Here is a 461,373-nt window from a genome sequence, read left to right on the forward strand (position 1 = left end):
CGAGACCGAGATCGGCGACATGGCCGCGGGCCCTCTCCACACCGTCACGCAGGTGCGCGGGCTGGACCCGGGAGGAGCCGAGGATGGTGCCGCCGCGGGCCAGGATGCCGCCCACCGCGTCCAGGTCGAGCTTGCGGTAGTCGCACTCCAGCAGGCCCTTCCACCCGTCGTGGAAGCCGATGACCTCGTCGCCGTGGTCCACCACCGCGCGGTGCACGACGGAACGGATGACGGCGTTGAGGCCGGGGCAGTCGCCGCCGGAGGTGAGTACGCCAATGCGCATGGCCCGAGAACCTTTGCAACGTTAAGTCGACGACCGGACCACGTCGTCCGGTTGGATCCCCGCCACCCTACCGGCGCAGGGTGGCGGGACCGAACCGTGCGTCCGCCTGCTGGACTCCGCTCAACCGAGCGGAAAACCCCTCATCAGGCGGGCTGTGTCGCCGAGGCGATCCGCTCCGCGCGCAGCGCCTCGTACCAGCGGTCGTCCGTGGGCGGCAGCGCGTTCACGTCGAGGGCCAGTTTCAGCAGGTGGTCGGCGATCTGCGGGTTACGGGCCATCACCGGGCCGTGCATGTACGTCCCGAAGACCGTGTCGTTGTACGCGCCCTCCGTGCCGTCCCCGGTGCCGTTGCCCCGGCCCAGCCGGACCCGGGCGAACGGCCGTGCCGTCGGGCCGAGATGGGTGACGCCCTGGTGGTTCTCGAACCCGGTCAGCGGCTCCAGGCCGAGGTGCGGGTCGATGTCCGCCAGTACGTCGCCGACGCACCGGGCGCCCTCGCCGCGGGTGGACACCACGTCGAGCAGACCGAGGCCCTGCTCGCGCTCACCGAGGTCGTTGATGAACTCGTGGCCCAGGATCTGGTAGCCCGCGCAGACCGAGAAGATGATCGCGCCGTTGGAGGCGGCCCGGCTCAGCCCGCCGTCGCGGCGCAGCCGCTCCGCCGCGAGGCGCTGGGGGCGGTCCTCACCGCCGCCGATCAGATAGATGTCGCCGGACGTAGGCACCGGCTGGTCGCTGCGCACGTCGACGCGCTGCACGTCCAGACCGCGCTGCCGGGCCCGCCGCTCCACGACCAGGGCGTTGCCCTGATCGCCGTAGGTGCTGAGCAGGTCGGGGTAGACCCAGACCAGACGCAGACCGTTGTTGCTCATGCTTCGTCCTCTCCGGAGGTGGCCGGGGCCGGGGTCAGTTGCCGACACGACGGCGCAGATCCTGGAAGGCGGTGTAGTTGGCGATGACCTCGATGCGGCCGGGCGGGGCGTACTGCACGGCCTCGTCGAGCGTCTCGCAGACCCGGAAGTCCAGACCGGCCACTTCGAGGCGGACCGCGAGGTCCAGCTTGCGGTCGCCCAGCACGAAGATCGGGTGACCGGCCAGCTGGGTGTAGTCCACGTCCCAGAGCCAGGAGGTGTCCGTGCCGTCCGCGCCGCGGGCGTTGACGGAGAGGATCACCGGCGTCGGCGGCGGGTCGATCAGCGAGAACGTCTCCAGCCAGCCGGCCGGGTTCTTCGCCAGCAGCAGGCGCAGCTCACGGTTGTGGAAGGTGACGACGTCGTACCGTCCGGCGACAGCCTGCACCTGGTACATGCGCTCCAGCGCGACCTGCGGCGGCACGCCGAAGACGGCGGCGACGGCGGCCGAACTGGTGGCGTTCGCCTTGTTCGCGCGGCCGGGCAGCTGGAGGTGGATCGGCCAGGCCGAACCGTGCGGGTCCAGGACGTAGTCGCCGTTGAGCGCCCAGCTCGGGGCGGGGCGGCGGAAGCCGCACTGCCCGCAGAACCAGTCGTCGCCGGGGCGCTGCATCACACCGCCGCAGGACGGGCAGGACCAGGCGTCGTCCTTCCACGCCTGACCGGCCGCCACCCACACCACGTTGGGCGAGGAGGAGGCCGCCCAGACGACCAGCGGGTCGTCCGCGTTGGCGATGATCACGGCCTTCGAGCCGGAGAGTCCCTCGCGCCAGTGCTCGGCCATCATCCGGGTCTCGGCCGCGCGGTCCAGCTGGTCGCGGGAGAGGTTGAGCAGCGCGATCGCCTTGGGGGTGGTGTCGCGCGCGACACCGGCGAGATACTTCTCGTCGACCTCGATCACGCCGAACTTCGCGTCCGAGCCACCGGCCAGCGCCGAGGTGATGCCCGCGGGCATGTTCGCGCCGAGCGCGTTCGACACGACGGGCCCGGCGGCCCCCAGTGCCTCGGCGATCAGCCGGGTGGTCGTCGTCTTGCCGTTCGTCGCCGACACGAGGATCACGTCCAGGTGCTGCGCCAGCCGCCCCAGCAGGTCGGGGTCGAGTTTGAGCGCCACCCGGCCGCCGATCACCGATCCGCTGCCCCGCCCCGCGGCGCGTGACACCGCCGCCGCGGCCTTGCCCGCCGTCACGGCCAGCTTGGCCCGCGGCGACAACGGCTCCGTGTTGCCTGCCATCGTCCTAGATCCTCCTTGCATCGGTCCGCGCCCAGCCTATCGATGTCCGGTGCGGCGACCGCACCGCGGCACCACGGGAACTCCCGGGCCGCGGCGGAACGTACGCTTACCGCCATGCGAAACCGCCCGATCCCCGGCAGTTCCGGACTCATCCGTGAGATGAGTCTGCTCGGCGACCCGTTGCTCCACCGTGCCTGTGAGGACGTCACGGATTTTGGCCCGTCGCTCGCGAAGCTGGTCGAGGACATGTTCGCCACGATGTACGCCGCGCAGGGTGTCGGGCTCGCCGCCAACCAGATCGGCGTCCCGCTCAAAGTGTTCGTCTACGACTGCCCGGACGACGACGACGTCCGTCATCTGGGACACGTCGTCAACCCCGAACTGGTCGAGGCGGACGGACTTACCGTACGCGGACCGGAGGGCTGTCTGTCACTTCCGGGTCTGGAAGCGGGCACGGAACGCTTCGACCACGCGGTGATCGAGGGCCTGACGATGACGGGTGAGCCGGTGCGGATCGCGGGGACGGGGTGGTTCGCCCGGTGCCTCCAGCACGAGTGCGACCACCTGGAGGGCATGGTCTACACCGACCGGCTGACCGGGCTGCGGCGGTCCCGGGCGCTGCGGGCCGCGCGCCGGGCGCACTGGGCCCGCAAGGACACCGTTTAGAACCCCGGGCCGCCCTTGACGTCGCGGTCGCCCGCCTCCGTCAGCCGGCCCCACAGCAGGTCGGCAAGGCTGCTCACCAGCCGCTCGCGGGAGCAGGGCCGGTCGGCGAGCCACCAGTCGCCCGCCGCGTGCATCATGCCGACGATGCCATGGCCCCATATACGCGCCATCTGTTCACCGTCCGGCCCGAGGTCGACGCGTTCCACGATCACCTGGCCCAGCTCCTCGCCGAGGCGGCGCAGCAGCGGGGCGGAGTGGCGGCCGACGTCGAAGCCCTGCTCGGTGGAGAGGGAGGCCTCCGCGGAGGTGGCGGATTCGGCTGCTCCGTCGGCGGGATGCATCAGGAAGCGGTAGACCTGAGGGCGGGCCTCGATCGCCGCGAGATAGGTGTCGAGCGTGGCCTCGACCCGCGCGCGGCGCTCGGCGGGGGCGTCCAGGGCCGCGCGCAGGGCGCTGAGGAGGGCGTCGGTGTGGCGTTTGGCCAGCGCCCGGTAGAGGCCGCCCTTGTCCCCGAAGTGGCGGTAGAGGATCGGCTTGGTGATCCCGGCCTCGGCGGCGATCGCGTTCATCGACGCCTGCGGGCCGTCCCTGAGCACCACCCGGTCCGCTGCTTCGAGCAGTTCGCGGCGGCGGATCTCGGCCGCGGTCCGCGCTCGCTCGGCGCCGCGTGTGCTCTCCATGTCGTCTCTCCCACCCCTGGCCATGCAACTTCTTCACGTCTGCTTCTTCGCGCCTGCGCAACGTAACACCCCGCCCGGTGCCCCTGTCGATCAGCTCCGGGGCGGTTGACAGCGGCTACTGTCCGGTAACAGACTGCGGTTACCGCAAGTAACGCATGCTTTTCACGGCAGTGCATGGAGGGGAACATGGCCGAGTTCACGCTTGACCTCAACGACGACCAGAAGCAGGTCCGTGACTGGCTCCACGGCTTCGCGGCGGATGTGATCCGCCCCGCGGCCTCGGAGTGGGACGAGCGTGAGGAAACGCCCTGGCCCGTCATCCAGGAAGCGGCCAAGGTCGGCATCTACTCCCTCGACTTCTACGCCCAGCAGTTCTTCGACCCTACGGGTCTCGGCATCCCCATGGCCATGGAAGAGCTCTTCTGGGGCGACGCGGGTATCGCCCTGTCGATCGTCGGTACGGGCCTGGCGGCCGTCGGCGTCCTCGCCAACGGCACCGAGGAGCAGATCGGCACCTGGATCCCGCAGATGTACGGCGACGCGAACGACGTGAAGGTCGCCGCCTTCTGCTCCTCCGAGCCCGACGCCGGATCCGACGTCGCCGCCATGCGGACGCGCGCCGTCTACGACGAGGCCAAGGACGAGTGGGTCCTCGACGGGACCAAGACCTGGGCGACCAACGGCGGCATAGCCAACGTCCATGTGGTGGTCGCCGTCGTCGACGCCGGCCTCGGCTCCAAGGGCCACGCCTCCTTCATCGTGCCGCCGGACACCCCCGGCCTCTCCCAGGGCCAGAAGTTCAAGAAGCACGGCATCCGGGCCTCCCACACCGCCGAGGTGGTCCTGGAGGGCGTCCGCGTCCCCGGCCACTGCCTGCTCGGCGGCAAGGAGAAGCTCGACGAGCGCCTCGCCCGCGCCCGGGAGCGCGCCAAGTCCGGCGGCGAGCGCGTCAAGAACGCGGCGATGGCCACCTTCGAGGCGTCCCGCCCGGCCGTCGGCGCCATGGCCGTGGGCACCGCCCGCGCCGCGTACGAGGTCGCCCTCGACTACGCGAAGACCCGCAGCCAGTTCGGCCGCCCGATCATCGACAACCAGGGCATCGCCTTCCAGCTCGCCGACATGCGTACCCAGATCGACGCGGCCCGGCTGCTGGTCTGGCGCGCCTCCTGGATGGCGACCACCGGGAAGCCGTTCACCTCGGCGGAGGGCTCCATGTCCAAGCTCTACGCCAGCGAGACCGCCAAGAAGGTCACCGCGCAGGCCATCCAGATCCTCGGCGGCAACGGCTTCACCCGCGAGTACCCGGTCGAGCGCATGCACCGCGACGCGGCCATCTACACCATCTTCGAGGGCACCAGCGAGATCCAGCGCCTGGTGATCGCCCGGACCCTGTCGGGCATGCCGATCCGCTGACGGACGGACGGAAGGGGCCGCCCGGGCACACGTCCCGGACGGCCCCTTCCCCTGTTCAGGAGGGCAGCTGCGCCTCGATCGCCGCCACGACCTCCGTCGACTCCGGCTCGCTGCGCGGCCGGATCCGGGCCACCGGCTCACCGGCCGGCGAGATCACGAACTTCTCGAAGTTCCACTGGACGTCCCCGGCCTCCCCGTCCGCGTCCGCCAGCTTCGTCAGCTCCGCGTACAGCGGGTGCCGGTCCGCCCCGTTGACGTCGAGCTTCTCCAGGAGGGGGAAGGTGACGCCGTACGTCGTCGAGCAGAAGGTCTGGATCTCCTCCGCGTTCCCCGGCTCCTGCCCGGCGAACTGGTTGCAGGGCACACCGAGCACGGTGAGACCCCGGTCCCCGTACGCCTGCTGCAGCCGCTCCAGGCCCTCGTACTGCGGGGTGAGCCCGCACTTGGACGCCACGTTCACCAGCAGGACGGCCCGGCCGCTCCAGGCGCCCAGGGTGGTCGGCTCGCCGGTGAGGGTGTGCAGCGGAATGTCGTGCAGCGTCATGAAACTCTCCCTGATCATCGCGTGCGTGGTGCCCATTGTGCCGCCCGCCGCTCACGGGGCGGCGAGCTCCTTGTAGTAGAAGGTGGTCGGCTTGAGGCTGCCCGCCGGGTCGGCCGCGTATCCCGGCACCGTGCCGACCTCCGTCCAGCCCGCCTTGCAGTAGACCTGCTCGGCCAGGCTGCCGCTCTCGGTGTCCAGGATCAGCAGCGAGATGCCCTCGACATCGGCGTACGCCTCGACGGCCGCCAGCAGCGCCCGGCCGAGGCCCTGGCCGCGGGCGGCGGGGCGGACCATCAGCTTGGCGACCTCCGCGCGGTGGCGGGCGTTCGGCAGCGGAGCCCGGACCATGGCGATCGTGCCGGCGACCCGGCAGCCCTCCCGGGCGATCCAGATGGACACCTGTCCGGACTCCACGGCCGCCGCGCGCTCCCGCCACCAGACGGCGGCCGCCTCCCGGTCCAGCGGGGCCAGGAACCCCACCGAGGAACCCTCCTCGACGGTCTCCACCAGCAGCTCGGCCATCTCATCGGCGTACGTGACCAGCTCGGGGCCGCTCACGTGGACGATCTCGGTCATGGGTACGGGGTCCTTTCCAGCGCAACGGTCGGGAGGGGTACGGAGTCGGGGCAGGACGATCCGCGGGGCGCGGCGCGCCGGACGCCGACGTGATCCGGCTCCTCCGCCGTATCTCTCCTGTCCGGATGGTGTCCCTGATATGCGGGAGACGATATGCCGGAGACGGCTAGGCCGCCTCCGGCCGTGCCCGGTCCACCGGTGCGGGTGTCAGCCGCAGGGTGACCACGTACGCCACCACCACCGCCACGATCACCAGGGGCATCACGGTGAGCCCTTCCCTGCCCAGCAGGAGTGTCGCCAGGAGCACCGACGTCATCGGCAGCCGCAGCATCGCCACACACATCGCCCCGATGCCCATCGCGAACCCCGCGGTGAGGTGCAGCCCCGGCAGGTGGGAGAGCGCCACGCCGGCCACCGCCCCCACGAACATCGCCGGGAAGACGGGACCGCCCCGGAAGCAGCTCAGCGAGGCGCAGTAGGCGAGCGTCTTGCAGACGATGAGCAGCACCAGCGCGCCCACCGAGTACTCCGCGCTCGTCGACAGCAGATGGCCCAGCTCGTGTTCGCCCGAGTACAGCACCTCGGAACCGTCCTTGCCCGACGTCTCGGCGTACACCAGCGCCAGAGCGCCGATGACCAGCCCCATCGCCGCCGTGGCCACCACCGTCCGCCGCTCCACGCGTTCCTGCAGCGCCAGCGACAGCCTGCGGATGCCCGCACCGGCGAAGGCCGCCGCGACACCGAGGACCAGCGCCCACCCGAACTCGGCGATACCGGGGTCCGCCGCCGGGGGAACCTCGCCCAGCGTCAGGGAGTACGTGCCAAGACCGGTCCAGGAGCCCAGACCGGTGAAGATCAGGGCACCGACCCCCGCGGAGAGCAGCCCGGGAACCAGGACCACGCCCAGCATCGGCCCGGCCAGCCCCGCCACCTCCATCAGCAGGAACGCGCCCAGCAGCGGTGACCCCAGCAGGGCGCTCACCGCGGCGAAGCTCCCCGAAGCCCCGACCAGGGTCCGCGCCTCCGGTGCCAGGTCCCGCTTGACGCGGCCCGCCGCCCAGACAGCCAGCCCGCCGCCCAGCGCGATCAGGGGCGCCTCCGGCCCGAGCACGGCTCCCACGCCCAGCGAGACGAGCGCCGCGAGAGCGATACCGGGCAGCTCCGCCGCGCCCGGAGCCCCGGTGGACACCAGCCCCTCCGCCGGCCGGTGCCCGCCCCCGCCCGGCAGATGACGGACGGTGAGTCCGACCAGGAGGCCGGCCGCGCCGAGCAGGGGGACGGGCCACCACGACGGGGTCCCCTCGAAGCCCAGCGCCTTCGGCAGCTCCGTGTACGTCAGCGACTGGAGCTCCGAGACCAGGGCCAGGAAGCCGAACGCGATCGCGGAGACGGGCACCCCGAGCGCGGCCGCCATCACCAGCAGCCCCACGTAGCGCCGGGTACGGACGGGCGCGTACGGGTCCGCCGGTCCAGTGACGGGTGTGCCCGCGGGCTTGGCCGGCATGATCTCGACTCCTCGGCATGACGTCCGTGCGGAACGGGCGGTCCGTGGGGAAGGGACCGCGCCCCACGGGTTCACGCCGGGATATCACGCACCGGCCGACCGACAGCCGCCCGGCGGCCCGGGACACGCCTTCCCGCGCCGAAGGTCAGCCGCCCGGCCCCGGAGGGCCGTCCAGGAGGTCGCCGGTGCGCCCCGGCCGGGTCAACCGGTCACCGCACCCTCCGCGGGCAGCCGGCCGGAGCGCACCGCGTCGACCAGCGCCCGGTGGTCGAGCTCGTTCCGGTCCGCGTACGCCTCCGCGAACGTGGCGATCGCCCGGTCGAAGGTGTCCTTCCTCCCCAGGTAGGCCGCGATGGCGATCCGGTCCCCGGACCGGGCGTGGGCGCGGGCCAGCGTGGCACCGCACACCTCGCCGAACGTGCGCATCCCCTTCGGCACCATCGACTCCGGTTCGACGATGCCCTTCCAGTCGCGCAGCTGGCGGACGTAGAAGTCCCGGCGCCGGCCGTCGATGCCGTCCACCTGCTCCCAGCCGAGGAAGATGTCGCTGGAGGCCTGCATCAGGCGCTGGCCCGCGACCACCCGCTCGCCCTGGTTCCCGTACCGGCTCGCCCCGGTGTGCTCGGCCAGCACCGACGGGCCAGCCTCCTTGGCCTGGAGCAGGAGCGGGTCCCCGCCGTCCCGGCCGAGCAGCAGGATGATCCAGCACCGGGTGCCGACGCTGCCCACCCCGACGACCTTCCGGGCCACGTCGACCAACGTGAAATCCTCCAGCAGAGTGCGCCGGTCGGACGCCAGGCTGCCGCTGTAGCTCGTGACCATCCCGCGGAACCGCCGGTGCACCGCGTCGCGCTCCACGCCGGGCATCAGATCGGTGAGCGGGACGACCATCGGCGGGTCCGGGGCGATCCTGAGCCGCCCGTCGACCACCTCGGCGAGCTTGCCGAAAGCCTGCAGGCTGTCCCGCGAACGGGCCTTGCGCAGCGCCCGGTCCAGGTTCCTGCGGCCGCGCCCGGGCAACCGCTCCGCCGCCACCGTACGCAGCCCCTCGGCATCGGTCTTCGCATACCACACGTCCAGATTGCGCATCCCGGCGAACCGGGCCATCGACTCCCGGTACGACCGGACCGAGGCCCGCACGATGCCGGCCCGCTCCCGGTCCGTGAAGCCGTTCGCCCGCGCCGCGATGACGAGACTGGCCGCCAGCCGTTTGACGTCCCACTCCCAGGGGCCCGGCAGCGTCTCGTCGAAGTCGTTGATGTCGAAGACCAGGTTCCGCTCCGGCGAGGCCAGCAGCCTGAAGTTCATCAGGTGGGCGTCGCCGCACAGCTGGGCCCGGATCCCGGAGTCCGGTGTGCCGGCCAGGTCGGCCGCCATCACCGCGGCCGCGCCCCGGTAGAAGCGGAACGGGGACTCGGTCATCCTGCCGTAGCGGATCGGGACCAGCTCGGGAACCCGGTCCGCGGACTGCGCGTCGAGGAGGGCCAGCGGGTCGGGTCGCCCCGGCGGGGGAGTGAACCCGGCGTGGCTCGAACGGGGAGCCGCGCGGCGGGCCGCCCTGCCGAGGGCCGCCCGCTCGGCCGGTGTCGCACGAGGTGAGACGCGTAGGGACGTTACAGCTTCCTGGTCCATGGGATACCCCTTCCGGAGTTCGTCGGGCCACTCAGGCGGGCCGGCGAAGACGGTCGCGCCGGAGGCCGACCCGCTGCCAGATCGCCCGCTGGGCCTTGAGCGTGGCCGCGCCCACCACGATCAGCACCAGGATGTTCACAAGCAGCTGGATGACCGAACCCCGCACATCGCTCCAGCTGGTGAACGCGGTGGAGACCGCGATGTCTGCGGCGGCCGGGATCGTCGTCACGGAGATGAACACACCGAGCAGGGCGCTCGTCCTGGCCTCGGTGAGCGACACGATCCCGACGATCCCGGCCAGGGTGGCGACGGCGACCGAGAAGAAGTTCGGCGTGTTGATGAGGTTGGAGACGGGGCGCAGCCCCCGGTCGAAGGCCTCCGACTGCAGCCCGAAGCCACGGATGAGGAGCGCGAAGAGAAACGTGACCACCACGGTGAGGAGGAAGCCGGTGCCCAGGGCGGCCAGACCGCTCCGCACCATGGCCCGGTGGCCCCGGTCGATCCCCAGCGCGACACTCACGATGGCGCCGTACTCCGGCCCCACCACCATCGCCGCCACGATCAGGATCTGCGAGTTCGTGACGATGCCGACCGAACCGATCATCCCGGCGACGACCAGGTACAGATAGAAGCTCGGCGGATACCGCCCCTCGGACCTGATACGTGCCTCGACCTGCTCCCAGACCGGTGCCCGGCTCAGCGGGCCGAGCTCCCGCCGTCCCCCTTCGGTGGCCCTGCCGGAGAAGGCCATGTCGACCGGTTCGATGACGAGGGAGCCCCGCTGGTCGAGCTGGACGCCGCGCAGGCGGTGCAGTACGTCGTTGGCCGCCCCGGTCAGCACGTCGCAGGCGATGGAATCCCCGTCCGGATTGCGGGCCGCGTCCCGCTGCACGATCAGGTTGAGCACGCACGGATCGTCCGCGAGCAGGCCGACCACCTCGTCGGTCAGCCCGGGCGGGCTCACCGCGCGGATGTGGATCATGTCCATACCGCCACCTCCGCGGTTCCCGGCTCCGTGGGGCGGAGCTCCCCGGCCGACTGCACGGGGGCTCATTCCAGTAACGCGGCCCCGGCCCCGTTCGGCAAACCGGGCACCCGGCCCCGGACCCGTCGGCACGGACGCGCACCGCGCACCCGGGGCGGGAGTGCCGGATAGTGAGGGGCACGGGGGCCCGACCGGGAGGAAAGGCTCATGGACCGGTATCCGCCGATCGCCGACCACGGACTCGTGGGCGACCTGCAGACGGCCGCCCTGATCTCCTCACGGGGAGTCGTCGACTGGTTCGCCGCCCCCAGATTCGACTCGCCCAGCATCTTCGCCGCCCTGCTCGACCACGAGCGCGGCGGCTTCTTCCGGCTGTCGCCCGACGGCGGCGCCCACACCTGCAAGCAGCTCTACTACCCCGACACCGCGGTCGTCGTCACCCGGTTCATGGCCCCCGACGGCGTCGGCGAGGTCCTCGACTGGATGACCCCGGTACGCTCCGGCGGGCCGACCGACCGGCACACGCTGGTCCGCGCCGTGCGCTCGGTGCGCGGCACCGTGCGCTTCGGCCTGGAGTGCCGGCCCCGGTTCGACTACGGCCGGGCCGCCCACGAGCTGGCGCTGGGCTTGACGGGGCACGGAGCGGTCTTCCGGGCGCCGGGCATCACGGCCCATCTCCAGACGGCCTTCCCCCTGACCCGGGACGGCCAGGACGCCGTCGGCGGCGTCACCCTGAACGCGGGGGAGACCGCGGGGGCCGTCCTCACGCTCTGCGGCCCCGACGGCCCCGAGCCGCCGCGCCCCACCGTCGAGGGGATCACCGACCAGCTCTGGGACGTCGTCGACTTCTGGCAGGGGTGGGTACGCGGCTCCCGCTACCACGGCCGCTGGCTCGACATGGTCAACCGCTCCGCGATCACCTTGAAGCTCCTCACCTACGAGCCCAGCGGCGCACCCGTCGCCGCGGCGACCATGGGACTGCCCGAACAGCTGGGCGGTGAACGCAACTGGGACTACCGGTACACCTGGGTGAGGGACGGCTCCCTGTCGGTACGGGCCCTGCTGGACCTCGGCTTCGTCGACGAGGCGACCGCCTTCACCCACTGGCTCGGCGACCGCCTCCGGGACCGGCAGGACAGCGGCGGCGAGGCCCTGCGGATCATGTACCGGGTCGACGGCCGGCCACTGGACGCGGAGGAGGTCCTGGGGCACCTGGAGGGGTACCGGGGCTCCCACCCGGTGCGGCTCGGCAACGCCGCCGCCGACCAGCTCCAGCTCGACATCTACGGCGAAGCGCTCTACGCGCTGTCCGAGGGCCGCGAGGTCGGCATCCAGGCCGGCTACCAGGGATGGAAGATCCTCTCCCGCACCCTGGACTGGCTCGCGGAGTCCTGGGACCGCCCCGACGAGGGAATCTGGGAGACCCGCGGCGGGCGCAAGGACTTCACCTACAGCCGGGTCATGTGCTGGGCCGCCTTCGACCGGGGGCTCAAGCTCGCCGGACAGTTCAGCAGGCCCGCCGACACGGCCCGGTGGACCCGGGCGCGGGACGCCGTACTGGAACAGGTGGTGGAGCGCGGCTGGAGCGAGACCCGGCAGGCCTACGTCCAGAACTACGAGAACGACGTGCTCGACGCGTCCCTGCTGCTGATGCCGAGGGTGGGATTCCTCGCCCCGCGCGATCCCGGCTGGCTGTCCACCCTCGACGCCATGGACCGCACCCTCGTCTCGGACAGCCTCGTCTACCGCTACGACCCGGCCGCCTCCCCCGACGGGCTGCGCGGCTCGGAGGGGACCTTCAGCCTCTGCACCTTCCTGTACGTCGACGCGCTCGTCCGGGCCGGGCGTCTGCGGCAGGCGCGCTACACCTTCGAGAAGATGCTCACCTACGCCAACCACGTCGGCCTGTTCGCCGAGGAGATCGGCCCCAGTGGCGAACAACTGGGCAACTTCCCCCAGGCGTTCACCCATCTCTCGCTCATCATGGCGGCCCGCACCCTGGACGAGGCGCTCGACCGGGAGCGCGACCGCCGGTGAGACCCGCCACCCCCGCGCGCGGCCACCGAGCCGTACGGGGAAGATCGGGGTGTGGACCACACCGATGCCTTCCCCGAACCGCTGCCCGGGGCCGACGGAGCCGCCGCACGGGGCCCGGCGGCCGACGACGGGACGCCCCCGGGGCGCCGCCTCGTCCGCTGCCGCCTCTGCGGCCGCCCCCTCACCGGCGCCGACTCCCGCCGCACCGGCCTGGGACCGTCCTGCGACGCCAAGCTGCACCCCGCGCCGCCGGACATCCGCACCCGCCGCCACGAGGTCGAGCAGGACCCGCTGCCCGGCATCTGAGCCGGGCCCCTACTTCTCCAGCCGCCGGAACAGCCCCTCCTGCACCACCGACACCAGCAGCTGCCCCGAACGGTCGTAGATCCGGCCGCGCGCCAGTCCGCGCCCGCCCGTCGCGATCGGCGACTCCTGGTCGTACAGGAACCACTCGTCCGCCCGGAACGGCCGGTGGAACCACATGGCGTGATCCAGGGACGCCATGTCGAAGCCGCGCGGACCCCACAGCGGCTCCACCGGGATGCGTACCGCGTCCAGCAGCGTCATGTCGCTCGCGTACGTCAGCGCGCAGGTGTGCACCAGCGGGTCGTCGCCCAGCGGGCCCACCGCGCGCATCCACACCGCGCTGCGCGGATCGGCGTCCTTGATCTCCTCCTGCGTCCAGCGCAGCCGGTCCGCGTACCGGATGTCGAAGGGCTGGCGCCGTGCCATCCGCTCCAGCGCCTCCGGCAGCGCGCCCAGGTGCTCGCGCACCTCGTCCGCGACCGTCGGCAGCTCCTCCGGGTCCGGGACGATCCGGGCCGGCGGCAGCTGGTGCTCGAAGCCCGCCTCCTCGGGGCGGTGGAAGGACGCCGTCAGGTTGAAGATCGTCCGGCCCTCCTGGACGGCGGTCACCCGGCGGGTGGTGAAGGACCGCCCGTCCCGCACCCGCTCCACCTGGTAGACGATCGGCACCCCGGGACGCCCCGGCCGCAGGAAGTAGGCGTGCAGCGAGTGCACCGGCCGCTCCCCGTCGGTGGTGCGGCCCGCCGCCACCAGCGCCTGGCCCGCGACCTGCCCGCCGAAGACCCGTTGCAGGGACTCCTCCGGGCTGCGGCCGCGGAAGATGTTGACCTCGATCCGCTCCAGGTCGAGAAGGTCGACCAGGCGCTCGGCCGGATTCGTCATGCCGTACCTCTCCGCTTCCGCGTCCACTCGCTCAACAGGGGACTTCTCACAGCTGGCCGACCTCGGTGACCCGGACGACCGCCCGGCCCTCCTCGTCGGACGCCGCCAGGTCCACCTCGGCCTTGATGCCCCAGTCGTGGTCGCCCGCCGGGTCGGCGAACGCCTGCCAGACCCGCCACAGACCGTGCGCCGGGTCCTCCTCGATCTTCAGCAGCTTCGGGCCGCGCGCGTCCGGTCCGGTGCCGAGATCCTCGTGCGCGTCCCAGTACCCGTCCATCGCCTCGCCCCAAGCGTCCTCGTCCCACCCGGAGTCGCCGTCCAGCCCGCCCAGGTCGCGCACCCGGTCCAGCGCCGCCAGCTCCACCCGCCGGAACATCGCGTTGCGCACCAGCACCCGGAAGGCGCGGGTGTTGGCCGTGACCGGCTTGACCTCGTCCGCCCGCTCCTGGGCCTGCTCGGCGGTCTCCACCTCGGGGTTGGCCAGCTGCTCCCACTCGTCCAGCAGACTGGAGTCGACCTGGCGGACCATCTCGCCGAGCCAGGAGATCAGGTCCTGCAGGTCCTCGGACTTCAGGTCGTCCGGGATCGTGTGCTCCAGCGCCTTGTACGCGCTCGCCAGATACCGCAGCACGATGCCCTCGGTCCGGGCCAGCTCGTAGTGCGAGGTGAACTCCGTGAAGGTCATGGCCCGTTCGAACATGTCCCGGATCACCGACTTCGGCGACACCGGGTGGTCGTTCACCCACGGGTGGCTCGTGCGGTACACGTCGTAGGCGTGCCACAGCAGCTCGCTCAGCGGCTTGGGGTACGTGACCTCCTGGAGCCGCTCCATCCGCTCCTCGTACTCGACCCCGTCCGCCTTCATCTGGCCCACGGCCTCGCCGCGCGCCTTGTTCTGCTGGGCGGCGAGGATCTGCCGGGGATCGTCCAGCGTCGACTCGACGACCGAGACCATGTCCAGCGCGTACGACGGGGATTCGGCGTCCAGCAGGTCGAACGCGGCCAGCGCGAACGTGGACAGCGGCTGGTTCAGCGCGAAGTCCTGCTGGAGGTCGACCGTCAGCCGCACGATCCGCCCCTCGGCGTCCGGCGTCTCCAGCTGCTCCACCACCCCGCCGTCCAGCAGCGAGCGGTAGATGGCGATGGCCCGGCGGATGTGCCGCAGCTGCGCCCGGCGCGGCTCGTGGTTGTCCTCCAGCAGATGCCGCATCGCCTCGAACGCGTTGCCGGGGCGGGCGATCACCGCGAGCAGCATGGTGTGCGTGACCCGGAAGCGCGAGTTCAGCGGCTCGGGCTCGGAGGTGATCAGCTTGTCGAAGGTGGTCTCCGACCAGGCGACGAACCCCTCGGGGGCCTTCTTGCGGACCACCTTGCGCTTCTTCTTAGGGTCGTCGCCCGCCTTCTTGACGGCCTTCTCGTTCTCGATGACATGCTCGGGGGCCTGCGCCACGACGAACCCGGCCGTGTCGAACCCGGCCCGCCCGGCGCGCCCCGCGATCTGGTGGAACTCCCGCGCGCGCAGGGTCCGCACCCGGGTGCCGTCGTACTTGGTGAGCGCCGTGAACAGCACCGTACGGATGGGTACGTTGACGCCGACGCCGAGCGTGTCCGTACCGCAGATCACCTTCAGCAGACCCGCCTGGGCCAGCTTCTCCACCAGGCGGCGGTACTTGGGCAGCATCCCCGCGTGGTGCACCCCGATGCCGTGGCGCACGTACCGGGAGAGGTTCTGGCCGAACTTGGTGGTGAAGCGGAAGCCGCCGATCATGTCGGCGATCTTCTCCTTCTCCTCCTTCGTGCACATGTTGATGCTCATCAGCGACTGCGCCCGCTCGACGGCCGCCGCCTGCGTGAAGTGCACGATGTAGACGGGCGACTGCCGGGTGTCCAGCAGCTCGGTCAGCGTCTCGGTGATCGGCGTGAAGCGGTACTCGTAGCTCAGCGGCACCGGGCGGGTCGCCGAGCGCACCACGGAGGTGGGGCGGCCGGTGCGCCGGGTCAGGTCCTTCTCGAACATCGCGACGTCGCCGAGCGTCGCCGACATCAGGACGAACTGGGCCTGCGGCAGCTCCAGCAGCGGGATCTGCCAGGCCCAGCCCCGGTCCGGCTCGGCGTAGAAGTGGAACTCGTCCATCACGACCTGGCCGATGTCGGCGTACTTCCCGTCGCGCAGCGCGATGGAGGCCAGCACCTCGGCCGTACAGCAGATCACCGGGGCGTCCGCGTTGACCGAGGCGTCACCGGTGAGCATGCCGACGTTCTCGGTACCGAAGAGCTTGCACAGGTCGAAGAACTTCTCCGAGACCAGCGCCTTGATCGGCGCGGTGTAGAAGGTGACCTTGTCCTGGGCCAGCGCGGTGAAGTGCGCGGCCGCCGCCACCAGGCTCTTCCCGGAGCCGGTCGGGGTGGAAAGGATCACGTTCGCCCCGGAGACCACCTCGATCAGCGCCTCCTCCTGAGCCGGGTAAAGGGTGATGCCCTGGGTCTCGGTCCATGACGAGAAGGCCTCGAAAAGGGCGTCCGGGTCGGGGGTCTTAGGCAGCTGGTCGATGAGGGTCACACCCCCCATCTTGCCTGTCTTCCGCCCGGATGAGGGAACCGGCGGACCGCACGAAGATCACGGGCGATACGCTGCGCTCTCAATCAGCCCGCGCCGCACCGGCGATGGGCGCACCACGCTCTGGGGGCGGAAGAGACCATGATGGGACCGGCACACTCTCTGTCAGGGGCAGCGGCCTGGCTGGGGGTGGGTGCGGCGGCCGCCGCCGCAGGCCACACGATGCCCTGGCCCGTCCTGGTCGTCGGGGCGCTGATCTGCGCGGGAGCCGCGCTCGCCCCCGACCTCGACCACAAGTCCGCCACCATCTCGCGCGCCTTCGGCCCGCTCTCCAAAGGGCTCTGCGAGATAGCCGACAAGCTCTCCTACGCCGTCTACAAGGCCACCAAGAGCAAGGCCGACCCCCGCCGCACTGGCGGCCACCGCACCCTCACCCACACCTGGTTCTTCGCCGTCCTGATGGGTGCCGGCTGCTCCTTCGCCGCGATCACCGGCGGGCGCTGGGCGGTCCTCGCGATCCTCTTCGTCCACCTGGTGCTCGCCGTCGAGGGCCTGCTCTGGCGGGCCGCCCGGGTCTCCAGCGACGTCCTCGTCTGGCTGCTCGGCGCCACCAGCGCCTGGATCCTCGCGGGCGTCCTGGACCAGCCCGGCAACGGTGCGGGCTGGCTCTTCGAGGCCCCCGGCCAGGAGTACATGTGGCTCGGCCTGCCCATCGTGCTCGGTGCCCTGGTCCACGACATCGGGGACGCGCTGACCGTCTCGGGGTGCCCGATCCTGTGGCCGCTCCCGATCGCCGGCAAGCGCTGGTACCCGCTCGGCCCTCCGAAGTTCATGCGGTTCCGGGCAGGCAGCTGGGTGGAGCTCAAGGTGCTGATGCCCGCGTTCATGGTGCTCGGGGGAGTGGGCGGGGCCGCCGCGCTCAACTACATATGACGGACGCGCCGTCTTCCCGACGCGCCTGCCGCCCGGGCCCGTAGCACCATGGCCGCATGCTGCTCGCCGAGCTCGCCCAGGTCTCCCTGGAGGTCGCCGCCACCTCCGCCCGGTCCAAGAAGGTGGCGCTCCTCGCCGCGCTCTTCCGGGACGCCGGACCCGATGACGTCCCTGTCGTCATCCCGTACCTCGCCGGACGGCTGCCCCAGGGCCGCATCGGCGTCGGCTGGCGGAGCCTGGGCGATCCCGTGGAGCCCGCCTCCGAGCCCACGCTCACCGTCACCGGCGTCGACGCCGAGCTGACCGCGCTGGCGGCGGTCTCCGGCAGCGGCTCCCAGGCCCTGCGCCGCGAGCGGCTGCGCGCCCTGTTCGCCGCCGCCACCGCAGACGAGCAGCACTTCCTGCGGGCCCTGCTCACCGGGGAGGTCCGCCAGGGCGCCCTGGACGCAGTCGCCGCCGACGCGCTGGCCCGGGCCGCCGAGGCCCCGCCCGCCGACGTCCGCCGGGCCGTGATGCTCGCCGGATCGCTCCAGGAAGTGGCCCGGAGTCTCCTCGCGGAAGGACCCGGTGCGCTCGCCGCCTTCCGCCTCACCGTCGGGCGGCCGGTGCAACCGATGCTGGCCCACACCGCCGCCTCGGTCACCGAGGCCGTCGACAAGCTGGGCCCCTGCGCCGTGGAGGAGAAGCTCGACGGCATCCGGGTCCAGGTGCACCGGGACGGTGACCGGGTCCGCGCCTTCACCCGGACCCTCGACGACATCACCGACCGGCTGCCCGAAGTGGTCGCCGCCGTGGCCGCACTGGAGACCGGGCGCTTCATCCTGGACGGCGAGGTGATCGCGCTCGGCGACGACGGCAGGCCGCGCCCGTTCCAGGAGACCGCCGCCCGGGTGGGCTCGCGGCGTGACGTGGCCGCCGCGGCCGCCGGCGTACCGATCGTCCCCGTCTTCTTCGACGCCCTCTCGGCCGACGGCGAGGACCTGCTCGACCTCCCCTACGCCGAGCGCCACGCCGCCCTGGCCCGGCTGGTCCCCGAGCACCTGCGGGTCCGGCGCGCCCTGGTGCCCGACGCGGGGGACGCCGAGGCCCGCCGGGCCGCCGAGGCGTTCCTCGCCGAGACCCTGGAACGCGGTCACGAAGGTGTGGTGGTCAAGGACCTGGCCGCCGCCTACAGCGCGGGCCGCCGGGGCGCCTCCTGGCTCAAGGTCAAGCCGGTGCACACCCTGGACCTGGTGGTGCTGGCCGCCGAATGGGGGAGCGGCCGGCGCACCGGCAAGCTCTCCAACCTCCACCTCGGCGCGCGACGCCCCGACGGTACGTTCGCGATGCTCGGCAAGACCTTCAAGGGGCTCACCGACGCACTGCTGGAGTGGCAGACCGAGAAGCTGCGGGAGCTGGCGACCGGCGAGGACGGACACATCGTGACCGTACGCCCGGAACTCGTCGTGGAGATCGCCTACGACGGACTCCAGCGCTCCACCCGCTACCCGGCGGGCGTCACCCTCCGCTTCGCCCGGGTCCTGCGCTACCGCGAGGACAAGACCGCCCAGGAGGCGGACACGGTGGAGACGGTCCTCTCACGACAGCGCTGAGCGCGCCCCCTGACGAACGGGGGCGCGCTCAGCCGGTGCTCAGTGCTTGATGACCGACGACTCCATGTGCTCCTTGATCTGCTCGGGCGTCAGATAGGCGTCCGTGTACTCGAAGTCCCGCAGCGTCGCCGGTTTGCGCGACTGGAACCCGGTCCGTACGAAGTCGTCACCGGCGACCGCGTTGAGCATCCAGTTCGTCATGACCCGGGTCTTGGCCACATTCGTCCGCAGCGCCGACCAGTGGTAGCCACGCGCCACGGCCTGCGCGGGCAGCCCGTGCAGCTCGATGCCCAGCGGCTTGGACACGGCGTCCTTGCCGCCGAGGTCCACGACGAGCCCCAGATCCTTGTGGACGTAGTCCTTGAGAGGCTGATGGCGCAGCGAGGCGATCAGGTTGTCCGCCATCACCTTGCCCTGGCGCATCGCGTGCTGTGCGGTCGGCGGGCAGACCGCCCCGTCACCCTTCGCCAGGTCGGGCACCGCCGCCGCGTCACCGAGGGAGAACACCCCGTCCGCGCCCGGCAGTTTCAGCTGCGGTGTCACGGCGAGGCGGCCGCGTACGGTCTCCGCGCCGAGCGTGGCGATCAGCGGGCTGGCGGCCACCCCCGCGGTCCAGATCAGCGTCCGGCAGGGCAGCACCCGACCGTCGGTGAACGTCACTTCCTCCGCAGCGGCCCTGGCGATGGAGACCCCGAGCGACACCTCGATGTTCCGCCTGCGGAGCACCTCCAGGGCGGCCCGCCCCAGCTTGTCGCCCAGCTCCGGCATCAGCTTGGGCGCGATGTCGATCAGGTGCCACTTGATCAGCTTCGGGTCCAGCCGGGGATAGTGCTTGACGGCGCTGGTGGTGAGGCGCTGGAGGCAGGCGGCCGTCTCCGTGCCCGCGTAACCGCCGCCGACCACCACGAACTGGAGCCGCGAGGCCCGCTCGGCCTCGTCGTGACTGGCGTCTGCCAGATCGAGCTGGGCGATGACGTGGTCGCGTACGTACGCCGCCTCCGCCAGCGTCTTCATCCCGCGGGCGTGGTCCAGCAGCCCGGGGATGTCGAACGTCCGGGTCACACTGCCGGCGGCCAGCACGATGTAGTCGTACGGCTCGTTCACGATCTCGTCCGTGATCTTCCGGATGACGCAGACCTTCGCCTTCGGGTCCACGCCGATCGCTCCGCCGGGGATGATCCGGGTGCGGTGGCGGCGGCTGCGGCGCAGGGAGACCGCGACCGACTGGGGGGTGAGCACACCGGAGGCCACCTGGGGCAGCAGCGGCAGGTACAGCTGGTAGGAGAACGGTGTGACGAGCGCGATCTCGGCCTCGCCCGGAGCGAGCCTGCGCTCCAGCCGTCGTACACATTCGACACCTGCGAAGCCGGCGCCGACGACGAGAATCCTGGGTGGTGCCACGGTCTGCGTCCCTTCTCGGGCTTGCGTGGTTCTGCGCTCGCCTGCCCCGTATACCGGCCGATGCACTCCTCATCCTCACCGGATGCGGCCCGGTCCGCCTCCCGGCTGCGGTGAACGGGCCCCAGGAGAGGTTCGCGCGCCCCCTGATACGGCCGCGCGAACCTAGTATGTGAACCCGGGCGCAAGAAGGGCGCGGAGCGGACGGAAGAGGGACGGGGAATGCGACGGCTCGGAGAGCTCGAAGCCGAGATCATGGACTGCCTGTGGAAGTGGGACAGGCCCGCGACGGTCCGGGAGATCGTCGACGACATCAACCTCCGCCGCCCGGCCGCCTACACGACGGTGATGACCGTGGCCACGATCCTCCACGACAAGGGCTGGCTGACCCGGCGGAAGCAGGGGCAGGCGTGGCTCTACACACCGGTGCGCAGCCGTGAGGCGTATTCCGCGGCCCTCATGGAGGACGCCCTGGGGGCGAGCCGGGACCGCTCTGCCGCCTTCGTCCACTTCGTCGAACGGATGAGTGACGAGGAGGTCGCCGCGTTGCGCGAGGCGCTGCGCGCCACGGGACGCGGCGGCGAGCTGTGAACGCGGCCCCCGCCTTCCTCGGCTACGCGGCCGCCGTCGGCGTGCTGGCCCCACACGTGCTGCTCCGCAGCGACTGGCCCCGGCGCGCGCCCCTGCTGGCTGTCGCCGTGTGGTTCGCCCTCGCGGTGTCCTTCTCGGTCTGCGTCCAGCTGGCCGTCGCGCACCTCGCCACCCCGGGGGCGCACCTCCACGGAGTCCTCTACTCCTGCCGGGCGGCCCTGGGGCTCGGCCCGTCCACCGGCGGTGCACAGCCCTCCTGGGGGCTCATCGCGCTTGTCGTGCTGGTCGCCGCCCACATGGCCGGCTTCGCCCTCCACACCGTACGGGCGTACACGGCCCGCGCCCGGCACCGCGACGTCCTGGACAAGGTGGGCCGCCCCTCGGCGCGGTTGCGGGCCACCGTGGTGGAGCACGCCCGGCCCGCCGCCTACTGCCTCCCGGGCCGCCGCCCGAGGATCGTCCTCAGCAGCGGCGCCGTCGACGCCCTCACCCGTGCCGAGCTCGGCGCCGTCGTCGAACACGAACGGGCCCACATCCACGGCCGCCACCACCTCGTCCTCGCGGTGGCCCACGCCTTCGCCTGGATCTTCCCCGGGGTGCCCCTGGCCCGGTATCTGCGGGAGCAGATCCCCTTGCTGCTGGAGATGGCCGCCGACGACCGCGCGCTGCGCCGCAGCCCGCAGAACGCGCTGGCCACAGCGATGTTCACGCTGGCCTCCGGCCGGGCGCCGCGCGGGGCGCTCGCGGTCGGCGGCGAGACGGTGCTGATCCGCCTGAAGCGCGTTCTGGTGCCACCCCGCAGCGCGCATCCCGCCCTGCGCTGCACGGTCGGCACCGGCGCGCTCATGGCTCCGCTGCTGCCCGTCCTGCTGACGTGCCACGCCGGACTCGGGTGACAGTCGCCTCCGTCAGATCCGTACGCCCCACATGAAGGGCATCCCGCTGCGGGCGATCGACTCGTAGCGCACCTGGGCCCCCGGCTTCGGCGAATGGAGGATCTGGCCGTTGCCGGCGTAGAAGCCGACATGGCTCAGGTCCGTGCGCATGATGATGAGGTCGCCCGGCTTGAGCGCGCTCAAGGAGTTGATCCGGGTCCCGGCGTTTGCCTGGGCCTGGGAGGTGCGCGGCAGGTTCACCCCCGCCTGGCGGAACGCCCAGGAGGTCAGACCGGAGCAGTCGAACGACCCCGGGCCGGTGGCCCCCCACACGTACGGCAGGCCGACCCTGGTCTTCGCCGCCTGGAAGGCCGCGGCGGTGATGCCCGAAGCGCTGGCCTCGTTGCCGAGCTCGACCCGCTCGCTGGAGCGGTTGGCGCGCTCCTCCTTGGCGGCGATATCGGCCCGCTCCTTGGCCGTCAGCGTGTTGAGGAGCCGCTGCGCCTGTGCCAGCTTGCCCTGGATCTCCTTCTTCCGGTTCCCCAGTTCCTTCCGGGTGTCCTGGAGGTCCGCCAGCTTCGCGCCGGCCTGCGTGCGCTGCTGCCGCAGGGCGCGCTGCTCCGAGAGGAATCGCTGGAGCGCCTCCGACTGACGTGAGCCGAGCCGGTCGAGCACCGACGCCTCGTTCAGAAAGGCGTCGGGGTCGGAGGAGAGCATCAGTTGGACCGAGGGGTCGAGGCCGCCGCTGCGGTACTGGGCGGTGGCCGCGGAACCGAGCGCGCGGCGCAGCTCGTTGAGGTCGTCCTGTTTGCGGGCCACGGCCTCCTGGAGGTTGTCGGCCTCCCGTCGGAGCTTCTCCGCCGTCTCCTTGGCCCCGTTGTACTTCTCGGTGGCCTGGGTCGCGTCCTCGTACAGGCGGTCTATCTGTGCCTGCACGCCCTTCTTGTTCGGATCGGGCAGGGGATCGGCCGACGCCGACGGGGCGGACAGCGCGACGCTCACCGCTGCGGTCGCCGTGAGCACGGCGTAACCGTGGCTGGGCTGCTTGGGACGACGGTGGGACGCCACTGAGGCGGGCTCCTTCTTCCTCGTCCGCCGGCGGGACGGCCGGGCGGAGGCTGAGCCACGCATACTAATCAACTTAGTGGCTGGGTTCCAAGCGCCTCCCGGTCGCACGGAGTTCTCCCGCCCGCATGCGAGGATGCTGCGGTGACCACACCGTCCTCCCCGCCCGTGGCCGACGCCCCGCCCAGCGACCAGGGCCTGAGCCAACGCTCCGCGGCGGTCCTCGTGTTCGGATCCTCGGCCGCGGTCCTGGTCGTCGAGATCGTCGCCCTGCGCCTGCTGGCCCCGTACCTCGGTCTCACCCTGGAAACCAGCACCCTGGTGATCGGCATCGCCCTCACCGCGATCGCGCTGGGCTCCTGGCTGGGCGGGCGCGTCGCCGACCAGGTCGATCCGCACCGGCTCATCGCCCCCGCGCTCGGGGTGTCGGGCGTCGTCGTCGCGCTCACCCCGCTCCTGCTCCGCACCACCGCCGAGTGGGCCTCGCCGCTGCTCCTGCTGGTCGCGGCGGGGACCCTCCTCGTGCCCGGCGCGCTGCTCTCCGCGGTGACCCCGTTCGTGACGAAGCTGCGGCTCACCAGCCTCGCCGAGACCGGGACGGTCGTGGGGCGGCTCTCCGGCGTGGGCACCTTCGGCGCCATCGTCGGCACCGTCCTCACCGGCTTCGTCCTCGTCTCCCGGCTGCCCGTCAGCTCCATCCTGATCGGCCTGGGAGCCCTGCTGGTGATCGGCTCCGTACTGGCCGGGTGGCGGGCGCGCCGCTGGAGCCGGGCCTCGGCCATGGCGCTGGCCACCGTCGTCGCGGGCTCCCTCGCCACCGCGTTCGCTCCAGGCGGCTGCGACGCGGAGACCCGGTACCACTGCGCCCGGATCGTCGCGGACCCCGACCGGGCCACCGGCCGCACCCTGGTCCTGGACGGCCTGCGCCACTCGTATGTCGACGTCGACGACCCGACGTACCTCCGGTTCGGATACGTGCGCGCCATCGCGGCGGTGGTCGACACCACCTTCCCCGCGGGCGAGCCGCTCGCCGCCCACCACGTCGGAGGCGGCGGGCTCACCTTCCCCCGCTACCTCGCCGCCGCACGCCCCGGGACCCGCAGCCTCGTCTCCGAGATCGACGGCGGGGTCGTCCGCATCGACCGCGAACAGCTCGACCTGGGGGCGTCCACCGGCATCGACGTACGCGTGGAGGACGGCAGGCTGGGCCTGAAGCGGCTGGAAGCCGACAGCCGCGACCTCGTCGTCGGCGACGCCTTCGGGGGCGTCAGCGTGCCCTGGCACCTCACGACATCGGAGGCGCTGAGGGACGTGCACCGGGCGCTCAAGGACGACGGCCTGTACGCCGCCAACCTCATCGACCACGGCCGCCTGGCCTTCGCCCGCGCCGAAGTCGCCACGCTCGCCAAGGTTTTCGAGCACGTCACCGTCATGGGCGCCCCCGTGGACATCGGCCTGGACCCGGCCGCGACCCCCGTGGGCGGCAACCTGGTGGTGCTCGCCTCCGACCGGCCGTTCGACGCGCCCGCGATCCAGAAGGCCCTGGACACCCGGGAGACCGGCTGGAGGATCGCCACCGGCGACACCGTCACCGCCTGGACCGGTGACGCCCCGGTCCTCACCGACGACCACGCACCGGTGGACCAGCTCCTCCAGCCGCACCGCACGCGAACCGTACGGTGACGCTCGGGGGTCTCCAAGGGCCTCACCGTGCCAGGACCGGGGGTCTCACCCGTGCCAGGACCGCCACAGCGCCGCGTACGCGCCGTCCGCCGCCACCAGCTCGTCGTGGCTGCCCAGTTCGCTGATCCGGCCTTCCTCCACGACCGCGATGACGTCCGCGTCGTGCGCGGTGTGCAGCCGGTGCGCGATCGCCACCACCGTACGGCCCTCCAGCACCCGGGCCAGTGAACGCTCCAGATGACGGGCCGCCCGCGGGTCCAGCAGCGAGGTCGCCTCGTCCAGGACCAGCGTGTGCGGGTCGGCCAGCACCAGCCGGGCCAGCGCGATCTGCTGCGCCTGCGCCGGGGTCAGCGCGAACCCGCCCGAACCGACCTCGGTGTCCAGCCCCTTGTCCAGGCCCTTCGCCCAGCCGTCCGCGTCGACCGCGGCCAGCGAGGCCCACAGCTCGGCGTCCTGCGCCCCGTTCCGGGCCAGCAGCAGGTTGTCCCGCAGCGAACCCACGAAGACGTGGTGCTCCTGGTTGACCAGGGCCACATGCTCGCGGACCCGCTCCGCCGTCATCTGCGACAGCTCGGCCCCGCCGAGGGTCACCTCGCCGGTGCGCGGGGCGTAGATCCCGGCCAGCAGCCGTCCCAGCGTCGACTTGCCCGCACCCGAAGGCCCGACCAGGGCCAGCCGGGTCCCCGGAGCCACGTCCAGCGACACCTGGTGCAGGACGTCCACGCCCTCCCGGTACCCGAAGCGCACGTCGTCCGCCCGCACGTCCCGGCCGTCCGGCCCGATCTCCGTATTCCCGGCGTCCGGCTCGATCTCCCGTACCCCGACCAGCCGCGCCAGGGACACCTGGGCCACCTGGAGCTCGTCGTACCAGCGCAGGATGAGGCCGATCGGGTCGACCATCATCTGGGCCAGCAGCGCCCCCGTGGTCAGCTGCCCGACCGTCAGCCACCCCTCCAGCACGAACCAGCCGCCGAGCAGCAGGACCGCGCCGAGGATCGTCACGTACGTCGCGTTGAAGACCGGGAACAGCACCGAGCGCAGGAACAGCGTGTACCGCTCCCAGGCCGTCCACTCCGTGATCCGGCGGTCCGACAGCGCCACCCGGCGGGCACCGAGCCGGTGCGCCTCCACGGTCCGCCCGGCGTCCACGGTCTCGGCGAGCATCGCGGCGACGGCCGCGTAACCGGCGGCCTCCGAGCGGTACGCCGAGGGCGCGCGCCGGAAGTACCAGCGGCAGCCCACGATCAGCACCGGCAGCGCGATCGCGACGGCCAGCGCCAGCGGGGGTGCGGTCACGGTGAGCGCGCCGAGCAGCAGCCCCGCCCAGACGACGCCGATGGCCAGCTGCGGCACGGCCTCCCGCATCGCGTTGGCCAGCCGGTCGATGTCCGTGGTGATCCGGGAGAGCAGATCGCCCGTCCCGGCCCGCTCCAGGACCCCGGGCGGCAGACCCACCGCCCGGACGAGGAAGTCCTCGCGCAGGTCGGCGAGCATCTCCTCACCCAGCATGGCCCCGCGCAGTCGCATGGACCGGGTGAACACCGTCTGGATCACCAGCGCCAGGGCGAAGACCGCCGCCGTGCGCTCCAGATGCAGGTCGGTGACCCCCTCGGACAGGTCCTCGACCAGCCCGCCCAGCAGATACGGTCCGGCGATCGACGCGACGACCGCCACCGTGTTGGCGGCGATCAGGAGGGCGAAGGCCTTGCGGTGGCGCCGCAGCAGATCCCGTACGTAACTCCGTACGGTCGTGGGGGTGCCCACGGGCAGGGTGGTGGCCGACTCCGGGGCGGCCGGGTCGTACGCCGGTGGTGCGACGCCGATCATGCCCTCTCCTCGATTTCCTGGATGCTGTTCATGGCGGGGACCGCCCCGATGTCCTGGCGGGCTTCGGCCGCCGCCTCGTCGTCGGTCTCGCGGGTGACGACGGCCCGGTAGCGCGGTTCGGTGCGCAGCAGGTCGCGGTGGGTGCCCACGGCGACCACGCTGCCCTCGTGGACGAGGACGACCCGGTCGGCGACGTCCAGCAGCAGCGGCGAGGAGGCGAACGCGACCGTCGTACGGCCCCGGCGCAGCCCCGCGATCCCGGTGGCGACGCGCGCCTCGGTGTGCGAGTCGACGGCTGAGGTCGGCTCGTCCAGCACCAGTGCCTCCGGGTCGGTGATGAGCGACCGGGCCAGCGCGAGGCGCTGGCGCTGACCGCCGGAGAGCGACCTGCCCCGCTCGGTGATCCGGGTCCGCATCGGGTCCCGGTCGCTGTCGGGGGATGCCTGGGCCAGTGCGGCGAGCACATCGCCGCACTGCGCGGCCTCCAGCGCAGCCTCGGCGGTGACCAGGCCCGAGGACGGCACGTCCAGCAGCTCCTGGAGGGTGCCGGAGAGCAGCACCGGGTCCTTGTCCTGGACCAGGACCACGGTCCGCGCGGTGTCCAGCGGTAGTTCGTCCAGCGCGACGGCACCGAGCAGGACGGACGGTGCCTTCTTCTCCTCCTCGCTCTCCTGGTCGCCGGTTTCGGCGTGGCCGCCCAGCCGTTCGGCCAGCCGTCCCGCCTCGTCCGGGTCGCCGCAGACGACGGCGGTGAACTGCCCCTGGGGGGCCATCAGCCCGGTGGCGGGGTCGTACAGGTCGCCCGACGGAACGCCCGCTTCCGTGGCCGTCCGGTCGCTGCGGCGCAGCGACAGCACCCGTACGGCGCGCTGCGCGGACGGCCGAGAGAAGGAGTAGGCCATCGCGATCTCCTCGAAGTGACGGAGAGGGAACAGCATCAGGGTGACCGCGCTGTAGACGGTGACCAGCTGGCCCACGTCGATACGGCCGTCCCGCGCCAGCGTCGCCCCGTACCAGACCAGGGAGATCAGCAGGATGCCCGGCAGCAGCACCTGCACCGCCGAGATCAGCGCCCACATCCTCGCGGAGCGCACGGCGGCCTTGCGGACCTCCTGGGATGCGCGGCGGTAGCGGCCGAGGAACAGCTCCTCGCCGCCGATGCCGCGCAGCACCCGCAGTCCGGCCACGGTGTCCGAGGCCAGCTCGGTCGCCTTGCCCGCCTTCTCGCGCTGCTCGTCGGCGCGCCGGGTGGCGCGGGGGAGCAGCGGCAGCACGGCGAGGGCCAGCACCGGCATGGCGACGGCCACCAGCACGCCCAGGGCCGGGAGGTAGATGACGAGCCCCACGCAGACCACGACGAGCGCGATGGCGGCGGCCATGAAGCGCGAGAGCGCCTCGACGAACCAGCCGATCTTCTCCACGTCGCCCGTCGAGACGGCTACGACCTCACCGGCGGCGACCCGCCGGGTCAGGGCGGCGCCCAGCTCGGCGGTCTTGCGCGCCAGGAGCTGCTGCACCCGGGCGGCGGCGGTGATCCAGTTGGTGACCGCGGTCCGGTGGAGCATGGTGTCGCCCACCGCGATGAGGATGCCGAGGGCCAGTATCAGACCGCCGGCCAGCGCCAGGCGTGCGCCGGAGCGCTCGATGACGGCCTGGACGGCGACACCCACGGTGACCGGGAGTCCGGCGATGCCCAGCTGGTGGAGCAGTCCCCAGCCAAGGGCCTTGAGCTGTCCGCCGAGCTGATTGCGCCCGAGCCAGTACAGGAAGCGTGGGCCCGACCGTACATCGGGGTCGCCGGGATCCGTATACGGAAGATCGCGAATCTGCATGACGTCCCAGGGCTCGGTATGCGCGAGGTCCGTGCGGACCTCGGAGATACGGGGTGACCAAACCGTGCAAGGTTCGCTTCCCGCCCCCCTTCGGGGCAACCGGTTTTACGGCCGTTCCGCCCCCTGCGGGGTCCCGTGCCGAGCCGCCCGGGACCCCGCCGCCGTCATGCGGCCGGCTTCTCCGAGTCCATGCCGGACCTGGCCGTCTTCCAGGCGCCCCGGGTGAAGTCGGGTATGGGCAGCGGGGCGCCCTTGGCCTTGATGGAGAGGTGGCTGAGCGGCACCGGGGCCGTCCAGGTGGCCGCGTCGTACACGTCGAAGTCCGGGACGAGCCCGAGCCGCATGCACTGCATCAGCCGGAACACCATGATGTAGTCCATCCCGCCGTGGCCGCCCGGCGGGTTGGCGTGCTCCTTCCATAGCCAGTGGTCCCACTCGGCGTACTTCTTGAAGTCGTCCCACTGGTGGTTCGTGTTCGTGGGCTCCAGGTAGATCCGCTCCGGATAGTCCTCGAAGACCCCCCGGGTCCCGCCGAGACTGTTGATCCGGGAGTACGGGTGCGGCGACGACACATCGTGCTCCAGCCGGATCACCCGGCCCTTGGCGGTCTGCACGAGGCTGATCGTCCGGTCGGCGCCGATGTACGACTCCTTCCAGCTGGGGTCGCCCGGGGGCATGTGCTCCTTGCGGTACGCGGCGAGGCCGAGGGCGGGGGTGCCGATGCTGGTGATGGAGACGGCACGGTCACCCCGGTTGACGTCCATGTAGTTGGCGACCGGGCCGAACCCGTGGTTGGGGTAGAGGTCGCCGCGCAGCCGGGTGTGCCACAGCCGCCGCCACGGACCCTCGTAGTAGTCCGGGTCGAACATCAGCTCGCGCAGATCGTGGTTGTACGCCCCCGCGCCGTGCAGCAGGTCCCCGAAGAGACCCGCGTGCGCCATCCGGAGCACCCGCATCTCGTTCTTGCCGTAACAACAGTTCTCCAGCTGCATGCAGTGGCGCCGGGTGCGCTCGGAGAGGTCGACGAGCTGCCAGAGCTCCTCCAGCCGCATCGCGATCGGACACTCCACGCCGACGTGCTTCCCGTTCAGCATCGCCGCCTTCGCCATCGGGAAGTGCAGCTCCCAGGGGGTGGCCACATAGACGAAGTCGATGTCCCCGCGCCGGCAGAGGTTGACGTAGTCGTCCTCGCCCTTGGCGTAGACGGCGGGGGCGGGCTGCCCGGCGGCCGTCACCTTGGCGGCCGCCTTCTCCGTCTTGTCCCGGACCGGGTCGCAGACCGCCACGACCCGGACGCCGGGGACCGCGAGGAAGAGGTCGATCATGCTGTCGCCCCCGTTGCCGAGGCCCACGATGCCGACCCGGACCGTCGAGCGCCGCTCGAAGGGGACGTCGGTCATCGTGCGGCCCTGGCGGGCGGGGGCGGCGGCCGTGGCCGCCACGGTGTCCGGGGTGGCGTTCCCGGCGGCCGAAGCGGTGCCGGGGGCCAGCGCGCCGAGGCCGAGTCCGGCGCCGGCCACGCCGGCCGTGGTCCACAGCACCGAACGGCGGCTGGGGTCCTGCCGGCCGGCGTCGTCGCCGGTGTTCTGCGGGGGGATGTCCTGCGGGGGCTGTCCGGGCCGGGCGTCGTCGTCGTTCATCGAGCCTCCAGGTGGGGTGTGGGGGTTCTGACGGTGCGCGAGCGCGTCCGGTCCCGTATGTGCGTGAGCGACCGGGGACCGGGCCTCGGTAAGGACCCTGGACGGTGAGGCTGATGGTGCGCAAGGGAGCCAATTGGACTCTCGTCCTCAAACCATGGACTTTTGTTCAGGGCGTGCGAACGCCCCAACTGGTTCAACCAGTTGGGGCGTCTGACCTGCGCCGGAAGGGACCTTCGGGCGCTCAGCGGCCGGGCGGCCGGGTGGCGCGCTCCAGCTCGATCAGGGCCGAGCGGTAGGGCTGTCCGGTGGCCCGCTCCATGCCGATCTCGCACATGCGGTTGGCCGACAGATAGGCGTCGAAGTGACGGGAGTTGACCTCGGCCGCCTCCTTCGCCGTGGCCGCGTCGGTCAACTCCTTGTGCAGCATGCCCCGGTCGCCCGCGAAGGCACAGCACCCCGCTCCGTCCGGCACGGTCACCTCCTCGGCGCAGGCCTCGGCGACGACACGCAACTGCTCGACATCGCCCAGGTGTTCCATCGAGCACGTCGGATGGACGACCGCCGAGCCGGCCCTCTCGAACACCGTCAGCTCCGGCAGCAGCTCCCCGGCCGCCCACACCAGCGAGTCCACCACCGTCAGCTCCCGGTGCAGCTCCCGGTTGTCCTCGCTGAGGTAGGGCACCACCTCCTCGGCGATGCCGAGCGTGCAGGAGGACGCGTCCACGACCAGCGGCAGCGTCCCGCCCGCGGTCCAGCCCCAGACCGCCTCCACGATGCGGTTCGCCATCACCCTGTTGCCCTCGTCGTACCCCTTGGAGTGCCAGATCGTCGCGCAGCACGTCCCCGCCACGTCCCCGGGGATCCACACCGGCTTTCCGGCCCGCTCGGACACGGCAACCACGGCCTCGGCCAGGGAGAGGCCACGACTGCCCTCGGGTCCCGCCTCCGGTCCGGCGAAGATCCGGTTGACGCAGGCCGGGTAGTAGATCGCGCTCGCCCCCACCCGCGTGGTGCGGGGCAGCTGCCGGGCGGCGGAACCGGGGAGCTGGGGCAGCCATTCCGGTACGAGATCGGGGCGTACGGCCCTGCGGGCGAGCCGCGTCACGGATGCGAGGAGCCGGTCGCCGCCCCGCTTCCCGATGGCGTCCCCCGCCGCCACCGTGAGCCGCGCCGAGGCCTCCACCACGCGGAAGTTCTCCGCGGTGAGCGCGGCGATCCGCTCCTCGCGCGGGGTGTGCCTGAGGTGCCGGAAGCCCTTCATCATCGCCCCGGTGTCGATGCCGACCGGGCAGGCGAGCTTGCAGGTGGAGTCCCCGGCGCAGGTGTCCACCGCGTCGTACCCGTAGGCGTCGAGGAGTCCGGCCTCCACCGGGGAGCCGTCCGCCTGGCGCATCATCTCGCGGCGCAGCACGATCCGCTGGCGCGGAGTGGTCGTCAGATCCTCGCTGGGGCAGGTGGGTTCGCAGAAGCCGCACTCGATGCACGGGTCGGCGACCGCCTCCACCTTCGGAATGGTCTTCAGCCCCCGCAGATGGGCTCGCGGATCACGGTCGAGAACGATGCGCGGTGCGAGCACCCCCTCGGGGTCGATGACCTGCTTCGTCCGCCACATCAGCTCCGTCGCCCGCGGACCCCACTCGCGTTCCAGGAACGGCGCGATGTTGCGGCCGGTGGCGTGCTCCGCCTTCAGCGACCCGTCGAAACGGTCCACGACGAGGGTGCAGAACTCCTGCATGAACGCGTCGTACCGCTCGACATCGGCGGGGAGCGCGGCGTCGAAGGCGAGCAGGAAGTGCAGATTGCCGTGGGCCGCGTGACCGGCCACGGCGGCGTCGAAGCCGTGGCGCGACTGGAGCTCCAGCAGCGCCTCGCAGGCGTCGGCCAGCCGGTCCGGCGGGACCGCGAAGTCCTCCGTGATCAGCGTCGTACCCGAGGGGCGGGAGCCGCCGACCGCCGTCACGAACGCCTTGCGCGCCTTCCAGTACCCGGCGATGGTCCCCGCGTCCCGGGTGAACGCGTTGGTGACGGACGCGGCCGGAACCACCAGGTCGAGCCCCCGCATCACCTCGGCGGCGGCCTCCTCGAACGCCTCCTGCCCCGCCTCGTCCGGGGCGCGGAACTCGACCAGCAGCGCGGCCGTCCCACGGGGCAGGGCGGCCCAGTCGGCCGGAACGCCCTTCACGCTGACCGAGGCGCGCAGGGTGTTGCCGTCCATCACCTCCACCGCGATGGCCCCCGCCTCGTTGAACCGGGGGACGGCGGCCGCGGCGGCGGTCAGGGAGGGGAAGAAGAGCAGGGCGCTGGTGACCCGCCGGTCCAGGGGCAGGGTGTCGAGGACGACCTCGGAGATGAAGCCGAACGTGCCCTCGGAGCCGACCATGAGACCGCGCAGGATCTGCACCGGTGTCGCACCGTCGAGGAAGGCGTCGAGGCGGTAGCCGTTGGTGTTCTTGATCGCGTACTTGGCGCGGATACGGGCCGTCAGCTCCTCGTCCGCCTCGATCTCCGCCTTGAGCGCCAGCAGCCCCGCGCACAGCTTCGGCTCCGCCCGGGCCAGCTCCTCGTCGGCGACGGGACCGGCGGTGTCGACGACGGTGCCGCTCGGCAGGACGAACGTCAGCGAGGCGAGCGTCCGGTAGGAGTTGCGGGTGGTGCCGGCCGTCATGCCCGAGGCGTTGTTGGCGACGACCCCGCCGACCGTGCAGGCGATGGCGCTCGCCGGGTCGGGGCCCAGCAGCCTGCCGTACCGGGCGAGCGTCGTGTTGGCCCGCAGGACGGTGGTGCCCGGTCGGATCCGGGCCCGCGCCCCGTCGTCCAGCACCTCGATCCCGGTCCAGTGACGGCGTACGTCGACCAGGATGTCCTCGCCCTGCGCCTGGCCGTTGAGGCTGGTGCCCGCGGCCCGGAAGACGACCTCGCGGCCCTTGCCGTGGGCGTACGACAGGATCGCGGAGATGTCGTCGAGGTCCTCGGGGACCAGCACGACCCGGGGGAGGAAGCGGTAGGGGCTGGCGTCGGAGGCGTACCGCACGAGGTCGGAGACCTTCCAGAGCACCTTGTCCGCGCCGAGCAGGGCGGTCAGCTCGGCGCGGAGGGGCTCCGGGGTGCCGGTCGCGCTCCGGTCGGTGACCCGGTCGGGGGCGGGTTCGCGGGCCGTACCGGGGCGGAGGACTTCCGGCTCGGGCTCCAGCAGCGGCATCTCGGCGTCCCCTCGGCGGTCGGTGCGGTCGGTGCGGTCGGCGCGGTCGGTACAGCCGGTTCGGTCGGCGCGGTCCGGCCGTCGGTGGCCCGCGGCCGGTCTCAGCAGCGGCGCTCCGGCATTCCGTCGACCAGAGCGGAGAGCAGTCCGCCGAGCACCTCGCGCTGGCCGGCGGTCAATGGAGCCAGGATCTCCTCCGCGGCCGCCCGGCGCGCGTTGCGCAGGGAGCGCAGCGTGGCGCGTCCCTCGTCGGTGATCTCGATGCGCACGACTCGGCGGCTGTCCGGATCCGGGGCGCGGCGGACCCGTCCGCTCGCCTCCAGGGCGTCGACCAGCGTCGTCACGGCGCGCGGGACCACGTCCAGGCGCTGGGCGAGATCCGCCATCCGGGGGGCCGCGTCGTAACTCGCGACGGTCCGCAGCAGCCGGAACTGGGCCGGGGTGATGCCGATCGGCTCCAGCTGGCGGCTCTGGATGCGGTGCAGCCTGCGCGTCAGACGCAGCAGCTGCTCGGCGAGCATGCCGTCGGCGTCACGGTCACGGTCGGAGGCGCCGGCGGCACCCACAGCGTCCACGGCATCCACAGCGTTCACGGCATGTGCAGCATCCACGGGGTCGGCATCTGGGGAATCGGAGACATCCATACGGGAACAATATCAGGACCTCGTTCATTGTGAGCATAGGTAACAATGAGCTAAGCTCTGAACATCGGATACGTCCGACTGTTCCTCACGCCCCACGAAGGAGCCCATGAAACCCGACGAACCCATGTGGACGCCCCCACCCGACGCGGCCTCGGACCGGCCGCCCGGCGAGGTGCGCCGCATCCTCCGCCTCTTCCACCCCTATCGCGGCCGGCTCGCCGTGGTCGGACTGCTGGTCGGCGCCTCCTCCCTGGTGTCGGTCGCCTCCCCGTTCCTGCTGCGCGAGATCCTGGACACCGCCATCCCCCAGGGGCGCACGGGACTGCTGACGCTGCTGGCGCTCGGCATGATCCTCACCGCCGTGATGAACAGCGTCTTCGGCGTCCTGCAGACCCTGATCTCCACGACCGTCGGCCAGCGCGTCATGCACGACCTGCGCACCGCCGTGTACACCCAGCTCCAGCGGATGCCGCTCGCCTTCTTCACCCGGACCCGCACGGGCGAGGTCCAGTCCCGCATCGCCAACGACATCGGCGGTATGCAGGCGACGGTCACCTCGACCGCGACCTCGCTCGTCTCCAACCTCACCGCCGTCATCGCCACCGTCGTCGCCATGCTCGCGCTCGACTGGCGCCTCACCGTCGTCTCGCTGCTCCTGCTGCCGGTGTTCGTCGCGATCAGCCGCCGCGTCGGCCGGGAGCGGAAGAGGATCACCACCCAGCGGCAGAAGCAGATGGCCGCCATGGCCGCCACGGTGACCGAATCCCTCTCGGTCAGCGGCATCCTCCTCGGCCGCACGATGGGCCGATCCGACTCCCTCACCAAGGGATTCACCGAGGAGTCCGAGCGCCTGGTCGACCTGGAAGTGCGCTCCAACATGGCGGGCCGCTGGCGGATGTCCACCATCGGCATCGTCATGGCCGCCATGCCCGCCGTCATCTACTGGGTGGCCGGCCTGACCTTCCAGCCGGGCGGCACCGCCGTCTCCATCGGTACGCTGGTCGCCTTCGTCACGCTCCAGCAGGGGCTCTTCCGCCCCACGGTGAGCCTGCTCTCCACCGGCGTGCAGATGCAGACCTCCCTCGCCCTCTTCCAGCGGATCTTCGAGTACCTCGACCTCACGGTGGACATCACCGAGCCGGAGAAGCCCGTCCGGCTGGAGAAGATCCGCGGTGAGATCGCCTTCGAGAACGTCGACTTCGCCTACGACGACAAGAGCGGCCCCACGCTCAGCTCCGTCGACGTGACCGTTCCCGCGGGCAGCACCCTGGCGGTCGTCGGCCCCACCGGCTCGGGCAAGTCCACGCTCAGCTATCTCGTGCCCCGGCTCTACGACGTCACCGGCGGCCGGGTCACGCTCGACGGAGTCGACGTCCGCGACCTGGACTTCGACACGCTGGCCAGAGCGGTCGGCGTGGTCTCCCAGGAGACCTACCTCTTCCACGCCTCCGTCGCCGACAACCTCCGCTTCGCCAAGCCGGAAGCCACCGGCGAGGAGATCGAGGCGGCGGCCCGCGCCGCGCAGATCCACGACCACATCGCCTCCCTGCCCGACGGCTACGACACCCTCGTCGGCGAGCGCGGCTACCGCTTCTCGGGCGGCGAGAAGCAGCGCCTCGCCATCGCCCGCACCATCCTCCGCGACCCGCCGGTCCTGATCCTCGACGAGGCGACGAGCGCGCTCGACACCCGTACGGAACACGCCGTGCAGGAAGCGATCGACGCGCTCTCCGCCGGCCGCACCACCCTCACCATCGCGCACCGCCTCTCCACCGTCCGCGACGCGGACCAGATCGTCGTCCTGGACGGCGGCCGGATAGCCGAGCGCGGTACGCACGACGAGCTGCTGGACCAGGACGGCCGGTACGCCGCCCTGATCCGCCGTGACTCCCACCGGGCCCCGGTCCGGGCCTCCTGACCGCTCTCCGTGCGGCCGGACCCCGACGTCACCGGCGCACCGTCCGTACGGCATGATCCCCGCGCATGAGAGTTCTCCTCGGGGTCGAACTCCCCGGCTGCCGGATCGTGGACACCGACACCTGGCTGAACGACCACGGCGATGTGCTGTCGCTGCACTTCTTCGACCTGCCGCCGGACCTGCCGGCCGCCCTGGACGACGGCCCGGCCCTGCGCCACGGCCTGACCCACTTCACGGCACGAGCAGGCGGCGGGCTCATCGAGGCATCGGTCAAGCGGCTGGGCGAGCTGCCCGCTCTGCGTCAGATACTCAAACTGCCGCTGCCGGGGCAGCCCAGCGGCCAGGCGTTCATCGGCAGCTTCACCGTGCCGCGCGCCGCCTGCAGCACCGTGGTGAAGATCCAGGCGGCCGAGCGCGGCATGACGGGCCTGCGGGAGGCCGTGGTGCTGGCCAAGCTCGGCCCCGGGAGCTACTTCCGGCCGCATCCGTACGCCCCCGAGGTCCAGGGCGGGCTGCCCTTCCACGCCGCGGACCACGCCCAGTGGGACGCGGAATTCCCGGACCACCCGCTCACCCGGGTCCGCCGGACACTCGGCGCGCTCGCGGAGGCGGTGACGGTCGATCCCGGCTTCACCGCGCTGCCGCCGTTCGCCGGACCGGGCGGGGCAAGGGGCTGAAGCCGTAACGCAGGGCTGTGTACGGCGCCCCGGCTCCGTACACGCAGCGGCGCCGCCGCTTCCGTGGGACGGGAAGCGACGGCGCCGGGCGGAGTGATGGTCAGACGAGCCAACCCACGAAGTGGACGATGCCGGCCAGCAGGTTGGTCAGGAAGTTCATCGGGTCTGTCTCCTCGTGCGTGGTGCATGTGTGGGACGTGCGCGGTAGCGGTCTGCAGCCCGTCGACTGCGCTCTGCAATCATCACGCCCGGCGGGGGAGACGGGAAACGATTCCTCGTACGATCACGCGTTCAAGCGAACACCCGATCCCTTGTTCGTGTGTTCTGATCGTGCGGTACGGCGTTCGTGTCGCCGGAGCCGACGTCCCAGCCGGGCTACCGGCCCGGGGCCGCACCCCGGGTTAACGTGCCCGCATGGTGAACGAGTCCCCGGACGCCCGTCCCCGTCGCAGACTCCGCCCGACCCGTCGCGGAAAGATCGTTCTGGTCGTCGCCGCGCTGCTCGTCGTGTCGGCCGCCGTACTGATCCCGCTGTCCCTGATCGGGCCGGACGAGCAGAAGAAGGAGCGCCCGCAGAGCACGCTGGTGATCCCGGAAGGCTGGCGCGCCTCACAGGTGTACGCCGCGGTCGACCGGGCGCTCGGCCTGAAGTCCGGCTCCACGCGCAAGACCGTGACGACGGTGGATCTGGACCTGCCCGACCAGGCCGAGGGCAACCCCGAGGGGTACCTCTTCCCGGCCACGTATCCGATCGACTCCGCGACCAGGCCTGCCGGCCTGCTGCGCTACATGGCGGACACCGCCCGCAAACGGTTCGGGGCCGACCGCATCACCGCCGGAGCCCAGCGCAACAACGTCACCGTCTACGAGACGGCCACCATCGCCAGCATCGTCCAGGCCGAGGCCGACACCGCCTCCGACATGGGCAAGGTCGCCCGGGTCGTCTACAACCGGCTGCTCAAGGACATGCCGCTGCAGATGGACTCCACCATCAACTACGCGCTGAAGCGCTCGACCCTGGACACCACCACCGCCGACACCCAGCTGGACAGCCCGTACAACAGTTACGTACGCAAGGGTCTGCCGCCGACGCCCATCGGGAACCCGGGGGAGGAGGCCCTGCGCGCCGCCATCAGCCCCACGCCGGGCCCGTGGCTGTACTTCGTCACGGTCGCGCCCGGGGACACCCGGTTTACCGACAGCTACGACGAACAGCTGAAGAATGTGGAGGAGTTCAACCGCAACCGCCGATCGGCCGCCGCGGGCTGACGACGGCAACCGTCACACGGCCGCCCCGGCTTTCTCCTCCGCGCCCCGCCCGACGCCGGTCACGTCCTGCCGCCGGACGCCGGTCCCCTCCAGCAGCCGCAGCACCGACCGCACGGCGGTGCGCCCCGCCCGGTTGGCGCCGATGGTGCTGGCGGACGGCCCGTACCCGACGAGATGGACGCGCCCGTCCCGTACGGCACGGGTGTTCTCCGCCCGGATGCCGCCGCCCGGCTCGCGCAGTTTCAGCGGTGCCAGGTGGTCCACCGCGGGCCGGAAGCCGGTCGCCCAGAGGATCACGTCCGCCTCGACGCTCCGGCCGTCGTCCCAGGCCACCCCGGTCGGGGTGATCCGGTCGAACATCGGCAGCCGGTCGAGCACGCCCTGCTCACGGGCGCGCCGCACGGCGTCGGTGACCGGCAGCCCGGTCACGCTCACCACGCTCTGCGGCGGCAGCCCACGGCGGACCCGCTCCTCCACCGTCGCCACGGCCGCCCGCCCCCACTCCTCGGTGAACGGCTCGTCGCGGAAGACGGGTTCGCGCCGGGTCACCCAGAAGGTCTCGGCGGCGTACTCGGCGATCTCCATCAGGTGCTGCGTACCGGAGGCGCCGCCCCCGACCACGATGACGCGCCGCCCCGCGAACTCCTCGGGCCCCGGGTAGTCCGCCGTGTGCAGCTGCCGCCCCCGGAAAGTCTCCTGGCCCGGGTAGCGCGGCCAGAACGGCCGGTCCCAGGTGCCGGTCGCGTTGATCAGCGCCCGGGGGGCGTACGTACCCTCGGACGTCTCCACGAGCAGCCGCCCGCCGCTCCCCTCGCGTACGGCGCTGACCTCGACGGGCCGGTGCACGCGCAGGTCGAAGCGCTCCTCGTACGCCGTGAAGTATTCGCCGATCACCTCGGACGAGGGCCGGTCGGGATCCGCGCCGGTCAGCTCCATGCCCGGCAGTGCGTGCATCCCGTGGACCTTGCCGTACGTCAGCGAGGGCCAGCGGAACTGCCACGCCCCGCCCGGCCGGGGCGCGTGGTCCAGCACCACGAAATCGCGGTCCGGCTCCAGTCCGACGCGGCGCAGGTGGTGGGCGGCCGACAGCCCCGCCTGCCCGGCGCCGATCACGACCACGTCCAGCTCGCGCACCCCAGTAATGTTCACGTTTCTACTAACTCGCGTGGCGCCCGGGATCTTCCCGGACACGGCCCCTGCCGGCACAGCGCGGGGGCGCCCCGCCGCACCGGCCCGGGCGCCCCGCGCCGCACCACCGCGAGGCCCCGGGCACCCCGCACCTCACCGCACCGGTAGAGGCCCCGAGCGCCCCGCGAGCACCCCCGCGAGACTCAGCGCTCTCCGGCCGGCAGCAACGGCGCCCCGCCGGGAGCCGCGGCCGCCCGGTTCTCGGCGCCGGGCGCCCCCAGCCGCGGGGAGGCCGGTACGGTCGACAGCAGACCGCGCCGCGCCAGCTCGGGCGTCACGCCCTCACCGAACCAGTACGCCTCCTCCAGGTGCGGATAGCCCGAGAGCACGAAGTGCTCCACACCCAGAGCGTGGTACTCCTCGATCCGATCGGCGACCTCCGCATGGCTGCCCACCAGCGCGGTCCCGGCCCCGCCGCGCACCAGACCGACGCCCGCCCAGAGGTTCGGCGCGATCTCCAGCTTGTCCCGCGAACCGCCGTGCAGCGCCAGCATCCGCTGCTGCCCGACCGACTCGCTCCGCCCCAGCGCCTGCTGCGCCGCCGCGATCGTGTCCGCGTCGAGGTCCCCCAGCAGCCGGTCGGCGGTGGCCCACGCCTCGGCTGAGGAATCGCGCGAGATCGTGTGCAGCCGGATACCGAACCGGACCGTACGCCCCTGCTCCTCCGCGAGCCCGCGAATCCAGTCGATCTTCTCCTTCACCGCCGCCGGCGGCTCCCCCCAGGTCAGATAGACATCGGCGTGCGCGGCCGCCACCGGGCCGGCGGCCGCCGACGACCCGCCGAAGAAGATCTCCGGCAGCGGGTCCGGCGGCAGCGCGGTCAGCCCTCCCTCCACCTGGTAGTGCTCGCCGTCGAAGTCGTATGGCTGCCCGCTCCATGCACCCCGTACCACCGACAGGAACTCCGCTGTGCGCGCGTAACGCCTGTCGTGGTCCAAGTGGTCCCCGAACCGCCGCTGTTCGGTCGAGTCGCCCCCGGTCACCACGTTGAGCAGCAGCCGCCCCCGGGTGATCCGCTGGTAGGTCGCGGCCATCTGGGCGGCGAGCACGGGCGAGATGACCCCCGGCCGGAAGGCGACCAGGAACTTCAGCCGCTCGGTGTGCTGGGCGAGCGCCACCGTGGTCAGCCAGGCGTCCTCGCACCACGTTCCGGTGGGCGTCAACACCGCCTCGAAGCCGAGCTGTTCGGCCGCCTTGGCGATCTGCGCCAGATACTCGATGTCGGGGGCGCGCACCCTGCTCACCGGGGTGATCCGATCGCGCTTGACCCCGCCGTCGGTGTACGCGTGCCGGTCCACGAGCGTCCGGCCGTCACCTCCGGTGGGCAGGAACCAGTGCAGATGTACGTTCACGACGAGGCCTTTCCGTACGAGCGGGGTGCGGTGGAGGAGGCGGGGAGGTTCCGGTTGAAGCGGGTTTCGACGTACTCCTCGAAGTCGAACCGCCTTGGAATCAGCCTGAGTTCGGCGAAGGTGTCGGCGATCTCCCGCTCGGAGGCGATGGCGGCCGCGTCGATCGCCACGGGGACGCGGGTGCCGTAGGTGGGCTTCACGGCGTCCAGCGCCACCTCGTAGGGGAGCCCGGTCTCCTTCGCCCACACCTTCGCCCACTCGTCCGGGTGCTCGAAGACCCAGTTCTGCGCCCGTTCCAGCCGGACGAGCAGATCACCGATGGCCTGCGACTTCTGCTTGTCCTTGAGCGAGGCAGGTGAAGCCACCTGGAAACCCAGGCCGTTGACCACGCCTTCGCCGGTCGTCAGCACCCGGGCGTTCCCCGCCCGCAGGATCTGCGAGGTGTGCGGGTCCCAGATCGCCCAGGCGTCGACCTTGCCCCGGCTGAAGGCGGCCAACGCGTCGGCGGGCTGGAGGTAGTTGAGCTTCACGTCCTTGATGGAGAGGCCGGCCTCCCTGAGCGAGGCGACCAGCTGGAAGTGGGCCGAACTGCCCTGCGCCACAGCGATGGACCTGCCCTTGAGCTGCTCGGGCTTCTTGAGCGGCGAGTCCTTCGGGACGACGATGGCCTCACCCGCCGACGATCCGTGGCCGGCCCCCACGACGACGATGTTCGAGTCCGACCCGGCGGCGAGGACCGGCGGAGTGTTGCCCACCCCGCCGATGTCCACGGCCCCGGCGCTCACGGCCTCCAGCAGCGGTGGACCGGAGGTGAAGGTGGACCATTTGACGCGGTAGTCCAAGTCGTCGAGCTCTCCGGAGGCCCGCAGGATGGCTTCGTAGCCACCCTTCTGGTCGCCGACGTCGAGCGTGACGCTGCCCTTGCCGTCGGTGCTGCCTCCCGATCCCGTGGACGAAGCGCCGCCACCGCAGGCGGCGAGGAGCAGAGCGAGGAGGAGGAGCGGGGCGGGCAGGGTGCGGCGTTTCATGGTTGTTCTCCGTGGATGGTGGGGGAAAGGGGGAGGGCCGACGGGTCATACGTCCGGGTGCGCGGCGACAGCCACTTCCTGCGGCCGGCCGGTACCGGCGTCCGGGCCGCCGTCCTCGACGCCCAGCTCGCTCAGCAGCCGCGAACGGAGTTCGGCGAAACCGGGGGCGCCGACCCCGCGCGGGCGGTCCAGGCCGACGGCTGTGTCGTACGCGATCCCGCCGTCCCGCATCACCAGCACCCGGTCCGCCAGCAACAGGGACTCGTCCACGTCATGGGTGACCAGCAGAACCGTGCAGCCGCGCCGCTGCCAGAGCTCCGCCACCAGCTGCTGCGCCTTGATCCGGGTCAGGGCGTCCAGCGCACCGAACGGCTCGTCGAGCAGGAGCAGGTCGGGCTCCCGTACCAACGCGCGAGCCAGAGAGGCGCTTTGGGCTTCCCCGCCGGAGAGCGTCTTGGGCCAGGCGCCCGCCCGGTCGGTCAGCCCCACCTCCGCCAACGCCTTCTCGGCCAGGGCCCGTTCGGGCTTCCCCGGCAGCCCCAGCAGGACATTGCGCCAGATCCGTTTCCAGGGCATCAGGCGCGGTGCCTGGAAGGCCACGCCACGCCGTCGGGGCACCAGGACCGTGCCCGCTATCTCGCGGTCGAGCCCGGCGAGCACCCGCAGCAGGGTCGACTTGCCGCATCCGCTGCGCCCCAGAAGCGCGGTGAACTGCCCTGCCTTGAGGGTCAGATCGAGGCCGTCGATCACGGCACGGCCGTCGAAGGAGCGGGTGAGCCCTTCGACCCGTACGGCGGCTTCGGGGTCCGCCGTGGGGGAGGGGGCCGGGGTGGTCACTGGCCGGTGAAGGTCGGTCGCCATTGCAGCAGCAGCCTTTCGAGGGTCCGGACGATGACGTCGGCGGTGAGGCCGAGGAAGCAGTACATGACGAGGCAGACGACGATCACGTCGGTCCGGAAGAGCTCCCGGGCCTGGTTCATCAGGAACCCGATCCCGGCATCGGCGTTGATGGACTCGCCGAAGACGAGCGCCAGCCAGGCGGTGGCGAGGGAGTAGCGCAGCCCGGTCATGGCCCCGGGCAACGCCCCCGGCAGCACCACATGGCGTACGAGACCCCACCGGTTGAGCCCCAACGACTCACCGGCCTCGATGAGTTGGGCGTCCACGCCTCGAATCCCCGCATACACATTGAGATGGAGATGGAAGGCGACCCCGAGTGCGATGAGCGCCACCTTCGGCGCCTCGCCGATCCCGAGCCAGATGATGAACAGCGGGATCAGCCCCACCCAGGGGACGGTGCGCAGCATCTGCACGGTCGCGTCGACCGGGTCCTCGCCGAGCCGCGAGAGCCCCGAGACCAGCGCGAGCGCCGTCCCGATGACCCCACCGAGCACCAGCCCCACGGCCACCCGCTGGAGCGACACTCCCATGGCGGCCGGCAGCGTCCCGTCGGCGATCAGACCGGCCCCCGCACGGGCGATGGTCGCCGGCGATGCGAGGACATCCGGGTGCAGGACCTCCGTGGCGCTGAACACCTGCCAGAGCGCGAGCAGCAGCAACGGCCCCACGGTGCGCCGCAGCCAACGGGGCACGGACCGCAGCCGCGCCCGGCGTACGGGCGCCGGGACGATCGGCTCCAGACCGGGTGGCGTACGGCTGCCGGGGGCGGGTTCCTTCTCCGGTGCGGCCGGCAGATCGGGCGGTGCGTGGCTGATGGTCATGGGGGCTCCACGGGAGGTCGTACGGAGGGGGGAGACGGGGAGGGCGACCGGGAACGGTGACACGGCTCGGCGCCCCGCCAGGACCCGGGAGTGCCGGAATGCCCAGGACCCCGGAGGCCGTGGAGGCCCAGGCGATCCGCAGGCGTCAGGAGGCGTCGGAAGTCCGGCAGGAGGCGTCGGAAGTCCGGCAGGAGCGGACCGCGCGCCCACCCGGCGGCAGGGCGGAGCGGCCCGCACGAGTACGCGAGGGGGCAGGCACAGCCGATGGGGTGGAGCAGGCGCGAAAGTCGGTGAGAGGCGAAACCCGGTCAGAAGCGGCGCGAAAGGCGCTGAGAGAACGTCAGCAGCCGCGACAACACGCGGCGGATGCCACCCGCAGCAGGTCGATGTGACCGCGCGAGGTGAGCAGAGCTGATCGGAACATGGCGATGAACGTAGTCATCCGGCCAGGAAGCGGTCAATGGGGTCTCGGAGCGTGGATGTGTCATCTCGCCTCCTGGAAGAGAAGATGGAGGCATGTCCGATTCCTTCACCACCACTGTCCTGAACATCACCACGGGTGCGGCAGAGAGCGTCACGGACCTGACGCAGGACTGCGAGGATTTCCTCACCCGCGCGGCGTCCGGCCGCGACGGCCTGCTGAACATCTTCGTCCCCCACGCCACCGCGGGCATCGCCGTCCTGGAGACGGGCGCGGGCAGCGACGACGACCTCCTGGCCGCCCTCCACCACCTGCTCCCGGCGGACGACCGCTGGCAGCACCGCCACGGCAGCCCGGGCCACGGCCGCGACCACGTACTCCCCGCCCTCGTCCCGCCCCACGCCACCCTGCCGGTGATCGGGGGAGCGCTGGAGCTGGGGACGTGGCAGTCGGTGTGCCTGGTGGACACGAACAGGGACAACCCGGAGCGTCAAGTGCGGCTGAGCTTCCTGGGCTAGCGGGTCGCCAGGCTCAGGCCGAGCCAGTCAAGCCGAGCCGGTCAGGTCGAGCCGGGCCTCGTTCCGGCGGGTCCGCCCACGACCGTGAGCAGGTCCACGACGAAGATCAGCGTCGAGCCCGAAGGGATCAGCGGAGAGGGTGACTGCTTGCCGTAACCGAGGCGCGGGGGAACGATGATCTCGCGTCGGCCGCCGGTCTTCATCCCCCTCACTCCCCGGTCCCAGCCCTTGATGACCTTGCCACCGCCCACGGCGAACTTGAACGGCCGTCCCTGCTCCCAGGAGGAGTCGAACTCCCTTCCGGATGCGAACGTGACCCCTACGTAGTGAACCTGGACGACCCTGCCGGGCTGCGCTTCGGGTCCGTCCCCGACCACCAGGTCCCGGACCGTCAGCTCGGTGGGTGCGTCACCCTCCGGAACCTCGATCCCGGGCTTCGTCAGTTCGCTCATCATGGTCCCGTCGCTCGCCACCGGCATCCCTCGCACGGGCCGGCCGGACACATGGACCTTCCATGCGGCAGGCGATCACGCTACCGGCAAGGCCAGTACTCCGAGGTGTCTGCCCTGCGCCGCGGACGTCCTCGGCCCTGCACGATCGCGAGAAGTCCGGTGACGGCCGGCCTGGTCCGGCGAGTCCTCGCGCCTCAGGCGGAGAGCACGGCGGCGAGCATCCGCCGTACGAAAGGGGTCAGTTCGGCCATATCGGGTGCCGGGCGGCTCGCGGCCGGGGCGCCGGCGAGGCGGTCGTACAGCAGGCCGTCGGTCCAGGCGACGAGCAGGTCTGCCGCCTGCTCCGGATGGGGCGCGCCGAGCGACGCCAGCAAGGTGGTGGCCCTGGAGCGTGCCGAGAGGCCCGCGGTCTCCAGGTCGGCGCGCAGCTCAGGGCGGCGGGTCGCCTCCAGGCTGAGCTCGAAGCGGGCCAGCTGGCGGTCCCGCGCCACGGTCAGCCAGTGGTGCAGCAGTGCGGCCAGTGCCTCCGCGGCGGAGTCCGGGTCCGGGGTGCCGTGCTCCGCTTGCCACCGGTCGACGTCGGCGACCGACAGTGCGGCCAGGCGGAGGTAGCAGGCGCTGATCAGGGCGCTCCGCGTGCGGAAGTAGTACGACGTGCTGCCGGCCGGCAGCCCCGCGGCGGTGTCGACCGCGCGATGGGTCAGGCCGCGCAGGCCGGCGGAGGCCACGGTGCTGATGGCGGCGTCGGCGATCAGGTCTCGGCGATCGGGGAGGGGCACCCCGGCACTCTACAGGTGTAGAGTGCGGCGTGTTGCCTCCTCTACAGGTGTAGAGGGGGTGTGGGTGTGTGTGAGGGAGGCGGTCTGTATGGGTGTTCGTCATGCTGTCGTGGCCGGGGGCGGTATCGGGGGTCTGGCCGCTGCGGTGGCCCTGAACCGTCGCGGATGGCGCGTGACCGTGTGCGAACGGGCTCCCGTCCTCACCGGTATCGGCGCCGGGATCGTGCTCGCCCCCAACGCCCTGCGCGCCCTGGACTCGATCGGCCTGGGCCCCGAGGTGTGGGCGGGTGATGCCCTGGCCGGGGCGGTCGGGCTGCGTACCCCCGACGGCAGGTGGCTGAGCCGGGCCGACACCGGTGCCGCGTCCTCCCGGGACGGGCTTCCCGCGCGCGCCGTGCACCGCGGCTTCCTGATCGACGCCCTCGCCGCCGCCCTGCCGCCCGGCGTCGTACAGCTCGGCGTATCGGTGACCGGGGTGGAGCACGCCGGGGGTGCCGTGGTCGCGCGTACGTCGGCGGGCGACCTGCGTGCCGACGTCGTCGTGGCGGCCGACGGCATGCGCAGCGTGCTCCGTGGACAGCTCTTCCCCCGACACCCCGGCCTGCGACACGCCGGTGAGGCCGGATGGCGGGCGGTGCTGCCCGGCATCGGACCGGCCGCCCGGTCGGCGGCCGAGACCTGGGGCCGGGGGGAGCGGTTCGGGATCGTCCCCCTCGTCGACGGCCGGATCTACGTCTACGCCACCGCCGCCACCGGCCCCGGTACGAAGCCGGCCGACCACCATGCGGAACTGACCCGGCGCTTCGGCACGTGGCACGATCCGATACCCGCGCTGCTGGACCGGCTCGACCCGCGGAACCCCGAACCCGTCGACGTACTCCACCACGACTTTCACGAACTGGCCTCGCCCCTGCCCCGATTCCACTCCGGCCGGGTGGCACTGCTCGGTGACGCCGCCCACGCGATGACGCCCAACATGGGCCAGGGCGGCTGCCAGGCCATCGAGGACGCGGTCGTCGTGGCGCACGCCCTCGCGAGCGACGCCGACGTACCGGCTGCGCTGGCCGCCTACACGGAGAGCAGGCACCGGCGCACCACCCTTATCAGCCGCCGCTCCCGGCGCATCGGTGATCTCGCCCGGCTCTCCCACCCCCTCGCCGTGTCCGCCCGTAACCTTGCCGTACGGGCCACGCCGTCGTCGGTCACATCGAGGGCTCTTGACACGGTCCTCGGCTGGCAGCCCCCGTCCGGACCGGCCTCGACCGTCCGTGCATGAGCGGGGGAGAGGCAATGCCCCATGGCGTGGCCTCCGGTGGTGCCGCGATACTGCGGCCAACCGTTCTGTCGAAAGGGCCCACGTGAAGCACCAGTTCCCCGCAAACACCCGGCTCGGTCTGGGCGGCGTGACGCTCCTGCTCGTCCTCACGGGCTCCGCCCTGCCTGCCGCGGCGTCCCCCGCCGGCACCGCCCCCGGCACCGCGCAGCCCACCGTCGAGGAGCAGCGCCTGGACCGGGCCGCCCCGCAGGAGATCCTGCGGCGCAGCGGATTCGACGCCCTCGCCCCGCGCTTCGCCCACGCCCTGGAAGGCTCCCGCAGTTACGCGCAGGCGGAGCGGGCGGTGACCCGCCACGCCTCGGCCCTGTGGCAGCTCGCCGTGGACCGCGCCCAGGGCCGCGGGACCGCCACGGGCGACCTGAGCCGGGGCGACGACCGTCCGCTGTACTGGGCCCGGCTCGCGCTCAGCCGCGAACTGCGCGCATGGACACCCCGGTTCGGGCTGGACGACCGGCGGCGCAAGGCCCTGCACACCGCTCTGGAGACCTCCTCGCGCGGCCAGGAGGACATCCGCTACCCGGGCCGTCAGGTGAAGCGGGTCCTCGTCACCGGCTTCGATCCGTTCACCCTGGACAGGGACGTCCGGATCGGCAACCCCTCGGGCGCGAGCGCGCTCGCCCTCGACGGCACCCTGGTGCAGACCGCCCAGGGGCCGGCCCGGATTGAGGCTGTCGTCTTCCCGGTGCGGTGGACGGACTTCGCCGAGGGGGTCGTCGAGCGGGCCCTCGCCCGGCAGCTGCCGCACCTGGACATGTTCACCACCATCAGCCAGGGCCGGCAGGGCCGTTTCGACGTGGAGCGCACCAACGGTGCCTGGCGCGGCGGCTTCCCCGACAACGAGAACCTCGCCCGCACCGGGACCGTCCCCGTCACCGACCCCGCGTCGCAGCCGCAGTGGACCTCCACCACTCTCCCGTACCGTCAGCTCACCGAAGCGGACACGGGCCGCTTCCCGGTGTACGACAACACCTCGGTCACCGAGATACCGGCGGGCGCCACCCAGCCGGTGACCAGGCCGGGAGGCCCCACTCCCGGTTCGACCGCGCGGGCCGGGGGCGGCGGCGACTACCTCTCCAACGAGATCGCCTACCGGGCCACCCTGCTCCGCGACCGGATGGGGCTGACGAAGCTGCCGGGCGGTCATCTGCACACCCCGGTCCTGCAGTTCGGCGCGGGCAACGACAACCCGGCGACGGGCGAGGTCACCGACCCGGCCTTCGAGCGCAACCGCTCGGACATCGTGCGCCAGGTTCGGGCACTGGTGCAGACGGCGGTGAGTGCGGCCCGTTGAGCGCACCCGGGCGCCGCTCGGGGCAGCGCTTGAGCGCCGCTTGGGCAGTGCCTGAGGGTCGCTCGGACAGTGCTTGAGCACCGTGTGAGCGCCGCGAACGGATCGGGGCCGCATACTTGGGGACATTCCCCTCGAAGACCTTCCCCCGCCCACCGGGTGGGGCCGACCCCAAGGTGCGCCGACATGACCGGGAAACAGGACCGCTGGGCAGAACTGACCGGCGGACAGGCCGGGGAGCAGTACGCCCGGCGTTTCGCGCGGCTTGCCGAATCGGGGCACGACATCCATGGCGAGGCCGCGTTCTGCGCCGCGCTGGTGGAACCCCCCGCCCGGGTGCTCGACGCAGGCTGTGGCACCGGACGGATCGCGATCCGGCTCGCCGAGCTCGGGTACCGCTGCACCGGTGTGGACATCGACGCCTCGATGCTCGCCGTCGCCCGCCGCGAGGCACCCGCACAGGAGTGGCTCCTGGGGGATCTGGCCCGTACGGACGCCCTCGGCCTGGAACCGGAATTCGACGTGGTGCTGGCCGCCGGAAACGTCATCCCCCTCCTGGCCGCAGGGACCGAGGCGGCCGTCATCGGGCAGTTGTCCGCCGTGCTGCGGTCCGGAGGCCTGCTGGTCACGGGGATGGGACTGGACGCGGCGCACCTGCCGCTGCCCGAAGCACCCTTCGGCCTCGCGGACTTCGACCGATGGTGCGAACAGGCCGGACTCGCCTTGCGGCAGCGCTACGCCACCTGGAGCGGCGATCCCTACGTCCCGGGCTGCGGTTACGCCGTCAGCGTGCACGCCCGTCCGGATCATCCGGATCACCTGGATCGTCCGGATCCGGGCAGCCACTGAGCTCCGGTCCGGGCCGACCGTTCGCATCGGACTCCGGACCGGACTTCGCCCGCCGTCCGCGTGAGGTACGCGACGGCGCCCCGTGCGCTACCGCGTGATCGCTCCCGGGCGGGGTAGCGAAAGCGTATGACCACTGACAAAACAGCTACCGCTCCCGACGGGTACGTGCAGCCGGAGCTCGACGTCCGGGCCCTGACCGAGGTGCTCGACGGCGAGTACGCCGAGATCCGGGACCTCGTCCGCACCAACCTGGTGACGTACGCCTCCGTTCTTGAGGAGGCCGACAGGCTCGGCACCGACGCGTACCGCGAGCGGGTGCGCGAACTCGTGGTCGAGATGGCGGCGACGGGGCAGACCGGCATGGGCTTCCCGAAGCGGTACGGCGGGGGCGGCGATGTCGGGGCCTCGATCGCCGCCTTCGAGACGCTCGCCTTCGGTGATCTGTCGGTGCTGGTGAAGGTCGGCGTGCAGTTCGGACTCTTCGGTGGCGCCATTCTGCATCTGGGCACCGAACGCCACCACGACGCCTATCTGCCGGACCTGATCACCGGGAAGCTGATGGGCTGCTTCGCGATGACCGAGACCGGGCACGGCTCCAACGTGCAGGCGCTCGGTACCGTCGCGCGGTACGACGTCGCCGCCCAGGAGTTCGTCATCACCACCGAGGGCGACCAGGCGCGCAAGGACTACATCGGCAACGCGGCCCGCCACGGCGAGCTGGCCGTCGTCTTCGCGCAGCTGGAGGTGGGCGGGAAGTCCGAGGGCGTGCACGCGTTCGTCGTACCGATCCGGGTCGGCGGTGAAGCGGCCCCCGGCGTCCGGATCGAGGACGACGGCCGCAAGATGGGCCTCAACGGCGTGGACAACGGGCGCCTCCGCTTCGACGGCGTGCGGGTTCCGCGCGAGGCGCTGCTCAACCGGTTCGCCGACGTCACCCCGGAAGGCCTCTACGAGAGCACGATCGACAGCCCCGACCGCCGCTTCTTCACCATGCTCGGCACCCTGGTCCAGGGCCGGGTCAGCGTCGGTGGCGCCGGGATCAACGCCGCCAAGGTCGCCCTCGCCGTCGCCACGAAGTACGCCCTGCGCCGCCGCCAGTTCGCGGCAGGCTCCCAGGAGGAGGAGCAACTGCTCCTCGACTACGGTCTGCATCAGCGTCGTCTGCTGCCGCTCGTCGCGCGTACGTACGCGCTGCACTTCGCGCAGGACGTCGTGCGCACGCAACTCCACGACGTCTTCTCCGGCGTCGAGGACGACCCGCAGGCGCGGCGCCGGCTGGAGTCCAGGGCCGCCGGAACCAAGGCACTCGGCACCTGGCACGCCACCCGGACGGTCCAGGAGTGCCGTGAGGCGTGCGGCGGCGCCGGCTATCTCGCCGTCAACCGGTTCGCCGCCCTCAAGGCCGACAGCGACATCTTCACCACCTTCGAAGGCGACAACCACGTCCTGCTGCAGCTCGTGGCCAAGGGCCTGCTCACCGACTACGCGAGTGAGTTCGAGGACCTGGACCAGCTCGGCATGGTCCGGTACGTCACCAACCTCGCGGTCGAGACGGTCATCGAGAAGACCTCGGCCCACAAGCTGCTCGAACGGGTACGTGACCTGCTGCCGGGCGGCGACGAGTGGGACCAGGAAGCCGGGCTGCTCGACTCGGAGTACCAGCTCGCCATGGTCCGCTACCGCGAGGAGCACATGCTCGCCGGGGTGGCCCGCAGGCTCAAGGCCGGGATCGACCGGAAGCGCGATGCGGGCGCCGTCTTCTCGGAGGTGCAGGACCACGTCATCGCCGTCGCCCACGCCCACGTCGAGCGGCTGGTGCTGGAGGCGTTCGTCGAGAAGACGCGTACGCTGCCCGAGGGCGGCAACAAGGTCGCGCTGGGCCTGCTGTGCGACCTGTTCGCCCTGTCGACGATCGAGGCGGACCGGGCGTGGTTCATGGAGCACGGCCGGCTGACCGTCCAGCGTTCCAAGGCGATCACCCGTGAGGTGAACGACCTCTGCCGCAAGGTCCGGCCCCTCGCGGGCGGCCTCGTCGACGCGTGGGGCATCCCGTCCGCGATGCTGCGCGCCCCGGACCTGGTGGGCTGACCGGCGAACGACACCCGCCGCCGGGCCCGGTTCGCCGGGTCCGGCGGCGGGTTCAGTCGGTGAACAGCTGGGTCGCCTTGCGGAACAGCTCGTACAACCCGTAGGCGAGCGGGGTGCCCACCCACAGCCAGGTGAAGACGATCAGCGGCCGCCGGTCCTTCACCTCAGGCGGACTCTGACTGCTGGTGTCGTCGGACATCGGGCGCTCCCTTCTCCGGTGTGACGGCGTCCAGGTGGTGGGACGAGTGGACCGGCCGCACCAGCTCATTGGCGGCGAAGCCGATGACGAGCAGTCCCATCATGATGAGGAGCGACGTCCCGTACAGGTCCGCTCCGTGCTTCCCGGCCTCCTCCTGCCGGTCGGCGATCCAGTTCACGATCAGCGGGCCCAGGACACCGGCGGTGGACCAGGCGGTGAGCAGCCGTCCGTGGATCGCCCCGACCTGATAGGTGCCGAACAGGTCCTTGAGGTAGGCGGGGATCGTGGCGAAGCCGCCGCCGTAGAAGGAGAGGATGACCAGCGCGCACAGGACGAACAGGGGCTTGGAGGAGCTGCCCACCAGGGCGATGAGCGCGTACATGAGGACACCTGCGCCGAGGTAGACGCGGTAGATGTTCTTGCGCCCGATCAGGTCGGAGGCGGAGGACCAGCCGATGCGCCCCGCCATGTTGGCCGCCGACAGCAGGGCGACGAAACCGGCGGCGGCCGTGGCCGATACGGGAGTCGAGGTGTCCGCGAAGAAGTCGGTGATCATCGGCGCGGCCTTCTCCAGGATGCCGATGCCTGCGGTCACGTTCGTACAGAGCACGACCCACAGCAGCCAGAACTGCGGGGTGCGCAGAGCCTGGCGTGCCGACACCCGGGGACCCGCCGGCGCCGTGGCGTGACCGTCCGCCCGCTCCTCGGCACGCGGGCGCGGCACCCGCACCAGCAGTACGCCGAGCAGCATGAAGACGGCGTAACTCAGTCCGTGGACGAGGAAGGCCAGCGCGATGCCGGAGGTGTCGCTGCCGAAGGACTCCAGCATCTGGGCCGACCAGGGCGAGGCGATCAGCGCGCCGCCGCCGAAGCCCATGATGGCGATGCCCGTGGCCATGCCGGGACGGTCGGGGAACCACTTGATGAGCGTCGAGACGGGCGAGATGTAGCCGATGCCCAGGCCGATGCCTCCGACGAAGCCGTAACCGAAGACGATCAGCCAGAACTGCCCGGTCGCGGCGCCGAGCGCGGAGAGCAGGAAGCCGGAGGAGAAGCAGACGAGGGCGACCGTCATGGCCCAGCGCGGCCCGCGGCGCTCGACCAGGGTGCCGCCGAAGGCCGCGGAGAGGCCGAGCATGACGATTCCGAGTTGGAAGGGCAGTGCGCTCTGCGTGCCGCTGAGGCCGAGTGCGTCTTCCAGTGGGGGTTTGAACACGGACCAGGCATAGGCCTGGCCGATGGAGAGATGGATCGAGAGCGCGGCGGGCGGAACCAGCCGGCGGCTCCAGCCCACGGGGGCTATGGGGGGACTCATGGGTCCCCAACCGTAGTGAGTGGGAAACCGGTTGAGAAGGCCGGTGATCGATCTTTCACCGGGGGAGGGTTACGCCCGGGAGGTCGTCGCCGCGAGCACCAGGTGCACACAGTGTGCTTCCAGCCGTTCGCGTGGCACGTCGAGCGTGCCGTGCAGCCACCCCGCGAAGAGGCTCGCCAGGCCGCCGACCAGGGCGTGCGCGGCCATCCGGCGGTCGATGTCGTCCCCCGTAACGGAGAGCTGACCGCCGACGAGGTCGGTGAACACCGGCATGAGGCGGTGGCTGTGGGCCCCGAGAACCGGGTCGGCGAAGGGTTCCAGGAGCAGCAGGCGGCCCTTGTGCGGCGCGTCCAGGACCAGGGCGACGAAGGCGGAGACGGCGGCCCGGGCCCGGACTTCCAGCTGTGGATCGCTGAGCGCCACGGCTTCCTCCAGGGCGCTCCTGGCCTCGTCGGCGACCCGTTCGAAGGCGGCGAGGAGCAGGTCGTCGCGTCCGGCGAAGCTCTCGTAGAAGTAGCGGTCCGTCAGACGCGCCTGCCTGCAGACGGAGCGGACCGTGACGGCCGCGCACCCCTCCTCGCCGGCCAGGCGCTCGGCGGTGTCCAGCAGGGTCTGCCGGCGGGCCGCGCGACGATCGGCGAGCTTGGTCCCGCCCCAGCTCCGTTCCGTCAACTCCGGCCCCCCTGTTTCCCGTTGGCCCACCATTCGGTGGCCCGTTTTACGTTCGCGCAATTGACGACAGCTGTCCGCACATTCTAGCTTGATGACAGGTGTCCTCAGATTGCCCTCGATGCAACTGCCCGGACGAGCCACCACGCCACGGTGATGGTGACGAATACGGCCACGGTCACGGACACAGCCACGGAACAGAGCGGCCCCGCAACGGAATCCCTCACCGGAGGTACGCGTGACAGCGTCAGCCAACGGACCGGACCCGACCGGTCCGAGAACCGTCGAACCCCTCGGCCCCGACTCCCTCACCTGGCGCTGGTTCGGCGACTGGAGGGGCCTCCTCCTCGCCCCCTGGGCCGGGTCAATGCAGAACATGCACCCCGAGCTGGGCGCGGGCGTCGCCGAACACTCCCGCTTCTTCGAGGAGCGCTGGGAGCGCCTCTTCCGCTCGCTGTACCCGATCGGGGGAGTCGTCTACGACGGCCCGCTCGCCGCCCGTACGGCCCGCGAAGTGCGCGGTTACCACGCCTCGATCAGCGGGGTCGACGAGCGTGGCCGCCCGTACCACGCGCTCAACCCGGGCACGTTCTACTGGGCGCACGCCACGTTCTTCATGCTGACCGTGCAGGTGGCCGAGCGCTTCGGCGGCGGCCTCACCGAAGCCCAGCGGCGCACGCTCTTCGATGAGCACGTCCGCTGGTACGCGCTGTACGGCCTGTCCATGAAGCCCGTTCCCGGCAGCTGGGAGGAGTTCCAGAGGTACTGGGACCACATGTGCGCCGACGTCCTGGAGGACAACCGGCCGACCCGGGACGTCCTGAACATGCGCAGCATCGCCCGGCCACCCCTCCTGCGGCTGCTGCCGTCGCCGCTGTGGGCCCTCGTCCGCATCCCGGTCGTGCGGCTGACGCTGTGGATCACGGTCGGCCTGTACCCGCAGGCCGTCCGTGAACGCCTCGCGCTCCGCTGGAGGCCCCACGACGAGCGACTGCTGCGCATGCTGGGAGGGCTGGTGCACCACGCCTGGCGGTGTGTTCCCGAGCGGCACCGCTTTCACCCGCGCGCCCGTGCGGGGTGGGACCGCGAGCGGGGCCGACACGGACGGTCGGTTACGGGTCCCGTGGAGACGCCCGCCCGGAACCTGCCGCCGGAGGAGCGGCGCGGGCTTCCGCAGCACTACGCACCGAGGAGCTGACCACTCGGGACCGTCTCCGCGGGCCGCCGGGCCGTCTGCCCTGGTCGGGTCAGGCCCGGCGCAGGACCGTGGCCTCCGCACCCCAGCCGAGCGCGATGGTCCGCTCGACCTCCCAGCCCGACCGGTTCGCCAGGGCCGCGACGGCGTCGGAGTCGCGCAGGGGACTGCCGGTCGCCGCGTACGCGTGGAGCGCAGCCTCGGCCGCGTGCGGGCTGAGGCCGTCGGGGCGGGAGGCCTCGACGAGGACCGCGGTCCGGGTCCAGCCGGCGAGCCGGGTGAGGAGCTGCACGGCCTCCTCGTCGGTGCGGTGGGCGAGGGCCTTCGCGGCGACGGCGACATCGGCGGGGCCGGCCGTCCAGTCGATACGGTCCGGCGCCGGAACGTGTCCACGCAGGACCGTCACCGGTACGGAGTCCTCCGCGACCCGCAGTCGCGGCCGCCGTCCGGCACCGTCGAGGGCGGCGGCCACCGAGGCGCTGCCCGGCCCGGTCAGGAGGCAGGTTCCGACGTCCTCCCAGAGGGGGTCGGCCGTCAGACCGTCCAGCAGGAAGACCAACTGCTCGCACTCCTCGACCAGTTCGCCGTAGCGCTCGGCGTCGTGGGCCACCGTGCCGAGCAAGGTGGTGTCCGAGGCGAGCTGCCAGGGGGACGTACCGTTCCGGAGGGCGGGAGCGAGGTGGGCGAGGGAGAGCAGCAGCTCGGCCTCGTGGCCGGTGTACTCCTCGCGCTCGTGGTCGTCCAGGAGTTCCTCGCCCGCCGGGCCGAGACGCAGCCCGGTCCCGTCGTCGCCGCCGACGACCACGCCATACGTGGCGAGCAGCGGAAGCAGTACGTCGATCCGAAGCCCGGGCACGCCCAGGCGGGCCGCGAGTGCGCCCGGGAGAAGTCCCGGCGCGTCGGCCACCGCGTCGACGACCCCGAGCTGCAACGCGGCCCGTGCGACCAGCCACGGCAGCGGCGAGGGGATCCCGGTGGGGCTCTGTGCGGCGGCCCCGGTGTCGGCCGTGTCCCCCGCCTCCGGGGCGGTGGCCTCCTCGCGGTGCCAGTAACCCGTGATGTTCAGGCGGTCCTTGGGGAGCTTCCGTTCGCGCTGGAGATACCGGCGTACCGGGAGCAGCGCCCGGCTCTCCGCCGCCGCCCAGGTGTATCCCTCGCCCGGCGGCACCGGCAGCGCGCGGACGGCGGTGTCCAGTCGATCCGCGTCACCCGGCTCCGCGACCACCCAGGTGACCGTGTCGCCGTCGCGCAGGGCCAGTTCCTGGCGGGCCGATCCGTCCGAGACGGTCACCAGGACATGAGCGGTGGCGTCGAGCGGACGTTCGTCGAGGAAGCGGCCGATCGCCGGCAGTGCCGTCTCGTCCCCGATGAGGAAGATCCAGTCGAGCCGTTCCGGCAGCCGGAGCGACGACTTGGGCCCGACGAACCACAGCTCGTCGCCCTCCCGGGCCGACGCGGACCAGGCCTCTGCGGGCCCCTCGCCGTGCACCACGAAGTCGAGGTCGATCTCTCCTGCCTGCGGGTCCACCCGCCGGGGCGTGTAGTCGCGGGTCAGCCGGTGCTCGGCAGGTGTCCAATCGATGCCGTGCGGCAACTGGGCGGGGAGCGCCGCGTGGACGTCCCCGTCCGCGGCCAGGATCAGCTTTATGTGGTCGTCGAACCCGGGCGCGGCGAAGGCGGGACGGCCGATCCCGTCGCGGGTGAACGGGGCGAGATCCTCACCGCCGAGGACGACCCGCCGCATCCTCGGGGTCACCTGGTGGACGCGGCGTACGGTGACCCGGCGCAGGACGAGCGGGTGCGTCGTGTAGGCACGCTGGGCTGCCATCAGGAGAACTTCTTCTCGATGATGTCGAGCAGGGCCATCGACTCGTCGTAGTCGCCGCGCAGTACCCAGTACGGCAGGTCATGGGCGTGGTTCGCCTTGAAGGCGGGCAGCGCGCTGTAGACGGGGTTCTTCTGGAGGGTGGCGACGTCGGTCGTGTCGGCGTTGAAGCCCATGACGAACACGGACGGCTGGGTGATCGTCTGGCCCACCTTCTCGGTCGACAGCTCGAACATGTCACCGCCCTGCCCGTACACCTTGAAGCCGCCGTCGGCGAAGACCGGCGCCGGCTCGATCCCGACCTTCTTCAGCTCGGTCGGCAGGCCGACGCTCTCCACCAGCCCGTAGGCGGTGCCGTCGCCGGTGAGGGCGAGGAAGGACACGGGGCCGGGCGGCGGTGTGATCGCCCCCTTCACCTCGGCGATCCGCTTGTCGTAGGCGGCCACGTGCTGCTCGTAGACGGCGGGCTTGCCGAACACGTCGTCGGCGAGGAAGGAGAACTGGCCCCGCCAGTCACCGAGCTTCTTGCCCACGAGCACCGTGGGAGCGATGCCGGAGAGCTCGTCGTACACCTTCTCGGCCTGGAACAGCGGGAAGCCGATGCCGCCGCCGACGATGAGGTCGGGATCGAGGGCGAGGATCGCCTCCAGGTCGAAGCCGTCGACACTCCACGGCAGGAACTTCGTGCCGTCCTCCTCGGCCTCCTTCTCCCAGTACGGGGAGAACTCGCCCTTGCCGTCGGCGTCCTCGGGAATCGTGGCGTGCACCGGAACGTCGAGATCGTAGAGGTACCCGGCGAGGGCGTGGTTCAGCACGACCACCCGCTTGGGCTCGGTCGGCACCTCGACCTTGCCGTAGTCGGTCGTCACGGTACGGGTCTTCGCGGCGGACGCCTTGTCCCCGTCGTCCGACGAGGAGGAGGCCGAGCAGCCGGTGAGGGCCAGCGCGGCGACGAGCGCGCAGGCGAGAAGGCGGGCAGGAGCAGACATGGGACCTCATGTGGCTGGGCACGATCGAAGGTTCGATCCGTTGGTAAGGTGAGGCTAACCTCGCTGGTCCCGCTGCGCCGATCCGAGTGCGACATCGCTGGTGACGGACACGACGCATCGCACACAACGGGAGGCACGCTTGCCGATGACATCCCTCGGCACCGTGGTCGCCGAGAACGCCATCCGCTTTCTCGGCCACGACACGCACGAGCACGATGAGCCGCACCTCGTCTACGTGGTCAGCGGCAACGCCTGCCTGTCCGCCGACGGCGAGGAGTGGCGGCTCGGGCGGCACGAGGCGCTCTGGCTCGCTCCCCGTGTGCCGCACGCGCTGCGGATCGAGCCGGGCGGCATGGCGCTCGGCCCGTTCCTCAACCCATCTGACCAGCCGCGATGTCGTGTGCAGCCGCTCGGAGCCGTACCCGCGATCGTCGAGGTCATGACCACCACACTCGGCGCGGCGCCGACCACGGCGGAGCAGGTCCAGCCGTTCCGCCAGGCGCTGGGGCGGGTGCTGAGGGGCATCTCCCGGCAGTACTTCCCGGTCGTGCTGCCCGCCCATCCCGCGGTGCGCGCACTCGCCCGCGAGGCCCTGCGCACGCCCTCCGTGACGCTGGAGGAGCTCGCCGCCCGGCACCGGATGAGCGCCCGGCAGGTGCAGCGCGTCTTCCTCGACGAGACCGGACTGCCCTTCACACGGTGGCGCAACCGGGCCAGGATGAACGCCGCCGTCGAACACCTCCGCGGCGGGGGTGAGCTGACGGCGGCTGCCAGTGCGGCCGGCTACGCGACCCGGGCGGGACTGCTGCGCGCGCTGAGCCGCGAGTCCGGGGTGCCGGTGAGCGCGCTCACCACGGACGCGGTGGGGGCGCTCGGCGGCCGCTGAGTTCAGGTAGCCCCCAGCTAGTTCACGTACTTCGGTCACGCACGGCACGATCACGCACGGCACTTCGGGCTCTCCGGGTAGCTGGTCGCTCAGGGAGGTTCGATGGCACAGGCGCTCGCGAAGACGACCGCACCCCCACCGACCGCGTCGTCGCGTTCGTCGCGGCGCGGGGCGCACCGGCTCCTCGGCCTGGGCGTCGCCGTCGGCACGCTCCTCGTGGCGGTGCTGCTCAGCGTCGCGATCGGCTCGGCGATGCTCCCGCTCGACGTGGTGTGGCAGGCGCTGACCGCTCCCGACGGCTCCGCCTCGCACGCCACGATCAGCGGCGCCCGCGTGGACCGTACGCTGCTCGGCATCGTGGTCGGGGCGTCCCTGGGCGTGGCGGGAGCACTCATGCAGGCCCTCACCCGCAATCCGCTCGCCGATCCGGGGGTCCTCGGCGTCAATGCCGGTGCGGGGTTCGCCGTCACCCTGGGCGTGGCCGTCTTCGGCGTCACGCGCATCGAGGAATACCTGCCCTTCGCCTTCGTCGGTGCCGTCGCGGGTTCGGCGGTGGTCTACCTCGCCGCGAGCGGCGGACGGGCCGGGCCCTCCCCGCTCCGGCTCACCCTCGTCGGGGTCGCGTTCACGGCGGTGCTGTCCGGCATCTCCCAGACGCTCGCCCTGATCGATACGGAGACCTTCGACCGCATGAGGTTCTGGGGAGCGGGCACCATCACCGACCGCCCGACGGGCACCGCCGGTGACATCGTCCCCTTCGTCCTGGCCGGCCTGCTGGCCGCTGTCTGCTGTGCGCGCCCGCTCAACGCGATCGCCCTCGGCGACGACGCGGGGCGGGCGCTCGGGCTGCGGGTCGGGGCGACCCGGTGCGGTGTGGTGATCGCGGTGGCCCTGCTCTGCGGTGCGGCGACGGCCGCGGCGGGACCGCTGATGTTCGTCGGCCTCATGGTGCCGCACGCCGTGCGGTGGCTCACCGGACCCGACTGGCGCTGGATCCTCGCCTACTCCGCCGTCCTCGCCCCGGCGATCGTGCTCGTCGCCGACGTCCTGGGCCGGCTGATCGTGATCCCCGCCGAGCTGCCGGTCGGCGTCATGATGCCGGCCATCGGCGCGCCCGTACTGATCCTGCTGGTACGCGGGAGCCGGGTGAGGGAGCTGTGAACGGCGTACTCGTCCTCAGGGCAGGGCCGCTGAGCCTGAAGGCGTCGCGCCGCTCGGTCGTCGTCTGCGGACTGCTGGGGGCCACGCTGGTCGCGCTGGCCCTGTGGGCCTTCACCCTCGGCAGCTACCCGCTGAGCCTCGGCGACCTGGCCGCGGTCATGTCGGGCACAGCCGGGAACGGCGTCCGCACCGTCGTCCTGGAGTGGCGGGCGCCGCGCATCGTCGCCGCCGTGGTGTTCGGGGCCGCCCTCGCCGTGGGCGGGGCGATCTTCCAGTCCCTGACCCGCAACCCGCTCGGCAGCCCCGACGTCATCGGCTTCACCACCGGCTCGTACACCGGCGTCGTCCTCACGCTGCTCGCGGGCGCGAGCAGTTACTCGGCCCTCGCGGCGGGCGCGCTCGGCGGCGGGCTCATCACCGCCTTCGCCGTGTATCTGCTGGCGTTCCGGCGGGGTGTGCGGGGCTCCCGGCTCATCGTCGTGGGGATCGCGGTCGGTGCGTTGCTGTCCTCGGTCAACACGTGGTTCCTGGTGAAGGCCGATGTGGACACCGCGCTGAGGGCGGCGGTGTGGGGTGCCGGATCACTCAGCGCCATCGGCTGGCCCGCCGTCATGACGGCCTCCGTCCTGACGGCGGGGGTCGCACTGGCGGCCCCGGTGGCGCAACGCCGGATGCGATGGCTCGAACTGGGCGACGACACGGCGGCGATGCTGGGGGTGCCCGTCGAGCGCACGAAACTGCTGCTGGTCGTTCTCGGCGTGGCCGCGACAGCGGCGGTGACCGCCGCGGCCGGCCCCATCGCCTTCGTCGCGCTGGCGGCCCCGCAGATCGCCCGCCGTCTCACCGGGCGCGGCACCGTCGACCTCACCGGTGCGGCGCTCGTCGGCGCGCTTCTGCTGCTCGGCGCCGACATGGCGGCGCAGCATGCGATTCCCGATGTGTCGCTGCCGACCGGAGCGGTAACGGTGTGCGTCGGCGGGGCATATCTGCTGCTACTGCTGGTGCGGGAGTCCAGGCGGGGGCTCTAGGGGGTGTTTTACGGGAGGTCGCGGGCCCGAGGCGGGCCCCGGCTGCCGTCCCGGGCGGAGGAGCCTGCGGGACGGAGACCTTGGGCCGGGCAGTGGCCCGAGGGGACGGTGCGGGTGTGCACCGACCCCTCGGACGGACTCTGCCGGTCACTGGTGGAGCGGCTGTGACCGGGCGCGGTCAGACCAGATCGAACCGGTCGAGGTCCATGACCTTTGCCCAGGCGGCGACGAAGTCCGTCACGAACTTCTGCCGCGCGTCGTCGCTGGCGTATACCTCGGCCAGGGCACGCAGTTCGGCGTTGGAGCCGAAGACCAGGTCGGCGCGGGTGCCGGTCCACTTGACCTGGCCGCTCGCGTCGCGGGCCTCGAACTCGTCCTGCGCCGACGACGTCGACTTCCAGGTGACCCCCAGGTCGAGCAGGTTCACGAAGAAGTCGTTGGTCAGCGTGCCCGGGCGGTCCGTGAGGACGCCGTGCTTCGAGCCGCCGGAGTTGGCGCCCAGCACGCGCAGACCGCCGACCAGGACGGTCGTCTCAGGGGCGCTCAGCGTCAGCAGGTTGGCCCGGTCCAGGAGCAGGTACTCGGCGGGCAGGCGGGCGGCCTTGCCGACGTAGTTGCGGAAGCCGTCGTACGCGGGCTCCAGAGCGGCGAAGGACTCGACGTCCGTCTGGTCCTGCGTGGCGTCGACCCGGCCCGGGGTGAACGGCACCTCCACCTCGACACCGGCGTCCTTGGCCGCCTGCTCGACGGCCGCGTTGCCCGCGAGGATGATCAGGTCGGCCAGCGAGACCTGCTTGCCGCCCTTGGCGTCGAAGGACTCCTGGATGCCTTCCAGGACGCGCAGGACCCGGGCCAGCTCGTCCGGGTCGTTCGCCTCCCAGCTGCGCTGCGGCTCCAGACGGACCCGGGCGCCGTTGGCGCCGCCGCGCTTGTCGCTGCCGCGGAAGGACGCGGCCGAGGCCCAGGCGGCCGAGACCAGCTGCGCCACCGTCAGGTCCGTGGCGAGCACCTGCTCCTTGAGCGCGGCGATCTCCGCGGCGTCCAGCAGCTCACCGGTCCGCGCGGGCAGCGGGTCCTGCCACAGCAGCACCTCGGAAGGCACCTCGGGGCCCAGGTAGCGCTGGATCGGGCCCATGTCACGGTGCGTCAGCTTGTACCAGGCGCGCGCGAAGGCGTCCGCGAACTCCTCCGGGTTCTCGTGGAAGCGGCGCGAGATCTGCTCGTACGCCGGGTCGAAGCGCAGCGACAGGTCGGTGGTGAGCATCTGCGGCTTGTGCTTCTTCGACGCGTCGTGCGCGTCCGGGATGGTCGCCTCCGCGTCCTTGGCGACCCACTGGTGCGCACCGGCGGGGGACTTGGTCAGCTCGTACTCGAAGGCGAAGAGGTTGTGGAAGAACTCGTTGCCCCACTTGGTCGGGGTGCTGGTCCAGGTCACCTCCAGACCGCTGGTGATGGCGTCCCCGCCCTTGCCCGACCTGTACGAGCTGCGCCAGCCCAGGCCCTGCTCCTCCAGCGGCGCGCCCTCGGGGTCCGCGCCGACGCTCTCGGCCGGGCCCGCGCCGTGGGTCTTGCCGAAGGTGTGGCCACCGGCGATGAGGGCGACGGTCTCCTCGTCGTTCATCGCCATCCGGCGGAAGGTCTCACGGATGTCGCGGGCGGCCGCGACCGGGTCCGGGTTGCCGTTGGGGCCCTCGGGGTTGACGTAGATCAGGCCCATCTGGACCGCGCCGAGCGGGTTCTCCAGCTCACGGTCGCCGGTGTAGCGCTCGTCGTCGAGCCAGGTCGTCTCCGGGCCCCAGTAGACGTCCTCCTCCGACTCCCAGACGTCCTCGCGGCCACCGGCGAAGCCGAAGGTCTTCAGGCCCATGGTCTCCAGGGAGACGTTGCCGGTGAGGATCAGCAGGTCGGCCCAGGACAGTGCCTGGCCGTACTTCTTCTTGACCGGCCACAGCAGCCGGCGGGCCTTGTCCAGGTTGCCGTTGTCCGGCCAGCTGTTCAGCGGGGCGAACCGCTGCTGACCGGCGCCCGCGCCACCGCGGCCGTCGCTGATGCGGTACGTGCCGGCGCTGTGCCAGGCCATCCGGATCATCAGCGGTCCGTAGTTGCCGAAGTCGGCCGGCCACCAGTCCTGCGAGGTGGTGAGCACCTCGGCGATGTCACGCTTCACCGCGGGCAGGTCGAGCGCCTCGAACGCGGCCGCGTAGTCGAACTCCGCACCGAGCGGGTTCGCCACGGCGGGGTTCTTGGCGAGGATCTTCAGGTTGAGGCGGTCCGGCCACCACTGGCGGTTCCCGCCGCCCTGCGTGGGGTGCGGCGCGCGGCCATGGGCCACGGGGCAGCCTGCCGCCTGTGCCTCGGGCACCTCCGGAATGGCCGTCTCGGGCGAATCCGGGGTGACGGGATCGAAGACATGCGACTCGTGGTTCTCGGTCATGAGCAATCCTTCCGGACCCGGCGGGTCGTGGGGCGCTGAACGGGGGAGGAGGATTCGGGCCGTACAGAAGGGGCACGCTGTGATTCACGACCTCGCCGCGGGCCGCTCGGACGCCTCGCGGACCACCGGCCCGCACGGTCCCGGGCGATGCGACGAGGACGGGCCCGGCCGACGGGTGGCGCCGCGCGGGATACCGGCGGTGCTGCGTCACATGTCTCTGCTGCCGTACCGGAGTCTTCCTGTCTCTTGGATGTCGCCGGGATCGATCCTACGATGGACTTCGTCCAAGTCAAGAAGTTGGCTAAAACCATAACCACACTGGGCGCGTCGGCGTCGGTTTCCCCCCGGGCGCCGCGCGTCCCCCGCCGAGCGGAGCAGGTGAAACGAGATGAGCGACCTCCTTGACCGGCTGCGGGGGCGTGGCTGGCGGCTGACCTCGCAGCGGCGTGTCGTCGCGGAGGTCCTCGACGGCGACCACGTACACCTGACGGCGGACGAAGTGCATCTGCGGGCCGCCGCGCGCCTGCCCGAGATCTCCCGCGCGACCGTCTACAACACGCTCGGGGAACTCGTCGCTCTCGGCGAGGTGCTGGAGGTCTCCACCGTGGGCCGGGCCAAGCGCTACGACCCGAACGCGCGCCGCCCCCACCAGCACCTGGTCTGCTCCGGCTGCGGCACGGTCCGCGACGTCCACCCGGCCGGCGACGCCCTCGGCGACCTGCCCGAGACCGAGCGGTTCGGGTTCGCCGTCGGCTCGGTGGAGATCACCTACCGCGGTCTGTGCCCGGCCTGCGCCTGACCGGAGCGGGATCCACGCTTCTGAGCGTTCACCCTCGCATTGCGCAATGCGGGAATGTACTTTGCCCTGCTCGGCCGCCTGCGTCTGAGAATCGGCAGCGGTGTCGTCGGCCTTCCCGGCCCCGTCTCCCGCTCCATCGTCGCCCGGCTCCTGCTCGCCCGGGGCGATGTCGTGCAGCGCGACACCCTGATCGACGAGCTGTGGGGGGAGCGCGAGGCCAGGAACCCCGCCAACGCGCTCCAGGTCCAGATCACCAAACTGCGTGCCGCGCTCGCCGCCCAGGGCGAGGAGGGGCGCCTGGAGTCGCGCCACGACGGGTACCGGCTCGTCCTCGGCCCGCAGGACGAACTCGACGCGGCTCTCTTCGAAGCCGCTGTCCGTGAGGGCGGCGCCGGAGCCTCGCGGACCAGGCGTACGAGCAGGCCGAGCGGCGTCTACGCGACGGGTTGTCGCTGTGGCAGGGCCGGGCCCTGGACGATCTGGACGGGCCTGCCTTCCACGCCGAGCGCGTACGTCTCGAAGAGCTACGGCTGAGCGCCCTGGAGGGCGCGGCCTCCGCCGGCCTGGAGCTCGGACGCACCGCGGATCTGGTGCCCGAGCTGAAGGCGCTGCTGTCCGCCGAGCCCCTGCGCGAGCCGGCCCCGCGCCCAGCTCATACTGGCCCTCCACCGTTGCGGCCGGCACGCCGAGGCCCTCGCGGTCTACGAGGAGGGCCGGCGGCGGCTGAACGCGGAACTGGGCGTCGCGCCCTCACCCGAACTCCGCGACCTGCACGCCGCGGTCCTCCGGCACGAACCGTCCCTGCGGGGACCGGGCCGGCCGCTCCCCGGGGCCGCGGAGACCGATGACCCGACTGCTCGGCTCTCCTCCGCGGCGGACAGCCGGGTCCCGCCACCGCATCAGCCGTCCGGAGCCCCGGCCTCCGCGCCGGCCCCGGTCCCGGCGCCTGCGGCTGCCCCCGTCCCGGCCCCGTACCCCGTGCCGGCCCCGGCCTCCGCGTCGTACCCCGCCCCGGCCCCATACCCCGCCCCGGGACCCGCCGCACCGGGCCCGGCAGCTGCCGTTCCCTGATGGTCCTGACGACCAGCAGGGAACCGCTGAACGTGTCCGGCGAGGCGCTGTACCCGCTGGCCCCTATGTCCGAGGAGGAGGTGGCCGACCTCTTCAGCGCACGGGCCGTCATGATCGAGCCGGCCTTCGCCGTGGACGCGGCGGCCAGGGAACACGTCCGGGCCCTGTGCCGCAGGCTCGACGGGCTGCCGCTCGCCGTGGAACTCGCCGCCGCCCACGTCCGGTTGCTGACGGTGCGCGAGATCACGGCCCGCCTCGACAACCGGTTCGCCCTGCTGACCAGGGGCGACCGTACGGCCCCGGCCCGGCACCGTACGCTGCGCGCCGTACTCGACTGGAGCTACGGGCTCCTCGACTCCTCCGAGCGCCGGGTGCTGACCGAACTGGCCCCGGCGTTGCGTTCTCGTGGCGGTGGCCGAGGACGGCACCGAGGAGACGGCTCTCACCTGGCAGGTGCCGGAGGGCGGTTACGGCCTGCCGGGCTCCCCGAAGGAGAGGCTGCTGGCCGTCGGGTGCCTCGGCATGGCGGCCGAGGACATCGCCGGATACGTGATCCGTACGACCGGCGGCGAGAAACTCCTCGACCTGCCCGCCGCACCCGGCTCCTCCTGAACGGGGGGCGCCCCCCAGAGGGGTCGTCCGGTGCCCCCACTGCACTGCACTGCCCGGCATTGCACCACACCGGACAACCCCGCCCCGCCCCTTTCCCCCGCCTTTCCCCGGGCTGTCCTCGCAGCTCGGGGCAGGCAAGCGGGCGTTAAGCGGAGAGCAAGCGGCGCCCGTGACAGTCGGTCCGTTCGGTTGTCATGGCGTCCGCGCGCTCTGTTCGGGCCGCGGGCCTACCGGGGAAGACACCCGCGGCGTTCGTCGCCCCCGACGAGAAGGCGCGCTACGTGGGGACCAGCGACGACGGACGCTTCACGATCGCCGTTGTCGTCCGGGCGACCAGGGCCATCGCCCATGTCACGGACGGGGCGGCCGACGTGGCATGGCTGAGCGGCACGGCGGGCGGCTCAGCCCTGCTGCTCACCGGCGAGGACGGGGAGGCGGTGTTCCACGGCACCGTCGAGGACGGGTCGCTGACAGGAACGGCCTCTCGCGGAAGCCGGAAGGTGGCCTTCACCCTGCTCGTGGTCGAGGCCCCCGCCGGTCTCTACCGGGCGGCCGGCCAGGTCGGGGCAGGAGCGGGTCACGCTCGGGCTGATCGTGAGGCCGGACAGGAGCCAGACAGGCATCCAGTGGACCGTCGGGACGCCCCGGCCGGCACCCGGCTGGGACCTGGACGGCTCGACGGTGACCTTCGGCGGCACCGAACTACGCGTCGAGGCGGTCGCACCCGACGACGTATGACCGTCCGTCACACGCGGTCCCCGGCGGCTCTCCGGCAGGTCTCCGGCTCTTCGGCTCAGCGCGTCGGTGCCGCGCGGCCGAGGGCGAACCGGGCGGTGCCCGGTCGACCCTCGACCAGGTCGGCGGCGAGTTCGCCGATGGCGGGCCCGAACTTGAAGCCGTGCCCGGAGAAGCCTGCCAGCACGGTGACCGGGCCCTGCCGGTCGATGACGAAGTCCTCGTCGGGCGTCGTGGTGTAGAGGCAGGTGAGGGGGACCGGTTCGGTGCCGGCCACGCCGGGCAGCCACTCCTGGGCGTAGGCGCGGAGGCGGTCGACGGCCGCCGGGTCCGGCGTACGGTCGCGGTGGTCGGGGTCCACGACCGGACCGACGCCGTGCAGACCGATCTTGACGCCGTCCGCGCTGCCCAGCCCGTACAGACCGCCCGGCACGTTCCAGCCGGCCCCCGGGTGGTGGATGAACGACGGCCAGTCCAGCGCGTCCGGTACCGGGAAGTGCGCCGGCTGCTCCTGGGTGACGCGCATCGGCGGCAGGCCGCTCACCACGGCCGGCAGGAAACCGGGCGCCCAGCCGCCCACGGCGACCACCACCGCATCCGCCGTCAGCGCCTCGTCGGCATCCGTGACCACGGTGACCCCGCCCCCGGTACGCCCGGCGTGCCGGATCTCCGTCACGCGCACCCCGTGCCGTACCTCCGCCCCCCGCTGCCCGGCCGCCTTCAGCAGCGCGGACACGGCGTCGTCGGCGTGCACCCGGCCGGCGTCCGGGTGGTACAGCGCGGTCGTGTCGGCCCGGAGCCCCGGCCACCGGTCGGCCACCTCACCGGGGGACAGGCGCTGCGCGGACCGGCCCGCTCCGGCGAGCACGTCGGCCAGCCTGCCCACCGCTCGGGGCAGACCGTGGTCGACGGCCCCGGTGAGCGTCAGCACCGGCTGCCCGCTCTCCTCCTCCAGCCGCCGCCACAGGGGCAGTGCCCGGAGCGCCAGCTCTGTGTACGAGGGCTCCGCGTACGCCAGCCGGAAGATCCGGGAGGTGCCGTACGAGCTGCCGCGGTCGTGGCCCGGACCGAAACGTTCCAGCACGGTGATCCGGTGGCCGCGCACCGAGAGGCTCCAGGCGGCAGCCGCTCCCATCAGCCCGCCGCCGACGACGACAACCCGAAGAACCATGAGCGTGGGTCCTTTCCTATGACGGCCGCTCGTCCTGACGGTCCGTGCGGTGCGGTGCGGTGCGGTGCCGTGCCGGGCGGTGCCGTTCAGCAGGGGCGTGTACGTCCGGTGGCGACGGTCTCCTCGGCCTGGGCCGAGAGCTGGGCCAGCTCGGCGCCGAGGCCGGAGAGCACCTCCGGCTTGAGGCGGTAGTAGGTCCACCGGCCGCAGGGCTCGGTCTCGACCACGCCCGCTTCCCGCAGCACCTTGAGGTGGTTCGACAGGTTCGTCTGCCGGGCGCCGGTCTCCTCCACCAAGTGGGTGGTGCACAGGGACTCGCGTGCGAGCAGGGTGACGATCCGCAGACGCAGGGGATCCGCCAGCGCCCGCAAGATGTCAGCGTTAACTGATGTCAACATGTGCTGATGTTCTCACGCCCGGTGTCGCCGGGTCCACCGAGCCGTGCGGCGGCTCGCGGAGCAGCGCGCGGCTCGCCCGGATCCGCTTCCTGCGGACCCCGCGAGCTGGTTGCACAATGACTGGACCACCGTGAAAATGGGCTCGTGTCACGCCTGGAAGTGGTTACGTCAGAGCCCTGCTGCCCCTCCGTCATGACCGCGTCACTGGACGCGGAGCAGGCTTCCGGCGCGGCCAGGATGTTCAAGGCCTTGGGCGACTCGATCAGGCTCCGCCTGTTCTCGATGATCGCGTCGGCGGCCGACGGTGAGGTCTGTGTCTGCGATCTGACGGGCCCCTTCGACCTCTCCGCCCCGACGATCTCGTACCACCTCAAGATCCTCCGGGAAGCGGGCCTCGTGACGTCCGAGCGCCGGGGCACCTGGGTCTATTACCGCGCCCGGCGGGACGGCCTGGAGATCCTTTCCGGCCTGCTCGCCGCACCGACCGGCTAGGCCCGCGGGGCCTGGTCCATCTATATTGACGCCCATCTATGTGGGGTGGGGTGCTCCGGCTGCAGTATCGATAAACATCGAATCAGTGGTCGATCGTCATGAGCGAGCAGCGGAATCCCGTCGTATCGAGGTGCCTGTCCCGGTGGCGCTGGTGTCCGTCTCGCTCGCCTGGCGCCGGAGGTTCACGGCGTAGGCCCGTCGTCGCGGCTTCCGCCGGTGATCAACGCCCCGGCATGCCGGACGGGCGGTGCCGGCGCCTCTGCGGGAGGGCCGGCACCGCGGCGGGTCAGCCCGGCCAACTGCCCGTGACGCGCCGGGTGGCCTGGGCGCCCGACCGCTCGACCGTGGCCTTGACCACGGCGAAGATCGCACCCTGTACGGCGGCGGCCAGAAGGATCTGCGCCCACGGGCGGTCCTCGTCCAAGGCGTCGGGAGCGTCGCCCTCGCCCTCGATGAGCTTCCACGCCTGCTTGAACGCGGCGCCCGCGATCATGCCGCTGACCGCGCCCAGTGCCATGCCGACCGGCTTGTAGGCGATTCGGGACGCCCTCATCGGTTGCGTCCGCGGCTGCGGCGTATCAGCAGGAAGGCGATCAGCATCGCGCCGCCCGCGATGAGCGGGGTGCGGTTGGCGCGTGCCGCCGTCGCGGCCTGGCCCGCCTTCTCCAGCAGCGGGTCGGGCGTCCTGTCCGCCGCGTACTGCCCTGCCCTGGTCGCACTCTCACGCACCTGCGCGGCTGCCTGCGCCGTCTTCTCCAGCACGGCGTCGGGCGTCTTGTCCTTCACCAGCTCTGCGGCCTGACCCGTCTTCTCCCGGATCTGCCCGGAGGCCGACGCGGCCTTCACGGCGGCCTGCTCCCTCACCGCGGCGGTCTTCTCCGCTGCCTGTGCCTTCACCGCCTCGGCCTTCCCCTTCGCCTGCGCCTTGATGTCGGCCTTGGCCGCCAGCGCCTCGACGGTCTGCCCGAGTTCGTCGCGCGTCCGCTCGACCTGCTCGCGCAGCTCCTCGGGGGTGGGTGTGCCCATCTTGTTCTGCGATTCGTCGTTCATCGGTGTGCCTTCTCCTTCACCTCGGCCAGATCGGCCTTGACGCTGTCGATGGTCCGTTCGGGAGCGGGGGTGCCTGCCTGGGCAATCTGCTTCTTCCCGGCCAGGGCGGCCGCGGCGGCCATCGCCCCCAGCACCCCCGTGACGATGAGGGCCGCCGCCCACAGGGGCAGCGCCAGGGCGAGTGCGGCGATGCAGGTCGCCACCAGTGCCTGGGCCGCCAGGATGCCGATGAGGCCCGCGGCGCCGAAGAGGCCGCCGCCCTTCCCGTAGCGCTTGCCCTTCTGTGTCATCTCCGAACGTGCCAGCTGCATTTCCTCGCGGACCAGCTCCGAGATCTGCTGCGAGGCTCGTGAAACCAGCGCACCGACATGCTCGCTGTCGGCGCCGGCCTGCCGCTCTGCTGTGCTCATGATGAGGTCACCTTGCTCTCCTCGATCGGTCGCGACGGAACGTCCTCATCCGGATGTGTACGCCGCCGTCGTGCTCCGGCTACCCGACAACCGCGTCGTCACCCATCGATCTGTACGAGGCGCTCTGTACGAGGCGAAGTTCGCGAAATAGAACGCGTGTCCCATCGAGGCGTGTACCGCCGAACTCCGGGTAGACGCAGCCTTGTGCAGGCGGAACTCCGCGGCAGTGTCTGGGGCAGGGGAAGGTTCGCAATGTCGATATCCATGGAGACCACGACCGAGGCTCCGAGCAGAGCCGTCGCACCCGTGGCGCTCCCGCAGATCGACGATCCGCAGAAGGTCGCCCCGAAGGACGCCCGCGCGATGGGCGCGCTCTTCTTCGCGCAGTTGCAGGTTCTCGAAGAGGGCACCCACGAGTACCAGTACGCGCGGAACACCCTCATCGAGATGAACCTGTCGCTGGTGCAGTTCGCGGCGAAGCGCTTCCGCAACCGCGGAGACGGCCAGATGGAAGACATCATCCAGGTCGGCACCATCGGCCTGATCAAGGCGATCGACCGCTTCGAGCTGTCGCGCGAGGTCGAGTTCACCTCCTTCGCGATTCCCTACATCGTCGGTGAGATCAAGCGCTTCTTCCGCGACTCCACCTGGTCGGTCCACGTCCCCCGGCGCCTGCAGGAGCTGCGGGTCACCCTGGCCAAGGCCAAGGAGGAGCTCACCTCGACCCTGGGCCGCGACCCCGGCGTCGCGGAGTTCGCGAAGCACCTGGACATCACCGAGGAAGAGGTCATCGAGGGCCTCATCGCCTCGAACGGCTACACCGCGGGCTCCATCGACCTCCCGCTCGGCGGAACCGAGCAGGGCGGCACCGACAGCGGCACCAGTTACGCCGACATCACCGGCGACTGCGACCCCGGTATGGAACTGGTCGAGAACATCCACGCCTTGGCCCCGCTGCTGGAGACCCTGGAGGACCGTGACCGGGAGATCGTCCGGATGCGCTTCGGCCAGGAGATGACCCAGGCCCAGATCGGCGAGCACCTCGGGATCTCCCAGATGCATGTCTCCCGGCTGCTCTCCCGCCTCCTCACCACGCTGAGGGAAGGCATGCTCACCCCGAACTGAGCCGCCCGAACTGAGCCGCCCGAACCGAGCCGGCTGACTGGAGCCGGGCGGTCGGTACCCGGTGTGTCAGCTCCGGGGCTCCTCAGGGACCTTCACCGGCACGCAGGGGAATCCGCTGCTGTCGATGGGGTTCTTCCTGGTCGGTGCGCACAGCTCGAATCCGGTGGGGTCCACGGCGTCGGGCACGCTGAATCCGAACACGCCGATCTGCGTCTCGCCGCGCTGGAGCGGAGACCCCATGACGCTCATGTCGGTCCAGGCGAAGGTCCGCCACTCGCCGTCGGCGACCTGGGCGAGCTGACTGCGGGGGAACGCCTCGACCGTGCAGTCGATCTCCCCCTCCTCCATGTAGGGGCCCTTCGCGCAGGTGCCCGAAGCCGGCTGGAATCGCAGTGTCAGGCCGGTGATCCTGGCGCTCTTCACCCCGCGATCGGGGAGTTCCCCCGTCGCCGCGACGTACACCGCGAGGTAGTGCTTCCCGGCGGCGGCCGATTCGCCGGCCAGCTCAGGTGCCCACATCGTGTCGACGGGCTTCACCCGGACCCCCAACGGCTCACCCATGCCGGTGTGGAGGAGCTCGCCGCCGGGGAAGTCCTCGAACCGCGTGTACGTCGGGGCGGACACGGTGACCGACGGCGTTGCGCCCGGGAGTCCGGCGGGCGCCGGGTTCTCCCCGCCGCCGTCCGAACAACCGGCGAGCAGCATGATCGCGCCCACGGCGGCCAGGGCCGGGAGACGATGCGACATTGAGGTACCTCTCGAGTTCAGGTGACGGGGTGCGGGGTTCAGGGGCGCCGGTAGGGGTGGCAGAGCAGGTCCTTGTAGTTGCCGTCGTCGAGGCAGATACGTACGAGCCCGGCCCCGCCCGGAACATCCGCGGGAACGCTGAAGGTGAAGTTCTTGGCCGTCCCGCACGCCGTGGCCGCGGAGGCGGATCCCTTCGAGCCGAGCTTCACGGTGTCGGCGGCGTTGTACGTGTACCCCCAGGTGAGCCGGCAGTACGCGGGCCCGGCCGTGCTCACCGACTTGTGCGTCCCCGTCACGGTGACCGACCGGTTGTGCCAGGTCATGGTGCCGGTCGTCCAGGTGTTCCCGACGGCGACACGGAAGTCGGTGACAGGAGCGTCGGCGGCACGGGCGTCGGCGGCGGGGGCCAGCAGAGTGCCGGCCGCCAGGGCGACGGTACCGAGGGCGGCGGCGAGGTGCGTACGCATGCGATGTCCAGGTGTGGGCCGGTTGCGGCTTCATATCCTGCGGGCCCGGGCACGCGCGGCCCAGCTGTTAAGCCACGGCTTAAAGCCCGGCCTGAAGCTCGGCTTCACGCCTCCGGCACCGTGCCGGCGGTCCTCAGCAGGGCGAGCCCCAGCGGGGTGATGAGGTGCAGCACCGAACCGCCCCGGCGGCTGGTGGTGATGAGTTCCGCGTTCCGCAGCACCGTCGCGTGCTGACTGGCGGCCGCGGCCGAGACTTCGAGCCTGCGGGCCAGCTCCGTCGTCGTACAGCCGTCCGCCGTCACATGCAGCGCGGCGGCCCGCGTGCGGCCGAGCAGCGACTCCAGGTTCCGGTTCCGGCCGGGGGAGCCGTCCGGCCCGGCACCGGTCAGCGGATCACGGAGGGCGGGCACGGTCAGCCGGGGCGGCTGGGAGATGTCGAGCGGGTCCCACAGAAGACTCACCGCGCGGGGTGAGAAGACCGTGGGCGCGATGATCAGCCCTCTGCCCTGGAGGCGCACCTCCACCGCGCGTGGGTACGCGGCCTCCAGCACCGGCGGCCGCCAGCGGACCAGCGGTGCGCAGAGCGAGCGCAGCAGCAGATCGACCCCTCCCTCCAGGACCAGGTTCGCGTAGCGGGAGGCGAGCGCGACCAGTTCCGAACGCCCCTTGTGCCAGTACGGCTCCACGGCCAGCCGGTGGCAGGCCCGTACAGCCCCGGCGAACTCCCGCAGCGCGTCACGGTCCCCCTCGGCCAGCCGCCCGGCCCACGGCCGCTGTGCCGGAGAGAAGTCGACCCCCTCGAACTCACGGCGCAGCCGGGACACCGGCGTGTGCAACAGGTTGTCCACGGCGTGGTCCAGGGACGGCACATCGCCCGTCAGGGCCAGCAGGTCGAGACCCGGCCCGCGGGCCGGGAGCAAGGACGTCAACGGGCGGGTCTCCACCCCCATCCGGGGTGCGACCGCCGCCCGCCAGTGGCCGAAGCGCGCAGTGTCCCGCCGCTCGCGCAGCAGTTCCAGGCTGTAGTACGTCTCGGCCGCCGCGCCGATCGTCGTCGCCACGCGCGTCCGCGCGAGGTCCTGTGCCGTGAAGTGGATGCGCAGCACCGGTCGGCCCCCCTGCCCCAGCGGTACGGCGCGTCAGCGCGCCCGCTCCAGCATGCCCCAGTCCGGCCCCGCCCGCCGATCTACGAGGCATTGTCAGACACCTTCTAGTGGGACGAGGAGGAGCCGCTGCCACCGCCCACGGCGCCCCCGACAGCCCGGACCAGGAGCCGGGCTTCGTCTGCGAAGCCCCGCGTGATGGGCTCCGGCTGGAAGCCGTGGTCCGAGAGCTGGACGGCAATGCGGTCGAAATAGCCCGAGGCGGCCAGGGCATGGCGGGAGACGTCCACGGCGGAGCCGGCACGCAGTTCCTCCAGGACAGCGCGCGCGTCACCCAGAACATGGCTGACCTGGGAGTGGACTTCGACCCCGATGGATTCGGGCAGAGCGGCACGGGGCAGCCGGCGCAGCAAGCGCTCGCAGGACTGGATGACCCGGTTCAGCAGCTGCACGTCGCGGCTGACTCCAAGGCCGACATCGGAGGCTATCGACCCGGTGGCCGCCCGGGTGTTGTTCCCGACGCGGGTGGGACTGTACGCGGTGAGCTCGACGGGGCCCTGGCTGCCCAGCGCTGGCCGGAAGCAGGGATGGACGTGGAATTCGTCCTCCCCGGGCTGCGGCGGAGCCTTTGGCCCGCCCGCGTACACCACGTCGTTGCCGCGTTTGACCCCCAGGAATCCGATGCCGTAGAGGACGGATATCAGCCCTGTCGGAGTGAGGTTGTCGGCGTAGTCGGGGAATTCCTGGCGCAGCTGCTCGGCGCGGGCGTCGAAGCGGGTCTCCAGCGCTTGGCGCATGACGATGTATCCGGTGTTCTCAAAAATCGGATACAGGGATTCAAGGTAGGGATGGTTGACTCGGTACTCCGTTGCGAGGTCATCGAGTTTCCAGGCGGAGAACTTATCGGTGGCCGCGATGACATCGCCTTGTGCGATGGGGTCGTTGCCCCGCTCGTGGGCCGCGTCACGGCACAGGTTCAGGAACTGGATCGCATCGCGGGGGCGCGGGAGCGACCGTCGGAACACATAGGCGGTTATCGGCTCACCGGAGACCTCGGCGGGAAAGAGCTGCCCCCAGAGCTGCTCGGAGGTGAGGTTTACCTTCAGAGAGGCCCTGGCGCGGGCGAGTGCCATGTCCTCAAGCCCTTGCTGTGTCCAGGATATGCGCAGTTCGTCGCTGCGGAACTTGTCGGCGTCGCTGAAACGCAGCGAGTCGTAGATGTCCGCGCGCACGAAGAGCACGCAGCGCACCGCACCACCGTATTGGCCGGTGACGTGCTTCGCGGCCAGGAGCAGGCCGGTGACGAGGGAGTGGCTGTCCGGGTCGATGGTCCAGCCCTGGTCCACCTTGTCCACGAGGAAGAGCAGGGGCACGTGCTCCGTGGCGCAGCCCAGCTCCTCCAAGGCGAGGGCGACGCCCCGTTCGAGGACGCCGAGCTGCCGGTCGGCGCGAGCCCCTTCCGGTGTGCCGGCCACGTCGACCTCTGCTTCCACTCCGAACGCCTTGAGGGAGAGACTCGCCGATTGCAGCCCCTGTACGCCGCGGCGCAGGCGGTCGTACAGCCGCTCGTCGGCGGCTTCGTCGTTCATCTCCAGGAACTTCCGCAGCGCGCGTACCGACCCCGGTGTGCGCCGCCCGTGTGAAGCACGGGCGTGCGTGACCACATCGTGGGCGGCCTGCACGGCGAAGAGGTAGCGCCAGATGAGGGACTTGGCCGTGTCGTCGGTGATGCCGACGAGTTCGAACCGGCGGATCTCGTTGCTGGCGGCGTCGTCGGGCGTGATCATGGCTGTGGGGCCCGGGTGGCCACCGGCGCTGCCGAGCTGCTGGCAGATCGCGCTCTTGCCCGCCCCTTTCCGGCCGATGATCAACGACTTCCGGCCGGAGAGCGCTTCTCGGTAGGCGTAAGTCTCCTGGAACACTGCAGAGCTCAGCAGTCCGACGGTGATATCGCTCTCCGCGTCATCCTTGCCGAAGGAGAGTCGGCTCACGGCACTGTGGTCTTCCAGCACGCTTCCCCCGTGGTGATGGCTGAGTTCCGCCAGAGTAGTTCCGGAGGAGCATCACTGTCCGGACAATGAGCCGGGTTCGCATGTGGCGAGGAATCTCGGCGGGGGCTCATGGATGAACAGCAGGACTATGTGCGGGCGTTGGAGCACCTGCAAGAGGGGGTGGGAGGCCTCCGCGAGGCGCAGGAGCAGGGCTCGGACGTTCTGCGCCGCATGATCGCGGAGTCACCCGGCCGTGACGCGGTGCTGGCCCACTTGCGGGGTGAACTGGGCGACCAAAAAGCGGTGTTGGAAGAGGTGCGGAAGGAGGTCGCCGCCATGGCCCGGACGGTGACCAGCACACACGACGCCTTCATCGACTTCCTGGAGCGCTACGGCAGGCACCAGATCGTGGCCAACGCCCACGCGGAACGCACCCAGTTGACGGTGATCTGGAAGGCGGACTACGCCGACCGGCAGCGGACCCGCAATCTGGCCCGGGGCTTGGTCCACGAGCTGACAGCGCATGCGGTGAAGGACGGGTCCATGGACACGGCCACCATCGACGCCTGTGTCGGGGAACGCTGGCTGTCGGAGCCGACGTACTGGCTGGCACCGGCCGCGATGGCCGTCGCGGCCCGGTATCGGGGTGACGACCGGAAGGTCTCCCGGGCCACGTCGTACGCGTTCTCGCGCGATCAGGCAAAGTCCAAACTGTTCTTCGCTCTCACCTGGTCCAGAATGGGCCGGCTCGGTGAGGCCGCGTGGTGGATGGACCGCTATCTGGGGTCGCTCCACCGCGACGAGCTCGGACTGGAGTTCACGGTCCTGCTGGACGCGATCGCCAACGCGGAGCTGGGCCACGAAGCCCTGACGTACGCGTCCGAGACCATGGCCCGGTGGTTCCGCGAGGAACCCGCCGCCCTCCGGCCGGGACCTGCTTCCTCGCGCGCGCAACTGAAGCGCTGGCAGCCCTGGCTGCGCGAATTCTCCGCGACCGGGCCGACCGACGGATTCGCCGCTCTGCGAGAGCTGAGCGGTGAGGGCTGGGACGTCATCGAGGAGAGCTGGAAGTCGGCAACGGCCGCCAGCGGTGCCGAGCTCGCCGTATCCCGGATGGCCTCGTCCGCGTCCACGGCCCGCCGCAGGGCCGCCAGCTCCGGTCCGCTCGCCGAGGTGGCGAGGACGACCCGCCAGTCGCGCCCGGCCAGGGTCCGCAACAGTTCGCCCGCCCCCTCGAAGGCGGGGAGCCGGTCGAAGTACGTCCCGTAGAGCACCTTGTGCGCGGAGCTGATGGCGGAGTCCTGGTCACGGTCCCGGCCGGGACCGAGCAGCCGCTCGATCAGATCGCCGGAGCCGAGGCCCACCGCCCGGTGGATGTCCGGCATCGGCACGGTGTGCCCGGCCTGCCGGAACGCCTCCCACCACGTCACCACATGCAGATGATCGGTGTCGGTGAGTGTGCCGTCCACGTCGAAGATCGCCGCGCCTGCTGCCATGTGCCCCTGATTCCTTCGCTGCCGTGCCCCGTGCGTACGGTGACGCGGTTACGTGCGGTCCGGACGGTCAGGCTTCCCGGCCTCCGCCGTCCTCCTCGTCGGCCACGTGCACGGCCGCTTCCTCGGCCGACGCGGCCCCGCCGTCGATGCCGACGTCCTCGGCGAAGACGTCGGTGTTCCGGCCGGTCGCGTCGTCCGCCGCGGTGAGCCGCCCGGCCCGCGCGTCGCCGTCGATCCGCTCCTGCGGCTCGCCCTCGCCCTCCGCGACATCGCCGATGCCGTCACCGTCGGGCGGCTGGACGTCCGCGACCTCCTGGGCGAGCCGCTGGTCGAGGGATTCACCCTCCCGCTCCTCCTCGCCCGTGGTGCCGAACTTGTTCACACCCAGAGGACGTTCGGGAGGGGAGTACCCCTCCTCCATCTGATCGTCCAGATCACGTTCGCCGAGCGTGTTCTCCAGGTCGAGCTCGTCGTTGGGCGGGTCCTGGCCGTCGTCGTTCTGCGGCTGGTACACATCGTCGCCGCGTGCTTCGTCGCTCATGCGTCCTCCTCTGCGTAGGGCTCATCGGCTGCACGGAAGGTCAGCGTCCGAGCGCCTGCCGCAGCTCCGCCTTCTTCATCGAGGAGCGCCCGTCGATGTTCTTCTTCTTCGCCTCCTCGTAGAGCTGGTCCTTCGTCGGACCCTGCGCACCCTTGTGGGAGCGTTCGCCACCGCGCTCGTAAGCGGACTTCCTGTCCTTCGTCGACGTCCTGCTCGCTGTCCTGGATTCGCCGGACCGCGCCCGCTCCTTGTTCACCGTCCGCGCGGCGATCTCCTTGGCACGCTTCTCGGAGGTGCCCCGCTCCTCCTGGCTCTCCTTGATGTGCTCGTACTGGCGTTCACGCTTCGCGCTGGATCCAGCAGGCATGAGGTACTCCTTGTCCGTCTCGATTCCCCGAGGGACTCGATTCCCGAGGGACGCCCACCCGCGTTTCCCTTACGAGCCCCAATAAACAACGCCGGAGGGGAGGGGGCACGCCCGCCCCCCGGTTCCGCGGCCACTGGAGTGACGGACACGGATCTCACGCTTGCATGAATGGCACGCGGCTGGGCACAGTCAAAGGGCAGAGGTCAGGAATCGGCCGGCTCTCATCCGTCCGTGTTCCTCCTGATGAGCCGCGCTGTCACCGGATCATCCCCTGCCCCTCCCTTTGTATTCCTTTGTATTCGGCATTACCCCGGGCATGCGCCGTGCGCCGCTGATGGCGTGCTGTCGTATGTCCCCTGTTCGTCCCAGGAACGCTTTCCGCACCCGTTCGGCCCCCGCGGGTGCCCTTGGTAGTGAGAGAAAGGCAGAGCGCGATGCTGATGGCACACCCCGAGGTACTCGAGGAACTTCTGCGCCGCTACGAAGAACTCCGGGCACAGCACGGCGAAGGCGGCGACGGGGTGGCCCGCGGGCTGGAGGACGTGAGCTACACGCTCTGCGTCTCCACCGGGACCCGTGAGATCGCCGCGGCGCTCGTCGCGGCGCGCGAGCAGCTGCGACGCCCGGCCGGGAGACGGAACACCCCGGTCTCCACCTCGGTGCCTGCCTGAAGGGTGCGTGCTGCTGTGGGCCCGGATCAGGACGCCGGGTAGGGGGCGTCGGCGAGCAGACGGGCCAGGTGGACGGCGTTGGCGGCGAGGGCCTTGGTGGTCGAGGCGACGGCCTCGGGCGTCTCGTCCAGATCCTGGTAGTCGGTGCCCTGCATGGCTTCGCCGACCCAGTACGTGACGGCCCCGGGCGCCAGGGAGAAGCCGACGTCGTCGAGCCCCTGGAAGATGTCGGCGCTCACCTTGTGCGCCCCGTCCTCGTTGCCCACGACGGCCACGGCCGCGACCTTGCCGTAGGTGTGGGGGCGGCCCTCGTCGTCGGTCTCGGACGATTCGGCGTTCAGCCGCTCCAGGACGCGCTGACAGACACTGGAGGGGTGGCCGAGCCAGATGGGCGTGGCGACCAGGAGGATGTCGGCGGCCAGGACCTTCTCCCGGATCGCGGGCCAGGCGTCGCCGTCGCCCATGTCCACTTCGATCCCGGGGCGGACGTCGTGGTCGGCGACCCGGACGACCTCGCCCCGTACGCCGTGGCGTGCGAACTCGGTCATGACCTGTTCGGCGAGGTGGTGGCTGCTGGAGCGGGCGGGCGAGGCGTTCAACGTACAGACGAGGGCGAGTGCGCGCATGACGGGGTGTCTCCTTCGAGCTGGCGGGCGGGGGAGGGTGCCGGTCCGTGGGCACGGCGACACTGGTGCCCCGTGAATCCCCGCCGTACGCACCGGAGGCGCACAATGCCCCGAACGGAAGTGGCCCGGTATTCCCGGTCGCCGGCCTTCCCGTTTGAACCCCCGCACAGGGGTAGACGGCGCAGAACCCTGCTGCCGACGAGAGGAATCCCTGTGTCCCAGGATCAGCGCAAGAACATCTTCATCATCGGAATGGACGAGGCCAACCGGCGCACCCTCGAAGCCGTTCCGGACGCCGACGGCCACCGCCTCCACCCGCTCCTCAGCGTCAAGGAGCTGCAGGAGGACGCCACCACCGTCGACGAACTGCTGACCCGCGCACGCGCTGTGCTCGACGCGCACGACGGCAGCATCGACGCGATCGTCGGTTACTGGGACTTCCCGGTGAGCACCCTCGTCCCCCTCCTGAGCAAGGAGTACGGGACGACCAGCACCAGCCTCGAATCCGTCGTCAAGTGCGAGCACAAGTACTGGAGCCGGCTGGAACAGCGGAAGGTCATCGACGCACATCCCCGCTTCGGCATCGTCGACCTGGACAGCGACGATCCGCAGCCGCCGGAGGGGATGAGCTTCCCCATGTGGCTGAAGCCCGCCCTGGCCTACTCCTCCGAGCTGGCGTTCGGCGTCTCGGACATGGACGAATTCCGTACGGCGGTGGCGGAGATACGCGGGGGCATAGCCCGGGTCGGAAAGCCCTTCGAAGCCATTCTCGATCTGCTGGAACTCCCGCCGGAGATGGCGGGTGTGGGAGGCCAGGTCTGTCTCGCCGAAGAGGCCATGACCGGAATTCAGGTGGCCGTCGAGGGATACGTGCACAACGGTGAGGTCACCGTCTACGGCGTCCTCGACTCGATCAACTACCCCGACTCCTCCTCCTTCCTGCGCCACCAGTACCCGAGCACCCTCCCCGCCCCGGTGATCCAGCAGCTGCACGAGGTCAGCGAACGCACCATGCGGCAGATCGGCATGGAAGCGGCCACCTTCAGCATCGAGTACTTCTACGATCCGAAGACCGCCGATATCAGCCTGCTGGAGATCAACCCGCGGCACTCCCAGTCCCACGCGGAGATGTTCAACTTCGTCGACGGCGTGCCCAACCACCACCGCATGTTCCGGCTCGCCCTCGGCGGCGACCCGGCCCTGCCCGCGGGCGGCGGCCGCTACAAGGTGGCCGCCAAGTGGTACTACCGCTGGTTCGGCGAGGGCCGCGTCCACCAGGTGCCCACCGCCGAGGAGATCGCCGCCATCGAGCGGGACATCCCGGGCGTCCACATCGACATGGTCCCCTCCGAGGGCCAGCGGCTCTCCTCGGTCAAGGGCCAGGACAGCTACAGCTACGAGGTCGCCCACATCTTCACCGGCGGCGACGACGAGGACGACCTGCGCCGCAAGTTCGACGCCTGCGTCGCCGCCCTCGGCCTGAGCTTCGACGAGACGGAACCGGGCGGGCGCGGCCGGAATTCTTCGTGACGTCCCGGGTACCCGCCCCCACCGGACCCGACGTCAGGAAGGACCCTGCCACCCGTATGCGATTCGTCGAGCAACTCCCGTACGAGACCGAGGAAGAGAACCACGTCACCATCACCATGGCGGACGGGGTGCGCCTGTCGGCCAGGATCTGGCGGCCCGTGTCGTCCGACGGGGAACCGGTCCCCGCCGTCGTGGAGTACATCCCGTACCGCAAGAACGACCTCACCTCCACCCGGGACGCCATCCACCACCCGTACATCGCGGGCCACGGCTACGCCTGTGTACGCGTGGACCTGCGCGGCACCGGGGAGTCGGAGGGCGTCCTCCTGGACGAGTACCTGGAGCAGGAGCAGCGCGACGCCGAAGAGGTGCTGGCCTGGGTCGCCGCGCAACCCTGGTGCGACGGGAACACCGGCATGATGGGCATCTCCTGGGGCGCCTTCGCCGCGCTCCAGACGGCGGCGCGCCGGCCCGAGAGCCTGAAGGCCATCGTCATCGCCTCGTTCACCGACAACCGGTACGCGGACGACATGCACTACCTCGGCGGTGCCATGCTCTCCGACAACCTCGCCGAGGCCGGCACCATGTTCGCGTACGCCACCTGCCCGCCCGACCCCGAACTGGTGGGGGAGCGGTGGCGTGACATGTGGCAGGAGCGGCTGGAGGCCGCCCGCCCCTGGGTCCTCGAATGGCTCCGCCACCCGCACCGCGACGCCTACTGGCAGCACGCGTCCCTCAACGAGGACTACTCGCAACTGCAGTGCCCCGTCCTGGCCTCCAGCGGCTGGGCGGACGGCTACTCCAACGCCGTCACCCGGCTCCTGGCCAACGTCGACGTCCCCCGCAAGGGGCTGATCGGCCCCTGGTCCCACAAGCTGCCGCACCTCGGCGAACCCGGACCGGCCATCGGCTACCTCCAGGAAGTCGTCAAGTGGTGGGACCACTGGCTCAAGGGCATCGACAACGGGGTCATGGACGGGCCGATGCTCCGCACCTGGATGCAGGAGAGCGTCCCGCCCTCCACCTCGTACGAGGAGCGCCCCGGCCGCTGGGTCGCCGAACCCTCCTGGCCCTCGCCGCAGATCAAGGAGGTGGTGCACCCGCTGCGGGGCGCCACCATCGTGACGGCGGACGACGAGGAGCCCCTCCCGCGAGGCCGTACGCGTACGGTCCGGTCGCCGCTCTCCGTCGGCCAGTTCGCGGGCAAGTGGGCCTCCTACAACGCGCCGCCCGACCTCCCCTACGACCAGCGCGAGGAGGACGGCGGCTCCCTGGTCTTCGAGACCGAGCCGCTCGCCGAGCGGGTGGAGATCCTCGGCTCACCCTCCGTCGACCTGGAGGTCTCCGCCTCCGCCCCCGTCGCCCAGATCACCGCCAGGATCTCCGACGTGGCACCGGACGGCCGCGCCACCCGGGTCACGTACGGCGTACTGAACCTGACCCACCGGGAGAGCGACGAGCACCCCGAGCCGCTGGAACCCGGCCGCCGCTGCCACGCCCGGATCCCGCTGAACGGGGTCGCGCAGGCGTTCCCGCCCGGTCACCGCATCCGGCTCTCCCTCTCGACCTCGTACTGGCCCCTGGTCTGGCCGGCCCCGGAACCGGTCCTGCTCACCGTCCACGACGACGGCGCCGCCCTGACCCTGCCGGTGCGGCCCACCGAGGAGCCGGACGGCATGCCCCAGGCGTCCTTCGGGGAGCCGGAGGGCTGCCGGCCGCCCCCCGTCACCCGGCTCACCGAGCCCGAGCAGGCCTGGAACGTCTCCAGGAGCCTGGTGGACTACCACTCCGCCCTCGACATCGTGAAGGACCGGGGGCTGCAGCGGTACGAGGACAACGGCATCGAGGTGGGGCTGCGGGCCTGCGAGAGGTACACCTCCGTGGCCGACGACTTCTCCTCCCTGAGCGGCCGTTCGGCATGGACCATGACCTTCGCCAGGCCCGGCGGCTGGGACGTACGGGTCGAGACGAGCACCGTACTCACCTCCAGCGCCGAGGAGTTCACCGTCGACGCGACCCTGGACGGTTACGAGGGCGGCCGCCGGGTCTTCTCCCGCACCTGGAACGAGACCGTCCCCCGGGACCTCGCCTGATCCCTCCCGGCAGCGGCCTCGCAGCCGCCGCCCCTCCCCGGCCGGTCCGCATCGGGCGGCCGGCCGGACACGACAGAAGAAGATGAGGCCGGACGTGTCGATCACCACCGTGGGTGCGGTGTACGGGTGCCTCGGCATCGGAGCCTTCCTCGCCGCGGCCCTGCCCCGGCTGCTCTCCCGCCTGCCGGTCTCCGTACCGATCGTCTTCCTGGCCGCCGGAGTGCTCCTCTACCTGACGCCGCTGCCACTGCCCGAGGTCGACCCGGTCGCCGACCGGGTCTGGGCGCAGCACCTCACCGAGCTCTGTGTGATCACCTCGCTGATGGGTGCGGGCCTCGCCATCAACCGCCCCTTCGGCCTGCGCTCCTGGGCCGCCACCTGGCGGCTGCTCGGGGTGGCGATGCCCCTGACGATCGGGGCGACGGCGCTCGCCGTCTGGTGGCTCCTCGGCTGGCCGGTCTCCGCCGCGCTCCTGGTGGCCGCGGCCCTCGCGCCGACGGACCCCGTCCTCGCCTCCGAGGTGCGGGTGGGGGAGCCGTCCGACGCGAAGGAGGACGAGGACGAGGTCCGCTTCGCGCTGACCAGCGAGGCCGGGCTCAACGACGGGCTCGCCTTCCCCTTCGTCCTCGCGGCGGTCGCTCTCGCGGCGGCCGGGGAGAGCTGGACAGGGGGCTGGCTGACGCACTGGGCCTGGAGCGACGTGCTCGTGCGGATCGGGGTGGGCGTGGCGGCGGGCGTCGCCATCGGGCTCCTGCTGGGGCAGCTGCTCTTCCGGTCCCGGGCCAGGTCGCTGCGGCTCGCCGAACAGGGCGAGGGGTTCGTGGCGCTGGCCGCCATGTTCCTGTCCTACGGGGTCACCGAGGCCCTGCACGGATACGGCTTCCTCGCCGTCTTCGCCACCGCGTGCGCCCTGCGCAGGTCGGAGCGGAGCCACGGCTACAACAAGGTGATGCACGCCTTCGTCGAGCAGATCGAACGCCTGCTGATGGCCCTGCTCCTCTTCGGCGTGGGTGCCTTCGTGGCCTCGGGCGGCCTGGCCTCGCTCACCTGGCGGGGCGCGGCGATAGGCGTACTGCTGCACTTCCTCATACGCCCGGCCACCGGCTGGATCGCCCAGCTGCGCGGCCCCGGCCGCCCGCACGAGCGCGCGGCCACCGCCTTCTTCGGCATCCGGGGCATCGGCTCGCTCTTCTACCTCGCCTACGCCTTGGGGGAGGGCGAATTCGGGGCGTACGCGCTGGAGATGTGGGCGGTCGTCGTCTTCGCCGTCCTGATCTCCGTGGTGGTCCACGGGGTCGCGGCGACGCCTGTGACCAGGTACCTCGACCGGCACTCGGCGAAGGCCGAAACTGAGGCTGAAGCTGAGACCGAGGTCAAGGCCTCCTGAGCTCCGGCCGGCCGGAGCTCAGGAGCCCCAGTGCCCCGGCCTCCGCAGACCGGCCGGGATCGTGGTCGCAGCATCGCCCCGGGCCGCGTTGAGCTGCGGCTGGGTGAGGAAGAGGGCGCCCGTCAGATCGGCACCGCACAGGTTCGCGTCTCGCATGTCCGCGCCGATCAGGTCGGTGTCGCGCAGGTCGGCGCCCGAGAGGTCGGCGGCGATCAGGCAGGCGCCGCGCAGGGTGGCCCCGCGCAGTTCCGCGCCGCGCAGCCGGGCGCCGAAGAGGTCGGCGCCCCGATGGTTCTTCTTCTTGCCGGGGACGGCGGCGCGGGCGAGCTCACCGGCGCGCAGGAGGTGGGCGTTCACCTCCGCGCGGAGGGCCGGTACGTCGGTGGCGAGGAGGGTCTCGGCGCTGCCCCGGGTCAGCGCGTCGATCCTGTCGTAGGCGCGGCGCAGCTCGCCGTGGGCCGCCTTCGCCGCCGGCAGGTCCAGGGCCTCGGCCGTGTACCGCAGCAGCTCGTGCAGCTGCCGCACCACGGGGAACACCTCGTACATCGTGCGGGCGGAACCCGGCTCCTCGCGCCAGCTGCGGCCCCCGAAGGTGACCTGGGAGACCTTCTGGCCCGCCCCGAAGCAGTCGAACACCGTGCAGCCCTGGTAGCCGCTGCCGCGCAGCCGCTCGTGGATCCCGCAGCCGAAGTCCTCCTGGAGGTTGGAGCACGGGGTTCCCGCGGCCTTGTCCGCGGCGAAGTCCGCCGAGCGGGCGAAGGGAAGCGCCACACAGCAGAGGCCGAAACAGTTCCCGCAGTCGGCCTGCAGGTCGGGGTGGCCGGTGAGCGGAAGGTGCTGGGACAAGGCGGTGGCTCTCCTGATACGGCAAGCGGGCAGACGAATAGGCGGGGAGATGCGTGGTGCGCCGCTCATTGTCCCCCGGGTCCGGCGGGGCCCGAGGGCGGGGACGGCCCGGGTGAGCCGTGTCTCACCCGGCCGCTGCGACTTGTCTATGCAACGAGTTGCATAGAAGGATCGCAGTATGGCGCTCGAACACGCGATCCTCGTCTCCCTGCTGGAGAAGCCCGGCTCCGGCTATGAGCTGGCCCGGCGGTTCGAGCGGTCCATCGGCTACTTCTGGACCGCCAGCCACCAGCAGATCTACCGCGTCCTCGGCCGGATGGAAGCCGACGGCCGGCTCGTCGTCCGCGAGGTCGAGCAGCAGGGCCGGCCGGACAAGAAGGAGTACTCCGTCGCCGGCCCGGGCCGTGGTGCCCTCGCCGACTGGCTGCACAAGCCGATCGAGCCCGAGAGCCTGAGGCACGACCTCGCCGTCAAGATCCGGGGCGCCGCCTTCGACGACCCGGCCGCCCTGATCCGCGAGGTCGAGCGCCACCGCCAGGCTCACCACGACCGCCTCGCCCACTACCTCGCCGGAGAGGCGCGCGACTTCACCGGGCCCGAGGCGTCCGTACCCCCGGACGCGGGCCAGGAGCTCCAGCACGTCGTGCTGCGCGGCGGCATCGCGTACGAGCGCATGACGATCGCCTGGCTCGACGACGTACTCGACACCCTCCACCGGCTCGCCCGGCGAGCGCCGGGCCCGGACGCCTGAACGGCGGCCCGGCGCCACCTCCGTACCGCCGCGCCACCTCCGTACCACCGCGTCACTTCCGTACCACCGAAAGAACCCTCAACCCTCCCGGAAGGCGATCTCCATGGCTGAGTCCGCGTCCCTGCTCTTCAACCCGCGCACCTACGACCCCCAGCACTTCGACCCGGAGACCCGCAGGCTGCTGCGCGCCACCGTCGACTGGTTCGAGGAGCGGGGCAAGCGCCGGCTGATCGAGGACTACCGCTCCCGCGCCTGGCTGGGCGACTTCCTCGCCTTCTCCGCCAAGGAGGGCCTCTTCGCCACCTTCCTCACCCCGGCCTCCGCCGCCGGGAACGAGGACCAGCGCTGGGACACCGCCCGGATCGCCGCGCTCAACGAGATCTTCGGGTTCTACGGCCTCGACTACTGGTACGCCTGGCAGGTGACCATCCTCGGCCTCGGCCCGGTCTGGCAGAGCGAGAACGCCGACGCCCGCGCGCGGGCCGCCGAACTCCTCTCCCAGGGCGAGGTGTTCGCCTTCGGCCTCTCCGAGAAGACCCACGGCGCCGACATCTACTCCACCGACATGCTGCTGACGCCGGACAGCGACGGTGCGGGCGGCTTCCTGGCCTCCGGTTCCAAGTACTACATCGGCAACGGCAACGCGGCGGGTCTCGTCTCCGTCTTCGGCCGCCGCACCGACGTCGAGGGCCCCGACGGTTACGTCTTCTTCGCCGCCGACAGCCGCCACGAGGCGTACCACCTGGTGAAGAACGTCGTCGACTCCTCCAAGTACGTCAGCGAGTTCCGCCTGGACGGCTACCCGGTGGCGCCCGCCGACATCCTGCACACGGGCCGCGCCGCCTTCGACGCCGCCCTCAACACCGTCAACGTCGGCAAGTTCAACCTCTGCACCGCCTCGATCGGCATCTGCGAGCACGCGATGTACGAGGCCGTCACCCACGCGAGCAACCGCATCCTCTACGGCCGCCCCGTCACCGCCTTCCCGCACGTGCGCCGCGAGCTGACCGACGCGTACGTCCGGCTCGTCGGGATGAAGCTGTTCAGCGACCGCGCCGTCGACTACTTCCGCTCGGCCGGGCCCGACGACCGCCGCTACCTGCTCTTCAACCCGATGACGAAGATGAAGGTGACCACGGAGGGCGAGAAGGTCATCGACCTCATGTGGGACGTCATCGCCGCCAAGGGCTTCGAGAAGGACAACTACTTCGCCCAGGCCGCCATCGAGATCCGGGGCCTGCCGAAGCTGGAGGGCACGGTCCATGTCAACCTCGCCCTGATCCTTAAGTTCATGCGGAACCACCTGCTCGCCCCTGTCGACTACCCGGCCGTCCCGTCCCGCCTCGACGCGGCCGACGACGACTTCCTGTTCCGCCAGGGACCGGCCCGCGGCCTCGGCGCCGTGCGCTTCCACGACTGGCGCCCCGCCTTCGACGCCTACGCCGAGGTGCCGAACGTCGCCCGCCTCCGCGAGCAGGCCGACGCCCTGTGCACCTTCGTCGAGACCGCCGCCCCCGACGAGGAGCAGAGCCGCGACCTCGACCTCCTCCTCGCCGTCGGCCAGCTCTTCGCCCTGGTCGTCCACGGCCAGCTGATCCTGGAGCAGGCCCGGCTGACCGGCCTGGACCAGGAGCTGCTGGACGAGCTGTTCGCCGTCCTCGTACGCGACTTCTCCGCGCACGCCGTCGAGCTGCACGGCAAGGACTCCGCCACCGAGGCCCAGCAGGAGTGGGCGCTCGGCGCGGTCCGGCGTCCCGTCGTCGACGCGGAGCGTTCGGCGCGGGTCTGGGAGCGCGTGGAGGAGCTGTCGGGGGCGTACGAGATGGCCGAGTGAGCTGACGGCTCGCCTCAGGAAGCCGGCGTCCCTGACTTGCCCCGGCCGGTCAGGGACGCCAGGTCCGAGGCGACCTGTTCCGCCTCGGCGGCTCCGATATCCCGGAAGAGCCGCAGGGCCAGAGCCCACCAGCGCGCGGCCCGCACCCGGTCGCCCGAGGCGAGGGCGGCGGTGCCGAGCCTGCGCAGGCTCGTCGCCTCCTGGTGGGCGCTCCCCGCTGCTCTGCTGTGACTGACCGCCTGACCGTGTGCGCGCTCGGCACGTGCTGCCTCTCCCATGCGCAACCGGAGGATCCCGAGGCTGTTGAACCCCTGGGCGGCCTCCAGGTGCAGCTGCAGACGCACCGCGATCCCTATCGCCTCCTCGGCATGCGCCACCGCCTCGGCGAACCGGCCCAGATCGGTCTCCACGCTCGCCATGGTTCGCAGGGTGATGCACACGTGCCGGTCCGACGCGACGCGCCGGTAGTACGTGAGCGCCTCGCGCTGCTTGGCCAGGGCCTCGGCGAGCGCACCGCGCCTGCGGAGGACCGACGCGATGTTGGCCGACGCGCCGGCCCGGCCGCGTTCGTCGCCGAGGCGGAGGAAGAGGCCATGGGCTCGTACGTAGTGTTCCTCCGCCTCGGCAAGCCGGCCGGCCGCGACCAGTGCCATCCCCAGGTTGGTGCGGGTGAGCGCCTCGGCCTGGGGGTCGGCCAGCCGGAGGGCCGCTCGGAGGGCGGCCTCGTGGGTGGTGATCCAGGCGTCGAGACGCTTGGTGAAGTACAAGTAGCCCCGGACGGCGTGGGCCAGCCGCCAGCGCCGGTCGTCGTAGCCTTCGTTGTCCGACGTGCACAGGGCCATCAGCGTGGGCAGTGCGGAGTCGAGCCACGCCAGGGCCGCGGGCGGGTCCGGCAGTTCCGGCCCGGGCATGCCCGGACGGTCGAGCGGGACGCGGAACCGCAACGGCGCCACCAGGTCGTCCGCCCGGTCCGCGACAGGGAGGTAGTAGTCGTACAGCCGGGTCAGGACCGTGTCCCGTTCCGGGGCGCACAGCTCACCCGCGTATGCGCGCAGCAGGTCATGGGCCGCGAAGAGGCCGGGGCCGGACTCGGTGAGGAGATGCCCCCGCACCAGGGTGAGGAGGGCGGCGGCGGCCTTGTCGCGGGTGGTTCCGGTGGCGGCAGCCATGGCGAACACGTCGATGCGGTGGCCCGGATGGACGCCCAGAACGCGAAAGGCTTGGGCCGCCGGGCCGGACAGCGCGCGATAGGACCAGGAGAACACCGTACGCAGCGCGGAAGCGCCATCGTTCCCGGCATCCAGGAAGTCCAGTCGGGCGTGCGGTCCGGACGACCCGCCGAGGAACGCAGCGGCCTCGGAACCGCTCTCCGCAGCCCTGCCGGCCGCGATGCGCAGGGCGAGCGGCAGCCCATCGCAGTACCGGGCCAGAGCGCGGGTACGGCCCGGGTCGACCTGCGCGCGGTCACCGAGCGCGGCCCCGAGCAGGGCCAGGGCGTCGGCCTCGCCCAGGCGGCGCAGCGGCAGGGAGAGGAGCTGGTGGTGCACTCCCAGACCGGTCAGAGCGGCCCGGCTGGTGATGATCGCCGCGCAGTCCTGGCCGCCGGGGAGCAGTGGTCGGACCTGTTCCACCCGGGACGCGTTGTCGAGGACGACCAGCACTCGGCGCCCCGTGGTCAGGGTGCGGAAGGCGGCGGCCCGTTCGGCGGTCGTCGTGAGCTCGTCGGGGTGGTCCTGGCCGAGAGCCCGAAGGAAGGCGGCCAGGACATCATGGGCGGGCAGTGGTTCGTCCGGGCCGAAACCCTGCAGATCCACGTACAGCTGACCGTCCGGGAATTTCTCCCGCACCCGTCTCGCCCAGTGCACGGCCAGCGCCGTCTTGCCGATGCCCGCCATGCCCGTGACCAGGGCGATGCCACCGGCCGAGAGGGCGGAGTCCAGGGCGTCGAGTTCGTGGGCCCGCCCGACGAGCGGTCCGCCGTCCCGGGGGACCTGCTGCGGAGGAAGCGGAGTCGGGCGGGCGGAGGCGGGCGTGTGCAGGTGGACGCCCCCATGGATGACCCCGGCCTGGACCACCGGGCCGTACCCGACGTCGACCTTGTTGTCGACGCGGGACGGAGGGGGGAGCGGGGGTGGGGTGGGTGGTCTGCGGGGCGCCGGCCCTCCGGTCATGGATGCAGTGTCCCCGGGGCGGAGGGCTAGGGCAACCGGCTGTTGACCTGCAGCCGGATGTCGGCGTAGCCGGCGACGTGATCGAAGGTGACGAGCTGGAAGTTCTTCGGGTGACCGGCCGTCAGCCCCGACACCACCCCCTGCGCGGCGCCGAGGATTTCCTCGTTCGTGTCGTAGAAGGTCGCATCGATGGTCATGAGGGACACGTCCGAGCCGGCGGAGACGACCTCGCCGTAGACGATGTGGTTGCCCGAGGCGTCCTGCTTGGCGACGACCTTGTCGAAGGTGATGGGCTCGGTCCGTTCGCCCGCAGGAGGGCGCTCCGCCGGGGCCGTCGCGCCCTGCGGCGGCCGACTTGGCGCGGCTGCCGTCCCCGGCGGAGAAGGCAGCTCGGCGGAGGGCGGGGTCAGGTCCCCCGCCGAGAGCCAGTCCGTGCCGTTCAGGTTGACCGCACAGCCGACTGCTTCCAGCCGTTTTGCCAATTTCTGCCGACTCTGGGACGAGCCGGTCAGTCGCACCACGTAACGGCCGCCCAGGTCGCTGAGCGGGCGGACCTTGCCGAACTCGACCAGCACCGTCCGGTCGGGAAAACGGCCGAAGGCCAGCCCCGCCTCGAAGAGCACATTGGGACGCGCCTGGCCCTGCGGCGCCAGCTCCGGGTCGTCCGGTCCGTCACCGTGCTCCGGCTTCAGGTACACGACGTCGTCCGGTGTCATCAGCACCAGGATCGCCTGAGCGGCGTTCATCGCGGCGTCGAGCGCGTCGCCGATGTAGGGCGCACCCTGTCCGGTGAGCTCCAGCACCTGCGTCCATTCGATGGGATGGAGGTCGATGGCGCGCAGAAAGGCATACAGCTCGCGCCGAGCCTTGTGGTCCCGCCCATGGAACACGATCAACATCCGGTTCCGCTGCGTCGGAAACTTCGGTGTGCGCACGTCGATGTGCACCACGGGCTCAACGCCCTCCTCGTCGCCCTGACGGGGCAGGCGCGCGAAAGTGTTCTTGGCGAAGGAGAGTTGGTACCTCCGCGGTTCCTTCATGGTCGCGGTCCGCTCCTGCAGCACCGCCAGACCGCGCATCACCTTGACGGAGACCTCGATCACGACCTCGCTCGCCGTGCTCCCCGACGGCCGCTGCACCAGGCAGCCGAGTTGATGTCCCTCGGGACGGAGGCGCTCCTCGCCGTCGCCGGGTTCCAGAACCCAGGTCACCCGGGACGACCCCACCCCCCTGGTGGGCGCCACCCCTCCGTGCAGGCGCTGCCCCGAGCCCATGTCGTGCTTCGCCACGATCCCCGGATCGGCGAAGGTGGCCGTGACACTCACCTGCAGGTAGTGCCCCTGTTTGAGCGGTTCGAGATCGACAGGGAGGACGACGTAGGAGTACTGCCAGGTGTCAGGGTCGACCAGTTGCGCGTACCGGGCCAGCGTGGGGTCATCGGGCCGGAAGACGTCGGCCCTGCCGAAGACGATGTGACTTGCCGACTCCCACCGGCGGTCGGACCCGGCGACCGGGATGCTGAAGTGGAGCTCCTCGACTCCGGCAACGGCCGGTTCGGGGCTGTTGGTCATCCGGCTCTCCTCGACTGCTGGTGCAACGGGCACGCGCAGGGGCAAGAATACGTTCATGACGGACAGATCCCTTCCGCGCAGGCACCCGTGAACGGTGGCGACGCCTACCGGGGCGACATCACCCAGCACCCGTCGTCGAAGCTGATCTTCGCTGCCTGGCAACGGAGTTCGGCCGAGCGCGGGCGCGTACCGGTGGAGTGCCCACCGCCCGGGGCCGTCGCGCTCAGGTGCCGCTACCGCCACCTGACGGACCCCGCCGAGCCGTACGGTGTGCCGGCCCCGGTCACCGCAGAGCTCTGGGACCGGGCGCTCCGCGCCGAGACCGAGCTCGACGACGCGGTGCACACCGGGCGCTTCGACCACGCCGCCGCGCTCTGCCGCGAACTCCTCGAAGGTCCGTACGACGAACTCACCGCCACCAACGCCCTGATCGGCTCGGGCGATGTGCACCGGGCTCGCGGTGAGGTCGAACAAGCCATTGAGCAGTACGACATGGCGCTGCGTCGCGCGGATGCCCGCGGGTACCGTTTCGGGCGGCTGCGCGCGCTGGCCGGACTGGGTCACGTCGCGCTGAACCAGCACTCCGTCGAGCGGGCCCGGGAGATGTACGGGCACGCGGGAGAGCTGGCCCGCAGCATCGGTGATCCGCTCTACGAGGCGAACGCGCTCTTCGGCTCGGCGGAGTGTGCCGAGCGGTCCCGTGACCTGATGGGGGCGATCGAAGCCCACGAACAGGCGCACGCGCTGTACGTCGAGGCCGCCTCCGTGACGGGCCAGGCCCACGCGGCCCAGCGGATCGGCGCGCTGTACCACCGGGCCGGGCACCTCAAGATCGCCCGGACATGGCTGGTGGTGGCCGCGAAGGCCTTCACCCGGTTCGACGACCCCGTCGGTACGGTCAACGTGCTGGAGAGCATGGGGGATCTGCTCCTCCACGTGGACGAGACGGACGAGGCAGAAGTGCGGTACCGCGCAGCGCACGAGATCGCGGAGGCGCACGGTCTCGCCTCGGCCGAGGTGCACGCGGTGCAGAACTTCGGGCGGGTGGCCCGCGCCCGCCGGGACTGGCCCGCGGCGGTGGCGCTCTTCGAGAAGGCCGCGGCCGCCTACCGGGAGGTCGGGGACCTGCTGGGGGTCTGCAACGCCCTCGCGAAGCTCGCGGAGAGCCGGGAGCGGCTGGGCGACGCGGACGGCCGGGAGCAGGCGGTACGGGACCGGGTGGCCGCCGTGTTTGCGATCGAGGAGTACCGGGCGGCCCACCGCGAAGCCGCCGTGCAGGGTGAGTACCGTGAACGCTTCGGTCCGGTGTACTCCGCCGCCCTGCGTGCGGCGGTAGGGGCCGGTATGCCGGAGTCGTTCGTGGTGGTGGCCGACGGACTGGCCGGACGGCGGCTCGCCGGTCTGGCGGCGCACCAGGTCCCGGCCGGGGTCACCGGTCGTCTGACCCTCTTGCAGCACCTGCTGGTCAGCAGCGACGAGCGCTGGCTCGCGCAGCGCCGCCCGCCGGGTGCGGGCGGGATGCGGCTGCCGCCCGACCTGCCCCGGCAGGAGCGCGTCGCCCGGATGATCGGCAGCCTCGCGATCGGGGGAACGGTGCGCGAACCGGCGCGTACGGCGGTCGAGGACCTGCTGGCGGCGGTCTATCTGCCGCCCGCCGACGAAGGGGCGGAGCTGCTGGCCGCCGTCCCGGACCGGTGCCACATGCTCCAGCTGGTGATCGATCCGGACGACCCCCGGCTGCTGCACCGGCTCTGGCGTGACGAGCACGGTGAAAGCCGTCTGGACAGCGTCGAGTTGAGCGAGGCGTGCACCACACTGCTGTCCGTGGTGCGGATCGACGGCGAGGACCGCGGCTCGCTGCGCCCCTGCGACCTGGCCGCCCTCGCCGAACTCCTCCCGGAGCAGCTGAGCCGGGCACTCGCGGCCGGTGCCGTCCCCCGGCTGCTCCTGGTCCCGGCGAGCGACCTCTGGCTGGTCCCCTGGGGTGCCGTCCCCGTCGGTCCGCGGCGCCTGCTCGGTGAGAGCGCCGAGTACGTCGTCTGCCCCTCGCTCCTCATCCAGCGCGTGCTGGCCCGGCGCGGCCCCGCCCGGCCCGTCGACGGTCCCTCGTACCTGTGGCGCAGTCCGGTGATGGAGGGCCTGAACCTCGCAGGGCTGCAGGCGGACGAACGGTGGACCTTCGACATGCCGGCCTCCGCTCCGCAGATCACGGCGGTTCTGGCCGCCGACGCCCACACCGTCGTCGTGCTGTGCCACGGCCGCCCGGCTGTGGGGCCCGGTCACTACCTGGAGCTGGAACCCGGCAGCTGGCTGCTGCCCGCGGACGTCCTCAGCGGTACCCCGCCGCAGCGTCTCTACCTCATCACCTGCTGGGGCGGTGGCGTCCCCGGCCAGGCCATGACCGAACCCGTCACCATCGCGACCCTCGCCCTGGCGACGGGGTCGGTGGAGGTGCTCGCGACCGTGGGGGAGTACGGCGACACCCCGGACGGCAACGAGTTCGCCCAGTGGGTCCTGGAGCGGCTGAGCACCACCTGCACGCCCCTCAGCCGTGCGGTCCATCTGGCGAGCAGGAGGATCGTGGCCCGGGAGGGCGCCTGGGAGTGGCCCCTGCGGGACTGGGCTCCGCTGCTGCCCATGGGCACCTTCCACGGCTGACGGCCGCAGGGCCGCCCCGCCCGGCGGCGGCTATCCGGCCGGTCAGTCCGGGATCGTGAGCCGGCGGGTCACGCGCAGCGCCGACGACAGCAGCTGGGCCCTGACCTCGCTGGTCCGGTACATGCGGTCCGAGCGGAACGAGATGCCGAGCGAGCCGACCCGGTCGCCGCTGTACACCCGCACGGCGACGCATGTCGTGCCGCGCCGGTACTCCTCCCGGTCCATCGAGAGCGGTGCCATCGGCGGCGCGTCCAGCTCCCGGATCAGCTCCTCGCGGTGCGTGATCGTGTGGGACGTGAGGTCGGCCAGAGGGTGGCGGGAGAGGTAGTTGGCGCGGGCCTCCTCGTCCAGCCCGCCCAGCACGCTCTTGCCCAGGGCCGTGGCGTGTCCGGCGTCCTCGAAGCCCACCCAGAGGTCGACCCGGGGCGCTCGCGGGCTGTCGACGATCTGGAGGACCCGGATCTCGCCCTCGTCGTACAGCGTCAGGTAGGCGGCGGCGGAGAGGCCGTCGCGCAGCGAGGTCAGGAGGGGGCGGACGTGCTCCGTCCACGCCCCGATGCTGGGTCCGGTGTCAAGGGACGGGCCCTGGTCGGGCAGCGCGTACGCTCCGTCGTCCAGCTCCCTGAGATAGCCGTCCTCGGCCAGCGCCCGCAGGTGCTCCCCGGCCATGACCGGGGGCAGCTCGGCCTCCCGGGCCAGCTGCTGGGTGGGCGCGCCCGTCGGATGTGCCCCCGCGGCCTCCAGCAACCGGAGGTCCCGCTGGACGGACACGGTTGGCTCGGGGCCGGCCTGGTCACCCATGCCACCAGCATGGACCCGGCGGCGGGTTGCGGCATCTCCTGTGCGGAAACCCGTGGTGGGCGGGGCCCCGGCGGCCGGAGCCGTGGTGCGGGCAGCGCTTGTGCGCCGCCGCCACCACGGCTCCGGAGCCTCAGGTCACCCGCTCACGGTGAACGTCGGGGATGTCCCCGTGAACGGTGTGATCTTCCCCAGCAGGTTCTTCGCGTCCCCGTGGTGCACGATCCGGTAGGTGCCGGGAGCGGTGTCCGCCCCGATGGCCCAGGTGACCGTCGCCTTCGACGTACCGGTCAGACCGTTGATCCGGGTCCAGCGGTACGTCGTCTCCCAGTCACCGTCGTCCAGCACCCGCACCCATGAGCCGCCCTCCAGCCGCTGGACCTCCAGGAAGGTGCCACCCCGGCGCACGTTGTTCTTCGGGTGTCCGGTGGCGAACTCGACGGTCGCCGTGGAGCCGCGTCCGTACGAGGATGCCGGGCCGGTCAGGACCGAACCGAACGACTTGCCCGGCGGCGGGTTGTCGTACACGACGCCCGTCTGGAACGTGAACTGCCGGGCCGACTCGTCCGGCGGTGCCGTGCCCCGGCCGATCGCGGTGCCCTGGCGCAGGGAGGCCGCGACCCGCGCGTACTCCTGCTGGTAGGCGGGGAGTGTGTTCCGGCCGTAGAGCGTGGAGCCGCCCTCGTAGTTCTGCGTCTCGTACTCCTCCGGCGTCGTCACGTACTGGCTGTAGGCGTTGGCGTACCCCTGCAGCAGCACGCGCTCCAGCGGGACCCCGAGCTCCTGGGCCACCGTCCGCCGGACCCGGAGTCCGGCCGTGATCGTGAACTCGCCCGGCCCCGCCACCAGGTACAGCTCCCCGATCTTCATGATCTGCAGCGGGAGGATCTTCGGGGTGACCGGGTGGACGTTGCTCAGCAGGCCCGTGGGGATCAGGCTCGCCTTCGGGTACTGGCAGGTCGCGAGCCAGGACGGGGTGTCGATGCGCAGCGCGTCGATGATGGACGCGACCGGGGTGCGCGTGCCCTCCTCGAAGCCGGGGATCGCCGGACCGTCCTCGACACTGCCCGCGAGCGTGGAGGCGCCCACCACGGCGGGACAGGTGCGCTGCTCCTTCCCGTCCGTCGTGTACTCGCCGCTTACGGTGACGTCCTCCATGTCGACATAGGTGAGGCGGGAGTCGACCCCGCCGGTCACCGGCCGCGCGTCCTGGTAGACCTCGCGGGCTTTGTCGAGCTGGCGCTCACCGATGATGCGGGTGTTCTCGAACTCGTCCTCGGTGGGCCCCGATCCGGGCTTCAGGTTGAGGTTGGGGGACATGTCACCGGCGTTGGTGTTGGGGAACGCGGCGACAAACCCCGGGGTGTTGTCGAGATAGCGCACGCCCTCGTGGTCGTGCTCCCAGGCGTAGGAGGCATAGCCCTTGTTGTCGGGGCTGATGAGGGTGTTCTTGTTGGTGATCGAGGTGTTGTGGGTGGCGAACCAGCTGATCGCGCCCGCGTCCTTCTCGCCCTGCCGGAACCGCAGCACGGTCATCGCCGGGTCGATCCCGTCGGGGAAGGCCGCCCGGTCGGCCGCCGGGTTGCGGTCGAAGGCCTCCCGGGAGCGGTTGACACTGGCGTCGGTGAGGGTGCCGGTGCCCAGGCTGATGGTGCCGGGCTTCAGGTCGTCGTGGGCCTTGGCGACGGAGTCGGCGATGCCGTCGACGATCGCCCGGTAGGTGGCGCTCTGGAAGCCGAGCACGGAGAGGTTGTACGCGACGTGGTGGGAGTAGCCGCCGGGGCCCGAGTGGGTGTGGGTGGCGGAGAGCAGCACGTTCTCGTCGCCGTACAGGCTGCCGTAACGCTCCTTGAGGCGGGCGATGACACCCTGCTGCACGGACTGGAAGATCATCGCGAGGTCGGCGTTGACGTAGACCACGCGCTTCCCGGTCGCCCGGTCCACCACGACGTACGCGCGGGACCGCTGGCGCTGGTGGATGCCGGACGTCTTCTGGTCGAAGCTGGAGTAGCCCATCATCCCGGTCTCGGCGGCCTCCCCGGTGACATCGGCGATGCCGCGTCCGACGAGGTACTCCCCGTCGTCGGCGGCCGGTGAGGCCGATGCGGGGGAGGGGGCGCCGAGCGTGAGGGCTCCCAGCGTCGCGGCGACTGCCAGGGCGGGGAGCCTATGGCGGGAGCGTCGAGGGCGGCGAGGGGTGGGGGGTGGTGGCATCGGACCTCCTGGGGCGGGAGACGTGCGGGACCCCGGGGCCCGGTCGGCGGCTCACCGACATCTGAGGGACCCGGAGCGCTGCCCCGACGGTAGAGGTGTGTGACCTGCGTCGCATAGGTCTCTACCGGCCAGTAAATGAGGAACCCTCACCATGCGCGTCCGGCCTGGTGCGATCTGCCCCTGAAGGTCGGGCATGTGCCCGCGGAGAGGTTCATGTGCCCGCGCGGAGAGACTCACTCATGTGCTTGCGCGGAGAGACTCACGTGGACGGCGCGATGGTCATGCGCGGCTGGAGGTTCAGCGTGCTGGTCGGCGTCGACTTGAAGAGAGCCATGTCCATGAAGTCGTGCGGGACGATGGTGCGGGTGGCGGCCGCCTCCACCAGCGGGTTGATGTGGACGATCTGCGCGCCCCGCCGGTGGGCCTCGGAGAGGGCGGTGAGCATCCGGGGCGCGTTCGAGGCCGCGTTGACCCCGAGGATGAACAGCGCGTCGGCGCTCTCCCAGTCCTTGAGGTCGACCGTCCCCTTTCCCGTACCGAGAGAAGCGGTCAGGGCCCGGCCGCTGGCCTCGTGGCACATGTTGGAGCAGTCCGGCAGATTGTTCGTGCCCAGCTCACGGGCCATGAGCTGGTAGAGGAACGTGGCCTCGTTGCCGAGCCGGCCTGAGGTGTAGAACGCCGCCCGGTGCGGGTTGTCCAGCCCGCGCAGCGCCGCGCCGACCACCTCGAACGCGTCCTTCCAGCTGATCGGCACGTAATGGTCCGACGCGGGGTCGTAGACCATCGGCTCGGTCAGCCGGCCCTGGTTCTCCAGGTCGTAGTCGCTCCACCCGGACAGCTCGGTCACCGAATGGGCGGCGAAGAACTCCCGCCCGACCCGCTTGCGGGTCATCTCCCAGGTGACGTGCTTGATCCCGTTCTCGCAGATGTCCAGGTGCAGACCCTTGAGGTCGTCCGGCCACGCGCACCCGGGGCAGTCGAACCCGCCGTCCTCGTGGTTCATCTTCATGATGGCCCGCGGACCGTCCACCGCGGAGCGCTCGCGCGCCAGGAACCGGGTCACGCTCTCCGCCGCGCCCCAGCCGGCGGCGGGGTGGTGGTAGGGGCGGAACCGTGGCTCGCCCTCGGGGGCGGCGCCGACGGTGTGCTCCGGGGGGTCCTGCTCGTCGTGGCTGGTGCTCAAGGCTCTCGACCCTTCGGCGCGGTGGACCCGGCGGACCCTTCGACCGTGCGGGCAAGGGTGAACAAATCGGACTCCCGGGCAGGCTATGCAGGGGGCTCCCCGTACGCCACTCGGCCTGCGGCGGGGTGCGGAGGGCGGCCCGGGGGAGTGGGATGGCGGTCGTACGGGAGTCGATCCGCCGATCTGAGCTGGTCGTCGTCGCGGCCGCCCTCTGCGGGCTGGTCGGCATCGTGGTGCTGCTCCTGACCAGCGACTCCGACCTCAGCCACGCCGCCGCGGCCATCGCGCTGGGCGGCGTCTTCACCGCCTGGGCCTCGCTCCACCTGATGTACGCCACCCGGTACGCGTACCTGTACTACCCGCCCACCGAGGGCGGCATCGACTTCAACTCCCGGGACAGCCCGAAGTACGTCGACTTCCTGTACTTCAGCTACAACCTCGGCATGACCTACCAGGTCTCCGACACCAACGTCTCCACCACCGAGATCCGTGCGGTCGCCCTGCGGCACTGCCTGCTGTCGTACGTGTTCGGCGCCGCCATCCTCGCCACCACCATCGACCTCGTCACCGGGATCGTCACGGGCTGACCGATGCGCCGCCGCCCGGCCGGGCGTGGTGGTAGGCCTCCCAGAGCGCCGCGTACTCGCCCCCGGCCGCCAGCAGCTCGTCGTGCGTCCCCTGCTCCGCGGCCTCGCCGTCCCGCAGGACCAGGACCCGGTCGGCCTGGCGTGCCTGTTCCAGCCGGTGCGCGACGACCACGGAGGTCCGGCCCGCGGTGACCCGGGCCAGGGCCCCCTGGAGGAGGGCGCGGGTCTGCGGGCCCGATTCGGCGGTGGCCTCGTCCAGGACGACGACCGGCGGGTCGGCGAGCAGGACCCGGGCCAGCGCCAGGTGCTGGACGTACCCGTCGTCGAGCGGGGCGCCACCCGGACCGAGGACGGTGTCGAGCCCGGAGTCCAGGTCCAGCGCCCAGCCGGCCCCGGCCTCGCGCAGGGCGTGCCGGAGCTGCTCGTCGGTGGCGTCGGGCCGGGCGAGCCTCAGGTTGTCGGACAGGGTGCCCCCGAACAGGTGGACCTCCTGGGTCACCAGATACCGGGAGGCCGGGGCGTCGGGGGCCTCGGCGCTGCCGACGGTGACGCTGCCCCGGTCGGGGGTGCCGATGCCCGCGACCAGCCGGGCCAGGGTGGACTTGCCCGAGCCGCTGGCGCCGACGAGCGCGAGGCTGGTGCCGGCGGGGACGTGGAGCGAGACCTCGCGCAGGGCGGGGCGCCCGCCGTCGTACGCGTACGAGACGCCCTTCACGTCGATGTCCGGGCGGCGGCCTGCCTCTTGCCTCTCATCCGGGTGGCCGGCCCCCTGCGCCGGCCCCTCGTGCCGGACGTGGTGGCGGTCCAGGTCGGTGATCCCGACGAGGCGCGACAGCCCCACGGTGGCCCGCTGGATGTCGTCCAGGCTGCCCAGGAGCGCCCCGACCGGGCCGAAGAGGCGGTGGAAGTAGAGGGCGGCGGCGGTGGCGGCGCCCAGGGTGACGGCCCCCGAGCCGAAGAGCACGAAGCCCGTCACGAGGACGGCGGCGAGACCGAGGAACTCCGCCGCGTTGAGCAGCCCCGTGAACCGGTTGCGCAGCCCGACCCCTTCCCGCTGCCGCTCGATGGCCCGGACACTGCGTTCGGCCAGGTCGTCGAGGTGATGGTCCTGGGTGCGGTACGCACGGATGGACTCGGCTCCGCGCACCGCCTCGATGACGGACTGCCCGCGCGCCGACTCCAGCCTGCGGATGTCCCCGTACACAGGGTGCGAGCGGCGGAGGAACTGCCGGGTGGCATAGACGTGGACGGGCAGGCAGACCAGCCCGGCGAGCGCGAGGCGGAGGTCGAGCACGGCGAGGCCGACCAGGCTCAGCACGATGGTGAAGCTCGCGTTCGTCACCTCGGGAAGCACGTCGGAGGCCGCTTCGGAGACCGCCTCCACATCGCGGGTGACCCGGGAGACGACATCGGAACTGCCGCTGCTCTCCAGGGTGTTGACCGGCAGGTGGACGGCGGTCTCGAACACGTCCTCACGCAGCCCCGCCAGTACCTCCTGCACGAGCGCCACCAGCATCCGGCCACCGGCGTAGGCGAGGACGGCCCCGACGGCGGTGGCGGCCACCAGCGCGATCCCGAGGACGAGCACCCGGCCCCGCCCGGCGCCGTCCGCGACGGCGTCCACGATCCCGCCCAGCACGGGCGGAGTGGCGAGCGTGGCCGCCGTACCGCCGAGCAGGGTGAGCAGCGCCGCCCCGAGTCGGCGTCGGTGCGCCCGGAGGCGGCGGAGGATCTCCGAGCGGGTCCGGCGGGCGTCGGCGACGGGGAGGGTGGCGACGGGCGTGTCGGTCTGCTCGGAGGTCACCGGGGGGTTCCGTTCGGGTCGTGGCTTTCGGGGGTGTGCTGCCCGGTCCCGCCGAGTTCGACCACCCGGTCGCAGGCGGAGAGCAGGATCGGGCTCGCGGTGATGAGGAGGATGGTGGACGGCAGGCCCCGAAGGCCCTCGGCGATGCGCTGTTCCGTCACCGGGTCGACGGCGGTGGCCGGTTCGTCCAGGACGACGAGGTCCGCGTCGGTGTGCAACGCCCTTGCCAGCAGCAGCCGTTGGCGCTGACCGCCGGAGAGCCGGCGGCCGTGCTCCCCGACCTCGGCCAGGTCGCCCCCGATCTGTTCGCGTACGTCGTCGAGCATGGCCGCCCCGGTCACGGCGGGGTCCACCGCGCCTCCCCGGGGGACCAGGTTGGTGTGCAGGGTGCCGGAGAAGACGGCGCCGTGGTGGGGCGGGGCGACGACCCGTGCGCGTACCCGGTCGGGGCCCAGGTCGACCGCGTCCACCCCGCCGATCAGGAGTTCGCCGCGGGCGAGAGGGACCCGGTAGCCGAGCCGGTCGCTGAGGTCCCGGGCGTGGCCGGGGTGGTGGGGGACGACACCGACGAGGTCGCCGGGGCGCAGGTCGAGCGGCTCGCCGTGGCCGGGCGGATGCCAGCGGAGCGGGGCCGGGCCGGGTTCGGGAACGGGGCCGCCCGACAGCGGCTCGATCAGGGGCGGTTCGCCGATCAGAGTGCCGAGGCGGCGCGCGGAGGCACGCTTGTGGATCCAGTTCGATGCGAAAGTGCCGACATGGGCGAGAGCGCCCTGGAGGAACTGGGCGAGCCCCAGCACCGTGACGAGCCGGCCGATGGTGATGTGCCCGTCCAGCGCGAGGTAGCCGGAGGCCGTCGCCAGCGCCGCGAGGAACCCCCCCGACAGCAGCTGGCTGAGACCGATGTACGCCAGGACCGACCGCGCGGCGGCCACGGCACCGCGCCGTGAGGTGTCGCTCGCGGTGCGGTAGCGGCGGGCGGCCTCCGCCCGGGCGTTCATCCCGGCGACCACCCTTATCCCGGTGATCAGGTCGGTGGCCACTTCACTGGCCCGCGCCGCCGACCCCTGCTCGGCCAGCCCCCGGGCCTCCAGCGGCATCGAGACGCGCCGCATGACGACCAGCATGAGGACGGTCCCGGCGATGACCCCCAGACCCAGCGGCAGGGAGATCACCAGCAGGGCGACGGACGCCGTCAGGATCGCGGTGAGGGTGGACGCCTGCTGGACGACGCTCCAGGACACCCCCGCGACCCGGTACGTGTCGGACGAGACCAGCGAGAGCGCCTCGCCGGAGCCGGGGCGGCGGCGCAGCGACAGCGGGTCCAGCAGCCGGGTCATCGCGCGCTGCCGGAGCTCGTGCTCGCCGTAGCCGTACACCGTGACCATCGACGACGACGCGCGCTGGTACGACAGCGACAGCACGACGAAGACCCCGCCGAGCGCGGCGAGCCACCAGACCAGGGCGGTCCGGTCCGCCGGGGCCATCGCCCGGTCGATGACCACCCCGATGAGGACGGGCACCAGCGCCTCGCACAGCTGGTGGACCATGAACGCCACGGTGGTGAGGCCGATCCGCAGGCCGCGCCCGTCGCGCAGCAGGGCCACCCGGAACAGCGCCGCGACGGACCCGTCCTCCCGTGTGGTGGATCCGGGGGGAGTCATCGGCTGCCACCTCTGTACTGGCGTGCGAGCAGCCAGGCCAGGTAGGCCCCGCCGACGCACACTGTGACGACACCCACGGGCAGGTCGACCCGCTGGGCGATGAAATCGGCCGCGACCAGGACGGCCGCGCCGGTGAGGGCCGCCGGAGCGATCCGCAGGGTGGTGGAGCTCCGGGTCAGGCGCTGGGCGATCTGGGGTGCGGCGAGGGCGATGAACGCGATCGGCCCGACGGCCGCCGTCACCAGCGCGGTGAGCGCGACCCCGACGACGGTGGCGGTGAGCCGGGCGCGCTGGGCGTTCACCCCGAGCGCCAGGGCGGTGTCGTCGCCCATCTCCAGGTGGACCAGGGGCCGCACGACGCCGACCGAGCAGATCAGCAGGGCGGCGAAGACGACGGCCGTCACCCGCAGCTGCTCGAAGCCGAGCCCGCTGAGGGAGCCGGCGCCCCAGGTGGCCACCAGCATCGCCTGGTGCGGGCTGACGGCGAGGAGCAGCATAGAGGTGATCGAGCTGAGGAACGCGCCGACGGCGATGCCGACGATGATGAGACGGAAGGGGCGTACGCCGCCCCGGTAGGCGAGCACGTACACCAGGAGCGCGGTCGCGGCCCCGCCGATCAGCGAACCCGTGGCGACGATGAGGTAGTTGGCGGTGCCGAGCACGAGCATGACCACGCTGGCGCCCGCGTACGAACCGGAGGCGAAGCCGATCACGTCGGGGGAGCCCAGCGGGTTCTTCGTCAGCGACTGGAAGAGCGCCCCGCTGACCGCGAGCGCCGCTCCGCAGACCACGGCGAACAGCAGCCGGGGCAGCCGCCAGGTGACGACGACGAGCCGGGTACGGGGCTCGGCGTCCGGGTCGAAGAGCGCGGCGAGCACCTGGGCGGGGGTGAGCTGGATGGAGCCGGTGGCGAGGGTGAGGACGCCGAGGGCGGCCACGACGAGGATCAGGACGCCGCAGACGAGGACGGACCGCCGCTCGACGCGCAGCGACGCCCGGCCCCGGCGGAGTGCCCAGGCGGTCCGCCCGGAGCCGGCCGACCGGGTGAGGGTGTGGGCGGTCACAGGGTGCTCACCTTCCGGCGCCGGACCAGCACGACGAGGACGGGCGCGCCGACGAGCGCGGTGACGAGTCCGACCCGCAGCTCCCCCGACGGCAGCACGATGCGGCCGACGATGTCGGCGGCGAGCAGGAAGGCGGGGGCGGCGACGCAGGTGACGGGCAGGATCCAGCGCTGGTCGGGTCCCACGAACCAGCGCACGATGTGGGGCACCATCAGCCCGACGAACGAGATGGGGCCGGCGACGGCGACGGAGGTCCCGGCGAGCAGGGTGACGGCGAGGATCAGGGTCACCCGGGTGACCGCGAGGCGGGTCCCCAGGGACTGGGCGAGGTCGTCGCCGAGGGCGAGCGCGTTGAGGGATCCGGCGCTGAGCAGCCCCAGGACGAGGCCGGTGCCGATGAGCGGCAGCGCGATGGGGAGGATGTCCAGCGAGCGGCCGCCGATGGAGCCGACGCCCCAGAACCGCATGACGTCGAAGGTGGCGGTGGACTTGAGGACCATGGCGGAGGTGAAGCCGCCGCACACGGCGGTGAACGCGACGCCCGCCAGGGTGAGTTTCACCGGGGTGCCGCGGTCCGCGCCGATCGACCCGAGGGTGTAGACGAGCACGGTGAGCCCGAAGGCGCCCGCCAGCGCGAACCAGATGAACTGGCTCGCGGCGGTGAACCCGAGCACGGCGACCGCGAACGTCACCGCGAGGCTCGCGCCCGCGTTGACGCCGAGGATGCCGGGGTCGGCCAGGGGGTTACGGGTGAACGCCTGGATCAGCGCCCCGCTGAGGCCCAGCGCCGTACCGGTGACGAGCCCGATCACGGTACGCGGCACCCGCAGCTCGCGGACCATCAGATGCTCGTCGGAGTTGTCGAAGCGGAACAGCGCCTCCCAGACCGTCCCCGGCGCGATGGGCCGGGCGCCGACCATCACGCTGAGGACGGCGGTCACGAGCAGCAGTGCGAGAGCCGCCAGCAGGATCAGCAGGCGGCGCCTGTGGCGCCGGCGGGCCGGGACCGCGCCGGAGATGAGGTCACCCGGGGGTGATGTGGTGGTGGTGCTGGTCATCGTTGTCCTTGAAGGGCCGTCACCTGGGGGAGCGCCGGGCGAGGGCCTGTCGCCGGACGCCTGGCGGCGGTCCGGCGACAGGCCCGGGGATCAGGAGCCCGCGCCGGTGTTGCCCTTGCCCGCGACGGCGTCGGCGAGCATCGGGACATAGCGTTCGAGGCCCCAGGGGATGGAGAGCACGGTCGGTCCGCTGGTGGCCATGGCCAGCTCCGGATCCTGGACGAAGGCGTACTTCTTGGCGGCGATCGGCTTCCAGCGGGAGAAGAGCGGGTCCTTGAGGGAGTACGTGACCTCGGCGGGGGCGTTCGCCCAGGCCACGACCACGTCGGCCTCGATCGTGTCGAGCTTCTCCAGGCTGACGCCGCCGTACCAGTTGGTGCCCTTCGCGGTGGCCGCGATCGTGCTCATCGACGGGGTGTTCTTGAAGCCGATCTCGGTCAGCAGCCGGACCCGGGCGTCGTAGTCGAGGTAGAGCCCGACCTCCGTCGAGCCGGGGGTGAGGGCGACCGCGTAGGTGAAGGTCTTGTCCTTGAACTCCGGGTGGTCCACGGAGACCGCCGCCAGCTGCCCGCCGACGTCCTCGACCAGGCCCTCGGCCTTCTTCTCCTCGCCCACGGCCTTGCCGATGGTGCGGGTCATCTCCTGCCAGGTCCCGCCGTCCCACGGCTTCTTGAGGTAGGGGAGCGTGGGGGCGATCTCGGCGAGGCGCTTGTAGTCGACGTCCGTGATGCCGGAGTACAGGCCGATGATGAGGTCCGGTTCGAGGGAGAGGATCTGCTCGAAGTCGATCTCACCCGCGTCGCCGTACTTCAGCGTCTCGGGAAGGGGCCCGCCGAGCTTCTCGACCTGGGTGCGGAACCAGGGGGTGTAGCCGTCCTTGTCGCCGCCCCACTGCTCGTCCACGCCGACCGGTACGGTGCCGAGCGCGGCGACCACGTCCAGCGACATCCAGCTGAGCGTGACGATGCGCCTGGGCTTCGCCTTGATGGTCGTGGTGCCGTGGGCGTGCTTGATGTCCACGGGGAAACTGTTCGAGGCACCGCCGGCCTTCGCCTGCGCGGCGGTCTTCCCGGACTCACCGCTGCCGCAGCCTCCCAGGAGGAGTACGGCGCCGACGGCGAGCGCCAGGACGCGGGCCAGCGGGCCCGTTCGGCGTCCGGCCGGAATGGATGGGGACACGGTTCTCCTCGGATCTGGACATCGCGCGGGGGCGCGACTGCGGGGTGCGGGGGCAGGGGGGGCGGCCACGGCGGTGTGCGGTGGATACGGTCACACCGGCACTGTCGAGGTTAGGTAACCCTTGCCTTACTGAACGGTAGAAGGGCGGGGGGCCGATGAGGGTCGCGAACGGGCCAGGGTGCGTCGCGAATCGGCCACGTGGGGAGCGTGGCGTGTGTCAGTGACCGGCGGGCGCGAGGGCCGACTGCTCACGCAGGTACGCGGTGGGGCTGGTGCCGGTCACGCGGCGGAAGGCCGCGGAGAACGCGCTCGTCGTGGAGTAGCCGCAGCGGTGCGCGACCAGATTGACCGGACGGCCCTGCGCGAGCAGGGTGGTGGCCGCGGACATCCGTACCAGCGACCGCCACCGGGTGAACGACATCCCGACGTCCCGCCCGAACGCCCGCGTGATCGTGCGCACGCTCAGCGCGTGCCGCGCAGCCCACTCCTCCAGCGAGAGATCGCTCTCCGGGTCGCGCATGATGTCCTCGGCCATGGCCCGGATCCGCGAGTCCTCGGGGACGGGGACCTCCATCGCCGCGTGCGGGTCCTCCTCCAGCATCTCGATGATGAGCCGCTGGGCCCGCAGCCGGCGGTCGTCGGGCATCGCGTTGGCGTCGAGGTGCAGCAGCATCTCCTGGAGCGCGCGCCCCATCCGCAGCGAGCGCGGGGAGGTCCAGTGCGGCGGGATCGCCGCCCGGGTCACATAGGTGTAGCAGCTCACGCTCCCCGGATCGGGGTGGGAGGCGTGCGGGGTGCCGGGCGGCATCCAGACCCCCTGCCCCGGTACGAGGCGGCGCACAGTGTTCCGGGTGTGCAGCGTTGTCGAGCCGGCATGCGGCCAGACCAGCAGCGCGTCGTCATGGGTGTGCACCCCGCTGGTGGACGACCCGGCGGGCACCGGGCTGTCGAGGACCGCCGTGGTGAGCAGGTAGGGGGTCTCCACCACGGGCCCGCCGGCCGACGGCTCGGACCAGCGGAGCGGGGTCGTCAAGAGCATCTCTCCGCGCCCACGACCGGGGGCCGTCACCGAAACCGACATGCAGGTTAGGCTAGCCTAAGTTCCGCTTCGCCCTCTCGGGGGGTCGTCCCGGGTATCTGCTCCCGCCCCACCGGGCAGGCGTCGGCCTTTTGGTGGGCGAGCGCCGTCGTCGTGGCCACCGCCGCCCGGCGCTCAGCCGCCGACGAACTCCCCGTCCCTGGCGACGATCCGCCCGCCGCGCACGACCATCTACCGCCGGGGCAGGTCGACCACGACCTGCGGCAGGCACTCGCCCCGTACGAGCAGGAAGTCGGCCGCCGAGCCCGGCCTCAGGTCCGCCCGCTCCAGGCCGAGGAGGTGCGCCCCGCCGTCGGCGCCCGCGCGGAAGGCCGCCTCCGGCTCCCCGTCGAGGCGCGCGGCCTGGACCCGGGCCAGCAGATGCGAGCGGTGCAACATGTCCGCGTCGCCGAACGGGTTCCACGAGTCCCGCACACCGTCCGAGCCGAGACCGACGTGCACCCCGTGCTCGCGCAGCCGGTCGATGGGCAGCACCAGGTCCGAGGAGGGCGCCACCGTCGTCAGCGAGATACCCGCTTCCGCCAGCCCGGCCGCCGGCGCGTCGAGTTCGCGCTCCGGCAGCCCCGGGACGCAGAACACATGGCTCACGGTCACCTTGCCCTGGAGGGACAGCGCGCGGGTGCGGGCGATGATCGCCCGCAGGGACTCCAGACCCGCCCCCGCCCGCTCGTGCAGGTGGATGTCGACGCCCACGCCGTGACGGTCGGCGATACTGCTGCCCGATACGTGGCCCGTCCTCCGCTCGGCGCGTTCCCCGAGAGGATACGTCGGGCCCGGGGGAGATCCCGCAGGTCCCGGGCGCGTCAGCGGCGGGCCAGGACGCGTACGCCGTCGGCCGGGGGCAGATAGGGCAGGCCGAAGTAGGCGAAGAGCGCCGGCTCGTCCTCGGCGGGCAGGACGTCGTCCGTCCCGATCGACGGGCCGTCCTTCACCTTGGCCCGGTCGTGGGCGACCTTCACGTAGTCCGGTCCGACGACGGCCTCCGCCAGCGGTACGAAGACCAGCCGGTGGCGGGTCGGCAGGCCCACCGTCACGGTGGCGAACGCCGGCTGGTCCGTCCCCGTGTCGACGTAGACGGACTCCAGGGAGCCGATCCTGCGCCCGTCGGGGTCGACGACGTCACGCGTACGCCACTCACGGATGTCTGCGCTCTCGATCACTGCGGATCTCCTCGGGGTCGGCCACGGCGGGCGCGGCGGTCTCGGCGGGCCGCCGGGCGGCCGCCCCCGGGCGAGGGCGGTCCCGGCTCTTCCCTCACCTGCCCCGCAACCTCCCCCGTCAGCGCGGCCCGCACCGGTGGATTCGCTCAGATGGCCGCATCGCCGGGCGTCCGCCCCTCGGGAAGGAACAGCACGGAGTTGATGTACCGGGTGCGGTGCGGCACGAACGCCCTGCGCAGCAGCCCCTGGTGGACGAGGTGTTCCGTCCTCGCCTGGTGGGCGGGCAGGTCGAACCCGGCCAGCGGGATCCAGCGCCGCCCCGCCAGGAGCCACCCCGCGTACCCCTGGCCGGTGAGCAGGGAGATCGCCGGGCCGACCGGGCCGAGCCGGCTCTCCAGCTCGACGAGCAGCGCCGGACGGTCCCGCCGCAGCAGCTCCGCCGCACCCCGCAGCGCGGCCACCTCGCCGCCGTCGACGTCCATCTTCACGAAGCCGACGCCGTGCAGGCCCAGGCCGTCGATGGTGAGGGACGGCACGTCGACGCTGTGCGCGTGGATGTCACGGCGCTCCAGCGAGGACACCCCGCGGTCGCCCTCGTCGCCCTCCGGGAACCAGAGCTGGACCGTACCCCCGTCGCGGTCCGTCGCCGCCCCCTGCACCACCCGGGCGTTCGGCGGCAGCGTACGGCGCAGATGGTCGGCCAGGTGCGGTACGGGCTCGACGGTGACGACCTCCGCGCAGCGCCGGGCGAGCCGGCGCGACCAGGGCCCGTACCAGCCCCCGATGTCCACGGCGGTGGAACCGGGCGGGCAGAAGTCGGCGAGCCGGCGCAGCTCCGGCTCGAAGCGCGGGTAGAGCGCGACGGCGGCGTAGCCGACGAGGCCGGTGGGCAGCCGGGATGCCACCGCCGCGGCGAACGTGGTCACGCGGTCGGCGCTTTCCGGTGCGCCAGGTATCTCTCGTGGGCGTCGGCGTCGACCTTGCGGCCCGAGGAGGGCAGCAGCTGCGGGATGCCGTCCAGGATCGGGTAACTCAGGCGCAGCCGGGGGTTGTAGAGCGCCTCCTCGTCGGTGAGCAGGGCCAGCGGGCCCTTGTCGAGGGGGCAGGCCAGGATGGCGAGCAGCGGATCGTCGGGGTTCATGAGGACTCCCTCGGTGACGGGGGTGGGACGGGGACGGGGAACGTGGCTGTGGTCAGGACGGGGCCGCCTCCGCGGGAGGGTCGTGGCGGGGCATGGCCAGCAGGACGGTGAGGGCCAGCGCGGTGCCGGCCAGCCGCAGGGTCAGCAGCAGCGGATCGTCGGGGAGGGACTCCCCGAAGGCGAGCGTCCCGAGGACCGCGGTGAACAGACAGGTCACCGTGGTGCACACGGGCACGATGAGGGAGGCCCGGCAGCGCTGCAGCGCCGTCTGGGACATGACGAGACCGGCGACGGCGGTGAAGAGCAGCAGATACGGGTAGGGCGAACCGAACAGAGAACGGGCCGCGTCCCCCAGGTCGGTGCTGGTCAGCCGGCTGGAGGTGCCCTTGATGGCGAGGGAGCTGACGCCGTACAGCAGCCCGACCGCCACCCCGTAGCCGATGCCGCTGGTCGGCACCCGGTGGCGCTTGGCCGCCCGGCTCTCCACCCGTACGTAGAGCCAGACGCCCGCCGCCAGCGCGGGTACGCAGACCAGGAGCACCAGCATCCAGGGGGCGCCGGCGCTCACCACGTCCTCGCCCTCGCGCACCGAGGCGACGACCATCAGCAGCGCCACCAGGACACCGCCCAGTGCGTAGCGTTCGCGCCCGGTCGACTCCTCGCCGAGGACGGCCGACGAGAGCAGGAGCAGCAGCACCAGGCCGGAGACGAAGATGCCCTGCGCCGCCGCGATCGGCAGCGCGCGGTAGACGATCAGCTGGGCCGCGAAACCGGCCGCCAGCGACAGCGCGCCCACGATCCACAGCGGGCTGGTGAGCAGGACGAGGATCACGCGCAGCGGCCTGCCCGCGGAGAGCGCGGGCAGGCCGCCCAGGGCCCGCTTCTCCACCACGAACCCCACGCTGTACAGCAGGTTGGCCACCAGCGCGGCCCCCACACCCCACCACATCGCGCTATCGCCGCCGAGCGTGGGCCAGCAGGATGGAGGCCGCGCCGGGCACCGCACAGGCCGCCCTGTCCAGCAGCCGCAGCGGGCGCGGCACCCCGTGGAAGGGGGCGCCGGTGATCTTCACGTCCTCGAAGCCGGACGCGGCCAGGAAGGAGCGCAGCGCGCGGGCGGTGTACAGCCGCAGATGGCCCACCACCTCGGAGCCGGGGCGGCCGTGGATCCCGCGCAGACTGACCTCCGAGAACACCGGCTGCACCCCGGCCAGCAGCAGCGCCCGGTTGTACCAGGCGGCCAGGTTCGGGGTGGACAGCATGAGGTGGCCGCCGGGCTTCAGGATCCGGCGCAGCTCGTCGAGCGCCTGGTCGGGGTCGACGAGGTGCTCCAGGATCTCGCTGAACAGCACGGCGTCCGCGCACCCGTCGGCGAGCGGCAGCCCGCCGTGCTCCAGCTCACCGCGGACCACCGAACCCATCCGGGGGCGGGCCCGGCGCAGCGCGTCCTGCGACCAGTCGACGCCGATCAGCCGGTGCCCGGCGAGGATCGGCGCGGCGGTGGCGGCGGCCGTCCCGTCGCCGCACCCCACGTCCACGACGACCTGGCCGGCCCGCCCCTGCAGGGCGTCGGCCAGCAGCCGCGCCTGGCGTCGGCTGCGCCCGTCGCCGGACGCCACGGGGACGGCCGGGTTCTCGTAGAAGTCCCGCAGGCCGGGCGGGGGAGAAACGGTGTCGGTCACGGGGCCTCCGAGGATGTCGCGGCCAGATGACGGGTGAACAGGCCGAGCAGCGCCTTGCCGTCCTCGTCGCCCAGCAGGGTCCGCGACCAGCGCAGGGCCAGGTGCAGCCGGCCACCCGTGGACGCGGTGGTGAACGTCAGCCCCCTCGGCATCCGGGCGGGCGCGGAGATCCACAGCGCGGCGGACCTCCCCGCGTCGCCGAAGTCCAAGGGGTACGGGATGCGGCCGATGTTGCTGAGCAGCGTCGTGGAGGTCCACGGCCCCGCCAGCACCCGCAGCCCCCGGGTGAACGCCGCACGTGCGGCGACCGGCACCAGGGGAGTGGTCAACAGGGATGCCGAGCGGCCCAGTTGAGGGCGAGGCTGCGCCTTCAGGGCCCGGGTGCGCTCGGCGGTGAGACGCAGCAGGGCGGCGATGTCCGTACCGGACGCCACCTCCGCCGAGTCGAAGCCGACCTCGACCAGCCGGGTGCCGTTGCCGATCGGCATTTCCGGCCCCCGGGTCCGGTCGTCGACCGGCATGGTGATCCGCAGCGGCCGCCCGGCCGCCCCGTGGAGCCGGTTCCAGTCGGCCACCGTCAGGGCGGTGGCCACCATCAGCTGGTCGTTCACCGTGTAGGGCGCGCCCGACTCCCGCCGCGGCACCGGAAGTTCGGCGAGCAGCTGCCCGTTGCCCGGCACCTTCCCCGGGGTGCCCGCCGCCACCCGGGCGGGCCGGGCGAGGGGAGCGGGCCCCGCGTGCGCGGGGGGCGGCGCGGTCACGGGCCGGGCCGGGGCGGACGGCTGGTCGACGGACCGTCCGCCGTAGATCTCGGCGGCCGTCGCCACCACTCGCAGACAGGCGGGCCCGTCGAGCGCGGTGTGGTGCACGGCGACCACCAGCACACATCCCTCCCGCCCCGGCTCCTCGACCACGGTGATCCGCAGCGGAGGCGAGAGCGCGAGCGGCGGGGCGGTGTCGAGCGACGCCGCCCGCGCCCGGTCGAGCGCCCCGGGCGCGGCGGGCGCGAAGCCGACCGGGTCCCGGTCCGGACCGTCCGTCAGCTCCCACTCGTACCGGCGGGCGAAGGGGGAGCGCGGCCGCTCCCGCATCAGCACACGCGGATGGAGCGCCAGCGACGCGGCGAACGCGGCGCGCAGCCGGTCCTCCTCCAGCCGGCCGGGCAGATGGATCTCGATGTGGATGGTGCTCGGCTCGGAGTCCTGGGCACAGTGCCGGTCCACCTCGTCGACGACGGGGAACGGCACCCGGGGCAGCCGCCCGGCCGCGAACGGCCGGGCGGGATGCGTGGCGGTCATCCGGTGGATCCTCCGCTGCCGGGCGGGGGAGTCGGACCGCCCGGACCGCCCGTGGGCGGGTCGGTGCGCGGCCGCTTGGCATCGGCGGAGAGGGTCCGGCCGGACGGCTGCGCCGCCTGCTGCGGGATCGTCGGGTCCCCGCCCCCATCGCCTTCGCCGGCCGTCGCGGTCACCGGCTCCGTACCCCGGCCCGACCGTCGCCTGCCCCGGCGCGGGGCGGACCCGACCGTGACCAGTGCGGCGAACAGGGCGATCAGCGCGAGGAGTTGGGCCGTCGCCCCGAAGGCGCCCTTGTCCGTGGCGGTGAACTCCCCGGTCGTGACGGCCACGACCACCCCGGCCCCGGCCATCGCCGCGAAGGCGACGGGAGCCAGCAACGACGGGCGGAAGTGGGCGAGTACGGCCAGGACGGGCACCACCAGGGCGACCGGTCCCGCGATGACGATGCCCACCAGGGTCAGCGCCACCGTGCCCAGGATCAGCCCGGGACCCGGCGGTACCGGCTGCTCCTCACCCTCGTACGAACCCTTGTGCGACCCCTCGTGCGAACCGGCCGTCGGGCCGGAGCCCCGGCGGCGTACGACGGCGAGTCCCACCAGGACCAGGAACAGCACCCCAGCCCCGATCAGACCGGCCTGGTAGATCCGCGCGGGCTCGTACTCCAGGGTGACCGTGCCGCCCTCGCCCTCGGGGACCAGCCACGCCTGCTGCCAGCCGTCGATCCGCAGCGGCGTCAGCTCCTTGCCGTTCAGCGTGGCCTTCCAGCCCTTGTTGTGGTTCTCGTGGAGCTGGAGGTACGAGGCATCCCCGGCGCCGACCGTCAGCGTGCGCCGGTCACCGTCGCTCTCCTTGACGTCGACCGTCCGGGCGGTGGCCGCCGGGGCCTTCGTCTCCCCCGTGGAAAGCGTGACATCGGTGATGGCGAGCGGACCGGCGTCACCGGCCTCCACGGTGTGGGTCGAAGCGCCCAGCTCCACCTGGGACTGCTCGGAGCAGAGGGAGACCGCGATGGGCCGACGCTGTGTCAGGTCCCTGATCCGGCCCTCGGCCTTGGTCTCCATCAGCGTGCCGCCGACGGAGAGGACCGGCCCCTGACCGCAGGTCAGGCTGAACTCCTTCTCCGGATCGGGCTGCGGCGATCGGAACTGCTCCAGTGCGGGGATGTAGACCTCGCTCAGCCCGACCGGCAGCTGCAACTGGCCGCCGGCGAACGGGTTGTGCACGGCGAGCGGGGCCTGCCGCGAGATGGTGATGTCCATCCGGTCGGTGGTGATGGGCGAGAAGCGGGCCATGCCGTTCTCGTCCACCGCCGCCACCGCTGTGCCGTCCGGCGAGCTGATCTGGACCTGCTCGGGCCGGGTCGAGATCCCGCCGGCCGCCGCGAACACGATCTCCCCGATCTGGGTCTTCTTCGGCCAGGACAGGTGGAGTACGGGACGGTCGCCCGCGATCCACGCCGTGGTGAGGTCGCCGTCCGTCAGGTTGCGCGCGCTGAGGTTGGTGCCCAGACGCGCCGTGGAGTCGGCGCTCACCAGGATCTTGTCGCGCTCGCCCGTCAGCTCGAACAGCAGCTTGTCGAGGGCTTCGCCCGGCACGGGCACCGCGCTCGCGGCGACCGTGTACCGGCCGGCCTGTCCTGCGGTGAACTGCCGGTGCAGACCGGTCTCCGCGGCCACGGCGGAGAGCCCGCCCGGGTCGCTGCCGCGCTTGAGTGAGTAGACCGTGGAGTCGGCTCCCTCACTCGGTGCGTCGGAGGGCAGCTCCAGCATCCGGGTCACCTGCACCCCGGGGACGGCGATGTCGGTGAACCCCGCGCCGGTGAGACCGGGGCGTCCCTGCTGGGACTTGAGGATCGTCACCTTCAGCCACGCGGCCGGCCCGGCGGGCGCGGCCACCTCCTGCGGGGAGCCGTCGGGGCGGATCGGGCTGTCCTTGTAGCCGCGGTCCGTCTCGACCCGCACCTCGGTCGCCGCCGCCCGGACGCCGCCGCTGGGCAGCGGGGTGAGCTGCAACGAGCCCGGAAGCTCCTGCGAGCCGGAGAAGTCGATCCGTACCCACTCGTCCTCGGGGGAGGCGGCGGAGCCCTCCGCCCAGGCGGTCTCCGGATTGCCGTCGAAGGCGTTGGCCGGGTCGTACTGCGGCAGATGGAAGAGCCAGTTGCCGATGGACGAGGCGCTCACGGACTTCGCGCCCCGCAGCACCGCCGTGGTCTGGTGCTCCTTGCCCTCGGTCGGCAGGATCTGGCGCGGCGCCGCACCCGGGTCCTGCTCCGACTCCGGCGCGTTGCGCTCGTCGGCCGTGTAGGTGTGTGACGTATTGGTGTTGACCAGGCCGAACCGGGTGTCGGCCCGGCGCAGTCCGTCACCGGCCGCGTAGAGCGACGGCTTCCCCACACCCGGGTGGGCGTCGCCCGCCAGCACGGTGGGCCGGCCGTCCAGGGCGCCGCTCGCCGCGAGCGGCAGCAGGGACTCCGGGCCGCCGCTGACGACGGCGGTCGAGGAGACGGGAGCGATGGTCGCCCGCCCGGGACGCTGGGTCCCGGTGGGGGGCTCGTAGATCTCCACCGCGCTCTGGCGCGGATAGAGGCCCTCGATCTGCACCGGTGTGTCGTTGGCTATGCGGCCGCCGGTCATCACCGGGCCGAAGCCGGTGACCCGCTTGTAGCCGGACGCCTCCAGGGTGCGCTTGACCGTGGTGGTGGGGACGTACCCCAGCTGGTCCGGGTCCAGGTCGTTGCGGACCACGACGTAGTGCAGACCCGCCCGGTTGAGGTACTCGCTCAGCCCGGGGACCTGGCCCCCGGACGTCAGCGCCTGCTCGACGGCGTCCATCGCCCGCCGGTTGCCCGGCGTGCCGAAGGGGACGTAGTCGCGCTGGGCGTACGGCGTGTCGGCCAGCACGTCCAGCGGCTGGTCGATGGGGGAGCCCCAGGTGTAGATGCCGTGCGCGGTGGCGGGGACCACGAGGGCCCGGTCGTCGGCCGAGTTGTCCTTCAGCCAGCCCGCGGCCTTCGCCCAGTGGTCCGGGATCTCCTTGAACGAACCGGTCTGCAGGATCGACCCGTTGACGTACGGCCAGGCCAGACCCGGCAGCACGAGTACGGCGGCGATCACCGGAGCCAGCCGGCGCGCCCGGACCGGCACCCGCTCGTCGCGCTGGGCCCGCAGCGAGGCCACGGCGGCGATGTGCGCCACGCCGAGCGCCAGGGCGAGGCCCAGACCGGTCTGGAACTTGTAGATGTTGCGGAACGGCACCAGCCAGCCGTCCAGCCACCCCTGCACGGTCCCGTGGAAGAGACCGCCCAGCGCACCGCCGTACCCGGCGAGCGTGATGAGCGCGACGGACAGCACGGTCAGCACCAGCCAGCGGCGCTCCGGCAGATCGCGCCGGGCCAGCCCGGCCAGACCGAGGGCGGCGGCCAGCGCCGAGCCCAGGATGGTGACGGTCGCCGTGGCGACGGTCCACCCGGCGGGCAGCCAGGCCTCACCGAAGTTCAGATAGCCGACCCAGTTGCCCGCGCCGCGCAGCACCTCGGTCGCCGACATGGTCGTCGTCGTGGTGTACGAGGACTCCACGTACGGCATGAAGTTCTCGCCGAAGGTGCCCAGCAGCAGCAGCGGAACGATCCACCAGGCGGTCGCGAGGATCACGCCCGGGATCCACCAGAGCAGCAGCGCCCGCTTGCGGGGGCCGCCCGGCCGGGACAGCAGATAGAGCCCGACCGGCAGCAGCGAGGCCAGCGTGGACGCCGCGTTCACCCCGCCCATCAGCGGGATCAGCAGCGCGGAACGGGCCGCGGCGATACGCGGCGCGAGGCGCGGGTTCGTCAGCGGCAGCAGCACCCACGGCAGCAGCGCGCCGGGCAGGGCGGCGGCTGAGGTCGAGCCGACGACGATGGTGTACGTCGGCCACAGCGCGTACACGAGCGCGCCGAGCAGCCGGGTGGCCGGGGAGCCCACGCGCAGCCGCTCGGCGAGCCGCAGCGCGCCCCAGAAGGCGGCCGCCACGATCAGCGACAGCCAGAGCCGCTCCGCGAGCCAGGTCGGCACCCGCAGCAGATCGGCCAGGCCGTAGTACGGCAGCATCGGCACGAGGTAGCCGATGTACTGGTCGGAGATCCCGCCGAACCCGGACCTGCTGTGCCACAGCTCGCCCAGGTCGCCGAGGAACCGCCCGGGATCCACGACGACACCGAGCTTGGTGTCGAATGTCATGCGTCCCGGCGACACCGCCAGGAACGCCACGAACACCGTGGCCCAGAACCCCAGCAGCCAGCGCCGCGAACGGGGCGCCGCCGGTTCGTCGACCGGTCTGCCGGGCGGTGGGTCGCCGCCGTCCGGGGACTGGTGGGGTGCGAGGTGGACTGCGCTGGTCATGAACACCGCCGGAGAATGAGGAGGAGGTTCCAGGTGGCGAATTCCCGCAGTCCGGGCACCCGGGTAACAAGTTCGGGCAGGACCGGCCAGTACCGCGACCGCGCGGACACCAGGTCCACGTCGGTGCGGCCCCGCACATGGCGCAGCGTCGGGCCGACGCCGATCCTGAAGAGGTTCTCGCCGAGGCGGTGCTTGGCCGGGTGGCCCGTGCGCCGCTCGTAACGGGCGCGGGCGCGCTCGGCGCCCGCGTAGTGCCAGGGGGCCCACTCGTGGCCGCCCCACGGCGAGTACCAGTTGGTGAACGAGACGTAGATCAGCCCGCCGGGGCGGGTGACGCGCGCCATCTCGCTGAGAAAGGTGTGCGGATCCGCCACGTGCTCCAGCACGTTGGAGGAGAAGGCGACATCGGCCACCCCGTCCGCCAGGGGCAGCAGATAGCCGTCGGCGACGACCGTGTCCCGCGGCCCCTGCGGTTGCCGGTCACCCAGCTCCCCGGGGTCCGGCTCGAAGAGATAGCTCTGCGCGCCGCGCCGCCGGAACTCCCGGGTGAAGTAGCCGTTGCCGCCGCCGATGTCGACGACGACCTTCCCGTTCAGCGGTGCGTACCGCTCGACCTGGTCCGCCGCGTCCCTGGCCAGCAGGGTGTACACGGAGGCCGGGTCCTCCTGTTCGCTCATGAAGGCGCGGAACAGGGTGAGGGAGCGGCGGAAGGACGGGTCTTTCACGGGCGGGCACCCGTCGGCCAGGACCGCGTACCGCTGATCGCCTCGGCGGCCACGGCCTCCAGCTGGGTCACGCTGCTGCTCCACCGGTAGGCGGCGGCCCGCTCGCGCGCGGCCTTGCCCATCGCCTCGCGGCGCTCCTCGTCCAGCGCCAGCGCGCACCAGGCCGCGGCGAAGGACGACTCGCCCCGGGCGAGGATGCCCGTGACACCGTCCTCGACGGAGTCGCGCAGCCCGGGTACGTCGAAGCCGAGGGTCGGCGTCGACCGGGTGCCGGCCTCCGTGACGACCAGCCCCCACCCCTCGACGGCCGCCGGGTGCAGCAGCATCCAGGAGGCGCAGAGCAGCCGGTGCTTCTCCGCCTCGGACACATGCCCGGCGAACTCCACATCGGGACCGGCGAGCTTCTCCAGCTTCTCCCGCTCGGGGCCGTCGCCGACGATCACGAGCCGGCCACCGGTGACCGGCCGCACCCGCTCCCAGAGCTGGAGCAGCAGATCGATGCGCTTGTAGTCGACCAGCCGGCCGAGCGCCAGGAAGAGCGGGGTCGCGGACCGTTCGCTCTGCGGCAGCGGCTCCTGGACGCCGTTGTTCACCAGCCGTATCCGCTCGTCCGGAACGCCCAGCTCACGCAGGGCGCCCGCGGTGGACGGGGAGACGGCGATCATCAGATGGTCCCGGTAGGCCCGGGACAGGGCCCAGTGTTCGAGCTGTCGCCCGGCGCGGGCCACCGGCGCCGGGAAACGCATCTCCCACAGATCGGTGTGGACGTGGTTGACCAGGCACACGGTCGGACCGCGGTGCCACAGGGGCGCCAGGTACGGCATGCCGTTGCAGACCTCGACCAGCAGGTCGCAGCTGCCGACCTGCCGGGTGAAGGCGGAGCGCGCGCCGAGGTAGTGCCCCAGCTGGGAGCCCGCGGAGACGACCCGGTAGGGCCGCTGTGCGGCCTGGCCACCGCACAGGAGGGTGACGTCGTGGCCCCTTTCGGTGAGGCCGAGGGCGAGCTGGTCGACGAGCAGCTCGGAGCCGCCCGCGGCCGGGTTGCCCAGGTCGCGGTGGGCGAGGAAGACGATGCGTCTGGGGGAGGCGGAAACCCTGGGGGAGACCGGGCCCTGACCCTGTGGCGCGGCTGCGTGGAGCAGCGGGGGAGGAACGTGCTGGGGCATCGGCGCTCCAACTCGGCTCGGTGTGCGGGGGACGAAGGGCGGGGGCTTGAAAAGACGGAGAGGGGACGGAGGGGAGGGAAGGGAGGGGAGGGGAGGGGCCGGGCATACGGAAGAGGGTTCGGGAACGGGGCGAGCGGGTTCGCGGATCGGGACGAGCGGGTTCACGTACAGGACGGAGAACGCAGCTGTGGGGCGCGCGCGAACAAGGGATGAGAGACCGGGGGCCGTGCTTTGGTGGGGATAGACAGTTTTCGGCACGGTTACGCCCCCGGCTACTCACCGATGCGACAACTTGCCGGTAACTCAGGTGGGCAAGTTCGTCATCATGTGAGTATTCGAGGCTTCCGGCTCCGTTCTGCGCCCCCGGACGACGAGCACGATGCCCACGGTCGCGAGTACGAGGCCCAGTCCGACCGCTCCGGCCGGCGCGGTCCCGGAGAGCAGCGCCAGCCGGTCGCTGTCCGCCGACGCCAGCTCCACCTGCTTGAGCTGGGTCTCCTTGGTGAACTCGACCCGCTTGCTCTCCAGCAGCGTGACCGCGTCCTTCGAGGAGCCCGGGGCGCGCAGCGTCTTCTTCGGGCCGATCGCCGCGTTCATGATGCGTCCGGTGCGCCGGTCCACGACCAGCTCGATGCCGCTGTTGGAGTACCACTCCTCGGCGAGGATCTGGGGCGTACCGGGCTTGCCCACGAGCACGCCGGGCACCTGCCGCACCCCGGTCCGGGTCGGTTCCACCGTGCCCTTGAACGCGTACCCCTCGTACCCCTGCACCTTCTTCCTGCCGGCGTACTCGAGCCGGACGACGCCGCCTAGGGTGCCGTCCCACCAGCGGTAGGCACGTCTTTCGACGTCGAAGGGGAACTTCAGATACGCCTCGCCGTCGAAGGTCGGGGACTCCTCGCAGCAGTGGACCGGCTCATTGGTGGTCCGGTCGGTCACCCAGCGCTCCAGGGTCCACTGGAGGGCGTCGCGCGGATCGGAGGCGGGCAGGGTCTCGCTGTGATCGACCGACGTGGAGACGTCCCAGATGGCGTTGCCGCTCTTGAGGCTGTCGGCCACGTCCCCGCGCACCTGGCGGGTGATCGTGATCTCCTTGCCCTCGACCGTCTCCACCTTCGAGGTGTCGAAGTAGCTGCCGGTCCCGGTGAAGACCGTGGTCGTATCGATATCTATGGGGGTGCGCTTCGCCTGCGGCTGGACATACCAGACAAGCAGAGGCGCGAGTACGAGCAGAAAGACCCCTGCACCCAGCAAAAATAGTGACAGAGGTGAAGCATTGCGGCGCATCCGGGCACTCCTGGGTCGAATCTCTTCGCGGGAGGTGCACGGGCCCCGGGCCGGTCAGCCCTTGATTGGCGTGAACAGTAGGCAAGCCCTTGACGGCATGTCAATGGACTGTCGACACTGTGTGCCAGCCGGAGGGGCCCGGCCATACGGAGTGGGGATCGACTCCAGCAAGGAGCTGACCCGACCATGCGCAGACTCATCACCGCTGCTGCCACCGCCCTGGTGGCCGCGGCGCTCGCCTTCGGTGCCGCCTTCGGCATCGTGGCCCTGCTCGACGCCACGCCCGAGCAGCCGAACACGCCTTTGATCAGCTACGACACCGCGCCGGCGGGCTCGTGAAGCCTCGCGCCTGGCAGGAGGTGCCCCGGTCGAAGGTGGAGCGGTTCGCCTCCATCGCCCTGGCCGAGGCGCCGGAGATCGCCCAGACGATCCTCACCGAGATCCGGCAGGACTACCCCTACCTCCAACTGGTCGAGGACGAGTCCGGCGAGCCGATGGCTCTCGTCGGGATCCGCCGCGCCATCGAGGGGTTCGTACGCCACCTCGGAGCCGGCGCCGCCGACCCCCGGGTGCCGCCGGAGGTGTTCCAGGAGTTCGGCCGGGGCGAGGGGCTGCACGGCCGCAGCCTCGACTCCCTCCAGGCCGTCTACCGGCTCGGGGTCCGGCTCACCTGGCGCAGGTTCGCCGAGATCGGCCAGCAGGTCGACATCGCCGCCCCCGCCATGTACGAACTGGCCGAATCGGGATTCGAGTATCTGGACGGCCTCGTGGAACAGTCGGTACTGGGCTATGCCGAGGCGGCGGCCCGCCGCGCCAGCGAGCGGCTGCGCCTCCAGCGCCAGCTCATCGACCTCCTGCTGGTCGAGCCCCGCGGTGATTCGGCCAGGACGCTCGCCGAGCGGGCCGCCCGCGTCGGCTGGGAGCTGCCGGAGACCATCGCGGTGGGCGTGCTGATGCGCCCCGCCCGGGAGGCCGTGGCCCCGGCGGTGGGGCAGGGGATCCTGCTGGAGATGGAGAGCGAGCAGCCCCGCATCGTCATCCCCGACCCGGAGACGGCGGGCCGGGCGGACACCCTGCGCCGGGCCACCGCCGGCTGGTCCGGGGCGATCGGCCCGCCGGTGCCGCTGGCCGCCGCGGCGACCTCGCTCCGCTGGGCGGAGACCGCGGTCCAGCTGATCAAGAAGAACCTGCTGCCGCAGGGCGAGGTGCTGTACTGCACCGAGCGCACGGAGGAGCTGGTGCTCCTGCCGTCCCGGGAGCTGATCGACGCGGCCGCCCGCCGCTGCCTCGCCCCGCTGGACGGCCTCGGCCCGACCGCGGCACGGCGGCTGGCCGAGACCCTCCTCGCCTGGATCGAGACGCCCGGCGGCGCGCCCGAGGTGGCCCAGCGGCTGGGCATCCACCCGCAGACGGCGCGCTACCGGCTGCGCCAGATCCGCGAGCTGTGGGGCGACGCGATCGACGACCCCGACCAGCGCTTCGAGATGCTGCTGGTGCTCCGCTCGCAGCGGCTGCGGGGAGCACCGGCGTAGGGGGCGGAGTAGCGGCCCCCTACGCGTTCGGACCCTGGGGCCTGTCGTTCGGATCAGGCCCTAGACGGGGGTGACGTACGCCCCGGCGATCCCGCCGTCCACCAGGAAGTCCGTCGCGTTGACGAACGAGGAGTCGTCGCTGGCCAGGAAGGCCACGGCGGCGGCGATCTCGGTCGGCTCGGCGAACCGGCCCACCGGGATGTGCACCAGCCGCCGTGCGGCCCGCTCCGGGTCCTTGGCGAACAGCTCCTGGAGCAGCGGGGTGTTGACCGGCCCAGGGCAGAGCGCGTTGACGCGGATGCCGTCGCGCGCGAACTGCACCCCCAGCTCGCGCGACATCGCCAGCACCCCGCCCTTGGACGCGGTGTACGAGATCTGCGAGGTCGCCGCACCCATCCGGGCCACGAACGAGGCCGTGTTGATGATGGAGCCCCTGCCCTGGGTGCGCATGTACGGGATGGCGGCCTTGCAGCAGAGGAAGACGGAGGTCAGGTTGACCTCCTGCACCCGGCGCCAGGCATCGAGGCCGGTCTCCAGGATGGAGTCGTCGTCGGGCGGCGAGATCCCCGCGTTGTTGAACGCGATGTCCACCGAACCGTAGGTGTCGAACGCGGCCTTGAAGAGCGCGTCGACCTGCTCGGCGTCGGTGACGTCGGTCCGGACGAAGAGCCCGCCCGCCTCCTCGGCGGCGGCCTTGCCGCTCACCTCGTCCACGTCGGCGCAGACGACATGGGCGCCCTCGGCGGCCAGCCGCCGTACGGTGGCCAGGCCGATGCCGCTGCCGGCTCCGGTGACGACGGCGGTGCGGCCGACCAGGCGGCGGCAGACAGAAGAGGTTTCGGTCATGGTGCTCAGGCCTCCGTGCTGATGAAGATGTTCTTGGTTTCGGTGAAGGCGGCCAGGGCGTCGGGACCGAGCTCACGGCCCAGACCCGACTGCTTGTAGCCGCCGAAGGGGGTCGAATAGCGCACGCTGGAGTGCGAGTTGACGGAGAGGTTGCCCGCGCGCAGCCCCTGGCCGACGCGGAGTGCCCGTCCGACGTCCCGGGACCAGACCGACCCGGCCAGCCCGTAGTCGGTGGCGTTGGCGAGGCGCAGGGCGTCCTCCTCGCCGTCGAACGGCAGCACCACGGCCACCGGCCCGAAGACCTCCTCGACGGCCACCGGAGCGTCGGCCGCGACCCCGGCGAGCACGGTCGGCGGATACCAGAACCCGGGCCCCTCGGGGGCGTTGCCGAGGACGGCCCGTACGCCGTCGGCGTCCCGCACGCCGTCGGTGAAGTCCCGCACCCGGTCCAGCTGGAGGGCCGAGATGAGCGGGCCCATCTGCGTCTTCTCGTCGGCCGGGTCGCCCACCACCACGGCGGCCACGGCCGGGACGAGCAGCTCCAGGAAGCGGTCGTACACGGACCGTTCGACCAGGATCCGGGTCCGGGCGCAGCAGTCCTGGCCCGCGTTGTCGAGGAAGGACATCGGGGTGGCCGCCGCCGCGGCCTCCACATCGGCGTCGGCGAAGACGATGTTCGGGCTCTTGCCGCCGAGTTCGAGGGTGAGGCGCTTCACGCGCTCCGCGCACCGGGTCATGATGTGCTTCCCGGTCCGGGTGGAGCCGGTGAACACGATCTTCGCGACGCCCGGGTGCTCCACCAGGGCGCTTCCGGCCACCGGTCCCTCGCCGGGCAGCACCTGGAACAGCCCCTCGGGAAGGCCTGCCTCCAGGGCGAGTTCGGCCAGCCGCAGAGCGGTCAGCGGGGTCGTCTCGGCGGGCTTGAGGAGGACGGCGTTGCCCGCGGCGAGCGCCGGGGCCAGGCCCCAGGCGGCGATGGGCATCGGGAAGTTCCAGGGCGCGATGACGCCGATGACGCCGAGCGGCTCCAGGACCGTGAAGTCGATGCCGCCCGCCACGGGGATCTGCCGGCCGAGCAGCCGCTCCGCGCCGCCCGCGCTGTAGTCGAGGAGGTCGCGGACGTTGCCCGCCTCCCAGCGGGCGTTGCCGATGGTGTGTCCGGCTTCGCGGACCTCCAACTGGGCCAGTTCCTCGATGTGTTCGTCGACGACGGTGGCGAAGCGGCGCAGCAGCCTGGCCCGGTCGGCGGGTGCGGCGGCGGCCCAGGGGCGCTGTGCGGCGGTGGCGCGGACCACGGCCGCGTCCACATCGGCGGCGGAGGCGGCGGGCACGGTGGCGATGACCTCGGCGGTCGCCGGGTTCAGGACGTCCAGGGTGGGCTGTGACACGTACGGACCTCGATCAAGGGGGCTGGTGGTGGTCAGAGGCGTTCGAAGGAGCGGCGCAGCTCCCAGTCGGTCACTGCGGAGTCGTAGGCGGTGAGTTCGACCTTCGCCATGTTCAGGTAGTGCGCGACGACCTCCTCGCCGAACGCCTCCTTGGCGATGGGGCTGGCCTCCCACAGCTCGGCCGCCTCGCGCAGGGTCGCCGGCACCTGGTCGTACCCGGCGGTGTAGGCGTTGCCCGTACAGGCCTCCGGCAGCGGCAGCCGGTGCTCCACCCCGTACAGGCCGGCGGCGACCAGCCCGGCCACGGCGAGATGCGGATTGACGTCACCGCCCGGCAGCCGGTTCTCGAAGCGCATCGAGCGGCCGTGGCCGACGACCCGCAGGGCGCAGGTGCGGTTGTCGACGCCCCAGGCGACGGCGGTGGGGGCGAAGGATCCCGGCTGGAAGCGTTTGTAGGAGTTGATGTTGGGCGCGTAGAGGAGCGAGAAGTCGCGCAGGGCGGCGAGCTGTCCGGCCAGGAAGTGGCGCATCAGCTCGGACATGCCGTCCGGCCCGTCGCCCGCCATCACGTTCTCACCGTTCTCGTCGGTGAGCGAGAGGTGGATGTGGCAGGAGTTGCCCTCGCGCTGGTCGTACTTGGCCATGAAGGTCAGCGAGACACCTTCCTGGGCCGCGATCTCCTTGGCGCCGGTCTTGTAGACGGCGTGCTGGTCGCAGGTGGTGAGCGCCTCGTCGTAGCGGAAGACGATCTCGTGCTGGCCGGGGTTGCACTCGCCCTTGGCGGACTCGACGGTCAGCCCGGCCTGCTGCATCTCGTTGCGGATGCGGCGCAGCAGGGGCTCGATCCGGCCGGTGCCGAGGATGGAGTAGTCGATGTTGTACTGGTTGGCCGGGGTCAGCCCGCGGTAGTCGCGGTCCCAGGCCTCCTCGTAACTGTCCCGGAAGACGATGAACTCCAGCTCCGTGCCTACCTGCGCGGTGTAGCCGAGCGAGGCGAGCCGGTCGAGCTGGCGGCGCAGGATCTGGCGCGGCGCGGCGACGACCGGGCTGCCGTCGTGCCAGGCGAGGTCGGCGATCAGGAGGGCGGTGCCCTCGTGCCAGGGGACCGGGCGGAGCGTGGCGGGATCGGGGACCATGCCGAAGTCGCCGTAGCCGTTCTCCCACGACGACATCGCATAGCCGTCGACGGTCCGCATCTCGGTGTCCACGGCCAGCAGGTAGTTGCAGCCCTCGGTACCGTGCTCCAGCACCTCGTCCAGGAAGAACCCGGCTGCGAACCGCTTCCCCTGGAGCCGGCCCTGCATATCGGGAAAGGCCAGCACCACGGTGTCTATCGACCCGTCCGCGACGCGTGAGCGGAGCTCGTCGACGGTGAGCGGGGGTGTGCGGTCTGCCACGGGATTCCTCCTTGGGTGAACCGGGAGGCTTAAGGTATGACAGAGAACCATTACTTGGGAAGGGGATTCGCGAGTGGTCACCAGAAGGAGAACCGACGGCACCCGACCGGCGGCGGCGGACGGTGCCCCGGAGGCCGGCGGCGAGGCGGCGGCGGGCGGGGAGGCGGAGACCGGCTCCGGCCCGCTGGCCTCAGTGCTGCGACCCGTCCGCGCGGGCAACGGCTTCGAGGAGACCCTTGAGCAGGTCCTGCAACTGCTCCGCCTCGGTCTCGTCCCGCCCGGCGGCCGGCTGCCCGCCGAACGGGAACTCGCCCAGCACCTGGGCGTCAGCCGGGTGACCCTGCGCGAGGTGCTCAAGGTTCTCCAGGACCAGGGCATGGTGGAGAGCCGGCGCGGCCGCTACGGCGGAACGTTCGTCCTGCCGCGCGCCGGCGCCGCCGACGGCAGCGACGAACTGCGGCGCCGGGTGGCGGCCGTCGACCTGGAGGACACCCTGCGCTTCCGCGAGGTGCTGGAGACCGGGGCCGCCGGACTCTGCGCCGACGGGCTCCCGGCGGAGGGCGAAGGCCGGCTGCGGGCGGCGCTGGAAGCCACACAGGGCGCCCGGCTGGAGGACTACCGCCGCCAGGACACCCTGCTCCACCTCACCCTCGCCGAACTCTCCGGCTCCACCTCGCTCGCCGCCGGGTACGCCTCCGTACGCGCCACCCTCAACGAACTGCTGGACTGCATCCCGCTGCTGGTGCGCAACCTGGAGCACTCCCAGCAGCAGCACGCGGCCGTCGTGGAGGCGGTGCTCGACCGGGACGCGGAGGCGGCGCGCGAGATGATGCGCGAGCACTGCGGCGGTACGGCGGCGCTGCTGCGGGGCTTCCTCGCCTGACGGGCTCCCGGAGGCGAATCCGTAACCACTCCTTAACGCACGCCTCTTGCCATTCCCCCCGACGTTCCACAAAGGTGTGCCGACGAACCTTTGATCGACGCAGTTCCATCGATGAAGTCGACAGACGTCTGGAGCGCCTCATGGCTCAGGGATCCGAAACACCCGCAGGCCCACCCGGTGACACGAACCCGGGGGCGTCCGGCACGGCCGCGTACCTGCATCGCCGGACGCTGCGCCGGGGCAGCGCGGGCTGGCTGCTGCTGACCGGCCTGGGCGTCGCCTACGTCGTCTCCGGCGACTTCTCGGGCTGGAACATCGGCCTCTCCAAGGGCGGCTTCGGCGGCCTCGCGGTGGCCATGGTCCTGATGGGCGTCATGTACGCCTGTCTGGTCTTCGCGCTGGCCGAACTCTCCGCCATCCTGCCGACCGCGGGCGGGGGTTACGGCTTCGCCCGGCGCGCGCTCGGCACCTGGGGCGGCTTCCTCACCGGCACGGCCATCCTCATCGAGTACATCCTGGCCCCCGCCGCCATCGCCCTGTTCATCGGCGACTACGTCGAATCGCTCGGCCTGTTCGGGCTGACCTCCGGCTGGCCGGTCTACCTCGCCTGCTTCGCGATCTTCATCGGTATCCACCTCTGGGGCGTGGGCGAAGCGCTCCGCTTCAGCCTGGTCGTGACCGCCATCGCGGTGGCCGCCCTGCTCATCTTCGCCGTCGGCGCGTTCACCGAGTTCGACGCGGGCCGCCTCAACGACATCCCGGCCGACACCACCGCCTTCGGCTCCTCCTCCTGGCTGCCGTACGGGCTCCTCGGGATCTGGGCGGCGTTCCCCTTCGGCATGTGGTTCTTCCTCGGGGTGGAGGGCGTACCGCTCGCCGCCGAGGAGGCCAAGGACCCGGTCCACTCGATGCCGAAGGCCCTGGCCATCTCGCTCGCCGTGCTCGTCTTCCTGGCCCTCATCACCTTCGTCTCCGCCACCGGGGCCCAGGGCGCCAACGCCATCAAGGAGGCCGGGAACCCGCTCGTTGTCGCCCTCCAGGGCAGCGGCGAGCCGACCGTCCTGAGCCGCTTCGTCAACTACGCGGGCCTCGCAGGTCTTGTGGCCTCCTTCTTCTCCCTCATCTTCGCCGGCTCCCGCCAGCTCTTCGCCCTCTCCCGGGCCGGCTACCTGCCGCGCTTCCTCTCCCTCACCAACCGCCGCAAGTCGCCCTACCTCGGCCTGCTGATCCCCGGCGTCATCGGCTTCGCCCTGGCCGCCTGGAGCGGCAACGGCGGCCGGATGCTGAACGTCGCCGTCTTCGGTGCCACCATCAGCTACGCCCTGATGGCCCTGTCCCACATCGTGCTCCGCCGCCGCGAGCCGGAGCTGCCCCGGCCCTACCGCACCCCCGGCGGCGCGCGCACCTCGTCGGTCGCCTTCGTTCTGGCATGCTCGGCGCTGGTGGCGACCTTCCTGGTGGACCGGGACGCGGCGTTCATCGCGCTCGCGGTGTACGCGGTGGCGCTCGCCTACTTCGCCTTCTACAGCCGCCACCGGCTGGTCGCGGCCGCCCCGGAGGAGGAGTTCGCCGCACTGGCGGTGGCGGAGGCCGAGCTCAAGCGCGACTGAGCCCGCAGCCCGCGGCGATCACCGACATCCCCCGATCCGAAGGAGACCGTTCCATGCCCCGGCCCGTCATCGGCATCAGCACCTACCAGGACCCGGCCCGCTGGGGCGTGTGGGATATGCCCGCGGTGCTCCTGCCCGCCGCCTACCCCCGCCTGGTCCGGGCCGCGGGCGGACTCGCGGTGCTGCTGCCGCCGGACGAGGCCGCGGACGCGGCCCGGGAGACCGTCGCCGCCCTGGACGGTGTGGTGATCGCCGGGGGAGCGGACGTCGAACCGGCGCGTTACGGAGCCGCTCCCGACCCCCGTACGGGGCCTCCGGCCCGTGAACGCGACGCCTGGGAACTCGCCCTGATCGAGGCGGCGATCGAGCTGCACGTCCCCCTGCTGGGCATCTGCCGGGGCATGCAGCTGCTGAACGTGGCCCTCGGCGGCACCCTGCACCAGCACCTGGACGGTCACACCGGAGGCCACGCCGTCTTCGGCGGCCACCCGGTGACCCCCGTGCCCGGTACGGCGTACGCGGCGGCCGTCCCGGAAACGGCCACGGTGCCCGCCTACCACCACCAGGCCGTCGACCGCCTGGGCACCGGCCTGGTCGCCTCGGCCCACGCCCCCGACGGAACGGTGGAGGCGCTGGAGCTCCCCGGCCGCGAGTCCCTGGTGCTCGGGGTCCAGTGGCACCCGGAGATGGGCGAGGACCCCCGCGTGATGACCGCGCTCGTCGACGCGGCCCGTGACCGCTCGCGCGCTCCCGGGGCGGCCGCCGCACCGGCGGAGTGCGTGGCGGGCTGAGAGGTACGGGGGTGGCGCGGGCCCCGCGGCGACATGCGGGGCCGCCGGCGCCGGGCGTCAGCGCCGGGTGTCGGGCAGCCTCGGGGACCCGGCGTCAGGGCTCCCGTGCCCCGGGCCCGAGAAGCCCGGGCTGCTGAAGTCGGGGCCCGCGAAGGCCGGCGGGGTGAAGCGCGCGGTGCGGCCGGATGTCCCGCCCGGGGCCGCCTCCGCGAGCTCCTGGATCAGGAACGGCCGGATCGCCTTGTCCCGCAGGGCGGTGCGCCAGGCCTCCCGGGCGCGGTCCAGGTCGGCCGCACGGTCCACCCCGGGGGGTGAGGCGGGCGCCGACTGGAGTGCGGCGGTGCGGTAGAGGGCGACGATGGTGACCAGTGCGGTGGCCGCCGCGACGGCGAGACTGAACCAGCCGACCCGGACCAGGGTGTCGGCCAGCGCCACCAGGCTGCCGGCCAGGCGCAGCCCGTAGCCCAGCAGGAGAAAGGTGGTCCCGGCGACCGCGGCGAGGATCGGGGTCAGCACCCCCAGGAGCGCCAGCGCTCCGGCGCCCGGCCGCTCCTGGTTCCCCGGCCCGGACAGGGGCGAGGGGCGGCCGTCGAGGGGCCGGCCGTGCAGCTCGCGCCGCAGCGCCGCGTACGCCTGGTACTCCGGCGCGGCGGCCGGGGCCGTGCGCGCCGCCGAGGCCAGGGCCCGGATGCGCAACTGGCCGCCGCCGACGCCGGATCGCTCCAGCAGCCGCTGGATCTCCGTCGAGGCGAGCACCTCGTCGAGCACGCTCGCGTAGTCGGATCTGTCCTCGTCCCCGAGCGGGGAAGGCCTGCCCATACTGTCCCTCGATCGATGTGTCGCTGTGGGGCGCCGCGGGGCGGGGGCCGCGCGATCCCCGTGGGTTCCCGCGGCCTCCGGGCGGCCGGTACGGCGTGACTACAGGTGCTGCGCGACGGCGGGCATCAGGTCCTGGAAGGTACGCCCGTCGGCCGCCGCACCGATGGCGGTCATCTGCCATCCCGAACCGGCCCGCTGGACCTTGGCCATGATCTGCGCGGTGTGCCGCCCGCCGCCGGTCAGCGTGTACCGCGCCAGCTCCTGGCCGTTGCTCTCGTCGACCAGACGGCAGAAGGCGGCCTCGACCTCCTCGAAGGTCTGGCCGGTGAACGAGTTGACCGTGAAGATGATCTGGTCGACGTGGACGGGTACGCGCCGCAGGTCGACGACGATGGATTCGTCGTCGCCGCCCTCGCCCGCCCCGCCGACCCTGTTGTCACCGGTGTGCTGGACCGAACCGTCGTCGCTGGTGAGGTGCTGGAAGAAGACGACGTCCTGGGGCTCCTTGCCCGCGAAGAGCACGGCCGAGGCGTCCAGGTCGATGTCGCGGGCGGTCAGCCGGGCCAGGAAGCCCTTGCGGGGCGCGGACTTCCAGCCCAGCCCCATCCGGACGACGCCGAGTTCGCCGCCGCCGGACTTGGTGAGGCTGACCTGCTGGCCCTTGGAGAGGTTGATCGTCATGATTCCGCCTTCGGTGACTCGGTGAGGTGGGGCCTGCGTCCGGATCGGTGCAGTGAGGTCAGAGACCGACGCCGAAGTCGGCGACGATGCCGCTCAGTCCGGAGGCGTAACCCTGCCCGACCGCACGGAACTTCCACTCGGCGCCGTGCCGGTACAGCTCGCCGAAGACCATCGCCGTCTCGGTGGAGGCGTCCTCGCTGAGGTCGTAACGGGCGATCTCCGCGCCGCCCGCCTGGTTCACCACGCGGATGTAGGCGTTGCGGACCTGGCCGAAGCTCTGGCCGCGGCCCTCCGCCTCATGGATCGAGACGGGGAACACGATCCTGGCGACGGTTCCCGGCACCGCGGAGAGGTCGACCTTGACGATCTCGTCGTCCCCCTCGCCCTCACCCGTGAGGTTGTCGCCGGTGTGCTCGACCGAACCGTCCGGGCTCTTGAGGTTGTTGTAGAAGACGAAGTGGCCGTCGGAGAGGACCTTGCCCGACTCGTCGCAGAGCAGCGCGCTCGCGTCGAGGTCGTAGTCGGTACCGGTCGTCGTACGGACGTCCCAGCCGAGACCGACGAGGATCGCGGTCAGCCCCGGGGCCTCCTTGGTCAGCGAGACATTTCCGCCCTTGGCCAGGCTCACGCCCATGGTGTTCTCCCTTACGTGGTGACGGGTGCGTATGCCGGGACCGCACCGCCACGGGTGACGGTGCGGACACGGTGCGGCTGCACATAAAATCTACAACACTGTAGATTTTCCGGGCCGGGCGGGAAGCGGCCGGAGGTGTCATCGGCGTGCCGTTGGCTGGATACGATTTCCCGGTGCCCGGCGGATGAACAGCCGTGACCGGGCGGCGGAAGGAAAGGGGGGCCGGACGGTGGACACCGAAGGAACCGGTGGCGAACGGGAAACGCCCGCCCGCAGGCGGGGCCAGGGCGAGCTGGAGGCGCAGGTGCTGTCCGTGCTCGGCGAGGCGACCGAACCGGTCACCGCCGCCTGGGTGCTGGAACGGCTCGGCAGCGGCCTGTCGTACAGCACCGTCATCACGATCCTGACCCGGCTGCACGCCAAGCAGGCGGTCACCCGGACCGGGCCCAAGCGCCCCGTCCTGTGGCAGCCCGTGGCGAACGAGGCAGGCCTCGCCGCGCTGCGCATGCGCCGCCTCCTCGACAAGCAGAGCGACCGGGACGCGGTGCTCTCCAGCTTCGTCTCCGTCCTGTCGGCGGACGACGAGGAGCTGCTGCGCTCGCTGCTCGCGGAGAGCGGCCCCGCGAGCGGCCCCGGCGCGGCGCCGACGGACCGGCCGGAGGGCTGACGATGGGCGTCTTCGTTTATCTGCCCCTGGTCCTGCCCCTGACCGCGCTGCCGATCGCGCGCCTGGCCGAGCAGCACCTGCACCCACGGAGAGCCGCACGCCTGCTGACCACCGTCGCCGTGATCCTCGCCTCCTGCAGCCTGGTCTGTCTCGGGCTGCTGGTGGTGGTCGGCACGGCACAGCTGCCCGGCAACCCGCTGCCCGACGGCTGGTCCGACGACGAGGTCCGCGAGGCCGTCCCGCACGACGCCTTCGCGGGCAAGGCGTCCATCCTGGCGCTCGTCGCCGTCACAGCGGCCTGCGGCTTCACCGTCCGGCGCCACTACCGCTTCCGCGCCCGGGCCCACCGCACGCTGGCCGGTCTGCCGGGCGGGGGCGACCTCGCCGTCCTGCCCGACGATGTGCCGTACGCCTACGCCCTGCCCGGCTCGCCGGGCAGGGTCATGGTCTCCACCGCCATGCTCACCGCCCTGGACCCGGCGGAGCGCCGGGCGCTGCTCGCCCACGAACGGGCCCACCTGGAGGGCCGCCACCACCGGCTGCTGCTCGCGACCCGGCTGGCCGGGTGCGTCAACCCGCTGCTGCGGCCCCTGGGGGCGGCCCTGGTCTACTCCACCGAGCGCTGGGCGGACGAGGAGGCGGCCCGGGTCACGGGCGACCGCCGGCTGACGGCCCGGGCGGTCGGCAAGGCGGCGCTCATCTCCCGCCCGGCCCCCGGGGGAGCCGCCGTGGCCGGCTTCGCCGCCGCGGGGCCGGTGCCCCGCCGGGTGGCCGCGCTGCTCGGCCCGGTGCCGCCGGACCGGGGCTGGCCGCCCGCGCTCACCCCGGCCGGTGCCGCCGCGTTCGTCGCCGCCGCCGGTACGACCGTCTCCGCGCTCTCCGCGCTCAACGCCGCCGTCGCGCTCTTCCTCGTCCTGGAGGCGGCGACCACGACGCCCCTGTAGGTCCGGCCCGTTCACGTCTACGTGACTGTAGAGTTCGTGGGCCCGGCGGGGCGTACGGCGGCTCCGTGCCTGCCCGTCACCGGCCCGGGCCACCCGACCGATCCGTTGGCTGGAGCCCCAGCCGGATGAGGAGCTACGCGTTGTCCGCCAGTCCGGGCCCTTCGGGGCCTTCGGAACCTGATCCCCAGGGGCCTCACGGCCCCCACGGTCCGCACAGCCCGCACCGGACGGGTGAGCGATGACCGCCGCTCTGCTCGGCCTGCTGGCCGTGTTCGTCCTGACCGCGGGGACGGGCTACTTCGTGGCCCAGGAGTTCGCCTATGTGTCCGCCGACCGCCTGACGCTCTCCCGGGAGGCCGCCGCCGGTGACAAGCGGGCCGCCCGCGCGGTGACCGTCCTGGAGCGGCTCTCCTTCATGCTCTCGGGCGCCCAGCTCGGCATCACCGTCACCGGCCTGGTCGTCGGCTTCCTCGCCGAGCCGTCCGTCTCCGCCTTCCTGCGGCCGGCGCTGAACGGCACCGGCCTGCCCGACGGAGCGGTGTCGGCCGTCTCCGTGACACTCTCCTTCGTCGTGGCGACCGTCATCCAGATGGTGCTGGGCGAACTCGCACCCAAGAACCTCGCCCTCGCCGTACCCGAACGGATGGCGAAGTCCCTGGCCGCCTCCACCCTCGTCTACCTGCGGGTCGTCGGCCCGGTCGTCCACGTCTTCGACAGCGTGGCGAACCGGCTGCTGCGCCGGATCGGCATCGAACCGGTCGAGGAACTCCACCACGGCGCCACCCTGGAGGAGCTCGGCCATCTGATCGGCGAGTCCCACCAGCAGGGCGAACTGCCCGCCGCCACCGCCGAACTCGTCGACCACGCCCTGGAGTTCTCCGAACGCACCCTGGGCGAGGTGATGGTGGTGCGCGCCGACGTCACCTTCGTACGCCGCGATGCCATGGCCTCCCAGGCCGTCGAGCTCATCGCCCGGCACGGCCACTCCAACTACCCCGTGATCGGTGACCACCCCGACGACCCCGCGGGAGTGCTGGGCGTACGGGAGCTGATGGGACTGCCCGCCGCCGAGGTCGGCCGCACCACCGCCGGTGAACTGGCCCGCCGCCCGCTCCTGCTCCCCGAGATCCTGAAGCTCCCCGCGGCGGTCGCCCAGATGCGGGAGCGGGACGACGAGTTCGCCGTCGTCCTGGACGAGCACGGCGGTCTCGCGGGCATCGTCACCTACGAGGACATCGCCGAGGAGCTGGTCGGGGACATCGCCGACGAGTCCGACACTGTCACCGAACTCGCGGTCGCCGACGGCTCCGGCTGGGTGGTTGACGCGGGGCGCCGCCTGGACGAGATCGAGGAGGCCACCGGCATCGCGCTGCCCGAGGAGGGCGACTACGAGACCCTCGCCGGGCTCATCATCGACCGGCTGGGCCGCTTCCCCACGGTCGGGGACCACCTCACCGTCTCCGGCGTCCGGGTCGAGGTGCGCACGCTCGACAGGCATGTGGCCGAGTACGTCCGTATCGAACAGGAGCCGCAGGCATGAGCTTCCCCATGGCGCTCTTCGTCACCGTCCTGCTGCTGATCGGCAGCGGCTTCTTCGTCGCCGCCGAGTTCGCCCTGGTCGCCTCCAAGCGCCACCGCATGGAACAGGCCGCCGCCGCCGGGCAGCGCGGCGCGAAGGCGGCGCTCGCCGGGATGCGGGAGCTGTCGCTGATGCTCGCGGGCGCCCAGCTCGGCATCACCATCTGCACCCTGGGCCTGGGCTCCCTCTCCAAGCCCGCCATCTCGCACGAGCTGGACCCGCTCCTCGAGCGGCTCGGGCTGCCCGCCGGACTGAGCTACGGCATCGCCTTCGCCCTGGCGATGGTCGTCGTCGTCTTCCTGCACATGGTGGTGGGTGAGATGGCGCCCAAGTCCTGGGCCATCGCCCACCCGGAGCGCTCCGCGATGCTCCTGAGCCCGGCGTTCCGTGCCGTGGTCAACGCCGTACGCCCGCTGATCCGGCTGCTGAACGCGGTCAGCAACACGCTCGTACGGCTCTGCCGGGTGACCCCGCGCGACGAGCTCGCCTCCGTCCACAACCGCGACCAGCTCACCCACCTCATCGAGGAGTCCGAGCGCCTCGGGCTGATCAGCAAGGGCGACTCGGGGCTGGTGACCCGGTCCCTGACCGAGCCGCAGACCCCGGTGGCCGCGTTCCAGGTCCCCGTGGAGCGGATCGCGACCGTACCCGCGGACGCGGACCTCGACCGGATCCTGGCCGTCGCCACCGCCGCCGACCGCACCCGCCTGCTCGTACGGGACGGGGAACACGTCCTCGGATCGGTCCACGCCCGCGACGCGCTGGTCGCCCGCGCCGGAGGCCGGGACGTGTCCGCGCGCGCCCTGGCCCGGCCCGTACCGGAACTGGCACCGCACGAGACGGCCGCCCACGCCGTGGAGCGGCTGCGCGAGCGCCGCGCGACGATCGCCGTCGTACGCGACGAGCAGGGCCGGCTCTCCGGACTGGTCAGCCTCGACGACCTCCTCGCCCGGCTGCTCCACCCGCCGACGGCGCCCTAGGGGGTTTCCCGCTCGGTCGCCTCCCCGCGGATCACGCGGGGAGGCGGCTGGGACGGGTCGCCGCCCTCGTCCTTGAGCGCCTGCTTCTCGCTCTTGAGGATGCGCGCGGCCTTTCCGGCCGACCGCATGAGGTCGGGCAGCCTCTTCACCGCCAGCACCGCCACGATCACCAGGAGAAGGAGGGTGAGTTCGCCGATCCCGAACATGGTTGCTGCTTTCTCCGGGGCGGACTGGACGCGGAGTCATCCGGATCGCTGACGGACCGGCAGAGCTGAATCCGCAGGGCTGAATCCGCAGGGCGGAATCTACAGGGCTGTAGAGCATCCGTTCGCGGGTTCTCGGATCAACCGGCGGGCAGCAGCCGCACGGTGGCGTCCGGGAGACGGCTCCACCAGTGGGCGTAACGGCGGTAGACCTCCGGTTCACGGTCGGCGAGGAACCCCGCCAGCGACCGGGCCTCGACGGCGAGCCGTTCCCAGACCTCGTCGGGCAGCGGATGGAACGCGGTCGCCTCGATGCCCCCGGCGGCCGGGCGCCACACCCCCGCCACGTACCCGTCGACCAGCAGCGTCGGCAGCACATCCCCGTTCGCGCGGATCACGACCTTGCGGTACGCCTCCGGGAGGACCCGGCCGCGGTCCGCGTACGCCAGCAGGACGCTGTCCCACATCGCCATCAGCCGGGGCGGTGCCGGCTCCGCCCCGTCCGGCCGAGGAGCCCCCGGCAGATCGAACAACTCCTCGCCCGCCGCCCCCTCAAGCCGCTCCAGCCCTCCGGCGAGATCCGCCAGCGCCGCCCGCGCCCGGGAGCGCGTGACCATGGCGAACTGGGCCACGTCCGCGACCGAGGCGGGTCCGAACCCCGAGAGGTAGCGCAGCACCAGCGTCCGCAGGGAGGCGGCCGACGCCGCCGGATCCGTCCGTACGGGACCGGTCCGCGGCGCGATGTACGAGGGCCGGTGACCGAACGACCACGGCGGCGAGGTGGGCGCGTGGAGCAGCGGTGTGTACTGCCGCAGCCCCCACCACGCCCCGGCCCGCGGCGGCGCCCCCAGCTGGTCGCCCAGCCAGGCCTCGCACTCGGCGGTGGTCCGGGGCCGGTCCGCGAACTCCAGCAGCCGGGGAACCAGCGCGTCGGCATCCTCCGCCGTCAGCCCGGACACGGTGAAGCGGTCACCCAGCCGGGAGGCGCGGACCACCGGGTGCATGGCCTCCCGGAAGGCCGGGTGGTCGTCGGCGTGCACGGCGTGGAGGGTGAGCCGCATCAAGGTCGCCTTGACCACCCGGTGATCCGTGAACGCCGTGTCGAGTCCGGCCGGGTCGAAGGCGGTGAGCCGGTTCCACAGCGCGACGTACGGCGAGGCGGGCTGCTGGGCCTGGAGCGCGACCACGCGCCGTACCCCCTCGGCGGGGTCCAGCGCCTCCCGCCGCAGCAGCAACTGCCGCGCGAGCGTGGCGCGGTTGAGTTCTCGCGCGGTGATCCTGGTGCCCGTCATCGGTTCGTTCCTCCGGTGGTCGTCCGTCGCCCGATCTCCGCCCGCCGCGCTGCCGTGGGGGCGCGGGCCGACGAAACCGTACGCCGCCGGGCCCGCCGGCCGGACAGCGAGGTCCGCCCCCGGCGGCCACCGCACGGCTACGGTCCGGAGCGCTCCGAAGACATACGGGACCGGGACGACGCGGATCGCGGTGTTGAGGAGATGGTCGATCACATCGCGCGAGGGCTTGTCGGTGAGGTCGGTGAGCAGCCTTGGCCAGAGTGTTCAGGACGAACGGCGAGTTCATGACGTACCGGTTGAGCACAGGCTGGAAGCCGGAACGGCTGAAGACCACGTCGGCGGCCGCGTTGCCCAGCCGGTAGTAGCGGCCCCAGCGGCGGTTCATCTCCACCGGGTAGCCGCGCAGCACCTGTTCGCGCCGGGGGCCCTTTGGGCCAGGGCGAGGGCCGCGGTCTCGGCGGCGACCTCACCGGCCTCCAAGGCCTGGCCGATGCCCTCGCCGTTCCGCGGGCTGACCATGCCGCCGGAGTCGCCGACGAGCAGAAGTCCGCGCGCGTACAGCGGATGGCGGTTGAAGCCCGGCGGCAGAGCGGCGCTGCGGACCGGGCCCTCGGCGTTCTCCTCGCGCAGCCCCCACTCCTCGGGGGTCCGGGCCGGCCACTGGTCCAGGGTGGCCCGCAGGTCCGCCTTCCCGTGGAGCCGGTGGGGGAGCGCCCCGAGCCCGACGTTGACCCGCCCGTCGCCCACCGGGAAGATCCAGCCGTAGCCGGGGAGATACGGGCCTTGGCCGGGGAAGCGCAGGTCGGCCCAGAGCTCCAGATACTCCTCCCGGGAGCGCTCCGGGCTGCGGTAGTAGCGGCGGGCGGCCGTGGCGATCTGCCGGAACCAGGCCTTGGGCTTGACGGGCTACGGCTGAATCGGGTCTTGGGCATCGACGGGCTGCGGCGGAACCGGCTTCGGACCGGGGTGTCTACGATCCCGGGGTGACGACACCTCCGCAGGAGCCGATCGAGGCCGCCCTCGCCCGCGCCGACGCCGGCCTCCTCGCCCGGCACCTCGACGCCCGGACCTGCGCCATGGAACTCCTCGGCCGGCTGGTCCGGCACCCCGATCCCCGCATACGCCATCTCGGCCTCGGTCTTCTCACCGAGCGAACGAGTCCCCCGTTCGCCGCCGGTTCGGAGCAACAGGAGCTGCTGGCCGCCCTGTTGCCCGATACCGCTGGGGCGACGCCGGAGGATTCCCTCACCCTGGCGGAGCTCCACGGGCGGCTGCGCCCCGGGCCGGGCGGCAGCCGCCGACCGCTGCCCGAGTGGCGTGCGGCCGGGTGGCCCGCCCGGGTACGGATCGCCTGGCTGCGCACCGAACTCCTCGCCGACCCCGCCGTCGTCTCCACGGAACCGGCCGGAGAGCCGCTCTACCAGGCCGTCCGCTCCACCGGCATCCTGGACGCACACCGCCCCGAGCGGCTGGTCGCCGAACTCGCCGCCACCGGGGACCCGGTCCTCCAGGACGAGGCGCTGCGCCTGGCCCGCGCCGGCTTGCACGCCGGCCTCCTCGCCCCCGCCTCCGTGCGCGGGCTGCTGATACGGCTGCTCGACGCCCCTGACCCGGGTGTGGTGAGGGCCGCACTGCGCGAACTGGCCGAGCCTTGGGCGGTGGTGGTGCCACTGGATCCGTCGGTCGTGCGTGGGCTGGTGGGGTTGTGGGGCGGGTACGGCCACGATGCGTCCGCCGATGGCCGGGACGCTTCTGCTGCGGGCCGGGGCGCTCCGGCTGTGGGTGGGGACGCTTCCGCTGCGGGCCGGGGCACTTCCGCCGTGTGGCGGGAGGCTTCCGCTGCGGGTCGGGAGGCCCCGCCCGTCGTGGGCCGGGACGCTCCGGCCCTGGGCCAGGACGCTCCCGCCGCGCTCCATGGGGGCGAGGGCGGCCCGCCCGACCGCACGACCCCGGCCGCCGCCCTCACCACCGCCGCCCGGCACGGCCACCGCGGCCTCCTCCTGGACACCGCCGGTGACGAGGCGGCGGACCCGGTCCTGCGCCGCCAGGCCGTGGAGCTCCTCGGCGACCTCGCGGAACGCACCGACATCGGCCGGCTCCTGGAGCTGACCGCCCCCGACCCGCTGCTGTTCGCCGGCCCCGTACTGACCTGCCTGGGCGGCCTGCACCGGCGCGGGCACTTCCCGGCCGCGCCGGACGTCGGGCCGGTGGTCGGCCTGGCCCTGGCCGACCACACGGTTCCGGCCGAGGACATCGCCACCGTGCTCCACACCTGCCGCCGCACGTTCTTCGACGCCCTCCGCGACGCACCCCTCACCGCCCCCGACTGGCCGCGCCGCCTGGACCTCCTGATCGCCCTGGCCGGGCAGGGCGCGGCCGACATCCCGGTGGGCGAGGCCGTGGCCCGGCTGCTGCCGCTCGCTCCGGCCCCGCGCCCGTTCCTCGACGCGATCCGGGTCCTGCGCCACGCGGACGCGGAGGAAGCGGTGCTGGCCCTGCTGCCCACGGCCCCCGTCGAGGCGCTGGCCGCTCTGGAAGCGATCGGCGGGGAGAGTACGGAGGCGGCGCTGGCCCAGGGGCTCGGCGTGGCGGAGTACGGGAGCGACGTGGCCCGGTACGCGCCCTGGGCGGCGGCGGCCGAGGTGGGAGTCGCACCCACGGCGCGTGCTGTGCCTGGCGCGGGGGTCGCGCCCACGGCGTGTGCTGTACCCGGCGCGGGAGTCGCACCCGTACTGCGTGCCGTACGCGGCCGGGCGCTGGAACTCCTCTGGCACCTCACGACCGAGCCCGGCCGGCGCCGGCGCCTCCTCGCCCGGCTCGACCCCACCGACCTGCCGCCCCGTATCGCGGCCGACCTGGGCGCCCCGGACGAGCAGGAACTCGCCGTCCTGCGCTCCTGCCCGGACGAGGCCGATCCCGTGGCGGTGCTCCGCCGGGTCGCGGAACACGCGGGGACGGGGAGCCTGCCCCTGGTCGCCGACCTCCTCCTGCGGGTCGTGCGTGATCTCGCGGTGCCCCGGGAGCCCGACCCCGCCGTGGACCGGCGGCGCAGGTCGCGTGAGGACGGGCAGCGCCCGGACGGGGAACCGGAGCTGCCGGACGGCGTACTGCACGCGATCCAGGCCCTCGGACGCCGGCTCTACGCGCGCCGGCGGATCCGGCCCGTCTGCCTGCTGGACGCCGCGGACGCCTCCGGCGCGGGCCACGCGCTCCTCGCCACGACGCTGCTCGATCTGCTGGACCGGCCCGGAGCGACCGGCGCCGAACAGGCCCTGCTGCTGAAGGCGCTGCTCCGGATCCCCGCCACCGCGCGGACCCGGCCCCGGGTGCACCGCCTGCTCCGCAGCCGCGACCCGCAGGTGCGCAAACACGTCATCGCCCTGCTCGCCCACGACACCTCGGGAAGCGACGCGCGGGCCCTGTCGGCGACGCTGCTCCCGCTCACCGTGTCGCCCGACATCCGGACCGTACGGCAGGCTCTCCTGGCGCTGGGGGCGGCCCGGGCCGACTGGGCGGCCGAGCCGGTCGCCGCCTGTCTCGACCACCCGAACATGAACATCCGGAAGACCGCCGCCGAGACCCTGGTCCACGCGGGCGCCCCCACGGCCGTGCCACGGCTCCTGCGGCGGCTCGGCCGTGACGACAACCCGGGCCTGCGGGACGCACTGAAGCGGGCGCTGCGGGCCGTACTGGGCGAGGCGTACGCGGCCACCCTCCTCGCCGCCGCCGAGGAGAGCCGGGACGGGCGGGCCCGCCGTCTGCTGCTGGCGGGGCTCGACGGCGTACCGTCGGCGCGCTCGGTGCTCGCCCTGCACGCCCAGGGGTCGCCGGTCGCGCCCGCCCTGCTGACGCTCGTCGCCGAGGGCGGTGTCCGCCTCTCCTCCGGCTCGGTCCAGGACCTGGCGGAACCGCTCGCCGGACTCGGCCTCCCGGCGCCCGGGCACACTCCGGCCGAGCGGCCGGGCGCGGTCGACCAGGATGTCGAGGCTCTGCTGCGCGGCGGCTGGGACCCGGCCCTCGCTCTGCGGATCGCCCACCGCCCCGCGCCCCCGGACCCCGCCCCGGCTGCTGAACGTCCTGCGCTGCGGGCCCAGTTGGACCGTTGGCTCGCCCTGGCCGACAGCTCCCGCCCGGCCGGACTCCGCGGCCGGCTGCTGCGGTGCGCGCTGCGGCTGTGCCCGGCCCCGTGGTCGGCCGAGGAGGCGGTGGTCCTCGCCCGCCACGCCGGGGCGGTGGCCGATGCGTTCGAGGAGGCCGTGAGCGGGGGAGGGCCGCAGGAGTTCGCGGTGGAGCTGCTCGACGTCCTGGACGCGGTCGCCCCGGCCCTGTCCGCCGTGCAGCGCTTCACCGTCGTGGCACAGCTCCGCGCGCTCCGGCGGGTGGCCTCCACGCCCGCGCCCGCGACCCTGACGCTGTCCCTGCTCCGGCGGTGCGGGGCGGTGCTGGTCCGCACCGACGTCGACCGGGCGCTCGCCGCCGCCCACCGGGGTCCCGACCCCTGGGAGACGGCACCGGGCGTGCTGCGCGAGGCCTTCGGCGCACCGGAGAAGACGCCCGGCGTACCGGAGAGAAGGCCCGGCGTACCGGAGAGAAGGCCCGGCGTACCGGCTGACGGGAGTGGCGCGCTGCGAGAAGCGCTACGGACGCCCGACGCGCTGGCCGAGTTCCGAAGGCACGGCATCGACAGCACCTTCGAGGCCGCCTCCGGCACACCCCGCTCCCGGCAGCTGCTCCACGCGCTCATCGACGCCTACCCGGCGGCCGGGCCCGACGTACGCGGTCCGCTCCTCGACTGGATGACCGCACTCCAGCCGCTCGGGGCGCCGCCGTGGACCCTCGCCGAAACCCGGGCGGCCTCAACTCTCCATGCCCCTGCTGCGGTTCGTCCCGACGACCCCGACGATCCGGACCAGCCGCGCTCGGCCGCCCGGCAGGCCCGGCTGCTGGCCATGCTGGAGGCCGACGACCCGGACCGCCGGAACTCCGCCGCCCGGGCCCTGGGCGGCGGGCCCGAGCCGGAGGTGGCGCTCGCCCTGGTGCGTGCGTATCTGCGCGGCCGCGTCGACCTGGTCCCCGACGCCGGGATCGACCGCCTCGCCCGTACGCCGACGGGCCTGGGTGCAGTGGAGCTGAGCGCCGAAGGGGTGCTGCCGGAGCGGGCGTTGCGCTGCGCCGGGCGCCTGGACCCCTGGGATTTGCCCCCGCTCTTCCCGATGCTGCTCGACCGGTGGCAGCACGGCCCGCCCGCCGTGCACGAGGCCGCCCGTACGGTGCTGGGCCGGGTGCCCGCCGACGTCCTGGCGCAGCTGCTGGGCCCGCGTATCGAGGCGGGCGGCCACGGCCTCCTGGACCTGCTGGCGGGCCGCCCCCTGCTGCGTACGCCCGAACTGGACCGCGTACGGGGCCGGTTGCGCGCAGAGGGCCGCGATGCCCTGGCCGACCGCCTCGTCCTCGTGGCAGGCCCCCTGCGCGGGCCGGGCGCCGAGGCCGAGGACGCCGCCGCCCTCGACGCCCTGCGGGCCCCAGCCGCGAGCACACCGGCGGCGCGGGCCGGCCGCCCGGCCCTGCCGGAACTGCTCGACCTGGCCCGCAGGGGGACGCCCGAACAGACCCGCCGCGCCCTCGGCCGCCTCGTCGAGGAGTACCCGCCGGTGCCCGGCAGGGAGCCGGACCCGGCGCTGCGCGCGGTGATCGAGGAGCTGCTGCGCCACCCGCGCGCCGGGGTGCGCCTGCACGCCCACCGGGCCTCGCGCGCCCTCTTCGACCGGGCCACCCACGCCCGGTCGACTGCGGTCCTGCTCTCCGACCCGCTCCCGGACGTGGTGCGCATGGCGGCGCGGACACTGGGACGGGCGTCGTGGGAGCCCGCGCTGCCGGAGCTCGTCCGGCTGCTCGGCCACCCGAAGCCGGTCGTCCGCGGTGCCGCGCGAGAAGCGGTCACCGGCTTCGGTACGGCGGCGGTCCCGGCGCTGCGCCGGGCGGCGGCGCACGCCCGCCCCGACCGGCGAGCGCTCTACACGGATCTCCTCGCCGACCTGACGGACTCCGACGCGGACACGGGCCCGTAGACGGCGGACACAGGTCCGTGGACGAACGTGCGTATCGCGTGGACGGACGTGCGGACCGCCGAGGGCGCCCGGCCCCTCAGTCCCCGTCGCCCCGCGCCGCCGCCACGGCGACCTGGTGGAGCGTCCGTCCCGTACGGGCGGACCTGGCGTGGTACGGGTCCGGTGAGCCGGGCCGGTCCCGTACGGCGAGCCGGTCGTTGGCCTTGATCAGCAGCCACGCCTGCTGGCGGCCGCTCTCCGGCTCGTCGCCCACCCGGAAGCGGGTGAGCGCGAACTCGCCGTGCAGTTTGGACCCGTGGAGCCAGAACGTGGCATGGCCGAGGGCCAGCGACGCCGAGAAGGGAACGGCCCCGCCCTCCTGGTCGTGGCCGAGCGGCTCGTAGGTCCCCTGGTCCCAGACGATGACCGTGCCGCTGCCGGACTCGCCCTGCGGGATGACCCCCTCGAACTCGCGGTACTCCAGCGGGTGGTCCTCCGTCTCCACGGCGAGACGCCGGTCGCTCGGGTTCTCCGACGGGCCGCGGGGGACCGCCCAGGACTTGAGTACGCCGTCGACCTCCAGGCGGAAGTCGAAGTGCATGCGCCGCGCGTCATGGATCTGCACGACGAAATGAAGCCGCGGTACTCCGTCGATACGGGGCCGCGGTACGCCGTCGTTCCGCATGGCGTGCTCCCTCCGCCCGCACCGCCCGGTCCCGCCGCGCTGTCCGGTGCAGTTCAGCCGTGCCACCGGGTCGGTATCTCCACTCTGCCGCCGCCCGGAGGGAATCGCACGGTGAGCCCCGTTGGCTTCAGATGCATATGCCGGTGGCACAATCCGTTCGCTCTCCGGTCTGGACCAAGTTATTGACGGCTCCTTCGGCACTCCCTTAAATCAAGAATTGAAATATGCACCCGAGGTGATCGCCCCAACCGTTCACCTCTCGGTGTTGATCTGTCATGCACATGTCCCCCCACGAAGTGATGTGATGACCGTGCACCTCCCGCACCGAGCCGTACGCACCCACGCTGTACGCACCCATTCCAGGCGCCGCCGCACCGCCCTCTACGCGGCCTCCCTGCTCTGCTGCTCCGCCGTCCTCACCGCCCTGCCCGGCGGAGCCTCCGCGGCCCCGGCCCCCGCCCCGGCGGCTGTCGCCTTCGCCGACGAGTTCGACGGGCCGGCCGGCACGGCGGTCGACGGCTCCAAGTGGCAGCTGGAGACCGGCGACAACGTCAACAACCACGAGCGGCAGTACTACACCGGAGGCAACGGCAACGCCGCCCTCGACGGCCAGGGCAACCTCGTGATCACCGCCCGCAAGGAGAACCCCGGCAACTACCAGTGCTGGTACGGCTCCTGCGAGTACACCTCGGCCCGGCTCAACACCTCCGGCAAGTTCGCCGCCGCCTACGGACACGTCGAGGCCCGGGTCAAGGTCCCGCGCGGCCAGGGCATGTGGCCCGCCTTCTGGATGCTGGGCGACGACTTCGGCAACGTCGGCTGGCCGCAGAGCGGCGAGATCGACGTCATGGAGAACGTCGGCTTCGAGCCCGGCACCGTCCACGGCACCCTGCACGGACCGGGCTACTCGGGCGCCGACGGCATCGGCGCCGGCTACACCCTGCCGAACGGCGCCGCGTTCGCCGACGACTTCCACACCTTCGCCGTCGACTGGGCCCCCGACTCCATCACCTGGTCCGTCGACGGCAACGTCTTCCAGCGGCGCACCCCCGCCGATCTGGGCGGCAAGGAGTGGGTGTTCAACAAGCCCTTCTTCCTCATCCTCAATCTCGCCGTCGGCGGCTACTGGCCCGGCGACCCCGACGGCTCCACCGCCTTCCCGGCCCAACTCGTCGTCGACTACGTCCGCGTGACCACCAACGACTGACAGCGGTCCGCACGGACGAGGGCCGCGACCCGCCGGCTGCGGTGGAACAGCAGCCCCGGTGCCTGTGCGCGGGGTCCTCCACGCACAGGCACCGGCCGCGCCCGGACACGTACGGGCACGGTCCCCACCCCCGAACGGATGGAGATCCCATGACCGACACCCCGCCCCCGAGACCCGGCGTCCTCGGGAGGCTCCGCCGCCTCGTCCTGCCGGGCCTGTCCCTCGTCGCCATGGCCGCGTTCCTCAGCCCGAGCGCGCCCGCGACCGCCGTCGAGACCGCCGCGGTCGGGCAGATCACCGGCATCGGCGGCAAGTGCGTCGACGTGGCCGGCGCGTCCTCGGCCAACGGCGCCGCCGTCCAGCTCTACGACTGCAACGGCACGGGCGCCCAGCAGTGGGACGTACGTGCCGACGGAACCGTCCGCGCGCTCGGCAAGTGCCTCGACGTCAAGGACGGGGCCACCGCCGCCGGCACCGTCGTCCAGCTGTGGGACTGCAACGGGAGCGCCGCCCAGCAGTGGGGAATCTCCGCCGCCCGAGACATCGTCTCCGTCGGGGCCGACAAGTGCCTGGACGCCACCGGCAACAGCTCAGCCAACGGCACCCGCCTCCAGATCTGGACCTGCACCGGCGCCGCCAACCAGAAGTGGACCGCCCCCGCGGGCGGAGGCAACCCCGACCCGGGCGGCCCCCCGATGGCCGTCGCGCCCTACCTCTACAACGGCTGGGGCAGCCCGCCCTCCCCGACGACCGTGATGAACGCGACCGGGGTCAAGTGGTTCACCCTCGCCTTCGTCCTGAGCAACGGCTACTGCAACCCGCAGTGGGACGGCGGCCGTCCGCTCACCGGCGGCGTGGACCAGCAGACGATCAACACCGTACGGGCCGCCGGCGGTGACGTGATCCCGTCGTTCGGCGGCTGGAGCGGCAACAAGCTGGAGAGCTCCTGCGGCAGCGCCGGCGAACTCGCCGCCGCCTACCAGAAGGTCATCAACGCGTACGGGCTCAAGGCCATCGACATCGACATCGAGGCCGCCGCCTACGACTCCCCGACGGTCCAGCAGCGCACGGTCGACGCACTGAGGACCATCCGCGCCAACAACCCCGGCATCAAGCTCTACATCACCTTCGGCACCGGCCAGAACGGCCCCGACACCAGCCTCATCAACCGGGCCGCCCAGGCCGGTCTCACCATCGACAGCTGGACGATCATGCCGTTCAACTTCGGCGGCAACGGCCAGAACATGGGCACGCTCAGCGTCCGCGCCGCCGAAGGCCTCAAGACGGCCGTCAAGAACGCCTACGGCTACAGCGACGACCAGGCCTACCGGCACACCGGCATCTCCTCGATGAACGGCACCACCGACGTCGGTGAGACCATCACCGTCGCCGACTTCCGCACGATCCTCGCCTACGCCCAGCAGCGGCACCTGTCCCGGCTGACCTTCTGGTCCGTCAACCGCGACCGCCCCTGCACCGGCGGCGGCGCCGACACCTGCTCCGGTGTCGGCCAGCAGCCGTGGGACTTCACCAGGGTCCTCGCGCAGTACCGGGGCTGAACCCCCGGCCCGCCCCTTCGAGGGGCGGCCCCAGGACGGTGGACGGCGGCAGAGGTGCTCCTGCCGCCGCCCACCCCTTCCGGCCTTTACGACGTGAGAAGCGGAATAGCATGATCCTCATGGAACAGCGCACACTCGGCAGGACCGGCCGTGACGTCTCGGTCTCAGGACAGGGCACCTGGCAGCTCGGAGGCGACTGGGGAGACGTCGAGGAGAGCGACGCCTTCGACGTCCTCGACGCGGCCGTCGACTCCGGCGTCACCTTCTTCGACACCGCGGACGTCTACGGCGACGGCCGCAGCGAACAGCTCATCGGCCGCTACCTCAAGAACCGCCCCGACGCGGACGTCTTCGTCGCCACCAAGATGGGCCGCCGCGCCGATCAGGTACCGGAGAACTACGTCCTGGAAAACTTCCGTACCTGGAACGACCGTTCCCGCGCCAACCTCGGGACCGACACCCTCGACCTCGTACAGCTGCACTGCCCGCCCAGCAGCGTCTACTCCTGCGACGCCGTCTACGACGCCCTGGACACCCTCGTCGAGGAGCAGCGGATCGCCGCCTACGCGGTGAGCGTCGAGACCTGCGCCGAGGCCCTGACCGCCATCGCCCGCCCCGGCGTCGCGAGCGTGCAGATCATCCTCAACCCGTTCCGCCTCAAGCCCCTGGACGAGGTCCTTCCGGCGGCGGCCGCGGCGGGTGTCGGTATCATCGCGCGGGTCCCGCTCGCCTCCGGACTGCTCTCCGGCAAGTACACCAAGGACACGGTCTTCGGCCCCGACGACCACCGCACGTACAACCGCCACGGCGAGGCGTTCGACCAGGGCGAGACGTTCTCCGGCATCGACTACGCGACCGGGATCGCCGCCGCCGCCGAATTCGCCGATCTGGCCCCGGAGGGCGCCACCCCCGCCCAGACAGCGCTGCGCTGGATCCTCCAGCAGCCCGGCGTGACCAGCGTCATCCCCGGCGCACGCTCGGTGGAACAGGCCCGCGCCAACGCGGCGGCCGCCGCCCTGCCGCCGCTGCCGCAGGCCACGCTGGACGCCGTCCGGGAGCTGTACGACCGGTCGATCCGCCCCGAGGTCCACGGCCGCTGGTGACCGGCCGCTGGTGACCGGCGGGCGGGCGGGACTCAGTCGTCCTGCTCGTCGTCCTCCTGCTGCTCCTGCTGCTCCTGCTGGTCCTGCTGGTCCTGCTGGTCCTGGCCCCCGCGCTGCTGTCCCTGCTGCCCGTCGCCCTCGGCGTCCTGCGAGGACGGTACGGCGGAGGGGCCGGGGCCGGGGGTGTCGGCCGAGCTGGAGTCCGGCGAGAACAGGACCATCCCCAGATACACGGCCGCCAGGAACGTCGCCGTACCCGCGATCGCGCTCGCCACCCTCGGACGTCGCCGGATCGCCTCCCGCGTGGAGCGGCGGCGGGCCGGAGCGGACCGTGACGTGGTGGAGCGTCTTCGCCCAGTGGGCTGCGGAAGACGGTACGTCGAGGGGCCCGCCGGGGTGGGCTGCGCCGGGGCGGTCGGCGAGGAGGCGGACGGGGACGCCCGGCGGGACGGGGGCGTCTGGACCGGGAGGGGCTCCGGGCGGCCCCGCCAGGCGTCGGTACGGAACCAGTCGGAGACCTGCTGCGCGGTGGGCCGCTCCTCGGGCTTCTTGGCCAGCAGACCCAGGAGGTAGGAGTCGAAGGCGGCCGAGATGCCCACACCGCGCTGCCGCAGCGGGACCGGCGGGGTGTCGACATGCTGGTACAGCGTGGCGGTCGCCGTGTCGGACTTGAACGGCGGCTGCCCGAGCAGCAGTTGGTAGACGACGCAGCCCAGCGAGTACATGTCGGAAGCGGAGTCGGCGGTACGTCCCAGAGCCCGCTCGGGCGCCAGGTAGAGGCTGGTGCCCACGATGTGCCCGGCCGTCGTCAGCGCGGTCGAGGGGTCGTCCACGAACTGGGCGATCCCGAAGTCACCGATCTTCACCGAACCGTCCGCGTCCAGCATCAGGTTGCCCGGCTTGATGTCCCGGTGGACGATGCCCTGGCGGTGCGCGGCGGCGAGACCGGCCGCGGCCTGGCCCGCGATCCGCGCGACCTGCTCGGGGTCGACCCGCTCCTGGGCGGCCAGCAGATCACCGAGGCTCTGCCCCTCGACCAGCTCCATCACCAGGAAGAACCGGTCCTCCCAGGCCCCGAAGTCGAAGACGGCCACCAGATGCGGGTGGCTCAGCCGGGCGGCGGTCTGGGCCTCCAGCCGGAACCGGGCGGTCGACGAGGCGTCCGCCTGGTCCCCCAGCAGCAGCTTCACGGCGACGGCGCGGCCCAGCACCTCGTCCGCGGCGCGCCACACCTCGCCCATGCCGCCACGGCCGATGGGGGATATCAACCGGTACCGACCAGCTACCAGCACCTGTTCACCTAACTCGAATCGTGGCCCGCTCCGACTGCCGGTCCACCGCGCGGCGGCCTGCCCCGTGAGGAGCCCTGCACGGCGGAGTGAACGACATGATCAGGATATCGGTCCGCAGGGCCGCCGATGTCCCGACGGCCCTCCACCGGAGCGCGGCTGACGGCCCGGCACGTCCGGATCCGGAACGCGGCAGGTTCAGGATCCGGTGCCCGGCCCGGCCCCGCCCAGCAGCCAGCCGTACGCGGCCTCCGCAGTGAAGGCCGACTGCCCCTCCGCGAACAGCAGATCCGCGGCTCCGAACGCCGGGTCGGAGGCGGTCGCGGGCACATACGGGACGGCGATGCACCGCATCCCCGCCGCGTGCGCGGCCGTGGCTCCCGGCGGCGCGTCCTCCAGCACCACGCACCGGGCCGGCGCCGCCCCCATCCGCCGGGCCGTCTCCAGGAACACATCGGGCTCCGGCTTCCCGTGCGCGACCTCCTCCGCCGAGACGTACAGCGGGATGTACGCGTCAAGACCCGTGACCGCGAGCACCGCCCCGATCGCGGCCCTGGAGGAGCCGGAGGCCACGGCCATCGGAACCCCGGCGGCGTGCAGGCGCTCCACGAAGGCCCGCATCTGCCCGAACACCTCGGTGGAGGCCCCGGCGAGCTCCAGGTAGAGCGCGTTCTTCCCGGCGAGCAGCTCGTCCACCGGTGCGTCGATCCCGTACTCGGCACGCAGTGTGGTCAGGGTCTCCCTGGTGCCGATCCCGATGAAGCGGGTGTGGTCCTGCCAGCTGAAGTCCGTCACCCCGTACCGGGCGAGCAGCCGGCGCCCCGCCTCGTAGTAGTTCGGTTCGCTGTCCACCAGCGTCCCGTCGAGGTCGAAGATCACGTGGAGGCCGGGGCGGGGGATCATGGCCTCCAGCATGCCGCAACGGACCCGGCGGGGCGTACGGCCTGCTCAGCTGCCGCTTCCCGCCGCCCGCCCCACGGCCTCGACCAGCGGCAGCACCCGGTGCGCCACCCGCTCGCGCAGCGCCACGTCCGTCCGCGTCCGGACGACGCCAGGCAGCTGGATCAGCCGCTGGATCACGTCCTCCAGATGCCCGTTGTCCCGGGCCACGACCCGGGTCAGCAGATCCCCGCCGCCGGTGGTCGAGAACGCCTCGATGATCTCGGGAACGGCCGCCAGCGCGTCGCCGACCTCCACCAGATGCCCCTGGGTGACCTCCAGGTGGACGAAGGCGAGGACGGGGTGGCCGAGGGCGGCGGGGGAGAGGGCAGGACCGGTACCGGTGATGACCCCGTCCCGCTCCAGCCGGTCGAGCCGGGCCTGCAGGGTGCCGCGGGCCACCCCGAGGATGCGTGCGTACTCCCGCACGCTGGTACGCGGCTGCTCGATCAGCAGGCGCAGGATCCGGGTGTCGAGAGCGTCCACGGCCATGGTCCGACGGCCTCCTTCTCGTCCAGGTGGTCCGTTGGCATCCTCCTGGCCCACGGATCTCGCCGAGAACTATGCCATTGGTCCAGGGGTTTCGCCCTCGTTTGATCCATAGGCCCCCAAGATGCTCTGATGGTCCCGTCGATGGCGCTGCGGATCTCCGCGGCGCCTTTTTCATGCCGAGCGCGCGGGACCCACGGGGGACGCGGAAGGGGAGCAGTGTGCTGAAGAGGGTGTTCGTGGCACCGGACCCGGGGAGGGTGCGGCTGCGGTTCGCGAGCCGGGCCGTCATCGGGATCGGGCTCGCGGTCGCGCTGTGCGGGCTCGTCGGCCACTCGCTCGTCGCGGCCATCACCGGCGGCCTCGCCGCGCTGCTCGCCCTCTTCACGGTCACGGATGCCACGGTGCGGCAGCAGGCGGTCACCACCGCGCTGCTCCCCGTCGCCGGGCTCCCGGTCCTCGCCGTCGCCGCCGTGCTGCACGACCAGCCCGTCGCCCGCGATCTGGTCTTCCTCGCCGTCATGGGCGCGGGCGTCTACGCCCGGCGCTGGGGGCCGCGCGGCCACTCCCTTGGCATCTTCGCGTTCATGACCTTCTTCGCCGCCCAGTTCCTGCACACGGTGCCGGAGCAGCTGCCGGAGCTGTACGCCGCCGTTGTGCTGTCCCTGTGTGCCTCCGCCACCGTCCGCTTCGGCTTCTGGTGCTACGAGCGACGGCTGCCCGCCGTGGCCCAGCCCGCTCCTCCGGAGGGCCGCGGGCTGGCCCGCATCACCACCCGGCAGGCGGTGCAGGCCACCCTGGGCGGCGCCTTCGCACTGGGCCTGGGCCAGGTGCTCTCCGACCAGCGCTGGTACTGGGCGGTCGGCGCCACCTGGTGGGTGTTCGTCAACACCACCTCGCGCGGCGAGACCCTCGTACGCGGCTTCCGCCGGGTCCTGGGCACCGTGATCGGTATCGCCGCAGGCTTCTTCGTCGCCATCCCGCTCGACGGCGCCGGGGCACCGGCCGCCGCCATCGTCGCGGTGTGCGTCTTCGGGATCTTCTACACGGCGGCGGTCTCGTACAGCTGGATGATGTTCTTCGTGACCGTCATGGTCGGCGTGCTCTACGGGGTCCTGGGCGTCCTGGACGCGTCCCTGCTCTGGCTGCGGGTCGCCGAGACGGCCGTCGGCGCGCTCGGCGCGGTGCTCGCCGTGCTGGTGATCCTGCCCGTCACCACCCACGCCATCACCGACGCGTGGATTCGCAAGGCCCTGCGGTGCGTCCACGCCTGCACGGCCGAGGCCGCCGAGCGCCTCGCCGGGTCGCTGAGCGCGGACCCCGGCCCCCGGGTCGCCGAACTCGATGTGCTGCTCGGCCGGGTCCGGCTCTCGCTCGCGCCGCTGGTGCACCCCCTGAGCCCGCTGAAGGCCCGCAAGGCACGGGCCCGGCAGGTGCTCGCCCTGCTGGACGACTGCGTACGCGAAGTGCGCGGCCTGGCCTCCATCGCCGCCGACCCGGCCGCCTCGCACGACGCCCGGCTGTCGGCCGCCTGCTCGCGGGTGGAGGCTGCCGTGGAGGCGCTCCTGAGGCAGGAGAGCCGGGAGGCGAAGGGCGCCGTACGGGTGGGTACGCAGCCCGGCACGGCCATGGACCCCGCACTGGCCCACCTGCACGGCCTGGAGCGTGCGCTGGCCGACCTGGCCGCGCCCCTGCACAGCCCGCCGCGCGCCCCGATCGCCGCCTGAGCGCGGCACCCGCTATCGGCCTGCGCGTCTGCACGGCCGTCTTCACGACCCCGTGCCGTCTTCACCACCCCCTGCGGGTCTCACGACTGCCCTGCGGATTGGTCCAGACCTGAGGGCGGGTCGCCTGCTACCGTCGGCCCGAAGATCACGGCGACGGTGAAATGGGGTAGTGCGATGGGCGGCGGCAGCAGCACCGGGCGGGCATTCATGGGGTCGTTCACCTCGGCGGGCGGCCTGGGCGTCACCATCGCGGAGGTGGACCGGAGCACCGGAGCGCTCACCGTGCTCGGATCCTCCGACGCCGTGCCGGACCCCTCGTTCCTCGCGCTCGGACCGGGCGGAACGGTCCTGTACGCGGTCGGCGAGAGCGCCCCGGGCTCGGCGGCCGCCTTCGACGTCAGCGGCGACGTACCGGCCCTCCTGGGCCCCGTACGGCCGGTCGACGCCGACGGCCCCACCCACCTCGCGCTCGCCGCGAACCACCTGGTCACGGCCAACTACGGATCCGGCAGCGTCACCGTCCTGCCCGTCCTCGCCGACGGCTCGCTCGGCGAGGCCGCCTCGGTCCTCCGCCACGAGGGCAGCGGCCCCGACAGCGAACGCCAGGAGGGGCCGCACGCCCACCAGGTGCTGCCCGACCCCTCGGGCCGCTGGGTGGTCAGCGTGGACCTCGGCACCGACTCGGTACGGGTCGGCGCCCTGGACCCCGCCACCGGCGCCCTGGAGCCGCACGGCGAGAGTGCCCTGCGCCCGGGCACCGGACCGCGCCACCTGGCCTTCCACCCCTCGGGCCGCTACGCCTACGTCCTGAACGAGCTGGTGCCGACCCTCACCGTGTGCCGCTGGGACGCGGAGGCGGGGCTCCTGGAGCCGCTGGGGGAGACGCCGGTGCTGCCCGAGCCCACGTCCGCCGGCGGCGCACGGGCCTACCCGTCCGAGGTGGTCGTCGCGCCCGACGGACGCTTCCTGTGGACCGCCAACCGGGGCCACGACAGCATCTCGGTCCTGACCCTCGACGAGACCGGCGAGAAGGCCGCCCTGGTGGCCACCGTCGGCTGCGGCGGCCGCTGGCCGCGCGACCTCACCCTCGACCCGCGCGGCCAGTGGCTGTACGCGGCCAATGAGCACTCCGGGAACGTCAGCTGGTTCGCCGTGGACGCGGAGACGGGCGTGCCGCAGCACGCGGGCTCCGTCGAGGTCCCGGCGGCCTCCTGCGTGGTCCTCGGCTGACCCGGGGCCCGTACGGGTACCGGCAGCCGGAAAGCCGCGGCCCGGACCGGAGGATCATCGAAGATCCCTCCGGTCCGGGCCGCGGCTTTCCGTGCGTCTGTGCCGCTTCCGCGAACCCGGGTCAGTGCGCCTGGGCGCCCTGCGGGGTCGCAGGCGTGATGCCCAGCGCCGTGGCGTACAGGGACAGCACGAGCTTGCCGATCGCAGGGTAGGCGCCCAGCGGCTCGGCGGTCGCGCACCCCGCCTCCTTGGCGGCGGCGTCGAGCAGGCCGGGGTCGACCTCCGGGCCCACCAGGTACGGCGCCAGCGCGAGCTGTACGGAGCCGGAGCCCTGGAGCTGCCGCGCGATCGAGGCGACCGAACCCTCGACGTCCAGCGCGGCGGCCATCACCGGCACGGCGAGCCGGGCGGCAAGCAGCATGCCGGTGATCCCGGCGGCCTGCACGGCCTCCTCGCCGCCCACCGTGGCCAGCACGATGCCGTCGGCGGCGGTGGCGACGGTGAACAGCCTGGCGCGGTCGGCGCGCGCCAGCCCGGCCTCCGAGAGCCGTACGTGCAGGGCCTCGGCGAGCAGCGGATGCGGACCGAGCACGTCGGTCAGCTCGACCTGCGTGCCGCTGTCCATCACGCCCTGCCGTATCCGCCGGATCAGCGTGCTGTCGGGACCCGCGAGCAGCGGGACCACGACGGCGGCCGGACCGGTGGGCTCGACGGCCTCGCGGCCGGCGGCGACGGCCTGCTCGTAGCGCTGGACGCGCTCGGCGGCGGAGTGGGCGAGAACGGTGGCAAGAGTGGGGTACTCGGCATCGTCACCGTCGAGATAGCCGATCCGGGCATTGAGGCCGGGCAGCTCGGAACGGGCGATGCTGATCACCTCTTCGGCCAGACTGCGCGTGGCCGAGGAGGGGGTACCGGGAACGGCGAGAACGAGCGCGGCAGCGCCCTCAGGCGCGACCACCGGCTCCGGGCGGCGGTGCCGTCCGGACTGGCGAGGTCGCGGCATTCGTACAGGCAGGCCGGAAGCGGGCCCAGTGGGGGTGCTCATGGCGCCGCATGCTACTGGTTTTGGATGCTCCTCTGTTCGGGGAGGGTCCGGTCGCGCGTTAACTATCCGCTTATGTCCGATGAGTGGCGTACAGGCGAAGTGTCCGTGTCTGTCGGCCTGTCCGCCGTCCCGTTCGCCGGTCCCTCCACCGGTACGCCCCCGGGCTCCGGCTCCCCGTTCCGTACCTCCGCCCCCACGTGTCCGGAGGATCCGTCCCCGGTCGGGACGAACAGCATCGTCGCGTGGTGCGGCAGCCGCAGACCGTCCGTGGCCAGGGCGCGCGCGATCCGGAGTGCGCCGGTCAGCGGATCACCCGTACCGGTGGTCACGCGGGCCTGCGGGGCCAGCCGCGCGAGCTCCTCACGCACGGGTCCGAGCAGGGGCTCGCCCATCCGGAACAGCCCACCGGTCAGGGCCACTTCGCAGCCGCCGCCGGCAGCCGCCCCGGCCGCCGGGCAGACGGCCGCCGCCGCTTCGGCGATATGGGTGGCGGCCTCGCGCAGAATGCCGGCCGCGACCTCGTCCGCGCCGGCGCACGCCGCCACCTCGGGGGCGAACGAGGCGAGCACGGCCGGGCGGTCGGAGCGCGGGTAGAGCAGCCCCGGCAGACCCTCGGCGGGACCGAACACGGTGTGCAGCCGGGCCAGCAGCGCGGGGGAGCCACCGCGCCGTCCGTCGTGCGCGCGCATCGCCGCTTCGAGCCCCGCGCGACCGATCCACGCGCCGCCGCCGCTGTCACCCAGAAGATGACCCCAGCCGTCGGCCCGCTGCCACGCCGTGAGGTCCGTACCGAGGGCGATCATGCCCGTGCCGCCCGCGACGACCGCACCGGGCCGCTGTCCCACCGCGCCCGCGTACGCCGTCACCGCATCGGCGGCCAGCGCCAGCCGGCGGACGCCCAGCGCCGCCGCGAGCGCACCGGGCAGCTCCGCCCGCAACCGCCCGCCGAGCGTGGCCATTCCGGCGGCCCCGATCGCCAGCGCGACGACCTGTCCTGGGCAGTGGCCCGCACCACTCTCACCGCCGCCGCCACCGGCCCGCTCCAGCAACCCCGCCGCCGCGGGCAGAAGTTGCTCCAGCAGATGGGCCGCGTCGATCCCCCCGGCCCCCGTCCGCACCGGCTCGGCGCAGACAGCCGTGAACAGCGGCCCGTCCGCGTCGACCCGGCCGAGCGCCACCCGCAGCCCCGACCCGCCGGAGTCGACCCCGAGGGCGTACGCCTCCGGGGTGGCCGCAAGGGGCCGGGCGTCCGTCACGGCAGGCGCCAGTCGACCGGCTGCGCCCCCTGGCGCTCCAGCAGTTCGTTGACCCGGCTGAACGGCCGTGAGCCGAAGAAGCCGCGGTCGGCCGACATGGGGGAGGGGTGCGAGGACTCGATCGCGGGGAAGTCGCCCAGCTGCGGGCGGAGATCGCGGGCGTCGCGCCCCCACAGGACCGACACCAGCGGAGTGCCCCGGGCCACCAGCGCCTTGATGGCCTGCTCGGTCACCTCTTCCCAGCCCTTGCCCCGGTGGGCGGCGGGGCGCCGGGGCGCGGTGGTCAGCGCCCGGTTGAGCAGCAGCACCCCCTGCCGGGTCCACGGCGTGAGATCACCGTTGGACGGCCGGCCCAGGCCCAGGTCCGCGTGGAGCTCCCGGAAGATGTTCTCCAGGCTGCCCGGCAGCGGCCGGACGTCGGGGGCCACGGCGAAGCTCAGCCCGATCGCATGCCCGGGGGTCGGGTACGGATCCTGGCCGACGACGAGGACCCGCACCTCCTCGAACGGCTGCTGGAACGCCCGCAGTACGTTGGCCCCGGAGGGCAGATACGTACGTCCCGCGGCGATCTCCGCGCGGAGGAAGTCGCCCATAGCGGCGATGCGTTCGGCCACGGGTTCGAGGGCATCGGCCCACCCGGGCTCCATGATCTCTTTCAACGGTCTTGCTGCCACGCGCCGCACTCTACTGGTGATACGACCACTCCGATCAACTGCCGTCAGCCGAAGGCCACCGCCCGTACGCAGAGCACGTCCGGCAGGTGCGAGGCGAGCTGCTGCCAGCTGTCGCCGTCGTCCGCGCTGGCGTACAACTCGCCGTTGCGGTTGCCGAAGTAGATCCCGGCGGGGTCCGCGTCGTCCGTGCAGAGCGCGTCGCGCAGCACCGTGCCGTAGTGCGCCCCGCCCGGCAGGCCCACCGTGAGCGGCTCCCAGGTGCGCCCCGCGTCGCTCGTCCGGAAGACCCGGCAGCGGTGCTCCGCCGGAACCCGGTCGGCGTCGGCGTTGATCGGGAAGACGTACGCCGTGTCGCCGCGGTGCGGGTGCGCCACGGCGGCGAACCCGAAGTCGGAGGGCAGGCCCGCGCCGATGTCGCTCCAGCTGTCGCCACCGTTGTCACTGCGGAAGACGCCCCAGTGGTTCTGGAGGTAGAGCCGGTCCGGATCGGCCGCGTCCCGGGCGACCTTGTGGACGCACTGGCCGAACTCCGGGTCCGGATCCGGCAGGAAGACCGCGGAGACGCCCCTGTTCGCCGGTGCCCAGCTCTCCCCGCCGTCCTTGGTCCGGAACACGCCCGCCGTCGAGACCGCGACCGTCACCGCACGGGCGTCCCGACGGTCCGTGAGGATGGTGTGCAGCCCTTCTCCGCCGCCGCCCGGCACCCACTTCGAGCGCGTCGGGTGCTCCCAGAGCGGGCGGACCAGTTCGAAGGACTCGCCCCGGTCCTCGGAGCGGAACAGCGCGGCGGGTTCGGTGCCCGCGTAGACCACGTCCGGCGCCTCGGGGCCGGCCGGCTGCAACTGCCAGACCCGCTCCAGCGAGGCCCCCGTGAACTCGGGGAACTTCACCGCGGGGCGCTGCGGCTCGACCCAGCTCTCGCCCAGGTCGTCGGAGTGGAAGACGGACGGCCCCCAGTGCGCGCTGTCGCCGCCCGCCAGCAGCCGGGGCGTGGCCCCACGGGTGTCGACGGCGACCGAATAGATCGCCTGCGCGTTGAAGTGCGGCCCTTCGATCTTCCAGTTGCCGTCGCGCCTGCGGCCGATGAAGAGACCTTTGCGGGTGCCTACGGTGAGGAGTACTTCGGTCATGGTGGAGACCTCCCGATACGTCGTTGTGCCGGATGTGAGCCAGTCTGCACCCGGCCACTGACAGTGGCTCGCGCACGCGCCCGGCACGTCCGTCCCCCGCTACCGGGAGCGCCCGGACGGCGACGGCTCCCTTGACCCCCTACCGGTGGCGGCCCTAGCGTTCACCTGCCGTAGAAAGCGCTTGCAGTCCCTTGGTGAGCCCCAAGCCCCTGGAGCACCCGTGGTGACCTTCGAAGGACTGCCCGGCGCCGTCGCCGTCTCCCACCTGACCGTCTACGACTGGCCCGCCGCCGACGGACTGCGCGGCGGCACCCCGCATCTGCACCTCACCTGCTCCGAGGGGTACGTCGTGGCCAGCGGCGCCGGCTCCGTACAGACCCTCACCGCCACCGGGTTCCGGCAGACGCCCCTGGCGCCCGGGGCGCTCGTCTGGTTCACCCCGGGCACCATCCACCGGCTGGTGAACGAGGACGGGCTGCGCGTCGTCGTGCTCATGCAGAACAGCGGGCTGCCGGAGGCCGGCGACGCCGTCCTCACACTGCCGCCCGCCCTCCTCACCGGCCCGGACGTCTACGGCACTGCCGTCGCGCTGCCGCCGGACGGCACGGAGGCCGAGCGGGAACGCGCCGCCCGCACCCGGCGGGACCTGGCCGTGGAGGGGTTCCTCGCCCTGCGCGAGGCGGCGGACGCGGGCGATCCGGCGCCCCTCGCCGCGTTCCACCGCGCCGCCGCCGCACTCGTCCGGCCCCGCGTCCAGGAGTGGCGCACCCGCTGGGAGCGGGGTGCCGCCATGGCCGCCGCCGCGACCGCCGCCCAGCTCGACGCGCTGGGGCGCGGCGAGTGGGACCATCTGGAGGGGGCCCGGGTGCACGGGCAACGGCCGGTGGTGCGGGGGCGGTTCGGGATGTGCGGCCGCCTGGACTTCACCCGGTGTGAGAGGTCTCCGAGGAGCCCGGAGCCCGCACGGCAGGGGCGGATTCACGCGGGCACGTCAGCAGCCGGGTGGTGGAGCCGTCGTCCTCCTGGATGTCCCTGACGTGGGCGAAGCCGATCCGGCCCAGCACGGCCAGTGAGGCGGCGTTCTCGGCGGCCACGGTCGCGTGCAGCTCCGTCAGCCCGAGGGTGCCGAACCCGTGCCCGACCAGGGCGAGCGCCAGCTCCGTACCGAGGCCACGGCCCCAGGCCCCGGGGGCGAGTGCGTAGATGATCTCGTGGCCGCCGGACGCCTCGGTCGGCTTGATCTCGGCATGCCCCACGAGCCCGCCGTCGACCTTGACCGCCCAGACCTCGAAGCGGTTCCCGGCGTAGACCCTGGTGAAGATCCGGCCGAAGAGAGCCCGGTCCTCGGCCTCCGTGGAAGGCCCGTCACCCATCCACCGGGAGACCGAGACGTCCTGGAACAGGGCGACGAACTCCTCCTCGTCGGCGGGCGTGTAGGGGGTGAGCAGGAGGCGGTCGGTGCGCAGAGATGGATTCACAGGGGGCGAAGTTACGGACGCCCCGCCGCCCGCACAACCGGATTCCGCTGGTCAGCGGGGTCCGGTACGGCTGAGATGCTGGAGCGGCACACACCACGGGACCCGGGCACGAGGAGCAGACGATGGGCAGCGGGATCACGGACGCCGACGGCCACGACGTGCCGGTGGCGGTGACTCCGGGGGAGGCCGGGCCCGACCCCCGGGTCTCGGTGACGCTGTCGCCCCCGGCCGGCGAGCTTCGCTGGTCGTGCACCCCGGCCGCGGCCCGGGAGCTGGCCGCCGCGCTGGTCCGGGCGGCCGAGGAGACGGAGAACGCGCCCGCCGAGGGGCCCGTCACGGTCCCGGCGGGCGAACTGCGCCGCGGTGATGTGCGGGACGGCGACAAGGCCATGACCGTGGACGGCGTACGGACCGACGGATCCACGGCCCATGTCACCTGGAAGTCCGGGGCGGGCCGCACCTGGACCCAGAGCTACGGCGTCAACACCGCGATCACCCTCCGGCGCAGGCTGCCCGGCAACCGCTGAACCCTCCGGCCGCAGGTCCGCCCGGTGTCGTGCCGCCGGGAGCGGCAACTCCGGTCCCCGGCCCGGCTTCCCCCTCGATAGGCTGGCCGCGATGTTCACCAAACAGGGCCCCACCCTCCGCGAACTGGCCGTCCAGGCGCTCTCGTCGACCCAGCGCGGCTACGACCTCCTGGCCCCGAAGTTCGACCACACGCCCTACCGGACCCCGGACCGCGTGATCGACAGCGTCACCCGGGCGCTGGAGCCGCTGGGCCCCTTCGGCACCGGCCTCGATGTCTGCTGCGGGACCGGCGCGGGCGTGGGTGTGCTGCGCCAGGTGTGCCGGGAGCGGGTCGCCGGCGTCGACTTCAGCGCGGGCATGCTCGCCGAGGCCCGTGCGGCGCTGCCGCCCATGGACGGCGGACCGGCGGTCGACTGGGTGCGGGCCGACGCCCTGGCGCTCCCGTTCGCCCCGTCCTTCGATCTGGCCCTGAGTATCGGTGCGTTCGGCCATTTCCTGCCCGCGGACCGCTTCGGGCTCTTCGTCGAGGTGCACGGGTCGCTCCGGCCGGGCGGCCGCTTCGTCTTCCCGATCGGGGCCCCGCCGCCCGTGGGGTCGCGCGCCTACTGGTCGTTCCTCGGCTTCGACGGGGCGATGCGGGTGCGCAACGCCCTGTGGCGCCCGAAGTTCATCATGTACTACCGCACGTTCGGGCTCTCCGACGTGCTCGACGACCTCACCGACGCGGGATTCAGCGTGCGGCTGATGGCCCTGACCGACCTGGGCCGGCGCCCCGACGGCTCCCCGCGCGCCCGGCTGGTGGTGGCGACCCGGGAGTGACGCAGGGAGTCTCAGCCGCCCGGCCCGGGGTGAGGCAGGGGCTCTCACCCCTCCTCGCCCCGCGCCGCCGCCAGCAGCCCCGGCCAGTCGGGGATCTTCACCGGCCCCCGCCCCAGCGAACGCCCCAGCGCCGCCTCCGCGCGCTCGATCGACAGCCAGCCGTCCCACTCCACCGGCCGCAGCCCCCACGCCCGCAGCACGGACAGCGGGTCGTCGGCGGCCGGCCGCCGGGCGAGCAGGGGCGCGTCCTCGATCAGCGAGGCGACGGTCTCCTTCGCGCAGGACCGGTTCGAACCGATCACCCCGGTCGGGCCCCGCTTGATCCACCCCGCCACGTACTCCCCGGGCGAGGGCACCCCGTCCCGCAGGACCCGCCCCGCCGCGTGCGGCACCGTCCCGCGCACCGGGTCGAAGGGCAGGCCGGGCAGCTCCACTCCCCGGTAGCCGACGGCCCGCAGCACGAGCTGGGCCTCCACGTCCTCGTACACACCGGTGTCCTGTACGCCCCCGGCGCCGTCCGGGGCCGTACGGGCGAACCGCACCCCGGCGACCCGGCCGCCGCGCTCCAGCAGCTCGACCGGCCGCAGGAAGAACCGCAGCCGGATCCGGCGTACGGCGTCGGAGACCGCGGGCCGCCCGTGCAGCGGCACCGCGGGCTCTCCCTCCGCCGACCAGCCGCGCAGCACCTCCAGGTTCCGCCGCACCACCGCGGGCAGTGGCAGCCCCTCCTGGGCCGCGTACGCCGGGTCCATGGCCAGCTCCGCCGGGTCGACGACGATCCGGGCCCCGGGCAGCGCCCCCAGCTCCCGCAGCTCCTTGGTGGTGAACCGTGCCTGGGAGGGCCCGCGGCGGCCCGCGATGTGCACCTCGCGCACCCGGCTCCCGGCGAGCGCCCCGAGCGCGGCCCTGGGCACATCGGTGGCGCGCAGCTCGTCCGCGCCGCGCGCCAGGATCCGGGCCACGTCGACCGCCACGTTGCCGACCCCGATCACCACGGCCGAGCGGGCCTGAAGGGCGAAGCCGTCGGGCGCGACGTCCGGATGCGCGCTGTACCAGGAGACGAACCGGGTGGCGGAGTAGCTCCCCGGCAGATCCTCGCCCGGCACCGCCAGCGGGCGGTCGGCCGCGGCCCCGACGCAGTAGACGACCGCGTGGTACAGCTCCGCCAGACGGGCCGGGGACACACCGCCCGCCCCGCCGATCTGCACATGGCCGACGAAGGTGACCCGCTCGTCCTCCAGGACCGCCCGCAGGCTGTTCTGGAGCGACTTGATCTTCTCGTGGTCGGGGGCGACCCCGTACCGCACCAGGCCGTACGGGGTGGGCAGCCGGTCCAGGACGTGGACGCGGACATCGGGCACGAGCGACTGGTTCAGCAGGGCCTGGGCGGTGTAGACCCCGCTGGGGCCGGAACCGACGACGGCGACACGGAGCACGGCGCACCTCTTCCTGGAGGGTGCTTCCAGCATCGCACCGACGCCCGGTCCACGGGGGCCGGCGGATCGCGCCGCTCGCTGCGTGCGGTCCACCGGATCGCGGGGTGCCCGGCGGTCACGCCACCGGGGCGCGGGGACGGCGCTGCGCTCACGCCATCAGCGCGCGCATCCGGTTGATCTCCACCGTCTGCTGGGCGACGACATCGCTCGCCATCTCCTCGACGAACACGTCGTTCCCCTCGGAGAGCGCCTCCGTGGCCATGGTGATCGCCCCCTGGTGGTGGGTGATCATCAGCTCCAGGAAGAGCTCGTCGAAGGCCTTGCCCTTCGCCGCGCGCAACTCCTTCAGCTGGGCTTCGGTCGCCATGCCGGGCATTCCCGCGTGGTCGTGGGGCTGTTTACGGTCCTCGCCACCGTTCTTTTTCAGCCATCCTTCCATCGCGCCGATCTCAGGCTTCTGGCCTGCGGATATGCGCTCGGCGAGCCTTTTGACGGTCGTGGCCGAGGCCCGGTCGGGGGCGAGTTCGGTCATCACGAGGGCCTGGGAGTGGTGCTGGATCATCATCTGCGCATAACGGAAGTCGGCGGAGTTCGCGGTGCCCCTGCTCGCTTCCTTCGCGGCCTCCTCGGCGGTGAGCTTCCGGGCGGGCTCGCCCGGTCTGCCGGGGGCCACCACCTTGGGACCTGCGTCCTTGCCGGCGGCCGGTTTCGCCTCGCCGTCGCCGTCGCAGCCGCCCAGGGCGAGTACAGCGGCGACCACCGCTGCCGTGAGGGCGGTTGCGCGCAGACGGGCGGACGGACGGTGGATCAACACGGCGACCTCCTGTGCCGAATGGGTGTGTTGCAGACCGTTCCTAGCACGCTTCCGCGGGGGCAAAGATCAAAAACTTCATTACGTCTCTGTTGCCATCTGTTGATGTGTACATGGGAGGGACGATACTGCCGGGGTCCGTGAACCGTTCGAACCCCGAACGGATACAAGGGAGGACGCAGTGATCTCGTTGCACACCACCCGCGTGCGGCGCAGACGTCTGGGCGTGGCAGCAGCCGCGGCCGGACTCTTCGCCGCGCTGCTGACGGCCGCACCCGCAGCCGCGACGCCCGACCCGGGCGATGCACCCGCCGAACGCGGCTCCGTGACCACCAGTCAGCAGGCCGAGGCCCGCGCCGCGATCCGCGGCGGTGACATACCCGGCGTGGACGAGATCGTCCACAGCTCCAACATCAAGCACCTGACGAACGTCCCGAAGGGCGCCCTGCAGGGCCTCAACACGGACCTCGCGTTCCAGGGCGAGTACGCCTACGTCGGCAACTACGACGGCTTCGTCATCTACGACATCAGCAACCCGAAGAAGCCGAAGACGGTCTCCGAGGTCCTGTGCCCCGGCTCGCAGAACGACATCTCGGTCTCCGGGAACCTGCTGTTCCTGTCCACCGACTCCTCGCGCAGTGACGACTCCTGCTCCAGCACCACCCAGCCCGCCACGGAGAAGTCCTCCTGGGAGGGCATGAAGATCTTCGACATCAGCAACAAGCGCAACCCCCGGTACATCGCGGCTGTCGAGACCGCCTGCGGCTCGCACACCCACACCCTCGTGCCGGACGGCAAGAAGAACATCTACATCTACGTCTCCTCGTACTCGCCGAACGAGACGTTCCCCGACTGCCGGCCGCCGCACGACGGCATCTCCATCATCAAGGTTCCGGTCAAGAAGCCGCAGAAGGCCCGGATCGTGAGCTTCCCGGTGCTCTTCCCGGACGGCGGCAACCCGGGAGCGCCCGAGAACCCGGGCGTCTCCAAGACGACGGGCTGCCACGACATCACGGTCCTGCCCTCCAAGGACCTGGCCGCCGGTGCCTGCATGGGTGACGGTCTGCTGTTCTCCATCAAGGACCCGGCAAGCCCGAAGATCATCGACCGGGTCCAGGACAACGTGAACTTCGCGTTCTGGCACTCGGCCACCTTCAACCAGGGTGCGAACAAGGTCGTCTTCACCGATGAGCTCGGCGGCGGCGGCGCGGCCACCTGCAACGAGCAGATCGGGCCGAAGCGGGGTGCCGACGGCATCTACGACATCGTGGGCAAGGGCGACAAGCGCAAGCTGGTCTTCCGCAGCTACTTCAAGATCGACCGCCACCAGGCCGACGTCGAGGTCTGCGTCGCCCACAACGGCTCGATCATCCCGGTGAAGGGCAAGGACCTGATGGTCCAGGCCTGGTACCAGGGCGGCATCTCCGTCTGGGACTTCACCAACTCGGCCAAGCCCAAGGAGATCGCCTTCTTCGAGCGCGGCCCGGTCACGCTCGGTCAGGTCACCACGGCCGGCCCCTGGTCGGCGTACTACTACAACGGCTACATCTACTCCAGCGACATCGCCAAGGGCTTCGACGTGCTGAAGCTGAACGACCGGCGTACCGACCCGGCGGACCGGGTCGAGCTGGACGGGCTCAACGTGCAGACGCAGCCGGACTACTTCGACCGCTGATCCGTCGGCAGGAGAGGTCTTCCGTCCGTACCCGCACTCCGGGGCCGGCGTCCGCCGGGCGGTTCTTCCCGCCCGGCGGACGCCGGCCCCCGCGCGTGCGTCACAGAATATTCATTGACCGATGAGCCGGCCCGGGACATGCTGTATCCCTGTGTCGGCGGGCCCCGCAACTCCGGTCCCCGACGCGGCCTATGGTCCTGCCTTCTTCAGGCGCGGCCGAGGGGCGCGCCTGGATCCGGCGACGCGGGGGATCGCCGGAGTCAGGTGTGTGTCCCGGGTCACCGGCCCGGACGAGGGCTCAGACGGCGGTACGGGCGTTGCCGCCGGTCGCGGCGGCCCACTCCACCAGCAGGCGCTGGTACTCGGCCTCGTCCTGCGGGGACAGGTAGTCGCCCGAGCGCTGCCACAGGCCGCGGATGGCCGCGTTGACTTCTGTGGCGGAGCGCGTGGAAACGGACGACGACGACATCGGGGACATGGATACAAGGCTACGGCCCCGATCCGATGATCCGACCCCTTGCGGAACGGGATATCCCTCACACGGCGGGGGTTCGGGACGGGATTTCGCTCACATCGCGGGTCCAGGACGGGATCTGGCTCACACCTCGGGCTCCGGCGCCCGGCGGGACGGGCTCCCGGGGTAACCGGCGACGGTGAACGCCACCACAGCCACCCCCAGCAACACCCCGCCCACCACATCGGTCAGCCAGTGCACCCCCAGGTACACCCGGGTCGCCGCCACCCCGATCGCGGAGACGACCGCCACGGCCACCGCCGCGGCCCACAGCGCCGGGCCCGCCCCGTACAGCCGCAGCAGCCACAGGAGCAGCCCGCAGCTCACCGCGGCCGTCATGGCGTGCCCGGAGGGGAAGGCCGAGAAGTGGGCCGTGTCGACCGGGTCCGGCCAGCGGGGGCGCTCCCGGTCCACGGCGGCCTTCACCCCTTGCGAGAGGAGGGAGCCGAGCAGGCTGGCGGCGGCCACCCACAGGGCGAGCAGCCGTGCGCCGCGCCACCACAGGGCGATCACGGCCGCCGCGATCAGTGCCCGCATCGTCCAGGGGTCCCAGAACCAGTCCGTCAGCACCCGGTTGACCCGGACCAGCTCGGGATCGGCCACCGCGTGCCGGTGCAGGCTCTCCGCGACCGTACGGTCCAGGGTCACCAGAGGGGACCACTCCGCCGCGACCAGGGCGTGCAGCACCACGAACAGGGCGATGCCCACGGTTCCTGCGGCCAGGGCGGCGGATGGGCGGGGGGAGCGGGCCGGCCGGGTGGTCTGGGGGGAGGGCATGGGGTGATCCTCGCGGACGCAACTGCCCTGTGGCCAACCCGGAGCGCGGAATTCCGGGCCGTGTGGCCGAGCCCGGGTGTGAAGTCCCGGACCGCGGGGGGCTAACCCAGAGCGCGGAGTCCCGGGACGAAAGCCACCACGAGCGGGACGACCGGCACCAGTGCGGCCGCCGCCGTCAGGCGCAGCCGGCGGCCCGCCGTCAGGCGGTCGACCGGAGCCAGCAACCGGTTGACGCGCAGCGGGACTTGGGCGTCCGGGGCGGGGCAGGGGCCGAAGACCCCGCGGTCCTCGTTGAGCCCGACCAGGGCGAGCGCGGTCGTCAGCCGGCCGAAGCGGCGCGAGGCCACGTCGTCGGCGGCCAGCTCGACCAGCCGGTGCATCTCGTCGCGGAACGCGGCGAACACCGGGATCTGCGGGAAGCCGACGGCCAGTGCGGAGGAGCAGTGCAGCAGCCAGTCGTGCCGGGCCCGGGCATGGCCCTGTTCATGGGCGAGCACCGCGTCCAGCTGACGGCCCTTCAGCCGGCCGAGAGCGGCGGTGGTGATGACCAGCTGCGGAGCCGTCCCGGGCAGCCACCAGGCGTCCGGACGTTCGCCCTCCAGCACCACGAGGCGGTCGGCGCCGGGCTCCTCGCCCGGCATCAGGGGAGAGCGGACCAGCAGTTCCGCCCGGCGCTGCCTGCGGCGCCGCCGCGCACGCCCGATCTCCCGCAGGAGCATCGCGCCGCTCCACAGCCCGCCCAGCGCCAGCAGCACCGCGATGACCGCCGACCAGGGGCCGTAAGCGGCCAGGGCGTACGCCTCGACCACGGCATGCGGGGCGGGTGCGAAGACATGACCGCGCACCGCCTGCCAGGCGGCGGCCGCACTGAACGTCATGGAGAGCGCGAACGACACGAGCACCCCGGCCACCACGCACTGCCACACCCACAGCGCCACGACCGGCTCCCGCTCCGGCCACCGGGCCCGGGCCATCAGGCGCGGGGTCACCAGGGCGGTCAGTGCACCGAGCAGCAGCAGCGCGAGGGAGACCAGCATGGCGTCAGCCTATGAGGGGCGGGCGATCCGCGGGTATGGCTGCGCCCGGCAAGTGACGTAGACCACGGTTTGGAAGGCCCCTGTCTCGCGATCTGTCTCACAGAGTGAGAAGCATGGCGAACATGGCGATACCCATCGTGAGCCGGCACGCCATCGTCAGCTCGGTCCCGCCGCCCCCGACACCGCCCCCGCCGCTGCGTGCGAGCCCTTCCGTACCGCCACCCGCGAAGCTCGCGATCCCTGTCCCCTCCGGTATGAGATGTCCGGCGGAGCGCAGCACGTAGAGCGCGTAGTAGGCGAGCAGCACCCCCGTGAGCAGCGGAACGCCCCCGGCGCCTCCCGCCGCCGCCCCGTGCCCGGCATGCCCGCCCGCACCCGCCGCCCCCGGAGCCATCGTCACGGCCATGTAGACCATCGCCAGCGAACCGACCAGGTGGTGCAGATGGTGGGAGCCGTGCCGGGCCGCCCAGAGCGCCCGCAGCGCGGCGGCGCCGAACACGGCTCCGTACACCGCCCAGGTCCCCTCCGGTGGAGTCAGCACCGCGGCCGGCACGGCCATCGCCGCCATGCCGAACCCCATCAGCGCCTCGCCGCGCGCGGTTCTGCGCTCCTGCGGGGTGCCGGTGCGGGTGCGCAGTAGGCAGTAGGCGCCGCTCACCGCGCACAACGCCATCAGCAGCCAGCCGGCCAGGGCCCCTCCGTGCACGGCGAACCTCCCCCTCGGACGTACGGCGATGTACGGCACCCCCTGGTCGATGCCCAGGCCCGGGCCGCCGAACCCGGCGCGCAGGGGCGTGAAGGGGGTGCGCCGGGGCCCGGAAGGGGCGCTCCGGGTCGCGTTACTCTCGACCCGAACGCGTGCACGGCACGCAGAGAGCAGCAGAGAACGGAGCGTTCCCCATGGACACCGCCACGCCCCCCGGCTCGGCCAGCCTGACCTTCCGCGACGCGACCGATGCGGACGCACCGGCGCTGGTGGCGCTCATCGAGTCCGCCTACCGCGGCGACTCCAGCCGCACCGGCTGGACCACGGAGGCCGACCTCCTGGAGGGGCAGCGGACCGACGAGCAGGGCGTGCGCCAGGTGATCAACGCTCCGGCGGGCCGGCTGCTGGCGGTCGAGCGGGAGGGCGAACTGATCGCCTGCTGCCAGCTCGAACACCGAGGCGAAGCGGCGTACTTCGGGATGTTCGCGGTCCGCCCCGGCGCCCAGGGCGGCGGCCTCGGCAAGGTGATCATCGCCGAGGCCGAGCGCACGGCCCGCGAGAGCTGGGGCGTCACCGAGATGCAGATGACGGTGATCTCGGCGCGCGAGGAGCTGATCGCCTGGTACGAGCGGCGCGGCTACCGGCGTACCGGGCAGCTCACGCCGTTCCCGTACGGCGACGAGCGCTTCGGCATCCCGCAACGCGACGATCTGGCCTTCGAGCTGCTGGTCAAGAACATCGGGGACCGCCAGAGCGTTTCCTAGGGGCGCGCAACGGTGGAGCCGGCCCGGGGCCCGGGCGGGCGCCCGCCCCCGGGCGCGGGCCCGCGGGCCTCAGGCGGTGAAGCGGCCCGTGCGGCGGATCTCGGGGAAGTCCGTGGTCGCGCCGTCCAGGTTCAGCGCCCGGGCGAGGCGCAGATGGTCCTGGGTGTTCACCACCCAGCCGATCACCTTGATGCTCTCCGCGTGCGCCAGCTCCACCACCTCCAGCGTGAGCCGGCGGATGTTCAGCGCGAGCGTCGCCGCGCCCGCCGCCTTCGCCCGCTCCACGATGTCCCCGCTCCAGCGGCTGGCGATGAGGACCGTACGTACCCCCGGCACCAGCCGGGCGATCTCGGTGACGGCCTCGTCGTGGAACGAGGAGACCTCCACCCGCCCCACCAGATCGCGGGCCAGCAGCACCTCCGCCAGTGCCCGGGCCGCCGCCACGTCCTTGATCTCGGCCTGGAGCGGGGCGTCCACCGCGTCCAGGACCTCCTCGAAGACCGGCACCCGCTCACCCTTCCCGGCATCGAGCTCACGCAGCTCCGCCAGGGTCTTGCCCGCGATCGGCCCGGTGCCGTCGGTCGTACGGTCCACGGCCGCGTCGTGCATCACGGCGAGCGCACCGTCCTTGCTGAGGTGCAGATCCAGCTCGATGGCGTCCATCCCCGCCTCCTGCGCGCGGACGAAGGAGCGCAGGGTGTTCTCGGGCTCGACGCCCATCACTCCGCGATGACCCAGGGTGAGAAATGACAAGGCGACCTCGTTTCCGTCGGCGGCGGCCCGCCAACTGCTCCTGCCCGCACGGAGTTACGGCATGACGGCACCGGTGAGGGTAGCGGCCGGGGCCGTCGATGTCTGCCGCCGTGCGGGCCCGGTCGGCCGGTCGGAGCAATGACGGACGGAACTGTGCGCCTACCCGGCATACGACAGGAAAAACAGCGGTGACCATAGGGGGTCGGCAGGATAATTTTCAGGACTTCACTTGTGTGAAGTAACCCCGCGCGGCTACGGTGACTGCACGCGAGGTTCTCCCGTGGAGGAAGTGTTATGACGGAAATTCTTGTGCACGGTGCCACCGACGGCGCGATAGCTACTGCCCCGCGGGTGGTCGAGCACCCGGCCTGGCCCGCGCTCAGGGATGCCGTCGAGGAGATCCGCCCCTGGCAGTCCAAGGACGGCTCCATCGACTTCGAGACCGAGGGCGCCCCGTCCCCCGCGGCCGTCGAGCGTGTCGTCGAGCGGGTGATCGGCGCGGTGAAGGAGCTCTCCCCGCTGCTGCCCCACGACGCCGCCTACCACCGTGCGCTCGTCACCGACCTGCGCCGCTGGGCCGCCGACGGCTTCCGCGTGCCGGACTTCCTCGACTCGCTGCTCGCCTTCCAGCCCGCGCGGAACCGCGTCGACGGCCTCCAGCACCTGGTCGTCTTCGCGATGTACACGCAGAACGGCAACCCGGACCGCAACCTCGAAGCGGTCGTGCTGAAGATGGTCTGGCCCGAGTGGCTGGCCGACCTCGAAGCGAACCGCTACGACAACCCGCTCTTCTGCGGGATCACCTTCGAGGACTTCACCGCCGGTTACGACACCAACTCCGCGGTCCTCTTCCCGGAGACCATCGCCGTGCGCGAGGCCCCCGAGCGCTTCACCTGGGGCGGCATCTTCTGCGACCGCGAGGCCGCCCGCTTCCGCCGTGTCACTGAGGCCTCCGTCGAGCTGCTCGGCCTGGAGCTTCCCGAGGACATCCGCGAGATGATCGGCGACCAGACCCGCTGCGAGCAGGCCTTCGTCCTGTGGGACATGGTCCACGACCGCACCCACAGCCACGGCGACCTGCCGTTCGACCCGTTCATGATCAAGCAGCGCCAGCCGTTCTGGATGTACGGCCTGGAGGAGCTGCGCTGCGACCTCACCGCCTTCAAGGAGGCCGTGAAGCTGGAGGCCGAGGGCAACGCGCACGGCCGTGACGTCCAGTACGCGGTCCTCTTCGACCGGATGTTCCGCTTCCCGGTCACCGGCGAGCGCGTCCGCAACTACGACGGCCTCGGCGGACAGCTGCTCTTCGCCTACCTCCACAAGCACGACGTCGTCCGCTGGACCGACAACACGCTGAAGATTGACTGGGAGCTGGCCCCGCAGGTCACCAACCAGCTCTGCGCCGAGATCGAGAAGCTCTACCGCGACGGCATCGACCGTCCCAAGCTGGTCCACTGGTTCGCCGCATACGACCTGGTCGCCGAGTACCTCGCCCCGCACCCGGGATCCACCTGGGCCAAGGGTCCTGACGCCCTCGACCTCACTCAGCCCCCTCGCAAGCTCGTCGACGACGTGCTTCCGGACGAGTTTCCCCTGAGCATGTTCTATGAGGCGCTCGCCAAGAAGCTGAAGCACGTGATTGCCTCCACCAAGGGAATTACCGCCGCGAGCGCCGAGCAGGCAGCCGCGTGAACGCATCTCCCGAGGAGGCGGTGGCCATGAACGGAATCGGCAAGGGCGAGGGGACGGGCGTGCTCGAAGGTGCTGTGATCGCGGTCGCCGGAGCGGCGGGGCCCGCGGGCCGCGCGACGCTGCTGCGGCTCGCGGAGGCCGGCGCGACCGTCGTCGGCTGCGACGCCAACCCCAAGGGGCTCGCCGAGGCGGTGGACGCCGCCCGCTACGCCCACGGCGGCGCGACCGTCACCGGGGAGACCGTCGACCTGTTCGACCTCGACGCCGCCCGGGACTGGGCCAAGCGGACCGAGGCCGAGTTCGGCCGGATCGACGGCCTGGTCCACCTCGTCGGCGGCTGGCGCGGCAGCCCCAGCTTCCAGGAGACCAGCCTCGCGGACTGGGACACCCTGGAGAAGCTGCTGATCCGCACCGTCCAGTCCACCTCGCTCGCCTTCCAGGAACCCCTTCAGCGCAGCGACAGGGGCCGCTACCTGCTGATCAGCGCCGCCGGCGCCGGCAAGCCCACCGCGGGCAACGCCGCCTACTCCGCCTCCAAGGCCGCGGCCGAGGCCTGGACCCTCGCGCTCGGGGACGCCTTCCGCAAGGCGGGGGGCGAGGACGGCCCCGCGGCGGCGGCTGCGATCCTGGTGGTCAAGGCACTGGTGAACGACGCCATGCGCGCCGAGCGCCCGAATGCGAAGTTCGCGGGCTTCACCGACGTCACGGAGCTGGCCGAGGCCATCGTCGGCGTCTGGGACAAGCCCGCCCCCGAAGTGAACGGAAAGCGCCTGTGGCTGACCCCGCAAACGTGAGGACCGACGCGCGACGTCACCACGACCCGCAGGTGCGCGGCTTCGCCAGCGACAACTACGCGGGCGCGCACCCCGAGGTCCTCGCTGCCATCGCCCTCGCCAACGGCGGCCACCAGGTCGCCTACGGCGAGGACGACTACACCGGCCACCTCCAGCGCGTCATGCACAGCCACTTCGGCCCCACCGCCGAGGCCTTCCCGGTCTTCAACGGCACCGGAGCCAACGTGGTCGCCCTCCAGGCGCTCACCGACCGCTGGGGCGCGGTCATCTGCGCCGAGTCCGCGCACATCAACGTGGACGAGGGCGGGGCGCCCGAGCGGATGGGCGGCCTCAAGCTCCTCACCGTACCCACGCCGGACGGCAAGCTCACCCCCGAGCTCATCGACCGGCAGGCGTACGGCTGGGACGACGAGCACCGGGCCATGCCGCAGGTCGTCTCGATCACCCAGAACACCGAGCTCGGCACCGTCTACACCCCCGACGAGATCCGCGCCATCTGCGACCACGCCCACGAGCGCGGCATGAAGGTGCACCTCGACGGGGCCCGGATAGCCAACGCGGCCGCATCCCTGGACGTGCCGATGCGGACGTTCACCAACACGGTCGGCGTCGACGTGCTGTCCTTCGGCGGCACGAAGAACGGCGCCCTGTTCGGTGAGGCCGTCGTCGTGCTCAACCCCGACGCGGTCCGGGCGATGAAGCACCTGCGCAAGCTCTCCATGCAGCTCGCCTCCAAGATGCGCTTCGTCTCCGTCCAGCTGGAGGCGCTGCTCGCCAAGGACCTGTGGCTGCGCAACGCCCGGCACGCCAACGCCATGGCCCAGCGGCTCGCCGAGGGCGTCCGGGCGATCGACGGCGTGGAGATCCTCTACCCGGTCCAGGCCAACGCCGTCTTCGCCCGGCTGCCGCACGCGGTCAGCGAGCGGCTGCAGAAGCGCTTCCGCTTCTACTTCTGGGACGAGACCGCCGGTGACGTCCGCTGGATGTGCGCGTTCGACACCCGGGAGGACGACGTCGACGCCTTCCTCCAGGCGCTGAAGGAAGAGATGGCGCGGTAGCGCAGGACCTCTTGCCTTGCATGAGTATGCGGCCGACCGGAAATCAATTGATATCCGGTCGGCCGCTTCATACGCTCCGGGACCATGGAGTTGATCCAGCAGTCCCCGGACATCGCCGCCTATCTGGCCGCCGACGAACCCATCGACCACCAGCACTCCGTGGTGAGGCAGGCGGCGGCCGACCTGGCACACCAGGCCGATGACGCATACACATACGCCCGCACTGCCTTCGAGTACGTACGCGACATCATTCCGCACTCCGCGGACTCGGGCGATCCGTGTGTCACCTGGCGCGCCTCCGACGTCCTCGCCACCCGCAACGGCATCTGCCACGCCAAGGCCGTCGCGCTCACCGCGCTGCTCCGGGCCCACGGCGTCCCGGCCGGGCTCTGCTACCAGCGGCTCACCGACGACGACGGGACGAACCCTGTGGTCCACGGCCTGGTCGCACTCCGGCTCCCGGGCCGCGGCCGCTGGGCGAGGGTGGACCCCCGGGGCAACAGACCGGGCGTCGACGCGCAGTTCTCCCTCGACACCGAGCGGCTGGCCTGGGCGGTACGCGAGGAGCTCGGAGAGGTGGACTATCCGGCCGTCCACACCACGCCGCCCGTGGAGGTCCTCCACGCCCTGCGGGGCGCCCGCGACCGCGCGGACCTCTGGCGGATCCTCCCCACAGAGCTTTGAGTCCCCGACGCCGTGCGTCGGGGACTCAAAGGATGTCCGGTCAGCCGAGCTCGCGGACCTCGGCGGGCGTCGGGGCCGTGCCGCCGAGATGAGCCGGCACCCACCATGTGTCACTCGCGTCCTTCGGGCGCACCGGGTAGGCCCGCTGCGCCGCCTCCAGCAGCTCCTGCACGCGCTCCCGCAGCCGCCGGGTGATCGCACCGGCGTACTGGTCGGCGGGCGCCTCCATGGGCTCGCCGACCCGGATGGTGATCGGGATGTGGCTGCGCCTGAAGTTGCGCGGCCGGCCCTTGGTCCAGATCCGCTGCGTGCCCCACAGCGCCATCGGGATCAGCGGGACCCCGGCCTCCTGGGCGAGGCGCGCGGCACCCGACTTGAAGCTCTTCAGCGTGAACGACTGGGAGATGGTGGCCTCGGGGAAGACGCCGACGATCTCACCGGAGCGCAGCGACTGCAGCGCGTGCGCGTACGCGTCCTCGCCCTGGTTGCGGTCGACCGGGATGTGCTTCATCCCGCGCATCAGCGGACCGGAGACCTTGTGCCTGAAGACCGATTCCTTCGCCATGAAGCGGACGAGCCGCTTCTGCGGCAGGGCGCCCAGGCCGGTGAAGATGAAGTCGAGGTAGCTGATGTGGTTGCTGACCAGCACCGCGCCACCGGTCTTCGGGATGTGCTCCGAACCCTGAGTGTCGATCTTCAGGTCGAGCGCCTTGAACAGGGTGCGAGCGGCGCCGATGACCGGTCGATAGACGAGTTCTGCCATCTGGAGAAGACCCTTCTTCAGCGCCTGGGGAGGGTTCTCCCGGCGGAAGTTACGCAGCCGTAGGTTTTCGGCATTGTGGCGATGGTGCCCCATGCGCGGGCCCGTGGCCAGTCCCGGTGGGCCCGGGCGGCGAGATTCTCGTCACGTGCGAGCCGCCCCCAAGCTGCGGGAATGTCCTGGGCCCGGCCGGTGCTGACTCCTTGCGAAGAGCTCTGATCAGGAGGCGACAGTGGACGGCGGAACACCCGCGCAACGGCTCGACGCGTCCCAACTCGGCGCGGAACTGGGGGAACGGGCGACGCTCGTCCAGTTCTCCAGTGCTTTCTGCCAGCCGTGCCGGGCCACCCGCCGCACGCTCGTGGAGGTGTCCGCCATGGTCGAGGGGGTCGCGCACATCGAGATCGACGCCGAGGCACATCTCACGCTCGTGCGGCAGCTCGGCATCACGAAGACGCCCACCGTGCTCGTGCTCGACGGCGCGGGCGAAGTGGTCCGCCGTGCATCCGGCCAGCCCCGGACCGCCGACGTCGTCGCGGCGCTGGGACGGGCCATATGACGGACCGTGACGCATCTCCCACATTGCGGGACGCACTTGACTGCACCCGCCACGCATCGTCAGTCTGACGCTATGCCGCCAGAACTCCTTCTCTACGGCCGGGTCCATGTGGACCTCGTACGCCACGCGAGTGCGCGCTGTCCGGGTGCCTGAGCAACCACGGCCCCTTACGCCTCTCCCGCAGAAGGACACCTCCATGACGGCCTCGCCCGAACTCGCCCCCTCCCTCACGGCCTCGCCCGAGCTCCTGCGCGCCGTCTTCCGCCGGCACGCCGCAGGCGTCGCGGTGATCACCGCGACCGGCGACCGGCCGGTCGGCTTCACCGCCACCTCGCTCAACTCGGTCGCCGCCGAGCCGCCGCTGATCTCCTTCGGCATCGGGACCTCCTCCTCCAGCTGGCCGGTGCTGGCCGAGGCGGAGCATGTCGGCGTCCACATACTCGGCGAGCACCAGCAGGAGCTGGCCGCCGCCTTCGCCCGCAGCGGCGCCGACCGCTTCGGCCCGTCCACCGAGTGGAGCAGCGGCCCGGAGGGCGTTCCGCTGCTGGCCGGCGTCTCCGCCTGGCTGGTCTGCCGCGTGGTGGCCCGCATCCCGGCCGGCGACCACCGCATCGTGATCGCGGAGGCCGTGGCCGGCGACCCGTCGGGGCCCGGCCGGCCGCTGCTCTACCACCAGGGACGGTTCACGGCTCTGCGAGACTGAGGGCGAGCAGGCCACGCGTGCAGGGACGTTTCCGCCGTAGGCAAGGTCACAGTGCGGAGCGCTTGCTCAGGGGTAACGGACTGGGTGTACTGGCGAGTAATATCGGCCGGGAGCCCGGTCGGCCCGACCGGAAACGGCCCTGTAAGGCGCCTATGCTGCGTGCAACAAGGCAGCCCAGAAATGACGATGCAGTAGGAGAGCCGGCGTGAGCTTGAGGATCGTTGTCTGTGTGAAGTACGTGCCCGACGCGACCGGTGACCGGCATTTCGCCGATGACCTGACGTTGGACCGTGAGGATGTCGACGGTCTGCTGTCGGAGCTGGACGAGTACGCGGTCGAGCAGGCGTTGCAGATCGCGGACGGGGCGGACGATGCGGAGATCACCGTGGTGACGGTGGGTCCGGAGGATGCCAAGGACGCGTTGCGCAAGGCGTTGTCGATGGGTGCGGACAAGGCTGTTCACGTCGAGGACGACGATCTGCACGGTACGGATGTGATCGGTACGTCGCTGGTGCTGGCGAAGGCGGTCGAGAAGACCGGTTATGACCTGGTGATCTGCGGGATGGCCTCCACCGACGGTGTCATGGGCGTCCTGCCGGCCCTCCTCGCGGAGCGTCTGGGTGTGCCGCAGGTGACGCTGCTGTCGGAGGTCGCGGTGAACGACGGTGTGGTGAGCGGTCGTCGTGACGGTGACACGGCGTCCGAGCAGCTGGAGGCCTCCCTTCCGGCGGTGGTGTCGGTGACCGACCAGTCGGGTGAGGCGCGTTACCCGTCGTTCAAGGGGATCATGGCGGCGAAGAAGAAGCCGGTGGAGTCCCTGGACCTGGACGATCTGGGTCTGGACGCGGACGAGGTGGGTCTGGCGGGTGCGTGGACGGCGGTCGACTCGGCGACGGAGCGTCCGGCGCGTACGGCGGGCACGATCGTGAAGGACGAGGGCGAGGGCGGCAAGCAGCTCGCCGAGTTCCTCGCGGGCCAGAAGTTCATCTAGCCCGCTCCTCTTCCCTCCCCATCCTTCTCTCTCGTCCTTTCTCGTCTGGAGTGCGTTGTCATGGCTGAAGTTCTTGTTCTTGTCGATCACGTGGACGGTGCGGTCCGCAAGCCCACGCTGGAGCTGCTGACGCTGGCCCGCCGGATCGGTGACCCTGTCGCGCTCGCGCTGGGCGCGGGTGCGGAGGCGACCGCGGGGGTGCTGGGTGAGCACGGTGCGGTGAAGGTCCTGACCGCCGATGCCCCGGAGTTCGCGGGGTATCTGGTGGTTCCGAAGGTCGATGCGCTGCAGGCCGCGTTCGAGGTGGTGTCGCCGGTGGCGGTGCTGGTGGTGTCCTCGGCCGAGGGCAAGGAGATCGCCGCGCGTCTCGCGCTGCGGGTCGGTTCGGGCATCATCACCGATGCCACCGATCTGGAGGCCGGTGAGCAGGGTCCGGTCGCGACGCAGGCCGCGTTCGCCGCCTCGTACACGACCAAGTCCCGGGTCTCCAAGGGTGTCCCGGTCATCACGGTGAAGCCGAACTCGGCCCCCGTGGAGCCCGTAGCGGCCGCCGGTGCGGTCGAGGCGCTGTCGGTGTCGTTCAGCGCGACCGCGACGGGCACGAAGGTGACCGGGCGGACGCCGCGTGAGTCGACGGGGCGTCCGGAGCTGACCGAGGCCGCGATCGTCGTCTCCGGTGGCCGTGGCGTCAACGGTGCGGAGAACTTCCCGCTGATCGAGGCCCTCGCGGACAGTCTGGGTGCCGCGGTGGGCGCCTCGCGTGCGGCGGTGGACGCGGGCTGGTACCCCCACACCTCCCAGGTCGGCCAGACCGGTAAGTCCGTCTCGCCGCAGCTGTACATCGCCTCGGGTATCTCGGGTGCGATCCAGCACCGGGCCGGTATGCAGACCTCGAAGACGATCGTCGCGATCAACAAGGACGCCGAGGCCCCGATCTTCGACCTCGTCGACTACGGCGTCGTCGGCGACCTCTTCACCGTCGTCCCCCAGCTCACCGAAGACATCAACACCCGCAAGGGCTGAACCCCCAGCAACACCCGTCCTGGGCCGTACGGTGACCACACCGCGCGGCCCAGAGCCGTTCCAGGCCACCATTGACGCAGGTCGAGCGGCCTTATAACTTCACTATACGGATTGTTGATTCCGGGAAGCGGAAACAGCGAGAGTGTGGAGGGTACGGTCATGGGTCAGCAGGAGAAGGTGGCAACGAGCCTCGCCGGTACGGTCAGCGAGGAGATCAGCGCCTCCCTCACGGCGGTCGACGCGGAACTCGCCCGCCGCTACCCGGGAGACCCCGGCACCCGCCAGCCCGTGCACACCGTCTACGTACCCGGCGATGCCTTCGAGCCCGGCACCCTCCGCTCCTGGGGCGACCAGGCGCTGGCCGCCCTCGACGAACACGCCCCCGACGCCTCTTCGTTCGCCGCCGTCCTCGGCATCCCCGAGGAGCTGGCGGGCCCCGTCCACGACCGCGTACGCGCGAAGCTGGAGCGCGAGCCCGTCGAGGACCTGCGCATCGACTTCGAGGACGGCTACGGCCCCCGCCCGGACGCCGAGGAGGACGAGGCCGCGGCCCGCGCCGCCCGGCTGGTCTCACAGGCGTACGCGAACGGCACCGCGGCCCCGTACATGGGCATCCGGATGAAGTGCATGGAGGCCGGCGTACGCGACCGGGGGATCCGCACCACCGACGTCTTCCTCACCGGCCTGATGGCGGCGGGCGGGCTCCCCGACGGGCTCGTGCTGACCCTGCCGAAGGTGACGTACCCCGAGCAGGTCACCGCCTTCGTCCAGCTCCTGGAAGCCTTCGAGAAGGCCCACGGCCTCGACGCCGGGCGCATCGGATTCGAGATCCAGATCGAGACCAGCCAGTCCATCCTCGCCGCCGACGGGACCGCCGCCGTCGCCCGCATGATCGACGCCGCGCAGGGCCGGGCGACCGGGCTGCACTACGGCACCTTCGACTACAGCGCCTGCGTCGGGGTCAGCGCCGCCTACCAGGCCAGCGACCACCCGGCCGCCGACCACGCCAAGGCCGTCATGCAGGTCGCCGCCGCGGGCACCGGCGTACGCGTCTCCGACGGCTCCACCAACGTCCTGCCCGTCGGCCCGACCGCTCAGGTCCACGAGGCCTGGCGGCTCCACTACGGCCTCACCCGCCGCGCTCTGGCCCGCGCGTACTACCAGGGCTGGGACATGCACCCCGGGCACCTGCCGACGCGTTACGCGGCCGTCTACACCTTCTACCGCGAGGGCCTTGAGCCCGCCGCCGCCCGGCTCGCCGCGTACGTCGCCAAGGCCGGCGGTGACGTCATGGACGAGCCCGCCACCGCCAAGGCCCTCAGCGGCTACCTCCTGCGCGGTATCGACTGCGGCGCGCTGGACACCGCCGAGGTCGCCCGGCTGACCGGCCTGACCCGCGCCGACCTCGACGCGTTCTCCTCGCCGCGCCGGGGGGACCTGACGGTCACGGCTCCGTAGGGGCCGTCAGTAGGCGTCGCGCCCCGGCTGCGGTACGGCCAGTCCGGCCGGGGTGTGCAGGCCCGCGACGGGCAGGGTCCGCTGGCCGCCGCGGACCGGCAGCTCGACCACCCGGTCGTTGTTGAAGTCCGCGATGTACAGCGTGCCCGCCGGGCCGAAGGCCAGGCCGTAGGGGGAGTTGAGCCCGGTCACCGGAACGGTCCGCTGCGGTCCGCCGTCCGCCGGCAGCAGCACCACGCGGTCGTTCCCGCTGTCGGAGACGTACAGATCCCCGCGCCGGTCGAAGGCGAGTCCGGTCGGCTGGGAGAGCCCGGTGGCGGGCGCGGTCGTCTGCGGACCGCCGTCGGCGGGGATCCTCACCACGCGGTCGTTGACGAAGTCCGCGACGAAGAGATTGCCCGCGCCGTCCAGCGCCAGACCGTTGGGGTGGAGCAGCCCGGTGGTGGGTACGGTGACCTGCCCGCTCCCGTCGGCGGGGACCTTCACCACGCGGTCGTTGAAGCTGTCGGCGATGTAGAGCGTCCCGGCCGCGTCCAGCGCGAGACCGATCGGGCGGGAGAGGCCGGTGGTGGGGACGACGGTCTGCGGGCCGCCGTCCCCGGGCACCCGGACGACCCGGTTGTTGCCGGTGTCGGCGATGTACAGGTCTCCCGAGGCGTCGAGGACCATCCCGGTCGGACGGGTCAGGCCGTCGGCCGAGACCGTGGCCGGCTCGCCCCCGCCGGGCGGTACGAGCAGCACGTCGTTGTCGGCGTAGTCGGAGACGTACAGGGGCGCGGCGCCGTGCACCGGTGGGTGCCCCTCCGCCGCCCCGTCCGTCGCCGAGGCGAGCGGGGCCGTGCACAGCAGCATCACCGCCGCCAGCGCCGCCGACCGCCACCGCAGACGCCTCCGGCCCGGCCCGCCGGGACCGCGGGGCGGGGTGATGGCTGTTGCCGCATGAATCATGGGTACGCACCTGTTCTGGATGCCCTGCCCGCTGCCGTACCGGCCCGGGGAGGGGAGAGGGACGGCGCATCCCGGTCCGCACGGCACCGGGGGCGGGCGGAACGAGGGACGCCACGGAGGTGACGGCCCGTCGTCCGGGCCGGCCGCCCGGCGAGCCGGAGCGTGCCGTACGGTCCCGGGGCCGTCAGCGGCCGACGTTAGGAACCGCCCCCGCCGATCCGGTGGCACCACGCCCCGAGGGGCCCGGCGGCCACCCCAACGGCCCCGGGGCCTCAGGTGTCCCGGCGGGCGGCAGCGCCCGTACGGGCACGGTAGGCCCGCATCTTGTGCCGGGCGCCGCACACGTCCATGTCGCACCAGAGGCCGTTCGACGACGGCGCCCGGTCGTAGAAGACCCACCGGCACTCCGGCGCCGCGCAGGCCTTGAGCCGGGCAGCGTGACGCCCGGTCAGGCCGTCCCGCAGCAGCGCTTCGAGCACGGTGCGGACGACCCCCGCCACCGGCTCGTCGGTGGCCGGGCGCAGGGCGAGGGTGCCGTCCGGGCGCACCACCGGGGCGCCCGCCACGGAGTGGATCAGCCGGTTGAGAGCGTCGAGCGCCTCGGGCGAGGTCCGCTCGACGAGGAACGCCCGTACGGTCTCCCGGGCCTCCGTGAGCGCCGTCAGCTCGGCAGGGGCGACCGCTTCGGGGTAGCCGCGCGCACGCAGCCACCCGCTCGCCGTCTCCGGCCGGGCGAACTCGTCCTCGCCGTGGAGATGGGTCGCCGTGTTGCAGAACGCCTCGACCGGTTCGAGTTCCGCGGGTGCCGGGTTCCGTCGCATGATCCCCACTTTATCAACGTTACTGGCAAGCGGCTTGCTCTGGTAACGTCGAGAGTCCGGCAGGGTTCTGCACCCGACAACAGGAGGCGTGTCATGAACGGCAATCTGACCAGGACATTCGAGACCCCGGACGGAACGGTCCGCTGGGACGTGCTGGGGGAGGGCGACCCGGTCGTCCTGCTCCACGGCACCCCGTTCTCGTCGCGCATCTGGCGCGAGATCGCACCGGCGCTCGCCCAGGACCACCAGGTCTACGTCTTCGACCTGCTCGGCTTCGGGCAGTCGGAGCAGCGCGAGGGCCAGGATCTCCGTCTGGCCGCACACACACGGGTGTTCACCGGACTCCTGGACCACTGGGGGCTGGAGAGCCCGAGGGTGATCGCCCACGACATCGGCGGGGCCGTGGCGCTGCGGGCGCTGCTGCTGGAAGGTGCCCGGTACGCGAATCTCACCCTGGTCGACTCGGTGGCCTGCGGCGACTGGGGGACCGGCCTGTTCCGGCTCGTACGGGAGAACGCGCACGTCTTCGAGCAGCTCCCCGTCTACGCCCACGAGGCGCTGGCCGAGAGCCACCTTCGCTTCGCGAGCCACTCCGGCTACCGGCCGGACGTCCTGGCCGCCCATCTCGACCCGTGGCGCGGTGAAGAGGGCAGGGCGGCGTACTACCGCCAGTACGGGCAGCTGGAGCAGGCCGCCACCGACGAGTTCCAGCACCTGCTGGGGTCCGTGCCGGTGCCGACCCGGATCATCTGGGGGCGCGAGGACGGGTTCCTGCCCCCGCCCTTCGCCGAGCAGCTGCACGCGCTGATCCCGCACTCCGAGCTGCACTGGGTGGAGGGGGCGGGGCACGCGACCCCTGAGGACGCGCCCGCGCGGCTCCTGGCCCTGCTCACCCGGGAGTTCCGCGCGGGTGCCTGACAGCGGTCAGGCGGGCGGCAGTTCGCCCGAACCGCGCGGGATCAGCGTGGTCGGCAGCTCCACCCGGGCCGGGGCGTGGTCCGCGCCGTCGAGCCGGCGGAAGAGGTGCTCGGCGGCGGTCCTGCCGACGGCCGCCGCGTCCTGCGAGATGACGGTGATGCCGAGCAGATCGGCCAGCTCGATGTCGTCGAACCCGACCAGCGCCACGGGCCGGTCCTGCTCCGCGATCACCCGGACCGCCGTCACCGTCACCCGGTTGTTCCCCGCGAAGAGCGCGGTGACGGGCTCGGGCCCGCCGAGCATCGCCTCGGCGGCCGCCCGGACCCGGCCGGGCTCGGTGGAGCCGAGCGAGACCCAGGAGTCCTCGACGGTGATGCCCGCGTCGGTCATGGCCGCGTGGTAGCCGCGCAGGCGCTCGGTGGCGGTGTGGATACGGGGCTGGTCGCCGATGAACCCGATCCTGCGGTGGCCGTGGGCGATGAGATGGGCCACGCCCTCCCGGGAGCCGCCGAAGCTGTCGGAGAGCACCATGTCCGCGTCGACCCGGCCCGCCGGGCGGTCCACGAAGACCGTGGCGATGCCCGCCTTGATCTCCGGCTCCAGATACCGGTGGTCGTCGCCCGCCGGGATCACGATCAGGCCGTCCACCCGGCGGGCGCACAGGGCCAGCACGAGCTCCTGCTCGCGCTCGGGGTCCTCGGCGCTGGAACCGTTGATGAGCAGGGCCCCGTGCGCGCGGGCCACCTCCTCCACGGCGCGGCTCAGCGGACCGTAGAAGGGGTCGGCCAGATCCTCCAGGACCAGGCCGATGGAGGCCGTACGTCCCTTGCGCAGAACGCGGGCGCTGTCGTTGCGGCGGAAGCCCAGCGCGTCGATCGCCTCCTGCACGCGGCGCTCGGTGTCGGGCGTGACACCGGGCTCGCTGTTCACCACCCGGGAGACCGTCTTGAGGCCCACTCCGGCGCGGGCCGCCACGTCCTTCATGGTCGGCCGGTTGCCGTAACGGGTCTCGGAATGACGGGTGGTCCGGTCCACAGTGCGCTGTCCTGTCGTCGGATACGGGCGAGGGCGGGCGGGGTGACGTTAGGCGATTCGGGCGGCATTCGGGCGGCAAACGGGCACCTCCGGACGGCCCGCGGAGCCTGCTGCGGAGACGAACGGAGGCTGTGGCGTCGAGCATAGGCCCTGGACAACGTTGTCAACGCAATGGAGACTGTGCAGACTATTGACTGAACCCGCAGGTCCCGCCCTTCACTCATCCGGAGAAGCCACACCGATGCATACCGACCTCGTCGCCGCGCTCGACATCGGCGGCACCAAGATCGCCGGCGCGCTGGTCGACGGCGGTGGAACTCTCCTCGTACGGGCGCAGCGGCCGACGCCCGCCCGGGAGGGTGCCGAGGCGGTGATGGGCGCCGTGGACGAGGTGCTCGGCGAGCTGACGGCCTCACCGCTGTGGGAGCGCGCGGGCTCCGCCGGGATCGGCAGCGCGGGGCCGGTCGACGCGGCCGCGGGCACGGTCAGCCCCGTCAACGTCCCCGGCTGGCGCGACTTCCCGCTGGTGGAGCGGGTGCAGAAGACGATCGGCGGGCTGCCCGTCGCCCTCGTCGGCGACGGGGTCGCGATGACGGCGGCCGAGCACTGGCTCGGGGCGGCGCGCGGCTACGACAACGCGCTCTGCCTCGTCGTGTCGACGGGCGTCGGCGGCGGCCTCGTCCTCGGCGGCACCCTGCACCCGGGCCCCTCCGGCAACGCCGGGCACATCGGCCACATCAGCGTCGACCTGGACGGCGACCTGTGCCCGTGCGGAGCGCGCGGCTGCGTCGAGCGCATCGCCAGCGGCCCGAACATCGCGCGCCGGGCCCTGGAGGGCGGCTGGCTCCCCGGCCCGGACGGCGACACCACGGCCGCCGCGGTCGCCGCCGCCGCGCGCGCCGGGGACCCGGTCGCCATCGCCTCGTACGAGCGGGCCGCCCAGGCGCTCGCGGCCGGGATCGCGGCCACCGCCACCCTGGTCGAGATCGACATCGCGGTGATCGGCGGGGGAGTGGCGGGCGCCGGAGACGTGCTCTTCGCGCCACTGCGCAGCAGCCTGCGCGACTACGCCACGCTCTCGTTCGTCCGGGGCCTCACGGTCGCGCCCGCCGTGATGGGCACCGACGCGGGGCTGGTCGGGGCCGCGGCCGCGGCGATCGCACTGCGTTAGCGCAGGCCCGCCGACTGCCTCCGGAGGGTGCCCCGTTCGTCAGGCGGGGCACCCTCCGGAGGCAGTCGGACGGACCGTCAGCGCCCCGCGTCGGCCGGCTGCTGCGGTACGACCACGAGGAAGACGTCCTGGTCCAGATTCATCACGACCTCCGCCGCCAGGCCCTCGCCGCGGCGCGCGGCCGCGAACTCCTCGGCAGCTCTGCTGCCGCGGGGATCTCCTGCCGGAAACCGTTCGAGAATTGTCCGCCGCACGGCGCACCCCCAGTTGTCCTGTGCCGTCGGCCCATGCCGTAGGCCTGGCGATTACCTGCTCAACGAGCTTCGCCCGTCATGGATACGGCTGCCCCCGAACCCGGCTTCGTACCGTCGGGCCCCCAAACCGGTCCGGATCCCCCCACCCCGGTAACGCCGTCGCCACGGCGGGGTTTCCCCGGCAGGGTGTTGCGGGCAAGCCACAGAGGGCTACGGAAGAGGGGGAACCGTGATCGTCTGGATCAACGGTTGCGTCGACGCAAGGCCAGGTCGGCGTCCTACCTGCTTCTATGCGCTCCGCAAACTAGCCGTACTTAGCTTTAGCTAGCCGCAGCTGGCCTTGATTGGGAAGATCTTTCTCCCATCTGTCTCCCATGGGGGGACGGATGGGAGAAGGCTGCGATGGACTTCCAGATCCGGGACCGTTCGGTCAACCGGGGGCGCCGTGAGCTATCGCCGCCGAGGAGGGCTCGGACCCCGCCGGGCTACCCCCAGGGGGCCCCCGCAATCCGGCTCCCGGACCGTCGGCCTGATATCTTGCCCGCCGGGCCGCGCGCCCGCCGGGCAAGCAAGGTGAAGTCCCATGCATGGCCGGGGCCGGTGGTCCGTCAGCGGTCAACCTTCTGCCGGCAGGCGGCGACGCAGTACGCATAATCCGCACGCCCAGCAGACGGCACCTTGGGTGAGGGGCCGGGGGACAACCGCCGGCTTCCGCACGATCCGCACTTCACGATCGAAGCGCAAGGGCAGACGGTTGAGTTCCGTGTGGTGCAGGAGAGGGACCGAAGCGAGCACATTCCGACGGATAAGGAGCTCGCGGACGCCAAGAAGTTCTCGTGGGTCAGGATTCCGCGGTACGACTACATACCCTCGGAGCGACTGCGCGTTGAACTCAGCGGCGGCCCGGTGCATTACGGGTCCGAGTGGGCTGACAGTAGCGAGCGCTCCGTAGAGGAAATAGACACTTCCGTCCTGCGCCTTCCCCGAACTTCTTGCCCAGCTGCGCACCGACAGCCGCGCCGACACCTGGGTGCCGGCCTTCGAGCGGGAATGGGCGGCCGCGCTGGAGGAGTCCCGCTGCACGTTCTCCCTCGCCGGGCTGTACGAGGTCGTCCAGGAATGGCGGGGCCGCCGCGCCGCCCCGGCCGTCGATGGGTTCGTCGCCTGCGGCTACGACGACAGCGACTTCATCGACGCGGCGGTGCTCCGGGGAAGGCGACGGCGCCGGTGACCGCACAGCAGCCGTACGCGGTCCTCTCCTCCGGCTCCGGCCGCGTGGGACGTCCTGGACGCCGCCGCGGCCGACCCGTGGGGTTCTCCGCCAGTGGAACGCCGGGCGAGGACGTCCACCACGCCTCCGTCGGCCAGCTCTCCCTCACCTACTGGATCAACCGGCCACTGCGCCCCTGTCCGTTCTCACCATCTCCTGGCGCGATCCGAAGACGAACACACAACATGCCATCCCGGGATGAAACATCGGACGAAAACGGCCCCTAGCGCCCGGGGCCAGCGCCGGTCACCATACGGGTCAGGAAGCAGCAGGGTCGATGACATGCGGCGGTAGCGGGCGTTGACCCAGGTATGCGAAAAAAGTGATCGAAAGCGTTAGTTGTGGCGTTATCGGTGATGGTGGTCTGTGCGCTGGGGCAGGCGCCGGCACAGGCGAGCGGAACGGTCGAGGACGGGCCGGTCGAGCATCGGCGTGATCGGTGGGGGAGTGCACGTGCGTGAGGTGGGGGTGGTCCTGGACGGCTGGCGGCCACGACGCGCGGGCCCGGATCAGCGATTGACGCGGCGGAGAGTACGTACTAAAGATCCGCGGGTGGCAGCACCTGGCCTCCAAGGAGCAGAGCCGCTACAGGCAGGAGATCGCCACCTGGAAGCTCAGCGCGAACTTCTTCCACCGGCACCGGATCTGTGCTGAGGTCAGCGGCCATGCGGAACGGATGCCCTGTGTCAGGATCAAGCGCTGATCCGGCGGTCACCGGCATAGCGAGGGCCCGCACCATTAGCATCAGAGGTGCGGTCCTTGCCGTGCTGGGCTGCTACAGCCGATCAAAGCGCTGGGTGATCAGCATGGATTTCCTGCTGTTGGTACCTACAACGAGCTGATGTTGTTGTTGCGGCTGTACTGGGCTGTATTGCCCTGCCAGTTCCCTACAGGCCGTACGGCGCCGTCGCGATTGATGTTCACCCACGTGCAGAACCTCCCGCCCGTTCTGTTCCATACCGAGGAGATGTCGTCGTTTATCCCTTGGTCGCGGAGGTCGTCGGAGCCCGTTCGGAAATACCACATCTGGCCCCATCCGTCCTCCTCCGTCCAGACGCAGAACCGGTTGACCGGGCAGTCTTGGTACGCGGTGATGGCCGTCGGAGCGGAGGGGGCCGCTGTCGCTGGTGCCGTGAGTGCTGCGGACATGGTCAGGCCCACCGCAGCGGTGAGAGTGAACAGGGAACGGCGCAGTGACATCGCAGGATCCGCCTTCAGTGGGAAACGCGTGGGCTCCTTCCGGCCCACTAGAGCAGTTGGGACATCGAAGACAACATGCGAGCACAAGCCTTTGCTGTGGGCCACCTCCGCGGCGCGGCCGCCCCGAGCTGCCCGCCGGCCTACGCGAGCCCCTGGCCACCGCGCAATCGCTTCAGCCGCGACCGGTACCCACGTCGGCCGGCTGCCGGCCGAGTGAGCACGGCCCGTTCAACCGAAAGTGCGAGCAGCGCCCCGCTCGTTGTACGGGTGTGCAGGACGAACGGACAGCTGAAGACCTCTACGGGGCCTGGCAGGGGCGCCGCGCGCTGAGGCTACGCATGGAGACCGTCCTCGCCCGGCGTCTGGGGTGCTACCGGGGGCGGTTGCGTCGTCCGACCCGGCGCCGTCCGGTGGGACCAGCCGCTGCGACGGCTGGTGCCGCCTCGTAGGCTGCGGCCATGACCCAGACTCCGACGCCCCGCGACGCCTTCGACCTGCTCATGGCCGGTAACCAGCGCTTCGCCGCCGGTACCCCCGAGCATCCGAACCAGGACGCCACCCGCCGCACCGAGATCGCACCGTCCCAGCAGCCCTTCGCCGTGCTGTTCGGGTGTTCCGACTCCCGGCTGGCCGCCGAGATCATCTTCGACCGCGGCCTAGGAGACCTGTTCGTGGTCCGCACTGCTGGGCACGTCGCCGGTACCGAAGTCCTCGGGTCCATCGAGTTCGGCGTGAGCGTCCTCAACACGCCGCTGGTCGTCGTCCTCGGCCACGACTCGTGCGGCGCGGTCGCCGCGGCCTGCTCCGCCCTGGAACACGGGCAGACACCGGGCGGCTTCGTCCGGGACGTTGTCGAACGGGTGACCCCAAGTGTGCTGGCAGCCCGCGCCGCCGGACGCGAGAGTGCCGACGAGATCCTGGCCGAGCACATCGAGCACACCGTGGACCTGCTGCTGGAACGCTCCCGCGTCCTGGCCGATGCGGTGGCCGCCGGCCGCCTCGCCGTGGTGGGGCTGTCCTACCGCCTGGCCGACGGCAGCGCCCAGCTCATCGCCACCCACGGCCTCGACGCGGCGGTCCCCACCGCATCCTGACCGCCCCGGCCGTGGCCGCTCACCCCTACGCATGGTGGCCGTCCCAGATGGGACGGCACCGGTGCTCGTTATGAGCCCTGCTTCTCGTTGGGCTACGGCGTCGGTTCAACGGGCACGACCGCATCGTCGACAACGGCCTGCGGGACCTCAGCTAGCTGCTTCCCCCCGTCGATCCGGTCGACCACGGGGGCGATCGCGTCGAGCATCCGCTGGGAGAGTTCCGATGGCCGCGCTACAGATCCGCGGCCCGTGGAGCCGCGCCAGCCGAGAGCGTCCTGGTCGGCTTTGCCCCCCTTGCCTGGGTTCATATCTCCTTGAGAGAGTTGCTTGAACAGGTAGTCAAAGTCTCTTTGAACCTGCTGCGCACTGACTGAGCCCTTTTCAACCTGACCGTGGGGCTGTGGTGTTGGTAGGTGCGGGCTGTACGGAACGACGAAGCTCCTGGTAGACGGGTCCTCGACCAAGATCACCCGTGTCCGCCACGAGCTTCGCGTGCTTGCCTACCCGTCGTCGATCGATCTTTCCAGCAGTACCTTGCAGCACCTGGCCGAGCAGCTTGCAGTCCGGCGACGGGAGACCGGTACCCGGTGGCGACGCCTGCCCGCCGGCCGCCAGGCCCTGCTCGCCCTGGTCCACCTGCGGTGCGGCGACACCTACGCCCAGCTTGCCGCCGGCTTCGGAATCGGGATCGCGACCGTCTGCCGGTACATACACGAGGCCATGGAAGTCCTGGCCGCTCGCGCACCGACCCTGGCCCAGGCGATGGTGACGGCCCGGACGAAAGCGTTCGTGATCCTGGACGGCACTCTGCTGCCGATCGACCGGATCGCCGCCGACACCCCCTACTGCTCGGGAGAACACAAGCGGCACGGCATGAACGTCCAGGTCCTCACCGACCCATTCGGCCGACTGCTCCGGGCTTCCCCGGCTCTGCCCGGAGCCACTCACGACCTGACCGCGGCCCGAAGCCATGGCATCGTCGACGCGCTCGCGGCCGCGGGACTGAAGTGCTGGGCGGACAAGGCCTGCCAAGGCGCCGGCCGGCACATTCGAGTCCCCTTCCGGGGCCGCCGGCTCAAGCGCTGGAAGCGACGGCACAACAGCAGTCACGCCAAGATCCGCTGCGTCGGCGAGCAGGCCATGGCCGTGCTGAAAGGTTGGCGCCTCCTGCGGAAGCTCCGCTGCAGCACCAACCGGATCACCGACATCGTGAAGGCAGTCCTCGTCCTCCACCACGCCTCAACATGAGGTTGGAAAAGGCTCGCTTACGCAGCGGCCGACGAGATGTCGTGGGCCTGTGTGCGAGCTTCGTCGACGGCCCGGCAGGGCTCTCCCCGCCGGCATGAGGGTCGACCGTCCCCGTGCGGGTGTGGGCTGGATGGGCCAGTGCGACGCGCGGCCCAGGTGCGCACGTGTTCTCGTCACTCTTGACTCCCGATGGGCGGGAGTCGCACCTCGTAGGAGACATTGATGCGCAAAGCAGTTTTCGTCGCGGCCCTGATCGCGGCGGTGTCCTCCGTCGTACCCGTATCGGCAGGCGCGTGGGCGGCTGGTCCGACGCCCGCACAGGCGGTACAGGGCGGGCCCGGCCCGGGAGACACGTGGGAGCAGAAGGCAGCAGACAACGGGCTCGCGGTGATCGGACTGACCACCGGTCAGCGGCTGGTGGAGTTCCGTACCGGAGCGCCGTCCAAGCCCTGGCACCTGGGCAAGGTCAGCGGGCTCAAGAAGGACACCAAGCTGGTCGGCATCGACTTCCGGGTGCAGAACTCCAAGCTGTACGGCGTCGGTGACAAGGGTGGCATCTATACCCTGAACACCCGCAACGCGAAGGCGGCCAAGGTGTCGCAGCTGACCGTGGCGCTGGCCGGCAAGTTCTTCGGGGTCGACTTCAACCCGGCGGCGAACCGTCTGCGCGTGATCAGCGACACCGGCCAGAACCTGCGCCACAACATCGACGACCCTGCCGCCCCGCGCACCACCACCGTCGACACCCCGCTGACGAACCCGACGATGCCCCCGTCATCGGCCAAGGGCGTGACCGGAGCGGCGTACACGAACAACGACCTCAATGCGGACACCGCGACGGCCCTGTTCGACATCGACACGACGAACGACCGGGTATCGCTCCAGTCGCCCGCCAACTCCGGCACCCTCGCCCCCACCGGGAACCTCGGCGTCAACGCGGGACCGAACGCCGGATTCGACATCTACTTCTCCCACCGGGCCCGCACGAACCAGGGCTTCGCCGCACTGAGCGTCAACGGCGCTTACCGCTTCTACGAGGTCAACGTGCTGACCGGCCAGGCCGAGGGAGTCGGAGCGTTCCCCAAGAACCACCAGGTCACCGATGTCGCGCTGCCCCTGAACCAGAGCTGAGCGCAGAAGGGCGTGGTGGCGGCTCGTGAGGCCGGCACCACGCCCTGACGTCGGTGTTGCGTCGCTGCGCCGTTCACCAGGACAGGTTCCCTGTGGAGACAGGCGCGGGCAGATGCGCAGTGAATCAGGGCTTTGGTCCTTGCCTCTTCCGACTTCCGGCTCCTGCCGAGGGCATCGCGCGCGATTGGGACCTGCAAAGCGGGACACTGCGGTACCGATCTGGGATGAGCTTTCTGCTCACGGCATGCTCTGAGCAGCACGAAACGTAGCAACGGCCTACCGGCACAGCGATCTCCTGCTGCTGTGGTCCGCTGCCGAGTACGTGGCCTACATGCGTCAGGAAGTACGGGCGAGGTTGGCGCCGGAGTCTCGGGTCGCTTCCACTCCGCGCAGGCATCTTCGGTCAGACGAGAACTGAGCGGCCGGTCGGACTTCGTCCGGCACCGCGGCGAAGCTGCACTCGGCCGATTGCCATCAGTTCGCCGCACAGATGTGGAGGTACCCGCGAGGGGCGCGGCGGGGGTACCTCCACCGCGGCGTCTGAGGATCACCGGCGGAGCCCACCGTACACAGGCTCTACCCGTCATCGTGGCCAACGGGCCGTCGTACCGATGCTCGCCAGCGAAGTTCGCTCCGCTGAGTCCCGGATGAAAGTGCGGGCGTACGTAGCGATTCACCGGGAGCCGGCTGGGGGCAGCGTGCCGCCCTTGAGGACCACGCTGAGCACAGCCTGTGCGGCCACCACCTCACCTGTAGGGCTTACAGCTGCCGTGGCACCATGCACCGCTGCTTCGCACAGACGGCGAAGCCCGGCCTCGTGGCGCCTGTCTTGTTCCGTAACCAGCCCGCCTCGTCGCCGGACTGGGTGAAGTGGTCCACCACCTCGTCCAGACCCAGTTCCCGCCCCACACCAGCTCCTTCCGCCACCCTCGTGATCAGCATTCGGGCTGGACGGTAGAGGTGCCGGTGTCGCGCCTCGAAGAGAGCCACGAACGCTGCTTCGTCGCCGTTCTCGTTGCTGTGAGGTTCGTCGTAGCCGGGGATCACTGCGACAGCACTTCGGACACCGTGCCGGCGTACAGGGCCAGTTCCCCGCCCCAATAGGTGAGCCTGTATCGCCATCCGTCTTCGCCGCCAGGGCGGGCCGGGCCGTCCGCAGGCAGCTGACCCCGGCTGGAGCGCGCCGAGGTCGGGACAGTTACCGCTCCCGGACGGCGTAGGTCAAATGCGTCACCCTCGGGGAGGGCTCCGCCCGGACCTGCTCCAGGGCCACGCGGCTTGCGTCCACGCCCTCGAACAGGCGGATTCCGGAGCCGAACAGCACGGGTGACAGCGCGATGGAGAACTCGTCGACCAGGCCGGCGTTCACGTACTCCAGGACCGTCGCGCCGCCGCCCGCGATGCGGACGTCCCGGTCTCCGGCGGCCTCGCGGGCCTGGTCGAGCGCGGTCTCGATGCCGTCGTTGACGAAGTGGAACGTGGTCCCGCCCGGCCGCTCCCAAGGGTCACGCTTCTCGTGCGTCACGACGAAGACCGGCGTGTGGAACGGCGCCTCCTCTGGCCACATCTGCTCGCCGGCGTCGAACATGCGCTTGCCCATCACGCTCGCGCCGGTGCGCTCGAACGTCTCCCGCACGATGTCGTTGTCGCGCCCCTCCTTACCGCCCTCGCCCAGCTTCAGGTTCTCCCGGAAGAACCGCAGCGGGAAGACCCACCGCTGGAGCTCCATCCACTGCTGCCCCATCAATTCCTCGGAGGACTCGGGCGCGATGAACCCGTCCAGCGACATCGACACGCTGAAGAACACCTTCCCGGCCATCAGCCCTCAACTCCCTTCCGAAGGATCTCGGTGACGTACGTAGCCAGGTTGCTCAGGGTCTCCCGTCCGGCCTCGATCGCGTGGTACTTCTCGACTGCCTCGTCGCGCTGCTCCTTGGTGGGGAACACCGTGTGCATCTCGATCCGGGTCGCCGCACCGTCGGGTGCGAACGTCAGGACCGACTCGAAGGCGTCGGGGTCGTCGCGGGTCTCACCGTGGAGCATTGCGATCCGCTCCGGCGGGGCGATCTCGGTCCAGGTGATCCACTCCTGGTAGTCCGTCCCGTCCGGTCCGTGCATCACGAAGTCCCACTCCCCGCCGACGCGGAACTCGAACGCCCGCGTGGTGGTGGTGAATCCCTCCGGTCCCCACCAGTGCGACAGGTGCCGCACCTCGGTGAATGCCTCGAACACCAGCTCCCGTGGGGCGTCGATGATCCGGGAGATGACGGTCTCGCGGTCGGCTGTCGCCGACTGCGCCGGCGTTCCTTGTTCTGTCGCGCTCATCAGCTACTCCGCTTTCCTTGTCTGCTTCAGGTCCTGCACGTAGGCGTCCAGTCGGTCGAAGCTCCCGTTCCAGAACTGCTCGAAACCGCCGGTCCACTCGTGGACGGGCCGCAGCCCGCCGGCGTCAAGGCCGTACAGGCGCTGCTTGCCTGCCTTGCGGTCCCGCACCAGCCCGACCTCCCGGAGCACCCGCAGGTGTTTGGACGCCCCCGGCTGGGTCATCCCCAACTCCTGGGCCAACTCGGTCACCGACCGCTCGCCCGCCCGCAGCAGCACCAGGATCTCTCGGCGCTGCGGCTCGGCGATCGCGTTGAAGACATCCGACGTCGTCGCTGCTCGTGCCATGGGGCGATCGTATGCCGATATCGGCATACGTCAAGCGGCGGAGCTGGGCGGGTCATGTCGGATGACGATCGTGACCCTTGTCAGCGGCTGCGGAAACCGAGCGATGACAGATCCCTGTGATCGGCGCGACCGGCCTGGTCCAGGCGGTAACCGTCACGCTTCGTGTTCGTAGAAATGAGTAGTTCTGAGAGAGCACGGCCCCTCGTCGCCCAGCGAACTGGACCGGCAACCGAGGAGGCGGTTCGAGGTGCCGTCTGCTTCTCTGGTGGAGATGGCGTGGTGGTAGTGAGATTGCCCGGGCAGGGCCCGGTAAACGGCCGGACGGTTCGCACCGAGGCTCCTTCCACCAGCCGATCCGGCAGACAGCAGAGCCGCGGGCCTGAAACTGACGGCCCGCCCTCCCCGCAGGAGGGGACCTCCGTGAAGACCCCCGCATCTCCCGTGCCGTGATAGCCGGTACTGCCGCAGTGGTACTGCCCGTTTCCCTGGGTGTCATGGCGCCCCAGGCGTCTGCCCAGACAGCGAAGCAAGATCCGTACGGTCCTGCCTGTGCGTCTGTCCCCAAGGAGGGCAAGGGCAGTCTCGCCGGGATGGCGAAGGATCCGGTCGCAACCGCCGCGTCCAACAATCCGGAACTGTCGACTCTGGTCACGGCGGTGAAGAAGGCCGGTCTCGTCGACACCCTGAACAACGCGGAGAACATCACCGTCTTCGCGCCGAGCAACGACGCGTTCGCCAGGATCCCGAAGGCGGACCTCGACAAGCTCCTCGCGGACAAGGCGGAACTGACCAAGGTTCTCACCTACCACGTGGTGGGCGAGAAGATCACCCAGCAGCAGCTGGAGAAGGGGTCGTTCAAGACCCTGGTGGGCGGCACCCCGACCACCGCCGGCTCCGGCGAATCGTTCAGGGTCAACGACTCGGCGAAGATCGTCTGCGGGAACGTTCCCACCGCCAACGCGACCGTCAACATCATCGACACCGTCCTCACCCCGAAGTAGACCCCCCGGGGAACGCCGACGCCTGGCGGGCCCGCATCCGCGTGGATGCGGGCCCGCCCGACGTCGGAGCGCATGCCGACGCCACCGCACGCTGCGCCCTCAGCGGGGACTGGGGGCGCGGTGACCAGTCCTCCCGCGAACGGGATACACGTGGGCCGCTTCCGCTCTGAGGGGAGCGACTGTGGCTTCTGCCTCCGACCGCATCGGTGCCTCCATGTCGTGCATTCGGGTGGCATCCCATCGGGCCAGCCCGGCAGGGAGGGCGAAACAGGCACAGTTGGTCTGGACTCTGGGGGGTGACGACATCTGCGAAACTCTGGGTCCGTCTGCCACTGGGGGCGCTGAGCGGCCTGCTCGCCGGGTTCGCGGCCCTCGCGGTCGCCGAGCTGGTCTCCGCCGCGGTCCGCCCGCAGGCCGGGCCCCTCACGGCTGTGGGCGGGGCGGCCATCGACCGAACGCCGACACCGGTCAAGGACTGGGCGATCCGCCACTTCGGCGAGGACGACAAACTGGTCCTGCAGCTCGGCATCCTCGCCACGCTGGCCGCGTTGGCCATCGTGCTGGGAGTGGTGGCACTCCGCTTCCGGCGGGCCGGCGCCGCAGGGGTTCTGATCTTCGGGGTGATCGGCGCGACTGCCGCGCTGACCCGGCCGGACTCGTCGGGCTTCACCGACGCGCTCCCCTCCGTGGTAGGCGCTGTGGTGGCGGCGGCGCTGCTCTACTACCTCATCGGGCGGCTCACCCAACCTCCGCGTGCCGGCAGGGCCACGGCGGACGCGGAACCGGGTCGTGAACCGGCCTGGGACCGGCGTGGGTTCGTCATCGGCGCGTCGGTGGCGGCGGTCGCCTCCCTCGGTGTGGGAGCACTCGGACGCTATCTCACCGGAAACGCGTCCCAGGCGGCGGTCGAGTCACGGAACGCCGTACGGCTGCCCGCCCCCACTTCACCGGCGCCTCCGCTGCCGCCCGGCACCCAGCTGAAGGTTCCGGGCATCAGCCGCTTCACCACGTCGAACAAGGCGTTCTACCGCGTCGACACGGCGCTGGTGGTGCCGAAGGTGGACGCTGACACCTGGCGGCTGCGCATCCACGGCAGGGGCGTCGCCCGCCCGGTCACCCTCACCTTCGAGGACCTGCTGCGGCGTGAACTGATCGAGCGGGACATCACGTTGACCTGCGTGTCCAACGAGGTCGGCGGTCCGTACGTCGGCAATGCACGGTGGCTGGGCGTACGGCTGGCCGACGTCCTGACCGAAGCTGGCGTCAGACCTCCGTCGAAGGGCGGTCCCGCGGATCAGCTCGTGGCGCGCTCCGTGGACGGTATGACGCTGGGCTCCCCGGTGGAAGCCGCCATGGACGGGCGTGACGCGATGCTGGCGGTGGGGATGAACGGGCAGCCGCTGCCCTTCACGCACGGCTTCCCCGTCCGCATACTCATTCCGGGGCTGTACGGGTACGTCTCCGCCTGCAAGTGGATCGAGGACATCGAGCTCACGACGTTCGACGACTACGACCCGTACTGGGTCAAGCGCTCATGGGCACGTCGGGCACCGATCAAGACGCAGTCCCGGATCGATGTTCCCAAGCCGCTGTCCCGGTCCGAGGCCGGAACGGTGATGGTCGCCGGCGTTGCATGGGCCCAGCACCGCGGTATCGACCGTGTGCAGGTCCGGGTGGACGACGGCCCCTGGCGGGACGCCGACCTCGCGACGGAGGCGAACATCGACACCTGGCGCCAGTGGTCCTTCCCGTGGGAGGCGACGCCCGGCAGTCACACACTGACCGTCCGCGCCACCGAACGCGGCGGCCAGGTACAGACGGAGAAACGCACGGGCACGGTCCCCGACGGCGCCAGCGGCTGGCCGTCCGTCGTCGTCACCATCGACTGACCGGCGCGTGCACCTGGGGTCGACCATGCAGCCGATCTGGCGTGCCGTCCCCAGGCTTCCAGCGTGCCGCAGACCTGCTGCCGACCGGGCCCAGGACGCCGCCGGCGTACATGTTGTTGCCGCCGCACCGGCCCATGCCAACATGCCAGCAACGGATGAGAAGGCGTGAAGGCAGGTCCGCGCAGCGCGAGCCCGTTCGCCTTCGGCAAGAGGATGCGCCCCGAACTCTCCGGTTGGTCCCGTGTCATCGGCGAAGAGAAGCTCCGCCAGGCCCACTGACCAGCGAAAATCACGATGAAACCCACCCAGTGGGGGTGAGCTGGTGGCATCGTGCCTTCTGCTGTGCAACGGAGCTGGTGTGACGTTCGGGGCGGGTGCTGCCAGTGGCCTAGCTGGGGATCATCAGCATGTGGTCGTCCGGCACGGGCATCGTGAACATGCCCCGATAGTCATGCGCGGTCACTGGCTGGGGGCGGTGGCTCGGTTCCAGGCGGCGTCGCGCAGCAGAAGTAGGCCGTTGAGACCGACGATGACGGTCGATCCTTCGTGGCCGAGTACGCCGAGCGGTAGTGGCAGGTGGCCGACGAGATCCCAGATGACCAGGCCGGAGATGAACACACGCGCGATGACCAGGTTCTGCACCACCAGCTTGCGGGCCGCGCGGGACAGGGCGATCACGGTGGTGACGGTGGCGAGTTCGTCGCGGACGATGACGGCGTCGGCGGTTTCCAGGGCGAGGTCGGATCCGGCACGGCCCATGGCGATGCCGGTGTGGGCCGCGGCCAGGGCGGGGGCGTCGTTCACGCCGTCGCCGATCACCAGCACTCTGTGCCCGGAGTGCTCGAGTTCGCGTACGGCGGCCACCTTGTCCTGGGGAAGGAGTCCGGCGCGGACGTCGGCGATGCCGGCCTCGGTGGCCAGGAGGTCGGTGACGCGGGGGGTGCCCTCGGTCAGGGTGCCGGTCTTGTCCAGGGCGACGGCGTCGATCTGGCCGAAGCGTTCCATGACGACGGCGGACTTCACCAGGACGCCGTGGCGTCCGGCGTCGGCGATGGCGGACAGCAGCGGCGGCATCGTGGCCAGTACCACCGCGCACGGGGAGGCGACGATCATGAAGGTCATCGCGCGCAGCAGTGACCTGGTCAGATCGGCACCGAACCCCAGGGAATCAGGAAGACCGCGAGGGTGGGCGAAGACCATGCCGAGGCTGTAGCGCCGCTCGACCTTCTCGATGAACAGCTGGGTGGGGCTTTGGTCTGGGAGGCTTCCTCGACCATGGTCACGATCCGCGCGGTCACCGAGTCCGAGGCGTCGCGCTCCACCTTCACCCGTAGAGCTCCGGTGCCGTTCAAGGTGCCGGCGAACACCTCGTCGCCGGTCTCCTTGGCCGCGGGGAGCGGTTCGCCGGTGATGGTGGATTGATCGATCTCGCTCGCCCCGGTGAGGATCGGGCCGTCGGCGCCGAAGCGCTCGCCGGGGCGGATGAGGATGATCTCCCCGACAGTCAGCTCGGCCGTGGCGACCATCTCTTCGCTGCCGTCCTCCGCGAGGCGGGTGGGGGTGGTCGGGGCGAAGTCGAGCAGGCCGCGCACCGCGTCCCGGGTGCGGGCGCTGGCACGCCCACCGCGTCTCAACCAGGGCGAACACCGGGGTGCGGCGCTTGGGCAAGGTCCGCTCGGCTGCGGCCGGTGCCGCCCGCTCGGAGCCCGGAAGCAGGACAGAAGACATGACGGTGGGACCCTTCACGGCAGGAAGCGGAATCACCCTCACCATACAAGAATATATGAACAGATCTTCAGATATAGTCCGTAAGGGGGGCATGGGTCACGGAGCCGACGACAAGAACCTCGCCATCCCGCGGGAACGCCTGGACGCCGCGGGGGCCACCGACGTGGCCTCCATTCTTCAGGCGCTGGCCACGCCCTCGCGGCTGTACATCCTCGCCCGCCTCCAGAAAGGCCCCTGCGCGGTCGGCGAGCGCCAGGGCCGTTCCATCGTCTACGCCCTGTACGGCCACCACGTCGCCGAGCTCCTCGAACAAGCCCTGTTCCATGTCGAACACCTGCGACTCGGCCTGCGCGACACTCCCGCCGAAAGGATCGAGACGCTGGTCCGGTGGGCTGGACGCCCTTCCCGCTGCTGTGCGGTGATCCCTTCGGCCTCCTGCACGCAGCCCCACGGCGGGCGCTCAGCGCGACACCCTCGAAGGCCCTGGACCGTACGATGGATTCCATGAGCTCCGCCGTGCAGCTGTCGAGCCGTGGCCCCGCCCGGCGCGGTTTCGTGCTGCTGGTGCTCGCAGTGCTGGCGGGCGTCCTGGCCATGCACGCTCTCGCCCCAGCCGTCGTGTCCGAGAACGGCCGGGCTGCTCCTGTCGAGCACAGCACGACGGCCGGCCAGGTGGAGGCGGTGCACGCTGCTGTGGACTGCTCGCACGTCGCCGGCGGGTCGGGCCACCTGCATCACGCGAATGCGACGTGCGCCGCCGCTAATGTCGGTGCCCCATACGCCCCGCCCGCCCTTACTGCGGCCCTCGACCCGATGCCGGACCCGTCAGCGGCGCCCCGCCCGGCCCCGGGAACATCCGAGAACGGCCGCGCGCCGCCCGACCTGGCTGAACTGCAACTCCTGCGGATATAGGCCCGCCCGCACGGCACCCCCACGCCCCTGCTTCGCCGGGGGAGCGGTGCCGCGCCCAGGTACGTCCTCGTATCCGTATCCGCGTACGCCCTCGCCGGGCTGCGCATCAAGGAGTCACGCCCTCATGTACAAGCACTGTTCGCTCATCCGTCGTACCGCCGCCGTCATGACCGCCGGAGCCGCCTTGCTCGTCCTCGCCGCTTGCGGATCGAGTGACGACAGCTCCGCCGGCCACTCCACGAAGTCGCCGACCGCTTCGGCATCCGCCGCGCAGGGGCAGCACAACACGGCCGACGTCGCCTTCGCCAAGGGGATGATCCCCCACCACCGCCAGGCCGTGGAGATGGCCGACCTCGCCCCGTCCCGGGCGGAGTCCGCCGAGGTGAAGAAGCTGGCCGGCGAGATCAAGAAGGCCCAGGACCCGGAAATCAAGACGATGTCCGGCTGGCTGACCTCCTGGGGCGAGCAAGTCCCCGCCGAGGACGCCATGGACCACTCGGACCACGGCATGGACGGCATGATGACGGCCGACGAGATGGACCAGCTGGAGAAGGCGTCGGGCAAGGCGTTCGACACCGCGTTCCTGGAAATGATGATCAAGCATCACGAAGGGGCGGTCGAGATGGCCAAGACCGAAAACGCCGAGGGCGCCTTCCCCGAAGCCAAGACGATGGCCGATGCCATCATCACCTCGCAGACCGCGGAGATCACGACGATGAACGGCCTCCTCGGCAAGAACTGACCCACCGGACGTGAACAGGAGGTGGGGCGGCCGACGACGCGCGCCCCACCTCCGCTCAGTTCCTGGCAGGAAGGCTCCGCTCTATACCCCTAGGGGGTATAAGCTCAGAGGTGCGGGGTCAGCGATGGACCGCAGCAGACGGAAGGGATGAGGGTCATGGACCACACCGCACACGACACCACCTCCAACGCTCACGACGAGGCCGCGCACCGGACGGGCACCGGGCACGCGCATGGAGGTGCGTCCTGGGGCATGGCTGCGAAGGCGACGCTGCATTGCCTGACCGGCTGTGCGATCGGTGAGATCCTCGGCATGGTCATCGGCACCGCCCTGCTGTGGGGCAACGTCCAGACGATGGTGCTGGCGATCACTCTGGCGTTCGTCTTCGGCTACTCCTTCACCCTGTTCGCGGTCCGCCGGGCCGGCCTGGACTTCAAGAGCGCCGTCAAGGTGGCCCTCGCCGCCGACACCGTATCGATCGCGGTGATGGAACTCGTCGACAACGGCATCATCGCCCTGACCCCCGGCGCGATGGACGCCCATCTGTCCGACGCCCTGTTCTGGACCGCGCTCTTGGGCGGCTTCGCCGTCGCCTTCGTGATCACGACTCCGGTCAACAAGTGGATGATCGGCCGAGGCAAGGGCCACGCCGTCGTCCACGCCTACCACTGACCGCTTGCGTCGCGAGCGCCCGGATGCTCCGCCACGGGGCCTCCGGGCGCCATGCCGTGTGTGGCCGACTGGATGCGGATCATGGTCTGGTCACGCGTAGTCCAGTGGTGCCTTCGGAGGCGCGATGCGCTCTTGGGGCGAACGCGGCGGTGCACGCGGCGACGGCGGTAGCTCCGAACAGCCAGCCGGCGAGAACATCGGTGGGCCAGTGCACCCCGAGGAACGCGCGAGTGAAGCCGACACCGATGACGGAGACAAGCGCGGCGGCCCAGGCGGCCGTCCGCCACCCGCGGTGGGCGGGGCTGGTGGCGTGGAGCAGGACGAGGAGCAAGCCGCAGGTGATGGTCGCTGCCATGACGTGCCCGGAGGGGAAGGCGAAGTTGTGCGCGGAGTCCACCGGGTCGGGGTGGGACGGCCGGTCGCGGGCGACCGCGGCGCGGATCGCATACTGCATGGCCAGGCCGACCACGGAGGTCAGCGCTGCCCACACCGCAAGACGCCTTGCCCTCCTGATGTACAGGGTCACCACCGTGGCGAGGGCGAGCAGACGCGTGGTGATCGGGTCCCACACCCAATCGGTGAGAATGCGATTGAGGCGCGTGAAGCCGGACTGCTCGACGGCGACCCGATGCAGCCGATGGGACAGTGCCCGGTCCGCGTCCTGGAGAGGCGCCCAGCCCGTCTCCACGAGGGCAAGCAGGACCACGCCGCATGCTCCCAGTGCGCCCGCTGCCCAGTGCCATGCCCTGGTGTTCACGCCGGGCCTCCTTTCCGTACCGCCATCGCGATCGTTCCCGTTCACTTCCCCGCAATGTGCCGGCGAACCGGCTCCCCGTATCGTCTCGCGATATCGGAGTGCGAAACCTGACGTGGCGAGCCGCGGGTGAAGGAGAACAGTGATGGGCGCAGAGACGCACAGAGCGGCCGAGGGTGAGCTGACGAGGCGGCTGGGTGTGTCGGACGCGGTACTGATCGGACTCGGTTCGATGATCGGTGCCGGCATCTTCGCAGCTCTTGCTCCGGCGGCAGATGCTGCCGGATCCGGGCTGCTGGCCGCGCTCGGCATCGCCGCTGCGGTCGCCTACTGCAACGCCACCTCCTCCGCCCGGCTGGCCGCCCGCTACCCGGCTTCCGGCGGTACCTATGTCTACGGCCGTGAGCGCCTCGGCGACTTCTGGGGCTACCTGGCCGGCTGGGGTTTCGTGGTCGGCAAGACCGCCTCCTGCGCCGCGATGGCCCTGACCGTCGGCTCATACGTCTGGCCGGGCCAGGCCCATGCCGTGGCCGTCGCCGCGGTGGTGGCACTGACCGCGGTGAACTACACCGGTATGCAGAAGACCGCCTGGCTCACCCGCGCCATCGTCTCCGTCGTCCTGGCCGTACTCGCGGCCGTCGTGGTCGCTTCTCTGACCGGGGACGGCACCGACGCCTCGCGGCTGGAATGGGGCGCGGACGCCACCTGGAACGGTGTGCTGCAAGCCGCCGGGCTGCTCTTCTTCGCTTTTGCCGGATTCGCGCGCATCGCCACCCTCGGCGAAGAAGTCCGCGACCCGGCACGCACCATCCCGCGCGCCATCCCGCTCGCACTGGGCATCGCCCTGGTCGTCTATGCGGCTGTCGCGATCGCCGTTCTGGCCGTCCTCGGTCCCGGGCGACTCGCCGGCGCGACCGCCCCGTTGGCAGACGCGGTGCGCGCGGCCGGAGTTGCCTGGCTGGCTCCTGCGGTCCGCGTCGGCGCGGTCGTCGCCGCACTCGGCTCACTGCTCGCACTGATCCTCGGTGTCTCCCGCACCCTCCTGGCCATGGCCCGCGACCGCCACCTGCCGCACGCACTGGCCGTCGTTCACCCACGGTTCAAGGTGCCGCACCGCGCCGAAGTGGCCGTCGGCGTCATCGTGGCACTGCTCGTCGCGACGGTGGACCTGCGCGGAGCGATCGGCTTCTCGTCCTTCGGCGTGCTCGCCTACTACGCCATCGCCAACGCCTCAGCATGGACGCTCACCTCCGACGAGGGGCGCCCGCCCAAGGCCATTCCCGTTCTCGGGCTCGCCGGATGTCTGCTGCTCGCCTTCACCTTGCCCGCCGCCTCGGTCGCATGGGGTACTGGGGTCATGGCCTTGGGCGCTGCCGCCTATGGTCTGCGCCGCCTCATCACATAGCCAACCGCATAGCGTCGCCCCGCCCGCCCGCGCGGGAGGCTCGCGTCCGATCAGCCGAAATCGCCGCCCAGGACTTCACGGGCCAGCTCTGCCAGAGCTTTTCGGTCCTCGGCCAGGGCCTGCTTCCCGGCGTCCGTGGCGCGGTAGACCCGCCGGACCCTGCCGTCAACGACCCGCTGCTCGGAAACCAACAGCCCGTCAGCCTCCAGCCTGTGCAGCGTCGGATACAAGGTCCCCGGACTGATCCGGTAGCCGTGCCGCGACAACTCTTCCGTCATCCACGCACCGTGGATTTCCTCCGCCGCAGCGTGATGCAGAATGTGCAGCCGCACCGCGCCCCGCTGGAACTCCCGCACCCCGCTGCCTCCGCACCGACCCGCCAGTGATGAAACCGATATCGGTAACCGATTCTATGTCCCTGCGCACGCGAGACGCCGGGTGGACGTGGAGACCGAGCACCCGCTCATCGAGCGGCCCATCCTGACATGACCTGGCTGGCCTCTCCTGGAGCACGAGCACGGGACGGGTACGGCGTCCATCGTCGATCGTGCCGCAGTACGTGGCGCTCCTTCCAAGCAACCGCGCAAAGGGTATTCGCCACAGGCCAACCGGTGGATTCGTCCCCACGTGGACGAATCCACCGGTTGGCCTACGTTCCTGCTCGCGGGAAGGGCCCCGGCACCGAGGATTGGCCGGATCGGTCGGCGAGTAGAGACTTCGGGGAGACGGTTGGAGGTGCAGCATGAGGTCATGACGATTCAGCCCCGTGCTTTCGGTGCGTCTCACCGTCACCGATATCGTGCGCTCTCGCGCCTTCTATGACGCGGTCCTCGGGCTGGCGGTGGCCTTCGACCTCCCTCCCGATGCCGACGAGGAGACCCGCGAACGGCTCACTTTCCTCTTCGGTGGGGTGATCTACCAGCTCGGGGACTCCCTCTTCGGTCTGCGTCCGGTCGCCTCGGACCGCTTCGACGAGGACCGTTTCGGCCTCGACCACGTCAGCTTCGCCGTGGACAGCCGGGCGGACCCGGAGAGGGCGCTGCGCCACCTCGACCAGCTCGGGGTGCCGCACGAGGGGATCAAGGACATCGGAGCGGGATTCATCCTGGAGTTCCGCGACCCGGACGACATCGCGCTGGAGCTTTTCGCGCCAGGCCGTTGACCCCTGGCCGAAGCTGTGTCACGCGACAGTTGATGCGTCCGTGGCGGGCACGCGATGCGTCGGACACGCCGTAGTGGTCGTTGTCGTTCGGTGTTCATCGGGTGTCTGTGGTTGGGCCGGGCCTGTCTGGTTTCGACGGAGGTAACGATCGAGGCTGAGATCACTTGTCAAGGCGATGAGATGAGGGTTCATGCCGAGAAGTGTCGGGCGCGCCGCGAATGGATCGACACCGCCTCGCTACGTCTATGTGTCGCCGAGTGGGCCAGGGACTCTGGTGACCCATGCGCCGACGTTGCATCGCAGAGTCCTGGAAGCGCGAATCAAGATGGCGGCGGCCGGTGCCGCCGGGCTGACCGGCTCCGTCCGCTCCCGGACAAGCTTTGCCAGGGCTGCGGTTCTCACCGGCTATCTGGAGAGGCGGCGGCAATGGGTAGGAACGTTGGCCCGGCCCAGGCTGTACGTCCGAGGCGCCGCTCAACTCCGGCATGGCGTCCTGAGGGACTACGTCGCCGAGCTGGCCGTCTTCGCTGGTGTCGTGGGCGGGCTGAAGCTGGCCCTGATCGGATCTCCTGATGGACTCCTCGATGAAGTCTGGGAAGCGAAGACGGACCATGGCCTCGACTACTACCTCCTCGAGTACATGAGGCACGACGCGCACACCGCGCGGGTAAGTTCCAAGCAGTGGGTCGGACCGTGGTACGAGGCTGCGGTTGACGACATGCTGAAACCCGGCGTTCTCCCGTCGAATGGTGTCCGCATGGAATTCCTTGCCAAGCCACTGTTTCAGAGCAACGGGGTGCTTGTCGCCACACCGGTTTTCGTCAGTGCCTGACGTTAGCGGATCTCGGAAGTGGAGCAACGCAGGGGCATCGGGCTCGTGCCATCGTGATTCCTGAGGGCCCACGTCAGCACATCTCGATTGTATACATTTCTATCGACACAGCCTGGGTTGAGCGTTCGTCGGCAGCCACTGATCCGGGTTCTGGACCCACTGCGCATTGGCAATTTTTGACAATGATGGCAAACCTCCTCAATCCCAGGATCAGAGCACTGGCCAACGGTTCTCCCGCGGCAGGTCAGTCATTTACGACCGCTCTTCATTGCGCAAGGCCGCATAGACGACGAGGTTGTCCCGGTATTCGCGGCGGCTGCGGTCATAGATGCCCGAGCAGGTGATCAGGTGCAGGGCGGGCGGGCCGCTGGTCGCGTAGACCTGGCTGTCGGGGAAAGTGTCCTTCCCGTACTGGCGTAGCGCCCGGATGGTGAAGGTGATGGTGGACCGGTCATCCTGCACCATGGTGATCTCGTCGCCCGGGTCGAGCGTGGAGAGTCCGTGGAAGGCTCCGGGGCCGGTGGCGGAGTCGACATGGCCTACGACGACCGTGGCGCCGGGGCCGCCGGGGCGGGGGCCGTCGCTCCACCAGCCTATGTTTTCGGGTTCGTCGGGAACGGCGAGTCGGCCGTCCTGCTGGACGCGCAGGCCGATGAGGGGCTGGTCGATTCCGATGGCGGGTATGCGGATGCGGACTGGTGCTGCGGGCGTTCGGTTGTCGGAGGCTGCCGCTCGGTCGGATCCGGGGTGGACCGGCAGGCTGCCTCTGTCTACCCGTTCCGGTGCCGGCCCGGGGCCCGTTCCTAGAGCGAAAATGCCGATGCAAGCTAGCGCTGCCCCGACGGCGACGGCGATCATTGCCGCGGTTCCCCGCCTCCCGGGTATTCGCCACAGGCGCAGGCGGCGGGGGGCGGCGGCGCGGGCCGGTCGCCCGACCCGCCATCGGCGGTTCGGGCGACCGGGGAGGAACGGGCTGTTCATGCCTGGCCGGCGCCGCGTCGTCGGCGCAGGGCCAGCACTCCGGCGCAGGCCAGGAGCGCCCCGCCGCCCAGCGCGGTGACGGGCACGACGGGGAAGCCGTCGCCGGAGGCGAGTCCGCCGAGGCCGGCGCCGACGCCGCCGTCGGGGTGGAGGGAGTCTGCCTGGTTGACGGCCGCGGTGTTGGGGAGGGCGACGTAGGGGAAGGTGTCGCCGGGCTCGCGGTAGGGGGTGTCGACGGCGTCGCCGGCTGCCAGGGCGGGCACGATCTTCCCGGTCTGCGCGGCGCCTTCGAGGGCCTGGAGTTCGATGTCGACGACGTCGTCGTTGAGCCGGCGGCCGTTGGGGAATCCGGCCAGGTCCTTGCCGAGGACGCCGAGGCGGTTGGGCTTGGCGGCGGGCGGGACGGCCATGTTCAGGCGCAGCATTTCCGCGGGGACGACCGCGGCCTTGTCGACGTCCTGGTTGAGGCGCTGCGAGTTGAGGTCCGCCTTGATGGGGCCGCACTCCTTGCAGATCCCGGTGAGGAAGATCTCGACGAGGTCGTTGCGCGGTGTGGCGGGGGCAGGAACCTTGTAGATGTTCTCGATGAGCTTGGGGACGATCGGGTCCTTGACCTTGTCGACGACCGGGGTGATCGTGGCGTCCTTCTCCGGGCTCAGCGCGTTGAAGGCATCCTTGAACTTCAGCGGCACGACGACTTCGTTGATGAGCGGGTTGCCCAGGCGGGAGACCTGCCGCCACTCGTCGGCGTTCCCGTCCTTGGCGGTTGCCTTGCCGTCGTCCGCCGCCTGAGCGGAGGTGTCCTCGCTGCCCTTGCTGCCGGCGCCCGTGACGGCTGCTCCCCGGCGGTCGGTGGTGGACCACACGCCGATCACGGGGTTGCGCTTGGCGTCGCCCTTGAGCGCCAGCGTCGACTTGGGCACCTGGACGGCGAGGGTGTTGATGTTGTAGCCGGCCAGGGTGTTGTGGCCGGTCTCCGAGAGGTCGCCTCCGTACAGGAGGTCGAAGATCCGCAGGTCCAGGAAGAACGGGTCGGACGCCTGGCCGGCGAAGGTCGTGCCGCCCCCCGGCAGCGGGACCACGGCCTCCTTGCGCAGGGAGGCGTAGTCGGGCATCGACGCCTTGCCGACGTTCGAGGGTGCGACCGGGGAGTCCTTGAGGAGCGTCTTGGTGTTCCCGCTGCTGTCGGTGACCTTCAGGCTGTAGGTCTGCCGGAAGTTCAGGGTCTCGTCGTTCACCGACTCGACGACCCCGGTGTTGTAGAGGAACTGGTCGGCGTCGTCGCGGACGTGGTCGGTGAACTCCCACGTGTACGTCGTGTCCGGCTTGCCGTTGCCGTCCGCGTCGATCTTGATGTTGTAGCGGGCGTCCTCGGCGAACGGGTAGAAGTTCGGCCCGCCGTTGGGCTCCTGGAAGGGGAGCCAGTTCGCCACCAGGGTGACGGTGTCGGGCTTGTCCGGGCTGGTGAAGGCGTAGACGTCGGTGTTGTCCGCCCTTGGGTCTCCGGCGATCAGCGGCGCCTCACGGTGACTGGAAGCCGAGCTGGAGGCGGGAGTGAGGCCGGTGACCGCCGCGGCGGTCAGCAGGGCCAGGGCGCCGGTGGCGGCGAGGGTGCGCTCGGCCCGGCGTGAAGCGGGGCGGCGTCGGAGCATGCGGGGAGAATGCATGGGGGTCCGTTTCCGGTGAGAGCCGCTCGCCCTCCGGAAAGTCCAGGCGGGGCGGCTGGGAGCTGAAGCTGCCAATCGCCACATTCGGCCCGCACGAGCTCGCCCTGATCGACAATGACCGCACGGTAAAAGTCCCAAAATGTGACGCTGGGCTGCCCTCAGGTCACCATGCGTGCGTTGCGCCCGCAATGACAGCTGAGCCGAACGGGGCCGCGCCCCTGTCAGGGCCCGATCGGGCCGGATGGAATCGCGGCGTGGCGGAAGCTAGGCGTGCTGCATCTCTCCCGCGGTTGCAAGGGGCAGAGAGCGCAAGGCGTACACGAGGTCGGGCCAGGCGGAGATATGCGCGGCAATGGCAAGGTCGGTGCCTTCGAGAAACGCGAGATGACGAACGGCGTGCGCTACGACGTGGCCGACTTCCAGGTCCGGTGGGGACGGATGGCCTGGCCTGGGGGAGCGGGCAATCTTGTGCGGTTCCGGGAGCGGGGTGCCGGGCTGGTCCGGAGCGGGGTCCGGGTGGACGAGGTAGGTCAGGGTGATGCCGCCCTTGCGGGTGGCACGCCAGCTGGTCGAGTGCACCATATGCGTCTCGTCGTGTTCGCCGAGGAGCGCGAGACCCCTCGCGGCACGGTCCGGGCTCACCCCCCTGCCAAGCGCCGTGATCAGCCGACGATAGGCGAAGCCCTCGCTCGGATCGTGCCGCAGCAGCACCACTTCGACGGCGACAGGCGGCGCATCAGGCGCTTCGTGCGGGGCGAGCGGCATCGTGCACGGCTCCAACGTCGGCGGGCGGGCCCGGAGGGGAAGGGCCCCTCTACCGATCTTATTGCAAAGGCTATGCAAGTGCACAAATCGGCTAAAAGGGTCCGATGGCGGTCTCTACGCCTGCGGACGTGAGCGGGTCTGCTGGCCGTCGGTCTCTTCCTCCCACCGCCATTCGCTCCCCTCCGCGGTGTCGTGCAGCCGGACGCCGCCTGCTGCCACGGCTTCGCGCACCTCGTCCGCCAGGCCGTAGGCGCCGTCCGCACGCAGCCTCCTGCGCAGGCCGAGAAGGGGAACCAGGATCCGCCCGAGGGTGTGTTCCGGTTCGCTCATACCGCGTCCGGCGACCCATGCGAGACGGCGGATCATGCCGTGCAGGACCGTGCGGGCCCACTCTCCGCCCTGGTCCTCCTCCATGTCGGCGCTCCACGCGGCGATCACCGACTCAAGCTCCACCGCCACCTCGGCCATGGTCCCGGCGTCCCGCGCCCCCTGCGCTGAGTCGAATCGCAACTCCGCTGCCGCAACGGCCTCCTGCAGTGTCGCCGCACCGCCACTGCCGGCCGTGGTGGTGCGGTGCGCGGCGTCGACACCGGCATCGTCATCGGCAGGACGGCGAGGCAAGGGGACCACTGCGGGTTCCGTTCCTGTTACCAGATCGCGCAGTTGCTCCAGGGGCAGCGTGGTGCCGCCGGGCACCAGGGCGCTGGCTCCCCGCCGCCGGACCGTCATGACACCCCGCCCCCACACACGTACCAGCGACGTGCTGAGATCGACGATGACAGCCGTGTGCTCATCGATCCCGAGGACGGCGCTCTCGTCGGGGAGTTCGTGCTCCAGGGCGGCGAGGCGGGGTTCGCCCAGGTAGCAGAAGCGGGTGTCGTGCGTGCCGCCCTCGGCGTTGTCGTAGTGCGGGATCACCGCGACCGGCAGGCCGAGCGCCCCGAGCAGATCCAGCCCGGTCAGCCATGCGGGGGGATGCCCGGCCTTGTACACCTCGTAGACGGGCAGCGCCGCGAACCCCGCGGTGCACGCCGCCGCGGAGGCCATCACCGTCACGCCGTAGCCGCGTGCCACCCGTTCGCGCAGGATCTCGCCCAGACGCAGGGTGTGCCAGCGGTTCAGTGCGTACGACGGGCTGCCGGGCCCCGAGAACACCCAGTGCGCCCTGCGCACCAGGTCGCGTACCTTGTCCGCGTCGCCAGTGCCCGGCGCACCGATCGAAGGGCCGTCTGCGCGGGTATCCGGAGCGACCACTGTCGCGAGGCCCACGGAGCGTCGGAAGTATTCGCGGGCACGGTTGGAGATGTCGTCGCGGTTGACCTGAAATCCGTACGGTGTCTCCAGGATCACCGCATCGGCGTCACCGCCCAAGTGGGCAACGAGCTCCCGGTGCAGTGTGACCATGGTCGGGCTGGTCTCGCCGGAGCCCATCAGTACCAGAAGTCCGTTTCCAGCGTTCACGCCCACCCCGCCGCCTCCGCTCAGGGTGAGCGGACCTCCTATGCGTACCCGGGGCGCATCCGCCGTATGCCGCCGTCCGGTTCGCGGACGGTCGGCTATCGCTGCGCGCGAGGAGGCTCCTGGACTCGCCGCAGATGCGTCGTTCGGACTCCTCGCGTCTGTAGGGGAGGGCTTCCTCCCGGTATGTGGCGTCTCCCGCAGGGGGTTTGCGGGAGCTAGCCGTTCCCGGTTGCTGCCCGCAGGGTCAGGCCGAGGCCGACGGCTACGACGAGGAGCGAGGTGATGACGGGGCCGGTCCGTGCCAGCTTCCTGAGCAGGGGGTGGTGGCGGAGGGTCCGGGCCCGGTCGTGGCTCTCGATGCGTTCGCGCAGGCGGACGAGGAGGAGGCCGGCGAGGGTGAGGGTGGCGGCCATGCCGAGTCCGTAGCCGATGACGAGGAGCACGCCGAAGGCCGTACGCCCCAGGGCTACGGCGCCCAGGAGCACGACGAGGGCGGAGGGGCTGGGGACCAGCCCGCCGGCGATACCCATGCCGATGAGGCCGGAGCGGCTTGTACGCCGGGCGTTTCGGGGAGCCGTTGACGTGGCGGACGGGTGGTGCTCGTGGTCCGGCGCGGCGAGTGTCGCGACCGAGGGAGTCGCCTGGAGTTCCCCGGTCGACGCGCTGTCACGTTCGAGGGCCGGGGTGACGGGCTCGTGGTGATGAGAGCTGTCGGCCCCGTGGTCGTGATCATGATGGTGACCGTGGCCGTGCTGGCGGCCATGGTGGTGGCCGACGTCATCGTGGCCGTGGCCGTGATCGTGGCTGTGGCTGTGGCTGTGGTTCGGTCCGTGGTGATGGTGGTTGTGTTGCGGCCTGCCCCGGACGGCTCCCGTGAGGAGCCAGAGGCCGATGCCGGTGACGAGGAGGCCGCTGGCGGCGCCGAGCCACATCAGGACGGTCTCACCGGCGAGATGGGTGGAGAGGGGCAGGGCGAGGCCGAGGACGAGGACGCCGGCGGTGTGGGTGAGGGTGACGGTGGCGCCGACGGTGAGGGCGTCCCGTCGGGTGCCTCGGCGGCCCGCGAGGTAGGCGGCCATGATGGTCTTGCCGTGGCCGGGCATCGCCGCGTGGGACGCCCCGAGGACGAGCGCCAGGAGCAGGGCCAGGAGTCCTACGGGGAGGGTGATCTCGCGGGCGCCGACGAGTGAGTCGAAGGCGCCGGTGACCTTGGCGAGTACCTCGCTGATCACGCCCGCGCCGGGGAGGTCCGCCGCCACCGCCGGGACGGTGGCCGTGGCCTGTCCGGGCTGGCTGCGCAGTGCTGCTGTTCGCTGGTCGAGCGGGGAGGCGAGGGGGTCCTGCGGGTACTGGCGCAGTTCGCGGGTGGTGGAGGTTGCGGGTACGTCGGCCTGGGTGATCCGGACGCCCTGGCCGGTGGCGGTCATCTCGTGCCAGCCGATGCGGGTGGTGTCGTAGGTCGATTCCGCTCGGATGTCGGTGGGCTCGGTGAGTTCGGCCGGGGCGGTCAGGTCGCAGGTGAGGCGGCTGGTCTTGAGGCCCGCTTCCCCGTTCTCGTACACCAGGGTGGCCGAGGACCGCTTCCAGTCCGCTCGCGTACCGCCCACGCTCAGGTGGAGCTGCCGGCTCAGGTCGGAACAGGCTTGCTCGGCGTGGGCGCGCGCCTCTGTGTCGCTGACCCGGCCGTCGTGGTCGGAGTCGACGGCGGGGCGTTCCTGGAGGGCTGAGATCTCTGCGCGGTCGACGACGATCCGGGCGTCGATCCGGTCGGGCCGAAGGACGAGGCCCGTGTGGTGGTTGACGCTGAAGTTGCCCAGGGGGTGGGCAGCAGCTGCGGGGGCTGCCGCCAGGCTCGCGAGGGCGGCGAGGGCGGTGGCGGTCAGGGTGGTGATGGCTCGGCGCAGGGTGTGGTTCATGGTGTCGTGTCGATTCGCTGGAGCAGGTCGCGGGCGGCGTCGGCGTGCAGGGGGTGGAAGGCAGGCTCGCGCAGTGCTTCGGTCAGGTCGCGGCGGGCCTCTTCGGGATCGCCGAGGGCTTGGTGGATGGCGGCACGGTGGTAGCGGAAGAGCGTGCTGCGGGTGCCCAGGGCCAGGGCTTTGTCGGCCTGGGCGAGGGCTTCGGTATCCCGGCCGGCTCGGTGCAGGGCCCAGGCGTACGCGTCGTGTACGGCGACGAAGGGGCGGGTGCGCAGGGTCTGTTCGGCCAGGGTGACGGCACGCTTGGGGTTGCCGTGGTCGGCTTCGAAGAGGATCGCGTCGGTGTCCGCCGGGTCGCCCGAGGCTTCGCGGATGCGGTCCTGGGCGCGCAGGAGGGCGTAACTCTCCTCGGCCCGGTCGCGGTTGCCCAGGGACTGCTCCAGTTCGCCCAGGCCCAGCAGGTGGTGGGGCAGGGGGGCGATCGCGACGGCCGCGCGGTAGTCGGCAAGGGCTTTGGTGGTGTCGCCCAGGGCCAGGTGGGCGCGGGCCCGGGTCTCCAGGAGCGCCGAATCGCCCGGGGCGGCCTTGAGCCCGGTCCGGGTGCGGGACAGGGCTGCCCGGGGGTCGGCGTCCTGGAGGTCCAGGGATGCCAGGACGTTGTGGGCGAAGGCCGTGTCGGCCGGGGTGGCCGCCGCCGTCAGGGATCGCCGCATCAGGGCGCGGGCCCGGTCGGTGTCCCCCTTGAGCTCGAAGGCGTAGGAGGCGCGGGCGAGGGAGGCGGCGTCCGGGCGCAGGTCCACCATCTTCTGCACGGCGGCGTCGGCTTCGTCGTAACGGCCCAACTGGGTGTAGGCGTCGGCGAGGACTCCGTGGGCGGAGGAGCTGTAGGGGCCGCTGATGGTGGCCTTGCGGGCCCATTCCAGCGCGGCGGGGAAGTCGTGGCGGGCCGCGGCCAGAGCGCCCATGGCGGTCTCCGCGTCCGTGTTGTCTTCGCTCTGCACGGAGAGCGAGGACCGCAGCGCTTTCTCGGCCCGGTCGTAGGTGGCCGGGTCGGCGGTGGTCCGCGCCTGCTGGACGTAGGCCATACCCAGGGCGGCCCAGCCCCCCGGATCCTTCGGCAGCCGGGCCACCCGGGCCTGGAGCGCCTCGACCGACCCACGTGGCGTACCAGCTGGCTGCTCCAGGCCCGAAGCGGCAGAATCCGTGGTCTGGTCGGGCGCCAGCATGACCGCACCGGCGGCGAACATCGCCGCCCCCAGGACCAGGGTGACCGCGATGCTCCGCAGCCGCCGGCCGCCTCGGGAGGGGGTGGGCGGTGGCGTGGACGGGGGTACGGTGTGGTCCGGGTGCACGAAAAGGGTCCTCCCCCATGGTTCGGTGGTGCCGGTGCCCGGGCCGGAGCAGCACGCCCCCGGCCCGGACACCTTCGTGGCCTCGATCCGCTTCCTGCTACGGCCGGTTCAGCTGTTCTTGCCGCGGCGGCGGAGGCGGAAGCCGCCGACGCCGAGGAGGAGCGCGCCGGCCCCGGCGAGCGCCGCCGCGTGGGTGGGCTCCATGGCCTGGCTCGCCGCGGTGTTCTCCATCGAGGCCTGCTCGGCGTTGCGGCCGGCCGCGCCGGGGCCGCGGTTCACGTTCTTGGTGTGCGGCAGCGCGACGTACGGGAACGAGGTACCGAACGGGACCTCGTTCGTGTCGACCTTGTCGCCGTCCGCGAGCGCGGGCACGAGAACACCGGTCTGGGCGGCGCCCTCGACGGCCTGGAGCGAGATGTCGATGACGTCGTCGGCGAGGCGGCGCCCGTTCGGGAAGCCGGCCAGGTCGCCCGCCAGGACTCCGAGGCGCTGGGGCCTGGCGGTGGGCGGCACCGCCATGTTGAGGCGCAGCTCCTCCGCCGGGACGATCTTCCTGAGCGGCGCGTCCTTGTTGAGGCGGTGCGCGTTCAGGTCGGCCTTGATCGGACCGCAGGCCTTGCAGATACCGGTCAGGTAGATCTCGGCGAGGTCGTTGCGGGGGGTCTTGGGGGCCGGGACGCCGTAGACCTGCTGGATGAGCTTGGGCAGGATCGGGTCGTACACCTTGTCGACGACGGGCTGGACGGTGCGGTCCTGGCTGGGGTTGAGGGTGTTGAAGGCGTCCTTGAACTTCAGCGGGACGACGACCTCGTTGACCAGCGGGTTCCCCAGGCGGGAAACCTGCTTCCACTGCTTCGTGGCGCCCTTGTCCCGGGAGTCGTTCAGGGTGACGCCGCCGCGCTCGGTGGTCGACCACACGCCGATGACCGGGTTGCGGGAGGCGTTGCCCCTGAGGGCGAGCTGCCTCTTGGGGACCTGGATCGCGATGGTGTTGACGTTGTAGCCGGCCAGGGTGTCCTGTCCCCGCTCGCTCAGGTCGCCGCCGTAGAGGAGGTCGAAGACGCGGAGGTCGGCGAAGAACGGGTCCTCGGCCTGGCCCGCGTACGTCTTGCCGCCGCCCGGCAGACCGAGGGTCGCCTGCTTGCGCAGTGCCGCGTAGTCGGGCATCGACGCCTTGCCGGTGCGGGACGGGGCGGCCGGCACACCCGACAGGAGGGTCCGGCTCTTTCCTCCGGTGGTGACGACGAGGTCGTAGACCTGCCGGAAGTTCAGGTCCGGGTCGTTCAGCGAGGTGACCTGGCCGGTGTTGTAGAGGAACTGGTTCGCGTCGTCGCGGTAGCTGCCGCGGAAGCGCCAGCTGTACGTGACGTCGGCGACCCCGTCACCGTTGTTGTCGACCTTGATGTTGTAGCGCAGGTCGTCGCCGAACGCGTAGAAGTTCGGCCCGCCGTTGGGCTCCTCCATCGGGATCCAGTTCGCCACCATCGTGACGGTGTCGGCCTTGTCGGGGCTGGTGAACGCGTACACGTCGGTGTTGTCCGCCCGCGGATCACCGGCGATCAGGGGCGCCTCGCGGTGGCTGGAGGCCGCGCTGAGACCCGGGGCGAGGGTCATCGCCCCGAGTCCTGCGGCCAGGGTGGTGGCACCGAGCACGAGCAGGGACCGGTCCAGCACGCGCCGCGAGCGGGGCCTGGCCTGAGAATCCTTCACGGTATTCCTTCTGTCTGCTGACCCCCCTGCCTCACTGCAGCCCTGAGGACATGCGGTGGCCAGGGGTGCGGGCTGATGGGGTGGCGTTCGGCACCGCGCCGGAACATCTCGCGCCGACCGTGCCGACGAAAGGAGGCACGCATCAACGGCAGGGCCGGAACCGGCCACACCGTCAAGAGCTGCTCTGCCGTAGACAAGCACGCCGAAACCCCATTCCGGGCCGAACAACGTGGCGTCATCACGCCAGCTGTGCGGACCGATCCTCACGAAAGGGCCGGTGGGACCGGCAAAGCGGCGGGAGAGACGTCGCAAGAAAATGACGACGACACAGGCGCCACACACTGGGCCGAAAGAGTCACAACGCCCTTGCTGCCAATAGCTTGCAACAACAAGCTATTGGCAGCTTCACTCGTCCAGTGCAACGGAGCTGTCGAAGCGCAGCTCCGCGAAGAAACCCGGAAGTCCGCCGAGCTCTCACCCTCCCGTGTCGGCGGCCAGATGCCGAGGCCACCCGCCATCGGCCGACCAGCCATCCCGCCTCCGGCCTCCAATGGGGTGACCCCCTGCACCCTTCGGCCAATCCGCGCGTGCTTCGGTCTCGAACCAGTCGTGACCCGCTGACCGTTCCGGTCGGACACCTCACTTCTCCGGGAGAATCATGCGTACTCGTAAAACCGCCGTCGCCGCAGTGTCCGTAGCCGTGGCCGCAGCCCTGTCCGTCCCGGCACTGGCGTCCGCGGACGGCCGCCACGGGCACGACATGAACCACCGAGGGACCAAGGCGCTCGCCGCCGTCGGGCTGACCGCCGATCAGCGCCTGGTCGAGTTCACCGTCGACCGGCCCGCCGGGACCAGGACCATCGGGAAGGTGTCCGGCCTGCGCGGTGACACCAAGGTCGTCGGCATCGACTTCCGCGTCCAGAACGAGAAGCTCTACGGCGTCGGCGACAAGGGAGGCATCTACACCCTCAACACGGCCAACGCCAGGGCCATGAAGGTCTCCCAGCTCACCGTCGCCCTCGCGGGCAAGCAGTTCGGCGTCGACTTCAACCCCGCCGCCAACCGGCTCCGCGTCATCAGCAACACCGGGCAGAACCTGCGGCACAACATCGACGACAGCGCCGCCCCCCTCGGCACCACCACCGACGGCACACTCACCAACCCCACCACGCCGCCCTCCACCGCGATGGGCGTCACCGGTGCCGCCTACACCAACAACGACCTCAACGCCGCGACCGCGACGACCCTGTTCGACATCGACGCCATGGCCGACCGGGTCTCCCTGCAGTCGCCCGCCAACGCCGGCACGCTCGCCCCGACCGGAAACCTCGGTGTGAACGCGGGGCCGGACGCCGGGTTCGACATCCACACCTCCCCCAAGCACGGCACCAACCACGGCTTCGCCACCCTGAACTCCGGCGGAGCCACGCGCCTCTACCACGTCGACGTCCTCACCGGGGCCGTTCAGGATCTCGGCGCCTTCCCCCTCCAGAAGCAGGTCACCGACCTCGCCCTGCCCATCGACCAAGGCTGAGCCACCAGCAAAATCCGTGTGGTGGTCCGCCGCCCGACCGCCGGGCCACCGCACCGTGCCGCTGAGCCCCGGACCTTGCCCTTGAGCCGGGTATCTTGCGCTTTCGGTCTGCACGCCAGCCCGCTGGGATTTCCCGGCGTAGCGCAACGGGGCCCGGGTAAAGGCAGTCGTCCAGAACACCTTGTCATCGAGGGGCTCGCTGGGCGCCAAGCAGCGGTCCACCGAGACCCTCACGGGCCTCACCCTGATATCGACGCGGTCGACGCGCTGCTCACCGGCGCCGACCCCGGCGGGATCATCAGGGACGAGGCTCACTGGTACCTCGACACGGCTCTGGGGGGCGAAGACGATTTGGAGCTGGCCCTGCCACTCGGGTGGGACCGTGAGGTCGCCCTTCACTGTCGGCTGTGGCGGCGAGCTGGGAGAGAACCCGCTCGTGACGTTCTTCGGTGCGGCCGCGCCCGTTCGCGGGGAAATGACGGCCGCCGTCGAGGCAGAGCTGTCCCGGGAGCTCCGGGCAGCTGAGCGCCGACGCCTCTTCGGCAGGGCTTCGGAGTTCCACCTCCGCCACAACGATGTCTGGACCGACCTGCTCCGCAGCGGCTCACCGTCGCGTAAGCAGGACCTCAAGCGGGCCTCGCACGAGGCCACGCTGAGGACGGTCTGACCGTCCGCTCGCACCGCTCCGCGGGGCCCCGGCACCTTGTGCCGGGGCCCCGCGGCCTTGTGCAGAGGCGAAGCACAGGAGGATCAGGGGGTCCTGACTTCGAAATCCGCACTCTGGACGACCGCTGAGCTTAGTTCAGTGCCTGTTTCTTACCTTCAGGCCCGACATGCCGGTGAAGCTGCAGGAGGCGGCAGATACGCAGCGTGAGCAATGGGGGATGCTTTTGAGGTGTTCTGTCGATGCCGGTCACTGGCCGCCGTCGACACCACGAACGACCGCGTCTCACTCCAGGCACCGCCAGATCGGGCACCTCCGCGCCCACCGGGAACCTCGGGGTGAACGCCGCACCGAACGCCGGATTGGACATCTACTTCTCCCACCGGACCCAGACGAACCACGCCTTCGCCGCACTGAGCGTCAACGGCTCCTTCGGCGTCAACATCTTCCGGCCAGGCAGCCAGCATCGGCTCGTTCCCCAAGAACCACCAAGTCACAGACGTGGCGCTGCCGGTGAACCAGAGCCGAACGTACAGGCAGTCACCGAAGGCGAGCGCCACAGCCTCTGACTCCACAGGGCTTGGAGGGGCTCCTCTGCCAACCTCGTCCTCGGTCCCGCCGCAACCGCACCGTCGACAGCGACGGGGAAAATACCTGAGACGGGACGGCTGCTTCCAATGGGCGGACGGCCGCGAGCGACTCCGCGAGACCCGAAGCGGCGGCCCCCGTACTGCGCAGGTAGGCAAGGGCAGGGCACACGCCGAGGATGCGCACGGCGATGTCTCCACGCAGTCCCGCCCAACCATAGGGAATCAGAGAGCGCAGGGTGCGCCTCCCGGGGCGGGCCCTGCCCGGTTTCGCACCATGGCACACGACCGGAAGCAGTTGGCAACCCCGAGGGGCCGGCAGCAGGGCGGCCGCGAGACGAGGTACGGACGCATCAGGCCAAGTCCGGTGGGACGCCGCACGCAGAACTCAAGTACCACCAGGCGGCGGAAGATCGGGGCGGCAAGATCTTCCACTGCGGGGAGAGCTGCCGCGGGACGCCCAGGAGAGTAACGCCCCGCGGCAGCCGTTCGTCACGGGCCTTCAACCGCGAAGAACGGTGCGGCTCCCCATCCCCAAACGGCTTGCCGCAGCACGTGCGGTGCCTCCTCCAAAGCGCCGCACACCGTGCATTCGCCACCGGGCGCACCCCGGATTGGTCCGAGCCGGAGAAACCCACCGGACGGGCCAAGCCGGCCACCGGAAGCGCCGGCGGAACGACCCGCCGAATCTTTCCGCCCAACGCACCAATCCGAAGACCCGGTTGCCTCGAATAGCAGGCATGACGATCAACGAGACGCCTGTGGCCCGACACGGACCCACCGATGTCACCGCCACGCTCCGGAGACAACCCCGCTGATCACCTTCTCCGCGTCCCACCACCCTTGTCGACGTGGATGAACCTCACCGCACCGGGACCTAACCCCTGCAGCCCTCAGACAGCACTGAGAGCGACTACCCGAATACACAGGAGACTTTTCGTGAACGCCTTCCGCTTCCGCCGCGCCGCCATCGCCGTCACTGCGGCCGTCACCCTGCCCCTCACCCTGGCCGCCTGCGGCGGAGACGACAGCTCCTCGGACTCGGCCGCCGACAAGACCAGCAGCTCGGCTCCCGCGGAGGAGCAGTCGAGCCCGGCGATGGAGGACCCTGCTCCCGCGGACGGCCCCTTCGGCCCGGCCTGTGCCGGCGTCCCGAAGGACGGCGCGGGCAGCTTCGACGGTATGGCCCAGGACCCGGTCGCCACGGCCGCCTCCAACAACCCGGCCCTGTCCACGCTGGTGACCGCGGTCAAGAAGGCCGGCCTCGTCGACACACTGAACAACGCCCAGAACATCACCGTGTTCGCGCCGACCAACGACGCTTTCGCCAAGATCCCGAAGGCCGACCTCGACAAGGTCCTGGCCGACAAGGAGATGCTCACCAACATCCTCACCTACCACGTCGTCGGCGAGAAGCTCACCCCGCAAGCGCTGGAGAGCGGCACCTACGAGACCCTCCAGAAGTCCACTCTCGCCACCAAGGGCTCCGGCGAGGACTACACGGTAAACGACAACTCCAAGGTCGTCTGCGGCAACGTTCCCACCGCCAACGCCACCGTCTACATCGTCGACACCGTTCTGATGCCCAAGGCCTGACCACCGCGTTCCGCCCCTGACGCGCGGTGATGCGGCAACGCTCCCTTCCGCGAGAACAGACTGGTCGAGCGCGTCGCACGCCGCCGCCCGCTGGAGCCGCATGCTCCAGCAACGGGCCCCGAGCCACATCCCCCTCCCTGGCTCGGGGCCCGCGTGCGTTGCGGAAGGACGCCGAGGGGGCGTCGTGCGGGACAAGAACGACACCAGCTGAGTGGCGTTGCTCCGGCGCCCGACCGCCGGCGCTTTCGCCGGAGGCCACGCGGAGGGTCTGCCGGGTGAGCGGCTCCTGTCTGCAGGCGGTGGCGAAGGCCGGGAACATCACCCAGGCCTACGAGCGCTTTGGCCCTTCGTTCCGCTGACGGCACGGATGACAGCTCCGAAGCCCAGTACTGCCAGTGTCCCCACGAGAACGGGGAGGCCAGGACCCGGAAGGACGTACATGACATCGCTGGATCGCCGTCCACCGTGAGACACACCGCGCCGGGTACCCTGACACCGTTCCTGCCGGCCGGCGATCGCCAAAGGGTTCAGCACGGAAGACTCTCCGTCGTGATCGGTTCACCCTTCGCTCTCCAGTGCGTCCATGATCGCGTTAACCGCTTCCGGCACCGTCTGCCCTCGCGGCAAGGACGGCGGGCTCCCGGTGACAGCTCGGTCGGCGAAGCCCGACTCGACGTGGTCGAGCCGCAGATCCAGTACGCGCACACCCTTGCGGCGTTGCTCACGACGTACGCAGGTCAGCCAGAGCGCCAGTGCCGCTTTGGACGCGGTGTAGTCAGCCATGCCGGCCGGGGCCAGGTCGACGACGACTCCGGTGACAGCTGCCACGAGGCCTCCTCGCGGCACCAGAGGCAGTGCGGCGCGCAGAAACGCCATGGGCGCCAGCGCGTTCACGGTGAGGAGGTGCTCGGCAATGGCGTCCCCGACGGCATCTGCCTGTCCGAAGCCGGCGACCCCTACACAGACCACGACGCCGTCAAGGCCGCCCAGCACATCGTGCGCCCATGCAACTGTGCCCGCGCATGAGTCGAGGTCATAGGCGTCGAAGCGCCGGGACGGCACACCGGCGCAGGTGTGGGAGAGCTTTGCCAGAGCGGCCGCATCCCGTCCGGCGATCGCGATATGGGCCCCCTGCTGGTGCAGTTGCTCGGCCAGAGCGCTGCCGATGGCGCCCGTGGCGCCCGGAACGAGGATGCGCGCGCCTGTGATTTTCACTTCTGCCCTCCTGGGTCCGATGCCCCTGGACAGGCCTTCCCGGCGGGGGCCGTCGGCGGATGCAGCGGACTCGATCTGTGGCCCGACTGGCCCTGCTTTGGGCTATCCACCGGCCCCGGCCGTCGACTGGCTTGAGTTGTGTGGGCGCTTACCGGCCAGGTATTTCAATCATTGAGACACTTTGCCGGTGAATCACGTGTACGGAAACGATGCGAACAGCCGTCGCCGATGAGCCGCTCACCCCATGCAAGTCGTGACGGGAGGGCGGGAGTGCATCCGAGCAGGTCTTTCGCGCCGAAGAGAAGGTGACCGCACCCGACGGGCAGGCGCATCGCTCGACACCGCCTGGAATCGGAAAGACAGAGCCGCTGTCCTGCGACTGTGAGGGCCCTATGCCGCGCGTCATCGTCGTCAGCCCGCCGTTCGCCTCGCACGCTGCTCCTCTGGCAGCGCTGGCGACGGCGCTCGGCGCGCTGGACACAGAGGTGTACTTTGCCTGCGCTCCGGAATTCGCCGACCTCGTGCAGGGGGAAAGTCCAACGTTTGTCCCGCTGACGGTTTCGCGCAATAGCAACACCGGCGTGGCGGAGGCAACTCGGCAGCCAGTGAGTGAGGCGGCCCGGCTGCGTGAGTTCCTGGACGCCACACGGGTCGGCGCCGTACCGGCCCTGCTCACCCAGGCGCGGCACCGGCGCGCGGACATGCTCGCCGATCCTGAGGGCGTCCTGCAGTCCCTGCGTGCCCTCGATGACCAGCTGAGCCCCGACTGGTACGTCACGGATCAGCTCAGTTTCGCCGTGACGCTCGCCCTGCATTGCATGGGTGCACCCTATGCAACGTTCTGCCCTGGGCATCCGACGTATGTGCTCGCCAGCCCCGACGCCTACTTCGGCGTGCCCTACGACTGGCCGCGGGCGATGCGACCCGACCAGGCGGACGCCGACCGGCTGCTTGCGGCTGCGCGCGAGAACGATGCCGCGTTCACCAGCAAGTTCGATGCCTTCGCGCGCCGCCATGCACCCTCTGCGCCGTCCCCGGGACGAGCCTTCGCCCTCAGCTCACCTCACGCTGTCGTGTACGCCTATCCAGATCTGCCCTGGCTGCCGGACCAGGCCCGAGGCCCTGCCCGTCTCCATGCCGGCCACATGGTCCCGCCGGCTGTCCCGGCCTTGGACGTCGACTGGTCCCAGCGGCTGGAGCGGTTGCGACGGCATACGGAAAGGATTCTCCTCGTAGCGTTCGGTACGTTTCTGTCTGCTCGCGACGACGTGCTGCGCACCGTTGTCAAAGGCGTGGTCGACGGCTTGCCCGACGCTGGAGTGGTCGTGGCTGCGGGGCAGCGGTCGAAGGCATTGGCGGATCTGGCCGGCGACCGGGCCGTAGTGGCAGCGACGGTGCCCCAGCAAGCTTTGCTGCAGCACGTGGAAGCCATGGTTCACCACGGCGGGGGCAACTCCTTCACCGAGTGCCTGCGGGCGGGAGTTCCTGCTCTGGTCCTGCCCTTCTCCAGCGATCAGTTCGCCGTCGCTCGCGACGCCGAACGCTCGGGCGTCGGCATCGTGGCCGACCCCAACACCCTGAAGTGGACAGATATCCCACGTGCGCTTGACGGCCTGCGGGGGCCGAAGCGTGACGCGGCCCTGAGCGGTTCCGTACGGCTGCGCTCTCGCGGTCCAGTCTGGGCGGCCGAACGGCTGTTGCGCGTCATGGCCGGGAGCGTTCCTGGCCGCTGAGGGCGGTAGCCGCCCCCTCTCCACGCTCTGGTGCATCCGCCTGGCGTGCAGGCGCCGAAGACCTTGTCCGGCTTCACATGCCAACAGGAGGCCCCCGTTGTCCACCGACGCTTCCGCCCCCAGGTTCCGCCCCAGGGACGCGCTCGGGGCACCGGAGTTCGACGAGTTGCTCGCTGCGCGCACCGCGTTCTACGCCGCACACGCGGAAGAACTCGCGTCACAGGCTCCCCACCCAGAAATCGGTCCGCCCTCCGGAGGTCTGCTCGCTCAACTGCTGGCCGCCGAGTACGTGCGACGGCCGGAATCGGGACGTCACGAAGGCTCCATACTCACCTCCCACGACGTGGAAACAGCAGCCCTCCGGAGAGCCTGCCGGCTCGGTGTCCCGGTACCTCCGCGCGTACTCCTCCAGCGGGCCCTGGAGCACCCACACCAAGCAGCTCCGGTGGTGGAGCTGTGGCCACAAGCGGTACGCCGCTACGGCTCCCGGCACGCGCGAGACGTACTGCGCGAGCGCCTTGTCGGCCCTCGCACCCACCCCGTGCACGTCACCGTGCTCCTCGAACTCGCCCTGAGCGGGGAACTCCACCCCTTGACAGCCGAAGAGGCCGCCGCCATGGCCGCCGTATCGCCGACCCGGGGGGCCAGGCACGCTCTGTGGCGGTATCTGCATCTGGTTCCGGGCGGAATCAGTCATCTCCCCGATGTGTCGACAGCATGTGACGAATACGAACGGCTGCTGCTGAGCCCTCCGGCCACGCTCTCCGGGGTGCGTGTGAGACCGGGCGGCCTGCTCATCGCCCAGTCGATGCTGCTCGGAAGCCTGGACAGCCCGGGCCACGGTCAGAGCGGCGGTCTCTCGGTACTGCTCGCCGGTCTGGGCGACCACCTGGCGTCGACGCGCGCGGCAGGCGGGGTCGTCACGGTCGTGACGGCAGGCCACCGCGACCTTGCCGAGGACCCGGCCCTGGTGCGGGAGCGAACCCCCGGGCACTGGGTCGTACGCCTGCCGGTCGACTCGCCGACCGGTCCTCAACAGCGGGAGATGTCCGCACACCGTCCAGGGCTGACCTGGTGGGCGGTACGCCTCCTGCGCCTTCTGCCCCGGTCGGTGGATGTGCTCCATGTGCGGTACGCCGATGACGCCAGCCTGGCGTTGGCCGAGGCAGCAAGAGTCCTCGGCAGCCGCCTGGTGTTCACGGCCACCCCGGACCCGCACCGGCATCTGGCGCGGCGCTACGCGCAGACTCCTTCAGACGGCGCCCAGTCCGCGGAGGAACTGCGTCATGATCTGCACAGGGTGTTCGTCGCGGACAGGCTGGTGCACCGAGCTCACTCGGTCGTGGGCATACCCGGCAGCGGAGGAGCGACAGAACTTCTCACGTTCTTCCCGGAACTGACTTCGTACAACGACGGCACCGGCCCCTCAGCCCTGCCGGAGGGCGTACCTGCCTATCAGCCCGTTCCGCAGGAGGACGAACTGAGGAGTGCGCTCCTGGACGCCCTGTTCGCGGGGGGCGACGACTTCGGATCGCTCGCCCCCGAGGACCGGAACCTGGATCTTCTGCTGTGCGTGGGCCGGCTGCATCCGATGAAGCAGCAGCATCTTCTCGTCGATGCCTGGCTGACTGGCGGCCTCTGGCGCAGTACGACCCTCGTTCTGGTGGGCGGGGCGACCGCGTACCCCACCGTGGCGGAGCAGGACATGCGCCGCCGTCTTCACCGGACGGTCAGCGCATACCCGCCGGCCGCGCGCCGCCTGGCACTTCTGCCCGCGATGCCCAACAACGACGTACGCCGTTTGGAGCACGCCCTCGCCGAGTCGGACGGGCAAAGCGCCTGGTATGTGTGCCCCAGCCTCAAGGAGGAGTTCGGGCTGGCCGTCCTGGAAGCGATGGAAGCGGGCCTTCCCGTGGCCGCCACGCGACGCGGAGGTGTGCCGCACTACTTGCGGGACGGCGTGAACGGTGTCCTTCTGGACACCTCCACCAGACATACCTTGGTGCGCGGTCTGCACAGACTCGCCGCGGCAGCTGAGCCGGAACGGCGCCGCATCGCGCGCGAAGGTCGCCGCACAGCTCTCGAGCGCTTCTCTGTCGCCGATATGGCCGACGCCCTTGCCCAGGTGTACGCCGAGGCACGCCTCCGGCCCCTCTGATCGCGTGCCTGCCACGGGGTGCAGGGCCACCTGCGCGGCAGACCGGGTTGTTCCCATTTCGGCTACCGAGGTGGCACCTCACCATTCGCTCCGGTCCTGCGGAGGGCCCATCTCCGGATGCGCCGGTGCCTGCATGGATTCAGGATAGCCAGAGCCCGATGATCTCTGCGCCGCGTGAGTGCGGTCGGATCAGCCGCCCGCCGGACCTGGTCGTATTTCCCGACCGAGGTGAAACCGGTAAGCACGGCGGGACGGAAGGTTCCGCACAGACTCCCGGACGGGAGTCCCGTTGAAGGGAACATCCATGACCCCTCGGCCCACAGCAGCGGCTCTCGCGTTGGCCACCGCGACAGTGATCGGTTTCGCCGCCGCGGCGCCCGCTCTGGCAGCGCCTTCCGCCGAATCGGATGGCAAGGCCACCGTCTCGGTCTTCCACGCCGTACCGGACCTGAAGGTCGACGTGTACGCCAACGGCAAGGAGCTACTCCCCGACTTCGAGCCCGGCACTCTGACCGACCCGCTCGAACTCGATGCCGGCAGCTACGACATCAAGGTCTTCAAGGACGGTGAGGGCCCCGACGGCACTCCCGCGATCGAGAAGAAGGTTGAGGTGCCCGCGGGAGCGAACGCAACGCTGGTGGCGCATCTGACCGCCGAAGGCAAGCCGGCCCTCAACGCCTTCGTGAATGACCTGTCGAAGGTTCCGGCCGGGAAGGCGCGTCTGACGGTGCGCCATGTCGCTGCCGCGCCGGCCGTCGACGTCCGTGCCGGTGGAACCCCGGTCTTCAAGGGCCTGGAGAATCCCAAGGAGACCAAGGGAGAGGTCGACGCGGGCACGGTGACGGCGGACGTGACGCTGGCCGGCACGGACACGGTCGCCATCGGTCCGGCCGAACTCGACCTCGCCGAGGGCGTCAACACGGTCGTCTACGCCTGGGGTAGCGCAAGCGACAAGAACCTTGCCCTCAAGACGCAGACCTTCAAGGACCTGCACTCCGCTCCGCACGGTGTTCCGGCCGGCGAGACGGGCCAGAACGCCACGAACTCCGCCGGGATCGCCGGCTGGTCCGTGGCGTTCGGTGGACTCGCCGTGGCAGGTGCTGCGATCGGCGGCCGCCGCCTCTTCGTCTCGCACCGCTGACGGTCCGGCACCTGGGGGAGCGGGCGCGTTCCCGGCGCGATCCGGTCCCCCAGATCGTCGTCGTGGGCTCCTCACAGAAAGAAGACATCTGGCGATGAAGCATCGTTCCCCGCGTGGTCGGTGGGTACTGGCCGGTACGGCACTCCTGGTTCTGTCGATGTCGGCAGCTCTCGCCTTGCCCCGGCTGGACCGGAACACGGGACCGGCGGATTTCGGGGAGCTGCCTCGCCCTCAAGCCGTGGCGGTGGACGAGGTGGCCCCCGGCGCCTCGTCCACCGGACCCTCCGCGGGGGCCTCGAAATCGGCGGGGGCACTGCCGCAGCTGCTGGTGATACCCAGGCTGCGGATGAAAGCCCCCATCGACCCGGTCGGCGTCGCACCTGACGGCAAGACGGAAGTACCCGAGGACGCCCGCCGGGTCGGCTGGTACCGCTTCGGCCCCGCCCCGGGCTCCGCGAAGGGCTCCGCGGTGATCGTCGGCCACGTCGATTCCCGGACTCAGGGTCTCGGTGTCCTGGCCGGACTCGACGACGCACGCGCCGACGACCGAATTGACTTGCGCAGCACGGGCGGCGTCACGGCCGTCTACCGGATCGTCTCGCGCCGCACCATCCCGAAGGGCGAACTCGCGGACTCCGGCGTGTTCCGCCGGGACGGCTCACCCGTGCTCACGCTCGTCACCTGCACCGGGCCGTTCCTCAAGGACCGCGGCGGCTACCAGGACAACCTGGTGATCACCGCGGTGCCAGAAGCGAGATGACGATGCCCTGGGGCGGTCCTCACGTACTTACGACTATTCTCTCGGGCATGCCGGAGACGGACGACGACATCGCCAAGGGCTTCGCCCTGGGCGATGAGTCATGTCTGGCAGCGGCGTACCGCAGGTGGGGCTCTCTCGTCTACACGGTGGCGGCCAGAGCGCTGGGCGACGTGGAGGAAGCCAAGGACGTCGCGCAGCAGGTCTTCATCGGTGCCTGGCGGGGCCGCGCCGGCTTCGAACCCGCGAAAGGGACCCTGCCGGCCTGGCTCATGGGCATCACGCGTTACAAGATCGCCGACGCCCTGGAGCAGCGATCCCGTCGAAGACGTGATGTGGAGGCGGTGTCGGCCATCGAGGTGGGGGCGGAGCGGGCCGAGAACTCCGTGCCCACAGCGATTCTCGACCAACTCGTGATCCGCGACTGCCTCGCAGAATTGACAGCGGCGCAGCGGCAGGTCCTGGAGTTGGCCTTCTTCGACGACCTCACCCAGACTCAGATCGCCGAGCGCACGGGTCTCCCGCTGGGAACAGTGAAGACGCACGCGCGGCGTGGGCTCATCGCGCTCAAGCGCAGGTTGGAGGAGGTGGACGGTGCAGCACAGTGACCTGAACGACCTGGCGCTGCTCGCCTTGGGCGATGCGCCGTCGAAGAGCGTCGCGGCGCACGTACACGAGTGTGATCGGTGTGCGCGGGAACTGGCCGACCTGCGGCGGGTGATCGAGGCAGGTCGCGGCTCAGAGCTGGAGGATCTGGTGGAGCCGCCGCCGGAAGTCTGGTCGGCGATATGCGCCGAGCTGGACCTGGACCTCGGTACCGCCGCCGGATCAGAGACGGCCTCGGATCCGGAGCAGGACAGCCCAACGGGCCTGCCAGCAAGTCGGACGGGCACGATCCACCCGCTGCCGTTGAAGGCTTACCCCTCAGCTACTCCTGATGCTGAGAGGAATCAGACCGGAAGAGCGCGCGGACGCCGGACCGTTCTCGCCGTCGCCGCGGCGGCAGCCCTGCTGGGAGCGGCAGCTGGGAGCGGCATCACCTGGTGGACTGCCGACCGGAGTCCACAGCCCGTGGTTGCCGGAACCAGCCGTACTCTCACCGCTTTGGTGCCATCCGCGCTCGGCTCAGCGCGGATCGGTGACTCCTCGGGGCAGCGAAAACTCGATATCAAGGTCGAAGGTCTGCCGAGGACTTCGGGATACTTCGAAGTCTGGCTCATGGACCGAAGCCATACCAAGCTCATCTCCATGGGGATTTTGGGCCCCCAAGGCCACGCCGTATTGCCCGTGCCGGAGAACGTCGACCTCGATGACTACTCCTTTGTCGACGTCTCGGTCCAGGAATACAACGGCAGCCCGGAACATTCGGGCAACAGCATCGTGCGCGGAGAATTCGCAGGCACGTGAGTGGTGTACGCCCAGCAGCCCGGTCACCGATGCCTGTCGCGGCCGCGGTGCCGGGCCGTGCGGTCCCTCATCCTCGTGAGCGCGGTCAGGCCTGACCGGCAGAGGCAGGAGTGGAGAAGCCGACATTGACCTGCTTCCCTCTCTCCTTTGGGCCGGAGCTCGGGTCAGTGTGCCGTGGAGTGGAGGGCCTCGTGGTCGCGTTCGTAGTTCGCGAGGGCCAGACCGAGGGCGAAGAAGGTGGGCGCCCACTCGCCGACGAAGATGCCCCACCGGTCCGCACGTTCGATGCCGGCCGATTCAGCCTTCATCGATCCACACCATGAGGCGACGGACAGGCCGATGGAGGCAAAGGCCGCAGTGTAGGCGTGCTCCGACCTCATGCCCTTCGCGTGCAACATCTTGACGATCATGACTCTCCATGGGGTAGCAGGAACGGTTCTCCCCCCACCGTCACCCACTGGCTCGGCCCGCGCATCTCGGACAGACGACTCAACGCCACCGGCCACTGATGTCGCTGCCTGAAGGGCCTTCCTCGCCTTCCCCGCTCTTCTCGCGATCCGGCGCGTCCCTCCTCGTCTGCACGCTGGCATCAGCGGGCCGTGAGTGCTGGGCCCGCCGCCACCGGAGGACTCGCTTCAGTACAGCCCGGCCCTCCGCGCGATGTCCTCGCCGTGCTGCATCCGGCTGCGTGCGTCGTCGCCCAGGGCCGTGATGACGCCCGCCACGACGGTCTCCAGCACGGCGAGGGTCGGCACGAGGCTGTCGTACGGGGAGGGGGCAGTGACCCGGCTCGGGAGGACGACCTCGGCGTGGGGAGCAACGGGTGAAAGCCAGGTGTCGGTGAACAGGACCAACTTGCCGCCCTTCTCCTGCACGAGCGCGGCGATGGCGGCCTTGTCGCTCTCGTAGCGGCGGTAGTCGAAGACGACCAGCACATCACGGCGGGTCAGAGCGGCGAGGACGGCGGTGCGTTCGACGTCAAGGTCGGGCAGGAACCGTACGTCGTCCCGCAGCTGCATCAGATGCAGGCCGAGGTACTGGGCGAGCAGGTGGGTGAAGCGGCCACCGGCCAGGGTGATGCGGCGTTTTCGGTCCGAGAGGAGTCGTACCGCGTGCTCGAAGTCGTGCGGGGGGAGCTCCGCCAGGGTGGCGGTCACCGCGCCGGTGAAGACCTCGCTGCCGTGCCTGAGGAGCGCCGAATCCGTGCCGGCGCTCTCTGGCGTCACCCGGTGCGTGCCGCCGTCCGGCGTACCCGCGTCGCCGCCTTCGTCCGTTCCGCTCCTGCCGAAGCCGGCCGACTCGTAGAGGGAGAGGGGGGAGGCGTTGCGCGCATCGAGTTCGTCGCGCAGGGCGGCCTGGAAGTCGGGGAAGCCCCGGTAGCCGAGCCGGTTGACGAAGCGGAGCACCGTGGGCGCACTGACGGTGGCCCGCTCGGCGAGCACGGCGACCGTCTCGAACCCGGCCGCAGGATAGCCCGCGAGGAGCACCCGGGCGACCTTGCGCTCGGCAGGGCTCAGCTCGCCCAGCTTCTGCCGGATGTCGTCGGCGAGCGCGCGTGAGGCCATGGTGTCGGGCTCCTTCGGAATGTGCGGGCTGTCGGAGGAGCCTACTGGCGGGACCGGCCGTCACCGGTGGCGGTCCCGCCCTGCGGCGTACTGTCAATCAGCGGGCGGCGATACCGATGCTCAGTCCGGTGAGGGTCTGCGTGGCGGCGCCCTCGCTGCCCCACGCGGTGAACCCGGGCGCTTTGGCGAAGGTGACGGTGAAGCGTGGCCCGCTCTCGTACGTGGTGGCCTCTGCCGTGCGCTGGACGCGGTGGGCGGCCAGGGCGCGAGCGGTGGTCAGGAAGGAGTACGGGACGCCTGCGGGGTTGGCGGCGGAGTGGAAGACGTCGGTGTTGGCCGGTACGGGCGCCGTCGAGCGGGGGGCGACCGGGCGTTTGCCGGGGGCCGGGAGCGTGCGCCGGCGCCGGGGGTCGTAGCGGTCCCCATCGGTGAGGTAGTCGTAGCGCACACCGCTCAGCGACCAGGCGTCCCGGGGCCAGTCCTCGTTCCCTTCGGCTCCTCGGCTGCCGTGCGCCGTCCCGTGCACGTGGGCCCGGCGCAGGTCGAAGACGGCGACCCCGCGCGGTCCCAGCACTCGCAGGCGCTCGCGAGGGCCTCCGGCCTGCTCGACGACCAGCGCGGTGTTCTCCTCCAGCGCGTACACCCGGTCATGCCCGGTGTCGGCGGCCAGCCGCATCACCCGGCCCTCGCGACCGTACGCCCCGGTGTGGGTGTCGATCAGCCCCGACCGGAGGAAGCCGAAACCGCCCTGCGGCTCGTAGCCGAGGACCGTCGCGTCCTCGAAGTAGCCCGGTCTGCTCCCGTCCCGCAGGCCCTCGTACGACTCGCCGCCCGTCACCATGTCGGCTCCCGCGGCGATCTGCGCACCCGCACTGGAGCCGGCCACGACAGCCCCGGCCGCCAGCTTGGCCCGGATGGCCGCCAGTACCTTTGAGTCGGTGTGCGTGGCCCCGTGCAGCAGGGTGGTGAGGTAGCGGGACTGGTCGCCGCCGCCGAAGAAGAAGCCGGTCATCGAATCCACCTGCCGCACGACCTCGTCGGAGTCGGCATTCGCGATGTGGTCGAGGTCGACGGGAATCCACTCGGCGTCGGCCGCGCCGTGCCGCTCGAACAGTGAGGCGTAATACGCCCCGTTGCACGCGGAGTTGTTGCACGCGACCGGATCGTCGGCGTCCGGGTCCTGGCTCTCGGGCACCGATGCCGCGGTGATCACGCCGATGCGGGCCCGCTCGCCGCCGGCCCGCTCGATGATCTCGCCGTAGACCTGCTCGTTGTCCTCCTTGAGGCCGCCGCCGACGAGCACCAGCGAACCGCCGCGCTGCGCCGGGCGGTCACTGTCCGCGAAGGCCGCCGGGGTGGCGGTCAGGGTGAGCACGAGCATGGCCGCACCGCTGACGAACACGGTGCGACGGGAGGGGGACGGAGCGCGCATGGAACCTCCAAGGTGCGGACGAAAGGACGAGCAGGAAGCGGTACAGCGGGGCGGTGGCGTGGAGCCGGCCGGGGTGCGGGGTCAGTAGTGCCGGGCGTCGCCCAGTGCGGCGACCAGACCCGCGAGGAGCGCCACGCGCCCAGGCACGGTTGTCGTGTCGAGCCATTCCTCGGGGCTGTGGTCGGCCCCGCCGACGGGCCCGAGGCCGTCGAGGACCGGGATGCCGACCCCCGCGATGATGTTGGCGTCCCCCACCCCGCCGGTGGCGGCCGCTCCCAGGTCGAGGCCCAACTCGCGGCCCAGAGAGCGTGCGTGGTCCAGCATCCGGTGGGTGGCCGCGGTGTCCTCCATCGGTGGACACAGGTCGAGCTGCTCCACCGCGACGGACGTGCCGGTGACGGCGGGCCGGGCGGCGGCCCGCTCGATGGCGGTCCGGGCCCGGGTGATCCCCGCTGCCGTGGCCGAGCGGACTTCGACCCGCAGCTCTGCCTCGGGGCAGACGATGTTGGTCCGGGTACCGGCCCGGACCACGCCGACGTTGACCGTCACGTCGTCCCAGCGGCCGTTCAGGGCCTGCAGGGCGACGACGAGGTGGGCGGCGGTCAGGGCGGCGTTGGCGCCGCGCTCGGGTTCGATGCCGGAGTGCGCTGCGCGCCCGGTCACGGTGAGCAGGAAGTCGGCGACGCCCTTGCGGGCGATCACCAGGTCCCCGTTCTCGCGTGCGCATTCCAAGGCCAGGGCGTAGTGCGTGTTCCGCGCGGTGCACTCGGTGATCGCGCGGCTGGCGGGGGAGCCGATCTCCTCGTCGGGGACGGCGAGGAAGACGATCTCGTCGTACTCCTCGAAGTCCGTCTCGGCGAGGATTTCCAGCGCGGTGAGTCCGGCGAGCAGCCCGCCCTTGTCGTCGCTGACGCCCGGCCCGTGGGCGAGGGGCCCTCGGCGGGTGAAGGGCCGCGCGGCAGCCGTGCCGTCCGGGAAGACGGTGTCCATGTGCGCGGCGAGCAGGACGCGCCGCCCGCCGTCCTCGGCCGCGAGCCGTCCGCGGAGGCGGCCGATCACGACGTCACCGGCGCGGTGGCCGCCGGTCGGCGGGGGCGTGACGCGCTCGACCGCGTAACCCAGCGAGGTGAGGCGGGCCGAGGTCCAGTCGGCGATCCGGTTGACGCCGGCCGGACTGTAGGAGCCGGAGTCGATGCCGACGAGACCGGCCAGATCGGTCAGGAACCCTTCGAGGCGGGCCTCGGCGTAAGGGAGCAGCCGCTCGGCGCGCAGCCGCTGCCGGGACGGGGCGGTCACAGAACCTTCGACAGGAAGGCGCGGGTGCGTTCCTGCTCCGGGTCGACAAGGACCGAACGGGGGTCGCCTGCTTCGACCACCACGCCGTCGTCCATGAAGACGGCGGTGTCGCCGACCTCGCGGGCGAACCCGATCTCGTGGGTGACGACCACCATGGTCATACCGTCGGCCGCGAGCTGCCGCATGACGTCCAGGACGTCCCCCACCAGCTCGGGGTCGAGCGCGGAGGTCGGCTCGTCGAAGAGCATCAGCTTGGGCTTCATGGCCAGTGCGCGTGCGATGGCGACGCGCTGCTGCTGACCGCCGGAGAGCTGGGCCGGGTAGTGACCGGCCCGGTCGGCCAGACCGACCTGGTCCAGGAGGCGCCGGGCGTCGGCGCGGGCGGTCGTGGTGTTCACGCCGGCGACCCGCACGGGGGCCTCCATGATGTTCTGCTCGGCGGTCAGGTGCGGGAAGAGGTTGAACCGCTGGAAGACCATGCCGATGTCACGGCGGTGGGCGGCGATCTCCTTCTCCCGCAGCTCGTGCAGGCGGCTGCCGTGCCGGCGGTAGCCCACGAGGTCCCCGTCGACCGCCAGCGTCCCGCCGTCGATCTTCTCCAGGTGATTGATGCAGCGCAGGAAGGTGGACTTGCCCGACCCCGAGGGGCCGAGCAGGCAGCACACCTGCCCGCGTTCGACGGTCAGGTCGATGCCCTTGAGGACTTCGAGCTTCCCGAAGTGCTTGCGCACGCCCCGGGCGTGCACCATGGGCGCGCTCAACGCACCTTCTCCTTCTTGTTCTTGCGCAGGACTCCCGGCGCGGCTCCCGTGAGCATCCGCCGCAGGGGCGAGGTGTGGCCGTCGCGCGCGGTGCCCCGGCCGTACCGCCGCTCCAGCCAGGTCTGCGGGATGCTCAGCAGGCTGACCAGGGCCAGGTACCAGAGGGAGGCGACGACGAGCATCGGGATGACCTGGTAGTTCTGCGCGTACACGTCCTGGATGTTGGACATCAGGTCGTGCGCGGCGATGACCGAGACCAGCGCGGTCATCTTGAGCATGTTGATCGTCTCGTTGCCCATCGGCGGGATGATCACCCGCATCGCCTGGGGCAGCACGATCCTGCGCGTGGTCAGGGTGGGCCGCATCCCGAGGGAGTGCGCGGCCTCCGCCTGTCCGGTGTCGACGGACTGGATACCGGCCCGGACAATCTCCGAGGCGTAGGCCGCCTCGTTGAGCCCGAGCGCCAGCAGCGCGGCGACGGCCGGGGTGAGCAGAGTGTTGGTGTCGGCCTGGATGAAAGTGATGTCGGTGAAGGGGATGCCGATGAGCACGCTCTTGTACAGGGCACCGGCATACCCCCAGAAGATGATCTGGACGAGCAGCGGTGTGCCGCGGAACGCCCAGACGAACAGCGACGACAGGCCGTACAGAACAGGGTTGGACGACAGGCGCATCACGGCGATGACGGTGCCGAGCACCAGCCCGAGGGCCATGGCCGCCACGGTCAGCCACAGGGTGGTGACCAGGCCGTCGAAGATCAGGTCGGCGAAGAGGTAGTCGCCGATGATGTCCCAGCGCAGGTTGGCGTTGGTGGCGAGGGAGCCGATGAGGCCGGCGAGCGAGACGAGGGAGACCAGGGCGGCGATCCAGCGGCCGTAGTGCCGTACGGGGACGACGGTCAGGTCCTCGTCGGCGGGCGTTTCGTGGTCGCGGGGGGCGCCGGTGAGAGCTGCGGTGGTCATCTCTAGTCGACCGCCGCGTTCCTGGTGGCTTCCTTCACGGCGATGGACTCGACACCGTACTTCGCGAAGATCTTGGTGGCGGTGCCGTCGTCGATCAGCGACTGGAGCGCCTTCTGGATCGCGTCGGTCAGCTCGGGCAGCTTCTTGGAGACGGCGATGCCGTTGGGAGAGGCGTTGTAGCCACCGCTCGCGGCCGGGTCGTCCACGACCTCGAAGGCCTTGCCGCCGTCGGCGGTCTTGGCGGTCCAGCCGGCCGCCGGCTTGGTCAGCACCTGGGCGACGACCTTGTCAGCGCGCAGGGCGAGCTGCGCGTCGGAGTCCTTGGGGAAGGTCTGGATGCCGATCGCACCGCCGCCCGCCTTCTGACAGGCCTTCTGGTGGGTCTTGAGCAGGTCGAGCTGGTTGGTGGCGGCCTGGACGGCAACCTTCTTGCCGCACAGGTCGTCGAGGGTGGTGATCTTCTCGGGATTGCCCTTGACGACCATGATCCCGGAGCCGGAGACGGAGTAGTCGACGAAGTCGACGACCGCCTGCCGCTCCTTGTTGTCCGTCATCGCCGACATGGCCACATCGAACTTGCCGGCCTGGATGGCGGGCACGATCCCGTCGAACTTCTGCGGGGTGAAGGCGAACGTCACCCCGAGCCTGGCCCCGATCGCCTGACCGAGGTCGTAGTCCAGACCGGTGAGCTCCTTCTCCCCCTCGGTGACAAACATCTCGAACGGTGCATAGGGCACGTCGGTGGCCACCCGCACGGTGCCGGACTTCTTCACCGACTCGGGGAGCGAGGTGTGCAGCTTGGCGTCCCTCTTCACGTTCACTCCGGCGACCTCGACGGCTGCGGGCTGCTTCCCGCCGCCGGCCGCGGCGTCGGTAGTGCCCCCGTCGCCGCAGGCCGCGAGGGCCAGCAGGGCAGTGGCCGCCAGGGCGGCAGCCGTCGTACGGCGGTGCAGGCGGATGTGGTTCACGGTCGTTCCTCCCGAGGGATACCAGTCGGCGCGACTTCCTCGTCCGACTCGATGCAGAAGTTACACACTCAAGATTGTCTTGAACAGATGTAACGAGCGTTACGAATCGATGACGCGCCGGAACACTGCCGGAAACGCGGCGGGAGGACGCTGTGGGCGACGGCGCACATGGCTGCTCACGTCGGTTCCATCGGGCGGCTTTCACGGCTTCCCGCCCCTCCGGGCAATCGGTGGCGCGTTACATCTAGCGCAGTCAGCGCCACTTCTGTACGTTCCATCACCACTGATCCGGAGTCGAATCCCGGCCCCCAGGCCCGGACTCGGCCATCACCCCATTCCCCTCTCCCCAGGAGAACTCCGTGCCGATCCGTCCCGCCACCCCCGGCGCGCTGCGCCTGGCCACCTGTCTGGCCGCGACCCTTGCCCTGCTCGCCCCCGCCCTCATCACCGCCGAACCCGCGCACGCCTCCGCCAAGCGCGTCCGCCTCGGCAGCGCCGCCGACGTCAGCCGCGGCAGTTGGTCCGGCCCCGCCCACACCATGAACGGTTCCGGCGGTGTCGTCCCCGCCACCATGACCAGAGCCATCGACGCGATCCGCGGCGGCACCGGCACCCTCGATGTCGTGGTTATCGCCGCCTCTGCCCCCGGCTCCGGCAGCACGACCCCCGAGTGCGACACCGTCATGGGCCTCGCCGGCGTCAACTCCTGCACGACCTGGACGCTTACCACCCGCGATGACGGCAACAACAGCGCGGCCAACACCGACATCCGCAACGCCGAGTTCGTCTATTTCGCCGGCGGCGACCAGTGCGACTACGCCGACTGGAAGGGCACCACCCTTCAGACCTCCGTGAAGTCGGTCGTCACCAAGGGCGGCGGCTCCGGAGGCGGCAGCGCGGGCCACCACATCAACAGCACCGTCGTCTACGACGCCTGCGGGGGCAGCGTCACCTCCGACGAGGCCCTCTACGACCCCTACGATCCGGCAATCACCTTCACCACCGGTATGTTCGCCTGGCCCAACTACGCGGGCACGATCAATGACTCGCACTTCGTCACCCGTGACCGCATGGGCCGCACCATGGCCTTCGTCGCCCGCGCGATCGAGGACGGCCTCACCACCGGCGGCGCCGCGTGGGGCGTCGGCGTCGACGACGGCGGCTCCCTGTTCATCGACAAGAACGGCAGAGCCACCGCTGCCGGAGCCGACACCTTTGTCGTCCTGGGCGACCACCGCCCCGAGCGAGCCGACCCCGACCGCTACCTCACCTACTACGACTACAAGATCTGGCGGCTGCGCCCCGGCCAGACGTACGACTTCAAGAACCGTCCCACCTGTGGCTATTACCTTCGCAGCATCGTCAGCGGTGTCCCCGACCGCAACCTGTACAGCGGGACGCCGGTCACCAACTGCGGCTGAGAGGCACACCGACCGGGGCGCGGCGGTGTCCACCACCGCCGCGCCTTCACCGCCCTACCGCCGCACGGTCAGCTTCCCCGGCGCAGCTCCAGCATGCGGCTGGAGTCCTCGCCGGGCGGCAGCTCCGCCGGCAGGCCGTGCGCGGCCGGCGCGGCACCGCTGCGTACCGTGGTCGGGCGGGGCTGTGGGCCGGGGGCCCCACCGCTACTACGTGGAGATCCATCCCGAACAGCTGCGGGAATTCCGTCCGCGTGCTCGGTCTCCACGGGCCCGACGCGCACAGACCGCCATGACGCGGCTGTCACCCGGGAGTTCTGGGACAGCCTGCCGCAGGGGGTTCGCCGCCATCTCCACTGTCCGGTCGTCGATGAACTGACACCCATAACGTAGAAGCACACCATCGAGGGTCTGGTCATGGGCGCCCCCTGACGGCCGACCGCACGAGCCGGTCCGCGACGGTCTGCCCGCGCCACAAGCAGGAGCAGTCCGGGCCCCGAGGCCAATTTCGCCTGCGTGCGGGTCGGGTCAGCGCAGTAGTTTCAGCGCCGCTGTTGCCAGTCTTCGGGCGATGAGGTGCTGCTCGCCTGCGGGCAGGATGAGGTGGCTGATGGTCATGCGGACGATGACGTCCGCTGCCGTCTCGAGGGTCTCCGCGTTGTGTTGTGGGTACCGTGTGGCCAGCCAGCTCTGCACCAGGCTCTGTCCGGCGTCGAAGATCGGGTCGGCCCGGGCGGTGAGGTAGGGGAGCAAGCTGTCGGAGCCTTGGCGGGCGGCTGTGACCACGGCCCGGATGAGAGGCTGATCGTCAGCCTCGCTGAGGACGTACAGGATGGCGGATTCGAGGCAGGCGTGGGTGTCCGGCAGCCCGGGGTAGAAGGTGTCGGCTACGCCGGTGAGGAACTGCTGGGTCTCCCGGATCACCAGTGCGCGGCCCAGGCCGGCTCGGTTGCCGAACTCCTTGTACACCGAGGGGCGTGAGACTTCGGCCCGAGCCGCGACGGCGGAGAGGCTGACCTGGTCCCAGCCCGCCTCGCAGGTCAGGTCGCGGGCAGCATCCAGTACGCGCACTCTCATCTGTTTGCGCCAGGCGACGCGCGGGGGGTCGGGTGCCGGTCCACCGGTGGGTGGCTCCGTTCTGCTCTGGTGCTCTGCCGCCGCCATAGCGGCAAGTCTGTCAGGGACGTCCGGTCCGCTGCTGCGGAGCCCCTGAGGTTGGGTGCGCCGGACGTGCAGTGGTGCCGGTCCCTGGGGGCAGGGGGTGGGACCGGCACCACGTCCAGGCGGCCGTAGCAGCTGGAGAGGTCAGGAGCGCTTGCGCCGGACGGCGAAGAGAATGCCACCGCCGATGGCGAGGACAGCCGCAGCGATACCGAGCGGGAGTACGGGGCTGGAGCCGCCGGTCTCTGCGAGCGGTTCGCTTTCGCCGTTCGGTTTCAGGCCTGCGTCGCTGTCGGTGTCAAGGGGGGCTTCCGCGGCCGGCGAGGTACCGGCGTCCGTGCCGGCGGAAGGTTCGCCCGGGGCAGCGCTCTCCTGGCTGGGGGAGGCGGACTCGTTCGTGGCGGGCTCGGATGCGCCTTCCTTCACGTCGTTGCCCTTGGCCGCCTTGACGCTGTAGGCGCCGCGGTCGGGGGCCCCGCCAGCGCGGCGGGCTCCGGTGAAGTCGCTGGCGACGGCGGGGAACGGGGTGCCAGAGCCGATGGCGGGGGAGCCCTTGCTCAGCCGAAAGTCCGCGCCCGCTCCGGTGCCCGGGCTGGTGAGCTTCGGGTCGCCGACGATGTCGTGGGGGCCCTTGACCTCGGGTGCTTTCCCGCCGAAGTAGATGTTGTAGTCGTAGGTGACATCGGTGTTGCGGGACTTGCTGTTGGTGGCCTGGCCGGGGCGGCCGTAGGCGATGTTGTTGAGCAGCCGGACGTCGGTGCTGTCGTGCGCGAAGATGTTGGCGTAGCTCTCCATGCGTGTGCTGCGGCCGTTCTTGTACGCCGTGTTGTTGATGATGTCGACGTGCTGGCTCTTGAAGGAGTGGATGCCGGAGCCGCCGTTGTTGTAGGACAGGTTGTTGGCGACCATGACCCTGCCCTGGTAGTCGGGGCCGTTCTCTCCTGCTTTCGACTTGTCCTTGAGGGTGTCGATGATGATGCCGTTACCGTCCGAGTAGCACTTGCAGCGCTCCCACTTCACCCTTGTCTCGTTGTCGTGGACCCTGTTGTTGGTGACGCGGATCTTGTACTTGCGGGGGTTGCCGCGGTCGATGTCGTGCGCGGCCAGGATGGAGATGCCGCTGGTGGCGTAGACGGTGTACCAGGAGGTCGCGTAGACGTGGTTGCGGTCGATCGTCATGTAGTCCGCGCCGCGCGAGCCTATGCCCAGGCCGGGGCAGTGGCTGACGGTGTTGCCGACGATGTCGATGTGGTGGGGTCTGGCACCCGTGGCCTTGTTCGGCTCCGCCCAGATGCAGTTGGTGTTGTAAGTGGGATCGCCCTTCTTCGCATCGCGCTCCGCTCCGGCCAGGGTCAGAGCGCCGCTGTTGCCTTTGACTTCGAGGTTCTTGATGACGATGTAGGACGCACCGTGGACACTGATGCCGTTCCACGCATTCACAGGGTGGATCACCGGGTTATGGCCGGGGTGGGCGGAGAAGGTGATGGGTGCGCCGGGGCGGCCGGAGCGCTTGACCGTCAGCACGTTCGAACCCTTTGAGCGCTCGGAGTACGTGCCGTTCATGATCGAGACGGTGTCGCCCGGGCCGGCGCTGTCCGCGGCTTTCTGGATGGTGCGGAAGGGGGCCCCGGCCGAGGTTCCCGGGTTGCTGTCGTTGCCGCTCGGGCTGACGAAGTACGTGCGGCCGGCAGCCTGCGCGGTGCCCGCTCCCATGGTGACGAGGCCGAGCGGGGCGGACGAAGCGAGCAGTGCTGCGGTCACGGCGAGGGTGCTCGTGCGTTTCATTGTTGCCTGATCTCCGAGATCGTCCTGGCGGTAGCGGTGGGGTGTCCTGCACCGGCGGAGGCCGTGAGCAGGATGACGGGCGCAGAGGGACGAGTCGTCCATCGGGCGGCGCCGGGTCAAGGCGCCGCGCGTCGCGCTCCGAAGTCCGCTGTGAGGGGGGTGAGTTGCGTGAGCGACAGTCGCAGACCCAAAATCCAAATGCAACCCCGATCTCGGTGTAAATGTTCTGACGAACCGTCAGCTCAAACCCGAGGTGCTGGCTGATTGCGCGGATGTTTCAAAGAAGTTCTGCACAGGGGTTGCGGCACGGCATGCTGGTATACCAGCATGCCGCCATGCCACAGATCGACTATCCAGTGAACAGTGCGGAAGCTTCGGCCCCCCTCTCACTGCCTCCGCTGCGCGAAGCTGTGTCCCGGACCGACCGGGTGCGGGACGCGTTGCGGCAGGCAATCCTCGAAGGCGTGCTCCCGCCGGGAAAGGCGTTGGTCGAGCGGGAACTCGCCGAGATGTACGGGGTGTCCAAGACACCGGTGCGTGAGGCGCTCAAGCAGCTCCGCTCGACGGGCCTGGTGGAGATCAACGCCTACCAGGGGGTGAGCGTCCGGCGGCCCGACAACCGCCTGGTGCAGGAGCTCTACACCGCCCGGTGCGCCGCTGAACCCGAAGCCGTACGCCTGGGCGCACTGCGCCTGGGCGCCGCTCCGCTCACGGCTGCTCGCCAGGCTCTACAGGAAGCGACCGTGCTGGTCGGCTCGGGTGAGACACGAGGCCTGGGCGTTGCGAACCGGCGGTTCCACCGCGAGCTCTACAGCGCCTGCGACAACAGCTTCCTCTGTGGGTTCCTGGACCGGCTGCAGGACCTCACCGCGTTCGTCGCCGGGCTCGGCTGGCGGCTGCGGGCGACGTGGGAGGAGGAAGCCGCCGAGCACGCGGCGATCCTCGCGGCGATGGAGCAGGGTGATGGGCCGCTCGCGGAACAGCTGACCCGGGCACACATCGAGAAGGCCAGGCAGACCATCTCCCGTGCCCTGGGAGACGACTTGGGAGAGGTCCGGTGAACGTCGAACTGTTCGCCCACCCTCTCTCCTTCCGTGAGCAGCCCCAGGCCCAGGCGGACTGGCTGGCCGCCCATGGGGTGGATGGAGTGCGCCTGGCGTTCAGCTACCACAGCGGGCGGTGGCTGCTGACGACCAGCGCCCCGTGCGCGGTGGCCGACTTCGCGTCCGGCCAGTGGTTCCGCGACGAACCCGCCCCCCACGACGCCGGCCGGCTGGAGCTGCCGGTTCTTGGGGACGAGGCGACGATCGCAACAGCGGCGCTGCTGGAGTCCGGCATCGAGGTGACGGCCTGGCTCGTAGGCCTCCACCAGTCCGGGCCCGCCACCGGCCACCCGGAGTCGGCCCTGCGCAACGCTTTCGCGCACCCCTACCGGCACGCCCTGTGCCCCGCAAGGCCCGAGGTCCGCGCTTATGCCATCGACCTCGTCACCCGGACAGCCCGCCGCCCCGGGGTCACCGGACTCGAACTCGAAGCCTTCGGCTACCTGGGATGGCAGCACCAGAGCGCCCACGACAAACTCGGCGCAGCCCTGCGCCCGGTCGACCGCTGGCTGCTGTCCCTCTGCTTCTGCTCCGCCTGCACCCACCACTTCACCGACGCCGGCCTCGACGTACCGGCCATCACCGAAACCATCCGTACCGCGCTGCGCGCACAGCTCGCCGACCCGGCCGAAGCCGGCGACCTCGAAGCCGACGCACGTACCGTCCTGGGCTCCGAGCAGCACGACACCGTCCTTGACGTGCGCTCGCGCATCACCGCCGACCTCGTGCGGGACGCCGTCACCGCAGCCGCAGGACTGCCGGTCTCCGTACGCACCACCGCCAACCCCTACGCCTGCGACGGCAAATCCGCCGCCGGCCTGGACACCCTCGCCGGAGCAACAGGCGCCCTCACGGTCACCGACCTGTCCGGTGACGCACAGGCTTTGCACCGCGAGCTCGCCGCAGCATCCCGGACCGGCGCCCGGGTGAGTGCCGGATGGAACCTGGCCGCAGACCGGACCACCGACGAGCAGCAGCTCGCGGCAGTCGCCGAGGACGCCCGGGCCGCCGGAGCCCGCTCGCTGGCCCTCTACGCCTACGACCTCGCCCCCGCGCAACGCCTCACCTGGCTGCGCAACCTCTCCCACCCCTCAGACCGCCCCGACACGGGCGCCCCTACGCCCCCGCCCTCTATACCGGAGCCGGTGAAATGACCGGATACCTCGTACGCAGACTGCTCCAGCTGATCCCCGTCGTCCTCGTCGTCTCCCTGGTGCTGTTCATGCTCCTGCGGCTGATGCCGGGCGACCCCACCCTCGCCATCCTCGGCCAGGAAGCCACCGAACAGGACCGGGCGGTACTCCGTAAGGACCTGGGCCTGGACGTGCCGGTGTGGCAGCAGTTCACCCAGTGGCTCGGCGACCTCGCCCGCGGCGACCTGGGGACCTCCTGGCTCACCGACGAAGAGGTGGGCATGGTCATCTCCGACCGGTTCGCCGCCACCCTCGAGCTCGGCATCATCGCCCTGGCGTTCGCCGTCCTCATCGGCATACCGGCCGGCATCCTCGCCGCGGTCCGCCGCCGCACCCGGACCGACACCGTGCTGAACTCCGGCGGCCTGCTCGCCCTGTCCACCCCGCACTTCTACCTCGCCGCACTCCTCATCCTCGTCTTCGCCCTGTGGCTGAAGATTCTCCCGCCATCGGGATACGTTCCCTTCACCGAGGACCCCGTCGAGAACCTGCGGCGCATGATCCTCCCCGCCGTCACGATCGGCTCCACCATCGCCGCGGTCACCATGCGCCAGACCCGCGCCGCCCTCCTCGCCGCGTTCAACGAGGACTACATCCGCACCGCCGAGGCCTCAGGTCTCTCCCGCCGCCGCATCGTGGGCGTCTACGCCCTGCGCAACGCCATCGTGCCGGTCGTGACCGTCATCGCGCTCCAGATCGGGGCGCTGATGAGCGCCACCGTCGTCACCGAGACCGTCTTCACCGTCCCCGGCATGGGAACGCTGATCGTCAACGGCATCTTCAGCCGCGATCTGCCCGTCGTCCAGGGCGCGGTGCTGATGGTCGTGGTCCTCGTCCTCCTGGTGAACCTGCTGGCCGACCTGGTCTACGCCTGGCTCGACCCGCGCATCACCTACTGACCCCGGCCACCCACCCAAGCCGGCACCTGACCCGGGTTCCCCGCACCGGTCAGCACCTCCCGCACCGCACCTCCCGCACGCACATCCTGGAGCGCCGATGTCCATCGACCTCGCGCCGAAAGTCTCCCGCCGACCGGTTCTGGACCGGCTGCGCCGCGACCGCCGCGCCCACATCGCCGTACCCCTGCTGTTCCTGCTGCTCCTGGCCGCGGCCGCCGCACCGTTCATGTCGGACGCTGCCAGCGCCACCGACACCGGCCGCCTCCTGACCGGTCCCAGCTCCGAACACCTCCTGGGCACCGACGAGATCGGGCGGGACGTCCTGGCCCGCATCGTCTCCGGCGCCCTCGTCACCGTCGCCGTGGCCACCATCACCGTGGGCGCCGCCCTCATCGCCGGAACCGTCCTCGGTCTCATCGCCGGATACCGCGGCGGCTGGGTCGATTCCCTCGTGATGCGGATCTCCGACGGCCTGCTCGCCTTCCCCCTCCTCGTCCTCGCCCTCACTGTCGTCGCCGCCCTCGGCCCCGGCTTGCGCAACGCCCTCATCGCGATCGCCGTCGTCACCACCCCGCGCTTCGCCCGCGTCGTCCGGGGCGAAGTCCTCTCCCTGCGCACCCGCGAATGGGTCTCCGCCGCCCGCATCGTGGGCGTCACCCGCACCACGATCATGCGGCGCCACCTGCTGCCCCACCTCGCCGGCACCCTGCTCGTGTTCGCCGCCCTCCAGGTATCCACCGCGATCATGGCCGAGGCCGCCCTGAGCTTCCTGGGGCTGAGCGTCCAGCCCCCGCAGCCCAGCTGGGGCGCCATCGTCGCCAGCGGCACCGACCACCTTGCCGCCAGCTGGTCACTCAGCGTCTTCCCCGGGTTGGCGATCCTCCTCACCGTCGCCGCGTTCAACCTGCTCGCCGACGCCCTGCGCGACGCACTGGACGCCCACCGCCCCGACCTCGCACCCGCACGCTGAACACCACCCCCTCCCTCACTTCACCCCGCACCCGTACAGAGGAAGTGCTTCGCCATGCCCAACTCCACCCACCGAATTCCACGCCGCACCGTCCTGGCCGGCGCCGCAGCCACCGCGGCCGTCACCGCCCTCGCCGGATGCGGCGGGTCCTCCGACTCCTCCGGCGGAGCCTCCGGAGGCACGCTCACCGCCGGATTCGACAACGAACCCGTCACCCTCGACCCGGCGATGAGCTCAGCCATCTCCTCCGACCGCAACGTCCTGAACCTGTTCTTCGACACCCTGCTGCGCCAGCGCCGCGACGGAACCTTCGAACCCGCCCTCGCCACCCAGTGGACCGAAAAGGGCACCGAGATCACCTTCGAACTCCGTAAAGGCGTGAAGTTCCACGACGGCACCCCCTTCAACGCCGACGCGGTCGTCCTCAACCTGAAGCGGATCTCCAACCCGGCCACCCGCTCCACCAAGGCCGCCGCCCTGGCCTCCATCCGCGAGGTGAAGGCAACCGGCCCGCAGACGGTCACGATCACCCTGAAGGCTGCCGACCCGCTGCTGCTCACCCAGCTCGCCCACGAACCCGGGATGATCGCCTCACCCGCAGCCCTCGCCAAGGGACCCGAGACGTTCGGCCGCAAGCCCGTCGGCACCGGGCCCTTCACCTTCCGCCAGTGGAGGACCAAGGTCCAGCTGACCGCCGAGCGCAACACCGACTACTGGGCCAAGACCCCGGAAGGCGACGCGCTGCCGCTCCTGGACAAGGTGGTCCTGCGCTTCGTCACCGAAGCCAAGGTCCTGCGCGCCGAACTGTCCACCGGGGGAGTGCACCTGGTGCGCGCCCTGCCCCCGGAGGAGTACAAGCAGCTGGCCGACGACTCACGGATCACCATCAAGGACGAAGGCGTACGCCGCAACTACTACGCCTCGCTCAACGTCACCAAGGGCCCCTTCTCCGACCCCCGGGTACGCGCCGCCTTCGCGATGGCCGTCGAGCGCAGGTCCGTCGGCAAGGCCGCAGCCGGCGGCGACTTCGACATCGCCCCCTCCTTCGCCACCTCCGAGGACTGGTTCTACGACGACTCCCTCGCCCCCCTGCCCTACGACCCGGACAAGGCACGCACCACCCTGGACAAGGCGGGACTGCGCGGCAAAGTGCCCATCACCCTGGTCGCCCGGCGCCGCGCCCCCGACCCGACCGTCGCCGAACTCCTCCAGAGCCAGCTCACCGCAGCGGGATTCGCCCCCAAGGTCGAGATCCTCGAATTCCAGACCCAGCTGGAACGCATGCAGAAGCAGGACTTCGACGCGGCGATCCTCGTCATCGACATCCCCCGCCTGGACCCCTCCCTCTCCTTCGACCCGTACTTCGCCAGTGACGGGCCGAGCAACTGGTCGGGACTCAAGGACACCGCCCTGGACAACCTCCTCGACAAGGGCCTCAGCACCGACGACCGTGCCGTGCGCAAGCAGGCGTACGTCGACGTGCAGCGCCGCATCATCCAGAACAACTACTGGGTCTTCCTGCACCAGGCCAAGTCGCCACTGATCCACAGCAGCAACCTCAATGGCGTCGGCCTCGACGTCGACGGCCAGTGGCGCCTCGAGCGCGCCCGCCTCGGCACCTGAGGAGCACACCATGACCCTCCTCGACATGAGCCAACTCGGCGTCACCTTCCACACCACCCCCGGCGAGCCGCCCGTCCGCGCCGTGGACGACGTAAGCCTGCACCTCGACGCCGGCGAAACCCTCGCCATCGTCGGCGAGTCCGGCTCCGGCAAGACCGTCACCGCCCTCAGCCTCCTCGGCCTCAACCCGGACGCCCCCCTGTGCCAGACCACCGGATCGATCCTGCTGGACGACACCGAACTGCGCACCCTTGACCGGCGCTCCTGGCGGGAGATACGCGGCAACCGGGTCGCCATGGTCTTCCAGGACCCCGGCACCGCCCTCAACCCGCTTCTCACCATCGGCACGCAGATCACCGACGCCGTCCGCGCGCACGAACGCTTGAGCCGCGACCAGGCACGCAAGCGGGCCATCGAAGCGCTGACCCAGGCCCGCATGCCCGAACCCGAAAAGCGCATGACCCAGTACGTCCACGAACTGTCCGGCGGCATGCGGCAACGCGCTGCCATCGCCCTGGCGATCGCCGCCCGCCCGCAACTCCTCATCGCGGACGAGCCCACCACCGCACTCGACGCCGCCGTCCAGGCCGAGATCATGACCATGCTCCGCTCCCTGTGCGACGACCTCGGCATGGGCCTCATCCTCGTCACCCACGACCTCGGCGTCGTCGCCGAACAAGCCGACCGAGTCGCGGTCATGTACGCCGGAAGGATCGTCGAAAGCGGCCCCACCGCCCAGGTCCTGGCCGACCCCCGCATGCCCTACACCCAGGCACTCCTGGCCGCGACCCCCCGCCTGGACGCCCCCGCCCGCACGCGCCTCGCCTCCATCGAAGGACGCCCGCCCCGGCTCAGCGACCGCCCCCCGGGCTGCTCCTTCGCACCCCGCTGCCCGGTCCGCACGGACGGTTGCGAAAGCGTCGTACCACCGCTCCTCACCATCGGCGAGAACCATGCGGCAGCATGCCTGTTCGCCGACGCACCACGCGAACCCATGCCCCTGCCGGCCAGCACCGACACCCCGCTCCAGGACACCGGACAGGACGGCGGCACCCCGCTCGTCGTCTTCGACACCACCGACCTGCGCTACCCGGTCCGCACCGGGGCGCTGCGCCGGATCACCGGCCACGTCGACGCCGTCCGCCAGGTGAGCCTGAACGTCGAGGCGGGACGCACCCTCGCCCTCGTGGGGGAGTCCGGATCGGGCAAGACCAGCCTGACCAAGCTGCTCCTGCGCCTGGAAACCCCCTCCGGGGGGACCGTGCGCTACGACGGCATCGACGTCCAACGCCCCGCCCCGTCAGAGCTGCGCCGGCTCCAGCGGGAGATCCAGGTCGTCTTCCAGAACCCGTACGCCAGTCTCGATCCCCGGATGACGGTCCGCGAGATCCTCGCCGAGCCGATGCGGGTCCACCAACTGGACGCGAGCGAAAGCGAGCTCGTGCGGCTCCTCCAGGACGTCGGCCTCGACGCCTTCGCGCTGGACCGATTCCCTTCCGCCTTCTCCGGCGGGCAGCGCCAGCGCATCGCGATCGCCCGGGCGCTGTCCCTGCAGCCCCGCCTCATCGTCTGCGACGAGGCCGTCAGCGCCCTGGACGTCTCCGTCCAGGCACAGATCCTCAACCTGCTCGCCGACCTCCAGGCAGAGCACGGCATGGCCTACCTCTTCATCACCCACGACCTGGCTGTCGTCAGGTCGGTCGCCCATCGCATCGCCGTCATGCGCGATGGCGAGATCGTCGAGGAAGGCCCCGCGGACCGGATCTACGAGACGCCCTCCCACCCCTACACCCGCGAACTCCTCTCGATGGCCCCCGGGCAAACCGTGCCCCGGCCCGCCGGGGCGAAGAGCGCCGTCGGCACCACCAAGGAACGGAGCACCACATGGCCAAGGTGACCCAGGTCCGCCTGACCTCGATCAACACACCCCGGCACAACAGCATCACCTGCGGGCACATCCTGGTCGAACTCCTCACCGACGACGAGGCGCTCACCGGCATCGGGGAAATGTCCGACCTCCAGCACCTCCCGCGCTACCACCTCGACGTACCCGACCTGGAAGCCACGCTCAACGAGATCCTCGTGGGACTCGACGCCCTCCAGATCACCGAGATGGAACGCCGCCTGGAAGCCAACTTCCCGCAGGCCGGCTACATCTACGACAAGAGCCGCGCCATCAAGTGCGGAGTCGACATCGCCTTCTGGGACCTGGCCGCGAAACAGCTCGGTGTCCGGGTGTGCGACCTGCTCGGCGGCGCCGTCCGCGAGTCCGTGCCCATCGCGTACCCGATATTCCGCCAGCAGCACGAGGCGGACGTCGAGCGCAACCTCGCCATGGTCGAACAGCGGCTGCAGGAAGGATTCACCTTCTTCCGCGTCTACGTCGGGCGCCGCCTCGACCTGGACGAACTGTTCCTGCGCACCGCACGCGAACGCTTCGGCGACCGCATCACCATCAAGTCCCTCGACTTCTCCAACCTCCTCGACGCCAAGGCCGCCTGCGCCTTCGCCGAGAAGGTCGCCGACGTCGGCTACGAACTCATCGAATCACCCGCCCCGCACCACGACATCCGCGGCCTGGTGCAGGCCCGCGACCGGCTCGCCGTGCCCATCAGCGAGCACGTCTACAGCTTCCGGTGGGCCCTGGACCTCGTCGCCGCCGACGCCGTCGACGTGTTCAACGTCAGCGTCATCGCCATCGGCGGGATCACCCCCGCCCGCCGGATCTTCGCGATCGCCGACGCCGCCGGCAAGGCATGCCTGGTCGGCACCACGCAGGAACTGTCCATCGGAACGGCCGCCGCCGCCCACATCGCGATGGCCATGCCGGCCGTCACCTTCCCCAGCGACCCCGTCGGCCCACTCCTGTACACCCGGGACGTCGTCACCGACCCCGTCCGCTACACCGGCGGTCTCCTGTCCGTCCCCCAGGGCCCCGGCCTGGGCATGGCCCTCGACCCGCACCTGGTGTCGGTGTCGGCCGGACCGCTGACCTGGGCGTCCACCAGCGCCGCCGCCGTCGTCGACCGGCAGGTGGCCGCCACGTGAGCCCCACACCACAGCCGGACGGCGACGCCCGCGCACCAGGACGCTTCACCGGCAAGGTCGCCCTGGTCACCGGAGGCGCACGCAACATCGGACTCGCGATCGCGCTGCGCCTGGCCCAGGAAGGCGCAGCGGTCGCGATCAACGGCCCCGATCCGGACGAAGCGGAGTCCGCGGCGGCAGCCTTCCGCGACAAGGGGTTCTCCGCAGTGGCCTGCCCGGGAGACGTCTCCGACGCCGACCAGGTCGACGCCTGCCTCAACCGCACCGTCGACGTCCTGGGCGGACTCGACCTTTTGGTCAACAACGCCGCCGCCCCCATGCTCGGCCGCGGGCCGCTCCTGGACCTCGATGTCGCCGACTGGGACCGCAGCTTCGCCGTCAACGCACGCGGACTGTTCCTGTGCACGGTGGCAGCCGCCCGGGTGATGCCTGCCGGCTCCTCGATCGTGAACATCTCCTCCCTCGGCGCGATGCGCGCCCACCGGGCCGCCGTCGCCTACGACGCCAGCAAGGGTGCCGTCGACGCGGCGACCCGGGCGATGGCCCTGGAACTCGCACCCCGGGGGATCCGCGTCAACGCGGTCGCCCCAGGGCCGGTCATCAACGACCGGTTCGCCCTCCTTGACGCGGCCCAGCAGCAGACCCGCGCACAGCCGGTGCCCTTGGGGCGCGTCGGGGACGGATCCGATGTCGCCGGAGCCGTCGCGTTCCTCGCCTCCCCGGACGCGTCCTTCATCACCGGCCAGGTCCTCAACGTCGACGGCGGCCTCAGCGCCCAGCTCAGGCCGCCAGGCACCGACCCCAGCCTCGACAACCCAACTCCCTAGCCCCCTCGCCACTCATCTGGCACTTGCCATCCGCTCTGACGCACCGAAGGAAACACCAGACATGACCCAGACCCCCCGGCCGCCCCTCGACCCCGACGATCTGGCCGCCCTGGGCGAGGCCAGCACCGCCACCATCACCACCCAGCTCTTCAAGCACGGCCTGCGCAACACCTTCCTCGCGGGCCTGACCTGCGTCACCCCCGACGCCAGGAGCATGGTCGGCGAAGCATTCACCCTCCGCTACATCCCGGCCCGCGAAGACATCGACACCCTCGAGGTCTACGACGACTACGACCACCCCCAGCGCCTGGCGGTCGAGCAGGCCGGTCCCGGCCAGGTCCTCGTCGTGGACTGCCGAGGCCAGGGTCGAGCCGCCGCCGCAGGCAACATCCTGCTGACCCGGATGGCGGTCAACGGAGCCGCCGGAGTGGTCACCGACGGCACCCTGCGCGACATCGAGGAGATCAGCCGCCTGCCTCTGCCGGTCTTCGCCACCGGCGCGGCCGCCATGACCAACCTCGCCCAGCACCACGCAGTCGACCTGCAAGTACCCATCGGCTGTGCCGGCGTCGCCGTCTACCCCGGCGACGTCATGGTCGGCGACGCCGACGGCGTCGTCTGCGTACCCCGCCATCTCGTCCCGGTCATCGCCAAGGCGGCCCGCGAACAGGAACGACAGGAAGCCTTCATCGTCGCCCGCGTCGCCGCCGGCGCCCCCCTGCGCGGCACCTACCCCCCCGACGAGGCGACCCGCCGCGCCTACGACGAATCCCGCGGCGCACTCCCGGTGGCCGACTGACCCACCCGGCCGGCTCCTGACTGTGTGCCGACGGCCCCGATTCTCCGGAGCGCCGCCCCCGGCGCTCCGGGAGCACCGAGATCACCACCCCTTTCCCGATCGATTCGCCCTCCCCCGCAGAAGGCAGAAATCATGATCAAGACCGCCAAGACCAGTCCCGCGCGTCCCCACCGGAACAGGACGGTTTCCCTCGTCCTCACCAGCGCGCTGGCCGGTTCCCTCCTCTCCGTGGCCGCAGCAGGACCCGCCGCCGCAGCTGACCTCTCCAGCACCTTCGACACCGTCAACCCCGGCTCGCCCGCCCCCGGCTGGATCACCGGCGGAGACGTCACGGTGCAGAACATTTCCGGAACCGTCGACCGGAGCCTTCGCCTGCGCGACACCTCCACCACCGCCGCCACCACCGCGCGGGCGACCTTCGGGACCACGTCCTCGACCGTCATCGCCGGCTTCCGGCTGCGCGCCACCCAGTCCACCGCGACGATCGGCGTCCACCTCGACAGCACCGGCGGCCACAGCGTCACCCTCGCCCTGAGCCCCACCGGCCGCCTCTACACCTACGACGGCACGACCCGCGTGGACCTCGGCGCCTACGTCCCCAACCGCTGGTACGACATCCGTCTCGTCGCCCGCCCCGGCACCGCCACCGCCGACATCCACATCGACGGCGAACGCCGCGCCACCGGAATGGACTTCCGCACCTCCACCACCGCCCTGAACAGCCTTCAGGCCGGCATATCCGTCGCCGACACCGGCACCGCCTACCTCGACGACGTCCGCACCACCCTGGAGTCCTCCCCGGCCGGCTGGCCGCAGCTGGGGACGGTCGCCCCCCGCTCAGCCGCCCAGGTGGGCACATCGAAACTGCTCGTCGGCGCGGAGACCCTCGACCGCGACTACACGAACTACCAGGCCTACGCCCCCTACCTGGGAAGGCTCGGAGCGACCGGCGTCCGCCTGCAGGGCGGCTGGGCCAAGACCGAGAAGACCAAGGGCGTCTACGACTGGAGGTGGCTCGACACCATCGTCGACGACGCCACGAGCCGCGGCGTCAAGCCTTGGCTCCAGCTCTCCTACGGCAACGGCATCTACCCCGGCGGGGGAGGCTCCGGCCTGGGCGGTCAGATCCCGACGTCCACCGAGGCCCTCACGGCCTGGGACGCATGGGTGACCGCCATGGTCAAGCGCTACGAGAACCGGGTCACCGAGTGGGAGATCTGGAACGAGCCCAACCTCGCGGGCGTCCCGGCCGCCACATACGCCGACTTCTACGCCCGCACCGCAGCCCGCGTCCGCGCCGAACAGCCCAACTCCGTCATCTTCGGACCGGGTGAAGCGGGCATCGACGTCCCCTACACCAAGGACTTCCTCGTCCGCCTGTCCGCGCAAGGCAAGGCCGACCTGCTCGACGGCATCAGCTACCACCCCTACAACCCCAACCCCGACGACGTGTGGACCTACCAGCAGGTCGACAAAATCCGGGCACTGATCGATCAGTACGCCCCCGGTGCCGTCCTGCGGCAGGGCGAAAACGGAGCACCCAGCACACCGGGCAGCTTCGGCGCCCTCGGCGACCTGGACTGGACCGAACTCAGCCAGACCAAGTGGTTCCTGCGCCGCCTCATCCACGACCTCGGCCAGGACATCAGCACCAGCGCCTTCAGCATCGCCGACCTCCACTACCCCTCGAAGATCAACACCAAGGGCCTGCTCCAGACGAACACCGACAAGACGATCCGCTACGCCAAGCCCTCCTACTACTCCGTCCAGACCCTCGCCTCCGTCATCGACAGCACGGTGAAGGCCCTGCCCGACTACACCTTCACCACCGACTCCGCCACCACCCTGACCGTGCAGGGCTTCGCCAAGCGCGACACCGGCCGGCAGATCGTCGGCGTCTGGAACGGCACCGCCACCCCCGGCGAAAGCACCCACCGCACCCCGACCCGCCTGACCCTGCCAGGCGGCAGCTTCACCGACCCGGTCTACGTCGACGTACGGACGGGCGCGGTCTTCGACATCCCCGCCGCCGACTGGTCCGTGACAGGCAGTACCCACACCTTCCGCAACCTGCCGGTGTACGACTCGCCCATCCTCATCGCCGACCGCTCCACCATCAGGCTCTGACACCGCCCGGGCCCCGCCGCCGCTCAGGGGCGGCGGGGCCCGGCCTCTAGGAGATCACCATGCAAGCCACCGTACGGGCGGCCCTGCGGTCGGTCGTCGGGCCCGGCCACTACCGGGAGACAGATGGCGAGCTCATCCCCTACAGCCGGGACGCCACCCCGCTCTTCCACGCTCGCCCCGACGCTGTCGTCTTCCCCGCTGACACCGCCGAGGTCGCCGCCGTCCTGGACATCGCCACCCGCCACACCATCCCCGTCATCCCACGCGGCGCCGGCTCCAACCTCTGCGCCGCCACCGTCGCCTCCCAGGGAGGCATCGTCCTCGTCCTCACCCGCCTCAACCAGATCCTCGAAGTCGCTCCCGCCGAACTTCTGGCCCGCGTCCAGCCCGGCGTCACCAGCGCCACCCTCGCCAACGCGGCACAACAGGAAAACCTGCTGTGGGCGCCCGACCCGGGCAGCCGCACCGTAGCCACCATCGGCGGCACCATCGCCACCAACGCAGGTGGCCTGCGCGGCCTCAAGTACGGCGTCACCCGCGACTACGTCCTCGGCCTGGAAGCGGTCCTCCCCAACGGGGAGATCATCCGCACCGGCGGCCGCCTCAACAAGGACGTCGCCGGATACGACCTCACCCGCCTCCTCACCGGCTCCGAAGGCACCCTCGCCGTCATCACCGAAGCCACCCTCGCCCTACGCCCCGCCCCCACGACCTCCGGCACAGGCGTCGCCTACTTCCCCGACCTCGCAGCAGCCGGCAACGCCGTCACCGCGATCATCGCCGCGGGCATCCTGCCCGCCACCCTCGAATTCCTCGACGCCCCCTGCATCCAGGCCGTGGAGAACTTCGCCCACCTCCAGCTCCGCACCGACGCCGGCGCCCTGCTCCTGTTCGGGGACGACGGGGAACCCGACGCCGTTGCCCGAGCACTCGCCCGCATGAGCGACATCTGCACCGCCCACCAAGCACTCGACGTCACCACCGCCGCCGAAGTCGCCCAAGCCGAAGCACTGCTGGCCGCCCGACGCTGCGCCCTGCCCGCCCTGTCCCGCCTGGGTGATCTGACCATCCTGGAAGACGCCACTGTGCCCCGCCCACGCATCGCGGAGATGGTCGAGCGCATCAGCTCGATCGCAGCGCGCCACGACGTCACCATCGCCACCTTCGGCCACGCCGGAGACGGCAACCTGCACCCCACCTGCATCGTGAAGTCCCGGGACGACACCGAGAGCATCGCCCGCGCGGAGCGGGCCTTCGCCGACATCTTCGCCGCCGCGATCGACCTGGGCGGAACCATCACCGGCGAACACGGCGTCGGCGCGGCGAAACTCCCCTACCTCGCCGCCCAGCTCGGGGCCCAGCAACTCGCCCTGCTGCGCCGCCTCAAGACGGCCTTCGACCCCGCCGGCATCCTCAACCCCGGAAAGCTGGGCTCATGACCGACCGCACCAGCAGCGCAACCCCCGGCCCGATCTTCGACCCGGACCTGCTCTCCCGCTGCATCTCCTGCGGATTCTGCCTTCCCGCCTGCCCCACCTACGCCGAAACCGGAGACGAGGCGTCCTCGCCCCGCGGCAGGATCAACCTCATGCGCGCCCTGCAGGACGGCGACCTGCAGCCCGACGACCCCACCCTGAAGGAACAGGCATCGCAGTGCCTGGGCTGCCGCGCCTGCGAACCCGTCTGTCCGGCCGGCGTCGAATACGGCCAGCTCCTGGAACAGTGGCGCGACCACCAGTGGCGCGGCCACCGCCTGCCCCTCCTCGCCCGCCCCCTCATGATCGGCGCGGGCCTGCGCGCCGTCCTGCGCCTCCTGGGAGGGATCCGCGGCACAGCGAAAACCGCGCCCAAGACGCCGCAGACGACGCCCGTCGCAGGGTCACTCATGCTCGGCTGCTTCGAGCGTGTGCTCTTCCCGAGCGTCAGCCGCGCCGTCCTCCGCTTGCTCCCCGGCCTCTCCGTCCCCAAGGACCAGGGCTGTTGCGGTGCCCTGCACGCCCACAACGGCGACACCACCACCGGCGAACAGCTCGCCCGACAGATGGGCCAGGACCTGCCCGGCCTGATCATCACCACCTCCGGCGGCTGCGCCGCCCACCTCACCTCCGTACTCGGCGAAGACCGAGTCCATGAACTTTCCGACCACCTGTCCAGGGCCGACCAGAGCGAGCGTCCAAACGGTGAACTGCGCGTCGAGGGCCGACGAGCCCGCGTCGCTCTCCAGGACTCCTGCCACCTGCGCAACGGCCTCGGGGTATGGACTGCCCCCCGCGACCTGCTCACCCAAGTCGCCGACTACGTCGAACTGCCCTCGGCCGGCACCTGCTGCGGCGCAGCGGGAACCTACTCCCTGTTGCGCCCCAAAGAGTCACGACGCATCCTCGCCGCAAAGATCGACGAGATCGAGGCCGCAGGCGTCGACTACGTCGCCGCGGTCAATCCGGGCTGTCTGCGCCAACTCCGCACCGGCCTGCGTCGCAGACGCTCGCGCACCAAAGCCGTCCACCTCGCCGATCTCCTGGTCATGGCCCGAGACAACACCCCGCCTACCGGCTGAGGCTCTGCCTGCCCGCCACGCGACACACCAGCTCCGCCCCATCTCCGTACAGACAAGAGAGAGAAGACATGCCCTCCCCCTCCCCGCTTGTCTCACCGGCCACCGACGCCGCCCGCGACGCCGCCCCCGTCCTTGCCGCACTCACCCCGTCTGAACGCGGCACCCTCCTGCGTGACCTCTCCGATGTGCTGCGCGAGCACACCAGCCAGCTCGTGACCCTCGCGCAGGAGGAGACCCACCTCGACGAGACCAGACTGCGCGGAGAGGTTCTGCGCACCCGCGTGCAGCTCGACATGTTCGCCGAGATCGCCGAAGAGGGCGCCTACCTCGATGTCATGATCGACCGAGCGGACGCAGAAGCCCTTCCCGCCCCGCGCCCGGATGTACGACGCATGCTCGCTCCTCTCGGGCCCGTCGCTGTCTTCACCGCATCCAACTTCCCCTTCGCCTTCTCCGTCCTGGGCGGCGACACCGCCAGCGCGATCGCGGCCGGCTGCCCCGTCGTGATCAAGGCACATGAGGGTCACCCGCGCCTCACCGACCTGACAGCCGCTCTTGCTGCCGAAACCCTGCCGACGGGGACTCTGAGCGTTGTCCACGGACGCGATGCCGGCCGGGCCTTGGTCACCGACCCCGTCGTCCAGGCCGTCGGCTTCACCGGCTCCACCGCCGGAGGGCGTGCCCTGTTCGATCTCGCCGCCCGACGGCCCGACCCGATCCCGTTCTACGGAGAGCTCGGCTCCCTCAACCCCGTGGTCATCACCCCCGGCGCGCTCGCTGCCCGCGGGGCAGACCTTGCCGGTGAGTACATCGGGTCGGTCACCCGCAGTCAGGGCCAGCTGTGCACCAAGCCGGGCCTGCTCTTCCTGCCCGAAGGCCATGGCCTGGACGACATTCTCCACCAGGCCATCGCAACAGCCCCACGGGCGCCCATGCTGGGACCGTGGATCGCCGACGCCTACAGCGCCACCCTCAACGACCTGGCCGCACACCCCGTCGTGCGCCGCATCGGAGCTGGGCCGACGGGCAGCAATGACACCGGACAGCACGCTCACCACCCTTCAGCGGCACTCCTCACCGTCACCGCCGACGCCCTGCGCAACCACCCTGAACTCCTGCGTGAATGCTTCGGCCCGGCATCCATCGTGGTCACCTACAACTCCACCGAAAACCTCCTCGCCACCCTGCGCAAAGTGCCGGGCAGCCTCACAGCCACAGTGCACGGCCAAGAAGACACCGACGAGGAACTGGCCCGCCACATCTGGTCCACGCTGCGTGCAGGCCGTCTGATCTGGAACGACTGGCCCACCGGAGTGGCCGTCACCCGCGCCATGCACCACGGCGGCCCCTGGCCCGCCACGACCAGCCCCCTTCACACCAGCGTCGGCGGCACAGCCCTCGCCCGTTGGCTGCGCCCGATCGCCTACCAGAACATGCCCGAAGCCTTGTTGCCGCACGCCCTCCAGACCTCCAACCCATGGGGAGTGCCGCAGCGGACAGCCTCGTAGAAACGTGCGCCGCCAGCACGGGCCTGGCCCTGCGGCCCGATGAGCCCGGCAACCGGCGGACGTTGCGCTGGCGGAGCGGACCGCGTCGGTCGGTGGCCGCCGTACCTCGACGGTGGGCAAAGCGCAGCCTGCTCTGCCGGGCATCAGGACGGGCTGCGTGGAACATTGGGTTTCATGGCTGAGTCCACTTCTTGCGCCTGGCAGGCACGGGACGCGCCTGCCAGGCGCGGGCACTCTTTCGTGGCTCGGATCCGCGTCGTCACCCAGCCTCGCGGCCGGAGGGTGAAGCCGGGGGGCCGGTAGTTGCGCGGGGCAGGGTGAGGACCATCGTGAGGCCTCCGCCCGGAGTGTCTTCAGCAGTGAGGGTGGCCCCGATCGCCTCGGTGAATCCCCGCGCGACCGCCAGGCCGAGTCCCACTCCGGCGCCTCGTGGGGCGTCTCCGAGTCGTTGGAACGGTTCGAAGATGTGCCCCTTGGCCACGTCGGGAACGCCAGGCCCGCGATCGACGACGCGGAGTTCGACCCGGTCGGGCGCGCTGCTGGCGGAGACCAGGACGGGTCGGCCTTCCGGGCTGTACTTGACGGCGTTCTCGACGATGTTGGCGACGATGCGTTCCAGCAGGCCTCGGTCGACGGCCACCATGGGCAGGGTTTCCGGGATGTCCAGCTCCACGCTGTCCTCGGGGACGCCGCCCAGTGCCATGGGGACGACTTCGTCCAGATCAGTCTCCCGGATCAGAGGTACGACGGTGCCCGTGTTGAGGCGGGACATGTCCAGGAGGTTGCCGATCAGTGCGGCGAGCCGGTCGGCCCCCTCTTCGATGCCTTCGAGGAGGGCCTCGCGGTCGGACTCCGACCAGGTGACGTCGTGCGAACGCAGGGAGGTGACCGAGGCCTTGATCCCTGCCAGGGGCGTGCGGAGGTCATGGCTGACCGCGGCGAGGAGAGCCGTGCGGAAGCGGTCGCTCTCGGCGAGCTTGCGGGCCTCCTCGGCCTGGCCGACCAGGCGTTGCCGGTCCAGGGCGACGGCTGCCTGGGCCGCGAAGGCGCCCAGGACCCGCCGGTCCTCGGCGGGCAGGGCCCGGCCGCTCAGAACCAGGGCCAGGTTCTCCCCCACGGGGATGTCGACGTCAGCGTCCTCCGGGCGGTCGACCGGACGCGAGCCGACAGCCGCCGTACACGTCCATGGCTCGACCTCGCTGGTCCGCTCCAACAGGGCGACGGAGTCCATGGTGAAGGTTTCCCGTAGCCGCCCCAGGAGGGCGTCGAGGGAGTTCTCGCCGCGCAGGATGCTGCCCGCGAGGAAGGAGAGGATCTCCGACTCGGCACGCAGGCGTGCCGCCTGGTGGGTGCGGCGGGCCGCCAGGTCGACGACGGAGGCGACGGATACCGCCACCCCGACGAAGATCACGATGGCGACGATGTTCTTGGGGTCGGAGACGGTGAACCGGTGGAGCGGTGTGGTGAAGAAGTAGTTCAGCAGCAGGGAGCCGAACGCGGCTGAGGCGAGGGCGGGCAGCATCCCGCCCAGCAGGGCCGCCGCAACCGTCGCGGTGAGGAACAGCAGCATGTCGTTGGCGAGCCCGAGGTCGGGGATGACGGTGCTGAGCAGCAGGGTGAGGAGGGCGGGCCCGGCGACGCCGGCGAGCCAGCCCCAGATGATCCGGGCCCGCCCGAGCCGGGCACCGCGGGCGACCGGGAGCCCCCGGCCCTTGGCGACGGCGTCATGGGTGACCATGTGGACGTCGAGGTCGGGGCCGGACTCCCGGGCGACGGTGGCGCTGACGCCGGGGCCGAGCATGTACTGCCAGGTCCTGCGGCGGCTGACCCCCAGCACGATCTGGGTGGCGTTGACCCCCCGGGCGAACTCCAGCAGAGCCGAGGGAACGTCGTCCCCGATCACGTGATGGAAGGTGCCGCCGAGGTCCTCGACCAGGGTCCGCTGGACCGCCAGCTCCTTGGGTGACACCGCTTTCAGCCCGTCGCTCGCGGCGATGTAGACGGCCAGCACCTCACCGCCGGCCCCCTTCTCCGCGAGGCGGGAGGCGCGGCGGATGAGGGTGCGGCCCTCGGGGCCGCCGGTGAGGCCGACGACGATGCGTTCGCGGGCCTGCCAGGTGGTGCGGATGTCGTGCTCGCCCCGGTACTGCTGGAGGTACTCGTCCACCCGGTCGGCGACCCAGAGGAGGGCCAGCTCGCGCAGGGCGGTCAGGTTGCCGGGGCGGAAGTAGTTCGAGAGGGCGGCGTCCAGCTTGTCGGGCTGGTAGATGTTGCCGTGCGCCATCCGGCGGCGCAGCGCCTGGGGCGACATGTCGACCAGCTCGATCTGGTCGGCCCGGCGCACCACCTCGTCCGGGACCGTCTCCCGCTGCCGGACCCCGGTGATCGACTCCACGACGTCGCCCAGCGACTCCAGATGCTGGATGTTGACCGTCGACACGACGTCGATACCGGCCTTGAGCAGCTCCTCGACATCCTGCCAGCGCTTCGCGTTGCGGGAGCCGGGCACATTGGTGTGGGCCAGCTCGTCCACCAGCACCACCGCCGGAGCCCGCTCCAGGACCGCGTCCACGTCCATCTCGGTGAACGCGGTTCCCCGGTACTTCCGCTCCCTGCGTGGCAACAGCTCCAGGCCGTGCAGCATGACCTCGGTACGCGGGCGGCCGTGGTGCTCCACGAACCCGACAACCACGTCGGTGCCCCGCTCGACCCTGCGGTGGGCTTCTGAGAGCATCGCGTACGTCTTGCCGACGCCCGGTGCCGCCCCGAGGTAGATCCGCAGCTTTCCGCGTCCCATGATGATTTCTCGTTCTTCCGTGGTGGATGCGGCATCAGGGTTCGAAGCGGTAGCCCATGCCCGCCTCGGTGATCAGGTACCGCGGGTGGGCGGGGTCGGCTTCGAGCTTGCGCCGCAACTGGGCCATGTAGACCCGCAGGTAGTTGGAGTTCTCCTGATACGTGGGGCCCCACACCTCGCGCAGGAGCGCCCGCTGGGAAACCAGGTGGCCGGGATTACTGACCAGGATTTCGAGCAGATGCCACTCGGTCGGGGTGAGCCGCACGGTGCCGGTGTCGCGTTGCACCTTTTTCGCCACCAGGTCGATGGTGAATCCGTCCGTGGTCACCGTGGTCGGTGCCTCGGCCTCGGCGGCCGCCCGCCGTCGGCGGGTGGCTGCTCGCAGTCGGGCCAGCAGCTCGTCCATGCTGAAGGGCTTGGTGACGTAGTCGTCGGCTCCGGCGTCCAGGGCCCGCACCTTGTCCTCGGACAGGTGACGGGCGGACAGGACCAGGATCGGCACCCGGCTCCATCCCCGGATCGCCTTGATCAGTTCGACGCCGTCCATGTCCGGGAGGCCGAGGTCCAGCAGGATGACGTCCGGCTTGCGGGTCGCGGCGAGCTGGAGAGCCGAACCGGCGTCAGAAGCCTCCTCGACTTCGTACGTGCGCGCCTCCAGGTTGATCTTGAGGGCGCGCACCAGCTGAGCGTCGTCTTCCACCACGAGCACCCGGGGCATGGGCTGTGCACTCCTTCCTTCGTTGTGGGCGAATGGCGAGCCGGTGGGGTGCGGAGCTTCCGTACCCCACCGGCTCCCGGTTTCTCGGCTGAGCTCCCTCAGCCTTGGGTCAGGTTCCTGAGCGCGCTGTTCAGCTCAAGAACGTTCACCCGGGGCTCGCCCATGAAGCCGAGGAGCCGACCGCTGGTGTGCTCCGCGACCAGATCCTCGACCTCTTTCACGTCGAGGCCGTTCTTCTCGGCGATCCGGTGGACCTGGAGTTCGGCGTACGCGGGTGAGATGTGCGGGTCCAGGCCGGAGCCGGAGGACGTGACGGCGTCGGCCGGCACATCGGCGGGCTTCACCTTGTAGGCGGGGGTGGAGTTGTCCTTCACCACGGCTGCCTTGGCGTCCTTCACCCACTGGATCAGCTCCTCGTTGTCGCCGGAGCGGTTGGTGGCGCCGGAGAGGATCAGTGAGTACTGGGTGTTGACGCTGTTGCTGCCGAGGCCGTTGGAAGGGCGGGGCTGGAACCACTTCAGGTCCGGGGCGGGTGACTCCTCACCCTCCTTCAGCGGCAGGTCGTAGCGCTGGCCGATGAGGGAGGAGCCGACGACCTGCCCGCTCTTGTCCTTGATCTCGGAGCCGTTGGCCTTGTCGTTGAACAGGGCCTGGGCGACGCCGGTGACGGCGAGCGGGTAGATGACCCCGCACACCAGGGTGAGGACGAGCAGGGCCCGCAGTCCGGCCCCGAGCACGCGCGCGGTGCTGCTGACGGTGTTGTTGGTCATGGCGGATCAGCCGATTCCGGGGATGAGGGAGAGGAGTAGGTCGATGAGCTTGATGCCGATGAACGGGGCGACGATGCCGCCGAGTCCGTACAGGCCGAGGTTGCGGCGGAGCATCTTGTCGGCGCTCGCGGGGCGGTAGCGCACGCCCTTGAGGGCGAGCGGTACCAGCGCGATGATGATCAGTGCGTTGAAGATGACGGCGGAGAGGATCGCGGACTCGGGCGAGGCGAGGCCCATGATGTTCAGTTTGTCCAGCGACGGGTAGGCCACGGCGAACATGGCCGGGATGATCGCGAAGTACTTCGCGACGTCGTTGGCGATGGAGAAGGTGGTCAAAGCTCCCCGGGTGATGAGGAGTTGTTTGCCGATCTCGACGATCTCGATGAGCTTCGTGGGGTTGGAGTCGAGGTCCACCATGTTCCCGGCCTCCTTGGCGGCCGAGGTGCCGGTGTTCATCGCGACGCCGACGTCGGCCTGGGCCAGGGCGGGTGCGTCGTTGGTGCCGTCGCCGGTCATCGCGACGAGCTTGCCGCCGGCCTGCTCCCGCTTGATGAGGGCCATCTTGTCCTCGGGCGTGGCCTCGGCCAGGAAGTCGTCGACCCCCGCCTCCTCGGCGATCGCCTTCGCGGTCAGCGGGTTGTCACCGGTGATCATGACCGTCCGGATGCCCATGCGGCGCAGCTCGTCGAACCGCTCCCGCATGCCCTCCTTCACCACGTCCTTGAGATGGATCACCCCGAGGACCCGGGCGCCGTGAGCGTCCTCCACAGCCACCAGCAGCGGCGTGCCACCAGCCTGGGAAATCCGGTCCGTGAGCGCCTGCGCGTCCTCGGAGACACTGCCGTTCCGCTCCTTCACCCAGGCCACGACGGAACCGGTCGCGCCCTTGCGGACCCTGCGCCCGTCCAGATCGACACCCGACATCCGGGTCTGCGCGGTGAACGCGACCCATGCGGCACCGTTCAGCTCGCCCTGGTCCCGCTCCCGCAGACCGTACTTCTCCTTGGCCAGCACGACGATCGACCGGCCCTCGGGAGTCTCGTCGGCGAGTGAGGAGAGCTGGGCGGCGTCGGCGAGTTCGGATTCCTTCACGCCCTTGACCGCCAGGAATTCGGCTGCCTGCCGGTTGCCCAGTGTGATGGTGCCGGTCTTGTCGAGGAGCAGAGTGGAGACATCGCCCGCGGCTTCGACCGCGCGCCCGGACATGGCCAGGACGTTGCGCTGGACCAGGCGGTCCATGCCCGCGATACCGATCGCGGACAGCAGCGCCCCGATCGTGGTGGGGATCAGGCACACCAGCAGCGCGGCGAGCACGATCAGCGAGGTCTGGTCGTCGGCGCCCGCGTAGATCGCGAACGGCTTCAGGGTGACGACGGCCAGCAGGAAGACGATCGTGAGGGAGGCCAGCAGGATGTTCAGGGCGATCTCGTTGGGTGTCTTCTGCCGGGACGCGCCCTCCACCAGGTTGATCATGCGGTCGATGAAGGTCTCGCCCGGCTTCGTGGTGATCTTGATGACGACGCGGTCGGACAGCACCTTCGTACCGCCGGTCACCGCGCTGCGGTCGCCGCCGGACTCACGGATGACCGGAGCGGACTCGCCGGTGATCGCGGATTCGTCGACGGAGGCGACGCCCTCGACCACGTCACCGTCGCCGGGGATGACGTCTCCGGCCTCGCAGACCACCAGGTCCCCGATGCGCAGGTCCGTCCCCGCGACCCGTTCCTCGTCTCCGCCGACGACTCGGCGGGCGACGGTGCCGGTCTTGGCCTTGCGGAGGGTGTCGGCCTGGGCCTTGCCCCGGCCTTCCGCGACGGCCTCGGCGAGGTTGGCGAAGATGGTGGTCAGCCAGAGCCAGGCGGTGATCGCCCAGCCGAACCAGTCGGTCGGGTCGGTGAGCGCGAGTACGGTGGTGACGACGGAGCCGACCAGGACGACGAACATCACCGGTGACTTGATCATCACGCGTGGGTCGAGCTTGCGCAGCGCGTCCGGGAACGACTTCAGGAGCTGCTTCGGGTCGAACAGTCCGCTGCCGACACGGTTGGCGGCCCCGTGGCCGCCGGTCGGCGGGATGTCTCCGTGGGGAGCGCGGGTGGGTGTGGCGGTGCTCATGAGGCGAGCCCTTCGGCGAGCGGGCCCAGCGCGAGGGCGGGGAAGTAGGTGAGTCCGGTGATGATGAGGATCGTGCCGACGAGCAGCCCCGTGTAGAGCGGCTTGTCGGTGCGCAGCGTGCCCGCGGTCTCGGGCACCGGCTTCTGCTCGGCGAGCGAGCCGGCCAGGGCCAGGACGAACACCATCGGCAGGAATCGGCCGAGCAGCATCGCGATGCCGATGGTGGTGTTGAACCACTGGGTGTCGGCGTTGAGCCCGGCGAAGGCGGAGCCGTTGTTGTTGGCGCCGGAGGTGTAGGCGTACAGGATCTCGGAGAAGCCGTGCGCGCCCGAGTTGGTCATCGAGTCGCCCGGCGTGGGCAGGGCCATCGCCACGGCGGTGAAGCCGAGCACGAGCGCCGGGGTGATGAGGATGTAGCAGGCGGCGAACTTGATCTGCCGGGTGCCGATCTTCTTGCCGAGGTATTCGGGCGTGCGACCGACCATGAGTCCGGCGATGAACACGGCGATGATGGCCATGATCAGCATGCCGTAGAGGCCGGAGCCGACCCCGCCGGGGGCGATCTCGCCCAGCTGCATGCCGAGCATCGTGATGCCGCCGCCGAAACCGGTGTACGAGGAGTGGAAGGAGTTCACCGCGCCGGTCGAGGTCAGCGTCGTGGCGACCGCGAAGATCGACGAGCCGGCGATCCCGAAGCGGGTCTCCTTGCCCTCCATGGCGCCGCCCGCGATCTCGAAGGCGGGCCCGCGGTGGGCGAACTCGGTCCACATCATCAGCGCCGTGAAGCCGATCCAGATGACGGCCATCGCGCCGAGGATCGCGTACCCCTGCTTCAGCGAGCCGACCAGCCGGCCGAAGGTCCGCGTCAGCGCGAACGGGATCAGCAGGATGAGGAAGACCTCGAACAGGTTGGACAGCGGGTTGGGGTTCTCGAAAGGATGGGCCGAGTTGGCGTTGAAATAGCCGCCGCCATTGGTGCCCAGCTCCTTGATGGCCTCCTGCGAGGCGACCGCCCCGCCGTTCCACTCCTGCGTGCCGCCCATGAACTGGCCGACCTGGTGAATGCCGGAGAAGTTCTGGATGGCGCCGCAGGCGACCAGGACGATCGCGCCGATCACGGAGACCGGGATCAGGATGCGGACGGTGCCGCGTACCAGGTCGGCCCAGAAGTTGCCGAGTTCACCGGTACGGGACCGGGCGAAGCCCCGTACGAGCGCCACGGCCACCGCCATGCCGACCGCGGCGGACAGGAAGTTCTGCACCGCCAGTCCGCCGGTCTGGACGACGTGGCCCATGGCCTGTTCGCCGTAGTAGGACTGCCAGTTGGTGTTGGCGACGAAGGACGCGGCGGTGTTGAACGCCTGGTCCGGGTCGATGGAGGAGAAACCGAGCGAACCGGGCAGCGAACCCTGCACCCGTTGCATCAGGTACAGGAAGAGGACGCTCACCGCTGAGAAGGCGAGCACTCCGCGCAGATAGGCGGGCCAGCGCATTTCGGCAGCCGGATCGGCGCCGATGACCTTGTATATCCACTTCTCCGGCTTGTAGTGCTTCTCGGAGGAGTAGACCCTGGCCATGTAATCGCCCAGCGGACGGTACGCGAGCGCGAGGGCGACGATCAGAGCTATGAGCTGGAGCAGACCAGCGATCTGGGAACTCATGTCCGTGCTCAGAACCTCTCCGGGTAAAGGAGGGCCAGAACGAGATACCCCAGCAGGGAAACGGCCACAATGAGGCCGACGATGTTCTCGGCGGTCACAGCTTGGTCACCCCCCGGGCGATGAGAGCCACCAGCGCGAATACCGCGATCGTGGTGACGACGAAGGCCAGATCGGCCATCGCGAGCTCCTGATTGACGTGAGGAATGGAATCGGCCGTCTGGCCGATACGAGCAAACCTCGGTTTCGGCCCGGCGATAAGCCACCTTGACGAGGTTCATACGAGCACCGGCTCACCCTTGACGCCAATCTGACGCGCACGGCCGGCAGCGATGACACTGCGTTGCCGCATGCACGGAAAGCGGTGACAGTGACGCGGTGAGCTGCGGGTTACGTTGTGCCGATCACCGGGGAGCATCCCTGGAGGGGCCTTGACGGATTCCTGACGAAGCCCTGACGTAGCCTGACGCCATTCCCGTCCAGCCGTCGGATGGGAGCCCGTTCCTTATCGCCGCGAAGCAACTTGAACCGCCCCGTGTTCGATAGAGACTTGATTCCGTGAAAGGATTGAGTCATGGCGCGCCCTTCCTCCTATCCCCCTGAGCTGCGCAAACGAGCGGTCCGTATGGTCGCCGAGATCCGTGGTGACTATCCGAACGAGTCGGCCGCATTGAGAGCGGTCGCCCAGAAGCTCGGGATCGGTTCGGCCGAGACCCTGCGGAACTGGGTGAAGCGGGACGAGGTCGACTCCGGGAAGCGTCCGGGGACGACCACGGAGGAGTCCGCGCAGATCAAGGCGATGAAGAAGGAGATCGCCGAGCTGAAGCGGGCGAACGACATCTTGAAGGCTGCGGCAAGTTTCTTCGCGGCCGAGCTCGACCGGCCACACACACGCTCGTAGCCTTCATCGACGAGCACCGGGCCCGCTTCGGCGGTGTCGAGCCGATCTGCCGCGTGCTCACCGAGCACGACTGCAAGATCGCCCCCTCCACCTACTACGCGGCGAAGAAGCGCGCCGCCGAACCCTCGGCCAGGCGGGTGCGCGATGCTGCCCTCAAGGAGTTGATCACCGAGGTCCACGAGGCCAACTTCCGCGTCTACGGCGCCAGGAAGGTATGGCGCGAGCTGCACCGCCAGGGCCACCCCGTGGCCCGGTGCACCGTCGAACGCCTGATGCGGGAACTCGGCATCACCGGCGCCGTCCGCGGGAAAAAGATCATCACCACGATCCCGGACAGCGCCGTCGAGCGGGCACCGGACCTACTGGACCGCAACTTCGTCGCGGCCGCCCCCAACCGCTGCTGGGTCGCCGACTTCACCCACGTCAAGACCTGGTCGGCAGTCGTCTACGTCGCCTTCGTCGTCGACACGTTCTCCCGCCGGATCGTCGGCTGGTCCGCCGCCACGTCGAAGGAGACCAGACTCGTCCTGGACGCCCTGGACATGGCCCTGTGGCAGCGCGACCGCGACGAACAGCCCCATCAGCGGGGCGAGTTGATACATCATTCCGATGCCGGGTCGCAATATACGAGTTTCCGGCTCGCCGAGCACCTGGACGCCGCCGGCATCGCGGCCTCGATCGGCTCCGTCGGTGACGCCTACGACAATGCCCTCATGGAGTCTGCGATCGGCCTGTTCAAGACTGAGCTGATCAAACCGGGGCGGCCCTGGAGGACGCTCTCCCAGGTCGAGCTGGCCACCGCGGAATGGGTCGACTGGTACTGCCACCGCCGCCTCCACGGTGAAATAGGGCACATCCCACCCGTCGAATACGAGACCAACTACTACCTCACGACCACGAAAACCCAGGTCACAACCACAATCTGAAGTCTCTACCGAACCCGGGGCGGTTCAACTCTCTGCGCGGACGGGATGTTCGCCGGTGGTGAAAGGGTCCGGCGGCCGTGAACCGGGCCGGTGAAATATTCTCTGGGCCCGGGGCAGTTATGCCTCTGTGCTCGGGACTCGACGCGTGAACTCCACCTCCGCGAACCGGTGCCCTGTTTCCCCGCCGTCAAGCGCCGATATCGCGCCGCCGGAGGTCCTCCTGGGTCTCGCGCCGTATCAGCAGGCGCGCCGTGCCCCTGTGCACCGCGACGACCGGTGGCCGGCCGACGAGGTTGTAGGCGGAGGCCATGGACACCTGGTAGGCACCCGCCACGGGCACCGCCAGCAGGTCGCCGGGGCGGAGGTCATCCGGCAGCGGAACATCGTTCGCTAGGACGTCGCCGGCCTCGCAGTGCCGTCCCACCACCGTGGCGGTGACCGGTACGCCGGTGGCCGGGCGGCCGATCAGGCGCGGTGCGTAGCGGGCCCCGTACAGGGCGGGCCGGGGGTTGTCGCTCATGCCGCCGTCGACGGCCACGAAGAGCTTCGGGCCCGTTCGCTTGACGGCGAGCACGCGGTACAGCGCCACCCCGGCCGGGGCCGCGATCGCCCGTCCGGGTTCGATGAGGAGCCTCGGCACGGGCAGCCCCGCGGCCCCGCAGCTCGCGGTGAGTTCCGCGGTGAGGCGGCGCGCGAGGGCCGTCAGGTCGAGCGCGGGCTCACCCGGCCGGTAGGCGACCCCGTGCCCGCCGCCCAGGTCGAGTTCAGCGAACGTGACACCGTGGCTGTCCTTGATGCGGGCCATGAGCCCGACCATGCGCCGGACGGCCACCAGGTACGGCTTGATGTCGGTGATCTGGGAGCCGATGTGGCAGTGCAGACCGGTCAGTTCGAGCTGCGACTGGCCGAGCACCCTGGCGATGGCGTGCTGGGCGGACCCGTCGGTGAGGGAGAGGCCGAACTTCTGGTCGTCCGTGCCGGTGCGGATCTTCTCGTGGCCGCCCGCCGCTACCCCGGGCACCACCCGCACCATGACCTTCTGCCGCCCGGCGGGGCCGGTCAGCGCGGCGATCCGGGCGATCTCCGACGGGCTGTCGACGACGATCCGCCCGACCCCGAGGCGCAGTGCCAGCTCGATGTCGCGCGGTGACTTCGCGTTGCCGTGCAGCACCATGCGCTCCGGCGGGAACCCGGCGGCGTGGGCGAGTTCGAGCTAACCGGCGGAGCAGACGTCCAGCCCCAGCCCCTCCTCCTCGACCCACCGTGTCATCGCCCGGGACAGGAACGCCTTGGCCGCGTACACCACTTCGGCCTCGGGGAAGGCGGCCCGGTAGGTCCGGCAGCGGGCCCGCACCTCGTCCTCGTCCAGGATGTAGGCGGGCGTGCCGTACCGGTCGGCCAGTTCCGCGAGCGAGACCCCTCCGACGCTCAGGTGGCCGTGCGGGAGGCGGGCGGTGGAGGCGGGCCAGACGTGCAGGTCGTCCGGACCGGCCGTCGGCGCGGCGAGTACGGGAGCGGTCATGACGGCTTCTCCTCGGGGAGCGGTGGGTATCGGGGCGCGGGTCACCGGACGCGGACGGGCTCACCGGCCGCACGGGCCGTTCCCGCGGTGACGGCCCGAGCCGAGAGGGCGGGATCGACGACGAGCCGGTCGACCCCCAGCGGCTCGGCGAGCGAGCGCAGAGCGGACTCGGCGAGCCGGATCGAGGCCTGACCGGCCCCCAGGGTCGCGGTCAGCAGGTCGCGCCGGGTGAACCCGACGGCGGTGCGCTCGCCCAGCGGCGTACGGAACATCCGCAGGACGGGCCCCGTGGCTTCCGGCCGGACGGGCACGTGGAGCAGCCCGGCCGGGGCCTGTTCGTCGGGGTCGGGATCGTCGTCGTACGAGAAGAGGCACATGGGGATTCCTCCGGAGGAGTCGCGGTCCGCCGTGGTCCGGCGCCCGTGACGTCGAAGCTAAGCCCGCCCCGGAAGGGGTACCCCCGCGCCTGACGCATCTTTGACGTGCACCGACCGGTTCATACGGATCGCTGACGCCTACGGCCCCCGACTCGCCCTTCAATGGAACTCCGGAACAGGACGAGGCAGGAGGCCGGACCGTGCGGCAGAGAATCGTGGTCGGCGTGAGCGGCTCCCCCGGGAGCCTGACGGCCCTGCACCGGGCCACCGCCGAGGCGCAGGAACGCAACGCCGAGCTGTGTGCCGTACTGGCCTGGCAACTGCCCGGCGGCGGCCTGGGCGGCAGGGCCACCTACGGCGCCGTCGTGCTCCGCGAGTGCCGGGACGCCGCCGTCGAGGAGCTGCGCACGATTCTCGGCAACGCGTTCGCCGTCAGGAAGCCGGGCGTCACGCTGTCCGGCCTCACCGTGCGCGGCGAGCCGGGGGCCGTTCTCGTCGGGGCGGCCCGGTCGGCCGACGACCTGCTGGTCGTGGGTGTGGGCCCACGCGGCAGATGGCTGCCCGGCATGCGGCCGTCGGTGACCCGATACTGCCTGGCACATGCGACGTGTCCCGTTCTCGCGGTCCCCCCGAACCCACTCGAAGCCGAACTCGCCGCCATGCGCGGCAAGACCTGGCCCTTGCCACGCATGGCAAGAGAGCAGGAGCGATAAGACAGGTTCTGCCGGCGTCGGGTGGTGCTTGGCTCCGCGATCGCACTCACCGCCGCCTCGCCGTCGATGAACACCGCCGCCGCGGTGCAGCAGGGAGGCCTCTGCACCTGCTGGTTCAGGCTGCGGAGTGGCTGCCGGGCGTGTGGTGTTGCTGCCCGTGGGCGGTGTCGAGCTGTGTGTGGAGTCCTGCGAGTCCTTGGGCCAGGGCGTGGCGTTCTGTGGGGGGCATGCTGTCGATGGCCTGGTGGAGCATGGCGTCGCGTTGCTCGCGAATGCGTTGCAGGTGCCGTTTGCCGGTGGGGGTGAGCCGGAGGGTGATCTCACGGCCGTTGTCGGGGCTGGGCAGGCGTTCGAGGAAGCCGATGGCTTGCAGGCGGTCGCACATGCGGGTCACGGTCGGGGCTGCGGAGGCGAGGCGTTGGCACACGGCCCGCATCCGTATTCCGTCCTCGCGGTCGACGACGTACATCAGGCGCAGCTGGGAGGTGGAGCCGGGCGCCGTCATGCCCGCGGTGGAGTTTCTGGCGTTGTCCCACATCACGTCGAGGAGTTCGGTGATGAAGCTCGCGGAGTGGGTCGCCTCATGCCTGATTACGCTGGGGGCTGCGTCTGGTGCGGTCATGGTCGCCCGTCGGTGTGTGCTTCTGCCCGGTGAACAGCCGGGCAGTGGCTCAGGTGGTGCCGTCCGGTCCGGTGGGGCGGGCCGCCACATGCTCTCCCCGGTCACCGAGGACCTCACCGCGTCGGCGGGGGTGGTGCCGTGAGGTGGTCAAGGGTACCGGTGAGGCGCAGGAGCCGGTCCAGCTTCGCGGGGCGGTCGTCCAGGTGCAGCCGCACCCCTGCGGCGGTGGTGCGGCGGCCGATCATCAGCAGGGTGGACAGGCCCATGGAATCGACGGTGCCGAGGTCCGTGAAGTGCAGATGCAGGTCGGTCATCGCGGGCCGGGCAGAGAGCCGGGCGGTGACCTCGTCCAGGAGGAGGCCGGCGCTGACGTGGTCGAGGTCGCCGTGGACCTCTATACGGACGCTGTCCTGGGTGTCGACCGTGGTGAGCTGCAGGTGGTGGGGGTGCGTGGTCATGCGGTGTTCCCGGCGGCGGTGAAGGGGGCGGTGGTGAGGGTGTGCGTTCCGGCCTGGAGGATGCGGACTGCCCGGGGGAAGTCCTTGAGCTCACGGGCCAGGAGATCCAGGGCCGGGGGCAGGCTGCGGGCGGGGACGCCCCGGACCTCGAGGATCTGCGCGGTCCAGGTGAGGAACCGGACGAAGAGATCCTCGTCGTCGAGGTAGAGCGCGGTGGCGAGGAAGTCCACGATGTGCGCCAGGTCTTCCGCGGTGCGCTCACGCTGGAGTTCGCTGTAGGAGCGCATCGCGGGGAAAGCGTCCTCCAGCGCGGTGAGAACGCTCCGTACGAGAGAGGCACCATTGCGAGCGACCAGGGTGTATTCCTGGTCGGCCAGGTGCGGCAGGTCATCGAACTGCTGGTGGTTGGGCTCCGGCCGCGGCAGCCGCCCCCGGGCGAGGTGGTCGGCGGCGGCACGGGCGTCGGGGGCCCAGGCGTCGGCGCCCAGCAGCTTCGCGTACCGACCGTTGGGGCCGAAGGCGGCGCCGCCGACGAGGACGGGGACGCCGATGGCCTGGCAGGCGGTGATCGCTGCGTGCGCGGTGGGCAGCCGCGTGGCGATCGAGCTGGAGAGTGCGACCGCGTCGGCCCGGGTGTTGTGCAGGTGGGAGATCAGGTGCGGGGTGGGGACCTGGGCGCCGAGGTGGTCGACCTGCCAGCCTCGCAGCTTGAGGACTTCGGCCAGCAGGCGGGCGGGCAGCCCGTGCCACTCCCCTTCGGCACAGGCCACCGTGATGCGGCCCCGGGTGGCGGTGGTGCGGGCGGCAGGGTGCACGCTCACCGCGGCGGCGGCCCGTTCGTTGATGGCGGTCGCCGCGTGCTCCTGGGCGACGCTGATCCGGTTGGCCGCCCATTCCTCACCTACCTTGCCCTGCACTCTGGCGATCACATCCAGCAGGACGGTTTCCGGGCTGGCACCGTGATCGAGGGCGCCCAGCACGAGTTCGGTGGCCGCGTACTCGTCCGCGGCCGAGACGGCGCTCCACAGCAGCTCCGCCAGCTCATCCGCGTGTTGGGCGTGGGGGAGGCGGGGCGGTGTGCTGGTGCTCATGTGGTGAACCTGCCCCGGGTGTGCCCGTTCACCGCGCTCAGGTGATGGGTGCGGGGCGCGGAGATCACGACGACGGCCATGTCGTCGTGAGGGCGGTTGCCGAGCCATTGCGCGGCCAGCATCTGCACGTGTTTCACGATCCCCTCGGCCGGCATGCCTGCGCAGCCGGATAGGGCACGCTTGAGGCGCTCGTCTCCGAACAGGGCGTCGCCCATGGGCCCGCCCTTGGCCTCGGTGATGCCGTCGGTGTAGAGGACGCAGGACTCCCCGGGGGCCAGGGACGCCGTGACAGTGACGGTGGAAATGTTCGGGATGGCCCCGATCAGGGTGCCGTGGGTGCTCGCTACCTCGACGGTGCCGTCCGCACGGATGATCAGCGGGCTGGGGTGGCCGCCGCTGGTGAGCTTGAGGTCCACTGTGTTGCCGAGGCGTTGGGCGGAGGCCAGGACCATGGTCGCGAACCTGGTGTGGTGGGAGCTGAGCAGTGCGGTGTTCAGCAGTCTGAGCATGCGCTGGTGGTCATCGGCCAGGGGGAGCAGGGCGTGCAGTGTGTTGCGGATCTTGCCCGTCAGCACGGCGGCTTCCAGGCCCTTGCCGCAGACGTCTCCGAGCGAGACCAGGGACGCTTCACCTTCGACGGTCGCGGGGTGCACGTCGTAGAAGTCACCGCCGATGCGCTCGTGGTCCGCGGAGGGCCGGTAGCCGCCGGCGAAATCCACCCCGGAGATCTGGTGCAGAACCGGGGGCAGAAGTTCGCGCATCAGGACGTCGGTGATGGCGGTCTGCTCGGCGTAGAGGCGGGCGGCGGACATCGCCGCGCCGGCACGGGCGGCGAACAGCCGGGCGAAGATTTCCTCCTCGGCGCTGAATGAGGCCGTCTCCGCTTTCCTCAGCAGGACCAGGGCCCCGGCCGGCATGCCGTGCCCGGGCAGCGGAGTGATCACGATCGAGCCGACCGGCCCGAACCCCTCGGGCACCATCCACGCGGGAGCAACTGCCGGGTCGATCCACCGGGAGGGCACCGGCGGGAACCCGCGCAGCGCCTCCCCCAGCCCCGGCACGTCGTCGGGGTCCACGCTCATATCCTCCAGGACAGGGGTACCGCCGCGCAGGCAGGTCACCACCGGCAGTCGACTGCTGCGGCTGGGCGCGATGGCCAGTGCCGCATCGGCGAGGCTTTCGGCCGCCATCTGCGCGGTCACATCCATGCAGCGCCCCAGATTGAGGGAGGAGAGCAGAACGTTGGACGCCTTAGCGAGGAACGCGGTCCGCTCCCGCTCCATGCGCAAGGCTTCCCGGGCGAGCTGGTGGTCGGTGTCATCCACCAGCCACCACGCCACCGACCCGTCGCCCCGTACAGTCGGGTGCACCTCGAAACGGCGCCCGCCGAACACACCACGCAACGGCCCCTCGGTGTCCGGGACGGCATACGGGCCAGGGGAGGTGAGCGTGTGATGCGCCGCACAGAGCCAGGCCGGAGCCACGTCCACCAACGCTGCCCCCGGGGCCGCATCGGGCAGAAGAAGACGAGCCGAGCCATTGCACCGCACCACAGCGCCCTGGGCGTCAGCGACCAGCACCGGATAGGGAGCGCGGCCCCACAGAAGGTCCGGACTCCCCGTGTCTACGACGGTTTGCGCTTGAGTGGCTACCAAATGTCGAGGATCCGCTGAGCGAATCCCTCACCCCATCAACTAGACGATTGCCTGAAGGCAACAATCTCTCACGGGGCCCGACCTGGCAACCAACCCCCCTCCCCGAGCGGATTTCTCGGGGAGAAGGTTGCAGGTTCTTCACCTGAGAACCACATACCCCGTGTCTGAAGGGCTAACGGTCGCCACTCGTGGAACGGCCGTGCCAGTCCAGGCACATCACGAGGGAGTCGTCGGCCGCCGGGCCGGAGCCGCGGTGGCCCAACAGCTCCTGCAGCATCACCCTGGGCACCTGCGGGGCGGGCAGCAGCCGGGTGCTGTTGATGGACGCGGCCAGCGCGCGGAGGCTGTACTTCTCACCGCCCGGGGACAGGGCGTCGTAGACCCCGTCGCTGATGAACAGCAGACGGTCTCCGGGTTCGACCCGGAAGTGCTGCGGAACGTACGCGGTGTCCTCGAACATCCCCAGAGGCATCTGCGCCTCCAGCTCGATCGGCTCGACGACCCCCTTGCGCACCCGCCACACCCGCGGTGAACCGGCATCGATGATCTCCACGTCCCCGGTCGGAAGGTGGAAACGGAACAGCAGCGTCGACAGGTACTGGTCACCCCCGTGCTGCCCGTACACAGCCTGATCGGCCAGATACGCCTGATCGCTCAGGCTCAGGCCGGCACGGCGGGCGTTGCGCAACGCGTTGACCGCGAGGTTCGTCAACAACGCGGCATCGATACCTTCGCCCATACCGTTGCTGACGGTCACATACAGGTCATCGGCAGAGGCCGACCAGTCGAAGCAGTCCCCGAAAATGGCGTAGGCGGGTTCCAGCTGGGCGCCCAGGCTGTACTCCGGCCGGGCGCACGAGCGCCCCGGCAGCAACTGCCACTGCATCTCTGCGGCCAAGGTCAGACGTTCAGCCCGGCGTGCCTGCAGGAAGAGGTCGGTGTCCCGCTCCGCGACGACCACCTCGTGCGCCAGAGCATCGGCGCACTCCTGCAGATCCTCCAGCATGGCCGCGTCCAGTTCCTCGTCCCCGCTCGCGCGCAGGGTGACGCTGAGGATGCCCAGCCGGTCGCCCCGGACGCTCACCGGCAGATGCACCATCACCTCGGACGCCGCGTGGTCGTACACACACTGCGCTTCCTGGGCACCGAACGCACGCCCCGGAGCACTGTCGTGCACCGGCACAGGAGAAGAGGTATGCGGCAGCACCCCGACGGTCTGCAGCCTCGTCATGGCGTAGTCGGCCAGCAGCAGCTCCACCGTCAGGGCATGGTGGCGGTGCTCGATCATGGAGCGCATCACGTCGAAGATCTCATGCGGCGCGGCCTCGCGCAGGGAGCGCTCGACCGCGCTGGGTCTGTCCACCGGTACCGGACCTGCTTTCTTGTCGCTGGAACGGGCGTGAAAGCCCACACGGGAGTGTCACACGCACCAGCCCCGACCTCGCCCTCCTTCAGGAGTGCCCAGCTGGAATCGCCCACCGCCAGGGTGATGAGGTCTGGTGGGGAGGCAGTCGAGGAGGCCCGCCAGGAAAGCGAAGTTGCGCCCCTCTCCTCTCGTAAGGGGCACTGCTTCGGAAGGTGCGCTGCACCGTTGCGGGTCGGCCAAGGTGCAAAGTCGCGGACCTTCTGGTCGTTCACCTGTCGTGTCCGGCTGCCTGTGACCGCCCGCACCGCGACCGGCGCGGGTACGGCGGCCCGGCAACGCCGCTCAGTCGTGCCTGCTCCGACCCGCAGTGATCCCCATCCTGATCCGTCATGGAGCTGCTCGTGTTCGTGCAGGTCGAAGTGGGTGATCCGCCCCTCGTGTCCCGCCTCCCGTAGTCCCTGGCTGGGCGCTGCGGACCAGGGCGGGCTCCTCCCTCTCCGGGCTGAGGCTGCCACCAGGCTGAGGCACGGGAGCAGAACCTCAGACCGTGAGCAGCGGCGCTTTTCCCATGTACATCGAGTCCGGTGACGTGGGCAGTCGGGAGCAGGCGTTAAGAAGACGACATTAATCATCTCGCCGAGTGCTGGGGGAGAGGGGCGGCGGGAGGCTTCTGGTGTGGCTGTTTCCTGGGATCTTGATCGTCGTGCGCGGCGGATCGTGTGTGTGCTGGCCGCGGTCGGCGTGTGCCTGATCGCGGTGGGAGGAGTTGTGGGATCCCTATGGGTGGTAGGGGTTGGTGTGTGGCTGTTCATCGCCGCGGTCATGACCGATCTGGTCCGGCGTCCGTAGCGTTCTGTCATGCAACAGCGCAGGTAGAGAGGTGTGTTGACGATGGGGGTCAAGGCGATGTCCGCTCAGGTGCTGTCTCTCTGAGCGCGGCAGGCCGATCCCGAGCGACGAGCCTGGCCGGGTGCCGCAGGCAAAGAGTTCCCACCGTATGCATGGCCCTGTCGACTGCTCTTTCTCTCTGAGGGTGAAGCGTCGCCACGCGGCCTCTCGGCGGCTCCGCCGGGGCGCGGCCGGTGTGTCGGACGCTGCTGCTGGGAAGTCGCATACTCGGTGATCGCGCCACCGTATGTGCGGTGGCGGTTGGGCCTGCGGGCGGGAGCGAGGAAAGTCGATGGGGGACATGAAGGACGCGAGTGGCCTGGCTGTGCCTGAGGTGGTGGACAGTCCCGCGCTGCGGCCCCTGCCGACCGGGCGCCTGGCGCAGTGGATGCTGCGCCACCAGGTGCAGCCCGTGGGGCCGGCGGCTGGGGAGGGGCACAGCGAGCCGCACGCCTGGTGGAAGGTGATGTGCCTGACCGGGGTCGACTATTTCTCGAGCCTTGCCTACGTGCCGGCCATCGCCGCGCTCGCCGCAGGTGCCATGTCGCCCCTGGCGACCTTGCTGATCGTGGCGCTGACGCTGCTGGGGATGCTGCCGATGTACCGGCGGGTGGCAAAGGAAAGCCCGCACGGCGCCGGGTCGGTAGCGATGCTGGAGGATCTGCTGCCGTTCTGGCGGGGCAAACTGTTCGTCCTGATCCTGCTCGGTTTCGTGGCCACCTCGTGGATCATCACGATCACCCTGTCGACCGCAGATGCCTCCGTCCACGTGGTGGAGAACCCGTTCTTCCCCGAAGCCCTGCACGGCCACGAAGTCGCCCTCACCGTGGCACTGCTCCTGGTCCTCGGAGGGGTGTTCCTGCTCGGCTTCAGCGAAGCCGTCAGCGTCGCCATCCCTCTGGTCGCCATCTTCCTGGTGCTGAACGCGGTCGTCATCACCGTCGGCCTGGTCCACGTATTCACCACGCCCGGAGCCTTCTCGGCATGGACGGACGCACTCGTCGAGGGTGGAGCCGGTTTCGGTGACCTGATGGGTCCGGCACTGCTGGCTTTCCCCCTGCTGGTACTGGGCCTGTCCGGCTTCGAGACCGGGGTGAGCATGATGCCGCTGGTCTCCGCCGACGGCACCGATCCCGAACAGCGGCTGCGCTCACGCATCCGCAACACTCGCTTGCTGCTGACCACTGCGGCGCTCATCATGAGCGTCTACCTGCTGGCCTCCAGCTTTGTCACCACCGTCCTCATCCCCCATGAGCAGTTCGAGCCGGGCGGCGCGGCCAACGGCCGCGCGCTGGCCTGGCTCGCGCACGAGCACGTCGGGGAGGCGTTCGGCACCGTCTACGACATCAGCACCATCCTGATCCTGTGGTTCGCCGGAGCCTCGGCCATGGCCGGGCTGATCAACATCGTTCCCCGCTACCTTCCCGGCTACGGCATGGCCCCCGAATGGGGACGCGCGGTGCGCCCCGTGGTCCTCGTGTACACCGCGCTGTGCGTCCTCATCACCATTGCCTTCGACGCCGACGTCGACGCCCAGGCCGGCGCGTACGCCACCGGCATCCTGGCGATGATGGTCTCCGGCGCCTTCGCCGTCACCGTCTCCGTGGCCCGCACCGGCCGCCGGACGGTCGCCTGCGGATTCGCACTCCTGACCCTGGTCCTGCTCTACGCCCTGATCTACAACATCGTCGACAAGCCGGACGGCATCACCATCTCCGGCTTCTTCATCGCCGGCATCATCGCCGTCTCGCTGATCTCGCGCGTCTCGCGCACCACCGAGCTGCGCGCCGACCGTCTCGTCTTCGACGACGCCGCCCGCCGCTTCATCACCGACACCCTGGCCCACGACGACGCCATAAACATCATCGCCAACCGCCGCCAGGCCGGCGACGGTGCCGAGTACCGCGACAAGGAACGCGAGCAGCGCGGCACCAACCCGGTCCCGGGCCGGGCCGACGTGCTGTTCCTGGAGATCGACGTGGTCGACCCCTCGGACTTCAGCGAGGTCCTCATCGTCCACGGCGTCGAGGTCGACGGACACCGGATCCTGCGCGCCCAGGCCCCAGCCGCCCCCAACGCCATCGCAGCGATCCTCCTCGCCCTGCGCGACACCACCGGAGTCAAGCCCCACTGCTACTTCGCCTGGGCAGAAGGAAGCCCTCTGAAGCACATGTTCCGCTACTTCCTCCTCGGCCGCGGCGACACCGCCCCCGTCACCCGCGAGATCATCCGCAAACACGAACCCGCCCCCCATCTCCGTCCCGGTATCCACGTCGGCGACTGACCACCGGGCCATCTGACGCAGTGCTTCCTCAGCGCCATGACAGCGAATTCGGACCAGTTGCCATCGAAGCCGTTCGGCCGGCCGGCCCGGTAGGTTGCACCCCGATACGAACGAGTGGAGTGAGGAATCACGTGGCGGAGCAGGGCGCGGAGAGGGTAGGGGATCTGCCGTCGGCAACGGTGGACTGTGCCCTGTACGAGGACGGGCATCGTGCCCCGGGGCAGGTAAGCCTGGGCACGATCATGCAGCGGATAGATCCGGCGGCCGGCCGGTTCGCGTGGATCGGCCTGTACGAGCCCACCGCGGAACAGTTGCACGAGGTCGCCGAGGCCTTCGGTCTTCACCCGCTCGCCGTCGAGGACGCGGTCAACGCGCACCAGCGGCCCAAGCTGGAACGCTACGGCGACATGCTGTTCCTGGTGCTGAAGACGATCGTGTACGTCGACCACGAAGAGGTCACCGATACCAGCGAGATCGTCGACACCGGTGAGATCATGGTCTTCGCCGGGCCCGGCTACGCCATTACCGTCCGCCACGGCAGCGCCCCACCGCTCGACGACCTGCGCCGTCGGCTCCAGCAAGATCCGGAGCAGCTGGGCTGCGGCCCCGCGGCCGTCCTGCACGCGGTCGCGGACATGGTCGTCGACCGCTACGTGGATGTCGCCGACGCCTTCGCCGGCGACATAGACACCCTGGAAGCCGAGGTCTTCTCCCCCGACCTCCCGGTCGACGCCGGGCGCATCTACCAGCTCAAGCGGGAGCTCCTGGAGTTCAAGCGAGCCGTCATGCCGCTCACCAGCGCCCTGCAGCGCCTCAGCGCAGGGACCATCCCGGAGATCCCGCCCCAGGTGGCCACGTACTTCCGGGACGTGGCCGACCACCACGAGCGGGTCAGCGAGCAGATCCTGTCCTTCGACGACCTCGTCACCGGCATACTCACCGCCAGCATCGCCCAGCTCAGCGTCCAGCAGAACGCCGACATGCGCCGCATCAGCGCCTGGGCCGCCCTCATCGCCGTCCCCACCCTGATCGTCGGCGTATACGGCATGAACTTCGACTACATGCCCGAACTCAAGTCCCCGTACGGCTACCCGGCCGTCTGGCTACTCATCATCACCATGTGCACCGTGATCTACCGCGCACTACGCCGCAACAAGTGGCTCTAGACCCTCAAGCCAGGTTCGTCCGGCTTCGATGGCAGCGGTCCAACTTTGCGGTTGCCAAACACTCAGTACGTGGCGAACCGGCTGTCGTCCGTCAGCCGTTCCGCCATGGGCAGTGTCAGTGTTCCGGAGCAGGCGGGCGGTCAGTTTTCGAGCTCATGGCGGACGCGGCGCGACGGGCTGAAGGTGTAGAGGTCGAGGCAGGCAGTCGGTTCGCCGGACCATCGCGACTTGGGCCAGCTGGGTGCGCAGGTCGGCGAGCTGGGCTTCGTGGTCCAGGCGCGGCACCTTGGCCGGGGGTGCAGCAGCAGCCGCGGCAGACGGTGACGGTGGGCCGGGCCCGCCCCCGGCGTGGGGGCGGCATTCCTGGTGCGGCGGCTCACCGGATGTCCTTTGCTGCGCGGTTCCAGGCGGCGTCGCGCAGCAGTCGCAGCCCGTTGAGGCCGACGATGACGGTGGAGCCCTCGTGGCCGAGAACGCCGAGCGGCAGTGGCAAGTGGCCCGCCAGGTCCCAGATGACCAGGCCGGAGATGAACACTGCGGCGATGACCAGGTTCTGCACCACCAGGCGGCGGGCGGCCCGAGACAGGTTCACGACCGCGGGGATGGTGGAGAGTTCGTCGCGGACGATGACGGCGTCGGCCGTTTCCAGGGCGAGGTCGGAGCCGGCGCGGCCCATGGCGATGCCGGTGTGGGCGGCGGCCAAGGCGGGGGCGTCGTTGACGCCGTCGCCGATGACGAGCACCTTGCGGCCCTGGGCTTCCAGGCGGCGTACGGCTTCGACCTTGTCCTGGGGCAGCAAGCCGGCGTGGACCTCATCTGCGGGGATGCCGACCTCGGCGGCCAGGCGGGCGGCGGCGCGCTCGTTGTCGCCCGTTACCAGCATCGGGGCGCTGCCGGTCAGAGTGGTTAGGGCGGCCACGGTTGCGGCGGCGTCGGGGCGCAGCCGGTCGGCGATGCCCAGCACACCGACCGGGGTGCCGTCGCGCAGGACCAGGACGGCCGTGCGGCCGCCGTCCTCCAGGTCGGCCGCGACCGCGGCGGCACGGACCGAGGCGCTGTCCTCCTTGCCGTCGAGGAGGCGGGCGGGTGCGCCGATCGCAATCGTGCGGCCGTCGACGGTGGCGGTGACACCGACGCCGGGAGTGGAGGTGAAGTCCCGCATGCCGGTGATGGCCAGGCCGCGGGCACGGGCGGCGTCAACGACGGCGCGGGCCAGGGGGTGCTCGCTGAGGTGCTCGGCAGCGGACGCGAGCGCCAACAGGGCGTCCCCCTCCAGCCCGGAGCCGTCCAGGGGACGGATGTCGGTTACCCGAGGGGCGCCCTCGGTGAGGGTGCCGGTCTTGTCGAGCGCGACCGCGTCGACCTGCCCGAGACGTTCCATGACCACGGCGGACTTCACCAGGACGCCGTGGCGTCCGGCGTTGGCGATGGCCGACAGCAGCGGTGGCATGGTTGCCAGGACCACCGCGCACGGCGAGGCCACGATCATGAAGGTCATCGCCCGCAGCAGCGAACCGGTCAAATCCGCGCCGAACGCGAGAGGGATCAGGAAGACGGCGAGAGCCGCGACGACCATGCCGAGGCTGTAGCGCTGCTCGACCTTCTCGATGAACAGCTGGGTGGGTGCCTTGGTCTCGGAAGCCTCTTCGACCATGGCCACGATCCGGGCGATCACCGAGTCGGAGGCGTCCCGCTCGACTTTGACCCGCAACGCGCCGGTGCCGTTCAGCGTCCCGGCGAAAACTTCGTCCCCGGCCTCCTTCGCCACCGGCAGCGGCTCGCCGGTGATGGTGGCCTGGTCGGCCTCGCTGGCCCCCTCCAGCACCCGGCCGTCCGCACCGAACCGCTCCCCGGGCCGGACCAGGATCATGTCGCCGACCACCAGGTCCTCGGTCGCGACGCTTTCCTCGCTGGCGTCATCAGCCAGGCGGGTCGCGGTGGTGGGGGCAAGGTCGAGCAGCCCGCGGACCGCGTCCTGGGTGCGGGCGGTGGCCAGCGCCTCCAGGGCTCCGGAGGTCGCAAAGATGACGATCAGCAGAGCACCGTCCATCACCTGTCCGATCGACGCTGCACCGAGCGCGGCCACGATCATCAGCAGGTCCACGTCCAGCGTCTTGTGCCGCAGCGCCGTCAGACCGGCCCAGGCCGGCTCCCACCCGCCGGTGAGGTAGGCGGCGGTGTACAGCGGACCCCACGCCCAGGCGGGAGCGTCGGTCAGCTGGAGCGGCAGCGCGATCAGGAACAGCACCAGGGCTGCGGCGGCCCAGCGGGCCTCGGCCAGGGCGAACATCCGGGTACGCCGCTTCGGCGCCGTGCGGTAGGCGGGCCGAGCTGCCCGTTCAGGCCGCTGGAGCATGTCAGAGGGCATGACGAAGGAACCCTTCGGTGCGGAGGACGGCAACACATCCACCGTACAGGAATATCTGAAGAGGTCTTCAGGTGTTATCGGTAGGATGGGCGGCATGGGTCACGGAGCCGACGACACGAACCACGCCACATCCCGCGAGCGCCTGGACGCGGCGGGGGCCACCGACGTCGCCGCCACGCTCCAGGCGCTGGCCACCCCCTCGCGGCTGTACATCCTGGCCCGTCTCCAGGAAGGGCCCTGCGCGGTCGGCGATCTCGCCGAGGCCGTGGGCATGGAAGCCTCCGCCTGCTCCCACCAGCTCCGCCTGCTGCGCAATCTCGGGCTCGTCACCGGCGAGCGCCGGGGCCGCTCCATCGTCTACGCCCTCCACGACCACCACGTCGCCGAACTCCTGGAACAGGCCCTCTTCCACGTCGAGCACCTACGCCTCGGCCTGCGCGACGCCCCCGCCACCGAAACAGCGCCGGCACCGGTCCGCCGGTAGGGCTCACGGCCTGCTCCCGCACGGTCCACGCGAACGCGCCCGGAGCCGCCCTGGCGGGCGCACTCCGGGCACGGCCCGGGGAGAGGAGTGCTGGAGGTCAGTGGTAGGCGTGGACGACGGCGTGACCCTTACCGCGGCCGATCATCCACTTGTTGACCGGCGTGGTGATCACGAAGGCCACGGCGAAGCCGCCCAGCAGCGCCGTCCAGAACAGAGCGTTCGACAAGCGGGCGCCCATCGGCTCGGGCGTCAGGGCGATGATGCCGTTGTCGACGAATTCCATCACCGCGATCGAGACGGTGTCGGCGGCCGGCGCCACCTTGATCACTCGACCGTGGATCGTGGACGACGATTTCTGGGTGCTGATCGAGCCGTTACTGCGGCCGTGGCCTGAGCGGTCGCCGGGGCCGCGGCCGCTGTCTTACCGGCTCTGTCTTCGGGGAATCCTGTTCGTCCTCTACAACGACATAGCTTGGCAACTGCTGTCGTTGGAGCTGGGGTTCGGCTCGGGGCAGACCTGCTGGCGGCGGCTGGACCGGTGGCAGCAGGAAGGGGTTTTCGACCGGCTGCACCGGGTCCTCCTCGCCGAGCTGAACGCGGCCGGCGAGCTCGACTGGTCACGGGCATCCGCGGACGGTTCCCACGTCCGAGCCAAAAGGGGACCCGGCACCGGCCCGTCGCCGGGCGACCGGCGGAAGACGGGCAGTAAACATCACCTGATCTGCGACGGACGTGGCACCCCGCTCCAGGTCAGCACCACCGCGGCCAACGTCAACGACGTCACCCAGGCTCTCGCCCTGGTCGACGGCACCCCGCCCGTCGCTGGCCGCCCGTCGCAGGCCGCCCCGGCCGCCCCCGCCGCCGACCTGAATCCCTGCTCGGTGACAAGGGCTACGACTCCAACGCCCACCGCGACGCACTGCGGAACCGACGAATCCTGCCCGTCATCTCGCGCAAGGGATCACCGAACATCAAGGGCATCGGCAAGCTCCGCTACGTCGTCGAGCAGACCTTCGCCCTGCTCCATCAGTTCAAGCGGCTCGCCGTGCGCTGGGAACGCCGCACCAAACTCCACGACGCCTTCGTCTCCCTCGCCTGCAGCCTGATCTGCTTCAGACGCCTCAAGAAGACACGATCATGATCGTGTTACGAGCTCTTAGGCCGACCTTCCGGCCAATCCCGGAAGGTGAATTCTCGCCTATCCTTAACGGCCATCGCCATGGCCGTTGTGGCCCATACCCTTAGACGGCCCTCGGCATACCCAGAGGGGCTATAGGATTGCCCGACAGTCTCAATTGAGGCTGAGGGCAGATTTTTCGACATGATGCCACGCAGTGTCAGTGCGCATCACAAGGCTTGGCTGCGGGCGGGCTCCGCCAAGCAGGGCCGGGTGTCGAAAGTGACTTCGGGGGTCAATTGTGTCAGATGGGTTTGAGCTGTGGCTGCGGAGAACCGGCTTCTGGTGGCTCATATGTTTTGGTGCAGCAATGTCCTTCCTCGACCACGAGGGGTGGATGCGGTTCGCCGCTCTGACAGTCGCGCTTGTGGCTCTCGGCGGGGGGCTTCTCAGCACGTGGTGGCTGATCCGCAGCCCGGAACCGTCTGCTGCAGCCCTTGACCGGCTTGACGGTGGAGACGAGGAGCCGGACCCGGTCGGAGGCTCTGCTTCTCAAGCGAACACAGATCAAGAGGCGAAGCGCAAGCAGGCGTAGCCGCCCACTACAGATCGCCTTTATGCAGGCCTGGTCCTGCATGAAGTGGGACCGGCCCGCGCAACTGAACGCTACAAGGCAACCCCGACCTTCAGTGAAATCCTCTCGCTCACTCTCTGGCGCTCTCTTCGCCGCGGCGGTGTCCGATTCGCAGGGCTCGTCCGGGATCAGGCTAGCTGACCCACGCTCAAACTGATCACGGTCAACGACAGGGTGCCAGCCCCGCAACCGAACGCGCCGAAGCGTGTCCGGCGTGACTGCCGACCACAGCCTCCTCGGGTGGCTCCCGCCGGCCTGAGCAAGGTATTGGCTGCGCTTCTACAGGAGAGCCCCGGCGGTCGCGAGGACTGCCGGGGCTGCTGCGGGCCGGTCGTACTCCATCCCAGGACCAAGCCTGTAAGGCACCGGGCCTGTCCCACACACTCCATGTCGGTGCGGTCTGCGGACGAGCGTATGTGCAGGGTGCGCCTCAGCGCAGGCGTCCGAGATGGATGACGCTGACGCGGACCTGTTGGTCGCTGATCTCGTACATCACCCGGTAGCGGCCAACGTGGATCCGCAGGACGTCGGTGCTGCCGAACGCGCCCTCAGGACGCGGTTCGTCAGCGAGGCGGTCGATGGCGGTGAAAACCTGCCGGACTCCGGTGGGGTCGTCCTTGGCGAACTGCTCCGCCTGGGCGAGCGCCTCGGGTTCCCAGATGACCTCGTAGCTCACACTTTCTCTCCGCCGAAGACACGGCGGTAAGCGTCGTCGTGGGGAACGCCGGCGCTCTCACCCCGGGCCTGGCGCTCACGGTAGGCAGACAGCGCGCGGAGCTCCTGGAGCTCCAGGGCGTCGGCGGGGCTGACCAGTATCGCGACCGTCTGGCCGTGATCGGTGATGGCGGCCGGCTCCCGGGTGGCGCTGACCTCTCGCGCGATAGCGCCTAGGCGGGCGCGGGCTTCCACGATCGAGTACGTCGTCTCCGTCATGCACACCACCTTACAGAAGTGTGCACATTCAGGAGTGCACGGCTCAAGCGCCTCAACGGCCTGTGATTATGCGTTCGGTGATGTGGGGTGTCGTGTCGGTGACCGGTCGCGTCATGGGCGCGACCGGAAACGTGGTGGGGCAGGGCCCAGTGCAGTTGACTGCCAATCACGGCGAGAGGGGCGGCTGGACGTCGCCCTGGACGATCTGTGCTGCGGCAGATCGTGGCAGGTAGATCCCTTGGGTGCGCGGTATAGATCTGACGTGCTCGAAGTGCTGGTGACCTGCGCCAGCGCAGCGGGCTTCCGGGCCGAGCTGGAAGTCGCGGCGCCCACCTGGGAGTGGTGGGCGGAGGTGTGGTGGTCTTCGACGCGGACGGACCCGGTTGATGGCGTTGGGGGCGCCGCTGTCCCCCATCACCGTGGAGGACTTCGCGAGCCCGAAGGGGTTCGGCTCCCTCACAGGCGAGCGGCTGCCAAGGCGGTATGCGCGGGCTCTGGACGCTTTCCGCCACGGCCCCGGGGCAGCCAAGGTCGGCTTCCTCGTCTCAGAACCCTTCCCTGGGCTGCCCCCGAAGTTGGGTATGGCAGGCACGGTCCATTTCGGCGGAACCCAGGCCGAAATGTTTCGCCAGGAAACACTGACCGCCTGGGGCGTGCGCACCGACGAGCCGTTCGTCCTGCTTGTCGACCCGGCGGTCGCAGACCCCAACCGGGCCTGGGGCGGCATGAGACCCGTCTGGGCATACGCGCATGTCCCCAATGGCGACTCCACCGACCCGGAATGGCGACTCCACCGACCCGTGGGACCGCGTCCGGGACCGAACAAAGCGGTTCGCGCCCGGGTTTCGCTCGACCGTGCTAGCCCAACGCAGTGTCTCAGCGAGTGGTACGGAAAACTACAATCCGAATTATGTCGGCGGTGATATCGAGGCGGGGGCCATGATGATGTGGCAGAACATTCTGAGCCCACCGCACGCTTCGACCCCTATCGCCCCCTGCCCTGGATCTATTCTTCCTCGACTTCGACCCAGCTGGGACCCAGCGGGCATGGAATGTTCGGGTATCTGGCGGCGCTTTCGGTATTGCGCCGGGAGTTCGCGATCGAGAAGTTTCCGCCGCTCGGGCCAACGAATGCGAACATGTTTACCAAGTACGGATGAAGGAGATTCAGAAAAGATGGAGACGACTCTGGGAGAAAAGCTTTACTCCTGTCGCTGGACGACGAGGGGGCCCTGACCTGGTCGGCGTCGATGGGGGAGGGGCGGGCGAGGAGGCGACGCGTGATCGACGCGTCGTCTGCCCCTCGCGGCTTGGTCTAGACCATCGAGTGGAGGCTGGTGGCGTGTCAAGGGACGTGTGTCGAGTACCGGCCGACGAGATAGCGTTGGCGCGCCACTTTGCAGCGGGGTGGCGGACCGGGGCGCGGACGCGGTTCGCGGTCGGCGGCGGCCGTGAGCCGGTGGCGCGGCCGAGCTCTCTTCGCGGACCTGGCGACGGGTCGGCTCTCCCTTCACCCCTGCTGAGCAGCCCGGTCGCTTTGGCGCCTTCCTCGGTGTGCGGTGAGGTGCGCGGGCGCGGTCCGGCGCTGCGGGCTCTTCTCGCCCTTCCCGCCCGGCGGGCGCCGCCGGGCGGGAAGGACGGGCCGGCCCACAAGCACCCGGATTCGCGCATTGGTGGCGCAGTTATGGCTGAAGGTCCGGCACGCCGACACCGTGGACACGCTCATCGTCGGCGACCTCGGACCACGGCGCCGGCCCCACCGGCTCGCACTCGCAGTAGGCGACGAAGTCGGACCCATCCGGCTATCTGGCCGGCTCGACCCCGTACTTGCCGGCAGGCGCCAACGCGCTCCCCGCGGCCGAGGCCGTCGGGGAGCGGCGTGCCGAAGGAGAGACGTGCACCCGGGTCGACAGTGACCTGACCGTCGAGGTTCTGGCAGGCGGCGACAGGCCCGGGACGCTCACCGTCACCCGCACGCCATAGCAGCTGGTCGGGAGCACCCTGAAGGTATGGCCGCGCCCATCATCATCCACTGCCCCGCCGCACCGACCGCAAGACCGGCAAGGTCACCATCGCCACCGTCTGTGCGGTCACCAGCCGGCATGAGCTGCCCGGTGTGGAGGGTACGTACAGCGAGGTGACGATCGCGATGGAGGGGCGGATCGTTGGGTATCTCCAGGAGGTGCGGGAGAAGGAAGTGGTGGGAGCCGGGGTAGGGACGCAGTGTTTTCCCATCCGTCTCCCAGACGATCCCGCGAAATCCACTCCGCCGCTGTCCAGCGGCCTTCCCACCCTGGAGTACTAGTGATTGTTGTTTGGATCAACGGTGCGTTCGGCGCGGGCAAGACCAGCGTCGCGGGCGAACTGATCGATCTGATCCCGAACAGCACCTTGTACGACCCGGAACTCACCGGGGCGGGGCTGCGCGGTCTGCTGCCCCAGAAGAAGCTGGCCGAGGTGGGCGACTTCCAGGACCTGAAGATCTGGCGGCGGCTCGTGGTGGATACGGCGGCCGCGCTGCTCGCCGAGGTGCCCGGGGTGCTGGTGGTGCCGATGACCCTGCTGAGACAGGAGTACCGCGACGAGATATTCGGCGGGCTCGCCTCCAGGCGCATCCCGGTCCGTCATGTGCTCCTCTCACCCGAGGAAACGATCCTGCGCAACCGCATAGCGGGCCGGGCGGAACACCCCGGCGACCCGGAGCAGAGCGAGCGGGTCAACCGATGGGCGTACGACCACATCGGCCCCTACCGGGACGCGCTCGGCTGGATCACCGAGGACGCCCATGTCGTCGACAACGGAGCCCTCACACCGCGCGAGACCGCCGAGCGGATCGCCGAGGCCGTCGCCACCGGCGCCGCAGGGGCCTGCGAGATCGTCCAGAGCCCCGAGCCGACCGCCGCGACCGTCGCGGCCGGCGTGCTGCTCTTCGACGAACAGGACCGGGTGCTCCTCGTCGACCCCACCTACAAGCCCGGCTGGGAGTTCCCCGGCGGGGTCGTGGAGGAGGGCGAGGCCCCGGCCCAGGCGGGGATACGGGAGGTGGCCGAGGAGATAGGACTCCGGCTCGACCGGGTCCCCACGCTGCTCCTCGTCGACTGGGAGCCGCCCTCCCCGCCCGGCTACGGCGGGCTCCGCTTCCTCTTCGACGGCGGGCTGCTGCCGTCCGGGGACGCCGGCCGGCTGCTGCTGCCGGGCTCCGAACTGCGCGGCTGGCGCTTCGTCACGGAGGAGGAGGCGGCGGCCCTGCTGCCCCCCACCCGCTACGAGCGGCTGCGCTGGGCCCTGCGGGCGCGCGAACGGTCCACGGTGCTCAACCTGGAGGCGGGTGTCCCGGTGGGCTGAGGGACGGCCGCAGCGCGCCGCCCCTCACCCGCCGGTGGCCGCCATCCGCATGGCCTCCGCCGCATCCTCGGTGAGCGGGTCGCCGTGCCCGAAGCAGACCGTACGGGCCTCCAGGGCGGCCAGCCGCCGGAACGTGTCCCGCGCCTGCGCCCGGTCCACGTTGAACACGCCGAGCATCACCTCTTCGACGGACGCCACGCAGTCACCGGTGAACAGCACCCCGTGGCGCGGCAGATGGAGGGCGATGGAGCCCGGCGTGTGGCCGGGGGCATGGACCACCCGGGCGCCGCCGCCGAACGGCAGCACCTCGCCGTCGGCCACCTCGCGGTCGACCCGGGTGGGCGGGGCCTCGGGGACCGTCAGCCCGTGCTCGTACAGCGGCCGTTCCCAGTCGAGCAGGTCCGGCTCCGGTACCGGGAGCTCGCCCCGGATCACCGGCGCGTCCAGCGGGTGGGCGAGGATCTCGGCGCCGTGGCGGTCCGCCAGCTCCTGCGCGGCGCCGTAGTGGTCGCGGTGGCCGTGGGTGAGGACGATGCGGCCGATCCGGGCGGGGTCGAGCCCCAGCCCCCGTACGGCGTCCTCGATCGCGGCCGCCGCTCCGATGTCCCCCGCGTCGATCAGGGTCAGATCGGCCCCGTCGCGCCAGAGATAGGCCTGGCCGATCCGGAAGCGGAACATGTGCAGGTGGCGGGGGAGTACCTCGATCAGATCCATGGGCCGAACGTACGCAGACGACGGCGGCCCCCGGACGGAGCTACGCTTCCGGCGACTTCGCCGAGGGCGTAGCGGGCGGCGCGGGCGGCACGAAGCCCCCGCCGCGCCCTTCCGGGAGCGTGGCGGGGGCTTCGCGGACCCTCAGGCCTTCTTGGACTCGGCGTAGTTGTGCAGGAACAGCGCCTCGGCGACCGACATCCGCTCCAGTTCCTCCGGCGACACGCTCTCGTTCACCGCGTGGATCTGCGCCTCGGGCTCGCTCAGACCGATCAGCAGGATCTCCGCCTGCGGGTAGAGCGACGCCAGGGTGTTGCAGAGCGGGATCGAGCCGCCCATGCCGGAGGACTGCATCTCCTGGCCCGGGTAGGCGTCCCGCATCGCACCCGCCATCGCCGTGTACGCCGGGCTGGAGGTGTCGGCGCGGAACGGCTGGCCCTGGCCCACCTGCTCCACCGAGACCCGCGCGCCCCACGGGGCGTGCGACTCCAGGTGCGCGGTGAGCAGCTTCGTCGCCTCGGCGGCGTCGTGGCCGGGCGGCACCCGCAGGCTGACCTGGGCCCGCGCGCTCGCCTGCACGGACGGGGTAGCGCCGACGACCGGCGGGCAGTCGATGCCGACGACGGTGACGGCGGGGCGCGCCCAGATCCGGTCCGCGACCGTCCCCGTGCCGATCAGCCCCACCCCGTCCAGCACCTTGGCGTCCTGCCGGAACTCCGCCTCCGGGTACTGCAGTCCGTCCCAGTCGGTGTCCCCGGTCAGGCCGTCGACCGTCGTCGTCCCGTGCTCGTCGCGCAGCGAGGCCAGCAGCTGGATCATCGCGGCCAGCGCGTCGGGAGCGGCACCGCCGAACTGCCCCGAGTGCAGGTTCCCTTCCAGGGTGTCGAGCTGCACCCGCAGCATCGTCATCCCGCGCAGCGTCGCGGTGACCGTCGGCAGCCCGGCCCGGAAGTTCCCGGCGTCGCCGATGACGATCGTGTCGGCCGCCAGCAGCTCCGGGTGCGCCTCGGCGTACCGCTCCAGACCGCCGGTGCCCTGCTCCTCGGAACCCTCGGCGATCACCTTCACCGAGACCGGGACGCCGCCGTTCGCCTTGAGGGCGCGCAGCGCGAGCAGGTGCATGATGAAGCCGCCCTTGCAGTCCGCCGCGCCCCGGCCGTACCAGCGCCCGTCGCGGTCGGTCAGCTCGAACGGCGGGGAGAGCCACGCCGACTCGTCCAGCGGCGGCTGCACGTCGTAGTGGGCGTAGAGCAGTACGGTCGGAGCACCGGCCGGACCGGGCAGGAAACCGTAGACCGACTGCGTGCCATCGGGGGTGTCCAGCAGGGCGACATCCGAGAAGTCCTCGGCGCGCAGGGCGTCCGCGACCCAGTTCGCCGCCGCCTCGCACTCGCTCCTCGGGAACACCGCGGGGTCCGCGACCGACTGGAACGCGACCAGCTCGGCGAGCTCCGCCCGCGCACGGGGCATCAGCGAGGCGACGGTCTCGGAAATCGGGCGGGCGGTCATGGGCACGCTCCTCGTGGGTGCGACGTTATGGGTAGGGCACTGTGTGTACGTGCCCGTCCGCGACACCGTGGGTGCGGCGTCGCGTGCAGGACAAAATCATGGCCGATCCTCCCACAGGGGGGCTCGGCCGGGACGCGCCGTAGGATGCCGTGAGCAGCTTGGGGCCACTGGTCGGATCGGGAGCAGAAGCACATCGTGAGCAGCGAGAACGCAGACGCCGGGCGTGAAAGCGAAGAGTCGTCGGTCTGGGACGTCGTCGTCGTCGGCGCCGGACCGGCAGGCGCATCGGCGGCGTACGCGGCAGCCGTGGCGGGCCGACGGGTCCTGCTGCTGGAGAAGGCGGAACTGCCGCGCTACAAGACCTGCGGCGGAGGCATCATCGGGTTCTCCCGGGATTCCCTGCCGCCGGGGTTCGAACTGCCCCTGAAGGACCGTATCCACGCGGTCACCTTCTCCCTCGACGGGAAGTTCTCCCGTACGCGCCGGTCCCGGCGGATGCTCTTCGGGCTCATCAACCGCCCGGAGTTCGACGCCGGGCTGGTCGAGGAGGCGCAGAAGGCCGGGGCCGAACTGCGCACCGGAGCCTCGGTGGTGAGGGTGGAGCAGCACGGGCCCGCCGTCCCGGACCGGCGTACGGTCGCCGTGGTGCTGGCCGGCGGTGAGACGGTGCTGGCGCGGGCGGTCGTCGGGGCGGACGGCAGCGCGGGCCGGATAGGAGCACATGTCGGGGTGAAGCTCGACCAGGTCGACCTCGGCCTGGAGGCGGAGATCCCGGTTCCGGCGACGGTGGCGGAGGACTGGGCGGGCCGGGTGCTCATCGACTGGGGCCCGATGCCCGGGAGTTACGGCTGGGTCTTCCCCAAGGGCGACACGCTGACCGTCGGGGTGATCTCGGCGCGCGGCGACGGCGCGGGCACCAAGCGGTATCTGGAGGACTTCATCGCCCGCCTCGGCCTCGCCGGGTTCGAGCCGTCCGTCTCCTCGGGCCACCTCACCCGCTGCCGCAGCGACGACTCCCCGCTCTCGCGCGGCCGGGTCGTGGTCTGCGGCGACGCGGCGGGGCTCCTTGAGCCGTGGACCCGGGAGGGCATCTCCTTCGCACTGCGCTCCGGCCGGCTCGCGGGCGAATGGGCCGTCAGGATCGCCGAGGCGCACGACGCCGTGGACGCCCGCCGCCAGGCCCTCAACTACGCCTTCGCCATCAAGGCCGGTCTCGGTGTCGAGATGGGCGTGGGCCGCCGCATGCTCAAGTTGTTCGAGCGCCGCCCGGGAGTGCTGCACGCGGTGCTGACCGGCTTCCGCCCGGCCTGGAAGGCGTTCGCCGGGATCACCCGGGGCACGACATCCCTGGCCGAGCTGGTCCGCACGCACCCGCTGGCACAGCGGGCGTTGAGCGCGATGGACCGCTGAAGGGTGGGGTGAGGGGCGCGGGCGGAGGCCCCGCGGCGGTGCTCGTCCACGGCCTCTACCACCGCCCCGAACACTTCGCCCCGGTCGCGGACGGCCTGCGGGCCGAGGGGGTCGAGGTGGTCGTCCCCGAGCTCCACCGGGGCTCCCTGGCCGCCGACACGGCAGCGGTGCAGGCCGCCGTCGACGCGTTGGAGGAGCCTCCGCTCCTGCTCGGCCACTCCTACGGCGGGTCGGTGATCACCGGGGTGCGCGGCGCGCGCCACCTGGTCTTGTGGCGGCCTTCGTCCGGGGACGCCCCGCCGAGAGCGCGGCCGCCCTCGGCGGGGCGTCCCCGCGGCTGCGCGCGGCGATCGAGCCGGCGGCCGGCCCCGAGGGTACGACGCTTCTGCATCCCGGCCGGGCGGCCGAGGTGCTCTACGGCGACTGCCCCGAGCCTCTCGCGGCCCGGGCGGTCGGCCTGTTGCGGGCCCAGGCCCCGGGGTGCGGGCGGGGTGTCCCCGAGCACCACAGCTGGAAGCGGACCCCCTCGGCCTATGTCGTCTGTGCCGGGGACCGGGCGATCGATCCCGCTCTGCAGCGGACGCTGGCCGCCCGCTGCACCGGCGTACGGGAGTGGCGCACCGGCCATTCCCCGTTCGTGTCCCGGCCCGCGCTCTTGGCGGACCTGGTGCGGGAGCTGCTCGCCGAGGTCAGCCCTCGACCGTGATGCGGAAGACCGGGTGGTCCGGGCAGGCGGCCAGGAGTTCGGCGTCCGTGGACTTCGCGGTGACGCCCTGGAAGTACTGGTTGACCTCCCAGCCCCACCGCTCCAGATAGGCGCGCAGGATCCGCGCCTTCTGTGCGTCGTCGGCGATCTCCACGGCGGTGAAGGTGCGGGTTCTGCGCCCCACCCGCAGCTCGCCGCCGCCCGCGACCCGCATGTTGCGCACCCACTGGGAGTGGCCCCGGGCCGAGACGAGGTACTGCGCCCCCTCGTACGTGTGCGGGTTGACGGGGATGCGCTGCATCCGGCCGCTCGTCCGCTCCCGTACCGACATCTCCACGGAGCCGAGGAGGCTGAAGCCGTGCCGGGCGAGCCGACCGACGATCTTGTTGAGTCGGGTGGCCGTGGCGCCGGCCCGGAGGTAGTACGGCTGCTGCGACATGGTGGCCCCCAAGGGTTTGGATGCTCTTCCGGCAGGCGGCGGGGGAGCTGGCCCGCTCGGTAGGGCTGCGGGGGGCCCCGGCCGGCTGAGGCGGGGAGAGGCGGGGAGGGGAGCCGTACTACGTGTCCTCGGGGCCGGTGGAGTCGGAGCGGCCCGGCCTGCCCGGGACCGGAGCGGGCAGCCGGTGGCCCTCCCGTCGCGGAAAGCGCCACAGGACATGGACGACCCGCAGGACGAAGGCCAGTCCGGCGGCCGCGGTGGCGACGCCCATGACCACGTTGTGCGCTGTGCGGCCGAGGTCGAACAGGAGCAGGGCCGGCGCGACGGCCCCCGCGAAGGTGAGGGCGGCCAGCACGGTGCCACTGACCAGCGCGTAGCCGATCTCGACCGTCATCGCGTCCCGCTGCGCCTGCGTCCGTCGCTCCACAGCCGCAGTGTCACCGCTGCGGCGCGCTCCGGGCAAGGGTGCCTGCCGCGCCCGGCCCGCGCCGTTCCGGGGCCCACGGCCGCCCACCCTCACCAGGTGACCGCGGAGTTGTCCGTCCAGAGCCGGGCCACCGAGCGGTCGCCGCGCAGGGTGACGGCGGCGAGCGGCAGGCGGTTCCAGAGCGTGAGGAAGAGACCCTCGGCCGTCCCGCTCAGCTCGCAGTCCACCCGGTCGCCGCCGCCCTCCGTGCCGGGTCCGCCGTCGCCGCCATCCGCGCCGCCCGGGACGGTCATGCGTACGGCCTGCGGCGGTGCGTCGGAGATCCGTACGGTCCACACCGCGTCCGTGTCCACCGCCCGCACCCGCAGCGTACGCGGGGCGGAGGAGCGCACCCGGCTCTTGGGGCGCCCGTGGAAGCCGGTGAGCAGTTCGTCGATGCCGTCCACCGCCCGGTCGGCGTCCACCGTCGTCAGCGGCCCGCCGAGTGCCGACTCCGCGTCCACCCGGTGCACGGTCGTCTCGTTCAGCTGGCGGCGGGACCAGAACGCCAGGGGTGAGGGGGCGGGCATGAAGGTCCAGCAGTCCAGGTCGGCGGGGGCGGCCTCCAGCGACCGGACCAGATGCCGGTGACCGGTCCGGAACCAGTCGAGGAGTTCGTCGCCGTCGAGGTCCGGTTCACCGCCGTCGGGATGGGGCGTGGTGTACCCCTCGGTGACGAACCCGGCCGCCCAGCGGTGCACCATGCCGGTGTGGCGCAGCAGGTGGCGTATCTGCCAGCCGGGGCAGGTCGGTACCGAGGCCCCGGGGCCCGCCTGTTCGGCGGCCGCCGCGAGGAGCCGCCCTTCCTCGGACAGGGACGCGATGTGCTGGGTGATCTCCATGGCCGGATTGTGCCAGGGGCGCGGCGGCCTGCGGCGGTGCGGACCGCCCGGGCCGGTCCGCCGGGCCGGGCCTGTCCGTACCCGCCGGTGGATCCGCCCGCTCAGGCGTGGGTCGCGTTGCGCGCCCCGTACCCCAGGGCGGCGGCCGCGGCCGCCAGCAGGGCCACGGTCGTCAGCGCCACCGGCAGCGAGGACCAGTCGGCCAGGAAGCCGATCGCGGGCGGCCCCAGCAGCATCCCGCCGTAGCCGAGGGTCGAGGCGGCGGCCACTCCGCTAGGTCCGGCCAGTTCGCCGGCCCGGCCCACGGCGACGGGGAAGATGTTGGCCAGCCCCAGGCCGGTGACCGCGAACCCGGCCAGCGCGAGCCAGACGGTCGGCGCCAGTGCGCCGAGCAGCATTCCGGCTGCGGCGACAACGCCGCCGAGGACGAGGGTGCGGGTCTGCCCGAGCCGCTCCAGGAGCAGGGTCCCGGTGAGCCGGCCGATGGTCATCGTCAGGGCGAACAGCGCGTATCCGGCGGCGGCGAGGCCGGGATGGGCGTCCAGGTCCTGCTCCAGGTGGAGCGCGCCCCAGTCGGCGAGCGCGCCTTCCCCGTACGCCGTGCACAGGGCGATCACGCCGAAGAGCAGGACGATCCGGCGGGCCCGCGGGTCGAGCCGCTGCTTGGGCTCCTGCCGAGGTGCGTGCGGGCCGGGGGCCGTTTGGGCCTCGGCCGTTCGGGGCTGAACCGCCGGACGGTGGCGCAGCAGCGCGGGCCCCGCGAACGCTGTGACGAGCAGTCCGATCGCGGCCAGCAGGAACAGGTGCGTCGAGGCGGAGAGCCCGCCCGCGACCAGCCCGCCGAGTCCGGCACCGACCATGCCGCCGAGGCTGAACGCCGCGTGGAAGCTCGGCATCACGGGCCGGCGCAGCTCGGCGACCAGATCGACGGCCGCGCTGTTCATCGCCACGTTCATCCCGCCGTACGCCGCTCCGAAGACCAGCAGGACGAGGCCGAGCGAGAGCGCCGAATGGGTCTGCGCGGGCAGGGCGATGCTCAGCGGGAGCAGGACCCCGCAGACCACGGTCACGGCGTGACTGCCGTAGCGGCGGCAGAGCCGGCCGGTGAGCATCATGGTGATCACCGCACCGGCGGAGACGCCGAGCAGGGCGAGGCCGAGGGTGGAGGCGGAGGCTCCGGTCTGCTGCTTGATGGCCGGGATACGGACCACCCAGCCGGCGAAGAGGAAGCCATCGAGGGCGAAGAAGACGGTCAGCGCGGTACGGAGGCGGGCCGACGAGGGTGGGGCGGTGTCTCCGCCAGATCCCCCCGGTAGGGCCGTCCGCAGTTTGTTTAGTTGCGGCACAAACTCAGCATAGGGGCGGCCGGACGCTGGACGCAAGACGGCTGACGGAGGGGCACGTCACCCCTCCCGGCTGGTTCCCTCGGCGTATGGGACACCTCCGGATCATGGGAGACTCGCCCTCATGAACGGCAAGGCGACCACCACCCGGACGAAGTTGGAGAGGGGCCGCAGCGCGCTCGGGCCCGCACTGGAGCTGGTCCACACCGGGCGCGCCCCCACGCGCGCCGTCCTCACCTCCGAGCTCGGTGTCACCCGGGCCACCGCCGGGGCCGTCGCCGCGGAGCTGGAGGCGCTCGGGCTGATCCGGGTCGACTCCAGCCCCGGTTCCGCGGCCGGTTCGCAGGGCCGCCCCTCGCACCGGCTGGCCGTCCTGGAGACCGGCCCCGTCGTCCTCGCCGCCCAGGTCCACGCCGATGGCTTCCGGGCCGCCCTCGTCGGGCTCGGCGGCCGGATCGTCGCCACGGCGCCGGGCTGCGTCGCGGTGATGGCCGACCCCGCGCAGGTCCTCGGCGAGGTCGTGGCCGCGGGGGCGGAGCTGCTCTGCGCGAGCGGACTGCGCTGCGTCGGCGCCGGACTCGCCGTCCCGTCGGCGGTCGCCGAACCCGAAGGCACCGCGCTCAACCCGCTGCACCTCGCCTGGCCCGCGGGCTCGCCCGTCCGGGACATCTTCGCCGCCTGCGTACGGGACGCGGGTATCACGAGCCCCGCCTTCACCGGCAACGACGTCAACCTCACCGCACTGGCCGAGCACCGGCACGGCGCCGGACGCGGCGCCCAGCACCTCCTCTGCGTCGCCACCGGCCACCGGGGCGTCGGCGGGGCCCTGGTGCTCGACGGCCGCCTGCACAGCGGGAGTTCGGGGCTCGCGCTGGAGGTCGGACACCTCACCGTGAACCCCGAGGGCCGGCCCTGCCACTGCGGCGGCCGCGGCTGCCTCGACGTGGAGACGGACCCGCTCGCCTTCCTCACCACCGCGCGCCGCGACCCGGGCCCCGAGGAGTCGCTCCTCAAGCAGGCCGGTGACCTGCTGCGCACGGAGTACGAGGACGCGGACGTGCGCCACGCCGCCGAGGCGCTGATCGACCGCCTGGGCCTGGGGCTCGCCGGGCTCGTCAACATCCTCAACCCGGACCGGATCATCCTCGGCGGGCTCCACCGCGACCTGCTGGAGGCGGACCCGGAGCGGCTGCGGGCCGTCGTCGCCGACCGCAGCCTGTGGGGGCGCAGCGGCAGCGTGCCGATCCTGCCCTGCACCCTGTCCCACAACGGCCTCGTCGGCGCGGCCGAACTGGCCTGGCAGCCGGTCCTCGACGACCCGCTCGCCGTCCTCGTCTGAGCCCCGGCCCCGCGCCGAGGGCCCGGAGGCCGGACGGAAGGTGCAGGAGGCAGCGGTCCGGGTCCGGGGACGCGGCACGACCTTCACCGCATCCCCGGACCCGGATCTGAACCCGGTACCCTCCGCTCAGCCGACGACGGCGGAGCGGGCAGGGGCGGCCGCGACGGCCTCGGGGCTGATCGAGACGGACCCGAACGGCCCGTCGGTCGTCGACCCGTAGACCGCCAGCGGCGGCAGGGTCGAGGTGTCGCAGACCGCCGGCAAGGTGAACCAGACGGCCTTTCCGGCCGCGCCGCTCGGCCGTACGCCCCAGCTCTCGCTGACCGCGGCGATCAGGGCCAGACCCCGGCCCGAGGTGGCGAAGGAATCCGCCTCGTTCACCGTGGGTACACGGGGGTCGTGGTCGTGGACGGAGACCGTCAACCGGTCGAGCAGCAGCTCGATGTCGACGGTGCATGACTTGTCCGGCTGTGCGTGCCGGTGGACATTGGTCAGCAGTTCGGTGACGCCCAGGGCTGCCTGGTCGATCAGAGGATCGAGATGCCAGTAGCGCAGTTGCGCCGAGATGATTCTGCGGACCTGACCGATCCGCGACGGCAGGGCCTGGAGCTCCACCGTGCAGTGCCTGCTTGGCTCGCTGATCACGGCTGCGACTCCCCGAAGTAGGTCCGGAAGAAGAGATACGAACGGAGGCCGGCGGACGACTGACTGCCGAATCCGCTCTGCTCTTGTCGTGTCTGCTCGTGTCGCGCGACCCGGTCCCGTGGGGCGGATCGCTCTGTCACCGATGGTGCACCTTCAGTGACGTGGATCCAGCGTCGCTCAGCCCGTGCGGCTCCGCAACTCGCCGAGCCGCGTACCGTACCCCCGGACCCGGCCCCGACGGCGCCTCCGGACCCACCCGAGGTGGACCCGGGGGCCCGGCCCCGCGCCGCCTCGGCGCTCAGCCCCGGCGGCCTCCCGCGCTGCGCAGCGCCTCCAGGAAGCGGCGCAGCGGAGCGGCCCCGTCGCGTCTGCGGTTCCGCTGCTCCATCGTCAACCGGTAGCGCACGCCGTTCACCCGGGCGATGGCCGAATCTGCCGCGAAGAACCACCGCTTGCCCGCACTCACCGTGCCCACCGGGGCGCTGTCGATCTCCCGCCCGTTGCTCATCAGCAAGGACAGCCGGCCGTCCTTGACGACCACCTGGCCGGCCCTGGTCAGGGACCGGGTGAACCGCTCGATCCTGACCCCCGACGCACTGAACTCGGCGTCCGCCATTGCGGCTTCGCCCCCCTTCGTCACCACTTCTCCTGTGCAGTGTGCCCGGCCGCGCCCCCGACCGCCAGAGGGCACAGGAACCCGCCGCGCGCTGCTCGCACCGCCCGCCCCAACTGCCCCCGGGGGCCTGCCCAAAGGCAGGGCTATGGACCATCAAAGTCAACGTTTGTGCAGGTGGGGGGAATATCGTGGAGGCAGGAGCACCGGGCGGACGAACAGGAGCACGGCGATGGACACCGATCGGCACGGACGTGACCGCGGGGCGACGGGGACGATCATGGAGACGGTGGACGTCGACCGCAGCGACCCGGAGTACCGGGCCTGGCTGAAGGAGGCCGTACGCAAGGTCCAGGCCGACGCCAACCGGTCGGCCGACACCCACCTCCTGCGCTTCCCGCTGCCCGAGGAGTGGGGCATCGACCTCTACCTCAAGGACGAGTCGACGCACCCCACCGGCAGCCTCAAGCACCGGCTCGCCCGCTCGCTCTTCCTCTACGGGCTCTGCAACGGCTGGATCCGGCCGGGCAAGCCGGTCATCGAGGCGTCCAGCGGCTCGACCGCCGTCTCGGAGGCGTACTTCGCCAAGCTGATCGGGGTGCCGTTCATCGCCGTGATGCCGCGCACCACCAGCCCGGAGAAGTGCCGGCTCATCGAATTCCACGGCGGGCAGTGCCACTTCGTCGACGACTCCCGCAAGATGTACGAGGAGTCCGCGTCCCTCGCCGCCGAGACCGGCGGGCACTACATGGACCAGTTCACCTACGCGGAGCGCGCCACCGACTGGCGTGGCAACAACAACATCGCCGAGTCGATCTACCAGCAGCTGAAGCTGGAGCGGTACCCGGAACCCACCTGGATCGTCGCCACCGCCGGGACCGGCGGCACCTCGGCCACCATCGCCCGCTACGTGCACTACCTCCAGCACGACACCCGCGTCTGCGTGCCCGACCCGGAGAACTCCTGTTTCTTCGACGGCTGGACCCACAACGACCCCTACGCGAGCAGCGACTGCGGCTCCCGGATCGAGGGCATCGGCCGCCCCCGCATGGAGCCGAGCTTCGTGCCCGGGGCCATCGACCGGATGATGAAGGTGCCCGACGCGGCGAGCGTCGCCGCCGTACGCGCCCTGGAGCAGGCCATCGGCCGGAAGGCGGGCGGCTCGACCGGCACCGGCCTGTGGAGCTGTTTCAAGCTCATCGCCGAGATGGTGGAGCAGGGGGAGGGGGGCAGCGTCGTCACGCTGCTGTGCGACCCGGGCGACCGCTACCTGGACAAGTACTACTCCGACTCCTGGCTGGAGGAGCAGGGCCTGGACATCGCTCCCTACAGCGCGGCGATCGGCCACTTCCTCGCCCACGGAACCCTGACCGGCTGAGCCAGGGCCTCCCGGGGATCAGGCCGGGCCTCCCGGGGAGTGCTCAGGCGAGGAGTGCTCAGGCCGCCGACGCGGTCAGGCGTCCGTCGAGCCGGCGCACCGCGTCCCGGAAGGACCGGCCCATCCCGAGGCGGGCCAGCCCCAGCACCGAGCGGAACGGGCCCGTGCCGTCGGCGGCGAAGGTCCACTGCACCCGGGTCCCGGCCCCGTCGGCGGTGAGCCGCCACTCCTCCACCAGGGCCCGCAGGCCGGGGGCGTTGGACTCGTCGACCCGGTAGGCGTACCGCTCGCCCGGCTCGGCGGCCACGATCGTCTCGCGGAAACGGACCCCGCCGCGCAGCCGCACCTCCCTGCCCGCGCCCCCGTCGGTGGGCGTGGCCCGGGTGACGGCGGTGAACCAGGAGGGCCAGGAGGCGACATCCTCCGCGAGCGCCCGGTAGACCGCGTCCGGGGGCGCGGACACCTCGGCGGCGAACACCAGGCGTATCGGAGCGGAGTCGGTGAACTCCAGTCCCACGGTACGGAGTCGGCGTGCCATCGTGTGCACCTCCCGGCGGTCTGCGCATATGGAGCCGCGCACACCATAGCGGCCGGGACGTCAGTTGTCTGTACCACTGCCGGCCACCGGCTCCCGGCCCTCCTGCCGCGCCCGGGCGGCGGTCCTGGCGGCCTCCGCGATATTGCGGGCCATCCCGCCGAACACCACCGCGTGGAAGGGCGACACGCTCCACCAGTAGGCATGGCCGAGCAGCCCCTGCGGGTGGTACAGGGCGCGCTGGCGGTAGAGCGTGCGCCCCTGGTCGTCGGTGCCGACCGACAGCTCCAGCCAGGCGGCGCCCGGCAGCCGCATCTCCGCCCGCAGCCGCAGCAGCTCGCCCGGCACGATCTCCTCCACCCGCCAGAAGTCCAGCGAGTCCCCGACCCGCAGCCGGTGGGCGTCCCGTCGGCCGCGCCGCAGCCCCACCCCGCCGACGATCCGGTCGATCCAGCCGCGCACCGCCCAGGCGAGCGGGAAGGAGTACCAGCCGTTCTCGCCGCCGATGCCCTCGATCACCCGCCACACGTCCGCCCGGTCCACCGGCACGGTCAGCTCCCGCTCGTCCCGGTAGAGGCTGCCGCCCGACCAGTCCGGGTCGGTGGGCAGCGGGTCGCTCGGCGCACCGGGCAGCGAGGCGGACGTCCAGCGCGTCACCACCTGCGCGTCCTTGATCCGCTGGAGGGCGAGGCCCAGGGCCTGGTCGAAGCCGATCGGCCCCTGCGGCGGATCGGGGACGTACCGGACGATGTCGTGCTCCCCGCAGACCACCTCGTGGCGCAGCGACTCCGCGAGCGGCCGGGCGATGGACCGGGGGACCGGGGTGACCAGCCCGATCCAGTGGCTGGAGAGCGTCGGGGTGAGCACCGGGACCGGCACGATCACCCGGCGCGGCAGCCCCGCCACCCGGGCGTAGCCCTGCATCATGTCCCGGTACGTCATGATGTCCGGGCCCCCGATGTCGAAGGTCCGGTTCACCTCGGACGGCAGGATCGCGCTCCCCACCAGATACCGGATCACATCCCGTACGGCGATGGGCTGGATCCGGGTGGAGACCCAGCTCGGGGTGACCATCACCGGCAGCCGCTCGGTCAGATAGCGCAGCATCTCGAACGAGGCGGACCCCGAACCGATCACGATCGCCGCCCGCAGCACCACAGTCGGCACCCCGGAATCCAGCAGGATCCGCCCCACCTCGGCGCGCGAACGCAGATGCGGCGACAGCTCCTTCTCCGCCACCCCGGCCGGGGTCAGCCCGCCCAGGTAGACGATCCGCCGCACTCCGGCCGCGCGAGCCTTCTCGCCGAAGTTCCGGGCGGCCCTGCGGTCGGTCTCCTCGAAGTCCGATCCGGAGCCGAGCGCGTGCACCAGGTAGTACGCCACGTCGATGTCCCGCATCGCCTCGGTCAGCGAGTCGGGGTCGGTGACATCGCCGCGCACCACCTCGACCCGCTCCGCCCAGGGGTAGTCGCGCAGCTTCTGCGGCGTCCGGGCCAGCGCGCGGACCTGGTGACCGGCCTCCAGGAGGGCGGGCACCAGTCTGCCGCCGATGTAGCCGGTGGCACCGGTGACCAGGCAGCGCAGCTCGGCCTCGTCGGAAGAGGCGTCGGAGGAATCGCGTACGTCGGGTTCTTCAGGAAGATCCGTCACCTGTCCGAGTCTCGCACCCGATGGCGTACGAGGCCGGGACGAGGACTCCGTCCGGCGGAGCGCGAGTTGCCTGCGGCTCAGCGCACCGCCGCCAGCGTCCCGCCCTCGCGCAGCCTGGCCGTCAGCTGTACGGAGGCGTCGCGCGGCGCCCGTACCGCGAGCGTCGGGCCGCCCGCCGCGCCCCGCACCTGCCCGGTGGCCTCGATCCGGTCGACGGCCCGGCTGCCCGCCGCCAGGACGTACCACCGGCCGGACGCGGACTTCCAGTGCGTGCCTGCCAGGATGTGCTGCCCGAACCGGCTGCACAGGGCGGTGTCGTTCCGGTCGGCGACCACCGCCGCCGGGGCGGTGGGGGAGGCGGCGGGCTGGAGGAACTGCACCAGCACCCGGCCAGGACCGCGCCAGGTGTCGGCGCGGGTGCAGAGCCACTCGGCCGACGCCTCGCCCTCGGGGAGCTTCTGCTCGGCGAAGGCCCAGTTGTTCACCGCCCGCACCCCCGACCCCGACAGCGCCCGCAGCGAACACGCCGTACGCGCCCAGGCGCGCAGCGCCTCCGTGCCCGTCGCCTCGCGCGGCTGCCGGGCCGGTGCGCCACGGCCCGGCTTCGGCGTGTACGTCAGGTGCGCCGGGGCAAGGTCACCCAGGTCGGTCACCAGGAACGCGTGGTTCTCCACGATCCGCTCGGAGGAGCGCAGCTGGAGCACCGGCCAGGAGTCGCAGGCGCCGCCCGCCGCCGGGCGCCCCACCGGGGCGGTGATCCCGTCCGGACCCACCTCCAGCGGCCGGCCGGGCGTGTCCGGTGCGAGGAGGTCCCGGGTGGTGGTCCCGGAGATCCAGGGGGCGAGCAGGAACCGCGCCTTCCCGCCCGTACGGCTCACGACCACGGCCGCCCCCGTCGTCACGTCCGCGTCGTCGGTCCGGGCGAAGTCCAGCGCCGCCCCGCCGCCCGACAGCGGCTCCGTGTACCGCACCACCCGGACCCCGCCGTCGTGGAACAGCACCACGGCCGCCCCGTCCACCTCGCCCGCGAACAGCAGTCGCGGCGGCTGCGCGGGCGGCACGTCGGCCGTGCCCGGGGTCGTCGACACCCGTACGCCCGCAGGCGGCCCGGACCAGGCCCGCAGCGCCCTCCCCAGCAGCTCGCCGTCGCCCCGCCGGTCACCGCGTACGGGCCAGGCGGTGAAGTCGATGCGTGAGGTGTCCGCCCACTGCTCCGCCGCCGTGCGCAGCAGCGCCGCCGGGTCGAGCACCGGAACCGACACACCGGTTGCCGGACCCTCGTCGGCCACGCCCCGCACCCCCTTCTCGGCGGCGACCACGAGCGTGCCCGCCACCACGCACAGCGCCGCCGCCAAGGCCACCGCCCGCACCCGGTGCCTGCGCCGCAGCAGATCGCTCGGCCGGGTCTGGACCGTGCACGGGTCGAACTCCCCCGACTGCAGGAGCACTTGCGCCCCCGCCCGGTCCGGCCTCCCCAGCCGGGCCGCCCTGCGCACCGCCCCCGCCGGATCGGCCGCCCCCGCCTCGGCCAGCAGCGCCCGCACCCCGGACTCCGAAAGGCCCTCCAGCAACTGCAGGGCGAACGCGGCCCGTACCGCACCCGGAACCGTCGACAGGGCCCGGTCCAGGGCCAGTTCGTCGACACCGCCCGCCCGGGGGAAGAGCCGCAGCCCCCAGACCACCGGCAGCGCCGGACGCAGCGCGGCAGGTGCCGGGAGCCGCCCGGGCCACCAGCGGGGCCTGCGCTCGTGGGCGAGAGCCGTCCGCAGCACCCGCAGCCGCATCCACGCGTACGGGGCGTTCGCCGGGCCCTGTGCCGGCTGTGCCGCTTCCGAGGAGCGCCGGGACTGGGCGGGCACCCGCATCCGGTCCGGGGTCGTCCGGGCCCCGGGCAGGGCCCGCTGCACGGTTCCGTGGGCGGCCAGGACCCGGCGGTGCCGGCCCAGCGAGGGCGGCAGCACGACATAGGCGAGCCGGACCAGGCGCGGGTAGTGCTCCACGAGGGCGGCCTCGGCCTGCTGCACACCCAGAGGCTCACCGGCGCCCGTCGTGGGTGCGGCGGACCGTTGCTGCGGTTGATGGATCGGCATGAATTCGGTGCCTTCCGGAGCCGTGGCGGGGAGTGTCATACCGACAAACGAGTCAATCGTGTGACGGTCACATCACCCGCACCGGATCGGCTTCCCGATCGTTGCCGATCTTCAGCAGTGCCGGTCCTCAGGCATGCCGGTCCTCAGCCGTTCCCCAGGGCGCCCGGCGAGGCGAGCAGCGAGTCGAGCACCCCGCCGAACAGTCGGCGCCCGGCGGAGGCCAGCAGCGGATCACCCCACCGGGGCACCAGCCGCACCCGCAGCTCCTCCACCCACACCACATGGGAACCGGAATGCGTCGGAGTCACGTCGATCGAGGCCCGGCCCAGCACCACGGACCCGCGCTTCTCCAGCAGGCAGATCCCGGCCCGGCCACCGGCGGGCGGCGTCCAGCGGACCACTTCCATCGGGTCGTCGAACGCCAGCGGACCCACCCCCGTACGGGCGGTGAACACCGTGCCGGCCCTGGTCGGCGCCCCGCCCGCCACCGAGATGGCCGTCAACGGGACATGCGCGGCGTGCCGTTCCCAGTCGGTCACCCGGCGCCAGGCCTCGGCTGCGGGGAGAGGGGAGAAGCGCTCGATCCGGAAGACTGCCACCCCTTGATCCTAGGACGTACCGCGCACAGCGCGACCCGAAAGGAATCCGGACGGCCGCGCCCCGGTCAGCCCGCCGGGGCCGTGTCCTCGGGCGACTCGCCCGCCACCACCAGGCCCGGCAGATGCTCGCCGATCTCCTCGCGCGCCCCGGGAGTCAGCCCCGCGTCCGTCACGAAGGTGTCCACCTCGTCCAGCGTGGCGAAGGAACTCAGCCCCACCGTGCCCCACTTGGTGTGGTCGGCCACCACCACGACCCGGCGCGCCGACCGGACGAAGCGGCGATTGGTCTCCGCCTCGGCGAGGTTGGGGGTCGACAGACCTGCCTCGGCCGAGATCCCGTGCACGCCGAGGAAGAGCAGGTCGAAGTGGAGGGAGTCGATGGCCCGGTCCGCGACCGGACCCACCAGCGAGTCCGACGGGGTCCGCACCCCGCCCGTGAGCACCACCGTCGCCGTCCCCGGCCGCGCCGCCCGCCCGGGCGCCGGACGCTGCGCGTCGTGGAACACATCGGCCACCCGGACCGAGTTGGTCACCACCGTCAGATCCGGTACGTCCAGCAGGTGCCGGGCGAGCGCGTAGGTCGTCGTACCGCCGGAGAGGGCGATCGCGCTGCCGGGCTGGGCCATCGCCGCCGCCGTCCGCGCGATGTCCTCCTTGGCGCTCAGCTCCAGCGCCGACTTCACCTCGAAGCCGGGCTCGTGGGTGCTCGCCTCGACCACGGGGACGGCACCGCCGTGGACCTTCTCGATGACCCCCTGCCGGGCCAGCGCGTCCAGGTCCCGACGGATCGTCATGTCGGAGACGTTCAGCCGGCGGGTCAGCTCGTTGACCCGGACCCCACCGCGCCTGCGCACCTCGTCGAGGATCAGGGCACGTCGCTGCTCCGCGAGCAGGTTCTGATTCTCGCTCAACGCCGGTGCCCGGTCCTTCCTTCAGCCGTACGGTCCGCAGCGGCCTGCGACTCGGGCTCATCCTGCCACGCAGGTATGTCCGGCGTACCACCTGGGGAGATTCCGTGAGACCGCTCACGCACGCTCCCCGGGTCCGGGATTCTGGGGCCGGGCCACGGGCCGGAGCCGACGGCTCCCCGCCCCCGCCTCATCCCCGATTCCCCGCTGCCCGACCCCTGTCACGTCTCCGCCGGCCCGTGCGGCCGGCGCGCCCGAGAGAGAGTCTTCCCTTGGCTCCTGCCATCCCGCCCCCGCCGCGACCCCCGCAGAACACCGGGGCGGCGCTGGAACTGCTGGTCCACGGCGTCGGAGGCGCCACCCCGCAGGAGATGCTCGGCGATCCCCGTACCGTCCGGGTCACCGGGGACGCGACCGCCGCCGTGTACCGGCGCACCGAGGACGCCCACGGCGAGAAGCACCCCGAGCGGTACCGGGACGAGCCGGTCGCCGAGGCGTACTGCTGGTCGGGGCTCACCTCCGGTAACGGCTCCCGCGCCCTGTGGCTGCTGCTCCTGCCGTTCATGGTCGTCAACCTCGCCCACTGGATGCGCCCCACCGCCGCAGGCCGCACCCGCGCGGTCCGGCTGTACGGCGTGCTGGTGCGGCTCGTCGCGCTCAGCCTGACCGTGCTGCTCACCGCGGCCGCCTGCGAGGTCGCCCTGGACCTGGTGGCCTGGCAGTGCGCGGGCACCCCCGACTGCTCGGAACGCCGTTCCTGGCTCGGCTTCCTGTCAAGCCATCAGGGCGGCTGGTGGTCGCAGCCCGGACGGCGCCTCGGGCTCGCCGCCGTCGTGCCCGCCGCCCTGGTGGGGCTCCTGTGGTACCTGTCCAACCGAACCTGGAGCGCCTACGAGTCCCAGAGCCCCCTGGACGCCACGGCCGCCGACGCGTGCGACCCCGACGGGACGGAGGAGGTCCACGGGCCCGGCGCGCCGGACATCGCGGACGACCCGGAGTCCGCGCGCCCGGTCCCGCCCGCGCTCAGCAGGCCCGGCTTCTGGTACGGCCGCCGACTGGTGTCCCGGCTCCGCGCCGCCCACACCGCCGCCGGCTTCCTCACCGTCGCCGCGGCCGTCATCGCCGCCGCCTCCCGCCATGACCGGACCGCCGGCAGTTCGGTCCCGCAGGTGTTCGGCGCGGTCATCGAAGTGGCCATCGTGCTCTGCGCCGGGGTGACGGTCTGGGTCGTCTGCCGACGGGGCCGCAGCGAGAGTGTCCGGGACACCCGCGTCGACGGTGCCCTCATCACGTACCTGCCCGGCTCGGCGCTCGTCCTGCTCGCCCTCGCCGTCCTGCACGCGGGGTGGTCCCGCCCGGAGTGGACCTCCACCGGCAGCCTGGCCGGCGAGACCGCCTTCCGGCTCCTCGCCCTGGGGCAGGGCCTCCTCGTCGTGATCATGGCCCTGGTCGCCCGCAGCCTCTACCGGCGCGCCCCCGAACCCCGCACCACGCTGTACGGCCTCGGCGGCCCGTCCGTCGCCATGCTCGCCTGCGCCCTGGGCGGCGTGATGACCGGCGGGGTGGCCCAGCGGGTCGCCGACTGGCTGGACGGCCCCGGCACCCCGGGCATGGGGCGCGGCTCCGTCATCGAGGGCCCGCCCGTCCTGCTCAGCTGGCAGGCCTCCGTCATCCCGGTGCTCCTGCTCCTGCTGCTCGTCCCGGTCGTGTTCCTGGTCGTCCGCACCGCGCGCCGGGCCCGCCGCATGGGTCCGGACATCGAGGCGGAGTACGCGCCCGAGCCGCCCGACCCCGGCCGCACCCGGCGCATCGCCCGTATCCGCGCCACGGCCGCCCTCACCGACTCGGCCCCCTGGATCGTCGGCGTGGTCTCCGCCGCGACCCTGCTCCTCGGCACGGCGGCCGTCGTGGGCTCCTGGACCAGCGGTGAGGTGCCCGGCCTCGCGACGGACGGGGCCGCGGCGCCCGTCGAATCGCTCGCCGAGGCCGCCCAGTCGACCGGCTCCTGGCTGATCGGCTTCGGCTTCATACTGTTCGTCGCGGGCGGCCGCCGCGCCTACCGGGACGCCTCCGCCCGCCGCACCATCGGCATCCTCTGGGACGTGGGCACCTTCTGGCCGCGCGCCGCCCACCCCTTCGCGCCCCCCTGCTACGCCGAGCGCGCCGTCCCCGACCTGGCGTCGCGGATGTCCGCCTGGACGGCGACCACCCGGGGCCGGCTCATCATCTCGGGCCACTCGCAGGGCAGCGTCCTCGCGGCGGCCGCCGTGTGGCAGCTCCCCGACGCCGCCCGCCACCGGGTCGGGCTCCTCACCTACGGCTCCCCGGTCGAGCGGCTGTACGGGCGCTGGTTCCCTTCCTACTTCGGGGCCGTACCACTCCTCGGGCTGCACCGCTCGGTGCACTGCTGGCGCAACCTCTACCGGGCCACCGACCCGATCGGCGGGCCCGTCCGGCTGAGCACCGGCCCCGACGCCGGCGTCGACCGGGGGCCGCTGAAGGACCCGCAGGCGTACGGGCGCACCACCGCGCTCCCACTGCCCGAACCGATCCTCGGCCACTCCGACTACCAGGCCGACCCGGTCTTCGCGAAGGAGCGGGCCGCACTCCTCGAAGAGCTCGGCCCGCGGCTGCCCCGGCAGGGGGAGGGCGGGGAGACGCTCCAGAAGGGTCAGAAGAGCTCGGGGAGATCCTCCGGGTAGAGCAGGGTCAGGTCGTCAGTGCTCGTCTCGGCGAGCTGGGCGACCCGGCCCGCGTGCCGCTCCACCATCGACTCGAAGGTCTGCCGGGCGGTGCGGCCGTTGCCGAAGGCGGGGCCCTTGGGGAGCGCGGTGAAGTACTTCAGCAGCGCCTCCCCGGTCCCGTCCGCGAGGCTGTACTCGTGCTCCTCGGCCTGCTGTTCGACGATCCGCAGCAGCTCCTCGGGGAGGTAGTCGCTGAAGGTGATGGTCCGCGAGAACCGGGAGGCCACACCGGGGTTGACGGTGAGGAACCGCTCCATCTCGTGGGTGTACCCGGCGACGATCACCACCACCGCGTCCCGGTGGTCCTCCATCAGCTTCACCAGCGTGTCGATGGCCTCCCGGCCGAAGTCGCGGCCGGAGTCCTCGGGGGAGAGGGCGTACGCCTCGTCCACGAAGAGCACCCCGCCGCGCGCCCGGTCGAACGCCTCCTGGGTCCGGATCGCCGTCGAGCCGATGTGCTCCCCGACCAGGTCCACCCGGGAGACCTCGACCAGGTGGCCGCGCTCCAGCACCCCGAGCGAGGCCAGGATCTCGCCGTACAGCCGGGCGACCGTGGTCTTGCCCGTCCCGGGGGAGCCGGTGAAGACGAGGTGGCGGCGGACGGAGGCGGCCTTGAGCCCGGCCTCCTGGCGGCGGCGGCCGACCTCGATCATGTCGGTGAGCGCCCGCACCTCGCGCTTGACGCTCTCCAGGCCCACCAGCGCGTCCAGTTCACCGAGGACCGCCGAGGAGTCCCGGGCGGGCTCGGCGGCCGGGGCCACCGGATCGGGTTCCGCGGGCCGCTGGCCGGGCATCGTGTTGAGCAGGCCGGGGGTCGACCGGGTGGCCGTGAGCACGGCGGGGGCCGGAGCCGGCGCCGTACGCAGACCGCTCTCGTCACTCGTGCAGTCCGTGACCGCCGGGCCGTTGGCCACGGAGCCCTCGCCCTGTCCGGTGCCGCCCTCGGGGAACTCGTAACCGCCCCGCGCGCATCGCTCGGTTCGGCAGCGGGTCAGCGCGGTGCGGCACCCCTCCATGATGTGGAAGCCGTACCCCTCGCTGCCCGTCACCCGGCAGCTGTCGAAGGTGCCCCGGCCCTCGGCGGAGACGTAGAACCCGGCCTCGGCGGGGTTGGTGACCGTGCACCGCTCGATGACGGGGTCGGCGCCCTTGGTGACGATGACGCCGGTCTGGGCCGCGTCGATGGTGCAGTTGTTCAGTGTGCCGCCGCTGCCGTGGTCGCGGAACCAGGCGCCGGTGGAGGCCTCCCGGATCCGGCAGTCGTCCAGCTGGGCGGTGGCGCCGTCGCTCACGGAGACGGCGGTGTTGCGGATCTGGGAGAGGTCGCTGTCCACCACGTCGGCGCGGGAGCCGCGGTCGAGGACGAAGAGGGCGTCCGGCACGTCGTGGACCCGGCAGGCGTCCAGTATCACGGTCGCCCCGTCACTGACCCAGACCGCCGGGTAGTCGCCCGTACTGTCGTGGATCTCGCACTGGTTGGCGTCCACGCGGGTGCCCGGGTCCCAGACGGAGAGCCCGTTGCGGCCGAAGCGGCGGACCGTGGAGCGGGTCAGCGTGAGCACCGAACGCGACCGCAGGTCGATCGCGTTCTCCGGGATGTCGTGGATGTCGCAGTCGGCAAGCGTCAGCACCGCGTCGGTGTCCAGCGTGACCCCGTCGCCCGAAGTGCGGTGCACCGTGCAGTCGGTGAGGTGCGCGGTGGCGCGGGCGGTGACCTGGACGCCGCTGCCCTTGATCTCGTACACCTCGCAGCCGATCGCCTCAAGACCGCTGCCCTCGCCGGTGACGGCGATGCCCGCGCCGGAGGCGTGGTGGATGCGGCAGCGGTCGAGGCGGGGGTGGCCGCCGTCGCGGACCGAGACGCCGGACTGGCCGGCCGAGACGATCTCGCACTCCTCGAAGACCCCGCCCGCACCGTCCAGGACGGCGATGCCGACCCCGGCCGGATTGTCGACGGTGCAGCGCCGCACGGTGGGCCGGGCCGCTCCCCGTACCTCGATGCCGGCGGCGGACCGCGTCACGATCCGCAGGTCCGCGAACTCGGGGGTGCCGTCCTCCACCAGCAGGGCCGGGGCGGCGGAGTCCTGCCCTTCGATGTGCAGATCCTGGACGATGGCGGAGGCGCGCACCGTCAGCGGTACGCCGTCGGCCGGCGCGATCCGCACGGAGCCGACCGAGCCCTCGGGGCCGCGCAGGGTCACCGCGCGGTGGAGGACGAGGTTCTCCCGGTAGGTCCCGGGCGCGACGGTGAGGACGTCACCGTCGGCCGCCGCTTCCAGGGCCGCGGAGAGGGAGGCGTACTCGCCCGTGCGGCGGCGCCATCGCGATGTTCCGGTGTGCGTCACCTGGACCGTGCCCTGTGCCATGGAGTTGCTCTGCCCCCACCTCGTGCTGTGCGATGCCTCGGGTCCGTCCGCCCGCCTGTCGAGAAAAGGAGGACGCGGTCGGACCACCGTAGCGCGCGCGAGGGGCGGCAGTTGACGACTCGGGGTGCCGGGGTGATGTTGCCGGTCCCGGGGCGGGCACCGCCGCCGGGGTGCGGGGGACAGGGTGCTCTCCGCCGTTCCGGATGCGGTGTACGGGGGCGTCCGCCCCCGTCGCGTCCGCCCGGTGTCAGCCGCCCGTTCCGGCCCCGCCCCAGTCCGGGCCCGCCGCCGCCCACTCCTGGTCCAGGAGCGCGTACCGCCGTCGCACCAGGCCCGCGACGGCCAGACGCCTGCCCGCCTCCACGGCCCCGGCGGCGAGCAGGAACGCACCGACGCCGCCGAGCACCGCGTGCGTGCGGGCCGCGCCCGGCGCCATCGGCGGCGGTACGGGCAGGCCCGCGCCGTCCGTCCAGATCCGCACCGGCGAACCGGGCTCCCCGGCCCCCGGTGCCGTGGTGACCTCTCCGGTGCGCGGGGTGCCGTCCGGGGCCGACCAGGTCGCCACCACCGGGACGCGCTCCGCGCCGGCGTCCGGGTCACCGGCGAACCGTCGCGTCCCCGGCACTCGCTCCACCACGACCGCGGTGGTGGCTTGGCGCTCCTCGTGCTGGGCCTGTACCGACCGCTGGAGCCGGTCCTCGGCGAGCGCGCCGCCCGCCCACCCGGCTGCCGGTGCCCCCAGCACCAGGAGCAGCAGCGCGCCGAGCGTCACCCATGCCTCGCGGCGGTCGGTGGCGCGCCACAGCGGGACTCCGACTCCCATGTCCCCCCGTTTCCCCCGGTTTCCCCGCGTTCTTGCGTCTTCTCAGTCGAGGATCGTGACGGGGTCCCCGGCCCGGATCACTCCGGTCCCGTCCGGAATCAGATTCTGGCCGAAGAGCAGCTGATTGCCGGTCCGGCGGTGGCGGGCCAGGGTGAGCAGCGGCTCCCTGCCGCGCTCCGCGGTCCGCTGGTCGGTGGTGGTGATCACGCAGCGGCCGCAGGGCTTCACCACGGAGAAGGGCACATCGCCGATGGCGATCCGCCGCCAGCCGTCCTCGGCCCACGCCTCGGTGGAGCCGACCACGACGTTCGGCCGGAAGCGGTCCATCGGCAACGGTCCCTCGTGCGGCCGGTCGCCCGCCGCGATCAGGTCGTTGAGGGCGTCGAGCGAAGCCGTGGTGGTCAGCAGCAGCGGGTAGCCGTCGGCGAAGGAGACCGTGTCCCCGGGGCGCGCGAACGCCGGGTCGACGGGTCTGCGGCGCGCCGGATCGTCGAGATGGACGAGCCGGGTCTCCGAACCGAGGACCTCGCTGAACCAGAGGTGCGCCTCGGCCGCCGCCTCCGCCACCGTCACGGTGTCCCGGTGCAGTTCCACGCCGATCATGCGCTCCGGCCCCGGCACGTCCACCCGCAGCGGCGGATGGCCCGGTGCGGCCAGGGCGACCCCGCCACCGGCCAGCAGCACCGCGGAGATCCGCGCCAGAAACGGCTGCTGACGTTGCGTGATCGCCCTGGCCGCCTTGTCGACCACCATCCAGCGGCGGTCGCCGTCGAGTCCCCATGGCTCGACGCCAACCTCGCCCGATGTGTGGGCTCCCAGCGATTTGACCGGATACACGTGGACGGACCGGAGGACAGGAGAAGCCATGTGCCCATCCTGCCAGCCACCCCTGCACACGTACGCACGATTTTCCGCACGATCGCCGCACACGTGTGTGACCGCGGCCCGGTCCGTACCCCGGCTCATGCCGCTGTACGGAGCCTCCGAGGGACCGGTCAGTACCCCCGGCCCTGGTACGGCCGGTTGTACGGGTCCTCGTACGGCGACGGGGCCGGTGCGGGCCGCGGCGAGGCCGGGCGCATCGACTCGTACCCGGTGCCGGGTGCGGGGCGCTGCGGCTGGGGCTGCTGCGGATAGCCGCGGACCGCCGAGGGCTGCTGCGGGATGTACGGCGCCGGGGCGTTCTGCAGCCCGGCGGGGTGCATCGGCGCGTGCTGCACGGGAGCCTGCTGGTACTGCGGCATCGGCTGCTGCTGCGGGTAGCCGTAGGAGCCGGTGTGGTGCGAGGGGGCCGCGGGGAGGGCCGGCAGCGCCGACGGCAGGGCCGGCAGATAGCTGCTGGACGTGTCGTAGGCGGCGGGGACGCGGATCGGTGCGATCTGCGGGGTGCCCCGCTCCGCGACCAGGGAGTCGTAGATCGGGGTGTCGGGGAACGACGCGGCGTAGTAGCCGCCGCCGAAGGCGGAGCGAGGGGAGGTCATGGCACCTAAGTTAAGCCCACGATGTGCTGGTTGGGGAGCCCGATAAGAGGGTTGTTTTCCGCGATGTGAGTGAACCGCGATCCCCAATGCGAGCGAACTTGGCAAAAAAGGGCGCACCGACGTCCACTGATCGTGTAAAGGCCGAGTTCACGGGGTGTTACCGGCAGATCGCCGGGACGTCTCCGCGCGGGTGCGGGACACCGCGCCGGGGCCGGGGATTAGGTTGTGGGGAAAAGCCTGCGGGCGGCCGGACTCGTGATGGGGGCGAGCATGATCATGCAAAAAGGAACCAACGTTCCGGTGGCTGCGGGCACCGTGCGCGTCGAATTGGGGTGGCGGGCCGCCGCCGGCACCCCCGATGTCGACGGCTCCGCGCTCCTCCTGGTGTCGGGAAAGGTCCGCAGCGACGCCGACTTCGTTTTCTACAACCAGTCGGCCCACGCCTCCGGGGCCGTCCGTCACGAGGGCAAGCGGACGGCGGGTGACGGTGTCACCGACACCCTCACCGTCGACTTCGGGAAGGTCGAGCCGGCGATCGACCGCATCGTCGTCGCGGCCTCGGCGGACGGCGGCACTTTCGGCCGGGTGAGCGGTCTGTACGTACGGATCGTGGACGCGGCCGGCGGCGCCGAGCTGGCCCGCTTCGACTCCACCGACGCCACGGTCGAGACCGCGTTCATCCTCGGTGAGCTGTATCTGCGCCAGGGCGCCTGGAAGTTCCGTGCGGTCGGGCAGGGGTACAGCACCGGGCTGGAGGGCCTGGCGACGGACTTCGGCATCTCCGTCGACGAGCCGCAGTCGGCTCCCGCCCCGGCCCCGGCCGCGGCCGTCCATTCCTCCCCGCCCGCCCCGGTGGCCCCTGTCGCGCCGCCCGCCCCGGTGGCGCCTCGCGCGTCGCCCGCCCCGGCACCCCCGCAACCGGTACGGCTGACCAAGATCACGCTGACGAAGGCCGCGCCGTCCGTCTCCCTCGCCAAGCAGGGCGGCACCTCCGGCTCGCTCCGCGTCAATCTCAACTGGGAAGTGCGCAAGCAGTTCAAGGGCTGGGGTGCGAAACTCGGCCGGGCCGTCGCGATGCACGGAGACCTCGATCTCGATCTCTGCGCGCTGTACGAACTCACCGACGGAAGCAAGGGAGTTGTGCAGTCACTCGGAAGCGCGTTCGGTTCTCTGAGTCAGCCGCCCTATATCCATCTCGACGGCGACGACCGCACAGGATCGCTCTCCAGCGGTGAGAACATGACCGTCAACCTCGACCGCAAGGACCTGCTCCGCCGCGTACTGATCTTCGTCACCATCTATGAAGGCGCCCGGAGTTTCGCCGATCTCCATGCCACGGTCACCCTCCAGCCGCAGAACGGCGCCGCGATCGACTTCTCCCTCGACGAATGCACCGTGCCCTCCACGGTCTGCGCGCTCGCACTGATCACCAACAACGGCGGCGACCTCACCGTGCAGCGCGAGGCCCGCTACCTCGTGCCGGACCGCGGCGTCAGCCCGCAGCGCACCATCGACGCCGCCTACGGCTGGGGCATGAACTGGACCCCGGCCGCAAGTGAGCCGCACCTGACCCGCAGCGCCGCGCCGCCCGGCCGGACCCGATGCCCGCTGCCGCGCGGCGTCACCGGTCGGGGGCGGCCTCCGGCCGGGCGTAGGTGCGGCCCTTCCAGGCGGCCCCCCGCCCCCGGTGGTGCTGCACGGCCGAGTCCACCGTCATCAGCAGGTACAGCACCGCCGTGAACGGCAGCAGGGGCCCGAGCCACACCGACTGCTGGTAGTAGGACAGCATCGGCAGATACGTCGCCGTCATCACCGCCCAGGCGGCGCCGCCCGCCCAGGCCGCCGCCCCGTCGCCCGTCAGCACGCCCGCCACCAGGGTCGCGGGCGGTGCCACGTAGACGAGCAGCAGTCCCGGGACCGTCCCCGCCAGCAGCAGTGGGTTGTGCCGCAACTGCGCGTACGCGCTGCGCGCCACCATCCGCCACAGATCGCCCAGCCGCGGATACGGCCGGACGCTGTCCACCCGCTCCGCGAGCCCCAGCCAGATCCGGCCACCGCCGCGCCGCACCTCCCGTGCCAGCGACACGTCGTCGATCACCGCCTGCCGGATCGACTCCGGGATCCGCGCCCGCTCGGCGGCCGCCGTCCGCAGCAGCACACAGCCGCCCGCCGCGGCCGCCGTCCGTGACCGGGCCCGGTTCACCCGGCGGAACGGATAGAGCTGCCCGAAGAAGTAGACGAACGCGGGCACCACCAGACGCTCCCAGAAGCTCTCCACCCGCAGCCGCGCCATCTGCGACACCAGATCGAAGCCGTCCGGACCCTCGGTCCCGGCCGCGGCCACCAGATCCCGCAGGCTGTCCGGCTCGTGCGCGATGTCGGCGTCCGTCAGCAGCAGGAAGTCCGGCTTGTGGCGCCGGGCCAGCGCGATGCCGTGCCGTACGGCCCAGAGCTTGCCCGTCCAGCCGGGCTCCGGCTCCCCGGGCGTCACCACGGTCAGCGCGAGGCCGCCGAACCGGTCGGCCAGCTCCCGGGCAAGCTCCCCGGTGCCGTCGCTGGAGCAGTCGTCGACGAGGATGATCCGGGCGTCCCCCGGATAGTCCTGGACCAGCAGCGACGGCAGGCTCACCGGCAGCATCTCCGCCTCGTCGCGGGCCGGCACGACCACCGCCACCGACGGCCAGCGCACCGGTTCGGTGCGCCGGGGCAGCCGCTGGTCGGTCCGCCAGTAGAACCCCTGCCCCAGCAGGAGCCACACCCACGCGATCAGCGAACCCATGGCGATCCAGGCAACGGCGCTCATTCGCCGCAGTCTGCCCCACCGAGGCCGGGCCGCAAGGGCTGTCGGCTAGGGTGACCGGGTGAAGATCGCGCTCATGGACTCCGGAATCGGCCTGCTGGCGGCAGCGGCCGCCGTTCGCCGACTGCGGCCCGACGCCGACCTGGTGGTCTCCTCCGACCCCGGCTCGATGCCCTGGGGCCCGCGCACCCCCGAGGACGTCACCGCCCGCGCGCTGGCGGTGGCCCGCGCCGCCGCCGCCCACCGGCCCGACGCGCTGATCGTCGCGTGCAACACCGCCTCCGTCCACGCCCTGCCCGCGCTCCGCGCCGCGCTGGAGCCCGCGCTGCCGGTCATCGGCACCGTCCCCGCCATCAAGCCGGCGGCGGCAGGCGGCGGCCCCGTCGCCATCTGGGCCACCCCGGCCACCACCGGCAGCCCCTACCAGCGCGGACTGATCGCGGAATTCGCCGGCTCCGTCGAGGTCACCGAGGTCCCGTGCCCCGGACTCGCCGACGCCATCGAGCACGGCGACGAGTCCGGCATCGACCGCGCCGTCGCCACGGCGGCCGCCCTCACTCCGCCGGGCGTACGGGCCGTGGTGCTCGGCTGCACCCACTACGAGCTGGTCGCCGGCCGTATCCGCGCCGCCGTCCAGCAGCCCGGCCTCCCGCCGCTGGTCCTGCACGGATCCGCCGGGGCCGTGGCCGCCCAGGCGCTGCGCCGGATCGGTGCCGAAGCCGCTCCGACGGCCGAACCGTCCGGCACGTTCACCGTCCTGCTCGGCGGACGCCCCGGCACCCTGCCGGAGCCCGCCCTGGCCTACGCGGAGGGCCGCGCCCTCCAGGCCGCAGCCCCCGCCCGCTGACCCCGCGGCCCCGGGCCGGGCGGGCCGAACGTGGGTACGCTGCGAACATGACGGACCACCCCGAGAGAGCGCACGGCTCGTCGCAGGCACCGTCCACCGTCTGGACCGGCCGCGCGACCAACCGCATCCAGTGGCTTTTGGCCCTCACGGGCGCGGGCTGCGTGGCTCTGGGCATCGAGCTCGCCGTCGTCTCGCCCTGGTCCTCCGGGATCGCCCCGCTGCTGATGTCCGTCATCGGCTGCCTCGCCGTCGGACTGCTCATCCTCTTCGGGACGCTCGCCTTCGTCCATGTGGCCGTGAAGGTCGACGGGGACGCCCTGGAGGTCCGCTGCGGCCACGCCGGGCTGCCGCGCCGCAGGATCCTGATCACCCATGTGGTCGGCGCCGAGTACGTCCCCAAGGTCAACCCGCGCCAGTGGGGCGGCTGGGGCTACCGCTGGCGCCCCGAACAGGGAACCGCCGTCGTCGTGCGTAAGGGCGAGGGCATGGCCCTGCTGCTCGGTGACGGCCGCACCTTCACCGTGACGGTGGACGACGCGGAGAGCGCCGTACGGTTCATCCGCGAACGCATGCACCTGGCCGCCGCCGAACGGGCCCGGGGCCGGGGCTGAAGCACGGAGGCACCGGAAACCACCGACGGGCCCGGGGCCGGGACCGAACGCACGGAGGGCACCGGAGACGCCGACGGTCCCGGCACCGGGACTGAACGTACGGAGGCACCGGAGCCCCCCCCGACGGCCCAGGTCCCGGCCCTGCGCCCCGCGCACAGCCGCCCACCGTAGACTCCGCCAGGTGAGCGCCACTATGACCCCCGTCGACGACCCGCCGCCCGCGCCGACGCCCCCGACCGCCGGACTGCTCCCGCGGCTCCTGCGTCCGGCCGCCGCCGCCCTGTCCGGGGTGCTGCTCTACGCGAGCTTCCCGCCCCGGCCGCTCTGGTGGCTCGTCCTGCCCGGCTTCGCCCTGCTCGGCTGGGTCCTGCACGGGCGCAGGCCGCGCGCCGCCTTCGGCCTCGGCCTTCTCGCCGGGCTCGGCTTCACGCTCCCGCTGCTGCACTGGACCGGCGAGGACGTCGGCCCGGTGCCGTGGCTCGCCCTCGCCGCCGCCGAGGCGCTCTTCATCGCGGTGGGCTGCCTCGGGATCGCCGCCGTGACCCGGCTCGCGTACTGGCCGCTCTGGGGGGCCGCGGTCTGGACCCTGGACGAGGCGGTCCGCGCCCGTATCCCGTTCGGCGGCTTCCCCTGGGGCAAGATCGCCTTCGGCCAGGCGGAGAGCGCGTTCCTGCCGCTCGCCGCGCTCGGCGGCACCCCGCTGCTCTCCTTCGCCGTCGTGCTGTGCGGCTTCGGGCTCTACGAGGCCGTGCGCCGGTTCCGTACGTACCGCACCACCGGGGAGGTGCCCCGCGCGGCGGTCGCCGGAGCGGCCGCCTGCGTCCTCGTACCCGTGGTGGCCGCGCTCGCCGCGCTCCCGCTGGTCGACGACTCCGCCGAGGACGGCACCGTCACCGTCGCCGCGATCCAGGGCAACGTGCCCCGCCTCGGCCTCGACTTCAACGCCCAGCGCCGTGCCGTCCTCGACAACCACGCCAAGCGCACCATCCAGCTCGCGGAGGAGGTCGAGACCGGCAAGGCGAAGCAGCCGGACTTCGTCCTCTGGCCGGAGAACTCCTCCGACCTCGACCCCTACCTCAACGCCGACGCCCGCCAGGTCATCGACGACGCGGTCAGGGCGATCGGTGTCCCCACCGTCGTCGGCTCGGTGGTCGAGAAGGGCTCGGACAGCCTCCGCAACACCCTGATCGAGTGGGACCCGGACAAGGGCCCCGTCGACACCTACGACAAGCGGCACATCCAGCCGTTCGGCGAGTACATGCCGATGCGGACGGTCGCCCGCTTCTTCAGCGAGGACGTCGACCGGGTGCAGCGCGAGTTCGTCCCCGGCACCGAGGTCGGCGTCTTCGACCTCGCCGGTACGAAGGTGGGGATGGTGACCTGTTACGAGGCCGCCTTCGACGACGCCGCCCGCGACACCGTCCTCCACGGCGGCCAGATGATCGCCGTGCCCAGCAACAACGCGACCTTCGGGCGCAGCGAGATGACCTACCAGCAGCTCGCGATGTCCCAGGTCCGGGCCGTCGAGCACGGGCGGGCCGTCGTCGTACCCGTCACCAGCGGGGTCAGCGCGGTCATCCGGCCCGATGGCACGATCGCCGACCGGAGCGGCATGTTCACCCCCGACGCCCTGGTCGCCGAGGTCCCGCTGCGCTCCTCGCTCACCCCCGCCACCCGGATGGGCCCGCTGCCGGAGGCCCTGATCGCCCTGCTGGCCGCGGCCGGCCTGGGCTGGGCGGGTCTGTCGGCGGCACGGGCACGGAGGGAGCGGGGCACCGCGAAGTAGTCCCGAACCGGCCACGTAGGCTCGGATCCATGGCGACTCCCGACTTCATCCGCACCATCCGCGCGACCGCCGGCAACCAGCTCCTGCTGCTGCCCGGGGTGACCGCCGTCGTCTTCGACGACGAGGGCCGGGTGCTGCTGGGACGGCGCGCGGACACCGGGAAGTGGTCGGTCGTCGGCGGCATCTCGGAGCCGGGCGAGGAGCCCGCGCTGACGGCGGAGCGCGAGGTGCTGGAGGAGACCGGGGTGCAGTGCGTGGCCGAGCGGCTGGTCCTCGCCCAGGCGCTGCAGCCCGTGCAGTACGCCAACGGCGACCGCTGCCAGTACCTCGACATCACCTTCCGCTGCCGGGCGACCGGCGGCGAGGCCCGGGTCAACGACGACGAGTCGCTGGAGGTGGGCTGGTTCCCCCTGGACGGGCTGCCGCCGCTCGCCGAGTTCGCCCTCTTCCGGATCAAGCAGGCACTGACGGAGGGGCCGGCCTGGTTCCGGCCCACGTCGGTCGAGGCCTGACCCGACGCGCCGGACCCCTGTCCGGCGAGCGGGGCTCTACCTCTCCGTCCCCCGCCACAGATGGCGCACCCGCAGCCAGACGTCCCGCGCCTGGCGTCCCGCGGTCGTCCGGCTCCGCGCCACGAGCTGCCGGGCCTGCTCGGGCGTCTCCACCATCGGCCCCGAGCCGCGCAGCGGCCGTCCGGCCGTCTCGTGGAGGAAGAAGGTGGCCACCAGACCGATCACCCCGGCCACCATCAGGTAGTACGCGGGCACCATCTCGTTGCCGGTGGCCTCCACCAGCCCGGAGGCGAACAGGGGTGTGGTGCCGCCGAAGAGCGAGACGGAGATGTTGAAGGCGATCGACAGCGCCCCGTACCGCAACCGGGTCGGGAACAGGGCGGGCAGCGTCGAGGCCGCCGTACCCGCGAAGCAGACCAGGAGCAGCCCCAGCACCGCGCAGCCGAGGGCGGGCAGCAGGATCCCGCCCTGCCGGATCAGCAGGAACGCGGGCGAGGCCAGCACGATCAGGGCCACGCTGCCCGCCATGAACACCGGTCTGCGGCCCCAGCGGTCCGAGGAGCGGCCGACCGTCGTGATGGTCAGCACCACCAGGAGCATCGTGCCGAGGACCAGCAGCTGGGACGTGGTCTCCGGCTCGCCGAGCGTCTGGGACATGTAGGTCGGCAGATAGGACGTGATCATGTAGTTGGTGACGTTGTAGAGCAGCACCAGGCCCATGCAGATGAGGACGGCCTGCCAGTGCCGGGTGAAGATCTCCTTGAGCCGCCCCTTCCCGGACTGGCGCGCCTCCTCCACCGGATCGTTCTCCGTACGCGCCTGCGCCTGGGCCTCCTCCTCGCGCTGGAACGCCGGAGTCTCCTCCAGCTTGAGCCGCATGTAGAGCCCGATGAGGCCCATCGGGCCCGCGACGAAGAACGGGATGCGCCAGCCCCAGTCGGTCATCCCGTCGGTGCCGAGCACGGCGGTGAGCACGGTGACCAGGCCGGAGCCGAGCGAGTAGCCGACGAACGTGCCGAAGTCGAGCCAGCTGCCGAGGAAGCCGCGCCGCTTGTCGGGGGCGTACTCGGCGATGTACGTGGTGGCGCCCGCGTACTCCCCGCCGGTCGAGAAGCCCTGCACCAGGCGGCAGACCAGCAGCAGGAGAGGGGCGGCGAAGCCGACCGCCGCGTACGTGGGGAGGAAGCCGACGGCGAACGTACTGGCCGCCATCATGATCATGGTGAGCGCCAGGACCTTCTGCCGCCCCACGCGGTCGCCCAGCGGCCCGAAGACCAGTCCGCCGAGCGGGCGCACCAGGAAGGCCGCGGCGAACGTCGCGAAGGTGGAGACCACCTGGGCGCCCGGCGAGCTGGAGGGGAAGAACACCTTGCCGAGCGTTCCGGCCAGGTAGGCGTAGACGCCGAAGTCGAACCATTCCATCGTGTTGCCGAGGGCGGCCGCCGTGACGGCCCGGCGCACCTTCGGCGGATCGGTGACCGTGACGTCCTGCTCGCGCAGGGACCTCTTCCGTCGGCGGATGACGGTACGGACCATCCGTTCCACTGCGGCGTTGTCGTTCCCTCGGCGCGGCACCTTCCGATTCTTGGCGCGCCGCCGGTGCCCGGCCTCCCGGGCGGCCCGCACGGGTGACCCGGCACCGGCCGGTACCGGTGTGACAGGCCGCATGTCACATCCGGGCGAGCCCATCCGTCCCAGGGGTGCAGCGAACGACAACGGCGAAGGAGCCGAAAAGATGAACGCCCGATTGAACGTCCTCGGCAGCCCGACCACGGCCAAGATCCTGAAGCACCTGACGGCGGCGGGTCAGGCGGTCTCGGCCACGGGGCTGTCCACCACGACGCAGGAGCTGGTGAAGATCCGTGCCAGTCAGATCAACGGCTGCGGGTTCTGCACCGACATGCACACAAAGGAGGCCGAGGCCGCCGGTGAGACGTCCCTGCGCCTCAACCTGATCGCGGTGTGGCGGGAGGCCACCGTCTTCACCGACGCCGAGCGCGCGGCCCTGGAGCTGACGGAGCAGGGGACCCGCATCGCGGACGCGGCCGGCGGGGTCCCGGACGAGGTCTGGGCGCGGGCCGCCGGGCACTACGACGAGGACCAGCTCATCGCCCTGGTCTCCCTGATCTCCCTCATCAACGCCTTCAACCGGCTGAACGTCATCGTCCAGCAGCCCGCGGGCGACTACAAGGTGGGCCAGTTCGGCTGACCGGCGTGTGACACCGCCCCTGCCGGGGAGGTGTGCGGCATGCACTCCTGGAATCTCCACGACATGCCCGACCTCTCCGGCAGGACCGCCGTGGTCACCGGCGCCAACAGCGGCATCGGGGCAGTCACCGCGCTCGCCCTCGCCCGCTCCGGCGCCCGTACCGTCCTCGCCTGCCGCGACGCCGAGCGGGGGCGGCGCGCACTGGACGCCGTCCGCCGCGCCGCACCGCGCTCCGACATCCGGCTCGTCCGCCTGGACCTGGCGGACCTGGCTTCCGTCGCCGAGGCGGCCGACACGATCGCGAAGGAGGTGGACGGCCGTCTCGATCTGCTCGTGAACAACGCCGGGGTGATGGCCCTGCCGCTCCTGCGGACGGCGGACGGCTTCGAGATGCAGTTCGGCACCAACCACCTCGGCCACTTCGCGCTGACCCTCCGGCTGCTGCCGTTGCTCGGTGCGGCGGGACCGGCCCGGGTGGTGACCCTCTCCTCCCTGGGCCACCGGATCGGCCGCATCGACCTCGATGACCTCAACGCCGGTCGCGGGTACAGCAAGTGGGGCGCCTACGCGCAGTCCAAGCTCGCCAACCTGCTCTTCACCGCGGAACTCGACCGGCGCGCCCGGGCCTCCGGCCGGGACCTGCTCGCCCTGGCCGCCCACCCCGGCCTCGCCGCGACGGAACTGGGGCAGGCCGGTCCGCGGCTGGCCGGCCGCAACTGGGCGGCGAAGCTGGAGAGGGCCTCGCGCCTGTACACCCAGCCCGCCTCCGCCGGCGCGCTGCCCACGCTGTACGCGGCGACCCTGCCGGACGCGCCCGGCGGCTCCTACTACGGGCCCCGGCACCTGGGCGAGACCCGGGGAGCCCCGGCCGAGGCCCGCAGGTCCGCCCGGGCGCGGGACACGGACATGGCGCGGGCGCTGTGGGAGGAGTCGGCGCGGCTGACCGGACTGGACCCGGACCTGGTCTGAGCGGGAGGCGGTCCAGCGGGAACCCGAATGGCGATGTACGGTCAGCTCAAGGCTCTCACCGGCGGTTATGCGGTCAACGGCCTTGCACGGAGAGTGAGTAGAGGAGAGACATGAGCGTCGACGACGTTGAGTTCCGCCGCAGGATCCGCTCCGATGTCCCGCACTCGGCGAGGGTGTGGAACGCCTGGCTGGGCGGCAAGGACAACTACCCCGTGGACCGCGAACTCGCCGACGCGGTGAGCGCGGCCTACCCGCAGATGGTCGACATCGCCCGCGCCTCCCGTGCGTTCCAGGCCCGCGCGATCCGGCACCTCGCCTCGCTGGGCATCCGCCAGTTCCTGGACGTGGGCACCGGCCTGCCGGTGGCGAACAGCACCCACGAGGTGGCCCAGGGCATCACGCCCGACGCGCGGATCGTCTACGTGGACAACGACCCCATCGTCCTCGCCCACGCCCAGGCCCTGCTGACCAGCGCCCCGGAGGGCCGTACGGCCTACGTGGACGCCGATCTCTCCGCGACGGACACGGTGGTGGACGAGGCGGCGAAGACGCTCGACCTGTCCGAGCCGGTCGCCGTGCTGCTGCTCTCGACGCTGGGGCACCTGACCCCGGCCGACGGCATCAAGGTCGTCCAGCAGTACATGGCCCGGATGCCGTCGGGGAGCTACCTGGTGCTCTGCGACACGGTGAAGACGCCGCAGACGCTGGCCGCGCAGGAGGCGTACGACTCCGGCGAGAACCCGCCGTACCTGGTCCGGGAGCCGGAGGAGATCACCGGCTGCGCCGAGGGCCTGGAGATCATCGACCCCGGCTTCCTGTCGATCGCGCTGTGGCGCCCCGAGGAGGACGACCCGGTGCTGGTCGACCAGTGGGGGCTGGTCGCCCGCAAGCCGTAGGCGGTAAGCGGGACCCGTTGCGAGCGGCGGAGGGCGACCTCCGCCGTCCGCCCGGCTGCCGGCCCTGCCCGGGACGGCAGCCCCCTGCGGCCCTCAGACGACCTCGTCGAGACGGCCGGTTGCGACGTCGAAGACGAAGCCGCGGACCCGGTCGGTGTGCGGGATGAACGGGCTGCCGGTCACCCGGCGCAGCGACTGCCGTACGTCGCCGGCGGCGTCCGGGAACGCCTCGGCGGCCCACGGCGGCCGGATGCCGGTCTCCTTCTCGACGCCCTGGCGGAAGACGTCGTCGGTGAACGTCACCATGCCGCAGTCGGTGTGGTGGATGAGCACGATCTCCTCTGTGCCCAGCAGTCGCTGACTGATCGCCAGGGAACGCACCACGTCCTCCGTGACCACGCCCCCGGCGTTCCTGATGACGTGCGCGTCGCCCTCGGCGAGGCCGAGGATGCCGTACGGGTTCAGCCGCGCGTCCATGCAGGCGACGACGGCCGTCCTGCGGGCGGGGGGAAGGGGGAGGGGACCGTCGAACGTCGAGGCGTACACCTCGTTGTGGGCGAGGAACTCTTCGGTCACGCTCATGACTGCTCCAGGTGCTCGGTCGCGGGGGAGACCCGAACCTACGCAGCCCGGCGGGCGGGGCGGAAGCCCGTCGCCGGGCCCGCCACACGACCGCAATGCGCCCGCATTATTCCATTTCGTACACCTGTTCCGGCCGGGCCGGGTGTCACTGCCCGGCCGAGCGCTCCAGCACCCACAGCCGGTGGTCCCAGCCGATGTCGTCGCAGCGGCGCACCCGCAGGCCGGCCCGGACCGCCAGGGCGCTCAGCTCGTCCTGCGAGCGCAGCCCCGAGCCGAACAGGCAGGTCGGCCGCAGGTGTTGGAGCGTGGCGGTACACCGCGGCCAGCAGGACGAGCGACCCGGTGACGGCGGCGAGCGGCGCGCCGAGCGGGAGGGCCGGGGCGAACAGCAGCACGGTCGTGGCACCGGCCCCGGCGTCCGCCGAGATCCCGACGATGTCGGGTGTGGCCAGCGGGTTACGGATCAGCCGCTGGTACAGCGCGCCGGCCAGGCCGAACAAGGCACCGGAGAGCAGCACCGCCACCGCCACCGCCGCACCGAGCAGTTGGGAGCGCTCGACGCGGACCCCGAGCCCGCGTGCGGCGTCCTCGCCCATGCTGAGCACATTGAGCGTGCGCCCGAACTGCAGCGCCAGCAGCAGTCCGGCGACCGCGAACGGGAGGATGTCGTCGAGGACCGCTCCCCGGCCGGTGAGCTGCCCCATCGACAAGAACCGCAGGTGCGCGTAGACCGCCTCGTCCCGGACGACGAGCAGGGTGATCAGCGACGACATCACGGCGGCCAGCGCCACACCGGCCAGGACGAGCCCGAGGGTGGAGCTGCCCGCGTTGGTCCGGTCCCGATCAGATAGACGAGCGCCGAGGTGAACGCGGCCCAGCCGGCGCCGGCCAGAAGTAGCCGGTCACCCCGGTCATGTCCAGGAACAGGATGCCGAGGACGACGAACATCGCGGCCCCTGCTCGATGCCCAGGATGCCGGGATCGGCCAGCGGGTTCGTCGTGAGCGCCTGCCTCATCAGCCCCGAGGCGCCCAGCGCGGCCCCGACGGTCAGCCCGAGCAGGGTGCGCGGGATGCGTTCGGTCCACAGGGCATGGCTGTCGTAGCCGGTGCCGTCGGGGTGCAGCAGGATGCGCACCACCTCCGGCGGGGAGATGTCACGGGCGCCGAGCGTGATGCCCGCGACGACCGCGACGGCGAGAACGGCGCAGGCGGCCAGCGCCACCGCCGTACCGCGCGAGGAACGAGTCCTCGCCGGTGGCGGTGCTGGTGGCGTCGGCGGGGACGTGGCGTACATGGGGATTCCTGGGCTCCTCACCTGGGCAAACGGCAGGTTAGGTCACCCTTATCCAGCTTTGGGGCGGTCCAATGCCGGAGCCGTTCCACTCACAATCAGGGGTCAACGAACCGGCCCCGCGCTGCTTGGAGGACGGTGTGGCGGAAGCTGCCCTGCGGACCGTGGCCCCGACCGGACACGAGCCCGCGCCCGAGGTCCTGGTCGACGACGAGTTCATCGCGGCCGGGGGACACCCGACGCATGTGCACGCCTTCCACCAGTCCCTCCACGTCCCGCTGGGCCGGATCGTGGTCACCGCCCTCGGCCGCGACCACGAGCTCTCCCCGTCGGTCGCGCTGTGGATCCCCGCCGGGGTCGCGCACAGCGCCCGCTTCGACCCGGACTCCCCGGTGGTCCCCGAGGCCTTCGAGCCGGACCTGCACCACCTGCCCTACTCCGAGGTGACCAGGGTCAACGTCTCCGACGCCCAGCGGCAGCTGCTGCTCAGCCGGATGCGCGCGTCGGAGGTGACCGAGGAGGACCCGGCGGTCTTCGCCGCCCTGCGCTCCGGCCACCGCGACGTTCTGCCGCTGCCCCAGCCCACCGGACGGTCCGCCGCGACCGTGGCCGGTGAGCTGATGCGCAACCCGGGGGACCCGCGTACGGCCTCCGAGTGGGCCGAGAGCCTCTACACCAGCTCGACCAGCCTGCGCCGGGCGTTCCGCGCCGAGACGGGCCTGGCCTTCTCCGAGTGGCGGACCCGGCTGCGCCTCAACCACTCGCTCCAGCTGCTCGCCGCCGGACACATGGTGAGCACGGTTGCCGCCCGGGCTACCGGCGGATGGTCACCGGCTCGATCTCCGCGTTGTTGTGCCGGCGCGCCCAGTTCTCCAGGGCCACCCGGCAGGCGTGGTCGAGGTGGCGCAGTCCGGTCAGGTCCAGCTCTATGGGCTGGTCCTGCGGCAGCTTCTCCAACTGCTCCAGGATCCGCGGCAGTCGCAGGAAGGTCGCGTTCCCGGTGAGCGTCACCACGACCCGCCCGCCGGTGAGGCTGTGCGTGGAGAGCTGTACGTGGGAGGTCTCCCACGCCGACTTGACCACGGCCAGCAGCAGGCCCAGCACCACGCCCTCGAAGAGGTTGGTCACCACGATGGCCACCGCGGTGACCGCCAGGAGCACCGCCTCGCCGCGGTGTTCGCGCCACAGCGGGCCGAACTCCTTCACGGGGACCAGCTTGCACCCCGCGTGCACCAGGATTCCGGCGAGCGAGGCGAGCGGGATGATGCCGATCGCCGCGGGCAGCAGTGCCGCGAAGAGCAGCAGCCACAGACCGTGGGCGACCCGGGAGAGCGCGGTGGTGGCACCTGCCTGGACGTTGGCCGCGCTGCGGACGATGACCGCCGTCATCGGCAGTGCGCCGAGCGCCCCGCAGATCGTGTTGCCGACGCCCTGCGCGACCAGCTCCTTGTCGTAGTCGGTACGGGGACCGTCGTGCATCCGGTCGACGGCCGCCGCGCTGAACAGGCTTTCGGCCGAGGCGATCAGGGCGAAGGCGAGTACGGTACCGATGACCGCCACGTTCGCCAGGCTGCCGAACTCCGCCGCACCGGGCGGATCGATGGCGTGCAGCAGCCCGTTCACGTCGGCCACGGCGGGCGACAGCCCGGCCAGGGCGGCGACTGCGGTGGCCAGGCCGACCGCGGCGAGGGGAGCCGGAACCATCCGTACGGCGGCGGGCAGCTTGGGCCAGAGCAGCAGGACGGCGACGGTCCCGGCGCCGAGGCCGAAGGCGGTGAGGGCCTCGGTGTTCGTGGCGATCCCGGCCGCCAGGCGGGGAAGTCCGGCGATCTTGGCGAGCGCGGTGCCCGGCTGTTCGGTGTCGGCCATGGCGTACACCTGGCCCAGGATGATGACCAGGCCGATGCCGGCGAGCATGCCCTGCACCACGGAGACGGAGATGGCGCGGAACCAGCGGCCGAAGCGCGCCACGCCCAGCACCACCTGGAGCAGACCTGCGGCCAGGACGATCGGCCCGAGCGTGCCGAGGCCGAATTCCGTGACCGCCTCGTAGACGAGCACGGTGAGACCGGCTGCGGGCCCGCTGACCTGCAGCCTGCTGCCCGGAAGCAGACCGACGACGAGGCCGCCGACGATGCCTGTGACCAGGCCGAGTTCGGCCGGTACGCCGGAGGCGACGGCGACGCCGACGCAGAGGGGGAGGGCGACCAGGAAGACGACGAGTGACGCCAGCAGGTCACGTCGTACGACGTGGGGGTTCTTGAGTTCCTTCACGGAGATCACGGGTGACGATTCCCTTGAGGGTCAGATCCGCGCCCGGCCGGGGCCGGGCGCGGATGGGTGGGGGCGGGAAGCCGTCAGAGGCGGCCGCACGACGGGCCGCTCTCCGGCCGGTGAACGCTGATCGGGCCGGGGTGCACTACGCCCCGGCTCGTACGGACGGGTCTGGGGGGCCGGCCGTGCGTGGGGCACGCGGCATCCTTTGCGTTCGCGGCGTCGTGCTCGGTGAAAGTCCGGGCGGGTGCGACAAGGGACTTCATGGGTGGCCTGCCTCCTGCATCCGGCGGTGCCGGGGAGCGGTGTGGTCGGGTCATATTGACGAATGCACTGTTTAAATCCGAATGAACGTTCGGAGGAGAGACGGTGTGCTCCACCTCGTGTTTTGCCGAACATCCGGCCTCCCCGGCCGCGCGTTGGGCGTTCGGACGGATACGACTACAGCTCACCATATAGACCAGAACTTTGCTATCGCATTACCTTCTTGTGAAGGAGTGCGAATGCGCCATTCTTGTCATTCATTCGGCTTGTTCTTTGTGATTGCGAAAGGCGTGGGCCGGGGCGGTCAGATGCGGCGGCAGTGCAGGAAGAGATGGGGCTCGGGCTCGCCCGCCGGGTGGTCCGGGGTGAACAGCACGCTGTGCCGCTCCTCCACCGCGAACCCCGCCGCGGCCACCAGCGCGACGAACTCCTCCTCACCGAAGCTCGACACCACCACCGGCTGCCCCATGAACACCGCGCTCACCTCCGCCACGTCCACCGGCACGGTGGCCACGGCCAGAAGGCCGCCGGGCCGCACCGCCCGGGCCAGCCGGCCCAGCAGCTCCCGCTGCTCCCCGCGCGCCATCTGCAGCAGCGAGAAGTAGACGCAGACGGCGTCGAACTCCCCGTCCGCCCACGGCAGCTCCCGGATGTCGCCGCAGCGGAACTCGGCGTCCGGCACCTGCCGGGCCGCCAGCGCGGTCATCACCGGGGAGACGTCGACGCCCACCACCCGGTGCCCGGCCCCGGCCAGCCGCCGCGCGGTCGGAACACCCGTACCGCTGCCCACGTCCAGGACCCGGCTGCCCGGCGCGAGATGTTCCAGCAGCCGGTCCAGCGAGGCCCGGTGGGCGGCCGAACCGGCGAACGCCCGCTCGTACTCGGCCCCCAGCACGTCGAACACCACCGCGGCGGGAAGCCCGTGGGTCCTGTGCACGGCCGGGACCCCGGTCGGGTCTCCGCCAGGGCCTCCGGCCGGGTCTCCGTCCGGGCGCTCCGCCGGCTGTCCCTGGCTGTCACTCATCGGCGTGGCCCTCCCGTGGTCCGGCGGCCGTCCGTGGCCGCGTCCCCAGCGTCCCCGTGCGGGCACCTGAGTATGCGGGGCCGCGACCGCTGAGTACCTTCCCCGATGTTCCGCCGCCCCGCCGCTGTTCGAATGAGGCCATGGACTCCGCAGCGCAGCGCAACCCCCGCATGCAGCACGTCACCACCGCAGGCACCGCCCTGGCGGTCACTCTGCTCCCGCTGGTGGTCGGCGTGCTGCTCGCCAAGTCCATGGCGGCGGACCCGATGACCTCGGTGAACGCGCTCGTCACCAACGGCGGGCACCGTCCCCGGGTCTCGCCGAAGCAGTGGCGCAGCTGCGGCGGGGACGCCCTGCGGCGCCTGCGCACCACGGAACGTCTGCGCCTCGTCCGCCGCTGACGGCCGCCGCCCGGTCAGACGACCGGCTGCGCCTCGTCCGCCGACGGCCGCTCGAACTGGGTGCGGTACAGCTCCTCGTACCGCCCGCGCGCCGCGAGCAGTTCGGCGTGCGTGCCGCGCTCCACGATCCGGCCGGCCTCGACGACCAGGATCTGGTCGGCCGCCCGTACGGTGGAGAGCCGGTGGGCGATCACCACGGCGGTCCGCCCCTCCAGCGCTTCGGCCAGGGCCTCCTGGACGGCGGCCTCGGAGGTGGAGTCCAGGTGCGCGGTCGCCTCGTCGAGGATGACGACCCGCTGACGGGCCAGCAGCAGCCGGGCGATGGTGAGCCGCTGACGCTCGCCCCCGGAGAGCCGGTAGCCGCGCTCGCCCACCACCGTGTCCAGCCCCTCGGGCAGCGAGGCGATCAGCCCCTCCAGCCGGGAGCGGCGCAGGGCGTCCCAGATGTCGTCCTCGGTGGCGTCGGGCCGGGCGAGCAGCAGATTGGCGCGTACGGACTCGTGGAAGAGGTGCCCGTCCTGGGTGACCATGCCCAGGGTGTCGCGGATCGAGTCGGCGCTCAGATCCCGTACGTCGATCCCGTTCAGCCGTACGGAACCGGCGTCGGCGTCGTACAGCCGGGGCAGCAGCTGCGCGATCGTCGACTTGCCCGCGCCCGATGAACCCACCAGGGCGATCATCTGGCCGGGTTCGGCGCGGAAGGACACCTCGTGCAGAACGGGGGTGCCGCCCCGGCTGTCCAGCGTCGCGACCTCCTCCAGCGAGGCGAGGGAGACCTTCTCCGCGGACGGGTAGCCGAAGGAGACCTTCTCGAACTCGACCGACACCTGACCCTCCGGCACCTCGCGGGCGTCCGGCTTCTGGGCGATCAGCGGCTTCAGGTCCAGGACCTCGAAGACCCGCTCGAAGCTGACGAGCGCGCTCATCACCTCGACCCGGGCCCCGGCCAGCGCGGTGAGCGGGGCGTACAGCCGGGTCAGCAGCAGAGCGAGCGCCACCACGGCACCCGGCTCCAGCGTGCCGCGCAGCGCGTAGTAGCCGCCGAGCCCGTAGACCAGGGCGAGCGCGAGGGCGGAGACCAGGGTGAGGGCGGTGATGAAGGTGGCCTGGGCCATGGCGGAACGGACCCCGATGTCCCGCACCCGGCGGGCCCGCTCGGCGAATTCGGCGGACTCCAGGGACGGGCGCCCGAAGAGCTTGACGAGGGTGGCGCCGGGGGCGGAGAACCGCTCGGTCATCTGGGTGCCCATCGAGGCGTTGTGGTTGGCCGCCTCCCGCTGGAGTCCGGCCATCCTGGCCCCCATCCGGCGGGCCGGCACGACGAACACCGGGAGCAGGACCAGCGAGAGCAGCGTGATCTGCCAGGAGATCGTCAGCATCACGGCGAGCGTCAGCAGCAGGGTGACGAGGTTGGAGACGACACCGGAGAGCGTGTTGCTGAACGCGCGCTGCGCGCCGATCACATCGTTGTTGAGCCGGCTGACCAGGGCGCCGGTCCGGGTGCGGGTGAAGAAGGCGATCGGCATCCGCTGCACATGGTCGAAGACCGCGGTGCGCAGATCGAGGATCAGCCCCTCACCGAGGTTGGCCGACAGCCAGCGGGTGAGCAGGCCGAGCCCGGCCTCGGCGACCGCGATCAGGGCGATCAGCAGCGCGAGCCGGGTGACCGTCCCGGAGTCGGCGCCCCGCACGATGGCGTCGACGACACGCCCGGCGAGAACGGGGGTGGCCACCGCGAGCAGCGCGGTGACGACGCTGAGCAGGAGGAACCGCCGGATGCGCTGCCGGTGGGGCCGGGCGAAGACCATGATGCGGCGTAGCGTCGCCCGGGAGAAGGGCCGCCGGTCCTGCTCGGCGTTCATCGCGCTGTGCAGCGATGTCCACGCGGTGACTTCCATGTCCATGGGGCGCTCCGAACTCTGCTGAACGGGTGGTACGGACCTGTACGTGCCCCGCGGGCCGACGAGGCCCGGGTGCACTCAGCACGCTAGAACCTGAAGTTTGGTTGAGGTCAACTGGGCGCGCGAGACGGAGCCGACGGGGCGCCGGAGACGGACCCGCGCGGCCGCTCCACCGCACGTCACGGACACCGGAACCGTAGCGTGGCCACGAAGGCGATATATCCGCTTACCACCGGGCCCGGGGTGACGCCATGTGCTGGAGCGCGACCGCCGACCTGGTGGCGGGCTCGGGCATCGCCGCGATCGGGGTGGTCACCCGCGCGCACCCGCCGCGTCCGTGATCTCCCGCTGGCCGCGCTGCCGCTGCTGCTCGGCGCCCACCAGATCGTCGAGTCGGTGGTGTGGAACGCCGACAGCGGCACCGGCCCGGCCACCCTCGCCTGGGCGGTGATGGCCCTGCCCCTGCTGGCGCTCTGGGTACCGCTGGGCGTGTTCTGCGCAGCACCCGCGCGGGCGCGCGACCGGCTTGCGGCGCCGCTCGCTGCCGGAGTCATCACGGCCGCGTTCCTCGCCCACGCCCTGGCTGCCCGGCCCGTGACGGCGGAGGTCCGCGGCCGCACCCTCGGGTACGCCGTCCACCTCCCGCACGCCCGACTCCTCATCGCGGGCTACCTCCTGGCCACCGTGGGGGCCCTCCTGCTCTCCGGCGACCGCACCCTGCGGCTCCTCGGGGGCCTGGTGGCCGCCGGCGCGGTCGTGTGCGTCGCGTTCTGGCAGATGGAGTTCATCTCCACGTGGTGCGCGTTCGCGGCTCTCTGCTCGGTGGTCCTGCTCGGCTGGGCCCACCGCCCCGCCCCGCCGGCCGCCCAGTCCGTCCCGGGCGGGTGAGAACGGCCGGGCGGGGTATCCGGCCACGGGCACCCCCGATCGCGTGCTCCGGCGGGCGTCGGCAGCGGGCCGGTGCGAGCCTGAGGGCGGGAGAGGTCCCATGCAGTGGCCGAGCAGCAGGGCAAGGGGAGAAGCGGCGTGCGCATCGATCTGACGGGCAAGAAAGCGGTGGTGACCGGCTCCTCGCAGGGCATCGGCCTCGCCATCGCCACCGGGCTGGCCGCAGCGGGCGCCGAGGTCGTCCTTACCGGGCGGGGACAGGAACGGCTGGACGCGGCGGCGCGGACGCTGCGCGCGGAGGTGGCGGAGGCGGCCGTCACGACGGTGGCGTGCGACCTGACCACGGAGGAGGGCGCCGCCGAGCTGTACGCGGCCGTCCCGGCAGTCGACGTCCTCGTCAACAACCTCGGCATCTTCGGCTCCCGCCCGCCCCTGGAGATCACCGACGAGGAGTGGCGGACGTACTTCGACACCAACGTGCTCAGCGCGGTACGCCTCATCCGCCGCTACCTGCCCGGGATGACGGGACAGGGCTGGGGCCGGGTGCTGAACATCGCCAGCGACTCCGCGATCGTCATCCCCGCCGAGATGATCCACTACGGCATGTCGAAGACCGCGCTGCTCGCCGTCTCCCGCGGCTTCGCCAAGGAGGCCGCCGGTACGGGCGTGACGGTGAACTCGGTGATCGCCGGGCCCACGCACACCGGCGGCGTGGAGGACTTCGTCTACGAACTGGTCGACAAAGCGCTCCCCTGGGAGGAGGCGCAGCGCGAGTTCATGCGGCTGCACCGCCCGCAGTCGCTGCTCCAGCGGCTCATCGAGCCCGAGGAGATCGCCAACCTGGTGGTCTATCTCAGCTCCGCACAGGCCTCGGCGACGACCGGTGCCGCGGTGCGGGTCGACGGTGGGTACATCGACTCGATCGTGCCCTGAGCGACGCGACGGCTGCTCCGGGCCCCGGGCCCGGGGCGGTTCGGGCGCCTCGGCCGCCGGTCGGGACGATCATGCGGGGCTGGCATGATCGAGGGATGAACCAGAGCATCATCGCCGCGTGTGACGGGGCGTCCAAGGGAAATCCCGGACCGGCCGCCTGGGCCTGGGTCGTCGCCGACGCACAGGGCAGCCCCGTGCGCTGGGAGGCGGGCCCGCTGGGCACCGCGACGAACAACGTCGCCGAGCTCACCGCACTGGCCGAGCTGCTGGAGTCCACCGACCCGGCGGTCCGCGTCGAGGTCCGGATGGACTCGCAGTACGCCATGAACGCCGTGACCAAGTGGCTGCCGGGGTGGAAGCGCAACGGCTGGAAGACCTCGGCGGGCAAGCCGGTCGCCAACCGTGAGCTGGTCACCCGCATCGACGCCCTGCTCGGCGCCCGCGCGGTGACGTTCCGCTACGTGCCCGCCCACCAGGTGGACGGCGACCCGCTCAACGCGCTGGCCGACCAGGCCGCCAGCGAGGCGGCGGTCGCGCAGCGGGCGGCCGGTACGGCGCACGGCGCGACCGCCCTGCCCGTTCCCGCCCAGGCCCGTTCCACGAAGGGGCGTACGGAGGCCGGCGGCAGCGCGGGTGAGGCGACGGCGAAGGGCGCGGCGGGCGCGACCCGTACGGGGCGGTCGGGGGCCACGATCAAGGCGCGGTTCGCAGGGCGGTGCCACTGCGGAAAGCCGTACGCGGCCAAGGAGCCGATCGCGAAGAACCCGAACGGCTGGGGTCACCCGGAGTGCCGAACCGCTCCCGCCTGATCACACGGGGAGCAGCCGGAACGGGCCCGGTCGCACGGGGGTCGTGCGGGGTCGTGCGGGGGAGTCTCAGACGTCGGCCCAGACGAGCCGGCCGGCCAGCGCGGCGCGCGTACCCCAGCGGGCCGCCAGGGCCTCCACGAGCAGGAGTCCTCTGCCGTCCTCGGCCAGGCAGTCGAGCGAATCGTCGCCGTCGGGGCCGCCTGCCGCCGGAGCCGCCTCGACGGGCAGGTCCGCCGAATCCGCTGGGGACGCCGGCGCCGGGATACGGGCCCGGCCGCGGTTCCACACACAGATCCGCACCCCGTCCGCCGAGCGGAGAAGCCGACAGCGGATCCGGCGGGTACTGGTGTGCTGGACGGCGTTGGTGACCAGTTCGGTCACTATCAGAGCCGCCGCCTCGATGCGTTCCGCGGGTTCTCCCCAGGCGCGCATCGCCTCCTGCACCCGGTGACGGGCCTCTGGCACGCCCCCGGGCAACCGGGGAACCCACCAGCTGTGTGCACCTCTGACGCTCCCGCCGACGGGAGCGCGTTCTGCGCAACTGACTATTTCCGACATGTATGCACTCTCGGTGCAAAGCGCATACTTTGCAAGCGACAGAATGTACAAGGCTCCGCCCCGGGGCTCGACGAACGAGGTACGAGCATGCGGCCCCGCTCCGGCCCCACCGTGCAGCACCGCGTCCTGGCGGCCCGGCTGCGGATACTGCGGGAACAGGCCGGCGTCACCCTCCGGGCCGCCGCCGACGCCCTGGACGCGCACCCCGCGACCGTACGGCGGATCGAACGTGCCGAGACCGGCCTCGACGCCCGGCAGGTCGCCGAGCTGCTCCGCTGCTACGGGGCCCCGCCGGCCGTCGCCGAGCCGATCCTGGCCGGGCTCGGGGCCGCGAACATGCCCGGCTGGTGGCACCACTGGCGGGACGCGATGGAGAGCTGGCAGCAGGACGTCATCGGGGTCGAGTCCTCGGCCAGCCTGGTCCGCACCTGGCACCCCGCCCTCGTGCCCGAGCTGCTGCGCACCCCCGCCTACGCCGCGGGCCTGTACCGGATGCGGTACCCCGACGACAGCCCCGCCCGCCTGGAGCGCCGCGTGGAGCTGCTGAGGGAACGGCGGCGCCGACTGAGCGAGCGCGGTACGGCCTTGTGGGCCCTGCTCCCGGCCGCCGCCCTGCACACCCGGGTCGGGGACCCCGAGACCATGGCCGGGCAGCGTGAGGCGCTGGCCGAGGCGATGGAGCAGCAGCACATCACCGTCCAGGTGGTGCCGCTGGACCACCCGCCGCACGCCATGACCGCCATGCCGCCCCTGCACCTGCTGCGGGTCCCCGCCCCGGAGATCGGCGACCAGGCCGTCCTGGAGACCCCCGGGGTCCGCGTCGACCTCGTCGACGACCCGGGCGCCGTGATGGCCTACCGCATCCGGCTCGACGCCGCGTGCGCGGCCGCCCCGCCGCCCGGGACCCCGCTGCCGCCCTGACGCCCGGCCGGGGCCCGTACTCGCGCCGCCGGGATGCGGAGCGTCCCCGGGCCGTACAGCGTGGGGGTGTGGTGCAGCAGCGCAGGGCCCAGTGGATCCCGGTCGGGGTCATCGTGCTGGCCGTCGTGATCGACCTGGCGACCCCGGCGGACGTGACCTCCGCGCCCCTGCTGATGGCCGCGCCGGTCGCCGCCGCACCCCTGCTGAGTCTGCCGGGCATCATCGCGGTCGGCGCCCTCTCGATGGCCGTCCACGCCGTTCTCGCCCGGGTCCACGGCACTTTCGGCTGGCAGGAGGGCGTCGCCAACCAGCTCACCCTTCTGGCCGTAACCGTGCTCGCCGTCCTCATCAACCGCAGCCTGGAGGGCCAGAGCGCCCGCACCCGGCGCGCCCGCCAGGTCGCCGCCGTGGCCCAGGCCGCCGTACTGCCCCGACCCCCGTCACGGCTGGGGGACCTCCGGATCGCCGCCCGTTACATCCCCGCGGAGGACGAGGCCCTGATCGGTGGCGACCTCTACGTCGTGCAGGAGACCCCGCACGGGGTCCGCGTGATGGTCGGGGACGTCCGGGGCAAGGGGCTGGGCGCCGTCCGCGCGGTCTGCGCGGACCTGGGGGCCTTCCGTTACGCCGCGGACGAGGCGCAGGACCTGCCCCGCCTGGTGACCGCGCTGGAGCGGGCCCTGTTGCGCGAGGGCGGGCGGCGCGGCGGCCAGGAGCAGGACGAGGGGTTCACCACGGCGCTGATCGTCGAGTTCACCGCCGGTCTCGACGACGTACGGATCGTCAACCGCGGCCATCCGCCCCCGGTGCTGCTGGACGCCCGGGGCACGGCCACCGTCCTCGAACCGTCCCAGGAGGCGCCCCCGCTCGGCATGGCGGCCCTGGGCCCCTGGTCGTCCCCGGTCGACACGTATCCCTTCCCGCCCGGCTCCACGCTCCTGTGCTACACGGACGGCGTCACCGAGGCCCGCGACGAGACCGGTGTCTTCTACGACGCGGCCGTACGCCTGCCCCACCTGCTGCGCAACCGCTCGCTCGTCGGCGACCCACCGACCCCCGGGCAGATCCTCCAGCTGCTGATCGAGGACGTCGGGCGCCACACCGGCGGCCGGATCCAGGACGACCAGGCCCTCCTCGCCCTGCACCGCCCCGCGCCGGAAGCCGATCGGGTTTCCCGGCGCCCACGTGTTTGAGGCGCCGATCGTCGGTCACCCGCACGGTACGGCCGTACGGCGAGCGCCTGCGGCACACATCCGACACCGGGAGTGAGCAGCATGGACAACTGGCGTACACACGCGGCCTGCCGCGACGAGGACCCGGACCTGTTCTTCCCCATCGGGAGCTCCGGCCCCGCCGTCGTCCAGGCCGCGGAGGCCAAAGCGGTCTGCCGGGGCTGCCCGGTCCAGGCCCAGTGCCTGGAATGGGCCCTGGAGAACGGCCAGGACTCCGGCGTCTGGGGAGGCCTCGCGGAGGACGAACGACGCGCGCTGAAGCGCCGCAGCCGCAGGCGCGCCAAGAACACCGCCGGCTGACCCCGGGACCGGCTCCCCGGCCGTCGGCCGGGTTCCGGAGCGGCCAACCGCCGACACCGCGTCGGCGCTCTCGTCAACGGCGGCCGAGTGGGTAGACGATGAGCCATGGACACCACCGTTTGGCTCGTTGTCGCCTCCGTCGCCGCACTGATCATGCTGGCCCTGGCCGCCGTACTGCTGGTGCGCGTCTTCAAGGCCAGGAAGCTCCTCGTCGACGCCGGGATCCCGCTGCGCAACAAGGCGCTCGTCTGGGCAGCCGTCGTCTACACCGTCTCCCCGGTCGACCTGCTGCCGGACCCCGTCTACCTCGACGACATCGGATTCCTGCTGCTGGCGCTGCGCTCCCTGCACGCCGCCGCCGCGTCGGCCGGACTGGGACGGGCCAAGGGGAAGGGTGCCCCGGTGGAGATCCTGAAGCCGGAGAAGACGGCACTCGGGAAGGCGGCACTCGGGAAGTCGGCCGAGCCCCGGCCGGACGCGGTGCGTTAGACGTTCGCGAGACGTTCGCGCGCTAGGTGCTGGGCGGCTGTTCCTGCGGCTGCTGCTCTTCGGGCTGCTGCGGTTCCTGCGGCGGCGCGGGCTGGGAGTCGGGCGAGTCCCCGGGCGGGTTGTCGGGGGGCGGGGGGTCGCTCGCGGGCGGACTGTCCGGCGGCGGCGTCACCCCGTCGTCGGCCGGGGGCGGGGAGTCGCCGGGCGGCGGGGATTCGCCGTCGGGCGGGGATTCGCCCTCGCTGGGAGCACAGGAGCGGTCGTCGGATCCCGGCGGGCAGGGCGACTCCGACCCGTCCTTCTTCTTGTCCTTGGGCGGATCGGTCTTCTTGTCCTTGCCGCCGGTGTCTCCCGCCGGGCGGGTGAACCAGTCACCGCTCGACGGATCGACCATCTTGAACTCGTCCACCGGCTTCGACGACGGCTGCACCACGACCACGTCCGACGCCCGGTAACCCGGCCAGGCCTTCCCCGTCTGCTTCGGAGTGCTCTCCTGGGCCACGGGCGGCAGCAGCGGGTTGCCGCAGGCGCAGCGCACCCGGGGCACGCCGCGGTCGTCGACGAGGACGGCCGTACCGGCCTGGAGCACCGCCTGATAGGCCGTCGCCTTCCCGTCCCGGAAGCCGTGGTTGGTGACGCGGGTGTCCATGCGCAGCTGTACGGGGGTGAGGGAGCGGAGATAGTCCGGTACGGCCGACGGCTCGATGTCCTGGACCGAGGCGAACGCCCGGTTCTTGTCCGGAGCCGCCCGCAACGTGCTGATCTGCTTCTCCACATCGCAGCTGGCGACCTTGCGGGTGCCCCCGTAGAGACCGGGCGCCGCGCCGTCCACCCCGCGTGTCACCTGCGACCCCGTGGCCGAGGCGCTCGGGACCGCGGACGGGGAGGCGGTCCCCGGCTCGGGGTCGCTCTTGCGCGCCGTGGACTCCGTGAAGGGGTCCGGGCCGGAGGAGCCCGCCGCCTGGAGGAACACCTCGCCGCCCGCCTTCGAACCGCCGCCGTCGTCCGGGCGGGTCAGGAACACGACCAGCACCACGGCCACGACCACGGCCGCCGCGATCGCGGCGATCCGGGGCACGGACCGCCACCAGGGGCGCTCCGGACCGGATCCGGGGGCGGCGCCGGAGCCGCCGCCGGAACCGGAACCGCCTCCCGGACCGCTTCCCGAACCCCCGCCCGGACCGCCGGAGTCCCCGGAGCCGCCCGAGCCGCCCCCGCCCTGCGAACCGTCGTGGCCCCCGCCGCTCGGCGGACCCGGCGGCGTGCCGGACACCGTGGGGGGCGGGGGCGTCGGGCCGGACTGGGAGGGGCCCGAGAGCGGACCGGAAGGCGGTCCCGTCGGGCGGCCTGAGGACGGCGGTTGGACACTCACGGGCTCTGCTCCCCGAGGTTGGGAACGGTTCCGGACCCCCACCCCCACTCGGGGCAAATCATAGGAATCCTGGCCTTATCGCACTCATTGTGTGTACCGCCCGCGCACTCCCCGCAAGCGGAGGGAGCAACCGTTTCCCCGGGGAGCGGAGCACCGGACCACTGCTTAGCGTGGCAGCGTGAACGTCCGGGCGAGCAACGACAGGAACAGCGCGAAGCGCGCGCCGCACGGCTGGCGCGACGCACTCGTGGCGGTACTGGCCGGAACCCTGGCCATGGTGGTGACCGCGGCCCTCGGCCTGTGGGCCGCCGGTGCCGCCGGGCTGCCCGGCGGCGCCTTCCCCCGGGTGGCCGCCGCCGTCGTCGTGATGGCGGCGGGCGGCTCCGTCGGACTCGCGGGCGACGCCGGCTCCCTGGTGGGGGCCCAGGCGGGGCTCTCGGTGCTGCCGCTCTCGGTGACCCTGGCCGGTGCGCTGCCCATCGCCCACGGGTTCCTCCGCCCCCTGCGCCACCGGGCCGTCGCCGGAGGCCGGGAACTGGCGGGCTGGGCGGGCCGCGTCGCCGTCCTGTGGGCCGTGGTGCTGGTCGTCCTCTCGCTCGTGGCCCGGCACACGTTCACCCTCCCGGCCGAACGTCTCACCGGGGACGGAACCGGCGACGGCACCGAGGACGCCATCGGGGACGTACTGGGCGACTCGGCACGGGTCGGGTTCCGCGCCGACCTCCCGCTGACCCTGCTGTTCGGCCTGCTGTGGCTGGCCGGCGTCCTCGTGCTCGCGCTCCTCGTCTCGCGCCGGGCGCCGCTTCCGCTCCGGCTGGTGCGCTTCCAGGAGACCGTGCGCCCGGCCGCGTCCGCCATGGTGGCGCTGCTCCTCGGCTCCGTCGCCCTGGGCGTCGTCGCCGGACTCGTCGTGATGGTGGTGCGCGGCCACCCGGCCCAGACCCTCGCGGTGATCCTCCTCGGACTGCCCAACCTGGTCTGGCTCGCGCTCACCCTGGGCCTCGGCGCCTCCTGGGAGGGCAAGGTGCAGGGCCCCTTCGGACTGCCGATGCCCCAGGTGCTCGACTCCGTCCTCCGTACGCCCGACCTCTCCACCGTCGACCTCCGCACCCTCGCCGAACAGGACGGACGCGTCTGGTGGCTGCTCGTCGTCACCGCCCTCCTCGTGCTCGGCTCCGCCTTCCTCATGGCGGTCCGGTCACCCGCCCGCATGCGGCCCTGGCAGCACGCCCTGCACCTGGCGGTCGCGCTCACCCTGACCGTGCTGCTCATCGGCCTGACCGCCGGGCTCTCCGCCCGCTACGGGCTCTCCCTGCTGGGTATCGGTGACCTCGGCGGCGGTCTCGGCGGGGAGGTCTCGCTGCGCCCCCGGCTGTGGACCGCCCTCGGCATCGCGTTCTTGTGGGGCCTGGTCGCCGGATTCCTCGGCGGGCTCGCCGCCACCCGGGTGCACCGGCACGGCGAGCTTCCACCGGACAGCCCCAAGGGCCCGGCGAACGCCGGATAGCCCCTACGGCCCCGGAAACACCGGGCGGGCCCAGCGCGGCGGCCGGGGCGGCGGCTCGGGCGTCGCGGACCAGGAACCGGCCCTCGCGTCCACCCGGGTCGGTGCGTGCTGCCCGGCCGAGATCCCGGACGCCGCCGCCCGCAGCGCCGCCACGAACCGCAGACAGGTCTCGTAACGGTCGTCCGGCGACTTGGCCAGCGCCTTCGCCAGTACGCCGTCCACCGCGCCCGGCAGGCCGGGCCGCAGCCCGGACGGAGGCGGCGGCGGATCGTACTGGTGGGCCCACAACAGGGCCATGTCGTCGTCCCGCTGGAAGGGCGGCGCCCCGGTCAGGGTCTCCTGCACGACGCACGCCAGGCTGTACACATCGCACCGGCCGTCCACGGGCTTACCCGAGATCTGCTCCGGCGCCACATAGTCGAGCGTCCCGACGAACTGGCCGACCGTGGTGAACCCCGTCAGCGACAGAGACTTCTTCGTCAGCCCGAAGTCCGTCAGATACACATGCTCCGGATGGTCGCTGTCCGTCCCCGCCGCCACCAGTATGTTGCCCGGCTTCACATCGCGGTGCACCAGATCGTGGTCATGGGCCGCGTCCAGCGCGGACGCGACCTGCCCGCCGATCCGGACGGCGGCGGTCAGATCGAGCGGCCCGCGCCGGTCGATCAGCACGCGCAGATCGGCACCCGCCACATAGCGCATGGCGATGTAGAGCAGCCCGTCCGTCTCACCGGCCTCGAACACCGGCACGATATGGGGGTGGTCGATCGCGGCCGCCACCCGCGACTCATGGGTGAACCGCTGGCGGAAGGTGTCGTTGCGGGCCAGTTCAGGGGCGAGCAGCTTGAGCGCGACGATCCGGTCCAGCCGCAGATCCCTGGCCCGGTAGACGACGGCCATGCCGCCGCGGCCGATCTCTGCCTCCACCAGATAGCCCGCGATCCGCTTGCCGATCAGCTCGTCGTCCCGGCCGGCCGGGAGCCCGGCGTCGTGCGACGGCGGGGGAGGGGGAGGCGGTGGGGGAGTCATGGCCCGTCACCGCCCGCCGTCCGGCGACTCGTCGGAGTGACCACGCGGGTCGGTTCGGGCGCCACGACCCGGGTGGGTTCGGGTTCGTCGCCGGTCACGACCCGGGTCGGCTCGGGCCCGTCCCCGGCGGCCACCCGCGTCGCCTCCGGCGGCTTGTCCGCAGCTACCACCCGCGTCGCTTGCGGCGGCCCGTCCGCGGCGACCACCCGCGTGGGCTCCGGTTCCGCAGCGCCGGCCCCCGTGGACCCCGCCCCCGTGAACCCCGTCCCCGAGCCCGGCCCCGACTCCGCCGCGTACGTACTGAGCTGTGTCCCGTCGCAGAAGACCCACCGCTCGTGCTCGGCGTCGAACAGCCACACCGACTCCCCGTCCACGACCATGCCCACCCGCAGCCCCCGCGTCCGCTGCTGGAAGCTCTCCCCGTCGCTGCGGCCCTCGGCCAGGTCCTGGGCCGCGCGCCGGTACTGGTTCAGGGCCTCCTCCGCCCGGGCCAGCAGGGGCCGCGGGTCCGCCGTGCGGGCGAGGGGCTGACCTGCGGCCGGAGGGGCCTGCGGTACGGAGACGAGGAGCCGTCCGTCGACCCAGGCCGACCAGCCGTTGGAGCAGGCGACATACGCCCAGTCCCCGCGCCGGTCCACCAACTGCACCGGCAGCAGGGCGTCCAGCGGGTCGGTGGGCCGGGCGGCGTCGGCAGCCTCCCAGGCGGGCAGCCCGTCCGGGGGGATGACATGGGTGGGGCGGAATTCCGGGGTCGCCATGGAACCGCCTTACTTCCGCATGATCGCGGGCTCATGGCGCCGCAGCAGCTTCGTGACCACGAATCCGAAGACGGCGGAGAGGACGATCAGCATGCCCATGTTGAGCAGCCAGACCCCCGCGGAGTGCCCGAAGAGCGGGTCGGACGTCAGCTCGCCCGGCACGATCCGGGCCAGATCGACCGTGCCGGCCATCGCCCCCAGCGCCCACCGCGACGGGATCAGCCAGGACAGCTGCTCAAGCCCCGGAACCCCGTTCAGCTTGAGCAGGGCCCCGCAGAACACCACTTGGACGATGGCGAGGAGGACGAGCAGCGGCATCGTGACCTCCTCCTTGCGCACCAGCGCGGAGACCAGCAGGCCGAGCATCATCGCGGTGAAGGACAGCAGGGCGACGGCCAGGGTGATCTCCACGAGCGGTGGCAGGAAGACGCCTTCGCCGCCCGGCGCGTTGAGGTCGACGCCCACCAGTCCGACCAGGGTCAGCACGATGGCCTGGAGGACCGTGATGGTCCCGAGCACCACGATCTTCGACATCAGGTACGCGGATCTGGAGAGGCCCACGGCTCTCTCCCGCCGGTAGATCACCCGCTCCTTGACCAGCTCGCGTACGGCGTTGGCGGCACCGGTCAGCACTCCGCCGACACACAGGATGAGCAGCGCGTTCATCGCCGTCTCCTGGGTGAGCCTGCTGCCCGCCAGGGCGCGGGCCATCGCTCCCATGACGAAGGGCAGCGCGATCATGATGATCAGGAACGTCCGGTCGGCGGCGAGCGCGGAGGCGTACCGGCGGACCAGGGTGCTCAACTGCGCACCCCAGTTACGGGTCTTCGGCGGCGGGGTGACGGACGCGCCGGGCGCGGCCCGGGGCAGCTGGGGCTGTGCCGAGGCGTTGACGATGTACTGCTGGTGGAAGGGCGAGCCGGCGTACGTGGCCGCCCAGTCCCGGCCCCGGTCGTTCTCGAACGCCTCGAACGCCTCCGGCCACTCCTCGAAGCCGAAGAACGCGAGGGCGTCCTCCGGCGGGCCGTAGTAGGCGATGCGCCCGCCGGGGGCGAGGACGAGCAGCCGGTCGCAGACCTCCAGGCTCAGCACGCTGTGCGTGACGACGATGACCGTACGGCCGTCGTCGGCGAGGCCGCGCAGCATGTGCATCACGGAGCGGTCCATCCCCGGGTCGAGCCCCGAGGTCGGTTCGTCCAGGAAGAGCAGCGAGGGCTTGGTCAGCAGCTCCAGGGCCACGCTCACCCGCTTGCGCTGGCCGCCGGAGAGACTGTGGATCGGCTGGTCCACCCGTTCTTCCAGGCCGAGTTCATGGATGACCTCGGAGACCCGGGCCTGCCGTTCCGCCTTCGCGGTGTCCTGCGGGAAGCGGAGCTCGGCGGCGTACCCGAGGGCCTTACGTACGGTCAGCTGGGAGTGCAGGATGTCGTCCTGCGGTACTAGCCCGATGCGCTGGCGAAGCTCGGCGAAGTCCCGGTAGAGGTCACGGCCGTCGTAGAGGACGGTGCCGGTGTCGGCGGGGCGCAGCCCGGTGAGGGCGTTGAGCAGCGTCGACTTCCCGGCGCCGCTGGGCCCGACGACACCGAGCAGACACTTCTCGCCGACGGGGAAGGAGACCCCGTCGAGGAGGGTCTTGCCGCCCTTGCCCGCCTTGCCGACGGTGACCTCCAGGTCCTGGACGTCCAGCGACACCTCACCGGTGTCCACGAACTCCTGGAGCACATCGCCGACGAGGCTGAACGCCGAGTGGCCGATGCCGACGATGTCGCCGGCGCCGAGCACGGCCCGGGACACGGGCTGGCCGTTGAGGAAGGTGCCGTTGTGGCTGCCGAGGTCGACGATCTCGTGACGGCCGTCGGCGAGCGCCCGGAGTTCGGCGTGGTGCCGGGAGACCACGAGGTCGTCGATGACGAGGTCGTTGCCGCTGTCGCGGCCGATGCGCACGGTCTTCGAGGGCAGGGGCCGTACGGTGGTCGGCTGCCGGAAGGTGCCGGTCGCGGCGGGCATCGAGACGGCCGAGGGCCGGTCCGCGGCGGCTGCGGGGCGGGCGGGGGGCTCCCGGCCCAGCAGGACCGCCCGGGGCCCGTCGGACGGGTTGCCGAAGTGGATGATGCTGCCCGCGCCGACGCCCGACTCATGGACGCGGTGGCCGCCGGTGTACGTGCCGTTGGTGCTGTCCTCGTCCTGGAGCGTCCAGTGACCGGCCTCGGGATGGAGCACCGCGTGGTGCCAGGAGACCCGGGCGTCGTCGATGACGATGTCGCTCTCGGGATCGCGTCCGACATGGTAGTCCCGGCTCGGACTCATCACCGTGGAGCCTAGATCGGTCTCCAGGACGAGCTCGGGCGCCGTCGGCGCTGCGGGCCGCTCTGTCATATCCGAATTCTATCGAGACGTCACGATCGGCGCCCGTTGCCGCCGGGACCGCCCGCTCTGCGTGGGCTCCGGACTGTTGCCGGAGCGCCGAGGGGCTCGGGCCGTCAGCGGAGCACGGTGGCCAGGATGATCTTCCCGCCGTCCGCGGACTCGCGGACCGTGACCTCCTGGGCCAGCCGCTGGATCATCGGCCAGCCGAAGCCGCCGGTGCGGCCCGTCAGGTCGGGCGTGCGGTCCTGCGGGTGCGCCGGGCTCGGATCGGTGACCCGGACATGGACGCCCGTGCGGTCCGCGGTCAGCCGGAGCGCGCTGACGGCTCCCGCGTGCCGGACGGCGTTGGTGACCAGCTCGGACACGAGGAGCAGCAGATTCTGCACCACGTGCGCGGCCGGCTTGGGGTGCAGCCGAGCGACAAAGCTGCTGACCGCGTCCCGAGCGTCGGCCGCCCTCTCGGGCCGGCAGACGTAATCGGTGCGGGTCTCCCCACTCGGTGAAAGTGTCATCAGCATGCGGTCGTTCATAGCGGTCACCCCGTCACTTGAGCTTTCTGGCTGAACTCCGGATACCCCCGGAACGGGATTTCATGGAGAACAGCCGCGAGGGGGGACGACACGCCTGGTTACAACTCAGGTCCCGCCCCCCGGTACGGCTCAGTTCCCGCCTCCGAGCCGATCCCGCTGGATGCGATGGGCCAAGGTGCGGCGCGCCGAAGCCGACCCCGGGGCGGTCACTTTCGCGGGGGCGTCGAGTCCGCGGCTGATCACGTCGTAAGCCGTCCGGAAACATCCGGGCAGCTCCTCCCGGTGCAGCGTCAGGTCCTCTTCGACGAGGCGGCGCAACGCGTCGACTTCGAGTGGCGTGAAGCGCTTCCGCCCCCGGCCGAGGGCGTCGACGAAGCGCGAGCAGCGGGCGTTGTCGCTCAGGGCCTCGGAGACCTCCTCGGCCAGACCCCACAGACGCCCTTCCAGCCAGGGCGTGTCGTACTGGTCGAGGGTGAGCTCCGCCAGAGGCCGCGGGCCCCCCGGGCCGTGCTTCGTCACCTGCTTGGAGACGGCGGGCTGACTCATGCCGGTGAGCCGGGCGATCCTCTCCTGGGTCCAGCCCGCCCCGGCGAACAGCGCCAACATTTCGCTGCGCAGCTGCCGCATCTCCTCACCCGCACGGATGACCTCGTTCATTCCGGCGAACATTCTCACCGCCTGCTCCTCGCTGAGGAACTCGGGGCGTCGGCGGATCTCGTCCTCGTCTGTCATAGCTCGGTTATACCTCAATGATCCCATTGTCATAACCAGGTTGTACAACTCAGTTATAAGGATCATCATGGCTGCCATGGCTTCCTTCTTCACGGCACCTGACGGAACCCGGCTCGCCTATCGCGTGACAGGGGACGGCGAGCCGCTGATCTGTCTCCCGGGAGGGCCTGCCGACTCCCGCTATCTGGGTGATCTCGGGGGCCTCACCGCGCACCGCCGGCTCGTCCTCCTCGACCTGCGCGGCACCGGCCGGTCGGCGCTTCCCGAACATGCCGCCTCCTGTCGCTGCGACCGTCAGGTGGCGGACGTGGAAGCCCTGCGGGAGCATCTCGGGCTCGCCCGGGTCGATGTGCTGGCTCATTCCGCCGGTGCGAACCTCGCGATGCAGTACGCCGCCCGGCATCCTGGGCGCGTCGGCAGGCTCGCCCTGATCAGCCCCGGCGTCCGGGCGGTGGGCGTGGAGATCGACGGGCGGATGCGCCACGCGCTCGCGCTGCGGCGGAAGGGCGAGCCGTGGTTCCCGGCCGCCTTTGCCGCGCTGGAGGCGATCACCGAGGGCACCGGCGGCGACTGGGAGGCGGTCGCGCCCTTCTTCTGGGGCCGCTGGGACGCCGCCGCCCGGCTCCATCACGCAGCCGGGCAGCCCCTCAACGGCGAGGCCGTCGCCCACTTCGGGGCCGAAGGGGCCTTCGAACCCGAGGTCACCCGTGCGGCACTCGCCGGCTTCGAGAGCCCTGTGCTGTTGCTCGCCGGTGAGTTCGACCTGAACAGTCCGCCCCGGGCGGTGGCGCAGTGCGCGGAGCTGTTCCCCCGCGCCTCGCTGGTCGAGCAGTCGGGGGCGGGGCACTACCCGTGGATCGACGGCCCCGACCGGTTCGTCGCGACCGTGTCGGCCTTCCTGGGCTAGGGCCCCGGGGCAGGGCTTCACCGGGGCTCCGGGCCCGGGGCCCGTGCCGTCAGCCGGTTTCTATCGTTGAAAATTCTCTGTGCACGACCGTTGTGCAGTGTTTGGTGTTGTGGCTCAATGTTCGACTATGTGCAGTGCCTCACAGGTTCGAGGTACTCCCGGCTCTTCGACGAGGACGACGCCTTGAGACGACAACACCCGCGCCCCCGTGCCCTGTTCAGGGCTCTCACCTGCGCCGCAGCGCTCCTGATACCCGTCGGTGCCACCCTGGTCCCGACGGCCGCCGCCGCGCCCGCCACCCCGGCACCGGCCACCGCCACGGCCTTCACGGCCGACGACCCGGTCACCGATGTGCACGGGCTGAAGGGCGAGTACTTCAGCATGTCCGCCCCGGGCGCCCGTGACTTCGCCGAGCTCGGCGCCACCTCCCTGGACCCCGAGATCAACTTCCCCGGCCTCACGGGGACGTTCGAGTCGGCGACCGGGAAGACCGAGCACACCACCGCCCGCTGGACCGGACAGCTCCAAGCACCCGAGACGGGCTCGTACACCTTCTCCGCCATCGGCGACAACGGCTTCCGGCTCTTCCTCGACGGCAACGTTGTCATCGACCACTGGCAGCCGGACTGGGACAAGGAGCAGCACAGCGCGCCGATCTCCCTGAAGGCGGGCGGGAAGCACGACTTCAAGCTGGAGATGTTCCAGGACATCGGCGGCGCCAGCATGTTCCTGCGCTGGCAGAGCGACACGCTCAAGAAGCAGATCGTGCCCGAGTCCGCCTTCACCCCGCCCGCGGACTTCGAGGTCTACCCGGTCGCCCTGAGCATCGCCAAGAACGGCAAGCGCCTCCAGGCAACCTTCAAGGACCGGGTCACGAACTACGGCAAGGTGAAGGACCACCTCAAGATCGAGGTCGACACCTCCCCGATGCCGGTGAAGTCGGTGACCCGCGCCTCGGACAACCCCCGGGCCCTGATCATCGATCTCGCCGCCCCCGTCCTCAAGGATCAGCGGGTCAAGGTCGTCCACGACGGAAAGAGCGGGCTGAAGTCGGGGACCGAGACCGTCCCGGAGATCGGCCGCACCGCCAAGAACCTCTCCACGCACCGCCTCACCACCACCTGGGGCGACAAGCTGGACAAGAACAACCCGCTGCCCGAGTACCCGCGCCCCCAGCAGGTCCGCGAGCAGTGGAAGAACCTCAACGGCCCCTGGGAGTTCGCCGGGGCCACCGAGGGCGAGAAGCCGGTCTTCGGCAAGAAGCTCGGCGAGCGGATCATCGTGCCGTTCCCGGTCGAGTCCCAGCTCTCCGGGCTCGAGCGCGACGAGGACCACATGTTCTACCGCAAGCTCGTGACCGTGCCGAAGAACTGGTCGGTCGGCAAGGACAAGTCCGGCGGTTCCGGCAAGGACAAGCGGCTCAGGCTCAACTTCGACGCCGTCGACTACCAGTCCACCGTCTGGGTCAACGGCACCAAGGTCGCCGAACACACCGGCGGTTACACCGGGTTCAGCGCCGACATCACCGACGCGCTGAAGGGCAGCGGCCCCCAGGAGATCGTCGTCGCCGTCACGGACAGGACGGGCCCGAACCAGCCCAAGGGCAAGCAGTCCACCAACCCCGGCGGCATCGTCTACACCCCGTCCTCCGGCATCTGGCAGACAGTCTGGATGGAGCCGGTCGCGCCCGCCGCCATCGACTCCCTGACCACCACGCCGAACATCGACACCGGCCGCCTCGCCGTCACCGTCAACTCCGCGAAGGCGTCGGCCAACGCCCGTGTCACCGCCGTCGCCCGCGACCGCAAGGGCAAGGTCGTCGGCACGGTCACCGGCCCGGCCAACCGCGAGCTGAGCCTCCAGGTCAAGAACCAGCGCCTCTGGTCGCCGGACGACCCCTACCTCTACGACCTCGACGTCTCCCTCACCGACGGCCGCTCCAAGGACAGCGTCGAAAGCTACTTCGGGATGCGCCAGCTGAAGATCGACAAGGTCGGCGGGTACCAGAAGCTCGTCCTCAACGGGAAGCCGTTCTTCTCGCTCGCCATGCTCGACCAGGGGTTCTGGCCGGACGGGCTGCACACCCAGCCCAGCGACGCGGCCCTCACCTTCGACCTGAAGGCCCAGAAGGACCTCGGCTTCAACGCCGTACGCAAGCACATCAAGGTGGAGTCGCCGCGCTGGTACTACCACGCCGACCGGCTCGGACTGCTGGTGTGGCAGGACTTCGTCTCCGCGGACATCGACAACGACAGCGGCAAGAACGCCTTCCTCACCCAGGGAAAGGAGTTGATGAAGCAGTTCCACAACCATCCCTCGATCAGCGGCTGGATCGTCTTCAACGAAGGCTGGGGCGAGTGGGACCGGACGGAGACCGGCACGATCGCCGAGGACGTCAAGGCGCTGGACCCGTCACGTGTGGTCAACGCGCACAGCGGGGTCAACTGCTGCTCGTCCAAGGGTGATTCCGGCAAGGGCGAGATCATCGACCACCACGACTACGTGAACAACGACCCGGCCTTCCCGGACGACCGTCGCGCCGCGATGGACGGGGAGCACGGCGGCTTCACGCTCCGGACCCCGGGGCACATGTGGCCGGGCGCGCCCGCCAACATCTACTCCGGGGTGGCTGACAAGGCCGCTCTCACCGCCAAGTACGTCGACAACACCCGTACGTACTACCTCGCGGCCGCCGGCGCCGAGCTGTCCGGCTCGGTCTACACCCAGGTCAGCGACCTGGAGAACGAGCTCAACGGGCTCTGGACGTACGACCGCCGTGAGATCAAGGTCGACCCGAAGAAGGTCCGGGAGATCAACCGGCAGGTCATCGCCGCCGGTGCGAAGGCCGGTCAGCGTGACGAGCTGAAGGGCGGCGGTTCCTGGTCGCTCGACGAGAACAAGGGCACCACGGCCCGCGACAGCGGCCCCAACAAGGCCCATCTCACCCTGGAGGGCGGTACGTCCTGGGCCCCGGGCGTCACGGGCTCGGCGCTGAAGTTCAACGGCGAGGGCCAGTACGCGCAGAGCACCGGTCCCGTCGTGGACACCACGAAGGACTACACCGTCTCCGCGTGGGCCTCGCTGGACGCCCTGCCGGGCAACTACGCCACCGTCGTCAGCCAGGACGGCCGGCGCACCGAGAACCCCTTCTATCTCCAGTACGGGCAGGGCGCGTTCGCCTTCTCCACCCCGGGCGGCAAGCGCGCCCGCCTGGAGATCACGCCGGAGACCGGGAAGTGGTACCACCTGGTCGGTGTCCGGCAGGGCAACGAGGTGAAGCTGTACGTCGACGGGAAGCTCGCCGCCACCACCGAGGCCGGTCCCGCCGATGTGAGCACCGGCCCGCTCTCCGTCGGCCGGGCCCAGTACGCGGGGGCCAAGGGCGACTTCTGGAACGGGTCCGTCGACCAGGTCGGGTTGTACGACAAGGCCCTGACCGCCGATGAGGTGACCGCCCTGTACGGCAGCCGGAAGCCGTAACGGGCAGCGAATAGGTCCGCTCCCGGCACCGGGAGCGGACCTATTCGCCGTGATGGGCGCGCCGGGCCACCCTCACGAACGCGGGGGCCCACGGTGTCAGGGGTCTCGCCTACTCCCAGTCGACCGGATATCCCCGGTGCCGGACGCATCCGCCGTCCGCCGTCAGGGCCGGCTCCCCCGAGTACCGGTCGGGCCTCGGCGACAACTCGACGTCGTGGTCGCCCTCCGCCCGCACCCCCGGCAAACCCGCTCCCCGTTCACCCTTCTCGGCGCGGGGATGTCCTCGGCCGTCAGGCCCTGCGCGGTCCATGCCGCGCGGAGGGTACCGACCGCCGCCCGGTACGCGGCGCCGCTCCCGAAGCGGGGCCCCTGCGTGCGTGGGAGATGCCTTGAGCCATCGGCGACGTCCTTCGGGCGAGACACCAGGCCGGCCCGGCAGCGACGGGGAGCTGCCCCGTCGCCGCCGGGCCGGCCGGTCATCGTTCATCCGCTCCGCGGGATCACGGGGCCCAAGGGGTGTCCACCGCCCACGTGGTGTCCTCGGCGAAGAGGGCCGGGCTGTCGAAGGCCCTTCCGCCGCCCGGAGTTGCCAGCCACACCTCCGAGTCGATGTGCCGCAGATAGCTGCCCGGCAGGTTGGCGCTGGTGAACCGCACCCCGCCGTTCCCGGCGACCGCGCACCAGGTGGCATCCGCCTTGAAGAGGGCGGAGTTGTCGTTGGCATCGCGCCGGACCCGGAAGTCCCGGTGACGGAGGAACTCACCGGGGTAGTTCCGGGACTCGAAGGAGTAGCAGTTGCCGTTGGCCAGACCGGTGACGATCTTCCAGGTGGCGTCCGCCTTCAGCACGGCCGGACTGCCGCTGTTCACCACCTCGGTGAAGGCCTGCCCGTCGTAGTGGCGCAGGTGCTTCGTCGTGTGGCCGGGAGTGGTGACGCGCAGGGACTTGTTCTGCCCGGTGGGCAGGGTCACCGGGGGAGCGGGGTTCCGGGACGCCTGGATGAGGGCCTGGTTGGCGGCCCTGACCCGGGCGGTGTCGACCTTGACGACCTGGCGGTCGTAGGTCAGCAGTCCGTTCGCCTCGTTCTCGACGTCCGTGATCTCCGTGTAGACCGACGCGGAGAGCCCGGCGGGGAGCTGGCCGACCCGGATCGCGTCCAGCAGGCCGACGAACCGGTTGTTGAGGGCCGCGATGCTCGGCTGGTCCTCGTAGCTGAACCCGCCGCCCGGGTACCACTCGTGCCCCGGCACCTTGTAGCCGAGACCGCCGAACTCGCCGAGCACGGCGGCCCGGGTGGCGGTCGGCGCGGTGTTGCCCGGGCCGACGTAGATGTGGTTGTCGACCACGTCACCGTTGCCGCCGTCGACCGAGCCGCAGCAGTTGACCCCGCTCATGTTGTTGACGAGACGTGAGGGGTCCTGCGCCTTGACCTCGTCGGCGATCCTGGCCTGGTCGTACTGGCCCCAGCCCTCGTTCTGGTTCACCCACATGACCACCGACGGCGAGCTGCGGTGCTGGTCGATGACCGCCCGGTACTCCGCCTCCCACTGGGTGCGCGCCGGCCCGTCCGGGACCTTGCCCGTGTCCATCGACGGCATGTCCTGCCAGACCAGCAGCCCCAGCCGGTCCGCCCAGTAGAACCACCGCTGCGGCTCCACCTTGATGTGCTTGCGGACCATGTTGAAGCCGAGGTCCTTGTGGGCCTGGAGGTCGTACTTCAGCGCCTCGTCGCTCGGCGCGGTGTAGATGCCGTCCGGCCAGTAGCCCTGGTCCAGCGTGCCCGTCTGGAACACGAACTTGCCGTTGAGCACCGGCCGCAGGATGTTGTCGACCTTCGCCAGGCCCACGGAACGCATACCCGTGTAGCTGCCCACCGTGTCCGTGACCGCCGCGCCGTCGAGGAGGTCGGCCCGCACGTCGTACAGGAACGGGTCCTCGGGGCTCCACAGCCTTGGGTTCGGAACGGGTACGGAGACCTCCCCGCCCACCCCGCCGGTCGCCGAGCCCACCACCGTACCGCCGCTGGAGACGGTGATCCGGGCGTTCCTGCCCGCCGCGCCGGCCGTCTGGACCCTCACCCGGAGCGTGCTGTTGCCCAGGTTCGGTGTCATGTCGAGGCGGGTGATGTGGGCCGCGGCGACCGGTTCCAGCCAGACCGTCTGCCAGATGCCGGAGGCCGCGGTGTAGAAGATCCCGCCGCCCGGGTGCGGCTTCACATCGTTGATGCGCTGCTTGCCGACCGCCTGGCCGCCGCTCTGGCTCGGGTCGAAGACGGAGACCACGACGGTGTTCGTACCGCCGTTGAGCTGCGGGGTGATGTCGTACGCGAACGAGTCGAAGCCTCCCTTGTGCGCCCCGACCTGGGTGCCGTTGACCCAGACCGTCGTCTGCCAGTCGGAGGCCCCGAAGTGGAGCTTGACCCGGCGGTTGTTCCAGTCGGCGGGGACGGTGAAGGTCCGCTTGTACCAGAGCTTGTCGTTCTCGGTGATCCGGCGCTGGATGCCGGAGAGCGCGGACTCCGCGACGAACGGGACGCGGATCTGCTCCGGGAAGGTGGCGGGCTGCCCCGTGTCACGGCCGGTGACCGCGAAGTCCCAGATGCCGTTGAGGTTCGTCCAGTCGGGGCGGGTCAGCTGCGGGCGTGGGTACTCCGGCAGCGGCTTGTCCACCGGGACCTGGTTCGTCCACGGTGTCGTCATGGGCGCCGGCTTCGGCGTCCAGGCGGCGGGCGCGGCCGCGGCCGGGGAGGTGCCGCTGCCGACGAGCGCGGTGGCCACCAGGGCGAGGAGGCCGGTGGTGGCCGTTAATCTCCGCCACCAGGTGGGGGTGCGGGGTGCGGGTGCTGAGCGCATGGATGAAGATCCCTTTCGTGGTCATACCGAAGAACTCCCCGCGCCGGGGTGGCGCGGGGAGAGGGCGGGGGAGTGGCGCTCAGAGGAGCCGCCACAGATGGTCGGCCGTTCCGTTGTCCTCGTACTGGACGACATGGGCGCTGTCGGCGGTGGACATCCCGTCCACGCCGAGCACCTTGTCCGAGTTCCGGTTACGGATCCGGTACCAGCCGGCCCCGTCCGGAACGAGCTGCCAGAGGTGGTCGGCGGTGTCGTTGTCGTCGAACTGCACGACGTGCGCGCTGTTCGCGGTGGACATCAGGTCGACGCCCAGCACCTTGCCGGAGTGCCGGTTGCGGATGCGGTACCAGCCGTCGCCGTTGGCGACCAGCCGCCAGAGGTGGTCCGCCGTCCCCGTGTCGCCGAACTGCACGACGTGGGCGCTGTTGGCGGTCGACATCCCGTCCACGCCGAGCACCTTGCCCGAGTGCCGGTTGGAGATCCGGTACCAGCGGTCCGCCAGCCATGGTTCGGCGTCCGGGGCGGCCGTCGGGAAGGACGTGATCCGCAGCCGTGCAGCGCCCATCGGGACGAGCGTGACCTCCTCGACCGGTTCCGTGGAGCGTGCCGGGCTCGCCCGGAGCGGCGCGACCACGTGCTCGTCGTCCGCCGTCCACTCCGGGATGCGGCGGGCCCGGGCGGTCATCGTGAGCGGGGTTCCGGAGTGGGTGAACGGATTGTCGCCGGGGGCGCGGCCGGTGGAGCGGTGGCGCAGGTCCGCGGTGGGCCGGGCGGGGTCCAGGACGAGGCCGTAGTTCCACGGGCTCGTGGCGTGGACCGCGTACTCCGGGAACGTGTCGCTGCCGCCGATCCGCTCGTACCGCTCCCCGATGCGCAGGGAGTACGTGAGCGGCCCGTGGTCCACGCTCACCGAGCCGTGGTTCTCCGCCCAGGTGCGTACGGCGGTCCGCTGCGGCAGCCGCAGGGTGACCCTGTCGCCGCTCGACCAGGTCCGCTCGATCCGGGTGAACGCCGGGCCGGCGGGGGCGGTGACCCGCAGCCCGTTCACCCGGAGGTCGGGATCCGCGCACCAGGCGGGGACGCGCAGCACCAGCGGGAAGCGGAGCGGCTTCGGTGCGGTGAGGGAGAGCGTCACCGTGTCCGTGAAGGGGTAGCCGGTCTCCTCGGTGAACGTCACCTCCGTGCCGTCCGCGACCTTCGCCGTCACCTCGCTCGGCGCGTACATCGCCGCCGCGAGCCCGCCGTCCGGGGTGGCGAGCCACAGCTCCTCGGTGAAGTACGGCCAGCCCATCCCGTAGTTGTGCGGGCAGCAGCGGTACTGGTCGACGCCCGGCAGGTACGCCAGCATCGCGAAGGGGTTCTGGAACTGGCGGTCCCGCTTGGGCGCGTTGTCCAGGTCCACGCTGTTGGCGCAGGTGACGTAGTGGACCGCCTTGCCCGACGGATCGAGCGACGCGGGCAGCGAGTTGAACGCCAGCTCCTCGCATCGGTCCGCCCACAGCGGGTCCCCGGTGATCCGGGTGAGCAGCTGGTGGCTCGCCATGAACTCGACGATCCCGCAGGTCTCGAACCCCTGGCGGGGGTCGCCGTGGCCGGGCCGGGCGTTCTCGTCCCCGGCGAACCCGCCGCCGGGGAACTGCCCGTAGGCGTCCATGGCCTTCGCGTACGTGCCGTAGGTGTTCCGGGTGTCGGTCGCCGAGCCGCTGCGCAGCGAGAACTGGGCGGGTTCGCGGAAGCCCTGGGCGATGTTGACGTTGTGCGGGTTGACCAGATTGTCGCCCCAGTCCGCCCCGTACCGGTGGATCTTGTCGACGAGGTCCATGAGGTAGGCGTCGCCGGTGCGGTTGTAGAGCCACATCGCGCTGTCCAGGCCGTCGCCCCAGCGCAGGGCGATCCAGGAGGTGTTGAAGGCGCCAGGACCCTGGGCGTTCATGTAGCGGAAGAAGCGGCTGAGGAAGGGGATGATCCGGGTGTCGCCGCTGTACTCCTGCCAGGAGCGCAGCGCCTGGATCAGCGGCAGGAACGGCCAGAAGTCGGGGCCGCCGTTGAGCGAGGTCCGCAGCGCCTTCGGGCCGAAGAAGCCGTCGCTCTGCCCGGTGGCGAGGATCGCGTCCATCCAGCGGCGGGTGGTGGCCAGCGCGGCCGCGTCCCCGGTGACGATCGCGAGATCGGCGTAACCGCGCAGCCAGTACGGGACCTCCTCCCAGCCGCCGCGATCGGGGCGGACCCAGCCGGTCGCCGTGAAGTCCAGGAAGTGCGAGAACTCCTCGTACCGGCCGCACAGCCCCTCCAGCTGGAGCCGGAGCTGACCGGCCAGCCAGCCGCGTGCCTTCACCTTGCCCGGGGGCAGTTTGAGGAAGGCGGTGGGGTGGAGGGGGGCGGCGTTGGGGGAGTAGTGGCCGCCGGGGGCGGCCGCCACCCGGTGGCGATGGGGCGTGGCGGCGGTCGCCCACCGGCTCGTCGTGCCGGTGGCCACCGCGGTGGCCACGGCGGTGGTGATGAGCTGCCTGCGGTTCAGGGGCATGGGTACGGCTCCTGCTCTGAGCCGGTGGCCGCCTGAGCTGCCGTCGGCTCGGTGGGGGTGGTCGCCGCGCGCGGTGCGGTGCGCGGGGCTGGTGCAGGGCGTGGTGCGGGGGCCGCCCGGCCGGGGGAGCGGCGGGGCGGCCGGTCGGGCGCGGAGAAGCGGAGGGGCGCATGCCGAAGGTCGCCGTCGCGCGGGCGGCCCGGCTGACGGCAGCGGTGCTTGCAACGTTGGAAATATGGCGTCCGGCGGTATGACAGCACGGTGCCGGTCGGCTGTCCAGAGGTTGCGCAGGACCCGTTGCCGTGGGGCGGGCCGATTCCCGTACGCACGCCCCGGTGAGTGGCCGACACATTTTGGAAACGCATCGACCCTGCTCTTGCCGCCCGTGCCGCACCGCCTATATAACGTTGTAAACCGAGCCACCGACAGGCCGCGCAAGCTCTCGCGATCGCTGTTCCCGCAGTACGGAGCGGGGTCGTGAGGAATGCAGTGACATCAGCCGCCGAGCGGCCGATGCCTCGTCCCGCATGCCCGACCGCACGCCGATGCGCGTGCCGTCAACCCGCCAAGGAGCGTTCCGCGCATGAAGATCCAGCGTCGACCCCGTACCCTCGCCGTGGCCTGCCTCCTCGCCGCCACCGCCACGCTGGCCGCCGCCGGCTGCGCCAAGTCGGAGACCTCGAACAACGCGGGCGGCGACAGCAGCCAGGGCGCCCAGGAAGCCAAGTCCCCCGACTCCACCTCCGGTTCGGGCTGCTCGCTGGAGACCTACGGCGCACCGAAGCTGGACCTGAAGAACGCCGTCGTCGGCTTCTCCCAGTCGGAGAAGGAGGCCAACCCCTTCCGGATCGCCGAGACCCAGTCCATCAAGGACGAGGCGAAGAAGATCGGCGTCAAGAAGCTCCTCACCACCAACGCCCAGTCGCAACTGTCCAAGCAGATCAGCGACATCCAGGACATGCTGTCGCAGGGCGCCCAGTTCCTCATCGTCGCACCCCTCAACTCCGACGGTCTGGAGCCCGCGTTGAAGGCGGCCGCGGCGAAGAAGGTGCCCGTCCTCACCATCGACCGCAAGGTCAACTCGACCGCCTGCAAGGACTATGTGGCCTTCCTCGGCTCCGACTTCGTCGAGCAGGGCAAGCGCGCCGCCGACGCGATGATCAAGGTGACGGGCGGCAAGGGCAAGGTCGCGATCCTGCTCGGCGCCTCCGGCAACAACGTCACCACCGACCGCACGAAGGGCTTCGTCGACCAGGTGAAGGCGCAGGCGCCCGGCCTGGAGATCGTCGCCCAGCAGACCGGCGAGTTCGCCCGCGACAAGGGCCAGCAGGTCATGGAGCAGCTCATCCAGTCCAAGCCCGACATCACCGCCGTCTACGCGGAGAACGACGAGATGGGCCTCGGCGCCCTCACCGCGATCAAGGCGGCCGGGAAGAAGCCCGGCAAGGACGTCAAGATCGTCTCGGTAGACGGCACCCGCAACGCCGTCCAGGCCCTGGTCAACGGTGAGTACAACGCGGTCATCGAGTCCAACCCGCGCTTCGGCCCGCTCGCCTTCGCCACCGCTCAGAAGTTCTACGCCGGTGAGGAGATCCCGGAGAACGTGATCATCACCGACCGCGAGTACGACGAGGCCAACGCCAAGGACTCGCTCGGCGGAGCCTACTGACCCCGACCGGACGGCCGGCCGCCGCGACGCCCCCGAGGCGTTCGGCGGCCCGGCCCCGTTCCCGTAACACCGGAAGGCCAGGATTCATGGCACCAACCGAAGCGACACCCCAGCACCAGGAGACCGCCGTGGCGGCCACCGTGCTCGAAGCCCGCTCGGTCAGCAAGCGGTTCCCCGGTGTCGTCGCCCTGGACGACGTCTCCTTCTCGCTGCGCGCCGGGGAGACCCATGCGCTCGTCGGCGAGAACGGGGCCGGCAAATCCACCCTCATCAAGGTGCTGACCGGCGTCTACCAGAGCGACGGCGGCGAGATCCGGGTGGCGGGCGAGCCCGTCCGCTTCGCCCGGCCCTTCGAGGCGCAGCAGGCCGGGATCTCCACCATCTACCAGGAGGTGAACCTCGTCCCGCTGATGAGCGTGGCGCGGAACATCTTCCTGGGCCGGGAGCCGAAGAACCGTTTCGGCCTCATCGACTTCGCCCGGATGCACCGCGAGACCACCGAACTCCTCGACGGCTTCGGCGTCCGCGTCGACCCGGGGCGCCCCCTGCACACCCTGGGCATCGGCACCCAGCAGATGGTCGCGCTCGCCCGCGCCGTCTCCGTCAAGGCCCAGGTCGTCATCATGGACGAACCCACCTCCTCCCTGGAACCCCGCGAGGTCGAGACCCTCTTCCGGGTCATCGAGAACCTGCGCGGCCAGGGCATCGCCGTCCTCTACGTCAGCCACCGCATGGACGAGCTCTACCGCATCTGCGACCGGGTCACCGTCCTGCGCGACGGCCGCCACATCCACACCGGAGACCTGGCCGGCCTGGACCGGATGCGGCTCGTCTCGATGATGCTCGGCCGCGACCTCGCCGAGGTGCGCCGCGAGGGCCTCACCAACTTCGACACCGCCGGACACGACGTGGCCCGCACCCCCGTCCTCACCGCCACCGGACTCGACCGGCGCCACCAACTGCACGACATATCGATCGAGTTGTACGGGGGTGAGGTCCTGGGACTCGGCGGCCTCCTGGGCTCCGGGCGCAGCGAGACCGCCAAGGCGCTCACCGGCGCCCTCCCCCTGGACGGCGGCGAGATCACCGTCGACGGCAAGCGCCTCGGCCGCCCCACCCCGGCCGCCGCCATCCGTGCCGGCATCAGCATGCTCCCCGAGGACCGCAAGGCCGAGGGGATCATCCCGCAGCTCTCCGTACGCGAGAACATCGTGCTCGCCGCGATGCCCCGGCTCTCCCGCGCCGGGATCGTCTCCCGCGACCGGCAGGACCGGATCGTCGACATCTTCATGGAGCGGCTGCGCATCAAGGCCTCCAGCCCCGAGCAGAAGGTCGGCGAACTCTCCGGCGGCAACCAGCAGAAGGTGCTGCTCGCCCGCTGGCTCTGCCTGGAACCCAAGGTGCTGCTGCTCGACGAACCCACCCGGGGCATCGACGTCGGCGCCAAGGCCGAGGTGCAGAGCCTCATCGACGACCTCGCCCGCGAAGGTCTCGCCGTCCTGCTGATCTCCTCCGACATCGAGGAGCTCATCGAGGGCGCCGACCGCATCGTCGTCCTGCGCGGCGGTGCCGTCGCCGGTGAACTCGCCGGTGACGAGGTGGAGGAGAGCCGCCTCCTCGAAGTGCTCGCCGACCACTCGCCCGGCACCGTGCCCGCCGACCGCACGCCCGACACCGGCGGGAAGGTCCCGGCCGGCCAGGAGGACCCCCGATGACCACCCAGGCCACCCTGCCACGCCCCGCGAAGCCACTGGCCCGGCTGCGCGACCCCGCCTGGTACCAGGAGTACGGCGTGTACGCGGCGGTCGCCGTCGTCCTGCTGTTCAACGCCCTGTTCACCGAGCACTTCATGACGGCCGACAACCTGCGCACCCAGCTCGTCCAGGTCGCGCCCATCGTGATCGTCGCCCTCGGCATGGCCCTCGTCATCGGCACCGAGGGCATCGACCTCTCCGTCGGCTCCACGATGGCGCTCGCCGCGGCCCTGCTGCCGCTCTACCTCGGTTACGGTCTGGTGCCCGCGCTCCTGATCGCGCTGCTGGCCGGAGCGGTGGTCGGCGCGATCAACGGGACGCTCGTCTCGCTCGTCGGACTGCAACCCATCGTGGCGACCCTCGCCCTCTTCGTCGGCGGCCGGGGCCTGGCCCTGGTGATGGCCGACGGTCAACTCAAGCAGATCGTCAACCCGGACGTCCTCGCGCTCGGCACCGGCTCCTTCCTCGGCATCCCGCTGGTCGTGCTCATCGCGGGCGTGCTGGCGCTGGCCGTCGCGTTCCTGGTGCAGCGCACCACCTTCGGCCGCCAGATCGTCGCCATCGGCGGCAACCGCCCGGCCGCCGCCCTGTCCGGACTGCCCGTCAAGCGGGTCCTGATCGGCGTCTACATCCTCTGCGGCACGATGGCCGCGCTCGCCGGGATCCTCGCCACCGCCCGGCTCACCGCCAGCGACCCGTCCTCGCTCGGCACCCTCATGGAACTCTCCGCCATCACGGCCGTCGTCGTCGGCGGCACCCCGCTGAACGGCGGCTCCATCCGGGTGCTCGGCACCGTCGCGGGCGCCCTGCTGATGCAGCTGCTGCGCGCCACCCTCGTCAAGCACGACCTGCCCGACTCCACCGCACAGATCGCCCAGGCGGCCATCATCATCGCCGCCGTCTACGTCGCCCGGGAGCGTCGGTCCCGATGAAGAACACCACACCCGCCGCCCCGGCCACCCAGGTGCCGGCGCCGCTCAAGAACGCCCCCTCGCGCCCCGAACCCCGGCCCGAGCGCTCCACCGGCTCCCGGATCGGTGAACTCCTCCAGCGCCAGGGCGTCCTCGCGGTCCTGCTGACCGTGATCCTCATCGCCTCGTTCGTCTACCCGACGTTCGCCGGCCTCGACAACGCCCGGGGCGTCACCGTCCAGGCCTCGTTCCTCGCGATCGTCGCCCTCGGTATGACCCTGGTCATCATCACCGGCGGCATCGACCTCTCCGTCGGCTCGGTCTTCGCCCTCGGCGGGGTGCTCGCCGCCTGGGCCTCCCAGTGGGGCTTCCTCGCCGCCCTGCTCGTACCTCTCGTGGTCTGCGGCGCGATCGGGCTGGTCAACGGCCTCCTCATCGCCCGCGCGAACATGGCGCCCTTCATCGTCACGCTCGCCACCCTCCTCGCGGCGCGCGGCATGCTCCTCGCCTTCACCGACGAGGGCGCCACCACCTACCTGGTCCCCAAGGACTCCGCCTTCGCCGAACTCGGCCAGGGCAGCGTCTGGGGCTTCGGATACCCGATCCTCATCGCCCTCGTCCTCTTCGGGGCCGGCGGACTGCTGCTCCAGCGCACCTCGTTCGGGCAGACCCTGTTCGCCGTCGGCGGCAGCAGCGACGCGGCCACCCTGATGGGGCTGCCCGTCGCCCGCACGAAGATCCTCGTCTACACCCTCAGCGGCCTCCTCGCCGGACTCGCCGGAGCGCTCAACGCCGCCCGCCTCACCTCCGGCGTCACCATCGTCGGCGTCGGCATGGAACTCGACGCGATCTCCGCCGTCGTCATCGGCGGCACCCTCCTCATCGGCGGTGCCGGCTCGATCAGCGGCACCCTCTGGGGCGTGCTGCTGCTCGCCGTGATCCAGAACCTCATCAACCAGATCGGCTCGCTCAACTCCTCGTACCAATCGGTGGTCAGCGGCGGCTTCCTTATCGTTGTCGTGGTGGCGCAGCGTTACCTCGCGCGCAGCCGGAGAGCCACCTGAACCGGACGGGCCGGACGGACCGGACGGGCCTGACAGGGACGAATCGAACCGAGTACAAGGAGTGCCGTGGGCGTCAGCCTCAAGGACGTAGCTCAACGGGCGGGCGTGTCCATCAAGACCGTGTCGAACGTGGTGAACAACTACCAGCACGTCACCCCCAAGATGCGCGCCAAGGTCCAGCAGGCCATCGACGAGCTCGGCTACCGGCCGAACCTCACCGCCCGCCACCTGCGCAAGGGCCGCACCGGCATCATCGCGCTGGCCGTGCCCGAATTCGGCAACCCGTACTTCGCGGAGCTCGCCGGTGAGGTCGTCGACGCGGCCGCCCGGCACGACTACACCGTCCTGGTCGACCACACCGGCGGCCTGCGCGAGAAGGAGCTGCTGGTCAGCCAGGGGTTCCGGTCCCACGTCATCGACGGCCTCATCCTCAGCCCCATCCACCTGGAGACCGAGGACCTGATGGCCCGCACCGAGACGGCACCGCTGGTGCTGCTGGGGGAGCGGGAGTACGAGGCCCCGTACGACCACATCGCCATCGACAACGTGGCCGCCGCCCGCGAGGCCGTCGCCCACCTCATCGCCCTCGGCCACCGCAGGGTCGCCTTCCTCGGCTCCCGTACCGGCCGGGAACGCCAGCCCGCCCACCTCAGGCTGCGCGGCTGGCGCGAGGAACTCGCCGCCTCCGGCATCGAACCCGACGAGTCCCTCGTCGTCGTCACCGACGGCTACGGGAGGGAGGACGGCGCCGCCGCCATGGCCTCCCTGCTCGACCGGGGGGAGCGGCCCGACGCCGTCTTCGCGTACAACGACATGATCGCGATCGGCGCCATGCGCACCATCACCGAACGCGGCCTCACCATCCCCGGCGACATCGCCGTCGTCGGCTTCGACGACATCGAGGAGAGCCGGTACGGGGCCACCACCCTCACCACCATCGCGCCGGACAAGGCGGCCATCGCCCGGCTCGCCGTCGACAGCCTCGTCGAACGCCTCGCCGGAACCCCGGTCGCCGAACCCCGGCGGCCGCGCCCCGGCTACCGCCTCGTCGTCCGCGAATCCACCGCGCCCCGCGAGACCTCCGGACCGGCCCGCTAGAGGCCTCCCTCCGGAGGCGCCCCTTCCGGAGGCCTCCCGAAGCCCCGGAGGCCCTTCCAGAGGCCGCTTCCGGAGGTCCGGAGGCCGCCTCCCACCCCCCAAGGAACTCCTCATGCCCACCGTGCACCGCAAACCGTTCGGCCACGCCCACGGGCAGACGGAGGTCGACCTCTGGACCCTCGACTCGGGCACCGGCGTACGGGCCGAGGTCCTCACGTACGGCGGTGTCCTGCACAGCCTCACCGTGCCCGACACCGCCGGCGTCCCGGGCCCGGTCGTCCGCTCCCTGCCCGCCATCGACGACTACACCGACAAGAACCCCTACTTCGGGGCCGTCGTCGGCCGGTACGCCAACCGCATCGCCCACGGCCGGTTCACCCTCGACGGCACCACGCACCACATCCCCGCCAACGACCGCGGCCATGCCCTGCACGGCGGCCCGGACGGCTTCCACACCAAGGTCTGGGAGGCGGCCGGAGACCGTACCGGCTCCGCCGCCGTCCTCCGCCTCACCCTGCACAGCCCCCACGGCGACATGGGCTTCCCCGGAGCGCTCGACGTCACCGCCACCTACACCCTGGACACCACCGGCACCCTCGCCCTGGAGTACACGGCCGTCACCGACCGCCCCACCGTCGTCAACCTCACCAACCACGCCTACCTCAACCTCGGCGCCGACGACATCCTCGGTCACACCCTCCAGGTCGACGCCGACCACTACCTCCCCATCGACGCCGGCTCCATCCCCGAGGGCCCCCCGGCCCCCGTCGCCGGCACCCCGTTCGACCTCACCGCCCCGCAGCCGCTGGGGGACCGCCTCGCCCGCCACCACCCCCAAGTCGCCCTGGCCGGCGGCTTCGACCACTGCTGGGTGCTGCGCGAACCGGCCCCCGCCGAACTCCGCCGGGCCGCCCGCCTCACCGCCCCCGGCGACCGGCGCACCCTGGAGCTCTGGACCACCGAACCGGGTCTCCAGGTCTACACCGCCAACCAGCTCGACGGCGCGTTCACCGACGGCACCGGCCGCCGCCACGAACGCCACGGATCACTCTGCCTGGAGACCCAGCACCTGCCCGACTCACCCAACCGCCCCGCCCACCCCAGCACGGTGCTCCGCCCCGGCGAAACCCTCCGCAGCCGCACCGAATGGCGCTTTCCGCACCTGCGCGCGGAAGGAAATTAGGTTGCGGCCTCCGACAGCCCCCTGATCTACTCCCCGGACCAGCAGGCAGTACTACCCAGGAGTCCGATCATGCGCGGAGCTTTCGTGTCCACCCCGACAGAAATTCACCTTTCTCTCAAGGACATGAAGCTTCGTGCACACGTTGAATCTGGGAATTCTGGCGCATGTCGACGCCGGTAAGACAAGCCTGACCGAGCGGCTCCTCCACACCGCCGGAGTCATCGACACCATCGGCAGCGTCGATCACGGCAGCACGCGGACCGACTCCCTCGCGCTGGAGCGCCGGCGCGGCATCACCATCAAATCGGCCGTCGTCTCCTTCACCCTCGGCGCCACCACGGTCAACCTGATCGACACCCCCGGCCACCCGGACTTCATCGCCGAGGTGGAGCGGGTCCTCGGCGTGCTCGACGGAGCCGTCCTGGTGGTCTCCGCGGTGGAGGGCGTGCAGGCCCAGACCCGCGTACTCCTGCGCACCCTGCGCCGACTGCGCATCCCGACCCTGCTGTTCGTCAACAAGACCGACCGGCCCGGCGCCCGGTACGGCTCGCTGCTGGCGAGCATCACCGAACGGCTCTCCCCGGACATCGTCGCGTTGGGCTCGGCCCGGCACCTCGGCACCCGGGACGCGACCGGCACACCGTTCACCGAGGCCGACCCCGGCTTCACCGGCGCGCTCACCGACCTGCTCACCCGCCACGACGACGAGCTGCTCGCCGCTTACGTCGACGACCCGGCGGGCCTCACCCACGCCCGGCTGCTGGCGGCGCTGGCCGAACAGACCGGCCGGTGCCTCGTGCACCCGGTCTTCTTCGGCTCCGCCGCCACCGGCGCGGGTATCGACGCCCTGGTGGACGGCATCACCGGACTGCTGCCCGCCCCCACGGGGGACGCGGACGCGCCGGCCCGGGGCACGGTGTTCAAGGTCGACCGGACCGCGAACGGCGAGCGGACCGCGTACGTCCGCATGGTCGAGGGGACCGTGCACACCCGCGAGGTGCTGCGCTTCCGCAGCCCGGACGGCCGGGAGGGAGAGGGCAAGGTCTCGGCGGTCAGCGTCTTCGAGGACGGCGGCGAAGTGCCGGTCTCCGCTGTCGGCGCCGGCCGGATCGGCAGGCTGAAAGGGCTGGCGGACATCCGGATCGGCGACAGCGTCGGCGCGGCCCGGGCGGAGGCCGGACGCCGCCACTTCGCCCCGCCGACCCTGGAGACGGTCGTCGTCCCCCGTCGCCCGGAGGACCGGGGCGCCCTCCACCTAGCCCTCGGCCGGCTCGCCGAACAGGACCCGCTGATCGCCGTCCGCCGCGACGACCTCCGCCAGGAGGTGTCCCTCTCGCTCTACGGGGAGGTGCAGAAGGAGGTCATCCAGGCGACCCTGGCCGACGAGTTCGGGGTGGATGTCACCTTCCGCGCGACCACGACCATCTGCCTGGAGCGGCCGGCCGGTACGGGTGCGGCCGTCGAGTTCATCGACACCGACCCCAACCCCTTCCTCGCGACCGTCGGACTGCGGGTCGACCCGGCACCGTACGGCAGCGGAGTGGAATTCCGCCGCGAGGTGGAACTCGGATCGATGCCCTATTCCTTGATGCGGGCGGTCGAGGAAACCGTGCATTCCGCCTTGCGTCAGGGAATTCACGGCTGGCAGGTCACCGATTGCGTCGTCACCCAGACGCATTCCGGTTACTGGCCCCGGCAGAGTCATTCCCACGGCACGTTCGACAAGAGCATGTCGAGCACGGCGGGCGATTTCCGCAATCTGACGCCCCTGGTGCTGATGGACGCGCTGCGCCGGGCCGGAACCCAGGTGTACGAGCCGATGCACCGCTTCCGCCTGGAGCTGCCCGCCGACGCCTTCGGCGCACTGGTCCCCGTCCTCGCCCGGCTCCGCGCGGTGCCCGGGCCGCCCGAGACGCACGGAACGCTCTGCACCCTGGAGGGCGAGGTCCCGGCGGCCCGGGTCCACGAACTCCAGAAACTGCTGCCGGGGTTGACCCGGGGCGAGGGGGTGCTGGAGTCCGCCTTCGACGGCCACCGCCCGGTGACCGGCCCGGCCCCGGACCGCCCGCGCACCGACCACGACCCGCTGCACCGCAAGGAGTACCTGCTGCGTACGGTGCGGCGGGTCGCCGGCTGAGCCCTCCCGCTACTTCAGATACGGGCCCGCCGTGCCGATCTTCCCGGGCGCGGCGTTCTTCCCGCCGAGGTCCAGGACGTACACGCGCAGGTTGCCCTTCCCGGGAGCCGGTACGGCGAGCGTGCCGCCGGTGACGACCTTGGTATCACCCGTCACCGCGTCCTGGTACGTGCCGTTCGGGATGCCGGTGTACGTGGCGCTCCCGGAGACCGCCACCAGGGCGAAGCTGTCGGTGCCGCTCGCCGTGTCGGTGTAGCGCCGCTTGTACGCCATGGAGCCGCTGATGCCCTCCGTGGAGTACTGCCCCATCTGCAGGGCGGGCACCGCGCGCCGGATCTCGTTCAGCCGCTGGAGGTGCCGGGCCAGGGGCGCGGCCAGGGTGTCCGCGACCTTGCCGGTGGCCGAGGACACCTTGCCGAAGCCGGATGCCGTCACCTCACCGGCCAGATGGTCCCCGAAGTAGGCGCGCCCGGTCGAGGCCAGCGGACACGACGGCCCGCAGTCGATCTTCTTCCCCTTCTGGAACTCGATCTCGGAGCCGTAGTACAGCGTCGGGATCCCCCGGAAGGTCCACATCAGCGACATGTTCTCCGCCCACGCGTCCGTTCCGCCCGTGTACCGCTCGCTGCTCTTGTTGGGCCCGTAGTCATGGCTGTCGACGTAAACCACGTTGTAGGTGGCGTCGTGGTAACTGTCGTCGGAGTCCTTGCCGTTGTGGAACGCGTTGTCCGCGTCACCGAAGTTCATGTGCATCCGCATGTCGATGACGTTCATCCCGGAGAACCGGCTCCGGTCCGGCGCGTGGTAGGCGTTGCCCTTCAGGAAGGCGTTGTCGGAGACGGGCTGCGAGCCGGTGCCCTGCTGCTGCTCGTAGTCGTACATCTCCAGGGCGGCCTTCTCGTCGTCCGCGCTGTACTCCTTGCGCTCCTTCCAGGTGAAGAACTGCGCGGAGTGGTTGACCGAGCCGCGGTTCCACTTGTCGTTGACGAAGGCGGCGACCTCCCCGAAGACGAAGAAGTTCTTCGCCGCCTCGGCCCCGAACCGCTGGGTGACCCGTTCCTGGATCGCCGGCAGGAAGCGGCGGTTCCAGGTGGTGCGGGGGATGTGCACCGCCGTGTCGAGCCGGAAGCCGTCGACGCCCATGTCGATGTACTTGTTGTACGCGCCGATCAGATAGTTCTGGACCTGGGCGTTCTCGGTGTTGAAGTCGGCGAGGTCGTCGTGCAGCCAGCAGGAGCGGGAGTCCTCGCCCTCCCAGTTGCCGATCCAGCAGTTGTGGTAAAGAGCCTTCGGGAACATGCCCGAAGTGGGGCTCGGCCACTGGCAGTTGTAGATCCGGTAGCCCTCCGGTGAGGTGTGCCCGGTGGGCGTACCCCAGTTGAGGCAGGTGTTGCCGGACGGCTCGGCCGTGGACCACAGGTCGCCGTTGTAGTACGACTTCCCCGACTTGGGCTCGACGGTGAGGCCGTCGTACGCGAAGCCGTCGTTCTTCTCGTCGTAGAACCAGCTCCACTGCGTGTCGCGCACCCCGTACACCTTCGGGGTGAACAGGCCCTTGGCGCCCCAGCGTGAGGAGTGGTTGTGGACGACGTCCTGGTAGATCTTCATCCCCTTGGCGTGGGCCGCGTCGATGAGGTCCTGGTAGGAGGCGCCGGCGGACTCCAGGCGCGGGTCGACCTCGTAGAAGTCGTAGCCGTGGTAGCCGTGGTAGTCGTAGTCCGAGCGGTTGAGGACGACCGGGGTGACCCAGATCGCGGAGAAGCCGAGCCCCTTGATGTAGTCGAGCTTCTGCACCAGACCCTTGAAGTCCCCCCGGAACATGGGGTCGTCGTTGGCCGCGTTGCCGGACTTCTCGTGCTGGCTGCCGCCCCGGTTGTTCGTGGGGTCGCCGTCGTTGAAGCGGGCGGTCAGCACGAAGTAGATCGGGTCCTTGCGGGGATCGGTGCCGAGCGGAGTGCCCGTCGCCGGGGCGCTGGGCTTCTCGCCGGTGGTGGCGGCGGCCGGGGCGGAAGGGGCCGAGACGTTCCCGGCGGCGTCGAGCGCCCGGACGGTGTAGCGGTAGGCGGTCCTCTCTTCGAGCCCGGTGTCCGCGAACACGGTGGAGCCGAGGTCCGTGACCAGGGTGCCCTTCGTGCCGCCGGTCCGGGTGACCTGATACTTCGTCACTCCCCGTTCGTCGGTGGCGGGTTCCCAGGTGACCAGGACCGAAACCCCGTCGGCCGCGGCCTTCACCGCCGTGGGCACGGAGGGTGCCTGGGTGTCCGGTTCCTCGGCGGCGCACGGGTCCTTCGCCGCGGCGGTCACCTTGCGGTCGTTCACCGTGGTGAGCCCGGCCGGGAGGGTGTAGTCGCCGCCGTTGTTGTTGTCCCAGACCCCGTTGCCGTTGTTGAACGCCGCCTGAAGACCCGTGGCGCCGCCCAGGTCCACCGTCCGTCTCACCCAGCCGGTGCAGGCCGCCTCCATGCCGATGCCGGGCACCGTCGTCCACGTTCCGCCGTGCGGGCGGTAGTGGAGGTTGACGGTGGACCAGCCGACGGTCGACGTCGCGTAGTAGACCGAGGCGGTGTTCGGCCCTCCGGGGTCCGGCTCCTCGGGACCCGCACCCGCGCACGGGTCGCTGTGCGCCACGACCCCGTCCTTGACGGTGATGATCCCGGTGCCCAGGTCGTAGTTCCGGCCCGCGTTGTTGTCCCAGGTGCCCGAACCGTTGTTGAAGGTCGCCTTGAGCCCGCTCGCACCGCCCAGGGGGAGGGTCAGCTTGACCCAGTCGGTGCAGGCGGCCTGCATCCGGGTGCCGGGGACGGTGGTCCAGGAGCCGCCGTCGGGGGCGTAATGCAGGTGGTACGCCGACCAGTTCCGGGTCTTCGTGGAGTAGAAGACGGTGGCCGTGGTCTCGGCGGCGGCCGAGGCGGCGACGGGTTCGGGGGCCGGGGCGGGAGCGGCTTGCGGTACGGAGGTGAGGAGTCCCAGCAGTCCGGCTGCCGCCAGGGCCGCCGCGAGCGGGCGTCCGGGCAACCGGTGAGGGGTGCGTCCCATGCGTGTCTCCAGGGGAGGGGAGAACCCTGACGCGCCTCGGGGTTCGGCGAGTGAACACGATCCGGTGGAAAGTTCTGCCGGAATTTTGCTGCAATCTCTTGCGGAGTGGAAGTTACCGGTGCATGACAGGCCCGTAAAGGCATCGGGCAGGACCGGTCCACCGGAATGGACAACCGGGCGGAGGCGTTCGCACGGACATGACCTTCTCCGTTGACGTGACCGTGCGTGGCTACGAACTCGACACCCAGGGCCATCTCAACCAGGCCGTCTACCTCCAGTACGCCGAACACGCCCGCTGGGAGCTGCTGCGGGCCGCCGGACTGCCCCAGGAGAAGCTGCTCGCGGACGGCATCGGCCCGGTACAGCTGGAAGTCACCGTGAAGTACCGCCGTGAGCTGCGGGGCGGGGAGAAGGTACGGGTCACCTGCCGCTTCGGCTACGGCACGGGGAAGACGTTCACCCTGGAGCAGCAGGTCATCAAGGAGGACGGCACGGTGGCCGCCGAGATCACCGGAGTGGCCGGCGTCCTCGACCTGACCGAACGCCGTCTCGTCGCGGACCCGCAGGGCCGCCTGGCCGCACTGGCGGGCAACCCGGACCTTCTGACCGGCTGACCGCGGGGTGAGCGGATCGCTCCGAAACGGGGGCCTCGGCGTGTCCCGCAACTGGCTCGCCCCGCCCAAGCCCTTGGCATACCTGATCTGAGCTGGTGTTTTCCCAGGGTGCGCCTAGGGTGAGCAGAGTCCTGGCGGACACCGGGCCCGCGCCCGGCGGCCGTCACACCGTGGCCTGGAGCGTCTACGGGATGGGGCCCTGCGTCACCAACGCCCTGTCGAGCCGCCTCACGGCCGACGTGCGGCGCGGAGGAGCGCGGTGGGTCCAGGAGTACGCGTGCGGCGTCGCCGTCGCCCCGCCCGCCGCCGCAGGTCCGACGGCCGGCAGCGGGACCACCATCGCCTTCCGGGCCCACGCTACGTCTTCGGCACGGCGGAGTGCTCGTTCGCGGTGCCGGCCGGACGCTTCATGTAGATGGCCCTGCTGAACAGGGGCCTGACCATCCCGCTGACCGACCAACGCCCCGCGGGCGGAACCCGGTCTGCGCGGTTCCGGTTCCCCGACGGGCCTGCGGACTTCGTCGCCTTCCTCGACACGGAATCCGGGGCGCACGCCCCCCGGACATCATCGCCTTCGTACGGGAGGACGCGAGGACGACGGGAGCGGTGGAGGCGGCTCTGAGTTCGGCGACGGCTGCTCACAGCGGCGGATCCCGACTTCACCACCGACCGCGTCAACAACGTCCTGGACAGCGGTCGTCCCGGTGAAACCGGACCACCCCGAGTCGGGCGGCCGGTGGAAGCTTCCTGACCGGCTCGGTACTGCTCGGTGCAGAGGTCCTCTTCTCGCAAGCGTGGGAGGGGCGACAGGAGACCGAATCCCCGCCCGAAGGCAGGCCGCCGGAACCGGATCTCCGTGCCGTGGATGATGCCGCTCACTTCGCGGTCACCGCGACGAGGAACCTGGCGGAGCCGAGGTCGTACCCCGCTCGGCGCGACCTCGCTGTGCCGGCCTCCGAGCAGGTGGAAGTGAGTGAGGAAGTGGGCACCTACCGTGTTTTCGCCCAGCTCAATCGTGTTGATCCTCACTGCGTCAGACGTGATCGATCAGGCTAGTTTTCCTGGGTGTGACTGACTCTCAGATTCCGGATTCCGCATCCATCTCCGCCGCGCCCGTCTCCGCCGCTCTCGCCGACGTCCTGTTCGCCGGTCACCTGGATACGACTCACGAACGATGGCGGCGCCTTTTCAGCTCCGCCCCGTTCCGTTTCGAGGAGGGGCTGACCCACCGAGAACGCATAGACCTGAGCTACGACCGGCTCCGGCTCGTCAACGGGGCCGTAGAGGCTCCACAGGTCCTCGCGAGCGATCCGGTCGAACTCACCGCCATCCACGAGTGGGCCGGTGTGGTGGACCCGGGCATGGCCACCATCGTCTCCATCCACTACAACCTCTTCTTCGGGAGCCTGGTCGACCACGAGGCGGCCGGGCGCGACCTGGGCGAGTACGTCCGCGCCGAACGCATAGGGACGTTTCTCTGCACCGAGGTTGCCCATGGCAATGACGCCGTACATATGGAGACCACAGCGACGTTCGACCGGGCGGCGCGCGGGTTCGTGCTGAACACCCCAACGGCCGGCGCGGCGAAGTTCATGCCCAACACCGGCCCGGCCGGGGGGGCGAAGGGGGCCGTCGTCGCGGCCCGCCTGATCGTCGACGCCACCGACCACGGCGTCTTCCTGTTCTTGACGCCGCTCAGCGACAGCGACGGCAGCCCGTTGCCGGGTGTGGAGGTGCGGCCGCTGCCCCAGACGGCCAGCAGCCCTGTCGACCACTGCGCCACGACGTTCCACGATGTCCGCCTCCCTTTCAGCGCTCTCCTCCAGGGCGACCACGGCCGCCTCACCCCGGACGGCGGGTTCACCAGTGCGCTCGGCAGCCCCCGCCGGCGGTTCCTGCAGTCCATCGGACGGGTCACGATGGGCAAGCTGTGCATGACCGCCCACAGCCTCGGCGTCATGCGGCACGCTCTCGACGTCGCCGTGCGCTACGCCCACACCCGGGTCACCTCGGGCATGACCAACGGACAGCGTGTGCCGCTGATCGCCCACCGCGGCCACCACACGCCCCTGCTCGACGCTGTGGCGACGACCTACGCCGCCACGCTGCTCCAGCGGTCGGTCGTGCAGCAGTGGGACCGGGCGACCGGCGAGGACCGCGAGGCGTACGAGCGGCTGACGGCGATCAGCAAGGCGTGGATCACCTGGCGGGCCCGGGCGGTCATGACCGAGTGCCGCGAGCGGTGCGGCGCCCAGGGCCTGATCCAGGCGAACGGCATCGCGTTGCAGCTCGCCTCCATCGAGGGCACGATCACGGCCGAGGGCGACAACGCGGTGATCCTGCAGAAGGCCGGGGGCGAGATGCTGCTCGGCGGCGTCGACCTCAAGCCGGAGAGCGAGATCGCGCCCGCGGACCGGGAGCTGACCGACCCCCAGTTCCTCCAGGACCTCCTGGCCGACATCGAGCGTATCTCCCACGCCCGTGCGAAGGCCCGGCTCCGGCAGCGCGCCGCATCCCCGCTGGCCCGCTGGAACGCGACGGTGACGCCCGCCGTGGCGCTGGCCGACGCCCACGTCCACCGGCTCGCCGCCGAGTCCCTGCTGACCGCCGCCGGCCAGGTCCCCTCCGGGCTGCCGGCGGACCTGCTGCGCGGGCTGCATGCCCTGTTCACCCTGCGCCGGGTCGCCGCGCACAGCGGAGACCTGCTGGCACGGCGGCGGTTGACGGCCGATCAGGTCGAGGACCTGCCCGACGCGGTGGACGCGGTCCTCAGCTTCCTGGAGCCCCACGCGCTGACCCTCACCCGCGCCTTCGGTGTGTCCGAGACGCTGCTGGAGACGCACCCGATGCTCAGCGCCTGACCAGCACCACGGGGGAGACAGGCTCCCCGGCCGCCGGACGGGGGCGGCGGCCGGAGTGACGGGGCAGAGGTACAGGGACCGGTGCACCGTGTGAATGAACCAGTCGCCGGAGCTCAGGGCGTGGCCGAACCGATCGGCGTAGGTCGCATACTCGGCGTGCTGCGCGGCGTCGAGGGAGACCTCCTGCACCGGCCCGGCCGGTGCCGCATCCCGCAGTGACGTGAGCAGGGCGGGTGGCGCCGGTATCCGCAACGCCCGCAGGACCCGACGGAGGTTGTCGACCAGATCCCGCTCCCGTGGCTTCCTGATCTCTCCGAGCGCGCCGGCCAGCGCTCCACCCAGTTCGTTCTCGGCCTCTTCGAGCAGCGTGGGGCACGCCGTCAGGCAGCTGATGCTCTCGATGCCCGCCTCCACCGCGTACAGGCTGATCAGTTGCTCGCCGTCGGAGCTGTGGAGGCGGTAGCCCTCCGACTCCCGGCGTGGCGCAGCGAGCTCGAATGCGGTCGGCGTGTGCCAGCTCAACAATTTGGGCATTGCCGCCTGGATGTCGCCCCAGCCCTCGTAGGCCCGGCGGATCGTCTCGGCCTGCCCCCGCGGCAGGTGGCCGAGGTGGAGGTAGTACAGGGAGTGGAGGAGGGGTTCCTCCATCTCCAGGAACCGCGTCATGAACACCGGGTCCTCCGGTGAGACTCTAACCCCGAACGATAGTCGCACTAGAAGTGCGCACACCGTCTTCTCCGTTGATCTATCACCTGCCGACTGGAAGAGTTGCCGCCGAACCAGTCACAGTGTTTGGCCAGTCGGCCAGTGTGGGGGACGGGGGACAGGGGAAGCGCAGCAACCGGATTCGTAATCAAACTGGGTGTCTGGTCTGTGCCGTCTCGCTGACGGGACAACGGGGGGACTTCTTCCTGCGCCTGCCGCCTGTGACGACGTTCGGCTCCAGCCCGAGGCGGCGTTCTGTGGCGGTGCCGGCCTCAGGGTCGGCACCGCCACAGAACGCACGGACCGGGCTGGAGCGCTCCCACGACGCCCAGAGCAGGCACCGGACGATGCGGCAGGAAGTCGTCGCGTCGGGCGGAGCATCTGCTCAGCAACTGCTAGGGCACACAGGCACATGCCAGGACCGCCACCGCACTGCGTATCGCCATCGCGAACGAGGCCACACAGCGGCAAGACCTCGCCCGCCAGGCACCTGAGGCACGCAAAGCCGGCGCGGCCCTTGCTGCGGACCGGGCGGCCACCGCCGGCAAACGCCCTTCCATCACCGCCGGCGAACGGCCCCTTCGCTCATAACGTGATCTCCTACCCAAGGCAGACTGGGGGGCGCCACCGTGCGCGACTGCGCCGAGCAGGCGGTCCGGGAGTACCTCGGCCCATGGCTGGACCGGCCCCCGGAACAGGCCGCCGGCATCATCGGTGGCCTCGCTCGGCGGTAGGAGCCTCTCGCCCGACGGGCAGGGGCGCCCGCCACCCAGGCTGTCGTCTCCCGGGGCGCCCGGTCAGACGGGGGTGCCTACCACCAGGTGGTCGCCGGGGATGCCGGCCTTGCCGGGCGCGTAGTAGTCCTTGATCCCGGCGACCCACGTCTCCACCCGGATCCGGTCACCGTCGGTCGGCTCGAAGGCGTCGAAGAGCGCGTCGATGTTCGCGGGCTCGAACCCGATGGCCGTCATCAGCGCCATGAACAGGGGGCGCTCGATCAGCCCGTCGCCGTCCGGGTCGCCGAGCGCGGCGAGCGCCTCGGCGAACACGCCGATGGTCTCGTCGAACCGTTCCGGCGACAGCACACAGGCGGTGAACTCCTCGAAGCTGATCTCACCGTCCCCGTTGGCGTCGAGCTCGGTGAGCAGGGTCGTCCAGTACCGCCGGAACGCCGCACGCATCGCGTCCTTCGCCGCCTGGTCCGACGCATGCGCCTCATGGACGACGCGGTCGGCCATGAGGTCGAAGTCGTCCGACTCCAGGACCCCGTTGGCGTTGGCATCGAACAGGGAGAAGACGAGCGCGACCCGCCGGGTGGCCTCAGTGGTCATGAATCCGTCACCTTTCACCGTGCGGTCCCGCCGACCGGAACCCCGGTCGGCCCACCCACTGTCCGGCCGGAGGGCGCCGGGCACGGCGAAAGCTGCGGCCCTTCACCTGAAGGACGTAACCACCCCCGCCTAAACGTCGAGTTGAGGCAGTCGGCGGAGCCCGGTGCCCGCGCACGCCCTGGTGCGGGCCGTGGACGGCCGCGTCGTACCGGGGGAGCGGGGGAACCGGCCGCCGGGACGGCCTTCTAGGCTGGGCGTATGCGAGTGACATCCGCCGCGACCGGCCACCGTACGACCGCGGTCGGCGCCCCATGACCAGGGAGGCCGGACCGTCCATGACCAGGGAGACCCGGTCGCTGCCCGCGCACGCGCCCGGATCGGTCGACACCCCCTTCGTCATCCAGCCCTACGACGAGGTCGTCGCCCACGACACCCTCTGGGACGCGCACTCCCACCCCTTCCACGAACTGCTCCGGAACGAGCGGGGCGCCTCCTCCGCGATGGTCGGCGAACGCATCTGGACGATCACCCCCGCCCTGGGCCTGTGGATGCCCGCCGGGACCCTGCACTCCGGATCGGCGACGGCGGGGACCTGGTTCCGGGCGAGCTTCTTCGGCTTCCGTACGACGTCGTCGATCTCCGACTCCCGCTGACGGTCGAACACGCCCTGGGCAAGACCACCATCCCCGTCAAGCCGAAGCGCGTCGCCACGGTCAACTGGGCCAACCACGAAGTGCCGCTGGCGCTCGGTGTCGTGCCCGTCGGCATGGCCGCCGCCAACTTCGGCGACGACGACGGCGACGGGGTGCTGCCCTGGGTCGAGGAGCGGCTGACAGAGCTCAAGGCCAGGACGCCGGTGCTGTTCGACGAGACCGACGGGATCGACTTCGAGGCCGTCGCCGACACGAAGCCGGACGTGATCCTGGCCGCGTACTCCGGGCTGACCAAGAAGGACTACGACACCCTCAGCGAGATCGCCCCCGGTCGTCGCCTACCCGGACGCCGCCTGGGCGACCCCGTGGCGCGAGATCATCCGCACCAACAGCGAGGCGATCGGCCTCGCCGACGAGGGCGAGAAGCTGATCACGAAGCTCGACGGGGACATAGCGAAGACCGCCGCCAAGTACCCGCAGCTCAAGGGCAAGTCGGCGATGTTCATGACGCACGTCGACCCCAACGGCGTCAGCGAGATCGGCTTCTACACCGCGCACGACACCCGGGCGCAGTTCTTCGAGGACCTGGGCATGAAGATCCCGGGCAGCATCGCGAAGGCGTCCGAGGGGACGCAGAAGTTCGCCCTCACCAAGAGCGCCGAGCAGATCGACGCGTTCGACGACGTCGACATCATCACCGGGTACGGCGACGACACGGGTGAGCTGCTCAAGACGATCAGCAAGGACCCGCTGCTCTCCAAGATCCCTGCTGTCGAGCGCGGCTCCACCTACCTCCTGCCCGGCAGCTCGCCGCTGGCCACCGCTGCCAACCCGACGCCCCTGTCGATCAGTTACGTGCTGGACGGCTACGCCGCCGCCCTCGCCAAGGCCGCGGACAAGGTCAAGTGACGGCACTCGCAGACCGGCGCCCGCCGGACGCCACCATGGCCCGGCGTCCGGCGGGCGTCCGCACGCTCCGGCTCCTCGCCGCCGTCCTGGCCCTGGCCGCCGTCATGGTGGCGTCCGTCGCCTTCGGCCCGCGCGACGTCCCCTGGGCCGACGTCCAGGCGGCGCTGGGCGGCGCCGACGAGACCCTGGGGCAGGCGGCGGCCACGAAGCGGATCCCCCGTACGGTCCTCGCGGTCGTCATCGGCGCCGCGCTCTCCGCCCTGTTCGTCTACACCGTCGGAACCCTCGGGCGGGGCGGGGCGACCCCGCTCAAGCTGGCGCTCGCCGGGGCCGCCACCTCGGCGGCGTTCGCCTCGCTCGTCAGCGCGGTCATCCTGCCCCGTAACCACATCGCCGGAAGCTTCAAGCCTCCTCGGCGCCCCTTACCTCATCTACCTGATCATCCGCACCAACCGGGCGGGAGGCTCGCTATGACCATGGACCACCAACTGACCGCCGAACGCCTCACCCTCGGCTACGGCGACCGCACCGTCGTCTCCTCGCTCGACCTGGTCGTGCCGCCCGGCGCGATCACGGTCGTCGTCGGCGCCAACGCCTGCGGCAGGTCGACGCTGCTGCGCTCGATGTCCCGCCTGCTCGCACCCCGCGAGGGCCGCGTCGTCCTGGACGGCAAGGAGGTCCACCGCCTCCCCGCCAAGGAACTGGCCCGTACGCTCGGCCTGCTGCCGCAGTCCCCGGTGGCGCCCGAGGGCATCACCGTCTCCGACCTCGTGGGCCGGGGCCGACACCCCCACCAGTCCATGTTCTCCCGCTGGAACGAGAAGGACGACGCCGCCGTCGCCTCCGCCCTGGAGGCGACGGCCACCGAACCGCTCGCCGACCGCGCGGTGGACGAGCTCTCCGGCGGCCAGCGCCAGCGCGTCTGGATCGCCATGGCCCTGGCCCAGCAGACGGACCTGCTCCTGCTCGACGAGCCCACCACGTTCCTCGACGCCAGTCACCAGATCGAGCTCCTCGACCTGCTCACCGACCTCAACCGCTCGCGCGGCACCACCATCGTGATGGTGCTCCACGACCTCAACCTCGCCGCCCGGAACGCGGACCACCTCATCGCCCTCGCCGACGGCACGCTGCACGCCTTCGGCCCCCCGGCCGAGGTGCTGACCGAGGAGACGGTACGCGCGGTGTTCGGCCTGGAGAGCCGCGTCATCGAGGACCCCGTGTCCGGCAGGCCCCTCATGCTCCCGATCGGCCGCCACCACGTCCTGGACGGGGTGGACACCACACCGGCAGGGGGGAGCGTGCGCCCCCTCTGATCGGCTGACTGCGGAGCGTGAGTGACATGTTTCGCAGCGTGATGGGGGATGCAGGGGAGGTCTGTTCCCGGGCCCGGAGCCGGCACGCCCTGAAACCCCCGAACCGGTCATTGGGAGAACCTCGGTGGAGAACACCTCGGTGCAGAACGCCTCGGTACACGACAAGGAAACCGTACGGAGCTGTCCCTTCGACTTCGCACAGCAACTGGAGTTCGACCCCCAGCTCAAGGAACTGCTGACCGAGGAGCCCGTCTCCCGCATCCGTATGGCGTACGGAGAGGGCGAGGCATGGCTCGTCACCCGTTACGAGGACGTCCGGACGGTCACCACCGACCGGCGCTTCAGCCGCAGCGCCGTACTCGGGCGGGACTTTCCCCGGATGACCCCGGAGCCGATCGTCCAGGCCGAGTCCATCAACCTCATGGACCCGCCCGCCAGCAGCCGGCTCCGCAGCCTGGTGGCCAAGAGCTTCACCCCGCGCCGCGTCGACCAGATGCGGGAGGGGACCCAGCGCATCGTCGACCAGCTGTTCGACGACATGGAGGAGGAGGGGGCCCCGGCCGACTTCGTGGCCCGCCTCTCCTCACCGCTGCCGCTGATCACGATCTGTGAGGCGCTCGACATCCCCGAGGCCGACCGCCCGTGGCTCCGCGCCCACGCCCTGACGATGATGAACGTCGGGGCCGCCGGCAAGGAGGACGCGGTACGGGCCAAGGCCGAACTGCGCGGCTACTTCACCGAGCTGACCGCCGACCGCCGCCGCTCCCCGGGCGACGACCTCATCAGCACCCTGGCCGCCGCCCGGGACGGCGCCGAACTGCTCGACGACAAAGAACTGGCCGTCATGGCGATGGTCCTGCTCATCACCGGCCAGGACACCACGACCTACCAGCTCGGCAACATCGCCCACACCCTGCTCACCCGGCCCGAGCTGCTCAAGACGGTGCAGGCCGAACCGGAGCGGCTGCCCCGCACGATCGAGGAGCTGCTGCGGTACATCCCGTTCCGCAAGGGCGTCGGCATCCCCCGCATCGCCACCGAGGACGTGGAACTCGGCGGGGTCGCCATCAAGGCGGGCGACGTGGTCCATGTGTCGTACCTGACGGCCAACCGGGACGCCGCCAAGTTCGACCGCCCCGACGAGCTGGACCCCGACCGGCCGTCCATCCCGCACATGACGTTCGGCTGGGGCGCACACCACTGCCTGGGTGCGCCGCTCGCCACCATGGAACTCGAAGTGGCCTTCTCCACGCTGCTGGCCCGCTTCCCGGCCCTGCGTCTCGACGCGGAGCCCGAGGACATCCGGTGGAACACGACGTCCATCTGGCGTTACCCGCTCGCCCTGCCCGTCACGTGGTGACGAGAGCCTCCGCTCCCAGATACGAGGAGAACCCATGGCGACCCTGTGCCGACCTGCCATCGCTGTGCCCGAACACGTCATCACGATGCAGCAGACCCTGGACCTGGCCCGGGAGACCCACGCCGGCCACCCCCAGCGCGACCTCGTCCTGAGACTCATCCAGAACACCGGTGTCCAGACCCGGCACCTGGTGCAGCCGATCGAGGAGACCCTCAAGCACCCCGGCTTCGAGGTCCGCAACCGGGTGTACGAGGCCGAGGCCAAGACCCGGGTCCCCGAAGTGGTGCGGCAGGCCCTCGCCAACGCCGAGACCGACCCGGCCGACATCGACCTGATCGTCTACGTCTCCTGCACGGGCTTCATGATGCCCTCGCTCACCGCTTGGATCATCAACACCATGGGGTTCAGACCCGAGACCAGACAGCTGCCGATCGCCCAGCTCGGCTGCGCCGCGGGAGGCGCCGCGATCAACCGGGCGCACGACTTCTGCCTCGCCTACCCGGACTCCAACGTCCTCATCGTCTCCTGCGAGTTCTGCTCGCTCTGCTACCAGCCCACCGACATCGGCGTCGGATCCCTGCTCTCCAACGGTCTGTTCGGGGACGCCATCTCCGCCGCCGTCGTCCGGGGCCAGGGCGGCACCGGCATGCGCCTGGAGCGCAACGGCTCCCACCTCGTACCCGACACCGAGGACTGGATCTCCTACGCCGTCCGCGACACCGGGTTCCACTTCCTGCTCGACAAGCGGGTGCCCGGCACCATGGAGATGCTCGCGCCGGTCCTGAAGGACCTGGTCGACCTGCACGGCTGGTCGGTGCCCGACATGGACTTCTTCATCGTCCACGCGGGCGGCCCGCGCATCCTCGACGACCTCTGCCACTTCCTCGACCTGCCGCCGGAGATGTTCCGCTACAGCCGGGCCACCCTCACCGAACGCGGCAACATCGCCAGCTCCGTCGTCTTCGACGCCCTCGCGCGCCTCTTCGACGACGGGGGCGCGGCCGAATCCGCACAGGGCCTGATCGCCGGATTCGGGCCCGGCATCACCGCCGAGGTGGCGGTCGGCAGCTGGGCGAACCACGACCCCGGGGCCGACCCCGACCGGGAACTGGCCGACCTGGAGCTCCGGACGGGCGTTGCGCTGTCCGGCTGAACCCGTGTTAAGGCGTCGTACGGGCAGGGGACGAAGGACCGGGTATTCGCGCTTCGCGGCTGCGCACCCGCACCGCGAACGAACCCCCACCCGAGGAGACACGTATGCGCCTGCGCGCCCGCTGGGCCCCGGCCACCCTGCTGCTGATCGCCCCGCTGATCGGCACCACCACCCCGGCCACCGCCGACACCGGACCGGAAGGGGTCCCGGTGGAGCGGTCCGCACGGGCCGTCCCCGGGCAGTACATCGTCACCCTGGAGCCCGAACTCTCCCCGGACACCGTCCTGAAGGAGTTCGGGCTCCGCCCCTTGTTCACGTACGGGAATGTCCTGCACGGGTTCGCCGTCACGCTCACCGCCACCGAACTGGAGGCGGTCCGGATGGTCCCCGGGGTGCTCGCCGTCGAGGAGAACGCCGAGGTGGCCGTGGACGCGCCCAGGGCGGGAGTCCTCTTCCGGGCCCCCGCGGCAACCTGGGGCACCGACCGGATCGACCAGCGCGCCCTGCCGCTGGACGACACCTACACCACCACCGCCACCGGTGACGGGGTGAAGGTGTACGTCGTCGACACCGGGATCGACGCCGCCCACAGCGAGTTCGGCAGCCGGGTCGTCAAGGGCTACGACTCGGTCGGGGACGGCCGCGACGGGCAGGACTGCAACGGCCACGGCACCCATGTCGCCGGCACCGTCGGGGGCTCCGCCTCCGGTGTGGCGAAGGACGCGTCCCTGGTCGGCGTGCGGGTCCTGAACTGCCAGGGGCGCGGCACCTGGGCCGGCGTCATCGCCGGGTTCGACTGGGTGGCCAAGGACGCGGCGGCCGGCTCCACCCCCGCCGTCCTGAACGCCTCGCTCGGCGGGGCCCGTTCCCGTGCGGTCGACGCGGCCGTCGAAGCCGTCGCCGACGCGGGCGTCCTGCCGGTGGTCGCGGCGGGCAACGACGACAGCGACGCGTGCGACGTCTCCCCGGCGGCCGCCGACGGTGTGGTCACCGTGGGAGCCAGCGACCGCCAGGACCGGGAGACCTCGTTCAGCAACTGGGGCTCCTGCGTCTCGCTCTACGCCCCGGGCGCCGACATCGTCTCCGCGAAGCTCGACGGCGGGACCGTCGCCCTGAACGGAACCTCCATGGCCAGTCCCCACGTCGCCGGAGTCGCCGCCCTGTACAAGCAGGAGAACCCCTCGGCCACGCCCGCCGCCGTCGCGAGCCGGCTTACCGACACCGCCACCCCGGACGTGCTCTCCGCTCTGGGCCAGGGCTCGCCCGATCTGCTGCTCCACACCGGCGGCCTCTGACGCACCGCCAGGTGGGGCCGGTGAGCGGCGACCGCTGTATGCGATCCGCTCACCGGCCCGCACCATCCGGCTGTTGCCGGAACAGTGGACGGTCTCTCATTTCTCTGCAACTCTCTGACCGCACAACGCAAAACGAAGCCGTAGTGCGTGCAGAATCGCGTGTTTCCTGACTACGGATCCAGAGCCGCGCCCTCGACGCGTCCTGCGCCGAGGCCGAAGATCGGGGAGCTATGAGAGCCCAACGCTGGAGATGGCGGGCGATATCCGCCTTGGTCGCGACCAGTCTTCTGATGATCGGCGTGCCGTCGCTCACCGCCTCGGCGGCCGACGGCCCCAACCTCGCCGCGGGCCGGGCCGCGGCCGCCAGTAGTGCGCATGCCGAGTACCCCGCCGCCAACACCACCGACGGCAACGCGTCGACCTACTGGGAGAGCGCCGGGGGCGGCCTGCCCCAGTGGGTGCAGACCGACCTCGGCACAGCCGCCCGGGTCGACGAGGTGACCCTGAAGCTCCCGGCGTCCTGGGAGAGCCGCACGCAGACGCTGTCCCTCCAGGGCAGCGCGGACGGCACCAGCTTCGCGACCCTGAAGAGTTCGGCGGCGTACTCCTTCACCCCGGGAGCCGCCAACGCGGTGAAGGTGACCTTCCCGGCCACACTGACCCGCTTCGTCCGGGTGAACATCACCGCCAACACCGGCTGGCAGGCCGCCCAGCTCTCCGAGCTGGAGGTCCGGGCGGCAGCCGCCTCCTCCGGCAACCTCGCCGCCGGGAAGACCCTCAAGGCCAGTAGCAGCAACGGCGCCTTCGTCGCGTCCAACGCCAACGACGGCAACCGGGCCAGCCACTGGGCGAGCCGGGAGAACGAACTCCCGCAGTGGATCGAGGCCGACCTCGGATCGTCGGTCGGCGTGGACCGGGTCGTCCTGCGGCTGCCCGACGGCTGGGCCGCGCGCAGCCAGACACTGAAGCTCCAAGGCGGCACCAACGGCACGGAGTTCACCGACCTCACCGCCTCCAGGGACTACCGCTTCGACGCGGCGGTCGGGCAGTCGGCGACGATCTCCTTCGACGCCACGACCACCCGGTACGTCCGCGTCCTGGTCACCGCCAACTCCGGCAGCCCATCGGCCCAGTTGGCCGAGCTGGAGGTCTACGGTCCCGCGACCGGCGACACCCAGGCCCCGAGCGCACCGGCCGACCTGGCGTTCACCGAGCCCGCCACCGGCCAGATCCGGCTGACCTGGAAGGCGTCCACGGACAACACGGGCGTCACCGGCTACGACGTCTACGCCGACAACACCCTGCTGGCCTCCGTCGCGGGCGGCGTCACCACGTACACCGACACCCGCCCGGCCGGGCAGACCGTCGTGTACCACGTGCGCGCCAAGGACGCGGTGGGCAACGTCTCCGCCAACAGCAACACGGTCACCCGAGCCGGTGACACGGGCGACACCCAGGCGCCCACCGCGCCCGGCGCCCTGGCCTTCACCGAGCCGTCCACCGGCCAGATCCGGCTGACCTGGCAGGCATCCACGGACAACACGGGCGTCACCGGCTACGACGTCTACGCCAACAACGTGCTGCGCGGAACCGTCGCGGGCAACGTCCTGACGTACACCGACACCCAGTCGGCCAGCACCACGGTCAGCTACTTCGTCCGGGCCAAGGACGCGGCGGGCAACGCCTCCGGCAACAGCAACACCGTGACCCGCAACGGTTCCACGGGGACCGCCTCCAACCTCGCGGTCAACAAGCCGATCACGGCCTCCTCGGTGGTGCACACCTTCGTCGCGGCCAACGCCAACGACAACAGCACCACCACCTACTGGGAGGGCGCGGGCGGCAGTTACCCCAACACGCTCACCGTCCAGCTCGGCTCCAACGCCGAGACCCAGAGCGTCGTCGTCAAGCTCAACCCGGACAGCAGCTGGGGGCCGCGCACCCAGCGGATCGAGGTCCTGGGCCGGGAGCAGAGCTCCTCGTCCTTCAACTCCCTGGCCGCCGCCAAGGATTACGCCTTCAGCCCGGCGAGCGGCAACACGGTGACCATCCCGGTCGCCGCCCGCGTCGCCGACGTCCAGCTGAAGTTCACCGCCAACAGCGGCTCGGGAGCCGGCCAGGTCGCGGAGTTCCAGGTGCTGGGCGCCCCGGCGGCCAACCCCGACCTCCAGGTCACCGGCATCACCGCGGCGCCCGCCGCCCCGGTGGAGTCCGACACCATCACCCTGACCGCCACCGTCCGCAACGCCGGCGCGCTCGCCGCCCCGGCGAGCAAGGTCGAGTTCCGGCTCGGCGGCTCCAAGGTCGCCACCGGGAACGCCGGCGCCCTGGCCGTCGGTGCCTCAACCCAGGTCAGCGCGGCCATCGGCGTCCGGGACGCGGGCAGTTACACCCTGAGCGCGGTCGCCGACCCGGAGAACGAGGTCATCGAGCAGAACGAGACCAACAACACCTACACCGGCTCCTCCCCGCTGGTCGTGCAGCCGGTCGCCAGCTCCGACCTGGTCGCGACGGCGATCACCACCTCGCCCTCGGCCCCTGCCGCGGGCGACACGGTCACCCTCTCCGTCGCCATCAAGAACCAGGGCACCGTCGCCTCCGCGGGCGGCAGCCACGGCATCACCGTGACCCTGCTCAACTCGCAGGGCGCCACGGTGAAGACCTTCACCGGCGCGCACAACGGGGCCATCGCGGCGGGCGCCACCACCGCGCCGGTCTCCCTCGGCACCTGGACCGCCGCCAACGGCTCGTACACCCTGCGCACGGTCCTCGCGGCCGACGCCAACGAGCTGCCGGTCAAGCGCGAGAACAACACCTCCACCGAGTCCCTCTTCGTCGGACGCGGCGCCAACATGCCGTACGACACCTACGAGGCGGAGGACGGCACCACTGGCGGCGGCGCCCAGGTCGTCGGCCCGAACCGCACCGTCGGCGACATCGCGGGCGAGGCCTCGGGACGCAAGGCCGTCACCCTCAACAACAACGGCAACTACGTGGAGTTCACCACCAAGAAGGCCACCAACACCCTGGTCACCCGGTTCTCCATCCCGGACTCCGCGGGCGGCGGCGGGATCAACTCCACGCTGAACGTCTACGTCGACGGCACCTTCCTCAAGGCGATCGACCTCACCTCCAAGTACGCCTGGCTTTACGGGAACGAGGCCGCACCCGGCAACTCCCCGGGCTCCGGAGCGCCCCGCCACATCTATGACGAGGCCAACGTCATGCTGGGGAGGAACGTCCCGGCCGGGGCCAAGATCCGGCTGCAGAAGGACGCCGCCAACTCCTCCACGTACGCGATCGACTTCGTCAGCCTGGAGCAGGTCGCCCCGGTCGCCAACCCGAACCCGGCGACGTACACGGTGCCGGCGGGGTTCACCCACCAGGACGTCCAGAACGCCCTGGACAAGGTCCGCATGGACACCACCGGCACGCTGGTCGGCGTCTACCTCCCGGCGGGGGAGTACACCACCGCCAGCAAGTTCCAGGTGTACGGCAAGGCCGTCAAGGTGGTCGGCGCCGGGCCCTGGTACACCCGGTTCAACGCCCCCACCACGCAGGACAACACCGACATCGGCTTCCGGGCCGAGGCCAGTGCCAAGGGGTCGTCGTTCGCGAACTTCGCCTACTTCGGCAACTACACCTCCCGCATCGACGGGCCGGGCAAGGTGTTCGACTTCTCCAACGTGTCGGACATCGTGATCGACAACATCTGGAACGAGCACATGGTCTGCCTCTACTGGGGCGCCAACACCGACAACATCACCATCAAGAACTCCCGGATCCGCAACATGTTCGCCGACGGCATCAACATGACCAACGGATCCACCGACAACCTCGTGACCAACAACGAGGCCCGCGCCACCGGTGACGACAGCTTCGCGCTCTTCTCGGCGATCGACGCCGGGGGAGCGGACATGAAGAACAACATCTACGAGAACCTGACCTCGATCCTCACCTGGCGCGCGGCGGGCGTGGCCGTCTACGGCGGCTACGACAACACCTTCCGCAACATCCACATCGCCGACACCCTGGTCTACTCCGGGATCACGGTCAGCTCGCTGGACTTCGGCTACCCGATGAACGGCTTCGGGACCCAGCCGACGAAGATCGAGAACGTCTCGATCGTCCGGTCGGGCGGGCACTTCTGGGGATCGCAGACCTTCCCCGGAATCTGGCTCTTCTCGGCCTCCAAGGTGTTCCAGGGCATCCGGATCTCGGATGTCGACATCGTCGATCCGACGTACAGCGGCATCATGTTCCAGACGAACTACGTCGGCGGGCAGCCGCAGTTCCCGATCAAGGACACCGTGCTCACCGACATCTCGATCTCGGGTGCGCGCAAGAGCGGTGACGCCTTCGACGCCAAGTCCGGCTTCGGGCTCTGGGCCAACGAGATGCCGGAGGCGGGGCAGGGGCCCGCGGTCGGTGAGGTCACCTTCAACGGTCTGAGGCTCAGCAACAACGCCCAGGACATCAAGAACACCAGCCCCAACTTCAAGATCAACATCAACCCGTAGCGAGGGGATGGCGGATCGTGGGTGAGGGGCGCTTCCCGTTGGCCGGGAGGCGCCCCTTTCCGCGTACATTCCTTGCATCGGGAAGTCGGAGACTTGCATTGCTTACGTTAGCCTTGCGGTCATGACGCGACGACTTGCTCAGGTTGCCAAGAAGGTTGGGGTCAGCGAGGCCACGGTGAGCCGGGTGCTCAACGGCAAGCCCGGGGTGTCCCGCACCACCCGGCAGTCCGTGCTGACCGCCCTGGACGTCCTCGGCTACGAGCGGCCCACCCAACTGCGGGGTGAGCGGGCCCGGCTGGTCGGCCTCGTCCTGCCCGAGCTGCAGAACCCGATCTTCCCGGCCTTCGCCGAGGTGATCGGCGGCGCACTCGCCCAGCAGGGGCTCACCCCGGTGCTCTGCACCCAGACCAAGGGCGGCGTCTCGGAGGCGGACTACGTGGACCTCCTGCTCCAGCAGCAGGTCTCCGGGGTGGTCTTCGCCGGCGGGCTCTTCGCACAGGCCGACGAGGCCCACGAGCACTACCACCGGCTCGCCGAGCGGCGCATCCCTGTGGTGCTGATCAACGCGCCGATAGAAGGGCTCGACTTCCCCTGCGTCTCCTGCGACGACGCGGTGGCCATCGAGCGCGCCTGGCGCCACCTGGCCTCACTCGGCCACGAGCGCATCGGCGTGGTGATCGGCCCCTCCGACCACGTCCCCTCCCGCCGCAAGCTGGCGGCGGCCCGGTCGGTCGCCGAGGCCACCGGGGGGCAGTTGGCGGAGGAGAACATCGAGCGCTCGATGTTCTCCCTGGAGGGCGGCCAGGCGGCCGCCTCCCGCCTGTTGGAGCGGGGCGTCACCGGCATCATCTGCGCCAGTGACCCGCTCGCGCTCGGCGCCGTCCGGGCGGCCCGCAGGCGCGGCCTCGGGGTGCCGTCGGACGTCTCGGTCGTGGGCTTCGACGACTCGGCCTTCATGAGCTGCACCGAGCCCCCGCTCACCACGATCCGGCAGCCGATCGAGGCCATGGGCCGGGCCGCCGTCGAGCTGCTCTGCGCGGGCATCCAGGGCGGAGCGGTGCCGCCGGGGGAGCTGCTGTTCGAGCCGGAGCTGGTGGTACGCGGCTCGACCGCTAAGGCTCCCCGCTGACCTGTCACACTCAGATCGACGACTTGTGCGTCCAGCTGTCGACCAATTGCGAAACATCGGGGAAATCCTGCGGTTATCTGGTGGCCCCGCTCCAAGCCCTGCGATCCGCCCTGCCGCCCCGTGTCCGGCAGGATCGCGGGGCGGCAGGCGCTGCGGCAGAGTGGGCACCATGGATGACCTCAACGCACTCGCCGAGGAGCACCTGGCCGCCGCCAAGACCTCCGCGCACGGCCGGAGCGCGCACCTCCTGATCCAGGAACCGCCCCTGCGCCAGACGGTGATCGCACTCACCTCCGGCTCGGCGCTCGACGAGCACAACGCGCCGCCCGCCGCCTCCCTCCTGGTGCTCCGCGGCACGGTCCGCCTCACCGCCGACTCCGGCGACGCGGACCTTCCGGCCGGAACGCTCCACCCGATCCCGCAGGAGCGGCACGGGCTGCTGGCACTCCAGGACGCGGTGGTCCTGCTCACGGCCGTCAACGACTGACCACCGGGCCGCACACCCGAGACGCGCGGGCCGCACACCCGGGAGGCGCCGGGCCGCACACCCAGGACGGGCCGGGCCTATAGCCGGGCCGCACATCCGTGCCGCTCCGAGGGCCGCGAGACCAGGGAGGCCCGGACAGGTGTGTCCGGGCGCCGACGTGGCAGGAGAGGATCGAGGGAAGCCGGGGCGTCCGACGGACGAGCACCCCGCCCGCCGCGTCCGACCACGTCCCCGGAGAACCAGCTTGCCCACCCAGACCGCCGCAGCCGCGGAACGCACCGCCCCCGCCGCCGGACACCCCCGCACGCCGCGCCACTGGCTCACCGCCCTGCGCCGCACCCCGGTCTCGCTGTGGAACGACGACATCACCGACTGGGCCGCGGCCCTCACGTACTACGCCATCCTCGCGCTGCTCCCGGCCCTCCTCGTGACCGTCTCCGTGATCGGCCTCGCCAACCCCGACGCGACCACCGCTCTCATCGCCGACATCACCGCCTTCGCCCCCGCCGAGTCCGGTGAGGCGCTCCGCCGCCCGCTGGAGGCGGCGACCGAGCAGCGCTCCGCCGTCTGGCTGCTCGTCGCGACCGGGTCCGTGAGCGCCGTCTGGTCCGCGTGCAGCTACCTCGCGGTCTTCCGCCGCGCGATGCACGCCATGCACGGCGTCCGGGACAACCGCCCGCCCCTGCGGCAGGCGCACATCATCGTCGTCTCGGCGATCGGCCTGCTCGTCCTCCTGATGACCAGCGCCTTCGCCCTCGTCCTGACCGGCCCCCTGGCCCACTGGCTCGGCCGCCGCGTCGGCCTGCCCCACGAGGGCGAGACCCTGTGGGCGGGCCTGAAGTGGCCGGTGCTGCTCTGCCTCGTCGCCTGCCTGATCATGGTCCTCTTCAGCACCGGCCCCCGCTCCGCGCGCGGCATCCGCCGGGGCCTGCCCGGCGGGGTGCTGGCCGCGTTCCTCTGGCTCACCGCATCGGCGCTCTTCGCCCTCTACGCGACCCAGGTCGGCAGCTACAGCAGGCTCTACGGCTCCCTCGCCGGCCTGGTGGTCTTCCTGATCTGGGTCTGGTTCGCCAACCTCTCCCTGCTCGCCGGCGCCCAGTTCAACGTGGAGCTGGACCGCCCGGTGCCGGAGCGGAAGCCGGAGAAGGAGCCCGCTACGGCCGCAGGATGAGGCGGACCGGATCGCCCTCCTTGGTCTCCGTCCGCCGCACCGCCGTCGCCACTTCTTCCAGGGGCAGTACGCCGGTGATCGACCGGGTGAAGTCCAGCCGCCCGCCCTCGGCGAGCCGGACGAGCTGCGCCACATGGTGCTCCTCGGAGCCGTAATGCCCCAGGATCCGGTGCTGGAGGTAGCTGAACCGGGTGGAGTGGGCGACCGTCAGCGGCTGATCGCTCAGCCCCACCAGCACCAGGCGCCCCTTCGGTGCCAGCACGCTCAGCGCCTGCTCACGGACAGCGGGCACCCCCGCGAAGTCGAAGGCCGCCTCCAGGCCCGCGCCGCCCGTCGCCCCGAGCACCCGCTCGCGCAGCAGCGGGTCGCCGGAGTCCAGCGCCAGATCGGCCCCGAATCGCAGGGCCCGGTCGCGGGCCGCGGCGGCCGGGTCCACCGCGATCACCGGGTACGCGCCCACGGCCCGCAGCAGCTGTACGGCGTGCGCCCCGAGCCCGCCCGCGCCCCACACCCCAACGGCCTGCGCCGGGCGTACGTCACCGGTGCCGGTCACCGCCGCCCACGGGGTGGAGACCGCGTCGGGGATGATCGCGGCCTGGTCGAGGGGGAGCGAGTCGGGCAGGGCGACAAGGGTGGTGGCCGTGGCGAGGGCGTACTCGGCCCAGCCACCGTCGTAATCGACCCCCCGCGTATGTGTCCGGCCGCCGCGCCGCTCGCCCGCCTGGAGCAGCACGCGCTGACCGGCCGTCCAGCCGTCGACTCCGGGCCCGAGCGTGTCGACGGTCCCGGCGACCTCGTGGCCCAGCGTGACGGAGTCGCCCTCCAGGTACAGCGGCGTGAGCGTGCCGTCCACGAGATGCACATCGGAGAGACAGACCCCGGCGGCACCCACCTTCACCAGTACCTCGCCCGGTCCGGGCACGGGCTTCGCCACCTCCTGGACGGAGAGGGTGCGCGTGGGCAGGTGCAAGCGCGCGGCGCGCATGCGGTCCATGGCGGGGTCCTTGTCGTGGCGGCGTGACGGTACGGCCCGGCCGCGGACGACGGGGCCCGGCCGGTCAGGCCTTCGAACGGTAACCGGCGACGATCGGCATCGTCTCGCGCAGCACCCGCACACTGTCGTTCGACCCGTCCCCGAGCCGGTGCCCCTTCCAGCTCCCCTCCGCACTGGAGAACCGGCTGATGCGCTTGCAGTGGGCGCCGCACGAGGCGCGGTACGCCATGAGGGTGTAGTGCCGCCCGTCCTGGGTGATCCAGCCGGTGTTGTACGGGCGGGTGCGGCTCACGTTCATCGAACCGTCCGCGTTCGACGCCAGCGTCGTACGGTCGTGGGCCAGGCCCAGGTTGTGCCCGATCTCGTGGCTCGCCGAGTCCAGCTCGATGCCGTCGACCTCGACGACCGCGTACGCGTACTCGTGCGTGGAGCTGTCGAGGGCGGAGGTGTAGTCCGCGGTGCCGCCGCCCCGCTCGGACCGCTCCACGACGAGCGTCACCAGATCGGCGCCGTACCGTTCGCGCTGCTCGTGCACCTGCCGCCCGAGCCCCGAGGTGTGGTCCTTCAGCGCGGCGTACGCGGCGCGGAACTCCTCCGAACCGTCGTAGCTCCGGGCCGTGTAGGGGTGGACGACCCTGATGATGCCGCAGAGCCCGTCCGCCGCCAGTGAGCGGTTCATCCGGGTCGCGATCCGCTGGGCCGACGCCGGAACCCGGCGCTCGCCGCCGATGCGCTCCGCCGCCTTGGGTGTGTAGACCGCCAGCACATCGACGACGGGGCAGCGCAACGCCTCCGCAGCCGGGGCGCTCGCCGATCTCCCGACGAAGAACGGGGCGGAGCAGAGAGAAACGGCGAGGCCGACGGCCAGCGCCGCTTTCAAAAGGGGTGCGCGCATGGGGAGTCGACTCCATCCGGAGAGGGCGGGCGGAGGGGGCTGCCCGGATCGCCGAGCGTGCCTCCTTTCTAACACTCGGTGAACACGGCCGCCCGTCGCGCCGGATACCGGGTGGTACGAAGGTCGGGACCGGGCCGGGGGGTGTGGCGGGGAAGAGGTGGGCAGGTACACCTGTACGAACTCGCACAAGCGGTACGGCAGTCGGTGGCAGAGGGGCGTGTGTGGCGTGACGGAACAGAGCGAATGGCGTTTCTCCGACGACCGTGGTCAGCTGTCCACGGCCCCCCGCCGTCCCGAGCGGGTGCTCGCCTATGTCCAGGCCGGGGCGACTCTCTGGGGCCTCGGAATCCGGCCGCAGGGGATCTTCGGCTCGGACCACGACGGCCCCGACCCCGACCGCGCCAAGACCGGGACGCTTCCGCTGGAGGAGGTCGCGTACGTCGGGGCCGGCAGCGCGCTGGACGTGGAGCGGCTGCTGAGCGGCCGGCCGGATCTGGTGGTCGCCGTGAGCTACGGCGGCGGCCATGTCTACGGGCTGGCGCCGGAGACCGCCAAGCCGCTGGAGGAGCGGGTTCCGGTCGTCGTCATCGACGTGAGCCAGGCCCGTACGTTCGAGGAGATCGGTGACCGGTTCGCCGAACTGGCCCGCTCCCTCGGCGCCGAGCACCATGCGGACGCGGACGCCGATCTCGACGCCGCCCGGGAGCGGCTGCGTACCCTCGCCGCGGGCCCGGCCGGCGCGCCCCGCGTGGTCGCCCTCTCCCCGGCCGGACCGGACCAGGCCCACGTCGCCCGCCCCGGGATGTGGCCCGAACTGCGCGTCCTCACCGAGCTCGGCGTCCACCTCGTGGAACCGGCCCCCGGCCGCCCCGGGGCCAACTGGTCCACGCTCGGCCGCACGGAGACCTTCGCGCTGCGCCCCGACGTGATCCTCACCGACATCCGCGCCCACGCCGCCCCGCTCGACGAGCTGCGCGGAGGCGAGGACGGTTCGGTGCCGGTCGTGCCGTGGAACCCGGAGCCGCTGTACGGTCCCCGCGACCACGCCCGGTTCCTCGGCCTGGTCGCGGACGCGCTGGAGGCGGCCCCGGTGCGGTAGCCGCCGCTACGGGGCGGGGACCAGTCCGTCGGCGACCAGCCCGGCGAGGACCGCCTCGCCGAGCGCGTGCACGGCGGACTGGGGCCGGACCATCACGGTGAACTCCTTGATCCGCCCGTCCTCGGCTAGGTGGACCAGGTCGATGCCGTGGATCTCCTTGCCGTTCACGGTCGCCCGGAAGAGCAGGACCGCGGCCGGGGCCTCGGCTCCGTCCGCGCTGGTCTGCGCAGTGCCGGCGAACTCTCCGACGTAACGGAAGTCCTCGAAGGTCCGAAGGAGGACCCCGAAGAGCCCGAGCACCATCGGCCGGCCCTCGAACGGGGTGAACTTCACCGGGCTGTAGAGCCGGATGTCCTCGGTGAACAGATCGTCCAGGGCGGCGAGGTCGCGGGTCTCGACGGCGGTGCGGAAGCGGTCCACTGCGGTGGTCATGGCGTCTCCTCGAAGGCTCGTGCTCAGATACGTGACTACTCATGAATATGATTAGTCACGTATCTGACTATCATGGGCCGCGTGCTCCTGGACAGGGGCGGGTGGACAGGAGAGGGAGGCGGTCCGATGGCCCTGCGCCATGCCGTGCTGGCGGCGCTGCTCGACGAGGAGCTGAGCGGCTACCAGCTGGCCAAGGCGTTCGACATGGGCGTCGCGAACTTCTGGCACGCACTGCCCCAGCAGCTGTACGCGGAGCTCGCCAGGCTGGAGAAGGAAGGTCTGGTCGCCGGGCGCGAGGTCGTCCAGGACGCCCGGCCCAACAAGCGGCTGTTCCGGGTTACCGACGGCGGTCTCGCCGAGCTGGAGCGGTTCGCCGCGGTCGCCGCCAAGCCCTCGTTCATCCGGGACGACCTGCTCGTCAAGGTCCAGGCGGCCGACCACCTCGACACCGGCGACCTGATCGCCCGGCTCGCCGAGCGGGCCACCTTCTCCGAGGCCAAGGCCGAGCAGTTCGAGGCGCTGCTGGAGAAGATGCGCGGAGACCGGACGGAGGAGGATTTCCTGCTCCACGGCGAGCGGATCGGCCCCTATCTCACCTGCCGCCGCGGGCTGGACTTCGAACGCGCCAACCGGGACTGGTGCCGGGAGGTCATCGCGGTCCTGCGGGCCCGGTCCGCCGCCTGACGGGGTCCGGCGCAACTCTCCCAAAAATATTCTGCAAAAATACTTTGGGAAAGCGGGTGGGCCGTCCTACGCTGCTGCCATGGACAGCGAACCGAGCCGCCGCGTACTCGATCCCGACCGCGACGGAGCCGCGCTCAAGGCCCTCACCCACCCTCTGCGGATCGAGCTGCTCGGGCTGCTGCGGCAGCACGGACCGGCCACCGCCAGCGAGCTGGCCGCGCGGACGGGGGAGTCGTCGGCCTCCACCAGCTACCACCTGCGGGTGCTCGCCAAGCACGCGTTCGTCGCCGAGGCCGACCACCGCGACAGCCGCGAACGCCGCTGGAAGTCCGTGCACACCGTCACCTCGTGGAGCAACGAGGCCATGCACCGCGCCCCCGGCGGCCGGGCGGCGCTCAGCGCTCTGCGCCGCCGCCAGCTCGAACACCTGGAGCGCTCGCTGGCCCGGCACGAGGCCGACCTGGAGAGCGGGCGGCTCGACAGCGCCTGGCAGGAACCGGCGGGCCTGGGCGACACCCTGCCCCGGCTGACCCCGGAGTCGCTGACCGAGCTGTGGGAGGCGGTCGAGGCGAAGGCGGCCGAACTGGCCGCCCGCGACGAGGGCGACCCCCGAGCCGAGCAGGTCGTGGTGTTCACGGCCGGTCTCCCACTGGCCCCGGAACCGCCCGGCCCCGCCGCCTCGCCTGCTGCCTCCACCCGGCCCGCCCCCGGCGGCCCGTCCGCCGCCTCCGCCCCGGACGCCGACGCCGACGCCGAGGGGAGCGCCCCGTGAGCGGCAGAACCGGGACCCCGGACCCCGCTGCGGACGCGGCGATACCGCACGCGCCCGCTCCCGCCGGGCGGGGCCTGGACCCGCTGACCGCGCGCCGCCGCTTCGTCGCGGTCTCGTTCCTCTTCTGGCTCCCCATCGGCATGTCCATCGCGACCGGGGTGCTCCTCTTCACCGACCGGGGCATGGGCCTCGCCGCCATCGCCGGATTCTTCGCCGTGCACTCCCTCACCGCCGCCGCGATGGAGCTGCCCACCGGAGGCCTGTCCGACGTCATCGGCCGCCGTACCGTCCTGGCCGCCGCCGGGCTCCTCAACTGCACCGCCTTCACCCTCTTCGGCCTCGCCGGGGCGGCCTGGGCCATCGCGCTCGGCATGGCCCTGATGGGCTGCGCCCGCGCCCTGTCCAGCGGACCCGCCGAGGCCTGGTACGTCGACACCGTCCACGCCCACGCGGGCCCCGACGCCGACCTCCGTACGGGCCTGGCGCGCGGCAGCGCCGCCACCTCGGCCGCCCTCGCGCTCGGCACCCTGCTCGGCGGCGGACTGCCCTGGCTGCTGGGCCTCGGCCCGGGCGTGGGGGAGTGGCTGAACGGCGCGACCGGCGGGCTCGTCATCCCGCTCTCCGTGCCCGCCCTGCTCGGCGCGCTGGTCGAAGTCGTCTTCGTCCTCTACGTGCTGAGCGCCCTGCCCGAACCGCCCCGGCCCCGGGCCACCCTTCGCGGAGTGGTGGGCGGCGTCCCCGCCGCCATCGCCGCCGGGCTCCGGCTCGGCGCCCGGGACGGTCTGATCCGGCGTGTCCTGCTGACCGCGAGCGCCGCCGGGGCCGCGCTGGCGGCCGTCGAACTGCTCACCCCGGGCCGGGCCGCGGCCCTCATGGGGACGGCCGAATCGGGGGCCGTGCTCTTCGCAGGGCTCGCCTGCGCAGGGTTCCTGTGCTCCGCCCTCGGCAGCCAACTCGCGCCCTTGGCAGCCCGGTTGACCCGCAGCAGTGAGCGCGCGGTGCCGGCCGGCGGCGGGGTGGTGGCGCTGGGGCTCACCCTGCTCGGCGCCACCACCGGCTCGACGACTCCGCTCGCCACGGCGGCCGCCGTCACCGGCTACGGACTGGTGTACCTGGGGCTCGGGATCGCGAGCCCCAATGCGAACGACCTGCTGCACCGCCGGGTCGACGCCTCGGGCCGCGCCACCGCTCTCTCCATCCAGTCGCTCGCCCTGCAGCTGGTGGCCGCCGGTGCCGGACTGGCCGCCGGGACCCTGCCGCCGGGCCCGCTGCCCTGGCTGCTGGCCGCCGCCGTCGTGCTGGCCGGAGCCCTCGGCTGGGTCCGCCGGGCCGCCCCCGCGAAGCCGTACCCGAAGAGTGCGGCCGAGCCGGCGCAGGCGCCGGTCGATGCCCGTTCGGCCCGTATCGACGTCTGATCGATGACCGGCCGCTGCCCGACGCCCCGGGTGGCTTCCGTCCACGGGGCAGGATCGGGCTGAATGGGTGCGGAGGATGCAGGACACCCACGTCACAGCAGTTGAGGAGATCCACCCCCATGCTCGACCACACCGAACTGCTGGTCGTCGGCGAATGTGTCGCCGACATCGTCCGGCTGCCGGACCAGGAGGACCGCGTCCATCCCGGCGGCAGCCCCGCCAACGTCGCCTACGGCCTGGCCCGGCTCGGCCACCGGCCCACCCTCCTCACCCAGCTCGGCCCCGACGCGAACGGGCGGCTCATCCGGGACCACCTGGCCTCCGCCGGAGTCACCGTCCGCACCGACGGCGCGCCCGCCCCCACCCCGTCGGCCGCCGTCACCCTGGACGGGGCCGGGCAGGCCTCGTACGCGTTCGACATCGCCTGGACCCTCGCCCCGGTCGCCGTGGAACCCGCGCCGGGCCATGTCCACACCGGGTCGATCGGTGCGGTGGTGGAGCCGGGCGCGGCCACGGCCCTGGACATCGTGCGCACCGCCCGGGCCACCGCGACCGTCAGCTACGACCCCAATGTGCGGCCCGCTCTCATGGGCGACCACGCGGCGGCCGTGCGCCGGGTCGAGGAGTGCGTCGCGCTGAGCGACCTGGTCAAGGCGAGCGACGAGGACCTGGCGTGGCTGTATCCGGGGGAGGAGCCGGAGAAGGTCGCCGCCCGCTGGCTTGAGCGCGGGCCCGCCGTCGTGCTCGTGACCCGGGGCGGCGACGGGGCCCTGGCCGTGCTGCCCGGCGGCCGGATCACGGTGGAGGCCGCGCCCGTCGACGTCGTGGACACCGTGGGCGCGGGCGACGCGTTCATGTCGGGCACGCTCCACGCCCTGGCAGAGCGGGGACTCCTCGGCACCGGGGCCCGGGACCGGCTGCACGCCGTGGACCGGGACACCGTCACCCGCGTACTGCGCCACGCGGTCGCCTCCGCCGCCGTCACCGTCTCCCGGGCGGGCGCCAACCCGCCGGACGCGGCGGAACTCCGGGAGGCGCTCGCCCAGGGCGTGGCCGGCGGATCGTGGCCGGGTCCGCCGGCCACGCCCTAGGGCCTGCGTTCGAATCAGGCCGGGGCCTGCGAGCGCCGACTTAAACCCATATGCCACAATTGGCAGTCCGTCATGACCCGTTCGGCCCAGTCGAACGCATCCTCGCCAGGCGTCCCGCCGTTCGTCAACCGGCCGCAGTATGACAACGGGATCGGGGCAGCGGGTGGAGAGCAGACGGACAGCAGGCAGCGGGACGGGGCCGCAGGCGCAGGAGCGTGCCTTAGCGGGCGGGCGCGGGCGCACGGCGGTGCTGGAGAGCGTGGCGGGCTGGGTGCCGGGGGAGCCGGTCGGCAACGAGCGGCTCCCCGTCGACTGGGACGTCGACGACGCCTGGGTCCGCCGCCGCACCGGCATCGGCAGCCGGCACCGCGCCGGACCCGGGGTCGCCACCGGGGACCTCGCCTATGCGGCGGCCTCCCGGCTGCTCGCGGGCTCCCCGGCGTCCCCGGCGTCCCCGGCGTCCCCGGCGTCCCCGGCGTCCCCGGCGTCCCCGGTGGACGCGGTGGACGCGGTGGTCCTCGCCACCGCGACCCCCGACCACCTCTGTCCCGGCACCGCGCCGGCCCTCGCGGCCCGGCTCGGCCTCGGCACCGTACCGGCGCTGGACATCGCCGCCGTGTGCAGCGGCTTCGTCTACGGGCTCGCCCTCTGCCACGGGCTGATCGCCTCGGGGCTCTACGGGCGGATCCTGCTGGTCGGCGCCGACGTCTACTCGACCTGGCTCGACCCCGCCGACCGCTCCGCCGGTGTCGTCTTCGGCGACGGGGCGGGCGCGGCCCTGGTGGCGGCCGGGCGCACCGGCGACCCCGGTGAGCTGCTCGCGTTCGACCTGGGCAGCGACGGCACCGGCTACGACCTGATCACCGTCCCCGGCGGCGGCGCCCGCGCCCGGGCGGACGGGAAACCACCGGCACCGCAGGACGCGTACTTCCGCATGCAGGGCGGCACCGTCTACCAGCACGCCGTCGAACGGATGACCGGCTCGTGCCGGACGCTGCTGGAGCGGGTGGGCTGGGACCCGGCCGAGGTCGACCACTTCGTGCCGCACCAGGCCAACGCCCGGATCCTGCGCGCCGTCGCGGACCGGGTCGGCATCGGGCCGCAGCGCTGCGTCACCCATCTGGAGCGGGTCGGCAACACCGGCGCCGCCTCCATCCCCCTCGCCCTGGCCGACGCGGCGGGGCGCGGGGTGCTGCGCCGCGGGGACCGGGTGCTGCTCACCGCGTTCGGGGGCGGATTGACCTGGGGTTCGGCGGCCCTTCGCTGGCCGGGGACCCCGCAGACCATTTCCACGGATTCTACGGAAGGAACACAGCATGTCGCAGTCCGCTGATCAGGGCACCGGAGCCGGCGCAGGCACCGCCATCGCGGTGACGGGGGTCGGCCTGGTGACACCCGCAGGGGCTGACGAGCACAGCTTCTGGGAGGGGCTGTGCTCCGGGCACTCCACCGCCCGGCACTGCGAGGAACTGGCCGGTCTCCCGGTCGACTTCGCCTGCCCGGTCGACTCCATCGACCTGGACGAGGCGGTCGGCGGCCGCTCGGTGTGGCGGATGGCCCGGTTCGTGAAACTGGCCGTCGTCGCGGCCCGGCAGGCTGTCGCCGACGCCGGTCTCGACCCGGCGGTGTGGGACGGCGGCCGGGTCGGCGTGGTGCTCGGCGTCGGCGTCGGGGGCGTCTCCGTCCTCGTGGACAACGCCGCCAAGCTGGCGGCCTCGGGCCCCGAGGCCGTCTCCCCGCTGCTCGTCCCGATGATGATCCCCAACGCGGCGGCGGGCGAGGTCGCCATCGCCCTGAAGGCGGGCGGCCCGAGCCTCGCCCCCGCCACCGCCTGCGCCTCCGGGGCCACCGCCGTCGCCGTCGCCCGCGATCTGCTGCTCGGCGGCAGTTGTGACGTGGTGGTTGCCGGGGGCGCCGAGTCGGTGCTGACCCCGCTGGTGGTGACCGCCTTCGCCCGGATGGGCGCGCTCTCCACCCGTACCGCCGATCCGGCGGGCGCGTCCCGGCCGTTCGCCGCCGACCGGGACGGCTTCGTGATCGGTGAGGGTGCCGCCATGCTCGTCCTGGAGCGCGAGGAGACGGCCCGCGCTCGGGGCGGCCGGGCGCGGGCCCTGCTCACCGGGGCCGGGTCCAGCACGGACGCCCACCACCCCACCGCCCCGGCCCCCGACGGTCGCGGCGCCCAGCGCGCGGTGCAGTCGGCCCTCGACCAGGCGGGCTGGGCGCCGCGCGATGTCGACCACATCAATGCCCACGGCACCTCCACCCCCCTCAACGACGCCATGGAGACCACCCTCATCTCCCGGCTCTTCCCGCACCGCCCGCCGGTCACCGCCCCCAAGGGCGTCATCGGCCACACCCTCGCGGCGGCGGGCGCGATCGAGGCGGTCGCCACCGTCCTGACGCTGGAACGCTCCCTCATCCCGCCGATCGCCAATCTGGACTCCCTCCCCGACGCCTTCCCGCTCGACTGCGTGGTGAAGGAACCCCGCCACCAGCGGGTCGAGCGGGCGGTGAGCCACTCCTTCGGCTTCGGTGGGCACAACGTGGCGCTCGCCTTCCAACGCACCTGACCCAACAGGGCCGTTCGGGACGGCGAGGGGTGTCCTCGCCGTTCCTTGATCGTTACTCTGTCGTGACCGTATCCATGCATGAACCGGCCCAGCCGTCCACCAGCGATCTGCTCACCCGAGTCCTCTACGGCGACAACTTCCGCCAGGAGCACGGATTCTGGCGGCGACTGCTCACAACAGAACCGTTTCGGCGCTCCGGTGGCGGCACCCCAGACGAGCGGCTCGCCCTCTCCTACCACCGCCTGCGCATCCTCAACGACACGCTCGACAGCGGCGCGAGGCTGGCCGCGGACCCCCGCGCGCTGGCCGCCCTGCACGAATGGCTCGGACCCGTCGACCCGGCGCTGACCACCGTCGCGGGCATCCACTACAACCTCTTCCTCGGCAGCCTCCTCGACCACGACCCCGGTACGCCGCGCGACCTCTCGGACTTCCTGGAGCTGCGGTCCATCGGCACCTTCCTCTGTACGGAGGTGGCGCACGGCAACGACGCGGCGGCCGTCGAGACGACCGCGACGTACGACCGTGAACGCGACGGCTTCGTCCTGCACACCCCGCACGCCGGGGCCCAGAAGTTCATGCCCAACACCAGCCCCGCCGGGGGCCCCAAGACCGGTGTGGTGGCCGCCCGGCTCCTCGCCGACGGAACCGACCACGGGGTCTTCCTCTTCCTCGCCCCGCTCACCGACGACCTCACCGCTCTGCCCGGCGTACGGGTACGGCGGCTGCCCGGCCGCATGGGCTCCCCGGTCGACCACTGCCTCACCTCCTTCGACCGGTACTTCGTCCCGCGCGACGCCCTGCTCGCCGGGGAGCAGGGACGGATCGGCGAGGACGGACGGTTCACCAGCGAACTGGCCAACCGCAGAAGGCGGTTCCTCCTCTCCATCGGGCGCGTCACCCCCGGCAAGCTCTCCATGAGCGCCTGCGCGGTCGGCTCCGCCCGGGTCACCCTCGCCATCGCCGTGCGGTACGCCGGCCACCGGCTGGTCTCCGGATCGCGGGGCGCGCAGCGGGTGCCGGTCTACGCCCATCGCACCCACCACGGCCCGCTGGCCGGGGCGATGGCCACCGTCTTCGCGATGAGCCTCCTCCACCGCAGGGCCCTGGACCGCTGGGAGTCCGCCCCCGCCCCCGACCGGGACGAGGCCGAGCGGCTGGTCGCCGTCGCCAAGGGGTGGATCACCTGGCGGGCCCGGGAGGTCATCGTCGAGTGCCGGGAGCGGTGCGGGGCGCAGGGACTGCTGGAGAACAACGGCATGACCGAGCTGTTCACCGGCATCGAGGGTGCGATCACCGCCGAGGGCGACAACCTCGCCGTCCACGCCAAGGCCGCCGCCGAGATGCTGTTCAGCGCCACGCTCCGGGAGGAGGAACCGGAGGAGGACCCCGGCGAGCTGGACGATCCCCGGTTCCTTGGCCGGCTGCTCGCGGCGGTGGAGGACATCTGGTTCGACCGCGCCCGGGAGCGGATCAGCGCCGCCCCGGCCGGTGACCCGCTCGGCCGGTGGAACGCCGCATCGGGTCCTGCGCTGCGCGGGGTGGAGGCGTACGGCTACCGGCAGGCGAGCGAGGCGTACGCGCAGTCCACCGCCGCCCTGTCCGAGGGGCCGGCCCGTGAGCGGCTGACCGAACTGCACCGTCTTTTCGCCCTCCAGTGGGTCGCCCGCAACAGCGGTGACCTGCTGGCCACCGGACGGCTGACCGCCGAACAGGTGTCCTTGCTGCCCGACGCGGTGGAGCGGCTCATCGCGACCGTGGCCCGGCACGCCCCCGCCCTGGTGAAGTCGTTCGCGCTGCCGGAACGCCTGATGTCGGACTGGCCGATCGCCGGACCCGGTTACGCGGACGCCTACGACGACCCGGAGGGGTCCTGGCACCGGCACCGCAGGGCCGGGGCCGGGAGCCGCACAGCGGATTTCCGGCGGCCCGTCTGTGGCAGCAAACGGCGTCCGCTGCGCGAGAAGGTGGCGGCGCTCGGTACCCGCGGAGTGCTGCTCGCGTACTGGGGAACCACGTCCGTGCTCTCCCGATGGTTCGAGAAGCCGCAGGTGAGCGTAGACGAATCGGTTCGCCCCAAGGCGTAACCGGAAGATCGTCATCCAGTTACATCGGGCGGTGGGGTTACGTTCAACCACCCGCCATTCGTGAAGCTGCCGACGAGCCGCCGAAGAGCTGCCGACCAGCTGTCGATGAGAGGAAACACCGTGAAGACCCAGACCATCCACCCGAAGATCACCGAGGTGCTGACCGAGACGTTCAAGGTGCCCGCAGTCGAAATCCTGCCGGAGTCCACGATGGACAGCCTGGAGATGGACTCCCTGGCGGTCGCCGAGTTCGCCGTCATCATCAAGGAGACCCTGGGCGTCGCCGCCGACTCCGAGAAGCTCTACAAGGACGCCACGCTCGCCGACATCTCCGCGTTCATCGACGCGGCCGTCGGCGGCGAGGCGGCAGTCGGTTCGGTGCCGGTGAGCAACACCCGATGAACCGACCCGCCATCGCCGTCACCGGTCTGGGGATGATCACCCCGGCCGGCCACACCACCGACACCACCTGGGACGGGGTCTGCCGCGGCGAGTCCTTCGCGCGCACCGTCCCCGAACTGCACGGCTGCGCCATCGACTTCGCCTGTACGGTCACCGGCATCGACCTGGACGAGGCGGTCGGCGGCCGCAGCGCCTTCCGCATGGGCCGGTACGTCAAGCTCGCCGTCCTCGCCGCCCGGGAGGCGGTGACCGACGCCGGGCTCGACCCCGCCCGCTGGGACGGCGCCCGCGTCGCCGTCGTCGTCGGCACCAGCAGCGGGGGATCCGCCGGACTCACCGAACAGGCCGTCGCCCTGGAGCGGCGCGGCCCCGAGGCCACCTCGCCCTCGGGCATCCTGCTCACCATCCCGAGCATGCCCGCGGCCGAGATCGCGATCCAGATGAAGGCCACGGGCCCCAGCCTGGCACCGTGCACCGCGTGTTCCTCCGGGGTGACCGCCCTCTCGGTGGCCCGCGACATGCTGGCGCTCGGACAGTGCGACATCGCGATCGCCGGAGCCACCGAGTCGATCGTCTTCCCGGTCGCCATGACCGGCTTCGCCCGCTCGGGCGCGGCGGCGCTGCGGGACGGGGACCCCGCCCGTCTCTGCCGCCCCTTCGCCGCCGACCGGGCCGGGCTCGTCATGGGCGAAGGCGCCGCGATCATGGTCCTGGAGCGGGCCGAGGACGCCCGCGCCAGGGGAGCGGTCCCCCGTGCGCTGCTGGCCGGCACCGGCGCCACGACCGACGCCCACCACCCCACCAGCCCGCACCCCTCCGGGGCGGTCGCCCAGGCCGCCGTGGACGCGGCGCTGGCCGATGCGGGCTGGCGGGCCGAGGACGTCGACCACGTCAACGCGCACGGGACCTCGACCCCCCTCAACGACGCGACGGAAGCCGCCCTCATCGGCCGGGCCTACCCGCACCGGCCGCCCGTCACCGCCCCCAAGGGCGTCCTGGGCCACTGCATGGGGGCGGCCGGTGCCATCGAGGCGGGGCTGACCGTCCTGACGCTCCAGCACGGCATCGTCCCGCCGATCGCGAACCTGGACGCCCCCGACCCCGGGTTCGCCATCGACTGCGTCACCAAGATCCCGCGTGAGCTGCCCGTACGACGGGCCGTCAGCCACTCCTTCGGGTTCGGCGGACAGAACGCGGTGATCGCCCTGCAGGCTCCGTAAAAGGGGCGGCCGGGCCGGGGCGGCGGGACGATCCCGCGCCGCACCGGCCCGGCAGGGACCGGTACGCGCACCGGCTCTGAGCTGCGCGAAGACCCGTGATAGCTTGCCGGGGCCAGTCGAACCCCAGCGACGGGGTCAGGGAATCCGGTGCGAGACCGGAACTGACGCGCAGCGGTGAGGGGGACGGGCGGGGCCACGGCCACTGGAGCACGGGAGTGTTCCGGGAAGGCGTCCCGCCCGGACGAACCCGAGTCCGAAGACCTGCTGGCACCCGCGCCCCGCACCGGGGGCACGGGAACCGTACGACGGGCTCCGCGGCTGGGCCCAGAGACACCGAGGTCCTCCGTGCTGTCCAAGGCCACCCCTGCCCCGATACGCACCGCCGCCCTGTTCGCGGCGGGACTCGTCCTGCTCACGGCCTGCGGCGGCGGGTCCACCACCCCGTCCGCCGACGGCGGCGACAAGGCCGACGGCTTCCCGCTCACCCTCAAGAACTGCGGGCGAACCGTCACCGTGAAGGCAGCGCCCCAGCGGGCCGTCTCGGTCGACCAGGGCTCGACCGAGATCCTGCTCTCCCTCGGCCTCGCCGACCGGATCGCGGGAACCGCGACCTGGAGCGACCCGGTCATGAAGGGCCTGGAGAAGGCCAACGCGGGCGTCGAGCGCATCTCCGACAACCGGCCCTCCTCGGAGAAGGTCCTCGACAAGGAGCCCGACTTCCTCAGCGCCTCCTTCGCCTCCACCCTCGCCAGGGGCGGTGTCGCCCCCCGCGAACAGTTCGAGAAGCTGGGCGTCCCCACCTACATCTCGCCCGCCGACTGCATCGGCAAGGACAACAGCGGCGGCGGCGACGGAGCCCGTACCGAGCCCCTCACCATGGACAGCGTCTACATCGAAGTCCACGAACTGGCCCAGGTGTTCGGCGTTCCCGAGCGCGGCGACGCCCTGGTGAAGAAGCTCCGGGCCCGGGTGGCGAAGGCCACCGACGGCATCGACGCCTCGAACGCCTCCCTCCTCTACTGGTTCTCCGACTCCAAGGCCCCCTACCTCGCGGGCTGCTGCGGCGCCCCCGGCGTCATCACCCGCGAACTCGGCGCGAGGAACGTCTTCGACGACACCCACGACGAATGGCCCCAGATCAGCTGGGAGACCGTCGCCGACCGCAACCCCGACGTCCTGGTCATCGGCGACCTGAGCCGCACGATGCAGACGGCCGAGAGCGCCGGGAAGAAGATCGAGTTCCTGGAGTCCAACCCGGTCACGAAGACCATGGACGCCGTCAGGAACCGCCGGTACGTGCTGCTCAGCGGCCAGGCCATGAACCCCACCATCCGGACGGTCGAGGGACTGGAGCGCGTCGCCGCCGGGCTGCGCGACTTCGGGCTCACGGGGTGAGCGGCGGCAACCCGGCGGTGCGGGAGACCGCGGAGCTGAAGGCACCGGCGGCGCCGGGCCCGGTACGGAGCGGCGGCCCGGTCGCGGTGCTGCTCTGGACCGGCGGGCTCCTGCTCCTGCTGCTCTCCGTCGCCGTCGCCGTCACGATCGGGCCCGCCCGGATCTCCGTCCCCGACGTCTGGTCCGCCGTCGCCTCCCACCTCGGCTTCGGCGCATCGGAGCTGAGCCCGATCCGGGACGGCATCATCTGGAACCTGCGCATGCCCCGCACCCTGCTCGCCGCCGTGTGCGGCGCCGGGCTCGCGGTGTGCGGCACGGTGATGCAGTCCCTGCTGCGCAACCCGCTCGCCGACCCCTTCGTGCTCGGCGTCTCCTCCGGGGCCTCCACCGGGGCGGTCGTCGTGGTCGTCCTCGGCGTCGGCGGGGGAGCGGTGTCGCTGTCGGCCGGGGCCTTCGCCGGGGCCATCTGCTCGTTCGCCCTGGTCATGCTCCTCAGCCACACCCTCGGTGCCACCACCGACCGGGTGGTGCTCTCCGGAGTCGCAGCGATGCAGCTCTTCTCCGCCCTGACCTCCTTCGTCGTCATGACCTCCGCCGACGCCGAGCAGACCCGCGGAGTGCTGTTCTGGCTCCTCGGCTCGCTCAGCGGCGTCGGCTGGAGCGAGGTCGCCCTCTGCACCGCCGTCCTCGCCGGCTGCCTGGTGATCTGCCTGGCCCACGCCCGTACGCTCGACGCCTTCGCCTTCGGGCAGGACGCCGCCGCCGCGCTCGGCGTCAATGTCGCCCGCACCCGGATCGTGCTGCTGTGCACCACCGCCCTGCTGACCGCGGCCCTCGTCAGCTCGGCCGGGGCGATCGGCTTCGTCGGCCTGGTGCTCCCGCACGCGGCCCGTGCCCTCACCGGCTCCGGGCACCGGCGCCTGCTGCCGGTCACCGCACTCGCCGGGGCCGTCTTCCTGGTCTGGGTCGACACCCTCGCCCGCACGGTCCTGGACCCGCAGGAGGTGCCCGTCGGCGTGGTCACCGCGCTGATCGGCGTCCCGGCCTTCGTCCTCGTCCTGTACCGCACCCGGAGTACGTCATGAGCGCTTCCACGGGCCTGCGCGCCGACCGGGTCGGCCGGGAGGCCGGCGGCCGGCTCATCCTCGACGGGGTGGACATCACCCCGCCGCCCGGCGCCACCGTCGGGCTGCTCGGCCCCAACGGCTCCGGCAAATCGACCCTGTTGAGGATCCTCGCGGGCCTCCTCGCCCCGGACACCGGCGTCGTCACGCTGGACGGCGACCCCCTGGTGGGTCTCGGCCGCCGTACCGTGGCCCGCCGGATCGCCGTGGTCGACCAGCACGCCGTCACCCAGGTCGACCTCAGCGTCCTGGACGTCGTGCGCCTCGGCCGCATCCCGCACCGCCGCGCCTGGTCCGCCCCGGACCGTACGGATGAGGAAGCCGTCACCGACGCCCTGCGGCGCACCGGCCTCGCGGACCGGGCCGCCCAGTCCTGGCACACCCTGTCCGGCGGCGAACGCCAGCGCGTCCAGATCGCCCGCGCACTGGCCCAGCAGCCCCGCGAACTCCTCCTGGACGAGCCGACGAACCACCTGGACATCCAGCACCAGCTGGAACTGCTCGCCCTGGTCGCCGAGCTGCCCCTCACCAGCGTCATCGCCCTGCACGACCTCAACCTCGCGGCGATGTTCTGCGACCGGATCACCGTGATGAAGGCGGGCCGGGTCATCGCGGGCGGCACCCCGGCCGAGGTCATCACCGAAGAACTCATCGAGGACGTCTACGGGGTCCGGGCGGTCGTCACCCCGGACGGGCCGGACGGACGTCCCTCGGTACGGTTCCTGCCGCGCCGCTGACCACCGGCGACCCGGCCCCGCCCCGGACAGCCCTCCGGGCGGACCCGTTCGCACGGGCCCGCCCGGAGGCCGAGGACATGGGAGCGGCCTTCCGGCCGCCTAAGGGGGTACGCCGTCAGCGGCGGCGTCCCTGGCCGAACTCGCCACCGGTGTCCTTGCCGGTGTCCATGTCCTTGCCGTCGCCGTAGTCGATCTTCTCCTTGCGGACCTCGGCGGAGACTTCCTTCTGCTCGGTGACCTTGTTGGTCTCCAGGCGGACCCGCTCCACCGGGACGGCCTCCTTGCGGACGGTGGCGCGCTCCGCGTGCAGGGTGACCTCCACGTCCTGCTCGCCGAAGTCCGTGGTGCCGGTCACCTTCTCGCCGGGCCGCAGCGGTTCGCGGACCACCCGCACCTCCTCGTGGGAGACGGGCACGGACCGGGTGACCTCCTCGGTCACCACGTACTTGTGCAGCCTCGCCCGGCCGCTCTCGTACTCCTCCGTACCGACGTGCAGCTGCTCCTCGGAGCGGATCATCTCCTCCTTGCCGCTCAGGTCGGCGGCCCGGGACGTCCCCGCTCCGGCGCCCGCCAGCGGACGGGACGTGGCGGACATGTCCGTGTCGCGGTGCTTGCCCGTACCGGCCATGCCCGCTGCTCCGGTCGTGCCCGCGGCCCCGGCGCTCGTGGTGGCCCTGCCGGTCGCCTCGGCGTTCGGCGGCGTACCCGTGCCACGGGCCGCGCCCGCCGCACCGGCTCCGGCCGCGCCCATGGCGCCCGTTCCGGCGACGGTCCGGGCGTCGGCACCGGTGCCCGTGCCCTTGGTGTCACCGAGGTTGCCGGACTTCCTGGTCAGGCCGTAGTGCCGGTAGAGCTCCTCCTCCTCGGCGACGGAGAGGTGCGCGTCCGCGTCCACGCGGGGCGCCTCCTTGACCGTGTCCTTGGAGTGCGAGACGTGCAGGTCGGAGCCCACTCGACGGGCCCCGGCGAGCGGTACGAAGCTCTCCTTCATGCCGAACATGCCGGTCTTGACCGTCACCCAGTCGGGCTTGCCGGTGTCGTCGTCGACGTACACCCGGCCCACGCTGCCGACCTTCTCGCCCTCGTTGTCGTACACGGTCAGACCGTCGAGCTCTCCGGAATCCGTGAAACCGTCAGCGGCTCCCATAACCGAACCCTCCTCGCTGGGCGCGCCCTGTGGGTGGCTCCACCAGATGTGGCACGTCCGGCTTCCATCGCGCCTCACCCGGTTGGACGCTGCAACCGCCCGGCCACCCGGCCAAAGGGGCCCCGGAAGCCCAGCGGTCCCTCCTGGCCCCGTACGAGGGCGCTCGGCGGCCGCCGGATCAGTTAGGCCAATCGGGTGAGCGGATGAGGGGCCCGCATATGATCGGCGGAGCACGGCAGCCCCGGGAGGACGGGCCACCGCCGGTCCCGCCGAGCCACCAGGGGTGCGCCATCCGTTCCGTACGCGTCCAGCTGCCCGCCCGGCGCAGGGAACCGGGCGGCGAACCGCGCGCGGAACTCCGCGACCGGCACGAGGACGGACACCACCTCCACCACCTCGTCTGGCGGCTGGACCCCTCCACGCGGGTCTGCAGCAGCGCGGTGCTCGGCGGCGGCATCGGCCCCCGCGCCTGGATCCTCAACGCCCAGGTCCCCGGCGGCTACCCGCGTCTCGACCCGGACCGCCACCTCGCCGAGATCGCCGCCGCAGAGGGGCTCACCGGCCCGGGTGCCGGGCTGATGACGGCCGCCGACGTCGCCGCGTACACGACCGGCCACGACGGCGGCGTCACCGCGACCGTCACCACGGGCCTGGGCGTACGGGGCTGGGCGGCGGCCCCCGAGAGCGCCATCCGCGCTCCGCACCGGCCGGGCACGGTCAACATCGTCGTCACGCTCCCAGCCGCGCTCTCCGACGCCGCCCTGGTCAACGCCGTCGCCACCGCCACCGAGGCCAAGGTGCAGGCCCTCCTGGACGCCGGACTCGACTGCTCGGGCACCCCCACGGACGCCGTGTGCGTCGCCGCTCCCGAGCCGGGGCCCGACGGCGGCGAACCCTTCGCCGGACCCCGCTCCGCCTGGGGCGCGCGGATCGCCCGCGCCGTGCACACGGCCGTACTGGCGGGGGCCCGCACAGCGCGGTGACGGGGCTCAGACCACCGTCACGGGATGCCGTACCACCGCGTCGAACAGGTACCCCTGCGTGTTGTGCGCCGTCGCCTTCGGCTGCGTACGCCCCGACCGGTCCGTGGCCCGGGCCAGCAGCTCCGTCGCGCCCTTGTGCGTCGGCACCCAGTCCGCCGACCACCGCACCCAGCTCCCGGCCCGGGGCTCGTCGTGCAGCCGGGCCCGCCGCCAGCGCCGACCGCCGTCGGTGCTGACCTCCACCGACTTCACCGGCGCCCCGCCCGACCAGGAGCGGCCGGTCAGCACCGTACGGCGAAGAGAGCGGAACGAGGCACCCTGCGCCAGCTCGAACGCGCTCTTCAGCGTCTGCCGGGTCAGCGGGGCGCTGCCCTCCGGCGGATACCCGGGGCCGAACAGCCGGTAGAGGCCCGTGTTCCACGGGGTGAGCAGCGGCTCGGCGCTCACCTCGATGTCACCGAGCCACTTGATGTTGGCGATGCCCACCCACGACGGCGCGATCACCCGGACCGGATACCCGTGGTCGGGCGGCAGCGGCTCGCCGTTCATCTCGTACGCGAGCAGTACGTCGTCCAGCGCCTTCGCCACCGGCAGCGGCCGGCGCACCCGCCCCAGGTTCACGCCGTCCGTGACGACCTCGGCGTCCAGGCCGCGCGGCAGCACGTCCACCGCGTGCCGCCCGATCCCGGCCCGGCGCAGCACATCCCCCAGCCGCACCCCGCGCCAGCGGGCCGTACCGATCGCCCCGAGCGTCCACGCGGTGCCGCTGACCGTCTGCCCCTGCTGCGAGGCGAAGAAGCTGCGCCCGTTGCCCGCGCACTCCACGAACGCGGTACGGGTCACCGAGGGCAGCCGCAGGAGATCCGCGTAACCGAAGTCCACCGGGCCGCCCTTGAGCCCGTCGCCCCAGAGCGTCAGCTTCCAGGCGCCCCGGTCGATCCGGGGGGTGGCGGTGTGGTTGCGGACGAAGAACCGGTCGGCGGGGGTGAGCGGCCCGGTGCCCTTCAGTGCGGCGAAGTTCGTCTCCGCGTTGGTGCCGCGCAGCGTGAACAGCTCCGGGGGCAGGGGCTTGACCACACCGGGCAGCCCCGCTGCGACCGAGGCCGCTGCGCGCGCCGGGGCGGCGACCGAGGCCAGCGGCACGGCGGCCGACGCGGCCGCGACGAGCTTCAGCAGATCGCGGCGGTCGATCCCGGCGGAGCGGGCCTCTCCGGCGGACCACTGCCGCAGCCGTATCCGGTCGTAGGAGTCCTCGGACGGTGGGGGAAGCGGGCTCATGGAAGCTCCTCGCAGAGAAGAGGGGACGGGGGGAGTGGAGATGACGGCGGGAGCAACTCCCGTACGAAGAAGCCCACCTGGCCGGTCTCGATGAGGAAACCGTCATGGCCGTAAGGTGAGTTGACGATCCGCAGGGCACCGGACCCCGGCAGCAGTTCTGCGAGCTCCTCCTGCTGGGAAGGTGGGTACAGCCGGTCCGAGTCGACGCCCACGACCAGCGCGGGCATGTCCGCCCGGCGCAGCGCACGGGCGGTCCCGCCCCGGCCACGGCCGACGTCGTGCCCGTTCATCGCCTCGGTGAGCGCCGCATAGCTGCCCGCGTCGAACCGGCGCACCAGCTTCCGCGCGTGGTGGTCGAGATACGACTCCACCCGGTAGCGCCCGCCGCGTCCCGGCTCCTCGCCCGGCTGCGGCTCACCGCCGAATCGGGAGCCGAGCTCGGGCTCGCTGCGGTACGTGATGTGGGCGATGCGGCGCGCCTGGCCGAGGCCCCGGTGCGGACCGCCGCCGGGCGGAGCGCCGTGGTAGTCGCCGCCCCGCCACCCCGGGTCCGAGCGGATGGCGCCGATCTGCACCGAGCCCCAGGCGATCTGCTCGGCGGAGGCGGCGGCCGGGGCGGCGAGCACCAGCAGCGAACCGGTGCGCTCCGGCCTGCTCACCGCCCACTCCAGGGCCCGCATACCGCCCATCGAGCCCCCGACCACGGCCGCCCACCGGCCGATGCCCAGCACATCGGCCAGCGCCGCCTCGGCCGTCACCTGGTCCCGTACCGTCAGATACGGGAACCGGGAGCCCCAGGGCGCCCCGTCGGGCCCCGGGGAAGAGGGGCCCGTACTGCCCTGGCAGCCGCCCAGCACGTTCGGGGCGACGACGAACCACCGGTCGGTGTCCAGCGCCCGGCCCGGTCCGACCAGCGCGTCCCACCAGCCGGGGGTGGGGTGGCCGGGACCCGCCGGTCCGGCCGCATGGCTGTCGCCCGTCAGCGCGTGCAGGACCAGCACGGCGTTGGAACCGTCCGCCGCCCGCTGCCCCCAGGTCTCGTACGCCAGGCGCACCCCCGGTAGCCGGACGCCGGACTCCAGGGGCAGCGGGTCCTCGATCGCCGCCCAACGGCGACGACCGGGCGGATCCCCCTCCCTCCGGCCGCCGGAGGCCGGAGGGAGGGGAAGTGCGGCGGGCGCGGCGCCACGGTTCAGGACGCCGCCTTCGCGGCCCGGAACCCTGTCTCCAGGTCGGCCTTGAGGTCGTCCACGTTCTCCAGGCCGACCGACAGCCGGACCAGGCCCGGTGTGGCGCCGGTGGCGATCAGCTGCTCCTCGGTCAGCTGGCTGTGCGTGGTGGACGCCGGGTGGATGATCAGGCTCCGTACGTCACCGATGTTGGCGAGGTGGCTGAACAGCTCGACCGCGTCCACGAACTGCTTGCCCGCCTCGGCCCCGCCCTTCAGCTCGAAGGCCAGCACCGCTCCGGCTCCGCGCGGAAGATAGCGCTGCCCCGCCTCGTACCAGCGGTTCGACGGGAGACCCGCGTAGTGCACGGTCTCCACCTCGTCGCGCTGCTCCAGCCAGCGGGCCAGCTCCAGCGCGTTGGAGGTGTGCCGCTCCAGCCGCAGGCTCAGCGTCTCGACGCCCTGGAGCAGCAGGAACGCCGAGTGCGGTGACAGCGCCGGGCCCAGGTCCCGCAGCAGCTGGACGCGGAGCTTGATGGCGAAGGCGCCCGGGCCCAGGGCCGGCCAGTAGCGCAGCCCGTGGTAGCTCGGGTCGGGCTCGTGGAAGTCGGGGAACCGCTCGGCGTGCGCACCGAAGTCGAAGGTGCCGCCGTCCACGACGACCCCGCCGATGGTGGTGCCGTGCCCGCCGAGGAACTTGGTCGCGGAGTGGACGACGATGTCCGCGCCGTGCTCGATCGGCCGCAGCAGGAACGGCGTCGGCACGGTGTTGTCCACGATCAGCGGGACCCCGGCGGCGTGCGCGGCGTCGGCCACCGCACGGATGTCCAGCACGTCGCCGCGCGGATTGCCGAGCGTCTCGGCGAAGAACGCCTTGGTGTTGGGCCGGACGGCGGCCTGCCACGCGGCCACGTCCTCCGGGTCCTCGACGAACGTCACCTCGATGCCGAACCGGGGCAGCGTGTGGCGGAAGAGGTTGTAGGTGCCGCCGTAGAGCGAGGGCGAGGAGACGATGTGGTCCCCCGATCCCGCCAGCGTCAGCAGCGCCAGGGTCTCGGCCGCCTGGCCGGAGGCGAGCGCCACGGCGGCGACACCGCCCTCCAGCGCGGCGATGCGCTGCTCCAGCACGTCCTGCGTGGGGTTGTGGATACGGGTGTAGATGTTGCCGGGCTCGGCGAGGGAGAACACATCGGCGGCGTGCTGGGTGTCGCGGAAGACGAACGACGACGTCTGGTAGATCGGCACCGCGCGGGCGCCCGTCGTCGGGTCCGGGGCGGCCCCGGAGTGGATCTGCTTGGTCTCGAACGACCAGGCGGCGCCGGGTTCCTGCCGGTTGACGTCCTCGGGGGTGTGGCCTGCGGTGACGGAGTCGAGGGGCTGGCTCATGTGGTTCCTCGCACGTGGTTCGGTCGCCGTACGGCGTACGTCCGCCGGTCGGCGGAAGCCCGGGGTGGCGACGGGCTGATTACGGACCGTAGGACGTGCCGGACCGGCCCGGAAGCGTGTCGCCCGCCTGGCCACGAACCTGCAATACGGCGGCAACGCAAAGGCCGGTCCGGGGGTCCGGACCGGCCTCTCGTGTTCTTGTACGCCGAGGTGCGATTCGACGGTGTGGAGCGAGCCACCGGGGTGAGCTGGGTTCACTCCTGGGTGAGCATCCCGCTGCGCAGCTTGCCCAGCATCCGGCTCAGCAGCCGGGAGACATGCATCTGGGAGATCCCGAGCTCCGCACCGATCTGGGCCTGCGTCAGCTCCTGGCCGAACCGCATGTCGATGATCAGGCGCTCCCGCTCGTCCAGCTCGCCCAGCAGCGGTGCGAGGGTGTGCAGGTTCTCCACGGTCTCCATGGCGGGGTCCGGCCCGCCCAGGACATCGGCGAAGGTCCGCCCGCCGGTGTTCCGAGGACCGGATTCCGCGGAGTCGGTCGGCATGTCCAGGGAGCCCGCGGTGTAGCCGTTGGAGGCGACTATCCCCTCGGTGATCTCCGCCTCCTCCATCCCCAGGTACTCGGCGAGTTCCTGCACCGTGGGGTCCCGGTCGAGGTCGCCCGCCAGGGTCTCCTTCGCCTTGGCGATGTCGACCCGCAGCTCCTGGAGACGCCGGGGCACGTGGACGGCCCAGCTGGTGTCCCGGAAGAACCGCTTGATCTCACCGACGATGTACGGGACGGCGAAGGAGGTGAACTCGACCTCCCGCGACAGGTCGAAGCGGTCGATCGCCTTGATCAGCCCGATCGTGCCGACCTGGACGATGTCCTCCATGTCGCCGCTGCCCCGGTTGCGGAAGCGGTTGGCGGCGAACCGGACCAGCGACAGGTTCATCTCGATGAGGGTGTTGCGCGCGTACTGGTACTCGCGCGTGCCCTCCTCCAGGACCTGGAGACGGTCGAAGAAGAGCCGCGAGAGCCGGCGCGCGTCCATGGGGGCGACCTTGCCGGCGTCCTCGATCCACGGGAGGTCCTCCGTGGTGCTCCGCTGCTCCGTACCGGTGCTCTGCGCGGTGTGCGCCGTCATCTCGTCACCCTCCCGTGGTCGTAGGCCATGAGGTCTACTCGCCTGCCCGGCCGCCCGGACCTCATGCGTGCTGGAGGGATTTGATCTGGCCAGGAGGGGCGAGTCGGCCGAAAACAGACAGGATTCGGCTCTGAAACGGCGTCATGGGACGGGCCGAGCCACAGGGGGCGCACAGAACCGCCCCACCGGTACGGGGGAGCCCGGTGGGGCGGTCGTCACCAGAGTGCCACAGCCGACGGGCAGTTGGGGCCGGACCGGCGCGTATTGGCCGACGGATGAGTCGAATTCGTCGCTCGCCCGCGAGGGCGCACGCCGGTCCCCGCCGTGCTCCGGAACCTCTCCGTCCGGAGCCGGGGGGCCTGCCGGGCACCCCGGTTGATTGCGGCGTCGTGAACAGTTCCCCGCCCCGGAATACGCCCTGCGCGCGTCGGCTTTTCGCGGTTGGCGGGCGCGCGGCGCCAGGGCACCGGGGTGCCCGCCCTGAGGAACCGCGCGATGGACCGGAACGAGGGAGAACATGCGCAAGCCGTACGCGTACGAAGAGTGCCGCGGAGGGGCGGCACGGGGTGGAGCCGAACGGCCCGATCCGATCGCCGGGGTGAGCCCGTGAGCACCCTCGACCCCATCACCTGGCGGCCGGCGGCCGCCCCCGTGGCCGACCCCGGGACACCCCACCCGCTGGACAACCCCGCCCTGTCCTCGCTCACGGGCCCGCACAGCCACTTCGCCGAGCGCAGTGGCCGGATCCTGCGCTACCCGGTCGACGTCACCCCCTGGACCGCTCATCCCGACGTCCCTGACGCGCAGGACTGGGCCGATCTGGCGGCTCTCGCCGGTCCTGGCGGAACCATCAGCATGAACACGCTGGGGGTGGAGCCGCCGAAGGGCTGGGAGATCCTCCACCGGATAGCCGGCGTCCAGCTCGTCGATGTCTCGGTGGTCCCGGAGCCCGAACCGGAAGCCGTACGGCTCGGCCCGTCGGACGTGCCGGAGATGCTGGACCTGGTGGCGCGCACCCGCCCCGGCCCCTTCCTGCCGCGCACCGTGGAACTCGGCACCTATCTGGGCATCCGCCGGGGCGGGGCCCTGGTGGCGATGGCGGGGGAGCGGCTGCACCCGCCGGGGTGGACCGAGATCAGCGGGGTCTGCACCGACGAGTCCGTACGGGGACAGGGGCTGGCGAGCCGACTGGTCCGGGCGGTCGCGTACGGGATCCGTGAGCGCGGCGAGACCCCGTTCCTGCACACCTCCGCCGCCAACACGGTGGCGATCCGGCTCTACGAATCGCTCGGCTTCCAGCTACGCGCCCACCCCGAGTTCCTCGCCGCGCTGGCCCCGGTGACGCTCCCGCCCGCCGACGGAACCAGCTGGACCGCCCCGCGGTGACCGGGCCGGCGGGGCGGGGCCACCGGCACCCGCCACCGGCCGGCCCTGGGGCCGGAGCAGCCGCCCCCGGGTGCCGGAGGTCCCGGGCCGGACGTCCCGCCGCAGGACCTTCGGCACTGGCTCCGGGCCCTACGCCTTTTGCGCCCCGGCCCGGATCCCGGTCAACTGGAAGGGAACGTCCGAACCACGGACGCACCGAGCAGTGAACGGGAGGAGAGGGCGTGTCCCTGGGGAAAGGGCGCAGGGCACAAGGCCGGACGAGGGTCCTGCCGGGTACGGAGGCGGGCGCGACGGCCGCCACGGGGCGGATCGGGAGCTGGGTGCTGGCCGTCGGGCTGGCACTGCTGACCACGCTTGTCGTCCTCCTCGACCTGGCCACGGGCGACGATCTGCGGGTCATCCCCCTGCTGGTGGTCGTCCCGGCCCTGGCCTCCGTCTTCTGCACCCTCCGCCAGACGGTCTGGGTGGCGGTGTGGATCACGGTGGTGGTCGTCGGCTCCGGGCTCGGCGACGACGGCACCTTCTGGGACTTCGTGTTCGGCATCGGCTTCACCGTGCTGGCCTGCGCCCTCGGCGTCGCCGCCTGCGCGGCCCGGATCCGGCACGCCACCGAGATGGCCCGGCTCCGCTCCGCCGCCGTCGCCCTGCAGCGCCAGATCCTGCGCCCCCTGCCCGTCGTCACCGACCAGGTCTTCGCGTACGGGCTCTACGAGCCGATCGAGGAGGACCGCTTCGTCGGCGGTGACATCTACGAGGTCGTCCAGTCGCCGTACGGCACCCGCGTGATCATCGGGGACGTCCAGGGCAAGGGGCTCCCGGCCATCGGGGCCGGGTTCGCCGCGATCGCCGCGTTCCGCGAGGCGGCCGTCCGTGAGCCGACGCTCACCGGGGTCGTGGAGGCCCTGGAGGACGCCGTCGTCCGCCACAACGTCTTCTCCGCCCAGACCGGCGAGGCGGAGCGCTTCGTGACCGCGCTCATCCTCGGGTTCGACGAGGGGAGCGACGTGCAGGCGGTGAACTGCGGCCACCTGCCGCCGCGGCTGCTGCACGAGGGCCGGTCCTCGGCGGTCCCGCTCGACCGGACCTCCGTACCCCTCGGTCTCGCCGGTCTGAGCCGTGAGAGCCGTACGGAGGAGTCGTTCGCCCTCCCGCCGGAGGCCACACTCCTCGTCGTCACCGACGGGGTGACCGAGGCCCGTGACGCCGCCCGCGACTTCTACCCGTTCGACCAGCGGCTGGGCGACTGGGCCGGGCACGGCCCGCGCGAGCTGCTGGACGCGCTCCACGTCGACCTGGAGAAGTTCACCGGAGGCATCAGGCGCGACGACGTCGCGGCGCTGGCCCTGCGCCGGGCGCCCGGCGACGGCAGGCCGCGGCCGACGGCCGCCGCCGAAGAAGCCCGGCCGGTCGCGGGTGCCGTGAGCGACTGAGCGGCCGCGCACGAGCCCTCGTATGTCCCCATGAGACGAATGTCGCGTGGGGACATTTTCAGGTGTACGGTGCAGGTATGAGCCCGGAAGAGAAGGTCCCGGAGCGGAAGACGCCGGAGAGCAGGACGCCGGAGCGGCGTAGCCGCAAGGCCCGCCGCACCCGCGACACGCTGGCGCAGGCCGCGTTCGAGCTGGTGCTCGACCGGGGGCTGCGGTACGTCACGGTCGAGGAGATCGCCGAGGCCGCGGACGTCGACCGCCGCACGTTCAGCCGGTACTTCGCGAGCAAGGAAGCCGCCGCCCTCGACTCCCTGCGCGGCGACGGCGACCGGATCAACGAAGCGCTGCGGGCCCGCCCGGCCGAGGAGCCCCCGCTCCTCGCCTACCGGCGCGCAGTCCTCGGCTGGCTCGCCGACCCCGAAGCTGAGCCCTGGCACCGCCGCCCGCGGATCTTCGACCTGCTGGTCGTCGCCGAGGAGGAGCCGACCCTCTACGCGGCCTTCCACCACATCAGGGTGGACGCCCAGGAGGACTCGGTCGCCATCGTCGCCGACCGGCTCGGCACCGACCCGCGCACCGACATCCGCCCCGCCGTGACCGTGGCGGCGGGGGCGGGCGCCCTGCTCGCGGCCCAGGCCGCCTGGGTGCGCGGAGGCCGCCCGGAGGCCCTGCCCGAGCTGGTCACCGAGGCGTTCGACGCCCTGTCGGCGGACCTGCTCACGGGACCAGGCCGGGACCGGCGCGGCAGCACCTAGGGCACGTCCGGCGGACACGCCCCAGGGCACCCCGGAGGGCCGGGGCCCGCACAGCACCACGGAAGACACAGCAGAAGCAGCACCACAGAAGACACGCAGCAGAAGAGGCACCCTCATGAGCACCACCACGCCCGCCACCCCCTCGGCCGAGTTCACCGGCCGCACCGCCCTCGTCACCGGCGGCGCCTCCGGCATCGGCCTCGCCGTCGCCCGGCTGCTCGCCACGGCCGGCGCGGCCGTCGTCGTCGCCGACCACGACGAGGAGAACGCCCGCAAGGCCGCCGCCCAGTTGGAGAGCACCGGCGCGCGGGCGGCCGCCGTAGCCATGGACGTCACCGACCCGGCCTCCGTCGAAGCCGGTGTGCGGTTCACCGTGGAGACCTTCGGCGCCCTCCACCTGGCCGTGAACAACGCCGGCATCGCCGGTCCCGCCGCGCCCACCGGCGCGTACCCCGTCGAGGACTGGGACCGGGTCGTCGCCACCAACCTCAGCGGCGTCTTCTACTCCATGCGCCACGAGCTGCCCGCCATCGTCGCGTCGGGCGGCGGAGCCGTCGTCAACATGTCCTCCATCCTCGGCACCAACGGCTTCGCGGGCTCGCCCGCCTATGTCGCCGCCAAGCACGGCGTCGTCGGCCTCACCAAGACGGCGGCGCTCGAATACGCCGCGCAGAACGTCCGGATCAACGCGGTGGGCCCCGGCTTCATCGACACCCCGCTCCTGCGGAACGCCGACCCCCAGGCCCGCGAGCACCTGATCTCCCTGCACCCGGCCGGGCGCCTCGGCACCGCGGAGGAGGTCGCCGAACTCACCGTCTTCCTCCTCTCCGACAAGGCCTCCTTCATCCACGGCAGCTACCACCTGGTGGACGGGGGCTACTCCGCCCCGTAACGGCGCCCGGGTGGCGGACGGGGGAGCGGGGGGCGACAAAGGACATGCGGCACCACGGGGGCCGACGCAGAGAGAACAAGGCAGAGAAGAAGCGAGGAGACCCATGAAAGCCGTCCAGTACCGGGCCGTCGGTGAAGCCCCCGAGGTCGTCACCGTGCCGGACCCCGAGCCCGGCCCCGGCCAGGTCCTGCTGAAGGTCACCGCCGCCGGTGTCTGCCACTCCGACATCGCCGTCATGAGCTGGCCCGCCGACCAGATCCCCTTCCCGCTTCCCTTGACCCTCGGCCACGAGGGCGTCGGTACGGTCGCCGCCCTCGGGGACGGCGTGCACGGCCTCTCCGTGGGCGACTCCGTCGCGGTGTACGGGCCCTGGGGCTGCGGCATCTGCGTGAACTGCGCCGAGGGCAAGGAGAACTACTGCCTGCGCGCCAAGGAGCTCGGCATCATGCCGCCCGGACTCGGCGCCCCCGGTGCCATGGCCGAGTACATGATCGTCGACGACCCGCGCCACCTCGTGCCGATCGGTGACCTGGACCCGGTGAAGACGGTGTCGCTCACGGACGCCGGGCTCACCCCGTACCACGCGATCAAGCGCTCGCTGCCGAAGCTCGTGCCCGGCGCCACGGCCGTCGTCATCGGCACCGGTGGCCTCGGCCACGTCGCGATCCAGCTCCTGCGCGCCATGACGGCCGCGCGGGTCATCGCGCTCGACGTCACCGAGGAGAAGCTGGACCTGGCCAGGGCCGTCGGGGCGCACGAGGCCGTCCTCTCCGACGAGAAGGCGGCGGCCCGCGTCATGGACCTGACCGGCGGGCTCGGCGCGCACGTCGTGCTGGACTTCGTCGGCGCCCCGCCCACCGTGGAGACCGCCGGTGCCGTCGCCCGGGTCGACGGCGACGTCACGATCGTCGGCATCGGCGGCGGCGCGCTCCCCGTCGGCTTCGGAACACTTCCGTACGGCACCAACGTCAGCGCCCCCTACTGGGGCTCCCGCAAGGAGCTCGCCGAAGTCCTGGACCTGGCCCACGCGGGAGCCGTCGACGTCCACGTGGAGACGTACTCCATCGACGAGGCCCCGCTCGCCTACGAGCGGCTGCACGACGGCAGGATCAACGGCCGCGCGGTCATCCTGCCGAACGGCTGAGCGCGCCTCTTCCATGCGCCGGGGGGCGGGGCCGCCGAAAAATCACCGGCCCCGCCCCCCGGCCCACCGTTACACTCGATGCCATGGGCTCGTACTACTTCTTCCGCTGATTCCCGGCCCGGACAGCCGCCGCGCGACGCCTGACGTCACCGGCTGAGGCCCACCGGCCGACCGCCGAGCACCGCCCGTGTCCTCACCGGGCGGAATTCGACCGTATCCGCCCCCGGTGTGCCGCTGTCCCTCCGCCGTCCGGTATCCACGCCCCGCCCCCGCGCGTCTCCGCACGCGCCGCCGCGGGCCGTCACCCAGGAAACAGGGAAAAGGCACCCATGCACCCCCAGCGCGACCGCGCCCAACTGACCATGAAGGACGTCTCCAAGGCGTACGGGGACCGCTCCGTACTCGACCAGGTGACGCTCACCGTCCGCCCCGGCGAGAAGGCCGCCGTGATCGGTGAGAACGGCTCCGGGAAGTCCACCCTGCTCCGGCTGCTGGCCGGGGCCGAGCGGCCGGACAGCGGCGAGATCACCGTCCGCTTCCCCGGCTCCACCGGCTACCTCGCCCAGACCCTCGCCCTCGATCCCGCCGACACCGTGCAGGACGTCGTCGACGCGGCTCTCGGCGAGCTCCGCACACTCGAGGACCGCATCCGCGCGGCGGAGGAAGCACTCTCGGCGGGGGGCGAGCCCACGGACGCGGAACTCGCCGCGTACGGAGACCTCCTCACCGCCTACGACGAGCGCGACGGCTACCGCGCCGACGCCCGTACCGAAGCGGCCCTCCACGGCTTGGGCCTCGCCCACCTCACCCGCGACCGCGCGCTTTCCACCCTCTCCGGCGGCGAACAGTCCCGGCTGGCCCTGGCCTGCGTACTGGCGGCCGCCCCCGAACTGCTGCTCCTGGACGAGCCGACCAACCACCTCGACGTACGGGCGGTGAACTGGCTGGAGGACCATCTGCGCGCCCACCGGGGCACCGTCGTCGCCATCACCCACGACCGGGCGTTCCTGGAGCGGGTCACCTCCGTGATCCTGGAGGTCGACCGCGACCTGCGCACGGTCACCCGGTACGGGGACGGCTGGGACGGCTACCGCGCGGCGAAGGCGGCAGCCCGCCGCCGCTGGGCCCAGGAGCACCAGGAGTACCTGGGCGACCTGGCCCGCACCGAGGAGCTGGTGGACGCCGCCGGGCAGCGGCTCGCGGCCACGGGAAAGGACCCGAAGCAGGGGTTCGGCAAGCACCGCCGCTCCCACGAGGCCAAACTCTCCGGCCAGGTCAGGGCGGCGCGCACCCGGCTGGAAGCGCTGCGCCGGACCCCCGTACCCGCCCCGCCCGAACCGCTCGCCTTCACCGGCCGCCCGGCCCTCGCGGGGGAGGCCGATTCCGGCAGCGGCCCCCTCGTGGAGCTGGACGACGTCTCCGTGGGGGAGCGGCTCCACCTCCCCGCCCTACGCGTGGAGCCCGGGGCACGTCTGCTGGTCACCGGGGACAACGGGGCCGGGAAGACCACCCTGCTGCGGGTCCTCGCCGGGGATCTGGTCCCCGACACCGGGACGGTCCGCCGCCGCGCCCGGGTCGGCTACCTCCCGCAGGAGCTGCCCGCCCGGCCGACCCGGCGCACCCTGCTCGCCACCTTCGCGGCGGGCCGCCCCGGCTTCCCGGACGAGTACGCGGACGAGCTGCTGGACCTCGGCCTGTTCCGACCCGAGGACCTCGGCGTGCCCGTCGCTTCCCTCTCCATCGGGCAGCAGCGCAGGCTGGCTCTGGCCCGGCTGGTGACGCGGCCGGCCGATCTGCTGGTGCTGGACGAACCGACGAACCACATCGCGCTGAGCCTGGTCGAGGAGGTGGAGGCGGCGCTCGCGCAGTACCCGGGAGCCGTCGTCGTCGTGTCGCACGACCGCAGCTTCCGGGCCCGCTTCACCGGTGACGTACTGGAACTACGAGCCGGCCGCCCTGCCGCACACCCGGAACCGGCCTACGCCTCCGGGGAGGCGGCCTCCCCGCGCACCTGAGCGCGCAACCGCTGCACGAAGACGCGCTGGCCCGCGATCAGCCGCTCGGCGGCCTGCTCCGGCGTACACCAGGCGAACCGGTCCATCTCCGGGAACTCCTGCTGTTCGCCGGAGCCGCGCGGCCACTCCATCGTGAACGTCCCCGGCACCACGGACGCCACATCGAGCTCCGCCTCCACCGCCCACACGGTCACCGTCTTGCCGCTGCGCTGGCGCGCTTCGCCGAGCGGCAGCCAGACCCCGTCCGGCACCGGCACCCCCAGCTCCTCCTCGAACTCCCGCCGCGCGGCCGCCGCCGGTTCCTCGTCGGGGCCGTACTCACCCTTCGGCACCGACCAGGCGGCGGCCTCGCGCCCCGCCCAGAACGGCCCGCCCATGTGCCCGATCAGCACCTCGACATCCCGCTCGCTCCCGGTACCGGTGCCCGTGCCTGTGCCCGTGACCCGGAAGAGAAGAAGCCCCGCACTGCGCCTGCCTGCCGACATGTCGCCAAGTCTGCAATCGCCATGGGCGGTACGCCAACCGAGAGGCCCGGCACCCGGAAAGCGGGAGGCCTGACGCACGGAAAGCGAGAAAGCAAGGCACCCGAGAGGCCTTGGCGCACGGAAGGGGACGGAGCCGCACGGGCCCGTCCCCTTCCGGTACGGCACGCGGGGCAGCTACGTCTTGCGGTAGCCGTACGCCTCCGAGGCCGCCGCCTCCACCGCTCCGATGTCCCCGCCGGACGACGCGGTCACCACGGCGGCGACCGCGCCCTCCACGAACGGCGCGTCGACCAGCCGCGTGTTCTCCGGCAGTTCGTCGCCCTCGGCGAGCATCGCCTTCACCGTGAGGACGGCGCTCCCCAGATCGACGAGGACCGCGACCCCGGCGCCCCGGTCCACCGATGCGGCGGCCCAGCCGATCAGCTCGGCGCTGGTGCCGAGCCCGCCGTTCGGCAGCCCTCCCGCCGCCGCGACGGGGGCCGTCACGCCCCCTGCGGCGAGGCCCCGGGCCAGCTCGGCGACCGATTCCGCGACCGGGCCGCTGTGCGAGACCAGCACGATGCCCACCTGCGGCTCGTCGCTCATGCCTCAGCACCCCCGTCCTGCGCGGTCCCGGCCAGCGCCTCGACCAGCAGGGCCGCCGACGTCGCGCCCGGGTCCTGGTGCCCGATGCTGCGCTCGCCGAGATAACTGGCCCGCCCCTTGCGCGCCTGCAACGGGACCGTCGCCTCGGCACCCGCGCGGGCCGCGTCCGCGGCCCCCCGGAACGACAGGGCCAGCGCCTCCGCCGCCGGCAGCAGCGCATCGAGCATCGTCTTGTCCCCGGCCTGCGCCCCGCCGAGCTGCCCCACGGCGGCGACGCCCGCGGCGAACGCCTGGGCGAGCTGGTCCTGGGTCACCTCGGCGTCCTCGCCGAGCGCCTTGCCCGTCCGGCGCAGCAGCGTCCCGTACAACGGCCCGGACGCCCCGCCGACGGTGGAGATCAGCTGCCGCCCCGCCAGGGTCAGCACCGCGCCCGGAGTCGCGGGCTCGTCCTTCTCCACCACGGCCGCCACCGCCGAGAAACCGCGCTGGAGGTTGCTGCCGTGATCGGCGTCCCCGATCGCCGAGTCCAGCTCGGTCAGTTGGTCCGCCTCACGGTCCACGGCGGCCGCGGTGGCCGCCATCCAGCGGCGGAAGAAGTCGGCGTCGAGCACATGATCTCCTGTTCCCCGGGCCTGTCCGGCACGGTTCGTACGAGTACGGTCCGTACGGCCTCGGCGAAGCCGTACCCGCAGGGGTCGCCGGGCTCCGGGGCGATCAACGGCCCCAGCGGAGCGCGGGCGTCTCCACGGGCGCGTCCCACAGCCGCAACAACTCCTCGTCGACCTGGCACAGCGTCACCGAGCAGCCTGCCATGTCGAGCGAGGTCACGTAGTTCCCCACGAGCGTACGAGCCACCGGCACACCCCGCTCGGACAGGACCCGCTGGACCTCGGCATTGAATCCGTACAGCTCCAGCAGCGGTGTCGCCCCCATCCCGTTCACCAGTGCCAGCACGGGGCCGGTGGGCCGGAGGTCCTCCAGCACCGCGTGCACCGCGAAGTCCGCGATCTCGCCCGAGGTCATCATCAGCCGCCGCTCCCGCCCCGGCTCGCCGTGGATACCGATGCCCAACTCCAGCTCACCGGCGGGCAGATCGAAGGTCGGGCTGCCCTTCGCCGGAGTGGTCACCGAGCTGAGGGCCACCCCGAAGCTCCGAGAGGACCCGTTCACCTGCCGGGCCACCGAGACCACCCGGTCCAGGGGTGCGCCCTCGTCAGCGGCGGCCCCGGCGATCTTCTCGACGAAGAGCGTCGCGCCCGTACCGCGCCGCCCGGCCGTGAAGGTGCTGTCGCTCACGGCCACGTCGTCGTCCACGACGACCTGGGCGACCTGGATGCCCTCGTCCTCGGCGAGTTCGGCGGCCATCTCGAAGTTCAGCACGTCACCGGTGTAGTTCTTGACGACGAACAGCACCCCGGCCCCGCTGTCCACCGCTGCCGCCGCCCGTACCATCTGGTCCGGCACCGGCGAGGTGAACACCTCCCCCGGACAGGCGGCCGACAGCATCCCGGGCCCGACGAACCCGGCGTGCAACGGCTCGTGCCCCGACCCGCCCCCCGAGACGAGCCCCACCTTCCCGGCCACCGGGGCGTCCCGCCGCACGACGACCCGGTTCTCCACATCGACGTTCAGCTCCGGGTGCGCGGCGGCCATACCCCGCAGGGCGTCGGCGACCACGGTCTCCGGGACGTTGATGAGCATTTTCATGTCTGTCTCCTTGTGGGGCCTGGCAGAGAGCTTGTCGACCTGCTTCTTTCCTGACTGACCGTCTCCTATGATCCGGCAGACGCGTCATGTGGAGTGTGTTGCGATCTTCGGCCTGTCGGGGAGGCGCCGCCGACGCTCATGCGCTCCTCTCCGGGTCCGCCGGTGCGATTTCCTCGATCAGGTTCTCCACCAGCTTCCTGATCTCGTCGCGGATCGGGCGTACTGCCTCGATGCCCCGGCCCGAAGGGTCCTCCAACGTCCAGTCGAGGTAGCGCTTGCCGGGGAAGACCGGGCAGGTGTCGCCGCAGCCCATGGTGATGCAGACGTCGGATGCCTTGACTGCGTCGATGGTGAGGACCTTGGGCGTCTCGGCGGTGATGTCGATGCCGGCCTCGCGCATGGCCTCGACGGCTGCCGGGTTGACCTGGTCGGCCGGGGCGGAGCCGGCGGAGCGGACCTCGATACGGTCTCCGGCCAGGTGCGACAGCCATGCGGCGGCCATCTGGGAGCGGCCGGCGTTGTGAACGCAGACGAACAGGACGGAGGGCTTCTCGGACACAGCAGTCTCTCTTGCTCTTGCGATGAAATCAGGTACGAATGACTTCAGTACCCAGTGGTGTCAGTGACCACTGATGTGACATTATCAGTCCATGATGACGTCAGTCGGCACTGAACTGTCCGGGTGCTGAGTGATTTTCTGCGCCTGCAGACCAATCTCTCCAACCGACCGAGAGTGCTGCGCGAGGCCGGTGTCGTGGAGACCGAGCCCTGCGGCCGCTTCACCTACCGACCTGGCCGAGTCCGCCCGTACCGCCACCGAGAACAAGAGGGCCTGTCCGTGACCCGCACTCAAGCGTCCGCGACCACCGAGGAGCCCTCGGCCGTCGCGAAGCTGTCGACGCTCGACCGCTTCCTCGCCGTCTGGATCCTCCTGGCCATGGGCCTCGGACTGGGACTGGGCCGGCTGGTCCCCGGGCTGAACGACGCGCTCGCCGAGGTCGAGATCGGGGGCATCTCGCTGCCGATCGCCGTGGGCCTGCTGATCATGATGTATCCGGTCCTTGCCAAGGTCCGCTACGACAGGCTCGACGCCGTAACCGGCGACCGCAGGCTGATGGTCTCCTCGCTGGTCGTCAACTGGGTCCTCGGCCCGGCGCTCATGTTCGCGCTGGCCTGGATCTTCCTGCCGGACCTGCCCGAATACCGGACCGGCCTGATCATCGTCGGCCTGGCCCGCTGCATCGCCATGGTCATCATCTGGAACGACCTCGCCTGCGGCGACCGCGAAGCCGCAGCCGTCCTCGTCGCACTGAACTCCGTCTTCCAGGTCATCGCCTTCGGCGTCCTGGGCTGGTTCTACCTCGACCTGCTGCCCGGTTGGCTCGGCCTCGGCGACGGCGAGAGCCTCGACATCTCCATGTGGAAGATCGCGCTGAACGTCGTCATCTTCCTCGGGGTGCCCCTGCTCGCCGGTTTCCTCACCCGCCGCCTGGGCGAGAAGAAGATGGGCCGCGAGTCCTACGAGGCGAAGTTCCTGCCGAAGATCGGCCCCTGGGCCCTCTACGGCCTGCTCTTCACGATCGTCATCCTCTTCGCGCTCCAGGGGAAGACCATCACCTCGCAGCCGCTGGACGTCGTCCGCATCGCACTCCCGCTCCTCGTGTACTTCGCGGTGATGTGGTTCGGCACGTTCCTCCTCGGCAAGGCCATCGGCCTGAACTACGACCGCACCGCCACCCTCGCCTTCACCGCCGCCGGCAACAACTTCGAACTGGCCATCGCGGTCGCCATCGCTACCTTCGGCGTCACCTCCGGCCAAGCCCTGTCCGGAGTCGTCGGCCCGCTCATCGAAGTCCCGGTGCTGGTCGCACTGGTTTACGTCTCGCTGGCTTGGCGCAAGAAGTTCACGGACGTGCAGACGAAGTAGACGGCCTGCCACACCGTCAGGCTGCCCCGTTCCGTGCAACGGGGCAGCCGTCGGCTTCCTGAACGTGTGGTGCGGCGCCACCGCTCCGGGAGCCCAGTCCCTGATCGTCGGCATCGGCCGGAATCTCCACCGCGGGCCCGTCGGCCAGTTGGCCGACCACGTGCTCACCTGGGAAACAGCTCTGTCGTGCCCGGTGCGGAGCCGTTGTCTCCGGCTCGGCCGGGCGTCGTCGTGCATCCGGTCATGCAGGCGGCTGCCGAGACGGCGGCGAGGGCGATGAAGAGCTGGGGGTAGCCGCCGAGCCGGGCGGCGATGGCGGTGCCTGCGAAAGGTGCGATGGCGGCGGCTGTGGTGGTCGGGGCCGCGAGGAGTCCGGAGAGGCGGCCGTAGTGCGTGGTGCCCCAGCGGTCGGTGATGGCGGTGGCTTGGAGGAGGGTGAGGTTGCCGCGGACGGTGCCTGCTGCGACGGAGAGGGCGACCAGCAGTGCGTAGGGGCCAGGGGTGATGGCGAGGACCGCGGTGGTGAAGGCGCCGAGCGCGACGAGGCCGATGGTGCGGGTGGTGGGTTCGGTGTGGCGGGCGAGGGTGGCGTAGAGGGTGCGGCCGAGGGTCTGGCCGACGCCGCCGAGCCCGAGTGCCCAGGCGGCTTCGGTGCTGGTGTAACCGCGTTCTGTCATGAGGGGGACGAGGGCGATGACGGCGGCGGAGACGGTGAACGCGGACAGTGTCAAGGTGGTGGCGAGCATCCGGAAGGGCCGTGTACGTGCGACCTCTGCCGCGCTGTCGGCAGCTCGGGGCGCGGTGGAGACCGAGGATTTGGGCCAGGGTGCCTTGAGTGCCAGGGCATGGGCGGGGATGGTCACCAGGGCCAGGATCACGGCGAGGGTCGCGTAGGTGGCGCGCCAGGACATGTGGTTCGCGAGTGCGGCGGTCAGGGGTGCGAACGCGGTGGAGGCGAGGCCGCCCGCCAGCGTGACGATGGTGAGTGCGCGGACGTGGTCGGGTGCCCACCAGCGGGTCAGGGCGGCGAAGGCCGGTTGGTAGAAGGTGCCTGCCATCGCGAGTCCTGCGAGCAGCCAGCCGGCGACGAAGACAGGCAGGCTGGGAGCCGAGGCGATGACGAGGATGCTCAGGACGCCGAGGACCGAGCCGGTGGTCATGACGGTGCGCGGGCCGTGGCGGTCGATCGTCCGGCCGACGTGGATCCCGGCGAATGCGGAGACGAGCAGGCCGGCGGAGAACGCAGCGGTGGTTGCTCCGGTGGGCCAGCCGGTCGCAGTGGTGATCTGCGGGTTCAGGACGGGGAACGCGTAGTAGACGATGCCCCAGCTGGTGATCTGCGTGGCACACAGCGCGGGCAGCGCGGCTCGGGGCCGTGGCCGGACCTCCGTTCCGGTCACGGCCCCGTGCTCAGGGGTGTTCGGGCCGGTCACGAGCCGCAGCAACCGCCCGCCGGTGCTTCGTCCACGGCTACGGAAGCGGTCGGTGCACCGGCACCGAGCTGGACCGGGGTGAGTTCCGGCGTCGCGCAGGAGCCTCCGGCGTCGCTCTGGGCGGCAGCCGGGTCCTCGAAGAGCCCGGCACCGCCGCAGACTCCGGTTTCGGGGAGAGTGAGTTCGGTGCGGTCGGCTGCTTCCAGATCGCCGGCGAGGGCGGCGGCCACGGAGCGGACCTGCTCGTAGCCGGTCATGGCGAGGAAGGTCGGTGCGCGGCCGTAGGACTTCATGCCGACCAGGTAGAACCCGGATTCCGGGTGCGAGAGCTCGCGGTGGCCATGGGGGTAGACGGTGCCGCAGGAGTGCTGGTTGGGGTCGATCAGCGGGGCCAGTTCGGTCGGAGCCTGGAGGCGTTCGTCCACACCGAGACGGAGCTCGTCGAGGAAGCCGAGGTCGGGGCGGAAGCCGGTCAGCACGATGACTTCGTCGACCGGGTCCAGGCGGCGCCCGTCCTCGCCGACCAGGACCAGGCGTCCGTCGGGGCCGCGCTCGATCGCTTCGGTGCGGAAGCCGGTGACCGCGTGCGCGTGCCCCTCGTCGACCGCGGCCTTCGCTGCGAGCCCGAGCGCCCCGCGGGCGGGCAGCTGGTCGGCGCTACCGCCGCCGAAGGTGGATCCGGAGATGCCTCGGCGCAGGACCCATACCGCCTTCGTACCCGAGCCGTCGTCGGCCTTGGCGAGGTCGGCGAGGTAGGCGAGAGCGGTGAACGCGGAGGCGCCGGCGCCGATGACAGCGGTGCGCTTGCCTGCGTACCGGGCGCGCTCGGCCGGGTCCTTGAGGTCGGGGACCTTGTAGGTGATCCGGTCGACGGCGGCCTTCTCACCGAGGGCGGGCAGGCCGGAGGCGCCGGCCGGGCCGGGGGTGGCCCAGGTGCCGGAGGCGTCGATGACGGCGCGGGCGAAGATACGCTCCTCGCGGCCGTCGGCGTAGGTGATGTGCACGACGAACGGCTGCTGGTCGCGGTCCGCGTCCACGATCCGGTCGCGGCCGGTGCGGGAGACGCCGGTGACGCGGGCGCCGAGGCGGACGCGGTCGCCCAGGACGTCGGCGAGTGGCTGCAGGTACTGCTCGGCCCAGTCTCCCCCGGAGGGGTAGGCCGCCGGGTCGGGGTGCGTCCAGCCGGTGGGGGCCAGCAGTTTTTCGGCGGCCGGGTCGACGAGCTCACCCCAGGTGGAGAAGAGGCGTACGTGCGCCCATTCCCTGACGGCGCTGGCGGCGGCGGGCCCGGATTCCAGGACGAGCGGGGAGAGGCCACGCTCGGTGAGGTGGGCGGCGGCGGCGAGCCCGGCCGGGCCCGCTCCGATCACGACGACCGGCAGGTCCGCGATGGTGGTGGTCATGGCGGTGATGTCCTCCGGGGAGAGGCGGCAGGTCCGGCCGCTGTTTCGATTGCTGTCTATGTTCCGAGCTTGTCACCGGTATCGATGAGTGTCAACATAGACAGATGTCGAAGTATGGGGTTGTCGAGCTGCCGGGTCTGGACCCGGAAACGGTTGTGCCGTGCTGCCCGCCCATCGCCGCCGGGGAGCTGTCCGTGCCGGACGCGAAGCGGATGGCCGCGATGTTCAAGGCGCTCTCCGACCCGGTGCGGCTGCGGCTGTTCTCCAAGGTCGCCTCGCATCCGGGAGGAGAAGCGTGCGTCTGCGACATCCTGGACGTCGGTGTCTCTCAGCCGACCGTCTCCCACCACCTGAAGAAGCTTCGCGAGGCCGGGCTCCTGACCTCGGAGCGGCGCGGGACCTGGGTCTACTACCGGGTCGCCCCCTCCGTCGTCGCCGCCATGTCCGCCATGCTCGACCTGCGTCCGGCCGTCAGCAGCAGCTGAACTCCGGCCGGGCCGGGGCTGCCGTCCTCGCCGTGGTGCTGAGCGATTTCGGCCCACCGGCGTCGGCCACAGCCCCGAGCGGGAGGGGCTGAAGCCTGTGGCGCCTGAAGCTTCGGGAGCTTGGTGTGAAGCCCGTGACAGGTGGGCAGAGCTTGACGGAGTTGGCAGGTGCATGAGTGGCTCGTGTTCGCTGGGAGGGATCGTCGCCGGGGGATCGGCGCGGCATCCGCAGACGGTCCGGCGGGCGACCGGCATTGCTTCCGTGTGCGTCTCCGAAAGGATGTGAATGAAGCGCTTCCGGCTGCTCGTCCTTGGTAACGGCCTCTCCGCGTATGGCAGTTACCTGAACATGGTGGCGTTGAACGTCTTCGTCTACGACGTCACCGGGAGTGCCCTGGCCGCAGGGCTCTTCATGGCCGTACGGCTGGGGACGAGTGTGGCGTCGGGCTTCGTGAGCGGGCGCCTGGTCTCGGCTTACGACCGGAAGCGCCTGATCATCTGTGCGGACCTCGGTCAGGCCGTGGCTCTGCTGGCTCTGCTCATGGCCCCGGAGGCCGGCCGGCTTCCCCTGCTGTACTGCCTCGCTGTGGTCACCGGAGGCTGCTCGACGCTCTCGCAGGTGGCCCTGCGGAGCAGCATCCCGGAGATCGTGGGGGCCGAGCACCGGGCCCGCGCCAACGGTCTGCTGGTGACCGCCCGTTCTCTGGCGATGATCGCCGGATTCTCGTCGGCGGGTGTCGTGGTGGCGCAGCTCGGATACACGGCGGCCTTCGTGCTGGACGCGTGCACCTTCTTGGTGTCCGCCACCATTCTCACGCTGCTGCCGCTCCGCACGAGGGCGCGGTCCGAGAAACGCGAGGGCACCGGGGAGAGCAGGCCGGGCACCGGACGCGGTTCCTTCCGGCTGATGTGGGCCGCGGCGCCGGTGTTGATGGCGATGATCGCCCTGCGAGCCGTGGACGGGCTGGGGTCCTCCTCGCACAACGTCGCGCTGCCCGTCCACTCCAGCCTGCTCGACCCCGAGCATCCGGCCACCTTCATCAGCCAGTTCTGGGCGATCTGGGCGGTCGGCAACATCATCGCCCAGCAGGTGCTGGCCCGGTACACCCGCCGGAGCGGCCGCACCCTGGGCGAGCGGGCCTTCGCGATCGGTGCCTGCGTCATGTCGGGAGCGTTCATCATCGTGTTCAGCGGTCTGCCTGCCGGGCTGACGCTCGCGACGGCACTCGTCGCCGGAGCGGCGGACGGAATCACCGAAGTCGTCTACGTGTCACGCCTCCAGACGGTCCCCGACGAGGAGCGTGGACGGCTGTTCGGGTTCTCCGCCTCGGTCGAGAACGCCGGGTTCGGGCTGGGGATGCTGGTCAGCGGATTCCTCCTGGAGTCCTACTCCCCGTTCCAGGTGGTCACCTCCTTGCACGGCCTCGCCATCGCCGGGTGCCTCGCCCTCCTGGCGTTCCTCGTACTGCGCCGTCCCCCGGCCGGGCCGCACCCCCAGATGCGACCATCCGCCGGCGCCGTATTACGCGAGGAACGCGGCTGATGGGCATAGGCGGGGAGGACCAGCGCATCGCCGTGGTCGGGATGGCATTCCGGCTTCCCGGTGCGGACACACCGGAGGACCTGTGGCGCGTCATCCGCAACGGCGAGAGACGCTTCACCCGATTCAGCCGGGACGAGCTGAAGGCCGCGGGCGTGCCCGAGGAGCTGTACCGGCGCGATGACTTCATCGGAACGTCGGCCGTACTGGACGACATCTCCGGTTTCGACGCCCGGCACTTCGGGATGAGCGCCCGTGAGGCCCGCCTCACCGACCCCCAGCACCGTCTGTTCCTGGAGTGTGCTCAGCACGCACTGGAGAACGCCGGCTACCCCGACGAGCGGGACGGGAAACGGATCGGGGTCTACGCCAGCGCCGGCTACCACCTCTACAACATGCAGTCCTACCTGCTCAACAACGTGCTGCCGAACGAGGACATCGGCGACTGGCTGGCCGGCATGCAGGTGATGATCGGCAACTCCACCGACTTCAACGCGACCCGGGTCGCCTACCGGCTCGGCCTCACCGGTCCCGCCGTCAATGTGCAGACGGCCTGCTCCAGTTCGCTGGTGGCCGTTCAACTGGCCGCCAACTCCTTGCTGCTCGACGACTGTGACATCGCGCTGGTGGGAGCCGGTTCCCTCCACGTCCCGCAGGTCCTCGGCTACCACTACGTCAAGGGATCGATCCTCTCCAGGACCGGCAGGCTGCGCGCGTTCGACGCGGCCGCGAACGGAACCGTGGGAGGCACCGGCGTCCTGGCCGTCGTACTCAAACGACTGCCCCGCGCGCTTGCGGACGGGGACACCGTCCACGGCGTCATCCGCGGCTGGGGCGTCTGCAACGACGGCGCCGGCAAGAAGACGTACGCGGCCCCCAGCGCGCGAGGTCAGCAGAACGCCGTACGCCGGGCCCTGGATCACGCGGGCGTCAGCGCGGACACCATCGGCTATCTGGAGACCCACGGCACGGGGACCCTCAAGGGCGATCCCATCGAGCTGGAAGGAGCGAGGGCGGCGTACCGCCAGGACACGGACCGGAACGGCTACTGCGCTCTCGGGGCCGTCAAGACGAACATCGGCCATCTCGACGTGGCGTCAGGGCTGGCCGGTCTGGTCAAGACCCTGCTGGTGCTCAAACACGGGGTGATTCCGCCGATCGCCGGCTTCACCGAACCCAATCCACTGCTCGGACTGGAGACCAGCCCGTTCTATGCCCCCCGCACCCTGCGGCCATGGCCCGAGACCGGCAGCCCTCGGCGAGCAGGTGTCACATCGCTGGGAATCGGCGGCACCAACGTCCACCTCGTCCTGGAGGAGGCCCCCGAGCCCGGACCGCGTACTGCCGTCGCGGCCCCACCCGACGTGCTCCTGGTCTCCGCGACGAGCGGAGAAGCCCTGGCCGACAACGTACGGTCCCTGCGCGATGTCCTCCGCAGACGGACCGCTCTGCCCCTGGCGGATCTCGTCACGACCGCCGCCCTCGGGCGCTCGCACGGCCGCCACCGCATCGCGGTCCGGGGAAGTACCCCGTCCCGGCTGGCGGACGCCCTCGACACCTGGCTCTCCCGCCCCGATCCGCCCGCTTCCCCCGGCGGCCCCGTCCCACCGTCCGACGCGGTCGCCCGGGTGATCTTCCAGTTCACCGGCCAGGGGTCCCTGCGTCCCGGAGCGGCGGCGGACCTGTACGAACGGTTTCCCGTCGTACGTGAGGTGCTGGACGCCTGCGAGGCACAGCACCGCCGCCTCACCGGCGAATCGATACTGCCGCACCTCCTCACCGAGGAGGCCGACCTCGGGGCCGTCCGGCCGACCGTGACGGCGCAGCCGGCGCTCTTCGCCCTGCAGTGCGCCCTGGTCCGGCTCTGGGGCGAGTCCGGCATCCGCCCCTGGGCCGTGACGGGCCACAGCGTCGGAGAATACGCGGCCCTCTTCGCGGCCGGGGCCCTGTCGCTGGCCGACGGCCTCGAACTCAGCACGAACCGGGGCCGGCTGATGCGGGACCTCTGCAAGCCGGGCGCGATGGTGGCCGTGGCACTGGAGCGGGAGGCCGCGGCCGAGCTGGCCGCCTCGCACCCCGGCCTGGAGCCGGCCGTGACCAACGGAGAGCACTCCCAGGTCCTGGCCGGTCCCGACGCGGTTGTGAACCAGGTGTGCGCTGTGCTCGATGACCGGGGGATCCCGTACGAACGCCTCGCGGTGGACCGCGCCTTCCACACCGCCTCCGTGGAGCCGATGCTCGACGCGTTCGGGGAGGTCCTGGCGAGGACCGCCTTCACACCCGTACGGACCCGCTTCATCAGCTCGCTCGACGGCCTGACCCGTGAACCCGGCTGGACGCCCGGCCCGGGCCACTTCGTGCGCCATGCCCGTGAGCCTGTCCGCTACGACGCGGCGCTGAGTTCCGTGGCCCGTGAACGGCCCGACGTGCTCCTGGAGATCGGCCCGCACACCACGCTCAGCGGTCTGGCCCGCCGCTCCCTGCCGACGGTGCGGGCCATCCCGTCCCTGCACCGCGGCACCGGACTCACAGCGCTCTTCGGTGCCGCTGCGGCACTGCACTGCGCGGGAGCGGATGTCCGCTGGGAGACGTTCCTGGCAGGCACCGCAGGGCGGCGTGTCCCGCTGCCCGGATATCGCTTCCAGCACCGCCCCTACTGGGTCGGGGACCCTCCCAGGCCCCCCGGACCCATGTCCCCGGCAAGAGAGGAACGCACTGTGACGGCAGAGACGATGGAGACCAGACAGTTGCTGGACGGCATCCTCGGTGTGCTCTCCCGGGCCTTCGGCGAGGATCTGACCTCGGTTTCGGCCGACACCCCGTTCTTCGACCTCGGTGCGGACTCGCTTCTCATGATCAATGTGCTGCGGGAGATAGAGCAGGAGCACCGGGTCAAAGTCACGATGCGAGAGCTGTTCGACGAGACGGGAACCCCCCGGCTGCTCGCCGAGCTCGTCGCGGCGCGGCTGCCCCGGGAGCACGGGACCGTCCCGCAGCCCGCCACCGTGCCGGTGCCCGTCCCGGAGTCGCGCGCGGTGCAGCCCGCAGCCGCCCGGCAGGCGGTCCCGGCGCCCCAGCGGCCGGCCGGTCCAGCCCCTGCCCTGTCCCCGCAGGACACCGGATTCGTCACCCGGCAGGAGTATCTGGAGCTGGCCCAGCGGGTCCAGGAGCTGTCCCGGATCCAGCTCCAGATGCTCACCCAGCTCTCCCAGCTGCTCGCCCTGCAGACCGATGCCACGGCGGCACCTCTGGCCGACGACCAGGTGGTCCGGTGAACGAGCAGCAGGAGATCACGGCCGCCCTCGACCGGGACCTGGCCGCGATGGCCGGACTCGCCGACCGCATCACCGAGCGGATGAACGTCCGACAGGCTGTGACCGGCGGCGGGACGGGACAGCCTCAGGTGCACGGACCGCGTGTCGAGGTCGCCCCCGATGCCGGCATGGTCGACGCCACCTCTCCCCGCTCCCAGCAGGAGCATCTCGACGACCTCGTACGCCGGTACACGGCACGGACAGCGGCATCCAGACGGCTCGCCCAGCGCCACCGCCGCAGACTCGCCGACAGCAGGGCGGTCGTCGGGTTCCGCAGGACGACCAAGGAGATGCTGTATCCGGTGGCGGCCCGTCGTGCGGAGGGAGCACGGATCGAGGACATCGACGGCAACAGCTACACCGACATCACCATGGGCTTCGGCGTGCTCCTCTTCGGCCACGAACCCGACTTCGTCCGGGAGGCCGTACGTGAACACCTCTCCCGAGGCATCCGGCTCGGCCCCCGCAGTGTCGAGACGGGCGGAGCCGCCGAGCTGCTGTGCGAACTGACCGGCATGGAACGGGTGGCGTTCGCCAACTCGGGTACCGAGGCCAACGCCGCGGCGATCCGTCTCGCCCGGGCCGCCACCGGCCGCGACCGGATCGTCACCTTCCAGGGCTCCTACCACGGCCACGCCGACCAGGTCCTGGGCCGGCAGGCCGGACCGGGAGAAACCGTGCCCGTCTCCCGGGGCATCCCCCGCAGCGCCGTCTCGGAGCTGACGGTCTGCGAGTACGGCAGCGAGGCGGCCCTGCACGCGATCGAACGGGACGCGGAACGGATCGCCCTGGTCATCGTCGAGCCGGTGCAGAGCAGGCACCCCTCGCTCCAGCCGGTCGAATTCGTCCGCAGACTCCGAGAGCTGACGACACGGCACGGCATTGTGCTGATGTTCGACGAGATGCTGACGGGGTTCCGCCCCGCCCTCCGCGGGGCGCAGGACCTCTACGGTGTCACACCGGATCTCGCCACCTACGGCAAGCTCCTCGGCGGCGGATTCCCCATCGGCGCCGTCGCGGGCCGCTCCGACATCATGGACGGGATCGACGGCGGCTACTGGAGTTACGGGGACGACAGCGGCCCCACCGCCGATACCACCTTCTTCGGGGGTACCTACCTGCAGCACCCCGTGTCGATGACGGCGGCCCACGCCGTACTCACCCACCTCCAGGAGCACAGCCCCCGCCTGCAGGAACGGCTCAACGACCGGACGACCCAACTGGCCACCGGGCTCAACGAGTTCTTCGAGGCCGAGGGATTTCCCCTGCGCATGGGATGGTTCGGGTCCCAGTTCCGCTTCGAGCACCGCGCCGACATGGAACTCCTCTACTACCACCTGATGCTGCGCGGCGTGCACGTATGGGAGTGGCGCAACTTCTTCCTCTCGACGGCGCACACCGACGGCGACATCGAGCATGTGGCCGAGGCCGTGCGGGGGTCGCTGAGGGACCTGCGGCAGGCCGGCTTCTTCCGATCGGACCCGGGCCCGTCCCGGCGGCCCGGCCACAGCCGGGCCGCCCCCACGAAGACGTCGGCCCCCGCCCCCACGAAGACGTCGGCCCCCGCCCCCACGAAGGCTTCGGCCCCCGCCCCCACAGCGCTCACGCCGTCACGCCGTGCGGACTTCAGCCTCTATTTCTTCGGTGACTACCCGGAGAACGGGCCCGGACCGCAGGAGGGCCGCTACGAACTGCTCATGGAGGCGGCCCGGTTCGCCGACCGGCACGGGTTCGAGGCGCTGTGGATGCCCGAGCGGCACTTCAACTCGTTCGGCGGCCTCTTCCCGAACCCCGCCGTCCTGGCGGCTGCCCTGGCCCGGGAGACCCGGCGCATCCGCCTCAACGCCGGGTCGGTCGTCATGCCCCTCCACGACCCGATCCGGGTGGCGGAGGAGTGGTCCATGGCGGACAACCTCTCCGGCGGACGCGTCGGCCTCGGCGTGGCGAGCGGCTGGAACGCCGACGACTTCGTCTTCTTCCCGGAGCGCTTCGGGCGGCACAAACAGGAGATGTACGACGGCCTGGAAGAGGTACGGAGCCTCTGGCGAGGCGAGGCACTGCGCCGGACCACCGGGGACGGCGAGCGGGAGATCCGGCTCCACCCCCGCCCCGTACAGGCGATGCCGCCGCTCTACACAGCGGTGGTGGCCAACCCGGAATCGTACGAACGTGCCGCCGAGCACGACCTCGGCATCGTGACCAACCTGATGACCCAGGACATCGACCAGCTCCGGGACAACATCGCCCGCTACCGCCGGGCCCGGGCACGCCACGGCCTCGACCCGGACGCCGGGCGGGTCGCCGTCCTGCTGCACACCTACCTCGGCGAGGACCACGACACCGCCCGCGCCGACGCCTTCGAGCCGATGGCCCGCTACATGCGCGCGTCCCTGTCCCTGTTCAGCGGCGTCACCAACAGCCTCGGTGTCACCACCGACATGAAGTCGCTCAGCGAGGACGACCTGGACGTGGTCTTCCGGCGGGCCTACAGCCGGTACTGCGACCAACGTGCCCTGATCGGCGATGTGGACTCCGTACTGCCCGTGGCCGAGGCGGTCGCCGACGCGGGCGCGGACGAGATCGTCGCGCTGGTCGACTTCGGCGTCGGAGCGGATCAGCTGCGTGCCGGTCTTCCCCGGCTGGACACCCTCCGCCGCCGTCACAGGGACCGACAGCCCTCCGCGTCCGGAGCGCCCCTCTCACCGGGCCAGGAGCGCATCTGGTTCCTGGAACGCCTGCTCCCCGGGCGCACCGCCTACAACGAAGTGAAGGCGATCCGCCTGCGCGGCCCGCTCGACACCGAGGCGCTCCGCAATGCCGTACGACGGCTCGTCACCCGCCACGAAGGGCTGCGCACTGTCTTCAGGGCAGCCGGCGATTCGGCGGTCCAGCTGGTACGGGACTCCTCCGAACCCGACTTCGCCGTGGTGGACGGCACCCTCGCGGCGGAGAGCGCCGTACGCGAAGCACTGGCGGAGGAGAGCACCCGCCGCTTCGACCTGGAGAACGGACCGCTGTTCGTCACCCGGATCGTCCGGACCGCCGCAGACGAGCACGTCCTGGTCCTTTCGTTCCACCACATCGTGGTCGACGCGGCCTCGGCGACCGTCCTGTGCCGGGACCTCTCCGCCTTCTACCGCTCGGAGCTGGACGGCACAGAGGCAGCTCTGCCCGAACTGACCTGGAGCTATGCCCAGCACGCGCGCGAGCAGCGCGCGGCGGCGGGCGGCCCCCGTGCCGAGCGGGACGTGGCGCACTGGCTGCGCGTGCTCGGCGGTGACCTCCCGGTTCTCGGACTGCCCACCGACCGGCCCCGTCCGGCCGAAATGACCTCCGAGGGCCGCGCTGTCTTCCGCTCCCTCGATCCAGGCTTGAGCGACCGGCTCAGGCAGCTGGGCCGCGGTCACCGCGCCACGCTGTTCATGACCCTGGTGACCGGCTGGGCGGCCATGCTGCAACGGGTCACGGGGCAGGAGGACATCGTCATCGGCGTCCCCGTCTCCGACCGGCCGCAACGGGCCGATGAGCTGATCGGCTTCTTCGTCAACACGGTGGCTCTGCGGGTCGACCTCACCGGCGACCCCGGATTCACGACGCTGTTGGACCGGGTGCGGGCCGCGGCCCTCGATGCCTACGACCACGCGGCAACGCCGTTCGACGAGGTGGTGCGTGCCCTGGCTCCACCCCGCGGGACGGACCGCACGCCGGTGTTCCAGGTGCTCACCGAGTTCCAGTCGGACGAGCCGTTCCGTCTCGACCTCCCCGGTGTCGAGGCAGTGGCCCTGGACGCGGGCCCCGACAAGGCGCTGACCGACCTGACGGTGTACTTCACCGACCGGCCGGAGGGCATCCGCTGTCATCTGGAGTACAACGCGCAGTTGTTCGACCAGGCCACCGTCGACAGGTTCTTCACGGTCTTCCGCGAGCTGCTGGCCGCCGCCGTCGAGCGGCCGGGCACGCCGCTCTCCCTGATCGCGCGGGTACCGGCCGAGGGTGACGAGGTTCCGGAGAGCTGGGGCAGAGGACCCCTGCGTCCGGTGCTCGACACCACTGTCCACGACTGGGTGGCCCGGCAGGCGGCTGAGCACCCCGGCCGGACCGCGGTGGTGTGCGGAGACGTCGCATCGACGTACCGGGAGCTGGACGAGGGAGCGGAACGGCTCGCGGCCGCGCTCACCGAGCTCGGGGCGGGCGAGGGCCGGGCACCCGTGATCGCGGTCTGGCTGCCCCGCGGTGCGGAGTTCGTCACTGCCCTGCTCGCCGTGGTTCGGGGCGGCTGCGCCTATGTCCCGCTCGATCCGTCGCTCGGCGCTGTCCGCGCCGCTCAGGTCATCGCAGAGAGCGGTGCCCGGCTGGTGATCAGCGGTCAGGAAGGGGCACGGGAGCTGCGACTGCCCGCGTCGGTGAGGGTCGTCGGACCGGACGCCGTACCGAGCGGAGACACTGACCCCGGCACTCGTCCGACACCTGGCAGCGGTGTCTCGTCCCCGTTCGCCGTCATCTACACCTCGGGCAGTACCGGCACGCCGAAAGGGGCCGTGCTCACCCACCGTTCCATCGTGGATCTCTGCCAGTGGCACCACGCACGCTTCGGGCCGACCGGTGAATTCCGCAGCGCCGTCGTATGCAGCCAGAGCTTCGACGCCTCCCTCATGGAGATCTGGCCGGTTCTGACGGCGGGCGGCACGCTGGTCGTGGCCGATGACGAGGTCCGCCGCGATCCGCTCGCTCTGGCCCGGTGGTTCGCCGACCAGGACATCACCTTCAGCATCATGCCGACGGCCCTGGGGGAGGAGGTACTCCGACTGCCCGCGGCCGATCAGCCTCCGCTGCGTCATCTGCTCATAGGCGGCGAGATGCTCCGGAGCCGCCCGAGACCCGAGGCACCCTACGAGACGTTGAACGTCTACGGTCCGACGGAGGCGACCGTGCTGTGTGTTGTCGACACGGTCCTGCCTCCGGCCGACGACGCCGTCACGGATGAAGGGGCGGAGGCCATCCCGATCGGTCGTCCCGTCGAGAACGTGACCGTGAGCGTCGTGGACACCTCCGACAAGCCGGTACCCATCGGCGCGGTGGGGGAACTCCTGGTCGGCGGTCCCGGCTTGGCCGAGGGCTATCTGCACCGCCCGGATCTCACGGAGGAGAGGTTCGCGACCTTTCCGGAAGACGGGAGGGATGCCCGCTGTTACCGCACGGGTGACCTGGCCCGGTGGACGGCGGACGGGCGGCTGGTGTTCGTGGGCCGTACCGACGACCAGGTGAAGATCCGCGGATTCCGGGTGGAGCCGGAGGAAGTGGCGCAGGTACTGGGCCGCCTCGACGGCGTGCGCCAGGCGGCAGTCATCAGCCGGCGCCGGACCAACGGCGATGCGGTTCTTGCCGCCTATGTGGTGCCCACCGAGCCGGGCTCCGTAGACGCGGCGGAACAAGAGCTCCGCACGGACCGATGGGCCCGAGAGCTGAGCCGTCGCCTGCCGGAGTACATGGTGCCGCGCACCTGGTGCACTCTGGCCCGGCTGCCGTTGAACAGCAGCGGCAAGCTGGACCGGACGCTGCTCCCGCCGACCGCTCCCCTGGCCCCGGCGGACATCGACGAGGTTCGCAAGCCTGAAGGCCCGCCGCCGGGGGCTGTCGCCCTCACCTCTGTGGAGAAGGGGCTGCGTGACCTCTGGGCGGCCGAGCTCGACCTCACCGATGCGGACGTCGATCCGGATGTCTCCCTCTTCGACCTGGGGGGCCATTCCCTGACCGCGATGAGGCTGGTCAACCGGATCCGGGAGACGTGGGGCGTCGAGTACCCGTTGACACACCTCTACCAGCGGCCCACGCTCCGCGCCCTGACGGAGTTCGTGGACGGGGGCCGGTCGGGGCGGGTGGTCCGCCGCGGCCCGGCCACCGAACAGCAGACCCGCTTCGCCACCCTGCACTCCCGCCACGCCAGGCCGCAGGTCTTCAATGTGGCTCTGCGCATCACCTTCTCCGGCCGGCTGGAACCCCGAGCCCTGCACGACGCACTGGAGAACCTGGTGCGGCGTCACGAGTCCCTGCGGACACGTCTGGTGCGCGAGAGCTCCGGCACCTGGCGACAGGAGGTGCTCGAGTTCCGGCCGCTCGACATGCCCGTCGACGACCTCACCTCCCGAGCGGAACCGGAACGGCTGCAACAGCTGCGCCTGCTCGCCGAGCAGGCGACGGAGACACCCCTCGACCCCTTCACGGGAGACGTCCTCTCCGCGCGTCTGCTGCGCACCGGTGCCGAGGAGTGGGCGCTGCTGTTCGTGACGCACCACTGCACGTGCGACGGGTGGGCCCTGACCACCCTGTTGAGGGAACTCGCCGCGTTCTACCGTACGGCTGCCACCGGAGCCGGGCACGGTCTGGCGGCTGCGGCACCCCAGCAGGTGGAGTACGCGCATTGGCAGGCCGCCCACCAGAAGGCGACCGACGGGCGCCGTACCGACTACTGGCTCGAAGAGCTGGCCGACGCCCCCTTCACCCTGGACCTGCCCCTGGACCGGCCGAGGCCGGAGGTGCTCAGCGGCCGGGGCGGAGTCATCCGATTCACGGTGCCCGCCGAGGTCCGGGCCGCCGTGGAACGGCTGGCCGCCCGGCGTTCGACCACGCCCTTCGTGGTGGCAGCGGCTGCGCTCGGTCGACTGCTGACGACGAAGGCCGGGCAGGACGACGTGGTGATGAACATTTCCTACGCCGGCCGGGAAAGCCGTGAGTTCGAGTCCCTGGTGGGCTGCACGGCCACGGGGTTCGCCCTGCGGGTCCGTGACGCGCGCTCCGGCTCCTTCGCCGAGCTGACGGACCGGGTCACGCGCACGACCGTCCTGGGCATGGAGCATGCCATGCCGCCACGCCGAGTGGCCCCGGCGATGCGGCAGCGCAGGGGTATCCGCATACCGGACGGCTTGGCCATCGGCCTGGCCTACGAGAGCTCGCTGGACACCGGGATCGACATGCCGGGACTCACCACCACGGTGGCGGAGATCGCCCCCTCGGCTTCCCGGTCGGAGTTCATCATGGTGCTGTCCCCGGCCGGCGACGTTCTGGAGGGAGCGGTGGAGTACTCGGCAGATCTGTGGGACGCGGCGACGGTCGAGGCATGGTCGCGCGACTACGTGCGGCTGCTGCGGGAGGGAGCGGAGGAGCCCATCACCGACGAGTCGGGGTGACATCCGCCCTGAAGAGGGCGGTTGGACCGGCCCGTGTGCCGATGGCGAACCCGGATTGGCCAGGATTCCAGAGGCGAATTCCGTGACGCCTTTCCGTCTGGAGACTTCAGGAGGGTCGACGTCCGTCAGTTCCTCCATGCGGCAGGGCGTGCGCGTTCCCCGGGGGCTCTGTGGTGGTGCACCGGACCTGAAGGTGTCTAATACTGCGCCTATCAGACTAAAAGGTGAACCGCAAGCGAACGGCATGTGAACAGCGTTACACATAGCGGTAGTTGGTGATCCTTCCCGGCACCCCGTCACCTGCTTAGACTCCCCTCAAATCAGGCGCGCTGCTCTGGGGGAATCGCATGTCACGTACAGCACGTTCGCATTCGATCGATGAGGGTCAAGGGGCGGCGATACGCAGGGGGTTCGCCGGGCGCCGGCGCGGTCTCGTGTACCTCGCATCAGGAGTGCTGATGGCCGGCCTCGCCACGGCATGCGCCGACGGCGAGTCAAGTGCCGGTGGGGGTGGGTTGAGGGCGAGCGGCTCGACGACCGTCGCGCCTGTTGCCGCCGACGCGGCGGAGGCTCTCAAGGCGCAGGGTATGAACATCACCATCGCCACCCAGGGAGGATCCGCCGGCGGCATCTCCCAGCTCGCGGCAGGTCAGATCGACATCGCGCTCAGCTCGAAGCCGATCGCCGAAGAGGACCGGACTGCCCATCCCGAAACCGACTTCGTCACCACGCAGATCGGGTCCGACGCTGTCGGAGTCATCGTCACGAAGCCGGTCGCCGACGCCGGGGTCAAGAACCTCACGGCCGATCAGGTGCGGGGCCTCTTCGAGGGCAGGATCACCAACTGGTCCGAACTCGGCGGTCCGGAACTCGATGTCTTCGTCTATGACAAGGAGCCCGGGCGCGGTACGCGCGAGGTTCTCGACAAATATGTCTACGGGGACGAGAAGGCCCCGCCGCCGCCGGACTCGGACAACTTCGCGATCGTCGGCGGCAACCTGGAGACCCGTAACAAGCTGGAGTCCACCCCCGGGGCGGTCGGCCCCCTGTCCACCGGCTTCGTCGAGGGGCGGAACAAGCTCGCCGTGGTGACGCTGGACGGCATCGAAGCCAGCCCCGAGAACATCGCCTCCGGGAAGTACCCGATGAACAGGCCGCTGTACCTGATCACGAACGGCGAGCCGAAGGGGGATGCCAGGAAGTTCGTCGACTACTTGCTCTCCGACAAGGGGCAGTCTCTGCTGGAGCCTCACGGATACCTGTCGCTCAAGCAGATCGGGAAGTGATCGGTGACGATCACGGAGGAGAGGCGACCGGCGGTGGAACCCGCGGCTGAGCCGCGTCCTCGGCGATCGGCCTGGGTGTGGGGATGGCTCTTCACCGGAGCGTTCTCCGTCGTCGCCGTGCTGCTGGCGCTCCTCGGCTACCTCGGTGAAGGTGTCGCGGGAGGTGACGTCGACTGGGTGGCCCTGCTGACCGAGTCCTCGTGGAATCCCAGCGGTTCGGTGTTCGGCGGTCTGGCGATGATCTACGGCTCGGCCGTCGTGTGTGTCATCGCGCTCGTCCTGGCGGTGCCCGTCGGCTGGGGAGCTGCTGTCGCGCTCTCGGAGTACCTGCCCAGGCGTGCGGCTCGCGCTCTCCGTATGAGTGTGGAGCTGCTGGCCGCCGTGCCCTCCATCGTGTATGGGCTGATCGGTATTCTGCTCATCCGGCCGTTCGTCGGGAGCATCGCCGATGTGCCGGGCGGGGACAGCCTGCTCGCTGCGGGCATGGTCCTGGCTGTCATGATCATGCCTACCATCGTGGCGGTGAGCGTGGACTCCCTGGCCGCGGTCCCCGACCGCGACCGCGAGGCAGCCTTCTCGCTGGGGCTGACCCGCCGCGAAGTCATTCGCTCGGCGGTTCTGCCGAAGGCGCGGCCCGGTATGCGGGCGGCCGTACTGCTCGGCCTCGCGCGAGCACTCGGTGAGGCGATCGCCGTCTTCCTGGTGGTGGGAAGGGCCGACGGGCGGCTTCCCGGCACGTTCGACCAGCTGCTGAACTCGCTGGTGCGCCCCGGCCAGACACTGACGACGAAGCTGGCAGGACCGGAGCCCGTTCTGGCAGGCACCTCCGGCACCTACTTCGCCTCACTGTGCGGTCTCGGGCTCATCCTCCTCGCGCTGGTGGCCCTGGCCACGGTGTGGGGGAACCGGGGGACGTCCCGGCCCGCGAGCGTCGCACGGTTCCGCGGTCGGCAGTCGGCCGGCCGGAGCCGCGTTCAGGCGGACCGGTTCGTCGCCGTCGTACGGCTGAGTGCGCTGGGGCTTCCTGCGCTCCTGCTGCTGGGCATGCTCGCCGTGCTGGCGACACGCGGCAATGCCGCCTTCAGCCCTTCGTTCTGGTTCACTTCCGCCACCGGTGCGGCCGGCGGGGGCGTCAGTGACCAGATCCTGGGCACGCTGCTGTTGCTCGTCACCTGCGGACTCATCGCTCTGCCCCTCGGTTTCGGCACAGGGGTCCTGCTGGGCGTCCATGCCTCCGCCCGCACCGCGCGGGTGCTGCAGACGCTGACGGTCGTCGTGGGAGGGACGCCGACCATTCTTCTGGGCCTGGCCGGGTTCGTGATCTTCTGCAGTGCGATGGGCTGGGGGAGATCCTGGCTCGCCGGAGCCTTCGTACTGGTTCCGGTCGTCGTGCCCATGGTTGCGTTACCGACCTGCGCGCGTGTCAGGAGCCTGTCGCCGGAGATGACGGAGAGCGCGCTGTCGCTCGGGCTCACGCGTGCCCAGTACATCCGGTCCGTCGTCGTCCCGTACACCTGGCCCGCCACACTGACCGGACTGCTGCTGGGGCTGGCGCGCGCGGCGGGGGAGACGGCACCGCTGCTCTTCACCGCCACAGTCTTCTTCGGTGCGCCCGCGCTGCCCGGCGGCATCGTGGAGTCGCCGGTACAGGCCCTGCCTACGCACATCTTCACCCTGTCCCAGGACTCCGGCGATCCCCAGGCCGTCGCGCAGGCATGGGGGAGCGCCATGGTTCTGGTGCTCATCACCGCTGTACTGCTGAGCCTGGCGGTCGCGTTGCGCAACCGTTTCGAAGGAGAACGATGGACCACGTAATCACCGTGCGGGAACTCCGTGTGCGGGATCGGAACAAGACTCTGGTCGGGCCGGTCTCCTTCGAGGTGGAGCACGGCTCGACAACCGGCCTGTGCGGACCGTCGGGCGCCGGCAAATCCACGGTGCTGCGCGCCCTGGTCGACCTCCTTCCGGCCGGGCTCACCAGAGAGGGCCGGATAGAAGTGGCCGGGCGCCCGGTCGCCTCGCGCAAGGGAGACGCGGACCTCAGGGCCAAGGTGGTCCTGGTGCCTCAGACGCCTGTTGTCTTCGGCGGCAGCATCCTGGACAACGCGCTGTTCGGCCTGCGCCATGTCATGCGCGCCCCGCGCGAAGTCCTGGGTGACCGCGCGGAGCAGGCGCTGAAGGAGGCGGGTCTGTGGAAGGAGGTCCGCGACCGGCTGGACTCTCCCGCTCAGACGCTGTCCGCCGGACAGCGCCAGCGTCTCTGCCTCGCGCGGGCGCTCGCCCTGGAGCCGGCCGCACTGCTCCTCGACGAGCCCACCAGCGCCCTGGACGAACGGAGCAGGGACACGGTGGAGGAGTCGGTGGCCGCGCTGCGCGGGCGCCGTACCGTGCTCCTCGTATCGCATGATCCCGCGCAGGTCGACCGGCTCTGCGACCGTACGGTCCGGCTCGAACTGCCCAGTGCGGAGAGTCTGGTCGCCGTGCCCTCCTGATCCGTCCCCTGCTGCACCTATCCCTGCCCGTGCGGCTGTCCGGCGCCCTGTCGGCAGCCGCACGGCGCCCTCGGTTCAGCAGGGGCGCGTACGGCCGGAGTCGGCGGTCTCCTCGGCCAGCACCGACAACCGGGCCAGTTCGGCGGCCAGACCGGACAGCGTCTCCGGCTTCAGGCGGTAGTACGTCCACCTGCCGCACGGTTCCGTCTCGACCACACCCGCCTCACGCAGCACCTTCAGGTGATTGGACAAGTTGGTCTGCCGGGCCCCGGTCTCGTCCACCAAGTGAGTCGTGCACAGGGACTCCCGGGCAAGCAGGGTGACGATCCGCCAGCGCAAGGGATCCGCCAGTGCCCGTAAGGTATCACTGTCAACTGATGTCACCATGCGCTGATGTTCTCATGCCGAGTGCCGCCAGGTCCACCGGTTCACGGGATGTCGAACGATTCCCGCACGGTGGTCCGATCGAATTCCGAGGTCCGCACAGTCAGGGACAGATCCCAGGAGCCGGCGACCGGCACCTGGAATCCGGAGACGCTCCAATGCCCTGCGGACACCCGCTCGACCGGCACCGGCAAGGGGCCGATCGATCCGGATCGCGAGATCGGCGAGGCGTGGATCTCCGGTGCGTCCAAGGGGCTACCGTCCTGGGCGGTCAGCGTCACACGTACGGCGTTCGGCCCGCGTCGCCCCGGGTCCACCACCATGCCGGCGGAGCCTTCGCCCTTGGGCCCGCCGGTATCGAAATCGGCCTCCAGGGAGACCGCGGCGGATGCCTGCGCGAGCTGCGGCCGCGGATCGAGTCCGTGCCGGCTGCGTGGACGCGAGGGCCGTGGTGGCTGCGATCACGCACAGTCCGACGACGGCCTCGGCACTCACCCAGCGGCGAAGGGCCCGCAGTGGCGCGCGGCCCCCGTCGGCCCGCGGATGGGCGAGCCGTTTCGTCCAGCGCCGTGAAACCTGCCCGAGGCGGAGCAGCAGGGCCAGGAGCACGCCGGTTTTCGTCCGCACCGTCTCGGCCGGCCGGACGAGGTGAGCCGTCCCGTTGCGGCGGGCGTGGTCGGGCGTCGGCGCCCACGGTGGGCCTTGTGCGGGTGCACCGATCCATGTCCACCTCCTTGAGTTCCTCCGCGCGCTTCTTCGCCTCGGCTCGCGCAACTGACGTAGGGCGTCAGGGCATGGGGACGTGGGGCGTGACCCGCCCTGAAGTGTCACGCCACTGTAACCAGTTGATTAGATGAATATCTAGACAGTCACCGTTCCTCGCCCCTAGGCTCACCACGCCTCACACACCTCAGGGGGAGTCGGACGTGGCGAAAAGCAACACCCCAGTCAGCAGGCGGCAGTTGGTCCAGGGGGCCGCGCTCACGAGTGCGGCATTGGTGGTGGGTACGCCGTCCGCCGACGCGACGGGCCGGCCCACCCTCGGCGCACCCGCCTCCACGGCCGACGGGACGCAGTCGCTCGACTTCACCGAGGGCTCGGCAGCGATGGAGCCAGACAGGACGGTGATCAGCGCCTGCCAGTTCTGCAACTCGAACTGCTCCCTCTCCATCGACGTACGGGCCGACCGCGTCATCGGCGTACGAAGTGGCGCCGACGACCCCGTGCAGAACGGCAACATCTGTGTGAAGGCCCCCATGATGGCGGAGCTGGCGCACAACCCTCTGCGCCTCACGCATCCATTGATCCGTACCGGTGGTCGCAAGGGCTCGAAGGACTCCACCTTCCGGACAGCCACGTGGAGCGAGGCGCTCGACGTCATCGCCCGACAGCTTCTCACCCTGCGGGACAAGGGCGAGGCCGCTTCCATCGCGAACCGGACCACCGGCCGGCTGCCGCGGGGCACCGGCTCCCTGGTCGCCAGGGTGTTCACCCTGTTGGGCAGCCCGAACAACACCGACGTCGGGCCCGTGTGCAACGACGCCGGCGGCAACGCTCTCAAGGCGACCTTCGGCCTCGGCAACTTCACCAACGGGTACGGCACGGACGGCGCCACCGGCAAGGACGACCTGGGCTCGGCCGACTACTACCTCTTCCTCGGCACCAACCAGGCCGAGACCCACCCCGTCACCTTCGACTACCTGCTGCGCGGCCGTGCCCGCACGGGCGCCCGGCTGGTGGTGGTCGACCCGCGCCGGACCCCTACCGCCGCCGCGGCCGACGACTGGGTCGCACCCAAGCCCCACACCGACCTGGCCCTGGCTCTGGGGATGCTCCACCACATCCTCGACGGGAACCTGCACGACCGCGCATTCGTCGAACGCTGGGTGGTCGGCTTCGACGAACTCAAGGCGCACATGGCGGCCTCCCACTACACCCCGGAGTGGGCTGCCGCCGTATCCGGGGTCCCGGCGGCGACCATCCGCCGCATCGCCCGCGACTACGCGAGCGCCCGGTCCGCGGCGCTCTTCTGCAACGCGGGGATCTCCCACCAGCTGGGCGCTTTCGACACGTACCGCGTACTCACGTTCCTGGCGGCCGTCACCGGCAACATCGGCAAGCTCGGGGCCGGCTGCAACTTCATGCACAACACCTGGCCCGGAGACCTCCATCTGCCGGCTCTCACCGTACGGACCCCGGATCCCGGCCAGGCCCTCCCCGTCGGCCCCGACTACTTCGCCGAGGCCGTACTCACAGGCCGCCCCTACCGCCTCAAGGCCCTCATCACGCAAGGGAATCCGCTCGTCTCCTCGGCCAACACGGACAGGGTCAAGGAGGCCTACCGCCGGCTGGACTTCTACGTCTACACGGGCCTGTTCATGGAAGAGGCCGCCTACTACGCGGACGTGGTGCTGCCGGTGAGCTCCCCGCTCGAGTACGACGGGGTCTACATGCGGCGGGACGACCGGGCGATCCGCTGGCAGCAGGCCGCAGTACCCCGCTGCGGCGAATCCAGGCCGGACTGGGAGATCTGGATCGAACTGGCCCATGCGCTGGGCCGCAACGACAAGCGAAGGGGCTCCGCCTACTGGGCCGACGCGTTTCCGCGTGCCTGGAAGGACTATTCCGTCCTGTGGGCCGAGTTCGTGAGGAACACCCCGGGGATGGGCGGGATGACGGAGGCACGCATGCGCAAGCGGACCGAGCCCTTGCGCTGGCCCTGCCCCACGCCGCGCCATCCCGGCGTCAGCGCTCTCTACCAGGACCATCCGTCCTGGTACGCGGCCGCGGCGTCGCTCGGTGGTGCTCCGGGGCAGAGATTCCTCACCCCCAGCGGCAAGATCGAGATCTACACCCGCGCGCTCGACCAAGGGCTCGCCGTTGCCGGCCACCGGGCTCTCCCCGACTTCTACACTCATCCGGAAGTGACGGGTGCGCACCCGACGCTCGCGTACGAGAAGCGTTTCGTCACCAGCCCGGTCAACCCACAGGCCCTCACCCACCCCGTGAAGCTGGGCGTAAAGGGGAACGGGGACGTGCACCGCAGATACCCACTGATGGGGATGACCGGCCGGCCCGGCGTGGCCCACTTCGCCACGGTCACCCACTGGACACCCACCGGTGCCCGGCTCAACGGGATCCGCTTTTTGCAGATCCACCCGGACACCGCCCGCCGACTGGATATCGACGACCGCGACGAGGTCGTCGTGGAGAGCCCGCGCGGCAAGGTGACGGCCACGGCTCTGTACTGGCCCGGCATCCGCAAGGACACCGTGTTCATTCCGAACACCTTCGGCCCCGCCCAGCATCTCGCCGAAGACCTCGGGGGCACCCGGTACGAGGCGGTGAACGCCCTCGTCGACGACCAGTACTACGACAACCTCTCCGGACAGCAGGCATACAAGTGCTTCGCCTGCCGGGTCACGAAGAGCCCTTCCTGAGCCCTTCGGCCGGCCCGGCGGGTTCCCTCCGCGCGAGTCCACCCCGCCGCGAGCTGGTTGCACAATGATTAGACCGCTGTAAAACTGGAGCCGTGTCAAGCCTGGAAGTAGTTACGTCAGAGCCCTGCTGCCCGTCCGTCACCGCCGCGCCACTGGAGGCTGAGCGGGCCTCGGACATGGCCAAGATGTTCAAGGCGCTGGGTGACTCGATCAGGCTCCGCCTGTTCTCGATGATCGCGTCGGCCGCCGGTGACGAGGTCTGTGTCTGTGACCTGACGGGCCCCTTCGACCTCTCCGCCCCGACGATCTCGTACCACCTCAAGATCCTGCGGGAGGCGGGTCTGGTGACCTCCGAGCGTCGCGGCACCTGGGTCTACTACCGGGCCCGGCGCGACAAGCTCGGAATTCTCTCCGGACTCCTCGCCGTGGACACGGTGCCCGAGGCCTGCGCGGTCTGAGCCTGCGGGTCACCTTCTCCGCAACGATCGGGCGTGGCCCTCAGATGCGCGACACGATGCGCAGCGACCCTGCAGTTCCGATGGCTGACGTGGACGGCTGTACCTCTCGGGACGGCTGAGGGCGGTCGCTGCTGCAGGCGCACGGGCTGAGCCAGCCGCGATCGACGGCGTTGGCTCCGGCCTCGAACCTGCTGCGGGCGTCCAAGCGCTCCATCAGGTCCGCGATCATGCGGCGGGCGGTGCGCAGACCGACTCCGAGCTTCTTCCGCACGGCGTCGTCGGTCAGTCCCTGGCTCATCAGGCGGAGAATCTCCTTCTCCATGGGGGTGGGCTGGTCCTGCGTACCCCCGCACAGGGAGTCCAGTGGCCTCATGGTCTCGCAGAGGCGCTCGAAGAGCGCCACAAGGCCTGCCAGGAACCCCGCCCCGCTGACCTGGACGGCTCCCGCCGCCGGATTCCTGGGATCTATGGGCACCAGAGCGGTGGCGCGGTCATAGACGACGAGCCACGTCGGCAGCGTCGGAACCGTGCCCACGCGTCCGCCGTCGCGCGCCAGCCAACGGGCGTAGCCGAGGGCCGCACGGTCGTTGTAGACGCTCTCCAGATGGATGTTCCAGACGGAGAGACCGCGCTCCAGCATGTGCTGGTCGAGGGGGCGCCGGGCGAGCAGAACCTCCTCCCCGACGGTCTCCGCGGGCAGCAGGGACATGCACCCGACCGTCGCCCGGCCGGCGAGCCGCTCCATACGGGCCAGTACCGCGGCCTGTGACTCCAAACGCTCCCAGCCGGAGTGCGACGTCGACGGTTGAGCGACCTCGTACTCCTCGGCGAGCTGGTCGACGACGTCCTTGATGTCGGCGAACTCCTGTTGTTTGCTCATGATCTCGGCCTGCCGCTGCTGGAGCAGGGTTCGCAGGGCGAGAGAGGGTCTCGCCGGGACGAGCGTTCCGGCCAGGGGGCGGAGCAGGGAGAGTTCCAGGAGCCGGTCGACGCTCCGCCGGACGTCGTCCCGGGGTGCGTCGAGACCGCTGAACAAGTCGTCCGGCGAGCAGCCAGGCCGGCCGAGTGCGAAGCGGTAAACCGCATGTGTCAGTTCGTCGAGTCCCAGCGGCTGCGACATCCGTCCCCCCAGATGTGCTGGTGCTTCGAATTTCTTGAAGTTAGCACGGTCGGGGGCCAGTTGGGTGATCGAAATCGGCCAATGGTGCGGATGCGACAGGTAGTTGCCGGGCAACTTGTTGCCTCACCGGGAGCTGTCCTCACCATGGCGCGACCCCGCAAGCTCTTCCCGATTGCCACTGGCGTTCGACGCCAACGACCATGGGGAGACGCGTTGAGTCCTGTCGAGACCGATCCGCGACTGAAGGCCGAGAGTGTCACGATCAGGCCCCTGAGCGCCTTCCGGAAGACCGTTCAGGTGCTCGGCTCCAAGAGCTACTCCAACCGCTACCTCGCCCTCGCGGCGCTCTCGGGCGAGCCGACCGTCATCGAGGGTGCTCTCGTCTGTGACGACACCCGGTATCTCGCCGATGCACTGACCCGGTTCGGTCATGTCGAGGTGGACGTCGACGCGGCCGCGGAGCGCATCACCGTCACACCGACCGGCCGCGCCATGCGCGCCCCGGAGGAGGACGTGTACGTCGGCGCGGCCGGCACCCCGATTCGTATCCTCATCGCCATGGCCGGGCACGCCGAGGGCACCACCGTCCTCACCGGGACCCCCCGCATGCAGGAGCGGCCGATGGGCTCCCTGCTCGAAGCGCTGCCGGGCGTCGGAGTGACTGCCGAAGCCGTAAAGGGCAACGGCAGCCCGCCCGTCCGGGTCACCGGCCCGAGTTTCCGCGGTGGCTCGACGCGTATCAGCGGGGCGGTCAGCTCCCAGTTCACCTCCAGCCTGCTGATCAACGCCACGCGCGCCGAGCAGGACACCGAGATCCACGTCATTGACGAACTGGTGTCCAAGCCGTACGTCGAGATGACGGTCGCGGCGCTCGCGGACATGGGCGTCGTCGTCGAACGGGACGGCTACACCCGGTTCGCCGTCGCCGCGGGCCAGAAGCTGCGCGGCGGCACGGTCCAGGTGGAACCCGATGCCTCCGGCATGTCCTACTTCCTCGCGGCCGCCGCCGTCCTCGGCGGCACCGTCACCATTCCCGGCATCGGCACGGGATCGCACCAGGGGGACGTCGGCCTGGTCGCCGCTCTGACCCGGATGGGATGTACGGCGGACATCGCCGACGACTCCATCACCCTGACGGGAGGCGAACTGCGCGGCATCGACATCGACATGGAGACGATGCCGGACGTGGTCCCGACACTCGCCGTCGTCGCGGCCTTCGCCGAAGGCACCACACACATCAGCAACATCGCCAGCCTGCGGATCAAGGAATGCGACCGGATCGCCGCCGTCGCCACCGAACTGCGCAAGATGGGCATCACCGTCGAGGAGCACGCCGACGCGCTGACCATCACCGGCGGTACGCCCCACGGAGCCGTCATCGACACCTACGACGACCACCGTATCGCCATGTGCTTCGCCATCGCCGGACTGCGTACGCCGGGGGTGGTGATCAAGGACCCGGGGTGCGTCGCGAAGTCCTTCCCGACCTTCTGGCAGAAGCTGGACACCCTCGCCGACCCGACCACCAGCACCCTGTGAGCGCGGCGCGACCGGGCATCCTGCTGGTCCTCGACGGATGGGGGCACGCGGAGCCGGGCGAGGCCAACGCTCTCACGGCGGCCGACACCCCCTGTCTCGACCGGCTGCTCGGCACCCCTTCCGCTGTCCTCGCGGAGGCGTCGGGCAGTGCCGTCGGCCTGTTGCCCGGCACGGTCGGCAACTCCGAGATCGGACACATCGTCATCGGAGCGGGACGGCCCGTCCCCTACGACAGCGTCCTGGTCGAGGAGCGGATCAGCAGCGGCGCCCTGCGATCGGACGAGACGCTGAGCGCCGCGCTCGCGGGCGCCGCACGCACCGGTGGCTCGCTCCACCTGATCGGTCTGACATCCGACGGCATGATCCATGCCAACGTGCACCATCTGCGCGAACTACTGTGTATCGCAGCCCTGTTCACGGTTCCCGAGGTCAGGATCCACGCGATCACCGACGGCCGGGACGTGGCGGACGGCACCGCCGCCACCTATCTCGAAACAGTCGAGGGATATGCCGCGGAAGCGGGCATCGGAAGAATCGCCACGGTCACGGGCCGCGGATACGCCCTGGACAAGAGCGGCGACCTCGCGCTGACCGAACGGGCGGCCCGCGCCATCGCCGACGGCGCGGGCCACCTGATCGGTGAGCCGAAGGAGGCCCTGGCGACGACCGGACGCGGCGAGGAGTGGGTGGAGCCCAGTGTCGTCACCGGCGGTGACGGCGAGCCGGCCGGCCCGGTCCGGGACGGTGACGTCGTCCTGTTCACCAACTTCCGCAGCGACCGCATCCAGCAGCTCGCCGATCATCTCCACCGAGATCTGGCGGGCCGGGGCGTGACCTTCCTCAGCCTGGCCCAGTACGACACGGACGCGGCCATACCCGCGTTGGTCCACCGGGCCGACGCCGGGGGAGGGCTGGCCGCCCGGCTCGCGGAGAGCGGTCTGCGGTCGGTGCGTATCGCGGAAGCCGAGAAGTTCGAGCACGTGACGTACTACCTCAACGGCAGGGAGGCCACCGTGGCGCCGGTGGAGGAACACATCAGGATCTCCGATGCCACGCCGCCGGACTACCGGACCAGGCCGGAGATGAGTATCGGTCAGGTCACTGCCGCCATCTGTTCGGCCGCCCGGCGCGATGACGTGCCGCTGGTGGTCGCCAACCTGGCCAACATCGACGTGGTCGGCCACACCGGGGACTACGCGGCCACAGTCAGGGCCGCCGAACACACCGACCGCGCCGTGGAAGCCCTGTGCCGTGTCGCGAGCGAGACGGGACGCTGGGTTCTCCTGGTCGGTGACCACGGCAACGCGGAGAAGATGCTCACCGACTCCGACGGAGTCCGCCGCCCCTACGGCGGCCACACCACCAACCCCGTGCCCGCCGTGCTCGTCCCGGCGGAGGGCCAGCAAGTGGACCGCCCGCAAGGGGCCGCCACGCTCGCCGACATCGCTCCCAGCGTGCTGTCGCTCCTCGGGGCCGGCCCGACGCCCGGCATGACCGGCCGCGCGCTGTGGTGACGGTACGTCCGTAGCACGGAGAGAGCACCAGAACATGCCTGTTCCGCCGCCAAAGGAGGCACGTTGATGACTTCCCGGCCGAGACTCGCCCTCGTCGGTGACCGCAGCGATCGTGTACCCGCTCACGCCAAGTTCGACGAACTGGTTCCGCACTTCGGTGTGGAGGTCGACTGGCTTCCCAGCGCGGCGGTGACCGACGCCGTCGCCGAGTACGACGGGATCTGGGTGATACCCGGTTCTCCCTACGTGAGCCAGGCCGGCGCCCTGCTGGCCATCCGCACCGCCCGTACGGCAGGCATTCCCTACCTGGGTACCTGCGGTGGCTTCCAGCACGCGCTCATCGAGTACAGCCGCAACGTCCTGGGGATCAGGGACGCGGAGGACGTCCAGTACGACGCGGATGCCACGACCCCGCTCATCGTCCCGCTGGCCTGCTCCCTCGTAGGGGAGACCGCACCACTCCACTTCGCCGCCGACAGCCGGCTCGCCTCCGTCTATCCGGGGCGCGAGTCCGCGGTGGAGACCTATCACTGCAAGTACGGTCTCAACCCGGCCTACGAGAACGAGCTGCGGTCCGGTCCGCTCCGGATCAGCGGCTGGGACGCGGAGAAGGCGCCGAGGGCTGTCGAACTGCCCGACCACCCCTTCTTCATCGGCAGCCTGTTCCAGCCCGAACTGTCCTCCACGCCGACCGGCATCCACCCGCTCATCAGGGCCTTTCTGGCGGCCGTCAGCGTGCGCGCCGGGGTGCGGGAACGCGGTCGGGTGGCTGTGGGGGAGTGAACCCGACCGCTGCCATTGACACGACGATCACACTGATTCGATACTTGTTTAAGTAAGTGCCCATCGAATCAATGATCGGAGAGCAGCGGACATGAGCAGTGATCCGTCCGACGCATCTGAGCAGAGGCCCGTCGGTGGCTTCATCACGGAACCGCTCGTGGCCGCGGCGGCCACCACCGGTGGCTGCTGCGGCGAGCCCGCCGATGCCACGGGCGCGGTTCCCGGAGGCCAGGGCGGCGGTTGCTGCGGTGAGCCCGTGAGCGCGCCGAAGGCCGAGCGCAGCAGCTGCTGCGGCGAACCCGCCGCCCGAACCCCCCGAAGCTGCTGTGGTGACCCCACGGCAGCAGGTTGAGGAAGACACCCTCCCCCATGACCGAGACGGCACACGACCAGGGGCCCACCGCGGCGCGCGAGCCGACGGACTCCTTCGACACCGAGCGCGCCCTCGCCACGCTCCGCTCCCTGTGCGTCCCGGACATGGCCGGGCGCGCACCGGGCAGTGCCGGACATGACCGCGCGACCCGTTTCCTGGTGTCGGAGCTGACCGGCAGCGGTCTCTCGCCCGTCCTGGAGCACTTCGCCATCAGCGGGGTGCTGCGTCTGTCGGCACCGCCGTACTGCCGTGTGGACGGGCCCAACCGCGTCCGCGATCTCGTCCACCGCGCCGAATTCGCCGAGCACCCCCGTTCCGCCCCGATGCCGGCCCCGGTCTCCGGCGTTGCCTCGGCGGAGGCCGGGCCCGGCCGGTGGGCCATCGTGCGCGGCCCGTCGCAGGGACCTGACTTCGCGGAACTCGCCGATGAACTGACGGCACGCGGGGTGGTGGGGATCCTGGTGGCTCAGCACGCCGACGCATCCGGGTACCTCACCAAACGGGTCCAGGGCCCACCGCCCGTACAACTGCCGGTCGTCGCACTCCTGCCGGAGCTGCTCGACGCCGTCACCGACGAGGCCGTCACCGCTCACGTACCGCTGGAACGGGTGCCCGCCGTCGGAGCCAACATCATCGCGACACTGCCGGGCCGCGCTCCGCACGCCCGCCCGATCCTCCTGTCGGCGCACTACGACGGGGTCGGATCCGACCCCGAACTGCACTTCCCGTGCGCCGGGGACAATGCCAGCGGTGCCGCCGTACTCTGCGAGACGGCCCGCGTTCTGAGCCGGGCCGAACCACTGAGCCGCCCTATGATCTTCGCCCTCCTGGACGCCGAGGAGATGGGCACCCTGGGGTCGGGACATCACGCCCGGCAGCTGAGCGAGCGGAAGGTGCGGCCCGACGTCCTCAACATCGACATGGCCGGCAAATTCAACGGCAAGGTAGCCGTGGAACTGGGGCCGGCCGACCCGCCGCCCAGCGACCTCATCGCAGCGCTCGATGCGTCCGGCCGGCAACTGGGCATCCCCCTCCACGCCGCGCCCGTCGCATCCGACAACCGGCGTTACGCGGCCTCGGGCTTCCCTTCGGCAGGCGTCGGACTGGGCGCGGCGCACTACCACTCACCCCTTGACAGCCCGGAACGGATCGACGCCGACGCCCTGCGCAAGGCGGGACAGCTCACGCTGGCCACGATCCGTCATCTCGCCGCCCACGGCTGATCCACCGACCGTCCCCCTCCATCCTGAGGAGCCCTTTCATGGCGACCACGCCCCAGCAGTCCGTCTCGACCCAGCTCATCCAGCTCGCCCCGAGCGTCGGCGAGCACCACGCCGCCTTCTCCAAGAGCTACCAGGAGTTCTTCGGCGCCGTCTTCGACCACGACGCCCTCGAACCCAGGACGCGTGCCGCCGTCGCCCTCTGCGCGGCCCTGATGCAGGACCGTGAGGAAACGGTTCGCTCCTTCCTCGCCGCCGCCAAGAAGCTCGGCCTCAAGAACGAGGAGATAGGCCAGATCGCCGGCATCGTCGAAGCGATGAAGCTGGACGAACTCCAGCGCCCGGCCGTACAGGCGGTCGCGGCTGCCGCGAAGAAGGCCAACACCTGCTGCTGAACGAGGCCGGCCGCCCACGCCCCCAGCCCACCCCACCTCGACTAAGGACATCGGCAGTGGCTGAACCATCCACCCCCGCGACCGGCTCCGTCGTGATGCTCGGTGGCCGCAGCGAGCGCGAGTTCAGCATCGTCAGAGAGCTCGGATACCGGGTCGTGCTCCTGGACGAACGGATTCCGTGGCACTGCATGCCCTGGGTCGACGCCCACGTCGACATCGACCTGAACGACTGGGACGCTGTGGCGGACGCGATCGGCGACGAGCTCGGGGGCGAGCGGCCCGCAGCGGTACTGACGCACACCGAACCGCGTCTGCCCCTGATGGCGCACCTGAGCAGCCTGTTGTCCCCCGGCTCGCCGGGGCTGGACGCAGAGGCGGCGGCCAACTGCAGGGACAAGTGGCGCACGCGCACCGTGCTCGAAGCGGCCGGCCTGCCCGTACCACGCTTCTCGCTCGCCACGAGCGAGAACGAAGCGGTGGCGGCGGCCTCGCGGATCGGCTACCCCGTGGTGGTCAAACCCCGCGACGGCGCCGGCGCCTTCGGTGTCCGGTGCTGCCCCGGGGAAGCCGAGGTGCGGGAGGCCTTCGGCGCGCTGGGCGCTTTCCTCCCCGACGGCCTGCCGGGGGCGCTGATCGAGGAGTACGTCGACGGCCCCGAGTTCGCCGTGCAGACCCTCACCCGCGGCGGAACCACTCAGGTCCTCAGCGTCTTCCGACAGCGTACGACCCCGCCTCCCGTCTTCGTGGAGCTGGGCTACGAGCACCCGTGCGGTCTCTCGGCGACCCGCCACGAGGAGCTGGAACAGCTCCTCCAGGACACGCTCGACGCGCTCGGTCTGCGGGACTGGATCAGCCATACGCAGGTCCGGCTCGGCGCCGAAGGGTTCCGCGTCATCGAGGTCAACGCCCGCAGACCCGGCGGACGTCTGGTGGAGATGACCACCGCCGTCAGCGGCATCGACATGGTGGAGGCCGTCACCCGCCAGGCACTGGGCCTGGAGCAGGCCCGGCCCGGCCCGGCCGTGGCGTTCGCCCGCTACACGAGCATCGTCTTCGACGAGCCGGGAACGGTCCTCTACGACGAGTTCGTGCCGGAAGGCGAAGGCCCCGCCAGACCCATCGTCGAGCTGGAGATCGCACCCGGCGAGACCGTACGGCCCAAGGAAGACCCTCGGGGCGGTGTCTACGGTCGCATCGTCGTGTACGGCGGGAGCGCAGAGGAACTCGACCGGGCGGAGCAGGGAGTCCGCCGGGCCCTGGACCTCCAGGTGGTGTTCGGCGACGGCCTCGATCCGGCCGCGTCGGACAGCCGTGAATTCAAGTCGTGCTGCTGAGGTGCGTCCGATGACCCTCACCGACGCGGTCGGCAACATGACCGGACAGCACCGGATCGAGACCCTGTCCACGATCCACGACGCCGACGCCGACGCGTGGAACCGGGTCGTCGGCCTGGCAGCCGGAAGCGTCTTCCACACCTGGCAGTGGCTCGCCGCCTTCGAGGACGCTCCGCCCGGAGAGTTCGAGCCCCGCCACCTCGCCGCCTACCGGGGCGACGAACTCGTCGGGATCTGCCCCGCCTACCTGGTGCACGACTGCCCGCGCCTCTCCTACCTCGTCGAGCTGGGTGACTTCGCACCGACGGGTCCGGTACTCCTGGCACACAGCCTCGCCGCCCTGGACGGCGGCCCGTTGGCCGCGCCCGGACACGAGGGTGCCGTGGACGCGCTGCTGCACGCCCTGGGGGAGGCGGCGCGTGCCGCCGGAGCCCGGGTCTGGGGTGTGGCCAACGCATCGGCGGACCGGCTCAGCGGACGGCTGATGCGGCAAGGGTTCGCCACAGCCCACATCACCACTTCCTACCGCTGTGCCACCGACGTCGAGACGGTCGAGAAGTACTGGACCTTCGTCGACGGGCGCCGCCGCCGAAAGCTTGCCGGCGAACGCAGGCTCGCAGCGCGCGACCACACCGTACGTGACCAGCCCGCGGACACCGACACGATGATCCGTCTGATCCACTCCCTTCTCCAGGACCGTGACACCCCCACCGACGTCCTGCCCGCCGCGTTCCTCCGGGCCATGCGGACCAGGCTGGCGCCGTTCGAGCGGTCCATCACGGCCGTCGACGGCGCCGGACACACCGTCGGCGTCTTCGCCGGCTGGCAGTTCGGCCCGGTCTGGTCGATGTGGCTGGCCGGTCTGGACACCGCGCGCCTGCCCTCCTTCGTCCCGTACCGGGCGATGGCCGGCCGCATCGTCGAGAGCGCCGTCGCCACGGACGTCGCCACGGTCGACCTCGGCCGCTCCAACGGGATGGAGAAGCGCAAGCTCGGGGCCCACCCCGTACCGCTCCACCTGGCGCTGAACGCGGCCGACCGCGATGGGCAGGCCGCTCTGCACGCGTCCTGCCTGCGCCTGGAACAGCGTTGCCAGGGCCCCGAGGATCAACTCGACATGGCCAGGCGGTGCTGCTGATGACCGCCGACGTCCGTCCCGGTGTGGCCTGCCTCTCCGGGCGCCGAGTCGTGGACGTTCTCGATGCCCTCGACGTACACACCGTTCTGCTCGACGATCCCACGCCGCTGGAGCTGGCCTGCCGGGTCGACGTGCCCCTCGACATCGACCTGAGCGACTGGGGGGCGGTGGAGAGCGCGCTGAGCCGCAACCACGCCGGCCGGCCGCTCGAAGCGGTGTTCAGCGTGTACGACGCGCATGTGCCGCTGGCCGCCTACCTGGCCGCTCGGATCGGGGTACGCGGGCTCGACCTCTCAGCCGCCCTGGCCTGCCACGACAAGGCGCGCCTTCGGATGATGCTGGCCGCCGGCGGCGTACGGACGCCCGACTCCCTGCCGGTCGCCGATCCGGCCGACGCCCGGGCGTCGGCCCGGAGGCTGGGACTGCCTGTCGTGGTGCGGAAGTCGGTCGGCCGGGGGCGACTGCTCTGCCGTGATCTGAACGACGTGAAGCGGGCATCGGAGCTTCTCGGTCCCACCGCACTCGTCGTCGAGAAGTTCACCGACGGGCCTGAGTACGCCGTGCAGAGCTTCACCGTCGACGGGGCCACCGAGATCGTGAGCGTGCTGGCCCAGCACACGGGTCCGGGCCCGGGGCGGGCGGAGACCGGTTACGACTACCCCGGCGGTCTCGACCCGGTCCAGGAGTCGGAACTGAAGGCGTTCTGCATCCGGGCCCTGAGCGCACTCAACTTCGACCACGGTGTTTCCCACGTCCAGGTCAGGCTGACGGATGACGGGCCCGTCCTCGTCGACGCCGCCGCCCGGCCGCCCGGCGGCCAGCTGTGCGCCGCCACCGAACGGGTCAGCGGGATCGATCTCACGCGCGCGGCCGCGGAGATCGCGCTGGGACGGCCCGTCACGCGCAGGCCGCCCACGGCGAGCCACGTGCTGTACCGATGTGTCGGCTTCGACCGCCCGGGCCGAATCGGCTACGACGTCCGGGGCCTCGATTCCCCCGGCGTCTGGCTCGACGTCGAACCCGGCGACAGCGTCCGCGGTGTCGACGACCCCGAAGGCGGCAGCTGCGGCCGCATCGTGGTGTACGGCGACGACCCGGCGGAGCTGGAGTCCACGTACCACTCCCTCTTCCACTCGCTCCGACTCCGCGTCGAGCCAGACATCCAGTAGGTGATGGACCCTTGTCCACGCGCATTCTCGTGCTCGGCGGTCGGCGTACCGTTCAGCAGCTCCAGGAAGAGAGCGACTACGACGTCGTGTTCGCGGAGGAGAACATGACGCTCGAACAGGTCATGCTCGCCGACTACCCCTTGGAGGTCGACTTCGGCGACTGGGCCTTGGTCTCCCGCCAGGTGGCGGCGGTCCACGCCCAGCAGCCGATCCACGCCGTCGTCACCGGGGTCGAGCGCCTGGTTCCGCTGGCCGGCCGGTTGCGGGAGGAGCTCAAGCTCGACCACGGCATCACCGAGCAGGCGGCCCGGAACTGCATCGACAAGGCGGCCACCCACCGCCTCCTCGAAGGGGCCGGAGTTCCGGTGCCGCGCACCCGGGTCGTGGGCGGAGCGCAGGAGGGCGGCGAGGCCGCCGAAGGGCTCGGCCTGCCCGTCGTGGTCAAGCCGCGCGACGCGTCCAGCGCGGCCGGGCTGGCGTACTGCGGCACCCGCGCCGAGGCCGAGCGGGCCATCGCCGGCATCCTGGCGGGCGGCCGGGACAGTGCTCTGGTCGAGGAGTACGTACAGGGGCCGGAGTTCGGTGTCTTCGCCGCCCGTACGGCCGGAGTGACCCGGGTCCTGTGGGTGGTCGAGGGCGAGGTGGGGCCGCCGCCGACCTTCGTCAAGGTCGGCGGCTACTTCCCCGCCAGGCTCGACGAGGAGAACAGACGGGAGCTCGACCGGCTGGCGGACCTCGCTCTGACCGCGGTCGGCCTGGAGGACTGGGTCGCGGCGCTGCAGTTCACCCTCACGGCCGACGGCTGGCGGGCGGGCGAGATCAACCCCCGTGTCCCCGGCGGCCAGGCCGTCGAGATGATCAGATCCACCACCGGCTGGGAGCCGAGTCTCGTCGCTGCCGAAGCCGCTCTCGGCCGGCACGGCGAGCCCCGGGCCGCCGACGCCGCCTGCGGCCTGTACCGGAGCATCGTCTTCGAGGAGGCGGGGCGCATCGACTACGACGCCTCTGCCATCGGCTCCCTCGACGGACTCGAGTCCCCGCATCCGCCCTTCGTCGAGTTCGACGTCGCACCGGGCGAGTCCGTGCTGCCGGTCGGCCACCCGCGCGGCGGAGCCTTCGGCCGTATCGTGCTGGCCGGCGAGAATCCCGGGCAACTGGAGCGGGACCTCGCACGGGTCACGGCACAGCTGGCCGTCCGGCTCGCGGACGAGCAGGTCAACGAAGGCTCCGTGGACCGGGCGCACACCAGCTGCTGCTGACAACTCCCATCACAGTCAGACCACTTGACGCTCCCGAGGCTCCGTGATTCGATACTTTTGAAAGTATCGAATCAGCGAGAATGAGAAGGGAGATGCCATGGCCGACGACATGATCGGTTCCGGCTGCTGTGAGACCAGCGGCAACGAGGACGTCGCGGAAGACGGCACCGAGTGCGGCTGCGCCTGCGCCTGCTGCGACTAGTCCAGCGGCATGACGGCGGGCCGCACTCCTCCGGGTGCGGCCCGCTCGGACCGACCGCCCAATCCAACTACCAAGAGGGGGCTCGACGTTGAACGACTCGCTACGCGCGCTGCGCTTCATCTATGGCTACCCGCTGCGCTACCGCCGCGAGATGACCATCGCCACCGTGGTCATGTTCCTCGGTCTCCTCGGCAACATCGCCGTGCCACTCCTGACGCGGTACGCCATCGACGTCGGGGTACTCGGCGGAGCGACAGAGACCCTGCTCTACACCTCCCTGGGCGTCCTGCTCGCCGGTGCGGCGACCACCGCCCTGCTGCACTTCGGCAAGCGCATCAGGTTCTCCGTGGCCAGCAAGGCCGTGAACGACCTGCGGGAGGATCTCTTCCGCAAGCTCATCCATCTCGGCCCCGCCGACATCGCCGAGGCGTCCGGCGGCCGCGCGCTCACCCGCCTGATATCCGACGCCGTCTCCGTCCGCGGTCTCACCAACGGTGGTCTGCTGGAACTGCTCAACCAGGTGCTCGTCACGCTCACCATGCTGGTCACGGCCATCGTCATCGACGCGCGCACCACGCTGCTGGCCGTCATCCCGATGGTCTTCGTCATCATCGGGAACTTCACCGTCCAGCTCCGCCTCCAGAAGGCGTTCACCGAGCTCAAGAGCCAGTTCACCAAGCTCCTGAGCGGTGTGGGCGAATCCCTCGCCAACATCAACGTCGTCAAGTCCTACGGCCGCGAGTCGGACGCCTCGGGCCGCCTGGACAAGGTCAACCAGGCGCACGCGGCGCGTGATGGCCAGATGAAGCGTACGTACAGCCGGTGGGAGGCGATTCTCAACGTCATCGGCGGTCTGCCCACCCCGATCGCCCTGTGGGTCGGCGGGCAGGGAGTGCTCAACGGCACCAGCACGGTCGGCGATCTCGTCGCGGTCGTGGCCCTGGTGATGATGTTCCAGATGAGCATCCACATGCTCGCCATGCACACCAACGGGGCCTTCCGGAGCGTCGTGACCGCTCAGCGCCTCCTGCGCGTCATGGACGCCCCCTCCGTCATCGCCGGTCACGACGGCCGCACCGACGTCCCGGCCATCGGCACCGTCGACATCCGGGCCATCGACGTCGACATCGCCGGCCGCCGCATCCTGGGCAACGTCGACCTCCACGTGGAGCCGGGCGCCGTCATCGCCCTGACCGGCCCGACCGGAAGCGGCAAGTCCACGCTCCTCCACGTCCTGGCCCGGCTGCGCGACCCGGACGGCGGCACCGTCACGTACGACGGCGTCGACGCCCGCGCGTACGCTCCCGAAAGCCTGCGCCGGCACATCGTGTGCCTGCCGCAGCGGCAGTGGGTCTTCGAGGGCACCCTCGCCGAGAACGTCCACTTCGTCCGGCCCGAGGCCACGGACGAGCAGGTCGCGCAGGCGGTCACCGCTGCCGGCCTCTCGCACATCCCGCTGGACCGACGCTTCGGCGCCAGCACCCTGGACCTGTCGGCGGGGGAGCGTCAGCGCATAGGCCTCGCCCGGGCGCTGCTGGTCAACCCCGACATCCTGCTGCTCGACAATCCGACGGCGAACCTGGACGCGGAGACCGAGGCCGCACTGCTGCAGACCATCCTCAAGGTGCGCAACGGCCGTACCCTGATCATCGCCTCCCAGCAGCCCGCGGTCACCCGGTACGTCGACCGCACCGTCAGCCTCGCCCTCCCGGAGGTCCCGGCGCAGGCCGTGGCGTCGCTCGCCGGGGCGACCGCCCCTGAGGGAGGAAAGGTTTCATGACCGTCACCTCGAACGAGGTCCCTCTGGAGGGCAAGGAAGCCCGGCAGGCCCTGCTGAAGGCGGCCCGCAGATTCCTGCCCTACCTGCGGCCCCACTGGTTCTGGCTCAGCGTCGCCACGCTGATGGCCATCCTGAACTCCATCGCCACCATCGCCGTCATGTACACAGTGATGGCCGGTATCGGACAGATCGTCATCGGTGACATGAGCGCCGTACGGTCCACCGCCATCAACCTCGTCGTGCTGACCGTGGTGGAGAACATCATCCGGATCATCTACAACTCGGCGATGATCCGGATCAACGAGAGCCTGTCCGTCACCATCCGCAACGACCTGGTCGTCCGCCTGCACAACGTGCAGCTGTCCCGGCACGTCTCCCAGGCAAGCGGCGAATGGGTCACCCGCGTGCTCTTCGAGGCGAACCGGTTCCGCGGCTTCCTCACCAAGTCCCTGATGGAAGTGGCCAACAGCGTCATCTGGTTCCTCGCGTTCGCCGTCTTCCTCCTTGCCCTCAGCCCCCTCGTGGCGCTGCCCACCCTGGTCACCATCCCCCTGATGGTGTGGATCGCGGTGGTGTGGACCAAGCGACTGCGTCCGGACACCCGGAAGCAGCGCGAGGGCTGGGACCAGATGGTGGGTTACCTCGACCAGCGCATCGAGGGCCTGGCCGACATCCGTTCCTTCGGCCAGGAAGAGGCCGTACTCGCCGACCTGCGAGCGCGGTCCGAGGAGTACAGCACGGTTCACAACCGGCTCTCGCGCAAACGCCTGTGGCTCACCTCCCACCTGGGGTTCAGCGTCTTCCTCGCCCTGGGCCTGCTGATCTTCTTCGGCGGCCTGCAGATCATCAACGGGCACCAGCTCGGCTCGGGCTTCTTCTTCGACATGGCCGCCGGCATGATGCCCATGACCTGGATGCTGATGGGCACGGACACGATGATGGCGTCCATGGGCATGGCGTCCGGCACGGCGCTGGCAGCCGGCACGCTCGCCGCCTTCGCCCTCTTCGTCAAGCGCATGCTCAACCCCGTACGTGACCTCGCCCACCAGCTCGGACAGTCGTCCGACATCGCCACCTCGGCACGCCGGATCCTGGACGTCCTCGACCTGGAGGAGGAGCGGAGCGGCGCCGGTACCCTGCCGCCCGTCGAAGGCACCGTCGCCTTCGAGGACGTCACCTTCGCCTACGGCGACGGTCCCGACGTTCTCCACGGCATCACGCTGCGGGCGGAGCCCGGGCAGCACATCGGCATCGTCGGGACGAGCGGCGCCGGCAAGAGCACGCTGATGCAGCTGCTGGTCCGGCTGTACACACCGACCGGCGGCACGGTCAGCATCGACGGGCACGACCTGACGGGCATGAGCAGCGCGTCCGTCCGCTCGCAGGTGCTCCTCGTCACTCAGGAGGCACAGCTCTTCGACGGCACCGTCACCGAGAACATCCTCTTCGGGAGGCCCGGCGCCACGGAGGAACAGGTGATCGACGCCGCGAAGACCCTCGGGGCGCACGAGGCCATCATGGGCCTGCGCAACGGTTACGAGACGCGCGTCGGCGAGCGGGGCTCCCGCCTCTCCGTCGGTGAGCGGCAGCTGATCGCTCTGGCCCGGGCGATGCTCGCGGACCCCCGCGTCATCGTTCTGGACGAGGCGGTCTCCAGCGTCGATCCGGAACGTCAGCGGCTCGTCCTCTCGGCGATACGCCGCCTCCTGGAGGGCCGCACGGCCGTCGTCGTCGCGCACTGGCTCCCCCTGGTGGAGGACCTCGACCAGGTATTCGTCATCGAGGACGGACGGATCGTCGAATCCGGCCTGCCCGTGGAGCTGTTCACCGCAGGCGGGCGGCTCACCGAACTGTGCGACGCCCAGGAGGGCCGCACCCACAAGAACACCCCCGGAAGGGACAACGCCCATGTCTGACACCAACCTCGGCAACATGTTCTGGAACGCCACCCAGCAGACCCCGACCGCGACCGCCGAGGAGCCCAAGAAGGCGTCCTCGTGCTGCGGGCCGAAGCCGGCTGCCGAGGCCCCGGCCGAGCCGAAGAAGGCGTCCTCCTGCTGCGGCCCCAAGCCGGCTGCCGACTCGTCCGCCGCACCGAAGAAGGCGTCTTCCTGCTGCGGCCCCAAGCCCGCCGCCACAACGGAGCCCGAGGGTGCCGCGGCCCCCAAGAAGTCGTCCTGCTGCGGCTGATCACCACCGTACCGAACGTCCCGAGGAGGACACATGACCTGGCGCACGGCCCCCCACCAGCCTGACGGAGAGGCCACCACCGCGGCGTACCCGGCCGGGCCCCGCACCACCCGGGGGGCTGCGCGCCGGGCTGCCACCGCGGCCGTGTTCCTGGTCGCCGCGGTCCTGACCGGCTGCACCGGCACCTCGGACGCGGCCGGCGGATCGTCCCCTGCCGGCGACCTGGACGAGTACTGCCGGGCGACCAAGTCCGACGGCGGTCTGGAGGTCACGCTCACCGTGGCCCCCTGCCCGCCCACCGGTGGGGGAGCGGCCGGAACGGCCGGCGTCGCGCTGAAGGACGCCGACGGAAAGGCGGTACCGGGCGCCAAGGTCGAGATCAACCCCGAAATGCCCAACATGAAGATGAAGGGCGGCAACCAGACGGCACGGCCCAAGGGCGACGGCTATGAAGCCAAGCTCGTCCTCGGAATGGCGGGTGACTGGCGGATCACCGTCACCGTCACCCCCGCGTCGGGTGAAGCGTCCACCACCGCCTTCAACCTGACAGCGAAGGACTGATCCGTGCTGAGCAGCCGCGCGCGCTCGCTGCCCGGGTCCAGCACCGCGGCCCTGGACGCCGACATCAAGGCCCGCATCGCCGGCGGCGCCGACATCATCAACCTCACCGGCGGCGAACTCGACTTCCCCACCCCGGAACAGGCGGCCGACGGCGCCCGGCGGGCCATTACCGAAGGCCTCACCCGGTACACGCCGGTCGCCGGTGTCCGGCCTCTCAGAGAGGCCATAGCCCGGCGCCTTTCGGAGCACTGGGACTGCTCGTACGACGCGGAGCAGATCGTCACGACGAACGGCGCCAAGCAGGCACTCGCCCAGGTCTTCACCGTCCTGTGCGAGCCCGGCGACGAAGTGATCCTCCCGGCCCCGTACTGGGTCAGCTTCCCCCATATGATCGCTCTCGCAGGTGCGTTGCCGGTGACGGTCCCCACCGCCGACACCGGCTTCAAGCTCACCCCCGAAGCGCTCCGGGCCCACCTGACGCCACGGTCCAGAGTCCTGCTGCTCAACAACCCGTCCAACCCCACGGGCGTCGTCTACGAGCGCTCCGAACTCCTGGCCCTTGCACAGGTTGCCGTGGAGCACGGGCTGATCATCGTGACCGACGAGATCTACGGAGACCTCGTCCACGCCGGCGCGTCCTTCACCGGCGTCGCCTCGCTCGGCCCGGAGATCGCCGAACGGACCGTCACGATCGGCGGCTTCTCCAAGACGTATGCGATGACGGGATGGCGCATCGGATTCGCGGCGGCACCCCTGCCCGTCGCCGCCGCCCTCACGGCGGTGCAGGGCCACACCAGCTCCGCCCCTTGCTCGATCTCGCAGTACGCCGCGCTCGCCGCGCTGACCGACGGCACCGAGACCGAACTGGCCCGACGCGCAGCAGAGCTGGGAACCCGGCGCACGATCATGCGCGACGGGATCCTCAGCCTGCCGCCCATCCGGCTGACGGCGCCGCCGCAGGGCGGATTCTTCGCCTTCGCCGACATCAGCGCCCTCTGCGCACGGCCGGGCGACGACGCCGGCAGCGTCGCCCGAGACCTTCTGGAACACGCGGGCGTCGCGGTCATGCCCGGCAACGACTTCGCAGCCCCGGACCACGTCCGGCTGTCGTACGGGGTCGCCACCGAGGACATCGTCCGCGCCCTCGACCGCATCGGTACCTATCTGAAGTCCACAGGAACGGGAGCACACCATGGATAGAGCCACCATCTTCGAGGTCCGCGGGATGACCTGTGGGGGATGCGCCAAGCGAATCCGTACGGCCATCGAGACCGACCTCGGTGAGGACACCACGGTGACGGTCGACCACAGGAGTGGCCGGGTGACCGTCACCTCCCCGCACGACGTCACCTCCGACGCTGTCCGGTCGGCCGTCGAGCGCACCGGATACGAGTTCGCGGGAACGGCGGCGTGAACCCCTCCATCCGGCTCACGCTCTACGCCGCCGCCCTCGTCGGATGTTTCGGCCTGGCCTGGCTGCTCGGCAGAGCCCTGCCACCTTTCTGACCCGACAGCCCTACCGAAGGAGACCGCAGTCATGGCCGGCACTGCCACGACGGCACCAGCCGTAGTCACGCTCGATATCGGCGGCATGACCTGCGGGGCCTGCTCGGCCCGCATCGAACGCAAGCTCAACCGACTCGAAGGCGTGACGGCTGAGGTCAACTTCGCCCTGGAGCGCGCCCACGTCAGTTTCGACGACCGTCACACCGTCGACGAACTGATCGACACGGTCAGCAAGATGGGGTACAGCGCCGTGCTGCCTCCGCCGCCCGAGGCCGCGACCCCGCCGCCGGGACCCGGCGAATCGGCGGAGGACGCCGCTGACCGTGAACTGTCCGCCATGCGGCTGCGCATCCTCGTTTGCCTCGCCCTCACGCTGCCGGTCATGGCCATGGCCATGGTCATGCCCCTGCAGTTCGACCACTGGCAGTGGCTGTCCCTCACGCTCGCGGCTCCCGTCGCCGTCTGGGGTGCATGGCCGTTCCACACCGCGGCCTGGAAGAACCTTCGTCAGGCTGCCGGGACCATGGATTCCCTGGTCTCCATCGGAGTGCTCGCTTCCTTCGGCTGGTCGCTGTACGCGCTCTTCTTCGGCTATGCCGGGGTGACCGGCATGCAGATGCCGTTCCTCATGGTCCCGACGCCGGGGCAGGGCTCGCACCACATCTATCTCGAAGTCTCCACCTCCTTGACCCTCTTCGTCCTGGTGGGCCGGTACGCGGAGCACCGGGCCAAGCGGAGGGCGGGAAGTGCGGTGCGGGCGCTGCTCGAACTCGGCGCCAAGGAGGTCACTGTCCTCAGGGCCGGTCAGGAGGTCGGCATCCCCGTCGGCGAGCTGCGCGTCGGGGACCTCTTCGTGGTCCGTCCCGGCGAGAAGATCGCCACCGACGGAAGCGTCGTCGAAGGTGCCTCGGCCGTGGACGTCTCCATGCTGACCGGCGAGAGCGTGCCCCAAGAGGTGGCCGAGGGCGACGCCGTCACCGGAGCCACCGTCAACACCAGCGGTCGCCTCGTGGTCCGCGCGGAACGCGTGGGGGCCGACACGCAGCTCGCCCACATCAGTCGGCTGGTCTCCGAGGCGCAGGCGGGCAAGGCCCCGGTTCAGCGGCTCGCCGACCGGATCGCGGCCGTGTTCGTCCCCGTCGTCATCGGCATCGCCGTGGCGGTCGCCGGATTCTGGATCGGAAACGGCGGAGGCGCGGCCGCCGCGCTCACCGCCTCGGTCGCCGTGCTGGTGGTGGCCTGCCCCTGCTCCCTCGGGCTGGCAACCCCCACTGCTCTGCTCGTGGGTACCGGGCGTGGCGCACAACTGGGCATCGTCATCCGGGGACCGCACATCCTTGAATCGACCCGGCGCATCGACACCGTCGTCCTGGACAAGACCGGTACCGTGACGACGGGCCGGATGCGGCTCGTCGCGACCGAATACGCGGAGGGAACGGACCGCGGTGAACTGCTTACACTCGCGGCCGCGCTGGAGCAGGCTTCCGAACACCCCATCGCGACGGCGGTGACCGCCGCGGCCGCCGAGGTGGCACCCGTGCTGCCCAAGGTCGACGGATTCCGTGCCAGTGCCGGCTTCGGCGTGGTGGGCCGGGTGGGGGAGCGCGAGGTGATGGTCGGCCGGCCGGGCTGGGTCGGCGAGCGCATGGAGATGCCGGACGGCCTGCTGAAGAGCTTGGACGATCTGGAGAACAGCGGCCG

General features: G+C 71.4%; 381 protein-coding genes, 21 pseudogenes and 1 riboswitch (2 of these 403 only partly in view). Of the genes and pseudogenes, 203 read left to right on the forward strand and 199 right to left on the reverse strand.

What is annotated here, in order from left to right; genetic code table 11:
* From ACK8N7_RS32650 to ACK8N7_RS32660, 3 genes are all read right to left on the reverse strand, one after another.
* Positions 1–283: the beginning of a 6-phosphofructokinase gene (locus ACK8N7_RS32650; protein WP_015607147.1), read on the reverse strand. Its footprint begins 743 nt before the window's first position; only the first 283 of its 1,026 coding nucleotides appear in the window; its start codon is at positions 281–283; its stop codon lies off the left edge, out of view.
* Positions 284–426: 143 nt separating this feature from the next.
* Positions 427–1,155, reverse strand: a complete 729-nt coding sequence (locus ACK8N7_RS32655) for a type 1 glutamine amidotransferase (RefSeq protein ID WP_015607146.1) — start codon at positions 1,153–1,155, stop codon at positions 427–429.
* Between the two features lie 34 nt (positions 1,156–1,189).
* A complete protein-coding gene (locus tag ACK8N7_RS32660) occupies positions 1,190–2,428 on the reverse strand; it encodes a MurT ligase domain-containing protein (RefSeq protein WP_015607145.1) in 1,239 nt (412 codons plus the stop codon).
* Positions 2,429–2,542: 114 nt separating this feature from the next.
* On the opposite strand from ACK8N7_RS32660, the gene def reads away from it, so the two are divergent.
* Positions 2,543–3,094: a peptide deformylase gene (gene def, locus ACK8N7_RS32665; protein WP_403216048.1), complete on the forward strand. Its 552-nt coding sequence runs from the start codon at positions 2,543–2,545 to the stop codon at positions 3,092–3,094.
* Here def and ACK8N7_RS32670 read toward each other — a convergent pair.
* On the reverse strand, positions 3,091–3,774 hold the full coding sequence (locus tag ACK8N7_RS32670) for a TetR/AcrR family transcriptional regulator (RefSeq protein ID WP_403216050.1): 684 nt from the start codon (positions 3,772–3,774) through the stop codon (positions 3,091–3,093). The genes def and ACK8N7_RS32670 overlap by 4 nt on opposite strands.
* 186 nt (positions 3,775–3,960) lie before the next feature.
* Here ACK8N7_RS32670 and ACK8N7_RS32675 point away from each other — a divergent pair, with 186 nt between their 5' ends.
* Positions 3,961–5,187: an acyl-CoA dehydrogenase family protein gene (locus ACK8N7_RS32675; protein ID WP_403216052.1), complete on the forward strand. Its 1,227-nt coding sequence runs from the start codon at positions 3,961–3,963 to the stop codon at positions 5,185–5,187.
* Positions 5,188–5,242: 55 nt separating this feature from the next.
* Here the strand turns inward: ACK8N7_RS32675 and ACK8N7_RS32680 are convergent, their stop codons facing one another.
* From ACK8N7_RS32680 to ACK8N7_RS32700, 5 genes are all read right to left on the reverse strand, one after another.
* Entirely contained in the window at positions 5,243–5,731 is a 489-nt protein-coding gene (locus ACK8N7_RS32680; RefSeq protein ID WP_403216054.1) for a glutathione peroxidase, read from the reverse strand.
* Positions 5,732–5,782: 51 nt separating this feature from the next.
* Positions 5,783–6,307, reverse strand: coding sequence for a GNAT family N-acetyltransferase (locus tag ACK8N7_RS32685; RefSeq protein ID WP_403216056.1), 525 nt, complete (start codon positions 6,305–6,307; stop codon positions 5,783–5,785).
* A gap of 166 nt (positions 6,308–6,473) precedes the next feature.
* Entirely contained in the window at positions 6,474–7,811 is a 1,338-nt protein-coding gene (locus ACK8N7_RS32690; protein ID WP_403216058.1) for a chloride channel protein, read from the reverse strand.
* A 201-nt stretch (positions 7,812–8,012) separates the two neighbouring features.
* The gene (locus ACK8N7_RS32695) at positions 8,013–9,443 is read right to left on the reverse strand and encodes a DUF2252 domain-containing protein (RefSeq protein WP_403216060.1); all 1,431 of its coding nucleotides are present in this window, start codon (positions 9,441–9,443) and stop codon (positions 8,013–8,015) included.
* 31 nt (positions 9,444–9,474) lie between these two features.
* Positions 9,475–10,431 (reverse strand): DUF389 domain-containing protein, encoded by a 957-nt coding sequence (locus ACK8N7_RS32700; RefSeq protein WP_403216062.1) that lies wholly within the window; start codon positions 10,429–10,431, stop codon positions 9,475–9,477.
* A 204-nt stretch (positions 10,432–10,635) separates the two neighbouring features.
* Between ACK8N7_RS32700 and ACK8N7_RS32705 the strand changes: the two genes are divergently transcribed.
* Both ACK8N7_RS32705 and ACK8N7_RS32710 read left to right on the forward strand, forming a co-directional pair.
* Positions 10,636–12,465 carry a glycoside hydrolase family 15 protein gene (locus ACK8N7_RS32705; RefSeq protein WP_403216064.1) on the forward strand — a complete coding sequence of 610 codons (1,830 nt, stop codon included), beginning with the start codon at positions 10,636–10,638 and terminating at the stop codon, positions 12,463–12,465.
* Between the two features lie 51 nt (positions 12,466–12,516).
* On the forward strand, positions 12,517–12,771 hold the full coding sequence (locus ACK8N7_RS32710) for a DUF6011 domain-containing protein (RefSeq protein WP_500444727.1): 255 nt from the start codon (positions 12,517–12,519) through the stop codon (positions 12,769–12,771).
* 9 nt (positions 12,772–12,780) lie between these two features.
* Here the strand turns inward: ACK8N7_RS32710 and ACK8N7_RS32715 are convergent, their stop codons facing one another.
* Positions 12,781–13,653 carry an acyl-CoA thioesterase gene (locus ACK8N7_RS32715; RefSeq protein WP_403216068.1) on the reverse strand — a complete coding sequence of 291 codons (873 nt, stop codon included), beginning with the start codon at positions 13,651–13,653 and terminating at the stop codon, positions 12,781–12,783.
* 46 nt (positions 13,654–13,699) lie between these two features.
* Entirely contained in the window at positions 13,700–16,213 is a 2,514-nt protein-coding gene (locus ACK8N7_RS32720) for a DEAD/DEAH box helicase (protein WP_500444728.1), read from the reverse strand.
* Positions 16,214–16,351: 138 nt separating this feature from the next.
* Here ACK8N7_RS32720 and ACK8N7_RS32725 point away from each other — a divergent pair, with 138 nt between their 5' ends.
* On the forward strand, positions 16,352–17,143 hold the full coding sequence (locus ACK8N7_RS32725) for a metal-dependent hydrolase (protein ID WP_355120371.1): 792 nt from the start codon (positions 16,352–16,354) through the stop codon (positions 17,141–17,143).
* Between the two features lie 56 nt (positions 17,144–17,199).
* On the forward strand, positions 17,200–18,735 hold the full coding sequence (locus ACK8N7_RS32730) for an ATP-dependent DNA ligase (RefSeq protein ID WP_403216072.1): 1,536 nt from the start codon (positions 17,200–17,202) through the stop codon (positions 18,733–18,735).
* Between the two features lie 39 nt (positions 18,736–18,774).
* On the opposite strand, the gene ACK8N7_RS32735 is transcribed toward ACK8N7_RS32730, so the two are convergent.
* Entirely contained in the window at positions 18,775–20,136 is a 1,362-nt protein-coding gene (locus ACK8N7_RS32735) for an NAD(P)/FAD-dependent oxidoreductase (RefSeq protein WP_403216074.1), read from the reverse strand.
* Positions 20,137–20,355: 219 nt separating this feature from the next.
* On the opposite strand from ACK8N7_RS32735, the gene ACK8N7_RS32740 reads away from it, so the two are divergent.
* Entirely contained in the window at positions 20,356–20,724 is a 369-nt protein-coding gene (locus tag ACK8N7_RS32740) for a BlaI/MecI/CopY family transcriptional regulator (protein WP_031121855.1), read from the forward strand.
* On the forward strand, positions 20,721–21,620 hold the full coding sequence (locus ACK8N7_RS32745; RefSeq protein ID WP_500444729.1) for a M56 family metallopeptidase: 900 nt from the start codon (positions 20,721–20,723) through the stop codon (positions 21,618–21,620). The genes ACK8N7_RS32740 and ACK8N7_RS32745 overlap by 4 nt, the downstream gene beginning before the upstream one ends.
* A 12-nt stretch (positions 21,621–21,632) precedes the next feature.
* Here ACK8N7_RS32745 and ACK8N7_RS32750 read toward each other — a convergent pair whose 3' ends face one another.
* Positions 21,633–22,667, reverse strand: a complete 1,035-nt coding sequence (locus ACK8N7_RS32750; RefSeq protein WP_403216078.1) for a C40 family peptidase — start codon at positions 22,665–22,667, stop codon at positions 21,633–21,635.
* A gap of 141 nt (positions 22,668–22,808) precedes the next feature.
* Between ACK8N7_RS32750 and ACK8N7_RS32755 the strand changes: the two genes are divergently transcribed.
* A complete protein-coding gene (locus tag ACK8N7_RS32755; RefSeq protein ID WP_500444730.1) occupies positions 22,809–24,347 on the forward strand; it encodes a fused MFS/spermidine synthase in 1,539 nt (512 codons plus the stop codon).
* 45 nt (positions 24,348–24,392) lie between these two features.
* Here ACK8N7_RS32755 and ACK8N7_RS32760 read toward each other — a convergent pair whose 3' ends face one another.
* From ACK8N7_RS32760 to ACK8N7_RS32780, 5 genes are all read right to left on the reverse strand, one after another.
* A complete protein-coding gene (locus tag ACK8N7_RS32760) occupies positions 24,393–26,174 on the reverse strand; it encodes an ABC transporter ATP-binding protein (protein ID WP_500444731.1) in 1,782 nt (593 codons plus the stop codon).
* On the reverse strand, positions 26,171–28,006 hold the full coding sequence (locus ACK8N7_RS32765; protein WP_403216084.1) for an ABC transporter transmembrane domain-containing protein: 1,836 nt from the start codon (positions 28,004–28,006) through the stop codon (positions 26,171–26,173). The genes ACK8N7_RS32760 and ACK8N7_RS32765 overlap by 4 nt, the downstream gene beginning before the upstream one ends.
* A gap of 164 nt (positions 28,007–28,170) precedes the next feature.
* Positions 28,171–29,646: a Gfo/Idh/MocA family protein gene (locus tag ACK8N7_RS32770; protein WP_500444732.1), complete on the reverse strand. Its 1,476-nt coding sequence runs from the start codon at positions 29,644–29,646 to the stop codon at positions 28,171–28,173.
* Between the two features lie 241 nt (positions 29,647–29,887).
* The gene (locus ACK8N7_RS32775) at positions 29,888–32,845 is read right to left on the reverse strand and encodes an FAD-binding and (Fe-S)-binding domain-containing protein (RefSeq protein WP_500444733.1); all 2,958 of its coding nucleotides are present in this window, start codon (positions 32,843–32,845) and stop codon (positions 29,888–29,890) included.
* Between the two features lie 101 nt (positions 32,846–32,946).
* A complete protein-coding gene (locus tag ACK8N7_RS32780; RefSeq protein ID WP_032755746.1) occupies positions 32,947–33,366 on the reverse strand; it encodes a MarR family winged helix-turn-helix transcriptional regulator in 420 nt (139 codons plus the stop codon).
* Between the two features lie 229 nt (positions 33,367–33,595).
* Here ACK8N7_RS32780 and ACK8N7_RS32785 point away from each other — a divergent pair, with 229 nt between their 5' ends.
* From ACK8N7_RS32785 to mltG, 3 genes are all read left to right on the forward strand, one after another.
* Complete coding sequence (locus ACK8N7_RS32785; RefSeq protein ID WP_403216090.1) at positions 33,596–35,407, forward strand: ABC transporter ATP-binding protein; 1,812 nt, start codon at positions 33,596–33,598, stop codon at positions 35,405–35,407.
* Positions 35,408–35,472: 65 nt separating this feature from the next.
* Positions 35,473–36,084: a hypothetical protein gene (locus ACK8N7_RS32790; protein ID WP_403216092.1), complete on the forward strand. Its 612-nt coding sequence runs from the start codon at positions 35,473–35,475 to the stop codon at positions 36,082–36,084.
* Positions 36,085–36,498: 414 nt separating this feature from the next.
* Positions 36,499–37,353 (forward strand): endolytic transglycosylase MltG, encoded by an 855-nt coding sequence (mltG, locus tag ACK8N7_RS32795; RefSeq protein WP_500444734.1) that lies wholly within the window; start codon positions 36,499–36,501, stop codon positions 37,351–37,353.
* A gap of 12 nt (positions 37,354–37,365) precedes the next feature.
* Here mltG and ACK8N7_RS32800 read toward each other — a convergent pair whose 3' ends face one another.
* From ACK8N7_RS32800 to ACK8N7_RS32825, 6 genes are all read right to left on the reverse strand, one after another.
* Complete coding sequence (locus tag ACK8N7_RS32800) at positions 37,366–38,487, reverse strand: NAD(P)-binding domain-containing protein (protein ID WP_500444735.1); 1,122 nt, start codon at positions 38,485–38,487, stop codon at positions 37,366–37,368.
* A 197-nt stretch (positions 38,488–38,684) separates the two neighbouring features.
* A complete protein-coding gene (locus ACK8N7_RS32805) occupies positions 38,685–39,893 on the reverse strand; it encodes an LLM class flavin-dependent oxidoreductase (protein ID WP_500444736.1) in 1,209 nt (402 codons plus the stop codon).
* Positions 39,890–40,921: an ABC transporter substrate-binding protein gene (locus tag ACK8N7_RS32810; protein WP_500444737.1), complete on the reverse strand. Its 1,032-nt coding sequence runs from the start codon at positions 40,919–40,921 to the stop codon at positions 39,890–39,892. Before ACK8N7_RS32810 ends, ACK8N7_RS32805 begins: the two co-directional genes overlap by 4 nt.
* Positions 40,922–40,966: 45 nt before the next feature.
* Positions 40,967–41,782: an ABC transporter ATP-binding protein gene (locus tag ACK8N7_RS32815; protein WP_500444738.1), complete on the reverse strand. Its 816-nt coding sequence runs from the start codon at positions 41,780–41,782 to the stop codon at positions 40,967–40,969.
* On the reverse strand, positions 41,755–42,642 hold the full coding sequence (locus tag ACK8N7_RS32820) for an ABC transporter permease (RefSeq protein ID WP_500444739.1): 888 nt from the start codon (positions 42,640–42,642) through the stop codon (positions 41,755–41,757). The genes ACK8N7_RS32815 and ACK8N7_RS32820 overlap by 28 nt, the downstream gene beginning before the upstream one ends.
* A gap of 340 nt (positions 42,643–42,982) precedes the next feature.
* Entirely contained in the window at positions 42,983–43,084 is a 102-nt protein-coding gene (locus tag ACK8N7_RS32825; RefSeq protein ID WP_311586523.1) for a putative leader peptide, read from the reverse strand.
* Between the two features lie 74 nt (positions 43,085–43,158).
* On the opposite strand from ACK8N7_RS32825, the gene ACK8N7_RS32830 reads away from it, so the two are divergent.
* Positions 43,159–43,581 (forward strand): YjbQ family protein, encoded by a 423-nt coding sequence (locus ACK8N7_RS32830; RefSeq protein WP_403216106.1) that lies wholly within the window; start codon positions 43,159–43,161, stop codon positions 43,579–43,581.
* 41 nt (positions 43,582–43,622) lie between these two features.
* Here the strand turns inward: ACK8N7_RS32830 and ACK8N7_RS32835 are convergent, their stop codons facing one another.
* Together ACK8N7_RS32835 and ACK8N7_RS32840 are read right to left on the reverse strand one after the other, a co-directional pair.
* Positions 43,623–44,060, reverse strand: coding sequence for an FKBP-type peptidyl-prolyl cis-trans isomerase (locus ACK8N7_RS32835; protein WP_403216137.1), 438 nt, complete (start codon positions 44,058–44,060; stop codon positions 43,623–43,625).
* 167 nt (positions 44,061–44,227) lie between these two features.
* A complete protein-coding gene (locus ACK8N7_RS32840) occupies positions 44,228–44,812 on the reverse strand; it encodes a TetR/AcrR family transcriptional regulator (RefSeq protein ID WP_500444740.1) in 585 nt (194 codons plus the stop codon).
* An 88-nt stretch (positions 44,813–44,900) separates the two neighbouring features.
* Between ACK8N7_RS32840 and ACK8N7_RS32845 the strand changes: the two genes are divergently transcribed.
* From ACK8N7_RS32845 to ACK8N7_RS32865, 5 genes and pseudogenes are all read left to right on the forward strand, one after another.
* Positions 44,901–46,088, forward strand: a complete 1,188-nt coding sequence (locus ACK8N7_RS32845; RefSeq protein WP_500444741.1) for an FAD-dependent monooxygenase — start codon at positions 44,901–44,903, stop codon at positions 46,086–46,088.
* 82 nt (positions 46,089–46,170) lie between these two features.
* Complete coding sequence (locus ACK8N7_RS32850; protein WP_500444742.1) at positions 46,171–47,439, forward strand: pyroglutamyl-peptidase I; 1,269 nt, start codon at positions 46,171–46,173, stop codon at positions 47,437–47,439.
* A 183-nt stretch (positions 47,440–47,622) separates the two neighbouring features.
* Positions 47,623–48,285: a class I SAM-dependent methyltransferase gene (locus tag ACK8N7_RS32855; RefSeq protein WP_500444743.1), complete on the forward strand. Its 663-nt coding sequence runs from the start codon at positions 47,623–47,625 to the stop codon at positions 48,283–48,285.
* 126 nt (positions 48,286–48,411) lie between these two features.
* Positions 48,412–48,780 (forward strand): annotated as a pseudogene (locus ACK8N7_RS32860) (acyl-CoA dehydrogenase family protein); the annotation flags it as partial.
* Between the two features lie 129 nt (positions 48,781–48,909).
* Positions 48,910–50,373 (forward strand): annotated as a pseudogene (locus ACK8N7_RS32865) (acyl-CoA dehydrogenase family protein); the annotation flags it as partial.
* A gap of 52 nt (positions 50,374–50,425) precedes the next feature.
* On the opposite strand, the gene ACK8N7_RS32870 reads toward ACK8N7_RS32865, so the two are convergent.
* The 3 genes from ACK8N7_RS32870 to ACK8N7_RS32880 form a co-directional block, all read right to left on the reverse strand.
* Entirely contained in the window at positions 50,426–50,572 is a 147-nt protein-coding gene (locus ACK8N7_RS32870; protein ID WP_015607105.1) for an MFS transporter small subunit, read from the reverse strand.
* Positions 50,538–51,887 carry an OFA family MFS transporter gene (locus ACK8N7_RS32875; protein WP_500444744.1) on the reverse strand — a complete coding sequence of 450 codons (1,350 nt, stop codon included), beginning with the start codon at positions 51,885–51,887 and terminating at the stop codon, positions 50,538–50,540. Before ACK8N7_RS32875 ends, ACK8N7_RS32870 begins: the two co-directional genes overlap by 35 nt.
* A gap of 69 nt (positions 51,888–51,956) precedes the next feature.
* Entirely contained in the window at positions 51,957–52,559 is a 603-nt protein-coding gene (locus tag ACK8N7_RS32880) for a TetR/AcrR family transcriptional regulator (protein ID WP_403216120.1), read from the reverse strand.
* 235 nt (positions 52,560–52,794) lie between these two features.
* Here ACK8N7_RS32880 and ACK8N7_RS32885 point away from each other — a divergent pair, with 235 nt between their 5' ends.
* Complete coding sequence (locus ACK8N7_RS32885) at positions 52,795–53,754, forward strand: oxygenase MpaB family protein (RefSeq protein WP_500444745.1); 960 nt, start codon at positions 52,795–52,797, stop codon at positions 53,752–53,754.
* A 49-nt stretch (positions 53,755–53,803) separates the two neighbouring features.
* Here the strand turns inward: ACK8N7_RS32885 and ACK8N7_RS32890 are convergent, their stop codons facing one another.
* Positions 53,804–55,579: a siderophore-interacting protein gene (locus ACK8N7_RS32890; RefSeq protein WP_500444746.1), complete on the reverse strand. Its 1,776-nt coding sequence runs from the start codon at positions 55,577–55,579 to the stop codon at positions 53,804–53,806.
* Positions 55,579–56,565 carry an ABC transporter substrate-binding protein gene (locus ACK8N7_RS32895; RefSeq protein ID WP_403216124.1) on the reverse strand — a complete coding sequence of 329 codons (987 nt, stop codon included), beginning with the start codon at positions 56,563–56,565 and terminating at the stop codon, positions 55,579–55,581. The genes ACK8N7_RS32890 and ACK8N7_RS32895 overlap by 1 nt, the downstream gene beginning before the upstream one ends.
* A gap of 145 nt (positions 56,566–56,710) precedes the next feature.
* Here ACK8N7_RS32895 and ACK8N7_RS32900 point away from each other — a divergent pair, with 145 nt between their 5' ends.
* The 3 genes from ACK8N7_RS32900 to ACK8N7_RS32910 all read left to right on the forward strand — a co-directional run bounded on the left by ACK8N7_RS32900 (position 56,711) and on the right by ACK8N7_RS32910 (position 59,640).
* Complete coding sequence (locus ACK8N7_RS32900) at positions 56,711–57,451, forward strand: helix-turn-helix domain-containing protein (protein WP_500445890.1); 741 nt, start codon at positions 56,711–56,713, stop codon at positions 57,449–57,451.
* 102 nt (positions 57,452–57,553) lie between these two features.
* A complete protein-coding gene (locus tag ACK8N7_RS32905; protein ID WP_500444747.1) occupies positions 57,554–58,612 on the forward strand; it encodes an iron chelate uptake ABC transporter family permease subunit in 1,059 nt (352 codons plus the stop codon).
* Positions 58,609–59,640 carry a FecCD family ABC transporter permease gene (locus ACK8N7_RS32910; protein ID WP_500444748.1) on the forward strand — a complete coding sequence of 344 codons (1,032 nt, stop codon included), beginning with the start codon at positions 58,609–58,611 and terminating at the stop codon, positions 59,638–59,640. The genes ACK8N7_RS32905 and ACK8N7_RS32910 overlap by 4 nt, the downstream gene beginning before the upstream one ends.
* Positions 59,641–59,818: 178 nt before the next feature.
* Here ACK8N7_RS32910 and katG read toward each other — a convergent pair whose 3' ends face one another.
* Positions 59,819–62,074 carry a catalase/peroxidase HPI gene (katG, locus tag ACK8N7_RS32915; protein ID WP_403217665.1) on the reverse strand — a complete coding sequence of 752 codons (2,256 nt, stop codon included), beginning with the start codon at positions 62,072–62,074 and terminating at the stop codon, positions 59,819–59,821.
* A gap of 388 nt (positions 62,075–62,462) precedes the next feature.
* Here katG and ACK8N7_RS32920 point away from each other — a divergent pair, with 388 nt between their 5' ends.
* The 3 genes and pseudogenes from ACK8N7_RS32920 to ACK8N7_RS32930 form a co-directional block, all read left to right on the forward strand.
* Positions 62,463–62,873 (forward strand): Fur family transcriptional regulator, encoded by a 411-nt coding sequence (locus ACK8N7_RS32920; RefSeq protein ID WP_500444749.1) that lies wholly within the window; start codon positions 62,463–62,465, stop codon positions 62,871–62,873.
* A gap of 54 nt (positions 62,874–62,927) precedes the next feature.
* Positions 62,928–63,140: pseudogene (locus tag ACK8N7_RS32925) on the forward strand (AfsR/SARP family transcriptional regulator); the annotation flags it as partial.
* Between the two features lie 179 nt (positions 63,141–63,319).
* Positions 63,320–63,433 (forward strand): annotated as a pseudogene (locus ACK8N7_RS32930) (BTAD domain-containing putative transcriptional regulator); the annotation flags it as partial.
* On the opposite strand, the gene ACK8N7_RS32935 reads toward ACK8N7_RS32930, so the two are convergent.
* On the reverse strand, positions 63,398–63,529 hold the full coding sequence (locus tag ACK8N7_RS32935; protein ID WP_403217671.1) for a hypothetical protein: 132 nt from the start codon (positions 63,527–63,529) through the stop codon (positions 63,398–63,400). The pseudogene ACK8N7_RS32930 and the gene ACK8N7_RS32935 sit on opposite strands and share 36 nt — an antisense overlap.
* A gap of 1 nt (position 63,530) precedes the next feature.
* Between ACK8N7_RS32935 and ACK8N7_RS32940 the strand changes: the two genes are divergently transcribed.
* Together ACK8N7_RS32940 and ACK8N7_RS32945 are read left to right on the forward strand one after the other, a co-directional pair.
* Positions 63,531–63,944, forward strand: a complete 414-nt coding sequence (locus ACK8N7_RS32940; protein ID WP_500445892.1) for an AfsR/SARP family transcriptional regulator — start codon at positions 63,531–63,533, stop codon at positions 63,942–63,944.
* A 405-nt stretch (positions 63,945–64,349) separates the two neighbouring features.
* Positions 64,350–64,556, forward strand: a complete 207-nt coding sequence (locus ACK8N7_RS32945) for a hypothetical protein (RefSeq protein ID WP_500444750.1) — start codon at positions 64,350–64,352, stop codon at positions 64,554–64,556.
* 277 nt (positions 64,557–64,833) lie between these two features.
* On the opposite strand, the gene ACK8N7_RS32950 is transcribed toward ACK8N7_RS32945, so the two are convergent.
* Positions 64,834–65,067, reverse strand: coding sequence for a hypothetical protein (locus tag ACK8N7_RS32950; RefSeq protein ID WP_500444751.1), 234 nt, complete (start codon positions 65,065–65,067; stop codon positions 64,834–64,836).
* An 83-nt stretch (positions 65,068–65,150) separates the two neighbouring features.
* Between ACK8N7_RS32950 and ACK8N7_RS32955 the strand changes: the two genes are divergently transcribed.
* A complete protein-coding gene (locus ACK8N7_RS32955; RefSeq protein WP_500444752.1) occupies positions 65,151–65,294 on the forward strand; it encodes a hypothetical protein in 144 nt (47 codons plus the stop codon).
* Between the two features lie 55 nt (positions 65,295–65,349).
* Here ACK8N7_RS32955 and ACK8N7_RS32960 read toward each other — a convergent pair whose 3' ends face one another.
* Together ACK8N7_RS32960 and ACK8N7_RS32965 are read right to left on the reverse strand one after the other, a co-directional pair.
* Positions 65,350–66,462 carry an FAD-dependent oxidoreductase gene (locus tag ACK8N7_RS32960; RefSeq protein WP_403217661.1) on the reverse strand — a complete coding sequence of 371 codons (1,113 nt, stop codon included), beginning with the start codon at positions 66,460–66,462 and terminating at the stop codon, positions 65,350–65,352.
* 86 nt (positions 66,463–66,548) lie between these two features.
* Entirely contained in the window at positions 66,549–66,860 is a 312-nt protein-coding gene (locus ACK8N7_RS32965) for an ArsR/SmtB family transcription factor (protein WP_403217660.1), read from the reverse strand.
* Positions 66,861–67,052: 192 nt separating this feature from the next.
* On the opposite strand from ACK8N7_RS32965, the gene ACK8N7_RS32970 reads away from it, so the two are divergent.
* Entirely contained in the window at positions 67,053–67,352 is a 300-nt protein-coding gene (locus ACK8N7_RS32970) for an ArsR/SmtB family transcription factor (RefSeq protein ID WP_403217659.1), read from the forward strand.
* 286 nt (positions 67,353–67,638) lie between these two features.
* Here ACK8N7_RS32970 and ACK8N7_RS32975 read toward each other — a convergent pair whose 3' ends face one another.
* Genes ACK8N7_RS32975 through ACK8N7_RS32985 form a run of 3 tightly spaced genes read right to left on the reverse strand, consistent with a single transcriptional unit; the run spans position 67,639 to position 68,812 of the window.
* Positions 67,639–67,905, reverse strand: a complete 267-nt coding sequence (locus ACK8N7_RS32975; RefSeq protein ID WP_031121907.1) for a DUF4235 domain-containing protein — start codon at positions 67,903–67,905, stop codon at positions 67,639–67,641.
* On the reverse strand, positions 67,902–68,402 hold the full coding sequence (locus tag ACK8N7_RS32980; RefSeq protein WP_403217658.1) for a DUF3618 domain-containing protein: 501 nt from the start codon (positions 68,400–68,402) through the stop codon (positions 67,902–67,904). The genes ACK8N7_RS32975 and ACK8N7_RS32980 overlap by 4 nt, the downstream gene beginning before the upstream one ends.
* Positions 68,399–68,812, reverse strand: a complete 414-nt coding sequence (locus ACK8N7_RS32985) for a phage holin family protein (RefSeq protein WP_500444753.1) — start codon at positions 68,810–68,812, stop codon at positions 68,399–68,401. Before ACK8N7_RS32985 ends, ACK8N7_RS32980 begins: the two co-directional genes overlap by 4 nt.
* Before the next feature lie 264 nt (positions 68,813–69,076).
* Here ACK8N7_RS32985 and ACK8N7_RS32990 point away from each other — a divergent pair, with 264 nt between their 5' ends.
* A complete protein-coding gene (locus tag ACK8N7_RS32990) occupies positions 69,077–69,937 on the forward strand; it encodes a SigB/SigF/SigG family RNA polymerase sigma factor (protein WP_403217656.1) in 861 nt (286 codons plus the stop codon).
* Between the two features lie 66 nt (positions 69,938–70,003).
* On the opposite strand, the gene ACK8N7_RS32995 is transcribed toward ACK8N7_RS32990, so the two are convergent.
* The 7 genes and pseudogenes from ACK8N7_RS32995 to ACK8N7_RS33025 form a co-directional block, all read right to left on the reverse strand.
* The gene (locus ACK8N7_RS32995; protein WP_403217655.1) at positions 70,004–70,684 is read right to left on the reverse strand and encodes a hypothetical protein; all 681 of its coding nucleotides are present in this window, start codon (positions 70,682–70,684) and stop codon (positions 70,004–70,006) included.
* Between the two features lie 38 nt (positions 70,685–70,722).
* On the reverse strand, positions 70,723–71,151 hold the full coding sequence (locus ACK8N7_RS33000) for a hypothetical protein (protein WP_403217654.1): 429 nt from the start codon (positions 71,149–71,151) through the stop codon (positions 70,723–70,725).
* Between the two features lie 104 nt (positions 71,152–71,255).
* Positions 71,256–72,257 (reverse strand): ArsR/SmtB family transcription factor, encoded by a 1,002-nt coding sequence (locus ACK8N7_RS33005; protein WP_403217653.1) that lies wholly within the window; start codon positions 72,255–72,257, stop codon positions 71,256–71,258.
* 104 nt (positions 72,258–72,361) lie between these two features.
* On the reverse strand, positions 72,362–74,245 hold the full coding sequence (locus ACK8N7_RS33010; RefSeq protein ID WP_500444754.1) for a P-loop ATPase, Sll1717 family: 1,884 nt from the start codon (positions 74,243–74,245) through the stop codon (positions 72,362–72,364).
* Between the two features lie 1,094 nt (positions 74,246–75,339).
* A pseudogene (locus tag ACK8N7_RS33015) lies at positions 75,340–75,741 on the reverse strand (HAD family hydrolase); the annotation flags it as partial.
* Between the two features lie 67 nt (positions 75,742–75,808).
* Entirely contained in the window at positions 75,809–76,282 is a 474-nt protein-coding gene (locus ACK8N7_RS33020; protein WP_329222797.1) for a DUF5709 domain-containing protein, read from the reverse strand.
* Positions 76,283–76,322: 40 nt separating this feature from the next.
* Positions 76,323–76,649, reverse strand: a complete 327-nt coding sequence (locus ACK8N7_RS33025; RefSeq protein ID WP_500444755.1) for a plasmid stabilization protein — start codon at positions 76,647–76,649, stop codon at positions 76,323–76,325.
* A 434-nt stretch (positions 76,650–77,083) separates the two neighbouring features.
* Between ACK8N7_RS33025 and ACK8N7_RS33030 the strand changes: the two genes are divergently transcribed.
* Positions 77,084–77,320 carry a DUF5133 domain-containing protein gene (locus tag ACK8N7_RS33030; protein WP_403217650.1) on the forward strand — a complete coding sequence of 79 codons (237 nt, stop codon included), beginning with the start codon at positions 77,084–77,086 and terminating at the stop codon, positions 77,318–77,320.
* 26 nt (positions 77,321–77,346) lie between these two features.
* On the opposite strand, the gene ACK8N7_RS33035 is transcribed toward ACK8N7_RS33030, so the two are convergent.
* On the reverse strand, positions 77,347–77,946 hold the full coding sequence (locus tag ACK8N7_RS33035) for a flavodoxin family protein (RefSeq protein WP_500444756.1): 600 nt from the start codon (positions 77,944–77,946) through the stop codon (positions 77,347–77,349).
* 213 nt (positions 77,947–78,159) lie between these two features.
* On the opposite strand from ACK8N7_RS33035, the gene ACK8N7_RS33040 reads away from it, so the two are divergent.
* From ACK8N7_RS33040 to ACK8N7_RS33050, 3 genes are all read left to right on the forward strand, one after another.
* Entirely contained in the window at positions 78,160–79,476 is a 1,317-nt protein-coding gene (locus ACK8N7_RS33040) for an ATP-grasp domain-containing protein (RefSeq protein WP_403217648.1), read from the forward strand.
* Between the two features lie 56 nt (positions 79,477–79,532).
* Entirely contained in the window at positions 79,533–81,569 is a 2,037-nt protein-coding gene (locus ACK8N7_RS33045) for a CocE/NonD family hydrolase (protein WP_403217647.1), read from the forward strand.
* An 82-nt stretch (positions 81,570–81,651) separates the two neighbouring features.
* Entirely contained in the window at positions 81,652–82,956 is a 1,305-nt protein-coding gene (locus tag ACK8N7_RS33050) for a cation:proton antiporter (protein WP_500444757.1), read from the forward strand.
* 18 nt (positions 82,957–82,974) lie between these two features.
* Here ACK8N7_RS33050 and ACK8N7_RS33055 read toward each other — a convergent pair whose 3' ends face one another.
* Entirely contained in the window at positions 82,975–83,871 is an 897-nt protein-coding gene (locus tag ACK8N7_RS33055) for a pentapeptide repeat-containing protein (RefSeq protein ID WP_500444759.1), read from the reverse strand.
* A gap of 109 nt (positions 83,872–83,980) precedes the next feature.
* On the opposite strand from ACK8N7_RS33055, the gene ACK8N7_RS33060 reads away from it, so the two are divergent.
* A complete protein-coding gene (locus tag ACK8N7_RS33060) occupies positions 83,981–84,553 on the forward strand; it encodes a PadR family transcriptional regulator (RefSeq protein ID WP_500444761.1) in 573 nt (190 codons plus the stop codon).
* Between the two features lie 103 nt (positions 84,554–84,656).
* Positions 84,657–86,387, forward strand: a complete 1,731-nt coding sequence (locus ACK8N7_RS33065; RefSeq protein ID WP_403217643.1) for an acyl-CoA dehydrogenase family protein — start codon at positions 84,657–84,659, stop codon at positions 86,385–86,387.
* Between the two features lie 14 nt (positions 86,388–86,401).
* Here ACK8N7_RS33065 and ACK8N7_RS33070 read toward each other — a convergent pair whose 3' ends face one another.
* Positions 86,402–88,558, reverse strand: a complete 2,157-nt coding sequence (locus tag ACK8N7_RS33070) for an ATP-binding protein (RefSeq protein ID WP_500444763.1) — start codon at positions 88,556–88,558, stop codon at positions 86,402–86,404.
* 26 nt (positions 88,559–88,584) lie between these two features.
* Entirely contained in the window at positions 88,585–90,129 is a 1,545-nt protein-coding gene (locus ACK8N7_RS33075) for a TIR domain-containing protein (RefSeq protein ID WP_500444765.1), read from the reverse strand.
* A gap of 87 nt (positions 90,130–90,216) precedes the next feature.
* Here ACK8N7_RS33075 and ACK8N7_RS33080 point away from each other — a divergent pair, with 87 nt between their 5' ends.
* Complete coding sequence (locus tag ACK8N7_RS33080) at positions 90,217–92,787, forward strand: hypothetical protein (protein ID WP_500444767.1); 2,571 nt, start codon at positions 90,217–90,219, stop codon at positions 92,785–92,787.
* Between the two features lie 42 nt (positions 92,788–92,829).
* Here the strand turns inward: ACK8N7_RS33080 and ACK8N7_RS33085 are convergent, their stop codons facing one another.
* The 3 genes and pseudogenes from ACK8N7_RS33085 to ACK8N7_RS33095 all read right to left on the reverse strand — a co-directional run.
* Complete coding sequence (locus tag ACK8N7_RS33085; RefSeq protein WP_403217638.1) at positions 92,830–93,588, reverse strand: IclR family transcriptional regulator; 759 nt, start codon at positions 93,586–93,588, stop codon at positions 92,830–92,832.
* A gap of 135 nt (positions 93,589–93,723) precedes the next feature.
* Complete coding sequence (locus tag ACK8N7_RS33090) at positions 93,724–95,799, reverse strand: neutral/alkaline ceramidase (RefSeq protein ID WP_500444769.1); 2,076 nt, start codon at positions 95,797–95,799, stop codon at positions 93,724–93,726.
* Positions 95,800–96,079: 280 nt separating this feature from the next.
* Positions 96,080–96,982, reverse strand: a pseudogene (locus ACK8N7_RS33095) (molybdopterin-dependent oxidoreductase); the annotation flags it as partial.
* A 179-nt stretch (positions 96,983–97,161) separates the two neighbouring features.
* Here ACK8N7_RS33095 and ACK8N7_RS33100 point away from each other — a divergent pair.
* Positions 97,162–97,569, forward strand: a pseudogene (locus ACK8N7_RS33100) (DUF1345 domain-containing protein); the annotation flags it as partial.
* On the opposite strand, the gene ACK8N7_RS33105 reads toward ACK8N7_RS33100, so the two are convergent.
* The 17 genes and pseudogenes from ACK8N7_RS33105 to pgfA form a co-directional block, all read right to left on the reverse strand.
* Positions 97,559–99,373 (reverse strand): ABC transporter ATP-binding protein, encoded by a 1,815-nt coding sequence (locus ACK8N7_RS33105; RefSeq protein WP_500444771.1) that lies wholly within the window; start codon positions 99,371–99,373, stop codon positions 97,559–97,561. The pseudogene ACK8N7_RS33100 and the gene ACK8N7_RS33105 overlap by 11 nt on opposite strands.
* Positions 99,370–101,034 (reverse strand): ABC transporter transmembrane domain-containing protein, encoded by a 1,665-nt coding sequence (locus ACK8N7_RS33110; RefSeq protein WP_500444773.1) that lies wholly within the window; start codon positions 101,032–101,034, stop codon positions 99,370–99,372. The genes ACK8N7_RS33105 and ACK8N7_RS33110 overlap by 4 nt, the downstream gene beginning before the upstream one ends.
* Positions 101,031–102,098 carry a FecCD family ABC transporter permease gene (locus ACK8N7_RS33115; RefSeq protein WP_403217633.1) on the reverse strand — a complete coding sequence of 356 codons (1,068 nt, stop codon included), beginning with the start codon at positions 102,096–102,098 and terminating at the stop codon, positions 101,031–101,033. The genes ACK8N7_RS33110 and ACK8N7_RS33115 overlap by 4 nt, the downstream gene beginning before the upstream one ends.
* Positions 102,095–103,156, reverse strand: a complete 1,062-nt coding sequence (locus tag ACK8N7_RS33120; RefSeq protein WP_500444775.1) for a FecCD family ABC transporter permease — start codon at positions 103,154–103,156, stop codon at positions 102,095–102,097. The genes ACK8N7_RS33115 and ACK8N7_RS33120 overlap by 4 nt, the downstream gene beginning before the upstream one ends.
* Positions 103,157–103,246: 90 nt before the next feature.
* Positions 103,247–104,335 carry an iron-siderophore ABC transporter substrate-binding protein gene (locus ACK8N7_RS33125; protein ID WP_500444777.1) on the reverse strand — a complete coding sequence of 363 codons (1,089 nt, stop codon included), beginning with the start codon at positions 104,333–104,335 and terminating at the stop codon, positions 103,247–103,249.
* A 217-nt stretch (positions 104,336–104,552) separates the two neighbouring features.
* Positions 104,553–105,374, reverse strand: a complete 822-nt coding sequence (locus tag ACK8N7_RS33130) for a helix-turn-helix domain-containing protein (protein ID WP_403217630.1) — start codon at positions 105,372–105,374, stop codon at positions 104,553–104,555.
* 231 nt (positions 105,375–105,605) lie between these two features.
* A pseudogene (locus ACK8N7_RS33135) lies at positions 105,606–106,145 on the reverse strand (amidohydrolase family protein); the annotation flags it as partial.
* Between the two features lie 92 nt (positions 106,146–106,237).
* Positions 106,238–106,594 carry a PRC-barrel domain-containing protein gene (locus ACK8N7_RS33140; RefSeq protein WP_015607043.1) on the reverse strand — a complete coding sequence of 119 codons (357 nt, stop codon included), beginning with the start codon at positions 106,592–106,594 and terminating at the stop codon, positions 106,238–106,240.
* A gap of 146 nt (positions 106,595–106,740) precedes the next feature.
* Positions 106,741–107,520 (reverse strand): FkbM family methyltransferase, encoded by a 780-nt coding sequence (locus tag ACK8N7_RS33145; RefSeq protein ID WP_403217629.1) that lies wholly within the window; start codon positions 107,518–107,520, stop codon positions 106,741–106,743.
* Positions 107,517–107,735, reverse strand: a complete 219-nt coding sequence (locus ACK8N7_RS33150) for a Trm112 family protein (RefSeq protein ID WP_403217628.1) — start codon at positions 107,733–107,735, stop codon at positions 107,517–107,519. Before ACK8N7_RS33150 ends, ACK8N7_RS33145 begins: the two co-directional genes overlap by 4 nt.
* Before the next feature lie 52 nt (positions 107,736–107,787).
* Entirely contained in the window at positions 107,788–108,684 is an 897-nt protein-coding gene (locus ACK8N7_RS33155) for a hypothetical protein (protein ID WP_403217627.1), read from the reverse strand.
* 4 nt (positions 108,685–108,688) lie between these two features.
* Complete coding sequence (locus ACK8N7_RS33160) at positions 108,689–109,417, reverse strand: class I SAM-dependent methyltransferase (RefSeq protein WP_403217626.1); 729 nt, start codon at positions 109,415–109,417, stop codon at positions 108,689–108,691.
* Complete coding sequence (locus tag ACK8N7_RS33165; protein ID WP_500444781.1) at positions 109,414–110,715, reverse strand: condensation protein; 1,302 nt, start codon at positions 110,713–110,715, stop codon at positions 109,414–109,416. The genes ACK8N7_RS33160 and ACK8N7_RS33165 overlap by 4 nt, the downstream gene beginning before the upstream one ends.
* The gene (locus ACK8N7_RS33170; RefSeq protein WP_500444783.1) at positions 110,712–115,091 is read right to left on the reverse strand and encodes an alpha-(1->3)-arabinofuranosyltransferase; all 4,380 of its coding nucleotides are present in this window, start codon (positions 115,089–115,091) and stop codon (positions 110,712–110,714) included. Before ACK8N7_RS33170 ends, ACK8N7_RS33165 begins: the two co-directional genes overlap by 4 nt.
* Positions 115,088–115,816, reverse strand: a complete 729-nt coding sequence (locus ACK8N7_RS33175; protein ID WP_015607036.1) for a class I SAM-dependent methyltransferase — start codon at positions 115,814–115,816, stop codon at positions 115,088–115,090. The genes ACK8N7_RS33170 and ACK8N7_RS33175 overlap by 4 nt, the downstream gene beginning before the upstream one ends.
* Entirely contained in the window at positions 115,813–116,982 is a 1,170-nt protein-coding gene (locus tag ACK8N7_RS33180) for a glycosyltransferase family 4 protein (protein ID WP_403217623.1), read from the reverse strand. The genes ACK8N7_RS33175 and ACK8N7_RS33180 overlap by 4 nt, the downstream gene beginning before the upstream one ends.
* 303 nt (positions 116,983–117,285) lie before the next feature.
* Entirely contained in the window at positions 117,286–118,269 is a 984-nt protein-coding gene (gene pgfA / locus ACK8N7_RS33185; protein WP_403217622.1) for a cell envelope lipid trafficking protein PgfA, read from the reverse strand.
* Between the two features lie 186 nt (positions 118,270–118,455).
* Between pgfA and ACK8N7_RS33190 the strand changes: the two genes are divergently transcribed.
* Together ACK8N7_RS33190 and ACK8N7_RS33195 are read left to right on the forward strand one after the other, a co-directional pair.
* Positions 118,456–118,608, forward strand: coding sequence for a hypothetical protein (locus ACK8N7_RS33190; protein WP_015607033.1), 153 nt, complete (start codon positions 118,456–118,458; stop codon positions 118,606–118,608).
* Complete coding sequence (locus ACK8N7_RS33195; RefSeq protein WP_500444786.1) at positions 118,605–119,801, forward strand: PucR-like N-terminal domain-containing protein; 1,197 nt, start codon at positions 118,605–118,607, stop codon at positions 119,799–119,801. The genes ACK8N7_RS33190 and ACK8N7_RS33195 overlap by 4 nt, the downstream gene beginning before the upstream one ends.
* 60 nt (positions 119,802–119,861) lie before the next feature.
* Here the strand turns inward: ACK8N7_RS33195 and ACK8N7_RS33200 are convergent, their stop codons facing one another.
* Genes ACK8N7_RS33200 through ACK8N7_RS33210 form a run of 3 tightly spaced genes read right to left on the reverse strand, consistent with a single transcriptional unit; the run spans position 119,862 to position 123,432 of the window.
* A complete protein-coding gene (locus ACK8N7_RS33200) occupies positions 119,862–120,647 on the reverse strand; it encodes a 3-oxoacyl-ACP reductase (protein WP_015607031.1) in 786 nt (261 codons plus the stop codon).
* A gap of 5 nt (positions 120,648–120,652) precedes the next feature.
* On the reverse strand, positions 120,653–122,035 hold the full coding sequence (locus tag ACK8N7_RS33205; RefSeq protein WP_500444788.1) for an aldehyde dehydrogenase family protein: 1,383 nt from the start codon (positions 122,033–122,035) through the stop codon (positions 120,653–120,655).
* 32 nt (positions 122,036–122,067) lie between these two features.
* A complete protein-coding gene (locus tag ACK8N7_RS33210; protein WP_015607029.1) occupies positions 122,068–123,432 on the reverse strand; it encodes a glutamine synthetase family protein in 1,365 nt (454 codons plus the stop codon).
* Between the two features lie 73 nt (positions 123,433–123,505).
* On the opposite strand from ACK8N7_RS33210, the gene ACK8N7_RS33215 reads away from it, so the two are divergent.
* From ACK8N7_RS33215 to ACK8N7_RS33225, 3 genes are all read left to right on the forward strand, one after another.
* Positions 123,506–124,315, forward strand: a complete 810-nt coding sequence (locus ACK8N7_RS33215; RefSeq protein WP_500444790.1) for a FadR/GntR family transcriptional regulator — start codon at positions 123,506–123,508, stop codon at positions 124,313–124,315.
* Positions 124,316–124,455: 140 nt separating this feature from the next.
* The gene (gene eat / locus ACK8N7_RS33220) at positions 124,456–125,925 is read left to right on the forward strand and encodes an ethanolamine permease (RefSeq protein WP_403217618.1); all 1,470 of its coding nucleotides are present in this window, start codon (positions 124,456–124,458) and stop codon (positions 125,923–125,925) included.
* Positions 125,926–125,978: 53 nt separating this feature from the next.
* A complete protein-coding gene (locus ACK8N7_RS33225) occupies positions 125,979–126,716 on the forward strand; it encodes a gamma-glutamyl-gamma-aminobutyrate hydrolase family protein (RefSeq protein ID WP_403217617.1) in 738 nt (245 codons plus the stop codon).
* A gap of 57 nt (positions 126,717–126,773) precedes the next feature.
* Here the strand turns inward: ACK8N7_RS33225 and ACK8N7_RS33230 are convergent, their stop codons facing one another.
* The 3 genes from ACK8N7_RS33230 to ACK8N7_RS33240 all read right to left on the reverse strand — a co-directional run bounded on the left by ACK8N7_RS33230 (position 126,774) and on the right by ACK8N7_RS33240 (position 128,850).
* Positions 126,774–127,535, reverse strand: coding sequence for a hypothetical protein (locus ACK8N7_RS33230; protein WP_403217616.1), 762 nt, complete (start codon positions 127,533–127,535; stop codon positions 126,774–126,776).
* 99 nt (positions 127,536–127,634) lie between these two features.
* Positions 127,635–128,216 carry a TerD family protein gene (locus tag ACK8N7_RS33235; protein WP_032759805.1) on the reverse strand — a complete coding sequence of 194 codons (582 nt, stop codon included), beginning with the start codon at positions 128,214–128,216 and terminating at the stop codon, positions 127,635–127,637.
* Between the two features lie 58 nt (positions 128,217–128,274).
* Positions 128,275–128,850, reverse strand: a complete 576-nt coding sequence (locus ACK8N7_RS33240) for a TerD family protein (RefSeq protein ID WP_401819883.1) — start codon at positions 128,848–128,850, stop codon at positions 128,275–128,277.
* 229 nt (positions 128,851–129,079) lie between these two features.
* On the opposite strand from ACK8N7_RS33240, the gene ACK8N7_RS33245 reads away from it, so the two are divergent.
* The 4 genes from ACK8N7_RS33245 (at position 129,080) to ACK8N7_RS33260 (ending at position 133,020) form a co-directional block, all read left to right on the forward strand.
* A complete protein-coding gene (locus ACK8N7_RS33245; protein WP_403217614.1) occupies positions 129,080–129,517 on the forward strand; it encodes a BlaI/MecI/CopY family transcriptional regulator in 438 nt (145 codons plus the stop codon).
* A 2-nt stretch (positions 129,518–129,519) separates the two neighbouring features.
* Positions 129,520–130,461, forward strand: coding sequence for a M56 family metallopeptidase (locus ACK8N7_RS33250; protein WP_500444793.1), 942 nt, complete (start codon positions 129,520–129,522; stop codon positions 130,459–130,461).
* A gap of 238 nt (positions 130,462–130,699) precedes the next feature.
* Positions 130,700–132,001: a hemolysin family protein gene (locus ACK8N7_RS33255; protein WP_403217613.1), complete on the forward strand. Its 1,302-nt coding sequence runs from the start codon at positions 130,700–130,702 to the stop codon at positions 131,999–132,001.
* Positions 131,998–133,020, forward strand: coding sequence for a CNNM domain-containing protein (locus tag ACK8N7_RS33260; RefSeq protein WP_500444795.1), 1,023 nt, complete (start codon positions 131,998–132,000; stop codon positions 133,018–133,020). The genes ACK8N7_RS33255 and ACK8N7_RS33260 overlap by 4 nt, the downstream gene beginning before the upstream one ends.
* On the opposite strand, the gene ACK8N7_RS33265 is transcribed toward ACK8N7_RS33260, so the two are convergent.
* The 3 genes and pseudogenes from ACK8N7_RS33265 to ACK8N7_RS33275 form a co-directional block, all read right to left on the reverse strand.
* Positions 133,017–133,226, reverse strand: a complete 210-nt coding sequence (locus ACK8N7_RS33265) for a twin-arginine translocase TatA/TatE family subunit (protein WP_403217611.1) — start codon at positions 133,224–133,226, stop codon at positions 133,017–133,019. The two genes, ACK8N7_RS33260 and ACK8N7_RS33265, sit on opposite strands and share 4 nt — an antisense overlap.
* Positions 133,227–133,363: 137 nt before the next feature.
* Complete coding sequence (locus ACK8N7_RS33270) at positions 133,364–134,515, reverse strand: winged helix DNA-binding domain-containing protein (RefSeq protein ID WP_500445894.1); 1,152 nt, start codon at positions 134,513–134,515, stop codon at positions 133,364–133,366.
* Between the two features lie 165 nt (positions 134,516–134,680).
* Positions 134,681–135,397 (reverse strand): annotated as a pseudogene (locus ACK8N7_RS33275) (geranylgeranyl reductase family protein); the annotation flags it as partial.
* A gap of 101 nt (positions 135,398–135,498) precedes the next feature.
* Here ACK8N7_RS33275 and ACK8N7_RS33280 point away from each other — a divergent pair.
* Positions 135,499–140,583, forward strand: coding sequence for a HEAT repeat domain-containing protein (locus ACK8N7_RS33280; RefSeq protein WP_500444797.1), 5,085 nt, complete (start codon positions 135,499–135,501; stop codon positions 140,581–140,583).
* 76 nt (positions 140,584–140,659) lie between these two features.
* Here the strand turns inward: ACK8N7_RS33280 and ACK8N7_RS33285 are convergent, their stop codons facing one another.
* Entirely contained in the window at positions 140,660–141,247 is a 588-nt protein-coding gene (locus tag ACK8N7_RS33285; protein WP_500444799.1) for a DNA polymerase ligase N-terminal domain-containing protein, read from the reverse strand.
* A gap of 304 nt (positions 141,248–141,551) precedes the next feature.
* Between ACK8N7_RS33285 and ACK8N7_RS33290 the strand changes: the two genes are divergently transcribed.
* From ACK8N7_RS33290 to ACK8N7_RS33300, 3 genes are all read left to right on the forward strand, one after another.
* Positions 141,552–142,454: a glycoside hydrolase family 16 protein gene (locus tag ACK8N7_RS33290; RefSeq protein WP_403217607.1), complete on the forward strand. Its 903-nt coding sequence runs from the start codon at positions 141,552–141,554 to the stop codon at positions 142,452–142,454.
* Positions 142,455–142,603: 149 nt separating this feature from the next.
* A complete protein-coding gene (locus ACK8N7_RS33295) occupies positions 142,604–144,013 on the forward strand; it encodes an RICIN domain-containing protein (protein WP_500444801.1) in 1,410 nt (469 codons plus the stop codon).
* Positions 144,014–144,123: 110 nt separating this feature from the next.
* Entirely contained in the window at positions 144,124–145,116 is a 993-nt protein-coding gene (locus ACK8N7_RS33300) for an aldo/keto reductase (RefSeq protein WP_403217605.1), read from the forward strand.
* A gap of 32 nt (positions 145,117–145,148) precedes the next feature.
* On the opposite strand, the gene ACK8N7_RS33305 is transcribed toward ACK8N7_RS33300, so the two are convergent.
* From ACK8N7_RS33305 to ACK8N7_RS33315, 3 genes are all read right to left on the reverse strand, one after another.
* Entirely contained in the window at positions 145,149–146,408 is a 1,260-nt protein-coding gene (locus tag ACK8N7_RS33305) for a serine/threonine-protein kinase (RefSeq protein WP_500444804.1), read from the reverse strand.
* 195 nt (positions 146,409–146,603) lie between these two features.
* Positions 146,604–147,320 carry an HAD family hydrolase gene (locus tag ACK8N7_RS33310; protein ID WP_500444805.1) on the reverse strand — a complete coding sequence of 239 codons (717 nt, stop codon included), beginning with the start codon at positions 147,318–147,320 and terminating at the stop codon, positions 146,604–146,606.
* A 33-nt stretch (positions 147,321–147,353) separates the two neighbouring features.
* A complete protein-coding gene (locus ACK8N7_RS33315) occupies positions 147,354–147,836 on the reverse strand; it encodes an Lrp/AsnC family transcriptional regulator (protein WP_031121968.1) in 483 nt (160 codons plus the stop codon).
* 218 nt (positions 147,837–148,054) lie between these two features.
* On the opposite strand from ACK8N7_RS33315, the gene ACK8N7_RS33320 reads away from it, so the two are divergent.
* Both ACK8N7_RS33320 and ACK8N7_RS33325 read left to right on the forward strand, forming a co-directional pair.
* Positions 148,055–149,560, forward strand: coding sequence for an FUSC family protein (locus tag ACK8N7_RS33320; RefSeq protein WP_500444807.1), 1,506 nt, complete (start codon positions 148,055–148,057; stop codon positions 149,558–149,560).
* 174 nt (positions 149,561–149,734) lie between these two features.
* Positions 149,735–150,790 (forward strand): lactonase family protein, encoded by a 1,056-nt coding sequence (locus ACK8N7_RS33325; RefSeq protein ID WP_500445896.1) that lies wholly within the window; start codon positions 149,735–149,737, stop codon positions 150,788–150,790.
* Positions 150,791–150,911: 121 nt separating this feature from the next.
* Here the strand turns inward: ACK8N7_RS33325 and ACK8N7_RS33330 are convergent, their stop codons facing one another.
* From ACK8N7_RS33330 to ACK8N7_RS33345, 4 genes are all read right to left on the reverse strand, one after another.
* Positions 150,912–151,835 carry a sirohydrochlorin chelatase gene (locus ACK8N7_RS33330; RefSeq protein ID WP_403217601.1) on the reverse strand — a complete coding sequence of 308 codons (924 nt, stop codon included), beginning with the start codon at positions 151,833–151,835 and terminating at the stop codon, positions 150,912–150,914.
* A gap of 62 nt (positions 151,836–151,897) precedes the next feature.
* Positions 151,898–153,091, reverse strand: coding sequence for an N-acetylglucosamine kinase (locus tag ACK8N7_RS33335; RefSeq protein ID WP_500444810.1), 1,194 nt, complete (start codon positions 153,089–153,091; stop codon positions 151,898–151,900).
* Complete coding sequence (locus tag ACK8N7_RS33340; protein WP_403217599.1) at positions 153,088–153,765, reverse strand: uracil-DNA glycosylase; 678 nt, start codon at positions 153,763–153,765, stop codon at positions 153,088–153,090. Before ACK8N7_RS33340 ends, ACK8N7_RS33335 begins: the two co-directional genes overlap by 4 nt.
* A gap of 44 nt (positions 153,766–153,809) precedes the next feature.
* Positions 153,810–154,895 carry a WD40/YVTN/BNR-like repeat-containing protein gene (locus ACK8N7_RS33345; protein ID WP_403217598.1) on the reverse strand — a complete coding sequence of 362 codons (1,086 nt, stop codon included), beginning with the start codon at positions 154,893–154,895 and terminating at the stop codon, positions 153,810–153,812.
* A gap of 220 nt (positions 154,896–155,115) precedes the next feature.
* Here ACK8N7_RS33345 and ACK8N7_RS33350 point away from each other — a divergent pair, with 220 nt between their 5' ends.
* The gene (locus tag ACK8N7_RS33350) at positions 155,116–155,931 is read left to right on the forward strand and encodes a cupin domain-containing protein (RefSeq protein ID WP_500444812.1); all 816 of its coding nucleotides are present in this window, start codon (positions 155,116–155,118) and stop codon (positions 155,929–155,931) included.
* Here the strand turns inward: ACK8N7_RS33350 and ACK8N7_RS33355 are convergent.
* On the reverse strand, positions 155,819–156,373 hold the full coding sequence (locus ACK8N7_RS33355) for a GNAT family N-acetyltransferase (protein WP_500444813.1): 555 nt from the start codon (positions 156,371–156,373) through the stop codon (positions 155,819–155,821). The genes ACK8N7_RS33350 and ACK8N7_RS33355 overlap by 113 nt on opposite strands.
* A gap of 122 nt (positions 156,374–156,495) precedes the next feature.
* Here ACK8N7_RS33355 and ACK8N7_RS33360 point away from each other — a divergent pair, with 122 nt between their 5' ends.
* Complete coding sequence (locus tag ACK8N7_RS33360; RefSeq protein ID WP_403217595.1) at positions 156,496–156,900, forward strand: hypothetical protein; 405 nt, start codon at positions 156,496–156,498, stop codon at positions 156,898–156,900.
* Positions 156,901–156,991: 91 nt separating this feature from the next.
* Positions 156,992–157,720: a class I SAM-dependent methyltransferase gene (locus tag ACK8N7_RS33365; protein ID WP_403217594.1), complete on the forward strand. Its 729-nt coding sequence runs from the start codon at positions 156,992–156,994 to the stop codon at positions 157,718–157,720.
* Positions 157,721–157,764: 44 nt separating this feature from the next.
* On the opposite strand, the gene ACK8N7_RS33370 is transcribed toward ACK8N7_RS33365, so the two are convergent.
* Together ACK8N7_RS33370 and ACK8N7_RS33375 are read right to left on the reverse strand one after the other, a co-directional pair.
* Positions 157,765–159,156 (reverse strand): FAD-dependent oxidoreductase, encoded by a 1,392-nt coding sequence (locus ACK8N7_RS33370; RefSeq protein WP_500444815.1) that lies wholly within the window; start codon positions 159,154–159,156, stop codon positions 157,765–157,767.
* 148 nt (positions 159,157–159,304) lie between these two features.
* A complete protein-coding gene (locus tag ACK8N7_RS33375; RefSeq protein WP_500444816.1) occupies positions 159,305–159,970 on the reverse strand; it encodes a DUF305 domain-containing protein in 666 nt (221 codons plus the stop codon).
* A 178-nt stretch (positions 159,971–160,148) separates the two neighbouring features.
* On the opposite strand from ACK8N7_RS33375, the gene ACK8N7_RS33380 reads away from it, so the two are divergent.
* The gene (locus ACK8N7_RS33380; protein WP_500444818.1) at positions 160,149–161,642 is read left to right on the forward strand and encodes an LVIVD repeat-containing protein; all 1,494 of its coding nucleotides are present in this window, start codon (positions 160,149–160,151) and stop codon (positions 161,640–161,642) included.
* A gap of 298 nt (positions 161,643–161,940) precedes the next feature.
* Here ACK8N7_RS33380 and ACK8N7_RS33385 read toward each other — a convergent pair whose 3' ends face one another.
* The 4 genes from ACK8N7_RS33385 to ACK8N7_RS33400 all read right to left on the reverse strand — a co-directional run bounded on the left by ACK8N7_RS33385 (position 161,941) and on the right by ACK8N7_RS33400 (position 164,676).
* On the reverse strand, positions 161,941–162,120 hold the full coding sequence (locus ACK8N7_RS33385; protein ID WP_403217670.1) for a hypothetical protein: 180 nt from the start codon (positions 162,118–162,120) through the stop codon (positions 161,941–161,943).
* A 120-nt stretch (positions 162,121–162,240) separates the two neighbouring features.
* The gene (locus tag ACK8N7_RS33390) at positions 162,241–162,933 is read right to left on the reverse strand and encodes a phosphatase PAP2 family protein (RefSeq protein WP_500444820.1); all 693 of its coding nucleotides are present in this window, start codon (positions 162,931–162,933) and stop codon (positions 162,241–162,243) included.
* Positions 162,934–163,034: 101 nt separating this feature from the next.
* Positions 163,035–163,970, reverse strand: coding sequence for a M56 family metallopeptidase (locus ACK8N7_RS33395; RefSeq protein WP_500444822.1), 936 nt, complete (start codon positions 163,968–163,970; stop codon positions 163,035–163,037).
* A gap of 97 nt (positions 163,971–164,067) precedes the next feature.
* Positions 164,068–164,676 carry a DUF5134 domain-containing protein gene (locus ACK8N7_RS33400; RefSeq protein ID WP_500444824.1) on the reverse strand — a complete coding sequence of 203 codons (609 nt, stop codon included), beginning with the start codon at positions 164,674–164,676 and terminating at the stop codon, positions 164,068–164,070.
* A gap of 194 nt (positions 164,677–164,870) precedes the next feature.
* On the opposite strand from ACK8N7_RS33400, the gene ACK8N7_RS33405 reads away from it, so the two are divergent.
* Positions 164,871–165,440 carry a GNAT family N-acetyltransferase gene (locus tag ACK8N7_RS33405; RefSeq protein WP_403217587.1) on the forward strand — a complete coding sequence of 190 codons (570 nt, stop codon included), beginning with the start codon at positions 164,871–164,873 and terminating at the stop codon, positions 165,438–165,440.
* A gap of 69 nt (positions 165,441–165,509) precedes the next feature.
* Here the strand turns inward: ACK8N7_RS33405 and ACK8N7_RS33410 are convergent, their stop codons facing one another.
* A complete protein-coding gene (locus tag ACK8N7_RS33410) occupies positions 165,510–166,193 on the reverse strand; it encodes a glycerophosphodiester phosphodiesterase (protein ID WP_403217586.1) in 684 nt (227 codons plus the stop codon).
* Between the two features lie 294 nt (positions 166,194–166,487).
* On the opposite strand from ACK8N7_RS33410, the gene ACK8N7_RS33415 reads away from it, so the two are divergent.
* The 4 genes from ACK8N7_RS33415 (at position 166,488) to ACK8N7_RS33430 (ending at position 170,421) form a co-directional block, all read left to right on the forward strand.
* Positions 166,488–167,885: a DUF6421 family protein gene (locus ACK8N7_RS33415; RefSeq protein WP_403217585.1), complete on the forward strand. Its 1,398-nt coding sequence runs from the start codon at positions 166,488–166,490 to the stop codon at positions 167,883–167,885.
* Between the two features lie 26 nt (positions 167,886–167,911).
* Positions 167,912–168,679 carry an SDR family NAD(P)-dependent oxidoreductase gene (locus ACK8N7_RS33420; RefSeq protein ID WP_403217666.1) on the forward strand — a complete coding sequence of 256 codons (768 nt, stop codon included), beginning with the start codon at positions 167,912–167,914 and terminating at the stop codon, positions 168,677–168,679.
* Positions 168,676–169,737: a threonine aldolase family protein gene (locus ACK8N7_RS33425; RefSeq protein WP_176145359.1), complete on the forward strand. Its 1,062-nt coding sequence runs from the start codon at positions 168,676–168,678 to the stop codon at positions 169,735–169,737. The genes ACK8N7_RS33420 and ACK8N7_RS33425 overlap by 4 nt, the downstream gene beginning before the upstream one ends.
* Positions 169,738–169,821: 84 nt before the next feature.
* The gene (locus ACK8N7_RS33430; RefSeq protein WP_403217584.1) at positions 169,822–170,421 is read left to right on the forward strand and encodes a transglutaminase-like domain-containing protein; all 600 of its coding nucleotides are present in this window, start codon (positions 169,822–169,824) and stop codon (positions 170,419–170,421) included.
* A gap of 40 nt (positions 170,422–170,461) precedes the next feature.
* On the opposite strand, the gene ACK8N7_RS33435 is transcribed toward ACK8N7_RS33430, so the two are convergent.
* Positions 170,462–171,184, reverse strand: a complete 723-nt coding sequence (locus tag ACK8N7_RS33435; protein ID WP_032759779.1) for a lysophospholipid acyltransferase family protein — start codon at positions 171,182–171,184, stop codon at positions 170,462–170,464.
* Positions 171,185–171,413: 229 nt separating this feature from the next.
* Here ACK8N7_RS33435 and ACK8N7_RS33440 point away from each other — a divergent pair, with 229 nt between their 5' ends.
* The 5 genes from ACK8N7_RS33440 to ACK8N7_RS33460 all read left to right on the forward strand — a co-directional run bounded on the left by ACK8N7_RS33440 (position 171,414) and on the right by ACK8N7_RS33460 (position 175,915).
* Positions 171,414–171,740, forward strand: coding sequence for a TlpA family protein disulfide reductase (locus tag ACK8N7_RS33440; protein WP_403217583.1), 327 nt, complete (start codon positions 171,414–171,416; stop codon positions 171,738–171,740).
* 196 nt (positions 171,741–171,936) lie between these two features.
* Entirely contained in the window at positions 171,937–172,443 is a 507-nt protein-coding gene (locus ACK8N7_RS33445) for a flavin reductase family protein (protein ID WP_403217582.1), read from the forward strand.
* A gap of 205 nt (positions 172,444–172,648) precedes the next feature.
* Complete coding sequence (locus ACK8N7_RS33450) at positions 172,649–173,434, forward strand: electron transfer flavoprotein subunit beta/FixA family protein (RefSeq protein WP_403220013.1); 786 nt, start codon at positions 172,649–172,651, stop codon at positions 173,432–173,434.
* A gap of 60 nt (positions 173,435–173,494) precedes the next feature.
* Positions 173,495–174,457: an electron transfer flavoprotein subunit alpha/FixB family protein gene (locus ACK8N7_RS33455; RefSeq protein WP_500444829.1), complete on the forward strand. Its 963-nt coding sequence runs from the start codon at positions 173,495–173,497 to the stop codon at positions 174,455–174,457.
* Positions 174,458–174,616: 159 nt separating this feature from the next.
* On the forward strand, positions 174,617–175,915 hold the full coding sequence (locus ACK8N7_RS33460; protein ID WP_403219914.1) for a DUF6986 family protein: 1,299 nt from the start codon (positions 174,617–174,619) through the stop codon (positions 175,913–175,915).
* 6 nt (positions 175,916–175,921) lie between these two features.
* On the opposite strand, the gene ACK8N7_RS33465 is transcribed toward ACK8N7_RS33460, so the two are convergent.
* Both ACK8N7_RS33465 and ACK8N7_RS33470 read right to left on the reverse strand, forming a co-directional pair.
* Entirely contained in the window at positions 175,922–176,779 is an 858-nt protein-coding gene (locus ACK8N7_RS33465) for an SMP-30/gluconolactonase/LRE family protein (RefSeq protein ID WP_403219926.1), read from the reverse strand.
* Positions 176,780–177,135: 356 nt separating this feature from the next.
* On the reverse strand, positions 177,136–177,684 hold the full coding sequence (locus ACK8N7_RS33470; RefSeq protein ID WP_403219916.1) for a CGNR zinc finger domain-containing protein: 549 nt from the start codon (positions 177,682–177,684) through the stop codon (positions 177,136–177,138).
* Between the two features lie 93 nt (positions 177,685–177,777).
* On the opposite strand from ACK8N7_RS33470, the gene ACK8N7_RS33475 reads away from it, so the two are divergent.
* Positions 177,778–178,602, forward strand: a complete 825-nt coding sequence (locus ACK8N7_RS33475) for an alpha/beta fold hydrolase (protein ID WP_403219918.1) — start codon at positions 177,778–177,780, stop codon at positions 178,600–178,602.
* A gap of 6 nt (positions 178,603–178,608) precedes the next feature.
* Here the strand turns inward: ACK8N7_RS33475 and ACK8N7_RS33480 are convergent, their stop codons facing one another.
* Positions 178,609–179,637, reverse strand: coding sequence for a LacI family DNA-binding transcriptional regulator (locus ACK8N7_RS33480; RefSeq protein ID WP_015606976.1), 1,029 nt, complete (start codon positions 179,635–179,637; stop codon positions 178,609–178,611).
* Between the two features lie 241 nt (positions 179,638–179,878).
* Here ACK8N7_RS33480 and ACK8N7_RS33485 point away from each other — a divergent pair, with 241 nt between their 5' ends.
* Positions 179,879–180,808, forward strand: a complete 930-nt coding sequence (locus tag ACK8N7_RS33485; RefSeq protein ID WP_403219920.1) for an ROK family protein — start codon at positions 179,879–179,881, stop codon at positions 180,806–180,808.
* A 77-nt stretch (positions 180,809–180,885) separates the two neighbouring features.
* Here the strand turns inward: ACK8N7_RS33485 and ACK8N7_RS33490 are convergent, their stop codons facing one another.
* Positions 180,886–181,062 carry a DUF8839 family protein gene (locus ACK8N7_RS33490; protein WP_176727615.1) on the reverse strand — a complete coding sequence of 59 codons (177 nt, stop codon included), beginning with the start codon at positions 181,060–181,062 and terminating at the stop codon, positions 180,886–180,888.
* A gap of 997 nt (positions 181,063–182,059) precedes the next feature.
* Between ACK8N7_RS33490 and ACK8N7_RS33495 the strand changes: the two are divergent.
* Positions 182,060–182,293, forward strand: a pseudogene (locus tag ACK8N7_RS33495) (DUF6247 family protein); the annotation flags it as partial.
* An 867-nt stretch (positions 182,294–183,160) separates the two neighbouring features.
* Here ACK8N7_RS33495 and ACK8N7_RS33500 read toward each other — a convergent pair.
* Entirely contained in the window at positions 183,161–183,532 is a 372-nt protein-coding gene (locus ACK8N7_RS33500; RefSeq protein WP_403219922.1) for a peptidase inhibitor family I36 protein, read from the reverse strand.
* Between the two features lie 458 nt (positions 183,533–183,990).
* Here ACK8N7_RS33500 and ACK8N7_RS33505 point away from each other — a divergent pair, with 458 nt between their 5' ends.
* A complete protein-coding gene (locus ACK8N7_RS33505) occupies positions 183,991–184,626 on the forward strand; it encodes a carbonic anhydrase (protein ID WP_403219924.1) in 636 nt (211 codons plus the stop codon).
* Positions 184,627–184,718: 92 nt separating this feature from the next.
* Here ACK8N7_RS33505 and ACK8N7_RS33510 read toward each other — a convergent pair whose 3' ends face one another.
* A complete protein-coding gene (locus tag ACK8N7_RS33510) occupies positions 184,719–184,934 on the reverse strand; it encodes a hypothetical protein (RefSeq protein ID WP_500444833.1) in 216 nt (71 codons plus the stop codon).
* A 184-nt stretch (positions 184,935–185,118) separates the two neighbouring features.
* Here ACK8N7_RS33510 and ACK8N7_RS33515 point away from each other — a divergent pair, with 184 nt between their 5' ends.
* Together ACK8N7_RS33515 and ACK8N7_RS33520 are read left to right on the forward strand one after the other, a co-directional pair.
* Positions 185,119–185,874 (forward strand): transposase family protein, encoded by a 756-nt coding sequence (locus ACK8N7_RS33515; RefSeq protein ID WP_500444835.1) that lies wholly within the window; start codon positions 185,119–185,121, stop codon positions 185,872–185,874.
* Between the two features lie 222 nt (positions 185,875–186,096).
* Positions 186,097–187,005 (forward strand): DUF4394 domain-containing protein, encoded by a 909-nt coding sequence (locus ACK8N7_RS33520; RefSeq protein ID WP_403219639.1) that lies wholly within the window; start codon positions 186,097–186,099, stop codon positions 187,003–187,005.
* 759 nt (positions 187,006–187,764) lie between these two features.
* Here the strand turns inward: ACK8N7_RS33520 and ACK8N7_RS33525 are convergent.
* The 4 genes from ACK8N7_RS33525 to ACK8N7_RS33540 all read right to left on the reverse strand — a co-directional run bounded on the left by ACK8N7_RS33525 (position 187,765) and on the right by ACK8N7_RS33540 (position 189,675).
* Complete coding sequence (locus ACK8N7_RS33525; RefSeq protein ID WP_500444837.1) at positions 187,765–187,914, reverse strand: hypothetical protein; 150 nt, start codon at positions 187,912–187,914, stop codon at positions 187,765–187,767.
* A gap of 289 nt (positions 187,915–188,203) precedes the next feature.
* Positions 188,204–188,824: a dihydrofolate reductase family protein gene (locus tag ACK8N7_RS33530; protein ID WP_403219643.1), complete on the reverse strand. Its 621-nt coding sequence runs from the start codon at positions 188,822–188,824 to the stop codon at positions 188,204–188,206.
* Entirely contained in the window at positions 188,824–189,330 is a 507-nt protein-coding gene (locus ACK8N7_RS33535; RefSeq protein ID WP_500444839.1) for an SRPBCC family protein, read from the reverse strand. The genes ACK8N7_RS33530 and ACK8N7_RS33535 overlap by 1 nt, the downstream gene beginning before the upstream one ends.
* 3 nt (positions 189,331–189,333) lie before the next feature.
* Positions 189,334–189,675 carry an ArsR/SmtB family transcription factor gene (locus tag ACK8N7_RS33540; protein WP_403219647.1) on the reverse strand — a complete coding sequence of 114 codons (342 nt, stop codon included), beginning with the start codon at positions 189,673–189,675 and terminating at the stop codon, positions 189,334–189,336.
* A gap of 473 nt (positions 189,676–190,148) precedes the next feature.
* Between ACK8N7_RS33540 and ACK8N7_RS33545 the strand changes: the two genes are divergently transcribed.
* Both ACK8N7_RS33545 and ACK8N7_RS33550 read left to right on the forward strand, forming a co-directional pair.
* Entirely contained in the window at positions 190,149–190,676 is a 528-nt protein-coding gene (locus ACK8N7_RS33545) for a fasciclin domain-containing protein (RefSeq protein WP_500445898.1), read from the forward strand.
* Between the two features lie 296 nt (positions 190,677–190,972).
* Complete coding sequence (locus ACK8N7_RS33550) at positions 190,973–192,565, forward strand: molybdopterin-dependent oxidoreductase (RefSeq protein WP_500444841.1); 1,593 nt, start codon at positions 190,973–190,975, stop codon at positions 192,563–192,565.
* Between the two features lie 459 nt (positions 192,566–193,024).
* On the opposite strand, the pseudogene ACK8N7_RS33555 reads toward ACK8N7_RS33550, so the two are convergent.
* Positions 193,025–194,181: pseudogene (locus tag ACK8N7_RS33555) on the reverse strand (HAD-IC family P-type ATPase); the annotation flags it as partial.
* A gap of 203 nt (positions 194,182–194,384) precedes the next feature.
* Between ACK8N7_RS33555 and ACK8N7_RS33560 the strand changes: the two are divergent.
* The 4 genes and pseudogenes from ACK8N7_RS33560 to ACK8N7_RS33575 all read left to right on the forward strand — a co-directional run.
* A pseudogene (locus ACK8N7_RS33560) lies at positions 194,385–194,678 on the forward strand (transcriptional regulator); the annotation flags it as partial.
* 119 nt (positions 194,679–194,797) lie between these two features.
* Positions 194,798–195,205, forward strand: a complete 408-nt coding sequence (locus tag ACK8N7_RS33565; RefSeq protein WP_403219651.1) for a DUF6153 family protein — start codon at positions 194,798–194,800, stop codon at positions 195,203–195,205.
* A gap of 124 nt (positions 195,206–195,329) precedes the next feature.
* Positions 195,330–195,947 carry a DUF305 domain-containing protein gene (locus tag ACK8N7_RS33570; RefSeq protein WP_403219653.1) on the forward strand — a complete coding sequence of 206 codons (618 nt, stop codon included), beginning with the start codon at positions 195,330–195,332 and terminating at the stop codon, positions 195,945–195,947.
* Between the two features lie 147 nt (positions 195,948–196,094).
* A complete protein-coding gene (locus tag ACK8N7_RS33575) occupies positions 196,095–196,619 on the forward strand; it encodes a DUF4396 domain-containing protein (protein ID WP_403219655.1) in 525 nt (174 codons plus the stop codon).
* Positions 196,620–196,698: 79 nt separating this feature from the next.
* On the opposite strand, the gene ACK8N7_RS33580 is transcribed toward ACK8N7_RS33575, so the two are convergent.
* On the reverse strand, positions 196,699–197,376 hold the full coding sequence (locus ACK8N7_RS33580; RefSeq protein WP_500444844.1) for a phosphatase PAP2 family protein: 678 nt from the start codon (positions 197,374–197,376) through the stop codon (positions 196,699–196,701).
* A 142-nt stretch (positions 197,377–197,518) separates the two neighbouring features.
* On the opposite strand from ACK8N7_RS33580, the gene ACK8N7_RS33585 reads away from it, so the two are divergent.
* On the forward strand, positions 197,519–198,778 hold the full coding sequence (locus ACK8N7_RS33585; RefSeq protein WP_500444846.1) for an APC family permease: 1,260 nt from the start codon (positions 197,519–197,521) through the stop codon (positions 198,776–198,778).
* A 50-nt stretch (positions 198,779–198,828) separates the two neighbouring features.
* On the opposite strand, the gene ACK8N7_RS33590 is transcribed toward ACK8N7_RS33585, so the two are convergent.
* Positions 198,829–199,134 carry an Rv3488 family transcriptional regulator gene (locus ACK8N7_RS33590; RefSeq protein ID WP_403219661.1) on the reverse strand — a complete coding sequence of 102 codons (306 nt, stop codon included), beginning with the start codon at positions 199,132–199,134 and terminating at the stop codon, positions 198,829–198,831.
* A gap of 410 nt (positions 199,135–199,544) precedes the next feature.
* Between ACK8N7_RS33590 and ACK8N7_RS33595 the strand changes: the two genes are divergently transcribed.
* Both ACK8N7_RS33595 and ACK8N7_RS33600 read left to right on the forward strand, forming a co-directional pair.
* Positions 199,545–199,940 carry a VOC family protein gene (locus ACK8N7_RS33595; protein WP_500444848.1) on the forward strand — a complete coding sequence of 132 codons (396 nt, stop codon included), beginning with the start codon at positions 199,545–199,547 and terminating at the stop codon, positions 199,938–199,940.
* Positions 199,941–200,130: 190 nt separating this feature from the next.
* On the forward strand, positions 200,131–200,772 hold the full coding sequence (locus ACK8N7_RS33600) for a DUF7019 family protein (RefSeq protein ID WP_500444850.1): 642 nt from the start codon (positions 200,131–200,133) through the stop codon (positions 200,770–200,772).
* Positions 200,773–201,024: 252 nt separating this feature from the next.
* Here ACK8N7_RS33600 and ACK8N7_RS33605 read toward each other — a convergent pair whose 3' ends face one another.
* The 7 genes from ACK8N7_RS33605 to ACK8N7_RS33635 form a co-directional block, all read right to left on the reverse strand.
* Entirely contained in the window at positions 201,025–201,630 is a 606-nt protein-coding gene (locus ACK8N7_RS33605) for a class F sortase (RefSeq protein ID WP_500444852.1), read from the reverse strand.
* Positions 201,631–201,749: 119 nt separating this feature from the next.
* Entirely contained in the window at positions 201,750–203,405 is a 1,656-nt protein-coding gene (locus ACK8N7_RS33610) for a DUF4331 domain-containing protein (RefSeq protein ID WP_403219668.1), read from the reverse strand.
* Positions 203,406–203,684: 279 nt separating this feature from the next.
* Positions 203,685–204,185, reverse strand: coding sequence for a hypothetical protein (locus ACK8N7_RS33615; RefSeq protein WP_403219670.1), 501 nt, complete (start codon positions 204,183–204,185; stop codon positions 203,685–203,687).
* Positions 204,186–204,299: 114 nt separating this feature from the next.
* A complete protein-coding gene (locus ACK8N7_RS33620) occupies positions 204,300–205,646 on the reverse strand; it encodes a hypothetical protein (protein ID WP_403219672.1) in 1,347 nt (448 codons plus the stop codon).
* 215 nt (positions 205,647–205,861) lie between these two features.
* Positions 205,862–207,562 (reverse strand): nickel/cobalt transporter, encoded by a 1,701-nt coding sequence (locus ACK8N7_RS33625; protein WP_500444855.1) that lies wholly within the window; start codon positions 207,560–207,562, stop codon positions 205,862–205,864.
* On the reverse strand, positions 207,559–208,914 hold the full coding sequence (locus ACK8N7_RS33630) for a tetratricopeptide repeat protein (protein WP_500441881.1): 1,356 nt from the start codon (positions 208,912–208,914) through the stop codon (positions 207,559–207,561). Before ACK8N7_RS33630 ends, ACK8N7_RS33625 begins: the two co-directional genes overlap by 4 nt.
* A gap of 108 nt (positions 208,915–209,022) precedes the next feature.
* Positions 209,023–210,624 carry a DUF4331 domain-containing protein gene (locus ACK8N7_RS33635; RefSeq protein ID WP_500441883.1) on the reverse strand — a complete coding sequence of 534 codons (1,602 nt, stop codon included), beginning with the start codon at positions 210,622–210,624 and terminating at the stop codon, positions 209,023–209,025.
* A 658-nt stretch (positions 210,625–211,282) separates the two neighbouring features.
* On the opposite strand from ACK8N7_RS33635, the gene ACK8N7_RS33640 reads away from it, so the two are divergent.
* The 4 genes from ACK8N7_RS33640 to ACK8N7_RS33655 all read left to right on the forward strand — a co-directional run bounded on the left by ACK8N7_RS33640 (position 211,283) and on the right by ACK8N7_RS33655 (position 215,005).
* Complete coding sequence (locus tag ACK8N7_RS33640; RefSeq protein WP_500444857.1) at positions 211,283–212,158, forward strand: DUF4394 domain-containing protein; 876 nt, start codon at positions 211,283–211,285, stop codon at positions 212,156–212,158.
* 436 nt (positions 212,159–212,594) lie between these two features.
* Positions 212,595–212,825, forward strand: a complete 231-nt coding sequence (locus ACK8N7_RS33645) for a hypothetical protein (protein WP_403213949.1) — start codon at positions 212,595–212,597, stop codon at positions 212,823–212,825.
* A 335-nt stretch (positions 212,826–213,160) separates the two neighbouring features.
* Positions 213,161–213,391, forward strand: a complete 231-nt coding sequence (locus ACK8N7_RS33650; RefSeq protein ID WP_500444859.1) for a hypothetical protein — start codon at positions 213,161–213,163, stop codon at positions 213,389–213,391.
* 957 nt (positions 213,392–214,348) lie between these two features.
* On the forward strand, positions 214,349–215,005 hold the full coding sequence (locus ACK8N7_RS33655; protein WP_403213951.1) for a fasciclin domain-containing protein: 657 nt from the start codon (positions 214,349–214,351) through the stop codon (positions 215,003–215,005).
* A gap of 558 nt (positions 215,006–215,563) precedes the next feature.
* Here the strand turns inward: ACK8N7_RS33655 and ACK8N7_RS33660 are convergent.
* Entirely contained in the window at positions 215,564–216,220 is a 657-nt protein-coding gene (locus ACK8N7_RS33660) for an SDR family NAD(P)-dependent oxidoreductase (protein ID WP_403213953.1), read from the reverse strand.
* Positions 216,221–216,612: 392 nt separating this feature from the next.
* Here ACK8N7_RS33660 and ACK8N7_RS33665 point away from each other — a divergent pair, with 392 nt between their 5' ends.
* The 6 genes from ACK8N7_RS33665 to ACK8N7_RS33690 all read left to right on the forward strand — a co-directional run bounded on the left by ACK8N7_RS33665 (position 216,613) and on the right by ACK8N7_RS33690 (position 223,416).
* Positions 216,613–217,953, forward strand: a complete 1,341-nt coding sequence (locus ACK8N7_RS33665) for a glycosyltransferase (protein WP_500444861.1) — start codon at positions 216,613–216,615, stop codon at positions 217,951–217,953.
* A gap of 445 nt (positions 217,954–218,398) precedes the next feature.
* Positions 218,399–220,111, forward strand: a complete 1,713-nt coding sequence (locus ACK8N7_RS33670; RefSeq protein WP_500444863.1) for a glycosyltransferase family 4 protein — start codon at positions 218,399–218,401, stop codon at positions 220,109–220,111.
* 304 nt (positions 220,112–220,415) lie between these two features.
* Positions 220,416–221,252 (forward strand): DUF4397 domain-containing protein, encoded by an 837-nt coding sequence (locus ACK8N7_RS33675; RefSeq protein ID WP_403213959.1) that lies wholly within the window; start codon positions 220,416–220,418, stop codon positions 221,250–221,252.
* A 94-nt stretch (positions 221,253–221,346) separates the two neighbouring features.
* Entirely contained in the window at positions 221,347–222,012 is a 666-nt protein-coding gene (locus ACK8N7_RS33680; RefSeq protein WP_500444865.1) for a class F sortase, read from the forward strand.
* Positions 222,013–222,059: 47 nt separating this feature from the next.
* Positions 222,060–222,617 (forward strand): sigma-70 family RNA polymerase sigma factor, encoded by a 558-nt coding sequence (locus tag ACK8N7_RS33685; protein ID WP_500444867.1) that lies wholly within the window; start codon positions 222,060–222,062, stop codon positions 222,615–222,617.
* Complete coding sequence (locus ACK8N7_RS33690) at positions 222,604–223,416, forward strand: anti-sigma factor (RefSeq protein WP_500444869.1); 813 nt, start codon at positions 222,604–222,606, stop codon at positions 223,414–223,416. The genes ACK8N7_RS33685 and ACK8N7_RS33690 overlap by 14 nt, the downstream gene beginning before the upstream one ends.
* A 164-nt stretch (positions 223,417–223,580) precedes the next feature.
* Here the strand turns inward: ACK8N7_RS33690 and ACK8N7_RS33695 are convergent, their stop codons facing one another.
* From ACK8N7_RS33695 to ACK8N7_RS33725, 7 genes are all read right to left on the reverse strand, one after another.
* Complete coding sequence (locus ACK8N7_RS33695) at positions 223,581–223,826, reverse strand: hypothetical protein (protein WP_401115511.1); 246 nt, start codon at positions 223,824–223,826, stop codon at positions 223,581–223,583.
* A gap of 225 nt (positions 223,827–224,051) precedes the next feature.
* Positions 224,052–224,981 (reverse strand): MurR/RpiR family transcriptional regulator, encoded by a 930-nt coding sequence (locus ACK8N7_RS33700; RefSeq protein ID WP_500444871.1) that lies wholly within the window; start codon positions 224,979–224,981, stop codon positions 224,052–224,054.
* A 97-nt stretch (positions 224,982–225,078) separates the two neighbouring features.
* On the reverse strand, positions 225,079–226,413 hold the full coding sequence (locus tag ACK8N7_RS33705) for a cyanophycinase (protein WP_500444873.1): 1,335 nt from the start codon (positions 226,411–226,413) through the stop codon (positions 225,079–225,081).
* An 81-nt stretch (positions 226,414–226,494) separates the two neighbouring features.
* Positions 226,495–227,709 carry a M20 family metallopeptidase gene (locus ACK8N7_RS33710; RefSeq protein ID WP_401911592.1) on the reverse strand — a complete coding sequence of 405 codons (1,215 nt, stop codon included), beginning with the start codon at positions 227,707–227,709 and terminating at the stop codon, positions 226,495–226,497.
* Complete coding sequence (locus ACK8N7_RS33715; protein ID WP_401911908.1) at positions 227,706–228,458, reverse strand: amino acid ABC transporter ATP-binding protein; 753 nt, start codon at positions 228,456–228,458, stop codon at positions 227,706–227,708. The genes ACK8N7_RS33710 and ACK8N7_RS33715 overlap by 4 nt, the downstream gene beginning before the upstream one ends.
* Positions 228,459–228,466: 8 nt before the next feature.
* Entirely contained in the window at positions 228,467–229,432 is a 966-nt protein-coding gene (locus ACK8N7_RS33720) for an amino acid ABC transporter permease (protein ID WP_403213969.1), read from the reverse strand.
* Between the two features lie 2 nt (positions 229,433–229,434).
* Positions 229,435–230,400, reverse strand: coding sequence for an ABC transporter substrate-binding protein (locus tag ACK8N7_RS33725; protein ID WP_403213971.1), 966 nt, complete (start codon positions 230,398–230,400; stop codon positions 229,435–229,437).
* 359 nt (positions 230,401–230,759) lie between these two features.
* On the opposite strand from ACK8N7_RS33725, the gene ACK8N7_RS33730 reads away from it, so the two are divergent.
* On the forward strand, positions 230,760–231,821 hold the full coding sequence (locus tag ACK8N7_RS33730) for a hypothetical protein (RefSeq protein WP_403213973.1): 1,062 nt from the start codon (positions 230,760–230,762) through the stop codon (positions 231,819–231,821).
* Between the two features lie 525 nt (positions 231,822–232,346).
* On the opposite strand, the gene ACK8N7_RS33735 is transcribed toward ACK8N7_RS33730, so the two are convergent.
* Entirely contained in the window at positions 232,347–232,889 is a 543-nt protein-coding gene (locus ACK8N7_RS33735; protein ID WP_403213975.1) for a TetR/AcrR family transcriptional regulator, read from the reverse strand.
* A 234-nt stretch (positions 232,890–233,123) separates the two neighbouring features.
* Positions 233,124–234,764 (reverse strand): right-handed parallel beta-helix repeat-containing protein, encoded by a 1,641-nt coding sequence (locus ACK8N7_RS33740; RefSeq protein WP_403213976.1) that lies wholly within the window; start codon positions 234,762–234,764, stop codon positions 233,124–233,126.
* 410 nt (positions 234,765–235,174) lie between these two features.
* On the opposite strand from ACK8N7_RS33740, the gene ACK8N7_RS33745 reads away from it, so the two are divergent.
* From ACK8N7_RS33745 to ACK8N7_RS33805, 13 genes are all read left to right on the forward strand, one after another.
* Positions 235,175–235,825: a GntR family transcriptional regulator gene (locus ACK8N7_RS33745; protein WP_403213978.1), complete on the forward strand. Its 651-nt coding sequence runs from the start codon at positions 235,175–235,177 to the stop codon at positions 235,823–235,825.
* Positions 235,822–237,021: an alpha-amylase family protein gene (locus ACK8N7_RS33750; RefSeq protein ID WP_403213980.1), complete on the forward strand. Its 1,200-nt coding sequence runs from the start codon at positions 235,822–235,824 to the stop codon at positions 237,019–237,021. The genes ACK8N7_RS33745 and ACK8N7_RS33750 overlap by 4 nt, the downstream gene beginning before the upstream one ends.
* The gene (locus ACK8N7_RS33755; protein ID WP_401911569.1) at positions 237,018–237,959 is read left to right on the forward strand and encodes an ABC transporter permease; all 942 of its coding nucleotides are present in this window, start codon (positions 237,018–237,020) and stop codon (positions 237,957–237,959) included. Before ACK8N7_RS33750 ends, ACK8N7_RS33755 begins: the two co-directional genes overlap by 4 nt.
* A gap of 97 nt (positions 237,960–238,056) precedes the next feature.
* On the forward strand, positions 238,057–238,929 hold the full coding sequence (locus tag ACK8N7_RS33760) for an ABC transporter permease (protein WP_401911566.1): 873 nt from the start codon (positions 238,057–238,059) through the stop codon (positions 238,927–238,929).
* 54 nt (positions 238,930–238,983) lie between these two features.
* The gene (locus tag ACK8N7_RS33765) at positions 238,984–240,552 is read left to right on the forward strand and encodes an ABC transporter substrate-binding protein (RefSeq protein WP_500444876.1); all 1,569 of its coding nucleotides are present in this window, start codon (positions 238,984–238,986) and stop codon (positions 240,550–240,552) included.
* Positions 240,553–240,562: 10 nt separating this feature from the next.
* The gene (locus tag ACK8N7_RS33770; protein ID WP_500444878.1) at positions 240,563–242,449 is read left to right on the forward strand and encodes a dipeptide ABC transporter ATP-binding protein; all 1,887 of its coding nucleotides are present in this window, start codon (positions 240,563–240,565) and stop codon (positions 242,447–242,449) included.
* A complete protein-coding gene (locus ACK8N7_RS33775) occupies positions 242,437–243,600 on the forward strand; it encodes a mandelate racemase/muconate lactonizing enzyme family protein (RefSeq protein ID WP_401911559.1) in 1,164 nt (387 codons plus the stop codon). Before ACK8N7_RS33770 ends, ACK8N7_RS33775 begins: the two co-directional genes overlap by 13 nt.
* Positions 243,597–244,427, forward strand: a complete 831-nt coding sequence (locus tag ACK8N7_RS33780) for an SDR family NAD(P)-dependent oxidoreductase (RefSeq protein ID WP_401911556.1) — start codon at positions 243,597–243,599, stop codon at positions 244,425–244,427. The genes ACK8N7_RS33775 and ACK8N7_RS33780 overlap by 4 nt, the downstream gene beginning before the upstream one ends.
* Before the next feature lie 61 nt (positions 244,428–244,488).
* Positions 244,489–245,226 carry a ribonuclease activity regulator RraA gene (locus ACK8N7_RS33785; protein ID WP_401911553.1) on the forward strand — a complete coding sequence of 246 codons (738 nt, stop codon included), beginning with the start codon at positions 244,489–244,491 and terminating at the stop codon, positions 245,224–245,226.
* A gap of 132 nt (positions 245,227–245,358) precedes the next feature.
* Entirely contained in the window at positions 245,359–247,353 is a 1,995-nt protein-coding gene (locus tag ACK8N7_RS33790; RefSeq protein ID WP_500444880.1) for a GH39 family glycosyl hydrolase, read from the forward strand.
* A gap of 59 nt (positions 247,354–247,412) precedes the next feature.
* A complete protein-coding gene (locus ACK8N7_RS33795; RefSeq protein ID WP_403213991.1) occupies positions 247,413–248,792 on the forward strand; it encodes an FAD-binding oxidoreductase in 1,380 nt (459 codons plus the stop codon).
* Positions 248,789–249,910 (forward strand): (Fe-S)-binding protein, encoded by a 1,122-nt coding sequence (locus tag ACK8N7_RS33800; RefSeq protein ID WP_401911546.1) that lies wholly within the window; start codon positions 248,789–248,791, stop codon positions 249,908–249,910. The genes ACK8N7_RS33795 and ACK8N7_RS33800 overlap by 4 nt, the downstream gene beginning before the upstream one ends.
* A 68-nt stretch (positions 249,911–249,978) precedes the next feature.
* Positions 249,979–251,418, forward strand: a complete 1,440-nt coding sequence (locus ACK8N7_RS33805; RefSeq protein WP_500444882.1) for an aldehyde dehydrogenase (NADP(+)) — start codon at positions 249,979–249,981, stop codon at positions 251,416–251,418.
* Positions 251,419–251,677: 259 nt separating this feature from the next.
* Here ACK8N7_RS33805 and ACK8N7_RS33810 read toward each other — a convergent pair whose 3' ends face one another.
* The 6 genes from ACK8N7_RS33810 to kdpF form a co-directional block, all read right to left on the reverse strand.
* Positions 251,678–254,215 (reverse strand): DUF4118 domain-containing protein, encoded by a 2,538-nt coding sequence (locus tag ACK8N7_RS33810; protein ID WP_403213997.1) that lies wholly within the window; start codon positions 254,213–254,215, stop codon positions 251,678–251,680.
* Positions 254,216–254,249: 34 nt separating this feature from the next.
* Entirely contained in the window at positions 254,250–254,933 is a 684-nt protein-coding gene (locus ACK8N7_RS33815) for a response regulator (RefSeq protein ID WP_403213999.1), read from the reverse strand.
* Between the two features lie 98 nt (positions 254,934–255,031).
* Positions 255,032–255,703 carry a potassium-transporting ATPase subunit C gene (locus tag ACK8N7_RS33820; protein ID WP_403214001.1) on the reverse strand — a complete coding sequence of 224 codons (672 nt, stop codon included), beginning with the start codon at positions 255,701–255,703 and terminating at the stop codon, positions 255,032–255,034.
* Positions 255,704–255,709: 6 nt separating this feature from the next.
* Positions 255,710–257,818, reverse strand: coding sequence for a potassium-transporting ATPase subunit KdpB (gene kdpB, locus ACK8N7_RS33825; protein ID WP_403214003.1), 2,109 nt, complete (start codon positions 257,816–257,818; stop codon positions 255,710–255,712).
* The gene (gene kdpA / locus ACK8N7_RS33830) at positions 257,815–259,479 is read right to left on the reverse strand and encodes a potassium-transporting ATPase subunit KdpA (protein ID WP_403214005.1); all 1,665 of its coding nucleotides are present in this window, start codon (positions 259,477–259,479) and stop codon (positions 257,815–257,817) included. The genes kdpB and kdpA overlap by 4 nt, the downstream gene beginning before the upstream one ends.
* A gap of 8 nt (positions 259,480–259,487) precedes the next feature.
* Positions 259,488–259,577: a K(+)-transporting ATPase subunit F gene (kdpF, locus tag ACK8N7_RS33835; protein ID WP_356537914.1), complete on the reverse strand. Its 90-nt coding sequence runs from the start codon at positions 259,575–259,577 to the stop codon at positions 259,488–259,490.
* Between the two features lie 473 nt (positions 259,578–260,050).
* On the opposite strand from kdpF, the gene ACK8N7_RS33840 reads away from it, so the two are divergent.
* Positions 260,051–261,303, forward strand: a protein-coding gene (locus ACK8N7_RS33840) for an IS3 family transposase (protein ID WP_403220033.1) whose coding sequence is annotated in 2 segments (ribosomal slippage) — positions 260,051–260,333 and positions 260,333–261,303 — 1,254 coding nt in all. Because the reading frame shifts where the segments join, the coding sequence is not laid out codon by codon here.
* A gap of 187 nt (positions 261,304–261,490) precedes the next feature.
* Here the strand turns inward: ACK8N7_RS33840 and lysA are convergent.
* Together lysA and ACK8N7_RS33850 are read right to left on the reverse strand one after the other, a co-directional pair.
* Positions 261,491–262,825: pseudogene (gene lysA, locus ACK8N7_RS33845) on the reverse strand (diaminopimelate decarboxylase).
* Between the two features lie 41 nt (positions 262,826–262,866).
* Complete coding sequence (locus ACK8N7_RS33850; RefSeq protein WP_500444884.1) at positions 262,867–263,202, reverse strand: SAV_915 family protein; 336 nt, start codon at positions 263,200–263,202, stop codon at positions 262,867–262,869.
* Positions 263,203–263,402: 200 nt separating this feature from the next.
* Between ACK8N7_RS33850 and ACK8N7_RS33855 the strand changes: the two genes are divergently transcribed.
* Entirely contained in the window at positions 263,403–263,915 is a 513-nt protein-coding gene (locus ACK8N7_RS33855; RefSeq protein WP_500444886.1) for a universal stress protein, read from the forward strand.
* Positions 263,916–264,030: 115 nt separating this feature from the next.
* Here the strand turns inward: ACK8N7_RS33855 and ACK8N7_RS33860 are convergent, their stop codons facing one another.
* The 5 genes from ACK8N7_RS33860 to ACK8N7_RS33880 all read right to left on the reverse strand — a co-directional run bounded on the left by ACK8N7_RS33860 (position 264,031) and on the right by ACK8N7_RS33880 (position 269,104).
* The gene (locus ACK8N7_RS33860; RefSeq protein ID WP_403214014.1) at positions 264,031–264,537 is read right to left on the reverse strand and encodes a MarR family winged helix-turn-helix transcriptional regulator; all 507 of its coding nucleotides are present in this window, start codon (positions 264,535–264,537) and stop codon (positions 264,031–264,033) included.
* A 113-nt stretch (positions 264,538–264,650) separates the two neighbouring features.
* Positions 264,651–264,995 carry an STAS domain-containing protein gene (locus ACK8N7_RS33865; protein WP_403214016.1) on the reverse strand — a complete coding sequence of 115 codons (345 nt, stop codon included), beginning with the start codon at positions 264,993–264,995 and terminating at the stop codon, positions 264,651–264,653.
* Complete coding sequence (locus tag ACK8N7_RS33870; RefSeq protein WP_403214018.1) at positions 264,992–266,086, reverse strand: cobalamin B12-binding domain-containing protein; 1,095 nt, start codon at positions 266,084–266,086, stop codon at positions 264,992–264,994. Before ACK8N7_RS33870 ends, ACK8N7_RS33865 begins: the two co-directional genes overlap by 4 nt.
* Positions 266,083–267,636, reverse strand: a complete 1,554-nt coding sequence (locus ACK8N7_RS33875; RefSeq protein ID WP_403214380.1) for a PP2C family protein-serine/threonine phosphatase — start codon at positions 267,634–267,636, stop codon at positions 266,083–266,085. Before ACK8N7_RS33875 ends, ACK8N7_RS33870 begins: the two co-directional genes overlap by 4 nt.
* A 277-nt stretch (positions 267,637–267,913) precedes the next feature.
* Positions 267,914–269,104, reverse strand: coding sequence for a PP2C family protein-serine/threonine phosphatase (locus ACK8N7_RS33880; RefSeq protein ID WP_500444888.1), 1,191 nt, complete (start codon positions 269,102–269,104; stop codon positions 267,914–267,916).
* Positions 269,105–270,296: 1,192 nt separating this feature from the next.
* Here ACK8N7_RS33880 and ACK8N7_RS33885 point away from each other — a divergent pair.
* On the forward strand, positions 270,297–272,279 hold the full coding sequence (locus ACK8N7_RS33885) for an APC family permease (RefSeq protein WP_500445900.1): 1,983 nt from the start codon (positions 270,297–270,299) through the stop codon (positions 272,277–272,279).
* Positions 272,280–272,521: 242 nt separating this feature from the next.
* On the forward strand, positions 272,522–273,445 hold the full coding sequence (locus ACK8N7_RS33890; protein WP_500444890.1) for a magnesium and cobalt transport protein CorA: 924 nt from the start codon (positions 272,522–272,524) through the stop codon (positions 273,443–273,445).
* 376 nt (positions 273,446–273,821) lie between these two features.
* Here ACK8N7_RS33890 and ACK8N7_RS33895 read toward each other — a convergent pair whose 3' ends face one another.
* The gene (locus tag ACK8N7_RS33895; RefSeq protein WP_500444892.1) at positions 273,822–275,813 is read right to left on the reverse strand and encodes a heavy metal translocating P-type ATPase; all 1,992 of its coding nucleotides are present in this window, start codon (positions 275,811–275,813) and stop codon (positions 273,822–273,824) included.
* A 94-nt stretch (positions 275,814–275,907) separates the two neighbouring features.
* Between ACK8N7_RS33895 and ACK8N7_RS33900 the strand changes: the two genes are divergently transcribed.
* Entirely contained in the window at positions 275,908–276,297 is a 390-nt protein-coding gene (locus tag ACK8N7_RS33900) for an ArsR/SmtB family transcription factor (protein ID WP_500444894.1), read from the forward strand.
* Between the two features lie 97 nt (positions 276,298–276,394).
* On the opposite strand, the pseudogene ACK8N7_RS33905 reads toward ACK8N7_RS33900, so the two are convergent.
* A pseudogene (locus ACK8N7_RS33905) lies at positions 276,395–276,622 on the reverse strand (DUF4396 domain-containing protein); the annotation flags it as partial.
* On the opposite strand from ACK8N7_RS33905, the pseudogene ACK8N7_RS33910 reads away from it, so the two are divergent.
* Positions 276,621–277,438 (forward strand): annotated as a pseudogene (locus ACK8N7_RS33910) (IS5 family transposase). The pseudogenes ACK8N7_RS33905 and ACK8N7_RS33910 overlap by 2 nt on opposite strands.
* Positions 277,439–278,478: 1,040 nt before the next feature.
* Here ACK8N7_RS33910 and ACK8N7_RS33915 read toward each other — a convergent pair.
* Together ACK8N7_RS33915 and ACK8N7_RS33920 are read right to left on the reverse strand one after the other, a co-directional pair.
* Positions 278,479–278,724: a type II toxin-antitoxin system RelE family toxin gene (locus ACK8N7_RS33915; protein WP_500444896.1), complete on the reverse strand. Its 246-nt coding sequence runs from the start codon at positions 278,722–278,724 to the stop codon at positions 278,479–278,481.
* Positions 278,721–278,981: a type II toxin-antitoxin system Phd/YefM family antitoxin gene (locus ACK8N7_RS33920; protein WP_500444898.1), complete on the reverse strand. Its 261-nt coding sequence runs from the start codon at positions 278,979–278,981 to the stop codon at positions 278,721–278,723. The genes ACK8N7_RS33915 and ACK8N7_RS33920 overlap by 4 nt, the downstream gene beginning before the upstream one ends.
* Before the next feature lie 2,307 nt (positions 278,982–281,288).
* On the opposite strand from ACK8N7_RS33920, the gene ACK8N7_RS33925 reads away from it, so the two are divergent.
* Positions 281,289–282,326: an NUDIX hydrolase gene (locus ACK8N7_RS33925; RefSeq protein WP_403214384.1), complete on the forward strand. Its 1,038-nt coding sequence runs from the start codon at positions 281,289–281,291 to the stop codon at positions 282,324–282,326.
* 24 nt (positions 282,327–282,350) lie between these two features.
* On the opposite strand, the gene ACK8N7_RS33930 is transcribed toward ACK8N7_RS33925, so the two are convergent.
* Both ACK8N7_RS33930 and ACK8N7_RS33935 read right to left on the reverse strand, forming a co-directional pair.
* Positions 282,351–283,040, reverse strand: coding sequence for an MBL fold metallo-hydrolase (locus tag ACK8N7_RS33930; protein ID WP_500444900.1), 690 nt, complete (start codon positions 283,038–283,040; stop codon positions 282,351–282,353).
* 141 nt (positions 283,041–283,181) lie between these two features.
* Positions 283,182–284,546 (reverse strand): dipeptidase, encoded by a 1,365-nt coding sequence (locus tag ACK8N7_RS33935; RefSeq protein WP_403214035.1) that lies wholly within the window; start codon positions 284,544–284,546, stop codon positions 283,182–283,184.
* 195 nt (positions 284,547–284,741) lie between these two features.
* On the opposite strand from ACK8N7_RS33935, the gene ACK8N7_RS33940 reads away from it, so the two are divergent.
* Positions 284,742–285,956: a geranylgeranyl reductase family protein gene (locus tag ACK8N7_RS33940; protein ID WP_403214037.1), complete on the forward strand. Its 1,215-nt coding sequence runs from the start codon at positions 284,742–284,744 to the stop codon at positions 285,954–285,956.
* A gap of 38 nt (positions 285,957–285,994) precedes the next feature.
* Positions 285,995–286,662: pseudogene (locus tag ACK8N7_RS33945) on the forward strand (alpha/beta hydrolase).
* Here ACK8N7_RS33945 and ACK8N7_RS33950 read toward each other — a convergent pair.
* The 4 genes from ACK8N7_RS33950 to ACK8N7_RS33965 all read right to left on the reverse strand — a co-directional run bounded on the left by ACK8N7_RS33950 (position 286,646) and on the right by ACK8N7_RS33965 (position 289,755).
* Positions 286,646–287,101 carry a nitroreductase/quinone reductase family protein gene (locus ACK8N7_RS33950; protein WP_500444903.1) on the reverse strand — a complete coding sequence of 152 codons (456 nt, stop codon included), beginning with the start codon at positions 287,099–287,101 and terminating at the stop codon, positions 286,646–286,648. The pseudogene ACK8N7_RS33945 and the gene ACK8N7_RS33950 sit on opposite strands and share 17 nt — an antisense overlap.
* A 118-nt stretch (positions 287,102–287,219) precedes the next feature.
* A complete protein-coding gene (locus ACK8N7_RS33955) occupies positions 287,220–287,528 on the reverse strand; it encodes a DUF6332 family protein (protein ID WP_500444905.1) in 309 nt (102 codons plus the stop codon).
* A gap of 89 nt (positions 287,529–287,617) precedes the next feature.
* On the reverse strand, positions 287,618–288,409 hold the full coding sequence (locus ACK8N7_RS33960; protein ID WP_500444907.1) for a maleylpyruvate isomerase family mycothiol-dependent enzyme: 792 nt from the start codon (positions 288,407–288,409) through the stop codon (positions 287,618–287,620).
* A gap of 101 nt (positions 288,410–288,510) precedes the next feature.
* Positions 288,511–289,755 (reverse strand): MFS transporter, encoded by a 1,245-nt coding sequence (locus ACK8N7_RS33965; RefSeq protein ID WP_500444909.1) that lies wholly within the window; start codon positions 289,753–289,755, stop codon positions 288,511–288,513.
* A gap of 121 nt (positions 289,756–289,876) precedes the next feature.
* On the opposite strand from ACK8N7_RS33965, the gene ACK8N7_RS33970 reads away from it, so the two are divergent.
* Complete coding sequence (locus ACK8N7_RS33970) at positions 289,877–291,091, forward strand: ROK family protein (protein WP_500444911.1); 1,215 nt, start codon at positions 289,877–289,879, stop codon at positions 291,089–291,091.
* A 126-nt stretch (positions 291,092–291,217) separates the two neighbouring features.
* On the opposite strand, the gene ACK8N7_RS33975 is transcribed toward ACK8N7_RS33970, so the two are convergent.
* Together ACK8N7_RS33975 and ACK8N7_RS33980 are read right to left on the reverse strand one after the other, a co-directional pair.
* Complete coding sequence (locus tag ACK8N7_RS33975; protein WP_015606961.1) at positions 291,218–291,736, reverse strand: ATP-binding protein; 519 nt, start codon at positions 291,734–291,736, stop codon at positions 291,218–291,220.
* Positions 291,737–292,034: 298 nt separating this feature from the next.
* Positions 292,035–292,352 (reverse strand): hypothetical protein, encoded by a 318-nt coding sequence (locus ACK8N7_RS33980; RefSeq protein WP_031126916.1) that lies wholly within the window; start codon positions 292,350–292,352, stop codon positions 292,035–292,037.
* Positions 292,353–292,581: 229 nt separating this feature from the next.
* Here ACK8N7_RS33980 and ACK8N7_RS33985 point away from each other — a divergent pair, with 229 nt between their 5' ends.
* Positions 292,582–293,727 carry a PLP-dependent cysteine synthase family protein gene (locus ACK8N7_RS33985; protein ID WP_403214050.1) on the forward strand — a complete coding sequence of 382 codons (1,146 nt, stop codon included), beginning with the start codon at positions 292,582–292,584 and terminating at the stop codon, positions 293,725–293,727.
* Between the two features lie 58 nt (positions 293,728–293,785).
* Here the strand turns inward: ACK8N7_RS33985 and ACK8N7_RS33990 are convergent, their stop codons facing one another.
* The 5 genes from ACK8N7_RS33990 to ACK8N7_RS34010 form a co-directional block, all read right to left on the reverse strand.
* Complete coding sequence (locus ACK8N7_RS33990; RefSeq protein WP_403214052.1) at positions 293,786–294,265, reverse strand: SRPBCC family protein; 480 nt, start codon at positions 294,263–294,265, stop codon at positions 293,786–293,788.
* Positions 294,266–294,325: 60 nt separating this feature from the next.
* Complete coding sequence (locus ACK8N7_RS33995; RefSeq protein ID WP_500444914.1) at positions 294,326–295,912, reverse strand: SDR family oxidoreductase; 1,587 nt, start codon at positions 295,910–295,912, stop codon at positions 294,326–294,328.
* 77 nt (positions 295,913–295,989) lie between these two features.
* Positions 295,990–298,002, reverse strand: a complete 2,013-nt coding sequence (locus ACK8N7_RS34000; RefSeq protein ID WP_500444916.1) for a hypothetical protein — start codon at positions 298,000–298,002, stop codon at positions 295,990–295,992.
* Positions 298,003–298,145: 143 nt separating this feature from the next.
* Positions 298,146–298,601 (reverse strand): SRPBCC family protein, encoded by a 456-nt coding sequence (locus ACK8N7_RS34005; protein WP_500444918.1) that lies wholly within the window; start codon positions 298,599–298,601, stop codon positions 298,146–298,148.
* A 65-nt stretch (positions 298,602–298,666) separates the two neighbouring features.
* Complete coding sequence (locus ACK8N7_RS34010; protein ID WP_403214060.1) at positions 298,667–299,512, reverse strand: DeoR/GlpR family DNA-binding transcription regulator; 846 nt, start codon at positions 299,510–299,512, stop codon at positions 298,667–298,669.
* A gap of 269 nt (positions 299,513–299,781) precedes the next feature.
* Between ACK8N7_RS34010 and ACK8N7_RS34015 the strand changes: the two genes are divergently transcribed.
* Positions 299,782–302,211, forward strand: coding sequence for a hypothetical protein (locus ACK8N7_RS34015; protein ID WP_500444920.1), 2,430 nt, complete (start codon positions 299,782–299,784; stop codon positions 302,209–302,211).
* Here ACK8N7_RS34015 and ACK8N7_RS34020 read toward each other — a convergent pair.
* From ACK8N7_RS34020 to ACK8N7_RS34035, 4 genes are all read right to left on the reverse strand, one after another.
* Positions 302,181–304,619, reverse strand: a complete 2,439-nt coding sequence (locus tag ACK8N7_RS34020; protein WP_403214063.1) for a right-handed parallel beta-helix repeat-containing protein — start codon at positions 304,617–304,619, stop codon at positions 302,181–302,183. The two genes, ACK8N7_RS34015 and ACK8N7_RS34020, sit on opposite strands and share 31 nt — an antisense overlap.
* 247 nt (positions 304,620–304,866) lie before the next feature.
* Positions 304,867–305,442, reverse strand: coding sequence for an Rv1733c family protein (locus ACK8N7_RS34025; protein ID WP_500444922.1), 576 nt, complete (start codon positions 305,440–305,442; stop codon positions 304,867–304,869).
* A 42-nt stretch (positions 305,443–305,484) separates the two neighbouring features.
* Entirely contained in the window at positions 305,485–306,309 is an 825-nt protein-coding gene (locus ACK8N7_RS34030) for an MOSC domain-containing protein (RefSeq protein WP_403214067.1), read from the reverse strand.
* A gap of 128 nt (positions 306,310–306,437) precedes the next feature.
* Positions 306,438–306,923: a DUF6643 family protein gene (locus ACK8N7_RS34035; RefSeq protein ID WP_015606949.1), complete on the reverse strand. Its 486-nt coding sequence runs from the start codon at positions 306,921–306,923 to the stop codon at positions 306,438–306,440.
* 258 nt (positions 306,924–307,181) lie between these two features.
* Here ACK8N7_RS34035 and ACK8N7_RS34040 point away from each other — a divergent pair, with 258 nt between their 5' ends.
* Positions 307,182–308,663 (forward strand): TerD family protein, encoded by a 1,482-nt coding sequence (locus tag ACK8N7_RS34040; protein WP_500445902.1) that lies wholly within the window; start codon positions 307,182–307,184, stop codon positions 308,661–308,663.
* On the opposite strand, the gene ACK8N7_RS34045 is transcribed toward ACK8N7_RS34040, so the two are convergent.
* Complete coding sequence (locus ACK8N7_RS34045; protein WP_403214069.1) at positions 308,545–309,726, reverse strand: glycosyltransferase; 1,182 nt, start codon at positions 309,724–309,726, stop codon at positions 308,545–308,547. The two genes, ACK8N7_RS34040 and ACK8N7_RS34045, sit on opposite strands and share 119 nt — an antisense overlap.
* 58 nt (positions 309,727–309,784) lie before the next feature.
* Here ACK8N7_RS34045 and ACK8N7_RS34050 point away from each other — a divergent pair, with 58 nt between their 5' ends.
* From ACK8N7_RS34050 to ACK8N7_RS34065, 4 genes are all read left to right on the forward strand, one after another.
* Positions 309,785–310,570, forward strand: a complete 786-nt coding sequence (locus ACK8N7_RS34050) for a glutamate racemase (protein ID WP_403214071.1) — start codon at positions 309,785–309,787, stop codon at positions 310,568–310,570.
* A gap of 47 nt (positions 310,571–310,617) precedes the next feature.
* Complete coding sequence (locus ACK8N7_RS34055) at positions 310,618–311,181, forward strand: hypothetical protein (RefSeq protein ID WP_358369232.1); 564 nt, start codon at positions 310,618–310,620, stop codon at positions 311,179–311,181.
* Positions 311,182–311,374: 193 nt separating this feature from the next.
* The gene (gene lnt / locus ACK8N7_RS34060) at positions 311,375–312,967 is read left to right on the forward strand and encodes an apolipoprotein N-acyltransferase (RefSeq protein WP_500445904.1); all 1,593 of its coding nucleotides are present in this window, start codon (positions 311,375–311,377) and stop codon (positions 312,965–312,967) included.
* Between the two features lie 29 nt (positions 312,968–312,996).
* Positions 312,997–313,479, forward strand: a complete 483-nt coding sequence (locus ACK8N7_RS34065; protein ID WP_403214073.1) for an NUDIX hydrolase — start codon at positions 312,997–312,999, stop codon at positions 313,477–313,479.
* Positions 313,480–313,515: 36 nt separating this feature from the next.
* Here ACK8N7_RS34065 and proP read toward each other — a convergent pair whose 3' ends face one another.
* Positions 313,516–315,015: a glycine betaine/L-proline transporter ProP gene (proP, locus tag ACK8N7_RS34070; RefSeq protein ID WP_500445906.1), complete on the reverse strand. Its 1,500-nt coding sequence runs from the start codon at positions 315,013–315,015 to the stop codon at positions 313,516–313,518.
* A gap of 199 nt (positions 315,016–315,214) precedes the next feature.
* Here proP and ACK8N7_RS34075 point away from each other — a divergent pair, with 199 nt between their 5' ends.
* The 3 genes from ACK8N7_RS34075 to ACK8N7_RS34085 all read left to right on the forward strand — a co-directional run bounded on the left by ACK8N7_RS34075 (position 315,215) and on the right by ACK8N7_RS34085 (position 317,553).
* A complete protein-coding gene (locus ACK8N7_RS34075) occupies positions 315,215–315,688 on the forward strand; it encodes a carboxymuconolactone decarboxylase family protein (protein WP_403214075.1) in 474 nt (157 codons plus the stop codon).
* 39 nt (positions 315,689–315,727) lie between these two features.
* The gene (locus ACK8N7_RS34080; protein ID WP_500444926.1) at positions 315,728–316,657 is read left to right on the forward strand and encodes an oxidoreductase; all 930 of its coding nucleotides are present in this window, start codon (positions 315,728–315,730) and stop codon (positions 316,655–316,657) included.
* 110 nt (positions 316,658–316,767) lie between these two features.
* Positions 316,768–317,553, forward strand: coding sequence for an SAM-dependent methyltransferase (locus ACK8N7_RS34085; RefSeq protein ID WP_500444927.1), 786 nt, complete (start codon positions 316,768–316,770; stop codon positions 317,551–317,553).
* Positions 317,554–317,646: 93 nt separating this feature from the next.
* Here ACK8N7_RS34085 and ACK8N7_RS34090 read toward each other — a convergent pair whose 3' ends face one another.
* From ACK8N7_RS34090 to ACK8N7_RS34110, 5 genes and pseudogenes are all read right to left on the reverse strand, one after another.
* On the reverse strand, positions 317,647–318,135 hold the full coding sequence (locus ACK8N7_RS34090) for a beta-class carbonic anhydrase (protein WP_403214081.1): 489 nt from the start codon (positions 318,133–318,135) through the stop codon (positions 317,647–317,649).
* Positions 318,136–318,173: 38 nt separating this feature from the next.
* A complete protein-coding gene (locus ACK8N7_RS34095) occupies positions 318,174–318,731 on the reverse strand; it encodes an iron chelate uptake ABC transporter family permease subunit (protein WP_500445908.1) in 558 nt (185 codons plus the stop codon).
* Positions 318,711–319,430: pseudogene (locus tag ACK8N7_RS34100) on the reverse strand (FecCD family ABC transporter permease); the annotation flags it as partial. The pseudogene ACK8N7_RS34100 and the gene ACK8N7_RS34095, both read right to left, overlap by 21 nt.
* A 95-nt stretch (positions 319,431–319,525) precedes the next feature.
* Complete coding sequence (locus ACK8N7_RS34105) at positions 319,526–319,855, reverse strand: hypothetical protein (protein WP_500445959.1); 330 nt, start codon at positions 319,853–319,855, stop codon at positions 319,526–319,528.
* A gap of 5 nt (positions 319,856–319,860) precedes the next feature.
* A complete protein-coding gene (locus ACK8N7_RS34110) occupies positions 319,861–320,055 on the reverse strand; it encodes a hypothetical protein (protein ID WP_500445961.1) in 195 nt (64 codons plus the stop codon).
* On the opposite strand from ACK8N7_RS34110, the pseudogene ACK8N7_RS34115 reads away from it, so the two are divergent.
* Positions 320,048–320,182: pseudogene (locus tag ACK8N7_RS34115) on the forward strand (AraC family transcriptional regulator); the annotation flags it as partial. The gene ACK8N7_RS34110 and the pseudogene ACK8N7_RS34115 overlap by 8 nt on opposite strands.
* Positions 320,183–320,240: 58 nt before the next feature.
* Here ACK8N7_RS34115 and ACK8N7_RS34120 read toward each other — a convergent pair.
* Both ACK8N7_RS34120 and ACK8N7_RS34125 read right to left on the reverse strand, forming a co-directional pair.
* Positions 320,241–321,710 carry a SulP family inorganic anion transporter gene (locus tag ACK8N7_RS34120; protein WP_403214083.1) on the reverse strand — a complete coding sequence of 490 codons (1,470 nt, stop codon included), beginning with the start codon at positions 321,708–321,710 and terminating at the stop codon, positions 320,241–320,243.
* Positions 321,711–322,269: 559 nt separating this feature from the next.
* Positions 322,270–322,989 (reverse strand): class I SAM-dependent methyltransferase, encoded by a 720-nt coding sequence (locus tag ACK8N7_RS34125; RefSeq protein WP_403214085.1) that lies wholly within the window; start codon positions 322,987–322,989, stop codon positions 322,270–322,272.
* A gap of 140 nt (positions 322,990–323,129) precedes the next feature.
* On the opposite strand from ACK8N7_RS34125, the gene ACK8N7_RS34130 reads away from it, so the two are divergent.
* A complete protein-coding gene (locus ACK8N7_RS34130) occupies positions 323,130–323,390 on the forward strand; it encodes a hypothetical protein (protein WP_403214087.1) in 261 nt (86 codons plus the stop codon).
* 14 nt (positions 323,391–323,404) lie between these two features.
* Here ACK8N7_RS34130 and ACK8N7_RS34135 read toward each other — a convergent pair whose 3' ends face one another.
* Complete coding sequence (locus ACK8N7_RS34135; RefSeq protein WP_500444930.1) at positions 323,405–325,294, reverse strand: ABC transporter ATP-binding protein; 1,890 nt, start codon at positions 325,292–325,294, stop codon at positions 323,405–323,407.
* 248 nt (positions 325,295–325,542) lie between these two features.
* Here ACK8N7_RS34135 and ACK8N7_RS34140 point away from each other — a divergent pair.
* The 3 genes and pseudogenes from ACK8N7_RS34140 (at position 325,543) to ACK8N7_RS34150 (ending at position 327,921) form a co-directional block, all read left to right on the forward strand.
* A pseudogene (locus ACK8N7_RS34140) lies at positions 325,543–326,179 on the forward strand (DUF6629 family protein).
* Positions 326,180–326,317: 138 nt separating this feature from the next.
* The gene (locus tag ACK8N7_RS34145) at positions 326,318–327,112 is read left to right on the forward strand and encodes an SDR family NAD(P)-dependent oxidoreductase (protein WP_500444932.1); all 795 of its coding nucleotides are present in this window, start codon (positions 326,318–326,320) and stop codon (positions 327,110–327,112) included.
* Between the two features lie 95 nt (positions 327,113–327,207).
* Positions 327,208–327,921 carry a ribonuclease H family protein gene (locus ACK8N7_RS34150; protein WP_403214093.1) on the forward strand — a complete coding sequence of 238 codons (714 nt, stop codon included), beginning with the start codon at positions 327,208–327,210 and terminating at the stop codon, positions 327,919–327,921.
* A gap of 66 nt (positions 327,922–327,987) precedes the next feature.
* On the opposite strand, the gene ACK8N7_RS34155 is transcribed toward ACK8N7_RS34150, so the two are convergent.
* A complete protein-coding gene (locus ACK8N7_RS34155; protein ID WP_403214096.1) occupies positions 327,988–328,398 on the reverse strand; it encodes an ATP-binding protein in 411 nt (136 codons plus the stop codon).
* A gap of 168 nt (positions 328,399–328,566) precedes the next feature.
* Here ACK8N7_RS34155 and ACK8N7_RS34160 point away from each other — a divergent pair, with 168 nt between their 5' ends.
* From ACK8N7_RS34160 to ACK8N7_RS34175, 4 genes are all read left to right on the forward strand, one after another.
* Positions 328,567–329,400, forward strand: coding sequence for a Scr1 family TA system antitoxin-like transcriptional regulator (locus ACK8N7_RS34160; RefSeq protein WP_403214098.1), 834 nt, complete (start codon positions 328,567–328,569; stop codon positions 329,398–329,400).
* Between the two features lie 68 nt (positions 329,401–329,468).
* A complete protein-coding gene (locus ACK8N7_RS34165) occupies positions 329,469–330,593 on the forward strand; it encodes a PP2C family protein-serine/threonine phosphatase (RefSeq protein ID WP_500444934.1) in 1,125 nt (374 codons plus the stop codon).
* 81 nt (positions 330,594–330,674) lie between these two features.
* The gene (locus tag ACK8N7_RS34170) at positions 330,675–330,932 is read left to right on the forward strand and encodes a WhiB family transcriptional regulator (RefSeq protein ID WP_015606923.1); all 258 of its coding nucleotides are present in this window, start codon (positions 330,675–330,677) and stop codon (positions 330,930–330,932) included.
* A gap of 105 nt (positions 330,933–331,037) precedes the next feature.
* Positions 331,038–331,421, forward strand: a complete 384-nt coding sequence (locus tag ACK8N7_RS34175; RefSeq protein ID WP_403214104.1) for a YkvA family protein — start codon at positions 331,038–331,040, stop codon at positions 331,419–331,421.
* A 22-nt stretch (positions 331,422–331,443) separates the two neighbouring features.
* Here the strand turns inward: ACK8N7_RS34175 and ACK8N7_RS34180 are convergent, their stop codons facing one another.
* A complete protein-coding gene (locus ACK8N7_RS34180) occupies positions 331,444–332,793 on the reverse strand; it encodes a DUF6777 domain-containing protein (RefSeq protein ID WP_500444936.1) in 1,350 nt (449 codons plus the stop codon).
* A gap of 178 nt (positions 332,794–332,971) precedes the next feature.
* Here ACK8N7_RS34180 and ACK8N7_RS34185 point away from each other — a divergent pair, with 178 nt between their 5' ends.
* Positions 332,972–334,300: a streptophobe family protein gene (locus tag ACK8N7_RS34185; RefSeq protein ID WP_500444938.1), complete on the forward strand. Its 1,329-nt coding sequence runs from the start codon at positions 332,972–332,974 to the stop codon at positions 334,298–334,300.
* A 3-nt stretch (positions 334,301–334,303) separates the two neighbouring features.
* Here the strand turns inward: ACK8N7_RS34185 and ACK8N7_RS34190 are convergent, their stop codons facing one another.
* From ACK8N7_RS34190 to ACK8N7_RS34210, 5 genes are all read right to left on the reverse strand, one after another.
* Complete coding sequence (locus ACK8N7_RS34190; RefSeq protein WP_500444939.1) at positions 334,304–335,329, reverse strand: serine/threonine-protein kinase; 1,026 nt, start codon at positions 335,327–335,329, stop codon at positions 334,304–334,306.
* On the reverse strand, positions 335,326–336,087 hold the full coding sequence (locus ACK8N7_RS34195) for an SH3 domain-containing protein (protein ID WP_500444940.1): 762 nt from the start codon (positions 336,085–336,087) through the stop codon (positions 335,326–335,328). Before ACK8N7_RS34195 ends, ACK8N7_RS34190 begins: the two co-directional genes overlap by 4 nt.
* Before the next feature lie 9 nt (positions 336,088–336,096).
* Positions 336,097–338,463, reverse strand: coding sequence for an FHA domain-containing protein (locus ACK8N7_RS34200; RefSeq protein WP_403214114.1), 2,367 nt, complete (start codon positions 338,461–338,463; stop codon positions 336,097–336,099).
* Between the two features lie 104 nt (positions 338,464–338,567).
* The gene (locus tag ACK8N7_RS34205; protein WP_403214116.1) at positions 338,568–338,984 is read right to left on the reverse strand and encodes an ATP-binding protein; all 417 of its coding nucleotides are present in this window, start codon (positions 338,982–338,984) and stop codon (positions 338,568–338,570) included.
* A 129-nt stretch (positions 338,985–339,113) separates the two neighbouring features.
* Positions 339,114–339,716 (reverse strand): sigma-70 family RNA polymerase sigma factor, encoded by a 603-nt coding sequence (locus tag ACK8N7_RS34210; RefSeq protein ID WP_403214118.1) that lies wholly within the window; start codon positions 339,714–339,716, stop codon positions 339,114–339,116.
* A 67-nt stretch (positions 339,717–339,783) separates the two neighbouring features.
* Between ACK8N7_RS34210 and ACK8N7_RS34215 the strand changes: the two genes are divergently transcribed.
* Positions 339,784–340,623 (forward strand): alpha/beta fold hydrolase, encoded by an 840-nt coding sequence (locus ACK8N7_RS34215; protein WP_500444942.1) that lies wholly within the window; start codon positions 339,784–339,786, stop codon positions 340,621–340,623.
* A 117-nt stretch (positions 340,624–340,740) separates the two neighbouring features.
* Positions 340,741–344,103, forward strand: a complete 3,363-nt coding sequence (locus ACK8N7_RS34220) for a LamG-like jellyroll fold domain-containing protein (RefSeq protein WP_500444944.1) — start codon at positions 340,741–340,743, stop codon at positions 344,101–344,103.
* Between the two features lie 500 nt (positions 344,104–344,603).
* On the opposite strand, the gene ACK8N7_RS34225 is transcribed toward ACK8N7_RS34220, so the two are convergent.
* A complete protein-coding gene (locus tag ACK8N7_RS34225; protein WP_500444946.1) occupies positions 344,604–346,955 on the reverse strand; it encodes an AbfB domain-containing protein in 2,352 nt (783 codons plus the stop codon).
* 79 nt (positions 346,956–347,034) lie between these two features.
* A complete protein-coding gene (locus ACK8N7_RS34230) occupies positions 347,035–349,479 on the reverse strand; it encodes an RICIN domain-containing protein (protein ID WP_500444948.1) in 2,445 nt (814 codons plus the stop codon).
* Between the two features lie 583 nt (positions 349,480–350,062).
* Here ACK8N7_RS34230 and ACK8N7_RS34235 point away from each other — a divergent pair.
* The 7 genes from ACK8N7_RS34235 (at position 350,063) to ACK8N7_RS34265 (ending at position 359,295) form a co-directional block, all read left to right on the forward strand.
* Complete coding sequence (locus ACK8N7_RS34235; protein ID WP_015606910.1) at positions 350,063–351,148, forward strand: ABC transporter substrate-binding protein; 1,086 nt, start codon at positions 350,063–350,065, stop codon at positions 351,146–351,148.
* A gap of 86 nt (positions 351,149–351,234) precedes the next feature.
* Complete coding sequence (locus ACK8N7_RS34240; protein ID WP_403214128.1) at positions 351,235–352,863, forward strand: sugar ABC transporter ATP-binding protein; 1,629 nt, start codon at positions 351,235–351,237, stop codon at positions 352,861–352,863.
* Positions 352,860–353,834 (forward strand): ABC transporter permease, encoded by a 975-nt coding sequence (locus ACK8N7_RS34245; protein ID WP_358722690.1) that lies wholly within the window; start codon positions 352,860–352,862, stop codon positions 353,832–353,834. Before ACK8N7_RS34240 ends, ACK8N7_RS34245 begins: the two co-directional genes overlap by 4 nt.
* Positions 353,831–354,877 (forward strand): ABC transporter permease, encoded by a 1,047-nt coding sequence (locus ACK8N7_RS34250; RefSeq protein WP_500444951.1) that lies wholly within the window; start codon positions 353,831–353,833, stop codon positions 354,875–354,877. Before ACK8N7_RS34245 ends, ACK8N7_RS34250 begins: the two co-directional genes overlap by 4 nt.
* A 66-nt stretch (positions 354,878–354,943) precedes the next feature.
* On the forward strand, positions 354,944–355,975 hold the full coding sequence (locus ACK8N7_RS34255; RefSeq protein ID WP_403214134.1) for a LacI family DNA-binding transcriptional regulator: 1,032 nt from the start codon (positions 354,944–354,946) through the stop codon (positions 355,973–355,975).
* Between the two features lie 112 nt (positions 355,976–356,087).
* Positions 356,088–357,158, forward strand: a complete 1,071-nt coding sequence (locus tag ACK8N7_RS34260) for an aldose epimerase family protein (protein ID WP_403214136.1) — start codon at positions 356,088–356,090, stop codon at positions 357,156–357,158.
* Positions 357,159–357,291: 133 nt separating this feature from the next.
* A complete protein-coding gene (locus tag ACK8N7_RS34265; RefSeq protein ID WP_500444953.1) occupies positions 357,292–359,295 on the forward strand; it encodes a GTP-binding protein in 2,004 nt (667 codons plus the stop codon).
* A 9-nt stretch (positions 359,296–359,304) separates the two neighbouring features.
* Here ACK8N7_RS34265 and ACK8N7_RS34270 read toward each other — a convergent pair whose 3' ends face one another.
* On the reverse strand, positions 359,305–362,331 hold the full coding sequence (locus ACK8N7_RS34270) for a carbohydrate binding domain-containing protein (protein WP_500444955.1): 3,027 nt from the start codon (positions 362,329–362,331) through the stop codon (positions 359,305–359,307).
* Between the two features lie 197 nt (positions 362,332–362,528).
* Between ACK8N7_RS34270 and ACK8N7_RS34275 the strand changes: the two genes are divergently transcribed.
* Both ACK8N7_RS34275 and ACK8N7_RS34280 read left to right on the forward strand, forming a co-directional pair.
* On the forward strand, positions 362,529–362,945 hold the full coding sequence (locus ACK8N7_RS34275) for an acyl-CoA thioesterase (RefSeq protein WP_500444957.1): 417 nt from the start codon (positions 362,529–362,531) through the stop codon (positions 362,943–362,945).
* A 1,067-nt stretch (positions 362,946–364,012) separates the two neighbouring features.
* Complete coding sequence (locus ACK8N7_RS34280; protein ID WP_403214144.1) at positions 364,013–365,806, forward strand: acyl-CoA dehydrogenase family protein; 1,794 nt, start codon at positions 364,013–364,015, stop codon at positions 365,804–365,806.
* A gap of 1,502 nt (positions 365,807–367,308) precedes the next feature.
* Here ACK8N7_RS34280 and ACK8N7_RS34285 read toward each other — a convergent pair.
* Positions 367,309–367,842: an EF-hand domain-containing protein gene (locus tag ACK8N7_RS34285; RefSeq protein WP_031126842.1), complete on the reverse strand. Its 534-nt coding sequence runs from the start codon at positions 367,840–367,842 to the stop codon at positions 367,309–367,311.
* A 335-nt stretch (positions 367,843–368,177) separates the two neighbouring features.
* On the opposite strand from ACK8N7_RS34285, the pseudogene ACK8N7_RS34290 reads away from it, so the two are divergent.
* The 10 genes and pseudogenes from ACK8N7_RS34290 to ACK8N7_RS34335 all read left to right on the forward strand — a co-directional run.
* Positions 368,178–368,486, forward strand: a pseudogene (locus ACK8N7_RS34290) (AraC family ligand binding domain-containing protein); the annotation flags it as partial.
* A gap of 2 nt (positions 368,487–368,488) precedes the next feature.
* Positions 368,489–369,404: pseudogene (locus ACK8N7_RS34295) on the forward strand (iron-siderophore ABC transporter substrate-binding protein); the annotation flags it as partial.
* A 470-nt stretch (positions 369,405–369,874) separates the two neighbouring features.
* Positions 369,875–370,720, forward strand: a complete 846-nt coding sequence (locus tag ACK8N7_RS34300) for an ABC transporter ATP-binding protein (protein WP_500445910.1) — start codon at positions 369,875–369,877, stop codon at positions 370,718–370,720.
* A 124-nt stretch (positions 370,721–370,844) separates the two neighbouring features.
* Entirely contained in the window at positions 370,845–372,080 is a 1,236-nt protein-coding gene (locus tag ACK8N7_RS34305; protein WP_403214146.1) for a cytochrome P450, read from the forward strand.
* Positions 372,081–372,099: 19 nt separating this feature from the next.
* Positions 372,100–373,233 carry a type III polyketide synthase gene (locus ACK8N7_RS34310; RefSeq protein ID WP_403214394.1) on the forward strand — a complete coding sequence of 378 codons (1,134 nt, stop codon included), beginning with the start codon at positions 372,100–372,102 and terminating at the stop codon, positions 373,231–373,233.
* Positions 373,234–373,337: 104 nt separating this feature from the next.
* Positions 373,338–374,528 (forward strand): S8 family peptidase, encoded by a 1,191-nt coding sequence (locus tag ACK8N7_RS34315; RefSeq protein WP_500444959.1) that lies wholly within the window; start codon positions 373,338–373,340, stop codon positions 374,526–374,528.
* Between the two features lie 230 nt (positions 374,529–374,758).
* Entirely contained in the window at positions 374,759–379,048 is a 4,290-nt protein-coding gene (locus ACK8N7_RS34320) for a discoidin domain-containing protein (RefSeq protein WP_500444961.1), read from the forward strand.
* Positions 379,049–379,169: 121 nt separating this feature from the next.
* Positions 379,170–380,177, forward strand: coding sequence for a LacI family DNA-binding transcriptional regulator (locus tag ACK8N7_RS34325; protein WP_015606887.1), 1,008 nt, complete (start codon positions 379,170–379,172; stop codon positions 380,175–380,177).
* 169 nt (positions 380,178–380,346) lie between these two features.
* Entirely contained in the window at positions 380,347–380,664 is a 318-nt protein-coding gene (locus tag ACK8N7_RS34330) for a cupin domain-containing protein (RefSeq protein ID WP_403214152.1), read from the forward strand.
* A 244-nt stretch (positions 380,665–380,908) separates the two neighbouring features.
* The gene (locus tag ACK8N7_RS34335) at positions 380,909–381,835 is read left to right on the forward strand and encodes a YihY/virulence factor BrkB family protein (protein ID WP_403214154.1); all 927 of its coding nucleotides are present in this window, start codon (positions 380,909–380,911) and stop codon (positions 381,833–381,835) included.
* Here the strand turns inward: ACK8N7_RS34335 and ACK8N7_RS34340 are convergent.
* A complete protein-coding gene (locus ACK8N7_RS34340; protein ID WP_403214155.1) occupies positions 381,819–382,829 on the reverse strand; it encodes a zinc-binding dehydrogenase in 1,011 nt (336 codons plus the stop codon). The two genes, ACK8N7_RS34335 and ACK8N7_RS34340, sit on opposite strands and share 17 nt — an antisense overlap.
* Positions 382,830–382,893: 64 nt before the next feature.
* A complete protein-coding gene (locus tag ACK8N7_RS34345) occupies positions 382,894–383,724 on the reverse strand; it encodes a M12 family metallo-peptidase (protein ID WP_500444963.1) in 831 nt (276 codons plus the stop codon).
* Positions 383,725–383,950: 226 nt separating this feature from the next.
* Between ACK8N7_RS34345 and ACK8N7_RS34350 the strand changes: the two genes are divergently transcribed.
* Entirely contained in the window at positions 383,951–384,823 is an 873-nt protein-coding gene (locus tag ACK8N7_RS34350) for an ABC transporter substrate-binding protein (RefSeq protein ID WP_500444965.1), read from the forward strand.
* Between the two features lie 6 nt (positions 384,824–384,829).
* On the opposite strand, the gene ACK8N7_RS34355 is transcribed toward ACK8N7_RS34350, so the two are convergent.
* Positions 384,830–385,255: a nuclear transport factor 2 family protein gene (locus ACK8N7_RS34355; RefSeq protein WP_403214161.1), complete on the reverse strand. Its 426-nt coding sequence runs from the start codon at positions 385,253–385,255 to the stop codon at positions 384,830–384,832.
* Positions 385,256–385,381: 126 nt separating this feature from the next.
* Here ACK8N7_RS34355 and ACK8N7_RS34360 point away from each other — a divergent pair, with 126 nt between their 5' ends.
* The 12 genes from ACK8N7_RS34360 (at position 385,382) to ACK8N7_RS34415 (ending at position 398,755) form a co-directional block, all read left to right on the forward strand.
* Positions 385,382–385,939 (forward strand): PadR family transcriptional regulator, encoded by a 558-nt coding sequence (locus tag ACK8N7_RS34360; RefSeq protein WP_403214163.1) that lies wholly within the window; start codon positions 385,382–385,384, stop codon positions 385,937–385,939.
* A 79-nt stretch (positions 385,940–386,018) separates the two neighbouring features.
* Entirely contained in the window at positions 386,019–386,711 is a 693-nt protein-coding gene (locus ACK8N7_RS34365) for a helix-turn-helix domain-containing protein (RefSeq protein ID WP_500444967.1), read from the forward strand.
* Positions 386,708–388,126, forward strand: a complete 1,419-nt coding sequence (locus tag ACK8N7_RS34370; protein WP_500444969.1) for an MFS transporter — start codon at positions 386,708–386,710, stop codon at positions 388,124–388,126. The genes ACK8N7_RS34365 and ACK8N7_RS34370 overlap by 4 nt, the downstream gene beginning before the upstream one ends.
* A gap of 119 nt (positions 388,127–388,245) precedes the next feature.
* Positions 388,246–389,217, forward strand: a complete 972-nt coding sequence (locus ACK8N7_RS34375; RefSeq protein ID WP_403214169.1) for a carbohydrate kinase family protein — start codon at positions 388,246–388,248, stop codon at positions 389,215–389,217.
* Positions 389,218–389,464: 247 nt separating this feature from the next.
* On the forward strand, positions 389,465–390,550 hold the full coding sequence (locus tag ACK8N7_RS34380; RefSeq protein WP_500444971.1) for a beta-ketoacyl-ACP synthase 3: 1,086 nt from the start codon (positions 389,465–389,467) through the stop codon (positions 390,548–390,550).
* Positions 390,534–391,790, forward strand: a complete 1,257-nt coding sequence (locus ACK8N7_RS34385; protein ID WP_500444972.1) for a beta-ketoacyl-[acyl-carrier-protein] synthase family protein — start codon at positions 390,534–390,536, stop codon at positions 391,788–391,790. Before ACK8N7_RS34380 ends, ACK8N7_RS34385 begins: the two co-directional genes overlap by 17 nt.
* 74 nt (positions 391,791–391,864) lie before the next feature.
* On the forward strand, positions 391,865–393,877 hold the full coding sequence (locus tag ACK8N7_RS34390; protein WP_500445912.1) for an acyl-CoA dehydrogenase family protein: 2,013 nt from the start codon (positions 391,865–391,867) through the stop codon (positions 393,875–393,877).
* Between the two features lie 120 nt (positions 393,878–393,997).
* Positions 393,998–394,279 carry an acyl carrier protein gene (locus tag ACK8N7_RS34395; RefSeq protein ID WP_403214175.1) on the forward strand — a complete coding sequence of 94 codons (282 nt, stop codon included), beginning with the start codon at positions 393,998–394,000 and terminating at the stop codon, positions 394,277–394,279.
* Positions 394,276–395,499 (forward strand): beta-ketoacyl-[acyl-carrier-protein] synthase family protein, encoded by a 1,224-nt coding sequence (locus ACK8N7_RS34400; protein WP_403214177.1) that lies wholly within the window; start codon positions 394,276–394,278, stop codon positions 395,497–395,499. Before ACK8N7_RS34395 ends, ACK8N7_RS34400 begins: the two co-directional genes overlap by 4 nt.
* 96 nt (positions 395,500–395,595) lie before the next feature.
* Positions 395,596–395,782: riboswitch (cobalamin riboswitch) on the forward strand.
* A gap of 62 nt (positions 395,783–395,844) precedes the next feature.
* Entirely contained in the window at positions 395,845–396,894 is a 1,050-nt protein-coding gene (locus ACK8N7_RS34405; protein WP_500444974.1) for an ABC transporter substrate-binding protein, read from the forward strand.
* The gene (locus ACK8N7_RS34410; RefSeq protein WP_500444976.1) at positions 396,891–397,979 is read left to right on the forward strand and encodes a FecCD family ABC transporter permease; all 1,089 of its coding nucleotides are present in this window, start codon (positions 396,891–396,893) and stop codon (positions 397,977–397,979) included. The genes ACK8N7_RS34405 and ACK8N7_RS34410 overlap by 4 nt, the downstream gene beginning before the upstream one ends.
* Positions 397,976–398,755: an ABC transporter ATP-binding protein gene (locus tag ACK8N7_RS34415; protein WP_500444977.1), complete on the forward strand. Its 780-nt coding sequence runs from the start codon at positions 397,976–397,978 to the stop codon at positions 398,753–398,755. The genes ACK8N7_RS34410 and ACK8N7_RS34415 overlap by 4 nt, the downstream gene beginning before the upstream one ends.
* A 115-nt stretch (positions 398,756–398,870) precedes the next feature.
* Here ACK8N7_RS34415 and ACK8N7_RS34420 read toward each other — a convergent pair whose 3' ends face one another.
* Positions 398,871–399,902, reverse strand: a complete 1,032-nt coding sequence (locus ACK8N7_RS34420) for a PRC and DUF2382 domain-containing protein (RefSeq protein WP_403214184.1) — start codon at positions 399,900–399,902, stop codon at positions 398,871–398,873.
* Between the two features lie 218 nt (positions 399,903–400,120).
* Here ACK8N7_RS34420 and ACK8N7_RS34425 point away from each other — a divergent pair, with 218 nt between their 5' ends.
* Entirely contained in the window at positions 400,121–400,885 is a 765-nt protein-coding gene (locus ACK8N7_RS34425; protein WP_500444978.1) for an adenosylcobinamide amidohydrolase, read from the forward strand.
* A gap of 6 nt (positions 400,886–400,891) precedes the next feature.
* On the opposite strand, the gene ACK8N7_RS34430 is transcribed toward ACK8N7_RS34425, so the two are convergent.
* The 4 genes from ACK8N7_RS34430 to ACK8N7_RS34445 all read right to left on the reverse strand — a co-directional run bounded on the left by ACK8N7_RS34430 (position 400,892) and on the right by ACK8N7_RS34445 (position 405,844).
* On the reverse strand, positions 400,892–402,163 hold the full coding sequence (locus ACK8N7_RS34430; RefSeq protein WP_500444979.1) for a sulfite oxidase: 1,272 nt from the start codon (positions 402,161–402,163) through the stop codon (positions 400,892–400,894).
* Entirely contained in the window at positions 402,160–403,359 is a 1,200-nt protein-coding gene (gene metX, locus ACK8N7_RS34435; RefSeq protein ID WP_500445914.1) for a homoserine O-acetyltransferase MetX, read from the reverse strand. The genes ACK8N7_RS34430 and metX overlap by 4 nt, the downstream gene beginning before the upstream one ends.
* Complete coding sequence (locus ACK8N7_RS34440) at positions 403,356–404,717, reverse strand: bifunctional o-acetylhomoserine/o-acetylserine sulfhydrylase (protein WP_500444980.1); 1,362 nt, start codon at positions 404,715–404,717, stop codon at positions 403,356–403,358. The genes metX and ACK8N7_RS34440 overlap by 4 nt, the downstream gene beginning before the upstream one ends.
* Positions 404,718–404,971: 254 nt before the next feature.
* A complete protein-coding gene (locus ACK8N7_RS34445) occupies positions 404,972–405,844 on the reverse strand; it encodes an RNA polymerase sigma factor SigF (protein ID WP_403214189.1) in 873 nt (290 codons plus the stop codon).
* Between the two features lie 606 nt (positions 405,845–406,450).
* Between ACK8N7_RS34445 and ACK8N7_RS34450 the strand changes: the two genes are divergently transcribed.
* From ACK8N7_RS34450 to abc-f, 6 genes are all read left to right on the forward strand, one after another.
* A complete protein-coding gene (locus ACK8N7_RS34450; protein WP_500444982.1) occupies positions 406,451–407,230 on the forward strand; it encodes a GNAT family N-acetyltransferase in 780 nt (259 codons plus the stop codon).
* 221 nt (positions 407,231–407,451) lie between these two features.
* Positions 407,452–408,660, forward strand: coding sequence for a PP2C family protein-serine/threonine phosphatase (locus ACK8N7_RS34455; RefSeq protein ID WP_403214193.1), 1,209 nt, complete (start codon positions 407,452–407,454; stop codon positions 408,658–408,660).
* 77 nt (positions 408,661–408,737) lie between these two features.
* Positions 408,738–409,415 (forward strand): TetR family transcriptional regulator, encoded by a 678-nt coding sequence (locus ACK8N7_RS34460; RefSeq protein WP_403214195.1) that lies wholly within the window; start codon positions 408,738–408,740, stop codon positions 409,413–409,415.
* A gap of 115 nt (positions 409,416–409,530) precedes the next feature.
* Positions 409,531–410,307 carry an SDR family NAD(P)-dependent oxidoreductase gene (locus tag ACK8N7_RS34465; RefSeq protein ID WP_403214197.1) on the forward strand — a complete coding sequence of 259 codons (777 nt, stop codon included), beginning with the start codon at positions 409,531–409,533 and terminating at the stop codon, positions 410,305–410,307.
* 103 nt (positions 410,308–410,410) lie between these two features.
* Positions 410,411–411,451, forward strand: coding sequence for an NAD(P)-dependent alcohol dehydrogenase (locus ACK8N7_RS34470; RefSeq protein WP_403214199.1), 1,041 nt, complete (start codon positions 410,411–410,413; stop codon positions 411,449–411,451).
* Positions 411,452–411,780: 329 nt separating this feature from the next.
* Positions 411,781–413,466, forward strand: a complete 1,686-nt coding sequence (abc-f, locus tag ACK8N7_RS34475) for a ribosomal protection-like ABC-F family protein (protein WP_500444985.1) — start codon at positions 411,781–411,783, stop codon at positions 413,464–413,466.
* On the opposite strand, the gene ACK8N7_RS34480 is transcribed toward abc-f, so the two are convergent.
* From ACK8N7_RS34480 to ACK8N7_RS34500, 5 genes are all read right to left on the reverse strand, one after another.
* Positions 413,430–413,951 carry an NUDIX hydrolase gene (locus ACK8N7_RS34480; protein WP_403214204.1) on the reverse strand — a complete coding sequence of 174 codons (522 nt, stop codon included), beginning with the start codon at positions 413,949–413,951 and terminating at the stop codon, positions 413,430–413,432. The two genes, abc-f and ACK8N7_RS34480, sit on opposite strands and share 37 nt — an antisense overlap.
* 174 nt (positions 413,952–414,125) lie before the next feature.
* Entirely contained in the window at positions 414,126–414,536 is a 411-nt protein-coding gene (locus tag ACK8N7_RS34485) for a PTS-dependent dihydroxyacetone kinase phosphotransferase subunit DhaM (RefSeq protein WP_500444987.1), read from the reverse strand.
* On the reverse strand, positions 414,533–415,147 hold the full coding sequence (dhaL, locus tag ACK8N7_RS34490) for a dihydroxyacetone kinase subunit DhaL (protein ID WP_403214206.1): 615 nt from the start codon (positions 415,145–415,147) through the stop codon (positions 414,533–414,535). Before dhaL ends, ACK8N7_RS34485 begins: the two co-directional genes overlap by 4 nt.
* Positions 415,148–415,250: 103 nt before the next feature.
* Complete coding sequence (gene dhaK / locus ACK8N7_RS34495; RefSeq protein WP_500444989.1) at positions 415,251–416,243, reverse strand: dihydroxyacetone kinase subunit DhaK; 993 nt, start codon at positions 416,241–416,243, stop codon at positions 415,251–415,253.
* A gap of 136 nt (positions 416,244–416,379) precedes the next feature.
* Positions 416,380–416,802, reverse strand: coding sequence for an arsenate reductase ArsC (locus tag ACK8N7_RS34500; RefSeq protein WP_403214210.1), 423 nt, complete (start codon positions 416,800–416,802; stop codon positions 416,380–416,382).
* 279 nt (positions 416,803–417,081) lie between these two features.
* On the opposite strand from ACK8N7_RS34500, the gene arsB reads away from it, so the two are divergent.
* The gene (gene arsB / locus ACK8N7_RS34505) at positions 417,082–418,170 is read left to right on the forward strand and encodes an ACR3 family arsenite efflux transporter (protein WP_403214212.1); all 1,089 of its coding nucleotides are present in this window, start codon (positions 417,082–417,084) and stop codon (positions 418,168–418,170) included.
* A 164-nt stretch (positions 418,171–418,334) separates the two neighbouring features.
* On the opposite strand, the gene ACK8N7_RS34510 is transcribed toward arsB, so the two are convergent.
* Together ACK8N7_RS34510 and ACK8N7_RS34515 are read right to left on the reverse strand one after the other, a co-directional pair.
* The gene (locus tag ACK8N7_RS34510; RefSeq protein WP_500444992.1) at positions 418,335–419,603 is read right to left on the reverse strand and encodes an MFS transporter; all 1,269 of its coding nucleotides are present in this window, start codon (positions 419,601–419,603) and stop codon (positions 418,335–418,337) included.
* Complete coding sequence (locus tag ACK8N7_RS34515) at positions 419,600–421,006, reverse strand: NAD(P)-binding domain-containing protein (protein ID WP_500444994.1); 1,407 nt, start codon at positions 421,004–421,006, stop codon at positions 419,600–419,602. Before ACK8N7_RS34515 ends, ACK8N7_RS34510 begins: the two co-directional genes overlap by 4 nt.
* 104 nt (positions 421,007–421,110) lie before the next feature.
* On the opposite strand from ACK8N7_RS34515, the gene ACK8N7_RS34520 reads away from it, so the two are divergent.
* The 7 genes from ACK8N7_RS34520 to ACK8N7_RS34550 all read left to right on the forward strand — a co-directional run bounded on the left by ACK8N7_RS34520 (position 421,111) and on the right by ACK8N7_RS34550 (position 437,307).
* Complete coding sequence (locus ACK8N7_RS34520; RefSeq protein ID WP_500444996.1) at positions 421,111–421,491, forward strand: ArsR/SmtB family transcription factor; 381 nt, start codon at positions 421,111–421,113, stop codon at positions 421,489–421,491.
* Between the two features lie 286 nt (positions 421,492–421,777).
* Positions 421,778–423,034 carry an MFS transporter gene (locus tag ACK8N7_RS34525; protein ID WP_403214220.1) on the forward strand — a complete coding sequence of 419 codons (1,257 nt, stop codon included), beginning with the start codon at positions 421,778–421,780 and terminating at the stop codon, positions 423,032–423,034.
* Entirely contained in the window at positions 423,034–426,306 is a 3,273-nt protein-coding gene (locus ACK8N7_RS34530) for a type I polyketide synthase (RefSeq protein ID WP_500444998.1), read from the forward strand. Before ACK8N7_RS34525 ends, ACK8N7_RS34530 begins: the two co-directional genes overlap by 1 nt.
* Positions 426,303–433,529, forward strand: coding sequence for a MupA/Atu3671 family FMN-dependent luciferase-like monooxygenase (locus tag ACK8N7_RS34535; protein ID WP_500445000.1), 7,227 nt, complete (start codon positions 426,303–426,305; stop codon positions 433,527–433,529). Before ACK8N7_RS34530 ends, ACK8N7_RS34535 begins: the two co-directional genes overlap by 4 nt.
* A 458-nt stretch (positions 433,530–433,987) precedes the next feature.
* Positions 433,988–434,815, forward strand: a complete 828-nt coding sequence (locus tag ACK8N7_RS34540) for a phosphate ABC transporter substrate-binding protein (protein ID WP_500445002.1) — start codon at positions 433,988–433,990, stop codon at positions 434,813–434,815.
* A gap of 33 nt (positions 434,816–434,848) precedes the next feature.
* Positions 434,849–436,630 (forward strand): phosphate ABC transporter permease subunit PstC, encoded by a 1,782-nt coding sequence (gene pstC, locus ACK8N7_RS34545; protein WP_500445004.1) that lies wholly within the window; start codon positions 434,849–434,851, stop codon positions 436,628–436,630.
* On the forward strand, positions 436,618–437,307 hold the full coding sequence (locus ACK8N7_RS34550) for an ATP-binding cassette domain-containing protein (protein WP_403214230.1): 690 nt from the start codon (positions 436,618–436,620) through the stop codon (positions 437,305–437,307). The genes pstC and ACK8N7_RS34550 overlap by 13 nt, the downstream gene beginning before the upstream one ends.
* 75 nt (positions 437,308–437,382) lie before the next feature.
* Here ACK8N7_RS34550 and ACK8N7_RS34555 read toward each other — a convergent pair whose 3' ends face one another.
* A complete protein-coding gene (locus ACK8N7_RS34555) occupies positions 437,383–437,694 on the reverse strand; it encodes an ArsR/SmtB family transcription factor (protein ID WP_403214232.1) in 312 nt (103 codons plus the stop codon).
* A gap of 41 nt (positions 437,695–437,735) precedes the next feature.
* A complete protein-coding gene (locus ACK8N7_RS34560) occupies positions 437,736–438,014 on the reverse strand; it encodes a hypothetical protein (RefSeq protein ID WP_500445006.1) in 279 nt (92 codons plus the stop codon).
* A gap of 603 nt (positions 438,015–438,617) precedes the next feature.
* Between ACK8N7_RS34560 and ACK8N7_RS34565 the strand changes: the two genes are divergently transcribed.
* Both ACK8N7_RS34565 and ACK8N7_RS34570 read left to right on the forward strand, forming a co-directional pair.
* Complete coding sequence (locus tag ACK8N7_RS34565; protein WP_403214236.1) at positions 438,618–441,131, forward strand: molybdopterin-containing oxidoreductase family protein; 2,514 nt, start codon at positions 438,618–438,620, stop codon at positions 441,129–441,131.
* A gap of 92 nt (positions 441,132–441,223) precedes the next feature.
* Positions 441,224–441,589 carry an ArsR/SmtB family transcription factor gene (locus tag ACK8N7_RS34570; protein WP_403214238.1) on the forward strand — a complete coding sequence of 122 codons (366 nt, stop codon included), beginning with the start codon at positions 441,224–441,226 and terminating at the stop codon, positions 441,587–441,589.
* A gap of 40 nt (positions 441,590–441,629) precedes the next feature.
* Here the strand turns inward: ACK8N7_RS34570 and ACK8N7_RS34575 are convergent, their stop codons facing one another.
* Complete coding sequence (locus ACK8N7_RS34575; protein WP_500445009.1) at positions 441,630–442,709, reverse strand: helix-turn-helix transcriptional regulator; 1,080 nt, start codon at positions 442,707–442,709, stop codon at positions 441,630–441,632.
* Positions 442,710–442,922: 213 nt separating this feature from the next.
* On the opposite strand from ACK8N7_RS34575, the gene aroA reads away from it, so the two are divergent.
* From aroA to ACK8N7_RS34655, 16 genes are all read left to right on the forward strand, one after another.
* Positions 442,923–444,248, forward strand: coding sequence for a 3-phosphoshikimate 1-carboxyvinyltransferase (gene aroA / locus ACK8N7_RS34580; RefSeq protein ID WP_403214242.1), 1,326 nt, complete (start codon positions 442,923–442,925; stop codon positions 444,246–444,248).
* Positions 444,245–445,762 (forward strand): 2,3-bisphosphoglycerate-independent phosphoglycerate mutase, encoded by a 1,518-nt coding sequence (gene gpmI / locus ACK8N7_RS34585; protein ID WP_403214244.1) that lies wholly within the window; start codon positions 444,245–444,247, stop codon positions 445,760–445,762. Before aroA ends, gpmI begins: the two co-directional genes overlap by 4 nt.
* A 66-nt stretch (positions 445,763–445,828) precedes the next feature.
* Positions 445,829–446,545 (forward strand): CTP synthase C-terminal region-related (seleno)protein, encoded by a 717-nt coding sequence (locus tag ACK8N7_RS34590; protein ID WP_403214246.1) that lies wholly within the window; start codon positions 445,829–445,831, stop codon positions 446,543–446,545.
* 369 nt (positions 446,546–446,914) lie between these two features.
* Positions 446,915–448,141: a M28 family metallopeptidase gene (locus ACK8N7_RS34595; RefSeq protein WP_500445011.1), complete on the forward strand. Its 1,227-nt coding sequence runs from the start codon at positions 446,915–446,917 to the stop codon at positions 448,139–448,141.
* Between the two features lie 38 nt (positions 448,142–448,179).
* Positions 448,180–448,533, forward strand: a complete 354-nt coding sequence (locus ACK8N7_RS34600) for a carboxymuconolactone decarboxylase family protein (protein WP_073880930.1) — start codon at positions 448,180–448,182, stop codon at positions 448,531–448,533.
* A 56-nt stretch (positions 448,534–448,589) separates the two neighbouring features.
* Positions 448,590–449,867, forward strand: a complete 1,278-nt coding sequence (locus ACK8N7_RS34605; protein WP_500445013.1) for an ATP-grasp domain-containing protein — start codon at positions 448,590–448,592, stop codon at positions 449,865–449,867.
* Positions 449,868–449,877: 10 nt separating this feature from the next.
* Positions 449,878–451,005, forward strand: a complete 1,128-nt coding sequence (locus tag ACK8N7_RS34610; protein ID WP_403214252.1) for a GNAT family N-acetyltransferase — start codon at positions 449,878–449,880, stop codon at positions 451,003–451,005.
* Positions 451,005–452,174 carry an ATP-grasp domain-containing protein gene (locus ACK8N7_RS34615; protein WP_403214254.1) on the forward strand — a complete coding sequence of 390 codons (1,170 nt, stop codon included), beginning with the start codon at positions 451,005–451,007 and terminating at the stop codon, positions 452,172–452,174. Before ACK8N7_RS34610 ends, ACK8N7_RS34615 begins: the two co-directional genes overlap by 1 nt.
* Before the next feature lie 11 nt (positions 452,175–452,185).
* Positions 452,186–453,433 carry an ATP-grasp domain-containing protein gene (locus ACK8N7_RS34620; RefSeq protein ID WP_500445016.1) on the forward strand — a complete coding sequence of 416 codons (1,248 nt, stop codon included), beginning with the start codon at positions 452,186–452,188 and terminating at the stop codon, positions 453,431–453,433.
* Positions 453,434–453,723: 290 nt separating this feature from the next.
* On the forward strand, positions 453,724–455,415 hold the full coding sequence (locus ACK8N7_RS34625; RefSeq protein WP_500445018.1) for an ABC transporter ATP-binding protein: 1,692 nt from the start codon (positions 453,724–453,726) through the stop codon (positions 455,413–455,415).
* Positions 455,412–457,331, forward strand: a complete 1,920-nt coding sequence (locus ACK8N7_RS34630; RefSeq protein WP_403214260.1) for an ABC transporter ATP-binding protein — start codon at positions 455,412–455,414, stop codon at positions 457,329–457,331. Before ACK8N7_RS34625 ends, ACK8N7_RS34630 begins: the two co-directional genes overlap by 4 nt.
* Positions 457,324–457,605, forward strand: coding sequence for a hypothetical protein (locus tag ACK8N7_RS34635; protein ID WP_403214262.1), 282 nt, complete (start codon positions 457,324–457,326; stop codon positions 457,603–457,605). Before ACK8N7_RS34630 ends, ACK8N7_RS34635 begins: the two co-directional genes overlap by 8 nt.
* A gap of 33 nt (positions 457,606–457,638) precedes the next feature.
* Positions 457,639–458,166, forward strand: a complete 528-nt coding sequence (locus ACK8N7_RS34640) for a FixH family protein (protein ID WP_500445020.1) — start codon at positions 457,639–457,641, stop codon at positions 458,164–458,166.
* Positions 458,167–458,169: 3 nt separating this feature from the next.
* Positions 458,170–459,366, forward strand: a complete 1,197-nt coding sequence (locus ACK8N7_RS34645) for a pyridoxal phosphate-dependent aminotransferase (protein WP_500445022.1) — start codon at positions 458,170–458,172, stop codon at positions 459,364–459,366.
* On the forward strand, positions 459,359–459,580 hold the full coding sequence (locus ACK8N7_RS34650) for a heavy-metal-associated domain-containing protein (RefSeq protein ID WP_403214268.1): 222 nt from the start codon (positions 459,359–459,361) through the stop codon (positions 459,578–459,580). The genes ACK8N7_RS34645 and ACK8N7_RS34650 overlap by 8 nt, the downstream gene beginning before the upstream one ends.
* A gap of 123 nt (positions 459,581–459,703) precedes the next feature.
* Positions 459,704–461,373: the 5' portion of a heavy metal translocating P-type ATPase gene (locus tag ACK8N7_RS34655; RefSeq protein ID WP_500445024.1), read on the forward strand. The gene runs 670 nt beyond the window's last position; the window shows 1,670 of its 2,340 coding nt (coding positions 1–1,670); its start codon is at positions 459,704–459,706; its stop codon lies beyond the right edge, outside the window.

Origin of the sequence: Streptomyces griseobrunneus (assembly GCF_046713465.1) — a bacterium.
GTDB classification, from domain to species: Bacteria; Actinomycetota; Actinomycetes; order Streptomycetales; family Streptomycetaceae; genus Streptomyces; species Streptomyces microflavus.

Excerpts from the sequence above, each read along its gene's own strand:
- ACK8N7_RS34595 (WP_500445011.1), top strand. The coding sequence starts at position 446,915 with ATGACCGAGACGGCACACGACCAGGGGCCCACCGCGGCGCGCGAGCCG.
- lnt (WP_500445904.1), top strand. The coding sequence starts at position 311,375 with ATGACCCCCGTCGACGACCCGCCGCCCGCGCCGACGCCCCCGACCGCC.
- ACK8N7_RS33455 (WP_500444829.1), top strand. The coding sequence starts at position 173,495 with ATGGCTGAAGTTCTTGTTCTTGTCGATCACGTGGACGGTGCGGTCCGC.
- ACK8N7_RS32935 (WP_403217671.1), bottom strand. The coding sequence starts at position 63,529 with ATGAGCTGGGCGCGGGGCCGGCTCGCGCAGGGGCTCGGCGGACAGCAG.
- ACK8N7_RS33755 (WP_401911569.1), top strand. The coding sequence starts at position 237,018 with ATGACCGGATACCTCGTACGCAGACTGCTCCAGCTGATCCCCGTCGTC.
- ACK8N7_RS33700 (WP_500444871.1), bottom strand. The coding sequence starts at position 224,981 with ATGGCCTCACGCGCGCTCGCCGACGACATCCGGCAGAAGCTGGGCGAG.
- ACK8N7_RS34515 (WP_500444994.1), bottom strand. The coding sequence starts at position 421,006 with ATGACCACCACCATCGCGGACCTGCCGGTCGTCGTGATCGGAGCGGGC.
- ACK8N7_RS34440 (WP_500444980.1), bottom strand. The coding sequence starts at position 404,717 with ATGAGCCAGCCCCTCGACTCCGTCACCGCAGGCCACACCCCCGAGGAC.
- ACK8N7_RS32695 (WP_403216060.1), bottom strand. The coding sequence starts at position 9,443 with ATGGACCAGGAAGCTGTAACGTCCCTACGCGTCTCACCTCGTGCGACA.
- ACK8N7_RS33805 (WP_500444882.1), top strand. The coding sequence starts at position 249,979 with ATGCCCTCCCCCTCCCCGCTTGTCTCACCGGCCACCGACGCCGCCCGC.
- ACK8N7_RS33800 (WP_401911546.1), top strand. The coding sequence starts at position 248,789 with ATGACCGACCGCACCAGCAGCGCAACCCCCGGCCCGATCTTCGACCCG.
- ACK8N7_RS34135 (WP_500444930.1), bottom strand. The coding sequence starts at position 325,294 with ATGGACATGGAAGTCACCGCGTGGACATCGCTGCACAGCGCGATGAAC.
- ACK8N7_RS34540 (WP_500445002.1), top strand. The coding sequence starts at position 433,988 with ATGGCCGGCCTCGCCACGGCATGCGCCGACGGCGAGTCAAGTGCCGGT.
- ACK8N7_RS33070 (WP_500444763.1), bottom strand. The coding sequence starts at position 88,558 with ATGACCGGAGGGCCGGCGCCCCGCAGACCACCCACCCCACCCCCGCTC.
- ACK8N7_RS34205 (WP_403214116.1), bottom strand. The coding sequence starts at position 338,984 with ATGAACGACCGCATGCTGATGACACTTTCACCGAGTGGGGAGACCCGC.
- ACK8N7_RS33395 (WP_500444822.1), bottom strand. The coding sequence starts at position 163,970 with ATGCTGGTCTCCCTCGCGCTGCTGCTGCTCGGTGCACTGACCGCCCTG.
- ACK8N7_RS33405 (WP_403217587.1), top strand. The coding sequence starts at position 164,871 with ATGGACACCGCCACGCCCCCCGGCTCGGCCAGCCTGACCTTCCGCGAC.
- def (WP_403216048.1), top strand. The coding sequence starts at position 2,543 with ATGCGAAACCGCCCGATCCCCGGCAGTTCCGGACTCATCCGTGAGATG.
- ACK8N7_RS33325 (WP_500445896.1), top strand. The coding sequence starts at position 149,735 with ATGGGCGGCGGCAGCAGCACCGGGCGGGCATTCATGGGGTCGTTCACC.
- ACK8N7_RS32960 (WP_403217661.1), bottom strand. The coding sequence starts at position 66,462 with ATGGTTCTTCGGGTTGTCGTCGTCGGCGGCGGGCTGATGGGAGCGGCT.
- ACK8N7_RS33600 (WP_500444850.1), top strand. The coding sequence starts at position 200,131 with ATGCCGAGAAGTGTCGGGCGCGCCGCGAATGGATCGACACCGCCTCGC.
- ACK8N7_RS33240 (WP_401819883.1), bottom strand. The coding sequence starts at position 128,850 with ATGGGCGTGAGCCTGGCCAAGGGCGGAAATGTCTCGCTGACCAAGGAG.
- ACK8N7_RS32775 (WP_500444733.1), bottom strand. The coding sequence starts at position 32,845 with ATGCCGCTGCTGGAGCCCGAGCCGGAAGTCCTCCGCCCCGGTACGGCC.
- ACK8N7_RS33930 (WP_500444900.1), bottom strand. The coding sequence starts at position 283,040 with ATGGATCTGATCGAGGTACTCCCCCGCCACCTGCACATGTTCCGCTTC.
- ACK8N7_RS34220 (WP_500444944.1), top strand. The coding sequence starts at position 340,741 with ATGTTCGACTATGTGCAGTGCCTCACAGGTTCGAGGTACTCCCGGCTC.
- ACK8N7_RS34260 (WP_403214136.1), top strand. The coding sequence starts at position 356,088 with ATGCCCACCGTGCACCGCAAACCGTTCGGCCACGCCCACGGGCAGACG.
- ACK8N7_RS33225 (WP_403217617.1), top strand. The coding sequence starts at position 125,979 with ATGCCCCGGCCCGTCATCGGCATCAGCACCTACCAGGACCCGGCCCGC.
- ACK8N7_RS34325 (WP_015606887.1), top strand. The coding sequence starts at position 379,170 with ATGACGCGACGACTTGCTCAGGTTGCCAAGAAGGTTGGGGTCAGCGAG.
- ACK8N7_RS34090 (WP_403214081.1), bottom strand. The coding sequence starts at position 318,135 with ATGAGCGTGACCGAAGAGTTCCTCGCCCACAACGAGGTGTACGCCTCG.
- ACK8N7_RS34525 (WP_403214220.1), top strand. The coding sequence starts at position 421,778 with ATGAAGCGCTTCCGGCTGCTCGTCCTTGGTAACGGCCTCTCCGCGTAT.
- ACK8N7_RS33055 (WP_500444759.1), bottom strand. The coding sequence starts at position 83,871 with ATGAGCGGCGCACCACGCATCTCCCCGCCTATTCGTCTGCCCGCTTGC.
- ACK8N7_RS33290 (WP_403217607.1), top strand. The coding sequence starts at position 141,552 with ATGACCGTGCACCTCCCGCACCGAGCCGTACGCACCCACGCTGTACGC.
- ACK8N7_RS34125 (WP_403214085.1), bottom strand. The coding sequence starts at position 322,989 with ATGAGTGACAGCCAGGGACAGCCGGCGGAGCGCCCGGACGGAGACCCG.
- ACK8N7_RS33850 (WP_500444884.1), bottom strand. The coding sequence starts at position 263,202 with ATGTGCCTCTTCTCGTACGACGACGATCCCGACCCCGACGAACAGGCC.
- ACK8N7_RS34385 (WP_500444972.1), top strand. The coding sequence starts at position 390,534 with ATGTCGCAGTCCGCTGATCAGGGCACCGGAGCCGGCGCAGGCACCGCC.
- ACK8N7_RS33385 (WP_403217670.1), bottom strand. The coding sequence starts at position 162,120 with ATGTCCCCGATGTCGTCGTCGTCCGTTTCCACGCGCTCCGCCACAGAA.
- ACK8N7_RS34195 (WP_500444940.1), bottom strand. The coding sequence starts at position 336,087 with ATGGCGACCCCGGAATTCCGCCCCACCCATGTCATCCCCCCGGACGGG.
- ACK8N7_RS32975 (WP_031121907.1), bottom strand. The coding sequence starts at position 67,905 with ATGAGGGCGTCCCGAATCGCCTACAAGCCGGTCGGCATGGCACTGGGC.
- ACK8N7_RS34460 (WP_403214195.1), top strand. The coding sequence starts at position 408,738 with ATGAGCCCGGAAGAGAAGGTCCCGGAGCGGAAGACGCCGGAGAGCAGG.
- ACK8N7_RS33665 (WP_500444861.1), top strand. The coding sequence starts at position 216,613 with ATGCCGCGCGTCATCGTCGTCAGCCCGCCGTTCGCCTCGCACGCTGCT.
- kdpA (WP_403214005.1), bottom strand. The coding sequence starts at position 259,479 with ATGAGTTCCCAGATCGCTGGTCTGCTCCAGCTCATAGCTCTGATCGTC.
- ACK8N7_RS33415 (WP_403217585.1), top strand. The coding sequence starts at position 166,488 with ATGACGGAAATTCTTGTGCACGGTGCCACCGACGGCGCGATAGCTACT.
- ACK8N7_RS32890 (WP_500444746.1), bottom strand. The coding sequence starts at position 55,579 with ATGGCAGCCCAGCGTGCCTACACGACGCACCCGCTCGTCCTGCGCCGG.
- ACK8N7_RS34095 (WP_500445908.1), bottom strand. The coding sequence starts at position 318,731 with ATGGGCGAGGACGCCGCACGCGGGCTCGGGGTCCGCGTCGAGCGCTCC.
- ACK8N7_RS34245 (WP_358722690.1), top strand. The coding sequence starts at position 352,860 with ATGACCACCCAGGCCACCCTGCCACGCCCCGCGAAGCCACTGGCCCGG.
- ACK8N7_RS34190 (WP_500444939.1), bottom strand. The coding sequence starts at position 335,329 with ATGACTCCCCCACCGCCTCCCCCTCCCCCGCCGTCGCACGACGCCGGG.
- ACK8N7_RS33695 (WP_401115511.1), bottom strand. The coding sequence starts at position 223,826 with ATGATCGTCAAGATGTTGCACGCGAAGGGCATGAGGTCGGAGCACGCC.
- ACK8N7_RS33790 (WP_500444880.1), top strand. The coding sequence starts at position 245,359 with ATGATCAAGACCGCCAAGACCAGTCCCGCGCGTCCCCACCGGAACAGG.
- ACK8N7_RS33610 (WP_403219668.1), bottom strand. The coding sequence starts at position 203,405 with ATGCTCCGACGCCGCCCCGCTTCACGCCGGGCCGAGCGCACCCTCGCC.
- ACK8N7_RS32845 (WP_500444741.1), top strand. The coding sequence starts at position 44,901 with ATGGGTGTTCGTCATGCTGTCGTGGCCGGGGGCGGTATCGGGGGTCTG.
- ACK8N7_RS34080 (WP_500444926.1), top strand. The coding sequence starts at position 315,728 with ATGCACTCCTGGAATCTCCACGACATGCCCGACCTCTCCGGCAGGACC.
- ACK8N7_RS34040 (WP_500445902.1), top strand. The coding sequence starts at position 307,182 with ATGGGGGCGAGCATGATCATGCAAAAAGGAACCAACGTTCCGGTGGCT.
- ACK8N7_RS34415 (WP_500444977.1), top strand. The coding sequence starts at position 397,976 with ATGAGCGCTTCCACGGGCCTGCGCGCCGACCGGGTCGGCCGGGAGGCC.
- ACK8N7_RS33060 (WP_500444761.1), top strand. The coding sequence starts at position 83,981 with ATGGCGCTCGAACACGCGATCCTCGTCTCCCTGCTGGAGAAGCCCGGC.
- ACK8N7_RS34275 (WP_500444957.1), top strand. The coding sequence starts at position 362,529 with ATGACCTTCTCCGTTGACGTGACCGTGCGTGGCTACGAACTCGACACC.
- ACK8N7_RS33895 (WP_500444892.1), bottom strand. The coding sequence starts at position 275,813 with ATGCCCTCTGACATGCTCCAGCGGCCTGAACGGGCAGCTCGGCCCGCC.
- ACK8N7_RS33510 (WP_500444833.1), bottom strand. The coding sequence starts at position 184,934 with ATGAACCCAGGCAAGGGGGGCAAAGCCGACCAGGACGCTCTCGGCTGG.
- ACK8N7_RS32770 (WP_500444732.1), bottom strand. The coding sequence starts at position 29,646 with ATGAACGACGACGACGCCCGGCCCGGACAGCCCCCGCAGGACATCCCC.
- ACK8N7_RS33470 (WP_403219916.1), bottom strand. The coding sequence starts at position 177,684 with ATGCGACGGAACCCGGCACCCGCGGAACTCGAACCGGTCGAGGCGTTC.
- ACK8N7_RS32900 (WP_500445890.1), top strand. The coding sequence starts at position 56,711 with ATGACATCCCTCGGCACCGTGGTCGCCGAGAACGCCATCCGCTTTCTC.
- ACK8N7_RS33865 (WP_403214016.1), bottom strand. The coding sequence starts at position 264,995 with ATGACCACGCACCCCCACCACCTGCAGCTCACCACGGTCGACACCCAG.
- ACK8N7_RS34615 (WP_403214254.1), top strand. The coding sequence starts at position 451,005 with ATGACCGCCGACGTCCGTCCCGGTGTGGCCTGCCTCTCCGGGCGCCGA.
- ACK8N7_RS33025 (WP_500444755.1), bottom strand. The coding sequence starts at position 76,649 with ATGCCTGCTGGATCCAGCGCGAAGCGTGAACGCCAGTACGAGCACATC.
- ACK8N7_RS34650 (WP_403214268.1), top strand. The coding sequence starts at position 459,359 with ATGGATAGAGCCACCATCTTCGAGGTCCGCGGGATGACCTGTGGGGGA.
- ACK8N7_RS32830 (WP_403216106.1), top strand. The coding sequence starts at position 43,159 with ATGTCCGATTCCTTCACCACCACTGTCCTGAACATCACCACGGGTGCG.
- ACK8N7_RS34240 (WP_403214128.1), top strand. The coding sequence starts at position 351,235 with ATGGCACCAACCGAAGCGACACCCCAGCACCAGGAGACCGCCGTGGCG.
- ACK8N7_RS33675 (WP_403213959.1), top strand. The coding sequence starts at position 220,416 with ATGACCCCTCGGCCCACAGCAGCGGCTCTCGCGTTGGCCACCGCGACA.
- ACK8N7_RS33435 (WP_032759779.1), bottom strand. The coding sequence starts at position 171,184 with ATGGCAGAACTCGTCTATCGACCGGTCATCGGCGCCGCTCGCACCCTG.
- ACK8N7_RS33170 (WP_500444783.1), bottom strand. The coding sequence starts at position 115,091 with ATGACCAGCGCAGTCCACCTCGCACCCCACCAGTCCCCGGACGGCGGC.
- ACK8N7_RS33255 (WP_403217613.1), top strand. The coding sequence starts at position 130,700 with ATGACCGCCGCTCTGCTCGGCCTGCTGGCCGTGTTCGTCCTGACCGCG.
- ACK8N7_RS32765 (WP_403216084.1), bottom strand. The coding sequence starts at position 28,006 with ATGCAGATTCGCGATCTTCCGTATACGGATCCCGGCGACCCCGATGTA.
- ACK8N7_RS33920 (WP_500444898.1), bottom strand. The coding sequence starts at position 278,981 with ATGACGGAGACGACGTACTCGATCGTGGAAGCCCGCGCCCGCCTAGGC.
- ACK8N7_RS33235 (WP_032759805.1), bottom strand. The coding sequence starts at position 128,216 with ATGACGATCAACCTCTCCAAGGGCCAGCAGGTCAGCCTCACCAAGTCC.
- ACK8N7_RS34530 (WP_500444998.1), top strand. The coding sequence starts at position 423,034 with ATGGGCATAGGCGGGGAGGACCAGCGCATCGCCGTGGTCGGGATGGCA.
- ACK8N7_RS32705 (WP_403216064.1), top strand. The coding sequence starts at position 10,636 with ATGGACCGGTATCCGCCGATCGCCGACCACGGACTCGTGGGCGACCTG.
- ACK8N7_RS33035 (WP_500444756.1), bottom strand. The coding sequence starts at position 77,946 with ATGCGCGCACTCGCCCTCGTCTGTACGTTGAACGCCTCGCCCGCCCGC.
- ACK8N7_RS32740 (WP_031121855.1), top strand. The coding sequence starts at position 20,356 with ATGCGACGGCTCGGAGAGCTCGAAGCCGAGATCATGGACTGCCTGTGG.
- ACK8N7_RS33785 (WP_401911553.1), top strand. The coding sequence starts at position 244,489 with ATGACCCAGACCCCCCGGCCGCCCCTCGACCCCGACGATCTGGCCGCC.
- ACK8N7_RS32715 (WP_403216068.1), bottom strand. The coding sequence starts at position 13,653 with ATGACGAATCCGGCCGAGCGCCTGGTCGACCTTCTCGACCTGGAGCGG.
- ACK8N7_RS33705 (WP_500444873.1), bottom strand. The coding sequence starts at position 226,413 with ATGCGCGCTCCGTCCCCCTCCCGTCGCACCGTGTTCGTCAGCGGTGCG.
- ACK8N7_RS33985 (WP_403214050.1), top strand. The coding sequence starts at position 292,582 with ATGGACACCGATCGGCACGGACGTGACCGCGGGGCGACGGGGACGATC.
- ACK8N7_RS34020 (WP_403214063.1), bottom strand. The coding sequence starts at position 304,619 with ATGGCACAGGGCACGGTCCAGGTGACGCACACCGGAACATCGCGATGG.
- ACK8N7_RS32700 (WP_403216062.1), bottom strand. The coding sequence starts at position 10,431 with ATGGACATGATCCACATCCGCGCGGTGAGCCCGCCCGGGCTGACCGAC.
- ACK8N7_RS33365 (WP_403217594.1), top strand. The coding sequence starts at position 156,992 with ATGTTCACCAAACAGGGCCCCACCCTCCGCGAACTGGCCGTCCAGGCG.
- ACK8N7_RS32785 (WP_403216090.1), top strand. The coding sequence starts at position 33,596 with ATGAAACCCGACGAACCCATGTGGACGCCCCCACCCGACGCGGCCTCG.
- ACK8N7_RS33330 (WP_403217601.1), bottom strand. The coding sequence starts at position 151,835 with ATGAGCACCCCCACTGGGCCCGCTTCCGGCCTGCCTGTACGAATGCCG.
- ACK8N7_RS32760 (WP_500444731.1), bottom strand. The coding sequence starts at position 26,174 with ATGATCGGCGTCGCACCACCGGCGTACGACCCGGCCGCCCCGGAGTCG.
- ACK8N7_RS34400 (WP_403214177.1), top strand. The coding sequence starts at position 394,276 with ATGAACCGACCCGCCATCGCCGTCACCGGTCTGGGGATGATCACCCCG.
- ACK8N7_RS33505 (WP_403219924.1), top strand. The coding sequence starts at position 183,991 with ATGACCCAGACTCCGACGCCCCGCGACGCCTTCGACCTGCTCATGGCC.
- ACK8N7_RS33815 (WP_403213999.1), bottom strand. The coding sequence starts at position 254,933 with ATGCCCCGGGTGCTCGTGGTGGAAGACGACGCTCAGCTGGTGCGCGCC.
- ACK8N7_RS34230 (WP_500444948.1), bottom strand. The coding sequence starts at position 349,479 with ATGCCCCTGAACCGCAGGCAGCTCATCACCACCGCCGTGGCCACCGCG.
- ACK8N7_RS33420 (WP_403217666.1), top strand. The coding sequence starts at position 167,912 with ATGAACGGAATCGGCAAGGGCGAGGGGACGGGCGTGCTCGAAGGTGCT.
- ACK8N7_RS34360 (WP_403214163.1), top strand. The coding sequence starts at position 385,382 with ATGGCCCTGCGCCATGCCGTGCTGGCGGCGCTGCTCGACGAGGAGCTG.
- ACK8N7_RS33050 (WP_500444757.1), top strand. The coding sequence starts at position 81,652 with ATGAGGCCGGACGTGTCGATCACCACCGTGGGTGCGGTGTACGGGTGC.
- ACK8N7_RS32660 (WP_015607145.1), bottom strand. The coding sequence starts at position 2,428 with ATGGCAGGCAACACGGAGCCGTTGTCGCCGCGGGCCAAGCTGGCCGTG.
- ACK8N7_RS34130 (WP_403214087.1), top strand. The coding sequence starts at position 323,130 with ATGGACTCCGCAGCGCAGCGCAACCCCCGCATGCAGCACGTCACCACC.
- ACK8N7_RS33230 (WP_403217616.1), bottom strand. The coding sequence starts at position 127,535 with ATGGGCAGGCCTTCCCCGCTCGGGGACGAGGACAGATCCGACTACGCG.
- ACK8N7_RS33150 (WP_403217628.1), bottom strand. The coding sequence starts at position 107,735 with ATGAACCCCGACGATCCGCTGCTCGCCATCCTGGCCTGCCCCCTCGAC.
- ACK8N7_RS33990 (WP_403214052.1), bottom strand. The coding sequence starts at position 294,265 with ATGGCACGCCGACTCCGTACCGTGGGACTGGAGTTCACCGACTCCGCT.
- ACK8N7_RS33820 (WP_403214001.1), bottom strand. The coding sequence starts at position 255,703 with ATGACCAACAACACCGTCAGCAGCACCGCGCGCGTGCTCGGGGCCGGA.
- ACK8N7_RS34445 (WP_403214189.1), bottom strand. The coding sequence starts at position 405,844 with ATGACGGCGCACACCGCGCAGAGCACCGGTACGGAGCAGCGGAGCACC.
- ACK8N7_RS33950 (WP_500444903.1), bottom strand. The coding sequence starts at position 287,101 with ATGTCGCAGCAGCCGTACTACCTCCGGGCCGGCGCCACGGCCACCCGA.
- ACK8N7_RS34160 (WP_403214098.1), top strand. The coding sequence starts at position 328,567 with ATGCGGCCCCGCTCCGGCCCCACCGTGCAGCACCGCGTCCTGGCGGCC.
- ACK8N7_RS34420 (WP_403214184.1), bottom strand. The coding sequence starts at position 399,902 with ATGGGAGCCGCTGACGGTTTCACGGATTCCGGAGAGCTCGACGGTCTG.
- ACK8N7_RS33265 (WP_403217611.1), bottom strand. The coding sequence starts at position 133,226 with ATGTTCGGGATCGGCGAACTCACCCTCCTTCTCCTGGTGATCGTGGCG.
- ACK8N7_RS33810 (WP_403213997.1), bottom strand. The coding sequence starts at position 254,215 with ATGGGACGCGGAAAGCTGCGGATCTACCTCGGGGCGGCACCGGGCGTC.
- ACK8N7_RS32905 (WP_500444747.1), top strand. The coding sequence starts at position 57,554 with ATGGCACAGGCGCTCGCGAAGACGACCGCACCCCCACCGACCGCGTCG.
- ACK8N7_RS34560 (WP_500445006.1), bottom strand. The coding sequence starts at position 438,014 with ATGGTGGTGGACCCGGGGCGACGCGGGCCGAACGCCGTACGTGTGACG.
- ACK8N7_RS32970 (WP_403217659.1), top strand. The coding sequence starts at position 67,053 with ATGACCGCGTCACTGGACGCGGAGCAGGCTTCCGGCGCGGCCAGGATG.
- ACK8N7_RS33770 (WP_500444878.1), top strand. The coding sequence starts at position 240,563 with ATGACCCTCCTCGACATGAGCCAACTCGGCGTCACCTTCCACACCACC.
- ACK8N7_RS33460 (WP_403219914.1), top strand. The coding sequence starts at position 174,617 with ATGGGTCAGCAGGAGAAGGTGGCAACGAGCCTCGCCGGTACGGTCAGC.
- ACK8N7_RS33090 (WP_500444769.1), bottom strand. The coding sequence starts at position 95,799 with ATGCCACCACCCCCCACCCCTCGCCGCCCTCGACGCTCCCGCCATAGG.
- ACK8N7_RS34590 (WP_403214246.1), top strand. The coding sequence starts at position 445,829 with ATGACTTCCCGGCCGAGACTCGCCCTCGTCGGTGACCGCAGCGATCGT.
- ACK8N7_RS34225 (WP_500444946.1), bottom strand. The coding sequence starts at position 346,955 with ATGCGCTCAGCACCCGCACCCCGCACCCCCACCTGGTGGCGGAGATTA.
- ACK8N7_RS34215 (WP_500444942.1), top strand. The coding sequence starts at position 339,784 with ATGGCTGCCATGGCTTCCTTCTTCACGGCACCTGACGGAACCCGGCTC.
- ACK8N7_RS33970 (WP_500444911.1), top strand. The coding sequence starts at position 289,877 with ATGAACGGCAAGGCGACCACCACCCGGACGAAGTTGGAGAGGGGCCGC.
- ACK8N7_RS34065 (WP_403214073.1), top strand. The coding sequence starts at position 312,997 with ATGGCGACTCCCGACTTCATCCGCACCATCCGCGCGACCGCCGGCAAC.
- ACK8N7_RS33075 (WP_500444765.1), bottom strand. The coding sequence starts at position 90,129 with ATGACCAACAGCCCCGAACCGGCCGTTGCCGGAGTCGAGGAGCTCCAC.
- ACK8N7_RS32835 (WP_403216137.1), bottom strand. The coding sequence starts at position 44,060 with ATGCCGGTGGCGAGCGACGGGACCATGATGAGCGAACTGACGAAGCCC.
- ACK8N7_RS34485 (WP_500444987.1), bottom strand. The coding sequence starts at position 414,536 with ATGAGCGACGAGCCGCAGGTGGGCATCGTGCTGGTCTCGCACAGCGGC.
- ACK8N7_RS33870 (WP_403214018.1), bottom strand. The coding sequence starts at position 266,086 with ATGAGCACCAGCACACCGCCCCGCCTCCCCCACGCCCAACACGCGGAT.
- ACK8N7_RS34610 (WP_403214252.1), top strand. The coding sequence starts at position 449,878 with ATGACCCTCACCGACGCGGTCGGCAACATGACCGGACAGCACCGGATC.
- ACK8N7_RS33110 (WP_500444773.1), bottom strand. The coding sequence starts at position 101,034 with ATGACTCCCCCCGGATCCACCACACGGGAGGACGGGTCCGTCGCGGCG.
- ACK8N7_RS33445 (WP_403217582.1), top strand. The coding sequence starts at position 171,937 with ATGACGGCCTCGCCCGAACTCGCCCCCTCCCTCACGGCCTCGCCCGAG.
- ACK8N7_RS34250 (WP_500444951.1), top strand. The coding sequence starts at position 353,831 with ATGAAGAACACCACACCCGCCGCCCCGGCCACCCAGGTGCCGGCGCCG.
- katG (WP_403217665.1), bottom strand. The coding sequence starts at position 62,074 with ATGACCGAGAACCACGAGTCGCATGTCTTCGATCCCGTCACCCCGGAT.
- ACK8N7_RS33390 (WP_500444820.1), bottom strand. The coding sequence starts at position 162,933 with ATGCCCTCCCCCCAGACCACCCGGCCGGCCCGCTCCCCCCGCCCATCC.
- ACK8N7_RS33430 (WP_403217584.1), top strand. The coding sequence starts at position 169,822 with ATGGAGTTGATCCAGCAGTCCCCGGACATCGCCGCCTATCTGGCCGCC.
- ACK8N7_RS34390 (WP_500445912.1), top strand. The coding sequence starts at position 391,865 with ATGCATGAACCGGCCCAGCCGTCCACCAGCGATCTGCTCACCCGAGTC.
- ACK8N7_RS34000 (WP_500444916.1), bottom strand. The coding sequence starts at position 298,002 with ATGCCGATCCATCAACCGCAGCAACGGTCCGCCGCACCCACGACGGGC.
- ACK8N7_RS33520 (WP_403219639.1), top strand. The coding sequence starts at position 186,097 with ATGCGCAAAGCAGTTTTCGTCGCGGCCCTGATCGCGGCGGTGTCCTCC.
- ACK8N7_RS34200 (WP_403214114.1), bottom strand. The coding sequence starts at position 338,463 with ATGACAGAGCGGCCCGCAGCGCCGACGGCGCCCGAGCTCGTCCTGGAG.
- ACK8N7_RS33085 (WP_403217638.1), bottom strand. The coding sequence starts at position 93,588 with ATGGGTGACCAGGCCGGCCCCGAGCCAACCGTGTCCGTCCAGCGGGAC.
- ACK8N7_RS33565 (WP_403219651.1), top strand. The coding sequence starts at position 194,798 with ATGAGCTCCGCCGTGCAGCTGTCGAGCCGTGGCCCCGCCCGGCGCGGT.
- ACK8N7_RS32990 (WP_403217656.1), top strand. The coding sequence starts at position 69,077 with ATGGAGACCACGACCGAGGCTCCGAGCAGAGCCGTCGCACCCGTGGCG.
- ACK8N7_RS34425 (WP_500444978.1), top strand. The coding sequence starts at position 400,121 with ATGATCGGCGGAGCACGGCAGCCCCGGGAGGACGGGCCACCGCCGGTC.
- ACK8N7_RS33680 (WP_500444865.1), top strand. The coding sequence starts at position 221,347 with ATGAAGCATCGTTCCCCGCGTGGTCGGTGGGTACTGGCCGGTACGGCA.
- ACK8N7_RS34300 (WP_500445910.1), top strand. The coding sequence starts at position 369,875 with ATGACCATGGACCACCAACTGACCGCCGAACGCCTCACCCTCGGCTAC.
- ACK8N7_RS34470 (WP_403214199.1), top strand. The coding sequence starts at position 410,411 with ATGAAAGCCGTCCAGTACCGGGCCGTCGGTGAAGCCCCCGAGGTCGTC.
- ACK8N7_RS32680 (WP_403216054.1), bottom strand. The coding sequence starts at position 5,731 with ATGACGCTGCACGACATTCCGCTGCACACCCTCACCGGCGAGCCGACC.
- ACK8N7_RS33295 (WP_500444801.1), top strand. The coding sequence starts at position 142,604 with ATGACCGACACCCCGCCCCCGAGACCCGGCGTCCTCGGGAGGCTCCGC.
- ACK8N7_RS33890 (WP_500444890.1), top strand. The coding sequence starts at position 272,522 with ATGCAGCGGATAGATCCGGCGGCCGGCCGGTTCGCGTGGATCGGCCTG.
- ACK8N7_RS34320 (WP_500444961.1), top strand. The coding sequence starts at position 374,759 with ATGAGAGCCCAACGCTGGAGATGGCGGGCGATATCCGCCTTGGTCGCG.
- ACK8N7_RS34465 (WP_403214197.1), top strand. The coding sequence starts at position 409,531 with ATGAGCACCACCACGCCCGCCACCCCCTCGGCCGAGTTCACCGGCCGC.
- ACK8N7_RS34375 (WP_403214169.1), top strand. The coding sequence starts at position 388,246 with ATGCTCGACCACACCGAACTGCTGGTCGTCGGCGAATGTGTCGCCGAC.
- ACK8N7_RS34480 (WP_403214204.1), bottom strand. The coding sequence starts at position 413,951 with ATGTCGGCAGGCAGGCGCAGTGCGGGGCTTCTTCTCTTCCGGGTCACG.
- ACK8N7_RS33625 (WP_500444855.1), bottom strand. The coding sequence starts at position 207,562 with ATGAACCACACCCTGCGCCGAGCCATCACCACCCTGACCGCCACCGCC.
- ACK8N7_RS33065 (WP_403217643.1), top strand. The coding sequence starts at position 84,657 with ATGGCTGAGTCCGCGTCCCTGCTCTTCAACCCGCGCACCTACGACCCC.
- ACK8N7_RS33260 (WP_500444795.1), top strand. The coding sequence starts at position 131,998 with ATGAGCTTCCCCATGGCGCTCTTCGTCACCGTCCTGCTGCTGATCGGC.
- ACK8N7_RS33030 (WP_403217650.1), top strand. The coding sequence starts at position 77,084 with ATGCTGATGGCACACCCCGAGGTACTCGAGGAACTTCTGCGCCGCTAC.
- ACK8N7_RS33540 (WP_403219647.1), bottom strand. The coding sequence starts at position 189,675 with ATGGCACGAGCAGCGACGACGTCGGATGTCTTCAACGCGATCGCCGAG.
- ACK8N7_RS32980 (WP_403217658.1), bottom strand. The coding sequence starts at position 68,402 with ATGAACGACGAATCGCAGAACAAGATGGGCACACCCACCCCCGAGGAG.
- ACK8N7_RS33475 (WP_403219918.1), top strand. The coding sequence starts at position 177,778 with ATGAACGGCAATCTGACCAGGACATTCGAGACCCCGGACGGAACGGTC.
- ACK8N7_RS33315 (WP_031121968.1), bottom strand. The coding sequence starts at position 147,836 with ATGGCCGTGGACGCTCTCGACACCCGGATCCTGCGCCTGCTGATCGAG.
- ACK8N7_RS34330 (WP_403214152.1), top strand. The coding sequence starts at position 380,347 with ATGGATGACCTCAACGCACTCGCCGAGGAGCACCTGGCCGCCGCCAAG.
- ACK8N7_RS34235 (WP_015606910.1), top strand. The coding sequence starts at position 350,063 with ATGAAGATCCAGCGTCGACCCCGTACCCTCGCCGTGGCCTGCCTCCTC.
- ACK8N7_RS34555 (WP_403214232.1), bottom strand. The coding sequence starts at position 437,694 with ATGGTGACATCAGTTGACAGTGATACCTTACGGGCACTGGCGGATCCC.
- ACK8N7_RS34045 (WP_403214069.1), bottom strand. The coding sequence starts at position 309,726 with ATGAGCGCCGTTGCCTGGATCGCCATGGGTTCGCTGATCGCGTGGGTG.
- ACK8N7_RS33795 (WP_403213991.1), top strand. The coding sequence starts at position 247,413 with ATGCAAGCCACCGTACGGGCGGCCCTGCGGTCGGTCGTCGGGCCCGGC.
- ACK8N7_RS32670 (WP_403216050.1), bottom strand. The coding sequence starts at position 3,774 with ATGGAGAGCACACGCGGCGCCGAGCGAGCGCGGACCGCGGCCGAGATC.
- ACK8N7_RS33500 (WP_403219922.1), bottom strand. The coding sequence starts at position 183,532 with ATGTCACTGCGCCGTTCCCTGTTCACTCTCACCGCTGCGGTGGGCCTG.
- ACK8N7_RS34600 (WP_073880930.1), top strand. The coding sequence starts at position 448,180 with ATGGCGACCACGCCCCAGCAGTCCGTCTCGACCCAGCTCATCCAGCTC.
- ACK8N7_RS34170 (WP_015606923.1), top strand. The coding sequence starts at position 330,675 with ATGGACAACTGGCGTACACACGCGGCCTGCCGCGACGAGGACCCGGAC.
- ACK8N7_RS34340 (WP_403214155.1), bottom strand. The coding sequence starts at position 382,829 with ATGGACCGCATGCGCGCCGCGCGCTTGCACCTGCCCACGCGCACCCTC.
- ACK8N7_RS34430 (WP_500444979.1), bottom strand. The coding sequence starts at position 402,163 with ATGAGCCCGCTTCCCCCACCGTCCGAGGACTCCTACGACCGGATACGG.
- ACK8N7_RS33300 (WP_403217605.1), top strand. The coding sequence starts at position 144,124 with ATGATCCTCATGGAACAGCGCACACTCGGCAGGACCGGCCGTGACGTC.
- ACK8N7_RS33535 (WP_500444839.1), bottom strand. The coding sequence starts at position 189,330 with ATGAGCGCGACAGAACAAGGAACGCCGGCGCAGTCGGCGACAGCCGAC.
- ACK8N7_RS34075 (WP_403214075.1), top strand. The coding sequence starts at position 315,215 with ATGAACGCCCGATTGAACGTCCTCGGCAGCCCGACCACGGCCAAGATC.
- ACK8N7_RS34055 (WP_358369232.1), top strand. The coding sequence starts at position 310,618 with ATGACGGACCACCCCGAGAGAGCGCACGGCTCGTCGCAGGCACCGTCC.
- ACK8N7_RS33715 (WP_401911908.1), bottom strand. The coding sequence starts at position 228,458 with ATGGTGCACGCCCGGGGCGTGCGCAAGCACTTCGGGAAGCTCGAAGTC.
- ACK8N7_RS32920 (WP_500444749.1), top strand. The coding sequence starts at position 62,463 with ATGAGCGACCTCCTTGACCGGCTGCGGGGGCGTGGCTGGCGGCTGACC.
- ACK8N7_RS33485 (WP_403219920.1), top strand. The coding sequence starts at position 179,879 with ATGCATACCGACCTCGTCGCCGCGCTCGACATCGGCGGCACCAAGATC.
- ACK8N7_RS32820 (WP_500444739.1), bottom strand. The coding sequence starts at position 42,642 with ATGACCATCAGCCACGCACCGCCCGATCTGCCGGCCGCACCGGAGAAG.
- proP (WP_500445906.1), bottom strand. The coding sequence starts at position 315,015 with ATGGTCCGTACCGTCATCCGCCGACGGAAGAGGTCCCTGCGCGAGCAG.
- ACK8N7_RS33765 (WP_500444876.1), top strand. The coding sequence starts at position 238,984 with ATGCCCAACTCCACCCACCGAATTCCACGCCGCACCGTCCTGGCCGGC.
- ACK8N7_RS33570 (WP_403219653.1), top strand. The coding sequence starts at position 195,330 with ATGTACAAGCACTGTTCGCTCATCCGTCGTACCGCCGCCGTCATGACC.
- ACK8N7_RS33605 (WP_500444852.1), bottom strand. The coding sequence starts at position 201,630 with ATGATCGCCGTCGCCGTCGGGGCAGCGCTAGCTTGCATCGGCATTTTC.
- ACK8N7_RS32985 (WP_500444753.1), bottom strand. The coding sequence starts at position 68,812 with ATGAGCACAGCAGAGCGGCAGGCCGGCGCCGACAGCGAGCATGTCGGT.
- ACK8N7_RS32995 (WP_403217655.1), bottom strand. The coding sequence starts at position 70,684 with ATGTCGCATCGTCTCCCGGCCCTGGCCGCCGTGGGCGCGATCATGCTG.
- ACK8N7_RS34630 (WP_403214260.1), top strand. The coding sequence starts at position 455,412 with ATGACCGTCACCTCGAACGAGGTCCCTCTGGAGGGCAAGGAAGCCCGG.
- ACK8N7_RS33615 (WP_403219670.1), bottom strand. The coding sequence starts at position 204,185 with ATGCCGCTCGCCCCGCACGAAGCGCCTGATGCGCCGCCTGTCGCCGTC.
- ACK8N7_RS32855 (WP_500444743.1), top strand. The coding sequence starts at position 47,623 with ATGACCGGGAAACAGGACCGCTGGGCAGAACTGACCGGCGGACAGGCC.
- ACK8N7_RS32815 (WP_500444738.1), bottom strand. The coding sequence starts at position 41,782 with ATGGCGACCGACCTTCACCGGCCAGTGACCACCCCGGCCCCCTCCCCC.
- ACK8N7_RS33860 (WP_403214014.1), bottom strand. The coding sequence starts at position 264,537 with ATGACCGCACCAGACGCAGCCCCCAGCGTAATCAGGCATGAGGCGACC.
- ACK8N7_RS34025 (WP_500444922.1), bottom strand. The coding sequence starts at position 305,442 with ATGGGAGTCGGAGTCCCGCTGTGGCGCGCCACCGACCGCCGCGAGGCA.
- ACK8N7_RS33960 (WP_500444907.1), bottom strand. The coding sequence starts at position 288,409 with ATGGAGATCACCCAGCACATCGCGTCCCTGTCCGAGGAAGGGCGGCTC.
- ACK8N7_RS34635 (WP_403214262.1), top strand. The coding sequence starts at position 457,324 with ATGTCTGACACCAACCTCGGCAACATGTTCTGGAACGCCACCCAGCAG.
- mltG (WP_500444734.1), top strand. The coding sequence starts at position 36,499 with ATGGTGAACGAGTCCCCGGACGCCCGTCCCCGTCGCAGACTCCGCCCG.
- ACK8N7_RS33130 (WP_403217630.1), bottom strand. The coding sequence starts at position 105,374 with ATGCTCTTGACGACCCCGCTCCGCTGGTCCGAGCCGTCGGCCGGCGGG.
- ACK8N7_RS32675 (WP_403216052.1), top strand. The coding sequence starts at position 3,961 with ATGGCCGAGTTCACGCTTGACCTCAACGACGACCAGAAGCAGGTCCGT.
- ACK8N7_RS33530 (WP_403219643.1), bottom strand. The coding sequence starts at position 188,824 with ATGGCCGGGAAGGTGTTCTTCAGCGTGTCGATGTCGCTGGACGGGTTC.
- ACK8N7_RS33285 (WP_500444799.1), bottom strand. The coding sequence starts at position 141,247 with ATGCGGAACGACGGCGTACCGCGGCCCCGTATCGACGGAGTACCGCGG.
- ACK8N7_RS32825 (WP_311586523.1), bottom strand. The coding sequence starts at position 43,084 with ATGACTACGTTCATCGCCATGTTCCGATCAGCTCTGCTCACCTCGCGC.
- ACK8N7_RS34575 (WP_500445009.1), bottom strand. The coding sequence starts at position 442,709 with ATGTCGCAGCCGCTGGGACTCGACGAACTGACACATGCGGTTTACCGC.
- ACK8N7_RS33250 (WP_500444793.1), top strand. The coding sequence starts at position 129,520 with ATGGGCGTCTTCGTTTATCTGCCCCTGGTCCTGCCCCTGACCGCGCTG.
- dhaK (WP_500444989.1), bottom strand. The coding sequence starts at position 416,243 with ATGAAAATGCTCATCAACGTCCCGGAGACCGTGGTCGCCGACGCCCTG.
- ACK8N7_RS34365 (WP_500444967.1), top strand. The coding sequence starts at position 386,019 with ATGGACAGCGAACCGAGCCGCCGCGTACTCGATCCCGACCGCGACGGA.
- ACK8N7_RS34210 (WP_403214118.1), bottom strand. The coding sequence starts at position 339,716 with ATGACAGACGAGGACGAGATCCGCCGACGCCCCGAGTTCCTCAGCGAG.
- eat (WP_403217618.1), top strand. The coding sequence starts at position 124,456 with ATGGCTCAGGGATCCGAAACACCCGCAGGCCCACCCGGTGACACGAAC.
- ACK8N7_RS34550 (WP_403214230.1), top strand. The coding sequence starts at position 436,618 with ATGGACCACGTAATCACCGTGCGGGAACTCCGTGTGCGGGATCGGAAC.
- ACK8N7_RS34035 (WP_015606949.1), bottom strand. The coding sequence starts at position 306,923 with ATGACCTCCCCTCGCTCCGCCTTCGGCGGCGGCTACTACGCCGCGTCG.
- ACK8N7_RS33640 (WP_500444857.1), top strand. The coding sequence starts at position 211,283 with ATGCGTACTCGTAAAACCGCCGTCGCCGCAGTGTCCGTAGCCGTGGCC.
- ACK8N7_RS33980 (WP_031126916.1), bottom strand. The coding sequence starts at position 292,352 with ATGGCGGACGCCGAGTTCAGTGCGTCGGGGGTCAGGATCGAGCGGTTC.
- ACK8N7_RS32895 (WP_403216124.1), bottom strand. The coding sequence starts at position 56,565 with ATGTCTGCTCCTGCCCGCCTTCTCGCCTGCGCGCTCGTCGCCGCGCTG.
- ACK8N7_RS33685 (WP_500444867.1), top strand. The coding sequence starts at position 222,060 with ATGCCGGAGACGGACGACGACATCGCCAAGGGCTTCGCCCTGGGCGAT.
- ACK8N7_RS32780 (WP_032755746.1), bottom strand. The coding sequence starts at position 33,366 with ATGCTCGCCGAGCAGCTGCTGCGTCTGACGCGCAGGCTGCACCGCATC.
- ACK8N7_RS33155 (WP_403217627.1), bottom strand. The coding sequence starts at position 108,684 with ATGTGGTGGGGTGTGGGGGCCGCGCTGGTGGCCAACCTGCTGTACAGC.
- ACK8N7_RS34150 (WP_403214093.1), top strand. The coding sequence starts at position 327,208 with ATGAACCAGAGCATCATCGCCGCGTGTGACGGGGCGTCCAAGGGAAAT.
- ACK8N7_RS33360 (WP_403217595.1), top strand. The coding sequence starts at position 156,496 with ATGGGCAGCGGGATCACGGACGCCGACGGCCACGACGTGCCGGTGGCG.
- ACK8N7_RS32875 (WP_500444744.1), bottom strand. The coding sequence starts at position 51,887 with ATGAGTCCCCCCATAGCCCCCGTGGGCTGGAGCCGCCGGCTGGTTCCG.
- ACK8N7_RS34640 (WP_500445020.1), top strand. The coding sequence starts at position 457,639 with ATGACCTGGCGCACGGCCCCCCACCAGCCTGACGGAGAGGCCACCACC.
- ACK8N7_RS33740 (WP_403213976.1), bottom strand. The coding sequence starts at position 234,764 with ATGAAACGCACGAGCACCCTCGCCGTGACCGCAGCACTGCTCGCTTCG.
- ACK8N7_RS32730 (WP_403216072.1), top strand. The coding sequence starts at position 17,200 with ATGCTGCTCGCCGAGCTCGCCCAGGTCTCCCTGGAGGTCGCCGCCACC.
- ACK8N7_RS33000 (WP_403217654.1), bottom strand. The coding sequence starts at position 71,151 with ATGCGTACGCACCTCGCCGCCGCCCTCGGTACCGTCGCCCTGGCGGCC.
- ACK8N7_RS34315 (WP_500444959.1), top strand. The coding sequence starts at position 373,338 with ATGCGCCTGCGCGCCCGCTGGGCCCCGGCCACCCTGCTGCTGATCGCC.
- ACK8N7_RS33935 (WP_403214035.1), bottom strand. The coding sequence starts at position 284,546 with ATGACCGCCCGCCCGATTTCCGAGACCGTCGCCTCGCTGATGCCCCGT.
- ACK8N7_RS33190 (WP_015607033.1), top strand. The coding sequence starts at position 118,456 with ATGCGCAGACTCATCACCGCTGCTGCCACCGCCCTGGTGGCCGCGGCG.
- ACK8N7_RS33200 (WP_015607031.1), bottom strand. The coding sequence starts at position 120,647 with ATGACCGAAACCTCTTCTGTCTGCCGCCGCCTGGTCGGCCGCACCGCC.
- ACK8N7_RS33900 (WP_500444894.1), top strand. The coding sequence starts at position 275,908 with ATGGGTCACGGAGCCGACGACACGAACCACGCCACATCCCGCGAGCGC.
- ACK8N7_RS32790 (WP_403216092.1), top strand. The coding sequence starts at position 35,473 with ATGAGAGTTCTCCTCGGGGTCGAACTCCCCGGCTGCCGGATCGTGGAC.
- ACK8N7_RS33585 (WP_500444846.1), top strand. The coding sequence starts at position 197,519 with ATGGGCGCAGAGACGCACAGAGCGGCCGAGGGTGAGCTGACGAGGCGG.
- ACK8N7_RS32810 (WP_500444737.1), bottom strand. The coding sequence starts at position 40,921 with ATGAAACGCCGCACCCTGCCCGCCCCGCTCCTCCTCCTCGCTCTGCTC.
- ACK8N7_RS33345 (WP_403217598.1), bottom strand. The coding sequence starts at position 154,895 with ATGACCGAAGTACTCCTCACCGTAGGCACCCGCAAAGGTCTCTTCATC.
- ACK8N7_RS34085 (WP_500444927.1), top strand. The coding sequence starts at position 316,768 with ATGAGCGTCGACGACGTTGAGTTCCGCCGCAGGATCCGCTCCGATGTC.
- ACK8N7_RS32690 (WP_403216058.1), bottom strand. The coding sequence starts at position 7,811 with ATGCCGGCCAAGCCCGCGGGCACACCCGTCACTGGACCGGCGGACCCG.
- ACK8N7_RS33180 (WP_403217623.1), bottom strand. The coding sequence starts at position 116,982 with ATGCCCCAGCACGTTCCTCCCCCGCTGCTCCACGCAGCCGCGCCACAG.
- ACK8N7_RS33120 (WP_500444775.1), bottom strand. The coding sequence starts at position 103,156 with ATGACCAGCACCACCACCACATCACCCCCGGGTGACCTCATCTCCGGC.
- ACK8N7_RS34345 (WP_500444963.1), bottom strand. The coding sequence starts at position 383,724 with ATGCGCGCACCCCTTTTGAAAGCGGCGCTGGCCGTCGGCCTCGCCGTT.
- ACK8N7_RS32725 (WP_355120371.1), top strand. The coding sequence starts at position 16,352 with ATGATGGGACCGGCACACTCTCTGTCAGGGGCAGCGGCCTGGCTGGGG.
- ACK8N7_RS32870 (WP_015607105.1), bottom strand. The coding sequence starts at position 50,572 with ATGTCCGACGACACCAGCAGTCAGAGTCCGCCTGAGGTGAAGGACCGG.
- ACK8N7_RS33310 (WP_500444805.1), bottom strand. The coding sequence starts at position 147,320 with ATGCTGGAGGCCATGATCCCCCGCCCCGGCCTCCACGTGATCTTCGAC.
- ACK8N7_RS33775 (WP_401911559.1), top strand. The coding sequence starts at position 242,437 with ATGGCCAAGGTGACCCAGGTCCGCCTGACCTCGATCAACACACCCCGG.
- ACK8N7_RS33885 (WP_500445900.1), top strand. The coding sequence starts at position 270,297 with ATGAAGGACGCGAGTGGCCTGGCTGTGCCTGAGGTGGTGGACAGTCCC.
- ACK8N7_RS34030 (WP_403214067.1), bottom strand. The coding sequence starts at position 306,309 with ATGGCTTCTCCTGTCCTCCGGTCCGTCCACGTGTATCCGGTCAAATCG.
- ACK8N7_RS32655 (WP_015607146.1), bottom strand. The coding sequence starts at position 1,155 with ATGAGCAACAACGGTCTGCGTCTGGTCTGGGTCTACCCCGACCTGCTC.
- ACK8N7_RS34270 (WP_500444955.1), bottom strand. The coding sequence starts at position 362,331 with ATGGGACGCACCCCTCACCGGTTGCCCGGACGCCCGCTCGCGGCGGCC.
- ACK8N7_RS34520 (WP_500444996.1), top strand. The coding sequence starts at position 421,111 with ATGTCGAAGTATGGGGTTGTCGAGCTGCCGGGTCTGGACCCGGAAACG.
- ACK8N7_RS33760 (WP_401911566.1), top strand. The coding sequence starts at position 238,057 with ATGTCCATCGACCTCGCGCCGAAAGTCTCCCGCCGACCGGTTCTGGAC.
- ACK8N7_RS34175 (WP_403214104.1), top strand. The coding sequence starts at position 331,038 with ATGGACACCACCGTTTGGCTCGTTGTCGCCTCCGTCGCCGCACTGATC.
- ACK8N7_RS33575 (WP_403219655.1), top strand. The coding sequence starts at position 196,095 with ATGAGGGTCATGGACCACACCGCACACGACACCACCTCCAACGCTCAC.
- kdpB (WP_403214003.1), bottom strand. The coding sequence starts at position 257,818 with ATGAGCACCGCCACACCCACCCGCGCTCCCCACGGAGACATCCCGCCG.
- ACK8N7_RS34355 (WP_403214161.1), bottom strand. The coding sequence starts at position 385,255 with ATGACCACCGCAGTGGACCGCTTCCGCACCGCCGTCGAGACCCGCGAC.
- pgfA (WP_403217622.1), bottom strand. The coding sequence starts at position 118,269 with ATGCGCCGCAATGCTTCACCTCTGTCACTATTTTTGCTGGGTGCAGGG.
- ACK8N7_RS34285 (WP_031126842.1), bottom strand. The coding sequence starts at position 367,842 with ATGACCACTGAGGCCACCCGGCGGGTCGCGCTCGTCTTCTCCCTGTTC.
- ACK8N7_RS32685 (WP_403216056.1), bottom strand. The coding sequence starts at position 6,307 with ATGACCGAGATCGTCCACGTGAGCGGCCCCGAGCTGGTCACGTACGCC.
- abc-f (WP_500444985.1), top strand. The coding sequence starts at position 411,781 with ATGCACCCCCAGCGCGACCGCGCCCAACTGACCATGAAGGACGTCTCC.
- ACK8N7_RS33045 (WP_403217647.1), top strand. The coding sequence starts at position 79,533 with ATGCGATTCGTCGAGCAACTCCCGTACGAGACCGAGGAAGAGAACCAC.
- ACK8N7_RS33270 (WP_500445894.1), bottom strand. The coding sequence starts at position 134,515 with ATGACGGGCACCAGGATCACCGCGCGAGAACTCAACCGCGCCACGCTC.
- ACK8N7_RS33020 (WP_329222797.1), bottom strand. The coding sequence starts at position 76,282 with ATGAGCGACGAAGCACGCGGCGACGATGTGTACCAGCCGCAGAACGAC.
- ACK8N7_RS32965 (WP_403217660.1), bottom strand. The coding sequence starts at position 66,860 with ATGTTGACATCAGTTAACGCTGACATCTTGCGGGCGCTGGCGGATCCC.
- ACK8N7_RS33165 (WP_500444781.1), bottom strand. The coding sequence starts at position 110,715 with ATGACCGCCACGCATCCCGCCCGGCCGTTCGCGGCCGGGCGGCTGCCC.
- ACK8N7_RS33720 (WP_403213969.1), bottom strand. The coding sequence starts at position 229,432 with ATGACCACCGCAGCTCTCACCGGCGCCCCCCGCGACCACGAAACGCCC.